The sequence below is a fragment of the Corallococcus exercitus genome (assembly GCF_042231735.1).
Classification (GTDB): Bacteria; Myxococcota; Myxococcia; order Myxococcales; family Myxococcaceae; genus Corallococcus; species Corallococcus exercitus_B.
In genome coordinates, this window is the sequence record NZ_CP102577.1 from 8,161,956 (window position 1) to 8,620,402 (window position 458,447).

General features: G+C 70.7%; 378 protein-coding genes and 2 tRNA genes (2 of these 380 cut by a window edge). 177 read left to right on the forward strand and 203 right to left on the reverse strand.

All coding sequences use genetic code 11. The annotated features are described in order from the left end of the window. The 3 genes in view from NR792_RS32820 to sufT are tightly spaced (at most 9 nt apart) and all read left to right on the forward strand, a layout consistent with a single transcriptional unit that may run on beyond the window. Positions 1-533: the final stretch of a SufS family cysteine desulfurase gene (locus tag NR792_RS32820; RefSeq protein ID WP_375756651.1), read on the forward strand. The gene continues 697 nt to the left of window position 1, outside the view; the window shows 533 of its 1,230 coding nt (coding positions 698-1,230); the start codon falls outside the window, past its left edge; it ends in the stop codon at positions 531-533. Beyond that, positions 530-982: a Fe-S cluster assembly sulfur transfer protein SufU gene (gene sufU, locus NR792_RS32825; protein WP_143897780.1), complete on the forward strand. Its 453-nt coding sequence runs from the start codon at positions 530-532 to the stop codon at positions 980-982. Before NR792_RS32820 ends, sufU begins: the two co-directional genes overlap by 4 nt. A gap of 9 nt (positions 983-991) precedes the next feature. Then, a complete protein-coding gene (gene sufT, locus NR792_RS32830) occupies positions 992-1,543 on the forward strand; it encodes a putative Fe-S cluster assembly protein SufT (protein WP_375756652.1) in 552 nt (183 codons plus the stop codon). 19 nt (positions 1,544-1,562) lie between these two features. Here the strand turns inward: sufT and NR792_RS32835 are convergent, their stop codons facing one another. After that, complete coding sequence (locus tag NR792_RS32835; RefSeq protein ID WP_375756653.1) at positions 1,563-2,228, reverse strand: type 1 glutamine amidotransferase domain-containing protein; 666 nt, start codon at positions 2,226-2,228, stop codon at positions 1,563-1,565. 221 nt (positions 2,229-2,449) lie between these two features. On the opposite strand from NR792_RS32835, the gene NR792_RS32840 reads away from it, so the two are divergent. After that, a complete protein-coding gene (locus NR792_RS32840; protein WP_375756654.1) occupies positions 2,450-3,778 on the forward strand; it encodes an isoaspartyl peptidase/L-asparaginase in 1,329 nt (442 codons plus the stop codon). A gap of 60 nt (positions 3,779-3,838) precedes the next feature. Here the strand turns inward: NR792_RS32840 and NR792_RS32845 are convergent, their stop codons facing one another. The 4 genes from NR792_RS32845 to NR792_RS32860 form a co-directional block, all read right to left on the reverse strand. After that, positions 3,839-7,615 (reverse strand): tetratricopeptide repeat protein, encoded by a 3,777-nt coding sequence (locus tag NR792_RS32845; RefSeq protein WP_375756655.1) that lies wholly within the window; start codon positions 7,613-7,615, stop codon positions 3,839-3,841. A gap of 85 nt (positions 7,616-7,700) precedes the next feature. Then, the gene (locus tag NR792_RS32850; protein WP_375756656.1) at positions 7,701-9,575 is read right to left on the reverse strand and encodes a serine/threonine-protein kinase; all 1,875 of its coding nucleotides are present in this window, start codon (positions 9,573-9,575) and stop codon (positions 7,701-7,703) included. 162 nt (positions 9,576-9,737) lie between these two features. Then, the gene (locus tag NR792_RS32855; RefSeq protein WP_375756657.1) at positions 9,738-10,322 is read right to left on the reverse strand and encodes a GAF domain-containing protein; all 585 of its coding nucleotides are present in this window, start codon (positions 10,320-10,322) and stop codon (positions 9,738-9,740) included. Between the two features lie 258 nt (positions 10,323-10,580). Further along, positions 10,581-10,847 carry a hypothetical protein gene (locus NR792_RS32860; RefSeq protein WP_375756658.1) on the reverse strand — a complete coding sequence of 89 codons (267 nt, stop codon included), beginning with the start codon at positions 10,845-10,847 and terminating at the stop codon, positions 10,581-10,583. 364 nt (positions 10,848-11,211) lie between these two features. Between NR792_RS32860 and NR792_RS32865 the strand changes: the two genes are divergently transcribed. The 4 genes from NR792_RS32865 to NR792_RS32880 all read left to right on the forward strand — a co-directional run bounded on the left by NR792_RS32865 (position 11,212) and on the right by NR792_RS32880 (position 16,568). Further along, positions 11,212-11,646, forward strand: a complete 435-nt coding sequence (locus NR792_RS32865; RefSeq protein WP_375756659.1) for a hypothetical protein — start codon at positions 11,212-11,214, stop codon at positions 11,644-11,646. A gap of 75 nt (positions 11,647-11,721) precedes the next feature. After that, positions 11,722-13,149 (forward strand): ATP-binding protein, encoded by a 1,428-nt coding sequence (locus NR792_RS32870; RefSeq protein WP_375756660.1) that lies wholly within the window; start codon positions 11,722-11,724, stop codon positions 13,147-13,149. Beyond that, positions 13,146-14,507, forward strand: coding sequence for a sigma-54-dependent transcriptional regulator (locus tag NR792_RS32875; RefSeq protein ID WP_375756661.1), 1,362 nt, complete (start codon positions 13,146-13,148; stop codon positions 14,505-14,507). Before NR792_RS32870 ends, NR792_RS32875 begins: the two co-directional genes overlap by 4 nt. Before the next feature lie 240 nt (positions 14,508-14,747). Then, positions 14,748-16,568, forward strand: coding sequence for a L,D-transpeptidase family protein (locus tag NR792_RS32880; protein WP_375756662.1), 1,821 nt, complete (start codon positions 14,748-14,750; stop codon positions 16,566-16,568). Here the strand turns inward: NR792_RS32880 and NR792_RS32885 are convergent. From NR792_RS32885 to NR792_RS32895, 3 genes are read right to left on the reverse strand one after another with little or no spacing between them, the layout of a single operon-like run. Then, complete coding sequence (locus NR792_RS32885) at positions 16,565-16,981, reverse strand: secondary thiamine-phosphate synthase enzyme YjbQ (protein WP_375756663.1); 417 nt, start codon at positions 16,979-16,981, stop codon at positions 16,565-16,567. The two genes, NR792_RS32880 and NR792_RS32885, sit on opposite strands and share 4 nt — an antisense overlap. Before the next feature lie 21 nt (positions 16,982-17,002). After that, entirely contained in the window at positions 17,003-17,737 is a 735-nt protein-coding gene (locus tag NR792_RS32890) for an alpha/beta hydrolase (RefSeq protein WP_375756664.1), read from the reverse strand. Beyond that, the gene (locus tag NR792_RS32895) at positions 17,734-18,450 is read right to left on the reverse strand and encodes a peptidylprolyl isomerase (RefSeq protein ID WP_375756665.1); all 717 of its coding nucleotides are present in this window, start codon (positions 18,448-18,450) and stop codon (positions 17,734-17,736) included. The genes NR792_RS32890 and NR792_RS32895 overlap by 4 nt, the downstream gene beginning before the upstream one ends. Before the next feature lie 74 nt (positions 18,451-18,524). On the opposite strand from NR792_RS32895, the gene speD reads away from it, so the two are divergent. Genes speD through NR792_RS32930 form a run of 7 tightly spaced genes read left to right on the forward strand, consistent with a single transcriptional unit; the run spans position 18,525 to position 25,661 of the window. Further along, complete coding sequence (gene speD / locus NR792_RS32900) at positions 18,525-18,875, forward strand: adenosylmethionine decarboxylase (protein WP_120525197.1); 351 nt, start codon at positions 18,525-18,527, stop codon at positions 18,873-18,875. Next, complete coding sequence (locus NR792_RS32905; protein ID WP_375756666.1) at positions 18,872-20,791, forward strand: DUF4178 domain-containing protein; 1,920 nt, start codon at positions 18,872-18,874, stop codon at positions 20,789-20,791. The genes speD and NR792_RS32905 overlap by 4 nt, the downstream gene beginning before the upstream one ends. A gap of 33 nt (positions 20,792-20,824) precedes the next feature. Continuing rightward, entirely contained in the window at positions 20,825-20,986 is a 162-nt protein-coding gene (locus tag NR792_RS32910) for a hypothetical protein (protein ID WP_375756667.1), read from the forward strand. Next, the gene (locus NR792_RS32915) at positions 20,986-21,213 is read left to right on the forward strand and encodes a DUF350 domain-containing protein (RefSeq protein WP_338274501.1); all 228 of its coding nucleotides are present in this window, start codon (positions 20,986-20,988) and stop codon (positions 21,211-21,213) included. The genes NR792_RS32910 and NR792_RS32915 overlap by 1 nt, the downstream gene beginning before the upstream one ends. Positions 21,214-21,226: 13 nt before the next feature. Beyond that, on the forward strand, positions 21,227-22,723 hold the full coding sequence (locus NR792_RS32920; RefSeq protein WP_375756668.1) for a polyamine aminopropyltransferase: 1,497 nt from the start codon (positions 21,227-21,229) through the stop codon (positions 22,721-22,723). Then, entirely contained in the window at positions 22,705-24,348 is a 1,644-nt protein-coding gene (locus NR792_RS32925) for an FAD-dependent oxidoreductase (protein WP_375756669.1), read from the forward strand. Before NR792_RS32920 ends, NR792_RS32925 begins: the two co-directional genes overlap by 19 nt. A 26-nt stretch (positions 24,349-24,374) precedes the next feature. Then, positions 24,375-25,661, forward strand: a complete 1,287-nt coding sequence (locus NR792_RS32930; RefSeq protein ID WP_375756670.1) for a threonine aldolase family protein — start codon at positions 24,375-24,377, stop codon at positions 25,659-25,661. Between the two features lie 73 nt (positions 25,662-25,734). On the opposite strand, the gene NR792_RS32935 is transcribed toward NR792_RS32930, so the two are convergent. Both NR792_RS32935 and NR792_RS32940 read right to left on the reverse strand, forming a co-directional pair. Then, positions 25,735-26,166 carry a cupin domain-containing protein gene (locus NR792_RS32935; protein ID WP_375756671.1) on the reverse strand — a complete coding sequence of 144 codons (432 nt, stop codon included), beginning with the start codon at positions 26,164-26,166 and terminating at the stop codon, positions 25,735-25,737. Between the two features lie 302 nt (positions 26,167-26,468). Next, the gene (locus NR792_RS32940) at positions 26,469-27,578 is read right to left on the reverse strand and encodes a FadR/GntR family transcriptional regulator (protein WP_375756672.1); all 1,110 of its coding nucleotides are present in this window, start codon (positions 27,576-27,578) and stop codon (positions 26,469-26,471) included. Positions 27,579-27,947: 369 nt separating this feature from the next. Here NR792_RS32940 and NR792_RS32945 point away from each other — a divergent pair, with 369 nt between their 5' ends. Continuing rightward, positions 27,948-29,090 carry a hypothetical protein gene (locus NR792_RS32945; RefSeq protein WP_375756673.1) on the forward strand — a complete coding sequence of 381 codons (1,143 nt, stop codon included), beginning with the start codon at positions 27,948-27,950 and terminating at the stop codon, positions 29,088-29,090. A 13-nt stretch (positions 29,091-29,103) separates the two neighbouring features. Beyond that, positions 29,104-31,278: a bifunctional alpha,alpha-trehalose-phosphate synthase (UDP-forming)/trehalose-phosphatase gene (locus tag NR792_RS32950; RefSeq protein ID WP_375756674.1), complete on the forward strand. Its 2,175-nt coding sequence runs from the start codon at positions 29,104-29,106 to the stop codon at positions 31,276-31,278. A gap of 19 nt (positions 31,279-31,297) precedes the next feature. On the opposite strand, the gene NR792_RS32955 is transcribed toward NR792_RS32950, so the two are convergent. The 5 genes from NR792_RS32955 to NR792_RS32975 all read right to left on the reverse strand — a co-directional run bounded on the left by NR792_RS32955 (position 31,298) and on the right by NR792_RS32975 (position 41,921). Further along, a complete protein-coding gene (locus NR792_RS32955) occupies positions 31,298-33,595 on the reverse strand; it encodes a hypothetical protein (protein WP_375756675.1) in 2,298 nt (765 codons plus the stop codon). An 84-nt stretch (positions 33,596-33,679) separates the two neighbouring features. Beyond that, the gene (locus NR792_RS32960; RefSeq protein WP_375756676.1) at positions 33,680-37,342 is read right to left on the reverse strand and encodes a DUF3857 domain-containing protein; all 3,663 of its coding nucleotides are present in this window, start codon (positions 37,340-37,342) and stop codon (positions 33,680-33,682) included. Between the two features lie 257 nt (positions 37,343-37,599). Then, complete coding sequence (locus NR792_RS32965; RefSeq protein ID WP_375756677.1) at positions 37,600-39,639, reverse strand: glycosyl hydrolase family 18 protein; 2,040 nt, start codon at positions 39,637-39,639, stop codon at positions 37,600-37,602. Positions 39,640-39,696: 57 nt separating this feature from the next. After that, positions 39,697-40,875: an N-acetylglucosamine-6-phosphate deacetylase gene (nagA, locus tag NR792_RS32970; protein WP_375756678.1), complete on the reverse strand. Its 1,179-nt coding sequence runs from the start codon at positions 40,873-40,875 to the stop codon at positions 39,697-39,699. Continuing rightward, positions 40,875-41,921 (reverse strand): SIS domain-containing protein, encoded by a 1,047-nt coding sequence (locus tag NR792_RS32975; protein ID WP_375756679.1) that lies wholly within the window; start codon positions 41,919-41,921, stop codon positions 40,875-40,877. Before NR792_RS32975 ends, nagA begins: the two co-directional genes overlap by 1 nt. 181 nt (positions 41,922-42,102) lie before the next feature. Between NR792_RS32975 and NR792_RS32980 the strand changes: the two genes are divergently transcribed. Continuing rightward, on the forward strand, positions 42,103-42,420 hold the full coding sequence (locus NR792_RS32980; protein WP_375756680.1) for a DUF3817 domain-containing protein: 318 nt from the start codon (positions 42,103-42,105) through the stop codon (positions 42,418-42,420). Positions 42,421-42,438: 18 nt separating this feature from the next. Here NR792_RS32980 and NR792_RS32985 read toward each other — a convergent pair whose 3' ends face one another. Beyond that, positions 42,439-42,747 (reverse strand): hypothetical protein, encoded by a 309-nt coding sequence (locus NR792_RS32985; protein WP_375756681.1) that lies wholly within the window; start codon positions 42,745-42,747, stop codon positions 42,439-42,441. 172 nt (positions 42,748-42,919) lie between these two features. On the opposite strand from NR792_RS32985, the gene NR792_RS32990 reads away from it, so the two are divergent. Then, the gene (locus NR792_RS32990; RefSeq protein WP_375756682.1) at positions 42,920-43,585 is read left to right on the forward strand and encodes a Uma2 family endonuclease; all 666 of its coding nucleotides are present in this window, start codon (positions 42,920-42,922) and stop codon (positions 43,583-43,585) included. On the opposite strand, the gene NR792_RS32995 is transcribed toward NR792_RS32990, so the two are convergent. The 4 genes from NR792_RS32995 to rsfS all read right to left on the reverse strand — a co-directional run bounded on the left by NR792_RS32995 (position 43,572) and on the right by rsfS (position 46,571). Beyond that, positions 43,572-44,273, reverse strand: coding sequence for a double zinc ribbon domain-containing protein (locus tag NR792_RS32995; RefSeq protein WP_375756683.1), 702 nt, complete (start codon positions 44,271-44,273; stop codon positions 43,572-43,574). The genes NR792_RS32990 and NR792_RS32995 overlap by 14 nt on opposite strands. Positions 44,274-44,330: 57 nt before the next feature. Further along, positions 44,331-45,476, reverse strand: coding sequence for an RNA ligase RtcB family protein (locus tag NR792_RS33000; RefSeq protein ID WP_375756684.1), 1,146 nt, complete (start codon positions 45,474-45,476; stop codon positions 44,331-44,333). Between the two features lie 79 nt (positions 45,477-45,555). Next, positions 45,556-46,020: a 23S rRNA (pseudouridine(1915)-N(3))-methyltransferase RlmH gene (locus NR792_RS33005; RefSeq protein WP_375756685.1), complete on the reverse strand. Its 465-nt coding sequence runs from the start codon at positions 46,018-46,020 to the stop codon at positions 45,556-45,558. 5 nt (positions 46,021-46,025) lie between these two features. Next, positions 46,026-46,571 carry a ribosome silencing factor gene (gene rsfS / locus NR792_RS33010; protein ID WP_375756686.1) on the reverse strand — a complete coding sequence of 182 codons (546 nt, stop codon included), beginning with the start codon at positions 46,569-46,571 and terminating at the stop codon, positions 46,026-46,028. A gap of 61 nt (positions 46,572-46,632) precedes the next feature. Between rsfS and NR792_RS33015 the strand changes: the two genes are divergently transcribed. Continuing rightward, entirely contained in the window at positions 46,633-46,947 is a 315-nt protein-coding gene (locus NR792_RS33015; RefSeq protein ID WP_375756687.1) for a tetratricopeptide repeat protein, read from the forward strand. 23 nt (positions 46,948-46,970) lie between these two features. Here NR792_RS33015 and NR792_RS33020 read toward each other — a convergent pair whose 3' ends face one another. Further along, the gene (locus NR792_RS33020) at positions 46,971-48,026 is read right to left on the reverse strand and encodes a hypothetical protein (RefSeq protein ID WP_375756688.1); all 1,056 of its coding nucleotides are present in this window, start codon (positions 48,024-48,026) and stop codon (positions 46,971-46,973) included. Between the two features lie 134 nt (positions 48,027-48,160). Between NR792_RS33020 and NR792_RS33025 the strand changes: the two genes are divergently transcribed. Beyond that, on the forward strand, positions 48,161-48,703 hold the full coding sequence (locus tag NR792_RS33025; protein WP_375756689.1) for a hypothetical protein: 543 nt from the start codon (positions 48,161-48,163) through the stop codon (positions 48,701-48,703). Here the strand turns inward: NR792_RS33025 and NR792_RS33030 are convergent, their stop codons facing one another. Next, positions 48,704-49,747 carry a TetR family transcriptional regulator gene (locus tag NR792_RS33030; RefSeq protein WP_375756690.1) on the reverse strand — a complete coding sequence of 348 codons (1,044 nt, stop codon included), beginning with the start codon at positions 49,745-49,747 and terminating at the stop codon, positions 48,704-48,706. A gap of 201 nt (positions 49,748-49,948) precedes the next feature. Beyond that, the gene (locus NR792_RS33035; protein WP_375756691.1) at positions 49,949-51,355 is read right to left on the reverse strand and encodes a sigma-54-dependent transcriptional regulator; all 1,407 of its coding nucleotides are present in this window, start codon (positions 51,353-51,355) and stop codon (positions 49,949-49,951) included. Between the two features lie 153 nt (positions 51,356-51,508). Between NR792_RS33035 and NR792_RS33040 the strand changes: the two genes are divergently transcribed. After that, positions 51,509-52,078 (forward strand): NUDIX hydrolase, encoded by a 570-nt coding sequence (locus tag NR792_RS33040; protein ID WP_375756692.1) that lies wholly within the window; start codon positions 51,509-51,511, stop codon positions 52,076-52,078. On the opposite strand, the gene NR792_RS33045 is transcribed toward NR792_RS33040, so the two are convergent. Further along, a complete protein-coding gene (locus NR792_RS33045) occupies positions 52,047-53,525 on the reverse strand; it encodes an ATP-binding protein (RefSeq protein WP_375756693.1) in 1,479 nt (492 codons plus the stop codon). The two genes, NR792_RS33040 and NR792_RS33045, sit on opposite strands and share 32 nt — an antisense overlap. Positions 53,526-53,793: 268 nt before the next feature. Between NR792_RS33045 and NR792_RS33050 the strand changes: the two genes are divergently transcribed. Both NR792_RS33050 and NR792_RS33055 read left to right on the forward strand, forming a co-directional pair. Next, positions 53,794-55,512 carry a hypothetical protein gene (locus NR792_RS33050; RefSeq protein WP_375756694.1) on the forward strand — a complete coding sequence of 573 codons (1,719 nt, stop codon included), beginning with the start codon at positions 53,794-53,796 and terminating at the stop codon, positions 55,510-55,512. Positions 55,513-55,521: 9 nt separating this feature from the next. Continuing rightward, a complete protein-coding gene (locus NR792_RS33055) occupies positions 55,522-56,301 on the forward strand; it encodes a hypothetical protein (RefSeq protein WP_375756695.1) in 780 nt (259 codons plus the stop codon). Positions 56,302-56,312: 11 nt separating this feature from the next. Here NR792_RS33055 and radA read toward each other — a convergent pair whose 3' ends face one another. Further along, positions 56,313-57,674 carry a DNA repair protein RadA gene (radA, locus tag NR792_RS33060; protein ID WP_375756696.1) on the reverse strand — a complete coding sequence of 454 codons (1,362 nt, stop codon included), beginning with the start codon at positions 57,672-57,674 and terminating at the stop codon, positions 56,313-56,315. A gap of 180 nt (positions 57,675-57,854) precedes the next feature. On the opposite strand from radA, the gene NR792_RS33065 reads away from it, so the two are divergent. From NR792_RS33065 to NR792_RS33090, 6 genes are all read left to right on the forward strand, one after another. Next, positions 57,855-58,124, forward strand: a complete 270-nt coding sequence (locus NR792_RS33065) for a GlsB/YeaQ/YmgE family stress response membrane protein (protein WP_014394015.1) — start codon at positions 57,855-57,857, stop codon at positions 58,122-58,124. Positions 58,125-58,297: 173 nt separating this feature from the next. Further along, positions 58,298-59,323, forward strand: a complete 1,026-nt coding sequence (gene bioB / locus NR792_RS33070) for a biotin synthase BioB (protein WP_375756697.1) — start codon at positions 58,298-58,300, stop codon at positions 59,321-59,323. Beyond that, positions 59,320-60,501, forward strand: a complete 1,182-nt coding sequence (gene bioF / locus NR792_RS33075; RefSeq protein WP_375756698.1) for an 8-amino-7-oxononanoate synthase — start codon at positions 59,320-59,322, stop codon at positions 60,499-60,501. Before bioB ends, bioF begins: the two co-directional genes overlap by 4 nt. Further along, complete coding sequence (gene bioD, locus NR792_RS33080; RefSeq protein WP_375756699.1) at positions 60,491-61,186, forward strand: dethiobiotin synthase; 696 nt, start codon at positions 60,491-60,493, stop codon at positions 61,184-61,186. The genes bioF and bioD overlap by 11 nt, the downstream gene beginning before the upstream one ends. 115 nt (positions 61,187-61,301) lie before the next feature. Beyond that, positions 61,302-61,580: a hypothetical protein gene (locus NR792_RS33085; protein ID WP_120552248.1), complete on the forward strand. Its 279-nt coding sequence runs from the start codon at positions 61,302-61,304 to the stop codon at positions 61,578-61,580. Further along, positions 61,577-62,878: a pyridoxal phosphate-dependent aminotransferase gene (locus NR792_RS33090; RefSeq protein ID WP_375756700.1), complete on the forward strand. Its 1,302-nt coding sequence runs from the start codon at positions 61,577-61,579 to the stop codon at positions 62,876-62,878. The genes NR792_RS33085 and NR792_RS33090 overlap by 4 nt, the downstream gene beginning before the upstream one ends. On the opposite strand, the gene NR792_RS33095 is transcribed toward NR792_RS33090, so the two are convergent. The 3 genes from NR792_RS33095 to NR792_RS33105 form a co-directional block, all read right to left on the reverse strand. Continuing rightward, positions 62,859-64,298: an ABC transporter substrate-binding protein gene (locus NR792_RS33095; RefSeq protein WP_375756701.1), complete on the reverse strand. Its 1,440-nt coding sequence runs from the start codon at positions 64,296-64,298 to the stop codon at positions 62,859-62,861. The genes NR792_RS33090 and NR792_RS33095 overlap by 20 nt on opposite strands. Continuing rightward, complete coding sequence (locus NR792_RS33100) at positions 64,298-65,128, reverse strand: tetratricopeptide repeat protein (protein WP_375756702.1); 831 nt, start codon at positions 65,126-65,128, stop codon at positions 64,298-64,300. The genes NR792_RS33095 and NR792_RS33100 overlap by 1 nt, the downstream gene beginning before the upstream one ends. A gap of 137 nt (positions 65,129-65,265) precedes the next feature. Then, the gene (locus NR792_RS33105; RefSeq protein WP_375756703.1) at positions 65,266-67,059 is read right to left on the reverse strand and encodes a phosphoenolpyruvate carboxykinase (GTP); all 1,794 of its coding nucleotides are present in this window, start codon (positions 67,057-67,059) and stop codon (positions 65,266-65,268) included. A 269-nt stretch (positions 67,060-67,328) separates the two neighbouring features. On the opposite strand from NR792_RS33105, the gene NR792_RS33110 reads away from it, so the two are divergent. Next, positions 67,329-69,122, forward strand: a complete 1,794-nt coding sequence (locus tag NR792_RS33110) for an SLC13 family permease (protein ID WP_375756704.1) — start codon at positions 67,329-67,331, stop codon at positions 69,120-69,122. Here NR792_RS33110 and NR792_RS33115 read toward each other — a convergent pair. From NR792_RS33115 to gluQRS, 7 genes are all read right to left on the reverse strand, one after another. Next, positions 69,119-69,745 (reverse strand): tRNA-(ms[2]io[6]A)-hydroxylase, encoded by a 627-nt coding sequence (locus tag NR792_RS33115; protein WP_375761735.1) that lies wholly within the window; start codon positions 69,743-69,745, stop codon positions 69,119-69,121. The two genes, NR792_RS33110 and NR792_RS33115, sit on opposite strands and share 4 nt — an antisense overlap. Positions 69,746-69,849: 104 nt before the next feature. After that, entirely contained in the window at positions 69,850-70,509 is a 660-nt protein-coding gene (locus NR792_RS33120; protein WP_375756705.1) for a hypothetical protein, read from the reverse strand. Positions 70,510-70,643: 134 nt separating this feature from the next. After that, positions 70,644-71,093, reverse strand: a complete 450-nt coding sequence (locus NR792_RS33125) for a hypothetical protein (RefSeq protein ID WP_375756706.1) — start codon at positions 71,091-71,093, stop codon at positions 70,644-70,646. A 209-nt stretch (positions 71,094-71,302) separates the two neighbouring features. Further along, a complete protein-coding gene (locus NR792_RS33130) occupies positions 71,303-72,142 on the reverse strand; it encodes a GNAT family N-acetyltransferase (protein ID WP_375756707.1) in 840 nt (279 codons plus the stop codon). Positions 72,143-72,186: 44 nt separating this feature from the next. After that, a complete protein-coding gene (locus tag NR792_RS33135; RefSeq protein WP_375756708.1) occupies positions 72,187-72,834 on the reverse strand; it encodes an AgmX/PglI C-terminal domain-containing protein in 648 nt (215 codons plus the stop codon). Between the two features lie 73 nt (positions 72,835-72,907). Continuing rightward, complete coding sequence (locus tag NR792_RS33140) at positions 72,908-73,861, reverse strand: hypothetical protein (RefSeq protein ID WP_375756709.1); 954 nt, start codon at positions 73,859-73,861, stop codon at positions 72,908-72,910. A 156-nt stretch (positions 73,862-74,017) separates the two neighbouring features. Continuing rightward, positions 74,018-74,956, reverse strand: a complete 939-nt coding sequence (gluQRS, locus tag NR792_RS33145) for a tRNA glutamyl-Q(34) synthetase GluQRS (RefSeq protein WP_375756710.1) — start codon at positions 74,954-74,956, stop codon at positions 74,018-74,020. A gap of 88 nt (positions 74,957-75,044) precedes the next feature. Between gluQRS and NR792_RS33150 the strand changes: the two genes are divergently transcribed. Beyond that, positions 75,045-75,899 carry a metallophosphoesterase family protein gene (locus NR792_RS33150; RefSeq protein ID WP_375756711.1) on the forward strand — a complete coding sequence of 285 codons (855 nt, stop codon included), beginning with the start codon at positions 75,045-75,047 and terminating at the stop codon, positions 75,897-75,899. A gap of 33 nt (positions 75,900-75,932) precedes the next feature. Further along, positions 75,933-77,543, forward strand: a complete 1,611-nt coding sequence (locus NR792_RS33155) for an adenylate/guanylate cyclase domain-containing protein (protein ID WP_375756712.1) — start codon at positions 75,933-75,935, stop codon at positions 77,541-77,543. Positions 77,544-77,550: 7 nt separating this feature from the next. Here NR792_RS33155 and NR792_RS33160 read toward each other — a convergent pair whose 3' ends face one another. Together NR792_RS33160 and rlmN are read right to left on the reverse strand one after the other, a co-directional pair. Continuing rightward, positions 77,551-77,937, reverse strand: coding sequence for a hypothetical protein (locus NR792_RS33160; protein WP_375756713.1), 387 nt, complete (start codon positions 77,935-77,937; stop codon positions 77,551-77,553). Positions 77,938-78,136: 199 nt separating this feature from the next. Continuing rightward, on the reverse strand, positions 78,137-79,213 hold the full coding sequence (gene rlmN / locus NR792_RS33165; protein ID WP_375756714.1) for a 23S rRNA (adenine(2503)-C(2))-methyltransferase RlmN: 1,077 nt from the start codon (positions 79,211-79,213) through the stop codon (positions 78,137-78,139). A gap of 153 nt (positions 79,214-79,366) precedes the next feature. Between rlmN and NR792_RS33170 the strand changes: the two genes are divergently transcribed. Together NR792_RS33170 and NR792_RS33175 are read left to right on the forward strand one after the other, a co-directional pair. Next, the gene (locus tag NR792_RS33170; protein ID WP_375756715.1) at positions 79,367-80,854 is read left to right on the forward strand and encodes a glutamate--cysteine ligase; all 1,488 of its coding nucleotides are present in this window, start codon (positions 79,367-79,369) and stop codon (positions 80,852-80,854) included. 124 nt (positions 80,855-80,978) lie between these two features. After that, the gene (locus tag NR792_RS33175; protein WP_375756716.1) at positions 80,979-82,445 is read left to right on the forward strand and encodes a hypothetical protein; all 1,467 of its coding nucleotides are present in this window, start codon (positions 80,979-80,981) and stop codon (positions 82,443-82,445) included. A gap of 21 nt (positions 82,446-82,466) precedes the next feature. On the opposite strand, the gene NR792_RS33180 is transcribed toward NR792_RS33175, so the two are convergent. From NR792_RS33180 to hemG, 3 genes are all read right to left on the reverse strand, one after another. Further along, a complete protein-coding gene (locus NR792_RS33180; protein WP_375756717.1) occupies positions 82,467-83,246 on the reverse strand; it encodes a LytR/AlgR family response regulator transcription factor in 780 nt (259 codons plus the stop codon). Then, on the reverse strand, positions 83,243-84,301 hold the full coding sequence (locus NR792_RS33185) for a sensor histidine kinase (RefSeq protein ID WP_375756718.1): 1,059 nt from the start codon (positions 84,299-84,301) through the stop codon (positions 83,243-83,245). Before NR792_RS33185 ends, NR792_RS33180 begins: the two co-directional genes overlap by 4 nt. Before the next feature lie 255 nt (positions 84,302-84,556). Continuing rightward, the gene (gene hemG, locus NR792_RS33190; protein WP_375756719.1) at positions 84,557-85,948 is read right to left on the reverse strand and encodes a protoporphyrinogen oxidase; all 1,392 of its coding nucleotides are present in this window, start codon (positions 85,946-85,948) and stop codon (positions 84,557-84,559) included. Positions 85,949-86,052: 104 nt separating this feature from the next. On the opposite strand from hemG, the gene NR792_RS33195 reads away from it, so the two are divergent. Both NR792_RS33195 and NR792_RS33200 read left to right on the forward strand, forming a co-directional pair. Beyond that, complete coding sequence (locus NR792_RS33195; protein ID WP_375756720.1) at positions 86,053-86,742, forward strand: SDR family oxidoreductase; 690 nt, start codon at positions 86,053-86,055, stop codon at positions 86,740-86,742. A gap of 148 nt (positions 86,743-86,890) precedes the next feature. Then, complete coding sequence (locus NR792_RS33200; RefSeq protein ID WP_375756721.1) at positions 86,891-89,311, forward strand: CapA family protein; 2,421 nt, start codon at positions 86,891-86,893, stop codon at positions 89,309-89,311. A 22-nt stretch (positions 89,312-89,333) separates the two neighbouring features. Here NR792_RS33200 and pdxH read toward each other — a convergent pair whose 3' ends face one another. After that, entirely contained in the window at positions 89,334-89,933 is a 600-nt protein-coding gene (gene pdxH / locus NR792_RS33205; protein WP_375756722.1) for a pyridoxamine 5'-phosphate oxidase, read from the reverse strand. Positions 89,934-90,004: 71 nt separating this feature from the next. Here pdxH and glgA point away from each other — a divergent pair, with 71 nt between their 5' ends. Genes glgA through NR792_RS33220 form a run of 3 tightly spaced genes read left to right on the forward strand, consistent with a single transcriptional unit; the run spans position 90,005 to position 92,882 of the window. Next, positions 90,005-91,438, forward strand: a complete 1,434-nt coding sequence (gene glgA / locus NR792_RS33210; protein WP_375756723.1) for a glycogen synthase GlgA — start codon at positions 90,005-90,007, stop codon at positions 91,436-91,438. A 35-nt stretch (positions 91,439-91,473) separates the two neighbouring features. After that, on the forward strand, positions 91,474-92,391 hold the full coding sequence (locus NR792_RS33215) for a serine/threonine protein kinase (RefSeq protein ID WP_375756724.1): 918 nt from the start codon (positions 91,474-91,476) through the stop codon (positions 92,389-92,391). Next, complete coding sequence (locus tag NR792_RS33220) at positions 92,391-92,882, forward strand: hypothetical protein (RefSeq protein WP_375756725.1); 492 nt, start codon at positions 92,391-92,393, stop codon at positions 92,880-92,882. The genes NR792_RS33215 and NR792_RS33220 overlap by 1 nt, the downstream gene beginning before the upstream one ends. A 10-nt stretch (positions 92,883-92,892) precedes the next feature. Here the strand turns inward: NR792_RS33220 and NR792_RS33225 are convergent, their stop codons facing one another. Beyond that, positions 92,893-94,290, reverse strand: a complete 1,398-nt coding sequence (locus tag NR792_RS33225; protein ID WP_375756726.1) for a hemolysin family protein — start codon at positions 94,288-94,290, stop codon at positions 92,893-92,895. Positions 94,291-94,345: 55 nt separating this feature from the next. Between NR792_RS33225 and NR792_RS33230 the strand changes: the two genes are divergently transcribed. Further along, the gene (locus tag NR792_RS33230; protein WP_375756727.1) at positions 94,346-95,146 is read left to right on the forward strand and encodes a hypothetical protein; all 801 of its coding nucleotides are present in this window, start codon (positions 94,346-94,348) and stop codon (positions 95,144-95,146) included. Positions 95,147-95,230: 84 nt separating this feature from the next. Next, on the forward strand, positions 95,231-96,229 hold the full coding sequence (locus NR792_RS33235) for a hypothetical protein (RefSeq protein ID WP_375756728.1): 999 nt from the start codon (positions 95,231-95,233) through the stop codon (positions 96,227-96,229). A 6-nt stretch (positions 96,230-96,235) separates the two neighbouring features. Here NR792_RS33235 and NR792_RS33240 read toward each other — a convergent pair whose 3' ends face one another. Genes NR792_RS33240 through NR792_RS33250 form a run of 3 tightly spaced genes read right to left on the reverse strand, consistent with a single transcriptional unit; the run spans position 96,236 to position 98,713 of the window. Then, positions 96,236-97,159: a hypothetical protein gene (locus NR792_RS33240; RefSeq protein ID WP_375756729.1), complete on the reverse strand. Its 924-nt coding sequence runs from the start codon at positions 97,157-97,159 to the stop codon at positions 96,236-96,238. A 10-nt stretch (positions 97,160-97,169) separates the two neighbouring features. After that, entirely contained in the window at positions 97,170-97,856 is a 687-nt protein-coding gene (aat, locus tag NR792_RS33245; RefSeq protein ID WP_375756730.1) for a leucyl/phenylalanyl-tRNA--protein transferase, read from the reverse strand. 14 nt (positions 97,857-97,870) lie between these two features. Continuing rightward, positions 97,871-98,713, reverse strand: coding sequence for an LEA type 2 family protein (locus tag NR792_RS33250; protein WP_375756731.1), 843 nt, complete (start codon positions 98,711-98,713; stop codon positions 97,871-97,873). 55 nt (positions 98,714-98,768) lie between these two features. On the opposite strand from NR792_RS33250, the gene NR792_RS33255 reads away from it, so the two are divergent. The 4 genes from NR792_RS33255 (at position 98,769) to NR792_RS33270 (ending at position 102,796) form a co-directional block, all read left to right on the forward strand. Continuing rightward, positions 98,769-99,413 (forward strand): hypothetical protein, encoded by a 645-nt coding sequence (locus NR792_RS33255; protein WP_375756732.1) that lies wholly within the window; start codon positions 98,769-98,771, stop codon positions 99,411-99,413. Positions 99,414-99,423: 10 nt separating this feature from the next. Continuing rightward, positions 99,424-99,912 (forward strand): hemerythrin domain-containing protein, encoded by a 489-nt coding sequence (locus NR792_RS33260; RefSeq protein ID WP_375756733.1) that lies wholly within the window; start codon positions 99,424-99,426, stop codon positions 99,910-99,912. 387 nt (positions 99,913-100,299) lie between these two features. Beyond that, a complete protein-coding gene (locus tag NR792_RS33265) occupies positions 100,300-101,940 on the forward strand; it encodes a hypothetical protein (protein WP_375756734.1) in 1,641 nt (546 codons plus the stop codon). Positions 101,941-102,019: 79 nt separating this feature from the next. Beyond that, the gene (locus tag NR792_RS33270) at positions 102,020-102,796 is read left to right on the forward strand and encodes a hypothetical protein (RefSeq protein ID WP_375756735.1); all 777 of its coding nucleotides are present in this window, start codon (positions 102,020-102,022) and stop codon (positions 102,794-102,796) included. Between the two features lie 8 nt (positions 102,797-102,804). On the opposite strand, the gene NR792_RS33275 is transcribed toward NR792_RS33270, so the two are convergent. The 9 genes from NR792_RS33275 to NR792_RS33315 all read right to left on the reverse strand — a co-directional run bounded on the left by NR792_RS33275 (position 102,805) and on the right by NR792_RS33315 (position 115,335). Then, positions 102,805-103,518, reverse strand: coding sequence for a laminin G domain-containing protein (locus NR792_RS33275; protein ID WP_375756736.1), 714 nt, complete (start codon positions 103,516-103,518; stop codon positions 102,805-102,807). An 88-nt stretch (positions 103,519-103,606) separates the two neighbouring features. Then, positions 103,607-105,514, reverse strand: a complete 1,908-nt coding sequence (locus NR792_RS33280) for a tetratricopeptide repeat protein (RefSeq protein WP_375756737.1) — start codon at positions 105,512-105,514, stop codon at positions 103,607-103,609. Beyond that, a complete protein-coding gene (locus NR792_RS33285) occupies positions 105,514-106,152 on the reverse strand; it encodes a hypothetical protein (protein ID WP_375756738.1) in 639 nt (212 codons plus the stop codon). Before NR792_RS33285 ends, NR792_RS33280 begins: the two co-directional genes overlap by 1 nt. Continuing rightward, the gene (locus NR792_RS33290) at positions 106,149-106,646 is read right to left on the reverse strand and encodes a hypothetical protein (protein ID WP_375756739.1); all 498 of its coding nucleotides are present in this window, start codon (positions 106,644-106,646) and stop codon (positions 106,149-106,151) included. The genes NR792_RS33285 and NR792_RS33290 overlap by 4 nt, the downstream gene beginning before the upstream one ends. Beyond that, complete coding sequence (bamD, locus tag NR792_RS33295; RefSeq protein ID WP_375756740.1) at positions 106,643-109,915, reverse strand: outer membrane protein assembly factor BamD; 3,273 nt, start codon at positions 109,913-109,915, stop codon at positions 106,643-106,645. The genes NR792_RS33290 and bamD overlap by 4 nt, the downstream gene beginning before the upstream one ends. Continuing rightward, positions 109,912-111,519, reverse strand: coding sequence for a hypothetical protein (locus NR792_RS33300; protein WP_375756741.1), 1,608 nt, complete (start codon positions 111,517-111,519; stop codon positions 109,912-109,914). The genes bamD and NR792_RS33300 overlap by 4 nt, the downstream gene beginning before the upstream one ends. Next, on the reverse strand, positions 111,516-112,151 hold the full coding sequence (locus tag NR792_RS33305) for an outer membrane beta-barrel domain-containing protein (protein ID WP_375756742.1): 636 nt from the start codon (positions 112,149-112,151) through the stop codon (positions 111,516-111,518). The genes NR792_RS33300 and NR792_RS33305 overlap by 4 nt, the downstream gene beginning before the upstream one ends. A 58-nt stretch (positions 112,152-112,209) precedes the next feature. Then, positions 112,210-114,888, reverse strand: a complete 2,679-nt coding sequence (locus tag NR792_RS33310) for an AgmX/PglI C-terminal domain-containing protein (protein WP_375756743.1) — start codon at positions 114,886-114,888, stop codon at positions 112,210-112,212. 39 nt (positions 114,889-114,927) lie between these two features. After that, positions 114,928-115,335: a hypothetical protein gene (locus tag NR792_RS33315; protein ID WP_375756744.1), complete on the reverse strand. Its 408-nt coding sequence runs from the start codon at positions 115,333-115,335 to the stop codon at positions 114,928-114,930. 353 nt (positions 115,336-115,688) lie between these two features. Here NR792_RS33315 and NR792_RS33320 point away from each other — a divergent pair, with 353 nt between their 5' ends. From NR792_RS33320 to NR792_RS33330, 3 genes are all read left to right on the forward strand, one after another. Further along, on the forward strand, positions 115,689-117,911 hold the full coding sequence (locus NR792_RS33320) for an MtsA protein (protein WP_375761736.1): 2,223 nt from the start codon (positions 115,689-115,691) through the stop codon (positions 117,909-117,911). Positions 117,912-118,011: 100 nt separating this feature from the next. Further along, the gene (locus NR792_RS33325; RefSeq protein WP_375756745.1) at positions 118,012-118,380 is read left to right on the forward strand and encodes a hypothetical protein; all 369 of its coding nucleotides are present in this window, start codon (positions 118,012-118,014) and stop codon (positions 118,378-118,380) included. A 131-nt stretch (positions 118,381-118,511) separates the two neighbouring features. Next, entirely contained in the window at positions 118,512-118,934 is a 423-nt protein-coding gene (locus NR792_RS33330) for a hypothetical protein (RefSeq protein ID WP_375756746.1), read from the forward strand. Here the strand turns inward: NR792_RS33330 and NR792_RS33335 are convergent. The 3 genes from NR792_RS33335 to NR792_RS33345 form a co-directional block, all read right to left on the reverse strand. Then, entirely contained in the window at positions 118,931-119,890 is a 960-nt protein-coding gene (locus NR792_RS33335) for a hypothetical protein (protein WP_375756747.1), read from the reverse strand. The genes NR792_RS33330 and NR792_RS33335 overlap by 4 nt on opposite strands. After that, positions 119,887-120,417 (reverse strand): hypothetical protein, encoded by a 531-nt coding sequence (locus NR792_RS33340; RefSeq protein ID WP_375756748.1) that lies wholly within the window; start codon positions 120,415-120,417, stop codon positions 119,887-119,889. The genes NR792_RS33335 and NR792_RS33340 overlap by 4 nt, the downstream gene beginning before the upstream one ends. 107 nt (positions 120,418-120,524) lie before the next feature. Beyond that, positions 120,525-120,830 carry a hypothetical protein gene (locus tag NR792_RS33345; RefSeq protein ID WP_375756749.1) on the reverse strand — a complete coding sequence of 102 codons (306 nt, stop codon included), beginning with the start codon at positions 120,828-120,830 and terminating at the stop codon, positions 120,525-120,527. A 245-nt stretch (positions 120,831-121,075) separates the two neighbouring features. On the opposite strand from NR792_RS33345, the gene NR792_RS33350 reads away from it, so the two are divergent. The 5 genes from NR792_RS33350 to NR792_RS33370 all read left to right on the forward strand — a co-directional run bounded on the left by NR792_RS33350 (position 121,076) and on the right by NR792_RS33370 (position 130,338). After that, on the forward strand, positions 121,076-122,713 hold the full coding sequence (locus NR792_RS33350; protein ID WP_375756750.1) for a calcium-binding protein: 1,638 nt from the start codon (positions 121,076-121,078) through the stop codon (positions 122,711-122,713). Positions 122,714-122,883: 170 nt separating this feature from the next. Continuing rightward, on the forward strand, positions 122,884-124,206 hold the full coding sequence (locus NR792_RS33355) for a thrombospondin type 3 repeat-containing protein (RefSeq protein WP_375756751.1): 1,323 nt from the start codon (positions 122,884-122,886) through the stop codon (positions 124,204-124,206). Positions 124,207-124,241: 35 nt separating this feature from the next. Further along, on the forward strand, positions 124,242-126,224 hold the full coding sequence (locus NR792_RS33360; protein WP_375756752.1) for a VWA domain-containing protein: 1,983 nt from the start codon (positions 124,242-124,244) through the stop codon (positions 126,222-126,224). Further along, positions 126,221-128,011, forward strand: a complete 1,791-nt coding sequence (locus tag NR792_RS33365) for a VWA domain-containing protein (RefSeq protein WP_375756753.1) — start codon at positions 126,221-126,223, stop codon at positions 128,009-128,011. The genes NR792_RS33360 and NR792_RS33365 overlap by 4 nt, the downstream gene beginning before the upstream one ends. Positions 128,012-128,034: 23 nt before the next feature. Further along, positions 128,035-130,338: a hypothetical protein gene (locus tag NR792_RS33370; RefSeq protein WP_375756754.1), complete on the forward strand. Its 2,304-nt coding sequence runs from the start codon at positions 128,035-128,037 to the stop codon at positions 130,336-130,338. Positions 130,339-130,397: 59 nt separating this feature from the next. On the opposite strand, the gene NR792_RS33375 is transcribed toward NR792_RS33370, so the two are convergent. Further along, on the reverse strand, positions 130,398-130,832 hold the full coding sequence (locus NR792_RS33375; RefSeq protein ID WP_375756755.1) for a hypothetical protein: 435 nt from the start codon (positions 130,830-130,832) through the stop codon (positions 130,398-130,400). A gap of 79 nt (positions 130,833-130,911) precedes the next feature. Between NR792_RS33375 and NR792_RS33380 the strand changes: the two genes are divergently transcribed. Continuing rightward, positions 130,912-131,361: a hypothetical protein gene (locus NR792_RS33380; protein WP_171436324.1), complete on the forward strand. Its 450-nt coding sequence runs from the start codon at positions 130,912-130,914 to the stop codon at positions 131,359-131,361. 18 nt (positions 131,362-131,379) lie between these two features. Here the strand turns inward: NR792_RS33380 and NR792_RS33385 are convergent, their stop codons facing one another. Both NR792_RS33385 and NR792_RS33390 read right to left on the reverse strand, forming a co-directional pair. Continuing rightward, entirely contained in the window at positions 131,380-133,032 is a 1,653-nt protein-coding gene (locus NR792_RS33385; RefSeq protein ID WP_375756756.1) for a GMC family oxidoreductase, read from the reverse strand. Continuing rightward, positions 133,029-133,682, reverse strand: a complete 654-nt coding sequence (locus tag NR792_RS33390) for a gluconate 2-dehydrogenase subunit 3 family protein (RefSeq protein ID WP_375756757.1) — start codon at positions 133,680-133,682, stop codon at positions 133,029-133,031. Before NR792_RS33390 ends, NR792_RS33385 begins: the two co-directional genes overlap by 4 nt. Positions 133,683-133,756: 74 nt before the next feature. Here NR792_RS33390 and NR792_RS33395 point away from each other — a divergent pair, with 74 nt between their 5' ends. Together NR792_RS33395 and NR792_RS33400 are read left to right on the forward strand one after the other, a co-directional pair. Then, complete coding sequence (locus NR792_RS33395; protein WP_375756758.1) at positions 133,757-135,085, forward strand: hypothetical protein; 1,329 nt, start codon at positions 133,757-133,759, stop codon at positions 135,083-135,085. Continuing rightward, positions 135,082-135,633 carry a hypothetical protein gene (locus tag NR792_RS33400; protein WP_375756759.1) on the forward strand — a complete coding sequence of 184 codons (552 nt, stop codon included), beginning with the start codon at positions 135,082-135,084 and terminating at the stop codon, positions 135,631-135,633. Before NR792_RS33395 ends, NR792_RS33400 begins: the two co-directional genes overlap by 4 nt. A 51-nt stretch (positions 135,634-135,684) precedes the next feature. Here the strand turns inward: NR792_RS33400 and NR792_RS33405 are convergent, their stop codons facing one another. The 5 genes from NR792_RS33405 to NR792_RS33425 form a co-directional block, all read right to left on the reverse strand. Then, on the reverse strand, positions 135,685-136,332 hold the full coding sequence (locus NR792_RS33405; RefSeq protein ID WP_375756760.1) for a DUF3332 domain-containing protein: 648 nt from the start codon (positions 136,330-136,332) through the stop codon (positions 135,685-135,687). A gap of 60 nt (positions 136,333-136,392) precedes the next feature. Continuing rightward, entirely contained in the window at positions 136,393-137,757 is a 1,365-nt protein-coding gene (locus tag NR792_RS33410) for a sigma 54-interacting transcriptional regulator (RefSeq protein ID WP_375756761.1), read from the reverse strand. A gap of 157 nt (positions 137,758-137,914) precedes the next feature. Beyond that, the gene (locus tag NR792_RS33415) at positions 137,915-140,722 is read right to left on the reverse strand and encodes a right-handed parallel beta-helix repeat-containing protein (RefSeq protein WP_375756762.1); all 2,808 of its coding nucleotides are present in this window, start codon (positions 140,720-140,722) and stop codon (positions 137,915-137,917) included. 298 nt (positions 140,723-141,020) lie between these two features. Then, positions 141,021-143,957, reverse strand: coding sequence for a right-handed parallel beta-helix repeat-containing protein (locus NR792_RS33420; protein ID WP_375756763.1), 2,937 nt, complete (start codon positions 143,955-143,957; stop codon positions 141,021-141,023). 231 nt (positions 143,958-144,188) lie between these two features. After that, positions 144,189-145,904 carry a hypothetical protein gene (locus tag NR792_RS33425; RefSeq protein WP_375756764.1) on the reverse strand — a complete coding sequence of 572 codons (1,716 nt, stop codon included), beginning with the start codon at positions 145,902-145,904 and terminating at the stop codon, positions 144,189-144,191. A gap of 217 nt (positions 145,905-146,121) precedes the next feature. On the opposite strand from NR792_RS33425, the gene NR792_RS33430 reads away from it, so the two are divergent. Further along, positions 146,122-146,820 (forward strand): class I SAM-dependent methyltransferase, encoded by a 699-nt coding sequence (locus NR792_RS33430; protein ID WP_375756765.1) that lies wholly within the window; start codon positions 146,122-146,124, stop codon positions 146,818-146,820. 15 nt (positions 146,821-146,835) lie between these two features. Here NR792_RS33430 and NR792_RS33435 read toward each other — a convergent pair whose 3' ends face one another. Together NR792_RS33435 and NR792_RS33440 are read right to left on the reverse strand one after the other, a co-directional pair. Beyond that, positions 146,836-147,549 (reverse strand): response regulator transcription factor, encoded by a 714-nt coding sequence (locus tag NR792_RS33435; protein ID WP_375756766.1) that lies wholly within the window; start codon positions 147,547-147,549, stop codon positions 146,836-146,838. After that, a complete protein-coding gene (locus NR792_RS33440; RefSeq protein ID WP_375756767.1) occupies positions 147,546-149,078 on the reverse strand; it encodes a sensor histidine kinase in 1,533 nt (510 codons plus the stop codon). Before NR792_RS33440 ends, NR792_RS33435 begins: the two co-directional genes overlap by 4 nt. Before the next feature lie 256 nt (positions 149,079-149,334). On the opposite strand from NR792_RS33440, the gene NR792_RS33445 reads away from it, so the two are divergent. Further along, entirely contained in the window at positions 149,335-151,377 is a 2,043-nt protein-coding gene (locus NR792_RS33445) for a c-type cytochrome (protein WP_375756768.1), read from the forward strand. Between the two features lie 306 nt (positions 151,378-151,683). Here the strand turns inward: NR792_RS33445 and NR792_RS33450 are convergent, their stop codons facing one another. Beyond that, positions 151,684-152,865 carry a hypothetical protein gene (locus tag NR792_RS33450; RefSeq protein ID WP_375756769.1) on the reverse strand — a complete coding sequence of 394 codons (1,182 nt, stop codon included), beginning with the start codon at positions 152,863-152,865 and terminating at the stop codon, positions 151,684-151,686. Between the two features lie 209 nt (positions 152,866-153,074). On the opposite strand from NR792_RS33450, the gene NR792_RS33455 reads away from it, so the two are divergent. Together NR792_RS33455 and NR792_RS33460 are read left to right on the forward strand one after the other, a co-directional pair. Further along, complete coding sequence (locus tag NR792_RS33455) at positions 153,075-154,043, forward strand: hypothetical protein (protein WP_375756770.1); 969 nt, start codon at positions 153,075-153,077, stop codon at positions 154,041-154,043. 34 nt (positions 154,044-154,077) lie between these two features. Beyond that, complete coding sequence (locus tag NR792_RS33460; protein ID WP_375756771.1) at positions 154,078-155,085, forward strand: NAD(P)H-dependent glycerol-3-phosphate dehydrogenase; 1,008 nt, start codon at positions 154,078-154,080, stop codon at positions 155,083-155,085. A gap of 12 nt (positions 155,086-155,097) precedes the next feature. Here the strand turns inward: NR792_RS33460 and NR792_RS33465 are convergent, their stop codons facing one another. Continuing rightward, positions 155,098-155,559 (reverse strand): hypothetical protein, encoded by a 462-nt coding sequence (locus NR792_RS33465; RefSeq protein WP_375756772.1) that lies wholly within the window; start codon positions 155,557-155,559, stop codon positions 155,098-155,100. 50 nt (positions 155,560-155,609) lie between these two features. Continuing rightward, entirely contained in the window at positions 155,610-157,265 is a 1,656-nt protein-coding gene (gene hflX, locus NR792_RS33470; RefSeq protein ID WP_375756773.1) for a GTPase HflX, read from the reverse strand. Between the two features lie 169 nt (positions 157,266-157,434). On the opposite strand from hflX, the gene proB reads away from it, so the two are divergent. Then, a complete protein-coding gene (gene proB, locus NR792_RS33475) occupies positions 157,435-158,559 on the forward strand; it encodes a glutamate 5-kinase (protein WP_375756774.1) in 1,125 nt (374 codons plus the stop codon). Between the two features lie 20 nt (positions 158,560-158,579). Here proB and NR792_RS33480 read toward each other — a convergent pair whose 3' ends face one another. Further along, positions 158,580-159,053, reverse strand: coding sequence for a hypothetical protein (locus NR792_RS33480; RefSeq protein ID WP_375756775.1), 474 nt, complete (start codon positions 159,051-159,053; stop codon positions 158,580-158,582). A 375-nt stretch (positions 159,054-159,428) separates the two neighbouring features. Here NR792_RS33480 and NR792_RS33485 point away from each other — a divergent pair, with 375 nt between their 5' ends. From NR792_RS33485 to acnA, 5 genes are all read left to right on the forward strand, one after another. Beyond that, positions 159,429-160,454 (forward strand): helix-turn-helix transcriptional regulator, encoded by a 1,026-nt coding sequence (locus NR792_RS33485; RefSeq protein ID WP_375756776.1) that lies wholly within the window; start codon positions 159,429-159,431, stop codon positions 160,452-160,454. Continuing rightward, positions 160,451-161,380: a helix-turn-helix transcriptional regulator gene (locus NR792_RS33490; RefSeq protein WP_375756777.1), complete on the forward strand. Its 930-nt coding sequence runs from the start codon at positions 160,451-160,453 to the stop codon at positions 161,378-161,380. Before NR792_RS33485 ends, NR792_RS33490 begins: the two co-directional genes overlap by 4 nt. Before the next feature lie 6 nt (positions 161,381-161,386). After that, positions 161,387-162,991, forward strand: a complete 1,605-nt coding sequence (locus NR792_RS33495; RefSeq protein ID WP_375756778.1) for an FHA domain-containing protein — start codon at positions 161,387-161,389, stop codon at positions 162,989-162,991. Positions 162,992-163,093: 102 nt separating this feature from the next. Continuing rightward, entirely contained in the window at positions 163,094-164,365 is a 1,272-nt protein-coding gene (locus NR792_RS33500) for a phosphatidylserine/phosphatidylglycerophosphate/cardiolipin synthase family protein (RefSeq protein ID WP_375756779.1), read from the forward strand. Positions 164,366-164,493: 128 nt separating this feature from the next. Further along, entirely contained in the window at positions 164,494-167,229 is a 2,736-nt protein-coding gene (gene acnA, locus NR792_RS33505) for an aconitate hydratase AcnA (protein ID WP_375756780.1), read from the forward strand. A gap of 82 nt (positions 167,230-167,311) precedes the next feature. Here acnA and NR792_RS33510 read toward each other — a convergent pair whose 3' ends face one another. The 6 genes from NR792_RS33510 to NR792_RS33535 all read right to left on the reverse strand — a co-directional run bounded on the left by NR792_RS33510 (position 167,312) and on the right by NR792_RS33535 (position 174,943). Beyond that, positions 167,312-167,734, reverse strand: coding sequence for an HD domain-containing protein (locus tag NR792_RS33510; RefSeq protein WP_120607633.1), 423 nt, complete (start codon positions 167,732-167,734; stop codon positions 167,312-167,314). Between the two features lie 35 nt (positions 167,735-167,769). Then, positions 167,770-168,405 carry a hypothetical protein gene (locus NR792_RS33515; RefSeq protein WP_375756781.1) on the reverse strand — a complete coding sequence of 212 codons (636 nt, stop codon included), beginning with the start codon at positions 168,403-168,405 and terminating at the stop codon, positions 167,770-167,772. Positions 168,406-168,431: 26 nt separating this feature from the next. After that, complete coding sequence (locus NR792_RS33520; protein ID WP_375756782.1) at positions 168,432-169,523, reverse strand: PilW family protein; 1,092 nt, start codon at positions 169,521-169,523, stop codon at positions 168,432-168,434. After that, entirely contained in the window at positions 169,520-170,119 is a 600-nt protein-coding gene (locus NR792_RS33525) for a type II secretion system protein (RefSeq protein WP_375756783.1), read from the reverse strand. Before NR792_RS33525 ends, NR792_RS33520 begins: the two co-directional genes overlap by 4 nt. Next, a complete protein-coding gene (locus tag NR792_RS33530) occupies positions 170,116-174,354 on the reverse strand; it encodes a hypothetical protein (protein ID WP_375756784.1) in 4,239 nt (1,412 codons plus the stop codon). The genes NR792_RS33525 and NR792_RS33530 overlap by 4 nt, the downstream gene beginning before the upstream one ends. 190 nt (positions 174,355-174,544) lie before the next feature. Further along, a complete protein-coding gene (locus NR792_RS33535) occupies positions 174,545-174,943 on the reverse strand; it encodes a peptide chain release factor-like protein (RefSeq protein ID WP_338269852.1) in 399 nt (132 codons plus the stop codon). Between the two features lie 89 nt (positions 174,944-175,032). Here NR792_RS33535 and NR792_RS33540 point away from each other — a divergent pair, with 89 nt between their 5' ends. After that, positions 175,033-175,728, forward strand: coding sequence for a pirin family protein (locus NR792_RS33540; RefSeq protein ID WP_375756785.1), 696 nt, complete (start codon positions 175,033-175,035; stop codon positions 175,726-175,728). A gap of 26 nt (positions 175,729-175,754) precedes the next feature. Here the strand turns inward: NR792_RS33540 and NR792_RS33545 are convergent, their stop codons facing one another. Together NR792_RS33545 and NR792_RS33550 are read right to left on the reverse strand one after the other, a co-directional pair. Then, positions 175,755-176,462, reverse strand: a complete 708-nt coding sequence (locus NR792_RS33545) for a hypothetical protein (protein WP_375756786.1) — start codon at positions 176,460-176,462, stop codon at positions 175,755-175,757. Between the two features lie 84 nt (positions 176,463-176,546). Then, complete coding sequence (locus NR792_RS33550) at positions 176,547-177,446, reverse strand: histone deacetylase (RefSeq protein ID WP_375756787.1); 900 nt, start codon at positions 177,444-177,446, stop codon at positions 176,547-176,549. A 129-nt stretch (positions 177,447-177,575) separates the two neighbouring features. Here NR792_RS33550 and NR792_RS33555 point away from each other — a divergent pair, with 129 nt between their 5' ends. Next, complete coding sequence (locus tag NR792_RS33555; RefSeq protein WP_375756788.1) at positions 177,576-178,898, forward strand: VWA domain-containing protein; 1,323 nt, start codon at positions 177,576-177,578, stop codon at positions 178,896-178,898. A 2-nt stretch (positions 178,899-178,900) separates the two neighbouring features. Here NR792_RS33555 and NR792_RS33560 read toward each other — a convergent pair whose 3' ends face one another. The 5 genes from NR792_RS33560 to NR792_RS33580 form a co-directional block, all read right to left on the reverse strand. Beyond that, positions 178,901-180,520, reverse strand: coding sequence for a hypothetical protein (locus NR792_RS33560; RefSeq protein WP_375761737.1), 1,620 nt, complete (start codon positions 180,518-180,520; stop codon positions 178,901-178,903). A 41-nt stretch (positions 180,521-180,561) separates the two neighbouring features. Continuing rightward, the gene (locus NR792_RS33565) at positions 180,562-181,404 is read right to left on the reverse strand and encodes an ABC transporter ATP-binding protein (protein WP_375756789.1); all 843 of its coding nucleotides are present in this window, start codon (positions 181,402-181,404) and stop codon (positions 180,562-180,564) included. Between the two features lie 73 nt (positions 181,405-181,477). Beyond that, a complete protein-coding gene (locus NR792_RS33570; protein ID WP_014394116.1) occupies positions 181,478-181,858 on the reverse strand; it encodes a response regulator in 381 nt (126 codons plus the stop codon). A gap of 102 nt (positions 181,859-181,960) precedes the next feature. Further along, entirely contained in the window at positions 181,961-182,950 is a 990-nt protein-coding gene (locus NR792_RS33575) for an amidohydrolase family protein (protein WP_375756790.1), read from the reverse strand. Then, the gene (locus tag NR792_RS33580; RefSeq protein WP_120529914.1) at positions 182,947-183,189 is read right to left on the reverse strand and encodes a hypothetical protein; all 243 of its coding nucleotides are present in this window, start codon (positions 183,187-183,189) and stop codon (positions 182,947-182,949) included. Before NR792_RS33580 ends, NR792_RS33575 begins: the two co-directional genes overlap by 4 nt. 323 nt (positions 183,190-183,512) lie before the next feature. On the opposite strand from NR792_RS33580, the gene NR792_RS33585 reads away from it, so the two are divergent. Continuing rightward, positions 183,513-183,788, forward strand: a complete 276-nt coding sequence (locus tag NR792_RS33585) for a hypothetical protein (RefSeq protein ID WP_375756791.1) — start codon at positions 183,513-183,515, stop codon at positions 183,786-183,788. Positions 183,789-183,936: 148 nt separating this feature from the next. Here NR792_RS33585 and NR792_RS33590 read toward each other — a convergent pair whose 3' ends face one another. Both NR792_RS33590 and ggt read right to left on the reverse strand, forming a co-directional pair. Continuing rightward, the gene (locus NR792_RS33590) at positions 183,937-184,719 is read right to left on the reverse strand and encodes a TatD family hydrolase (RefSeq protein ID WP_375756792.1); all 783 of its coding nucleotides are present in this window, start codon (positions 184,717-184,719) and stop codon (positions 183,937-183,939) included. A gap of 22 nt (positions 184,720-184,741) precedes the next feature. Continuing rightward, positions 184,742-186,505: a gamma-glutamyltransferase gene (ggt, locus tag NR792_RS33595; protein WP_375756793.1), complete on the reverse strand. Its 1,764-nt coding sequence runs from the start codon at positions 186,503-186,505 to the stop codon at positions 184,742-184,744. Between the two features lie 390 nt (positions 186,506-186,895). On the opposite strand from ggt, the gene glmU reads away from it, so the two are divergent. Together glmU and glmS are read left to right on the forward strand one after the other, a co-directional pair. After that, the gene (gene glmU, locus NR792_RS33600; protein WP_375756794.1) at positions 186,896-188,296 is read left to right on the forward strand and encodes a bifunctional UDP-N-acetylglucosamine diphosphorylase/glucosamine-1-phosphate N-acetyltransferase GlmU; all 1,401 of its coding nucleotides are present in this window, start codon (positions 186,896-186,898) and stop codon (positions 188,294-188,296) included. Between the two features lie 114 nt (positions 188,297-188,410). Beyond that, positions 188,411-190,246, forward strand: a complete 1,836-nt coding sequence (gene glmS / locus NR792_RS33605) for a glutamine--fructose-6-phosphate transaminase (isomerizing) (protein WP_375756795.1) — start codon at positions 188,411-188,413, stop codon at positions 190,244-190,246. Positions 190,247-190,321: 75 nt separating this feature from the next. On the opposite strand, the gene NR792_RS33610 is transcribed toward glmS, so the two are convergent. Genes NR792_RS33610 through NR792_RS33625 form a run of 4 tightly spaced genes read right to left on the reverse strand, consistent with a single transcriptional unit; the run spans position 190,322 to position 192,172 of the window. Beyond that, the gene (locus NR792_RS33610) at positions 190,322-190,588 is read right to left on the reverse strand and encodes a hypothetical protein (RefSeq protein WP_375756796.1); all 267 of its coding nucleotides are present in this window, start codon (positions 190,586-190,588) and stop codon (positions 190,322-190,324) included. Further along, the gene (locus NR792_RS33615; protein WP_375756797.1) at positions 190,585-191,085 is read right to left on the reverse strand and encodes a DUF3106 domain-containing protein; all 501 of its coding nucleotides are present in this window, start codon (positions 191,083-191,085) and stop codon (positions 190,585-190,587) included. The genes NR792_RS33610 and NR792_RS33615 overlap by 4 nt, the downstream gene beginning before the upstream one ends. Further along, the gene (locus tag NR792_RS33620) at positions 191,085-191,573 is read right to left on the reverse strand and encodes an anti-sigma factor family protein (RefSeq protein WP_375756798.1); all 489 of its coding nucleotides are present in this window, start codon (positions 191,571-191,573) and stop codon (positions 191,085-191,087) included. Before NR792_RS33620 ends, NR792_RS33615 begins: the two co-directional genes overlap by 1 nt. Next, entirely contained in the window at positions 191,570-192,172 is a 603-nt protein-coding gene (locus NR792_RS33625) for an RNA polymerase sigma factor (protein WP_375756799.1), read from the reverse strand. The genes NR792_RS33620 and NR792_RS33625 overlap by 4 nt, the downstream gene beginning before the upstream one ends. A 148-nt stretch (positions 192,173-192,320) precedes the next feature. On the opposite strand from NR792_RS33625, the gene NR792_RS33630 reads away from it, so the two are divergent. The 7 genes from NR792_RS33630 (at position 192,321) to NR792_RS33660 (ending at position 209,885) form a co-directional block, all read left to right on the forward strand. Continuing rightward, the gene (locus NR792_RS33630; RefSeq protein WP_375756800.1) at positions 192,321-193,022 is read left to right on the forward strand and encodes a hypothetical protein; all 702 of its coding nucleotides are present in this window, start codon (positions 192,321-192,323) and stop codon (positions 193,020-193,022) included. A 112-nt stretch (positions 193,023-193,134) separates the two neighbouring features. Beyond that, positions 193,135-194,220 (forward strand): recombinase RecA, encoded by a 1,086-nt coding sequence (gene recA / locus NR792_RS33635; protein WP_375756801.1) that lies wholly within the window; start codon positions 193,135-193,137, stop codon positions 194,218-194,220. Between the two features lie 169 nt (positions 194,221-194,389). Further along, on the forward strand, positions 194,390-196,615 hold the full coding sequence (locus NR792_RS33640; RefSeq protein WP_375756802.1) for an alkaline phosphatase D family protein: 2,226 nt from the start codon (positions 194,390-194,392) through the stop codon (positions 196,613-196,615). 160 nt (positions 196,616-196,775) lie between these two features. Further along, positions 196,776-198,833, forward strand: a complete 2,058-nt coding sequence (locus NR792_RS33645) for a glycosyl hydrolase family 28-related protein (RefSeq protein WP_375756803.1) — start codon at positions 196,776-196,778, stop codon at positions 198,831-198,833. Positions 198,834-198,886: 53 nt separating this feature from the next. Continuing rightward, the gene (locus NR792_RS33650) at positions 198,887-201,193 is read left to right on the forward strand and encodes a Tex family protein (protein WP_375756804.1); all 2,307 of its coding nucleotides are present in this window, start codon (positions 198,887-198,889) and stop codon (positions 201,191-201,193) included. Positions 201,194-202,690: 1,497 nt separating this feature from the next. Then, positions 202,691-209,428: an RHS repeat-associated core domain-containing protein gene (locus NR792_RS33655; protein WP_375756805.1), complete on the forward strand. Its 6,738-nt coding sequence runs from the start codon at positions 202,691-202,693 to the stop codon at positions 209,426-209,428. Between the two features lie 10 nt (positions 209,429-209,438). Next, a complete protein-coding gene (locus tag NR792_RS33660) occupies positions 209,439-209,885 on the forward strand; it encodes a hypothetical protein (protein ID WP_375756806.1) in 447 nt (148 codons plus the stop codon). Positions 209,886-209,925: 40 nt separating this feature from the next. Here the strand turns inward: NR792_RS33660 and NR792_RS33665 are convergent, their stop codons facing one another. Both NR792_RS33665 and NR792_RS33670 read right to left on the reverse strand, forming a co-directional pair. Continuing rightward, on the reverse strand, positions 209,926-211,038 hold the full coding sequence (locus NR792_RS33665) for a hypothetical protein (protein WP_375761738.1): 1,113 nt from the start codon (positions 211,036-211,038) through the stop codon (positions 209,926-209,928). Beyond that, positions 211,035-212,885: an HSP90 family protein gene (locus NR792_RS33670; protein WP_375756807.1), complete on the reverse strand. Its 1,851-nt coding sequence runs from the start codon at positions 212,883-212,885 to the stop codon at positions 211,035-211,037. Before NR792_RS33670 ends, NR792_RS33665 begins: the two co-directional genes overlap by 4 nt. Positions 212,886-213,094: 209 nt before the next feature. Here NR792_RS33670 and NR792_RS33675 point away from each other — a divergent pair, with 209 nt between their 5' ends. Together NR792_RS33675 and NR792_RS33680 are read left to right on the forward strand one after the other, a co-directional pair. After that, positions 213,095-213,949 carry a metal-dependent hydrolase gene (locus tag NR792_RS33675; protein WP_375761739.1) on the forward strand — a complete coding sequence of 285 codons (855 nt, stop codon included), beginning with the start codon at positions 213,095-213,097 and terminating at the stop codon, positions 213,947-213,949. Between the two features lie 233 nt (positions 213,950-214,182). Continuing rightward, positions 214,183-215,541, forward strand: coding sequence for a TerB family tellurite resistance protein (locus NR792_RS33680; protein WP_375756808.1), 1,359 nt, complete (start codon positions 214,183-214,185; stop codon positions 215,539-215,541). A 26-nt stretch (positions 215,542-215,567) separates the two neighbouring features. Here NR792_RS33680 and NR792_RS33685 read toward each other — a convergent pair whose 3' ends face one another. Together NR792_RS33685 and NR792_RS33690 are read right to left on the reverse strand one after the other, a co-directional pair. Next, a complete protein-coding gene (locus NR792_RS33685) occupies positions 215,568-216,941 on the reverse strand; it encodes a spondin domain-containing protein (RefSeq protein WP_375756809.1) in 1,374 nt (457 codons plus the stop codon). A 55-nt stretch (positions 216,942-216,996) separates the two neighbouring features. Beyond that, positions 216,997-218,652 (reverse strand): FAD-dependent oxidoreductase, encoded by a 1,656-nt coding sequence (locus tag NR792_RS33690; protein WP_375756810.1) that lies wholly within the window; start codon positions 218,650-218,652, stop codon positions 216,997-216,999. Positions 218,653-218,758: 106 nt separating this feature from the next. Here NR792_RS33690 and NR792_RS33695 point away from each other — a divergent pair, with 106 nt between their 5' ends. Next, positions 218,759-219,355 (forward strand): TetR/AcrR family transcriptional regulator, encoded by a 597-nt coding sequence (locus NR792_RS33695; RefSeq protein ID WP_375756811.1) that lies wholly within the window; start codon positions 218,759-218,761, stop codon positions 219,353-219,355. Positions 219,356-219,368: 13 nt separating this feature from the next. On the opposite strand, the gene NR792_RS33700 is transcribed toward NR792_RS33695, so the two are convergent. The 4 genes from NR792_RS33700 to NR792_RS33715 form a co-directional block, all read right to left on the reverse strand. Beyond that, positions 219,369-220,247 (reverse strand): aldo/keto reductase, encoded by an 879-nt coding sequence (locus tag NR792_RS33700; RefSeq protein WP_375756812.1) that lies wholly within the window; start codon positions 220,245-220,247, stop codon positions 219,369-219,371. Between the two features lie 67 nt (positions 220,248-220,314). Continuing rightward, positions 220,315-221,094, reverse strand: a complete 780-nt coding sequence (locus NR792_RS33705; RefSeq protein ID WP_375756813.1) for an SDR family NAD(P)-dependent oxidoreductase — start codon at positions 221,092-221,094, stop codon at positions 220,315-220,317. A 564-nt stretch (positions 221,095-221,658) separates the two neighbouring features. After that, positions 221,659-223,473, reverse strand: coding sequence for an ABC transporter ATP-binding protein (locus NR792_RS33710; protein WP_375756814.1), 1,815 nt, complete (start codon positions 223,471-223,473; stop codon positions 221,659-221,661). Further along, entirely contained in the window at positions 223,470-225,251 is a 1,782-nt protein-coding gene (locus tag NR792_RS33715) for an ABC transporter ATP-binding protein (RefSeq protein WP_375756815.1), read from the reverse strand. The genes NR792_RS33710 and NR792_RS33715 overlap by 4 nt, the downstream gene beginning before the upstream one ends. A gap of 168 nt (positions 225,252-225,419) precedes the next feature. Here NR792_RS33715 and NR792_RS33720 point away from each other — a divergent pair, with 168 nt between their 5' ends. Both NR792_RS33720 and NR792_RS33725 read left to right on the forward strand, forming a co-directional pair. Next, complete coding sequence (locus tag NR792_RS33720) at positions 225,420-226,454, forward strand: aldo/keto reductase (RefSeq protein ID WP_375756816.1); 1,035 nt, start codon at positions 225,420-225,422, stop codon at positions 226,452-226,454. A 132-nt stretch (positions 226,455-226,586) separates the two neighbouring features. Then, on the forward strand, positions 226,587-228,941 hold the full coding sequence (locus NR792_RS33725) for an arylsulfatase (RefSeq protein ID WP_375756817.1): 2,355 nt from the start codon (positions 226,587-226,589) through the stop codon (positions 228,939-228,941). A 59-nt stretch (positions 228,942-229,000) separates the two neighbouring features. Here the strand turns inward: NR792_RS33725 and NR792_RS33730 are convergent, their stop codons facing one another. Next, complete coding sequence (locus NR792_RS33730) at positions 229,001-230,791, reverse strand: M4 family metallopeptidase (protein ID WP_375756818.1); 1,791 nt, start codon at positions 230,789-230,791, stop codon at positions 229,001-229,003. 346 nt (positions 230,792-231,137) lie between these two features. On the opposite strand from NR792_RS33730, the gene rpsD reads away from it, so the two are divergent. Both rpsD and NR792_RS33740 read left to right on the forward strand, forming a co-directional pair. Continuing rightward, positions 231,138-231,770 carry a 30S ribosomal protein S4 gene (gene rpsD, locus NR792_RS33735; protein WP_375756819.1) on the forward strand — a complete coding sequence of 211 codons (633 nt, stop codon included), beginning with the start codon at positions 231,138-231,140 and terminating at the stop codon, positions 231,768-231,770. 116 nt (positions 231,771-231,886) lie between these two features. After that, positions 231,887-234,085, forward strand: a complete 2,199-nt coding sequence (locus tag NR792_RS33740; RefSeq protein WP_375756820.1) for an FUSC family protein — start codon at positions 231,887-231,889, stop codon at positions 234,083-234,085. Between the two features lie 261 nt (positions 234,086-234,346). Here the strand turns inward: NR792_RS33740 and NR792_RS33745 are convergent, their stop codons facing one another. After that, the gene (locus NR792_RS33745) at positions 234,347-235,942 is read right to left on the reverse strand and encodes a HEAT repeat domain-containing protein (RefSeq protein ID WP_375756821.1); all 1,596 of its coding nucleotides are present in this window, start codon (positions 235,940-235,942) and stop codon (positions 234,347-234,349) included. A gap of 103 nt (positions 235,943-236,045) precedes the next feature. Between NR792_RS33745 and NR792_RS33750 the strand changes: the two genes are divergently transcribed. Genes NR792_RS33750 through rsmB form a run of 4 tightly spaced genes read left to right on the forward strand, consistent with a single transcriptional unit; the run spans position 236,046 to position 239,930 of the window. Continuing rightward, positions 236,046-236,636, forward strand: a complete 591-nt coding sequence (locus NR792_RS33750; RefSeq protein WP_375756822.1) for a signal protein — start codon at positions 236,046-236,048, stop codon at positions 236,634-236,636. A gap of 33 nt (positions 236,637-236,669) precedes the next feature. Next, on the forward strand, positions 236,670-237,608 hold the full coding sequence (gene fmt / locus NR792_RS33755; protein ID WP_375756823.1) for a methionyl-tRNA formyltransferase: 939 nt from the start codon (positions 236,670-236,672) through the stop codon (positions 237,606-237,608). A gap of 49 nt (positions 237,609-237,657) precedes the next feature. Beyond that, positions 237,658-238,617, forward strand: a complete 960-nt coding sequence (locus NR792_RS33760; protein WP_375756824.1) for a type II 3-dehydroquinate dehydratase — start codon at positions 237,658-237,660, stop codon at positions 238,615-238,617. Then, a complete protein-coding gene (rsmB, locus tag NR792_RS33765) occupies positions 238,614-239,930 on the forward strand; it encodes a 16S rRNA (cytosine(967)-C(5))-methyltransferase RsmB (protein WP_375756825.1) in 1,317 nt (438 codons plus the stop codon). Before NR792_RS33760 ends, rsmB begins: the two co-directional genes overlap by 4 nt. Positions 239,931-239,964: 34 nt before the next feature. Here rsmB and NR792_RS33770 read toward each other — a convergent pair whose 3' ends face one another. Both NR792_RS33770 and NR792_RS33775 read right to left on the reverse strand, forming a co-directional pair. Next, complete coding sequence (locus NR792_RS33770; protein WP_375756826.1) at positions 239,965-240,864, reverse strand: LysR family transcriptional regulator; 900 nt, start codon at positions 240,862-240,864, stop codon at positions 239,965-239,967. A 129-nt stretch (positions 240,865-240,993) separates the two neighbouring features. Next, entirely contained in the window at positions 240,994-241,290 is a 297-nt protein-coding gene (locus NR792_RS33775; protein WP_375756827.1) for a hypothetical protein, read from the reverse strand. Between the two features lie 73 nt (positions 241,291-241,363). Here NR792_RS33775 and NR792_RS33780 point away from each other — a divergent pair, with 73 nt between their 5' ends. Continuing rightward, on the forward strand, positions 241,364-242,473 hold the full coding sequence (locus NR792_RS33780; protein ID WP_375756828.1) for an MJ1255/VC2487 family glycosyltransferase: 1,110 nt from the start codon (positions 241,364-241,366) through the stop codon (positions 242,471-242,473). Between the two features lie 38 nt (positions 242,474-242,511). Here the strand turns inward: NR792_RS33780 and NR792_RS33785 are convergent, their stop codons facing one another. Continuing rightward, positions 242,512-243,552, reverse strand: a complete 1,041-nt coding sequence (locus tag NR792_RS33785) for an SDR family NAD(P)-dependent oxidoreductase (RefSeq protein WP_375756829.1) — start codon at positions 243,550-243,552, stop codon at positions 242,512-242,514. A 37-nt stretch (positions 243,553-243,589) separates the two neighbouring features. Further along, positions 243,590-244,099 (reverse strand): peroxiredoxin family protein, encoded by a 510-nt coding sequence (locus NR792_RS33790; RefSeq protein ID WP_375756830.1) that lies wholly within the window; start codon positions 244,097-244,099, stop codon positions 243,590-243,592. Between the two features lie 164 nt (positions 244,100-244,263). Here NR792_RS33790 and NR792_RS33795 point away from each other — a divergent pair, with 164 nt between their 5' ends. The 3 genes from NR792_RS33795 (at position 244,264) to NR792_RS33805 (ending at position 247,771) form a co-directional block, all read left to right on the forward strand. After that, positions 244,264-245,397 carry an aminotransferase class I/II-fold pyridoxal phosphate-dependent enzyme gene (locus NR792_RS33795; RefSeq protein ID WP_375756831.1) on the forward strand — a complete coding sequence of 378 codons (1,134 nt, stop codon included), beginning with the start codon at positions 244,264-244,266 and terminating at the stop codon, positions 245,395-245,397. Positions 245,398-245,557: 160 nt separating this feature from the next. Then, a complete protein-coding gene (locus NR792_RS33800) occupies positions 245,558-246,442 on the forward strand; it encodes a hypothetical protein (RefSeq protein ID WP_375756832.1) in 885 nt (294 codons plus the stop codon). Positions 246,443-246,481: 39 nt separating this feature from the next. Beyond that, the gene (locus NR792_RS33805; RefSeq protein ID WP_375756833.1) at positions 246,482-247,771 is read left to right on the forward strand and encodes a hypothetical protein; all 1,290 of its coding nucleotides are present in this window, start codon (positions 246,482-246,484) and stop codon (positions 247,769-247,771) included. 24 nt (positions 247,772-247,795) lie between these two features. Here NR792_RS33805 and NR792_RS33810 read toward each other — a convergent pair whose 3' ends face one another. After that, complete coding sequence (locus tag NR792_RS33810; RefSeq protein ID WP_375756834.1) at positions 247,796-248,863, reverse strand: hypothetical protein; 1,068 nt, start codon at positions 248,861-248,863, stop codon at positions 247,796-247,798. A 383-nt stretch (positions 248,864-249,246) separates the two neighbouring features. On the opposite strand from NR792_RS33810, the gene NR792_RS33815 reads away from it, so the two are divergent. Beyond that, positions 249,247-249,987: a PP2C family protein-serine/threonine phosphatase gene (locus NR792_RS33815; protein WP_375756835.1), complete on the forward strand. Its 741-nt coding sequence runs from the start codon at positions 249,247-249,249 to the stop codon at positions 249,985-249,987. Between the two features lie 200 nt (positions 249,988-250,187). Beyond that, positions 250,188-252,008: a methyl-accepting chemotaxis protein gene (locus NR792_RS33820; RefSeq protein WP_375756836.1), complete on the forward strand. Its 1,821-nt coding sequence runs from the start codon at positions 250,188-250,190 to the stop codon at positions 252,006-252,008. A 16-nt stretch (positions 252,009-252,024) separates the two neighbouring features. Here the strand turns inward: NR792_RS33820 and NR792_RS33825 are convergent, their stop codons facing one another. After that, the gene (locus NR792_RS33825; protein WP_375756837.1) at positions 252,025-252,789 is read right to left on the reverse strand and encodes an SDR family NAD(P)-dependent oxidoreductase; all 765 of its coding nucleotides are present in this window, start codon (positions 252,787-252,789) and stop codon (positions 252,025-252,027) included. 117 nt (positions 252,790-252,906) lie between these two features. On the opposite strand from NR792_RS33825, the gene NR792_RS33830 reads away from it, so the two are divergent. The 3 genes from NR792_RS33830 (at position 252,907) to NR792_RS33840 (ending at position 256,247) form a co-directional block, all read left to right on the forward strand. Next, positions 252,907-253,911 carry a DUF1028 domain-containing protein gene (locus tag NR792_RS33830; protein ID WP_375756838.1) on the forward strand — a complete coding sequence of 335 codons (1,005 nt, stop codon included), beginning with the start codon at positions 252,907-252,909 and terminating at the stop codon, positions 253,909-253,911. 100 nt (positions 253,912-254,011) lie between these two features. Further along, a complete protein-coding gene (locus tag NR792_RS33835; protein WP_375756839.1) occupies positions 254,012-255,016 on the forward strand; it encodes a DUF1028 domain-containing protein in 1,005 nt (334 codons plus the stop codon). 49 nt (positions 255,017-255,065) lie between these two features. Continuing rightward, complete coding sequence (locus NR792_RS33840) at positions 255,066-256,247, forward strand: acyl-CoA dehydrogenase family protein (protein WP_375756840.1); 1,182 nt, start codon at positions 255,066-255,068, stop codon at positions 256,245-256,247. A gap of 72 nt (positions 256,248-256,319) precedes the next feature. On the opposite strand, the gene NR792_RS33845 is transcribed toward NR792_RS33840, so the two are convergent. Then, the gene (locus NR792_RS33845; protein ID WP_375756841.1) at positions 256,320-257,201 is read right to left on the reverse strand and encodes a DUF2058 family protein; all 882 of its coding nucleotides are present in this window, start codon (positions 257,199-257,201) and stop codon (positions 256,320-256,322) included. Between the two features lie 106 nt (positions 257,202-257,307). Between NR792_RS33845 and NR792_RS33850 the strand changes: the two genes are divergently transcribed. The 3 genes from NR792_RS33850 (at position 257,308) to NR792_RS33860 (ending at position 259,582) form a co-directional block, all read left to right on the forward strand. Beyond that, positions 257,308-258,351, forward strand: coding sequence for a hypothetical protein (locus NR792_RS33850; RefSeq protein ID WP_375756842.1), 1,044 nt, complete (start codon positions 257,308-257,310; stop codon positions 258,349-258,351). A 180-nt stretch (positions 258,352-258,531) separates the two neighbouring features. Continuing rightward, positions 258,532-259,077 carry a hypothetical protein gene (locus tag NR792_RS33855; RefSeq protein WP_375756843.1) on the forward strand — a complete coding sequence of 182 codons (546 nt, stop codon included), beginning with the start codon at positions 258,532-258,534 and terminating at the stop codon, positions 259,075-259,077. A 154-nt stretch (positions 259,078-259,231) separates the two neighbouring features. Beyond that, positions 259,232-259,582, forward strand: coding sequence for a hypothetical protein (locus tag NR792_RS33860; protein WP_207051734.1), 351 nt, complete (start codon positions 259,232-259,234; stop codon positions 259,580-259,582). Between the two features lie 12 nt (positions 259,583-259,594). Here NR792_RS33860 and NR792_RS33865 read toward each other — a convergent pair whose 3' ends face one another. Then, a complete protein-coding gene (locus tag NR792_RS33865; RefSeq protein WP_375756844.1) occupies positions 259,595-261,115 on the reverse strand; it encodes a peptidase M3 in 1,521 nt (506 codons plus the stop codon). A 202-nt stretch (positions 261,116-261,317) separates the two neighbouring features. Here NR792_RS33865 and NR792_RS33870 point away from each other — a divergent pair, with 202 nt between their 5' ends. Continuing rightward, the gene (locus NR792_RS33870) at positions 261,318-262,256 is read left to right on the forward strand and encodes an RluA family pseudouridine synthase (RefSeq protein WP_375756845.1); all 939 of its coding nucleotides are present in this window, start codon (positions 261,318-261,320) and stop codon (positions 262,254-262,256) included. Between the two features lie 80 nt (positions 262,257-262,336). Beyond that, the gene (locus NR792_RS33875) at positions 262,337-268,099 is read left to right on the forward strand and encodes a hypothetical protein (protein WP_375756846.1); all 5,763 of its coding nucleotides are present in this window, start codon (positions 262,337-262,339) and stop codon (positions 268,097-268,099) included. A gap of 4 nt (positions 268,100-268,103) precedes the next feature. Here NR792_RS33875 and NR792_RS33880 read toward each other — a convergent pair whose 3' ends face one another. Continuing rightward, positions 268,104-268,973: a hypothetical protein gene (locus tag NR792_RS33880; RefSeq protein ID WP_375756847.1), complete on the reverse strand. Its 870-nt coding sequence runs from the start codon at positions 268,971-268,973 to the stop codon at positions 268,104-268,106. 60 nt (positions 268,974-269,033) lie between these two features. Here NR792_RS33880 and galU point away from each other — a divergent pair, with 60 nt between their 5' ends. The 6 genes from galU (at position 269,034) to def (ending at position 280,695) form a co-directional block, all read left to right on the forward strand. After that, complete coding sequence (galU, locus tag NR792_RS33885; RefSeq protein WP_375756848.1) at positions 269,034-269,939, forward strand: UTP--glucose-1-phosphate uridylyltransferase GalU; 906 nt, start codon at positions 269,034-269,036, stop codon at positions 269,937-269,939. Next, positions 269,936-270,688, forward strand: coding sequence for a hypothetical protein (locus NR792_RS33890; RefSeq protein ID WP_375756849.1), 753 nt, complete (start codon positions 269,936-269,938; stop codon positions 270,686-270,688). Before galU ends, NR792_RS33890 begins: the two co-directional genes overlap by 4 nt. Before the next feature lie 103 nt (positions 270,689-270,791). Then, positions 270,792-271,400 carry a glutathione S-transferase family protein gene (locus NR792_RS33895; protein ID WP_375756850.1) on the forward strand — a complete coding sequence of 203 codons (609 nt, stop codon included), beginning with the start codon at positions 270,792-270,794 and terminating at the stop codon, positions 271,398-271,400. Positions 271,401-271,584: 184 nt separating this feature from the next. Next, positions 271,585-273,978 carry a primosomal protein N' gene (gene priA, locus NR792_RS33900; protein WP_375756851.1) on the forward strand — a complete coding sequence of 798 codons (2,394 nt, stop codon included), beginning with the start codon at positions 271,585-271,587 and terminating at the stop codon, positions 273,976-273,978. A 16-nt stretch (positions 273,979-273,994) separates the two neighbouring features. Beyond that, positions 273,995-280,114 (forward strand): response regulator receiver protein, encoded by a 6,120-nt coding sequence (locus NR792_RS33905; protein ID WP_375756852.1) that lies wholly within the window; start codon positions 273,995-273,997, stop codon positions 280,112-280,114. A gap of 53 nt (positions 280,115-280,167) precedes the next feature. Then, positions 280,168-280,695 (forward strand): peptide deformylase, encoded by a 528-nt coding sequence (gene def, locus NR792_RS33910; RefSeq protein ID WP_375756853.1) that lies wholly within the window; start codon positions 280,168-280,170, stop codon positions 280,693-280,695. Here the strand turns inward: def and nth are convergent. Then, positions 280,692-281,402 carry an endonuclease III gene (gene nth / locus NR792_RS33915; RefSeq protein WP_375756854.1) on the reverse strand — a complete coding sequence of 237 codons (711 nt, stop codon included), beginning with the start codon at positions 281,400-281,402 and terminating at the stop codon, positions 280,692-280,694. The two genes, def and nth, sit on opposite strands and share 4 nt — an antisense overlap. A 36-nt stretch (positions 281,403-281,438) precedes the next feature. Here nth and ltaE point away from each other — a divergent pair, with 36 nt between their 5' ends. Further along, positions 281,439-282,464, forward strand: a complete 1,026-nt coding sequence (ltaE, locus tag NR792_RS33920) for a low-specificity L-threonine aldolase (RefSeq protein ID WP_375756855.1) — start codon at positions 281,439-281,441, stop codon at positions 282,462-282,464. A 205-nt stretch (positions 282,465-282,669) separates the two neighbouring features. Then, positions 282,670-283,689, forward strand: a complete 1,020-nt coding sequence (locus NR792_RS33925; RefSeq protein ID WP_375756856.1) for a M23 family metallopeptidase — start codon at positions 282,670-282,672, stop codon at positions 283,687-283,689. Positions 283,690-283,716: 27 nt separating this feature from the next. On the opposite strand, the gene NR792_RS33930 is transcribed toward NR792_RS33925, so the two are convergent. Continuing rightward, complete coding sequence (locus NR792_RS33930) at positions 283,717-283,986, reverse strand: HU family DNA-binding protein (RefSeq protein ID WP_014394187.1); 270 nt, start codon at positions 283,984-283,986, stop codon at positions 283,717-283,719. 322 nt (positions 283,987-284,308) lie between these two features. Here NR792_RS33930 and NR792_RS33935 point away from each other — a divergent pair, with 322 nt between their 5' ends. After that, positions 284,309-285,778, forward strand: coding sequence for a hypothetical protein (locus NR792_RS33935; protein WP_375756857.1), 1,470 nt, complete (start codon positions 284,309-284,311; stop codon positions 285,776-285,778). Here NR792_RS33935 and NR792_RS33940 read toward each other — a convergent pair. Further along, positions 285,769-286,887, reverse strand: a complete 1,119-nt coding sequence (locus tag NR792_RS33940; RefSeq protein ID WP_375761740.1) for an alpha/beta fold hydrolase — start codon at positions 286,885-286,887, stop codon at positions 285,769-285,771. The two genes, NR792_RS33935 and NR792_RS33940, sit on opposite strands and share 10 nt — an antisense overlap. 116 nt (positions 286,888-287,003) lie before the next feature. Between NR792_RS33940 and pssA the strand changes: the two genes are divergently transcribed. The 4 genes from pssA to NR792_RS33960 all read left to right on the forward strand — a co-directional run bounded on the left by pssA (position 287,004) and on the right by NR792_RS33960 (position 291,262). After that, positions 287,004-287,861, forward strand: a complete 858-nt coding sequence (gene pssA, locus NR792_RS33945; protein ID WP_375756858.1) for a CDP-diacylglycerol--serine O-phosphatidyltransferase — start codon at positions 287,004-287,006, stop codon at positions 287,859-287,861. 69 nt (positions 287,862-287,930) lie between these two features. Then, the gene (locus tag NR792_RS33950) at positions 287,931-289,199 is read left to right on the forward strand and encodes a CinA family nicotinamide mononucleotide deamidase-related protein (RefSeq protein WP_375756859.1); all 1,269 of its coding nucleotides are present in this window, start codon (positions 287,931-287,933) and stop codon (positions 289,197-289,199) included. Continuing rightward, entirely contained in the window at positions 289,196-290,695 is a 1,500-nt protein-coding gene (locus NR792_RS33955) for a hypothetical protein (RefSeq protein WP_375756860.1), read from the forward strand. The genes NR792_RS33950 and NR792_RS33955 overlap by 4 nt, the downstream gene beginning before the upstream one ends. Positions 290,696-290,752: 57 nt before the next feature. After that, positions 290,753-291,262 (forward strand): DUF1285 domain-containing protein, encoded by a 510-nt coding sequence (locus NR792_RS33960; protein WP_375756861.1) that lies wholly within the window; start codon positions 290,753-290,755, stop codon positions 291,260-291,262. Here the strand turns inward: NR792_RS33960 and recA (NR792_RS33965) are convergent. Then, positions 291,259-292,284 carry a recombinase RecA gene (gene recA, locus NR792_RS33965; RefSeq protein WP_375756862.1) on the reverse strand — a complete coding sequence of 342 codons (1,026 nt, stop codon included), beginning with the start codon at positions 292,282-292,284 and terminating at the stop codon, positions 291,259-291,261. The genes NR792_RS33960 and recA (NR792_RS33965) overlap by 4 nt on opposite strands. 281 nt (positions 292,285-292,565) lie before the next feature. On the opposite strand from recA (NR792_RS33965), the gene NR792_RS33970 reads away from it, so the two are divergent. Beyond that, on the forward strand, positions 292,566-293,945 hold the full coding sequence (locus NR792_RS33970) for an NAD(P)/FAD-dependent oxidoreductase (RefSeq protein ID WP_375756863.1): 1,380 nt from the start codon (positions 292,566-292,568) through the stop codon (positions 293,943-293,945). Here the strand turns inward: NR792_RS33970 and NR792_RS33975 are convergent. The 5 genes from NR792_RS33975 to NR792_RS33995 form a co-directional block, all read right to left on the reverse strand. Then, entirely contained in the window at positions 293,868-295,502 is a 1,635-nt protein-coding gene (locus NR792_RS33975) for a YifB family Mg chelatase-like AAA ATPase (protein WP_375761741.1), read from the reverse strand. The two genes, NR792_RS33970 and NR792_RS33975, sit on opposite strands and share 78 nt — an antisense overlap. A 207-nt stretch (positions 295,503-295,709) precedes the next feature. Further along, positions 295,710-296,225, reverse strand: coding sequence for an ExbD/TolR family protein (locus tag NR792_RS33980; protein WP_375756864.1), 516 nt, complete (start codon positions 296,223-296,225; stop codon positions 295,710-295,712). Further along, the gene (locus tag NR792_RS33985) at positions 296,225-296,638 is read right to left on the reverse strand and encodes a biopolymer transporter ExbD (protein ID WP_014394198.1); all 414 of its coding nucleotides are present in this window, start codon (positions 296,636-296,638) and stop codon (positions 296,225-296,227) included. Before NR792_RS33985 ends, NR792_RS33980 begins: the two co-directional genes overlap by 1 nt. Before the next feature lie 100 nt (positions 296,639-296,738). Beyond that, the gene (locus tag NR792_RS33990; RefSeq protein ID WP_375756865.1) at positions 296,739-297,413 is read right to left on the reverse strand and encodes a MotA/TolQ/ExbB proton channel family protein; all 675 of its coding nucleotides are present in this window, start codon (positions 297,411-297,413) and stop codon (positions 296,739-296,741) included. 74 nt (positions 297,414-297,487) lie between these two features. After that, the gene (locus NR792_RS33995; protein WP_375756866.1) at positions 297,488-298,231 is read right to left on the reverse strand and encodes an energy transducer TonB; all 744 of its coding nucleotides are present in this window, start codon (positions 298,229-298,231) and stop codon (positions 297,488-297,490) included. 231 nt (positions 298,232-298,462) lie between these two features. On the opposite strand from NR792_RS33995, the gene NR792_RS34000 reads away from it, so the two are divergent. From NR792_RS34000 to NR792_RS34015, 4 genes are all read left to right on the forward strand, one after another. Then, complete coding sequence (locus NR792_RS34000; protein WP_375756867.1) at positions 298,463-301,645, forward strand: TonB-dependent receptor domain-containing protein; 3,183 nt, start codon at positions 298,463-298,465, stop codon at positions 301,643-301,645. A gap of 30 nt (positions 301,646-301,675) precedes the next feature. Beyond that, the gene (locus tag NR792_RS34005) at positions 301,676-302,416 is read left to right on the forward strand and encodes a hypothetical protein (protein WP_375756868.1); all 741 of its coding nucleotides are present in this window, start codon (positions 301,676-301,678) and stop codon (positions 302,414-302,416) included. A gap of 115 nt (positions 302,417-302,531) precedes the next feature. Then, positions 302,532-304,076, forward strand: coding sequence for a radical SAM protein (locus NR792_RS34010; RefSeq protein ID WP_375756869.1), 1,545 nt, complete (start codon positions 302,532-302,534; stop codon positions 304,074-304,076). A gap of 98 nt (positions 304,077-304,174) precedes the next feature. Further along, positions 304,175-305,113 (forward strand): hypothetical protein, encoded by a 939-nt coding sequence (locus NR792_RS34015; RefSeq protein ID WP_375756870.1) that lies wholly within the window; start codon positions 304,175-304,177, stop codon positions 305,111-305,113. A gap of 13 nt (positions 305,114-305,126) precedes the next feature. On the opposite strand, the gene NR792_RS34020 is transcribed toward NR792_RS34015, so the two are convergent. Next, a complete protein-coding gene (locus NR792_RS34020; RefSeq protein WP_375756871.1) occupies positions 305,127-305,732 on the reverse strand; it encodes a hypothetical protein in 606 nt (201 codons plus the stop codon). Between the two features lie 26 nt (positions 305,733-305,758). Further along, a complete protein-coding gene (locus tag NR792_RS34025; RefSeq protein WP_375756872.1) occupies positions 305,759-306,316 on the reverse strand; it encodes a DUF4920 domain-containing protein in 558 nt (185 codons plus the stop codon). An 89-nt stretch (positions 306,317-306,405) separates the two neighbouring features. On the opposite strand from NR792_RS34025, the gene NR792_RS34030 reads away from it, so the two are divergent. Next, positions 306,406-306,837, forward strand: a complete 432-nt coding sequence (locus NR792_RS34030) for a DUF2752 domain-containing protein (RefSeq protein ID WP_375756873.1) — start codon at positions 306,406-306,408, stop codon at positions 306,835-306,837. A gap of 23 nt (positions 306,838-306,860) precedes the next feature. Next, positions 306,861-307,439: a glycerol-3-phosphate 1-O-acyltransferase PlsY gene (gene plsY / locus NR792_RS34035; protein ID WP_375756874.1), complete on the forward strand. Its 579-nt coding sequence runs from the start codon at positions 306,861-306,863 to the stop codon at positions 307,437-307,439. On the opposite strand, the gene NR792_RS34040 is transcribed toward plsY, so the two are convergent. From NR792_RS34040 to NR792_RS34050, 3 genes are read right to left on the reverse strand one after another with little or no spacing between them, the layout of a single operon-like run. Then, positions 307,365-308,594, reverse strand: a complete 1,230-nt coding sequence (locus NR792_RS34040) for a class I SAM-dependent RNA methyltransferase (RefSeq protein WP_375756875.1) — start codon at positions 308,592-308,594, stop codon at positions 307,365-307,367. The two genes, plsY and NR792_RS34040, sit on opposite strands and share 75 nt — an antisense overlap. Positions 308,595-308,636: 42 nt before the next feature. Continuing rightward, positions 308,637-308,921 carry an antibiotic biosynthesis monooxygenase family protein gene (locus NR792_RS34045; RefSeq protein ID WP_375756876.1) on the reverse strand — a complete coding sequence of 95 codons (285 nt, stop codon included), beginning with the start codon at positions 308,919-308,921 and terminating at the stop codon, positions 308,637-308,639. Positions 308,922-308,979: 58 nt separating this feature from the next. Continuing rightward, positions 308,980-312,063 carry a DNA translocase FtsK 4TM domain-containing protein gene (locus NR792_RS34050; protein WP_375756877.1) on the reverse strand — a complete coding sequence of 1,028 codons (3,084 nt, stop codon included), beginning with the start codon at positions 312,061-312,063 and terminating at the stop codon, positions 308,980-308,982. A gap of 201 nt (positions 312,064-312,264) precedes the next feature. Here NR792_RS34050 and NR792_RS34055 point away from each other — a divergent pair, with 201 nt between their 5' ends. The 4 genes from NR792_RS34055 to gatB are packed head-to-tail and all read left to right on the forward strand — an operon-like array spanning position 312,265 to position 315,867. After that, positions 312,265-312,600, forward strand: a complete 336-nt coding sequence (locus NR792_RS34055; protein ID WP_375756878.1) for a zf-TFIIB domain-containing protein — start codon at positions 312,265-312,267, stop codon at positions 312,598-312,600. 36 nt (positions 312,601-312,636) lie between these two features. Next, positions 312,637-312,924, forward strand: coding sequence for an Asp-tRNA(Asn)/Glu-tRNA(Gln) amidotransferase subunit GatC (gene gatC / locus NR792_RS34060; RefSeq protein ID WP_120523770.1), 288 nt, complete (start codon positions 312,637-312,639; stop codon positions 312,922-312,924). Between the two features lie 6 nt (positions 312,925-312,930). Further along, positions 312,931-314,394 carry an Asp-tRNA(Asn)/Glu-tRNA(Gln) amidotransferase subunit GatA gene (gatA, locus tag NR792_RS34065; RefSeq protein WP_375756879.1) on the forward strand — a complete coding sequence of 488 codons (1,464 nt, stop codon included), beginning with the start codon at positions 312,931-312,933 and terminating at the stop codon, positions 314,392-314,394. A gap of 27 nt (positions 314,395-314,421) precedes the next feature. Next, positions 314,422-315,867, forward strand: a complete 1,446-nt coding sequence (gene gatB, locus NR792_RS34070; protein WP_375756880.1) for an Asp-tRNA(Asn)/Glu-tRNA(Gln) amidotransferase subunit GatB — start codon at positions 314,422-314,424, stop codon at positions 315,865-315,867. On the opposite strand, the gene NR792_RS34075 is transcribed toward gatB, so the two are convergent. Next, positions 315,864-316,901 (reverse strand): carbon-nitrogen hydrolase family protein, encoded by a 1,038-nt coding sequence (locus tag NR792_RS34075; protein WP_375756881.1) that lies wholly within the window; start codon positions 316,899-316,901, stop codon positions 315,864-315,866. The two genes, gatB and NR792_RS34075, sit on opposite strands and share 4 nt — an antisense overlap. 90 nt (positions 316,902-316,991) lie before the next feature. Beyond that, positions 316,992-317,954 carry an isopenicillin N synthase family dioxygenase gene (locus tag NR792_RS34080; RefSeq protein ID WP_375756882.1) on the reverse strand — a complete coding sequence of 321 codons (963 nt, stop codon included), beginning with the start codon at positions 317,952-317,954 and terminating at the stop codon, positions 316,992-316,994. Positions 317,955-318,131: 177 nt separating this feature from the next. On the opposite strand from NR792_RS34080, the gene NR792_RS34085 reads away from it, so the two are divergent. Beyond that, on the forward strand, positions 318,132-320,171 hold the full coding sequence (locus NR792_RS34085) for a protein kinase (RefSeq protein WP_375756883.1): 2,040 nt from the start codon (positions 318,132-318,134) through the stop codon (positions 320,169-320,171). Positions 320,172-320,197: 26 nt separating this feature from the next. Here NR792_RS34085 and NR792_RS34090 read toward each other — a convergent pair whose 3' ends face one another. Then, positions 320,198-320,572, reverse strand: coding sequence for a hypothetical protein (locus tag NR792_RS34090; protein WP_375756884.1), 375 nt, complete (start codon positions 320,570-320,572; stop codon positions 320,198-320,200). A 273-nt stretch (positions 320,573-320,845) separates the two neighbouring features. On the opposite strand from NR792_RS34090, the gene rplU reads away from it, so the two are divergent. The 6 genes from rplU to NR792_RS34120 all read left to right on the forward strand — a co-directional run bounded on the left by rplU (position 320,846) and on the right by NR792_RS34120 (position 325,942). Next, positions 320,846-321,154 (forward strand): 50S ribosomal protein L21, encoded by a 309-nt coding sequence (rplU, locus tag NR792_RS34095; RefSeq protein WP_014394222.1) that lies wholly within the window; start codon positions 320,846-320,848, stop codon positions 321,152-321,154. Between the two features lie 46 nt (positions 321,155-321,200). Further along, the gene (rpmA, locus tag NR792_RS34100) at positions 321,201-321,476 is read left to right on the forward strand and encodes a 50S ribosomal protein L27 (protein WP_014394223.1); all 276 of its coding nucleotides are present in this window, start codon (positions 321,201-321,203) and stop codon (positions 321,474-321,476) included. Positions 321,477-321,604: 128 nt separating this feature from the next. Next, complete coding sequence (gene obgE / locus NR792_RS34105) at positions 321,605-322,924, forward strand: GTPase ObgE (RefSeq protein WP_375756885.1); 1,320 nt, start codon at positions 321,605-321,607, stop codon at positions 322,922-322,924. A gap of 4 nt (positions 322,925-322,928) precedes the next feature. Further along, positions 322,929-323,609 (forward strand): TrmH family RNA methyltransferase, encoded by a 681-nt coding sequence (locus NR792_RS34110; protein WP_375756886.1) that lies wholly within the window; start codon positions 322,929-322,931, stop codon positions 323,607-323,609. Positions 323,610-323,691: 82 nt separating this feature from the next. Further along, positions 323,692-324,507 carry an outer membrane lipoprotein carrier protein LolA gene (locus NR792_RS34115; RefSeq protein WP_375756887.1) on the forward strand — a complete coding sequence of 272 codons (816 nt, stop codon included), beginning with the start codon at positions 323,692-323,694 and terminating at the stop codon, positions 324,505-324,507. Positions 324,508-324,523: 16 nt separating this feature from the next. Beyond that, positions 324,524-325,942, forward strand: a complete 1,419-nt coding sequence (locus NR792_RS34120; RefSeq protein ID WP_375756888.1) for a hypothetical protein — start codon at positions 324,524-324,526, stop codon at positions 325,940-325,942. An 82-nt stretch (positions 325,943-326,024) separates the two neighbouring features. On the opposite strand, the gene rimO is transcribed toward NR792_RS34120, so the two are convergent. Genes rimO through NR792_RS34140 form a run of 4 tightly spaced genes read right to left on the reverse strand, consistent with a single transcriptional unit; the run spans position 326,025 to position 330,754 of the window. Continuing rightward, entirely contained in the window at positions 326,025-327,425 is a 1,401-nt protein-coding gene (rimO, locus tag NR792_RS34125; RefSeq protein ID WP_375761742.1) for a 30S ribosomal protein S12 methylthiotransferase RimO, read from the reverse strand. A gap of 33 nt (positions 327,426-327,458) precedes the next feature. Further along, on the reverse strand, positions 327,459-328,574 hold the full coding sequence (locus NR792_RS34130; RefSeq protein WP_375756889.1) for a hypothetical protein: 1,116 nt from the start codon (positions 328,572-328,574) through the stop codon (positions 327,459-327,461). 12 nt (positions 328,575-328,586) lie between these two features. Further along, the gene (locus NR792_RS34135; protein ID WP_120524455.1) at positions 328,587-329,084 is read right to left on the reverse strand and encodes a YajQ family cyclic di-GMP-binding protein; all 498 of its coding nucleotides are present in this window, start codon (positions 329,082-329,084) and stop codon (positions 328,587-328,589) included. Between the two features lie 29 nt (positions 329,085-329,113). After that, positions 329,114-330,754, reverse strand: coding sequence for a ribonuclease J (locus NR792_RS34140; RefSeq protein WP_375756890.1), 1,641 nt, complete (start codon positions 330,752-330,754; stop codon positions 329,114-329,116). A 154-nt stretch (positions 330,755-330,908) separates the two neighbouring features. Here NR792_RS34140 and NR792_RS34145 point away from each other — a divergent pair, with 154 nt between their 5' ends. From NR792_RS34145 to NR792_RS34155, 3 genes are all read left to right on the forward strand, one after another. Further along, the gene (locus NR792_RS34145; protein WP_171413151.1) at positions 330,909-331,307 is read left to right on the forward strand and encodes a BlaI/MecI/CopY family transcriptional regulator; all 399 of its coding nucleotides are present in this window, start codon (positions 330,909-330,911) and stop codon (positions 331,305-331,307) included. Continuing rightward, on the forward strand, positions 331,304-332,896 hold the full coding sequence (locus NR792_RS34150) for a transglycosylase SLT domain-containing protein (protein ID WP_375756891.1): 1,593 nt from the start codon (positions 331,304-331,306) through the stop codon (positions 332,894-332,896). The genes NR792_RS34145 and NR792_RS34150 overlap by 4 nt, the downstream gene beginning before the upstream one ends. A 504-nt stretch (positions 332,897-333,400) precedes the next feature. Next, complete coding sequence (locus NR792_RS34155) at positions 333,401-334,201, forward strand: hypothetical protein (protein ID WP_375756892.1); 801 nt, start codon at positions 333,401-333,403, stop codon at positions 334,199-334,201. Positions 334,202-334,275: 74 nt separating this feature from the next. Here the strand turns inward: NR792_RS34155 and NR792_RS34160 are convergent, their stop codons facing one another. The 3 genes from NR792_RS34160 to NR792_RS34170 form a co-directional block, all read right to left on the reverse strand. Next, positions 334,276-337,098 (reverse strand): AAA family ATPase, encoded by a 2,823-nt coding sequence (locus tag NR792_RS34160; protein WP_375756893.1) that lies wholly within the window; start codon positions 337,096-337,098, stop codon positions 334,276-334,278. A gap of 90 nt (positions 337,099-337,188) precedes the next feature. After that, positions 337,189-337,731, reverse strand: coding sequence for an HNH endonuclease (locus NR792_RS34165; protein WP_171413143.1), 543 nt, complete (start codon positions 337,729-337,731; stop codon positions 337,189-337,191). A 209-nt stretch (positions 337,732-337,940) separates the two neighbouring features. Further along, complete coding sequence (locus tag NR792_RS34170) at positions 337,941-338,099, reverse strand: hypothetical protein (RefSeq protein ID WP_158625561.1); 159 nt, start codon at positions 338,097-338,099, stop codon at positions 337,941-337,943. A gap of 83 nt (positions 338,100-338,182) precedes the next feature. Between NR792_RS34170 and NR792_RS34175 the strand changes: the two genes are divergently transcribed. Both NR792_RS34175 and NR792_RS34180 read left to right on the forward strand, forming a co-directional pair. Continuing rightward, positions 338,183-339,154 carry a quinone oxidoreductase gene (locus tag NR792_RS34175; protein ID WP_375756894.1) on the forward strand — a complete coding sequence of 324 codons (972 nt, stop codon included), beginning with the start codon at positions 338,183-338,185 and terminating at the stop codon, positions 339,152-339,154. A 49-nt stretch (positions 339,155-339,203) separates the two neighbouring features. Continuing rightward, complete coding sequence (locus tag NR792_RS34180) at positions 339,204-339,698, forward strand: MarR family winged helix-turn-helix transcriptional regulator (RefSeq protein ID WP_375756895.1); 495 nt, start codon at positions 339,204-339,206, stop codon at positions 339,696-339,698. 13 nt (positions 339,699-339,711) lie between these two features. Here the strand turns inward: NR792_RS34180 and NR792_RS34185 are convergent, their stop codons facing one another. Further along, positions 339,712-341,667 (reverse strand): alpha/beta fold hydrolase, encoded by a 1,956-nt coding sequence (locus NR792_RS34185; protein WP_375756896.1) that lies wholly within the window; start codon positions 341,665-341,667, stop codon positions 339,712-339,714. A 146-nt stretch (positions 341,668-341,813) separates the two neighbouring features. On the opposite strand from NR792_RS34185, the gene NR792_RS34190 reads away from it, so the two are divergent. Next, positions 341,814-342,266, forward strand: a complete 453-nt coding sequence (locus tag NR792_RS34190) for a GFA family protein (protein WP_375756897.1) — start codon at positions 341,814-341,816, stop codon at positions 342,264-342,266. A 3-nt stretch (positions 342,267-342,269) separates the two neighbouring features. Here the strand turns inward: NR792_RS34190 and NR792_RS34195 are convergent, their stop codons facing one another. Beyond that, on the reverse strand, positions 342,270-343,925 hold the full coding sequence (locus tag NR792_RS34195; protein WP_375756898.1) for an FAD-binding dehydrogenase: 1,656 nt from the start codon (positions 343,923-343,925) through the stop codon (positions 342,270-342,272). Positions 343,926-344,031: 106 nt separating this feature from the next. Here NR792_RS34195 and NR792_RS34200 point away from each other — a divergent pair, with 106 nt between their 5' ends. The 5 genes from NR792_RS34200 (at position 344,032) to NR792_RS34220 (ending at position 348,554) form a co-directional block, all read left to right on the forward strand. Continuing rightward, positions 344,032-344,736 (forward strand): class I SAM-dependent methyltransferase, encoded by a 705-nt coding sequence (locus NR792_RS34200; RefSeq protein ID WP_375756899.1) that lies wholly within the window; start codon positions 344,032-344,034, stop codon positions 344,734-344,736. 60 nt (positions 344,737-344,796) lie between these two features. Continuing rightward, positions 344,797-345,363, forward strand: coding sequence for a DNA-3-methyladenine glycosylase I (locus NR792_RS34205; protein ID WP_375756900.1), 567 nt, complete (start codon positions 344,797-344,799; stop codon positions 345,361-345,363). Between the two features lie 56 nt (positions 345,364-345,419). Continuing rightward, positions 345,420-346,880 carry an alpha/beta fold hydrolase gene (locus NR792_RS34210; RefSeq protein ID WP_375756901.1) on the forward strand — a complete coding sequence of 487 codons (1,461 nt, stop codon included), beginning with the start codon at positions 345,420-345,422 and terminating at the stop codon, positions 346,878-346,880. 56 nt (positions 346,881-346,936) lie between these two features. Beyond that, on the forward strand, positions 346,937-347,323 hold the full coding sequence (locus NR792_RS34215) for a VOC family protein (RefSeq protein ID WP_375756902.1): 387 nt from the start codon (positions 346,937-346,939) through the stop codon (positions 347,321-347,323). A 196-nt stretch (positions 347,324-347,519) separates the two neighbouring features. Continuing rightward, the gene (locus NR792_RS34220; RefSeq protein WP_375756903.1) at positions 347,520-348,554 is read left to right on the forward strand and encodes a hypothetical protein; all 1,035 of its coding nucleotides are present in this window, start codon (positions 347,520-347,522) and stop codon (positions 348,552-348,554) included. 13 nt (positions 348,555-348,567) lie between these two features. Here the strand turns inward: NR792_RS34220 and NR792_RS34225 are convergent, their stop codons facing one another. The 6 genes from NR792_RS34225 to NR792_RS34250 form a co-directional block, all read right to left on the reverse strand. Then, entirely contained in the window at positions 348,568-349,782 is a 1,215-nt protein-coding gene (locus tag NR792_RS34225; RefSeq protein ID WP_375756904.1) for a glycoside hydrolase family 19 protein, read from the reverse strand. Positions 349,783-349,801: 19 nt separating this feature from the next. Beyond that, positions 349,802-350,899, reverse strand: coding sequence for a glycoside hydrolase family 43 protein (locus tag NR792_RS34230; RefSeq protein ID WP_375756905.1), 1,098 nt, complete (start codon positions 350,897-350,899; stop codon positions 349,802-349,804). Between the two features lie 158 nt (positions 350,900-351,057). Beyond that, the gene (locus tag NR792_RS34235; protein ID WP_375756906.1) at positions 351,058-351,423 is read right to left on the reverse strand and encodes a carboxypeptidase-like regulatory domain-containing protein; all 366 of its coding nucleotides are present in this window, start codon (positions 351,421-351,423) and stop codon (positions 351,058-351,060) included. Then, positions 351,420-352,121: a response regulator transcription factor gene (locus NR792_RS34240; protein ID WP_375756907.1), complete on the reverse strand. Its 702-nt coding sequence runs from the start codon at positions 352,119-352,121 to the stop codon at positions 351,420-351,422. Before NR792_RS34240 ends, NR792_RS34235 begins: the two co-directional genes overlap by 4 nt. After that, on the reverse strand, positions 352,118-353,962 hold the full coding sequence (locus NR792_RS34245; protein ID WP_375756908.1) for a sensor histidine kinase: 1,845 nt from the start codon (positions 353,960-353,962) through the stop codon (positions 352,118-352,120). Before NR792_RS34245 ends, NR792_RS34240 begins: the two co-directional genes overlap by 4 nt. An 11-nt stretch (positions 353,963-353,973) precedes the next feature. After that, positions 353,974-356,238 carry a von Willebrand factor type A domain-containing protein gene (locus tag NR792_RS34250; protein ID WP_375761743.1) on the reverse strand — a complete coding sequence of 755 codons (2,265 nt, stop codon included), beginning with the start codon at positions 356,236-356,238 and terminating at the stop codon, positions 353,974-353,976. A 185-nt stretch (positions 356,239-356,423) separates the two neighbouring features. Here NR792_RS34250 and NR792_RS34255 point away from each other — a divergent pair, with 185 nt between their 5' ends. From NR792_RS34255 to NR792_RS34265, 3 genes are read left to right on the forward strand one after another with little or no spacing between them, the layout of a single operon-like run. Beyond that, entirely contained in the window at positions 356,424-358,040 is a 1,617-nt protein-coding gene (locus NR792_RS34255; RefSeq protein ID WP_375756909.1) for an NADP-dependent glyceraldehyde-3-phosphate dehydrogenase, read from the forward strand. 38 nt (positions 358,041-358,078) lie between these two features. Then, positions 358,079-358,579 (forward strand): 6-pyruvoyl tetrahydropterin synthase family protein, encoded by a 501-nt coding sequence (locus tag NR792_RS34260; protein WP_375756910.1) that lies wholly within the window; start codon positions 358,079-358,081, stop codon positions 358,577-358,579. Continuing rightward, on the forward strand, positions 358,572-359,279 hold the full coding sequence (locus tag NR792_RS34265) for an SDR family NAD(P)-dependent oxidoreductase (protein WP_375756911.1): 708 nt from the start codon (positions 358,572-358,574) through the stop codon (positions 359,277-359,279). The genes NR792_RS34260 and NR792_RS34265 overlap by 8 nt, the downstream gene beginning before the upstream one ends. 7 nt (positions 359,280-359,286) lie before the next feature. On the opposite strand, the gene queD is transcribed toward NR792_RS34265, so the two are convergent. After that, a complete protein-coding gene (gene queD, locus NR792_RS34270; RefSeq protein ID WP_375756912.1) occupies positions 359,287-359,670 on the reverse strand; it encodes a 6-carboxytetrahydropterin synthase QueD in 384 nt (127 codons plus the stop codon). A gap of 292 nt (positions 359,671-359,962) precedes the next feature. Then, entirely contained in the window at positions 359,963-360,550 is a 588-nt protein-coding gene (locus NR792_RS34275) for a hypothetical protein (RefSeq protein WP_375756913.1), read from the reverse strand. A 195-nt stretch (positions 360,551-360,745) separates the two neighbouring features. Here NR792_RS34275 and NR792_RS34280 point away from each other — a divergent pair, with 195 nt between their 5' ends. Together NR792_RS34280 and NR792_RS34285 are read left to right on the forward strand one after the other, a co-directional pair. Continuing rightward, on the forward strand, positions 360,746-361,531 hold the full coding sequence (locus tag NR792_RS34280) for a DUF3142 domain-containing protein (protein ID WP_375756914.1): 786 nt from the start codon (positions 360,746-360,748) through the stop codon (positions 361,529-361,531). Further along, positions 361,528-363,801: a hypothetical protein gene (locus NR792_RS34285; protein WP_375756915.1), complete on the forward strand. Its 2,274-nt coding sequence runs from the start codon at positions 361,528-361,530 to the stop codon at positions 363,799-363,801. Before NR792_RS34280 ends, NR792_RS34285 begins: the two co-directional genes overlap by 4 nt. Before the next feature lie 23 nt (positions 363,802-363,824). Here NR792_RS34285 and NR792_RS34290 read toward each other — a convergent pair whose 3' ends face one another. Both NR792_RS34290 and NR792_RS34295 read right to left on the reverse strand, forming a co-directional pair. Continuing rightward, entirely contained in the window at positions 363,825-364,202 is a 378-nt protein-coding gene (locus NR792_RS34290) for a hypothetical protein (RefSeq protein ID WP_375756916.1), read from the reverse strand. Between the two features lie 121 nt (positions 364,203-364,323). After that, positions 364,324-365,229 carry a LysR family transcriptional regulator gene (locus NR792_RS34295; RefSeq protein ID WP_375756917.1) on the reverse strand — a complete coding sequence of 302 codons (906 nt, stop codon included), beginning with the start codon at positions 365,227-365,229 and terminating at the stop codon, positions 364,324-364,326. Positions 365,230-365,326: 97 nt separating this feature from the next. Here NR792_RS34295 and NR792_RS34300 point away from each other — a divergent pair, with 97 nt between their 5' ends. Beyond that, positions 365,327-366,442 carry an aldo/keto reductase gene (locus tag NR792_RS34300; RefSeq protein ID WP_375756918.1) on the forward strand — a complete coding sequence of 372 codons (1,116 nt, stop codon included), beginning with the start codon at positions 365,327-365,329 and terminating at the stop codon, positions 366,440-366,442. Positions 366,443-366,447: 5 nt separating this feature from the next. Here the strand turns inward: NR792_RS34300 and NR792_RS34305 are convergent, their stop codons facing one another. Beyond that, complete coding sequence (locus NR792_RS34305) at positions 366,448-366,936, reverse strand: (2Fe-2S)-binding protein (RefSeq protein ID WP_375756919.1); 489 nt, start codon at positions 366,934-366,936, stop codon at positions 366,448-366,450. 2 nt (positions 366,937-366,938) lie between these two features. Continuing rightward, positions 366,939-369,095 carry a molybdopterin cofactor-binding domain-containing protein gene (locus NR792_RS34310; protein ID WP_375756920.1) on the reverse strand — a complete coding sequence of 719 codons (2,157 nt, stop codon included), beginning with the start codon at positions 369,093-369,095 and terminating at the stop codon, positions 366,939-366,941. A 1,389-nt stretch (positions 369,096-370,484) separates the two neighbouring features. Here NR792_RS34310 and NR792_RS34315 point away from each other — a divergent pair. Then, positions 370,485-373,112, forward strand: a complete 2,628-nt coding sequence (locus NR792_RS34315) for a carboxypeptidase regulatory-like domain-containing protein (RefSeq protein ID WP_375756921.1) — start codon at positions 370,485-370,487, stop codon at positions 373,110-373,112. A gap of 5 nt (positions 373,113-373,117) precedes the next feature. Here the strand turns inward: NR792_RS34315 and NR792_RS34320 are convergent, their stop codons facing one another. From NR792_RS34320 to NR792_RS34380, 13 genes are all read right to left on the reverse strand, one after another. Then, on the reverse strand, positions 373,118-373,816 hold the full coding sequence (locus NR792_RS34320; RefSeq protein WP_375756922.1) for a S8 family serine peptidase: 699 nt from the start codon (positions 373,814-373,816) through the stop codon (positions 373,118-373,120). Further along, positions 373,813-374,103, reverse strand: coding sequence for a hypothetical protein (locus NR792_RS34325; RefSeq protein WP_375756923.1), 291 nt, complete (start codon positions 374,101-374,103; stop codon positions 373,813-373,815). The genes NR792_RS34320 and NR792_RS34325 overlap by 4 nt, the downstream gene beginning before the upstream one ends. A 15-nt stretch (positions 374,104-374,118) precedes the next feature. Next, entirely contained in the window at positions 374,119-375,921 is a 1,803-nt protein-coding gene (locus NR792_RS34330; protein ID WP_375756924.1) for a peptidase domain-containing ABC transporter, read from the reverse strand. Further along, positions 375,921-378,911, reverse strand: a complete 2,991-nt coding sequence (locus NR792_RS34335; RefSeq protein WP_375756925.1) for a hypothetical protein — start codon at positions 378,909-378,911, stop codon at positions 375,921-375,923. The genes NR792_RS34330 and NR792_RS34335 overlap by 1 nt, the downstream gene beginning before the upstream one ends. A gap of 53 nt (positions 378,912-378,964) precedes the next feature. Continuing rightward, positions 378,965-379,189, reverse strand: coding sequence for a hypothetical protein (locus NR792_RS34340; protein WP_375756926.1), 225 nt, complete (start codon positions 379,187-379,189; stop codon positions 378,965-378,967). Between the two features lie 49 nt (positions 379,190-379,238). Beyond that, positions 379,239-379,460, reverse strand: a complete 222-nt coding sequence (locus tag NR792_RS34345; RefSeq protein ID WP_375756927.1) for a hypothetical protein — start codon at positions 379,458-379,460, stop codon at positions 379,239-379,241. 45 nt (positions 379,461-379,505) lie between these two features. After that, positions 379,506-379,727 carry a hypothetical protein gene (locus tag NR792_RS34350; RefSeq protein ID WP_375756928.1) on the reverse strand — a complete coding sequence of 74 codons (222 nt, stop codon included), beginning with the start codon at positions 379,725-379,727 and terminating at the stop codon, positions 379,506-379,508. Between the two features lie 103 nt (positions 379,728-379,830). Further along, on the reverse strand, positions 379,831-380,388 hold the full coding sequence (locus tag NR792_RS34355; RefSeq protein ID WP_375756929.1) for a hypothetical protein: 558 nt from the start codon (positions 380,386-380,388) through the stop codon (positions 379,831-379,833). Then, on the reverse strand, positions 380,385-381,299 hold the full coding sequence (locus tag NR792_RS34360) for a class I SAM-dependent methyltransferase (protein WP_375756930.1): 915 nt from the start codon (positions 381,297-381,299) through the stop codon (positions 380,385-380,387). The genes NR792_RS34355 and NR792_RS34360 overlap by 4 nt, the downstream gene beginning before the upstream one ends. 90 nt (positions 381,300-381,389) lie before the next feature. Further along, positions 381,390-382,706, reverse strand: a complete 1,317-nt coding sequence (locus NR792_RS34365) for a hypothetical protein (protein WP_375756931.1) — start codon at positions 382,704-382,706, stop codon at positions 381,390-381,392. A 223-nt stretch (positions 382,707-382,929) separates the two neighbouring features. Further along, entirely contained in the window at positions 382,930-383,700 is a 771-nt protein-coding gene (locus tag NR792_RS34370) for a hypothetical protein (protein ID WP_375756932.1), read from the reverse strand. Between the two features lie 76 nt (positions 383,701-383,776). After that, positions 383,777-384,277 carry a hypothetical protein gene (locus NR792_RS34375; protein ID WP_375756933.1) on the reverse strand — a complete coding sequence of 167 codons (501 nt, stop codon included), beginning with the start codon at positions 384,275-384,277 and terminating at the stop codon, positions 383,777-383,779. 13 nt (positions 384,278-384,290) lie between these two features. Then, the gene (locus tag NR792_RS34380; protein ID WP_375756934.1) at positions 384,291-385,451 is read right to left on the reverse strand and encodes a zinc-dependent alcohol dehydrogenase; all 1,161 of its coding nucleotides are present in this window, start codon (positions 385,449-385,451) and stop codon (positions 384,291-384,293) included. A gap of 309 nt (positions 385,452-385,760) precedes the next feature. Between NR792_RS34380 and NR792_RS34385 the strand changes: the two genes are divergently transcribed. Further along, positions 385,761-386,483: a hypothetical protein gene (locus tag NR792_RS34385; protein ID WP_375756935.1), complete on the forward strand. Its 723-nt coding sequence runs from the start codon at positions 385,761-385,763 to the stop codon at positions 386,481-386,483. A 51-nt stretch (positions 386,484-386,534) separates the two neighbouring features. Here the strand turns inward: NR792_RS34385 and NR792_RS34390 are convergent, their stop codons facing one another. The 4 genes from NR792_RS34390 to NR792_RS34405 form a co-directional block, all read right to left on the reverse strand. After that, positions 386,535-386,849, reverse strand: a complete 315-nt coding sequence (locus tag NR792_RS34390) for an ABC transporter permease (protein ID WP_375756936.1) — start codon at positions 386,847-386,849, stop codon at positions 386,535-386,537. Between the two features lie 97 nt (positions 386,850-386,946). Then, the gene (locus NR792_RS34395) at positions 386,947-389,016 is read right to left on the reverse strand and encodes a PQQ-dependent sugar dehydrogenase (RefSeq protein ID WP_375756937.1); all 2,070 of its coding nucleotides are present in this window, start codon (positions 389,014-389,016) and stop codon (positions 386,947-386,949) included. 115 nt (positions 389,017-389,131) lie between these two features. Further along, entirely contained in the window at positions 389,132-390,802 is a 1,671-nt protein-coding gene (locus tag NR792_RS34400) for a serine hydrolase domain-containing protein (RefSeq protein ID WP_375756938.1), read from the reverse strand. Between the two features lie 130 nt (positions 390,803-390,932). Beyond that, positions 390,933-391,664 carry a helix-turn-helix transcriptional regulator gene (locus tag NR792_RS34405; protein ID WP_375756939.1) on the reverse strand — a complete coding sequence of 244 codons (732 nt, stop codon included), beginning with the start codon at positions 391,662-391,664 and terminating at the stop codon, positions 390,933-390,935. 79 nt (positions 391,665-391,743) lie between these two features. Between NR792_RS34405 and NR792_RS34410 the strand changes: the two genes are divergently transcribed. Further along, the gene (locus NR792_RS34410) at positions 391,744-392,646 is read left to right on the forward strand and encodes an NAD(P)H-binding protein (RefSeq protein ID WP_375756940.1); all 903 of its coding nucleotides are present in this window, start codon (positions 391,744-391,746) and stop codon (positions 392,644-392,646) included. Here the strand turns inward: NR792_RS34410 and NR792_RS34415 are convergent. From NR792_RS34415 to NR792_RS34445, 7 genes are all read right to left on the reverse strand, one after another. Then, positions 392,621-393,562, reverse strand: a complete 942-nt coding sequence (locus NR792_RS34415) for a DUF808 domain-containing protein (RefSeq protein ID WP_375756941.1) — start codon at positions 393,560-393,562, stop codon at positions 392,621-392,623. The genes NR792_RS34410 and NR792_RS34415 overlap by 26 nt on opposite strands. 90 nt (positions 393,563-393,652) lie before the next feature. Beyond that, positions 393,653-399,757: an ATP-binding protein gene (locus NR792_RS34420; RefSeq protein ID WP_375756942.1), complete on the reverse strand. Its 6,105-nt coding sequence runs from the start codon at positions 399,755-399,757 to the stop codon at positions 393,653-393,655. Between the two features lie 192 nt (positions 399,758-399,949). Beyond that, positions 399,950-400,354: a DoxX family protein gene (locus NR792_RS34425; protein ID WP_375756943.1), complete on the reverse strand. Its 405-nt coding sequence runs from the start codon at positions 400,352-400,354 to the stop codon at positions 399,950-399,952. 132 nt (positions 400,355-400,486) lie between these two features. Continuing rightward, a complete protein-coding gene (locus tag NR792_RS34430) occupies positions 400,487-401,329 on the reverse strand; it encodes a M12 family metallo-peptidase (protein ID WP_375756944.1) in 843 nt (280 codons plus the stop codon). A gap of 61 nt (positions 401,330-401,390) precedes the next feature. Next, positions 401,391-402,215 carry a hypothetical protein gene (locus tag NR792_RS34435; RefSeq protein ID WP_375756945.1) on the reverse strand — a complete coding sequence of 275 codons (825 nt, stop codon included), beginning with the start codon at positions 402,213-402,215 and terminating at the stop codon, positions 401,391-401,393. Between the two features lie 51 nt (positions 402,216-402,266). After that, the gene (locus NR792_RS34440) at positions 402,267-403,313 is read right to left on the reverse strand and encodes a Gfo/Idh/MocA family protein (RefSeq protein WP_375756946.1); all 1,047 of its coding nucleotides are present in this window, start codon (positions 403,311-403,313) and stop codon (positions 402,267-402,269) included. Between the two features lie 34 nt (positions 403,314-403,347). Further along, complete coding sequence (locus NR792_RS34445; protein ID WP_375756947.1) at positions 403,348-403,767, reverse strand: ADP-ribosylglycohydrolase family protein; 420 nt, start codon at positions 403,765-403,767, stop codon at positions 403,348-403,350. Between the two features lie 109 nt (positions 403,768-403,876). Here NR792_RS34445 and NR792_RS34450 point away from each other — a divergent pair, with 109 nt between their 5' ends. Together NR792_RS34450 and NR792_RS34455 are read left to right on the forward strand one after the other, a co-directional pair. Next, positions 403,877-404,239 carry a cytochrome c oxidase assembly factor Coa1 family protein gene (locus NR792_RS34450; protein WP_375756948.1) on the forward strand — a complete coding sequence of 121 codons (363 nt, stop codon included), beginning with the start codon at positions 403,877-403,879 and terminating at the stop codon, positions 404,237-404,239. Positions 404,240-404,292: 53 nt separating this feature from the next. Beyond that, on the forward strand, positions 404,293-406,047 hold the full coding sequence (locus tag NR792_RS34455) for a DUF4215 domain-containing protein (protein ID WP_375756949.1): 1,755 nt from the start codon (positions 404,293-404,295) through the stop codon (positions 406,045-406,047). A gap of 58 nt (positions 406,048-406,105) precedes the next feature. Here the strand turns inward: NR792_RS34455 and NR792_RS34460 are convergent, their stop codons facing one another. From NR792_RS34460 to NR792_RS34480, 5 genes are all read right to left on the reverse strand, one after another. Then, positions 406,106-406,534 (reverse strand): DUF533 domain-containing protein, encoded by a 429-nt coding sequence (locus NR792_RS34460; protein WP_375756950.1) that lies wholly within the window; start codon positions 406,532-406,534, stop codon positions 406,106-406,108. Positions 406,535-406,649: 115 nt separating this feature from the next. Continuing rightward, positions 406,650-407,213, reverse strand: coding sequence for a redoxin domain-containing protein (locus NR792_RS34465; RefSeq protein WP_375756951.1), 564 nt, complete (start codon positions 407,211-407,213; stop codon positions 406,650-406,652). Then, complete coding sequence (locus NR792_RS34470) at positions 407,213-407,800, reverse strand: protoglobin domain-containing protein (RefSeq protein WP_375756952.1); 588 nt, start codon at positions 407,798-407,800, stop codon at positions 407,213-407,215. Before NR792_RS34470 ends, NR792_RS34465 begins: the two co-directional genes overlap by 1 nt. Before the next feature lie 94 nt (positions 407,801-407,894). Then, a complete protein-coding gene (locus tag NR792_RS34475; RefSeq protein ID WP_375756953.1) occupies positions 407,895-408,554 on the reverse strand; it encodes a MarR family winged helix-turn-helix transcriptional regulator in 660 nt (219 codons plus the stop codon). 77 nt (positions 408,555-408,631) lie between these two features. Continuing rightward, positions 408,632-409,249: a glutathione S-transferase family protein gene (locus tag NR792_RS34480; protein ID WP_375756954.1), complete on the reverse strand. Its 618-nt coding sequence runs from the start codon at positions 409,247-409,249 to the stop codon at positions 408,632-408,634. 19 nt (positions 409,250-409,268) lie between these two features. On the opposite strand from NR792_RS34480, the gene NR792_RS34485 reads away from it, so the two are divergent. Both NR792_RS34485 and NR792_RS34490 read left to right on the forward strand, forming a co-directional pair. After that, on the forward strand, positions 409,269-410,117 hold the full coding sequence (locus NR792_RS34485) for a hypothetical protein (RefSeq protein ID WP_375756955.1): 849 nt from the start codon (positions 409,269-409,271) through the stop codon (positions 410,115-410,117). Between the two features lie 92 nt (positions 410,118-410,209). Next, a complete protein-coding gene (locus tag NR792_RS34490; protein ID WP_375756956.1) occupies positions 410,210-410,620 on the forward strand; it encodes a hypothetical protein in 411 nt (136 codons plus the stop codon). Positions 410,621-410,624: 4 nt separating this feature from the next. Here NR792_RS34490 and NR792_RS34495 read toward each other — a convergent pair whose 3' ends face one another. The 15 genes from NR792_RS34495 to NR792_RS34565 form a co-directional block, all read right to left on the reverse strand. Beyond that, positions 410,625-411,380, reverse strand: coding sequence for a DUF5953 family protein (locus NR792_RS34495; protein WP_375756957.1), 756 nt, complete (start codon positions 411,378-411,380; stop codon positions 410,625-410,627). Further along, on the reverse strand, positions 411,377-412,294 hold the full coding sequence (locus tag NR792_RS34500) for a DUF6310 domain-containing protein (RefSeq protein ID WP_375756958.1): 918 nt from the start codon (positions 412,292-412,294) through the stop codon (positions 411,377-411,379). The genes NR792_RS34495 and NR792_RS34500 overlap by 4 nt, the downstream gene beginning before the upstream one ends. Positions 412,295-412,446: 152 nt before the next feature. Continuing rightward, a complete protein-coding gene (locus NR792_RS34505; protein WP_375756959.1) occupies positions 412,447-413,163 on the reverse strand; it encodes a hypothetical protein in 717 nt (238 codons plus the stop codon). A 469-nt stretch (positions 413,164-413,632) separates the two neighbouring features. Then, a complete protein-coding gene (locus NR792_RS34510) occupies positions 413,633-414,787 on the reverse strand; it encodes a serine/threonine protein kinase (protein WP_375756960.1) in 1,155 nt (384 codons plus the stop codon). 160 nt (positions 414,788-414,947) lie between these two features. Next, entirely contained in the window at positions 414,948-416,756 is a 1,809-nt protein-coding gene (locus NR792_RS34515; protein ID WP_375756961.1) for a serine/threonine protein kinase, read from the reverse strand. Then, the gene (locus tag NR792_RS34520; RefSeq protein ID WP_375756962.1) at positions 416,753-417,622 is read right to left on the reverse strand and encodes a DUF2381 family protein; all 870 of its coding nucleotides are present in this window, start codon (positions 417,620-417,622) and stop codon (positions 416,753-416,755) included. Before NR792_RS34520 ends, NR792_RS34515 begins: the two co-directional genes overlap by 4 nt. 100 nt (positions 417,623-417,722) lie before the next feature. Then, a complete protein-coding gene (locus NR792_RS34525) occupies positions 417,723-418,481 on the reverse strand; it encodes a DUF5953 family protein (RefSeq protein ID WP_375756963.1) in 759 nt (252 codons plus the stop codon). A 1-nt stretch (position 418,482) separates the two neighbouring features. After that, positions 418,483-419,397 carry a DUF6310 domain-containing protein gene (locus NR792_RS34530; RefSeq protein WP_375756964.1) on the reverse strand — a complete coding sequence of 305 codons (915 nt, stop codon included), beginning with the start codon at positions 419,395-419,397 and terminating at the stop codon, positions 418,483-418,485. Positions 419,398-419,687: 290 nt separating this feature from the next. After that, positions 419,688-421,052, reverse strand: coding sequence for an IS701 family transposase (locus NR792_RS34535; protein WP_375756965.1), 1,365 nt, complete (start codon positions 421,050-421,052; stop codon positions 419,688-419,690). Positions 421,053-421,399: 347 nt separating this feature from the next. Next, positions 421,400-421,474 (reverse strand) — tRNA-Leu (locus NR792_RS34540). A 23-nt stretch (positions 421,475-421,497) separates the two neighbouring features. Beyond that, a tRNA-Pro gene (locus tag NR792_RS34545) sits at positions 421,498-421,573 on the reverse strand. 434 nt (positions 421,574-422,007) lie between these two features. Beyond that, entirely contained in the window at positions 422,008-422,634 is a 627-nt protein-coding gene (locus NR792_RS34550; RefSeq protein ID WP_375756966.1) for a hypothetical protein, read from the reverse strand. A gap of 69 nt (positions 422,635-422,703) precedes the next feature. Further along, a complete protein-coding gene (locus NR792_RS34555; protein ID WP_375756967.1) occupies positions 422,704-423,483 on the reverse strand; it encodes a hypothetical protein in 780 nt (259 codons plus the stop codon). Next, the gene (locus tag NR792_RS34560) at positions 423,480-423,896 is read right to left on the reverse strand and encodes a hypothetical protein (protein ID WP_375756968.1); all 417 of its coding nucleotides are present in this window, start codon (positions 423,894-423,896) and stop codon (positions 423,480-423,482) included. The genes NR792_RS34555 and NR792_RS34560 overlap by 4 nt, the downstream gene beginning before the upstream one ends. Before the next feature lie 68 nt (positions 423,897-423,964). Then, on the reverse strand, positions 423,965-425,203 hold the full coding sequence (locus NR792_RS34565) for a styrene monooxygenase/indole monooxygenase family protein (RefSeq protein WP_375756969.1): 1,239 nt from the start codon (positions 425,201-425,203) through the stop codon (positions 423,965-423,967). 187 nt (positions 425,204-425,390) lie between these two features. Between NR792_RS34565 and NR792_RS34570 the strand changes: the two genes are divergently transcribed. From NR792_RS34570 to NR792_RS34580, 3 genes are all read left to right on the forward strand, one after another. After that, positions 425,391-426,488, forward strand: a complete 1,098-nt coding sequence (locus tag NR792_RS34570; protein WP_375756970.1) for a vWA domain-containing protein — start codon at positions 425,391-425,393, stop codon at positions 426,486-426,488. A 97-nt stretch (positions 426,489-426,585) separates the two neighbouring features. Beyond that, a complete protein-coding gene (locus NR792_RS34575) occupies positions 426,586-428,598 on the forward strand; it encodes a hypothetical protein (RefSeq protein WP_375756971.1) in 2,013 nt (670 codons plus the stop codon). A gap of 112 nt (positions 428,599-428,710) precedes the next feature. Beyond that, on the forward strand, positions 428,711-429,742 hold the full coding sequence (locus NR792_RS34580; RefSeq protein ID WP_375756972.1) for a hypothetical protein: 1,032 nt from the start codon (positions 428,711-428,713) through the stop codon (positions 429,740-429,742). 86 nt (positions 429,743-429,828) lie between these two features. On the opposite strand, the gene NR792_RS34585 is transcribed toward NR792_RS34580, so the two are convergent. Beyond that, entirely contained in the window at positions 429,829-430,242 is a 414-nt protein-coding gene (locus NR792_RS34585; protein WP_375756973.1) for a hypothetical protein, read from the reverse strand. Positions 430,243-430,594: 352 nt separating this feature from the next. Between NR792_RS34585 and NR792_RS34590 the strand changes: the two genes are divergently transcribed. The 3 genes from NR792_RS34590 to NR792_RS34600 all read left to right on the forward strand — a co-directional run bounded on the left by NR792_RS34590 (position 430,595) and on the right by NR792_RS34600 (position 434,303). Then, entirely contained in the window at positions 430,595-431,620 is a 1,026-nt protein-coding gene (locus tag NR792_RS34590) for a lipase family protein (protein ID WP_375756974.1), read from the forward strand. A gap of 399 nt (positions 431,621-432,019) precedes the next feature. Then, complete coding sequence (locus NR792_RS34595; protein WP_375756975.1) at positions 432,020-432,832, forward strand: hypothetical protein; 813 nt, start codon at positions 432,020-432,022, stop codon at positions 432,830-432,832. A gap of 319 nt (positions 432,833-433,151) precedes the next feature. After that, positions 433,152-434,303, forward strand: a complete 1,152-nt coding sequence (locus NR792_RS34600) for an LOG family protein (protein ID WP_375756976.1) — start codon at positions 433,152-433,154, stop codon at positions 434,301-434,303. A gap of 18 nt (positions 434,304-434,321) precedes the next feature. On the opposite strand, the gene NR792_RS34605 is transcribed toward NR792_RS34600, so the two are convergent. Both NR792_RS34605 and NR792_RS34610 read right to left on the reverse strand, forming a co-directional pair. After that, positions 434,322-434,906, reverse strand: coding sequence for a ThiF family adenylyltransferase (locus NR792_RS34605; RefSeq protein ID WP_375756977.1), 585 nt, complete (start codon positions 434,904-434,906; stop codon positions 434,322-434,324). A gap of 11 nt (positions 434,907-434,917) precedes the next feature. Then, entirely contained in the window at positions 434,918-435,166 is a 249-nt protein-coding gene (locus NR792_RS34610; RefSeq protein WP_338266569.1) for a hypothetical protein, read from the reverse strand. Positions 435,167-435,332: 166 nt separating this feature from the next. On the opposite strand from NR792_RS34610, the gene nfi reads away from it, so the two are divergent. The 6 genes from nfi to NR792_RS34640 all read left to right on the forward strand — a co-directional run bounded on the left by nfi (position 435,333) and on the right by NR792_RS34640 (position 441,050). Continuing rightward, positions 435,333-436,049, forward strand: a complete 717-nt coding sequence (gene nfi / locus NR792_RS34615; protein ID WP_375756978.1) for a deoxyribonuclease V — start codon at positions 435,333-435,335, stop codon at positions 436,047-436,049. Further along, a complete protein-coding gene (locus NR792_RS34620; RefSeq protein ID WP_375756979.1) occupies positions 436,046-436,261 on the forward strand; it encodes a DUF2905 domain-containing protein in 216 nt (71 codons plus the stop codon). Before nfi ends, NR792_RS34620 begins: the two co-directional genes overlap by 4 nt. A gap of 338 nt (positions 436,262-436,599) precedes the next feature. Further along, a complete protein-coding gene (locus NR792_RS34625) occupies positions 436,600-438,948 on the forward strand; it encodes a GMC family oxidoreductase N-terminal domain-containing protein (protein ID WP_375756980.1) in 2,349 nt (782 codons plus the stop codon). Between the two features lie 102 nt (positions 438,949-439,050). Next, positions 439,051-439,566 carry a DUF2267 domain-containing protein gene (locus NR792_RS34630; RefSeq protein WP_375756981.1) on the forward strand — a complete coding sequence of 172 codons (516 nt, stop codon included), beginning with the start codon at positions 439,051-439,053 and terminating at the stop codon, positions 439,564-439,566. A 45-nt stretch (positions 439,567-439,611) separates the two neighbouring features. After that, positions 439,612-439,869 carry an acyl-CoA-binding protein gene (locus NR792_RS34635; RefSeq protein ID WP_338266578.1) on the forward strand — a complete coding sequence of 86 codons (258 nt, stop codon included), beginning with the start codon at positions 439,612-439,614 and terminating at the stop codon, positions 439,867-439,869. An 11-nt stretch (positions 439,870-439,880) separates the two neighbouring features. Continuing rightward, positions 439,881-441,050 (forward strand): metallophosphoesterase, encoded by a 1,170-nt coding sequence (locus NR792_RS34640; protein ID WP_375756982.1) that lies wholly within the window; start codon positions 439,881-439,883, stop codon positions 441,048-441,050. Between the two features lie 9 nt (positions 441,051-441,059). Here NR792_RS34640 and NR792_RS34645 read toward each other — a convergent pair whose 3' ends face one another. The 3 genes from NR792_RS34645 to NR792_RS34655 all read right to left on the reverse strand — a co-directional run bounded on the left by NR792_RS34645 (position 441,060) and on the right by NR792_RS34655 (position 444,488). Continuing rightward, positions 441,060-441,488, reverse strand: a complete 429-nt coding sequence (locus NR792_RS34645; RefSeq protein WP_375756983.1) for a hypothetical protein — start codon at positions 441,486-441,488, stop codon at positions 441,060-441,062. Positions 441,489-441,550: 62 nt separating this feature from the next. Continuing rightward, positions 441,551-442,708 (reverse strand): hypothetical protein, encoded by a 1,158-nt coding sequence (locus NR792_RS34650; protein WP_375756984.1) that lies wholly within the window; start codon positions 442,706-442,708, stop codon positions 441,551-441,553. A gap of 16 nt (positions 442,709-442,724) precedes the next feature. After that, positions 442,725-444,488, reverse strand: a complete 1,764-nt coding sequence (locus tag NR792_RS34655; RefSeq protein ID WP_375756985.1) for a VWA domain-containing protein — start codon at positions 444,486-444,488, stop codon at positions 442,725-442,727. 488 nt (positions 444,489-444,976) lie between these two features. On the opposite strand from NR792_RS34655, the gene NR792_RS34660 reads away from it, so the two are divergent. Beyond that, on the forward strand, positions 444,977-445,648 hold the full coding sequence (locus tag NR792_RS34660; RefSeq protein WP_120554282.1) for an RNA polymerase sigma factor: 672 nt from the start codon (positions 444,977-444,979) through the stop codon (positions 445,646-445,648). 46 nt (positions 445,649-445,694) lie between these two features. Further along, positions 445,695-446,885, forward strand: coding sequence for a zf-HC2 domain-containing protein (locus NR792_RS34665; RefSeq protein ID WP_375756986.1), 1,191 nt, complete (start codon positions 445,695-445,697; stop codon positions 446,883-446,885). A 46-nt stretch (positions 446,886-446,931) separates the two neighbouring features. Here NR792_RS34665 and NR792_RS34670 read toward each other — a convergent pair whose 3' ends face one another. The 4 genes from NR792_RS34670 to NR792_RS34685 form a co-directional block, all read right to left on the reverse strand. Next, positions 446,932-448,317, reverse strand: a complete 1,386-nt coding sequence (locus NR792_RS34670; protein WP_375756987.1) for an AraC family transcriptional regulator — start codon at positions 448,315-448,317, stop codon at positions 446,932-446,934. Between the two features lie 11 nt (positions 448,318-448,328). Then, complete coding sequence (locus tag NR792_RS34675; protein WP_375756988.1) at positions 448,329-448,865, reverse strand: zf-HC2 domain-containing protein; 537 nt, start codon at positions 448,863-448,865, stop codon at positions 448,329-448,331. Further along, entirely contained in the window at positions 448,858-449,499 is a 642-nt protein-coding gene (locus tag NR792_RS34680; RefSeq protein ID WP_375756989.1) for an RNA polymerase sigma factor, read from the reverse strand. The genes NR792_RS34675 and NR792_RS34680 overlap by 8 nt, the downstream gene beginning before the upstream one ends. A 128-nt stretch (positions 449,500-449,627) precedes the next feature. Next, positions 449,628-450,098 (reverse strand): PaaI family thioesterase, encoded by a 471-nt coding sequence (locus NR792_RS34685; RefSeq protein WP_375756990.1) that lies wholly within the window; start codon positions 450,096-450,098, stop codon positions 449,628-449,630. Between the two features lie 143 nt (positions 450,099-450,241). Between NR792_RS34685 and NR792_RS34690 the strand changes: the two genes are divergently transcribed. The 4 genes from NR792_RS34690 (at position 450,242) to NR792_RS34705 (ending at position 457,058) form a co-directional block, all read left to right on the forward strand. Beyond that, positions 450,242-452,566: an ATP-dependent helicase gene (locus NR792_RS34690; protein ID WP_375756991.1), complete on the forward strand. Its 2,325-nt coding sequence runs from the start codon at positions 450,242-450,244 to the stop codon at positions 452,564-452,566. A 179-nt stretch (positions 452,567-452,745) separates the two neighbouring features. Next, positions 452,746-454,395 (forward strand): DUF1592 domain-containing protein, encoded by a 1,650-nt coding sequence (locus NR792_RS34695; protein WP_375756992.1) that lies wholly within the window; start codon positions 452,746-452,748, stop codon positions 454,393-454,395. Beyond that, a complete protein-coding gene (locus tag NR792_RS34700; protein WP_375756993.1) occupies positions 454,392-455,819 on the forward strand; it encodes a DUF1552 domain-containing protein in 1,428 nt (475 codons plus the stop codon). The genes NR792_RS34695 and NR792_RS34700 overlap by 4 nt, the downstream gene beginning before the upstream one ends. Positions 455,820-455,882: 63 nt before the next feature. Beyond that, positions 455,883-457,058, forward strand: coding sequence for a lytic polysaccharide monooxygenase (locus tag NR792_RS34705; RefSeq protein WP_375756994.1), 1,176 nt, complete (start codon positions 455,883-455,885; stop codon positions 457,056-457,058). An 88-nt stretch (positions 457,059-457,146) separates the two neighbouring features. Here the strand turns inward: NR792_RS34705 and NR792_RS34710 are convergent, their stop codons facing one another. Further along, entirely contained in the window at positions 457,147-457,590 is a 444-nt protein-coding gene (locus NR792_RS34710) for a hypothetical protein (RefSeq protein WP_375756995.1), read from the reverse strand. Positions 457,591-457,677: 87 nt separating this feature from the next. Further along, positions 457,678-458,447 carry the 3' end of a carboxypeptidase regulatory-like domain-containing protein gene (locus tag NR792_RS34715; RefSeq protein ID WP_375756996.1) on the reverse strand. It continues 2,062 nt past the right edge of the window, so only the last 770 of its 2,832 coding nucleotides appear in the window; its start codon lies beyond the right edge, outside the window; the stop codon is at positions 457,678-457,680.

Here is a 458,447-nt window from a genome sequence, read left to right on the forward strand (position 1 = left end):
CCACGGGCATCGGCGTGCTGTACGGCAAGCTGTCCATGCTGGAGTCGCTGCCGCCGTACCAGGGCGGCGGGGACATGATCCTCTCCGTGACGATGGAGAAGACCGTCTACAACCGCGTGCCGCACCGCTTCGAGGCCGGCACGCCGGACATGGCGGGCGCGGTGGGGCTGGCCGCGGCCATCCGCTACCTGGAGGCCGTGGGCATGCAGAACGTGTCCCAGCACGACCAGTGGCTGCTCGCGTACGCGACGGAGGCGCTGGCGTCGGTGCCGGGGCTGAAGCTGGTGGGCACGGCGCCGTGCAAGACGGGGGTGCTGTCCTTCACGCTGGAGGACGTCCACCCGCACGACGTGGGCACCATCCTGGACCAGGAGGGCATCTGCATCCGCACCGGGCACCACTGCGCCCAGCCGCTGATGCAGCGCTTCGGGGTGGCGGCCACCGCGCGAGCGTCGCTGGCGCTCTACAACACGCGCGAGGACGTGGACGCGCTGGTGAAGGGCCTGCACAAGGTGAAGGAGGTGTTCGCGTGAGCTCCGACCTCAAGGACCTGTACCAGGAGGTGGTGCTGGAGCACTCCAAGCGCCCGCGCAACTTCCGGGTGGTGGAGGGCGCCACCTGCGCGGCGGAGGGCTACAACCCGCTGTGCGGCGACCAGCTCTCCGTGACGCTCAAGCTGGAGGACGGCGTCATCCGCGACATCGGCTTCCAGGGCCAGGGCTGCGCCATCTCCAAGGCGTCCGCGTCGCTGATGACGGGCGCGGTGAAGGACAAGACGCGCGAGGAGGCCGAGGCCCTCTTCGAGCGCGTGCACACGCTGGTGACGGAGGGGCCGGACAAGGTGGATCCGGAGTCGCTGGGCAAGCTCGCGGTGCTGTCGGGCGTGAGCGAGTTCCCGGCGCGGGTGAAGTGCGCGAGCCTGGCGTGGCACACGCTGCACGCGGCGCTGGATGGCCGCTCCACGTCGGTGTCGACGGAGTAGGGAGGGGACATGCGAGGCGCGATGACGGTCATCGAGCGCGACGTGGACGCGATGCTCATCCCCAGCGGGGACAAGGTGTTGCTGCCGGCGGGCTCGGAGTTGACGGTGGTGCAGACGCTGGGCGGCAACGTCACGGTGCAGGACCCGTACGGCCAGCTGTTCCGCATCGACGAGAAGAACGCGGACGCGCTGGGCGAGGAGTACGCCGCCAAGGCCAAGGCGACGGATGAGAGCGTCACGCCAGGCGAGTTTCACGAGGAGCAGGTCTGGGAACAGCTCCGGACGGTCTACGACCCGGAGATCCCGGTGAACATCGTGGAGCTGGGCCTGGTGTACACCTGCAAGGCCACGCCGCTGGACGAGGGCGGGCAGCGCGTGGACATCGAGATGACGCTCACCGCGCCCGGCTGCGGCATGGGGCAGGTGCTGGTGGAGGACGTGCGCTCCAAGGTGTCCGCGCTGCCCGGCGTGAAGGAGGCGAACGTGGAGCTCGTCTGGGAGCCGCAGTGGGACCAGAGCCGCATGTCGGACGTGGCGCGGCTCCAGCTGGGTTGGATGTGAAGGCCCCGGGCCCTGCTCGCTAGACCAGGGCCTTCCTGCCGCGTGCGACCAGGCCCACCGTGGCCGCGGCGGCGAGTCCGCCCGCGAGCCACCGGGGCCAGCGCGGCGCGGCTTCCTCCGTGGCGCGGCGGGTGATGGCGGGCGACATGCGCTCCGCGAAGAGCCCCACCATCGCGTGCTCGAAGGCGAGCAGGTCGTGCGGTCCCCGGCTGGACACCCAGTTGCCGTCGCGCACCACGGGCTCGTCCGTCCAGTGCGCGCCCGCGTTCTCCATGTCGTTGCGGATGCCCGGCCAGGACGTCACGTGGCGGCCCTCCAGGAGCCCCGCCGACGCGAGCAGCCACGGCCCGTGACAGATGACCGCGATGGGCATGTCCAGCAGGTCCGCGTCCTTCACGAAGTCCAGCGCCAGGGCGCTCTGCCGCAGGAAGTCCGGGTTCATGAAGCCGCCGGGCAGGAGCAGCGCGTCGAAGTCCGCGGCCTTCACCTCGCGCAGGGTGGCGTCCACGCGCACCTTGCGTCCGGGCACCAGCAGGTTCATGCCCCGGATGCGGCCCTTGTGGAGGGAGACGATGGTGACGCTCGCGCCCTCTTTCTCCAGGCGCTTCACCGGCCGCGTCAGCTCCACCTGCTCGAAGCCATCCGCCGCCAGTACGGCCACCCGCATCCCCTTCAGCGTCTTCATTGCCCCGTCCTCCACGATGTCCGTCGATGCCCTACAACCCAAACCTGCACGGTGGACATGCCCTCCTGGGAGGGGAAGCGGAGGGCAGGCGGACAGGCGGGCGCTCGGGGTGTCGACGGGGTGAAATCCCTCTGGTGGCTGGTGCGGCGCGGCATGCGGCGGCGCTGGACGCTTGAGGGGAACGGCTCTACGACACACGTTCCCTTCTGGAGGCGCACGGCATGTCCCCCTCGTTCTCTTCCCGGATGCACCGCGGCCTGCTCGCGAGCACCGCGCTGCTGCTGGCCCCCCTGGGCTGCGCCACGTCGTCGCAGGCGGGCGCCGCGCGTGACGAGGCGGCCCTGCGCACGGATGAACCGCCGCGCGTGAAGCCGAAGTGGGGGCTGGTCATCCACGGCGGCGCGGGCGTGATTTCACGCGAGAACCTGACCCCGGAGCGCGAGGCCGCGATGCGCGCGGCGCTCACGGAAGCGCTCCAGGCGGGGCACGCGGTGCTGGCGAAGGGAGGCCGCAGCCTGGACGCGGTGACGGCGGCCATCCGCGTGCTGGAGGACTCGCCGTACTTCAACGCCGGCAAGGGCGCGGTGTTCAACCACGACGGCGTGAACGAGCTGGACGCGGCGGTGATGGACGGCAGGACGCGCATGGCCGGCGCGGTGGCCGGTGTCCATCACATCCAGAACCCCATCGACCTGGCGCGGCGGGTGATGGAGAAGTCGCCCCACGTGATGATGGTGGGCGACGGGGCGGAGGCCTTCGCGCAGTCGCAGGGCATGCCCCTGGTGGACGCGAAGTACTTCTACACGGAGGAGCGCTGGCAGGGCCTCCAGCGCGCGCTGGAGCAGGAGCGTGCGAAGGGTGCGCCGCCCGCGGAACAGGGGCAGCCCTCCACGCAGGGCCAGTCACCCGCGCAGCCGCCCGCGCAGCCCGCGACGCCCGCGCAGCCGCCCACGCAAGGCGCGACGCCCGCGACGCCCGGACAGCCGGTAGCGCCCGCTCAGCCGTCATCACCAGCGCAGCCGCCCGCGTCGACGCAGCCTCCGCCGTCGAAGCAGGGCCAGCCCGCGACGCCGGCGCAGCCGCAGCCCGGCTCGTCACTGACGCCGGGTGTGGACCCCATCACGGGGGACCACAAGTTCGGCACGGTGGGCGCGGTGGCGTTGGACATGGACGGCAACCTCGCGGCGGGCACGTCCACGGGCGGCATGACCAACAAGCGCTTCGGCCGGGTGGGGGACTCGCCCATCATCGGCGCGGGCACCTACGCGGATGAGCGCTGCGCCGTCTCCGCCACGGGCCACGGCGAGTTCTTCATCCGCTACACCGTGGCGCGCGACATCTGCGCCCGCGTCGAGTACCAGGACCTGCCGCTCCCGGAGGCCGCCAGCTACGTCGTCAACGACGTGCTGGTGAAGGCCGGCGGCGAGGGCGGCGTCATCGCCATGGACCGCCAGGGCCACGTGGCCATGCCCTTCAACTCCAGCGGCATGTACCGCGGCTACATCGGCGAGGACGGCACGCCCACCGTCGCCATCTTCCAGCAGCCCTAGGCAAGATGTCCGAGCCCGGCTCCGCGCACCACTGACGTGATGCGCGGAGCACCGTGACGCCTACTGCTTCACGAGGAACAGCTCGCGCACCTGGAGCAGGTCCACGTCGCCGGCGAAGGCGGAGAACTTCTCGTACTCCGCCGGGGTGACGCGGGCGCGGGGCATGTGGATGGACTCCGCGATGCTGAGCGTGCGCCCGTCCTGCTTCTCCGTGCGGGTGAAGTGGCCGAACTGGCTGTCCACCTTCAGGCTCGCCTGCGGGTCGCTGAGCTTCCAGCCCTGGGGCAGGGTGAGGGCGACGTTCGTGCGGCTGGCCTCCGTGTCGTCGATGTAGAGCGGCGTGGTGCGCGTGGACAGCTGCACGTAGCGCCGGCCCAGCAGGGCGGGGAAGGTGAGGGGGCCCAGCGCCATGCGGCTGTCGCCCTCCATGCGTCCGAAGCGCGGCACGGTGAACGCGTAGCGCAGCACGAAGGGCGCGCCCACGGCCTCCTCGTGCTCCAGCTTCACGGAGGCCAGCTCCGCGCCGCCGAAGTAGCGCGCCACCGCGCCCTGGAGCGCCTGCTTGCGGCTCTCCGCGGAGAGCTGCTCGAAGGCCTCCGCGATTTGGGCGGCGTCGAAGCCGGAGTACGTCTCCTCGCCCTGGCCCTTGAGGCTGCCGTCGGCGCCCAGCTCCAGGGTGAGCTTCACGTCCTTGCCCGCGCGCGGCTTGAGCGGCGGCGTCTTCACCTTCAGCAGGGGCTTGCCGGGCTCCGGCAGCAGGTACGCCTCACGCTCGCCCATGGCGGCCTCCGGCAGCTCGCCGAAGGGGCCGTAGCGCACGGACGTGTCCACCCACACCGGGTCCTCCCCCGGCACCTCCACGCGCAGCGCCGCGTAGGGCAGGAGCGCGTCCGCCGGGAAGAGGTAGGGCGCGGGGTCGGTGTTGAAGGTGCGGATCGCGGCGACGCGCGAGGGGATGCCCAGCGTCTCCAGGCCCGCCTTCATCACGGTGAGCCGGCTGCCGCGGTCCTGCGCCACGGTGGAGGCGGCGGACTGCGCGAGGCTCGCGTCGCGGCCGGAGAAGCGCTTCATCACCGCGGCGTGCAGCGCCTTCACCGCGTCCAGGCCCTTCTTGCCCTCCGTGGCCTTGCGCGCGAAGGCCTCCACTTCGGAAGTGCGCAGCCACCGGTCCTGGAACGCGTCGCCGTACACGCGCGCCAGGCCGTCGTTGCCCGTCTCGCCCGCGCCCACCATGACGAAGGGCAGGTACTCGTTGCCGGAGGGCGGCGCGTCCGGCTCCGGGATGAACGGCGGCACGCGGCGCGCGTCGTAGTGGAAGACCTCCACGTCGCCCTTCACCTCCGGCGGCGGCGCCTTCATGCCGTGCGCGTCCACCTTCATGCCGCTGCCCTTGGGGGCGACGACGGTGTACGTGCTCCACGCGTTCGGCTGGTTGGCGATCTGGAAGTAGAACGCGGACGCGGTGAAGCCCGGCTGCGCGGGGCCGCGGTCGCTCTCGGGCAAGAGGTACTCCACCTCCACGGAGTCACCGACCTGCACGCCCGGCAGGCTCATGGTGTCCTTGCCCTCGATGTTCTCCGGCTCCAGCACGCGGCCGTCGGCCTTGAGGGTGCGCAGCGCCAGCACCTGGGCGCCGCGCGGGATGTTCACCTCGGCGATCTCCTGCACGCCCGACTGCTCCAGCGCCTTCTGGATGGTGTGGATGCGGTTGACGAGCGAGCCGTCCGGGTAGACCTGCACCGCCGCCGCGTCCAGCACGTACGCCGCCGCGCTGCCGCCCGTCACGGGCGCCGCCTCGTAGGCCTTCAGCGCCTCCTTGCCGTCGATTGCGTACGCCGCCAGCAGCTCCTTGCCCGTCTTCGCGCGCTCCACCGCGCGGCGCAGCGACAGGTCCGTGCCGTCCAGCCTCAGCGCCTGCTCGCGCAGCTTCAGCGCCTCCTGTCCCTGGCCCGCGTACTCCCGCACGTCCGCCAGCCGCTTGAGGATTTCCGCGTTGCGCGGCCACACGCGGGCCTGCGCCTGGAGCACCTTCGCCGCGTCGTCGTAGCGGCGCTGGCTCAGGTAGATGCTGGAGAGCGCCGCGGCGGTGGTGAGGTTGTCCGGGTCCTGCGCCAGCAGCTGCGTGTAGCCCTTCGCCGCGCCGTCCAGGTCGCCGCGCGTGCGCAGGTGGTCCACCCGCCGCGCGTCCGCGCCGGGGCAGCCCTCCTGGGCCTTCACCAGCTCGTCCGTGCGGGCCACCGCGTCGCGCCGGCGCGCCAGCGAGTACTGCAACCCCAGCGCCTCGCACAGGCCCGGCTGGGCCTCCAGCGCCGCGGCCAGGGCGACCTCCGCCTGCGCGTCCACGTCCAGCGCCAGCGCGGCGCGGGCCAGGAGGATGTGCACCGGGAAGCCCGCGGGCTTCACCGCGTCGCGCGCCGTCTTGAGCGTGTCCAGCGCGGTGGCCGGCTGGCCGTCATCCAGGAAGAGGTCCGCGCGCAGGAGCAGCGCGGCCACGTTGGACGGGTCCTTCGCCAGCGCCGCCTCCAGGTCGCGCGTGGCCCGGCCGCGCGCCACCTTGGACGGGATGCCCCGGTCCTGCGCGGCCTGCTCCGCGCGCAGGGTGAGCAGCGCGGGCGTCGTCGCCTCCAGCTTCGCCATCAGCCGCTGGGTGCCGTCCGGGTCTCGCGCCAGGCCGTCGCGCACCGCGAGGAAGATGCTCAGCGTCTCACCGGCCTCGCCCTGGAGCGCCTGGGCCAGGTCCTCCGCGCCCGGGTACATGTCCGGGGCGTCCACCTCGCCCGGGGCGCTCGCGTTCCAGCGCGGCGCGGGCCCGGTGGCGGCGGTGAGGCGCACGCCGGCGGGGCTTCCGTCCGCCTTCACCAGCGCGAAGGTGATGCCGCCCTGGGTGTTGTCGCGGGACAGCTTCACCACGAAGCGGTGCTTGCCGGCGGGGAGCTCCAGCGCGCGCACGCTCACCGTGGACGCGGTGCGCGCCCAGTCGCGGCGCTCCAGCACGGGGGCGCCGTCCATCAGCACGCGGTGCGACGTCTGGCTCACCGTGCGCAGCACGTACACGCCGCCTTCCGCCACCTCCGCGTCGATGCCCAGCGCGTACATGTCCCCGTGGCCGGGCTCGCCGCCCAGGTCCAGCCGGCCGTCCGGCGAGCGCAGCGTGCGCGCCGCGAGCGGGCCGTACGCGCCCGTGAAGGGGCCCGCGAACGAGCCGTCCTTCTCCGGCGCGATGGGCTCGTCGATGGCCAGCACGTGGAAGGGCGAGAAGGGCCCCACCAGCGTGGCCTCGCTCGCGCCGCCCACGTCCTTGAGCGTCTGGGCCTGGGTGGCCGTGTCCGCGCGGAGGTTGGCCACCGCCAGGCGCGCGGCGCGCAAGAGGTAGGCCGTCTCCCCCCGGGCGCCCGCGGTGAGCCCGGCGTCCACGCCCTTGAGGATGTTGTCGTCCTCCGCGCGCGAGGTGCCCACGCGGTCCAGCATGTAGCGGGCGGCGATGACGGCCACCGGGTGGCGCGGGGCGCGCTTCACCAGCTCCAGCGACGCGGCGAGCGCGCGGTCGGACTGGCCGTTGCGCCGGGCCAGCAGCGCCTGGCCTTGCAGGGCGTACGGGTCGCCCGGGTCCTTCTGCACGGCGGCGTCGAAGCGCTGCTGCGCGAGCTTCACGTCGCCCGCGACGAGGTACGCGTGGAAGCCCGCGAACGCGAGCGTGCGCGCCTCCGCGTCACCCTGGCCGGCGCGCTCGGCGGCGGACTCGAGCACGTGGGGCGCGACGACGGAGGAGGGCCGGGGGCAGCCGGTGAGTCCGGCGACGAGGGCGAGCGCGGTCAGGCCGCGACGGAAGGTGCGCATAGGGGAGCCGAGGGATAATGCAATCCCCCCGGAGAGGCCATATTCCCCTTGCGGTGCTTGTCCGGGACTGGCCCCGCCCGTTCCCCTAGCGGCGCTTCGGGGACGGCTTGGCGGGGGCCGCCTTGACCGGCTGGCGCTTGGGCGGGGGCGGGGGGGCGGGCTTCTTGGGCACCACCGCCTTCGCCGGCACCGTGTTGGCGGCCACCGTGCGCACCGGCGCCTGGGGAGTGACGACCACCGGCGTGGCGGGGCCTTCCGACACGGCCGCGGGCCGGTCCACCGTATAGGTGAGCCCCTCGATGCTGCAGGTGCCCTCGATGCAGCCGACGGCCGGCATGGGGGGCTCGCCGAAGTGGGCCTGCCAGTCCGGGCCCAGGTTCAGCGGCTCCGCGATGGCGCGCTGATCCTTCCCCTGACCGACGAAGGCCTGCATCACGCCGTCCTCGGTGACGAACAGCTCCAGCCGGGCCTCGCCCTCGGGAGCCGGGAGGCCCAGCATGGCGCCGCTGCGCTCACCCAGCCCCCACTCCAGGGCCAGCGGCGCGCCCACGCCGTGGTGCACGAGCGCCACGAAGCGCCCGCCACGGCCCACCAGCATCACCGCGGCCACGGGCTCCGGCGGCGGGCCTTCCAGCACGGCCTTCAGGCGGCGCTTCCACGTGGGGGGGGCCACGTCCGCGCGCACGCGCGCGGTCAGCCGGGCGACGCCGCCCACCAGTCCCACCACGTCCACGCGGGCGCGGCCCGCGCGCGGCGCTTCGGCGTCGTCCACGGGCGGGAAGACGAGGGCCTTGTTCTCGAAGGTCAGCGTCCGGCCGGCCACCAGCATCTGCGGCAGGTCCGGTCCGTCCCCCATCGTCACGCGGCGCTTGTCCGGGGTGACGTCCTCCACCCGGCCCGGACCGTTGCGAGGCGTGTCCGAGCCCAGCTCGCCCATCATGGCGGCGCCCGGCATGGGCTGCTGCGGGCGCACCTGCCCGCTGCGGTAGTACGTCACGCCCAGCACGCCCACGGCGGCCAGCACCGTCAGGCCCGCGGTCGTCTGCGCCGTCACGCGCGCCGCGCGGCGCATGGACGCCTTCGCCCGCTGCCAGCGCGTCAGCCGCAGGGGCGGCATGGACAGCAGGCTGCCCGGAACGAGCGGCTCCAGGTCCGCGATGAGCGCGGTGACGGACGGATAGCGGTCGTCGGGATCCGGCTTGAGGCACCGCATCACGATGGCGTCCACGCGGGGGTCCAGCCCCGGCCGCTTGCGCGACGGCGGATCGAAGGTGCCCAGCGGCACCTCGCCCGTGAAGGTCTCGTAGAGGATGACGCCCAGGGAGAAGATGTCCGCCCGCGCGTCCGCGCTCTTCGCGTCCACGCGCTGCTCGGGCGCCATGTACGAGATGGTGCCCATGGACACGTGCGTGGACGTGAGCGCGAAGCGCGAGGCCGCCGTCGCGTCGTCCAGGAAGGACGCGAGCCCGAAGTCGGACACCTTCGCGATGCCGCCGGCCTGCTGATCCAGCAGGATGTTCTCCGGCTTCAGGTCGCGGTGGATGACGCCCCGGCCGTGCGCGTACTCGATGGCCCGGCAGATCTCGAGCATCCGGCGCAACAGCACCGGCGTCTCCATGGACGGGCTGCGCATGAGCTCGCGCAGGGACGGCCCGTCCACGAACTCCATCACCAGGTAGTAGGTGGTGTCCGTCTTCCCCTTGTCGACGATGGCGACGACGTGGGGGTGGCTCAGGGTGGCCAGCGCCGCGGCTTCCTTCTGGAAGCGCGCGATGAACGATGGGTCCTTGGCCAGCTCCGGGTTCAGCAGCTTCACCGCGACCGTGCGGCCGAGTGACAGCTGGGTGGCCTTGTGGACCTCTCCCATGCCGCCGGCACCGACGAGCTTCTCCAGGCGGTAGCCGCTGACGAGGTCAGGAGGCCGGGAACGACTGATGGCGGTTGGCTCAAACGAGGACATGGGCGGGGCGCAGGCCGGCGAGGGTAGCAGAAACGGGGCGCCGCGTTACCGCTCCCCTTCAGTCCCTCGGGCCCCCTCCCGCTCGCCAGGAAGGCGGGCGGCCATGACCCAGGTACGACCCCCCTCGAACGCCCCCATGGACTGGGGGGGCCGGAGGTGGGCTCAGGTGTCCCCGACGACGGGGCGCAGCACGCTGGTGAGGTTGGTGCGCACCTGCGACAGCGAGGAGCGCATGCTCGCGTGCCGCACGGACGCGCCAATGGCCCGCGCCAGCGACTTGAGCAGGGACACCTCTTCCGGGCGCCAGATGCGCGCCTGGTGGCAGTCCTCGAACGCCACGAACCCCCACCACTGCTTGGCCGGGACGATGGGGCACAGGAGGACGGACTGCACGCCCTGGCGCTCCAGCAGCTCGCGCATCATCGGCGGCGCCTCGCGCGAGGTGCAGTTGACCACCATCCCCGCCTCCAGCATGTCCGTCCACGCCATCGCGTAGTCGCGCATGGGCAGCGCGCGCAGCACCGGGTGCGCCAGCGGGGACACCACGCCCGGCTCCGCCCACGCGTGGCGCAGGTCCGTGAGGAACCGGCCCGCCAGGTTCGTGGTCCGGTTCTCGAAGATGCAGGCGCGATCCACCTTCATCGGGCGGGCCACCATGCCCAGTGCATCCGAACCCGTGGCCGGGCACAGGCCCTTGTCCAGGAGCAACCGCGACGCTTCGGACACCTTCGTGAACGCTTCCACCATGACCGTCTCGCTTGAAGGGGGGGAGGGGGGCGCCCCTTCCTGTCGTGGATGAGCCGCCATCCACATATGTCCTGTTATGCGCGATTCCTCTGTTCCTGTCAAATGGTGGTTTTACTGAAAACACTTGAAGAGGAGAGAAACCGCTTCCCAGGCCCCGAAACGACAACAGGGGCGCCCTCGTGAAGAGAGCGCCCCTGCCGGGCACACCACGTCCTGCCCGTCCCTTGGAGGCGGGCGGGGCGCGAGTGACGCGAGGGCTCAGCCCTCGGTCTTCGTCTCGGTGGTGGTCTTCTTCTCGGTCTTGGTCTTCGTGCCCTTCTTGCCGGCCTTGGTCTCGGTCTTGGTCTCGGTCTTCACCTCACCCTGCGCCGCGGGGGCGGGGGCGGCGGCCTCGGTCTTCGCCTCGGCGGCGGGGGCCGGCTGCGCGGCGGGGGCCGCCTGCGCGGCGGGGGCGGCGGCGGGCGCCGGGGTGTTGGCGAACGCGGCGGAGGCGGCGAACAGGGCGGCGACGATGACGGTCTTCATGGATGGCTCCGGGGACGACACGCCGACGCGGGATTGCATCGGTTGATGCCAGCACCTTGAGCACCCGCCGTGCCAGGGACGGTTTCAAGCAACTTCGCGGGGTTCTCCGGGTGGGAGCGGATCCGCCATGGGGAGAATCTCCTCAGTTGCGATTGCAACAATGGGTGCAAGCTCCCCAAGCAGGCGCACGGTGCTTTGACGGCAACGACGCTCTTCTGCAAGCTGCACCGCGTCCCTGTCCGTTCCGAGCGCCACGCGCCGGGCCGCGAAGTGGAGCATGAAGCCCGGTCGTCCTCGTCGTGCATGTCGCGCGGCCAGGTGTCGGGAGAGATGGCGTATGCGGCACCTGCTGGTGGCATGGAGTGTGGCGTGGCTCGGAGTGGGATGCGCCGCGACCATTCCCCCTGAACGCCTCCAGGCCCAGGTGTCGGAGACGGAGCGCTGGCAGCGCGAGTACCAGGCCGAGCGTGAGCGCACCGAGGCCCTGGCGGCGAGGATGGCGGCCCTGGAGTCCGCGCTGGAGGAGCTGACGCAGGAGCGCGCGGAGGCGGAGCAGGCGCGCGCGGAGGCGGAGCAGGCGCGCACGACCGCGGCGGACGAGCTGGCGCGGCTGGAGGCGGAGCGCCACACGCTGGAGGAGCACAACGCGCAGCTGCTGGCGCGGCAGCGCGAGCTGTCGGCGCTGCACGAGGAGCTGTCGGACGTGTGGTACGAGTCCGCGCTGGAGCGCGCGCGGCGGCGCACCCAGCCGCCCCTGCCGGGCGCCTCCTCCACGGAGGCCAACAGGCCGGTGCCGTGAGTTTCACGAGGGCGTCCCCTCGGGATGCCTGCTGTTTCTTCTTCTTCTGATGGCCCAAGGAGCGTGCCCGTGGCGATGAACTCGCGGACCCCCATCCGTGGATACCGCGCGGGTTTCTTCTTCGTGGTGATGCTCCTGTCGGGCGTCACCGGCTTCATGCTCTGGACGGAGGTGCGCACCGGGCATCAGGTGGACGCGCTGGTGCTGGAGGCCTTGGAGCGCGCGAGCCTCATCGGCCGCATCCGCGTGGACGTGATGTCGCTGGAGTCCGCCATCGAGGCGCACGTGCGCTCCAGCGGCGACGCCGAGCGCAAGGAAGCCGACGCGGTGATGGAGGACATCCTGGGCAGCATCCGCCAGTCCTCGGAGGCGTACATGCGCCACCTGCCGCCCGGGGAGAAGGCGGTCTGGCTGCGCTTCAACGGCGCGTGCCAGGGGCTGGCGGATCAGGTGCGCGCGGCGGCGGTGTTCTCACGGCAGCGCGACGCGGAGCGCGCCCGGCGCCACCTGGTGGAGAGCATCCGCCCGCTGGCGGCGGAGGTGGACCAGCTGGCGGGACAGCTCGCCACGGAGAACGCGTCCGACGCGCGCGTGCTGGTGGGCCGGCTGGGCACGCTCCGGGTGCGCAACACGGCCCTGGGCGCGGTCACCACGCTCCTGGCCATCCTGCTGTCCATGGTGGTGGGCTGGCACATCATCTCCCTGCTCAAGCGCCAGGACGCCACCATCCAGGGGCAGCTGGAGGAGCTGGGGCGGCACAACCAGGAACTGGATGCGTTCACCCGGCGCGTGGCGCACGACCTGATGGGCCCCTTGTCCCCGCTCAAGGGCTACCTGACGCTCATCCGGCGCTCCGGCGCGGTGAAGGACCCGGGCGCGCTGGAGATGATCTCCCAGTGTGAATCCAGCGCGGTGCGCATGGGCGAGCTCATTGAAGCGCTGCTGCGCTTCTGCCGCGCGGGCACCCGGGGCGACGGGACGAGGGGGGAACTGGACACGGCGGTGAGCACGCTGCTGTTGGAGGTGAGCCAGACGGCGACGGCGCTGGGCGTGTCGCTGGAGCGCGAGCTGGAGCCGGGCGTGCTGGTGGACTGTCCGGCGCAGCTGCTCCAGGTGGTGGCGCGCAACCTGTTGTCCAACGCGGTGAAGTACACGGCGGGGCGGCCGGATCCGCGCGTGAAGGTGCGGGTGGCGACGGAAGGGGCGGACGCGGTGGTGGAGGTGACGGACAACGGGCTGGGGATGAGCCCCGCGACGCAGGCGTCGCTGTTCCAGCCGTTCTTCCGGGCCGCGGAGGTGCGGGGCATTCCCGGGCACGGCCTGGGGCTGGCCACCACCCGGCGCGTGGTGGAGGCGCACGGCGGCACGCTCACGGTGCACTCGGAAGAGGGAAAAGGCACGCGGATCCGCGTGAGGTTCGCGCGTGTGGCGCGCACTCCGGCGCCGCTTGTGGTGGAGTCCGGGCCGCAGCGCGACGCCCCCTCCATCCGCAAGGCCTCATGAGCACAGCCCGAATCCTCGTCGTCGATGATGATCCGCATGCGCGGGACCTGCTCCAGCGCCTCCTGGGCGTGCTGGGGCCGGTGACGCAGGCGCCGGACCCCAAGGGCGCGGCGGAGCGGATGGGCGAGCAGTCCTTCGACCTGGTCCTCACGGACATGGCCATGCCCGACCCGGGCGACGGCCTGAAGGTGCTCCAGACGGTGAAGTCGAACCTGCCGGACACGCCGGTGATTGTCGTGACGGCGTTCGGCAACATCGAGGGCGCGCTGGACAGCATCCAGCTGGGCGCCTTCGACTACCTGTCCAAGCCGTTCGACGTGGACGCCATCATGCGGGTGGCGAAGCGGGCGCTGGAGCAGAAGCGGCTGGTGGAGGAGAACCGCACCCTGCGCAAGCAGGTGGAGCGCACGTCGCTGGTGGGCCGCAGCCAGGCGCTGCTGGAGGTCTACAAGCAGGTCGCCCGCGCGGCGACGAGCAACGTGCCGGTGCTGATTACCGGTGAGACGGGCACGGGCAAGGAGATGGTGGCGCGGGCGCTGCACAAGCGCTCGGCGCGTTCGGGCGGGCCGTTCATCCCGGTGGACTGCGGCGCCATCACCGAGTCGCTGATGGAGAGCGAGCTGTTCGGCCACGCCAAGGGCAGCTTCACGGGGGCTTCAGGCGCGCGGCGCGGCCTGTTCGAGGAGGCCAACGGCGGCACGCTGTTCCTGGACGAGATTGGCGACGTGGGGATGAAGGTCCAGTCGCAGCTCCTGCGCGTGCTCCAGGAGGGGGAGATCCGCCGCGTGGGTGAGAGCGTCCCGGTGAAGGTGGACGTGCGGGTGCTGGCGGCGACGAACAAGGACTTGAAGGCGAGGGTGGCGGAAGGGGTGTTCCGCGAGGACCTGCTGTACCGGCTGGACGTGGTGCACCTGCACCTGCCGCCGTTGCGCGAGCGGCGAGAGGACATCCCGGCGCTGGTGGAGCACTTCGCGTCGCTGCACGCGCGGGGCGGGGTGCGGCCGGTGGTGACGGCGGACGCGATGGCGCGGCTCACGGTGTACGACTGGCCGGGCAACGTGCGGCAGCTGGAGAACGTGATGGCGCGGGCGCTCGCGCTGAACGTGACGGGCGTGCTGGGGCCGCCGGACTTCCCGGAGCCCATTGGTGACGCGCCCAAGCGGCTGACGGGGCTCGCGGGAGATTTGCCGCCCCTCGCGGAGCTGTCGCGGCGGTACGCGGCGCACGTGCTCCAGCACGTGGGCGGGAACAAGAGCGAAGCCGCGCGTCTGTTGGGCGTGGACCGCAAGACGCTCTACAAGCTCCTGGAGGCGCCGGAAGCGCCCGAAGGCATTCCGCCCGCGGAGGGCCGGGGCTGATCCACGGCGGCACTTTCCGCCGTTCGTGGCAATCGCCGTTCGGGGCGCATGCCCTGCCCACCCAGGCGCTTGCGCGCGCAGGAGATCGCACCTGGGCCGACGTTGAGGATGTCAGCGGGGACCCGTAGCGTTGCGGTCTGTATGCGCCGCCGCTGGTTCCCCCTCGGACTCCCCCTGATCCTCTTCGCGTGCGCTCCGGTGGAGCCCCCCGTTCCCATCGCGCCGGTGGATGCGGGCACCGTGACAGCGCAGGCCCCCACGCCCGACGCGGAGGCCGCGCCGCCGACGGAGTCCGCGCAGGCGCTGCGCTCCGCATGGCAGGCCACCGCGCCTGAGCCCGCTGATGACGGCGGCGTCACGCATGCCACCGCGCCGGCCCTGCTGGGCATGGTGGAGGGGGCGGAGGACGCGGGCAGTGCGCTCGCGCTGTCGCTGGAGCCGTCGCTGTCGCAGTCCGCCTCCGTCGGCGCGAACTCCGAAGCCCTGCCCGGCGAAGAGGAACCGCAGGTCATCACCGAGTCCGAGGTCCCCGTGCTGGAACTGGGACCGGACGGCGAGCCGTTGATCGACGCGGAGGACTCCGCATCGGATGACGCCACTGCGCTGGGGACGGATGCCCTCGCGCAGGCGCTGGACGGCGGGAGCGCTCCGGGGTCGCCTGATGTCGCCGTGGGCTCCGACCCGAACGGGCCAGGTTCCACGACCGATGCGCCTGTCGCGAACGCGGGGGCCGATGCTCACGGGCCCACGACAACGCCCATTCCAGGGACTGACGGTGACGAGGACATCGTCGCCGAAGCTCCGCTCGCGGAAGTCGACGCGGGCATGGAGCCCTACGCCATTCCCTACTCACCGGACGCGGGCTCGCTGCGTGTGCGCCGCTCCATCGCGGTGCGCTCGGAGCCCCGGCAGGACTCGCCTTCGCTGGGCACCGTGGCCCAGGACATGCGCGTGCGCTGGAAGGGCGCGATGCGCGGACCGGACTGCGAGACGTGGGTGGAGCTGGAGCCCCGCGGCTGGGTCTGCGAACGCTACCTGGAACAGAACTTCCGCGAGCCCCGCGTCCGCCCGCTGCCCCGCGTGGAGGAGGGCGCGCTCACGCCCGGCATCTACGCGCGCGTCGTCGGCCGCCGCGTGCGCGCCTACCCGAGCCTCGCGCTCGCCCGGAAGAGACGGCAGGGCGTGCTGCTCAAGGGCTCCGTCACCGTGAAGCTCCTGGGGCAGGTGAAGGTCGGCCGGCGCACCTTCTGGCGCACCTCCGACGGCCAGTACTTCGAGGCGCGCGTCCTGCGCGAACACCGCCCCTCTGACTTCAGCGGCCTGGATGCCGAAGCCCTCGCGTCCCTGTCCATGCCCTTCGCCTGGGCCCAGTCCCGTGCCGCGCCCCGCACCGACGTGGTGGTGCGCAAGGCTCCCGACGCGAGAGCGGAACGCGAAACCGTACTGCCCCCGCGCACGCTCGTCTCCGTGCGCGAGCTGTCCCCCGACGGCCAGTGGGTCCGCATCGCCGAGGACCACTGGGTGGCGCGCGGCGACCTGCACGTCGCGTGGCCGCTGGCGTCGCCGTCCATCGTGGAGCCCGGCGCGCGCTGGCTGGACGTGGACCTGGAGGCCCAGACGCTCATCGCCTACGAGGGCGACCGCCCCGTCTACGCCACGCTCATCTCCTCCGGCAAACCCGGCACCGACACGCCGGAAGGCCTCTTCCGCATCTGGGTGAAGTTCGCGGAGGCCGACATGACGGGCACCATGGGCAACGCCAGCTACCGCGTGGCCACCGTGCCGTGGACCATGTTCTTCGAGGGCGACTTCGCCCTGCACACCGCCTACTGGCACGACCGCTTCGGCGAACCCGTGAGCCACGGCTGCATCAACCTGGCCCCCAAGGACGCGCGCGCCCTCTACGGGTGGACGACGCCCGAGGTGCCCACCGGCTGGTCCATGGCCCACGCGAGGCCGGAAGACCCGGGCACCTGGGTGCGCATCCGAGGACAGGCGCGCGAGGAGCCGAAGAAGCGCCGCAAGAGCGCGGCCGTCGTCGCCACCGTCCGGGACCTCTAGCCGCCCAGCACGGACACCGTGACGCGGCGGCGGTGCGGTGACGTGCGGTGCTCCCAGACGTAGACGCCCTGCCACGTGCCCAGGTCCGCTTCTCCGTCCTTCACGGGCACGCTCAGGGACACCTGCGTCAGCACCGTGCGCACGTGCGCGGGCATGTCGTCCGGCCCCTCCGCGTCGTGCTGGAACAGCGGGTCGCCGTCCTTCACCAGCCGGGAGAAGAACGCCTCCAGGTCGCGCTGGACGACGGGGTCCGCGTTCTCGCTGATGAGCAGCGACGCGCTGGTGTGGTGCAGGAACAGCGTGCACAGGCCCTCGCGGATGCCCGAGCCCTTCACCGCCTTCTGCACCTCACCGGTGATGTCCACCAGGCCCCGGCCCCGCGTGGACACCGTCAGCTCCTTCGCCTGATACACCCCGAGCCTCCGTCCCGCGGGTCAGCGCCCGTCCAGCCGCTTCACGAGGAACGCGGCCAGCTGCTCCAGCTCCTCGGTGACGATGGTGTGCCCGCCGTCGAAAGGTAGGAACTCCACCGGCAGCCCCGCGCCCGTCAGCAGCCCGCGCAGGCGCTCGCCCTCCGGGTAGGGGAGCACCGGGTCCTGGCGGCCGTGCCCCTGGAACACCGGCAGCGACGGCCGGGCCCGCGCCTTCGGCTCCCACTCCTGCCCCGCGACCATGGCCCCGGACAGCAGGCACAGCCCGGCCGGACACTCCTCCAGCCGCAGGGCCACGTCCGTGGACATCATCGCGCCCTGGCTGAAGCCTCCCAGCACGACGCGGTTCAGGGGCACCCCGAGCGCCGCCACCGTGCTCATCAGCGCCCGGCGCGCGGCGGGCATCCCCGGCGGCACGGCCTGGGAGTACCGCGCCCAGTCGCGTCCCCGGCCCATGAGGATGTCCATGGGGATTTCAAACCACGCGCGGCCCCCGGGCATGCCGAGCGCGTCCAGGGACAGCAGCGCCTCCGGGAAGACGAAGCGCACGGCCTGCGCCAGCCGGGGCGCGGCCATCAGCAGCTCCGGCGCCAGCGCCACCAGGTCCGTGCCCGGCGCGCCGAAGCCGTGGCTCAACACCACCACCAGCTGCGGCGCCGCGCCCTCGGGGAGCGCGTCCACCACGTGGCAGTTCAGCTCGCCCAGCTTCGTGCGCACGTGGCGCGGGCGGAGGCTCACGGCTGCGTGTCGCTGATGGTGATGTGCTGGATGACCATGTCCGTGTCCGGCTTGTCCTGCCGGTTGCGCGGCGTGTTGGCGATCTTCAGCACCACGTCGTCGTAGCCCTTCACCACCTCACCGAAGATGGTGTGCCGCCCCTTGAGGAACTGCGGCATGGACGTGGTGATGAAGAACTGGCTGCCGTTGGTGCCCGGGCCCGCGTTGGCCATGGCCAGGATGCCCGGCTTGTCGAAGTCCCGGTTGCTCTTGAACTCGTCCGCGAAGCGGTAGCCCGGGTCGCCCCGGCCGGTGCCCGTGGGGTCGCCGCCCTGAATCATGAAGTCGGGGATGACGCGGTGGAAGATGACGCCGTCGTAGAGCGGCTTGCCCTCCACGCGCTCACCCGTCTTGGGGTTGATCCACGGCTGCTCGCCGGTGGCCAGGCCCACGAAGTTCGCCACCGTCTTGGGCGCGTCCTTGGAGAAGAGCTTGAGCACGATGGTGCCCTGGTTCGTCTCCATCGTGGCCCAGAGGTCCTGCCCCTCCAGGGCCTTCTTCTGGAAGCCCTTCGCGGAGGCCGCGTCCGTCTGCAGGCTCACCGTGCGGGTAGCCGCCTGGGAGTTGGAGGGCTGTGCGGCGGGGGCCTTCGCGGCCGGCGGCTGCTCCTTGTCCTTGGAGCACGCGGTCAGGGCGAGGCAGAGGAGTCCAGCGGTCAGGAATCGGGTGCGCATGGGGCGCGCATCCTAGCGGCTTTCGACCGGGCTCCAGCGTGTTAAAGAGGACTCCATCCCCGGAGGTTTTCCCTGTGACAACCGGACAGGAATGGCTGGTTGACGCGAGCGGCTGCGCGCCGGAGCGGCTCAAGGACGCGGCCGCGCTGGCGGCCCTCTTCGAGGAACTCGTCGTCCTGATGGACCTGAAGGTCGTGGGCCAGCCGCAGTGGCACGTCTTCCCGGAGCCCGGCGGCGTCACCGGCCTGGCGCTCCTGGCCGAAAGCCACCTGGCCATCCACACCTTCCCGGAGCACGGCTTCGCCGCGCTCAACGTCTATTGCTGCCGCACCCGCGCGCGTCCGGACTTCGACGCGCTGGCCGCGAAGCACCTGGGCGCCACGTCCTGCCGCGTGCGCGAGCTGTCGAGAGGGGTGGAGGCGTGACGCAGGGGGCGTGTCCGTCGTGTGGCGCGAGCGTGGAGTTCTCCGTCGGGTCCGCGCAGGTGGTGGTCTGCGGCCACTGCCAGACGGTGGTGGCGCGCGTGGGCGCGGAGCTGGAGGCCCACGGCCGCGTGGCCCGCATCGTGGAAACCGACTCCCCGCTGCGCCTGGGCCTGGAGGGCCGCGTCAACGGCACGGCGTATCAGATTGTCGGACACCTCCAGAAGGACCACGGCGCCGGCCCCTGGGACGAGTGGTACGTGGAGATGGCGGACGGCCGCACCGGCTGGCTCAGCGAGTCCGAGGGCGCCTTCCACCTGCTCTCCGATGCCGGCGTGGAGGAGGGCATCCAGCTCCAGGACCTGCACCCCGGTGGACGGCTGCGCCTGCGCAACCGGCCGCTGGTGGTGGAGGAGCGCGGCCACGGGCGCGTCGTCGCCGCGGAAGGACAGCTCCCCAGCGACGTGGATCCGGAGGCGGACAGCTACTACGTGGACGCCACCGGCCCGCGCGGCCTGTTCGTCACGCTGGACTTTGGCACCCGCGACCGCGACCCGGAGGTGTTCCTGGGTCAGAAGCTGGAGCTCACGCAGCTGGGCATCCCCGCCGGGGAGCTGCGCCCGCGCGTGCGCAAGGCGCAGCTGCAGCAGGCGCGCTGCACCAACTGCAACGGCCCGCTGGAGCTGCGCGCGCCGGACCAGACGCTGCGCGTGGCGTGCCCGTACTGCGGCGCGCTGATGAGCGTGGCGCAAGGCAAGCTGGCCTTCCTCAAGCTGCTCCAGAAGCCGGAGCTGCCGGCGGCCCTCGCGCTGGGACAGAAGGGCACGCTCGACGGCGCGGAGTGGATCTGCATCGGCTACCAGGAGCGCTCGTGCGTGGTGGAGGGCACGCGCTACCCGTGGATGGAGTACCTGCTCTACCACCCTGCGCGCGGCTTCACCTGGCTGATGGAGTCCAACGGCCACTGGGTGTTCCTCAAGCCCATGGCCGCCGGTGACGCGAGCGTCGTGCCGCAGGTGTCCGCCCACTACGAGGGCCGCCGCTACAAGGCCTTCCAGTCCGTCACCGCCGTCACCGACGCGGTGGTGGGCGAGTTCTACTGGAAGGTCTTTCAGGGCGAGAAGGCGCGCGCCACGGAGTACGTCGCGCCGCCGTACTCCGTGAGCGAGGACGCCACCGACAACGAAGTCACCTACACCCACGGCGAGTACCTCTCCCCGGAGCAGGTGCGTGACGCGTTCAAGCTGAAGGAGCCCCTGCCCAGGCCCCGCGGCATCGCACCCAGCCAGCCCAACACGCGCCGCGCGGCGATGATGAGGACGCTGCGCTGGTCGGCGGTGTGGCTGCTGGGCCTGTTCGCCCTGTCGGCCGTGTTCCACGCGCGGGCGCTCAACGCGCGGGTGCTGGACATGCGGGTGACGCTGCCCCGGAGCGCGACCTCCGGCTCCCCCGACGCCATGCACTTCAGCCAGCCCTTCGAGCTGCAGCGGGACGGCAACGTGCGGGCGCAGGTCACCATGTCTCAGGCGCTCGACAACGCCTGGGTGGGCGTGCAGGGCGACCTGGTGAACCAGGACACACAGGACGTGGTGAGCTTCTACGAAGAGGTCAGCTACTACCACGGGCGCGACAGCGACGGCTCCTGGAGCGAGGGCAGCCAGCAGGGCAGCGTGTTCCTGTCGTCGGTGCCCAAGGGCCGGTACGTGCTGCGGACGACCACCGCGTTCGACCCGGGCCTGAAGCTCGCGGGCCCGTCGTCCCTGGCGCCGGTCGTCAGCTACCAGGTCGTGCTCACGCACGACACGCCCAACGAGAGCTGGTTCGTCATCGCGCTGGTGCTCCTGTTGGTGATTCCGGCGCTGTCGTTCTTTGGCGCCAACAGCTTCGAAACCGAGCGGTGGAAGGACAGCAACCTGTAGCGCGGAGGTCCCGCGCGGGCCGGGAGGTGGACGATGAGGTACCTGGGAGGACTGGTGCTCGTGGCGTACGCGTGGGCCACCTATACGGGCTGGGCTCCGTTCAGTGACGAGGAGCGCGGGCGGGTGACCGGGGACGTGAAGCGCGGCCCTGGCGGCGTGCTGCTGTGGACCGGTGGATACATGGGAGGCAAGTGATGCTGCTGCTCGGAGTGGTGGTCACCCTGCAGGGAGTGCTGGCGAGCGTCATCTATTCGCTCATCGGCCTGGTGGTGTTCGTGGCCGGCTTCTACGTCATCCGCCTCATCTTGCCGTACGACGTGCACAAGGAGATTGAAGTCGACCAGAACGTCGCGCTGGGCATCGTCATCGGCTCCTTCATCCTGGGCCTGGCCATCATCATCGCGGCGGCCATCAGCGGCTGAACGACGTGACGCTTTGAACAAGACGCTGCTCTTTCTCACCGTCCTCGTCATCGCGACGTGCGGGCTCATCTACGAGCTCATCGTCGGGACGCTCGCCAGCTACCTGCTGGGGGACAGCATCACCCAGTTCTCCACCGTCATCGGCGGCTACCTCTTCGCCATGGGCATTGGCAGCTACCTGTCGCGCTTCGTGGAGCGCGGGGTGGCCCAGCGCTTCGTGGAGATTGAGCTGGCCGTGGCCCTGCTCGGCGGGCTGTGCGCGCCGATGCTGTTTCTCACCTTCACGCTCACCAGCGTGTTCCCCGTGGTGCTGTACGGCAGCGTGCTGGCCATTGGCACGCTGGTGGGGCTGGAGATTCCCCTCCTCTTGCGCATCCTGCAGGACCAGCTCAAGTTCAAGGACCTGGTCAGCCAGGTGCTGACGTTCGACTACCTGGGCGCGCTCGCCGCCAGCGTGGCCTTCCCGCTCTTGCTGGTGCCGAAGCTGGGCCTGGTGCGCACGTCGCTCCTCTTCGGCCTCCTGAACGCGGGCGTGGGGCTGTGGAGCACGTGGCTGCTCGCGCCCGTGCTGGCCAACCCCGTGCGCCTGCGCGCCAAGGCGGTGGTGCTGTGCGCGGGGCTGCTGGTGTGCTTCGCGATGGGGGACCGGCTCACCACGTTCTACGAGGACCAGCTCTACGCGGATGAAGTCGTCCACGCCACGAGCTCCCCCTACCAGCGCATCATCGTCACGCGCGGCAAGCGGGGCTTCTCGCTGTTCCTCAACGGCAACCTCCAGTTCGCCAGCATCGACGAGTACCGCTACCACGAGTCCCTGGTGCACCCGGCCATGGTGCGCGCGCGGAAGGTGGAGCACGTGCTCATCCTGGGCGGCGGGGACGGGCTCGCGGCGCGCGAGGTGCTGAAGTATCCGGAGGTGAAGTCCGTCACGCTGGTGGACCTGGACCCGGCCATCACGGGGCTCGCCACGGGCTACGGGGAGCTGGCGGCGCTCAACCACCACTCCCTGACGCACCCGAAGGTGCGCGTCATCAACACGGACGCCATGCAGTTCCTGGCCGAGAGCACGAACAGCTGGGACGTGGTGGTGGTGGACTTCCCGGACCCCAACAACTTCGCGCTGGGGAAGCTGTACACGACGGGCTTCTACAAAATCTTGAAGAAGCGCCTGGCGCCGGGCGGGGTGGCGGTCGTCCAGAGCACGAGCCCCCTGTTCGCGCGGCGCTCGTTCTGGTGCGTGGAGACCACGCTCAAGGCGGCGGGCTTCTGGACGCAGCCGTACCACGCGCTGGTGCCGTCCTTCGGGGAGTGGGGCTACGTGCTGGTGGCGCAGGAGCCGGCCGGCCGCCACCGCCCGCTGCCGGAGGGGCTGGCGTTCCTGGACGAGGACACGCTGGAGGGGCTCACGCGCTTCTCCCCGGACATGGCGCCGCTGCCGGCGGAGGTGAACCGGCTGAACAACCAGGTGCTGGTGCACTACTACGAAGAGGAATGGCGCCGGTGGAACTGACGCGGCGCGAGCTGGTGGCCGCGTTCCTGGGCGCCTCCGTGGCGAGCGCCTGTACGCGGCACAAGGCTCCTCGCGCGGCGGTGCCCGGTGCCATCGTGGACCGGGCGGTGGACACCGGCCACAAGCTCCGGGGTGGGCCGCTGCCGCGCGCACAGGCCTTCGAGCCGGTGGACGTGCTGATTGTCGGCGCGGGCGCGGCCGGGCTGTCCGCCGCGTGGCGCCTGTCCGCCGCGGGCGTGAAGGACGTGCGCGTGGTGGAGCTGGAGGCGGAGGCCGGGGGCACGTCGCGCTCCGGCCGCAACGGCGTGTCCGCGTTCCCGTGGGGCGCGCACTACCTGCCGTCGCCGCTGGAGGACCGCGGGCCGGTGATGCGCCTGCTGCGGGAGATGGACGCCGTCACCGGCGTGGACGCGGAAGGCCACCCGTCGTTCGCGGAGGAGCTGCTCATCCAGGAGCCCGACGAGCGCGTCTTCTACAAGGGCCACTGGTACGAGGGGCTGTACCTGCGCGCGGGCGCGAGCCCCGAGGACCTGGCGGAGCTGGAGCGCTTCGACGCGCGGATGAACGCCTTCGCCGCCGCGCGCGACGCGAAGGGGCGCAAGGCGTTCGCGGTGCCGGTGGCGCTCTCCAGCGACGACGCGGAGTGGACCGCGCTGGACGCGGTGAGCATGGCGCGGTGGATGGAAGCGGAGGGCTTCCGCTCGCCCCGGCTCAAGTGGTTCGTGGACTACGCGTGCCGCGACGACTACGGCGCCACCGCCGAGCACGTCTCCGCCTGGGCGGGCATCTGGTACTTCGCCGCGCGGCAGAACGGAAAGGGCGAGCGCAGCGACGGCTTCCTGTCCTGGCCCGAGGGCAACGGCCGGCTGGTGAAGCAGCTGTCGTCGTCGCTGGGCCCGCGCCAGTTGGAGACGCAGGTGCTGGTGCACACGGTGGAGCCGGGGGAGGACGGCTGCCGCGTGCACGCGCTGGACGCTCGCACCGGGGCGCCCAGGGCCTTCCAGGCCCGGCAGGTGGTGCTGGCGTGTCCGCGCTTCGTCGCCGCGCACGTGGTGGCGCCGTGGCGCGAGGAGCGGCCCGCGTGGCTGGACGCCTTCGCCTACAGCCCGTGGGTGGTGGCGAACCTGACGGTGTCGGCGCCGCCGGTGTCGCGGGGCTTCCCGCTGGCCTGGGACAACGTCTTCTATGAGAGCCAGAGCCTGGGCTACGTGGTGGCCACGCACCAGTCGCTGCGCCAGGACGCGCGCGGGCCCACGGTGCTCACCTGGTACCTGCCCATGGCCGGCGAGGACGTGAAGGCGGAGCGCAATAAGGCCCTCTCCGCGACGTACGGGGACTGGGAGGCGCTGGTGATGGCGGACCTGTTGCCCGCGCACCCCGGGGTGGGCGCGCTCGCGCAGCGGCTGGAGGTGCAGCGCTGGGGCCACGCCATGGTGCGGCCCCAGCCGGGCTTCCTCTGGGGAGACGCGCGCCGCGCCGCGCAACAGAGCCTGGGGCGTCACCTGCACTTCGCGCACACGGACCTGGGCGGCATGGCCCTCTTCGAGGAGGCCAACTGGTTCGGCGTACAGGCCGCGGAGCGGGCCCTGGCGGGAATGGGGCGCACGAGCGCCAGTTGGTTGTAGCCACCGGAAGCGGGAGGGAAGGGCACATGAAGGACAGTCGCTTCAGCCGGTCGGAGTTCCTCGCACTCACCAGCCTGCTCGCGGGCTCCACGCTGTTCCCGGGACGGGGCCACGCGGCTCCCGACGGGGGCACGCCCTCCCTGCGCACCGTGAAGTCGCCGGGGCTCACCGGAGTCCCCGCGACGGACGCAGGGGTCGCGGGGCCCAAGGGGGCCGCTCCGGCGCCTTCGCCCGCCGAGTACGAGAAGCTGCGCGAGTCCTGCACCGCGTCCCTGCCGGTGCGCTCCACGTCCGACGACGGCGCGGAGTACGCGCGCATCGGCGAGTGGATGCAGCGCCAGAAGCTGTCCAGCGACGTCTACGGCAACGGCGACTTCGTGCAGGCCTTCGAGAAGAAGGTGGCGGACCTGCTGGGCTTCGAGGACGCGTGCTTCATGCCCACGGGCACCATGGCGCAGCTCATCGCGCTGCGCATCTACGCGGACGCGAGCAACGTGCGCACCGTGGGCGTGCACCCGTCGTCGCACCACGTGCTGCACGAGGACGACGCGTACTCCGTGCTGCACCAGCTGCGCACCGTGAACCTGGGCCCGTGGACGCGGCCGCTCCTGGCGGAGGACGTGGCCCGGTCCCCCGACGTGCTGGGCTCCGTCAGCGTGGAGCTGCCGGTGCGCTGGCTGGGCGGGCAGCTCCAGACGTGGGAGCAGCTCCAGGAGCTCAAGCGCACCTGCCGCGACAAGAAGGTGAAGCTGCACATGGACGGTGCGCGGCTCTGGGAGAGCCAGCCCTTCTACGGCCGCCCCTACGCGGACATCTGCAAGGGCTTCGACTCCGTCTACGTGTCCTTCTACAAGATGGTGGGCGGCATCGGCGGCGCCATGCTGGTGGGCAACCGCGACTTCATCAAGGAGTCGCGCGTGTGGCGCCACCGGCACGGCGGCAACCTGTACCACCTGGCCCCGCTGGTGGCCTCCGCCGCCATGCGCTTCGACGCGGCGCTGGCCGCCATCCCCGGCTACGTGAAGCGCGCCAAGGCGCTCACCGCGCTCCTGGCGGCGGACTCGCGCGTCACCGTGCTGCCGCAGCCGGTGCAGACGAACATGTTCCATGTGTTCCTGCGGGGCTCACCCCAGGCCTACAACCGCCAGCGGGACCGCATCGCGCGCGAGGACCGCGTCTGGGTGGCGGGAGGCTTCGGACAGACGCGCGTGCCCGGCGTCGTGTCCACGGAGCTGCAGGTGAGCGAGGGGCTGGGGCGCATCAGTGACGCCGACGCCGCCCGGGCCTTCCTGCGCCTGCTGGAGGCGGCCTGAGGCCTGGCCGCCTGCCCTGACGTCGGGTGTCAATGTCAGACACCCGACGGATGAAACACAGCAAGGCGGTCCGTCAGGCCGCCTTCTTGATGCTGTACTGCGGCTCCTGCTGCTGCTCCTTCAGGAAGAACTCCGAGTCCAGCAGCATCACGATGCGGCCCTTGTCGTCGTGGAACGCGATGGGGCCGTGCGCGGTGAAGTGGATGAGCGACTCCTCCAGCGCCGTGGTGGCGGGGTGCTCGGCGCCCAGCGGCTCGAACTCGTAGTCGCCCGGGCGGGTGGTGCCGTAGCGGTCCTGCGTCGAGCCGGAGAGGATGAAGATCTCCGCCGGGCCCAGGTGCTTGTGCGGCGCGAAGACGGCGCCCTTCTCCATCTTCAGGATGGCGCTCCACACGCCCGTCTCCGCGCTCACGCGCAGCAGGCGGTAGGACGTTCCAGGACCGAGCGGCTTCCACTCGAGGTCCGCGGTGTGCACCAGGCCATTCATCATCGCCGTTCCGGACATGACAGCCTCCTCGCTTGGGCCCTGCGTCTGTGTGTCGTTATCCATGATAACGCCCAATACGAATATCCTTGCAAGTTAGTCACACGTGTCAGGTTGTTGTCTTTGACGCGCACCTTTGTCTCAGGAAGATTCCACGGCGGCTGTCCGCCGGGCCGCTACCGGTCGCATTTTCTGACCAGGCAGAAAGCCACTGGTAGGTGCGGACCCCCGTGGAAAACCGCATGCGAGGGTGCCCCCTCCGGCCTGTCGTGGCAGGTGGGGAGAGGGCGCCCTCCCATGCGCACCAGCAGCATGTCCGGGTCTCACTTCTCGTTTATTCTTGAAACACCCTCCGCGACACCGGAGGCCGTGCTGGTGGTGGGGGCGGGTGAAATCCAATCGGGTGGGAGGGGGCCTGGGGGGCTGTGAAGGGGTTCGTCATCCTTGCCCTCCACCACGCGGGTTGGCCCGAGGGAACCGGAGGGTGGAGTCTCGGGCCGGGGGCCGTCCTCCGCTGACGAAGCATCCGAACCTGTCCCACAGTCGGGCAGGTTGCCCAGGGCCGCGGCCGTCATGTCCCCTCCGGTGCACTCCCCACCAGGTTCGCCGAGGTCGTTCTCCTCGACGCAGGGCTGTGCCTCCAGCGAATCGTCCTGCACGGTGGCTGGCGCGGAGCCTTCGAGAAGGCAGTCGTCGGCGCGGAAGGCCTCGGGGGACACATGTTCCTGGAGGACGGGGGCGAAGGACTCCAGTACGCGCTCATCGCACGCCTTCAGCAACGCCGGCAGCTGGTGCTGAAGTGCCTGCGCGTCGCGCTCGCTCAGGGCGTGCATCGCGCACAGGGCCCACTGGCGCAGGGATTCGCCGCCCATGAAGGACAACAGCCGGGCCGCGTTGCCTCTCAGGGCCCGTTGCAGTGACTGAATGAGGAGCAGGTGCCCTGGACGTGACGCCGCCTGGGCCGCCAGCCGCAGCAACTCGAATTCCAGCTGCGCGCACCGTGCCCCGGGGTTCCAGTGCGCCGCGTCCGAGAGCCTGTAGCAGGTGTCCTCCAGCAGGCTCACGTCCCGCTCGGAGGCACTCGCGCAGCAGTCCGCCAGCAGCTCCACCAGCACCTGCCGCTTGAGGCTGAAGAAGCCCTCCAGCAGCCGCCGGCATTCCTCGGAGCGCGCGTCATGCAGCGCCAGGCCCAGGTTCTCCAGCGTCAGTGACTCATCCAGCGCCACCGCACGCGTCACCCGGCCGGGACGCTGCACCACCAGGCCTCGCGCCGCCAGCCGCCGCAGCGCTTCGCGCACGGTGCCTCGGCTCACCCCATAGCGACGCGCCAGCACCTGCTCCGAGCCAATCTGGCCGTTCCTCGGCAGCCTCCCCAGCGAAATCTCTCGCTCGAGTTGCTCCTCCACGTACGCCACGAGCCCCACCCGCACCATCACCGTCCTCCTCGTCCCAGCCTCGCGCATCCAACCAGAGGGGTCTGACATGGACGCGTGGGCACACCGTCCTCATGTCCTCCCGTGCCGGTGCGGCCCCGGGCCCCATGCAGCGCGAACCTGTCCGACTGTCGGACAGGTTTGGCGAAAGCGCTCCCCGCCAGCGCGCCTCTGTCCGTGGGCCTGCCTTGGCGTCCGCGCATGCGCATCGTCGCGGCTCACCGCTGCGCTCCGCGAGGCGTGCGTCCTCGCAGCGCTTCGGGGCACGGCGTTTGTCCACGCGCTTCTGGCGACCTGCTTGAGCGGACCTCGCGTGATCCCCCTGGGGCTTCGAGGGCGGCCGTGGAGGTTTGCTATCCTCCCCTTCCGATGCCCCGTCTCCTCTCGCCCGCGCAGGCCTGGCTGTTCGGCCGTGGCGTGGACCTCTCCGTGTTCGCCGGCAGCGCGCTCGTGTCCGTGGCCTTCGTGCTGGCCGCGCCGTGGCTGGGGGCGGTGGGGGACACGCCCGCGTGGGCGTGGCTGCTGTTCGTGGTGGGCGTGGACGTGGCGCACGTCTGGTCCACGCTGTTCCGCACGTACCTGGACGGCGAGGAGGTGTCGCGCCGCCCGGGCCTCTACGTCGGCGCGCCGCTCGCCGCGTACGCGGTGGGCGTCTTCGCGTACATGGCCTCGCCCGGCGCGTTCTGGAGCCTGTTCGCGTACGTGGCGCTGTTCCACTTCATCCGCCAGCAGTACGGCTGGGTGGCGCTCTACGACCGCAAGGCGCGCGTGTCCGCCTTCGAGCGGCGCCTGGACGCGGCCGCCGTCTATGCAGCCACCCTGGGCCCCGTCATCTGGTGGCACGCGAACCTGCCCCGCGCCTTCTGGTGGTTCGTGGAGAACGACTTCCTCGCCGGGCTCCCCGCGTGGGCAGGCACCGTGGCGCTGGGCGCGCACGCGGCGGTGCTCACGCTGTGGGCGGGCTTCCAGGCCCTGCGCATCGCGCTGGGGGAAGGCGTGCAGGCCGGCAAGGTGCTGCTGGTGGTGGCCACGTGGGTGGCGTGGTTTGGCGGCATCGTGCTCGCGCGGAACGACTTCGCCTTCACGGTGATGAACGTGGTGCTGCACGGCGTGCCGTACTTCGCGCTGCTGTTCCGCTATGCGCGCGGGCGCCACGCGGAAGGGGGCTTTGGCGGCATGGGCGTGCTCCTGCGCGCGGGGCTGCCCGGCTTCCTGCTGTTCCTGGGCGTGCTGGCGCTGCTGGAGGAAGGGCTGTGGGACGTGCTCGTGTGGCACGACCGCCCGGTGTTGTTTGGCGACACTGGCCCTGTCCTGGAGTCCGATGTGCTGGCGCTCGTGGTGCCGCTGCTTGCACTGCCGCAGGCCACGCACTACGTGCTGGACGCCTTCATCTGGAAGGCCGGCAAGGAGCCCGCGCTGCTGGCCCGGCTCGGCTGGTCACGGACGGGGCAGGGGCCGGCAACCGTTGGCCCGGCACGGAAGGTGGTAGCCATTTCCGCAGGGGGTGAATAGAGCTAGTGGGTCTATGGCTCGACTCCTGCTCGTCTCGAACCGTCTCCCCGTCACCGTCAAGGCGGAGAAGGATGCCGTCTCCGTGGTGCGGAGCGCCGGAGGGCTCGCCACCGGCCTCAGCCGCCCGCACGAGCGCTCCGGAGGCCTGTGGATCGGCTGGCCCGGGGATGTCTCCCGGCTGACGGACGCCCAGCGCTCGCAGGTGGAGAAGCAGCTGTCGGACCTGCGCTGCGTGCCGCTGTACCTCTCCGCCAGCGAGGTCAGCCGCTTCTACGAGGGCTACTCCAACCGGGTGCTCTGGCCGCTGTGCCACTACATGCTGGACCGCGTCCCACGGCAGGACCGGGACTGGGACGCCTACCGCAAGGCGAACGAGCGCTTCGCCGACCTGGCCGCGAAGCACTACCAGCCGGGCGACACCATCTGGGTGCACGACTACCAGCTCATGCTGGTGCCCGGGATGCTGAGAGAGCGCCTGCCCCAGGCGCGCATCGGCTACTTCCACCACATCCCGTTCCCGTCGTCGGAAATCTTCAGCACGCTGCCCCGGCGCGTGGAGCTGCTCAAGGGGCTGCTGGGCGCGGACCTCATCGGCTTCCACACGGTGAGCTACGTGCGGCACTTCTCCGGCACGCTGCTGAGGCACCTGGGACTGGACACGGACATCGACCGCGTCCTCTTCCAGGGGCGCGAGGTGCGCGTGGGCGCGTTCCCCATGGGCATCGACTCGGCCGCCTTCGAAACGCTGGCGGGAGAGCCCGGGGTGCTGGACGAGGTGAAGACGCTGCAGGAGCGCGCCCGCGGTGAGCGGCTGCTCGTGGGCATCGACCGGCTGGACTACACCAAGGGCATTCCCCGGCGCCTGCTCGCGGTGCAGCGCGTGCTGGAGCGCGACCCGTCCCTGCGCGGGCGGCTGCGCTTCATCCAGGTGGCCGTCCCCAGCCGCACGCAGGTGCAGGCCTACGCGGAATACCGCGAGACGGTGGACGAGCTGGTAGGCCGCATCAACGGCCTCTACGGCACCGTGCACAGCACGCCCGTGCACTATCTCTACCGCTCGCTCAACGAGAAGCAGCTGGTGAGCCTCTACCGGGGCGCGGACGTGATGCTGGTGACGCCCGTGCGCGACGGCATGAACCTGGTGGCCAAGGAGTTCTGCGCGGCCCGCCCGGACGAGGACGGCGTGCTCGTGCTCAGCGAGTTCGCGGGCGCGGCGTCGGAGATGCGCGACGCGCTGCTGGTGAACCCCTACGACGTCGAGGACATGGCGGACGCCATCGAGCAGGCGCTGGAGATGCCCCAGCCCGAGCGCCAGGCGCGCATGCGCTGCCTGCGCGCGGGCGTGAAGGCGCGCGACGTGCACTGGTGGGTGGCCAGCTTCCTGGACCGGCTCCAGGGCCTGCCCTCCGTGGCGGAGAAGCCGCCCTTGCCGGACGGCATGGCTGCCCTGGACAAGCTGAAGGGGCCGGGGCGCAAGGTGCTGTTCCTGGACTACGACGGCACGCTCGTGGGCTTCGCGTCCACGCCGGAGCTGGCCGCGCCGGACGCGGAGCTGATGACGCTGCTGAAGGAGCTGTGCGCCCGTCCGGACCTGTCCGTGCACATCGTGAGCGGCCGCCCGCGCGAGACGCTGGAGGCGTGGTTCGGTGAGCTGCCCCTGGGCCTGCACGCGGAGCACGGCCTGTGGTCGCGCATGCGGCGGGGCCAGCCGTGGCAGGCGCTGCCGGGCGTGTCCTTCGAGTGGAAGCCCAAGGTGAAGCCCGTGCTGGACGCGTTCGCGGCGCGGGTGACGGGCTCGTTCGTGGAGGAGAAGACGGCGTCGCTCGCGTGGCACTACCGCAAGGTGGACGCGGAGTTCGGCGCGCTCCAGGCGCGCGAGCTGCGCCTGCTGCTCTTCGAGCAGTTCTCCCAGGAGCCCATGCACATCCTGCCCGGAGACCGGGTGGTGGAGGTGCGGCCCCGGGGCGTCAACAAGGGCCGCGTGGTGCCGGAGGTGCTGAAGGAGGAGGCGCCGGACGTGCGCGTGCTGGCCCTGGGCGACGACGTCACCGACGAGGACCTCTTCGCGGCGGTGCCCCCGGGCGGCATCGCCGTGCACGCGGGCAACAAGCACACGCGCGCGGGCTACCGCGTGGAGGGGCCGCCGGAGGTGCGGCGGTTCTTGAAGGCGCTGCTGGGGAAGGAGTAGCCGGGGCGAGGCGTGGGCTTCAGAGATTGAAGCCCACGTTGCCCACGGAGATGCTGGGTCCGAAGATGAAGGACCACTTGCTGGAGGGCACCACGGTGTCGGTGCCCGGGGCTCCGTTGGTGCGCCGGGTGATGTCGCCCCGGAACTCGCGGGCAATCCACGCCTGCGCGCCCACCGCCGCGCCCGGCCCGATGGGCACGCGCAGGCCCAGCCCCATGACGACGGCGAGCGTGGGAGGGAACTGGATGTCCCCGGACTGCGGCACCAGGCCCAGGCCCATCAGGCCCATCTCGATGCCCAGCAGGCGCTCCTGGCCCTCGTTGTTGAGCAGCGCCAGACGCGACAGCACGCCGAAGTTGATGGCCAGCTGTCCCGAGGGCTGCGTCGCGCGGTAGAGGCCCGCGGGGATGGTGGCCATGGTGTAGAGGCGGAACATGCCGCCGCGCACGATGGCGGTCCACTGCGCGGACGGCAGGCCCGTGCGGTCCACCGTGGAGAGGGCGTAGCGGGACTCGTCCGCGACGTGCGACACCTGCACGAGGATGCGGTCGTACTGGCCCAGGTTGCCCTGCACGGGGATGACGCGCACCTCGCCCTTGGGGCGCAGGAACAGGCGCTGGTCCACGCTGCTCTCGCCGCGCGTGGAGCCGTCGGACTTCGTCACGGTGATGCGCAGGGTGATTTCCTGGTTGCCCTCCTCCGGCGTGAGGCGCTCGCGGTGGATGACCACGCGACAGGTGTTGCGCATGGCGTAGTCCACCCGGTGCGGGCGGCTGGGGGAGAGCTTCTCGTCGTTGCCCTCCTTGTCCGCGCAGAGGAACTCCACCAGGTTCTCCACGTTGGTGGGCACGCTGGCCTCGCGCACCGCGCGCTGCACGCGCTCGTTGGTGAGGAACAGGTCGGACGTGGCCAGCTCCGCCGGCAGCGTGGGCAGCCGGTAGCCGAAGCGCAGCGACACGAAGCCGCCCGCGGTGGCCTCGCCCTGGATGAGCGTGGCGGACTCGCGCGTCGTCACGGTGTACGCGCCGCCCAGCGGGCGCAGCACGAAGCGGCCCAGGCCGCCGTTGGACGCCACCGTCACCTCGGCCGGGCGGTTGGTGGGCACGAAGTCGATGGTGCCGTGGCCGGGCAGCTCCAGCGTCGCGCGAGGGTCCGGCACGGGCCGCGTGTCCGCCGTCTCCGACGCCACCACCGTGCCGTCCACGCGCGACGTGATGGCCGTGACGGTCACCTGCGGCTCGTTGGTGCCGCTGGTGCGCAACAGCACGTAGGTGCCGTCCTGCGCCTTCACCACGCGCTCCACGCGCACGCGCGCGCCGTTCACCGTCCACAAGAGGCCGCGCGGGTCGTGCGCGCAGGCCGCGTCCAGGCGCATCACCAGCCCGGAGTCCTCCGCGTCGCGCAGCACCGTGCCCTCCACCGCGGACAGCGGGCACGCGAGCACGGGCAGCGTCTCCGCCACGGACGTCTCCAGCGCGTCCCCCTTCGCGAAGAACACGCGCGGCACCAGCCTGAGGCGCAGCGTCACCGTGGGGTTCAAGCCCGGCACGTTGCGGATGGACACGGCGCCCTCGGTCACCTCGCAGCGCGCGGTGCCGCAGTCCACGGAGGCGATGGCCTCCGAGTGCGTCACCGCCGCGTAGCCGGGGCCCTTGGACAGGTCCACGCCGGAGGACTGCACCAGGGGGCGCGTGAGCACGGTGCGGCCGGGGCGCAGGCGGAAGTATTCGTCGTCCAGGAAGCGCCCGTTGGCGTCGTACGTCGTCACGTCCGCGCCCCTGCGGCCGAACGCGGGCACCCACGACAGCGTCGCGTCCGTGGGCAGGCCGGGCGTCACCGGGACGGCGCACTCGGAGGGGCTGTTGGGCTCCAGGCAGACGTCCTGGCCGTCCAGCGTCGTCGTCTTCGGATCCGCGCCCCGGGGCGTCCCGGACCAGGCGATGGACACGTTCTTCAGGCCGGTGCCCTTGAGCTCCAGCCGCCCGTCGTCCGGGTAGAACGTGGTGGAGGCACTGTCGATGCGCGGGAAGGGCCCGGTGGCCACCACCACCACGGTGTCGGTGGCCGTGGCGCAGGCGGCCTCGTCCGCGGCGACCTTCAGCTCCAGCGTGCGGGTGGCGTCATCCGCGCGCGTGGGCGGCTTGAGCATGCGGCCCTCGGGGCCCAGCACCCAGCCGCCGCGCACCGGGCCGCACAGCACGCCCTTGGGGATGACCTCCACCGCCCGCCCGCCTTCGGGAAGCTGGACGACGGGAGCGGCGGTGGCGGCCCCCGCCACCAGCAGGCAGCCAAGGACGAGCGCGCGTGCACGGTGCATGCACCTGCTTGAACACGGAGGGCCGCGTCCGGGTCAAGCCCTCCGTGCGAAGCGGCGTCAGACAGACGCCGCGAGTGTCCGCGATTACCGCGAAGCCGTCTTCTGCCCCGGCCCCTGCAGCAGGATGCGGCGGCCGAAGGCGCGGTCCACGCGGCCCAGGAACTCACGGAACTGCGGGTACTCATCCGCCTTGATGCGGGCGACGGAGAGGGCCACCTCGCCGTCGGCGACGAGCGCGCCGTTCTCCACGCGGTAGCTCAACTTCACGTGGCCGAACTTCGTCGTCTCCTCCACGGCCTGGGGCATCTCCGCGACGGTGTAGCCGCCGGGCAGCGTGTAGCGCAGCTTGAAGGTGTTCACCCAGGGGCTCTGCATCACCAGGTCGAAGCGGCGCTCGGCGAGCGACGCGTACGCCTGCTGATAGGTGCGCCCCGTGCCGAAGGGCAGGAAGCGCAGGCTGCCGCCCGGCAGCACCTCCGCGTAGCGCGGGATGCCCATGGTGAAGTCGAGCGTCACGTCGTCGTCCAGGCGGGTGGTGTCGCTGAGCTTCACCTCGCGCACGGTGAGGCCGGGGAAGCTCTGCGCCCACGCGCGCTCGAAGGTGGACTTGCGCGTGGACTCCGGGCGGTAGGCGCGGCGGTAGTCCGGCGCGGACTGGCCGGACACGCTGCTGACACCCTTCACGTCCGCGCCGCCGTCCGGGCGCAGCGCCACGTCCATGGCGAGCGTCGTCTTGTTGTCGTCCGCCTTCGCCTCCGGCGTGGTGAGGAAGTTGCTCGTGCCGTTGGGGTCCACCACCAGCACGTTGGCCACGCGGTCCGCGGACGGAAGCTCCTTGGCGCCGTGGAACTCCGCGGTGCCGTCCAGGTACAGGTCGAACTTCGGCACGTACGCGATGGCGTGGTTGAAGGCCGCCAGCGACGCGGGCTCCGCGTCCAGCGCGCCCAGGTTGCGCATGCGCAGCAGCACCAGCTTGCTGTCCACGCCCGCCACCTTCAGCATGGAGTGGATGAGGCTCGCCTTGTCCTTGCAGTCACCGAAGCGGCGGGCCAGCACGCGGTCCACCCGGTACGGCTTGAAGCCGTGGATGCCGAACTCCAGCGCCACGTAGCGGGTGTTGGTGACGACGAAGGAGTAGATGGCGCGCACGACGGCCAGCTGGTCCTTGCGGTCCACGCCGGTGAGCACCTGGTCCACGGTGGCCTTCAGCTCCGCGTTGGGCTGGAGCTGATCCCTCACGAGGCCCCACCAGTAGTGGCCCACCTGGTCCCACGTCTTGTACGTGGAGATGTGCAGGTTCTGGGCGACCTCCGCCCAGCCCGGCATGCCCGGCTCCGGCACCACCTTGGAGACGTGCTTCGCGCCGAAGCGGTACACGGTGCGGCCGGACTCCGGCGCCTCCTGCAGCTGCTCCACGCCCGCCAGGCGGCTCTTGTTCCAGTACAGCGGCCGCTCCTTGGGCATGTCCACGACGTACTGGAAGCGCACCTTGGGATAGGTGCCCTGCACGCTCTCCACGTCGCCCCAGTAGTCCGACAAGAGGTTGTCCTGCGCGGTGTCGTCCAGGCGGTAGGTGAGCTCCAGCGTGTCACCGGCGGCCAGCGACGGGAACGACAGGATGCGCGCGCGGGCGTCGTAGTACATGCCCGTCCAGGGCTCGTTGATGTTGCGGTCCGCGTCGCCGTAGCTGTCCACCACGGAGCCGTCCGGCTTCGTCACGCGGGCGCGCAGCACGCGCACCTCCTGGCGGTCCGGCGAGTACGTCACCGGCACGCTGCGGAACGCGTCCACGCCGCGCTGGTTGAACACGCGCACCACCATCTGCTGCATGCGGCTGGACAGGCCGCTCTTCTGCACGCGCACGTAGGTGTTGTCCACGAGGTACAGGGCGTCCTCGTGCACGTAGCCCTCGGCCTCCTTGGACAGGGGCTTCGCGTCCACGAGGTACTGGGTGCCCGCGCTCTCGGACTCGCCCTTGAGCGTGCGCAGGGCCTCCTTGAGGCCGGGGTTCTGCGGGCGCAGCTGGAGCGACCGCTCGAAGGCGGCCAGGGCGGGCTCGCGCTGGCCGGCGGCGAGCAGCGCGCGGCCCTCGCGCTCGTAGACCTCCGGCTCGTCCGGGGAGAGGGCCTTGGCCTCGGTGAAGAGGGCGGTGGCCTCCTCCACGGCGCCGTTGGCGGCCTTCAGCTCCGCCAGCCGCACGCGGCTGCCGTTGTCGAAGGGGTTCAGGTCGGTGAGCTTCGCGTACTCGCGCTCGGCGGCGTCCACCTTGCCCGCGTCCGCGAGCATGGAGGCCAGCTGCCGGCGGGTGTTGGCGTCGTCGTAGCGCAGCGCCAGCACCACGCGCATGCGGTCCATGGCCTCCTGGTCACGGCCCAGCTGACGGGACGCCGCGGCGGCCACGCGCACCACGCGGGGCACGCGCGGCTGCTGGCGGAAGGCCTCCTCCACCAGCGCGTGCGCGCGGGCACGCTCGCCCAGGGCCTCGGCCGCGCGGGCGAGCAGGAGCCGCGCGCCCGGCACGTTGCGGCCGTCCTCCACCTCCAGGATGGGGGCGAGCAGCGGCTGCACGCGCTCCGGGTGGCCGCGGTCCATCTCGTGGTCCGCCAGCGCCAGGCGCGCGGGGGCGTAGGTGGGGTCCGCCTTCACGGCGGCCTCCAGGAAGCGGCGGCGCTCGTTGAGGTCGTCCGTCTGGGTGTTGGCGGCCAATACCTGGAGCCGCGCGTCGGTGGGGGCGGTCTCCGCCGCGAGCGCGGCCTCGGCGCTGGCGGTGTGCTCGCGCTCGTCATAGGCGCGGAAGAAGGCGAGCACCTGGGCGTAGTCGCCTCTCAGCTGCGCGTCGTCCGGGTTCTTCTCCACCAGCGCGCGCAGCGAGGAGGTGAGGGTGGGCAGGGGCTGCGGCGCGGGCGCGGGCATGCGCTCCAGGGCGGGGGCCTTGGCGGGCAGCGAGGCGCGGGCGGAGGCCGTCTCCGAGCGCAGGTAGAAGCCCAGCGGGCCGGACTCCTGGCACACCTTCACCAGCACGCGGTTGAGGCCCTTCTTGAGCTTCACCGACACGCGCGTCTGGTCCGGGCGGGGCAGGTTGTAGCGGTCCTCCTTGGAGGCCAGCTGCCCGTTCACCCACAGGCGGTAGCCGCCGGAGGTGCCCAGGCCCAGCGCCACGCGCGTGTCCTGCGGCACCTCCAGCCAGGTGAGCGCGTACGCCACGGACTCCTTGTTGGGGCGCACCGCGGTGGCCAGGTCCACGTAGCCGTCCGCGGACGTGACGGCCAGCTTGCGCCAGGTGGCCTCGTGGCCCTTCGCGCCGGGGTAGCGCGCGGTGAGGTCCAGGTTGGCGGCCTCCGGACCGAAGTCCGTGTCGCAGCCGGCCTTGCCCTCGTTCTCGAAGCCGCCGACGACGTAGTAGTCGTTGACGAAGCCCAGCCACTGGCGGACCTCGTTGGCGCGCACCATCCGGCCGCGCGAGCGCTCCGCGTCCATGAGCAGGATTTGGGCGGTGGTGCGCGTGTTCACGTCCGACGTGCGGCGCGAGGCAATCTGCTGGTAGGTGCTCACCAGCGGGGTGAGGTCCTCCACGTCATCCACCAGCGCGTGCATGCGCAGGAGGGCGGCGCCGCCGCGCGGCGAGTTGGCGGCCTTGACGGCCTCGGCCGCGTACTCGCGGGCCCGGTCGTCCGCGTTCGGCTTCGCGAGCCCCAGCACGGGGCAGGTGAGCACGACAAGTGCGGCCAGCGATGTGAAACGCGACATCCGTTCTCCTCGAAGTTCGACGGCGCCCGGGGGCAGGCAGGGGGCGATGACGCCAGTGAACAGGCGGACCCGTCACGGCCTTCCCCTGCATGTGGCCCCGGACGGCGGGCAGGCAACCCATCCGCGTCCCACTCTATGCCGGACCCGTGTGGGGCGGGGTGGGCCCGTGAAGGCCAGGGCGCGAAAACGCACAGGGCCGGCGCGGGCTTTGGATGCCCGTGCCGGCCCCGGTGTGTGTGTCCCCGTTGGGGGGAGCGTCAGTGGAGCTTGCCGTAGAGCGCGTTGACGAGGCCGCCGTCGTCGCCGCTCAGCTCCCAGAACATCGCGCCGCCCAGGCCCTTGGCCAGGATGTAGTCCGACTTGGCGTTCATGCTCTGCACGTCGTCGTAGGCCACCCACACCTTCGTCGTGGGGCTGTAGACGTAGGCCTGCTTGCTCTCCGGGTGGAAGAACTTCGAGTAGCCGGAGCCCGCGCGCTCGTAGTTGGCCTTGAGGTCCTTGTAGTCGAACACGCCGGTGAGCCCGGACTGGCCGTCATCCCAGGTGCCCTTGGTGGGGACGCCGGACTGGAACAGGCCGTTGTTCACGTTGGGCACGTTGCCCCAGCCGCGCCCGTAGAAGGGCACGCCCAGGACGATCTTGGAGGCGGGCACGCCCAGCTGGAGCATCTTGGAGATGGAGCCGTCCGTGTAGAAGCCGTCGTTGGCGCCCGGGTCCCCCGTCACGCGGTTGAGCGCGGAGTGGAAGTTGACCGTGCTCTCGAAGGCGCCGTGGTAGTCGTAGGACATCACGTTGATCCAATCGAGGATGCCGGCCAGCTTCACGGTCTCCTGCTTGTTGGCGAGCAGGTCCGGCGACGCGCCCGACGCGATGGTGAGCAGGTAGGGCTGGCCCGTCTGCGCCGTCACGGCGGCCAGCTGGGTGCGGAACTCCTGCATGAGCAGGGTGTAGTTCACCTTGTCCGCGGGGCTGCTGATGTTGTCCGGCAGGCCGCCGCCGGTGGGGTACTCCCAGTCCACGTCGATGCCGTCGAACACGCCCACGCCGTTGGCCGGGGTGACGCCGGGGAACTGGCCCTTCACGTACAGGTCCACGCAGGACTTCACGAACGCGGTGCGCGCCGCGGCGGTGGCCGCCACCTGCGAGAAGTACTTGGACCAGGACCAGCCGCCAATGGAGATGAGCAGCTTGAGGTTCGGGTGCGTCTTCTTCAGCTCCTTGAACGCGCGGAAGTTGCCGCGCAGCGCGCCGGGGTCCCACTCGCCGGGGTAGCCGAAGCCCTTGTCGATGTCCGCGAACGGATCCCCGAGGATGCACTTGCCGTCCGGGGAGATGTTGGAGAAGGCGTAGTTGATGTGCGTGAGCTTCGACGCCGGGACGTTGGACACCTGGTAGTTGCGGCCGTAGATGCCCCACGCGGTGAAGTAGCCGACGATCTTCTTTCCGCCCGGAGGCGGAGGCGTGACGGGCAGCTCCACCACGACGCTCACGGTCTTCGAGCCCACGTTGCCCGCCGCGTCGTACGCGTTCACGGTGTACGTGTACGTGCCGTTCTGCGCGGACGTGGAGATGGCGCGGGTGAACGACGCCGCGGTGGCGACGAGGGTGCCGTTCTCCAGGATTTCAATCTTCGTCACGCCCACGTTGTCCGTGGCGCTCGAGGAGACGGTGAAGGAGCCCGCGGCGGTGATGCGCGACGCGCTGGCGCTGGCGGTGACGACGGGGGCGGTGACGTCGCCGTTGGAGGGGATGGCCACGGTGACGGTGACCGTCTTCGTGCCCACGTTGCCGGCGGCGTCGTAGGCCTTCACGGTGTACGTGTACGTGCCGTTCTGCCCGGAGCCCGTGAAGCTGCGCGTATAGGACGACGCGGTGGCGACGAGCGTGCCGTTCTCCAGGATTTCAATCTTCGTCACGCCCGTGTCGTCGGTGGCGCTGCCGGAGACGGTGATGGAGCCCGCGGCGGTGACGCTCGTCTTGCTGCTCGACGCGGAGACGACGGGCGCGGTGGTGTCACCGCCGCCCGTCACCGGGCCCAGGTCGAGCCACAGCGCCGCCACGGCCGTCGGCGTCCAGTCCGCCTGGGACGTGTGGGCCTGACGGCACTGATAGACGCGGCCTTCATAGGTGACGCGCGTGCCCACGGAGTAGGCGACGCCCACGGCCCACGCGGCGTCCAGCGGCGCCTTCATCACACTGCCCGGGCCCTCGGCTTCGGGCGCGAAGGACTCCTGGCCACAACCGGCGACGGTCAGCGCGGACGCCACCAGGCCCACAATCCACTTGCTACGACGCATTCGTGTTCTCCTCGCCTGCGGTACACGCGGAAGGAGTCACGCACCCATTTTTCCGGGTTAATGGCGGGTGTTGGATTTCGCCTGTCCGCCCACCCATGTGCTGTGGACGGAAAGGTCCGGCTTCAGCAGCACGAGGTCCGCGCGCTGTCCGGGCGCGATGCGGCCCCGGTGGCCGTGCAGGCCCATGAACGTGGCGGGGTGGAGCGAGGCCATGCGCAGCGCCTCCTCCACGGGCACGCCGAGCGCGTGGACGCAGTGGCGCACCGCCGCCGTGAGGTCGATGTCCGCGCCCGCGAGCGTGCCGTCCCCGGTCTCCAGGCGGCCATGGCGGCGCAGGATGGTGCGGCCCTGGAGGGTGAAGGACGTGACGGGCGTGCCGACGGGCGGCATGGCGTCCGTGACGAGGAACACCTTGCCCGGCGGTTTGACCTTGAGGAGCAGGCGCAGGTTGTCCGCGTGCACGTGCACGCCGTCCGCGATGACGCCGCACCACGCGTCGTCCTGGGTGAGCGCGGCGACGACGGGGCCGGGCTGGCGGTTCATCACCGGAGGCATGGCGTTGAACAGGTGGGTGAAGCCGCGCACGCCCGCGTGCAGGGCCTGGGTGGTGCGCTCGCTGGTGGCGGCGGTGTGGCCCGCGCTGAGCACCACGCCGGCGGTGGCGAGGCGGCGCAGGGTGGCGTCGTCCACGCACTCGGGCGCGAGCGTCATCAGCACGCGGCCGCCGTGCGCGGCGAAGCGGCGGGGCAGGGCGGTGAGGTAGTCGAGGTCGCGAGGGTCGGGCGTGCGGATGAATGACGGCACGTGGACGCCCGCGCGCTCGCGGCTGATGAAGGGGCCTTCCAGGTGGATGCCGAGCACGCCGCTGTCAGGGCGCGAGGTGGCGGTGAGCGCGGCCTCGCACGCCTCGCGCATGCGGGCGGCGTCGTCGGTGATGAAGGTGGGCAGCAGGCCCGTGGTGCCGCACGCGCGCATGGCGGAGGCGATGGCGAGCGCGGCCTCCTCGGTGGGCGTGTCGTTGAAGAGCACGCCCCCCGCGCCGTTGACCTGCACGTCCACGAAGCCCGGAGCCAGCAGCGTGTCACCGGGCAGCGTGTGCACGGTGGCGCGGGTGGGGATCGCGGAAGAGGGGACGACGGCGTGGACGGTGTCCCCTTCGAGGACGACGGCGTGGCCTTCGAGGAGCTGGTCCCCGGTGAAGACGCGAGCGCCTTGAAGGACGGTGGGCGTGGGCATCACACGGTCTCCGTGACCTTGCGCAGGTGCGCGGGGGCATCCGGATCCAACCCGCGCGCTGTCGCGAGCTGGTGCACCGCGAAGTAGAAGCTCTGCACCTGGCACAGCGGCGCGAGCGCGGCGGGAAGCTCCGGCAGCGTGGGCAGGGATTGCGCGCCGGGAACGGGCAGGGCGGTGTGGACGCTCGCGCCCAGCTCGACCATGCGCTGCACGACGTCTCGGGTGCCCTGCGCGGCGTTGTCCTCCTGTCCCAGCGCGAGCACGGGGAAGCCCGGCCGCACCAGCCCGAGCGGACCATGAAGGACCTCCGCCGTGCTGAAGGCCTCGGCGTGCATGCGGCAGGTCTCCTTGAGCTTGAGGGCCATCTCCAGCGCGGCGCCCAGGCCGCTGCCCCGGCCGACGACGTAGAGGCTGGTGGCCTCCTTGAGCGTCGCGAGCGCCGGCCACCAGTCGAGCTTCCCGGCGGCCTCCAGCGCGTCCGGGAGCCGCCGAGCGGCATCGTGCAGCTCCGCGGAGTCCGACCAGTGCGCGACGAGCTGGAGGAAGGCGAGCCCGGAGAGCAGATAGGACTTGGTGGCGGCGACGCTGTGCTCGGGGCCCGCGGACAGCGGGACGCGCACGTCGCACAGCGAGGCCAACGGCGAGGATTCTTCGTTGATGAAGCCCAGCACGACGGCGCCCCCCGCGCGGGCGGCCTCGGTCATGCGCAGCAGGTCGGGGCTCTGCCCGGACTGCGAGACGGCGATGAAGAGCGCGTCGCGCAGGTCCAGCGAGCGCGTGTTGTAGACGGACGCGACGCTGGGGCCCAGGGACGCCACGGCACGGCCCAGCGTGGTTTCGATGAGGTACTTGCCATAGACGGCCGCATGGTCGGAGCTGCCCCGGGCGCAGGTGACGACGAAGCGGGGCGGCGTGCGGCGCAGGCGAGCGCCCAGGTAGGCGAAGGTGTCGCGGCAGCGTTCAAGCTGGCGGCGGGCCGCGGCCGGAGCCTCGGCGGCCTCACGTGCGAGGGCGGGCAGGGATGGATTCGTCTGGGTGGGGTCCACGCGCAGGGGGATAACAGCCTCCCGGGGTGGACGGGGGGAGGAAGGCGCCGGGCGTGATGCGTCCGACATCCCGTGCGCGGCTCGGAAGGCCATGACGTCAGGCCGGACCTGGAGCGGGCAGGCACGGCCGCTTCATCCGCCTGCCTTGACGGCAGGCAAGGGGCGGAGGAGAGAGGACGTCATGCTGAAGACCGCCCTGGGCCGTTTCCGCGCCGTCGCCTTCTGGGAAGGCCTGTCCTTCCTGGTGCTGCTGCTCATCGCCATGCCGCTGAAGTACGTGCTGCACATGCCCCTGGGCGTGCGCGTGGTGGGCATGGCGCACGGCCTGCTGTTCGTGGCGTACCTCTACACGCTGATGATGGCGGCCATCGAATACCGCTGGGGCGTGAAGCGGATCGCCGTGGCCTTCGTGGCCTCGCTCGTGCCGGGCGGGACGTTCTGGCTGGACGCGCAGCTGCGCGGTGAGGCGCTCGCGCTGGAGACGGCGAAGACGCGCTGAGCGCGGGGACCCGCGCGCCTACTCCCCGGCCATGATCATGGCGACGCTGGCGAAGACGAAGCCATTCAGGATGAGGCCCGCCACCGCGGGCGCGAACACCCGGGCGGGCCGGTAGCGCTTGTGGTTGAGGAGCGCCACGAGTCCCATGACAAACCCGGCGCCGAAGAGCAGGACCAGGACGTAACCCAGGGGCCGCGAACCCAGCAGCGAAGGATCCGAGAACCGCTGGATCATCACCGCGATGACGTAGAGCAGCCAGCTGCCATGCGCCAGCAGCCTGCCCCCGCGCGCCCGGTTGCGCTCCTCTGGCGTCAGCATCGCGTTCATCTCGCTCCCGAGAACCGGGGACGCTGCCGAAGTCCTTCGCCGCGCAGCATAGACGACCCTGGTGGGATTGACCCTGTCCTGGGGACGACCCATCATGTCGTTCATGGAAGATAGGACCTCAGGGGTTGTTGGCGGGTATCCCCGCGCACCCTCCCAGAGGGCATGGGATGCCATGACCGCAGAGGAGCAAGCGCAGGTCGTGGAGTCCCTCCCTGGCGAGGTGACCTGGAATGAGATGCCAATGCCCGAAGGCGATTGGCACACCGGCCCGCGCACCTACGTCTGGAATGTGTTGCGCAGATACTGGGCCCAGCAGTCCCGGCGGGCGTACGTGAGCTCCGCGCTCCCCATCTACTATCCCGAGGAGCCACGCTTCGCGCCGGACCTGCTGGTCGTGCTGGATGCGGAGCAGCGCACTCGCAACAAGTGGGTGTGCAGCGCCGAGGGCCATGGGTTGGACTGGGTCATGGAGGTGCACGCGGGCGGAGATCGGAAGACAGCCGCTGACGCCAATGTGCAGCGCTACGCCCGCCTGGGGATTCCGGAGTACTTCATCCTCGACGGACGCGATTGCACGCTGGAGTGCTACCGGCTCGCGACACCCGATGCGCGCGTCTACACACGCCTGGAACCGCAGCGGGGGCGCTACGTCTCCAAAGTGCTGGGACTCGATTTCCAGGCCGAAGGCGAGCGCCTCCAGCTCTGGACGAGTGCCACGCCGCTGCTGAGCTACAAGGAGCGTGTCCGCCAACTGGAGGAAGAGCTTCAGCGCCGCGATGACCTGGAGCGCCAGCTCAAGGAACTCGAGGCCGAGCTCGCCCGGCTCAGGCGAGGGTGAACGCCCTCGCCAACGTCAGCACCTCCACCCGCGTGGCCCCCGCAGCCCGCAGTGCGACGCCCGCGGCCCGCGCGGTGGACCCGGTGGTGAACACGTCGTCCAGGAGCAACACCTCCTGCCCCTTCACCGCTCGCGACGCGACGAACGCTCCCGCCACGTTGCCCGCGCGCTCCACCTCACTCAGCCCCACCTGCCGCCGCGTCTCCCGGGTGCGCTCCAGCCAGTCCCCCGGCGCCGTCCGCCCCGTGGCCTTCGCCAACTCTCCCGCGAGCAGGTGCGCCTGGTCGTACTGCCGCTTCCGGAAGCGCCGCACATGCAGCGGCAACGCCACCACGCACCCGGGCGCGGTCCGCAGGAACCGCCGCGCCTCGTCCGCGAGCAGCGCCCCCAGCGGCGCCGCGAGGTCCGGCTGGTCCTCGTATTTGAACCGGTGGATGGCCCGCGCCACCGGCCCTTCGTGCGCGAACGGCGCCCAGGCCCGGCTGAATGGCGGCGGCACCGTCCGGCAGCGGGGACAGGTGTTCCCCGGGAACGCGCCGGGCTCCGCGCACGTCCGGCAACACACCGGCGGCAGCCGCTCCAGCGCCGTGTCACAGGGCTCGCAGAACACCGCGCCCACGCCCGGCAGCACCTTCGCGCAGGCCAGACACATGGGCGGATAAATCAAATCCAGCAGGGCCTTCCACATCACCGGGACTCCCAGGGGCAGCGCATCCTCGCGCCCCTCGTGCGAGCCCCGTGCCGCTCACTCCGCCGTGCGGCCTCGCGTCTTGTACGTGAGCACCGGCGCCAGCGTCGCCACCACCCGCACCAGCCCCGCCTCCACCAGGTCCGTCACCACGCGGTCGATGGCCTTGTACGCGGGCGGCGCCTCCTCGAAGAGCAGGTCCCGGTCCTCGCACACGACGTGACTCTTGAAGGACGTGCGTGTCAGCGACTCCGCCGTGAAGCGCTCCTTCAGCCGCTCCCGCGCCGCCGTGCGCGTCCACTTGCGTCCCGCGCCGTGCGCCAGGCTGTGCGCGCTCTGCTCGCCCGTGCCCACCGGCAACACCAGATAGCTCAGCGCCCCGCGGCTGCCGGGAATCACCACCGGCCCCTCGTCCCACGGCGCCGCGCCCTTGCGGTGCAACCACCCCACGCGTCCGCCCTCATGCCGCGCGGTCACGCTGTTGTGGCACACGTCCAACACCCGCCGGCCCGTCGCGCCAATCCCATCCAGCGCCCGCTGCGCCACCAGCGCCCGGTTCGCCTTCGCCCAGAGCACCGCGCCGTCATGCCGGGTGAGGTACGCGCGCGCCTCCTCCGAGTCCGCCGCCAGCCCACCCGCCGCGTGCCGGTCCACGTGCGTGCGCAGGATGGCCTCGCCCAGTCCACGCGACCCCGAGTGCACGAGCAGGAGCAACCGCTCCTCCCGCAGGCCCAGCGCCTCGAAGACGCGCGCGTCGTGCACCTCCTCCACCCGCTGCACCTCCGCGAAGTGGTTGCCGCCGCCCACCGTGCCCAGCGCCGCCTCGAAGCCCGTGCTGCTCGCGCCGTGCTCCGCGAGGACCGCGTCCGTGTCCCCCTCCCACGGACCCTCCAGATCCAGCTTCGCCGCCCAGCGCTCCGCCTTCGCCTTGCGCGCCAGGAGGTCCACGTCCCACAACCCCATGCCACAGCCGATGTCGCTGCCCACGAGGTAGGGATACAAGAAGCCCTCGGACTCGAAGGCCGCGCCCACCGGGGCGCCCTTGCCGGGATGCAGGTCCGGCAGTCCCACCGCCAGCCGCATGCCGGGCAGGCGCGCCACCGCCTCCAGCTGGCGGACGGCCTCGCCCTCCACCCAGGACTGGGGCGAGGCGATGATGCGCACGGTCGCGGCCGTGGAGGTTTCAGAAGAAGGCGTGTTCATGATGGCCGGTCCCGACGCGGAGCCTTTCCACGCCCTGACACCCGGGCCCACGCCCCGGCCAGACAGGCTGCCCGGCCGCTTACTTGTGGTAGGGCTCGCCCTTCAGGATGGTGAACGCGCGGTAGAGCTGCTCGATGAGCACCACCCGCGCCAGCCGGTGGGGCAGCGTCATCCGCGACAGCGACATCACCTGATGCGCCGCGCCGCGCACCGAGTCATCCAGCCCCTCATCCCCGCCGATGACGAAGAGCAGGTCCTTGGCGCCCGTCTGTGCCTTGGCGACGTAGCGGGCGAGCTCCACCGAATCCAGCAGCGTGCCGCGCTCGTCCAGCGCCACCACCCAGTCCTGCGGCTTGCGCTTGCCGAGGATGGCGGCGGCCTCCGCGGACTTCGCCTCGCCGGGCTTGAGCTTGCGGCCCGACGCTTCACTCAGCTCCAACAGCTCGAAGCGCGTGTAGTGCTCGAGCCGCCGCGCGTACTCCTGCACGGCGGGCTCGAACAGCCCGGAGCGGTCCTTGCCGATGGAGAGCAGGCGGACCTTCACGGCGGCTAGGACAGCTTCTCCCGGGGCGCGTCCGCCCACAGCCCGTCCAGGTCGTAGAAGGCGCGCACCTCGCCGTTGAACAGGTGGGCCACGACGTCGTCGTAGTCCAGCAGCACCCACTGGCCCGTCTCCAGGCCTTCGGTGCTGATGGGGCGCAGGGGCTGCGGCTCCTGCTTGAGCTGCACCTGGACGTTCTCCGCCATGGCGCTCACCTGGCGGTCGCTCTCGCCGGAGGCGATGACGATGTAGTCCGCGTAGGACGTCATCCCGCGCATGTCGAGGATGACGACGTCCGTGGCCTTCTTGTCCAGCAGCAGCTTGCCGATGCGGCGCGCCAGCTCGCGCGCCTTCGCATTCTCCGCGGGCTTGGGAGGCGCGGGCGGGGCGGCGGCCTTCGGGGCCTTCTTGCGCGCGGCGGCGGTCTTCTTGCGCGGCGGCGGACGCACGCCCGGCTTCGCCTTCTTGGCGGCCGTCTTCTTGCGGGCCGGAGCCCGGGTGCCGGTCTTCGCCTTCGCCTTCTTGGATGCAGGGGTCTTCTTCTTCGTGGCCATGTGGCGGATACCCTAGCGCACCCTTGGCAAGCTTCCAGCGCTCCTCTAATGGGTTCCGTCCATGAGCGACGCCCGCCTGGAGCAGTTCAAGAAGATGACGGTCCAGTTCCCAGACGCCCCCATGGCCTGGTTCTCCCTGGGGAAGCTCCACCTGGAGCGCAAGGAATACGACAGCGCCATCCAGACCCTGGAAACCGCCGTCCGCCTGGACCCGAAGTACGCCGCCGCCCTCGTCTCCCTGGGGGATGCCTACGCGGGGGCCGGCCAGACGGACAAGGCGAAGCAGGTGCTCACCACCGCCCGGGACCATGCGCTCGCCCAGCAGCACCCCAGCCTGGCGGAGGAGATCGACGAGCGCATCGCCGACCTGGACTGAGAGTGCTCCGGAGCCTGGGGCTCCTAGTCCTGGTCCCGCCAGGTGAAGCCCACGCCGAACACCTGGCGTGTGTAGTGGAGGCCGTTGCGCGGCAGGCGCGTGCTCCAGATGCCCCAGGACAGCTCCAGGTCCACGCGGGCGGAGACGGGCCGGGCCAGCTTGAGGGACAGCGAGTTCTGCCCCTCGTCCTCCTCCACCAGGACGATCTCCGGCGACAGGAAGATGCCGTCCGGGTAGCGCGCCAGCCCCAGCGTGCCCTGCGCCAGCAGCGTCACCCGCCACGGCAGCCGCACCCCAGCGCTGCCGGTGAGCCGGTGGCGCAGCGCCGTCTCGCCGAAGCTGTTGGAGCTGACCTCCTGGAAGGCATACGTGAGCGACAGCTTCACCGGCCCCCGGTACGTGTAGCCCGCCCCCGCCACCAGCGCGCCGTCCTGCCGCCGCCCGGGGGACGCGCTGACGCCCGGGAAGGGCCGGGCGAAGGGGCCGTAGCGGCGCGAGCCCCACTCGCCAAAGACACTCAGCGTGTGACGCGGAGTCAGCCGGTAGCGGCCCAGCACCCCCACCTCCGGGCCGCCGAAGTCGGCCGTGTGGTCCGGGCGGTACACGAAGCGGCGCGCGCCCAGGCGCAAGCGCAGGGCCAGGCGCACGTCCGGGGCGTACTCGGCGAAGAGGCTCGCGCCCAGGTCCGAGTACGCGCGGCTGCCGCCCCGCCGGTCCTTGGCGTGTCCTTCGGCGCCCACGCCCCACTCGGTGCCCAGGGCGAGCGAGCCCTCCAGCGCGCCCGCCTGCACCAGCGTGTCCTCGTTGGCGTAGTCCACGTACTTGCGCGCGCCCAGCTCGTACCGGCCCACCACCTGGGAGCGCTCGCCGGTGCCCCTTCCTTCCGCCACGCCCAGCACGCTCAGCGCCAGGTCCGTTCCAGGGCCGGAGGTGGCGCCGTCGGTGAAGTCGCGCGGGGCGTTGCTGTCCATGAGCAGCCGGCCGGTGCCCCGGAGCGAGCCCTGCCACTCTGCCGCGCGCGCACCTCCGCCCCAGGGCAACGCGAGGGCGAAGAGGAGCGGGAGGAGGCGGCGGTCCAAGACGCGCGCACCATACTCCGGCCCGTGGGCCTGCCCCACCCTCGCAAGCGCCCATCCCGGCCGAGTCGCCCCGGGGACACCCGGGGGGCCCGCGGTCGGTGACGCCGCACCCGGCCGCCCGGTACATTGCGGCCATGTCTTACGCGTCCTTCCTCGCGGTGGTGGCCGGCCTGGGGCTCTCCGCCTGTTCCCCGGCGTCCTTCATCACGGAGGTCCAGGGCGAGGCGACGGTGCCCGCGAGCCCCGCCGGCACCCCCACGCTCCTCAACGCCTTTCCCGCCATCAGCAGCTTCTCGGCGCTGGACTTCAACGAGAACCAGGACTTCAAGAACCGCGACGTCACCAAGGACGAGGTGTCGCGCGTGCAGGTGAAGTCCATGACGCTCAAGGTCCTGAGCCCGAACGACCAAGGCTTCGACTTCCTGGACTCGCTGGAGGCGGTGGCCCGCGCGGGCAACTCCGAGTCGCGCTTCGCGTCGCGCGACGGCATCGCCGGGCTGGGGCTGAACGCGCCCAACCCCACGCTGTCGCTGAAGGCGGACGGGAGCGTGGACCTGCGGCCCTACGTGGCCGCGCCCTCCATGGCCATCATCCTGCGCGGCACGGGGCGCCTGCCGGAGCGCGAGGTGCGCGTGCAGGCCACGGTGGTGCTGGAGGTGGAGGGCGGCCTGCTCTAGCTAGGGGGCCAGCGTCTTCGCGCGGCGCTCCAGCGCGCCCGCGCGTCCGTCCAGCTCGCGCGCCAGGGACTCCAGCCGCGCGGCTTCCTGCTCCAGCGAGGAGAGGTCCTCCGGCCCGCCCGCGGCCAGCGCCTGGGCCCGCACCGGGTCCACCTGGGGCCGCCGGTCGCTGGCGATGACGCTGCCAGCCGGGGCCAGCCCGCCCGCGGGAGTCCCGCCGGCTCCCCCTCCGCTGGAGTCGTCCGAGTAGGTCGGCATCTCCGTCATCGGCTCCCCCACGGCCACCTGGCCGGTGCCGCCCCGCTGGGTGGGGGCCACCAGCAGGCCCCGGTCGCCCGCCGTGCGCAGGCGCAGGCGCCGGTCCTGGTCGTCGAACATGGACTCCTCGCCCAGGAAGTCGTTCATGCGCCGGTCCAGGTCGCGCTCCTCGCGCACCTCGGTGATGCGCGCCTTCAGGGCCGTCAGCCGCTGCCGCACCTTGTCCTGGGTGTCGCGCAGCGCGTCCGCCTGCGCGAGCAGGTCCTCCGGGTCATCCCCGCGCGCCGAGCCGTCCAGCGCCGGCACCTGGGAGGCGGGCAGCGCGGCGCGCACGGCCTCCCGCTCGCCGCGCACGGACCGCATCTGCTCCACCAGCCGCGCCCGCTCCGCCCGGTCCGTCGTCGCGTCCCACGCCGCGCGCAGCCGCGTCAGCTCCTGGGACAGCGCGCCATGCAGCGCCAGGTGCGCGCGCTCCACCTCGCCGTCCGCGCCGGACACCGACTGCGCCAGCCCCGTCAGCTCCCCGCTCAGCTCCTGCGAGCGGCGCAGCGCGGACTCCAGCTCGTCGCCCGCGGTGAGCTTCCCCTGGCGCTGGGCCTTGAGGGATTCGATGCGCGCGGCCAGCCCGTTGAGCTCGTCGCGCAGCCCCTGCTGCCGGGTGCGCAGCGTGCGTGCTTCCGTGCGCGCCGCCTGGGCCTTCGCGCGCGTCTGCTCCAGGCCGGACGTCGCCCCGGCGGGAGCGGCCACGAGCAGGCACAGGAGGAGGGGGAGGACACGCGACATCATCGGGGGGACACCGTCAGCAAGGCGGATGCCAGTCCTTCCCTCCTACCCCGTTCCCCCACCCGACGGAAAGCGCCCTGGTTCCGGGCACCTGCACCGGGCCGGGTGGGACGGGGTGGGTGGGCCGGACGGTGGAAAGTCATGGGGCCGGGGTGGGGGTGACGGATTTCCGAGGCCCCGGGGGCCAGGCCCCGCTCCTCGCGGCTAGCCCTCCTCGGGGCGTTCACCGCGCGGCAGGAAGCCGTACTTCTCCAGCTTGTAGTAGAGCGCGGAGGTCTTGATGCCCAGCAGCCGGGCGGTCTCCGTCTTCACGCCGCCGGCCTTCTCGTAGGCGCGGGCGATGAGCTGGCGCTCCAGGTCCTCCAGGATGTCGGGCAGGGGGCGGTCGCCCTGGGGCACCGGCAGCCCCGCGTCCATGCGCGGCGGCTGGCCGGCCAGGTGCGAGGGCAGGTCCTGCGGGGTGAGCGTCTCGCCCTCGGCGAAGACGAGCGCCTGCTCCATCACGTTCTCCAGCTCGCGCACGTTGCCGGGCCACGCGTGGCGGGTGAGCGCGTGCAGCGTCGCGTCGTCGATGCCGGTGACGCGGCGGTTGACCCGGGGCGCGTGCTTGGCGACGAAGTGACGGGCGAGCGCGGGCAGGTCCTCGGGGCGCTCGCGCAGGGGCGGCAGGGTGAGCGGGACGATGTGCAGCCGGTAGTAGAGGTCCTCGCGGAAGCGGCCCGCCTTCACCTCCGCCTGGAGGTCGCGGTGCGTGGCGCTCACCACGCGCACGTCCACCTTGAGCGTCTCCTCGCCGCCCACGCGCTGCAACTCCTTCTCCTGGAGCACGCGCAAGAGCTTCGTCTGCACGGAGGCGGGAATCTCCCCAATCTCGTCCAGGAAGAGGGTGCCGCCGTCGGCCAGCTCGAAGCGGCCCAGCTTGCGCTTCACCGCGCCGGTGAAGGCGCCGCGCTCGTGGCCGAACAGCTCGCTCTCCAGCAGCGTCTCCGCCAGGGCGGCGCAGTGCACGACGACGAAGGGGCCGTCCTTGCGCGGGGAGCGCTGGTGGATCATCCGCGCGACCAGCTCCTTGCCGGTGCCGCTCTCGCCGCGCACGAGCACGGTGGCGTCGCTGGCGGCCACCTTGCGCACCTGGGCGAGCAGCTTCTGCATGGGCTCGCTGTCGCCCACGAGGTCGCGGTGGGTGAGGGCGGCGTCGGCGTCATGCGCGTCCGTGCGGGCGGTGAGGCGCTCCACCTGGCGGCGCGTGGCGGACAGCTCCAGGCCCTTGTCCACCTTGGCGCGCAGCACCTCCGGGGGGAAGGGCTTGGTGATGAAGTCGTAGGCGCCCTCCTGCATGGCCTGCACGGCGGTCTCGATGGTGCCGAACGCCGTCACCACCATGACAACGGCGCCCGGGTCCGCCTGCTTGAGGGCGCGCGTCACGGCGATGCCGTCCATGCCGTCCATCTTCAAGTCCGTGACGACCAGGTCGAAGGGGCCCTTCTTGTACGCGGCCAGCCCGTCCGCCCCGCTCTTCACCGCGGACACGGTGTGGCCGGAGCGGGTGAGGGTGACGGTCATGCCCTCGCGGAGGGTGTCGTGGTCGTCGATGACGAGGATGCGGGCCATGCGCCTGCTCGGGAAGGAAGGGTGGGGTGTCGCCGGGGTGGGCTCCGGCGGAATGCACACGCCAGGCCACCCTACACCGGACCGGCCGGAGCGCAGGGGGGCCTTCCGTGAAAGGGCTGGCGTCCCGGGCGCGGTGGGTGTCTATCCGGGCGCATGGCCCACGCTTCCCTTGCCCTCGCTGACCTGCTCGCGCGCCACGTCCCCACGGACGACAAGGAGCGCGAGGACCTTGCGCGCATGCGCCACTTCGCCGCGTCGCTGGAGGAGCCCTTCTCCCGCTCGCAGGTGGAGGCGCACTTCACCGGCAGCGCGGTGGTGGTGGACGCGGCGGGAGGACGGGTGGCGATGCTGCACCACGCGAAGCTCAAGCGCTGGTTGCAGCCGGGAGGGCACGCGGAGGCCGGGGACGGAGGCGACATGGAGGCCACCGCGCTGCGCGAGGCCCGTGAGGAGACCGGGTGCCGCGTGCGCCTGCACCCCACGGCGCCGCGCCCGCTGGACGTGGACGTGCACGTCATCCCCGCGCGCAAGGACGAACCCGAGCACCGCCATCTGGACGTGCGCTACCTGGTGGTGGCGGAGGACCCCGAGTCGCTCGCGCATGACCCCGCGGAGTCGTTCGGCATCCAGTGGCTGGGATGGGAGGAAGCGCTGGCGCGCGCGGACGAGGCGCCGCTGCGTCGCATGTTGCTCAAGGCGCGCGAGGTGTTGAAGACGGAGTAGGACAGGGCAGCGTCAGCGTGAAGACGGTGTCGCCCGGCGTGGAGCGCAGGGCGAGCTCACCGCCGTGGGCCCGGACGATTTTTCGCGCGAGCGGCAGCCCCAGGCCGGTGCCCTGCTCGCGGGTGGTGAAGAAGGGCTCGAAGATGCGCTCCTGCTCGGCCTCGGGCACGCCGGGGCCCGAGTCCTGGACGTCGATGGCGTAGCGGCCGTCGCGCAGCTCGCCGCGAACGCGCACGCGGCTTCCGGCGGGCGCGGCCTGCACGGCGTTCTTCACCAGGTTCACGAGCGCGGCGGTGAGCAGGCTGCCATCCGCCTCCAGGTGCGCGGGCGCGGCGGACATGTCCAGGGACACGCCCTTGCCCTCGGCCTCCGCCGAGAGCAGCTCGCACGCGTTGGAGACGAGGTCGGGCGCCTCCATGGGCGCGCGCGCCAGCGGCTGTTCACGGGCGAAGGCGAGGAAGTCCTCGACGATGCGCTGGAGGTAGGAGACCTCGCGCTGGATGCGGTCGACGTGGCTGTTCGCGTCCGCGTGCGCGCCCGCGCGCAGGTCCTCCTGCAGCAGGCCGGAGAAGAGCGCGATGCCGCCCAGCGGGTTGCGCACCTCATGGGCCACGCCCGCGAGCATCAGCTTGAGCTGCCGGTCCCGGCTCTCCAGCGCGCCGCGCATGACCTCCAGCTCCCGCGCGAGCACGCCAATCTCCCGGGTGGGCTCCGGAGGCACCGGCGTGGTCAGGTCCCCCCGGCCGATTCTCAGCGCGGAGTCCATCAGCCGCCGCAGCGGGCGGGCCAGGCCTCGCGCGGTGATGACGGCGATGAGGGCGAGCGCGACGAGCGCCACGGCGCTGGCCATGACGAAGGTGCGCCACAGCCGCCGCAGCGGTCCGAAGAAGGCCGCGCTGCCCTCCACGCCGATGGCGCCCACCACCTGTCCGTCCTGGACCACGGGCGCGTAGCCCGTCTTGTAGAGCAGCCCGTCGGAGCCGGTGAAGAGCACCTGGCTGGCGGCGCGCTTGCCGGCGAGGACGCGCGTCAGCTCCAGCCGGTCGCGCGCGAGGTCCGGGACCTCGGTGCCCACGGGCAGGTTGCCGCCCGCGTCCGCGCGCACGCGGCCCCGCGTGTCCACGGCGTAGACGCGGCGCACGCCGCTCGCGGTGCGCACGCCGTCCAGCAGTCGCACGAGGTTGCGCCAGGTGCGGGTGCCGGACACGTCGTCGCCGGGCTCGATGGTGAGCATGCGCTCGCCGCTGACCTGGCTGGCGGTGGCGGCGGCGAGCGCGGACAGGCTGGCGCCCAGCTCGTCCTCCAGGCTCGCGCGAGCGAGCGCGTACACGGACGCGCCCGCGAGCGAGAGGAAGAGCAGGGTGGGCAGGAGGAACGCCAGCAGCAGCCGCGCGGACAGCGAGCCCAGCGCGTCCCGCGGACGGGAGGATTGGGGGCGATGCTTCATCCGGGCGGTGCTCCTCGCACCCCTGCATCAAACGGCATGCCCCGGTCCCTGGCCAGTCCTCGTTCTTCGTTCGGAAGCGGCGCGAAGCGCGCGGAATCCCCCGGACGGGTGATGGCGGTGGCTGCCGGAGCGTGGCGTTGATGGGCACGAACGGCGTCGTTGAGAAAGCACGCCGGCACGGCTCCACCGAGCGGAATTCACGTCAGGACGGGGCTCACGAAAAACGTCAGACACGACTGGTAGATGTGAGTGATTGAGGGGGCGCGTCATGCTGACGGGATGGCTGGGACGATTCGGCGCGGGGGCGGTGCTGGTCCTGTCGCTCACGGCCTGCGGTACGCCGGGCTCCCGGACCCTGCCGGTGGGGATGCACGGCTACGGGCGTTATCGCAGCGCTTCACCGGCGTCGTTCACGCGCGACTCCGCCTGGGGCGGCGCGGGTTCGAACGGCACCGTGGGTGGAGAGGAATTGGGCCGCTACCTCGCGTTCATCCGCGAGAAGCGAGCCGCCTTGAAGCAGCCCGCCGTGATGGAGACGGAGCGTCAGGTGGGCCATGCCGCGCTCAACGACCTGATGCTCTGGGCGTCCGCGCGGACGGAGGAGGAGCTCGCGAAGGACGAGCCGCTGGAGGTGTACCTGCGGCTGAAGGCGAAGCACGCGGAGGCCCTGCTCGAGGACGGCAAGCGTTCGGCCCGGGCGGAGGCGAAGCTGGAGGAGTTCCACCGCTGGGCGGATGCGCGCCGTCAGGCCCTGGCGGACGCGCACATCCGCCGTCTCGGGAGTGATGGACTGCTCACCGAGAGCGCGCTCTACGAGGAGACGCAGCTGGCGCTGCTGGATGCGGTGCTGGACTGGGCCTACACGCACACGGAGGACCCGGACTTCCCGCGCAAGAGTCCCAGTGAGGTGGCGCTCTACCTGCTGGCGCGCGACAGCCTCCTGGCCTCCGCGGTGGAGGCGGGTCGCTTCGCGCCGCCGACGTGGGACCCGGCCCGTGAGTCCCCGGGCGTTCCGCCGGAAGACGTGGTGCTGGAGATCGCCCTGGGCCTGCTGCCCGTCTCCGGAGAGGTGGCGGATGTGGGCGGCGTGGTGCTGGGGCAGAGTCTGCTGGGATACCCGCTGACGGACGGCGAGCGCCTGCTGTGCGCGGTGAGCGTGGCGCTGCCGGTGGTGTCGGGACGGCTGCTGTCAGAGGGGGCGCAGGGCGTGGAGCGGGTGGCCCTGCTCACGGGCCGGAGCCTGCGTGAAGTGCAGGTGTTGCAGCGCGTGGTGCAGCACCTGTCGCCGCGGGAGGCGCAGGAGCTTCGCCGGGTGCTGCGCGCGGCGGGGCGCGGTGATGCCGTGTCCGCGGAGGACGTGGAGCGGCTGCGAGCGCTCGCGAAGCGGCTGGAGGCACCGCTCGCGGAAGCGGGGCGCGTGCTGGCCCAGGGCAAGCGCGTGGCGCTGGTGGGCTCTCGGGCAACGGCGGAGGGCGCGAGGCTGGTGCCGGGCAGCGCGGAGCACCTGGCGCAGGCATGGGTGGACTACCAGTTCCGTCACCCGGGCAAGTATCCGCGTTTCAACTACACCGTGGAGCCGGAGTGGGAGCGGCTCTACCAGACGGTCATCAAGAACAAGGGGGCGGGCAGTGCGTTCGAACAGTCCGTGCTCCAGAGCAAGAAGCTCCCGAAGAACTCGAGCCTCCTGATGCCGCCCCCCGGCAGCAAGGCCGAGGGCTTCATCCCGGACGCCGTGACGGGGCACAAGGGGGACCTCGTCTGGGGCAGTGCCTACGACTTCGTGGAGGTGAAGGGCCGCAAGGAACTGGCGCTCACGGGCAATGTGGAAGCCATGCTGAACTATGTGAAGCAGTATGGTGGCTCCATCGAGCTTTGGCTCCGTTCCGCCAAACATCCCGAAGGGGCGACACGGCTCACGGGGCCACTGCAGGATGAAATCGCAGCACTCAAGCGGCTGGGCCGTGCCAACATCCGGTTCTTCCCTTGAGGGTGGTTGATGGCTCCGCGCTATTTGAAGACCTGGTTCTCACTGCCCCCAGGTGTGCCGCCGACGAACATCATCCGCGAGCTCGTCCGACGGTTCTTCTCTGAAGGTCGCTGGTTCCAACCCGTGCGCTACGGGAGCGTCGGCATGAGGGAACAGTTGGAGCCTGGCTCCTTCAATCCGGATGGCCCTACGGCCTACTACGACGAGTTCAAACACTTCTTCATCGGGGCTAAGACGAATCGGGACTTCATTCGTCTCTCGCCTGAGCGCTTCGGGGAGTATCCTTTCGCAGGGTCATTCTCTTGGACGACCTCCGTCGTGGAGGCTCGGAAGGCGGTTTGGCGGGAAGCCCATCTGCGGCAGGTCGTCGAAATCATGAACCTGCTGGGCTCGCCCCTTGCCCAGTCAGGCCTCGATGACGATTTCCAGCGCAAGGGCGACCGGATCGAGCCGAACGAAGATGGCTTCGGCTCCAAGCTTGTCTTCAACCTGCGCGACTACAGCGAAGGCCTCTCCGGCCTCTACTGGCGCAACGTCTTCGGCGCCCCCTTCGTGGACCTCTTCGGCCCGCGCCTGGACGCCATCCCCGCGTCCCAGCGCCAGTCACTCGACGGTGGCCTCGTCCTGGTCCAGCCCTACGAACTCCCCACCCAGGCCATGACCCCGGAAGGCGACGCCGCGGAAAGCCAGCTCATCGCCACCCTGGGCCGCGACGCCTTCTTCGACCTGCCCACCCTCACGAAGCCCACCCGCGTGCCGGACGTGTCCTGGATGCTGCACAAGCACTGACGCTCCAGCCGTCAGTCGAACATCGCGGACAAGGCTTCGCTCAGCGTCTCCACGCCCACCACCTGGAGCTTCGTCTCCTCCACGCGCCGCGCGCTGCCGGCCGGCAGCACCACCCGCTGGAAGCCCATCTTCGCGGCCTCCGCGAGCCTCGAGTCCACCTGGCCCACCGCGCGCACCTCGCCCGCGAGCCCCACCTCTCCCAGCACCAGCGTCTTCGCGTCCAGCGGCCGGTTCTGCAGGCTGCTCACCAGCGCCGCGCACACCGCCAGGTCGCACGCCGGTTCGCTCAGCTGCATGCCGCCCGCCACGTTGACGAACAGGTCGCAGCCCACCAGCGGAATCTCCTCCTTCTTCTCCAGCACCGCCGCCAGGAGCGCCACGCGGTTGCCGTCCACGCCAATCGCCGTGCGCCTCGCGGTGCCGTAGCCCGTGGGCGCCACCAGCGCCTGCACCTCTACCAGCAACGGACGGGTGCCGTTGAGCGTGCTCGTCACCACGCTGCCGGACTTGCCCTGCGGCCGCTCGGAGAGGAACAGCGCGGAGGGGTCCGTCACCTCCACCAGCCCCGCGCCCTTCATCTCGAAGACGCCAATCTCGTTGGTGCTGCCGAAGCGGTTCTTGTGCGCGCGCAACAGCCGGAACGGGTGGCCCCGCTCGCCCTCGAAGTAGAGGACCGTGTCCACCATGTGCTCCAGCACCCGGGGACCCGCGATGGAGCCCTCCTTCGTCACGTGCCCCACCAGGAACGTGGGCACCCCGCTGCGCTTGGCGAACGCCATCAGCCGGCCCGCCACCTCGCGCACCTGGGTGATGCTGCCCGGCGCGTTGCCCAGCTCCGGCAGGTACATGGTCTGGATGGAGTCCACCACCAGCGCCTGCGGCTTCAGGGCCTCCGCCGCCTGGAGCACCCGGTCCGCGTCCGTCTCCGCGAACAGGTGGATGGACTCGCTCTCCACCCGCAGGCGCTCCGCGCGCATCTTCGTCTGCCGCAGGCTCTCTTCACCCGACACGTAGAGCACCGGCCCGTGCCGCGCCAGCTTGTCCAGCGCCGCCAAAAGCAGCGTGGACTTGCCGATGCCCGGGTCGCCGCCCAGGAGCACCAGCGAACCGCCCACCACGCCGCCGCCCAGCACGCGGTCGAACTCCGTGATGCCCGTCCGGCGGCGGACCTCCGTCTCCGCCGTCACGTCCTGGAGCTTCACCGGCCGTGAAGCGCCCCCCGACGCGCCCCACGCCGGGCGCTTGTCGTCCACCTTCGCTTCGGTCTCCTCCAGGAGCGAGCTCCAGGCCCCGCAGTCCGGACACTTCCCGAGCCACTTCGCCGTCTGGTAGCCGCAGGCCTGACAGGTGTAGTGCGTCTTCGCCTTCGCCATGGGTTGAGGTGTCTATCCCAGACCCCTGACGTTTCCCCGCCTCATGCGTAAGTCATGCCAGGAGAGCAGGCAGGCAGGTTGTCGTGGATCAGGTAGCGGGTTGCCCCACAGGGAGGGGCAACCCAGTTTCTGGACCACGGGCGACGCGAAACAGCGCGCCCCCCACACAGGGAGAGTGCCATGGGGATTATCGCGTTTCTGGTGATTGGTCTGGTCGCGGGGCTGATTGCGCGCGCCATCATGCCGGGCAACCAGTCGATGGGGCTCATCGCCACCACGCTGCTGGGCATCGCCGGCTCGTTCGTGGGCGGCTTCGTGGGTTCGCTGTTCTCGCGTGACGGTCGCGCCTTCGACCTGCACCCCACGGGCCTGCTGTTCTCCGTCCTGGGCGCACTGGTCGTGCTGTTCCTCGTGGGGCTCGCCGGCCGCGGCCGTCGCGTCCACGTCTAGCTCGCAGGGCTCCTCGACCGATGAGGCGGGAGACAGCCAGGGGACGTCCGTCACGAACGGACGTCCCTTCTGTCTTTGCGGGGGTCGTCAACCCTCTGTCCCAAGAGCGTTGACAATGGCCTTCCGGCCACGCACCGTCCGCCTCCTGACGCCTCCCCAAGGAGCCCGCCCGCATGTCCGACACCGCCGAGTCCTTCCACGGCCACGCCCACCACGCCGCCCCCGCCCCGGAAGGGGTGACGGTGCGGCACGACTGGTCGCTCGCGGAGGTGAAGGCGCTGTACCAGTTGCCGCTCCTGGATCTGGTGCACAAGGCGCAGACGGTGCACCGGCAGGTGTTCGTGGAGAACAAGGTGCAGCTGTGTTCGCTGCTCTCCATCAAGACGGGCGGGTGTCCGGAGGACTGCGCGTACTGCCCGCAGGCGGCGCGCTACAAGACGGGCGTCAAGGCGGAGAAGCTGATGGCGGTGCCGGAGGTGCTGGCCGCCGCGTCCCAGGCGCGCCAGGCCGGGGCCACCCGCTTCTGCATGGGCGCCGCGTGGCGTGAGGTGAAGGACGGCCCGCAGTTCGACAGCGTGCTGGAGATGGTGAAGGGCGTGCGGGCCCTGGGCATGGAGGCGTGCGCCACGCTGGGCATGCTCACCGACAGCCAGGCGAAGCGCCTGCGCGAGGCGGGCCTGTCCGCGTACAACCACAACCTGGACACGTCCCCGGAGCACTACGGCGACATCATCTCCACCCGCACCTACGACGACCGGCTGAAGACGCTCAACCGGGTGCGCGACGCGGGCATCTCCGTGTGCTGCGGCGGCATCATCGGCATGGGCGAGTCCGTGGACGACCGCTGCAACCTCTTGCGCACGCTGGCCAACCAGGAGGTGCACCCGGAGTCGGTGCCCATCAACGCGCTCGTCCCGGTGGAGGGAACGCCGCTGGCCCAGCAGCACCGCGTGGAGACGGTGGACATGGTGCGCACCATCGCCACCGCGCGCCTGCTCATGCCGCAGGCCATGGTGCGCCTGTCCGCGGGCCGCATGCAGATGAACGAAGAAGCGCAGCTGCTCTGCATGATGGCGGGCGCCAACTCGCTCTTCTTCGGGGAGAAGCTGCTCACCACCGGCAACCCCGAGTACACCCAGGACATGGCGCTCCTGGAGAAGGCGGGCATCCGCCCCCTGGAGCCCCGGCAGGACCGGTGAGCCCCGTCACGCAGGTCGCGGACCGCTGGGCGCGCGAGGACCTGGAGGCCCTGAGCGCGAAGGGCCTTCGCCGCGCGCTGGAGCCGCTCGACTCTCCCCAGGGCGCGGAGGTGCGCGTGGGGGACGAGCGGCGGGTCAACTTCTCCTCCAATGACTACCTGGGGCTCGCGGCGTCGCCCGCCGTGCGCGCCGCCGTCGCCGCCGCGCTGGAGCGCTACGGCGTGGGCACCGGCGCCAGCCGCCTGGTGGTGGGGGACATGGTGCCGCACCAGCGGCTGGAGGCGCGGCTCGCCCGCTTCGAGCGCGCGCAGGCCGTGCGCCTCTTCAACTCCGGCTACGCGGCCAACACCGGCATCCTGCCCGCGCTGGTGGGGCCCGGCGACGCGGTGTTCTCCGACGCCCTCAACCACGCCTCGCTGGTGGACGGCTGCCGGCTGTCGCGCGCGCGCGTCGTCGTCTATCCGCACGCGGACGTGGCCGCGCTCACCCGCGCGCTGGAACAGACGCCCGCGCGGCGCAAGCTGGTGGTCACCGACAGCGTCTTCTCCATGGACGGAGACGTGGCGCCGCTGCGCGAGCTTCTGGCCGCGTGCGAGGCCCACGGCGCCGCGCTGATGGTGGACGAGGCGCACGCCACCGGCGTCCTGGGTGCTCGCGGCGCGGGGCTGTGCGAGGCGCTGGGCGTGGAGGACCGGGTGGACCTGCGCATGGGCACGCTGAGCAAGGCGCTGGGCGGGCTGGGGGCGTACGTCGCCACCTCGCGCGCGGTGGCGGACCTGCTGGTGAGCCGCGCGCGGCCGTTCGTCTACTCCACCGCGCTGCCCGCCGCCCTGTGCGCCGGGGCCGAGTGCGCGGTGGACCTGGTGGAGCACGACCCCGCTCCGCGCGAGCGGCTGTGGGGCCACATCCACCGCTTCACCGAAGGGCTGCGCGCCCTGGGCCTGCCCGCCGAGCCCCGGAGCGCCATCTTCCCGGTCATCCTGGGCGAGCCCTCGCGCGCGCTGGACGCGGCGAAGCGCCTGCGCGAGGCGGGCCTGCTGGTGAAGGCCATCCGCCCGCCCACCGTGCCGGACGGCACCAGCCGCCTGCGCTTCTGTCTCTCCGCGGCCCACACGACGGGCCACATCGACCTGGCGCTGGAGGCCCTGCGCCGGGTGGGAGTCTCCCGTGGCCCCTGAAGCCCTCCAATTCTTCGTCACCGGCACGGACACCGGCGTGGGCAAGACGCAGGTGTCGTGCGCGCTGCTGTCGCTCCTGAAGGACGCGGGCTACGCGCCCCAGGGCTTCAAGCCCTACGAGAGCGGCTGCGCGTCGCTGAAGGCCCCGGCGGACGCGCTGGCGATGCGCGAGGCCGCGGGCAGCACGCTCCCGGTGGACGCCGTGTGTCCGCACCGCTTCAAGGCGCCGCTGGCCCCGGGCATCGCGGCGGAGAGGCTGGGCAGGGAGCCGGACTTCCGCGTGACGCTCGCGGCTTGGAGACGGCTGAAGGGCGGGACGGTGGTGGTGGAGGGGGCAGGGGGGCTGTTCGTCCCGGTGGATTCGAAGCGCGACGTGGTGGACCTCATCCAGGCCTTCCGCCTGCCCGTGGTGCTGGTGGCGCGCGCGGGGCTGGGCACGCTCAACCATGTCGCGCTGTCGCTGGAGGCGCTGGCGTCGCGCAAGGTGCCCGTGCGCGCGGTGGTGCTGTCGCGCGGGGTGCCCGGACGCGACCTGGCGGAGCGGGACAACCGGCGCTACCTGGAGGCCCGCCACGGGGTGGAGGTGCTGGGTCCAGTGCCGTTTGTGGAGGATCCAAGAAAGCGCCGGTTGGCGTTCCGGCGGGCGCTGGCGCCGCTGGTGCCCGAACGCGCGCGGGCCCGATAAATCGGCCTCCGCCGCGTTCGACGGAAAGGCGCGTGCTACAGGTCGCGCAAGTTTTCGCGTGGTGGTGGCCGTGATCTGGACGGCCCGTTTTTTCCGCGCGAGAAAGCCGGCACGAATGGCGGACATCATCGACATCACGCTCCTCGCGGACGTCCGACGCTTCTTCCAGAAGCTCATCGAACAGCGCGGGCTGTCCTACTTCCTCCAGAAAGACGGTCCGCGGCTGTTCCAGATTGAGCCGACGAAGGTCGAGCTGGTCCTGCGCACCGCGATCCGCACCCGCAACCCGGAGCTGCCCCGGCCGCATGAGAAGGCCATCGAGCACTGCCGCCTGGAGCTGCGCCGCGAGCTGATCCGCCGCGTGGCCAGCGCCATGCTCCAGACGGGGCTGTGAGCCGCTTCTCGCTCCGCACCGCCTTCCCGCGCACGCCCAACCCGCTCTCCCAGGCCGTCGCCGAGCGCCACGCGCGCGGGCTGCCCCTGCTGGACCTGGCGGAGACCAACCCCACCCGCGTGGGGCTGCCCCTGCCCGACGCGGCGCTGCTGCTGGCGGGCGTGGCGCCGCCTCCAGCTTCCTCCCTGCTCCCGGAGTCCGTCGCGGGACGCGGCGGCCCGACGTCGGCGGCGGCCCGTGACGGCGCCCTTCCGGCGCGGCCGGGCAAGGCGGGCGGCTCCACGTCCTCGCCCTTCCACTACGCGCCAGAGCCCTTCGGCCTGCCGTCCGCGCGACAGGCCGTGGCCACGCACCTGTCCCAGCGGGGCGCGTCCGTGGAGGCCGCGCACGTCGTCCTCGGCGCCAGCACCAGCGAGGCCTATGGCTGGCTCCTCAAGCTCCTGTGCGACCCGGGGGACAACGTCCTCGTCCCCGCGCCGGGCTACCCCCTGGTGGACGTGCTGGCGCGCCTGGAGGGCGTGCACGCGCGCTCCTACCGCCTCCCCGCCGTGCACGGCTTCGGCCTGGACGCGGGGCAGGTGGAGGCCGCCCTCGACGCTCGCACCCGCGCGGTGCTGGTGGTGAACCCCGGCAACCCCACCGGCCACTTCCTGCACGAGGACGAGCTGCACGCGCTCTCGGACGTGTGCGCGCGCCACGGCCTGGCGCTGATCAGCGATGAAGTGTTCTCCGACTTCGCGTGGGACGCGGAGGCGGGGAGGGTGCCGTCGGTGGCGGGACGGCCGCTGCCGTGCCTCACGTTCTCGCTCTCCGGCCTGTCCAAGGTGGCGGGCCTGCCCGGCCTCAAGCTGGCGTGGCTGCACGCGGGCGGCCCCGCGCACGCGCGCGACGAGGCGCTGGCCCGGCTGGAGGACGTGACGGACGCGGCGCTGTCCGTGGCCACGCCCGTGCAGCTCGCGCTGCCGGCGCTGCTGGCCCACGCGCCCCGCTTCCAACAGGCCCTGCTGGAGCGCGTGAAGGAGAACCGGGAGCGGCTGCTCCGGGCGCGTCCGGCGGACGCCTCGTGGGACGTGGTGCCCGCGCACGGCGGCTGGAGCGCGGTGCTGCGCATCCCCCATCACCCCGGCGAGGAGGCCACCTGCCTGCGGCTCCTGGAGGAGGGGGTGCGCGTGCAGCCAGGCTACTTCTACGACTTCGGCGGCGGTGCGTACCTCGTGCTGTCGCTGCTGCCGACGCCCGAGGTCTTCACCGCCGCCCTGGCTCCGCTGGTGCGAGTGCTCAGTCCACCGGCGGGTTGATGAGCTGCACGGTCTTGAAGGCGTTGTTCTCCACCTTGAACAGCTCGTAGGGGGAGGCCGCCTCGCCCGTGTCGTTGTTGAAGTCCAGCTCGCCGCTGGCGCCGCGCACGTTGATGGTGGCGCCGGTGCGCAGCAGCTCGCGCGCCGCGGTGAACTGCGTGGACCCCAGCGAGTAGGCGGGCGCGGACTGGCCCCCCGTGGGGGTGAGCTTCGTGAGCCCCTCCGCGATGCGGGGACCGGTCACCGGCTGCGGGTTGTTGGGGTCGTTGCCCACCGCGTACGCCGCGCCCAGCGTCACCAGGTACATGGCGTCGTACGCGTGCGCGGTGAAGGAGAACTGCCCGGGGTCCGTCCTGTAGGCGGTGATGAAGCGGTCCGCGAACAGCTTGTAGGTGGAGTCGCTGGGCCGCGCGGACGCGGGCGCCATGCCGTACGCGCCGTTGAGCTGCGCCTTGTTGGCGCCCAGGTTCGTCAGCAGCGTGAGGTCCTTGCTCGCGTCCGTGAGGAACCAGCGGTTGCCGTTGGCCACGGACACGCCCTGGGTCACCGCCTCCGGAATCAGCCGCGCGTTGTCCTCGGGGAAGCCCGCCAGCACCGTGAGGTCCGGCTTGAAGGACACCAGCCGGCTCACCGCGCCGCTCACGGACTCGTTGCGGTTGTACTGCGCGCCCGCGACGTTGTCCTTGTTGGGGATGCGGTTCTGGATGGCGTCGTACAGGCCGTTGCCGTACGAGTCGTTCACGTACGCCACGCCCACCTTGGTCGGCGGGGTGAACGTCACGCCCGGGTCGTTGACGGGCGTGACGCCCTGGAGCACGTCCGCGATGACGCGGCCCTGGAGCACGTCCGAGGGCGTGGTGCGCCAGACCAGGCCCACGCTGCCGCCGTTCTTGTCCGACAGCGTGGTGAACGCGGAGCTCGTCGCCGTATGGCTCATGAGCAGCACGTTCTTGGGGACGGTGATTTCGCTGAGGGCGAGCGTCTGCGCGCTGCCCGCGCTGAAGAGCGCCACCGCGCCCTTGTCGTTCACCATCCAGCCTGCCTGCGTCACCGCCCGGTTCACTTCCGCGCCGGTGTCGCAGACGTACATGACGAACTGACGGCCGCCCACGCCCTGCGCCTGGTTCACCTCATCCAGCGCCAGCTTCAGGCCGTTGAAGCGCTGCTGCTCGATCTCCGCGTTGCCGCTCGCGTTGGTGAGCGGCAGCGCCGCGCCCAGCACGATGGGGTTCGCCGCGGACGTGGCGCCCACCACCTGGTCGCACCCCGCCGGCTGCGGCAGGCAGAAGCCCGACGTGCAGACGCTGTTGCTGCCGCAGTCACTGCTCGTCGTGCACTCGGACAGGCCGCCCGCCGTGGTGAAGCTGCACCCGGACGACAGCAGCGCCATGCCCAACGTCATCATTCCCAGCGCGCGCATCAGAAATGCCCTTCCATGCCGACCCCGGCGCCGCGCGGTGCGAGCGTCACGCGGACCTCGCCCTGCGCGGGAGGGCCCTCTTTGGGATACAGGATGATGGCGGTGATGGCCCCCGCGAGCCCCACGCCGAAGCCGATGTCCGCGAGCAGCGCCTTGCTCTTGGTGCTGTCCGACAGCCGCTGCTTGTCCGCGAGCGTGCCGGCGTTGTCGAACTGCTCGCGCTGGTCGCGCGCCTGCAGTCCGAAGAGCACGCCCACGCCCACGCCCACCACCGCCACGCCGCCCGTGGCGAACGCCGCGATGCGCTGGTTGCGGTAGGACTTGATGGCCCGGTTCAGCTCCGCCTGCCGCTGGCGCTCGCTCTCCTCCTCCGCGCGCCGCGCCGCCGCCTGCTCCTCGTCCGCCTTCTGCCGCGCGGCCTCGGCTTCCGCCTCCAGGCGCTTCCGGTCCGCGTCCGCCACCGCCTGCGCCTGGTCCTCGCGGTCCAGCTGCACCCGCAGCCGGTCGATGGCGCGGTTGCTGTTCTTCAGCAGGGTGGGGTCGGTGTCCTCGCTGGAGGACGTGACGTACTGCCGGTAGAAGCTCATCGCCTCGCGGGGCTCGCCCGCGTACTCCAGCGCCACGGCGATGTTGTAGACGAGCCGCGGGTGCGGCTGCGCCTCGTTGGCCTGCTTCAGCGCCTCCGCCGCCTCGCGGTACTTGCCCGCGTCGTAGAGGCGCTTGCCCTCCTTCAACAGGGCCTGGACGTTGACCTTGGAGCCACCCCGCTGCGCCAGGGCGGACCCCGGCGACAACGCAAGCGCCAGCGACAACACGAAAACCAGTCTCATGGGGCGGGGAGCCTAGCGCCGAACATTCCGGCCGTCGAAGCGCTGGCCCCCCGAAAAAGCACCGGGGCCACCCCCACCCCTGTCGCAACAGGGGAGGAAGCAGCCCCGGAAGGGCCTTCCCAGGCGTCAGACGGCGCTCAGCCGTCCAGGCGCGCGATGAGCAGCTTGCGCTGGAGCATCAGGGCCTCGGGGGCCTTGGTGCCCAGCTGCTCGAAGAAGACCTCCTGGCTCTTGAGCTCGGTCTTCCACTCGTCCTCCTTGATGGAGGTGGCCTCCTGGATGGCCTCCGCGGGCAGGTCCAGGCCGTTGAGGTTGAGGCCCTGGTCCTGGCGCGGCACCCAGCCCAGCAGCGTCTCCTGCGTGGGGACGCGGCCCTGGACGCGGTTCACGATCCACTCGAGCACGCGCATGTTCTCGCCGAAGCCCGGCCAGATGAACTTGCCGTTCTTGTCCTGGCGGAACCAGTTGACCTGGAAGATCTTCGGCAGCTGCGGGATGGACTTCTGCATGTCCAGCCAGTGCTGGAGGTAGTCACCCATGTGGTAGCCGCAGAAGGGCAGCATGGCCATGGGGTCGCGGCGCACGACGCCCACCTTGCCGGTGGCCGCCGCGGTCGTCTCCGAGCCCATGGTGGCGCCCAGGAACACGCCGTGGGTCCAGTTGAAGGCCTGGAGCACCAGGGGGACGGTGTTGGAGCGGCGGCCGCCGAAGATGATGGCGCTGATGGGAACGCCCTGGGGGTCATTCGCCTTGCCGGACAGCACCGGGTTGTTGCTCATGGGCGCGGTGAAGCGGCTGTTCGGGTGCGCCGCCTTCTCCGTGCTGCCCTTCTTCCAGGGCTTGCCCTGCCAGTCGATGAGCTCCTCGGGGACCTCGCCGTCCTTGCCCTCCCACCACACGTCGCCGTCGGGCGTGAGCGCCACGTTCGTGAAGAGCGTGTCCTTGGCGATGGTCTCCATCGCGTTGGGGTTGGTCTTGTAGTTGGTGCCCGGCACCACGCCGAAGTAGCCGGCCTCCGGGTTGATGGCGTACAGGCGGCCATCAGGACCGGGGCGCATCCAGGCAATGTCGTCGCCGACGGTCTCAATCTTCCAGCCCGCGTACTCCTTGGGCGGGATCATCATGGCGAAGTTCGTCTTGCCGCACGCGGACGGGAAGGCCGCGGCGATGTACGTCGTCTCACCCTTGGGGGAGGTGACGCCCAGGATGAGCATGTGCTCCGCGAGCCAGCCCTCTTCACGGCCCAGGTAGCTGCCGATGCGCAGCGCCAGGCACTTCTTGCCCAGCAGCACGTTGCCGCCATAGCCGGAGCCGAAGCTCCAGATGGTGTTGTCCTGGGGGAAGTGACAGATGTAGCGGCGGTCCGGGTTCACGTCGCCCGTGGAGTGCAGGCCGCGGTTGAAGTCGTCGCTGTCGCCCAGCATGTCCAGCGCGGCCTTCCCCATGCGGGTCATGATCCGCATGTTGAGCACCACGTAGTCGCTGTCCGTCAGCTCCACGCCAATCTTCGTGGAGGCGCCGCCCAGCGGGCCCATGGCGTAGGGCACCACGTACATGGTGCGGCCCTTCATGCAGCCTTCGAACAGCTGGCCCAGCTTCGTGTAGGCGGCCTCCGGCTCCATCCAGTTGTTGGTGGGGCCCGCGTCCGTCTTGTTGGGCGTACAGATGAACGTGAGGTGCTCGACGCGCGCCACGTCGTTGGGGTTGGAGCGGTGCAGATAGCAGCCGGGGCGCTTCTGGGGGTTGAGCGGGATGAGCGTGCCGTCCTTCACGGCCTGCTCGGTGAGGCGCTGCTTCTCCGCCTCCGAGCCGTCACACCAGACGATGCGGTCCGGCTGGGTCATCGCGGCCATCTTGGCCACCCAGGCCAGCAGCGTGGGGTTCTTCGTGGGCGCCTGCTCGGTGGCGGCGGCCGCTTGCGTCGAAGCCATGGAGGTCTCCTCGGGGTGTCTCATTGCGTGGGGTTGTCCCGCGTTTCCGCTTCTGTGCGAGGGCGGGAAACCCTACAGCGGAAGGAACACCAAACCTTCTGGACCGGGGGCCCAAAAGCAACTGACGTCCGGCAGTCAACCGGACTTTCGACCGCTCTGGCCTAATTCCACTTATCAGCGCCCGGTCCCCCATCAGTAAACGGCGCGGTGCGGCACGCGCTGTCCGCGCGTCAGAGGCGTGTCCAGGTTGAGAGGGACGCACCCACGCCATGTCCATCGCCATCGTCCTGACCGTCATCGTCGTCGCGTTGGTCCTGTTTTCCATGGATTCCATCCCCATCGAGTTCACCTCGCTGGTGGTGGTGTGCCTGCTGGCGCTCTCCGGGGTGCTGACGCCGGCGCAGGCGTTCGAGGGCTTCAGCAACGACACCGTCATCTTCATCTTCACCCTGCTGGCGATGACGCAGGGGCTCGCCTCCACGGGCGTGGTGCAGATGGTGGGGCAGCGGATGGCGTTCTTCGCGCGCTTCGGCCACCAGGCGTTCGTGCTGGCGATGATGGGCGTGGTGGCGGTGTTCTCCTCGTTCATCTCCAACACGGTGACGACGGCGGCGTTCCTGCCGGTGGCCATTGGCGCCGCGCACCGGGCGAAGGTGCCGCGCAGCAAGGTGCTGCTGCCGCTGGCGTACGCGTCCATGCTGGGCGGCACGGTGCTGCTGTTCGGCACGTCCACGAACCTGGTGGTGTCCGCGGCGCTGCAGCGGCGGGGGATGGCGCCCATCGGCGTGGCGGAGCTGGCGCCGGTGGGGCTGCCGGTGGTGCTCATCGGCATCGCGGTGGTGGTGCTGCTGGGGCGGCGGCTGTTGCCCGCGCGCGAGGGCAAGCCGGGCACGGAGGGCTTCGTGCTGCGCGAGTACCTCACGGAGGCCGTGGTGCCTGGGGACTCGAGCTACGTGGGCAAGCCCCTGGCGGAGCTCACGGAAGGGCTGGGCCTGCGCGTGATTGGCGTGGTGCTCGGCGGCGAGACCCTCAACGCGAAGCCGGCGTACGTGCTGACGGGCGAGGAGCGGCTCCTGGTGGAGGGCCGGCGCGAGGACATCCTGCGGGTGAAGGACCTGCGGGGCCTGGCGCTGCGGCCGGACGTGCGGCTGTCGGACGCGGAATTGGAGGGGCCGGAGTCGATGCTCGCGGAGGTGGGCGTGCCTCCCGGCAGCCCGCTGGTGGGGCGCAGCCTGCGGGAGACGCTGTTCGTGGAGCGCTTCGGGCTGGTGGCGCTGGGGCTGCACCGCCGGCCCGGCATCCAGCGGCACACGAAGCTGCAGCTCTTGGGGCGCGCCCGGGAGGAGCACTCGCTGTCCACGCTGCCCCTGTCCGTGGGGGACGTGCTGCTCCTGCGCGGCCCGCGGCAGAAGGTGGCGGAGCTGGCGCCGGGCCATGCGCTGATGGTGCTGGAGGGCCACGAGTACGAGCCGCCGCGCTACGCGAAGGCGCTGCTCGCGGTGGTCATCTTCCTGGTGGCGCTGGCGGCGGGCTCGCTGGGCTGGGTGCCGCTGTCGCTGGCGGGGCTCACCGGCATGCTGCTGATGATCGCCACCGGGTGCGTGGACGCGCGCACCGCGTTCCGCGTGGACTGGCGGGTGGTGCTGCTCATCGGGTCCATGATGGCGCTGGGGCTGGCCATGGAGGTGAGCGGCGCGGGGAAGTTCATCGGCGACCACGTGGCGCGGCTGGGCGAGTACGGTGGGCCGCGCGCGGTGCTGGCGCTCCTGATGGTGCTGACCATCGTTCTGTCGGCGCCCATGAGCAACCAGGCCGCGGCGCTGGTGGTGCTGCCGGTGGCCCTCAACGCGGCGACGCAGCTGGGCGTGGACCTGCGCCCCTTCGCCATGGGCGTCACGCTGGCGGCGAGCTGTTCGTTCATCACCCCGCTGGAGCCCAGCTGCGTGCTCGTCTACGGGCCCGGGCACTACCGCTTCACGGACTTCTTCCGGCTGGGCACGCCGCTGACCGCGGTGCTGGTGGTGTTCCTCGTCTTCGCCGTGCCCATGGTGTGGCCGTTCTAGTGGATGGCCGCGCGCAGCCCCACGTCCGCGAGCACGCGCGACTCCTGCGCGAGGAGGTATTGCAGGCGCGCGTCCACGGAGGCCTCGTCGCCGTTGGACGCGGTGACGGCCAGGCGGTGGAAGAGGGCCTGGTGGCCGTCCTCCGACTGGGCCAGCTCCCCGTAGAAGCGGGCGAGCGCCGGGTCGGTGAGCCCCTCCGCGAGCAGGGAGAGCCGCTCGCACGAGCGCGCCTCGATGATGGCGGCGACGAGCAGGCGGTCCACGCGCCGCTCCGGGGCGGGCGTGCGCACGTGCTTCTGCAAGCCCTGCGCGTACGGGTCCCCCGCGTCCTTGGTGAGGGTGAGGCCGCGCGCGGCCATCAGGTCCAGCACGCGCGCCAGGTGGGCGCTCTCCTCGCGGGCCAGGCGGGCCATCTGCGAGGGCAGGCCCGGCAGGTCCGGGTAGGCCTGGAGCATGGACAGCGCGTTGGCGGCGGCCTTCTTCTCGCAGTGGGCGTGGTCCACCAGCACCGCGTCGAAGTTCGCGAGCGCCAGCGGCAGCCAGCCGGGGTCGGTGGGCGCGTGGAGGATGACGGGGCCCGCTCCGGAGAGGGGGCGGCGGGAGGGTGTGGGGCGGCTGCTCATCGCGGGCGGACTGTAGGGCATCCGCCGGGCGCCGTGCGCGCGGTGTCGCAGGCGGCGGCCCGGGCCTGCTTCCTTGCTGGGACGTGCCGGCGGCGCGCGGCGGGCTACAGCGGCGGGCGTGTGCCCTCCTTCGCGGCGATGAGGGTGACGACGTAGTCCGAGCCCTCCTGTGCCTCGCTGGCCACGAAGATGGAGCCCGGCCACGCGCGCAGGCCGTTCATCATGAAGGGCCCGCTGTCGGCCGCGCTCCGGTGCACCAGCTCCACGCGGCAGAGCGTGGCGCGGCAGTCCAGCGCCTTCACGCGCGAGCCGGAGGGCAGGTGCTGGCGCAGGGTCTCGTTGAGCGTCTGCGTGGCCCGGCCGCTCCAGTCATTGTCCACCGGCTCCTCGGCGAAGGCGGTCATCACGCGCGTGCGCGACTGCTCGAAGGACGGCGGCGACAGGCGCATGGGCGGCGGCGGAGGCACTTCGTCCGGGGCCTGCGCGCTGTCCTCTTCCATGGCGCCGGGAGACTCCGCCGGGGCCTGCGCGCGCGGGGCGGAGGGCTGCGCGGCCTGCGTCGCCCACAGCCGCATCGCGGTCTCCGCGGCGGCGCGGCGCTCGGCCAGGTTCGCGTCGTTGCTCGCCGCGCTCTTGCGCACCTGGGCCCGCAGGTCCTCCAGCTCCTGTTCGGACGACTGCTGGTGGCTCACGAGCGCGAACAGCATGCCTGCGATGGCGGCCGTATTGGTGAGGGCGAGGACGGTCTGGAGCCGGGAGGACATGGGGCGCTCACGGAAGGTAAGAGGGAGGAACGGGCCGCGCGAAGGGGAGGAATGAGAAGCCTTCGCGCGGCCCCTGCATCAGGACCGCGTCTTCGCGCCGGGCACGTCACCCGGCGGAAGTCAGGAGCCGTGCGTCAGTCGATGGTGAAGCCGCCGATGATGCCGCCCGACTGCAGGCCGCAGCGGAAGACGATGGCGTAGTCCTCCCAGACGTAGCGTTCACCCGTGTTGAGGGTCTGCCACGCCATGGGGCCGGCCACCGTGTACGTGGTCGTGCCCAGGTGCCCGCCGTTGCCCACGCCGTTGACGGTGGTCGTCTCGCACCAGCTGTTGTTGCCGTAGATCTGCACCGTCGTCGGGTGGTAGCCGACCGTCCACATGGGCACGGAGGCGATGGCCAGACGCGTCGTCGTACAGTCGTTGCGGATGCCCGAGTAGCTGTTGACGCTGAAGCACGCCGCGTCGGACGCATACGCGGCCTTGAACGCGATGCCCGGGTAGTACTGCCACGCGGCCGCGGTCCCCGCGCTCAACGCCACCACTCCGAACGCGCACACCTTCGCCAACGTCTGGAAACGCTTCATTGAACTGCTCCCGTGGGATGCGGCGGTGATTGGGGCCGCCGGGCTCGCGAACGCCGCGCGCCGCACGTCATGGGAGCAAGCGCCATGCCCTCGTCCGGGCTGACGTGGTTTCAATTGCTTGCGCGTCTTTTTGGCAATCCCTGTTGTCCTGGGAGCAACGGGCGGGTGTTGCCTGGGTTGCCCCCGTGGCTACACGGGCTTGGGCGGCGCTACTCCACCAGCACGAGCCGCTGGGTGCGGCCGGCGTGGTAGCCCACCTTGCGCGCGATGCGGGCGGTGCTCTCGTCGCGCTCGTCGACGCGCAGGGCCAGCCGGGGCAGCGAGGACAACAGGTGCCGTGAAATCTGTCCCAGGCACAGCGTGGCGTGGCCCTGGCGGCGGCGGGACGGGGGCGTGTACATGCCCTCCAGCTCCGCGCCGAACTGCGAGCGGCAGCCGATGTCCACCTTGAACACGAGCTCGCCGCCCTCCTCCAGCACGTAGGTGCGGCGCTGGCGCACGCGCTGGAGGACGCGGGCCTCGTAGTGCGTGGGGTCCTCCGCCAGCGGGTCGCGCTCCAGGATTTCGCGCACGTAGCCCTGGGCCAGCGGCAGCAGGCGGGGCACGTCCTCCTCGCGGGCCAGGCGCAGGGTGGGGTTGGTGAAGGGGCCCAGGTCGTCCGCGGAGACGCTGAACAGCCGCTGGGTGCGCGACAGGCGCGGCTTGCCCTCGCAGAGGCTGCGCACCAGCGCGTCCACGGCGGCCTTGTCCCCCACGGTGGCGCGCAGCTTGAGGCTGGGGGCGAGCGCGTCCGCGATGACGCCGGTGGCGCTGGCGTCGCTGGCGCTGGGCACCACGAGCCCGCCCTCGCCGCCCACGAAGACGGCCGCGGTGAGGACGCCGCTGTCGAAGCGGCCGTGGAAGGCGAAGGCCGCCTGCCGCTCCGGCGCCGCGATGCCGAACTCCTCCAGCAACCCCAGGAGGTAGAGGTTGTGGACGGGATCCTTCGCCAGGAGCGCGCGCAGGGCGTCCGAGTGGGAAGGCGCGAGCTGTTCGACGGTGACGGGCATGCGAGGGGGAACGAAGGGGGCTGAACCTTACGCGCAACCCGACCTCACGGGCCAGCGTCCCCAGGCACGGTGAAACGGAACGGGTAGAGCACCGTCGCGGACCCGCCCAGGTGGGGCGCCGGGAAGCGCGCGTCCAGGAGCGAGTCCAGCACGCACGCCTGCACCATGGGGTCCGGGATGGTGCTGGAGACGAGCACGCCCCGGTTCATCCTCCCCTCGGAGCCCTCGCCCTCCACGGTGAAGCGCAGCTTCACTTCCTGTGTACCCCGGTTGCGTTGTGCGGCGTCCTGGAAACATTGCTGCACGAGCGGAGTCACCGCCTGGAGGGCCAGGCGCAGGTCCTCCGCGTCGATGCGGCCGGAGGAGGCCTCCACCACCGGCTCCACCACCTCCACGCGGCGCGGGTCGGGGGCGTCCCAGTCCTCGCGGGGCGGCGGGGCCCGGGGAGGCCCTGGCACCGGCGCGGCGGGGCGCGGGAGCGGCGCGGCCCGGGAGGGCTCGGCCACCGGCGCGGCCGCTCGCGGCGGTGGGGCCCGGGGAGGCCCTGGCACCTGCGCGGCGGGCCCGGGCAGCTCCGGGGCGTCCGTGAAGCGCGTCACCCACGCGGCCCCCAGCGTGAACAGCAGGAACAGCCCCAGGCTCAGGCCGGGGATGAGGAGCCAGCGGAAGAGGGTGCGGTTCGAGGACGCCATGGGCCGGGAGCCCGCGTGTCATACCCGCCTCACGGGTGGACCGTGAAGCGGGGATGCACGCGAGCGCCCGAGGCTACGGATACACCTCGCGCCGCGACGTGGGCGTGGGCGTTGTCGTCGTCGGAGGCGTCACCACCGCCCCTTCTGCGCGGATGCGCTGCTTGCGGCTGACGCCCAGCGTGGCGCCGAGCACCGACGCGACGAGCCCCAGCAGCAGCCCCGCGAAGATGCCCCAGAAGACGCGGCCGGAGCGGTCCGCCACCGTCAGCGCGCCCTGCTGCACCTGTTCGCCCACCTGGCCGACCTTGCCCTTGGCCTGGTCAATCTGCTGCTCCACTCGGGTGGCCACCTCTTGCGCGTCCTGGCGCGACAGGTTGGTGTTCTGCGCGATGTTGCTCACCAGCAGCTCGCGGTCCACGCGGCCCTGGCGCACGCCCTCGGTGACGATGTCCTTCGTCGCCGCCTCCAGCTGGTTGGCGGTGATGGCGGGCTTGCCCTCCGCTTGCAGGCGCTGGTTCACCGGCGCGAGCGCGTCGTTGGCGTCCAGGCCGACCGCCTGCGCCGCCCCGCCGCCTCCCGTCACGGCGCCCACCGCGGCGGAGCCGCCCGCGCTCACCGCTGTCTTGCCCACGCTGAACACCGCGCCCAGCACGTTCGACAGCAGCATGCCCACCAGGAGGACGCCCGCGATCGTCGTCAGCCCCCAGAGCACCGCGCCGTGCAGCGCGCCCCCCGCCTTGTCCACGATGCCCGCGCTGCGCGCGGCCACCATGCCGCCCACGAAGAGCGCGACCAGCGGAGCGATGACGCCCCAGATGCCGGTGAAGATGCCCGCGGACTTCGCGCTCCCTGCGTCGCCGGGGTCCACTGACGACAGGCCCAGCGCGAGCCCCAGCGTGTAGAGCAGGATCCAGACGCCCAGCGCGACGAAGGTGCCACCGAAGATGGCCCCCCAGCTCAGCTTGTACGCACTGCCCGGCACCGCTGGGATGATGCCGGCGCGTTCACTTTCGACAATGGCTGCCATTGGACTCCACCCTCGCTTCCCGTGAGTCGCCTGGCCGCGTTGGGGCACGGCCAGCACGTACGTGTCTGGGATGAAGGTGTGCACCAGGGCCGCCGCTTCATTTGCTGCCTCACGGCCGCTCCGTCCGGAAGGGTGGGACGGACGGCCGGGTGAGCCTCAGCGCAGGCCGAGCGCGTCGAGGAGCAGTGCCTCGCGCGCCACCACCGGCGCGCGAGGAAGCACGTCCGTTCGGTAGCGCGCGACGAGCGCGGGCAGCGTCACCGGGCTGCCGTCACCCAGGCCGCTCCAGGCGGCGAGCAGCCCCAGGACGTGCTCGGGAGGCCGGCCGCGCGCCCGCAGCTCCGCGAGCGCGAACGCCCCGTCGCGCTTCGCCAGCCGCTTGCCGTCCTCACCCAGCACCAGCGGCACGTGGAGGAACGCGGGCGCGCTCAGGCCCAGCGCGGCGTAGAGCTGGAGCTGCCGGGGCGTGGAGGGCAACAGGTCGTCCCCGCGCAGCACGTGGGTGATGCGGCTGGCCGCGTCGTCCACCACCACCGCGAGCTGGTAGCTGGCCACGCCGTCGTTGCGGCGCACCACGAAGTCCCCCACCAGCGCCTGGACGTCCTGGGCCTGCGGGCCCATCAGCTCGTCCACGAAGCGCACCTCGCCCGCCCGCGCGCGGAAGCGGTACGCGGGGGCGCGCGTGCGGGAGCGCTCTGACACCTGCTCGGCGGTGAGGTTCGCGCAGGTGCCCGGGTAGCGGGGCCCCTCATCGGACAGGCCGTGGGGGGCGCTCGCCGCGCGGGCGATCTCCGCGCGCGTGCAGAAGCACGGGTAGATGAGCCCCTCGCGCTCGAGCTTTGCCTGGGCCTCGCGGTAGACGCCGTCGCGCTCGCTCTGCACGAGCGGTGGCTCGTCCCAGTCCAGGCCCAGCCAGCGCAGGTCCTCGTAGAGGTCCTGGAGGAACTGGGGGCGGCAGCGCGCGCGGTCCAGGTCCTCGATGCGCAGGAGGAACGCGCCGCCCGCGGCCCGGGCCTGGAGCCAGCCCAGGAGCGCGCTTCTCACGTTGCCCAGGTGCATGCGGCCGGTGGGGCTGGGGGCGAAGCGTCCTCGCATCGTGGCCAGAACCATAACTTCCCCGCCCGGCGTGCTGGGAGAGAATGCCCCGCCGCTTCCTTCCGTTCCGTGGGATGTGACTGCCTCCATGCGCTTCCTGCACTGCTCCGACGTCCACATCACCGAGGACTACTTCGCCCTGCCGCTGCACAAGCTGGGCTGGCGCCGCTGGGTGGCGCTCGTCGAGCTGACGGCGGGAGGCCGGGCGAAGGCCTACCGCAACGCGCAGGCCACGCTCTCCGCCATCGCCCGCGAAGCAGGCACGCACGGCGTGGACCACTTCATCCTCTCCGGCGACCTCACCGCCTACGCCCTGGAGGGCGAGTTCCGCGCCGCCCGCGCCGCGCTCAGCCCCCTGGCCCCCACGCCCGCGCGCTGCACCGTCATCCCGGGCAACCACGACGTCTTCACCCCCGGCGCCGCCCGCGCGGGCCGCTTCGCCCAGCACTTCGGGGACCTGCTGGAGAGCGACCTGCCCGAGTACCGCCGCGAGGGCGCGTTCCCCTTCGTGCGGCTGGTGGGGGAGGGCGCCGCGGTGGTGGGGCTGTGCTCCGCGCGCCCGCTGCCCACGCCCGGCCTGTCCTACGGCAGCGTGGGCCCCGCGCAGCTCGAAGGCCTGGCGGCCCTGCTGAAGGACGCCCGGCTGGACGGCCGCGCCATCCTGGTGGTGGTGCACCACGCGCCGCGCGGTGCCGCGAACCTCGCGGACGGCTGGCACCACGGGCTGCATGACGCGGACGCGCTCCTGAAGCTCCTGCCGGGCCCGCGCTTCGCGGTGCTCCACGGCCACATCCACCAGCGCTACCACCACCCGGCCACCCAGGACCGGCCCCACCTGTTCGGCGCGGGCTCCTCCACCCAGGCAGGGAAGGAGGGCTACTGGCTCATCGAGGTCCAGGACGGCGTCGTGGTGGGCGGCACGAAGCACGTGCCCGCGCTGTGACAGTTCCTCCCGGCGGCGGTACAAGGGGCGCACATGACCCCAGCGCCCACGGCCCCACCCGCTGAGTTGTCCCTGGAGGAGTACCGCTTCCTGCGCCAGCTGGGGCGTGTCACGGACGACCTCCTGGAGGAGAGCCTCCGGGAGCGCGAGACGCTCACCCAGTGCTTCCGGCGCTGCTTCCCCACGCTGCTGACGCACCTGGGCGCGCGCGGCATCGCGGTCACCACGCGCGACGAGGAGCTGGTGGAGCACACCTGGAGCGAGGGCGACTGGGGCGGCGTCTTCCCCGGGAGCCTGCTGGCGGGGCCCACGGGCCTGAGCGTCCACGACACGGGCACGCTGCTCACCCAGACGCTGGACGTGGCGGGCTCACCGGTGGGCACGCTGGGCGTGCTCTACGCGGGGCCGCCGGGTGACGCGGGCGTCACCGCGCGGCGCCTGCGCGCGCTGGACGTGGTGGCGGAGGAGCTGGACACGGTGCTGATGCTGGTCCACACCGCGTCGGAGAAGCACCAGCTCATCCTCCAGTGCAACGAGCACCTGGCCAACCCCGTCTTCGAGGCGGGCATGGACCACGCGGTGCGCACGCTGGCGCAGCGGGTGCGGCTGCCGGGCTTCCTCCTGTTGTACCGAGACGCCGTGCAGCCGCACGTGCTGCACTACCGCACGTACCGGCACGGGCAGCTGGAGTACGAGAGCGGAGAGCAGCCCAGCGCCCCGCTGGAGTCGCTGCTCCACCAGCACGGCACGCGGCTCTTGCACGGGGACGCGGGCGTGCTCAAGCGCCTGTTCGACGGGCGCACCACGGAGGCGGTGCTCATCTCCGCGGCCACGCGCAGCGAGCCGCTGGGCAAGATTGTCGTCTGGAGCAACGAGGGCTTCTCCGCGTACGCGATGGACCTCATCCGCGTGCTGGCCTCCACGCTGAGCCAGCGCCTCCTGGACTACAACCGCGAGCGCATCCACCTGTCGCAGTTCTTCCCCACGGACGCCATCGACGCGCTGCTGGAGGACCCGGACTACGCGCGGCACCTGCGCGCGCAGGAGCAGGAGGTGGGCATCCTGTTCGCGGACATCAACGGCTTCACCCGCATCTGCGAGCAGGGCTTCGACAGCCCGCGCAGCATCGGCCGCTTCGTGGACGAGTGGAGCGCGCGCGCCGTGGACTGCATCTGGGCGCACGGCGGCGTGTTCGACAAGATGGTGGGCGACTGCGTCATCGGCCTCTTCGGCCCGCCCTTCTTCCAGACGGACCGCGTGCGCCGCGCGGAGGCCGCCGTGCGCGCCGCCAACGACATCCAGGCCTTCACCGCGGAGCTGGGCGCGCGTGAAGAGGTGGCCGCGCTGTGCCAGCGGGTGAAGCTGCCGGGGCTGGGCGTGGCGGTGGGCGTGAACCTGGCCACCGCGAACTGCGGCCTCTTCGGGCCCAACCGCAACTACACCGCGTTCTCCAGCGGCATGAACCAGACCGCGCGCCTTCAGTCCCTGGCGGGCTTCCGGGAGACGCTGGTGATGGAGAGCGTGCACGAAGCGCTGAAGCACTCGCAGGAGCCCTTCGTGCGCAAGCTCCAGTTCGGCGCCCTCACGGAGACGCCGGTGAAGAACGTGGCCCAGCCGCTGCGGCACTACCAGCTGACGCCGTAGCGCCGCCTCAGGCCAGCAGGTGCGTGCCCGCGTAGCGGCGCGAGAAGTGGATCCACCGGCGCTCGTCCACCTCCACCTGCCACTCGCTGTTGGGCGTCAGCGGCAGGCGCTGCTTGAGGAAGCTCTCCAGGTGGTCCGCCGCCTTGAGGGGCGTGAGCCCCGGCGCGCGGAAGGCGATGTGGAGCGTCACGTCCAGCGACGGCGCGACGTCCACCGACGCACAGATGCGCAGCGCGCCCACGCGCCGCTGGTACTGGGTGTCCGATGCCGGCCACGTGGAGGAGCCCTCGGGCTGCGGAGGCGCCTGCTCGAGCCAGTTGTCGGGGATCAGGATGAAGTCGAGCAGGTTGCTGCTCGCCTCTTCCACCGTGCCGTGCTCCTGGATGGAAAGCATTGCCCACCTCCGCCAGAGAAGCCGTTGGGGTTGCGTGGAAGCCGTCTTGAAGAATGTGCCCACGAGCCCATGCCATGCAAGGGCCCACGAACATCCACGTGCCGCCCACATCCGTGACGCACATGTGAGCGGGGCGCACGCTAGCGCGGCGGGGTGACACCGTGGGTCGGGTGGTGTTCCGTGCGACCCCGCACGTTGCTCAGGACGCGACGGGGAGGGAGCGGCGGGGCTTGCGCTCCACGGCGGCCTTGAGCTGGCCGCAGCCCGCGTCGATGTCGATGCCACGACGCTGGCGCACCGTGCTGGGCACGCCGTGCGACGTGAGCACGTCCTGGAACGCACGCACCGCGTCGGGGACGCTGGGCCCGCCGTCATAGCCCACCGTGGGGTTGAGCGGGATGACGTTCACGTGCGCGTCCATCCCGTGGAGCAGTTGGCCCAGGGTGTGCGCGTGCTCCGCGGTGTCGTTGCGGCCGGAGATGAGCGTCCACTCGAAGAAGATGCGGCGCTTGCGCTTCGCCACGTAGTAGCGGCACGCGTCCATCAGTTCATTGAGCGGCCAGCGGCGGCCCGCGGGCACCAGCGCGGCGCGCTCCGCGTCCGTCGCGCCGTGGAGGCTCACCGCGAGCTGCACCGGCCGCGCCTCGTCCGCGAGCCGGAGGATGCCGGGCACCACGCCCACGGTGGACAGGGTGATGAAGCGCGGCGCCAGCGCCAGGCCCTTGGGGTCCACGAGGATGTCCACCGCGGACATGGTGTGCTCGTAGTTGTGCAGGGGCTCGCCCATGCCCATGAGCACGATGTTGCGCAAGCTCTCACCCTGCGCGCGCAGGATGCGGGTGACGTGGAGCACCTGGCCCACGATTTCGCCCGGCGTCAGGTGGCGCGACAGCCCCATCTGGCCGGTGGCGCAGAAGACGCAGCCCATGGCGCACCCGGCCTGCGTGCTCACGCACACGGTGGCGCGGCCCTTGAAGCGCATCAGCACCGTCTCAATGGTCTGCGCGTCGTGCAGGCGCAGCAGCAGCTTGTGGGTGAGCCCGTCGCTGCTGAAGCTCTCGTGGTGCGTGGCGAGCGCGCCCAGGTGCGCGTGCTCCTGGAGCGCGGCCTGGAGGTCCGGCCGCAGCCCCGTCACGTCGCCCAGCGCGGTGACGCCGTCGCGGTACAGGCCCGTCCACACGCGCTCGCGGTACTGGGGGCTGAAGCCCCAGCCGGCGAGCCGCGCGTCCAGCGCGGGGCGGGGCAGGTCGTAGAGGTTGACGGTGGCGTCCGGCATGACGGGCCTTGGGATAACACACCCGGCGCTGGCGCACCCGGGTCCGCCGGCCTGGGGGGCGGCCAGGGGAGCAGCCCTTGGAGCACGCGCACGCGTCCAGCGGGTGACACCTCGCGTGCGAGCGTGCCGCGTCGTGCCAATCGTGGAGGGCCTATGGGACTGGCCATCCAGCAGGAGGAGTTCTCGCCGGAGGAACATGCGCGGTTCGTGGCGCGGCTCGCGGAGAGCCTGGAGGCGCTGCGCCAGGTGCTGCGGCGTCCCGGCTTCGGCGTGGGGCCCGTGACGATGGGCGCGGAGCTGGAGGTGGCGCTGGTGGACGGCGCGGGCTCGCCGCTGCCGGTGAACCAGCAGGTGCTGGCGAAGTCGAAGGACGACCGGCTCACGCTGGAGCTCAACCGCTTCAACATGGAGATGAACCTGCGTCCCTCGCTGCTGGCGGGACGGCCGTTCACGGGGCTCCAGGCCCAGCTGGACGACGTGCTGGCGGAGCTCAAGCGCGTGGCGGCGACAGAGGGCGCGCGCGTGGTGGCGGTGGGCATCCTCCCCACGCTGCGGCAGGCGAACCTGGGCAAGAACGCGCTCACGCCGCAGGCGCGCTACCGGGCGCTGGCCACGGCCATCCGCAAGCGGCGCGACGGGCCCTTCCAGGTGGCCATCGCGGGCGACGACACGCTCAACCTCACCTGGGAGGACGTGACGCTGGAGGGGGCGAACACGTCGCTCCAGTTCCACCTGCGCGTGGCCCCGGAGGACTTCGCGCGTGTGTACAACGCCGCGCAGCTGGCCACCGGGCCGGTGCTGGCCGCGTGCGGCAACTCGCCGGTGTTCCTGGGCAAGCGGCTGTGGGAGGAGACGCGCGTGGCCCTCTTCCAGCAGGCCACCGACGACCGGAGCGACAGCGACGAGGCCGCGCACCTGCACCCGCGCGTGACGTTCGGGCACGGCTGGGTGCGCGAGGGCCCGCACGAGCTGTTCGCGGAGGCCGTCGCGCTCTACCCGCCGCTGTTGCCGGTGATGGGGCAGGAGTCCCCGCTGGAGGTGGTGGCCGCCGGAGGCCTGCCGAAGCTGGAGGAGCTGCGGCTGCACCAGGGGACGGTCTGGTCGTGGAACCGGGCCGTCTATGATCCGCAGGGCGAAGGCCACGTGCGCATCGAGTTCCGCGCGCTGCCGTCGGGCCCCACGCCGGTGGACATGGTGGCCAACGGCGCGTTCCTGCTGGGGCTGACGCTGGGGCTGGCGGAGCGGGTGGACGCGCTGCTGCCGGCGCTGCCCTTCTGGCAGGCGCGGCGCAACTTCAAGCAGGCGGCGCACCACGGCCTGGGCGCGACGCTGCTGTGGCCGTCGGAAGCCGCGCCCAGCCCCCGGGTGATGCCGGCGGTGGACCTGGTGAAGCAGCTCCTGCCGGTGGCGCGGCGCGGGCTGACGGAGGCCGGGGTGGACGCGGCGGAGGCGGACGGGCTCTTGGACATCATCGCCCGGCGGGTGGCGCTCCAGCGGACCGGGGCGCGCTGGCAGCGGGCGGTGCTGGAGCGGCTGGAGGCGCACATGCCCCGGCAGGACGCGCTGGCGGCCATGCTGGAGCGCTACCTGGAGCTGTCGGAGGAGGGGCTGCCGGTGCACACCTGGCCGGTGGAGCGCTGAGGGGACCTGGGCTCCGGGCCTGGGTGGGGGCCTTGTCGGGACGGGGCCGTCGCGGTGAATAATCGCGGCATCCTGTGGGTCAGCCTGCGGGGCCACGCGCCTCGCGCTGAAGGGTTCCGTTTCCGTGATTGCCTCCTTGTTCGCTGCGTTCCGCTCCGGCGCCCGCCGGAAGTCCTTCCTCGTGCCCGCGCTCCTGTGCGCGGGCGCACTCACCGCGTGCACGACCACCCGGAGCCACGCCAACGACCTGGCGGAGAAGGGCCGCTTCGTCGAGGCGGCCGAGGTGTACGTGAAGCTCGTCAACGACGAGCCCAACAACCCGGAGTATCGCTCGTCGCTGGAGGACCTGCGCTGGCGCGGCCTGTCGCAGCTGCTCACCCAGGCGCGGCAGGCGCGGGTGGAGGGGCGGGACGAGGACGCGGAAGTGAACCTGGAGCAGTTCTTCACCTACAAGGTGAAGTGGAACTCCAAGCTGGACGGCGGCATGGAGAGCTCGCTCCTGGAGGAGATGGCCGGCACGCACAAGCACCTGCGCCAGCTCATCATCGACCAGGCGAAGCGGGGCCACGCGCTGACGGCGGAGTCGCACCTGGACCGCAAGCGCGCGCTCTTGGGCCACCCGGAGATGGCGCCCATCCGCCGCGACATGGAGGAGGCGGTGGCGCAGGGCGGCGCGGCGACGTGCGCGAAGCTGAAGCAGTCGCTGTCCGGCGGCGCGCAGCACTGGACGGAGCTGGTGTCGCGCTACTGCGGGCGCTACCAGCAGCCCGCGCCCCGCGCGGGGATGTTCCCGGAGGCGCTGGGGGGGCCCACGTGGCAGGTGTCCGTGGATGGCATCAGCAGCGACGTGGTGCAGTACCTCATGACGCGGCTGTCGGGCGCGTTCGAGGCCTCGCCCTGGTACTCGGAGGCGTCCCAGCGCCACGCGCCCCTCACCATCGCCGGCAGCCTGAGCGAGCGGCGCATCAGCGAGCCCGTGCAGCTGACGGCGACGTGGACGGAGCGCGTGCCGTACACGGACCACGAGGACCGCACCGCGACGGCGGAGGTGCCGTACTCGGTGGAGGAGTCCTACGAGGACAAGGGCGTGATGAAGAAGCGCCTGGTCCGCCAGACGAAGACGGTGGAGTACAAGACGACGGTGGAGGTGACGAAGTACCGCGACGTGTCGCGCTCCTTCGACTACCACGCGCAGCGCAGGGGCGTGGAGTACCACTTCGCGGTGGTGGCCCAGGGCTTCCTCCAGGAGCGCCACGCGCCGCTGGCGGTGAAGGCGGAGAAGTCCCTGGAGGCCACCGGCATCGAGCACAACATCACCTTCGAGCCCGGCGGCGTGCGCCCGCAGAAGTTCGAGCGGCCGAACAAGGAGGGCTGGCTGGACGGCCAGCTGCGCGGCTACGAGCAGACCTTCTTCGCCTCGCTCCTGTCGCGCTGGCAGGACGCGTACTGCAAGGCCCCCGCCTTCGCCCTCGAGGACGCGGCCCGCTGCGCGCGCGGCGGCGCGGAGCTGCCCGCGCCCGCGAAGCAGGCCCTGATGGACACGCTGGGCGACGACGCGGCGCAGGTGCACCGGCTGTTCGTCTGGAACTGAAGGCCCGCGGGGGGCGTGGCCTCAGCCCTCGTCCTCCGCGCCCTTGCGCAGGCCCAGCATGCGGCGCAGCTCGCGCGCGGACTGGCGGCTCACCTCCACCGCGTGTCCGCGCGCCGTGCGCGCCAGGTAGCCGCCCGTCTCCAGCGGCTCCAGCCGCGTCACGTGCGACAGGTTGAGCAGCGCGCGGCGGTGCACCCGGTGGAAGTGCTCCTGGGGCAGCTTGTCCGCCAGCTCGTTGAGCGTGAAGTCGGTGAGGAAGTCGCCCTGCGCGGTGAACACCGTCACCAGCTCGTCCTCCAGCGACGCGTGGGAGATGGCGTCCGGCGACACCAGCACCAGGCCCTGCCGCGTCGGGATGGGCAGCCGCGCGAAGGCGGGCTTCTCTCCCGCGGGCACCGCCGGCTGCGGCGCCACGGCCACGGGCTTCACCCGCGCCGGCAGCCGCGCCCGCGCCCGCTCCAGCGCCTTCTGCAGCCGCGCCGCCTCCACGGGCTTGAGGACGTAGTCCACCGCGCCGTGCTCGAAGGCGTTCACCGCGTGCTCCGCGTGGGCGGTGCAGAAGATGACGTGGGGGCCGCCCTCCGGCAGCAGCGCCATCGCGTCCAGCCCGCTCAGTCCCGGCATGTGGATGTCCAGCAGCACCACGTCCACGCCGCCCGCGCGCACCGCCGCGAGCACCGAGTCCCCATCCACCGCCTCGCCGCACACGCTCACGTCCGGCAGCGCGGCCAGCAGGCGGGACAGGCGCTTCCGGGCCAGCAGTTCATCGTCGGCGATGAGGACGCGCAGGGGCTCTCTCACGTGAGGACTCCGGGTTGGGGGCCCTGGCGGGGCAGGGTGACGGTGACACGGGTGCGCCCGTCGGCGCTCTCCATGGACAGGAGGGCGTGGCCGCCATAGGCCAGCGCCAGCCTGCGCTCCACGGTGGGCAGGCCCACGCTGCCCTCGCGCGGGCCCCGGGACGCGCCGGGGTTGTCGATGGACACCACCACCGTCCCCTCGCGCGCCACCACCTCCACGCTCAGCGGGCCCCGGTGGCCGGCCGCCGGGCCGTGCTTCACCGCGTTCTCCGCCAGGGGCAAGAGCACCAGCGGGGGCACGGGCACGTCCGCGAGCCCGTCCGCCACGTCCATGCGCAGCTGGAACAGGTCCGGGTCGCGCAGGAGGTGCAGGTCGAAGAGCGTGCGCATCAGCTCCAGCTCCTGCGACAGCGGCCAGGTGACGCTGCGCACGCCCGCGAGGACGGAGCGGAGCATCGTGGACAGCCGCAGCACGGCGGCCTCGGCGACGGCGCCGTCCTCGCGGCACCACTCCGCGATGGCGTTGAGCGTGTTGAAGAGGAAGTGCGGATCCAGGTGGCTGCGCAGGGCCAGCAGCTGCGCCTGCTCGGCCTCCCAGGCGAAGCGGGCGGCGCGTGCCCGCTCGTGGGCCAGCGTCTCCTCGAAGCCGATGTCCCGCCCCAGCCCCCAGCCCGCGACCAGGAACAGGCCGCCGCAGATGGCCAGGTTGTACGGCTCCGACAGGAACGTGGGCTGCATCTGCGTGACGCGCGGCAGGGCATAGCCCACCGACAGCACCACGCCGCTGCCCACCGCCGCGTAGAGCAGCAGGCGGATGCCGCCGTGGCTCAGGTCCAGCCCCTCCGGGAACAGCACCCGGTACGACACGGGCGCCACCACCACGCACAGCAGGCACAGCAGGAGGCCAATCCAGAACGCGCGCGGGTCCAGGCTCCAGCGCACCTGGGCCGCGAGCAGCGGAATGGACACCAGGACGATGGGCGCCAGCCGCCACGGCGCGACGAGCGCGCGCAGCGTGGCGCGAACGATGGAGCCTTCCGACGATGTCTCCGGCATGCGGAAGCGGAAGGCTACACCGTCCCGCGCCCTAGCGCTGGGGGGCGGGCGCGGGGACGAGGTCCAGGACGAGCGTCCCGGCGAGCACCGCTGGGAAGAAGAGGACGGCGAGCACGAACAGGAGCGGCGAGCGCAGTGAGAACATGGGGGCTTTCTCCAGTGTCCGTGAAACATGCCCACGCACTGTGCCAGCGACCCAGGGGCCCTTCAGGGAGGGTTGCCCCCGGCCGTCGCGAGCCCCGGGTGAGCGGTCGCTCAGGCGCTCTGGACCGCTCCCGCCGCCTCCCCGCCCAGCGCGTCCGCCAGCCGCGTCGCCTCGCGGATGCAGTCGTTGACGCCCACGCCCCGGTACGCGTTGCCGGTGAGGTGCAGGCCGGGCCAGCGCTTCAAGCGCTCGTCCATCGCCGCCATGCGCTCCAGGTGGCCCACGGTGTACTGCGGAATCCCGCGCGGCCAGCGGATCACCTCCGTCAGCTCCGGCGTGGCGGTGAGGCCCGCCATCGCCTTCAGCTCCTCGCGCGCCAGCGCCGCCAGCGCGTCCTCGTCCCGGGCCACCACGTCCGGCCGGCGCGCGCCGCCCATCAGGCACGTCAGCAGCACCCGCCCGCCCTCCACGCGGAAGGGGAACGTGGTGGAGACGTGGATGGTGCCCAGCATCGCCGTGCCCTCCACCGCCGGCACCAGGAACCCGAACCCGTCCGGCTTCGGCACCGTCCCCGGCGCGAAGCCCAGGTGCACCACGGCGATGGGCGCGTAGGGGATGCTGTCCGCCTGCCGCGCCAGCTCCGCGTCCAGCGGGCGCAAGAGCGCCGCCGCCACGTGCGCGGGCACCGCCAGCACCACGTGCGACGCGGTCAGCTCCGCCGGCTGGCCACGCTCCTGGAAGCGCACCTTCCAGCCGTCCGCCACACGCTCCAGCCCCTCCACCCTCGCGTCCGTGCGCACCGCGCCGCCCAGCGCCTTCGCCAGCGCGTCCACCAGCACGCCCAGGCCGCCGTCGAACGTGCTCATCTGTCCGGTGAGCCCGGGGCCCGCGCCCGCGGCCTTCGCCTGCCGCGCCGCGCGCTGCGCCCGGATGGCGCCCAGGATGAGGCTGCGGTGCTCGCGCTCGAACTTCACCAGCTGCGGGAAGGTGGCCTCCGCGCTCAGCTGCTCCGGGTCTCCCGCGTAGGTGCCCGTCTGCATCGCGTCCAGGAGGACCGAGGTCGCCTCGCGTCCCAGGTGGCGCCGACCCAGCTGGGCCAGGGATTCATCCGAACCCGTGGGGTTGCGCCGGCTGAACAGCTCCCCCACCACCCGCAGGCGGGACGCGAGGGGAAGGATGTCGGACTTCAGGAAGGCCGGAGGGGACGCGGGGAGGGCTCTCAACGCACCGCGTGTGAATACAAAACGGTTTTTCGCCGCCGCGTCCGCCGGACGGATTCTTGAAGACACACCAAGGGTCTCCGCCAGTTCACGGGTCGTGGGCTCCCGGTCCAGGAAACTGTTGGGCCCGGCCTCCAGCAAGTAGCCCGCTCGTGCGTGGGTCTGCACGTTTCCGCCCACGCGCGAAGTCGACTCCAGCACCACGGCAGATGTTCCGCGAGCCCGCAATCGGTGAGCCAGGGCCAATCCGGTGATGCCTCCCCCAATGACCGCGACCGTCATGACGTCTGAACTCCTACCCTTGTCTTGAGGTGAGCAACCCCGGGCGCCTTAGTGCGAAGGCAAGAGCTTTGCCAAGGAGAGCAATCCGGCGCGTTAATAAAGGCATGCGCTATGTCATCACGGGAGCCAGCCGTGGCATCGGTTTCGAATTCGTGCAGCAACTGCTGCGACGGGGGGAAACCGTGGACGCCGGCGTGCGGGCCCCGGAGCTGGCGCGCCGGCTGGAGCCGCTGCTGCTGGAAGCAGGCAACCGCCTGAGGATCCACCCGCTGGACGTCACCTCCGCGGCGAGCGTCCAGGCGTTCGCGGAGCGTGTCTCCCTGGAGCCGGTGGACGTGCTCATCAACAACGCGGGCGTGTCCGGCCAGTGGGTGGGGCTGCACGAGCTGGACTTCGAGGACCTGGCGCGCACCATCGAGGTGAACGCGCTCGGGCCGCTGCGCATCACCTCCGCGCTCTTGCCGGCGCTGCGGACCGGGGCGGGGCGCAAGGTGGCGCACGTCACGTCGCGCATGGGGTCGCTCTCCAGCAACACGGAGGGCGGCGCGTACGCCTACCGCATGTCCAAGGCCGCGCTGAACATGGGCGTGCGCTCCATGTCCAACGACCTGCGCCGCGAGGGGCTGGCGTGCGTGCTGCTGCATCCGGGATGGGTGCAGACGGACATGGGCGGGCAGGACGCGCCGCTGCCGCCGGAGGAGTCCGTGCGCGGGATGCTGAGGGTCATCGACAGCATCTCGCTGGAGCACTCCGGCCGGTTCTTCGACTACGAGGGCGCCGAAGTGCCCTGGTAGTGCCCTGAGGGATGGGGTTGGTGTTCCCGGGTGAACACTCCCCCAGCCCCCGGGGGCAGGCAAGCAGCCCCCGGGGACGAGGCCTTCCCTGGCGCCTGCCTGCCTTCGTCCCCATCTCGTCGCGAGGACGTTCGCGGCGGAGGGGTGGATGGCGTGGCGGCGGTGGTGGCCCGTGGGGTGGGTGGCGGCGTGTCTCGTGGCGTGCGGTCCAGGCGCGTCCACGCCGAAGCAGGGGCAGGATGCCGTGACGCCGGGCGATGAGCCCTCGACGCCGGTGACGCCTCCGGACGAACCCCCCACCGGGGAGACGCCCCCGCCCGACGCGCCTCCTCCCGACGAGGAGCCCCCTCCCGACGAGACGGCGGAGGAGCCGCCGCCGGAGGAGGAGTCCCCGGTGCTGACGGCCTGCGCGCCGGAGCCCGCGGCGGACGCCTCGCTTCCCGAAGCCGAGCGCACCGCCCGCCATGACTACGCCTGCACCGGTATCGCCCTGGAGGGCGCGCTGGTGTCCACCGCGGGGACGCCGGTGGTGGACGCCGTGGTGAAAGTAGGGGATGCGCAGGCGCGCACGGACAAGGCGGGCCACTTCCGCTTCCCCGTGCTGCCCCGTCACAACCGGCTGCTCACGGTGGACGCGGAGGGCTTCCGCCCGGCGGTGGTCGCGGTGGAGCTGCGCCGGAGCCTGACGGAGACGCGCGTGACGCTGCCGCCGGTGCGCCTGTCCGCGAAGGACGGCGTGCGGATGCTCTTCGCGGGCGACGTGTCGCTGGGCCGGCGCTTCCTGGATCCGGACGACACCACGCCGCGCAACCAGATGCCGAAGGACGACCCGGCGGCGCTCATCCGCGTGTCGGATCCGCTGCCGGGCACGAAGGCCGTCTTCACGCACGTGCGGCCCTACTTCCAGGCGGCGGACTTCCGCGCCGTGAACCTGGAGACGCCGGTGACGGACCACCCGTCCACGCCCCACGACGAGAAGGCCTACGCGTTCTTCACGCTGCCCGGCTCCTTGCCCGCGCTGCCGTGGCTGGGCGTGGACTACGTGAGCCTGGGCAACAACCACGTCTACGACTACCTGGCGCCGGGGCTGAGCGACACGCTCGCGCACGTGGCCGCGACGGGCATGGCCTTCAGCGGCGCGGGGCGCGACGAGGACGAGGCCTTCGTGCCGGCGCGCGTGCCGCTCGCGGGCGCGAACTACAGCCTGGTCTCCATGTGCTCCATCACCGGCAGCGCGCACGACCAGCAGTACGTCGCGGGCCCCAACCAGGGCGGCGCGGCGGACGCGCGGAACATGACGCGGGTGTCCGCGCTCCTGGGCGCGGAGCGGGCGCAGGGGCGCGTGCCGGTGGCGGTGCTGCACACCGGCGTCGAGTACAGCGTCCGGCCCTCCCCCCCGACGGCGCAGCGGATGCGCGACCTGGTGGACGCGGGCGCGGGGCTGGTCATCGCGCACCACCCGCACATCCCGCAGGGCTTCGCGCGCCACGAGGGCGTGCTGATGGCGCAGTCGCTGGGCAACTTCGCCTTCGACCAGGACCGCCTGGAGACGATGGTGGGGCTCATGGCGGAGGTGGAGGCCACGGGCGCGCGCGTGGACCGCGCCCGCGCGGTGCCCGTCTACATCGAGGACTACCGCCCCCGGCCCATCGCGGGCGACCTGGCGGACAGCTTCCTGCGCAACCTGGCGGAGCTGTCCCGCGAGGGCGGCGTGGAGCTGGTGCCCCAGCCCTCCTGGGGCGAGCTGCTCGCCGAAGGCCAGCAGGCGACGGTGAGCGAGCGCACGGTGGACGTGCCGGTGACGGTGGACGCCAACGGCCGCGCCACGGTGGACCTGCGGCCGCTGCGCCAGGCGGGCGAGTCCGTGGCGGTGGCCCGGCTCACGGGCGCGGCGGAGGGCACGGGCGTGAAGCTCAAGGCCGGGCGCGACGTGCTCCTGCACGGCGACTTCGAGGACCACGACGTGGACGACGACGCCAACGAGGCGCCGCGCTGGAGCGTGGGCCCGGCCGCGGGCTACGTGTGCCAGGACGGGCCGCACCGGGGCGCCGCGGCCCTCTGTCAGCGCCGGGCGTCGGGCGAGCGGAGCGCGGCGGTGAGGCTGGTCAACCGCTTCCGTCCGCCGGGCTTCGCCGAAGGCCCGCCCAACCGCGACCTCACGGCGGTGGCGTGGCTGAAGGGCCAGGGCGGCGGCGCCTTCTCCGCGAAGGTGCAGTACCTGCCCGTGGAGTCCTACACGCTCTTCGGCGAGCAGACCCTGCTGCGCCATGACGGCGGCACCTACGACTGGACGCTGGTGGCGGAGGACCTGCGTTTCCCAGCGGATCCGCCGAGGCCGGACCTGTGGAACGCGCCCTGGGCGTTGGACCTGACGCTCAACACCGCGCCCCCGAAGTCCGGCCAGGGCGTGACGGCGGTGGACGACCTGGCGCTGGTGGCCTGGGAGAAGCAGGCCACGGGCGGCACGCTGACGCTCCAGACGCCGCACGCGCGGGACTTCGTGCGGGTGGAGGCCCCGGCGGGCACGTACACGCTGCGCGTCACCTTCCGCGAGCACCGCGTGCCCTGACCGGGCTCACGGCCTCAAGGGCTCACGGATAGAGCAGCTGCGTCTTCCAGCCCGCGCCGTCGCGCAGGTAGAGGTTGCGCTCGTGCAGCCGGCTGGGGCGGCTGTGCCAGAACTCGATGCGGTCCGGCACCACGCGGAAGCCGCTCCAGTGCGGCGGCCGCTCCACCGGGCGGCCCTGGAAGCGCGCCTCCACCTCCGCCACGCGCTGCTCCAACAGCTCGCGCGAGGGCAGCTCCTGGCTCTGGAGGCTGGCCCACGCGCCAATCTGGCTGCCGCGCGCGCGGCTCTGGAAGTACGCGTCCGCCTCCGCGTCCGTCACCTGCTCCACCCGGCCCTCGATGCGCACCTGCTGCTCCAGGGGCTGCCAGAAGAAGCACAGCGCCGCGTACGGGTGCGCGGTGAGCTGGCGCCCCTTGCGGCTGTTGTAGTTGGTGAAGAAGACGAAGCCCCGCGCATCGAAGTCCTTGAGCAGCACCACGCGCGAGCTGGGGCGGCCCTGGTCGTCCACGGACGCCACGACCATGGCGTTGGGGTCCACGGGAATTGCGGCCTTCGCCTGGGCGAAGAGGTCCGCGAAGCGCTGGATGGGGTCGGGTGGAATCGTCGTCACGCGGCGCACCATAGGAAACACGGCTCCGGCGCGCACGTTCGCGGTTGACTCCCTGTCGGGACTCGCACGCAATGGCGGGACTCATGAAGATCCTCTTCATCGCCTCGGAGGTCACCCCCTTCTCGAAGACGGGGGGACTGGGCGACGTGGCCGGGGCCCTGCCCACGGCGCTCGCCGGCCTGGGGCACGACGTGAAGATCGTCACGCCCCGCTACCAGGACGTGCGCAACACCGGACACTTGCTGCCCACCGGCCAGTCCCTGGTGCTGCGCTTCCCCTTCGGTGAGACGGGCGGCCCCATCCTGTCCGCGCGCCTCTCCGAACGCCTGGAGGTCCTCTTCCTGGAGAACGAGGCCTTCTACGGCGGCCGCAAGGGCCTCTACGGCGACGCGGGCGGCGAGTTCCAGGACAACCCCCGCCGCTTCGCCTACCTGTGCGTGGGCGCGCTCCAGGCCGCGCAGCGGCTGCGCTTCTTCCCGGACATCATCCACCTGCACGACTGGCAGACGGGGCTGGTCCCGGTGGCGCTGCGCCGGGGCTTCCAGGGCACGCCGCTGGCGAAGGCGAAGTGCGTCTTCACCATCCACAACCTGGCCTACCAGGGGCACTTCCCCAAGCGGACCATGGACGACCTGGGGCTGCCGTGGGACCTGTTCACCCCGGAGGGCGTGGAGTTCTACGACCAGGTGAACTTCCTCAAGGCGGGGCTCGTCTACTCCGAGGCGCTCACCACCGTGTCGCCCACCTACGCCCGCGAAATCCAGACGGCGGAGCAGGGCTACGGGCTGGATGGCCTGCTGCGCCGCCGCTCGCACGCGCTCACCGGCATCCTCAACGGCATCGACGCGCACGAGTGGAACCCCCGGACGGACGCCTTCCTGCCGGCGCGCTACGGCCCGGATGACCTGGCGGGGAAGGCCGTGTGCAAGCGCGCCCTGCTGGAGCGCTTCGGCCTGCCCACGGAGGGAAAGGCGCCGGTGTTCGGCATCGTCAGCCGGCTGGCGTGGCAGAAGGGCGTGGACCTGCTCCTGGAGACGCTGCCCGCGGCGCTCCAGGCGGACCTCAAGTTCGTGGCGGTGGGCAACGGCGACCCTGTCCTGGAGGACGGCCTGAGGGCGCTGCAGGCCCGCTTCCCGAAGCAGGTGGGCGTGCGCATCGGGTTCGACCCGGAGCTGTCACACCTGGTGGAGGCGGGGGCGGACTTCTTCCTCATGCCCAGCCGCTATGAGCCGTGCGGCCTGAACCAGATGTATTCCCTGCGCTACGGCACGGTGCCCATCGTCCGGGCCACGGGCGGGCTGGTGGACACGGTGGAGGGAGGGCTGGACGGCAACGGCATCCTCTTCGAGTCCTTCCACCGCTCGGCGCTCCTGGCCGCCATCCGCCGGGCGCTCTCCCTGTACGCGGACCCCGCACGGCTGGGCGACTTCCAGGTGCGGGGCATGGGGAAGGACTTCTCCTGGGCCGCGTCCGCCCGGAAGTACGAGTCCCTCTTCTCCTCCCTGGTAGAGGAATAGTGGGGCCCCTTCCGGATCCGCGCTAAACTTGCCGCGTGGCGGAAGCTCCGGACCTGGGTGGCTATGAAGTGGTCGGCCGGCTGGCGGTCGGCGGCATGGCCGAGGTGTATCAGGCGCGTGCCCGTGAGACGACCCAGCGCTCCCCCGGGGAGCCCGAGGAAGTCGTCATCAAGCGGCTGCACCCGTCCTTCCGCAACGACCCCGCGTATGTGAAGGCCTTCGTCGACGAGGCGAAGCTCACGGTGCGCCTGCGCAACGCGCACATCGTGCGGACGTTCCGGCTGTTCCGCGCCGGGCCGGACTACCTCATGGTGCAGGAGCTCGTGAGTGGCCGGACGCTGGGCTACATGCAGGAGCTGCTCATCAAGGCGGGCGCCGCGATGCCGCCGGAGTCCGCCTGCTACATCGCGTGGTGCATCCTCAAGGCGCTGGACTACATCCACCGCGCCAAGGTGGGGGAGAACGGCGCCACCATCGTCCACCGCGACGTGAACCCCGCCAACGTGCTCCTGGGCATCCAGGGCGACGTGAAGCTCACCGACTTCGGCGTGGCGGAGGTGGAGGGGATGATGCGCGGCGACTCGGGCGCGCTGCGCGGCACGCTGCCGTACATGAGCCCGGAGCAGGTGCTGGGGCAGGCGGTGGACGCCCGCACGGACCTGTACGCGGTGGGCGTCATCCTCTGGGAGCTGTGGGGCGGCCGCCGCCTCTTCACCGGCGACAACGAAGCGCAGCTCATGCACCAGGTGCGGGACGCGCGCGTGCCGCTGTTGTCCTCGCTGTCGCCGGACCTGCCGGACTACGCGGCGCGGGTGGCGCGCAAGGCGCTGTTCGCGGACCGGGCCCGCCGCTTCCAGTCCGCGGCGGAGTTCATCAAGGCGCTGGAGGTGCTGGCGCGCCGCGCGGGCTGGCCCCTGACGGTGGAGGCGCTGCAGCCTCTGCTGGGCGGCTGATGCGCTCGCGCCGGGCGGTGCTCGGGCCAGCCCTGGCCGGTCTCTTCCTCCTGTCCGGCTGCCTGGGCGTGGTGCCCTTCCGCCCGCGCGCCTACGACGAGGCGGTGCGGGTGGAGGCGGTGGGCGTGGCCTTCACGCGGGACGGCTCCGGCGCGCTCACGCTGAAGCTCCAGGTGGCGAACCCGTCCTCGGACGCGGCCACGCTCACCCGCGTGGACTTCGACCTGCGCGTGGACGGCCGGCGCGTGGCCACCGGCGAGCAGGTGCTGGGCGTGCCCCTGGACGGGCAGGGCCAGGTCCCCCTGGAGGTCTCCTTCCCGCTGGCCGTGGCGCGCGGGGGCGGCCGTCCGGAGACGGGCTCGCACGCGGTGCGGCTGGAGGGCGGCGTGGTGCTGCGCTTCGGCGGCTCCGAGCGGCGCGCGCCCTTCCGGGACGCGCGCTCGCTGGACATCGCGTGGATGCCGGGCGGGGAGTCCAGCCCGGCGCCGTGAGGCGCCTCGTTCAGCTCTTGGCGTCCGGGGCCGCGCCGGAGTCGGCGGGCGGGCGCGGTGGGCCCTGGCCGTCGTCCTTCGGCGCGGGGACGCCGTCGCGGGGCGCGCCGTCCGCGGTGCCCGGGGCGACGCTCTTGAGGCGGGACATCCGCACGCGGTCGATGCGGGCGCCCTCCTTGGTGGCCACGACGAACTGCCAGCCGTTGTACGTGAAGCGCTCGCCCACGTCGGGCAGGTGGCCCGCCAGCGAGGACAGGTAGCCGCCCAGCGTGTCGAAGTCGCCCTCCGGCAGCGGGAAGCCGAAGAGCTTCGTGAACTGATCCACCTCCATGGCGGCGTCCACCAGCGAGGTGCCGTCGGCCATCTTCTCGACGAGCTTCTCCTCCACCTCGAACTCGTCGCCGATGTCGCCCACGATTTCGCGGAGGATGTCCTCCAGCGTGACGACGCCCATGAAGCCGCCGTACTCGTCGACGACCATGGCCATGTGGATCTTCCGCTTCTGCATGTCGCGCAGCAGGTCCCCCACGGGCTTCATCCACGGCACGAAGTGGGCGGGGCGGATGACGTCCTGCAGGACGATGAGCTCCGGGTGCTGGAGCAGCGGGATGAGGTCGCGCGCGTGCAGCACGCCGACGATGTGGTCCACGTCGTCCTTGTAGACGGGGATGCGCGAGTGGTTCTCCTCCGCCAGGATGCGCAAGACCTCCTCCGGCGGCGTGGTGACGTCCACGGAGATGACGTCCGTGCGGTTGACCATCACGTCGCGGCAGCGCTTGTCGGACAGCTCGAAGATGGAGCGGATGAGCTGCGGGGCGCTCTTGTCCACCTCGTTGCGCGCGGCCTGGGCGGCGAGCAGCTTCTCCAGCTCCTCCAGGGGCGGGGGCGGCGGCTCGAAGCGCAGGGGGCGGCCCATGGTGCGGGCGCCCAGGTTGAGCAGGCCCAGCATCAGGCGCATGGGCGGGTAGAGCACCGTCACCAGCAGGGACACCAGGCCCGACAGCCGCAGGGCCCAGCGCTCCGGGTTGCCGTTGGCCAGGCCCCGCAGCGTCACCTCCATGAGGCTCGCGAGCACGCCCACGAAGAGGGCGCCCGCGCACACCGTGGCCACGGGCACCCAGGTGGCCTCGGCGTAGCGGCTGAAGTCCAGGAGGCGCGGCGGGACGAAGGCGCCAATGGCGGCGGCGAGGAAGCCGGACAGCACCATCCCCAGGCGAAGGGCGGTGGCGGCGGGTTCACGCTCGGTCTTGTGACGGAGCACCCGGCGGGCGGCGACGGTCTTGCTCTCCTCCGCGAGCTCCTGGGCGCGCAGGTCGGACGTCCCATAGAGCGCGGACTCCGCGGCGGCGACCAGGGACCTCATGAAACAGAGGGCCAGGCAGGCGACCCAGAGGGTCCAGGTAGGCATAGGGGGAGGTTCTTATCCCGTGCTAGAGGGGCATACCACCCTGGCGGGAGGCACCATGCGAGGACGTCGGATGTACGTCATTGGCGGACTGCTGGGCGCGCTGCTGGCGCCCGCGGCGGCCCTGGCCTGGCCGGTGGACCAGGCCGTGACGCTGGAGCCCGGCAAGGAGCGGTTCCAGAAGCTCACCGCGGTGGACTGGGCGGAATCCGACGCGCCCTCCGTGGTGACGGCGGAGGCGCTCCCCCAGAGCGGCGAGCTGCTGCTCACGCCCCACGACGCCGGCATCGCGCGGGTGCTCTTGTACGCGGAGGGGCGCTTCGCGGTGTGGCGGGTGATGGTGGGGCCCATCGAGCTGCAGAACACCGAGGCGCAGCTCGCGGCGGCGAAGAAGGCCTGCCCGGACCTGAAGGCGACGGAAGGCGTGGAGCGCAGCCTGACGGCGACGGTGAACGACAACGCGTGCCGCCTGGCGCTGCGCACGTTCCTCAAGACGCACGCGTACCTGGCGCCGCAGCTGGAGCTGACGTTCGCGGTGCCGCAGCTCCAGGCGCAGCTGGAGGACTTCGCGGCGGGGATGCCGCCGGGGCTGACGGTGCGCTACAGCGGCGCGGGGCTGGTGCTGTCGGGGAAGACGGACCGGGCCGGGCACCGCAAGGCGCTGTGGGAGCTGTTCAACCGCGCGGTGGGCCGCGTGCCGCTGGAGGACCGCACGGAGGTGGAGGCGCCGCCGAAGCCGGAGGACTCCACGAAGGACGACGCGGTGGACGCCACGGTGTCTGACGTGCCGCCGGATGCCGGGGTGGCTCCCGCGCCGCCGCCGGTGAAGCGCAAGGCGCCGCCGAAGAAGCCGCGCTGAGCGCGGGGATGAAGCCGCGCCGGGCTTCGGGGGCGCGCCGGAGGCTTCCGCTTGCGGTATGACCGTGGGTGGAGGTCCGACGGAATGACGAACGGAGTGATGCGCGCGGGACTCGCGCTGGTGCTGGCGCTGACGGTGGGGCCGGGTGCCGCGTGGGCGCAGGAGGATGACGGCTCGGCGGTGGTGGTGGACATGCCGGAGCCGGACCGGGGCTGCCCGGTGAAGCCGGAGTTCCTGCCGATGACGCCCATGGGGCAGGTGGGCATCGACCGGCTGGGCTGGCTGGTGCACCAGGCCATCATCCCGGCCTCGAAGGACAAGTTCTTCCAGGCGGGGGCGCGCAGCCGCTCCGGCGTGAAGCCGGTGCCCATGGAGATGGCGCGAAAGCTGGGCGCGCTGGACACCACCAAGGCGCCCATCTGGGTGTTCGGCAAGGAGAAGTCGAAGGCGTGCAAGGGGACGCCCATCGCGTACTGGGCGGTGCGGATGGGGACGGACGAGGACCGCCAGACGTACCTCATGGCGGAGCTGGCGATGGAGTGCGAGGTGCTGCCGCCCGGCCGGCTTCCGGGCACGCCCATCGCGCTCCGTCAGAAGGAAGAGCCCACGGGGTGCGTGCTGCGCCGGCCCAACCGGCGCCTGACGGGCAAGGAGATGGACGGCATCCCGCCGGACTACGCGGAGCACATCCCGCCCCAGGACTGCTCGGCGCCGGAGTGCGCGCGGCTGTGGGAGTACTTCGGCGTGACGGGTGACGAGGGCGAGGGCGCGTTCGACCTGACGGTGTCCTATCTGCACAGGAACGGCAGCAACCCGTGCAACTGGGCGACGGATGACCTGTCCATGCTGTTCGTGCGGATGCGGGACAGCACGGCGCTGACGCCGCTCAAGCCGGGAGGCCAGCTCTTCGGAGGTCTCTGGGACTTCAGCGGCCCGCGCTTCATCCTGAGCCGGGACATGGGCGTGCTCTACGCGTACGACTACCAGAAGCTCAAGGCCGCGCCGAAGGCCGTGCGCTACGGAAGCCCCACGGAAGAGGACCTCATCCACGCGAAGCGCACGCTGTCCCCGTGCAAGAAGTAGCCGGCGCTACTGCGCGCTGGAGCCGTGGTACGTCTTGCGCAGCTTCAGGGCCGGCACGTCCACCGTGCCGTCCTTGTTGTCCGTGCAGTACCAGAACGAGCCGTGCGGAGCCTGGACGCCGCCCTTCGCCGTGCGCGTCAGGCCGTTGTAGACGGAGCCGGCGATGAGGTAGCGGAACACCTGCGGCGCCGTCGCGCTCACCAGCGCGTTGTTCTGCTGCATCTCCTTCCAGACCACGCAGTACTGCTTGAGCGCCGCCCAGGCGCCCTTGGAGTAGCGCGGGCTCCCCAGCATCCACACCTCCAGCTGGGGACACATCTCCGTCACGCCGTCGTCCGGGTTCGCGTAGTTCATGGCGCCACAGACTTCGTCCACGCGCATGTCGTTGAGGGTCACGTCGCCCTGGCCCTGCCACCCGGCGAGCCGGGAGAGCTGGAAGCGGCGGATGGACAGCGCGTCTTCCGTCGTCAGCGACGGCGCCATGAAGCCCTTCGGCTCCGGCAGCGCGAACGTGCCGCCACCGTGCGGCCCCACGCCCGCGTCCAGCACGTAGCCGCCCCACGTGTACATGAGGAACAGCGACCACGCGTCCTTCACGAAGGCCCGGTACGAGGGCGGCGTCCCGTGCGCCAGGCCCCAGTTCAGGATGTCCGTCATCGCCGCGACGGCCCAGTCATCCGACTCCTGGTACCAGTAGTACCAGCGATACGCCTTCGTGCCCGCCTTCGTCAGGAACGCTTCCATGCCCCGCACGGTGACGTTCTTGTGCGCGGCGAAGTCCCGCTCGTACGTCGCGACCTGCGCGTCCAGGCACCAGAAATAGATTTTGACGCTCTGGCCCGCGCAGCGCGTCGCCAGCGCCTTGGGCGCGTTGATGTCGCGGTTGCGGTCCTGCGGAGGGGGGCCAATCCAGGTGTAGTGGACGTCCATCCCCGCAAGCCTACTCGGTCCACGGCCCCCGCCGCGTGGGCTCCTTCAGCGCCTGGCCGAGCGCCGCGAGGAAGCGCTTGCGCGGCCAGGACTCCGCGCCGAAGCGCTCCAGGTGCTCCGTCTCCACCTGGCAGTCGACGAGCTGGAAGCCCCAGCCCTTGAAGCGCTCCACCGCCGTGGCGAACGCCACCTTCGACGCGTCCGGCGCCAGCGCGAACATGCTCTCCCCGAAGTACGCCGCGCCCAGCGACACGCCGTACAGCCCGCCCACCAGCACCTCGCCGTCGAACGCCTCCACGGAGTGCGCCAGCCCCAGCTCGTGCATCCGGATGTACGCCTGCTTCATGGCGTCGGTAATCCAGGTGCCGTCCTGCCCAGGCCGGTGCACGCGCGAGCACGCGTCGATGACCTTCGCGAACACGGTGTCGTAGCGCACCGTGTACGTGCCCCGGTTCATCACCTTGCGCAGCGAACGGCCCACGTGGATTTTGGCCGGCTCCAGCACGAAGCGAGGGTCCGGCGAGTGCCACAGGATGGGCTGCCCTTCGCTGTACCAGGGGAAGATGCCCTGCGAGTAGGCCGCCAACAGCCGCTCCGGGCGCAGGTCGCCGCCCACCGCGAGCAGGCCGCTCTTGTCCGCCTTGGAGGGCGGGGGGAACAGCTCCGGCTCGTCGTCGCTCAGCAGGTAGATGGGCACGCGTACGCGCCAGTCTAGCGGGACACGTTGAGCTTCACGTCACCCTTCAGGACGAAGGGGACCTGCAGCATGGGGCCCTTCACCTCGCCCTTCACGCTGTAGGGCAGGACGCCCTTGGAGATGAGCCCCTTCACGCCCGGGCCCCAGGACTGCGCCGTCACGGCGATCTCCACCGGGTACACGCCCGTGGCGGACGCATCCACCGTGTCCGCCTGGGCGGCGGTGCCCTCCTCCAGGGGGCGGTCCGCCACGGTGACCTGGTAGGTCAGCGAGTCGAGCCGCAGCGGGAACGGGTTCGGGTTGCGCACGCCCAGCCGCAGGTTGATCTGCACCTCCTCCGCCGAGTAGCGGGCCGCGTCCAGGCTCTCCACGATGACCTCCGGCAGGTGGGGCACGCGCACGGCGCGGCTGGCGGCGAAGGGCAGGGTGTCCTCGCTGTCGCCGGAGCGCACCACCAGCGTGCCACGCAGCGCGATGAGCACCGTTCCGCCCTGGGCGCTCAGGCGGGCCAGGTCCTCCGGACCCTTCACGTAGGCGGACTTCTCCTCGATGGAGAAGTTCGCGGGCGTGCCCGGGGCGAACGGCACCCCCAGCTTCGCGGAGCCCGTCTTCACCACCTGCCCGTCAGAGACGAGCTCGTAGTCGGCGCGCTCCACGACGCCGGTGGCGGTGCCGGTGATTTGTCCGGTGTAGCGCACGGAGGCGTCGGTGAGCCCCTGGGAGACGACCGCGGTCTCCTGGGCCGTCAGGGCGGGGGGGCCGCCGGAGCGGACCGGGGCGGAGGCGCACCCGGAGGAAAGGGCGAACAGCGCGGACACCAGGGCAATCAGGCAGGTCGAGCGATTCACGGAGGACATTCTGGGGAGGGCAGGGGCTGGTCCCAAGGGGTTTTCCGCTAGACTGTCCACCACCGTGGCTCCCCGACGTCCCAACTTCAACCGGACCCTGCGCTCCCTCATCCGGGACATCGCCGCGCGCATGCCCGAGTTCAACCACGTGAAGGTGGGCCGCATCCTCGTCGTCGCCGGTGAGGCCCGCCGGGCGTCGCGCGGCACGGTGAAGCCCCTGTGCTTCAAGGGGGGCAAGAGCATCGACAAGGCGGGGCGGCGCAAGCCGGTGGTGCGCATCCGGGGCCGCCGCATCCTGTACTGCATCACGCTGCGCCCGCTCTTCTTCCGGGGCTCCACCGCGAAGTCGCGGCTGGAGACGCTGATGCACGAGCTCTTCCACATCTCGCTGCGCTTCGACGGCACGCTGCACGCGGGCCGCCGCCACGCGAAGCTGGGCGCGGAGTTCGGGCGCCGCCTGAGGCCGCTGGTGCGCCGCTACCTCAAGCTGTGCCCGGAGGCGCTGCTCGCGGACCTGGCGTACTCGGGCGAGGTGCGGGTGCTCCAGTGGCTGGAGCGTCCGGGCCCGGCGTACCACCCGCGCGCGTCGCACCGCCGCGTACGCAAGGTCTACACGGAGGATCAGCTCTACTCCGGCGTGGCCCGCATGGTGACGCCGCGTCCCCGCGTGGCCCGCGAGGCCCACGTGCGCGACGACAAGGTGCACTGAGGGGCTCTCGATGTCCGGGCCCACCGACTTCGTCAGCCTGGGGGCGCTCCACCGCGACCTGGAAGAGCTGTTCCTCCAGCACCAGGAAGCGCTGATGGGCATGGACCTGCTCGCGGCGCGTGAACGGCTGGCACGCTACCGCGAGGAGCTGACACGGCACCTGGAGGCGGAGGAGGCGCTGCTGCTGCCGGAGCTGCCCCGGGCCGGGAGGATCCGAGGCGCCGCGCCGGAGCTCTTCACCGGCGAGCACCAGCGCATGCGGGAGCTGCTGGTGAAGTGCCAGGACGCCGTGGACGCGCTGGACGCGAGCGCCCCGGACTACCGCCGCGCGGTCTTACGCGTGTTCGACATGGAGAGCACGTTCAAGCACCTGGAGCACCACCACTCGTTGCGCGAGGAGACGTACCTGTTCCCCGCGTTGGATGGGGTGTTGGGGGAGGAAGAGCGGCGGGCCCTGCTGGCCGCGTTCCTCGCGCGCACGGAGGCTCCGGCCCGCTGAGCCCCGGCTGACGCGGCCCCAAACCTGTCCGACAGTCGGACAGGTTTCCGTGGCCCCGAGGGAGCGCAGGCCCCCGGCCGCGGACGTCCACACTGGTCCGACAGTCGGACAGGTTTCCGCCACTCGGGAGGCGCGGAGGCCCCCGGCCTCGGCGTCCAAACCTGTCCGACAGTCGGACAGGTTCGTGCGGTGCGCCTCTGCCGGGGCGGCCCTGCCGGGTTCTCACCTTCTCAGTCCCGGGGGAGGTTTCAGGTCCGACGGCTTGGGGCCGTGCTGCCTGCCAGGGGGCGGGCGGGCAGGGAGGCCTTGGTCTGCTCGGCTCTGCCTGGGTTTGAGGCGTGCGTGCTGTCTTCTCGCTCGCGTTGGCTCGAACGAGGTTTCCTCCTGGTGGGACGCGGCATCTGGGTGTGGTGCTGGGCGCTCGTGGCCCTGCTGGGGCTCACGGCCTGCGATCCGGGGACGGAGCTGACGCCCTGTGCCGCCGACTGTGAGGGCGCTGCCTGCGCGGCCTGTGTCACGTCCCTTCCCGAGGAGCGCCCCCAGCCAGCGCTGGCGTGTGATCAGCTCCCCGCGCCGTCACGGTGCCTGGGGCCTCGAGTGCTGGAGCGGTGTGAGGGGGGCGCCGTGCACCGGGAGGACTGCGCGGAGGACACCACCTGTGTCGAATCACCCGAGGTCGCCTGTGTCGCGGGCTCGGCGTGTGTCGACGGTGTCTCGCGATGCACGGAGTCGCGGACCCTGCAGGTGTGCACGAACGGCCGTTGGGTCACGCGGGCCTGTGACGTGGCCTGTAACGCCGCGCCAGGCCGGGGCTTCTGTGGAGCGCCCGGGCCCACGCTGAGCGGCACGGTGCGCTACGCACGCCGCTTCCCGGATGCGGAGTTCCGCGCGTGGGCCTTGGAGTGGGACCCCGTGCCCGCGCGGGGCTTCCTCATCGTGTCGTTCCAGGGCACGAAGGTGCTCGACTCGCAGGTGACGGATGACGCCGGCCGGTTCACGCTGAAGGTATCGCCCGCGTCCGGTGAGGAGGACCGCATCGTCGTGTACGCGGCGGGACGGGGCCGTGACGGCGCGGTGGCCTACGCGGTGGCGGACCCAGGGCTTCCAGGTGAGCAGGTCATGACGACGGTGCCGGGTGAAGCGGCCCGCATCTGGAGTTGGTCGCGCACGACGCGCGAGCTGTCCGGACAGCCCATCTTCACCCTCACCGAGGCTGAAGGCTCCGGCGCGGCGGCGGTGTTCGACGTGCTGGGCACGGCCTGGCGCCGGATGCGCGAGCGTTACGGCGGACGCGACGGGCTGCCCGTGGTGGCGTGGCTGGGCTTCGGGACGACCTGGTCCTGTGGGGCGTGCTTCGCGCCGTGGCCGGTGACGGCGGTGGGCCGGAACTGGGAGTCGCAGGTGTGGCTGCCGGGTGACTCGGATGCGGCGTGGTGGTCGGACGCGATGGTGATGCACGAGCTGGGGCACTGGGTGATGGCCAGCCGGGGCACCAGCCCGGAGGAGGGCGGTCCGCACTTCGTGGGCGTGCCCACCTTCCCGGGACAGGCGTGGAGCGAGGGTTGGGCCACGTGGTTCAGCTCGGACGCGCGCCGCAGCCCGCGCTACTTCGACCGGCAGGCCGGGACGATGTTCTGGGTGGACCTGTCCGCGCGAGCCTCCTCGGTCAGCCCCTGGATGCGGCCCCGCGCGGAAGCCGGTCTGCTCCAGCCCGTGGACGAGAACGAGGTGGCCGCCATCCTCTACCGCACCGCCACCGGCACCTCGTCGAGCCAGCCCCTGTACGACGCGCTCGCGGCGCCCGCGATGAACCGCTCGCCCTGGGCCCGTGGCTACACACGGCACACCTGGAAGCGGGATGAGAAGGGCGCGCTCATGGACGTCGTGGACACGGGCAGGCCGTCACCGAGCCTCGCGGACTTCCTGGACGCGCTGATGTGCCAGGGCTTTCCGAGCACCCTGGTGGACGCGGCCACGGAGCCCGCCACCGCCTTCCCGTATCCCAGCCACGAGCCCCTGTGTCCATGACGTCCCCGTGCCCATGAAGCTTCCACGTCCGATGCCGCGAAGCCGGCGAGCCGTGCACCTGAGGCTCCTGCGTCCCCTGATGCGCAAACGTGTCGCGGGGGCCGTGCTGGCCCTGGCGCTGGTCGGAGCGCTGTCGGCGAGCATGGCCTCCGGCGTGGACCGCGTGCGGCGCAGGAAGCCGCCACGCGATTCGGAACCACCACCGCAGGCGAAGGAGAAGCCCGTCCACGGCTCGTCGCCAACGCTCCTCGCGTCCGCGCGGTCGGTGGCGCTCCCCTCGCACGGGATGGGCTCATGGGACCTGCCGCCGTCGCGTGAGCGCCACGGTTCCCGGCCCACCCCCGTGAAGACACGCGCCACAGAAGCGGTGCCAGCCCCCACCTCCCTCGCGCTCACGCAAGGCCCGGAGGACGGCGCCACGGCCACGGACGGCACGGCGCCACGGCCCACGGTGCTCCCGGCCACGGCTCGCATCCCCGCGCCGCTGCACGTCTCCTGGCGCGTGGTGGACGCCAGCGCGGACACGGTGCGGCTCGTCGCGCGGTTCGACCGGAGCCCGGGCTTCACCGCGCCCGTGCAGGTCTCCCTGCGTGTGCCGCCGCGAACGGTCCTCCGCGAAGGCCCCACCGCGCCCATCGTCCTGGACGGGGACACGCACGAAGTGCCCTGGACCCTGGGCCTGCCCGCGGGCGCGAGCCCCGAGGACGACCTCGTGCTGCTGGCGAGCGCCGGAGGCGAGTCCTTCGGCGTCCACGCGGAGGCGCGCTACCGCTTCGGCCGGACGCTCGCGGAGTCACCCCGGCCCGCGCCCACGGGGCCGGCGCTGCCGGAGGAACTCATGCGCTCCCGCGAGTAGGGCAGGGCTCAATCCAGGTTGAAGTACACGTCGTCGATGGCGCCGTGGAACTGGTCGTTGTTGTTCCCCGCGCTCTTGGCCCCGATGCCGACGGACTGGCCCGCGGGGTTGATGTCGTAGGTGCTGGCGAGCAGCGCGCTGCCCCGGGCCACGTTGTCGATGAGGATGGTCAACGTGGTGCTCGTGCGCTGACACGTCACCTTGTGCCAGGTGCCGTCCGCGATGCCCACGGACGCCTTGACGATGACCGCGCCCGCGCCGCCGGTGGTGCGCACCACGCAGCTCGGCTTGCCCGTCACCGCGTCGTCCAGCTGCAGCTTCCACTGCGCCGTGCTGGAGAGCCCCTTCTGCACCAGGTTGGAGCCGTGGTCCGCGCTCAGCTCCGCGAGCGTCACGCGAACGCGCGCCCCGAAGGAGAACAGCGCCGTGCCCGGGTTGAGTGACGCGGAGTCCGCCGCGCTGATGAACGCCTTCGCGCACGTCGTCCCGACACAGACCGCCGGGAAGCGCACGCCCTGGCCCTCGTAGCCCGGCGTCTCCACCGTCACGGTGCCGCCGTTGCTCGCCTGCACGGTGCCCGTGTGGCCCTTGCCGCTGTCGTCCACCACGGTGGTCACCGGGTTGGACACCGACTCGAACCGGTAACGCAGCTTCTGGCTCACCGCGCCCGCCGTCAGCGGGCCCAGCAGCAACACCGCGGCGAATCCCATCCGCACCTTCATGACGTACCTCCCCAGGGACTGCGTGTGCGTGCCATTCCAGCACGGACTCAACCCCTGGGGGAGCGGGGAGGCTTCCCCGCCGCGCACGTCACGGCACGTCGGCGGCCAGCTTCTGGAGCGCGGACTTCGCGTCGGCGTGGTCCGGCTGCAACTTCACCGCGGCCTCGTACTCCTTCTTCGCCTCGGCCTTGCGGTTGGTGGCTTCCAGCAGCTGCGCGAGCGCGAAGTGCGGCTCGCCCGCGCCCGCGTCCACCTGCGCCGAACCGCGGAAGGCCTTCTCCGCCTCCGGCAGCTTGCCCTGCCGGTACAGCGTGTGCCCCAGGTACAGGAGGCCCAGCGAGTTGCGCGGCTCCACCGCCAGCACGTCGCTCAGCACCTGCAGCGCCTTGGATTCGTCACCGCCGCGCAGGTACAGGAAGCCCAGCTCCGCGCGGGCCTCCAGCTGCGCGGGGTCCTTCGCCACCACCGCCTCCAGCTCCGGCACCGCCAGCTCCGGCCGGCCGCGCCGCGAGTGCAGGATGCCCAGCCGCGCCAGCGCCGCCGTGTCCGCCTCCTCGCCTTGCGCGGGCGTCAGCAGCTTCTCCGCCGCCGCGTAGTCGCCCATGGAGAGCAGCAGGTCCGCCAGGCCCAGCTTCGCCGCGCGGTGCTTCGGGTCCTCCTGGAGGACGGCCTCGTAGAGGGGCCGCGCCTGGGCGCCCACGTGCTTCTTCGCGTACGCCTCCGCCAGCATCAGCCGGTTCTCCACCGTGGGCTGCAGCTTCACGCAGGCCGAGTACTGCGCGATGGCGCCGTCCAGGTCGCCCTTGGCCTTGAGCGCGTCGCCGTAGCCCGCGCGCACGCCGGGCTCGTCCGGGAAGGTCTCCACCGCCGTCTTCAGCGTGGCCACCGCGTCGTCCACCTTGCCCAGCTCCAGATATGCGCGCGCCAGGCCCTGGTAGGCCTCCGTCGTCTTCTTGCCGTCGTCGGCGCTCTTCTCGATGGCCTTCTGGAACGCGGACACCGCCTGCGTCTTCTTGCCCTGCGCCAGGTACAGCTGGCCCAGCTGCGTGTACGGGCCGCTCGCGCGCCGGGGCTCCAAGAGCAGCGCCTTCTCGAAGGCCTTCGTCGCCCGGGCGTTCTCCCCCAGCTGGAAGCACGCGAGTCCCAGGTTGAAGTGCGCCTCCGCGTACTTCGGATCCAATGTGATGGCCTTCTGGAACGCCTCCGCCGCCTTGCGCGCGTTGCCCTGGCCGTCCAGCACCACGCCCAGGTTGTTCTGCGCGCGCGCGTGCTTGGGGTCCGCCTTGAGCGCCGCCTGGTACTCCGCGAACGCGCCCGTGACGTCGTTCTCCCGCATCAGCACGACGCCCAGGTTGTAGTGCGCCTCCGCGTCGGAGTCCTTCTGGCGGATGGCCTCGCGCAGCGTCTCCTTGGCCTCGGCGTTCTGGCCCTTCTCCGCCAGCGCCTTGCCCAGGTTCACCCGCGCCACCTGGAGCGCGCCGTCCAGCTTCAGCGCCTCGCGGTACGCCTCGATGGCGTCGTCCGTGCGGTTGGCGCGCTGGAGCACCTCGCCCAGGTTGAAGCGCAGCTCCGCGTCCCTGGGCGCCAGCTCCGTCGCGACGGAGTACTGGGTAATCGCCTCGTCCGTGTCGTCCTGGATGCGCGCAAGGAGGCCGCGCTCCGAGCGCAGCGTGGCCTCCTCCGGGAAGGCCGCTAGCGCCGCGTCCAGCACCGCCTTGGCCTTGGGCACGTCCCCCGACAGCCGCAGCGCGCGCGCCAGGGCCACCTTCGCCGGCACGCCGTCCGGCGTGAGGCCGACGAGCTTCGTCAGCGGCGCGACCGCGCGGCGCGGCTGGTTCTGGGACAGGAAGGCCGTGCCCAGCTTGTAGAGCGCGTCCGGGTCGTCCGGGAGCTTGTCCGCGCGCGGGGCCGCCACGGGCTTCTCCGGCGGAGGTGCCTCCGGAGCAGGGGCCTGGGCCGTCAACAACTGGAGGAGGAGGACGCCGGCTTTCGTCATCACAGGTTCTCCACGTACGGGCTGGCGCGCGCGTCGAAGGTCTTCTTGGCGAGGTCGGCCTTCTTCGCCTCCCACGCCTCCTTCGCCGCCTGCGCTTCCTTCGTGTCCCCGGCGAGGTTGGCGCGCTCTTCCTTCACCGCGGCCTCGCACTCGGACACCTGCTCCTCGAAGTCCTTGGGCTCCAGGCGCTCACTGCCCTGCACCTTCGCCTTGCGCGCCGCGGTCAGCCGCGCCAGCTCGAAGCGGGCGAAGGCGCAGCGCAGGGACAGCTGCTCCACCTCGCGCAGCCCCACGTTGAGGCGCTGGTGCGCGCGCAGGTACTCCACGCGGGACTCGGACTCCGCGATGGCCAGCTGCGCCACCTCGCGCGACGACGCGTCCGGGGCGCGGTCCTCCTCGTCCTCGGCGGCCTCCTGGCGGGACTTGGCGCGGCGGATGTTGTCGCGCGCGCGGTTGACCTCGTTGTCGGCCTCGTCCACGCGGTCGATGGCCAGCGCCAGGTCGTTCTCCGCCTCCAACAGCTCGATGCGCGTCTCGTACGGCAGCTTCTTCACCAGCGTGTCCGGCACGCGCATGCCGTAGCTCGGGCCGCAGGCGGCGGTCAGGAGGGACAGGCTGAGGAGCAGGTGGCGCTTCATGGAGCAGTGGCCTCGAAACGGCTGAAGATGGTGCGGCCGGAGTAGACGTCGGTGCCGTTGGTGAAGGTGACGTTGAACTCGCCCGACACCCGGTCTCCGGGGTTTTTCGGAAGGGACTTCACGAAGAGGTTGCCGCGCACGAGCGGCGGGAAGGGACGCACCGGTTCGTCCAGCACGCTGCGGTCCACGCTGCCCCGCTGCGAGCCGTCCTCCAGCGCCTCCGCCAGGTCGATGTCCAGCGAGCCCGCGTATTCGTTGTCCGGCAGCATGTCCGCCACCCGCGCGCTCACCTTCAACACCACGTCCTGCCCGCTGCCCTGCGTGTTGACGAAGCTGACCGCCAGCGTGCCCTCCGCGAGCCCCGCCTCCGTGCGCTGGTAGCGCAGGTCGAGCAGCTCCGTCACGCTGCCCTCCAGCGTGCCGCCCTCGTCACCACACGCGGTGGTGACGAGCGCGAACAGCACCGGAGCGATGAAGCGGAAGGGCGCGCTCACTTGCAGGCCTTCCACCCGGCGTCCACGTCCGGGCCGTTGAGCGTGCCCATGTCCTTGAGCACGGCCAGCTCACGCCGCGCGCCGTCCGTGTCGCCGAAGCGGCAGCGCAGCGCGGCCAGGTTGAGGCGGGCCTTGTCGTAGGTGGGGTCCGCCTCCAGCGCCTTGGCGTACGCCGCCCGGGCACCCATCGCGTCACCCAGGTTGAGCATGGCCCAGCCCAGCGCCGCGTGCGCGGACGCGCGCGTGTCCTGCAGCTCCGTCACGCGGCCGAACGTCAGCTGCGCCATGCCGTACTGGTGCGCGTCCAGGTAGCCCATGCCCAGGGCCTCCAGCGCCTCCGCGGTGAGCACCTTCTCCGCCTTCTTGCGCAGGTCCTCCAGCGCCGCGGGCTGCGTGGGCGCGGCCGGCTGCGGCACCGGCAGCGCGGCCACGTCCGTGCGGTTGCGGCAGCCCACCACCGCCGCGTTGAAGACCTCCAGGGACTCCGCGCGGGACAGGCACGCCTTGAAGGCCTCGTCGGAGCGGGCCTTGAGCGGCGCCACCTGCTGCTTCACCGCGTCCTGGAACTGCTTCGTCTCCGCGGCGGACAGCCCGCCGGGCACCGGCGTCTGGTCCACCACGTCCGCGATGTGGCCGTACGCCAGCGCAATCTTCCACAGCGACGCCACCGCCCACTCCGGATACCCGAGCGACGCGGCCTGCGTGTACACGCCCTCCATGGCCTGGAGCGCGGCGACCTTCTCCTCCACCTTGTCCGCCGGCAGGTCCTTGTAGCCGCGGTAGAGAATCTCACCCAGGTACCAGAGCCCCTTGGCCGCCTCTTCCGTCTGGCCGTTGGGGCCCTGCACCGCGGCGGTGAGGGTGGAGATGAGCGCGTCCGGGGGAGCGGTGGGCGCCGTGGTGGCCTGCACCTCCGCGAGCACCGCGGCGGCGGCCACGTTGTTCTTGTCCAGCTTGATGGCCGTCTCCGCCGCCGTCTTCGCGCGGGCGTAGTCCTTCTGCTTCAGGCGCGTCTCGGCGAGCAGCGCCAGCACTTCACCCTTGCGCGCGCCCGACGCCTCGGCGGCCGTCTCCAGGTTGCGGGACGCTTCCTTGTATTCGCCGAGGGCGATGCGCAGGCGGGCGCCGGCCATCCAGCCGTCCACCGACGCCAGGTCGCCGCTCAGCTTCTGGCCCACCTGTTCGAACCAGCCGGCCGCCTCGTTGAAGGCCGCCGCTTCCGCCGCGTGACGGCCCAGCGTCAGCAGCACGTCCGACAGGTACTGGCTCTTGGGATAGGACTGCACCAGCTTCGCGCCCAGCTCGCGCTCGCGCGGCAGGTCGCGCTTCTCGCGCGCGGCGGTGAACGCGCCGTAGAGCGCCTTCTCGCCGATGTCCGTGTTCTTGTTCTCGTCCGCGACCTTCATCAGGCCTTCGATGACGTCGCCCGTCTCCTGCGCGCTCTGCAGGGCCAGCTCGTCCAGGGCCTCGGCCTTGCTCTGCGTGAGGATCTTCTGCACCTCCCCGCGGAAGTTGGACGGCAGCGAGGACGCGAGGAACTTGCGGCCCGTCTCGTCCAGCTTCTTGAAGTCGTTCACCTGCCGCAGGCTGTCCAGGGCCAGGTTGCCCGCCACCGGCGCGTCCTTGTACTGCGGGTGCGCCAGCGCGAACGCGGTGAACAGCTCCGCCGCCTTCGGGTACTCGCCGTCCTCGTAGTAGGCGCGCGCGATGTTGAACTTCACGTCCAGCACATGCGGGCTCTGCGGGTAGCGCGACACGTAGGAAGCGCCCAGCAGCTTCAGCGCCTGCCGCGCGTCGGCCACTTCGAAGGCGTTGCGCTTCTGGGCCTCCTCCGGCTTGAGCGTGGAGAAGTGCGCCAGGAGCGCGCCGTAGAGCGCGGTGTCCACGGCCTTGTTGTCCTTGGCCTTGTCCTCGTAGCGGGCCAGCTCCTCGAACTGGCGCGCGGCGTCCGGGAACTCCTTGGCGGCGAAGAGCGCGTCCGCGCGGTTCTTCATGATGGGCCGCACGTACTGCTCCGGCCGGAACAGGCCCAGGTACTCGCGGTAGGCGTCCGCGGCCTTCACGTACAGGTCGCGCGAGTCCGCCTTCTGCGCGGCCAGGTGCACCTGCGTGGACAGGTCGCGCGCCATCTCCTCCAGCTCCGACAGGTGCTTCTTGCGGTCGGCCTCCGCGAGCTCCGGGTCGGTCTTGCTCTGCACTGCGGCGCGCACGAGGAAGCGGATGTCCTCCGGCTCCGGCATCACCTTGCCCTTGGCCGCCTTGAGCGAGTCATACAGCTTCTGCCCGCGCTCCAGGTCCAGCTCCGGGTCCGGCTGCACTTCCATCAGCTTGCGCAGCGCGGGGATGGCCCACTCGTACTGCTGCTTGATGAAGTAGCGGTTGCCCAGCTTGTCCAGCGCGAGCGCGTACGTGGCGCGGCCCTCGCTGAGCTTCTCGAAGTAGTTGAGCGCGCCCTTGGGGGGCTTGGCCTCCGTGTAGCTGTAGACCAGGTCCAGCAGCGCCTCGCGCTTGACGTTGAGCGCCTTCTTCACGTCCACGCCGGGCAGGGGCGCGCTGGCGGCCGCCGCCTCGAAGAACGTCACCGCCTCCGCGTGCTTGGCCTGGTTCACGCGGATCCAGCCCATCTTGTAGCGGGCCAGGTCGTGCACCGGCGACGGCGGCAGCTCCAGGATGGCCTGGTAGTGCCGCTCCGCCTCGACGAGGTCCGCCTTGTCGAAGAAGTGGTCACCCAGAATCTGCTCGGCTTCCAGGCGCAGCGGGCTGTTGGGGTACTTGCGCGTCAGGTCCCCCAGCGTCTTGAGCATCTCGTCGAACTGGCCCAGCTCGCGCTGCTCGTGCGCCAGGTAGAACGTCACCTGGTCCCCGTCCTTGAAGTCCGGGTACTCGCGCAGCAGGCGGTAGTACATCTGCACCGCCTTCTGCTTCATCAGGCGCGTCTCCGGGGAGACGATGGCGCCCGTGGCGCCCTCCGGCCGGGTCTCCGCCTGGAGGTAGTACACGTAGCGGCTCTTCTCGACGTAGAGCTCCGCCAGCCGGAACTGCAGGTCCGGCAGGTACGGCGCGTTGCGGCTCTTGGAGATGAGCTTCTCCGTCTCGCCGATGGCGCGGTCCACCTTGAAGATGTCGCGCTTGAGCTTGGCGATGAGCTCCTCGCGCTCCTTCGCCTTGGACACGATGGGGTTGGTGTTGGGTCCCACGCGGCCGCTGGGGCCGGGGGCCGCGGCCGCGAGCAGCGCGGCGGTGATGAGGCCGGTGAACGGGCCGGTCATGGGGTTTCCTCGATGCAACGGCTCTCGATGCGGACCCGGTAGGACTTGAGCTCGTCGTTCCAGTATTCGTTGTCGAACTTGAAGGCGACCTGCGCGGGCGACAGCAGCTCTTCCTCCGCCGCCGCCACCACCTGGGCGCCCTTCTTCACGCGCTCGTACAGCTTGAGGCCGACCTCGTACTCCATGAGGCGCACCTGTTCGGCGGCGCGCAGGAGCGTGTCCGCCTCCTGGCGCACGGCTTCCTGCAGGCGCGAGTCGTACACGCGCACGGCCTCCGCGTGGGACAGGTCATACAGCCGCGTCAGGTGCCCGAAGAGCCGGTCACCGAAGCTGCCGGCGAAGCGGCCCAGGCGCTCGCCCTCCAGGTCCAGCAGCGACACGAACTTCGCGGCGCGCTGGGTGTTGCCGTGCGCGTTGGCGGCGCGGCGCAGGCGCGCGTCCTGGCTCAGGTCCTCGCGGTTGCGCACGGACTCCAGCGAGTCCGCGTACCGGCGCGTCAGCTCCTTCGCCGCGCGCTTGGCGGGCAGGTAGTGGCACAGGTCGCGGAAGATGAGCGCGCGCAAGAGGTACTTGTCCGGCATGAACTCATCGCGGAAGGACGGCGCGTCCAGCGTGGTGAGGATGCCCAGCGCCGCGCGCAGGTCGCCCAGCTTGTAGCGGGTCCACGCCTCCTCCAGGTAGAGGCTGGCGCGGCCGGGGTCCAGGTCCGGCAGCTTCACCTTGCCGTACGCGTCCAGCGCGCCGGTGAAGTCCTTCTTCTCGTAGCGCAGGCGGGCCACCGCGAGCGCCGCCTCGTTGCGCGCCTCGCGGGTGAGCTTCTCGTCCTGGGACAGGTCGAGGAAGTCCTTCACCATCTCCTCCGGCGGGTCCTTCACCTGCTTGAGCCGCGTCACCAGCAGCGCGAACTTCGCGCGGCTGGCCTCGGCGCTCGTCTCCGGCAGCTTGGAGAAGTGCGTGTTGGCCCAGCGCTCGTTGCCCACGCGCAGGTCCACCAGGCCCTGCTGGTAGTGGGCGTAGGCGCCCGTCTCGTCCGGGAGGAAGCCCAGGTCGAGCGCGCCGAAGACCTGCTCGTCGATCATCACCTCGTCGTGCGGCCGGTCCGTCAGCCCCTTCAGCGCGTCCAGCGCGCGCGGCAGCACGTTGGGGTTGGAGCGCTCACGCGCGATGCGCGCCAGGTACGTCGCGCCCGCGTGGGTGAGCCCCAGGTCGATGAGGCTCCGCGCGAGGAAGTACTGGCCCCACGCGTAGTTGTCGTCCGTGCGGGGCGTGGCCTGGAGCCACGCGTACAGCGGGCCCGCGGCGTCGCGCGGCTTGCCGTCGAAGTACGCCTTGAGCGCGTTGTCGAAGGTCTCCGGCGGCACCTTCTGCGGCGGGGGCGGCGGGGCTTCCGCGACGCCGGCCCTGGCGGGCGCACCGGCGGCGGTGCTCCCGTCCGTGGCGCCGGGAGTGCCCGCGTCCGTGGTGGCGGCGGGGGCCTTCGCGGCGCCCGCCGGTGGGGGTGGCATGGGCAGCGTGCCCGCGTCCGGTGCCGCGCGGGCGACCGTCGGGGACACGAGGAGCGCGGCGCTGGCGAGCGCGGCGACGATGAGCGGGCGGGACGTCATTCCGTGGCGCCGAAGTTGAAGGCCGTCCCAATCTGCACGGTGGGCACGTTGATGATGCGCGACGCGCCCGCGAAGACGGTGTTGTTGGTCACGTCCAGCCGGAAGGACACGTTCTGGGTGGAGAACACGCGCACGCCCAGGCCCAGGTTGACGGCGGGACGGAAGCCGTCGCTGCGGTCCACCTTCACCACCGTGCCACCGGCGAGCAGGAAGACCTCGAAGTGGATGACGTTGGAGTTGAGGAAGGACGTCTTGCCGTACAGCGGGCTCCACATGAGGTCGCTTCCCACCATCCACTGCACCTGGTCCTCGAAGGCGGTGGCGGTGGGGGCGGCGTCGAAGTCGCGCTCCAGCTGGCTGCGCAGGCTGGTCTGCACGTTGTAGCTGTACGTGCCGCGGCCCACCTGCCACGCGACGCTGTCGCTGAAGTGGTACGTGTAGCCGACGGTGCCGATGAGGCCCTTGTAGAAGGCGTCCGCGGGCAGCACGCCCACGCCGAGCGAGAGCTCGTGGTGCATGCGGTACAGCCGGTCCTGCACCGCGGAGACGGTGCCGGGGTTCTCGAGTTCCTCGGCCTGGGCGCGCGCGAGGCCGGGCACCAGGCACAGGAGGGAGAGCAGGAGGAATCGCACGGGGACTTTTTCCTGTCAGGAGGCGGGGGCCGACGTGGGGTGGGGGAGCGCCCCCGCGTCAGTAGCCGACCGAGTTGAAGAGGAACGGATACGTGATGATGACTTGGCCGCCCTTGGGAGCCGGGAACTGCCAGCCCTTCAGGCTGCTGAGGATGCACGCCTCGACGGAGGCGTTGCGGAGGGTGGAGGACTTCGTCTTGGCGGAGGCGACGCGGCCGTTGAGCCCGATGGCCCACTCCAGCACCACCTTGCCGGCGAGGCCCGGGTCCTTGAGCAGCGCGCGTTCATAGCAGCCGTGCACCTCATTGAGGTGGCTGTTGATGACCTTGGCCACGGCCTCGCGGTCCACGGTGCCCTGCGTGGAGGAGATGCTGCGCGCGGTGGCGCGCGTGACGGTGCCGCCCACCGCGCCCTTGCCCACGCCGCCCGCGCCCAGCGCGCCGATGCCGCCGCCGCCCTTGCCGCGCAACAGCTCCGCGCCCAGGGTGGCGCCGCCGCCCTTGCCGCCGCCGCCCAGGCCGAAGGTGCCCAGGCCCGCGTTGGCGATGGGGGCCTTACCGATGAGGCCGGCCAGCTTGTAGTTGGTCTGCTTGGCGTTCTTGCTGCCCGGGCCGCTGCCCAGCTTGTCCACGGCGGCCAGCAGGTCGTTGGTGGCGGGGCCCGCGGCGGACAGCTTCGCGAGCGCCTTGAGGGCCTTGCTCTCCGGCGCGGCGGCCACGGCCTTGGGGACCTGGACCTCCTTGACCGGCTTGGGCGGGGCCTTCTCCGCGACGACGGGCTTCTCCTTGACGGGCTCCTTCTTCTTGAGCGCCTCGAGCTTCTTCTTGGCCTCTTCCTTCTTCTTGGGCTCGGGGGCGATGAGGCGCAGGGCGACGGGCGGCAGGTTCTTCTGGGTGAAGTCCGCGGTCGCGGGGCCTTGCGGCCGGGTGGCGATGAACCAGCTCAGGCCGCCGCCGAAGATGGCGAGGAAGAAGAGGGTCAGCCAGGGCAGGCCCTTGAGCGGGTTGACGAAGACGCGCTCGGGGGCGGGCGCCGCGTAGGCGACGAGCGACATCTTGCCCTGGGTGAGGCGGGCGGCGGCGCCGTCGCGCAGGGTGACGAAGCGGCGGCTGCCGTCGGACTCGAGGGCGGCGGTGGCGAGGGGGGCGAAGCGGCCGTCGCCGTTGGCCTTCTCCACGTCGGTGCCGGGGGGCACGAAGAGGCGGTAGTTGCCGTTGACGGACTCAGCGAGCGTGAAGTCGTCGCCTGCCGGGAGGGAGAAGCCCCACAGCGGCATGGGGGCCTGTTCATCCTGGGCGGCCTTCACGGGCTTCTTCGCGTCCGGAGCGAAGCGGCGCGCGTCGCGGCGCACGGCGCCCCAGTACAGCTCCAGGTAGAGCTGGGCCGCGCCCTTCTTGCCCGGGCCGATCTTCGGCGCGTGCGTGGGACGGGTGGCCGGGGCCACGTCGAGGACGAGGGGGCCGGAGGCGGGCGCGGCGACGTCGGTGTCCAGGTCCGCGAGCAGGTCGTCCACGGCGAGGAGGCTGGGCATGGCCTCCGAAGGAGGACGGCGCCGCGTGGAGGGCATGGTGCCCGCGGGGACGGCGGGAGTTGGAGCGCGCTTGGACGCCGCGGGCTGAGCGTGCGGGGCCTGGGCACCGGCATGAGCGTGCGCGGCCTGGGGCTGCGCGTGGCCCGCATGGCCGTGCGCCGCCGGATGCTGACCGTGCGCGGCCTGGGGATGGCCTGACTGCGCCGCGTGCTGTGCGTGCGCGGCCTGCTGCGCATGAGCCGCCTGCGCGCCCTGCTGAGCGTAGGCGGTCTGCTGGGCCTGCGCGGCCTGCTGCTGCGCGTAGGCGGCCTGCTGCGCTTGCTGCTGCGCATATGCGGCCTGCTGGGCCTGCGCGGCCTGCTGCTGCGCGTAGGCCGCCTGTTGCTGAGCGTGTGCGGCCTGCTGCGCCTGCGCAGCTTGCTGAGCCTGCTGCTTGGCGTAGGCGGCCTGCTGTTGCGCGTGTGCGGCCTGCTGTGCCTGCTGCTGCGCGAGTGCGGCCTGCTGCGCCTGCTGCTGCGCGTACGCGGCCTGCTGCGCCTGCTGCTGCGCGTGTGCGGCCTGCTGCGCCTGCTGCTGCGCGAGTGCGGCCTGCTGCGCCTGCTGCTGGGCGTACGTGGCCTGCTGTGCCTGCTGCTGCGCGAGTGCAGCCTGCTGCTGAGCGTGCGCGGCCTGTGCGCCGTGCTGCGGCGCGAAGCCGTTGGGCGGATGCGCGGCCTGCTGCGCGTGCTGCGGCGCGAAGCCGTTCGCGGGATGCGCGGCCTGCTGCGGCGCGAAGCCGTTCGCGGGATGCGCGCCGTGCGGAGGCGCGAAGCCGTTCGCGGCGGGCGGAGCCCCAGCGCTTCCGAGGAGCGCGGCGACCTCGGGCGGCGGCTGCGGCTTGGCCTCGACGGGACGCTGGTTGAGGATCCGCGTCTTCAGGACGAACGGACCGCACAGCACCTCGTCCACGGAGCGGATCTCACAGGCCGTGACCTGGTGCCCGTTGACGAAGACGCCGCTGGTGCCGCCGCCCGCGTCCTGGATCGCGGTGCGGCCGTTCTGGAAGTACAGCAACGCATGGCGCGGCGACACGGACGCATCGTCCAGCCGCAGATCCGACGACGCATCGGATCCGAGCGCGTAGGTGCCGGGGACGAAGACCTCCGTCCCCACCAGGAGGCCGTCGCGGAGGATGACGACTTGCAGGACGCTGGGCTGGCCGCTCAACGGTGACGCTCCCTTCGAAGGGTGATGGGCGGTACGGCCCTACTGATCGTAGACGGTGGCGAGCGTCTCGGAGCGGAAGCTGTCGCGCTCGCGAAGCATCGACCGCGTCTTCAATTCCTTGCGGTCATACAGGTACACCGCGCCGGACTTGTTCGTCTGGCCCTGGATGAGCCGGTCGTCGAAGTCGATGCGCGACGGGCCACGCTGCGGCGGCGCGGACGACGCCGCGGCAGCGGCATCCCCCGTCACCGGATCCGTCACGGCCGTGCTCGACTTCGTCTCGATGCGCGGCGGCGCCTTGCTCGAGCCCTTCTTGGCCTTGGTCGTCTTCGCGGCCTTCGACCGGGGTGCACGTGCACGCCCCTGGGCCCAGGCATCGTTCGCGGTGGAGAGGGGACCGACGCCGAGCACGCTGGCGACGGCACAGAAGAGAAGGAAACGTCGCATCATCAACAGGTTAAGCGATGCGAGCCCCGACCTGTCAACGCACACTCCAGCCCCATCGCTTGACCTGTGGCGATCAGGTGTGGGGGGCAGTCCACCTCACCTGGGGCGGGCTCTCCACGCCCTGTCCCGCTTCGTGCCGGTAGGCTGGAAAGGTCGCGTGGGGTTCCCTCCACACGGTGCCTCCCCAGCATGCGAGCGGACGTGGTGCGAAGTCATCGTGACACGGTGGGCGGATGGAGGATGCTCGCGCGCGGGAGGCTCGCACAACCGTGAAGGGTGACATTCGCAAGCTGGAGTGGATCGCGGTGGGGCTCGCTGGCGTGGCCATCCTGGGCCTCGTGGCCATCGTCGTGATGCCTGGGGACGCCCCCGAGCCCCCGCCTCAACCCGTCCCACCGCGTCCCATCCTCCAGGCCGTGGGCCCGAAGCTGACCAGCAACCAGACCTCGCAGCCGCTCTCGCTCTACGGCGAGAACCTGGTGCCGGGCCTGCGGCTGGTGCTGGGCGCGCCCCTGTCGCGCGAGCTGCCGCTCACGGTGGCGGACGCGCGCCACGCCTACGCGAGGCTCCCCGCGGACCTCACGCTCCCCGCCGGCACGTTCCAGACGGACGTGCAGCTGTCGCTGGCCGCGAGCACCGGCCCCCAGCCCACGGGCAGCGCGCGGCTCACGCTGGTCAACGACGCGGCCTTCCCGGACCTGATGGCGATGGCGCTGTCTCCGGACGGGCGCACGCTCTTCGTCGCGTCGCCGCCCACGGACACGGTGTTCGCGCTGGACGTGGAGTCCGGCCGCGTGGAGGCGCTGGCGGTGGGGGACGGGCCGTCGGCGCTCGCGACGTGGAAGGACGCCGGCGGGCGTCCCTGGCTGGGCGTGGCCCACCAGTACGCCCCGGGGCTCTGGCTGTACGCGCTGGACGCGCCGGAGCGCAAGGCCCGCGTCGTCCCCGCGCCCGTGGGGGTGTGGGGACTGGCGGTGGATGCCAGCCAGGGCATGGCCTTCGTCGCCGAGCACGTCCACGACAAGGTGCACGCGCTCTCGCTGGAGGATGGCCGCGAGAAGTGGGCCCGTGAAGTGGATCCGAACCCGCGTGAGATGGTGCTGCGGAACCAGTTGCTCATGGTGGGCAGCCTCCAGACGGGGCAGGTGGTGCTGCTCGACAACAGGAACGGCCGGGAGCTGGCGCCGGTGGTGCCGGGGCCGGGCGTCCCCATCATCGGGGGGCCCACGGAGGCCTTCTCCGCGCAGGTGATGGGCGGCAAGGCGCCCCGGGGGATGGTCGTGAGCGACCGCCTGAACCGCCTCTTCATGTCGAGCCTGGGGCCGAACGTGGGCCCCAACGCCCAGCGCATGGAGGTGAGCGCGAACAGCGGCGTCGCGGTGCTGAACCTGGACCGCAACGAGGTGGTGCGCCACCTCGGCTTCGGCGCGGGCGTGACGGAGGGGCTGGCGCTGGATGACCGCGCCGGGCTGCTCTACGCGGCGGACGTGGGCCTGGGGCAGGTGCGGGTGCTGGACGCGAAGGCGCTGGCGGCGAGCGACGCGGCGGCGCGCAAGGCGCTGCTCCAGACGCTGCCCGTGCCCCCGCCGGAGGGCACGCCGTTCATCCGCCCGGCGGAGGACCTGGGCACGAAGGGCCGGGCGGGGCTGGAGCTGCACTCCGGGCCCCGCTCCCTGGCGCTGTCCCCGGAAGGGCGGACGCTCTACGTGCTCAACCGCTTCACGGGCACGGTGGCGGTGGTGGACGTGAGCGAGGCCCGCGAGGGCAGGGCGCGCGTGGTGCGGCAGTGGCCGGTGGTGGACCTGCGCCCGCGCGAGCAGCGCCGGCTGGGCCAGGTGCTCTACTTCACCGACGTGGGGCGCACGGGCATGAGCTGCGACGCGTGCCACATCGAGGGGCACACGGGCGGTGTCTTCTTCGAGAAGACGCGCCCCATGCGCATCTACCGCTCGACGACGGCCCTGGGCAGCCGGGACACGCCGCCCTACTTCACGCCCGCGAGCACGCGCAGCCTCGCGGAGACGGCGGAGACGGTGGGTGGGCGCAACCGCTACCACAACCCGGATCCGCTGCCCTCGGAGGTGGAGGCGCTGGCGCTCTACACGGCGCTCTTGTCCACCCCGCCCAATCCCTACCGGGGCGCGGACGGCGCTCCGCTGACGACGGTGACGATGCCGGACGGGAAGACGGGGCATCCCGCGAAGGGCCTGGCGCTCTTCGAGGGGAAGGCGCGGTGCATGGCCTGCCACCCCGCGCCCCTCTTCACCCTGGACCAGGACCCCGCCACCCGGGGCCAGTACCAGGACGTTGGCACGCCCATCGCGCTGGAGCTGCGGCCGGAGCAGCAGCAGCTGGTGAAGGGCGCGGCGCCGCCCTCGCTGGTGGGGACCTGGGACGTGTGGCCCTTGCTGACGAGCGGCACGCTGGGCTACGCGGCGCAGGGGGACCAGCTGGTGGCGGCCGCGCGCTTCCCCCTGCGCATGCTGCTGGAGTACTCCGGGCCGGAGCACGGCAACGCGCGCGCGCTCACCCCCGAGGAGCAGGACGACCTGCTCGCCTACCTGCTCACGCTGTGAGCAGAATGGGAGGATGGGGCGATTGCCATCATGGATACTCGTCCTCGGCGCCGCAGCCCTGCAGGGGGCGTGTGCCGCGGCTCAAGCTCCTGGCACGCCGATGCACTCCGCATGTCGTGAGCTTCCGACCATCGAGGAGTGCCGTGCCGCCGCAAGGAACATCACGGACGAGTGCCTGCGCGAGTGCGTCAGCCTCCAGTGCGGTGGTGCGAAGATCAACTGCGGCGCGGACGTGAAGAAGGAGTGCGCGCTCCGGAGGGGCACCGGCGTCACCGCGCTGGGATACGTCTGGAGGCCGGCGGACGCGGGCTGCCAGAATCCGGTCAGCGAAGTGAACTGGTGCGAGGAGCCCTCATCGCGCGAGTGCCGCGCCCAGGCGATGGTGCATGAGTTGGCCCATGCCTGTGGCTGGAAACACCGGCAGGGCCTGGGTGTTCCCGCCGATGATGGAGACCTCCAGTGCGAATGACACGCTCGATGCTCCTGACCCTCGGCGTCATGGGACTGAGTGCATGTCAGGGAGGCCTCTTCTCCAGGTCGAAGCCCGGTGCCGACGCCCGGTCCGCCACATGCCCGAAGCATGAAGCGGCCGCTGCGCGAGTGGAGTTCCAGAGCCCGGGCTTCGACGGGCAGACGCTGTCGGGACGCCTGTTGATGGGGACCGCGAGCGGAAGCCTGTGTCTGGACCGGCGCCTCATCGAGAGCCACACGCTGACAGTGGAGCGCGTCCTGGACTGTGCCAGCGGGCAGCCTCTGGCGTTTCTCGTCGTCGACGTCCAGACGCCACCGCGCAGGGAGGAGGACCTCCTCCTCCTGGCGCCTGGCCAGTGGTACGGGCGGGATGTAGCCGTCCCGCTCTTTCCCCAGCCCGCCACCGGGCAGCCCGGACCGGACTGTGTCGACGTGGAGCTGTCCGTCCACGCACTGGATGCCGCCCACATCGCGAAGCCGAGGCTTCGCGTGACGCGCGCACCGGCCCCAACCCCAGAGTCAGGGGCTCCCCCCTCGAAGCCCGGGCCCTAGCGCGCGGGGCCGGAGTGGAAGGGCATCAGGGCCATGGCCCGGACCCGCGTGACCATCGCCTCGGCGACCAGGGGCCAGCCGAACGCCGCGAAGGTGAGCACGGTCATCATCCCGCTGAACAGCCACAGCCCCATCATCACCGCGATGCCCAGGTGCATGCCCACCGTGAGCGCCACCCAGAGCCCCCGCGTGCGCCGGGGCCAGACGCAGAACGCGTAGCCCACCTCCACCGCCAGCGTGCCCCACGTGGACAGCTTCACCACCCACGGCACCACCGCGAGCCACGCGAAGTCGAACTGGCCGTACTGGGGCTGCATCAGCACCTCCCAGAGCGCCGTCCCGTCCCGCCACACCGGCCCCAGCAGCTTCTCCAGCCCCGTGGCCAGGTAGATGAGACACAGGTGCACCTGCAACACGCGCAGCGACAGCGTCGCCAGGGCGGACGGCGCGCCGGAGAGCCTTCCCGCCCGCACGTCCAGGGAGAACGCCGTGCCCACCGGCATCACCGCGCAGTAGAACAGGCTGATGTGCGCGAAGGTCTCCACGCCGTAGGAGAAGAAGCTGATGCTGTTGAGCAGCACCGAGTGGATGACCCACGCCACCACCGCGGACAGCCGCGTGTGCAGGCCCAGCAGCAGTCCCAGCAGCGCCACGACGTAGACGAACGCCAGGCCCTGGATGCCGGCCACCTGGGAGATGCCCAGCGGCGCCAGCGCGGCCACCACCGCGTCCACGCGGGGCACGGACGGGGACGCCAGCGCCTCGGAGACGCTCCAGGGCACCCAGCCCCGGTTGCTCAACAGCTCCGGCAGGCTCTCCGACAGGCTCCACGCCTGGATGAGCAGCAGCGCCGCGACGCCAATGCGGAACACGCCCAGCGGCTGCGGAGAGGAGGGCGCGCTCACGAACGCCGCCAGCTTCGGACCCACCGCGGACTTCCAGGACGAAACACTCATGGCGTCACCTCACCGGTGGACACGGACGCGGGCACCCGCCGCTCGAACACCGCGCGGTAGGCCTCCGACCAGACGGGGCGCGAACCGCGCAGGTGCGCCTCCATGCTGGGCAGCTGGAGCGACTCCACGCGCACCGTGACGGAGCGCGCCTGCGGGTGCCGGCCGAACATCGCCGCCGCCCACGCGCGGGCCAGCGCGTCCCGGCTCTCCTGAAGGCCGAAGCGCAACATCATGGAGTGGATGCGCACGTTCACCGCGCTGTTGTCGGACCGGAAGTCGTCGTGCAGCTGTTCGCCGTCCGCGCCTTCCAGGTCGAAGGCCACCTTCACCGCCGGGCTCACCCCGGGGGCGAAGAAGCTGAAGCCACTGCTCGCGCCCGTCCAGTGCGCGTAGCCCTGCGCCCAGGGCCTCACGGTGTCCGTGAGCTGTAGGAGGGGCACGTGAAACGCGCCACAGGCCACCAGCAGCAGGTGCACCGCGGCAAGGCCGGTCAACAACCCGTGCCAGGGAGTCAGGGTGTGTCGCATGGGGGCTCGCTCCAAAAAGACCGAGCGCCGGAGGTGGGACCTCCGGCGTCGGGTGCGTCTTGAATGAACAGCTACATCGCTTCAGGGGGTTGTGACGTCAGGCGACTTCAGTTGCAGTTGCCGCTCGCGCCGCCGCCGTACACGTTGCCGATGATGCCCAGCAGGGTGCCCGTCGTGTTGCCCAGCAGGTTGCCGGCGACGTTGCCCAGGATGTTGCTCACGAAGCCGCAGCCGCCGCCACCGCCGGAGCCGCCGGCCAGGGGGCCCGTCTTCGACACGAGCACGACCTCCTCCATCGCCACCGCCATGCGCGGGTCGTGGCTCTTCACGTCACCCCCGTGCGCCATCGCGCCCGTCGCACCCAGCGCCAGCACGAACATCGCCACGGTCCCGCCCAGCTTCATCTTCTTCATGGTCTTGCTCCTTGGGATTGGACAGCGAGGGCAATGTCTTTCCCCTCCCGGGATTCGGTAGCATCCCGGTAAGACCAGGAATTTGTTGGGAGCTGGTTCCAGGCAGGATGTGGACATTCCAGCCGGGTTGGCGGCTACCTGTTCTCCGGGGACGCGAAAAGTCGGGCCGGTGACGAGGCTTCGTGAGGATCCGCCCCGCGGGTTGCTTGCGTCAGGTGGGGGGGCTGAGGTCTACAATCCAACGGATGCGTTCCTCCCCCCGGGTCGCCTGGCTCCTGATTCCAACGTTGTGGCTGTCGTGCACCGACGCGGGGCTCTATTCGATTGACGACCGCGCGGGCGGCTCACGCGACCGCGCCAACTTCGAGGGCGACCTCTGCGTCCCCGAGGCCACTGGCGACGCGTTCCCCGTGAAGGTGGTCTTCGCCCTCCAGGGCGGCACGGGGGTGGAGCCGGAGGTGGTGGGCGCCGCGGTGGATGGGCTCACCACGCTCACCTCGCGCTTCACCGGCCCCCAGATGCGCTTCGGGTTGGTGGCGTTCCACTCGGTGGCCACCGGCCTGCAGGGCAGCTTCACGGACGCGGCCGCGTTCCAGTCCATCCTGCCCCGCTACGCCAGCTACCAGCAGCAGGGCCCCATCAGCATCCGCTCCGCGCTGCGGCTGTCCAAGAGCCTCCTGTCCGGCGACATGCAGGCCTCCTGCAAGGGCGAGGTCGCGCGCACGCGCTACATCGTCGCGCCCGTCATCCGCAGCTCCGACGTGAGCTGTGACAACCCGGCCTTCAACATCGGCATCGACAGCCGCTGCACCGCGCTGTCCCAGGCCGCCGGCTGCAACGCGTCCCCGGAAGCCCAGGCCCAGTGCAACGCCTCGTGCAGCCAGTGCGAGCTGACCGCCGTGGTGGGCGAGCTCAAGGGCCTGGTGGAGCAGCTGGGCGCGGGCGACGTCAGCGTCCAGCCCGTCTACGTCCGTGGCCAGACGCCGGACGCCGTCACGCGCCTCCAGGTGGCCGCCATCGCCAACGCGGGCGGCAGCGCGCCCGTGGAGACGGACTCCGTGGGCCTGCCCAACGCGCTGGCGCGCCTGGACTACGGCTCGCTCGACAACGCGCTCAAGCTCAAGCGCTTCCTCGCCTTCAACCGCAACGTCCAGGTGAGAAACGGCCAGATGCTCACCGACAGCGACGGTGACGGCGTGGGCGACGACGACGAGCGCGCCCTGGGCCTGGACCCCGCCGTCCCCGACACCGACCAGGACGGCCTCATGGACGGCGTCGAGATGCGCATGGGCCTGGACCCGCTCGCCGTGGACGTCATCAACGGCTGCAGCGTGGTGCAGGACACCGACGGCGACCGGCTCAACGACTGCGAGGAGCGCGTGCTCGGCAGCGACCCCTGCGTGGGCGACACCGACGGCGACGGCCTGCCGGACCTCGTGGAGGCCCTGTCGCAGACGAACCCGCTCGTCCCCGAGGACCTGCTCGACAGCGACCGCGACGGCGTCACCAACGTGGCGGAGGTCGAGGCCCACGGCGACCCGCTCAGCGCCGACCTCGACTTCCACCGCGAGCGCGGCTACGGCTACTCCATCGTTCCGCTGCCCGCCACCGGCACCAGCGACCGCGCCTGCTACCGCACCCGCGTGGAGAACGTCTCCCTGGTCCCCACCCTGGAGCGCCCGCACCCGTTCTTCCCCGGCGAGTTCATCCCCGCGGGCACCAACGAGGTCTACCTCTACCTCCAGGTGGGCCGGGACAATGATCCGCGCGGCGCCGGCGTGGGTTCGCTCTTCATCCAGGAAATCCAGTACGACGCCGACACGGGCCGCACCCCCGCCGGCATGATTTCCCTCACGTCCGACGACTTCATCGTGGGCACCTGAGCCCGGCCCCCAGCGTGGGGTGTCCCCCACAGTCTCAATGGGGTGTCCCCCCCACACCCATCCTGTAGCAGTCTCTTCCGAGCCCGCAACCCCTTGAAGTTCCTGACCCTGAAACTCCTACAGCAGTGGGATCGGCTCTTGCTAGGGCAGGGGTTGTGAAAGGAGTCACCATGACTATCGGTCGCATTGCCCCCATGTTGGCGCTCGGAGCCTTCCTGGTGCTGAGCCCCCGCACCGTGCAGGCCCAGGAGCAGAACCCGGACAACCCGGAGTGCCTCGGAGACGAGTGCGGTCGCCCCAAGGAGGAGGGCGGCGGCTGCGGCTGTGGCTGCGGCTGTTCCGTCTGGGTGGCGTACACGGACGACGGCAAGACGCTGTCGTACACGGACGACGCGGACGGCGACGGCAAGGCGGACGACAAGGACAACTGCCCGTTCACGTCCAACCGCGATCAGACGGACGGCGACGGCGACCTGGCCGGCGACTCCTGCGACAACTGCTCGGCCGTCTCCAACGCCACGCAGCTGGACACCAACGGTGACGGCCAGGGCGACGCGTGCGACGACGACGACGACGGCGACGGCAAGCTGGACGGCGAGGACAACTGCCCCTCCATCCCCAACGCCAACCAGGCGGACAACGACAAGGACGGCCTGGGCGACGTCTGTGACGACGACGACGACAACGACGGGCGCAAGGACGGCGAGGACAACTGCCCGCTCGTGGAGAACGAGAACCAGCAGCTGCCGCCGGACGTGAGCCTGTGCCGCGTGGACGCGGACGGCGACAACATCTCCGACAACCTGGACAACTGCCCCGGCCTGTCCAACCCGGACCAGAAGGACACGGACGTGGACGGCATCGGCGACAGCTGCGATCCGGACACGGACAACGACTCCGTGCTCAACGCCCAGGACAACTGCCTCGCGGTGGCCAACCGCGACCAGGCGGATGACGACGGCGACGGCCTGGGCGACGCGTGCGACACGCGCTACTGCGTGGTGCTCAACAAGGACCAGCCCAACGACTGCCTCGACCCGAAGGCGCCCTTCAGCGTGGGCACCGGCGGCGTCATCAGCGTGGAGTCGACGGGCATGGCGGTGCGCCCGCCCCTGTTCGCCAACCGCAACGGCGCGGCCATCGAGTACACCTGGACGGTGGTGAAGCGTCCCTCCGGCTCCACCGCGGTGGTGGAGAACCCCAAGGGCGCCGTCACCTACAGCCGCCACTGGGAGTACCAGTACGTGGACGGCAGCGTGCCCAACTTCCAGCCGGACAAGGAAGGTGAGTACGAGCTGCAGGTGTCCACGCGCCTGGCCTTCGCGGACCGCGTGTTCCCGGAGCAGCGCGCCTCCGTGTCCAGCCTCTTCGTGAAGGTGGGCAAGGACGACAGCAACGGCGGCGGCTGCACCTCGCTGCCCGCGGGCGGTAGCGCCGCGGCCCTGGGCGCGGGCGTGCTCGGCCTGCTGCTGCGCCGCCGCAAGAAGGCGTAAGAAGGGTGTCACCCATGTCAGGAGGTCCGCATCGCATGCGCCGTCAGCTCGTGGTTCCGTTTCTTGCGACCGGCCTCCTGGCCCTGGGTGTGCTGTCCTGTTCAGACACGCTCCTGGAGCCGCGCGCCCAGGAGCAGTCCCAGCTGGATGACCGGCTGACGCTCACCGGCCGGGTGTGCACGCGCCCGGCGAACCCCACCGGGTTCCCGGTGAAGGTGGTGCTCGTCGTGGACGAGTCCGGCAGCATGTGCGTGTCGGATCCGCCGGGCTCGCAGGAGGGCAGCGGCTTCTGCGAGCGCACGGAGGTGCAGGCCATCATCCCGCCGGGCGTCACGGAGCCCGCGCGCGTGCGCGCCCTGAAGAACCTGGTGGCGGGCTTCAAGCGCGTCAACGACGCGCGCCAGGGCAACATCAGCATCGCCATTGCCCCGTTCGAAACGAACGTGAAGAACACCTGGCCCCCGCCGGGAGGCGACCGCTTCGCGCCGCCGGGCAACATCAACGGCTACATCGAGGGCCTGCAGTCGCAGCTGGGCAAGGGCACGGACTACCAGGGCGCGCTCAGCTACGCGTACAGCCTCATCGCGAGCGACATCGAGGCGGTGTCCCAGGCCACGCCGGAGCTCTTGCCGCGCACGCGCTACGTCGTCGTGTTCCTCACGGACGGCACGCCGTACCCGCGCTGCTCCGGCAACGACGACCTGTCCGTCTACGCGGGCCCGGACACGCCGGACCTCACCTGGCGCGACTCCATCTCCAGCTTCTGCAACGCCACCAGCACCACCGACGCCATCACCGGCTTCGAGGTGGGCACGGACCGCAACCAGAACTACCAGCTCTTCAGCTACGTGCGCCGGCTGATGGAGTTGAAGACGCAGTACAACGTGGGCGACGTGCGCATGCACACGGTGCTGCTCTTCAACGAGGAGGCCGTGCGCGCCTGCGGCCCCATCTGCCAGGACATCTACGGCACCTACCCGGGCGTCCCGGAGACGCAGTACCCGGCCGCGGCGAAGAAGATTGCCTCCTACCTGCTCAAGCGCTTCGCGGAGATGGGCAACGGCGTCTACCAGGAGTTCAGCGACACGGCCGAAATCTCGGAGCTGGGCCTGGGCGCGCTGGACTACTCCTCCTTCGCGTCGCCCAACGTGATGAAGACGCTGATGGTGGAGCCCCTGAGCTCCGCGCCGGGGGATGAGGGCCGCGTGCTGGACAGCGACGGCGACGGCGTCCCGGACGGCGTGGACAACACCTTCACGCTCAAGACGACCCCCTTCACCATCGACAGTGATGGGGACTGCCTGAGCGACGGCTTCGAGTACCGGCGCCAGGACCAGGGCTTCAAGGCGGGCAACGACCTGGACGCGCGCGGCTGCGACCCCAAGTCCCCGCTGACGCCCGGCTGCACCTGCCGGGACACGGACGGGGACGGCCTGTCGCAGTTCGCGGAGGACTACCTCAAGACGCGCCAGGGCATCGTGGACAGCGACGGCGACGGCGCGCCGGACGGCGTGGAGGCGAAGTACGGCCTCAACCCGCTCCAGTCGAGCGTGGCGGGCCTGGACACCGACGGCGACGGCGTGCCGGACGACGAGGAGCTCAAGGCCGGCAGCGACCCCACCCGGCGCGACCGGCTCTTCCACGACAAGTACGGCATCCAGTACGAGGTGACGAAGGTGGAGGGCGGCAACGACACGGACGGCGTCTGCTACGACTTCACCGTGTCCAACCTGCAGCTGGTGACGCCGCCGGACCGCTCGGGCGTGAAGCAGGGCTACAACCTGTTCAAGGTGTGGTTCGCGGAGGCGCCGGAGAGCGGCGTGGCCACGGACTACGGCGTCTGGCGCACCGCGTGCGCGTGGGCGCAGTACGCGCCGCCCAGCGTGCGCGTGCCGCTGGGGCCGGACCTGGCCATGGACGACGGCGACTTCCGCCGGCCGGATCAACTGGTGGACCCCTGGAGGACCCAGGGCAATTGCGTCGGCGTGTCGCCTTCGCAGGGAGGCGCGTCGCCGTGAGCCGCGCGGGACGTCTTTGGGCCCTCACCCTGGTGGGGCTCGCCGTGGTGGTGGCCTGTACGGATTCGTACCTCTACGACCCGCGCCGCGACACGGAGGTGCCCGCGGACCGGGCCGTGGCGCTGGACGGGCGGTTCTGCACGCTGGGCGCGAACGAGGTCGTCCGGCCCATCAAGATCATCGTCGCCATGGACGCCAGCCAGTCCATGCGCGTGAGCGACCCGGACGGCACGCGCGCCACGGCGCTCGTGGACCTCATCGAGAACCTCCCGCAGGACGACGAGGTCTCCATCGCGGTGATGCTCTTCGCGGGCAGCACCACGGCGTTCCTCACGCAGGACCCGGGGCCGCCGCCGGAGGACGGCTTCGTGCAGGTGTCGCTGCTGGACGCCAACGCGAAGGCCATCCTCACGGAGAAGCTGCTCACGTTCCGCAACACGGACACGTCGCCGAACCGGGACTCGACGGACTTCGTCAAGCCGCTGTCGGACATCTACTCGCTCATCAACACGGACATCGCGCGGGCGCGGCAGCAGCCCAGCGGGAACGAGGCCCTGGCGCAGGCGCGCTACTCGGTCATCTTCCTGTCGGACGGCAAGCCCACGAACAACCAGGACGACGAGCTCATCCGCGGCGACGCGGTGGTGCGCATCCGCCAGCTGCGCGACCTGGTGGAGGACGTGCGCTTCAACACCGTGCACGTCTTCAACCCCACGCAGCCCGTGCCCTCCGTGTGCGACCTGGTGTCGGAGGACGGCGGCTTTGGCGACGGCGGCTGCCCGCTGCTCATCATCAACCAGAACGCGGACCGCCTGGAGAAGATGGCCACGCTGGGCGGCGGCAACTTCCGCGACTTCCGCAACAACGAGCCCATCAACTTCCTCAACTTCCAGTTCGGCCAGGTGCGCCGCGCCTTCGTCGTGAAGGAGCTCGTGGCCTCCAACTTCTCCGCGCCCCCGGGCAGCCCGCTGGATGAAGCGGACACCGACGGCGACGGCCTCAACGACGCGCGCGAGTACGAGCTGGGCACGAACCCGAACCTGCGCGACACCGACACCGACGGCTTCAGCGACGGCGTGGAGGTGTACTTCCGCGACCGCGGCGTGCAGTTCGACCCCACCCAGGAAGTGCAGCCGGACGGCGGCGGCCTGGACAAGGGCTGCCCGCCCGCGCTGCGCGGCGTGGACACCGACTGCGACGGCCTCCTGGACTGTGACGAGCAGTTCATCGGCACCAACGCCACGCTCCAGGACAGCGACGGTGACGGCGTGCCGGACGGCATGGAGTGGCGCGGCGGCACCCAGGGCTCCAGCAGCGACCTGGACGAGGACCCGGACACCGACGGGCTCACCAACCGCAGCGAGGCGCGCATGCACATGCGGCCCCTCCAGGTGGACACCGCCAACCTGGCCTCGGACGCGTACCGCTACAGCATGGAGGCGGACGGCCCGGTGGATGACCAGGGCCGCCAGTGCTACCGCTTCCGCGTGGACAACGTGCTGCTCGCGCCCACCGTCGCCATGATTGCCGACGGCGGCGTGGACGGGGGCGTGGACGCCGGCACCGTGCAGCGCGGCGCGGGCTACAACGACATCTACCTCTCCGTGTCCATGCTGCCCGCGGATGACCCGACCGCGCGCACGCTGGTGCGCACCTTCCGCGTGGACTCCGTGCGCTACCCCGTGGGCGGCATCAAGTCGCCTCCGGATGGCGTCGTCCGCGTGAACCCCGAGGACTTCGTGGACGGCTGCCCCGGCGTCGCCCCGACCCTCTCGCCCGTCCCCTGACTTCAAGCCTCCCCGAGTCCCCCATGCGCCTTCGCACCCGACTGCTCCCGCTCGCGCTCCTCCTCCTGGCCGCCTGCTCCTCGGAAGGGGACGACCCGCCGGATGCCGGCACGGGCGTGGTGGAGGACCTCTGCAACAGCCGCGAAGAGGCCCTGACGAACGCGGACTGCGAGCTGAAGCCAGGCACTCCGGTGGAGCGCTTCCTGGCGCTCACCGGCGACGTGAAGGCGGGGGACGAGGACTGGTACAGCGTCCGCATCCCGGCCTCCGCCAACGCGCGCACGCTGGTGCACATCACCGGCACGTACCTGGCGTCCAGCACGCCGGTGAACCTGTCCGTGACGGTGCAGGAGAAGGACAAGAACACCGCGCTGGTGGCGAAGTCGGACCAGCACGGCTCGGGCGCCCCGAAGCCGGTGGACATCGTGCTGCCGTACGGCACGCCGGACACGCAGCTGGTCATCGTGGTGCGCGACGCGCCGGTGAACCCCGCGCGCCCCGCCTTCGACGCGCGCAACCCCTACCGGCTCACGGTGGAGCTCCTCGAGAACCCGGACACCAACGAGCCCAACGACGTGACGCCCACGCCCATCGCGCTGGCGGCGCAGGGCGCCGTGCAGGTGGGCACCGCGAAGGGCCACCTGGCCACGGACGGTGACGTGGACCGCTTCAGCTTCCCGCTGGCGGCGGGGAAGATTGCCTACGTGCGCCTCACCGCGCCGGACCAGGGCTTCGCGCCCAACTACCGGCTGTCCTATGAGCTCTTGCGCCCCAACGGCACCGACAAGGAGTCGGAGGGCAACGTGCTGCCCAAGGTGCACCCGGGCGTGCTGGCCACCGCGCGCAAGGTCCAGGCGAAGTACGCCGGCACCTGGGTGCTGGTGGTGAAGGGCTACCGCGGCAACAACGAGCCCGTGCCCGCGGGCGACCTGCGCCAGCCCTACGAGGTGGAGGTGCGCGTGGTGGACGAGGAGGACCCGCGCGACCAGTCCGGGGACAACGACGCCTACGTCCGCGCGTCCTCGGCCAACCTGGGAGCGCCGGGCGCGTCCACGACCTTCGAAGGCCGGCTGGGCTACGTGTCCGACCGGGACTGGTTCTCGGTGAAGCTGTCCTCGTCCACGAAGCCTGGCCTGCTGCGCTACAAGCTGGTGGAGGTGCCCACCGCCACGCGCTTCGACCCGCTGCCCCTACCGCTGGGCCAGATGGCGGACCGGCAGGTGCTGGTGTTCACCACGGTGGCCACGACCGTCACCGCCGAGCAGCGCGCCACCTGCACCAACGACCCGGCCGTGTGCCCGCGCGACACGCGCGAGCACCCCGACGCGCCGGGGCTGGTGCAGACCTACTGCAACAACCCGGAGGCCGTGCTGTGCATCCAGTCCCTGCGCGAGGAGAGCGACCCCGCGCGCTTCCCCGGCCTGAGCAACTTCCAGGGCGTGCTGCCGGTGCCCGCGAACGGCTCGGGGGCGACGTACCACTTCGTGGTGCAGGACGACGGCAACAACTGGGCGGACGACCGCGACTACCGCCTGGAGGTGTCCTGGGAGGCGCTGGATGTGGAAGAGGACTCGGCCTACAGCGGCGGCGTGGAGCAGGAGCGCCCGAAGACGCTCGGCGACGTGGGCACGGGCGACCTGCCGGTGGGCAACGCCACCTTCGAGGCGAAGGGCCAGCTGACGTACGGCCACGGCCGCCTGCGCGGCAACGACCGCGCCACGGGCCTGGGCGTGCGCGGCCCCACGGACTACGACGCGGTGCCCTCCGACACGGACACCTTCAAGTACCAGCTCCCCTCCCGGAGCGCGCCGGAGGACGCGGCGTGGCTGGTGCAGTGGGACGTGGACAACCTGCCCGACGGCGGCACCCCGCACGGGCTGGCGCTGGATTTGACCTTCTGCGACGGCAACAGCACGGACGGCGGCGTCGGCTCGTGCATGCCGGTGACGACCACCAGCACGGGCGGCGCGCTGACGCTGGCCTACAACCCGACGTCGATGCGCGCGTGGCACACCTCCGCGAGCGCGCCGCTCAGCAGCTACCAGGCGCTGTACAAGCTGGAGAAGACGGCCGGCACCACGCGCGTCACGGTGGCGCCCTACGCGTGCTCCTGCCTGGAGCGGCGCTTCATCAAGGGCGGCACGCTCACGGTGGCGGTGAGCGCCACGGAGCGCACGGACTACCGGCCCGTGGGCTACACGCTGCGCACCGGCTACGGCGACTACCCGCGCGGCTACACGGCGGCGGATGGCGGCTCGCCCACGTCGTGCCCGGCGCCCACGCAGGACGGTGGCACGTGGGTGGGGGGTTGCCAGTTCACCCGCTAGCAGCGCCGGCCGGGCGGCGGGGCTTCACGCCTCCGCCGCCTCCGGGGGCGCCGCTCCAACTACGGAGCGATGCCCTTGCCCTTGAGCGCCAGCTCCCGCGTCTCACCGTTGGCGGCGTTGGACTTGAGGGTGAGCGTGCCGGTGAACTCCTTGGCGGCGTTGGGCTTGAAGGCGACCTCGATGAAGGCGCGCTCGTAGGTCTCCAGCTTCAGGGGGCCGTTCTCCGGCCACGCCTCCGGCTTCTTCATGGTGAAGACGCTGGGGCCGGAGATGGAGGCCTCGTTGAGCTCCAGCGTCTGCAGGCCGCGGTTCTCGATGTAGAGCGTGTTGAAGGTCGTCGCCCCCACGTAGGTCCCCGCGGAGAACTCCGTGTCGAAGCTCAGCTCCGTGCGGTCGATGAGCAGCTGCGGCGTGTTGGGCAGGTCCTCGGTTTCGTCTCCGCAGCCCGCCAGGGCGATGATGGTGAGAGGCAGCCACAGGTTGCGCAGGCGCATGGACATCCACTCCTCGGTGAGGTTCAGAAGAATGTCTGGTGTTGTAACACGGAGTGCTTCGCGACTGGCGTGCGCGGTGATGGGTTTGATGCTGCTCGCGTGTGGCGGCTCGCGGGATGACTTCATCGGCGCGCGCGTGCTGGATGTCTGCAAGGCATCCTGGCCCGTGTGCAGTGAGTACGCGGGCTGCATCCTCGGGCCGGAGAGCTACTCCGAAGGCCGCTTCCCCGGACGCGGGCAGGTGCTGGTGCGCGTGCCGGAGGCCTCCACCATCAAGGTGAGCTTCTACCTGGAGGAGGTGACGGCCGCGGGCGAGGAGACGGCCATCACCGTGCACGAGGAGGGCTGCCGCGCGCGGCAGCGCAAGGCCTCCACGGGCCGCGCGGCGCTGGACCAGATGGAGAAGTTCGGCGTCTTCACGCAGCAGGCGGACGTCACCGGCGTGGGTGACCACCTGGTGGAGTTCGACTCCGACATGCAGGCGCGCTACGTGGTGAAGGTGGACGTGACGCCGCTGCGCATCCAGTAGCAGCGGCGGCGTGCGGCCTCAGCCCTTGAGCGTGCGCACCAGGTGGTCCGCCACGCGGAAGCTGTTGGCCGCGATGGTGAGCGTGGAGGGCACGCTGCCGCCGGTGGGCATGAAGCTGCCGTCCACGACGTAGAGGTTGGGCACTTCATGGGCGCGGCAGTGCTTGTCCAGCACGGAGGCCGCCGCGTCGTCGCCGAAGCGGCAGGTGCCGTGCTGGAGGATGGTCGTCTCTCCCTGCGTGCCCACGCGCTCCACCCTGTCCGGGTCCAGGCGCATCAGCACTTCTTCCCCGCGCTCGACGAGGAAGCGCGTGGCGGCGAAGTCCGCCGGGTGCCGGTCCAGGGTGATGGCGGCCACGGGGATGCCGTACTTGTCCTTCACGCCGGACTCCACCGTGACGGAGGTGCCGGGCGTGGGGAGGAACTCCGCGTAGACCTCGAACTCGAGGATGCGCGAGTCGCGGTACGCGCGCATGCGGTCCTTCAATTCCTTGCCGAAGACGCCGGACTTGCCCGTGCCCGCCAGGCCCACCGCCGCGTAGATGGGGTTGGGGTGCGCCCACATGAAGCCCAGCGTGCCGCCCTTGCGGAAGCCGTGGCGCGCGTCCGGCATCAGGTAGAAGTCCTGGAGGCTGCGGTTCACGAAGGGCGCGGGGTCCGTGAGCCAGGGGCGCGCGGCCTTCTGCTTGGACACGCGGAAGTGCGCCCGCGAGCCGCCGAAGGAGCTGAAGAGGAGGTTCTTGCCCACCAGCCCGCTGCCGTTGGCGAGCCCGTTGGGGAAGCGGGCGGAGGTGGAGTTGAGCAGCAGGCGCGCGCTCTCCACGGCGGTGGCGGAGGCGATGATGACCTTCGCGGGCTGCTCCTGCGTGACGCCCTCCGGGTCCAGGTACACCACGCTCTTGGCGCGGCCCTGCCGGTCCACTTCGATGGAGCGCGCCATGCAGCCCGGGCGCACCTCCACGTTGCCGGTGGCGATGGCGTTGGGGATGAGGCTCGCGAGCGTGCTGCTCTTGGCGCCCGTCTCGCAGCCGTAGCTGCCGCACAGCGCGCAGTACGCGCACGGAGAGCGGCCCTTGTAGGCCTTGCTGAGGATGCCGCGCGCGGTGGGCAGCGCGTGCCAGCCCATCGCCGAGCACACCTTGTCGATTTCAGACGCGACCGGGTGCACGTCCAGGGGAGGCAGCGGGTAGGGCCCGCTCCGGGGCTCCGCGAAGGGGTGGGGGACGGCCTGGCCGGACACGCCCAGCTCCGCTTCCGCCTTGTCGTAGAAGGGCGCCAGCTCCTCGTAGGAGATGGGCCAGTCCGCCACGGTGGTGCCGGGCACGGCGCCCAGCGTGGAGCGCAGCCGGAAGTCCACCGGCTTGAGGCGGTAGAAGAAGCCGCTCATGTGCACGGTGCCGCCGCCCACGCAGTTGGCGGTCCATGCGGCGTTGCTGCGCTCGTAGCGGGCCTTGGGCCCCTGGCGCACCAGGTGCGGCTCCTCCCACGGCAGCGGCATGAAGAAGTTGCGGCGGCTGTTGAGGATCTCGTCGTGGACGAAGTCCTTGGGCTGGTAGTGGCGGCCCTTCTCCAGCACCACGACCTTGAAGCCCGCGCGGCCCAGCTCCAGCGCGAGCGGCGCTCCGCCCGCGCCGCTGCCCACGATGCACACGTCCACTGGTGAGCGGCTCATGGGTGGTGACCTCCGCACTCGCGCAGGCACTTGGGCCCGTCGTAGCCCTCGGGTGGCGCCATGGCGAGGGTGCCCACGGTGTCGAAGCCCATCAGCCGCCAGCCCACGCGCCCCTTGTTGCCGCCGTAGGACGGGTCACCCAGGAAGCCCTCCAGGCTGAGCGTCATGAGCAGCTCGAAGAAGTGGGCCTCGCCGCTGCCGGCCGGGCTGTCCTTGAAGATGGCGAGCAGTTCGTCCTGCTGGGCGGGCGTGGCCTGGGCGAAGCCCTTCTGGAACATGCGCTGCGCGCGGCGCTCCAGCGCGGCCAGGCCCTGGAGGAAGTCGCGGTGCATGGCCTCCAGCCCCTGCGTCTCCAGGATGCGGTCGATGTAGAGCGCCACGTCCGCGTCCTGGGCGCCCGGGTCCTCGTCGCGGGGCAGGAGGCGCTCCGTGGCCGCGGCGACGACGGCGTACTCGAAGGCGGAGAAGGTGCGCAGGGTCTGCCCGGCGGTGGTGGTGCCGGTGGGCGCCGCGGGCTTGGGCGCTTCCGCTTCCTTCGTACGTTTACACGCGGCGGCGCCCAGCAGCACGACACCGCCGCCGAAGAAGGTGAGCCGCTGGATGAAGGTGCGCCGGGACAGCTTCGGGGGGAGCGAACGCGCGCGAGCCATGGCGCGCAAGCCTAACCCAGGTGCCCTAGGATGGCGCGCTCAACTGGGCCGACTGAACCAAGGAGAAGAACCGCATGAAACGGCACGCGTGGCTACTGGGAGCGGCGCTCGCGCTGGGATGTGGCGGCGGCAAGCCTGCCAACCCGGACGCGGGCACGAATCCGCAGAACGATGGCGGAACGACGGACACGCCCTTCGCGCTGCTGACCGTGGACACGGAGCCGAGCGAGCAGACGGCCCTCTCCAACATCGCGATGGCGGTGGCCCCGGACGACCGCATCGGCATCGCCTACTACGTGAAGGTGAGCGACAAGGACTTCGAGCTGCGCTACCGCGAGGTGAAGGACGGCCAGGTGCAGGCGACGGGGGAGAAGATCGCCACCGTGCAGCGCATGTACGGCGTGTCGCTGGCGTTCGGCCCGAATGGCCAGCCCGCGGTGAGCTACCTGGGCGGCGGGAGTGATCAGTCGGTCTTCTGGCTCCAGAGCGACCTGGCGGTGTCCTTCCGCAACGCGAACGGCACCTGGACGGAGAGCATCGCGGTGCGGCGGGGCGACGAGGCCATCGCGGGCAACCCGGTGAGCGACACGGGCTATCTCGTGGGAATCAATCCCTCCATCGTCTTCAGCGGCAGCGAGGCGCTCGTCGTCTACCGCGACGTGCACAACGGACAGTCCCCGCAGCAGGACTGGGCGGGCAGCGACGTGGAGCTGGCCAGCGGCGGGCCCACCACCTGGCAGAAGCGGGTGGTGGCGGCGGGAGGCAATGGCGCGGATGAGAAGCCGGCCTATGGCGGGCGCCTCCAGATGTTGATGGCGGGGAACCAGCCGGCGCTGGTGTTCGACCAGGCCTTCGGCGCCGCGGACGCCTCCGGGCAGAACGTGTTCTTCCAGCGCCGCAACACGGACGGCACCACGTGGACGCCGCCGGTGAAGGTCCAGTCGGTGGGCGGCACGATGCTGGGCGCCTCCCTGGCGTACGACCCGGTGGTGGGCTTCGGCATCGCGGCGGTGGACCGCTTCACCAGCCGGCTCACGCTCATCACCTGCGGCGGCACGACGGGGACGAAGTGCGCGGCGGCTCAGGACTGGACGACGCCGGACCCCGTGTACCAGACGGGCTCCGGCGGCTGGTACCCGTCGCTGGCGTTCGACCCGAAGACGCACGACCCGTCCATCGCGTTCCACGTCTGCTCGCTGGAGTCCGGGCGCAACGAGGGCAGCTGCTCGCCGTCGGACGACGCGCTCGTCATCGCCACGCGCGTGGAGGACCAGTGGCGCGAGGTGATGGTGGACACGGCGGGAGGCTGGTCGCCGAAGCTGGCGTTCCTGTCCACCGGCCAGCGCGTGGTGCTCTACCGCGCGGGCGGCACGCAGGCCCTGACGCTGGCGGTGGAGCGGTGAGCCTCGCGGGACGCGCAGTAGCGGCGCTGGGACTCGCGGCCCTGCTGAGCGGCGCGGGCGCCGTCGCGTGCCGGGGCGACAACGAGCTGTCCGGCAGCGTGTCGGAGCTGTTCCCCGTCACCGACGTGTCGAGGGTGGAGATCCGCCGCAACCCGGAGGCGCTCCAGGTGAGCTACTTCCGCAACAACGGCCTGGACGTGGACCTGGTCGCGCGGCTCACCGTGGACACCGAAGGCGTGGACCTGAAGCCCGGCACCAAGGTGCAGCTGGGCGGCACCACGCCGTCCGGCCGCGACCGCGCGTCGGTGGTGCACGTGGCCGCGGGCGAGCCCGCGCGCGCCTTCACCCAGGTGGAGCGGGGCGACTTGGTCCTGGACGAAGGCGGCAACGTGGGCGAGGCCACGCGCGGGGACTTCTCCCTGTCGTTCAAGAAGGGCGACGGCTACGGCGCGGGGCGCAGCATGGAGGGGACGTTCAACTCCCTGGCGCTCGACGCGGGCTTTGGCCCGGACCTGGGCGAGGTGGTGGTGGACGAGCCCGCGCCCTGATTCACCCCAGGGCTTCCGGTGACTTCAAGCCGGAAGCCCTGACGTCCCGTCTCACGGCGTGCAGGTGTCGAGCGACGCCATGCCCTGGGAGAGCTGTCCCTGGTGCGTGGCGAACCGCGCGAGCGCCGGCGCGCCGCCATCCAGGAAGAGCTGGCGCGCGGCGTCCACCGCGTCCCGCGCGTGCACCGTCACGGTGGTGCCGCGCGCGTCCGTCACCTTCACCGCGCCGTCCTGCTGGCCCTGGGCGCGGATGAGCAGGGCGCCCGCCTCGTCGCGCGCGACCATGCCGTCCTCCAGCGGCTCGAAGTAGCGCACCAGCGGCTGCTGGCCCTCGCGCTGCAACTCCAGGCGCATGACGCCGGACTCCACGTCGCGGGACATCTTCAGCGTGTCGGTGGGGCTGAGCTTCACGAGGCGCGTGTTGCTGTCCTCGCCCTCCACGCTGCTCACCGGGTTGCCGCCGGTCCAGAACTCGATGCTGTTGACGACGAGCGCGTCCACCAGCGTGCCAATCTCATAGACGGGCACCACGATGAACACGAGGAACACCAGCCACTGGACGAACTTGTTGCCGGAGATGCCCTTGTTGAACTGCCAGATCTTCTGCGTGAGCTTGAACGAGCCGAAGCAGCCGGTGGCGTTCATCATCAGGACACCCGCGCACAGCACGCCGAGCCAGCGGGACGGACGCATCTTCATGAAGCCCTCCTGGGGGAATGGGGGACCGAGCGGAAGCGGCCTCCACCATGCCACGAAGGCTCAGTCCGGCTCGCTCTGAACGAGCCCGTACTTGTGCAAGAGCGAGTACAGGTGCTTGCGGTCCAGCTCCGCCTCGCGGGCGGCGCGGGCGATGTTGCCCCGGGCGCGGCCCAGGAGGCGCGTGAGGTACTCGCGCTCGAAGGCCCGCACGAGCTCGTCCTTGCACACCTTGAACGGCCCGGTGAACTCCACCGGCAGGAAGTCCCCGGCGGGCGCGGGCACGTCGCGGGTGAACTCGCGCAGCAGGTTCTCCCCGGCGAGGCCCGGGATGTCCACCATGTGCCGGGCGCGCTCCAGGGCGTTGCGCAACTCGCGCACGTTGCCCGGCCAGGTGTGCCCCAGGAACTGCTCCTGAATCTTCTCCGGCAGCCGGGGCCAGAGCCCCTCGCCCGCGAAGGCCTCCACGAGCAGCGGGATGTCCTCCTTGCGGTCGCGCAAGGGCGGCAGGCTGACGGTGAAGACAGACAGGCGGAAGTAGAGGTCCTCGCGGAAGCGGCCCGCCTGTGTCTCCGCCCACAGGTCCTTCTTGCTGGCCACGACGATGCGCGAGTCGAAGGAGATGGGCGTGGAGGAGCCCAGGCGGCGGAACTCGCGGTCCTCGATGGCGCGCAGCAGCTTGGGCTGCAGGTCCAGGGCAAGGTCGTCGATTTCGTCCAGGAAGAGGGTGCCGCCGTGGGCGCGCTCCAGGCAGCCGATGCGCTGGCCCACCGCGCCGGTGAAGGCGCCCTTCTCATGGCCGAAGAGCTCGGACTCGATGAGCGAGTCGGACACGCTGGCGCAATCGAAGACGACGAGCGGCCCGGCCGCGCGAGGGCTCAACTTGTGGATGGCCTTGGCGCCCGCGCCCTTGCCGGAGCCGGTTTCGCCCACCAGCAGCACGGTGGAGTCCGTGGGGGCGATGCGCTGGAGCAGCGCGAAGATCTGCCGCATGGGCACGCTGCGGCCCACGAGGTCGCCCAGCCGGTCCTCGGCGGTGGGCTCCACCTGCACGGGGGCCATCTGCGGGCTGAAGCGCAGGCGGACATCGCCCACCTCCAGCAGGGCGCCGGGGCGCAGGTAGGCCTCACGCACCTGGGCGCCGTCGAGGAAGGTGCCGTTGGTGGAGCCCAGGTCCTGCACGAGGAAGCGGTCGCCCTGGCGGCGGACCACGAGGTGGTTGCGGCTGACCGTGGGGTGGTCGATGACGACGTCGTTGTCGGTGGACTTGCCGACGCGAAGGTCCTCGGTGGCCAGCGGGTACACGGTGCCCGCGCGTTCGGTGTCCAGCAGCACCAGGTGGAAGCGCTGCGCGGACAGCGGCTCTCCCTGCGCCCGCTCGGCGACGACGGTGTGCGTGGGAATGGGGGCTGGGGGAACAGAGGGCATGAGCGGGCGGGATTCTAGTCGGCTTCTGGCCCGCGCGGACGTTCTGTCGGCACATGTCGTGCCCGGCTGGTCGCCCGCCGGGCACGACGCGTCAAAAGCGTGCGCGCCAGTTTGTTTCTCGCGGCGTGAGAGGCGTCCTCCGCCGGGGCTCACACCGCTAGTTGGGGTACTTCAGGATGAAAGCGTCGCGGTAGCCCAGGTTGGTGCTGAAGACGTCCCCCCGGGTCTCGCCCACGAGGACGATGTCGTCCGCGCTGTCCACCACGACGCCCAGGCCGTAGGTGACCGCCGTGCTGGGGTAGCCGCCCTTCCAGATGAGGGTGCCGGAGGGAGAGACCTTCCAGACCGCCATGGCCAGGTCCGCCTTGCCCGCGACGATGAGGTTGCCGGCGGAGTCCGTGCGGATGCCGAAGAGCGTGGCGGTGGGCTGGGTGAAGTTCGTGGACGTCCAGAGCTCGTTGCCGGTGCCGTCGAGCTTGATGATCATCGGCGTGTAGAACTCCGGGGACGGCTGGAAGAAGCCGGCGACGTACACGTTCCCGGTGGCATCCACGGCGATGTCCGAAGCCCGGGCCATCGACTGGGGGAAGATCCGCTCCCAGACCTTGTCACCGCCGGTCGTGAACTTCGAGACCGACACGTACTGGTTGTAGACGTGACCCAGCACGTAGACGCCGCCCGCGCCGTAGGCCACGGCCTCCACGGACTCGTCCCTGTCCGTGCCCCACACGCGGGTCCAGACCGTGGCCCCGGTCGCGTCCAGCTTCACGAGCAGGTAGTCCCCGCCCGGTGACGCATGGTGGGGCTGGCCCGGGAAGCTGTCCCCGGTGAAGCCGCCCGCGTAGACCGCGGTGCCATCCGACGCGATGCCGTTGAAGCCATCCGCCGCCGTCGTCCCGGGCTGGGCGATCCACTGCCGGGTGCCCGTCGCGTTGTACTTCACGACGAAGGCGTCCCCGTTGCCCGCGTGGGTCGCGCCCAGGTTGCTGCCCGTCTCTCCCGCCGCGTAGACGTTGTTCGCGGAGTCCGTGGTGATGGCGAGCGCGCGGTCATTCCCGGAGCCGCCCAGCAGGCGGGACCAGCCCGCGGAGCCGGAGGACGAGTAGCGCCCGATGATGGCGTCCGTGCCTCCTTGCGGCGTGTAGTTGAAGTCTCCATCCGTGATGCCCGCGTAGAGGATGTCGTTCTGGCTGTTGGTGGTGACCGCCTCGAACATGTCGTCACCGGACGTGCCGCGCTGGAGTCCCCACAGCGGCGACGGCGCGACGTCCGAGGGCTGCTGCGGGTTGGTGGAGCAGCTCTCCTTCGCGCCCACGTCCGGACCGTTGCCGCAGTAGCTGGGGGTCTGCGTGTCATTGAGGGCCATGTCGCGGGCCGGGGAGCCCGGCTGCGTTTCACGTGACAGGCCGGAGAAGAGCGGGTCGCCCCACTTGCTGTTCACCTCCGGGTCCAGGCCCGGGAGGCCCGGGCACGCGCGCCAGCCCGCGATGTCCACGTAGGTGAAGTTGCACTTGAGCATCTTGTCCGCGCCCTGCGTGAAGAGGTTGTAGCCACTCTCCAGGCCGCTCACGCCGTTCTGGTGCGCGCCGATGTAGTAGCCCATGCCGCTCTTGAAGATGTTGTTCCAGAGGTCGACGTTGGTGACGTTGACGCCCGCCATCTCCTCGCCCACGGACACGGTGGCGTTCTCCCAGCCGTCGAAGGTGTTGTGGTACACGTCCACGCCCGCGACGCGCGTCATCCAGATGGCGTTCGAGGGGCACCGGTTCGTCTCTCGCGTCTGGAGCGCCGGATCGCGGATGATGTTGCGGCGGATGACGACGTTGGCCAGCTGCTCGTTCGTGGCGTAGCGGCCCAGGTGGATGCCCCGGCACGCGTCGGAGATGTCCACGCCTTCGATGAGGATGCCCTGCGCGTCGAAGTGGGCGACGATGGCGTCGCCCTTGCTGGCGTTGCCCGTCTCGTTGCGCGTGGCGCGGAAGTGGCTGAAGTGGCCGCCGCGAATCGTGACGTCGTCGCAGTCCTTGATGTCGACGGCGTTCTCCGTGTTGCCGTCGCTGTCGGGGGTGTTGGCGACGGTGTTGTTGATCATCAGGATGTCGTGGGGGCGTCCAGTGCCCGTGCCCGCCGGATCCACGTGCACGGGGCCCACGCACTGCACGCCGTCACCCGAGTTGTCGCTGAACGTGTTGCCGGTGAGCAGGACGTGGTGGCTGTCCGGGTAGATGCTGACGGCGTGGCCGTCCTCGCGCGTGGCACACTTGCCCGAGTCCACGCAGACGAGCCCCACGGGCGTGCTGGGCTCCTGGGTGGCGCAGGCCGCGTGGCTCGAACAGGTCGTGGTGTCGCGGACGTTGCTCCAGTGCTGCGTCCCGTCCACGGTGGTGTTGTGGACCTGGATGTGGTGGGCGAAGTCGCCAATGAAGATGGCGGCGCCGCCCCGCGCGTTGACGACCTTGCTGTTGCGCAGGATGACGTTGTGGGAGCCCGAGCCCTTGAACCGGGCGACGCTGGAGAAGACCCGGTTCCCGTCCAGGTCGAACCCGTCAATGACCCAGAAGCTCTTCGTCACGTCCAGGAGCGGTGCCGTGCCCAGGTTCTTCAACGTGGGGCGATGACCGGGCCACGCCATCAAGGTGATGGGCAGCGTGGAGCTGCCATTGGCGGCGGAGGTCCAGACGAGGTTCTCCATGAAAGAGCCCCGGACGTAGGCGGCCTGCCCGGGCTGCAAGGCATTGATGGCCGCCTGGAGGGTCTTCCAGGGTCTGGCCTCCGTGCCATCCGACGTGCCCGTGTACGCCGAGTCGACGTAACGGATGTTGCCAGCGGTGGGGACATAGCTGGCGTGGGGCAGGGTGAATTCCTCAGAGCCCGCGGAGATGTCGCGGTCCAGCGCCGCCTGGGCAGGCGACGCGAGCAGGACGGCGACGGAGAACAGCGAAGGGATGACGGCACGGTGTTTCACGAGCTGGCTCCAGGTAGGACGGGGGGCTGCGCGCGGTGTCTGTCCTCACCGCGTCCCGGCTACGTGGGCAGCGCGAATGGCTGGTCGAATGGGCGGTGCGATTTGCCCGGCCGGGAGGGATTCTGTCGGGTGTCTGTCCTTTCAGGGGCGGTTCTGCTGAAGGACAGACATTCCTACCGCCGCCTTTTCATCAAAGCCCTGCCCTGGAGGCGTGAGCGCCAAAGACAACGGCCGCCCTCCCCAAGGTGGGAAGGACGGCCGTGTCAGGACTTCCGTGCGGCTGGGGTGCTGGAAGCCGTCACTGCCCCGGGTACTTCACGATCCACGCATCGTCAGGCCCTCCCTGGCTGGGGGCGAAGATGTCGGTGAAGGTCGAGCCACCAGAGACGACGTCCCCATAAGGGTCCACGGCCAGACCGAACCCGTAGGTATACGTTCCGGCGAGCACTCCCACGGGTGCCGGCCAGACCCGCATCCCACCGGACGTGAACTTCCAGAGCGCCATGTGGTGGGACGCATTGCCAGAGGCGTAGACATGCCCGTCAGGCGACGTCGCGACGGACCAGATGATGGCACTCGAGTATCCGAATTCGTGCCAGTCCCGCGTCCACTGGAGCGCTCCGCTCGCGCCGTCGAACTTGTAGAGGAAGGGGTTGTCGAGCTCGGACCCCGGCCGGGTCCTGCCTCCCACGTACACGCCGCCCGCGGCGTCAACGGCGACACCATTGGACAGGATCTCGAAGTAGGACGGAGCTGGCATGTCCCGCCAGGTCTCCCAGATCAGCGTCCCGCTCGAGCTGTACCGGGCCAGGTAGAGCCGCTTGAAGTAGCCAATCGAGCCGGTCTTTCCGTGACCGGTGACGAACACGGAATCGAGCGCGGCGTTGTAGGCGATGGACGTGAGCTCTTCCGCGAAAGAGGTCCCCGCCGTCCGGGTCCAGGCAACCGAGCCATCCGGGTTGAGCCTGGCGAGGTAGAAATCCGTCTGTTGATTCGTGATGGCGCCCGCGACGTAGAGGTTCGCTCCATCGGTCGTGATGCTGTTGAGCCGCTCGCTCGCGGCTCCTCCGAACTGGGAGCTCCACTGACGTGTCCCGTTCTTGTCGTACTTGACGACATAGGCGTCGTAGCCACCCGCGTTCACGCTGCCCAGGTTTCCACCGGTGGCCCCCGCGAGGAAGACGTTGTCGAGCGCATCCACCGCGACGCCGTTGCCCATGTCCGTGGACGCGGTGCCCATCTGCCGCGTCCAGCCCTGTCCACCTGTCACGGAGTAGCGGCCCACGAACGCGTCGTCGTAGCCCTGGTTGGCGAACCCGAAGCTGCCGTCGCTCGTGCCGGCATAGAAGACGTCACCCACGCTGTTCGTCGCGATGGCGTGGATCCGGTCGGTGAACTGCGTCCCCCGCTGGACACCCCAGACCGGGTCTGGAAACTCGCTGGTCGGGCAGTCGCTCTCCACCGCACCGCGATCCGGCAGGCTGGAGCCGCCGCAGCGCCGGGTGGCGTTGGTTGTGTCCGCGAACGCGGTGTCGATGCCCGCGGAACCCGGCCGGAGCCGCAGGTCTCCCGCGAACCCGTTGCGGAAGAGGGGGTTGCCCTCATTGCTGCGCGTTGGCGCGCTGCCCTCATGGTCGAAGGGAGTCTGCGCCTGCCAGCTCGCGAGGGTGAGGCCCGCGGTCCCGTCCAGCCGGAAGCGGGCGCCCGTGGGATGGTAGAAGAGGTTGTTTTCGCTGGTGAAGACACCCGCGACCCGCAGGGGCTGAAAGAACAGCGTCCCTCCGGTGCGGTTGGTCGGAGTGAAGGGCGGCTCGGTGTCCGCCGGGTCGTTGTAGGCGAACCCGCTCACCTCGGAGATGATGTTGTTCCAGATGCGGATGTCCCGGGCATCCTCCCAGGCCGCATGATTGGATGAGGGACGGACCTGGATGCCGCTGTGCGGGATCTTGTGCAAGGTGTTGTGGTACACCTCGACATTCGCGGCGCGGTGGATGGTGATGCCGTCGCCGCAGTTGAACTTCTTCTGCGCTCGCGGCCAGGTCGTCACCAGGTTCTGGTTCATGTTGTGGATGCGATTGCGGCGGATGACGATGTCCGAGGCACCCGGCATGTCATAACGGCCTACTTCGATGCCAATGCCACTGTCGAAGATGTTGGCATCCTCGATGCGAACCCGGGTCGCCTTGTAATGCACGATGACGGCCGCGCCGCCGCAGATGGGCGTGTTGTCATGCCACTCCTCCGCCGCATAGAGGTTGTAGAAGCGGTTGGCGCCCGTGATGAGGACGTCCTGGCAGGACTTGATGTCCACGGCGTTCTCCATGTTGTCGTGGAAATCATTGCCTTCAATGGTGATGTGGCGTGAATCCAGGAGGGTGTTCTGGCTGCCGCCCTCGAGGAGGTCCTCCTGCTCCGAGCCCTGGCATTGCACGCTGTCGCCGGAGTTGTCGTAGCTGTAGTTGTTGGCGATGTGGACGTGGTGGGTGCCGTACTCCATCGTGACGCCATTGCCGTCCGCGCGCACCGTGATGTTTGGATAATCAGGGTGGGGGGCCGTGCCCAGATTGTGGGCCAGATGGTTCCCACTCACCGTGACGTGGGACGCCCCACGCAGGGCGATGGCGCCGTCCTGGCAGTGCTCGATGTTGGAGTTCATGACCGCGATGTGGTCGGAGAACGCCAGATAGACGCCGGTCACATCCTTGTCCTGGCAGTCGATCAGCACGTTGCTGAGGACCCAGTACTGCGTCTCCCCGAAGTCGAAGGGGTTCCTGGTCCCGTACGGGATGATGCGCGCCTTGTTCTGGTAGTGGTCCAGGCCCACGATGCGCCGCGGCTTGTTGGGATTGCCGCTCAGGGTGATGTAGCCATTGGTCCCTTCATACGGCGTGGGGCTGCCATGCACATAGAGGGTGGTCCCTTCCGGGAGCCTCCCTACGGCGTGGCGGAGGGTCTTGCACGGGCGAGCTTCGGGGCCGCAGTCCGCCGTGTCGTTGCCCGTGTGCATGACGTGGTAGCCGTCGCTGACGCTACCGCCGCTGGTTGAAATGAAGGCCTTGTCGGGCAGCTCCACCTGGAAGTCCAACAGCGCGGCGGTGGACGTCTTCAGGACCTCGGGCTTCCTGGGCGTGTCCGGAGGACTGCCGCAGGCCGTGAGCCAGAGGGCACCGCAAAGAGCGAGCAGGCAGATGGGTGGCTTCGTGACGGAACGGGAATGGGGGTCGAGCCGTGACATACGGTGCTGTCGCGGTCAGGCTCCTGGGGGCGCGTCATGCGGGCCAGTTCCTGAGCGGGACGGTGGGGATGACGGAGCCACGCCTGGTTCCTGGCAGTGAAAGGCGCTGGAGTCGGATGGACTGTCGTATGTCTTTCAATGGCGGTCCCCGAATGCTGTCTGGTGAAAAGAAGAGCGGCCGCCCTGGTGTCAGGGCAGCCGCTCGGTGAAGGCCGGATGTGTCTGACGGTCTCAGTCGCCGTCGTAGATGCCAATGGCTCCCGGCGTGATTGGGCCCTTCGTCGACTCAATGGGCGTGAAGGCCACGAGCATGCGGCGGCGGGCTCCGGAGCGGTCCACCTGGATGTCCGGGATGCGCAGTTCGGAGAGATGCGGGCCGAAGAGCGAGTAGCTGTACTTGGTGACGCCCCCGCCCACGCGGCTGATGCCGCCGCCCCAGGCGGCTCCAGCCCAGGCGCTGTTGTCCAGGGGGTCCACCGCGACGCTGGACACGTGCGGGGCGATGAGGTCGTTCCTCAAGCTGCGCAGGATATTTCCTTCAGCGTCGAGCTGGAGGAGGCCGTTGGCGAAGGAGCTGACCCAGACGCGGTTGGTGCCGTCGGGAACGACTGCCATTCCGGAGACGAGGTCCTCCGTCCGCTCCTCGGGGCGGGAGTAGGGCCACTCCTTCTCACCCACCGCATCCGTCCAGAGGTCACGACGGTTCCACTTGTACTGCGGCAGCTCCGTCATCTCCTGGGCGCTCCAGAAGTTGAGACCGGTGGAGCCGTAGTAGTACTTGGTGGAGCGGTTGGCGCCGCCGACCCAGACGTCGTGGTTGGGCAGGGGCGCGATGCCGTAGTAGGCGTCCGTCAGGAGCGCGTCCCGGACCTGGTACTTGCTGAAGTCGGTGCCGTACTGGAGCTGGTCGTTCTTGTAGTTGCTGTAGATGAACGCGCTGTAGGCCGGGTGGCTGTGCTCTTCCAGGCCCGAGCACTCCAGCTTCCCGTCGCACGTCGGGTTGCCCGCGTAGTCGGCGTCGCCGCGCGCGAAGCCGTGATTGCCGCCAAACCAGACACTGCTCTTCTCGGGGTTCGCGTCCTTGTCGTAGGCGATCCGGTAGACGTGGCAGAGCTTCTCTCTCCGCGGGTAGTCCTTCACCACGCCAGGGCCGGAAGAGATGTCGTAGTGCACGACCTTGAGGGTGCCGTCCGCACGCAGCTCCACGCGGTCCGCGTCACCGCTCTTGTAGACGCTGGCGTCCGCGGGCCGCTTGGCCTGGTAGGCGGTGTCCCATTCACTTTCGCAGTCCGCGATTCCCGAGGGCGGCGGCTTGCCTGCGTAGCCCACGAAGACGGCGCCATCCCAGGCGCCCGCGACGGAGATGACCTTGAGGTAGGGCGTGCCCGGAGGCGCGCTGCCGTCCGGCATGTAGCCGTAGGGGCGGAGGCCGTCCTCCATCGTGAACTTCTTGAAGGTGGACTCCCCCTTCTTCAGGAGGAACAGGCCTTCTTCACCGCCCGCCACCCAGATGTTGCCGCCTTCATCTGCGGACACGCCGTAGACGAAGCGGGGGCCGCCCTGCTCGCGGCCGTAGAAGGTCCAACCCGTCGCGGACGGCAGGGGGTACTTCGTCTCGCCTGGATCCGTGGTGCCCGCGTCCGTGCCGGCATCCGTGCCCGTGCCGGCGTCGGTGCCAGTCCCGGCATCCGTCCCGGTGCCGGCATCCGTGCCCGTGCCCGCGTCGGTGCCAGTGCCCGCGTCGGGAACCTGCGTGCCCGCATCGGTCCCGGTGCCCGCGTCCACCTCACCCGTGCCGCCGTCCTGCAGCCGCGGGTCCTCCACGGGCGTCACCGGCACCACGGGCTCGTCCACCTGCCGCGTGTCGCCGTCGTCCCCGCCGCAGCCCGCCCACCCCAGCGCTCCCACCAGCAGGACCGCCCCCGTCCACCGCCACCCGTGCTTCATATGACGCCCACCTCACACTCGCTCAGCGGAAGGTCCCCTTGCCGGACCTCCTCGTTCGAGCCCTTCCTGGCAAGGAGGGTGCCAGCCCCTGGAGGCCGGAAACCGTCGGATCACGGGCAGTGCGCGTCCAGGGAGCGCCACCGGGTGGGCAAACGTCTACCCACTGTGTGAAAGCCGGATTCCCGAAGCGCCCCCCAACCGTGCTAGGGCCTGGGCAATGGCTGGGAACGACGCACGCGGCCGCACCCCGCTGTCCCTCGTGGGACAGGAGCCGGACCTCGTCTTCTACACACGGCAGGCCTCCGAACACGGCGGTCCCGTGCTCGTGCTGGGCGCCGCCAATGGCCGGGTGCCCTGGGCGCTGGCGGGCCATGGCTTCGACACCGTGGGTGTGGACCCCTCGGAGGCGATGATCCGCTCCGCCGAGGAGCGCCGCGCCTCCGAGTCCCCCGACGTCTCCGGGCGCACGCGCCTCATGGCCGCCGACCCCCGCGCGCTGCGGCTGCCGGAGCAGTTCCCCCTGGTGCTCGCCCCGCAGCACGCGCTGGGCCTGATGGCCGGCCGCGACGACCTGGAGGCGTTCCTCGCCACCGTGCGCCACCACCTGGCCCCTGGCGGCACCTTCATCTACGACGTGCTCAACGCCCCGCGCGAACCCGTGCTGCCGCGCGACGACGACGAGCCCGGCGCCGCGGTGGAGCCCCGCCGCCCCCTCTTCGCCCTGCACCTGCGCGAGCGGCGCCCGGCCGGCGGCCAGAGCCCCATCCGCCGCCTCAAGCTGCGCCACTTCCTCCCGGAGGAGCTGGAGACCGCGCTCACCGCCAGCGGCCTCACCCTGCGCGAGCGCTTCGGCCGCTTCGACGGCAAGCCCTTCGACCTGGAGGACCTGCGCCAGATTGGCGTTGCCGGGACGTGACGGCCACGCGCTTTTTCAGCGCTCGAAGCGGTAGCCCAGCCCGCGCACCGTGAGGAAGTGCCGGGGCGCTTCGGGGTCCGCCTCGAACTTCAGCCGCAGCTGGCGCATGAAGTTGTCCACCGTGCGCGCGCTGCCCTCGTAGTGGTAGCCCCACGCGCCGGACAAGAGCTCCTCGCGGGTGAAGGTGCGGCCCGGGTGCGCCAGGAAGTGCGCCAGCAGCTTGAACTCCTGCGCCGTCAGGTCCACCGGCTGCCCGTCGCGCGCCACCGTGCGCTGGGACAGGTCCACCTTCACGTCCCCGAACGTCACCGGCGGCGGCGTGGTGCCCGTGGCCCCGAACCTGCGGCGCAGCACCGCCTTGATGCGCGCGAGCAGCTCCTGGAGCCCGAAGGGCTTCACCACGTAGTCGTCCGCGCCCAGGTTGAGGCCCAGGATCTTGTCCGACTCCTGGCCCCGCGCGGACAGCACCACCACGGGCGTGTCGCGGCCGCGCTGGCGCAGCTCGCGGATGACTTCGTAGCCGTTGAGCTCCGGCAGCATCAGGTCCAGCACCAGCAGGTCCGGCGCCTCGTCCAGCGCCTTGGCCAGGCCCGTGCGGCCGTCCTGGGCCTGGAGCACTTCGTAGCCCTCGAAGCGCAGGTTCATGGACACGCCGGTGAGGATGGACAGGTCGTCCTCCACCACCAGGATGCGCCGGGGCTTCTCCTCTTGCGGGACGGAGGTGCTCATGCGCGGCTCACCGGGAGCTGGAGGGTGAAGCAGCTGCCCTGACCGGGCTCACTCTTCAGCGTGATGCGGCCGCCGTGGGCCTCCACGATGCGCTTGCTGATGGCGAGCCCCAGGCCGCTGCCCTCCGTCTTGCGCGTGAGCAGGTTGTCCACCCGGTAGAAGCGCTCGAAGATGCGCCTGCGGTCCTTCCTGGCGATTCCCACCCCGTTGTCCTCCACCGACAGGTTCACGTGTCCGCCGTCTCTCTGTGCCCGGAGGGCGATTCTGCGGTTCGTGGGCCCACTGTACTTGTAGGCATTCTGCAACAGGTTGAGCAGCGCGCCCGCCACCGCGACGCGGTCCACGTCCACCTTCGGCAGCCCGTCCTCCACCGTGACGGTGAACTCCATGTCGTCGCCCAGCCGCTGCGTGCGGAAGGCCGCCACCGCCGCGTCCACCACGTCCGTCACCGGCAGCGAGTCGCGCTGGTACACCTTGCGGCCGCTCTCGATGCGCGCCCAGTCCAGCACCCGCTCGATGAGGTCCGACAGCCGCTCCGTCTCCTTCGTGAGCAGGTCCAGCACCTCCTGCGTCTGCGCGGGGTCCTTCAGCCGGCCCAGCGCCAGCGTTTCGATGAACATGCGGATGGAGGTGAGCGGCGTGCGCAGCTCATGGCTCACCAGCGACACGAAGTCCGTCTTCATGCGCGACAGGCGCGCCTCGCGGTAGAGCACGCGGCCGGTGTACGCCACGCCGAAGGTGAGCGTCAGGTAGAACAGGCCCAGGAGCACGCCGTACACGGCGCGGTTGCGCGTGGAGGCGCTCGCCACCGGGTCTTCCCCCGTGGGCAGCACCACCAGGCGGAAGTCCTGCAGCGGCGCGGACAGCACCCGCTCCGCGAGCACCGGCGGCCCCAGCGCGTTCTGCCGCGCCTGGGCCACCTCCGACATCAGCCGGTTGACGAGCCCGCCCTCGCCGGTGGTGTCGCGCGGCACGGGCAAGAGCGTGAAGCGCACGGGCTCCGACGTGGCCCGTCCCTGCGCCTTGTCCGACAGGAGCGAGTCCAGCGCGATGCCCGACAGCCGCACGCCGCGCACGGAGGCGCCCTGGCGCTCGGCGGCCACCATCACCGCGCGGGTTCCCGTGGCGAGCGAGAAGACGGTGGGCACCGTCGGCAGCGAGGCGGCCTCCGGCACCAGCGCAGCCAGGGCCTCCGCCAGCTGCGCATCCTTCGTGCGCACGATGCCGTTCTCGACATGGAAGGTGCCCTCCGGGTCGGACAGCTCCTGGTCGTCCGGCAGCAGGAACGCCAGCCGCTCGTTGCCCACCGGCTCCAGGCGTCCGCGGCTGAGCGCGCGGGGCACCTCCGCGGACAGGTCCGCCAGCGTCCCCCGCCACGCGGCCTCCAGGCGTTTCTCCACCGCGGCGCGCTCGTTGATGATGGCCACGACGCCGAAGCCGGACAGGCCGGCCGAGGGCAGCACGACCAGCAGGATGAGCAGCGCGAACGTGCGCCGGAAGCTGAGGATGACGGGCGCGGGACGTGACACGGCCCCCCGTGTCTACACGCGACGGAGGCCGGGTGCTCGCGGCATTTGCGGGGGAGGGGGAGTCTTCCCGACACTGTCGGGAGCCACACGGCCGGTGCGGAGGGCATCGACTTCGGGTGGGCGGCTGGGCGAGCATGCGGCCCTCGGGAAGGCGTGTGAGCTGGGCCGGCACGCTCCCGACAGGCCGTGGGGCCGCGCGCGAGGATGGGGCTGGACGGTACGCGCCGGGCTTTCGCGGGAGGGGATGGCACTTCCGATGCGACGGCAGGGATGGGCCGCGCTGTGCGCGGTGACGACGCTGGTGCTTTCGGGCTGCAAGGAGCGCGAGGTGGCGAGCACCTGGAGCAACGCCTCCGGGTCCGTGGCGCTCAGCCGGGATGACTCGCTGCTCTACGTGGTGGACGCGGACAACGGCATCCTCGCCGTGGTGGACACCGCCCGCCGGGAGAAGGTGTCCGAGGTGCGGGTGGGCCCGCGCCCGGAGCGCGTGACGGTGGGCCCGGACGACACCGTGTACGTGACGAACCGGGGCGGCAGGAGCGTGTCCGTCATCCGCAAGGGGGACGCGGTGGAGGCCGCGCGCATCCCGGTGGGCGTGGAGCCCACGGGGCTCGCGGTGTCGCCGGACGGCAGCACGCTGTACGTGGTGAACAGCGCCACGCGTGAGTCCGCCGCGCGGGGCAGCCTCACCGCCATCGACACGGGCACGCTCACGGCGCGCTGGGAGCTGCCGCTGGGCGAGGAGCCTCGCGGCATCGCGCTGCTGGAGGAGGGCCGCAAGGCGGCGGTGTCGCTGTTCCGGCGGGGCGACGTGGTGACGGTGGACCTGTCGGACGCGAACCAGCCCAGGGTGATGCGCGACGGCACGGACCTGAACACGAAGGCCAACCGGACGCCGTCCACCCGGCACCTCGTGGCGCCTGCGCCCGCCGTGGCGATGGACGCCCCGCTGCCTCCCGATTCCCAGCAGGGCCCGCGCTCCTTCCGGGCGCGCGGCATGGTGGACCTCCTGAGCGCGCCGGATGGACGGCGCCTCTTCGCGCCGGTGCTCTGGTCGCGCGAGGATCCGCTGGGCGGGCCCGTGGACGGCCGCGACCCGGATATGGGCGATTCCATGTACGGCGGCGGGACGCCCTGCGGCGCGGCGGCGGGCGGCGGCGTGGTGGCTGCGGGCCTGGTCACCTTCGACACGGAGGATGAAGCGCCCCGGCCGGTGGTGGACGACCTGGACGAGTGCAGGCCGCCGCCGGAGGAGAAGCCGGACTACCCCACGTCGCTCATCGCGAGCCCCTCGTTCTCGACGCCCCTGCAGGGGCCGGCGGCGGCGGTGGTGGACCCCACGGGCGGGTGGCTGTTCCTGGTGAACCAGGACTCGAACAACGTGGCCATCCTGCCCTCGTTCCGGCGCACCGGCTCCGACCTGCCAAGCGAGTCGAGCCCGGTGCGGCAGCTGGTGGAGGTGGGCGCGGGGCCCAACGGCATCGCGCTCACGCGGGACGGGCGCAAGGCGTACGTCTACAACGCGTTCGACCACACGGTCAGCACGCTGGTGGGCGGGGCGAATGACATCCGCGAAGAGGGCGAGCGCCTGGTCATCGCGGGCGACACGCTGTCACCGCTGGCGGCGGAGGGCCGGCGGTTGTTCTTCAGCGCGGTGGACCGGCGGATGACCAGTCCGTCCGTGGCGGTGTCCTGCGCGTCGTGCCACCTGGAGGGCCGCGAGGACGGCCACGTGTGGGGCTTCCCGGACGGGCCGCGCCAGACGCCCAGCCTGGCGGGCCGCATGACGACGGCGACGGCGCCCTTCCACTGGAGCGGCGAGTTCTCCGCGCTGGGGGACTTCATGAGCGCCACGGTGAAGGACCGCATGGGCGGCCAGGACCTGGACGCGGACACGGTGGCGAAGCTGGGCGCGTTCATCGACGCCATCCCCGCGACGGACAACGCGTCCCGGGGCGAGCCGCTGACGGCGTCGCAATCGCGCGGGGCCGCCCTCTTCACGCAGGCGAAGTGCGACACCTGCCACACGGGCGCGGCGCTCACGAACAACAGCAACGTGGACGTGGGTACGTTCGTGCGCTCCGGCGTGCTGCAGGACGCGGCGGCGGTCATCCGGGCGGGGCTCAACACGCCGTCGCTGCTGGGCGTGGGCCGCACCGCGCCGTACCTGCACGACGGCAGCGCGCCCACGCTCAAGGCCCGCCTGCTGAACGGCCGCGAGACGAACCAGCACGGCATGACCGCGGGGCTGTCCGACGCGGACGTGGACGACCTGGTGGCGTACCTGGAGACGCTGTAGCGGGGAAGGGGGCACGGGGCCCGAGGGAGCCCGTGTGCCTTGCCCGCGGCTGACGCCGGTCGCCAGCAGTGCGTGAACACCTTCGCGTGGAAGCACGGCTCCGGCTGGAGGACTCCCTGCCGGAGACGAAGCGCCCGAACCTGTCCGACAGTCGGACAGGTTCAGCGCGATGGGCTCTGCCCGGCGGGTGCCTCTGCCCGTGGCTCCTCCGCCTTGCCGCCGTCCACCACGCATGGGCGCTTGGGCGTGACGCGGCAGGAATGGGCTGTACCCGCGATACCGCAAGGGCTGTGGGGGAAGGACTGCCTATCCCGGGCCCGGAGCACCCGCCGCGGGAGTCCCCGGGGCTTCAGATGCCGGAGCGGGCGTCGCGGGCTTCTGCGTCGCGGGCGCAGGCGCGGGCGGCGTCGCGGGCGTCGCGGGCTGCTGCGTCGCGGGAGCCGGCGCGGGCGTCGCGGGCTTCTGCGTCGTGGGTGTCGTGACGGCAGGCACGGGCACCGGCACGACCGTCGTGGGCTCCTGCGCGGCGGGAGCCGGCGTCGGCGCTGGAGGCTCGGGCTTCTGCGTCGCGGGTGTCGTGACGGTCGGCAAAGGCACCGGCACGGCCGCCGCGGGCTTCTGCGTCGCGGGCGTCGTGACGGTCGGCACGGGCACCGGCACGACCGTCGCGGGCTTCTGCGCGGCGGGCGCGGGCGCCACGGGTGGCGGGTTCGCGGGACGCGGCGTCACCTTCGGCGCGACCGTCGCGGTGCCCGTACCCGTCGGCACCGGCACAACGGGACGCGGCGTGGGGACGGGCCGCGGCGTCACGGAGCCGGTGCCCGGAGGCGCGGTGAGCAGGTCCGTCGTCCCCGTGCGCGGCATCGTGAGGCTGTCCAGCGGCTCCAGTGGAGCATCCAGGAGCAGGCTGTCCCCCGCGTCGGCCGGAAGCGCCGTGCCCGCGTCCGCCGTCGGATCCTCCACGCCGTGGTGCGACGTCACCGCGAGGCGGGCCACGTCCAGCGCGCGGTCGGGGTCGTCCCCTAGCCAGGTCACGACGACGACGCACGGCGTGTCGTCATCCCACGTCACCACCTGCGTCATGCCCTGCACGGGATTGCGGCGCGCGGCGGCCCGGCCCAGCGCCGGAATCTCCTCGCCGCCCGCGTTCAGCGTGGGCGCGAGCAGCGCGCGCACCTCCGCGTTCGCGTAGTGCGGCTGGCAGTCATACGCCACCGACACGGCCACTTCCGGCAGCGCCGCGGAACGCAGCGAGCACAGCGGCCCGCACGTGGGACACGCGCGGTCCTCCTTCATCGTGAAGCCGTTCAGCGTGAGGTCGCGCAGGTCCGCCGGCAGCAGATCCTCGCACGAGGGCACGGTCAGCGTGGACGGCCGTCCCGGCAGCCCGAGGAGCGTCCCCGCATCCGACGTGCCCGTGCCCGCACCGGGCCTGCTGCACGCGCCCAGGGCGAGCGCCATCAGCAGTGCACCCCGTCCGACCCTCATCCCGTCTGCTCTCCTCACCGACGCCATGCGCGCGGGCGCGGATGGTAGACCGGGCCCGGCCCCCGTCATCAGCATTGTGGCGCGGCTGCCGCTTTCCGGACGCGACCGGATGGCGGGAGAGAGGTCGGGCAGGCCGGCCTCGTTCAGGGACAGGGCGTGGGCTAGGCTGCCTGCCTTCTTCCACCATGCGCCTCCCTGGTTTCCTCACCTTGTCGGTCCTGGCCCTGGCGCCGGCCGTTCCCGCGCGGGCCCAGACGCCCCTCCCGCCCTCCCGGAGCGCGACCCCCGACGAGTCCTGGAGCGAACCCGGCAAGCCCGCCCCCGAAGCCGCGCCCGCGGCGCCCGCCCGTCCCCAGGCCACTCCCGACGAGGAAGAGCCCACCCGCGTCCAGCCTCCGTCCGACGCCCAGGGCGAAGCCGAGGGCTGGGAAGCCTTCCCCGGCGCCTCCGACCCCGTCACCGCGCCGCCTCCGCCGCCCCCCCGGTACGCTCCACCGCCGCCCGCCGAGGAGTCCCCCCGCGCGCGCCGCCGCGTCAAACCGCCGCGTCCCCCGAGCCCGCCCCTGGCCCCCAACCGCTACGGGCTCTACGGCGGGCGGTCGCTGGGCGCCGGACACGTGGGCGTGGGCATGGAGCTGGGCTACCCCTTCGTGTCCGCGCGCGGCGTGTACGGCGTCCTGGACCGACTGGACCTGGGGCTGGGCGTGGACAGCGTCTACGGCCTGATGACCGAGCTGCGCGCCAGCGCCCGCCTCACCCTCATGGACAGCCCCAACGTGAGCCTGGCCTTCGTGGTGGACGGGGGCCACGCGTTCTTCCTGCGTCCCCCGGACACGGAGGACCGGGGCGCGCGCTACCTGAGCGGCCGGCGCGACTGGAACGTGGCCCCGGGGCTGGTGGCGTCCTTCCAGGGCGACAGCCCGCGCGCGTGGCGGCCGTACCTGGACGTCCGGGCCCTCTTCGCCTTCGACATGGACCCCGTCCAGCGGGACCCTTTGTCCGGCGTGCCGCCCGCGTGGAAGCTGGACGCCGCGGTCCTCGTCCGGCTGGGCGCGGAGTTTCCCGTCGGAGAGAAGACGTCCTACGCTGTCTCCTTCGGCGGGGACTTCCGCAGCCGCTCCACGGACGCGGAGTTCATGCCCACGCTGTCCATGGGCATCGTGTCCGCGCTGTTCTGAAAAACCCCCACCCCTCTCGACCCGAGGTCATCTCATGCGCGGCAGTGTCATCGGTGCAGGCTCCTTCGGAACGGCGCTCGCCAACGTGCTCGCGGTGAATTGCGACGAAGTCCGCCTGTGGGGCCGCGAACCCTCCGCCGTGGAGGCCATCAACACCCGCCACGAGAACGCCACCTACCTGAAGGGCATCCCCCTCTCCGAGCGCGTGCGCGCGACCACGGACCTGGAGGAGGCGCTGGCGGGCTCGGAGATGGTGGTGCTCGCCACGCCCAGCCACGCGACGCGTGAGGTGCTGGCGCGCGCGAAGACGTTCCTGCCCAAGAGCGTGCCGCTCGTCACCGTGTCCAAGGGCATCGAGAACGGCACGCTCCTCACCATGACGGAGCTGTTGGAGGACTGTCTGCCGGAGGAGTTCCACCCGTACGTCGCGGTGCTCTCCGGCCCCAGCTTCGCCAAGGAGCTGGCGCGGCGCATGCCCACGGTGGTGACCATCGCGTCGCACTGGGACAAGGTGGCCCAGCGCTGTCAGAAGGCGCTGCAGACGGACACCTTCCGCTCGTACACGTCCACGGACGTGGTGGGCGTGCAGTACGGCGGCGCGCTGAAGAACGTCATCGCCATCGCCGCGGGCATGGCGGACGGCCTGGGCATGGGCCACAACGCGCGGGCCGCCATCATCACGCGCGGCCTGGCGGAAATCACCCGGCTCGCGGTGAGGAAGGGCGCCAACCCGCTGACGCTCTCCGGCCTGTCCGGCATGGGCGACCTGGTGCTCACCTGCACGGGCGAGCTCAGCCGCAACCGCCACGTGGGCATGGAACTGGGCAAGGGCCGCAAGCTGCCGGACATCCTCGCGGAGATGAAGGAGGTCGCCGAGGGCGTGAAGACGGCGAAGAGCGCGCGCGACCTGTCCCTCAAGACGGGCGTGGAGCTGCCCATCTGCGAGCAGGTCTACCTCATCGCCTACGAGGGCAAGAACGCCAAGACGGCGGTGGTGGACCTGATGACGCGCCAGCCGAAGTCGGAGCTGTCCGGCGTCTGAGGCAGGGGAGCGCTAGTAGCGGCGCGGCTTGGCTTCCGGGCCCGCGCCGCGCACGCGCCACACGGTGAGCCGCTCGGAGTTGGTGTGGCTCAGGACCAGCCCTTCCGTCTGCATCTCCTCCAGCAGGCGGTTCGTCTTGAGCCGGTCCAGCCCGATGGTGCGGCCCAGCAGGTCGCCGGGCATGCCGCTGATGTTGCTGCGCAGCTCGTTGATGATGGCGCGCTTGAACTCGTTCTTCTGCAGGCCGTCCATGTCCTGCGTCCGCCACGCGGACAGGATGCCCCAGCCGATGAGCAGCAGCGTCACCACGGCGATGACCGGGTAGACGATGTGGCTGTTCTTCTCGAGCAGCTCGATGTAGCCGGTGGTGATGGAGGAGACGGGCCGGTCGTAGTCCGGCCCGGAGTCCTGTCCGGGCAGACCTTCGATTTGGGCCGTCAACAGCGGGAGGAGCAGTTTCAGCGCGGGAGCCAAGGCCCCCCGACTCTACGGGGAGGGCCCCCGCGCCGACAACCCGCCCACCGTCACACGACGCCGATGGACTCGGACGCACCCTCGGCGAACAGGGTGGTGTCCGCCTTGGCCAGCAGCGTCGCCAGCCCCTCGCGCTTCACCGCGCTGATGGCCACGCCGCCCCGCGAGCGCAGGAGCGTCTCCACCTCGTCCGCGGACAGCTGGTCCGCCTTGTTCCAGACCATGAGGCGCGGCTTCTCCATCAGGCCCAGCGACTGGAGGATCTTCTCCACCGCCTCCACCTGGTCGTCGCGAGCCGGGTCGCTCGCGTCCACCACGTGCAGGAGCAGGCTTGCGTCGTACAGCTCCTCCAGCGTGGCGCGGAAGGCCGCCACCAGGTCCTTGGGCAGGTCCCGGATGAAGCCCACCGTGTCGGTGATGATGACCTCGCGCTCCTGCGGGAAGCGCAGGCGGCGGCTGGTGGGGTCCAGCGTGGCGAACAGCTTGTCCTCCGCCAGCACCTCCGCGTTGGTGATGGCGTTGAGCAGCGTGGACTTGCCCGCGTTGGTGTAGCCCACGATGGAGATGACCGGCACCTCGCGCCGGTTGCGCTGCGCCCGGCGGACGCTGCGCTCGCGGCTGATGACGTCGATGCGGCGCTCCAGGTTGGTGATGCGCTCGCGCACGCGGCGGCGGTCGATTTCGAGCTTCGTCTCACCGGGACCGCGGCCGCCCACGCCACCGCCCATGAGGCGGCTGAGCGAGTCATCCCCCTGCACCAGCCGGGGCAGCCGGTACTTCAGCTGCGCCAGCTCCACCTGCAGCTTGCCCTCCGCCGTCTGCGCCCGCTGGGCGAAGATGTCGAGGATGAGCTGCGTGCGGTCGAGAATCTTGAGGCTCGTCGCATCCCCGATGTGACGGCCCTGGGACGGGGTGAGGTCCTTGTCGAAGATGAGCAGGTCCACCATGGACTGCATGGAGCGCAGGTTCAGGTCCTCCAGCTTGCCCCGGCCGATGAGGTAGCGCGGATCCGCCTCGCGCTTCATCTGGAGCACGCTGTCCACCACCTCCACGCCCGCGGTGCGCGCCAGCTCCTTCAGCTCCGCGAGGCTGGACTCCGCCCGGGCGCGGTTGCCGTCCAGGCACACCGCCACCAGGATGGCGCGCTCGCGCCCGGACACCGTGCGCGCGGCCGCGCTGCGGTTGAACTCCTCCTCCAGCGCGTCCAGCGTGTCCAGCAGGTCCGGCTGTTCACCGTGCACGGAGGGCAGGGTGGACACGTGCCAGAAGTCACCCGAGCCGTTCTCCGGCACCAGGTAGGCCCAGTGCAGCACGCCGGGCAGGCCGTCGTTGCCCACGCCCACGGCCGCCACGCAGTCCAGGCGCAGGAGCGCGAGGTCCGTGAGGTCGTCCTTCGTCAGGGGCTCGCTCTTGAGGTGCGTGTGCACCAGCCGCAGGCCACGCAGACGGATTTGACCGGCGCGCGCACGGCCGATGTCCGGCAGCTCCAGCTTGTGCGCGTTGCCCACGACGACGTGCTCGATGTCGCCCTTGCGGTTGATGAGGACGCCCACCTGACGGTTGAGCTCGTGCGACAGCTCGGTGAGGTGGCGGGCAAGCTCCGCGGACACGATTTCGCGCGGATCCACGCGGCGGCGGAACGTGTTGCGCAGCCGCTGCTGCTCGCTCGACTTCAGGCCCAGGGTGTTGCCGTAGATTTCCTTCAAACCGTTTCTCCTGGCGCGGACATCGAAGGGCCCGCGCTCCATTCAAGGCATTGGATGGACAGGGGCCATCCGCGTTTCATGACAAAGGCCCTGCTTTTGCGCCTGCCACGAAGCCTGGTGAACAACCGGCCGCGCGCGTCATTTCCCGTTCCAGCCTACGCTGCCGCCCGTGACTGATTCCGCACGCAACGCCCTGCGCGGGGCCCGCCGCGTGGTGGTGAAGATTGGGACCAACGCGCTGACCAGCGCCACCGGCCGCTTCAACCGCGCCCACTTCGACGCGCTGGGACAGGACCTGCTGTGGGCCGCCCGGGGCCGGGAGCTGGTGGTGGTGTCCAGCGGCGCCATCGCGCTGGGCATGGAGCGGCTGGGGCTGCCCGCGCGCCCCCGGGACATCCCGGGCAAGCAGGCGTGCGCGGCGGTGGGGCAGAGCCGCCTGATGCAGGCCTACGAGGAGGCCTTCAGCCATGCGGAGCGGACGGTGGCCCAGGTGCTGCTCACCCACGAGGACGTGCAGGAGCGCCGGCGCTACCTGAACGTGAAGCACACGCTGGACCGGCTGCTGGACGCGGGCGTGGTGCCGGTCATCAACGAGAACGACACCGTGTCGGTGGACGAGCTGAAGTTCGGCGACAACGACACGCTGGCCAGCCTGGTGGCCGGCGTGGTGGAGGCGGACGCGCTGGTCCTCCTGTCCGACGTGGAGGGGCTCTACACCGCCGACCCGCGCAAGGACGCCGACGCCCGCCTCATGCCCGCCGTGCCGCGCGTCACCGGGGACGTGCTGGCCCTGGCCGGCGACGCCACCAGCGCGGTGGGCACGGGCGGCATGGCGTCCAAGGTGCGCGCCGCGGCCCGCGCCGCGGAGCTGGGCATCCCGTGCGTCATCACCTCCGGCGCGGTCCCCGGCCGCCTGCGCGGCGTGCTGCAGGGGGACGCCGTGGGCACGCTCTTCGAGCCCGCCGGACGCCGCAGCGCCCGCACCGCGTGGATCGCCCACGCCCTGCGGCCCCGGGGCCGGCTGGTGGTGGACGCGGGCGCGAAGGAGGCCATCGTCACCGGCAAGCGCAGCCTGCTGCCCAGCGGCGTGACGGGCGTGGAGGGAGAGTTCGGCCGGGGAGACCCGGTGGACCTGACGGACGCGGCCGGGACGGTGTTCGCCCGGGGCCTGTCCACCTACGACGCCAACGAGCTCAAGCGCATCGCCGGACGGCGGAGCGCGGACATCGAGGCGGTGCTGGGCTACCGCTACCTGGATGAGGCGGTGCACCGCGACGACCTGGCGGTGCTGTAGCGTCCGTCCGCGCAAGCCGCCTAGATGGAGCTGGAGACGGACTGCACCGTGCCGGGCGTCCCCTCCGTGAGCCGCATCAGCGCACGGAACTCCGGGGAGTCCACCTTCATCAGGAGCAGCGACACCTCCAGCTCCCCCGGCACCCGGCCCAGCTGGAGCTTGCGCTCCTGGCCGTGCAGCAGGGCGAGCTGCGAGTGGCCTTCCCCTTCCGGCAGGGACAGGTCCACCTGGAGCTGGAACGAGTCGCCCTCGCCCCTGGGCGTGAGCACCAGCCGGTAGTCCGGCACGCTCGCGCCCGGACGGCGGCGCTCGGCGCGCAGCGTGCGGCCCGCTTCACCCAGCAGCTTGGGCTGGGCGATCAGCCGGCCGTCGCGCCGGACCTCCAGCGCGAAGTAGAGCGGTTCGGAGCGGGCGTGCGCGGGGGCGGAGACGAAGGCCAGCAGCACCAGCGCCAGCCCGGGAAGCCACGTCTTCAGCAGGGAGGTGCGGTCCATGGTCGAGCCCTCGTCAAAGCCTTGCGTCCGCCGCGTCGCCCCCACGGCAGCCAGCGGAGCTTCCACCAGGAACCCTGGCGGAGGCGCGCTGTCGCTTCTCACCCAATTCGACAGGGTCCAAGGAATAACCCAGACGCGCCCCGAGTGCGAGCCCCACGCCCGGGGTTGTCTGCTGCCTTGCGGACGAAACGAGGGGTACATGGTGGTACCTGCTTGCCTGTTCAGGTCGGGGCGACTATCTCCTCATTGGACGGAGCCAGCCCCCTCCCGTGTTCCCTCCCTGTCCCTTTCCTGGCCTGCTCCCTTCTCCCACCCCGGAAGTCCCCGGTCGCTTGATCTCCCGGGTCCTGTCCGCCATCGTCACCGATTTCCTGAATGGACCGCACGGAACGCATCCTTGATCTCGTGGCACTGCTGCTCGACGCGCGGGAACCCATCTCGTGGGCCGAGCTGCGTGAGCACTTCCCCGCGGACTACGGCGGCTCGGACGACGCCGCTGAACGCAAGTTCGAGCGCGACAAGGCGGAGCTCGTCGAGCTGGGCTTCCCGCTGAGCTACGTGCAGGGCGACGACGAGCGGCGCGACGGCTACCTCGTCGACCGCAACGTCTACTACCTGCCGGAGGCGGACCTCACGAAGGAGGAGCTGGCCGTCCTCTACGCCGCCGGGTCCGCCGCGCTCGCGTCCGGCGCCTTCCCGGGCCGCGACGACCTGGCGCACGCGCTGCGCAAGATTGGCTTCTTCGCCGGCGAATCCCTGCCCACGCCGCGCGTGCGCATGGAGCTGGGCACCGGCCAGGAGGGGCAGGAGAAGGAGGTCTCCGCCCGCCTGGAGCAGCTCTGGGACGCGTGCTCCGCGCACAAGTGGGTGCAGATCACCTACGGCAGCCCGCGCAAGGACGGCGTCACCGAGCGGCGCGTGGACCCGTACGGCCTCGCGCTCAGGCGCGGCGTCTGGACGCTGGTGGGCTACTGCCACCTGCGCCAGGGCCTGCGCACCTTCCACGTCCACCGCATCCGCGAGCTGAAGGTGAACACCGCCCGGCCGCGCACGCCGGACTTCGAGGTGCCGGCGGGCTTCTCGCTGGACGCCCACGTGGCCTACTTCCCCTGGCAGTACCGCTTCCACGAGCCCCTGGAGGTGACGCTCCAGCTGACCGGGCCGCAGGCCTCGCGCGCGGGCTCGCTGTTCCCGGGCGCGGCGCTGGAGCCGGTGGGGGAGGGCGTCGTGCGGGCCCGCTTCCCGGTGACGTTCCTGGACGGGCTGGCGCGCTTCGTCCTGTCCCTGGGCGCGGACTGCCGCATGGAAGGGCCTCCGGAGGCGCGCGAGCGCCTGGAGCACATGGCCGCGAACATCCTGGCGAAGCACGCGCCGGTGGAAGGTCAGCGGGTGAGCGCATGAGCAACGTCCACGAGCGGCTGCGCCGCCTGCTGTTCCTCGTCCCCTACGTCTCCAAGCACCCCGGCGTCACCGTGGAGGCCCTGGCCAAGGCCCTCAACATCAGCCGCGAGGACCTGCTGGAGGAGCTGGACCTGCTCACCTGCGTGGGCCGGCCGCCCTTCAACCCGGACGACTACATCGACATCTACGTGGACAACGACCGCGTCTACGTGGACCTGGATCAGCGCCTGTTCGCGCCGCCCCGGCTGACGGCGGGCGAGGCCGCGGCCCTGGCCGCCGCGGCGGAGCTCTTGCGCCCGGCCACCGGCGACGCGCTCCAGAGCGCCCTCACGAAGCTGGAGGGCATCATCCCGCCCGCGGCCCGCGAGCGCTTCCGGGACATGTACCGGAAGATCGACGCCTCCGCGGACGCGCCCCCGGCGCTGGGGCCGCTCACCCGCGCCATCCTGGAGCGGCTGGAGGTGACGTTCGGCTACGCCAGCCCCGGCCGCGCCCCGGAGCCGCGCCGGGTGCGCCCCTACGAGCTGCTCAGCCACCGCGGCCAGTGGTACCTCCAGGGCTTCTGCCACACCCGCCAGGACGCGCGCCTGTTCCGGTTGGATCGCATGGAGGACCTGGCCGTCACGACCACCGCCTTCCAGCCTCCGCCGGACGCCCGCGCGGACGTGCCCAACCCGGCGCGCAGCGCCAGCGAGGCCTCCGTCCGGGTGCGCTTCACCCCCACGGCGGCCCCGTACGTGAAGGAGCGCTTCGGCCAGGACGCCCGCCCGCTCGCTGACGGAGGGGTGGAGGTGCGGGTGGCCGGAGACAGTGAGCGCTGGCTCACGCAGTGGGTGCTATCCTTCGGGGGAGAGGCGGAAGTGCTGGAGCCGGCGAGCGCGCGCGCCGCCGTTGCCCGAGCCGTACATGCCTCGATAGGCTCCTAGGACGACATGGCCTTCCAACTGACGATCTCCGAGGGAAAAGACGCCGGCAAGGAGTTCGTCTTCGACCAGGACTCCGTGCTCATCGGGCGCACCTCCGAGTGCGACGTGGTGCTGTACGACCCCGGCATCTCCCGCCGCCACTGCCGCATCTTCCAGGACGGTGACGGCTACGCGGTGGAGGACCAGAAGAGCGCCAACGGCACGCTCGTCAACGGTGCGGCCGTGCAGAAGCAGACACTGACGGACGGCGACACGCTGACGCTGGGCCCGGTGACGTTCCTCTTCGCGCTCGCGGCGGAGGACGCGCCCACCGGCGAGGACGAGAAGCCCGCGGAGGACGGCGCCAACAGCACGCGCATCGTCTCCATCGACTCCGTGCGCAAGCAGCGCAACAAGAAGGGCGCCGCGCTCGTGCCGGAAGGCGCGGACGAGGAGGACCTGCAGGGCATCCGCGCGGAGTCCACGCGCATGAACATGCGCGCCATCCGCCGGCCCACCTCCAACGCCCAGCGCGCCGTGCCGCAGGAGCCGCCTCCGGAAGAGGACGCTCCCGCCGCCATTGAGAAGCCCGCCCCCGCGCCCCCGCCCGCGCGCCGCACCGGCTCGCAGTCGTCCCGCGCGGTGGCCCGCACGCCCCGCGCTGGCGCCTCCAGCGGCGGTGGCCTGTCCGCGGCCGAGCGCGCCCGCATCCGCCGGGAGACGCCGGGCCTGATGGCCAACCTGCGCCTGTTCTGGGCGGAGGCGAACTCCAAGGTCCGCGCGGGCGTGATGGCCGGCGGCGGCGTGGTGGTGCTGGGCCTCTTCGCCCTCATGTACTGGCTGGTGCTGGGCGGCGAGGACAAGGTGCAGAAGGGCGAGGAGCCCGTGCGCCTGTCCAACCAGCCCATCAACGACTCCTTCGGCCTGGGCGACGACGTCACCTGGAACCGGCCGGACATGAAGGTCTTCGAGTGGGAGTTCGTCGCCGCGACGCGCGCGGTGGTCATCCTCCACTACCAGGCCCAGGGCATCTCCAAGGACGAGGTGGTGGTGAGCGTCAACGGCGTGGACGTGGGCAAGGTGCCCCCGGACACGATGGCCAGCCAGGAGCGCTCGCTGGAGCTGATGATCCCGCCCCAGCAGCTGCGCAAGGGCGAGCCCAACCGCATCATCTTCGACAACACCCGCAACCCGCCCGGCGAGGACACCTGGCGCGTGTGGAACGTCTGGGTGGAGCGCGCGCTCCTGCCTGAACAGCTCTCCACGCAGCAGCTGGTGCAGACGGCCAACGACTCCTTCAAGAAGGGCCGCAAGAACTTCGACACGCCGGACATCGGCGCGCGCAACCGCTACGAGGCCTGGAAGGCCTTCCGCGAGGCGTGGCTGATGCTGGAGGCCCACCCGGACCCCAAGCCGGACCTCTACTTCGAGGCCCAGGAGGCCATGAAGCGCGCCCAGCAGGAGCTGGACCGCACCTGCTCCAAGCTGCTCCTGGAGGTGGAGGGCTACTACAACCAGGGCCACTTCAAGCAGGCCGCCTCCACGCTGGACCACATGCGCGAGTACTTCCCCGAGTACGACCAGCCGTGCGCCACGCGCGCGGAGAACAAGCGCGTCGAGTACGGGCTGTAGCCCCGGGCCGTCGGCTGGCGGACGGTGCAACCCCGCCAGGGAGGCGGGCGTGCCCCGTCCGGGTTGCCGGTCACATCCCGCGTTCCCACCCTCAATAGGGTGATGCGTGAGCTGGCGGGGGAGGAGCGGCAGTCAGAAGGGTTGGTTCCAGCGGCGCCCAGGCCGGCGCGCTCGCCCGGGCCGGTGCCCGAGCACGCTCCGGTGTGGAGCGACGGGGTGTCCCGGCGCCTGCTCGCCCGCTACTACCTGCCGCAGCACCACACCACCCTCCAGGGCAATGCGTGCCGCCTGCTGCGTGACGGCGTGGAGGCCTACCCGGAGATGCTGGAGGCCATCCGCCGCGCGCGCCGCTCCATCCGCCTGGAGACGTACATGTTCGTCACCGACACGGTGGGCGAGCTCTTCGGGCAGGCGCTGGCGGAGGCCGCCGAGCGCGGCGTGCACGTGAAGGTGCTCTACGACGCGGTGGGGTCGTGGACCAGCCGCAAGAGCTTCTTCGAATCCTTACGCCAGCGCGGCGTGGACGTGCGGGCGTTCAAGCCGTTCAGCCTCCAGCGCGGGCTGCGCCACCTGCTGCGCCGGGACCACCGGAAGATTCTGGTGGTGGACGGGACGGTGGCCTTCACGGGCGGGGTGAACATCGCGGCGCACTGGGCCCCGGAGGGGCAGGGCGTGGCGTGGCGCGACGACGTGCTGCGGATTGAAGGCCCGGCGGTGCACGAATTGGAGCGGCGCTTCCTTGCCACGTGGCGGATGATGTTCCGCGACCGCCTGAGCCGGCTGCGCCGTCGCATCCGCGGTGGGGCGCACGCGCCCAGGGCGCTGCTCACCAAGGGGGACGTGGGACTGGCGGTGCTGTCCAGCCGCCGCAGCATCCACCGCGCGTACCTGCACGCCATCCAGCGCGCGCGGGCCAGCGTGCTCATCGCCGCGGGCTACTTCGTGCCGGACCGGCGCATGGTGGCCGCGCTCAAGGACGCGGCGAAGCGCGGCGTGGAGGTGAGCCTGCTGCTCAACGGGGGCAAGAGCGACCACCCGTTCCTCGAGCATGCGACGCGCGCCTTCTACGAGCCGCTGATGGAGGCCGGCATCCGCATCTTCGAGTGGCGCCGGGGCGTGCTGCACGCCAAGACGGCCGTCGTGGACGGCGTGTGGGGCACCATCGGGTCGTTCAACCTGGAACGGTTGTCCCTGGCCTTCAACCACGAGGTCAACGCCGTCTTCGCGGACCCCCGGCTGGGGCGCGACCTGGAGGACTCGTTCCGCCTGGATTGCGGCAACTGCCGCGAGGTGGACCTGGCCCTCTTCCGCCGCCGGCCCCTCTGGCAGAAGGCCGTGGAGCGCGTGCTGTACTTCTTCCGCAAGGTGCTCTGAGCGGCGCCGTAAGCCTGGGGGCCAAGGCAACCGTCCACCGTCTTCAACGCGGTGCAGGAACCCTTTGCATGCCGGGGGGGACACGCCTAGAAGTTGCGTCATTCCGGCACGGAAGGACGGCAACGCACATGACGGACAGTTTCGGCACCAAGGCCCAGCTCAAGGTCGGCTCGGCCACCTACGACTACTTCAGCCTGGCCACGCTGGCGAAGGCCCACCCGGCGGTCAACCGCCTCCCGTTCTCGCTCAAGGTGCTGCTGGAGAACCTGCTGCGCAACGAGGATGGCCGCGTCGTCAAGCGCGAGCACATCGAGAAGATGCTCGCCTGGGACCCCAAGGCGGCCCCGGAGACGGAAATCTCCTTCCACCCCGCGCGCGTGCTGCTCCAGGACTTCACCGGCGTGCCGGCCGTCGTGGACATGGCCGCCATGCGCGAGGCCCTGGCCTCCATGGGCGGTGACCCCGCCAAAATCAATCCGCGCAACCCGGCGGACCTGGTCATCGACCACTCGGTGCAGATTGACTCGTTCGCCACCACCGCGGCCTTCAAGGAGAACGCGGAGCTGGAGTTCGAGCGCAACCGCGAGCGCTACGCGTTCCTGCGCTGGGGCCAGAGCGCGTTCAAGGGCTTTGGCGTGGTGCCGCCGGACATCGGCATCTGCCACCAGGTGAACCTGGAGTTCCTGGCGCAGGTGACGTTCCGCCAGGGCAGCACCGTGTACCCGGACACGCTCGTGGGCACGGACAGCCACACGACGATGATCAACGGCCTGGGCGTGGTGGGCTGGGGCGTGGGCGGCATCGAGGCGGAGGCGGCGCTGCTGGGCCAGCCCATCACGATGCTGATTCCGCAGGTGGTGGGCTTCAAGCTCACCGGCAAGCTGCCCGCGGGCGCCACGGCCACGGACCTGGTGCTCACCGTCACGCAGATGCTTCGCAAGAAGGGCGTGGTGGGCAAGTTCGTGGAGTTCTACGGCGAGGGCCTGAAGGGGCTGTCGCTGCCGGACCGCGCCACCATCGCGAACATGGCCCCGGAGTACGGCGCCACCATCGGCTTCTTCCCGGTGGACGAGGAGAGCTGCAACTACCTGCGCTTCACCGGCCGCCCGGATGACGTGGTGGCGCTGACGGAGGCGTACGCCAAGACGCAGGGCCTGTGGCTGGACGCCGGCGCGCAGGACCCGCTCTTCAGCGACACGCTGGAGCTGGACCTGGCCGCCGTGGTGCCCAGCCTCGCGGGCCCCAAGCGTCCGCAGGACCGCGTGCCCCTGAAGGACATGAAGGCCGGGTACGAGAAGTCCCTGGTGGAGATGCTCGCCGCCGGCAAGAGCAAGGGCGAGGACGACGAGGGCCCCAAGGGCGGCGCGAAGGCCCCCGCGGCCCCGGTGGCCCCGGAGCGGCTGGCGCAGGCCGTCACCGTGAAGGCGGGCAAGCAGAGCTACCAGGTGGGCCACGGCGCGGTGGTCATCGCGTCCATCACCTCCTGCACCAACACGTCCAACCCGGCGGTGCTGGTGGCCGCGGGCATCCTGGCGAAGAAGGCCGTGGAGAAGGGCCTCAAGCCGCAGCCCTGGGTGAAGACGTCCCTGGCCCCGGGCAGCCGCGTGGTGACGGAGTACCTGCGCGACGCGGGCCTCCTGCCCTACCTGGAGGCCGTGGGCTTCCACGTCGTGGGCTACGGCTGCACCACCTGCATCGGCAACTCCGGCCCGCTGCCGGAGCCCGTGTCCAACGCGGTGGTGGAGGGCGACCTGGTGGTGGCGGCGGTGCTGTCCGGCAACCGCAACTTCGAGGGCCGCATCAACCCGCACGTGCGCATGAACTACCTGGCGAGCCCCCCGCTCGTGGTGGCGTACGCGCTGGCCGGTGAAGTGGGCCGCGACCTGGACAACGAGCCCTTGGGCACCGACCCCAACGGCCGCCCGGTGTTCCTCAAGGACATCTGGCCGTCCAACGAGGAGATCAAGGAGACCATCCGCACGGCCGTGAAGCCGGAGCAGTTCCGCAGCCAGTACGCCAACGCCATGGAGGGCGACACGCTCTGGCAGCAGCTCCAGGTGAGCAAGGGCTCCACGTTCCAGTGGGATGAGAAGTCCACCTACGTGCGCAAGCCGCCCTTCTTCGAGAACCTCCCGAAGGAGCCCAAGGCCGTGCAGGACATCAAGGGCGCGCGCGTGCTGGCGCTCCTGGGTGACTCCGTCACGACGGACCACATCTCCCCCGCGGGCAACATCGCCAAGACGAGCCCGGCCGCGAAGTACCTCATGGCGGAGGGCGTGGAGCCCAAGGACTTCAACTCCTACGGCGCGCGCCGCGGCAACCACGAGGTGATGGTGCGCGGCACCTTCGCCAACATCCGCCTGAAGAACCTGCTCGTCCCCGGCGTGGAGGGCGGCGTCACGGTGCACATCCCCACGCGCGAGCGGATGAGCATCTACGACGCGTCCATGAAGTACCAGGCGGAGAACATCCCGCTCGTGGTGCTCGCGGGCGCCGAGTACGGCACCGGCTCCAGCCGCGACTGGGCGGCCAAGGGCACGCAGCTGTTGGGCGTGAAGGCCGTCATCGCCAAGAGCTTCGAGCGCATCCACCGCTCCAACCTCGTGGGCATGGGCGTGCTGCCCCTGCAGTTCGAGGCGGGCCAGGACGCGCAGTCGCTGGGCCTCACCGGCCACGAGACGTTTGAAATCACCGGCGTCGCGGACGGCCTCTCGCCGCAGAAGAAGCTCACCGTGAAGGCCACCGGTGAGAAGGGCCCCATCGAGTTCACGGCGGTGTGCCGCATCGACACGCCCAACGAGCTCGACTACTACCGCAACGGCGGCATCCTCCAGTACGTGCTCCGCCAGCTCGCCAAGGCGTAAGCAGCGGACAGCGCCCGCTGGTTTCGCGGCCCGGCCGCCCTCGCAGCATGGAGGGTCGCCGGGTCGTCGTCTTTCTTGCCGGCTACTCCGCGCGCAGGCGCGTCCAGGCGGCCACGTAGCGCGACAGGCGCTCGGCGTCCTTCGGGGTGACGTCCTTCAGCCGGCGCACGTCCATGTTGTCCTCCAGGTCCGCCAGCTTCACGCGGCGGGCCAGGGGGTGGGGACGCAGCCGTTCGATGAAGGCCTCGTAGCTTTCGCCCTCGCGCTTGGTCAGGCAGTCCAGGGCGGACAGCACGTCCTCCGGGTAGCCCAGGCCGCGCAGGCGCTCCAGCGTGTAGGGCGTGTCCTCCACCACGTCGTGGAGGATGGCCACGGTGCGCTCCGCGTCGGAGGCGAGGCGCAGCATCACGCGCAGGGGGTGGAGGATGTAGGGCTGTCCTGCCTTGTCGCGCTGACCCTGGTGCGCGGCCACCGCCAGGGCGATGGCGTCTTCGAGCGTGGGCATGGGCTGAAGCTTCGCACGCCCGGTGGCCGCACGGCTCAATGGTTGAGGTTGCCGGAGCCCGTGCCGCCGCCCGCCTGCGCCGAGTAGACCTCACCGCCGCCGCTGGACTTCAAGAGCCCCTCCACGGCGAGCGCGTTGGGGTCCAGCTGGTTGGTGTCCCCCCGGCGCGGAATCAACGTCTCGCTGATGCACAGGGCGCCCACCACGACGTTCTGATCATTGTCGCGGTTCCACTCGGGGGGCAGCGGCTTGAGCTCGTCCTCGTTGTCCCGGACGTAGAGATACACGTCGTCCCTGCCGTCGCCATCCAGGTCCGCGAACAGCGCCGGGTTCACCGCCTTGATGGCCGCGCGGCCGGCGGTGGTGCGCGGGTTGGCGGGCGACGGGTTGGTGGGCGAGGCGATGGGGTCGTAGACGGACGGCGCGCTCAGGAAGGTGTTCCACTTCGCGAAGTTGCGGCCGAAGTAGGCGCGCGCCAGCTGCAGGCCGCTCTCCGCGCAGCCCTGGCGCTGGCCCGAGCGGCTGGAGGTGACGGCGCGCGTGCGCTCGCTGCTGGCGTAGGCCATCACGCCCGCCACCAGGCCCAGGAGCACGGTGACGAGCAGCACGACGAGCAGCAGCGTGGCGCCGCGGGTGGCGCGGGGGGCTCTGGACGAAGGGCGCGGGGACATGGCGGAGGACCTCACGGAAGACGGACTCACAGGCTGGCCGAGGCCAGGTTGGGCAGCTCCGCCCGGCGCGAGAAGAGGCTGCGGAAGTAGCCGTCCGCGGGGACCACGGCGGGCGTGTGGTTCTCCACCGTGAGCGGCAGGTCCTCGGAGAGGACGGCCTGGTCCCGCGTGTCGCGGCGGGGCGAGCGGCCCGTGGCCACCACGCTGATGCGCACCGAGCGCAGGCCCGGCGTGAACTCGGGCTTGAAGCCGTCCTGGAACGCGTACTGGGCCGGGTCGCCCGTGTTCGTGGCGTCCACGCCGAAGGCCACCTGGAGGTCCTCCACGAAGTCCTGCACCACCACCGGGTCTCCCATGTCCACGAAGGGGCGCCCCGCCACGTCACCGCCGGGCCGGCCCTCCGCGCGCATCAGCGCCTTGCGGCCGTTGACCGGGTTCGTCCCGATGAAGAAGTGCAACAGCCGCACGGGGTACACCATGTCCGTGCGCTGGAAGCCGCCCTTGTGGGGCGCGTTGGAGAAGCCCGGCACGCCGGACTCCAGGTAGTTCACCGTGGCCGTGGGCGGGGTGCTCGTCACCGACGCCTGGGTGAGCAGCGCGCCGCTCTTCATGTTGCTGGCCACCAGCATCGGGTTGGCGGGCAGGGCGCCGCTGGGCGTGCCCACGCAGTTGACCTCGAGGGGGCCGGTGCCGTTCTTCACCACCGACATCGCGGCGCCCGGCGCGCAGTTACGGCCCAGGTAGTTGCGGTCCGGCACCACCAGCCACAGGTCGTCGCTGCCGTTCGTGCCCGGCAGGTTGCCGGACGTGGTGGCGGCGAGCACGCCCGTGCCCGCGCCGTCCCCGCCGAAGACGGGGTTGATGCGCTGGGGCGTGCCGCCGGACACCACCCAGAGGCCCTCGGACATGCCCGCGCCGGCCTGGCGCACCGCGGACAGCAGCGTCTCTCCCGCGAGCCGCGCGTGGTCGTGGCTGTCCGCCACGTGCTCCGTGTTGTGCACCACGCGCCCGCCCGCCAGCAGCAGGGCCGTGGCCGCCGCCAGGATGATGGTGGCGAGCGCCGCGGCCACCATCGTCTCCAGCAGCGTCATGCCGCGCGTCCTCGATCCAGTCCTCATTGGACGAACACCTCGCTGTGCACGATGGCGCGCTCCAGGCTGTCGCCCTTGCGGTACGCGCGCGTCCAGAAGGTGAAGGGCAGGGCCCCGGCGGGCACCATGGCCTGGGCCGCGGGCGGCAGGTCCTTGGGCAGCCCCTTCGTCACCAGGATTTCCCGGCAGTAGACGTCGCGGGGCAGCACCGCGTCCGGGGTGCTGACGCTGCAGGGCGTGCCGTTGGGCACGTCCAGCGCCGGCGCCACCTGGCCCGTGGGGAGCACGCGGAAGTAGGCGCCGGTGCCCACGTCGCCCGCCTGCGGCGTGCTGGGGTCCAGCTGCCAGGGCGTCGCGCCCAGGGCCAGCTCCGGTGGATAGGTGGAGGGCCGCGCGACGGCCTGGTTCGCCAGCTCCAGCTTGGACGCGAGCCACAGCCGCTGGGTGCGCGCCTCCAGCAGCATGCGCCGGCCCTGGAGCACCTGGCCGTCCTTCACGTCGCGGGTGGCGGCCACCATGCCCATCACGGCGCCCACGGCGGCCAGCGCCAGGACGCTCATGGAGATGAGCACCTCCAGGAGGCCGCTGCCCCGGCGGGAGGCGGAAGAGGGAAGGGCTCTCATTCGAGGAACCTCTGGCTCCAGTTGAGGAGCTGGTAGAGCACGCCGTTCTCGCCGGCCACGGAGTGCTTCGCGGTGGGGCTGGCGGCCCCCTCGTTGCTCCCGTTGTCGATGCGCGTGACGCGCAGGGCGCTCACCTCCGCGCCCACGATGAAGTCCTGGGACGTGCCGCCGTTGTCGCGGTGGTAGACGGCCACGCCGCCGTAGTTGGCCAGCGACGCGCCGCTCATCGGGTGGATGTCCGCCAGCGAGGTGGGCGTGTTGCCCAGGTCGATGCTGTACGTGTGGCCGCGCACGGAGGCGCTCAGCAGCATGGGGTCGTTCACGGACTCCTCCGCGGTGCTGAAGTACGCGGTGCGCCCCGCGATGGTGACGTTGCCGTAGACGTGCTCGGGCGCGGCGAAGACCAGGGGGAAGGGCGCGGGCTCCTGGAGGACGCCGTAGGTGGTCGCCTCCGTGTGGGCCAGGGTCGCGTTGATGAGCGAGCCGTCCAGCCGCTTGCCGTCCTGCCCCAGGGGCAGCCGCAGGCCGGCGTCCAGGAGCAGCGCATGGAAGCGGCCCCCCACGGTGTCCGGCACCCAGTCCATGCCGGCGGTGCCCACCAGGGCCACCACCTTGCCCTTGTACTGCCCGAAGGCGGAGGTGTCCGCCGCGTCGCGCGGGATGCGCGCCAGGCCCACGTTGGTGCTGATGGGCTGGCTGGTGACGGGCAGCCCGCCAATGTTCATCGCCGTGTACTTGCAGGGCGCGGCGTCACTGCACGCGGGGCCCATGCGCGCCAGGTTGACGTTCATGCCGGTGGACGCGTCCAGCTCCCAGAGCCGGCCCTCCATGTCACCCACGTAGAGGCGCGCGGCGCCGCTGGAGTCCTGTGACACGGTGGGCGCGGCCGGCGCGCTGTTGTCCACGCTGCTGGCGTAGGCCTGCTGCCACTGCCACAGCTTCTGGCCGGTGGCCACGTCGATGGCGAACACCTGCACGCCCTTGGCGGGAGAGCCCGGTGAGCCCGCCACCGCCGGCGCGCCGGAGCTGCTGGACGCGACGAAGACCGTGTACACGGGCGAAAGCCCCGCCCAGCTCACACCCACGGACAGCCCGCGCGAGCCGCCCAGCCCGCTGTAGTCATAGAGGCCGCTGGGCGTGCGGCCGGGGTCCGCGCGCGGCGGCAGCAGGAAGAGGCTGGTGTCCTCGTCCCAGGTGTACGTCCAGTCCGTGCCGCCCACGCCCCGGTCCGCCAGCGCCACCACGGAGTGCGGCGCGCTGGAGGTGGCGTAGTGGCTGCCCACCAGGTGCCACAAGAGCACGGGCTTGAGCGGGTTGGTCACGTCCAGGGCGAACAGGTCTCGCCCCGTCTGGCCCACGTTGGCGACGAGCACCGTGTGCCACTCCCGGCGGCCGGTGCCCACGAAGTCCGCGAACACGTCGAAGACGACGGGCGCGCTGTTCACCCGCGCGGTGTTGTTGCGCAGGCCCGACAGCTGCGTGGCCGGCAGGAAGCTCCAGAGCTCCGTGCCGGGCAGGGGCAGCGTGCCGTTGCGGAAGCGCTGGGCGAAGTCCGTCTTGAAGCGCGCGCTGGCGTCCGGGTTGGGGAACTGGAGGGCCTCCGCCGGGCCGTCGTAGCGCGCGCCGCCGGAGACGTAGAAGGCGTGGACCTGGCCGTCCAGGCCCGCCGCGTAGGCCACCGTGGGCCGCGCGGCGTTGCGGTCCGGGATGAAGGTGCTGGCGGGCACCACCACGGGCGACGAGTGGATGAAGCCGCCCAGGTGCGCCTTGTTGTCCGCGGCGTCGTTGTTGCACTGCGCGTTGGTGGGCTGGAGGATGGGCGTCTCGTTGGCGCCGTCGCGGCCGGACACCGTGGCGTAGCAGTAGCCGCGCACGCGCTGGAGCATCATCGCCACCGCGTTGAAGTCGTTGAGCAGCTGCCCCTTGTTGATGAGCTCGTGGGTGATGCCGAAGTCGGAGCCGCCCAGCTGCGGCGAGTACTGCGTCGCCTGCTGCAAGTCACAGACGCCGTCGCCGCCCTTCACGAAGTCGTAGTGGAAGGTGCCGTCGCGGGCCTGGGCGCGGTTGAGCTTCAGCACGTCCACGCAATGGGGGTTGGGGGCCGTGCCGTAGTTCCTGTTGATGCGCGTGCCGGAGACCTCCTCCGGCTGCCAGCCCACCTGCAGCACCCCGTGCGGCGCGGTGCGGTTGGCGCCCAGCGACGGGTTCACCGTCACCTCGCCGCCGAAGTAGGTGAAGAGGTTGCGGTCGCCGGGCGCGGGCATGCGCGCGTCCGCGTTCCACAGCGTGCCGTCCGCCAGCGAGTTCTCCCCGACGGAGAGCGCGTCGCCGCCAATGAGCGAGTGCGCGCGCAGCGTGCCCGGGTAGTAGGGGAACACCCAGTGCGAGCCCTGCGCGGGCGTGTACGTGTCCGCGCCGGGCGGGTAGCCCGTCACGGCGTTGTAGGAGGTCTTGAACAGCACGGCGCGCGAGCCGTTGGTGTCGCTGCCGTTCTTGTCGTCCAGCGCGACGGGCGCGGACACGGTGCGCTCGCTCTGCAGCGGCTCGCTGCCCAGGTTGAGCAGCGTGTTGAGCACGATGCGCGTGCCCGCGACGCTGTCCTTGAAGTCATGGCCCGCCAGGTAGACGACGGTCGCCTTCTGCGGATCATTGTCCTTCTGGTTGAAGGAGAAGAAGTCGTGGCCGCGCTGGGCGTTCGCCGCCACGTGCGCCGCGTTGTCGTACTGGTTGCCGGGGGAGTAGTCCTTCCAGCTCACCGCCAGCCGCCGCACGCCGTTCTTGAAGGTCGTCCGGTAGTTCTCCGTGTGGCCCACCACGTTGTTGAAGCGGAAGTCGCCCAGCTGGGAGAAGGGGTCGCCCGGGTTGGGGTAGAGGACGCACGCGGGCCTGGGCGAGGACTCGTTGCGGTAGTCGGGGTCCGTGCAGTTGCGGCCGTTCCAGGTGGAGCCGTTGACGAGCGCGTTCCTCTCGAAGAGGCCGTCGCCCTGGAAGCGCGAGGACGGCACCATCGTCCCGTCCGGACGCTCGGTGTGCTCGTAGGACCAGATGCTGGCGCACTCGGCGAACAGGCCGTTGCCGCGCTGGTTGGTGAAGTACGCGATGTTGTTGAGGACGTTCTCCGCCTGGTTGACGGCGCCGTCGCCGTTGTCGCGGTACTCGGGGCGCGTGCTGTTGCCCAGCTCCCAGTGCGGCGCCCAGAACACGCGGTAGCGGGGGCGCTGGGTGACGGGGTCCACGGCGTTGAGCAGGCCATGGGGGAACGCGGAGGTGGACACCAGGTCCGCGTTGGCGTGGAGCGCGTCGTAGATGAGGCCGGGCTGCCCGCCGTTGCGGGTGCACGTCTTCGTGGTGCCCTGGGGGCAGCCGCCCGCGCCCGGGAAGTCCAGGCCCGCGTTGCGCAGGTAGTCGTCCAGCATGCCGCCCTTCACGTAAGACTCGTCACCGGAGTCGTGGTCGTCCCGGTCCAGCAGGGCGATCTTCGGGGGCACGCGGTTGAGGCGCCGGCCGATGGGCGCGTTGAACTCGATGGTGGCCTGGTGCATGCGCACGTAGAAGCAGCCGCTGCCGTTGGTGAACGTGTCGCAGTCGCACGGCGTGCGGAACTTGTTCGGCGCGTCCGGCCCGGCGGAGGAGTTCAGGAAGTCGAGCGCGTTCTTCGCGTCCTTCGCGTCGATGATGAACGCGCCGCCCATGTACTGGATGTCGCGGAAGTTGCTGGCGGTGTTGAGCGTCGCGCGCGTGAAGTTCGGCCGCGCCTCGGCCGTGGTGGTGGTGAAGTTGTCCACGTCCCCTTCGGGGAACAGGCCCCCGGAGGGCAGCGGCTCCAGGGGCGGCACCGGCACGACGGGCGCCGCGGCCGAGTTGCTGATGTGGAAGTCGCAGCCGTCGTTCCAGCTGGGGTCGTTCCAGTGGCCGTTGTTCGGCGCCGGCGGCAGGTGCTTGTTGGTGGGCACGCAGCGGTTGGGGGACCGCTTCGTGTCGTCGATGGCCAGGTACACCGTCACCGGGTGGTTGGCGTTGAAGCCGCCCGCCTCGTTGGACTGCAGGAGGCGCCACACCAGGCCGTAGGCCGACAGGCTTCCACAGCCCTGCTGGAAGGTGGCCTGCTCCGGGATGATGAGCGCGCCCTGGCTGAAGGTGACGATGTCCGTGGCGGAGGCCGGCAGCGCCGTCAGCAGCGCCAGGCCCAGCAGGATTCGCCGCGACGCGGAGATTCTGGGGGGGAGGGGAGCCAAGGGTTCACCGGGGGTTGGGGTCAACGGACCCCCTGGGGTCAGGGGCCACCCTCGATGTGTGCACACGGTGTGCCCTGGCGGCGGAGGGCTCCCCTGCTGGGAAGCCCTGGAAAGAAACCGTGTCGCTGTGGGCTCGAGGCGTCAGCGGCTACGCAAAGCTTGCGAGGTCCGCACGTCGTGCATAGCGGCGCTAGGCCTGGTCGCCCAGCCTGCCGCCGCGCCCGGCCTTCTTCTGCGAGGTGCGCTTCTTCTCCTCCAGGCGGCGGCGCTTGGAGCCCAGGGTGGGGCGGGTGGCCTTGCGGACCTTGGGCACGAAGGTGAGGGCCTGCAGGCCCGCGCGCAGGCGGCGCACGGCGGCGTCCTTGTTCTGGGACTGGCTGCGGCGCTCGGTGGCGGTGACGGACAGCTCCGTGGGCGGGTGGGTGAGGCGTACGCCGCTGGCGGTGGTGTTGCGGTGCTGGCCGCCGGGACCGGAGGCGATGAAGAACTCCACGTCGCAGACCTTCAGCAGGGCCTCGTCATCCAGGGCGAGGGCCTCCCGGGCGGCCTGGCGTCGTGCTGGGGGGGCGATGGGCAAGGTCGGCGTCATGGCAGTCCTCAAGGTAGCGCCGGGGGGACGCCATCGGTACTGCTCTCCTGACACCTGACGGTGAAACCGGCAGCAGGAGGGAGCACCCCATGATGTACGTCCGGACGTCGGAAGCGCGGGGCCACGCGGAGCACGGCTGGCTCGACACCCACCACACCTTTTCGTTCGCGGACTACTACGACCCGGACTTCATGGGGTTCCGCTCGCTGCGCGTCATCAACGAGGACACCGTCGCGCCGCGCCGGGGCTTCGGCAAGCACCCGCACCGGGACATGGAGATCCTCACCTACGTGGTGAGCGGCGCGGTGGAGCACGAGGACAGCCTGGGCACGCGCGCCCTCATCCGTCCGGGCGAGGTGCAGCGCATGAGCGCGGGCACGGGCGTGCTGCACAGCGAGATGAACCCGCTGGATGAGCCGCTGCACCTCCTGCAGATATGGCTGCTGCCGGACCGCCAGGGCCTGCCCCCCGGCTACGAGCAGAAGCGCTTCGTGCCGGAGGAGCGCCAGGGCCGCCTGCGCGTGGTGGCGTCACACGACGGGCGGGACGGGTCGCTGACGGTGCACCAGGACGTGGTGCTGTCCGCCACGGAGCTGGGCGCGGGCCAGCGGGTGGAGTACGCGCTCCAGCCTGGCCGCCACGCCTGGCTCCAGGTCATCCGGGGCGAGGCCACGCTCAACGGCGTGGCGCTCAAGGCCGGTGACGGCGTGGCGGTGTCCGAGGAGACGGCGCTGGCCCTGGAGGCGAGGACGCCCACGGAGGCGCTGCTCTTCGACCTGTCCTGAGGCTGTCGTGAGCGCGGGCCCCACCCTCAGATGAGGTTCAGGTTGAACGTGAAGCCCGTCTTGGCGGCGCGTTGGTCCTCGGCGGTGGCGACGAACTTCACCACGTAGGGCAGCGCGGAGAGCGAGCGGTCCGCCGCGACGCGCACCTGCGCGGTCGTCTCGCCCGGGGCCAGGGTGACCGTCTGGGCGGTGAGCCGCGGGCTGGGGGCTTCGAGCGTGATGGTGAGCGGACCGGTGAAGCCCTCCGCGCGCGTCACCGTCACCGTCGTCAGGACGGACTGGCCCGGCGTGATGTTCACCTGGCGCGGCTCCACGGCGATGGAGAAGTCCGGCTGGGGCTCGGGCGGCTGCAGGATGACCAGGGAGATGCCGCTGGTGGCGGTGACGTTGTTGGCGGGGTCTTCGGCGACGAGCTGCAGCGCGTTCACGCCGTAGGTCGTGACGGAGGGGGCCACCGTGAGCGTGGAGGTGGCGTTGACGATGGTCTCCCCCTCCGGGAGGGAGAAGTCCGGGCCGAAGGTGACACCCGCGGGGGCGCTCGCCGTGCGGATGCGCACCTCGCCCAGGTTGTCCGCGATGCGCTGGACGGCGATGTCATAGGGGACGGAGTCGCCGGGCGCGGCGGTGATGGTGTCCGCGCCTCCCCAGTCCAGACGGTAGTAGGGCCCGTTGCCGTCGCAGCCCAGGGCCAGCGCGCAGGCGAGGAAGGCAAGACGGCGAAGGGGACGCGGCATGGGAGGGCTCCAGGGGTGGCGAAGCAGGGGTGAGCATGGGGCCGGGGCGCGAGCGCCCGCAAGCGGCCCGGGGGAAGGCGGGCGTCAGCGGAACAACGAACATGCGGCGAGATAAGTCCCGACGTGGGCCTCCAGCGACGGCGTCAGCGGCCTCGCGTAGCCGCCGCCCAGGGTGAGCACCACGGGGAGTCCACGCTCCTTCGCCGCGCGCATGACGCGCAGGTCGCGCTCGCGCAGCCCCGCGTGGGTGAGCGACAGCCGGCCCAGGGTGTCCTCCTCCAGCGGATCCACGCCGGCCTGGAAGAAGAGCAGGTCGGCGTGCGCGGACTCCAGGACGTGGGGCAGGTGGGCGTCGAGCACGGCCAGGTACTCCGCGTCCCCCACGCCGTCCTCCAGCCCCAGGTCCAGGTGCGAGGGTTGCTTGCGGAAGGGGAAGTTGTGCTCGCCGTGCATGGAGAAGGTGAAGACGGACGGGTCGCCCGCGAAGGTGGCCGCGGTGCCGTTGCCCTGGTGCACGTCCAGGTCCACCACCACCGCGCGGCGGATGGCCCCTTCCGCCTGGAGGACGCGGATGGCCACGGCGATGTCGTTGAAGACACAGAAGCCCTCCCCGTGGTCCGGGAAGGCGTGATGGGTGCCGCCGGCCAGGTTCGCGCCGAAGCCGTCCACCAGGGCGGCGCGGGCGGCGGCCAGGGTGCCGCCCACGGACGCGCGCGCGTTGTCCACGAGCAGCGGGGACCAGGGGAAGCCCAGCCGGCGCAGCTCCGCGTCCGTGAGGGCGCCGCCGAAGAAGGCGTCCAGGTAGCGCGGGGTGTGGACGCGCTCCAGGTCGGCCCGCTCCGCGCGGGGGGCCTCGTGGAAGACGGCCGGGGGCAGGATGCCGCGCGCGAGCAGGATTTCGCGCAGCAGCCGGTACTTCTCCATGGGGAAGCGGTGCCCGTCGGGCAGGGGGACGGAGTACCTGTCGATGTGGAAGACGCGCACGGACCCCGGGCGTAACGCCCGTTTCCGGAGGCCGCAACCGGGGGCGTAGACCTTCCTGCGGGCCTGTCCGTTACAGGAGCAGGCGGCGCGGGAAACCCGCCGCGCGAACCGCCGTTTCGGAGCCCACCCATGAACCTGAAGCCCCTCTCGCGGGCCGTCCTGACGGCCGCGCTCGCCACCGGTCTGTCCGCCACCTCCGCCTGGGCCGTCACGCCCTATCCCGTCACGCCCTATCCCTCCCGTCCGCCCGTGAAGCCGCCGCTCGCCCCCCGGGAGTTTCCCGCCGCGAAGGCCGAGCCCGCGAAGCCTACCGCCGCGCCCGCGGGGCAGGGCACGCAGGCCCAGGCCCAGGCTCAAGGTTCGCAGGGCCAGGACGCGCAGGTGCGGCCGCAGGGCGCCCGGCCCGAAATCGAGGTGGCCTTCGTGCTGGACACGACGGGGTCCATGGGCGGCCTGCTGGAGGGCGCGAAGCAGAAGATCTTCTCCATCGCGTCGCGCATCGCGAAGGGCAAGCCCACGCCGCACCTCAAGGTGGCGCTGGTGGCGTACCGGGACCAGGGGGACGCCTACGTGACGAAGCGCTTCGAGCTGAGCGACGACATGGACTCCATGTTCGCGGAGCTGCGCAAGCTGGAGGCGAACGGAGGCGGGGACTTCCCGGAGCACGTGGGGCGCGGCCTGGGGGAAGCCGTGTCGCTGCTCAAGTGGAGCCAGGACCGCGAGGTGATGAAGGTCATCTTCCTGGTGGGCGACGCGCCCCCCGCCGCGCGCGAGGCCGCCTGGGACTTCAAGCTGTGGTCCAAGCGCGCGAAGGAGCGCCACATCGTGGTGAACACGGTGCGCTGCGGCGCGGACACGACCACCGAGGAGTCCTGGCGCTACGTGGCGAAGCTGACGGACGGCACCTTCGACTCCATCGACGCATCGGGCGGCATGGTGGCGGTGGCCACGCCCTATGACGCGGAGCTGTCGCGCGTGAACGCGGAGCTGGCGTCGAAGACGCTCTACGGCGGCCGCGAGGATGCCCGGGCCCTGAACCAGGCCCGCTCGGAGGCGACCAAGGGCATGGCCGCGGAGGCCGTCGCGGACCGCATCAGCTACATGAAGAAGAGCCGGGGCGCGGGCCTGAGCGCCCCCAGCGCCGCGGCGGTGAGCAGCGCGCCCGTGGCCGTCGGCGGCGCGGTGGACCTGCTGGAGAAGCCGGCCGCGCTCGACACCCTCAAGGACGAGGAGCTGCCCCAGGAGCTCAAGGGCCTCAAGAAGGAGGCGCAGGCCGCGAAGGTGAAGCAGCTGGCCGCCGAGCGCAAGGTGCTGGAGGAGAAGGTCGCGAAGCTCGCCACCGAGCGCGACCAGTGGCTGTCGAAGAACGCGGCCACCAAGGAGGACGCCTTCGACGCCAACGTGATGAAGAGCGTGAAGGCCCAGGCCGCGAAGTTCGGCGTCACCTACTGAGGCTACTCGCGCGTCACCGCGCGCAGCACGACCTCCCGGCGCTGATCCAACAGGCGCATCGCCAGGGGGCGCGTCGCCAGGTAGACGCCGAAGTGGAGCACCGCGAACGCGGCGATGAAGGCCACGGACTGCCAGCCCGGCCCGTCCTTCCCCGCCGCCCGCAGCGCATGGCCAAAGGGCATGCAGCCCACGCTGGCCGCGAGGATGCCCAGCATGGACGCGGTGAGGGGGACGCGGTCGCGCCGCTTGAGGCTCGCGTGGAACTTCACCGGGAAGTACAGCGACAGGAAGTTGCCCGCGGCCAGCAGCATGGGCAGCACCGCCGCCACCGCGGCCATGGCGCACACGAAGTCCACGAGCGTCCCCGAGCCGAAGTACACCCGGTAGAAGGCGCCCACCAGCACCGCCATCCCCAGCGCCGCCACGCCCTGCACCCGGTTCTTCGCGCGCAGCACGTCCGCCAGGCTCATGGGCGCCGCCAGGAACACCGCGAAGCCGTGCCCGTCATACGCGAAGGTGTTCTGCGAGAACGTGGACGCGATGACCACCGCGCCGTAGATGCTCAGGCCGCCCATCACCCACGCATCCGCGCTGTTGCCCAGCAGGTACACGAAGAGGTCCCGGCCGGAGAGCAGCTTCAGCAGGATGGCCAGGATGAAGGGCACCGCCGCCAGGAGCCGCGCGCGCGGGTTGCGCCACAGGTCCAGCACCTCGCGCCGCAGGATCGTGTCGAAGCGCGAGCCCGTGGTGGCGAACGGGTCGCTGTCCTTGCCGTCCCCCCGGTCTCCGCCGGAGCGGCCTCCCGCCTGCCGGTGGAAGCGCATCAGGAGCGCGTACGCGACGCCCATGCCCATGGCGGTGAAGAACAGCAGCCCGAAGGCCTCCAGCATCGCGATGCCCACGCGCCCGTGCGCGAGCTGCCCCAGGCCGTCGCCGAAGAAGCCCGGCGGCACCTGGCTGAGCGCCACCGCCGCGTTGATGATGAGGCTCATGTCCAGCGCGCCCACGCCCGCCTCGCCCACGCTGGTGAGCCACGACGTGTCGATGGGCGGGATGAACGACGCGGCCACCAGGAAGGCCACCATGCCGCCGCCCATGATGCGCGCGCTGTGCTTTTCCCGCAGCACGTTGATGACCGTGTAGAGGCCCACCCGGCTCCACGCCGCGCAGAAGAGGGCGAACAGCACGTAGAGCACCGCCGCCAGCCACGGCGACGCCAGCCGGTGGCGCGACGCATAGCCCACCGCCGCGCCGGTGAGGGGCGCGTAGAACACGAGCGCGCGCGGCTCGAAGAGGCTCGCCACCGTGGAGCCCATCAGGAGCCGGAACGGCGAGATGGGGAACGCGGCGTAGCGCGACAGCTCGGAGTGGTCATCCACGCCCGCGGACAACAGCGGCCACGTCACCCAGGTGGCGGCGGTGACGAAGCACAGCAGGTTGAGGATGAAGTACGGCCACACGTTGCTGTGGACGATGAGCGGCAGCCGCATCAGCTTGAAGAAGCTCAGGCCCAGCAGCACGCCCGGCGCGCTGGAGCCCACGAACGCCGCCACCGCGAGCAGGCGGCTCTTGCCCGGGCCCTGGTTGAGGCCCAGGTGCAGGCGCAGGCCCCAGAGGAGCATCAGGTGCTGGAAGAAGCCGGGGACCTTCGGACGCGGGGCGCTCACGCGGACTCCCGGCGCAGCGGCACCACGTTCGCGCCAGGCTCCCCGTAGAACGACAGCTTCGCGTTGCGCGCGGCCGGCACGGCGATCAGCTTCTCGAACACCGCCTCCAGCGTGGCCACGCCGTGGCGCTGGCGGAGCGCTTCCACCGGGCCCTGGTCCAACATGCGCCCGCCCCGGATGACGCCCGCGTGCGTGGCCAGCCGCTCGGCGATCTCCAGCACGTGCGTGGTGAGCAGCAGCGTCACGCCCCGGCGGGACAGCTCGCGCAAGAGTTCGCGGATGACGCCCGCGGCCAGCACGTCGATGCCCTCGAAGGGCTCATCCAGGAGCACCAGCTCCGGCGCGTGGATGAGCGCCGCGGCGATGGCCAGCCTGCGCCGCATGCCCTTGGAGTACTCCGCCACCAGCGCGCCGGCCTTGTACGTGAGCTCCGTCAGCTCCAGCAGCTCCACCGCGCGCGACGCGGCTTCCGCGCCGTCCAGCCCGTACATGCGCGCGCAGAAGGTGAGGTACTGCCGGCCGGTGAGGCGCTCGAAGAGGCTCAGCTCCTCCGGCACCACGCCCACGCGCTGCTTCACCTCCAGCGGCTTCGCCACGGCGTCCACGCCGAGCATGCGGATGGTGCCCTGGTCCGGCCCGTACACGCCGGTGAGCAGCGCGATGGAGGTGGACTTGCCGGCGCCGTTGGGGCCGAGGAACGCGTAGAAGGCGCCCCGGGGAATCTGAAGCTCCATGCCGTCCAGCGCGGTGAAGGTGCCGAAGCGCTTGACGAGGCCGCGAGCGTCGATGGCCAGCTCGGCCGGTTCTGCGGAGGAGGGGGGCGTCATGAAGGACGCCATCACACCATGCCTCCAGGGGCCGCCCACAATCCTCGGGTTGACGGATGGTGCGGCCTGCCGGGCGCTTCCCGACTCAGTGCACCATGGCCACCTCCGGCGGCCCGACGATCTGCTGCACGGTGGTGCGCACCTTGTCCAGGTCCACCGGCTTGGAGATGTAGCCGGCGGCGCCCACCAGCTCCGCCTCCCACTCGAAGCCGTAGCCGGAGATGATGATGATGGGCAGGTTGCGCGCCCGCGGCATCTTCTTGAGCGCGTCCAAGAGGCCCCAGCCGCTCATGACGGGCATGCGCAGGTCCAGCAGCACGGCGCCCGGGATGTCGTCCTCGAGAAGATCCAGCGCCTCGCGGCCGTTCTTGGCCTCGATGGTGGCATAGCCCATCTCCTGGAGGGCATCGCAGATGAGCGTGCGGTGACTCGCGTCGTCGTCGACGACCAGGATGAAGTTCGACATGGGCTTGAGCCTCTGGAGTGGCGGCGTCTGCTTGGGGACCGCGATTCTATGGGGTCGAAGATGGGAATGCCCCCTCCATTGCGGAAGGGCCTTCGTTTCTTTTCAACACTCCGCGTAGAGCGACAGCGTGTTGCCGCCCAGCACGCCCGCGAGCGCGGCCTCGTCCAGCCCCAGCCCCACCAGCGCCCGCAGCTCCCGGTCCCACGCATAGGGGATGTTGGGGAAGTCCGTCCCGTAGAGGATGCGTCCGGGCCGCACCTCCAGCGCCTTCCTGGGAAGGGGCACGGGGAAGTAGCCGCCCACCGCCATGGTGGTGTCCAGCCAGAGCGTGTCGTACCGCTCCAGCAGGCGCGCGTACGCGTCGAACTCGTCCGCTCCCAGGTGCGGCACGCACAGCTTCAGCGAGGGGTGATCCTTCAGCACGCGCTCCACCCGCTCCGCGGCGCAGAGCTGGTGCGGATCCACCGGGTACTGGGGACTGGACGGCTCCCGCCCCGAGTGCATCACGAGCGGCTTCCCCGCCCGCGCGCACGCCTCGTAGAGCTCGTGCAGCTGGGGCGCGTCCGGGGAGAAGGCCTGCACGTGGCAGTGCAGCTTCACGCCCTTGAGGCCCAGGGCGAACGCCTCCTCCAGGATGGCGACGGCGTCGGGCTCGCCCGGGTACACGGTGCCAAGCCCGATGACGCGGGGCTCGGCCTTCGCCACCTGGGCCACGTAGGCGTTGAGGGCGCGCGCCATGCCCGGCTTGTGGGCGTAGTGCAGGGCGACCACGCGCTCGACGCCCCGGGACAGCAGGAAGGACACCACCTGGGGCGTGTGCAGCTTGTAGCGGATGGGCCAGCCGTAGCGGTCGAACCAGCGCCACACCGCCTCGAAGACGCGGTCGGGGAACAGGTGCACGTGCGCGTCCACGACGGGCGGCAGGCCGGGGTCCACGCGGGGCCCTTCCTCGTCCGCCAGCGCGGGCATGGGCATCTGGATGCCCTGCTCCCGCCAGGTCGGCGCCGGCGAGGACGCCAGGCACGGCACCGGCGCGTCGGCGTCCTCGTGCTCGTGCGGCGCGTGGGGCGGAGGCTCCCGGGGAGCCGTCATCCGCCCGTGCCCGGTCCGGAGGGCTTCTTCGCGTCCTCCTCGTCGTCCAGGCGGCGCAGGTAGCTGTTGTGCGCGTAACCGTGGCGCTCCAGCCGCTGCGCCTCGATGGCGTCCGCGACCTTGGAACACACCTGGCCGAGCATGCGCAGGGACTCGGCGATCAACCGCTCCGCGTGATCCTGCGCGTTGGCGGACGGAATGATGGGACGGTCGCGACGGAACGGCAGGGGCAACTTCATCCGCTGGAATCTAAGGGATGCCCCTCCCGGCTGCCACGCGTCAGTCCCGCCCCGTCCCCCGGCCGCCCCTCCCGGCCCGCCCGGTTCACGGAGTGTTGACAGCGCGACGCGGCATTGGACCCCGGTACAGGTTAACCGCGTTGACAGTGTCCCAGTTTACATTTTGCGCCGGTCCGGCCGCCGGGACCCCCCTGGGCACGCCCTGGAGCGTTGGCAACTGCCTGGAATTCCGAAGGGTTTACGAATTTTCAAACAGGGGGATGACAGCGCGGGGATTCGCCTCTACATTGCGGCCGTCGGATTTCACTCAAGAGGTGCTGCGCATGGCTTACGACGGCGAGCTTGTGAAGATGCAGAACGGTCGCTGGGCGCGGTTCCAGCGTTGCCAGGTGTACCGGCCGGGCGTGGCGGACGCCGGTGAGACCATGCTCCTGATCGCGGTGGAGCTGGAGGAGCGCTATCAGCAGCTGCTCGACGAGGCGGCGGATTCCCTCGCGGAGTACCGCTCCCAGGGCGTGCCCGTGCAGGTGCGGCTGGCGCCGGACGCGCAGGGCCTCACCCTGCACCCGGAGGCCCCGGCCTCCGTCGCGATGAACTAGGCCCCCTCCCCGGGGTCGCACGCTGTAAAGCCACGGGCTCCGCGCTTCACTGCGTGGGGCCCGTCGCATTTACAGCGCTGACACGGCCGGCACTCCGTCCACTTTTCAACGCGCCGCACGCGACCCGCACGGCGCGTGGATGCCGCGCTCAGTCGTGGATCTGGAAGAAGCGGGCGGCATTGTCCCGGGTGACCCGCCGGACGATGCGCTCGGACAGCTTCGCCTTGCCCAGGAGGTTCGCCGTGCGCGCGAGCCCCAGGATGTCGCCGGCGCCGTCGCCCGCGTCCGAGTCCAGCACCAGGCGCTCGCTGCCCAGCCGCCGCACCAGGGCCACCGCCCGGTCCGCCTGGAGGGCCTCCGGGTGCAGGGTGAGCCCCGCCCAGTGGCCCACCTCCAGGATGGTCCGCACGGTGCGCGCGTTGGCGTGGTCCACCAGCGCGCGCGAGGGAGCGAGCCCCGACTGGCGCAGGAGCGTGAGGATGCGCCGCGTGTGGCGCTCCTTGTCCTTGAGCGGCGTGTGCACCACCACGCGCAGCTTGAGCTGGCGGGCCAGGGCCAGCTGCTCCAGGAAGGCCTCTTCCTCCTCCTCGCCGCCCACGTGCAGCCCCGTCTCGCCCAGGGCCACCACCCGGCCGCCCTCGAAGTAGTCCGGCAGGTGGCTCAGGACTTCCGACAGCCCCCGGCGCGGGATGCAGCGCGGGTGCACGCCCAGGGCGGCCCAGGCCCGGATGCCCAGCCGCTCCAGGCGCGGCAGCTGCTTGTCCACCAGCTGGTCGAAGTGCTGGCGCAGCCCCTTGGCCGTGGGCTCCGGGAAGTGATGCGCCACCACCAGGGCCCGCTCCACGCCGAAGAAGCGCATGGACTCCAGGTCCTGGTCGGTCAGGGCCTCCGGGTGGAGGTGCGCATCGAAGAGCGGAATCGGCTCGGCCACGGGCAGTCGTTCTCCTTCGTCTTCAGTCCTGGCCCGTCGCGGCGCCCTCGTTGCGCGGGTCGCTGGAGGAATAGCGCAGGTTCGTGCGCGGATCGCTGTAGACGGCCTCCGCGTCGCCCCAGCCGTCCACCCGGCGAACCTTGTGGCCCTTCGCTTCCAGCGCGGACAGCGTCGCCGGCTCCAGGCCCCACTTGTCCACCCACAGCTCGTCCGGGAGGTACTGGTGGTGCAGCCGGCCCGTGCCCACCGCGCGCGTCATGTCCATGCCGTGGTCCACCACGTTGCTGATGGCCTGGATGACGGTGGTGGGGATGGTGGAGCCGCCGGGGCTGCCCACCGCCAGCATCACCCGCTTCGGGTCCTCCTTCGCGAACACCAGCGTGGGCGACATGGAGGACAGGGGCACCTTGCCGGCCTGGATGGCGTTGGGCTCCCCGGTGACGAGCCCGTACGCGTTGGGCACGCCCGGCTGCGCGGCGAAGTCGTCCATCTGATCATTGAGGAGCACGCCGGTGCCCCTGGCCACGACGCACGAGCCGAAGCTGTAGTTGACCGTGGTCGTCATGGCCACCGCGTTGCCGTCCTTGTCGATGACGGAGATGTGCGTGGTGTTCTTCTTCTCCGGCTCCGGCATGAGGGTCCCCGCGTCCTTGCGCAGCGTGGAGGCCGGCAGGCCCGCCGCTTGCGGCAGGAGCGACAGGCTGGGCGTGGCCTTCTTCGCGTCGATGCTCCCCGCCAGGTCCGCGATGTGGCCCGGGGAGGTCAGCCGCTCCAGCGGCACCTGCACGAAGGCCGGGTCGCCCAGGTACTTCGCGCGGTCCACGTACGCGCGCCGCACGGCCTCCACGTAGAGGTGCAGCGCCTCCGGGTCGCGGTAGGGCACGCCCTGGGGCCGCAGCTGCTGGAGCATGCCCAGCACCTGCACCACCGCCAGCCCGCCCGCGCTGGGCGGGGGCATGGTGAGGATGCGGTGGCCCCGGTAGGTGGTCTCCAGCGGCGCGGGGCTGCGCGTCTTGTACGCCGTCAGGTCCTCCTGCGTGAGCAGCCCGCCCGCGTCCTTCACCGTCTTCACCAGCGCCTGCGCCACCGGCCCTGAATAGAAGGCCTTCGCGCCGCCCTTCGCCACCCGCTCCAGCGTGCGCGCCAGGTCCGGCTGCTTGATGACGTGGCCCAGCGGCGGCACGTCCGGCGTGCCCTGCGCGTTGGGGGTGAGGAAGATGCGCGCGGCCTCCGCGTCCTGGCGCAGGCACTCCGCCCGGCCCGTGGCCATCTGCTGGTACTTGGGCGTCACCCAGAAGCCCTGCTTCGCCAGCCGGATGGCCGGGGCCAGCACCACCGCGGGCTTGAGCTTGCCGTGCTTCGCCAGCAGCTCCAGGTAGCCCGCCACCGCGCCCGGCACCGCCACGCTCAGGGCGCCGTCCGTGGACAGCCCCGGCACCAGCGCGCCGCCCTTGAGGTACATGTCGCGCGAGGCGCCCTTCGGAGCCACCTCCCGGAAGTCCAGCACCTGCGTGACAGCCGACTTCGCGTCGTGCACCAGCGCGAACCCGCCGCCGCCCACGCCGGAGTGGTACGGCCCCACCACCGCCGCCACGAACGCCGCCGCCACCGCCGCGTCCACCGCGTTGCCGCCCTTCTCCAGCATCTGGAGCGCGGCCTCGCTCGCGGGCGGATACGCCGTGGCCACCGCACCTCCCCGGTAGGGACGTGCCGCACCCGCCTGCGTCGCCACCAGCAACACCGCGAGTCCCAGCGCGCGGAACGCCTGTCGTCCCACGGCTCCCATGTGTGCTTTCACCACCTGTGGACGCCTTTCCTTGTGATTTCCGGCCGTTCCCTAATGCACCATGCACCGCGCCCGGACCAGGGTTTCAACAAGACAACATTTTTTTCCTTGGATTGTGAGGTGAAGCGGGGCAGGCTTTCTCCATGTGCAGCAACGGGCGGTGCTTATGAGTCCTCCGAACCCCGTGGAAAGCCCGGCGTCGGTTCCGACCACGGCCTCCACCCCGGCGCGGCTGACGACGTTCTACAAGCCGCGCTTCGGCATCACGGTCCAATGCAACACGTTGTGTGTGGCAGTCAGCGCCCGGCCCCCCGCGGAGGCCCCGCGATCGGGTTTGACGCCCGGACGCGGTTGACGAGTTGATCGGCGGTCCCTAATTCTCCGCCGCATATGACAGCTCTGGCGGCGGTTGTGCTGTGCGCGGGCAAGGGCACGCGGATGAAGTCGGAGAAGGCCAAGGTCCTTCACCCCATCCTCGGCCGTCCCCTCTGCGCCTATCCCTTGAAGCGGGCCCTGGAACTGGGCGCCTCGCACGTGGTGCCGGTGGTGGGACACCAGGCTTCGGAGGTGGAGAAGTCCATCCGCGCCCACTTCCCGGACGCGCCCCTGCGCTTCGCGCTCCAGAAGGAGCAGCGCGGCACCGCGGACGCGGTGAAGGCGGCCCAGGACGCGCTCAAGGGCCATGACGGCCGCGTGCTCATCCTCTACGGAGACGTGCCGCTGCTGCGCAAGGAGACGCTCCAGGCGCTGCTCTCCGCGCACGACGCGGCGGGCGGGGTGCTGGCGCTGGTGTCCACCACGCTGGAGGACCCCACCGGCTACGGCCGAGTCATCCGCGAGGGCGGCAAGGTGGCGCGCATCGTGGAGCACAAGGACTGCACCCCGGAGCAGCGCGCGGTGAAGGAGTGCAACGCGGGCATCTACTCCGTGGACGCGGCCTTCCTCTGGAAGGCGCTGGCGGAGATCAAGCCCGTCAACGCGCAGGGCGAGTACTACCTCACCGACCTGGTGGAGATGGCCGCGAAGGTGGGCCCCGTGGGCGCGGTGGACGCGGACGCCACGGAGACCGCGGGCGTGAACGACAAGGTGGAGCTGGCGGCGCGCGCCCGCGTCCTCCAGCAGCGCATCAACGAAGCCCACATGCGCGCGGGCGTGTCCATCCAGGACCCCGCCACCGCGTACATCGAAGAGGGCATCACCATTGGCACCGACACGGAAGTAGGCCCCAGCGTGTCGCTGATGGCCGGCACCGTCATCGGGAAGAACGTCACCATCGGCCAGGGCAGCGTGCTCACGGCCTCCCACGTGGCGGATGGCACCCACATCAAGCCCTACTCCGTGCTGGAGGAGGCGCGTGTGGGTGAGCGGTGCATCATCGGCCCGTTCTCCCGGCTGCGCCCCGCCACGGAGTTGGCAGAGGAAGTGCATCTGGGGAACTTCGTGGAGACGAAGAAGGCCCGCATCGGCAAGGGCAGCAAGGCCAACCACCTGACTTACCTCGGCGACGCGAACATCGGCGCCGGCTGCAACATCGGCGCGGGCACCATCACCTGTAACTATGACGGGGTGAACAAGCACCTGACGGAGCTGGGCGACGGGGTCTTCATCGGCTCGGACTCGCAGCTGGTGGCGCCCGTGAAGGTGGGGGACGGCGGGTATGTCGGCGCGGGCACCACGGTGACGAAAAATGTGCCTCCTGGGAGCCTCGCTGTGTCCCGTGCGCCACAGGTGGTGAAGGAGGGCTGGGTGGCGGCCAAGAAGGCACGGCAGGTGAAGGTGAAGGCTGGTTAGCAAGAGTGCTCGCCTGCTGTTCGGTCGGCGGGGCGGGGTTGGGCGTGTTGGGCGTGAACGGGATTCCCGTGGTTTGCTCCGGCGGCCGCGGGACGAGAAAGAGGCAGGAAGAACATGTGCGGGATTGTTGGGTACGTCGGTGACAAGGAATCTGCTCCCATCCTGGTGTCGGGCCTGAAGAAGCTCGAGTACCGGGGCTATGACTCCGCGGGTGTCGCGGTGGTCGGTGGCAACCAGCTCAACGTGGTGCGCGCCACGGGCAAGCTGCGCAACCTGGAGAACCGCGTGGTGCAGGACCTGCCGAAGGGCACCACCGGCATCGGCCACACGCGCTGGGCGACGCACGGCCGTCCCTCCGACGAGAACGCCCACCCGCACACGTACAAGAACGTGGCGGTGGTGCACAACGGCATCATCGAGAACCACCTGGCGCTCAAGGCGGAGCTGCGCGCGCGCGGCCACGTCTTCTCCTCGGAGACGGACTCGGAAGTCTTCGCGCACCTCATCTCCGCGGAGGTGGAGCGCGGCGTGGACCTGCCGGACGCCGTCCGCACGGCCATCCGCCAGGTGAAGGGCACCTACGGCCTGGTGGTGGTGTGCTCCAACGACCCGGGCCGCATCGTGTGCACGAAGGACGCGTCGCCCATGGTGCTGGGCCTGGGCCAGGGCCAGAACTTCATCGCCAGCGACGTGCCGGCGCTGCTCGAGCACACGCGTGACTTCGTCTACATGGAGGAGGGCGACCTCGCCGTCGTCACCGCCGCCAAGGTCGACATCTTCAACCGCGACGGGAAGCTGGTGAACCGCCCCACGCGCCGCATCGACTGGACGCCGATGATGGCGGAGAAGGGCGGCTACAAGCACTTCATGCACAAGGAGATCCACGAGCAGCCCCGCGCCATCGCGGACACGCTGCGCGGCCGGATGCTCCTCACGGAAGGCGACGTCCACTTCGAGACCTGGAACCTCACGCAGGAGCAGGTCCAGACCTTCACCAAGGTCACCATCCTGGCCTGCGGCACGTCCTGGCACTCGGGCGTGGCCGGCAAGCACATGATCGAGTCGCTGGCGCGGCTGCCGGTGGAAGTGGAGCTCGCCAGCGAGTTCCGCTACCGCGACCCCATCGTGGAGAAGAGCCACCTGGTCATCGCCATCAGCCAGTCCGGTGAGACGGCGGACACGCTCGCGGCCTTCAAGGAGGCGAAGCGGCTGGGCGCGCACACCATGGCCATCTGCAACGTCATCGGCAGCGCGATGACGCGCGAGGCGAACCTGCACGTCCTCACGAACGCGGGCCCGGAGATTGGCGTCGCGTCCACCAAGGCGTTCACCACGCAGCTGGTGACGCTGTACCTGCTGGCGGTGAAGCTGGGCCGCATGCGCGGCACGCTGTCCGTGGAGGGCGCGCAGGAGCACCTGACGCACCTGACCCAGGTGCCGAAGATGATTGAGGACGTCCTCAAGTGCGAGCCGCAGGTGAAGCGCGTCGCGCGCGAGTTCATGAACGCGCAGGACTTCCTCTTCCTCGGCCGCGGCCCCATGCACCCGGTGGCGCTGGAGGGCGCGCTCAAGCTGAAGGAGATTTCGTACATCCACGCGGAGGGCTACGCGGGCGGTGAGATGAAGCACGGCCCCATCGCGCTCATCGACGAGAAGATGCCCGTCGTGGTCATCGCGCCGAAGCAGCCGCACATCGCCTACGAGAAGATCATCGGCAACATCGAGGAGGTCCGCGCGCGCGGCGGCAAGGTCATCGCCATCCTCGACGAGGACGACAACCAGGCGGACAGCCTGGCCGACCACGTCATCCGCATCCCCGCCGCCTGCGCGCTGCTCGCGCCGGTGGTGGCCACCATCCCGCTCCAGCTGCTCGCGTACCACGTGGCGGAGATGCGCGGGAACGACGTGGACCAGCCCCGCAACCTGGCCAAGAGCGTGACCGTCGAGTAGCGCTTCACGGCTTCCACGCCTGAGACGACAGAGCCCGGACTCCCCGCACAGGGGGCCCGGGCTTCTTCGTTTCCGCTACGGCTCTTCCGCCAGCTCCAGGAGCACCTCCAGGTCGGCCGCGGCGTCCAGCGACTCCAAGAGCTCCAGGTTCTCCACCACCTCCCGGTCCTCGGCGGTGAGCGGGGGCTCCGCCCGGCGGGTATCGGACGGCGGGGGCCGGGCCTCCGGGGAGACGGGCTCCACGGGGGCGGGGGCTTCCTTCGGTGGCGCGGGCCGCTGGGCAAGGGCGGGCACGCCCGCGGCGAGCGCGAACAGCAGCAGCCAGGCGGGGGCGGGCCTCACGGGTTGCGCCGCCTCTCGCGCAGCCGCCGGCGAGCCTCCTGTCGCTCTTCCGGGGACATCTGCCGCCAGCGGCGCATGTTCTCCAGCATCTGCTCGCGGCGCTCCGGGTGTTCCTTGAGATAGGCGCGCACCCGCTCGCGCAGCTCCACGCGGCGCTCCGGGGTGAGGCCGCGCAGCTCGCGCACCTGCTCACGCACCGCCCGCCGCTCCTGGGGCGACAGCTTCTGGAAGTCGCGCAGGTTGCGCTTCAGCCGCTCGCGCTCCTCCGGGGGCAGCTGCCGCCAGCGCTGGAGGTTCGCGCGCACGCGGGCCTGGTCCTCGGGGGACATCGCCTTGAACTCGCGCAGCTTCGCGCGGAGGGCTTCCTTCTGCTCCGGCGGGAGCTTCTCGAAGCGCTCCGCGGCGGTGGGCGCGGGAGCGTTGGCCGCGCGGGCGGGCACGCCCACCCCGAGCACCAGCGCCACGGCCAGCACCCCGGCGGTCATCCTCCCCAGCATCACGGCACCCCCAGTTCGTGGAGGCTCTCGACGACCTCCAGGTCTTCGGAGCTGTCCAGCCCCAGCACTTCGTAGTCCTCGACCAGCTCCAGGTTCGCCGCCACCTCCAGCGCGCCCGGGTCCCACTCCTCCAGCGCGGGCGCCTCCACGCGCGAGCGTCCGGCCACGAGCAGCGTCAGCACCGCCAGGCTCGCCAGGCCGGCCAGGCCCGCGGAGGGCACCAGCACGCCGGGCTTCAAGAGGTGCGCGAACCGCTCGCGCCAGGTGGGCGGCAGCGCGTCCACCCGCGCCAGCACTTCGCGCCGCGCGGAAGGGGACGGCGTGAAGTCCGGCAGCTCCGCCATCCGCGCCACCGTGAGGCGCAGCAGCCTCTCCGTCCCCTGGCATTGCGCGCAGGTGCCCAGGTGGGCCTCCACGCGCGCGCGGTGCGGGGGCGCAAGCTCCCCGTCCACCCAGGCCGTCAGGTCTTCCTCGAACGCACAGCTCATGCCCGACTCCTCGCGGGCACGGTGCCCGCCTGCAACGCTTCAAGCCTGCGCGCCACCGCCAGGGTGGCCCGGTGGATGAGGCTCTTCACGGCGGCCTCGCTCGCCTCCAGCGCCTCGGCGATGTCCCGGTACGCCATGCCCTCGAAGCGGCACATGGTGAACGCGGCGCGCTCGCGGTCGCTCAGGTCCTTCAACGCCAGGCCCACCGCCGCCTCCAGCTCGCGGCCGCTCAGCGCCTGGTCGGGCCGGTCTCCGTCGGGCCCTGGCATCCGCATCGCTCCCGCGTCGTCCTCCGCCGGGCCCTGCGCCGTGAGGCGCGCCACGCGGTACTCGCCGCGCCGCAGCTCGTTGAGGCAGTGGTTCGTCGCCACCCGGAAGAGGAAGGTCTTGAACTTCGCCGTGGGCTTGTAGGCGCGAGCGTGCCGGTAGAGCTTCACGAAGATGTCCTGCGTGAGCTCCTCCGCCCGCGCCGCGTCCCCCACGAAGCGGTACGCGAAGCGCGCCACGCTCGCGTGGTGCCGGTCGAAGAGCCAGGCGAAGGCCTGCTGGTCGCCCGCCGCCACCTTCAGCATCGCCTGCGTGTCCGGGTCCCAATCCATCCGTGAGGCGGCAAACCCCGTTGCCCTTTGGAAGTTGCGGGCCCTGCCCACTTTGAACCCCAAGCCGCGCCCCGGTTACAGTTTCGCCACCGTGTCCGATGCTTTCCGCCCACGTTCGCGCACACCCTCCCCCCACCCTGGAGGGGAGGTGGAGCCCCCAGCGGACCTGGCGCCCTGGGAGGCCCCGGCGCAGGGCGGCACACCCACCCCGCCCACGGACTCGCCGCTGCCCATGTTCCTCCTGGCGCAGCAGGCCCGGCGCGCGGAAGGGGACGAACAGAAGCGGCTGGCCTGGAACCTCAACCAGCTCCTGGCGGAGCTGGGGGCGCAGGGCGGGGGCCGGACGGAGGCGGACGCCTTCCACCGGCTCCTGGAGGGGGGCAACCTGGACGGGCTGGTGGACGCGGACGGGCGCTCCTGCCGCGCCACGGCGGTGGAGTCGCTCTTGGCGCTGGGCTTCCCCTACGCCCTGGAGGTGCGCCCGGAGGACCTGGAGCACCTGAAGAACGCCCCCGCCCCGGGTACGCGGCTGGCGCCGCCTCCGGGGGGCCCCTTCCCGGCGCTCGCGGTGGGGCTGGGCGCGCTGGCCCTCCAGGTGGTGCTGGGGCTGGCGGGCCTCATCGTGCCTGGTGGGCTGCTCATCCTGCAGGGGCTCTTGACCCTGCTGTCCCTGACCCTGCTGACGGTTGCCTCCGTGGGCTCTCCCCTGTATCGCGGAGCCCTGGCGCTGCTGACGGTGGTGTCCGGGGTCGGGTTGGGGATGGTGCTGGTGCCGGACGTTCCGGCGGGTTGGGCGGCTGGATTGGGCGGGCTGGTGGCCGCCTTCCTGGCTGCCCTGCGCAAGAGCTGACCGCCAGGACCCGAAACGGATGTCAGAGGGGTGGACTAGGGTCTACCCATCGCGTACTAAAAGCGCGTTCAGGTGGACCGGGGTGGTCCACTCTTCCAAGGAGCGACGAGAAATGGCCGTGAATCAGGAGAAGGAAAAGGCGATCGAGTTGGCGCTGGCCGCGGTGGAGCGCCAGTTCGGCAAGGGGTCCATCATGCGGCTCGGCAACGACGAGCCCATGATGAAGGACGTCCAGGCCATTTCGACGGGGTCCACTTCGCTCGACATCGCCCTGGGCGTGGGCGGCGTGCCGCGCGGGCGCATCATTGAAATCTTCGGGCCGGAGTCCTCCGGCAAGACGACACTGTGCCTCCACATCGTCGCGGAGGCGCAGAAGAAGGGCGGCGTGTGCGGCTACATCGACGCCGAGCACGCGATGGACGTGGGCTACGCGCGCAAGCTGGGCGTGCGCACCGACGACCTGCTCCTGTCCCAGCCGGACACCGGTGAGCAGGGCCTCGAAATCGCGGAGATGCTCGTGCGCTCCGGCGCCATCGACGTGCTGGTGGTGGACTCGGTGGCCGCGCTCGTGCCGAAGGCGGAACTCGAGGGTGAGATGGGTGACGCGCACATGGGCGTGCAGGCGCGCCTCATGAGCCAGGCCCTGCGCAAGCTCACGGGCACCATCTCCAAGAGCCAGACGTGCGTCATCTTCATCAACCAGATCCGCATGAAGATTGGCGTGATGTTCGGCAACCCGGAGACCACCACGGGCGGCAACGCGCTGAAGTTCTACGCGTCGCAGCGCATGGACATCCGCCGCGTGGGCGCCATCAAGAACGGCGAGAACGTGGTGGGCAGCCGCACCCGCGTGAAGGTCGTGAAGAACAAGGTCGCGCCTCCCTTCAAGGAGGTGGAGTTCGACATCATGTACGGCGCGGGCATCTCGAAGGAGGGCGACCTCATCGACCTCGCGTCCAACGAGAACATCATCGAGAAGAGCGGCAGCTGGTTCTCCTTCAAGGGAGAGCGCATCGGCCAGGGCCGGGAGAACGCGAAGGAGTACCTGCGCGAGCACCCGGAGACCTACAAGGAGGTCGAGAGCCTGGTGCTGGAGAAGTACGGCATCGGCAAGGCGCCGGGCGCGGCGGCTCCGGCGGCCGAGGCCAGCGAGCCCGCGGAAGGCGAGAAGCGCCCGCGCGTGAAGGCCGTGAAGTAGTCACGCACGGGTCGTGAGCATGCAACCGCCGCGCACCTCCGGGGGGAGCGGCGCGGCGGGTGAAGTAGAGAGAGGGGCCGGTCTCCAGCGATGGGGCCGGCCCCTTTTTCTTCGCCGTGAGAGGGATTGGACGCGTGACGCGCGCCGTCATCACCGGGCTGTCGCCGGGATGTTTCGTGTGGAGGGAGGAGGGCCTCTAGACTGCGCGGCCTGGAAGCTCCTTCACCCCCGCTTCCCGCTGGAGTCCATCGCCTTGTTCAACCCCTTCAAACGCCGCACGTTCCTGCAAGCCGTGGTTGCTGTCGCGGCGACGACGACCTTTGGATGCTCCGACGACGCCGAGACGCCGGAGGCTTCGGCTGGCTCGCCCTACTTCCCGCAGTCGCTGGCGTCGGGGGACCCGCGTCCGGACAGCGTGGTGTTGTGGGTGCGCGTGGAGGACACGGCCCGCGCCGGGCAGGACCTGCCCCTGCGGCTGGAGGTCTCCACGACGGAGGACTTCAAGGCGCTGGTGCTGGACAAGACGGACCTGACGGCGCGCGCGGAGAACGACCACGCGGTGAAGGTGAAGGTCACCGGGCTGTCCGCGCGCACGACGTACTACTACCGCTTCAGCTACGAGAAGGACGGCCAGCGGAACACCACGCGCGTCGGGCGCACGCGCACCGCGCCGGCGGCGGGGGACGACGTGCCGGTGAAGTTCGTCTTCGCCAGCTGCCAGGACTTCATTGGCCGCTACTACAACGCCTGGCAGCGGCTGTTGCAGCTGGACGCGGACCTGGACTTCGTCGTGTTCCTGGGCGACTACGTCTACGAGACGACGGGCGACACGTCCTTCCAGTCCGACGGCGGCGGCCGGGCCGTGCGCTTCAGCGCGCCGGAAGAAGCGCTCTCGCAGGGCACGGGTGTCACCGCGTTCCTCGCGGCGAACTCGCTGTCCAACTACCGCGACCTCTACAAGAACGTCCGCACCGACAGGCAGCTGCAGGCGGTGCATGAGCGCTACCCGTTCATCATCGTCTGGGACGACCACGAGTTCTCCGACGACTGCTGGCAGGACGTGGCCACGTACGAGGACGGCAAGCGGGACGAGACGCAGCGGGACCGCAAGCTCAACGCGGAGCAGGCCTTCCTGGAGTACATCCCGCTGGACACGGCGCAGACGTCCGAGGGCGCCATCGACGTGGCCCAGGAGCCGCGCTTCCCCAACTCGCGCATCTACCGCGACTTCGAGTACGGCCGGCACCTGAAGCTGCTGGTGACGGACTACCGCAGCTACCGGCCGGACCACCTCATCCCCGAGGACGCCTACCCGGGCGGCGTGGTGCTGGACCAGACGCTGCTGGCCCTGGGGCTCAAGGACCAGCCGGACGCGGTGAAGGCGACGTTCCAGACGGACACGTTCGCGTACGTGGACATCGACGACCCGGCGTACGCGTCCCAGAAGCAGGTGCTCCAGGGCGTGTACGTGAGCCAGGCGAAGGCCGCGGGCCTCACGGACGCGGAGGCCACGCAGAAGGCCGGCAAGTGGGTGGCGGGCCCGGTGGCGCTCTACTACGTGAACCAGGTGCTGGCGGCGGTGAACAAGTCGCTGGTGATTGCGCCTGGGGACAAGCCCCGGGGCCTGGCGTACGCGCACATGGGCAAGGCGGCGCTCTTCAACATCCAGGGCTCGCGCTACGTGGTGGTGAAGGACACCTTCGACCTGTACGCGGGCGTGAAGTACGCGCTGTCCGGCGGCACGAGCGAGGACGTGTTCGGCAAGAACCAGGAGGAGTGGTTCCAGCAGACCCTCACCACGGCGCAGAACACCTGGAAGATGGTGGTGAGCTCCACGTCGCTGTCCGCGCTCATCTGGGACTTCCGGCAGCAGGCGGACATCAGCGACCCGACGCTGCGCCAGCGCTTCTACTTCAGCGTGGACCAGTGGGACGGCTTCCCCACGAAGAAGCGGGTGATGCTCAACACGCTCAAGGCGCAGGGCGTGCAGAACACGCTGTTCCTCTCCGGGGACATCCACGCGTCGTTCGCGTCGGTGGAGGAGGGCGTGCCCACGCTGACGGCGCCGGCCATCACCTCCGGCTCCATCAAGAGCCTGGCCAGCCTGGCGCTGATTGGCGCGGGCTACGCCACGGGCGCGCCGGTGTACCAGCACGCCGTCACGGAGATGGAGCAGACGCTCATGAAGTCCAACACGGGCCTGCGCTTCGCGGACGCGGACTCGCACGGCTTCGTGATGATGGAGGTGAAGGCGGACGAGACGCTCGCCACCTTCCACCTCATCCCCGCCGCCGAGGTGGCCAAGGACTACTCCAAGCGCGCGGACAGCGAGCTGGAGGCGAAGTTCACCACGCGCACCTTCCGCGTGAAGAACAGCGACATCCAGCCGGCCTGAGCCGGACGGGCGTGACTTGAGGCGAAGGGCCGCGTGGGGGGAACCCCGCGCGGCCCTTTTTCATGCCCCATGGCTTTTTGTTTTTACTTGTTTGTGCTGTTTTCCTTGGAGAGGACTCCCATTGAGGGAGGCCGGACCGGACACCGGGAAGGAGCACATCGTGGGCGCGCGCAAGGGATGGCAGGGACTGCTGGGGGCGGGGCTGCTTGCCGCCGTGGGGGTGGCGGAGGCGGCGCCCTGGCGCAGCGTGCTGTACCCGTCGACATGGACGCCGGGGTACTCGCAGCCGGGCAACCCGTCGCGGTTCCTGCATGACTTCTCCTACGCGGGGTACCGGATGCGGCAGGCGGAGCCGCCGGTGCGGATGGACCGGGTGCTGGACGTGACGCAGGCGCCGTACTTCGCGGACAACACGGGCGCGTCGGACGTGACGGCGGTGTTGCAGCAGGCGCTCGACGACGCGGGGGCGGTGGCGGGGGGCGGGGTGGTGTACCTGCCCCGGGGCACGTACCGGGTGGCGCCGCCCGCGGGCAAGCCGTACGCGCTGCTCATCCGGTACAGCAACGTGGTGCTGCGCGGGCAGGGCGCCACGTCCACGTTCCTCTACAACTCCGCCACGGACATGCGCAGCAAGCGCGTGGTGCAGGTGGGCCCGCGCGACACGACGGTGTCCTGGACGTCGGCTTCGACGGCGTCGGTGGCGCTGACGCAGGACGCGCCCAACCAGGCGACGCGCATCCAGGTGGCGAGTGTCACGGGCTACACCGTGGGCACATGGGTGGTGGTGCGGGCGGACCTGACGGCCACGCGCAGCGGGGAGTTCAACATGGGCACGACGTGGACGTCGCTGCCCGGGCCCTCGTTCTACCGGCAGGTGGTGGCGGTGGACGCGGCCACGCGGATGCTGACGCTGGACATCCCGCTGCGCCAGGGGCTGCTGATGCGCGACAACGCGCGGGTGTACCGCGTGCCCGCGCACCTGTCGGAGGTGGGCGTGGAGCACCTGGCCATCGGCATGCGGGAGAACCCCACGCCGGGCCTGGCCGAGGAGGACTACACGGTGCAGGGCACGGGCGCGTACCAGGTGCACGAGTCCACGGCGCTCTTGATGAACCACGTGGTGGACGGGTGGATCCGCGGCGTCAATTCCTACCGGCCCCCGTCCAACACGCAGGACGTGCACGTGCAGTCCAATGGCATCGACCTGAACTACGCGCGCAACGTCACGGTGGAGGGGTGTGAAATCGACAAACCCCAGTACAAGGGCGGGGGCGGAAACGGGTACCTGTATTCGATTCGGGGCAGCGACAGCCTGGTGAAGGACAGCGTGGCGTACGGCGGGCGGCACAACTTCGACTTCCGCTCCATGCACACCACCGGCAACGTGCTGTTCAACAACCGCGTGTCCAACGGCGAGAAGGTGTCCGACTTCCACATGCACCTGAGCGCGGCGAACCTGGTGGACAACACCACGCTGTACCAGGAGCGCTTCGAGGCGGCGGACCGCTCGCCCTACGGGACGACGAGCCACGGCGTGACGACGACGGAGAGCGTCTTCTGGAACACCAACGGGGCGAAGCCGCCGGCGTATGGGGGCACCAGCATGGTGCGCTCGCAGCAGTACGGGCAGGGGTATGTGATTGGGATGCGCGGCAGCGCGACGGGCGTGGACGTGTCCGTGACGACGAAGACGGCCCCGGCGGACTTCGGGGAGGTGGCCACGTCCGGGAACGAGCTGGTGCCGCAGTCGCTCTACGTGGACCAGACGCAGAAGCGGCTGGGACGCGCGGTGGAGCACGACGCGAGGGCGCTGGTGTACCAGGCGGAGAACCTGAAGCCGACGAGCACCCCGGACCCGTCGTCCACCGGCGTGGAGGCCGGGCCGGAGCTGGGCGGGGTGCGCTACCACAACACGAACGCGGTGGGGGCGAAGGTGACGTACACGCTCTATCCGCGCACGGTGGGCACGTTCGCGGTGCGGGTGCGGACCAAGCGCAACAACGGGCGCGGGCAGTACCGGCTGGACGTGAACGGGGTGGCGGTCGGCGGGACGCGGGACGAGTACTCGGCCACCACGCAGTACGTGGAAGCGGAGCTGGGGACGGTGACGTTCACGGACCTGGAGCCCCAGGCGTTCACGTTCACGACTGTTGGCAAGAACGCGTCGAGCACGGGCTACAACGTCGCGTTGGACGTCATCCGTCTGGTGCGGCAGTAGGGGAGCGGCGCGTCTCTGGGAGGCGCGAGCGGACCGGGGTATAGACGGGCGCCATGCACGTCTATGCCGCCGCGTTGGCCCAGGAGCTGGGCATCAAGCCGGAGCAGGTGGACCGGACCCTCGCGCTTCATGAGGAGGGAGGCACCGTCCCCTTCATCGCGCGCTACCGCAAGGAGGCCACGGGAGGCCTGGACGAGGTTCAAATCCAGGCCATCCTGGACCGGGCCACGGAGCGTGCGGAGCTGGACGGGCGGCGCGACACCATCCTGCGCAGCATCGAGGAGCAGGGGAAGCTGACGCCGGAGCTGCGGAAGGCGCTCCAGGCGGCGCGCACGCGCGCGGAGCTGGAGGACCTGTACCTGCCGTACAAGCCCAAGCGCCGCACGCGCGCGGCCATCGCCCGGGAGAAGGGGCTGGAGCCGCTGGCGGACCTGGTGTGGAAGCAGGAGGGCCAGCGCGGGGAGAACCTGGACGCGCGCGTGAAGCCCTACGTGAACGCGGACAAGGGCGTGGAGGACGTGGCCCAGGCGCTGGCGGGCGCGCGCGACATCTGCGCGGAGCGGGTGGCGGAGGACGCCCGGCTGCGCCGTGAGGCCCGCGACCTGTGCACGAAGCGGGGCACGCTGCGCTCGGACGTGGTGCCCGCGAAGAAGGGCGAGACGACGAAGTTCGAGAACTACTACGGCCACGAGGAGCCGCTGTCCCAGGCCCCATCCCACCGCGTGCTGGCGCTCCTGCGCGGCGAGGAGGAGGGCGTGCTGAAGGTGAAGCTGGGCCTGCCGGACGACGAGGTGAAGGGGCTCTTCACCGGGCGCGTGGTGACGCGGCCGCAGTCGCTGTTCGCGGGGGAGCTGCGCGCGGCGGTGGAGGACGGCTGGGACCGGCTGATGGGGCCGTCGCTGGAGTCGGAGCTGCGCGCGGAGCTGAAGGAGCGCGCGGACAAGGGCGCCATCGGGGTGTTTGGGGAGAACCTGCGGCACCTGCTGTTGGCGGCGCCGGCGGGGGCTCGGGCGGTGCTGGCGCTGGACCCGGGGCTGCGCACGGGCATCAAGCTGGTGATGCTGGATGCGACGGGGACGGTGGTGGAGACGACGACGCTCTACTCGGAGCGGAGCGCGGAGGAACGGGCGCGCGCGGCGAAGCTGCTGGAGGCGGTGGTGCGCAAGCACAAGCCGGAGCTGATCGCCGTGGGCAACGGCACGGGCAGCCGGGAGGCGGAGCTCTTCACCCGGGACACGCTGAAGGCGATGGGCGTGCAGGTCCCCGTGGTGTCGGTGAGCGAGCAGGGTGCCTCCATCTATTCGGCGTCGGAGGTGGCGCGCGAGGAGTTCCCGGAGCTGGACGTGTCGCTGCGCGGGGCGGTGTCGATTGGCCGGCGCTTGCAGGACCCGCTGGCGGAGCTGGTGAAGATCGACCCGAAGAGCATCGGGGTGGGGCAGTACCAGCACGACGTGGACCAGGGCCTCTTGAAGAAGAAGCTGGGCGAGGTGGTGGACTCGTGCGTGAACGCGGTGGGCGTGGACGTGAACACGGCGTCACCACAACTGCTGGAGCACGTGTCGGGCGTGGGGCCGTCACTGGCGAAGAAGCTGGTGGCGCACCGGGCGGCGAAGGGGCGCTTCACGACGCGGCGGGAGCTCTTGAAGGTCAGCGGCCTGGGGCCGAAGACGTTCGAGCAGGCCGCGGGCTTCCTGCGCGTGCGAGGGCCGGAGCCGCTGGATTCGAGTGCGGTGCACCCGGAGCGCTACACGGTGGTGGAGCGCATGGCGAAGGACCTGGGCGTGGACGTGGCGTCGCTGGTGGGGAACGCGGCGCTGGTGCGCAAGATTGAGGCGAAGCGCTACCTGGGGCCGGAGCTGGGGGAGCTGACGCTGAAGGACATCCTGGCGGAGCTGGAGAAGCCGAGCCGCGACCCGCGCGGTGACTTCACGGCGCACGCGACGCGGGATGACCTGCGGTCGCTGGAGGACGTGAAGGAGGGGATGGTGTTGCAGGGCGTGGTGACGAACGTGACGGCGTTCGGAGCGTTCGTGGACGTGGGCGTGCATCAGGACGGCCTGGTGCACGTGTCGCAGCTCGCCGCGCGCTTCATCAAGGATCCGTCGGAGGTGGCCAAGGTGGGCGACCGGCTGACGGTGAAGGTCCTGTCCGTGGACCTGGCGCGCAAGCGTCTGGCGTTGTCCGTGCGGGCGGTGCTGGAGGGCGGGGCTCCGCAGCCGTCGGGGAGGCCCGCGCCGGCTGCGAAGCCCGCCAGCGCACCCGTGCAGCAGCGGCCCGCGCAGAAGCCGGTGAATCAGGCTCCGGCGCAGCCGAAGAAGCCGGAGCCGTTCAACAATCCGTTCTCGAAGCTGAAGCGCTGAAAGCCAATTGGGGTAAGGGCTCGCGGAAACAGGCGCTGATGCCCAAAGCAAGATGCGGAGGCCCCAGGTAGAGGGCCTCGCGCTGCTCCCATCGCGCTGTTCTTCGATTTGCATTTTTGATCGTGATTTGCGCGAGTCCGATTGCCCGAGTGGACCGGTTTCGCCATTCAAGGGGTGAGTGTGGACTGTGCGCGGGTGGACACTGTCCCCCCGGGTGGTGTAGGTCTTCGCGCCCATTACAGACGTAAACCAAGCTGTCGGTTCTTCGATGGTTGATGGGTTTGGGGAGCAGGACGTGACGTTAGGGGATGCTTTGAATTGCCGCTGGGCCCTGCTGTTGATGACCCTCTTGGTCGCGCTTTCGCCTGTGCATGAAGCAAGCGCGGCCTGCTATCCGGATGGAGCAACCGCGGCCTGTAATATCGGAGTCTGCAAAGGTACACAGTCCTGCGATGGATATTGGGGACCCTGTGTGCCCACGGGTGAATCAACAGTCGCCTGTTCGGTCTGCGGACGCCCGGGAACTGTGGTGTGTTCCGAGGAAGGTCGCACGATTCCTGGAACGTGCTCCGCCTATCTCGACCATGAAGAGTGCAATGGTTGTGATGACGATGGCGATGGATTGATTGATGAGGACATCCCCCCACGCAATCCCTACTACGTGCCATGTGATCTCCAGGGAAACGGCTGCTTTGGCGATACGCGATGTGTCGCGGGTGTTTGGGCCTGTGTGGTCAGACCCAACCAATACCTGAGCTGCTCGGATCAATGTGGTGGGACGGCCCGCAAACAGTGCCGAGCGGACGGAAGCGCGGGCGTCTGCACGCGAACGACTTCTGCTCCCGAGGCTTGCAATGGCTGCGACGATGATGGCGACGGTGTCGTCGACAATGCTCCGGGAGGCGGCACCCGCTCCCTGACGCGGACTTGCGTGGGACAGAGCGGCGAATGCCCCGGGTCTATTGAAACATGCGGAACCAATGGCTGGTCGGGGATCTGCAACGCGCCTCAAGAGGCCTGCAATGGCTTCGATGATGACTGCGATGGTTCTATCGATGAAGCCGATGTCTGCCGGATGGATGCCGCGACATGCACTTGTACGCCCACGACCTGCGCGGCCCAGGGAAAGACGTGCGGAAGCATCCCGGACGGCTGCGGCGAGACCTTGAACTGCGGCAGCTGCGGTCCCAATCAGACGTGCACCCAGAATACGTGCGTACAGAGCTGCACGCCTACGACGTGTGCGGCCATGGGCGCTACCTGCGGCACGATTTCAGATGGCTGCACTGGAACGCTGGACTGTGGCACGTGCCTCGGCGGCCTGGAGTGCGTGAACCGCTTCTGTGCCGAGCCGTGTCCCGCGACTGAAGTCCGATGCTGTGACAACAGCTGCTCGGTGCGTCGAAAGTGCATCGTCTCCTACTGTCCTCCCCAGTCCTAGACATTGAGCCAGAGCAAGGAAGCAGCCTCCTGGATATCAAATTTGAAGGGCAGAACATGACTCGCGCGGTGTGGATGAGGATGCTGGGAAGCCTGCTGCTGGGGTTGGTAGCGGCGTGCGGTGTTTCAACAGACGGAGTGGATCCGGTTCCGTCATTGATTCAGGCAAACGAACAAAAGCTCGACAACAGTCCGCTGGTCGTCCCACCGGACACGGTCCTGGCGACTGAGCGGACGCCTACAGGCGTTGTCGCAGGTCAGGTCAAAACCTCCTTTGATGTCAGTCCGAATGGCGAGGCGCTTTACGACGTTCCATTGTGGGTGCCTCCGGGACGTGCGGGAATGGCGCCGGCCCTTTCGCTGGCCTATCGCAGCCGCGGCGGAAACGGGCTGCTTGGCATGGGCTGGAATCTCACCGGCCTATCTGAAATCACCCGATGCCGTAAGACATTCGCCCAGGACCAGATGACTGCGCCCATCCGCTTCACGGCAGATGACGCACTCTGTCTGGATGGGCAGCGTTTGGTGGCAATCGGGCCTACCTCCGGCGCCACCATCGAGTACCGGACCGAGGTGGAGTCATTCGCCAAGGTCATTGCACACGACGTCGTTGGTGGGACGCCCTCCTGGTTCGAGGTGTTCCGCAAGGACGGCCGGATCTTCTCTTACGGACAGTTCCCGGCGTCGAATTCCCAATACCGGGGCTCCCGGGTCTCGCTGACCGCGAACTCTGTCACTGGACAGGTGAGTCAGTCATACGAAAGCTCTACTGCGATCCTGAGCTGGGCTCTGTCGCGTGTCAGTGACCGGGCCGGAAACTACTTCCAGGTCTACTATACGCTCACGGGTACGCCGGAGAGTGGCTACGAGCAGTTGCCAGAACGCATTGAATATACCGGGCATGTCAGCGACACGCAGGGGAGCCTGCGCCGCCGTGCGGTTTTCTTCGAGTACGAGACGACCGCCCGGCCCGATCCGGAACTCCGCTATGTCAGTGGATTGAAGCTCGTGTCTACGAAGCGTCTGCACCGTATCCTCATGTACGGTCCTGGTCTCGGCTCGACAGCTACGACGCGCGATGACGAACTGCTGAGGAGCTACGAATTCGTTTATCGCAACGACAGCATTACTCGGCGCAGCCTCCTGCGGCGGATCTTTGAGTGTGATGGGGAAGAGGCCTGCCGAGAGCCACTGGAGTTCGACTACGACTCAGGGTTCGATTGCAGCGCCAGCCAGACCAATGACTGTGAGGATCCGGTCGTCCAGTTTCATGATTTCAAGAAGATGACAGCCTTCGAGGTCATGAGCGGCGGCATGGGTGGATATTCCATCATTCAAGACATGAAGTGGCCCGGACAGGGGGTTGCCAACGGAGCGCCAGTCGAGGGGATCCAGGACTTCTGGACGCTGGAGACCCTGGACGTCAACGGCGATGGGCGTGATGACCTGCTCTATCGCCGCAATGATGACGCGGAGGTCTACGGCAGCACCCGGATTGTCGGGGATGGGACTTGGTACTACCGGCTCGCGTCCCTGGATCCGTCGGTCTTCAGCGAGCCCAGGCTCGCAGGCCTTCCCAAGTCGAAGATGGGGAACAGTGACGACGATCTCCGCATCGTGGACATGGATGGGGATGGCGTTCCAGAAATCCTGGCCCTTCAACACGCGGACGGTCCTGCCGGGCAGGATGGCTACTTCCAGTTGTATAAGTTCGATGGTCTGAAATACCAGCCGGCCAACATCCAGGCCAATGAGACATTTCAGTTCTGGTATAATCCGACTGCTCCCCCCAACGTAGCAGGGCGCTTTCCGGTCATGCATGTAGCTGACTTGAATGGCGACGGACTCCCGGAGTTGTTTCGATCCACGCAGCAGCCCCAGCCCAATGCCTGGGGTTTCCGGATGAATCTGGGTGGTTTGGTCTTGTCGGACTACCAGCAGTTGGAAATGAAGTCCGGTATTGACTACTCGGGTTACGCCGTGGATGTGGACGGCGATGGCAGCACCGAGGTCCTGGTTCGAAAGGGCCATGTGATCGATGGCGGGCCGTCGCCTCAGGACAATTTCTCTGCGCAATATCTCGCGGTAGGCGTGGCAATGGGAGGAAGCCAGCGTATTGCTACGACGACGCTCTCCGGGCTTCCAGCCTCGCTGACCCCGAACCGCAGCAGGGTCTACCACTATGATCGCATCTGGTTCGTGGACATCAATGGCGACGGGTTACCAGATGCGGTCAGCGCGCGGCGGGACCGCGACATGGATGGGGGCGAGAATTTCCCAGGAAACCTGCGCATTGCGATCAACACAGGCAATGGTTTCCTTCCCCCCCAGGTTCAGCAGTTGCCGGCAAATCAGCAGATCAGTCCCTCGTGGTTGAGCAACAACGGGCGTGGTCTGGATCCGGGCGTCCGTATCCTCGACTTCGATCACGACGGCCGGCAGGACATGCTGTTGACCGACTCAGGCGAGAATAACGGGTATGGTTCCACTGGCATCCGCGCGCACCAGTGGGTCCTCCTGGGCCGGGACGATCATTTCGAGGCCCGTGAGCTGGAAGTCGTCGTTGGCCAGGTGGCGGGTGGACCGACCACCAATAGCCCGTATGGCTTCGGCCAACGCTTTTCTCGGCTCTTTGATGTCAATGGAGACGGCTTCCAAGACCTCATCCAAGTTGAACCTGACCCGAGCGTTCCGCCGGGGACGGGTGAACACCTGCCCCTTCTGAAGGTTTATGTCCGCCAGGGGCGGCTTCCGGACGTCATGACCGGAAGCAGGGAGGGGAAATCAGGGCGGCAGGTTCGGGTGCGCTATCAGCACCAACTGGAGCGTCCCGCTGTTGTGGGGCAGCCTCCCGTTTACACTCCTGGTACCTGCCTTGCTCCGCAGCAGTGCATTCGAAACGGCCAGTGGATGGTGGTGGAGGCGGGAGTCGAAGATGGAACTGGCACCGGCCATTTCAACAACACCTTCTACTCCTATGAGTCCAGTCGAACGGACTTGCAAGGGCGCGGCTGGCTTGGGTTCGCCAAGCGGACGAGCGTCAGTGCGTCCACGGGCGCAAGGACGACAACAACCTACGATAATCAGACCCGTACCGGGACGCTGTACCTGCATGCCGGACTTCCACAGACAGAAACATTCGAGATCACACTTGCCAATGGTGTGAAGCACATCAAGGAGAAGATCTATCGGTACACGGTCAAGAACAGTCCTGAAGGTCGTCCCTACGTCTTCGCGCATCAGATTGTAGAGACCTACCTTGAAGGGCTGGGGAATGATCCGCCCATCACCAAGCGGCATGTCCAGACGACCGCGCTCGATGATTACGGCAATCTAAAAGACACGCAGCAAGTGGATCATGAGCTCTCAGCTGGGGTGCCTACGGGGCGCACCTGGCGAGATGGCACCTTTGTCCCGACCATCGACAACAACGTCTCTGCCTGGCTCCTGGGACAGGCACGCGAAGTGAGGGTGACGAGCGTCGCTGTCGATGGAACGAGTGTGACGCGCACCACGACGCATGACTACGACCCCGTGACGGGCTTCTTGGTCCGGACCATTTCCGAGCCGGGAGGAGGCGCGGACTTCGAGCTCAAGACCGACTACAAGCCGGATGCATTCGGCCTGATTGAGCGGGTGACACGAACCAGCCAGAACTCGATCCGGGTGGAGTCCCAGATATTCGACCCCTTGGAGCACCTCTTCGTCTCCACGTCCTACAACGCAGCGAACCACCGCACCCGCTTCGCCCATCACCCGGGCCTGGGGGTGACTGCGATTGCCGAGGATCCGAACGGCTTGGTGACCCGCTTTCGCTACGACGGTTTTGGCCGGCTGCGCGCGACGCTGCCGGTCACGGGAGCCAGCAAGACACTGCAGTATGGCGCGGCCTCGTCCGGCTTGATGCAGATCACGGCCAGCGTCGCGGGGGGACAGCAGGTTGTCACGACATTCGACAACCACGGACGCGAAGTCCGTCAAGAGAGTCGTGGATTCGACGGAACCGTTCTCCGCGTGACGTCGGTGTATGACAGTCTGGGAAGGCGGACCTTGGTTTCCCGTCCTTGGAGAGGTAGCGGGCCCCAGGTGTTTACGGAAACAACGTACGATCTGTTGGATCGTCCCTTGTCCGTCGAGACGCCAGAGGGAACAACCGTCACGTATGTATATGACAACCTGACGACAAAGGTCACTGACGAGCGCGCGAACCGGACCTTGTCTCGCCGTGACGGGCATGGACAGCTGGTCTTCACCAGCTCCTTCATGGACGATGGGCGGGAGCTACCGACCACCTACGAGTATGGTCCCTTTGGCGTGCTGAAGCGTGTGTTCAACAGCAAGGGCCATGTCATCGACGTCCAGCATGATCGGTTGGGCCGTAAAACCCAGGTCACGGACCCGGATACCGGTGTCACGATCAATCACTTCAATGCTTTCGGCGAAATCCGGCGCGAGCAGGATGGCAGCGGAAAGGTCACGACCTTCGATGAGTACGATGGCCTGGGACGGAACACGAAGCTGACGACGTCGGACGGTGTCACCCAGTTCATCTGGGACACCTCGATGAAGGGCGCGCTCGGCAGTTCGGTCAGCCCGGATGGCGTCACCCTCACGCACTGGTACAACGCGCTCGGCCAGTTGTCCGAGAGCGACTGGAGCATCAATGGGACGACCTACCGTCTCAACCGGACGTATGACTCGACGGGTCGCCTTGCCACGCTGAGCTATCCGGAAGTGGCCGGACAACGGCTCGTCCTGCGCCATGGCTACACCGCCCAGGGGCATCTCAAGGAGGTGCGGGATGATGTCACCCAGCACGTCTATTGGACGGCACAGAGCCAGAACGATTTCGGGCAACTGACGGCGGAGCGGTTGGGAAACGGCATCCTCTCCCAGCGGCGTTATGACTCCCGCGGCCGGCTGCGCTTCATCGACTCCAGGGTCAGCGACCCTCAGTCACCGTTCAACGGCCAGGTCCGGCAAGGGCTGTCCTACGCGTGGGACGTCGAGGGGAACCTCAAGAGCCGGAGCGACCTGCTTGCTCAGACGACCGAGGACTTCGAATACGACGCGTTGGACCGGCTGACGAAGTGGGCCAGCTTCCAGAACTGCCGCCGCTCGGTGCTGGAGTACCGCTACGACGACCTTGGCAACCTGCTGGAGCGGCGGGTCCTCGAGGGAAGTGGCACTGCGACGAACAGCATCTACCCCACCGGGGCGGTCCGGCCCCACGCGGTGACGCAGACGCAGGCAGGCGCCTACACCTATGGGGACAATGGCAACCAGCTGACCGGGCCTGGTCGCGTGGTGAGCTATACGGCTTTCGACCTGCCGTCCCGGATCACCGGAGGTGGGCGTGAAGTCAGCTTCAAGTACGACGCAACCCAGGCCCGCACGGTCAAGACCAGCACCCTGAGCGGCACGACGACCTACGTTGGAGGGCTGTACGAAAAGCGGCAGGCCAACGGGGCGACGGTGCATGTCTTCAACATCACTGGCGGCGAGCGGGTCGTGGCCCAGCTCTTCTGGGAGGAGTCGAGCGGCGCGGTGACGTCCGAGCAGCCGCTGTATCTGCTGAGCGACCATCTGGGTTCGACGGAGACCGTGACGAACCTGGCCGCCAACGTGGTGGAGCGCCAGAAGTTCGAGCCGTTCGGTGGGCGCCGCCAGCCGTACGCCCTTCCCATCGCGACTTCCATTGCCTCGGGGAATGTCCGGATTGGCTTCACGTCCCACGAGACCGACGACGAGTTCGGTCTGGTGAACATGAGAGGGCGCATCTATGACCCAGAGACCGCGCGGTTCATCACGCCGGATCCCTTCGTGCAGTTCCCACAGGAGGGACAGGCCTTCAACCGCTACGCGTATGTGCTGAACAATCCGCTGCGGTGGACGGATCCGACAGGGTTCGAGGCGGACGACCTCCCTGACGCGGGAAGCGTCACCATCGACGTCATCGGGCCGGCCCAACCCGCCCCCGCGCTCGCGGCTGGGGCCGGTGCGGCGGAGTGGACGGGAGCCCCCGCCCCCGTGGTGCTCTCCGCGGATCAGAACGGCACCTCGTCCTATGAGGCCCGGCATAAGTCGATGGTCATCCAGCAGCGCGGAAACATCGTCATGCAGGACCTGCGTGCGGGCCGCGCGCCGAGGACGGTGAGGGAGGGAATCTTCACCGATTACGAGCTGGAGGTCGCACGTCGGGAACTCGTGATGGATGGCGTTCGGTATCTCGTGAAGGAAGGCCTGATCTACATGGCCTTGAACCTCGTGACAGACGGTGCTGCTGGTCTCGTGAGACAGTCCTTGCGTGGCCCCGTCTCGGACCTCTCATGGGCCCTGGAGAAAGAACTCCTCAAGGATGGTGCTGAGTTCGCCGCTGACATTGCGATTGCTGCGCCCGTGTTGAAGCGTGAAGTTGATCTGCTTGCAGCGTATGCCAAGAACGTCCCTGCGTCACATGGTGGCTTTTTCAATGTTGTGACCCACGCCAGTCCGGAGTCTGCTTCGGTTATTACCGGGTGGAAGATGGTAGACGACGAACTCGTGCCGATCTGGCAAGAGAGAAGTCATCGCCAGTTGGCGAAGCTCATTGAAACTTCGGAAGGATATTCCGGAGGTCCCGTGAGGCTCATTGCCTGCTACGCAGGTGCAGCTGAGAACGGGTTGGCGCAAAACCTGGCGAACAAGCTTGGCGTGGACGTGTTTGCCGCGACTGGCGAAGTCAAGGTGACGTCTCATGGAGCCTACTGGGTAGAGGACGGCATCTGGCGTATATTCCATCCAGGTAAGTATTGAGGCGAACGCGATGGCATTCAGACAAGACCTTGATCCAATTTCCTATCTGGAAGGCACGGGAGCAGCTCAGGTCGCAGTGGGATGGCTTGAAAGAGGGCAGCCCTTTCCGAGAGGGCTTGTAGATGAGGCATTCTTCATGGCGCTTGCCCGCCTGTGCGCTGCGCCGTGGCAGCCTTTCGTGACCGCCGGGCGTCAGCCGTGCACGTTCTGTCGTTTCTCGGGAGGGCCGGCGCTTGTCTCCAGTAAAGGAGTGCATGTCCCGATTGGTGCTTCAAATGTTTTCGTGCCGGGAGCGGATCGGCTCTATGTCGCGCCGACAATGGTGGTTCATTACATTGACGCGCACGAATATGTGCCGCCGACGGAGTTCCAGGAGGCAGTCCTGCGCTGTCCAGAGATGAAATCAATGGCCTATCTCAAGGCCATCAGGGCTCTGGGCTTTTCGTTGCGCCGATAAGAGGACGCTGTAGCTGTTCCCGCTGGATTTGTGCGAGCGCTCAATCCAACGGGAACAGCCGCGCTTCCTTCGCCAGCACCTCGTTGCGCGCCAGCAATCCCGTGAACCGCTTCGTCCCGTTCCGTGCGTCGAACCGCGCCGCGATGTCGCGCGCCTGGGACTCCAGCCAGTCCTGCAGCGCCCGCGTCCCGTAGCCTCCGTCCGCCGCGTGCAGTGGGAACGCCCGGGGCAAGCGCAGGCTCACTTCGTCCCGGCCGTCCGCCACCACCTGGCCCAGCAGGAAGGACGACGCCGTGTAGAAGGTGAAGCGGTCCCGGTGGCTGGCGTGCTCCAGCGCCCAGCCCAGGTGCTTCTCCAGCAGCGTCAGCCCTCGCGACAGGTTGCCCGTCAGCGCCAGGAACTCCAGGTGCTCTCCCACCGTGGAGAGGAACTCGCGGTTCTTCGCCACCATCGCGTAGCCGCGCACGTGGCAGGCCCGCGCTTCCTCCATCCGCTCCAGCTTGAAGAACGGATACAGCAGCGTGCCCAGCGTCAGGTGCGGGATCTCCGCGCAGGACTGACGCCCGTCCAGGATGGGCTTCGCCTTCTGGATGGCCTGCTCCCACTCGCCCTTGTCCACGTGGTGGTCCAGCTCGTCGTCCAGCTCGCAGACGCGGCAGTCCGTCAGGTGGTCCCGGGGCGCCACCAGCCACGCCTCCCACAGGCGCTCCGCCTCCGCCGTGTCTCCCATGTCCCGGGCCATCTGGTAGCGCAGCTTCAGCGCCGCCCGCCTGCCCGCGTCCAGCTTCGCGAAGCTCTGGTCCACGTCATCCAGCGCGTCGGAAATCTGCTTGCGGCTGATGTGCGGGAACTCGTCCAGCCGCCCCACCACCCACTTCTGCTTCCAGAGCATGTCCTCCGGGTCGAACCGCTGCGGGTCCTTCTTCTGCTGCCCCCGGCACCACGCGAACGCCACCAGCGCCTTGTCCGGATAGCCCCCGAACGTCGCCGCGTCGATGAGCGAGTCCCGCAGCTCGTACCCCAGCGGCACGTCGCCGTGCACGTCCACCAGCCGCACCGCCTCCTCCAGCGCGCGCACCTTCGCGTCGCCCTCCGGCAGCTCGCCCGCCTGCGCGCGCAACGCCTCCACCTGCTGGCGCCAGTCCGCCATCAGTGCATCCCCCGCGAGCCAGGGCCCGACGAACCACCGCCGCCGCCCTCATCCAGCCTCGCCGAGATGAGCCCCAGCAGCCCGTGGTTCAGCAATGCCATCTCCTGCGCGTTCAACGGGTGCTGTCCCAACAGCAGCGCCTGCACGTAGAGCATCTCCACCGACAGCTTCAGCAGCTCCCGCCCCTCCACCGCCGCCAGCCTCCGCACCACCGGGTTGTGCAGGTTGAGGCAGAGCAGCGCCCGCTCCTGGCCGCCCGTGCCCGCCATCACCCCGTCCAGCACGCCCGCGTACAAATCATCCGACTCCTCCCGCGCCCGCTCCGCGTCCCGCCGGAACGCCCCTTCCGCGTCCGAGCTGTAGAGCGTGGGCACCTCCGCCGGGAAGAACTTCTTCACCTCCACGCCGCAGCGGAACGGCGCCAGCACGCCTTCCGCCAGGCGCAGCAGCGGGTAGACGGCCTCGCGCTCGTCCAGCGTCAGCTCCTCGAAGCTCTGCGGCAGGTCCGCCGACGAGAACGGCGCCACCTGCGCCTCCGGCACCACGTGCGGCAGCTTCTCCAGGAGCGCCGTGTCGTGCGTGTACGCCGCGTTCAGCACGCACAGCCCCTGCGCCCCCGCCACCCGCGCCACCTGCCGGAACGCGTCCAGCGTCGGCGTGTAGCGCACCACCGGCCACGACCGCCGGTAGTCCGCCAGCGTCATCACCCCGAGCGACGTCTCGAACGGCAACCAGTGGATGACCAGCCGGTAGAAGTCGTCGTCGTCCAGCGCCAGCCCCTTCACCGACAGCCCGTGCAACGCAATCAGCCGCTGCAGCGCCCGGGGCTCCTCGTGCGCCAGGTCCATCAGGTACTGGCGCAGCGACTGCCCCAGGGCCTCGCGCGCCTTGGCCAGCACCGCGTCCTCGTAGAAGGACTCGCGGCTCGCGGTGGGCCTGAGCCCGTTCGCGTTCACCACGCACTTCACGAAGAACGCCCACTCCGGCAGCAGGTTCTCCGCGCTCTCCGACAAGAGCATCTGCTTCAGGTACACGCGGTGCTTCTGCTTGGCATTGAAGTGCGGCGACGCCGGCAGCACGTACGCCACGCCATCCACGTCCCCCGCCTCCGAGCGCAGCGGAATCACATCCAGGAAGTCCGTGCCGAACACCTCGCGCCCGTACGCGAGCAGCGCCTGCCGCCGGTCCCCTGGCGTCTCGTAGAAGCGGCGCCAGGGCGGACCGTCCGGGTTGAGCGTCACCGTCTTCCCCTCGGCCGTGAGCCGGACGGGGAAGGGCAAGAGGCCGCCGTAGTGCTTCGCCAGCTGGCGCACGCGCTCCGGGGTGAACCACTCCACCATGTCCGGGCGGGCCACCAGGTAGACGTGCGTGCCGGGGGCGTCCAGCGGGTGCTCGGAGACGCGCACGTCGTAGGTGCCGTCGTGCCGGCCCCGCCACTCCAGCGTCCGCCCGTCTCCCTTCGCCGAGCGCGTCACCACCAGCAGCTCGTCGCACACCATGAAGCACGACAAGAGGCCGATGCCGAACTGGCCGATGAAGTCGTTGCGGCGGGCCTCCAGCTGCTCGCGCTTGGAGGATTCTCCAATCGTGGCCAGGAAGCGGTGGATCTCCTCCTCCGTCAGCCCCACGCCCTCGTCGGTGAAGAGCAGGGTGGGGGGCCCGCCGTCCTGCTTCTCCCGCAGCTCCAGCCCGACGGCGCCCGTTGCCTGGGGCTCCAACTGCTGGCGGGCGCGGAGGGCGTCCGTGGCGTTCTGGAGCAGCTCCCGCACGTAGACCCCGGGCGAGCTGTACAGGTGGTGGGACAGGAGGTCGATGACCCCACGGAGGCTGACTTGGAATCGATGGTCCACGTGGCCATCGAGCGTAGCGCGCTGCTTCCTCCCCGGGGCCACAATCCCCCGCCGTGGGTGGATGAAGGCATGTGTCTTCCCGTGGCAGCCGGACACGCCAGCCCCCTTCCGCCTCCCTGGCGGGGTGGTATGTCGCGCCCCGGCCGTGCGGCGCCCCCAGGCGGCACGGCGACATGTCGTCTCTTTCCTTCCTCCTGGAGCGGACAACGATGGGCAACAACCTGAAGGCAGTGGTGGTGGGCGCGGTGCTGGGTGTCGCGGGTGCGGCCTTCGCGCAGGCCACGCCGGCGGCCCCCAAGGCCGACGCCAAGGCGGCGGCCAAGGCCCCGGCGGCGGGCAAGCCGGCGGCCACGACGGGCAAGACGGAGGTGACGTGGTGGGGCCACGCCGCCTTCGTGGTGAAGACGCCGGGCGGCGCGACCCTCGCCATCGACCCGTGGCTCACCAACCCCAAGGCGCCGCAGGGCGCCACGTGGCCGGAGGCGGTGGACGCCATCCTCGTGTCCCACGGCCACTTCGACCACGTGGGCGAGGCGAAGGCCCTGGCCCAGAAGACCAGCGCCAAGGTGTACGGCTCCTTCGAGCTGGTGAACCTGCTGGGCCTGCCGGAGGCGCAGGGCATGGGCGCCAACGTGGGCGGGACGTTCACGGTGAAGGACGCCACCATCCACCTGGTGGAGGCGGTGCACTCCAGCAGCTACCAGGCGGACCCCAAGGCCGCGTCGCAGTACGCCGGCGCGCCCCTGGGCTTCGTCATCGAAATCGCCAACGGCCCCACGCTGTACCACGCCGGGGACACCGGGGCCTTCCAGTCCATGGGCCTCATCGCGGAGCAGTTCAAGCCCACCGTGGCCCTGCTCCCCATTGGCGGCCACTTCACCATGGACCCCGCGCAGGCCGCCGTCGCCGCGAAGCTGCTGAAGGTGAAGTCCGTGGTGCCCATGCACTACGGCACCTTCCCCGCCCTGGCCGGCACCCCGGACGCGCTCACCACCGAGCTGAAGAAGACCCGGTCCACCACCAAGGTGGTCTCCCTGGAGCCCGGCAAGGCCACCGCCCTGTAGGCCTTCCTGACCGCTTGCGTTGACGCGCGCCCGTCCGCCCCCGGTGGACGGGCGCGCTGTTTTTTCCGGCAGTCATCAGCATCCGTTGCACGACGCCACCGTGGGCCTGGGGCCGGGTGGCATCCCGGAAGCGTCTGGGTTATTCCCCGCCTCGTGCGCTTCCGGCGGGGTCCGGCCGCGCGCGTTCGAGGGGTGTACCGGTGGCGGTGCTGGTTTTTGGAAGGGGGACCTGGTTGGCCACGCTCCTGGCGGACGTGGTCGCCGCGCATGCCCAGGCCCCCACGCCCGTCCCGTCGCCCCCGCTCCTGGACGCAGCCTCGGGCCGCGCCCGGGGCCGCGCCTTCCTGCGCCGCACGCTGCGGGCCTCGGGGCTCGTCTATGGCACGCCCGTGCCGCTGCCCTCGCCGGTGGATGGCGGTGAGCCCGCGGACGTCCCGGCGCGCGCCCTGGAGGACGAGCTGTTCCACGCCGTGGTGCGCACGCTGGCGCGCATGGCGCTGGACCTGGCGCGGGTGATGGACGCGCCGGAGGGCCCCCGGGTGGAGCAGCTGCTGGTGCTCTTCGCGGTGCTGGCGGGCGAGCTGGACCTGGCCATGGCGCTGGACGCGCGGCTCGCCGCGGGGCTGCCGGTGCCCCGGCGGATGGTGGGCCGGGTGGAGGACGCGCTCGACAAGCGGGCGCCGTCGCTGGCGGGCGACCCCGTGTACGGGCTGGTCCTGCACAACGGCGCGCAGTACGCGGACGCGCAGCTGTTCTGCCGGCAGGCCATCGAGCTGTTCGCCAGCGGGCGGCTGTCGCGCGCGGGAGCGGAGCGGCGGCGGGACTTCGCGGCGCGGCAGAAGGCGCTGCTGGTGGACGTGCTCACGGCGCTCGCGTGCGTGGACCGCGAACCCAGCCAGCCCGCGCGCCGCGCCATCCTCCGGCAGGTGGAGGGCCTCAAGCTGCCGCACGCGCTGGAGGGCGAGGTGAAGGCCGCGGTGCGCCAGTCCTTCGAGCGCAAGCGCGACGTGCGGGCCGTGGTGCGCCGCGTGCGCAGCGTGGACATGCGCCACCTGCTGCTGGAGCAGACGCTGCTGGCGGCGCTGGTGGACGGCCGCCGCACGCGGCGGGAGCGGGCCTTCATCGACACGCTGGCGGGCGCGCTGCATGTGCCGCACGCGGAGCTGCGCCGTCTGGAGTTGGAGATGGCGGAGTTCTACGCGCGGCACCGCTCGCTGGTGGATGTCTTCACCGTGTCGGACGCGGCGGGCGCCATGGGCGAGGAGCTCATGGGCGGCATGCAGGAGACGCTGGAGAAGAACTACCACCGGCTCATGCAGGAGGCGCGCGAGACGGGCGACCTGGCGGTGCTGCTCACCAAGGCGGCGCGGCGCCAGACGCTCACCGCCGACGAGCGTCAGCGCATGCGCGCCCAGCTCATCGACGTGGCGAAGGCCATCCCCGCGCTGGCCATCTTCGCCGCGCCGGGCGGCATCCTGCTGCTGGCGGCGCTGGCGAAGGTGCTGCCCTTCAGCCTGCTGCCCAGCGCCTTCCAGGACGGGCCCGCGGCGGACTCCGACGACGAGGACACCCTGGAGCGCGAGGCGGTCTGAAGCCCCGCGCCCCGCGTCCGGCGTGGCTAGTCCTCCGCGGAGATGGTGACGCGCAGGTGCTGGGACAGCGGCGTGGCGTAGCGCGACGCGGGCACCCGGCGCACGGTCTTGTCCGTGTCCAGGGTCCACTCGGGGGCGCCCTGGTGCGGGCCCACGGCGGGCTCCTCGTCCAGCTCCGTGCCCACGTCCCACAGGTACACCCTGGACGTGAGGTCGCCCGCCAGCGGCGTGTTGTCCTTGTCGAACAGCGCGATGCCCTGCTCGTCGGTGCCGAAGAACCAGTCGTTGGACTGGCCGAACATCGTGGCGAAGGACAGCCGCTCCGAAGGACGGGCGGTCACGGTGAATTCATAGGCACGGCCCGGCAGGAGGGGACCGGGTGTGGACGCGTCCACCGGCGTGTTGAAGGCGCCCGACGCGCTCACGCCCGTGGGCGGCGTGGTGGAGAGGGTGCTGGCCAGGCGCGAGACATCGCCCATCTCCGCGAGGGCCTCCAGGCCCTGCCCCCGGTCCTGGGCTCCTTCCGTGAACAGCGGCGAGGCGGCGTTGTGCACGGCGAAGACGCCCGGGGACAGGGGCGTGGCCACGCCGTTCAGCGGCGTGAGCCAGGTGTGCAGCGCGGTGGCGTCGCCGCCCTCCGCGATGGCCTCCAGGCCCTGGCCCCGGTCCGGCTGGCCCTCGGTGAAGAGGGGCTCGCTGCCAGCCGTCACGGTCCACACTCCCGGCGAGATGCGCACGGGCTTGATGCCCTCGGAGGTGTTGAGGGTGACGCGGTCGTCGGAGACGTTCTCGATGCGCACGGTGAAGCGGTGCGTGGCCGCGTCGTGGGCCAGCTGCACGCGGATCATCGACGCGAGGTCCGGCAGGGCGAACGTCTGGCCGCTGCTGAGCACGGGCCGCGTGCCCACGCGACGCACCTTGGGGTTGAAGTCCTTGATGCCCGGGCCATCCGTGGACGCGCCCTGCTTCGGGCCGGTGTGCGCGCCCACGGCGGGCTCCTCGTCCACCTCCGTGCCCGCGTCCCAGAGGACCACGCGCGAGGTGATGTTCCCGCTCAGGGGCTGTCCTTCGGCGGAGTAGAGCGGGATGCCCTGGGGTTCGGTGCCGAAGAACCAGTCGTTGGACTGGCCGAACATCGTGGCGAAGGAGAGCCGGTGGTTGAAGCCCGCGGTGAAGCTGAACTCGTAGGTGTCGCCGGGGGCCAGCGGGCCCGGTGACGTGCCGCTCACCCGAGTGTCGAAGCGGCCGGACTTGAGCTGCTGGAAGGACGCCACGTTCTCGATGCGCACGCGGAAGCGCCGGGAGGACGGGTCGGTGTCGTCGCCGGAGCCGCAGGCGGACAGCGTGAGCAGACCGAGCGCGGCGCAGGCGGCGCTTCCACGGAAGGAGCGGATGGACATGGTGGGAGTCTCCATGGGCCTCGAGGAATTGCGAAGCCCCACAGCGTTGCTCCCACTACGCAGGGGGGATTCCGGTGGTTACACCCGGTGCGGCTTCCACTCGGGGGGGAGGCATGGATGGGATTGACCGCGAGGAGGGCCGGGGCAGGAGCGGCGTCAGGAATTGCTCCAGCGCCGCGAGGTCGCCGGGCCGGGAGGCGTGTCCCACGTAGCCATCCGGCCGCACCAGGATGAGCGCATCCGCGCCCGGGGCCACGTCATAGGCCCGGTGCGCGTGGCCGCCCGTGTCGAGCAGGGGCCGCGGGCTGGCCCCGTCGTCGCTGGCGACGAGGCCGGTGCCGACTCCCTTCGCGAGGACCGGGACGGTGCGCACGCCATCCCCGAAGCGCGAGCGGATCCGGGCCATCACGTCCGGAGCCGCCGGCCCGAAGGCGAGCAACGTCCAGTGCGGCCCCCGAAACCTGTCCGACAGTCGGACAGGTTTGCCTTGGGCATCCATGCCCGGCGCATCCGGAGCGCGGTCTCCGGCCCGCACCCGGGCCGTGTCGCCGGGAGCCTCCGGCGCGAGCGGCCCGCCGCGATAGCTCAAGCCCAGCTGCCGCAGCTCGTCGCCGCGGTTCAGGGCCTTCATGCGCCCCTGGCGCATGCCATCGAACAGCTTCGAGGACAGCCCGAGCACCCGCGCGGCGATGGGCAGCCGCTCCGCCTCGTAGGTGTCGAGCAGGGCCGGGTCCGCGCCCTGGAGCACGTGGCCCAGCTTCCAGCCCAGGTTGTAGGCGTCCTGCACGCCGGTGTTGAGCCCCTGGCCTCCGGTGGGCGGGTGCACGTGCGCGGCGTCGCCCGCGATGAAGACGCGACCCACGCGGTAGCGGTCCACCATGCGCACGTTGGGGCGGTACACGGACAGCCAGCTCGCGTCGTGCAGGCGCAGCCTGGCGCCAGGGCGGGCACCCTCCTGGATGCGCTGGTGGAGCGCGGCCTCGGTGAGCTCCGGCACGGGGTCGCCGGGCTTCACCTGGAGGGCGAGCTGGAAGCGCTCCGCGCCGGGCAGCGGGCACAGCGCCACCATGCCGCCGTTCGCGAAGGGCCACACATGCCAGTGCGTGTGTTCCAGGCCCTCCACGCGCACGTCGCCCACGACCATGCGCTCCTCCTCGTGGGTGACGCCGTGGAAGGCCAGGCCCAGTTCCTTCCGCACGAAGCTGTGCCCTCCGTCCGCGCCCACCAGGTACTCCGCGCGGACGGTCTCCTCCGCGCCGTCATGCCTGAGGGTGGCGGTGACGCCGGTGTCGTCCTGGGTGAAGCCGGTGAGCGCGGTGCCGAACTCCACCGTGACGCCCAGCGACGCCAGCCGGTCGCGCAGGATGCCCTCCGTGCGAGCCTGGGGCACGAGCCAGGGATTGGGGTGGGGCACGTCCGGGGTCGCGGCGCGGGGGGCCATCATGGTCCAGCGCCCCACGACGAAGCGCCGCCAGTGGATGCGCATGCGGGGATAGGCATTGCCCGCGGCGAGCACGGCCTCGAGCACGCCCAGGTCGTCCAGCACCTCCAGCGTGCGAGGCGAAAGCCCCTTGCCACGAGAGCCCACGAAGGGCCGCGGAGCCGCGTCCACGATGCGCACGCGGATGCCACGGCGAGCAAGGTCACACGCGAGCGTCAGGCCGGTGGGGCCCGCGCCAATGACGAGCACCGGCAGGATTGCATGGGACATGGAAGGTCTCCTGTCGCGAGGCCCATTCACGGGCCCGAGGCGATGGAGACAGAATGTAAGGAAGTGCTTATGTTGTCAGCTTGCGTTCCCGCTCCAGGAGTCCGGCATGCCGCGCGCGAAGCTCTCCCCTCGGAAGACGCCCACGCAGGAGCGCTCGCGCGCGACGGTGGACGCGCTGGTGCAGGCCACTGCTGACATTCTGGTGCGGGACGGCTACGCGAAGCTGACGACGAACCGCATCGCGGAGCGCGCGGGCGTCAACGTGGCGTCGCTGTACCAGTTCTTCCCCGGCAAGGAGGCGCTGGTGGCGGAGGTGTTGCGCCGGCATGTGAAGGAGCAGCGCGCCGCCGCGCGGGAGGTGCTGGCGACGCGGAAGTTCGACACGCTGAAGGACCTCATCCGGACGCTGGTGGCGCTGGGCTTCGCGGCGCACGCGGTGAATCCAAAGCTGCACCACGCGCTGACGGAGGAAATGCCCGCGCGTCCCGCCAGGAAGTGGGACCCGGAGGACGCGCCCATGCTGGAGGCCCTGGGCCGGTTCAAGACCGACGTGCCGGACCCGGAGCTGGCGCTGTGGCTCATCGACACGGTGGCCCACGCGGTCATCCACCGCGCGGTGGTGGAGCGCCCCGAGTCCCTGACCCAGGGGCTGCTCCAGGAGGAGCTGGTGACGCTCCTCCTGCGCTACCTGAAGCGGAAGTGACGGCGGTCCGGCTTCAGCGGCCCGACGCCTGCGCGTCCACGGCGGCCAGCTCGTCCTTGTTGAGCTTCACCTCCGCGCCCGCGAGGTTCTCCTCCAGGTGCTTCACGGAGGACGTGCCCGGGATGGGCAGCATCACCGGCGAGCGCGCCAGCAGCCAGGAGAGGGCGATCTGCGCGGGCGTCGCGTCGTGCTTCTTCGCCACGGAGTCGAGCGTGCTCCCCGGCTTCGCCAGGCCGCCCGTCGCCAGCGGGAACCAGGGGATGAAGCCCAGGTTCTCCTTCTCGCAGTAGTCCAGCACCTTCTCGTGCACGCGGTCGGTCAGGTTGTAGCGGTTCTGCACCGACACGATGTCCACCACCTTGCGCGCCCGCTGGATCTCCTCCACCGACACCTCCGACAGGCCGATGTGGCGGATCTTCCCTTCCTGCTGCAGCGCCTTCAGCTCGCCCAGCGACTCCTCCACCGGGACCTTCGGGTCGATGCGGTGCAGCTGGTACAGGTCGATGCGCTCCAGCTTCAGCCGGCGCAGCGACATCTCCAGCTGCTGGCGCAGGTACTTGGGCGCGCCCACCGGGTGCCACTCATTGGGCCCCGTGCGCACCAGGCCCGCCTTGGTCGCCACCACCACGCCCTTGGCGTAGGGGTGCAGGGCCTCCGCGATGATCTCCTCGCTGACATAGGGGCCGTAGGAGTCCGCCGTGTCGATGAAGTCCACGCCCAGCTCCAGCGCGCGGCGCAACACGCGCACCGCCTCCGCCCGGTCCTTGGGCGGGCCCCAGATGCCGGGGCCGGTGAGCTGCATGGCGCCATAGCCCAGCCGGTGGACGGGCAAATCGCCGCCCAGCTTGAAGGTGCCACTCTTCTCCGCGGGTCGCGTCGAGGTTCCGCTCATGGGTGCTTCCTCCGTGCAGGTGAATGCCCGAAAAGATGCATGTGCAGGAAATGCGTTTCCCGCGAAGTCAGGATGCCCGGTAGCGTCCGGCCAGGGTGTGGGTGGCTCCGCGCAACAGGCCGACCTCGGCCTTCTCCAGGGCCGCGAGGGCTTCCGCGGCTTCCAGTCCGGGGACACAGACCGTTTCGCCACGCTCCAGCGCGACGAGCGACGCGGTGACGACGTCCTCCGGCGACATGGTGCCGGGATAGCCGCCGTTGAATTCGGTGAAGGTCATGCCCGGGCAGACGACCTGGGCCTTCACGGGCGTGCCGCGCAGCTCGCCCGCGAGCGTGCGGGTGAAGTGGACGAGGAACGCCTTCGCGCCCGCGTAGGTGGCCCGGTGGGGCAGGGGGTCCGGCGGCAACGCGCCGGAGAAGGCGAGCAGGGAGGCGACGTTGACGACCGCACCCTTCCCACGCGCCAGCATGCCGGGCAGCGCCGCGCGCGTGGCCAGCATGGGCGCCATCATGTGCAGGTTCGCCAGGCCCTCCAGGGCCGTGGGCTCCACCTGCGCGAACGGGCCGTAGCCGCCCACCCCTGCGTTGTTGATGAGCAGGGTGATGTCCTCACCCGCCGCGCGCGCGGCCACCCGCTGGAGGTCCGCGTGCACCGTGAGGTCCGCCCGCAGCACCTCCGCGCGGATGCCATGCGCCGCCGTCAGCTCCGCCGCCAGCGCCTTCAGCCGCTCCTCCCGCCGCGCGACGAGGACGAGGTCATACCCGAGCGCCGCCAGCCGCCGGGCGTACACCGCGCCAATTCCCGCGGACGTGCCTGTCACCAACGCTGTCCCTCGACTGCCTGCCATGCCTGCTCCTTGAAGGTGAAGAGGGTGCGCGCCGGGGACCCGTCGCGATGAATGCTGGAGATGGGGACTGCCAGCGCGAAGCGCACGCAGCCGGGGCCGCACCCTCGGCCGCTGGGTAACGAAGGGCGGACGGCCGTGCAAGCCGGATGCGGGCCCGGCGGGAATCCAGGAGCCGCGGACGGTCCAGCGAGCAACGTCCGCGCGCCGTGACGGCCGCCTCCGTCCAACGCTGGGGCCCCTCCAAGGCATCCACATCCAGCACCGGAGGGCTCCGCTTTCTACCCGAGCCTTCGGACATGGACTCCGCCTCCACGGATGAGAAGGTGAGAACCCTGAGGGGCCTCCCCGGCAGCGGCGCACGGCACGAACCTGTCCGACAGTCGGACAGGTTTGGAGGACCGAGGCGGTGGGGAAGCCCGTTCCAGCCGGGCCGCGGAAACCTGTCCGACTGTCGGACAGGTTGGGACCCCGTCGGGCGGGAGGCGTCCCGCATGGGTATCCGGGCCTGGCGCCGGGATTGCAGCCGCTGGGTCAGCGTCTACGCGCCACTGCGGTGGCGCTCCTTCAGCCCAGGGCCTTGGCCGTCGTCTCCGGCGTGTCGCGGAACTGCTGGTGGTACAGCTCCGCGTAGAGCCCGCCCTTCGCGAGCAGCTCCGCGTGGTTGCCGCGCTCGACCACGGTGCCGTGCTCCAGCACCAGGATGAGATCCGCGTGGCGGATGGTGTTGAGCCGGTGCGCGATGACGATGCTCGTGCGGCCCGACAGCAGCTGCCCCAGCGCCAGCTGGATGAGCGCCTCCGTGCGCGTGTCGATGTTCGCCGTCGCCTCGTCGAGGATGAGCACCCGCGGATTGGCGATGACCGCGCGCGCGAACGCGAGCAGCTGCCGCTGGCCCTGGCTGAGCGTCGCGCCTCCTTCTCCCAGCACCGTGTCGTAGCCCTGCGGCAGCCGGGTGATGAAGTCGTGCGCGTGCACCGCCTTCGCCGCAGCCTCCACCTCCTCGCGAGTGGCGTCCGGCTTCCCGTAGGCGATGTTGTCCGCCACCTTCCCGCTGAAGAGGAACGGCTCCTGGAGCACCATGGCCATCTGCCGGCGCAGGCTGCCGCGCGTCACCTGGCGCACGTCCTCCCCGTCGACGCGCACCGCGCCCCCCGTCGCGTCGTAGAAGCGCGGCACGAGGCTCGCCACCGTCGTCTTGCCCGCGCCCGTGCGCCCCACCAGGGCCAATGTCTGGCCGGGCTCCAGGCGGAAGGACACGTCGCGCAGCACGGGCCGCGCCGGGTCGTACCCGAAGGACACCCCCTCGAACACCACCTGTCCCTCGAGCGGCCCCAGCTCCACCGCCCCGGGCGCGTCCCGTGGCTCCGGCGTCTCGTCGAGGATGGCGAAGATGCGCTCCGCCCCCGCCAGCGCGGACTGCATCAGCGCGGCCACCGACGCGGCCAGCTGCACCGGCCGGAAGAACTGCTGCACGTAGATGAGGAACGCAGCCACGCCGCCCACCGTGAGCTGCCCGCTCAGCGTCAGCACGCCGCCGTAGCCAATCACCAGCGCGGTGGACAGCGTGGAGAGCAGGTCGATGGCCGGCGAGAACGCGGACGTGATGCCCACCGCCGCCACGTTCGCGTCGCGGTTGGCCGCGTTGCGGTCGCGGAAGCGCTCGATGTTCTTCTCCGTGCGGTTGAACGCCTGCGCCTGCCGCACACCTCCAATCTCCTCCTGGAGGTTCGCCGTCACGTCGCCCACCGTCTGCCGCGTCTTGCGGTAGGCACTGCGCGCCCTCGACGCGAAGAACCACGTGGTGAACACGATGGCGGGGATGAGGGAGAAGCACGCCAGCGCCAGGCGCACGTTGAGCGCGAACATCGCGACGAGCACGCCCAGCAGTCCCAGCAGCGACCCCAGGAGCTGCGTCAGCCCCTGCGCGAAGAGCTGGTTGAGCGTGTCCACGTCGCTGATCAGGCGGCTCATCAGGTCGCCCAGCGGACGGCGGTCGAACCAGGACAGCGGCAGCTGCTGGAGCCGCTCGAAGAGGCGCTGGCGCAGGTCCCCCAGCACGTGCTGCCCCGTGTGTCCGATGCGCTGCGTCTGCGCCTGCTGCGACAGCACGCCCACGCCATAGACGACGAGCAGCACCGCCAGCGTCCGCAGCAGCCCCCAGCCGTCCCCCGCGCCGATGTCGTGGTCGATGGCCCGGCTCACCAGGTACGGCCCCAGGGCCTGACAGGCCGCGCCCACCAGGATGAAGACCATCGCCACGGTGAGCGCGCGCGCGTGCGGGCGCAGCTCGCCCATGAGCCTGCGCAGCACCTTGCCGCGCTGCTTCGCGCGGCCGGCCTCCAGCTCCGCCATCGCCTCGATGCTTCCCGGCCGCCTCATGCCGCTCCCTCCTGACGCGGGGGCAGCAGCTGCGACCCGAGGATGTCGTTGTAAAGCTCGCTGGTGGCCTGCAACTCCTCGTGGCGTCCCTTCGCGGCGATGCGTCCCTCGTCCAGCACCAGGATGACGTCCGCGTCCCGCACGGTGCTGATGCGCTGGGCGATGACCAGCGCCGTCCTGCGCTTGTCCCGCATCAGCGCGTCCAGCGCGCCCTGGATGGCGGTCTCCGTGCGCGCGTCCACCGCCGACGTGCTGTCATCCAGGATGAGCAGGCGCGGGTCGGTGAGCAGCGCCCGCGCGATGGCCAGCCGCTGCCGCTGTCCACCGGAGAGCCCCACGCCGCGCTCGCCCACCCGCGTGTCGTAGCCCTGGGGCAGCTCGCGGATGAACTCCGCCGCCTGGGCCGCCTCCGCCGCCGCCTCCACCTCGGCCTGCGTCGCGTCCGGGCGCCCATAGGCGATGTTGTCCCGCACCGTGCCGGAGAACAGCAGCGCGTCCTGGAGCACGACGCCCATCTGCGAGCGCAGGCTCGCGAGCGTCACGTCCCGCACGTCGTGCCCGTCCAGCAGCACCGCGCCGCCAGTGACGTCGTAGAAGCGGGGCAGCAGGTTGATGAGCGTGCTCTTGCCGGAGCCGGTGGTGCCCAGCACCGCCACCAGCTGCCCGGGCTCCAGCGTCACGCTCACGCCGCGCAGGATCTCCCGCTCGCTGCCCGCGTAGCGGAAGCGCACGTCGCGCAGCTCGATGCGGCCCTGCAACGGAGGCAGTGGCACCGCACCCGGGCGGTCCGCCACCTCCACCGCCGTGTCGAGCAGCTCGAAGACGCGCTGCGCGGACGCGCTCGCCCGCGACATGCTGGCCGCGAAGAAGCCCAGCGTCATCAGGGGCATCAGCAGGAAGGCCAGGTAGCTGTTGAAGGCCACCAGCTCTCCCAGCGTCAGCTCCTGATGGAAGATGCGCCAGCCGCCCACGCCCACCACCATCAGCGTGCCCAGGTTGGCGAAGAAGGTGACGAAGGGGAAGTTGGCCGCCAGCGCGTCCACCACCCGCAGGTTCTTCTCCTTCAGCTCCGCGTTGGTCTTCTCATAGCGCGCGAGCTCCCGCGCCTCGCCGGAGAAGGCGCGCACCACGCGCAGCCCGCGCAGGTCCTCCTGCAGCGTGGTGTTGAGCGAGCCCAGCAGTGCCTGGAGCTGGCCGAACAGCGGCCGCATCCGCTGCATGAACCGGCGCAGCACCCACAGGATGGGCGGCACGGTACTCAGCGCCGCCAGCGCCAGCACCGGGTCCAGGTACACCAGCAGCCCCGCGCAGCCCACCAGCATCGCCGCCGCCGCGGCGAACTGCACGATGCCGCTGCCCACGAAGGTGCGCACCGCCTCCACGTCGCTCGTCAGCCGCGTGAGCAGCTGCCCCGTCTGCGCCTGGTCGTAGTAGCTGAAGGACAGCCGCTGGATGCGCGCGAAGAGCGCGTCGCGCAAATCAAACGCCACGCCCTGCGACGCGCGCTCCGCCAGGTAGCCCTGGAGGAAGTTGAACAGGCCGCGCCCCAGCGCGATGGCGACCAGCCCTCCCACCGCCAGCCACACGGGCCGCTGCTCGCCGCGCGCGAGCCCCTGGTCGATGGCGATGCGGATCATCTGAGGCGCGCCCAGGTTCGCCACGGAGACGAGCAGCAGCGACAGCAGCGCCCCCAGGGCCTCCAGGCGGTAGCGGCGCAGATAGCCCAGCGCCCGCAGGATGGGGGGGCGGCCGGATGCGGGTGGCGCGGACGTGCTCACGTGGGACCTGGACCCCTGCCTCCCCGCTCGGGAAGGCGCGCGCATGATGGGCGCGCGTCCGCCCCGCTTCAAGCACGGCGCATGTCGCGAAACGACGGTTGCGCGCCGCGCCACGGGCCGTTACGTGGGCCGCCTTTCCTTCCTCCGGTTCGTCACGAGGTGAACGTCATGGAATACAGGCAGCTCGGTGGTTCGGGTTTCAAGGTCCCCGTCCTCAGTCTGGGCACGGGCACGTTCGGCGGCTCGGGTGAGTTCTTCAAGGGCTTTGGTTCCAGCGACGTGAAGGAGGCCACGCGGCTCGTGGACATCGCGCTGGACGCGGGCGTGAACATGTTCGACTCCGCGGACGGCTACTCCGCCGGGCTCGCGGAGGAGATTCTCGGCAAGGCGCTGGAGGGGCGGCGCGACAAAGCCATCATCTCCACCAAGGCCACCTTCCGCGTGGGCGAGGGCCCCAACGACGTGGGCTCCTCGCGCTTCCACCTCACGCGCGCCGTGGAGGCCGCGCTGCGCCGGCTGAAGACGGACTACATCGACCTGTTCCAGTTGCACGCCTTCGACGCGGTGACGCCGGTGGAGGAGGTGCTCACCACGCTGGACGGCTTCGTGCGCGCGGGGAAGATCCGCTACATCGGCTGCTCCAACTTCTCCGGCTGGCACCTGATGAAGTCGCTGGCCGTGTCGGAGCGCCACAACCTGGCGCGCTACGTGGCCCACCAGGCCTACTACTCGCTCGTGGGCCGCGACTACGAGTGGGAGCTGATGCCGCTCGCGCAGGACCAGAAGGTGGGCGCGGTGGTGTGGAGCCCGCTGGGCTGGGGCCGGCTCACCGGCAAGCTGCGCCGGGGCGCGCCGAAGCCGGAGACGAGCCGCCTCAACAACCCCGCCACCGCGGCCGGTGGCCCGCAGGTGCCGGAGGAGTACCTCTTCAAGGTCGTGGACGCGCTCGACGCCGTGGCCCAGGAGACCGGGAAGACGGTGCCGCAGGTGGCGCTCAACTGGGTGCTCCAGCGGCCCACCGTGTCCAACGTCATCATCGGCGCGCGCACGGAGGAGCAGCTGCGCCAGAACCTGGGCGCCATCGGCTGGAACCTCACGCCCGCGCAGGTGGCCACGCTGGACGCCGCCAGCACGGTGCCCTGGCCGTACCCGTACTTCCACCAGCGGCAGTTCCACGAGCGCAACCCGTTCCCCGTGACGTGAGCGGGGCGTGAAGCAGGAAGCGGCCGGGGCCTGGGTCCGGCCGCCTCCGTCCCGGGGGCAGATTCGCCGCCTCCCGGGGCGATGCACCTCACGCACGAGAACGTTTCGCTCCGCGTGGAGGCGCGCCCGCCCATGTCCCTCAAGGAATACAAGCCCGGCAGTCCCTTCCCCGGCGTCATCGGCCGCACCTGGGAGCAGTCGTCTCCCGCGTGGCCCGCGCCCCTGCGCTCGAAGCCCGGCGCGCCCAACGTCCTGTTCATCATCCTGGATGACACGGGCTTCGGGCACCTGGGCTGCTACGGCTCGCCCATCCGCACGCCGAACCTGGACCGGCTGGCGAAGGGCGGGCTGCTCTACAACAACATGCACACCACCGCGCTGTGCTCGCCCACGCGCTCGTGCGTCCTCACCGGCCGCAACCACCACTCCAACGGGATGGCCACCATCACCGAGGGCTCCTCGGGCTACCCCGGCTACAACGGCACCATCCCCTTCGAGAACGGCTTCCTCTCCGAAATCCTCCTGGGCGCGGGCTACAACACGTATGCCCTGGGCAAGTGGCACCTGACCCCCGCGGAGCAGACGAGCGCCGCCGGGCCGTACTCGCGCTGGCCGCTGGGCCGCGGCTTCGAGCGCTTCTACGGCTTCCTGGGCGGGGACACGCACCAGTACTACCCGGACCTCATCCACGACAACCACGCCGTCCGTCCGCCCGCCACGCCGGAGGAGGGCTACCACCTCACGCCGGACCTGGTGGAGCGGGCGATGGAGTGCATCTCGGACTCCAAGCAGATCGCCCCGAACAAGCCCTTCTTCCTCTACTTCGCCACGGGCGCCATGCACGCGCCCCATCACGTCCCTCGCGAGTGGGCGGACCGCTACGCGGGCCAGTTCGACGACGGCTGGGACGCCTACCGCCAGAAGGTGTTCCAGAAGCAGCTGGAGCTGGGCGTCATCCCCCAGGGCACGCGGCTGTCGCGGCACGACCCGGACGTGCAGGACTGGGACGCGCTCCCGCCGGAGGAGAAGCGGCTCTACGCGCGGATGATGGAGGTGTTCGCGGGCTTCCTGGAGCACACGGACCACCACATCGGGCGGCTCTTGAAGTTCCTGGAGGACACGGGCGAGCTGGACAACACGCTCATCATGGTGCTGTCCGACAACGGGGCCAGCGCGGAGGGCGGACCGCACGGCTCCGTGAACGAGCTGAAGTTCTTCAACAACGCGCCGGAGTCCCTGGAGCAGAACATGGCCGCGATGGAGGACCTGGGCGGCCCGAAGCACTTCAACCACTACCCGTGGGGCTGGGCCTGGGCGGGGGACACGCCGTTCCGCCGCTGGAAGCGGGAGACGTACCGGGGCGGCACCACCGACCCGTTCCTCGTCCACTGGCCCCGGGGCATCCAGGCGAAGGGCGAGGTGCGCACGCAGTACGCGCACGCCATCGACATGGTGCCCACGGTGCTGGACTGCCTGGGCCTGGAAGCGCCCCTGGAGATTCGCGGCGTCACCCAGTCACCCATCGAGGGCGTCAGCTTCAAGCACACGTTCCATGACGCGAACGCCAAAAGCCGCCATCGCACGCAGTACTTCGAGATGCTGGGCAACCGCGCGCTCTACCACGAAGGCTGGCGCGCGGTGTGCCCGTTCCCCGGCCCGTCATTCGCGGAGGCGGGAGAGGGGCTGGGCGAGTCGAAGCTCACCGAGCAACGGCTGCGCGAGCTGGATGCGAGCGGCTGGGAGCTGTACCACGTGGCCGAGGACGCCTCGGAGACGCGCAACGTGGCGGAGGAGCAGCGGGGCAAGCTCATCGAGATGATCGCCCTCTGGTACGCCGAGGCCGGGCGCTACCAGGTGCTGCCGATTGGCGGAATCGACCTCGCGCTGTTCAGCCAGGCGCGCCCGCAAATCAGCAGGGAACGCACGCGCTACGTCTACCGCCCGCACACGTCACCCGCGCCGGAGAACGCCGCGGTGCACGTGCTCAACCGGCCCCACACCATCACCGCCGAGGTGGAGGTGAAGCCGGACACGGAGGGCGTGCTGCTCTGCCACGGGGGAATCACCGGCGGCTACACGTTCTTCATCCAGGGCCGGAAGCTGCACTACGTCTACAACTACGTCGGTGAACAGGAGTTCCACATCGAGTCGGCCGTGGACGTGCCCCAGGGGCGCTCGGAGCTGAAGTTCGAGTTCGAGCCCACGGGCAAGGTGGACCTGGCCGCCGGCAAGGGGGCCCCGGGCCGCGGTCGGCTCTACATCAACGGCGACCTGGTGGCCCAGAGCGACATCGGCGCCACCATGCCGCTGCTCATCAGCCTGGGAGAGGGGCTCACCTGCGGCCGGGACGAGAACTCCTCCGTCAGCCAGCGCTACACCGCGCCCTTCGAGTTCACCGGCACGCTCTACGAGGTGACCGTGGACGTCTCCGGCGAGCACGTCCGGGACAGGAAGGCCGAGCAGAAGACGGCGATGGCGAAGCAGTGAAAACAAGAGGCCCGGACGGGAGCCGTGAGACTCCCGCCCGGGCCTGAAACCTCAGCGGCCTACTTCGTCACGCCGACGGCGGTCCAGGCCTCGGCGACCTTCTTCGCCTCGGTGGAGTCCTTGCCGTACAGGTCCGTGGCGGCCTTGATGGTGGCGGCGCGGGCCTCGGAGAAGTTCGTCTGCGGCGTCATGTACGTGGTGAGCGCGCGGCCGAAAATCTTCAGGCTCTTGTCCATGCCGATGCCGTCCTTCACCTCGATGCCGGACGTCTTGTTCTTGCCACCCTCGGTGACCAGGAAGAAGGCGTTGTTGGCGATGCCGCTGGAGCCGTGCACCTCCGTCATCTTCGGGTAGTTCTTGTAGTTGTCGATGGAGTAGCCGTCCGCCGTCGGGTCGTTCATGTAGCGGAGGGCGTCCGTGTTGTCGCCGTTCTTGGGCGTCCAGGCGTCCTCGCCCACGGCCCAGTCGAACTTCACGGCGCCGTTCTTCTGGCTGGCGTACCACTCCACGCCCGTGCCGATGATGTCGCTGAAGGACTCGTTGAGGCCACCGGACTCGCCCTCGTACTCCAGGCCGGCGGTGCGCTCCGTGAGGCCGTGCGCGATTTCATGGCCGGCGATGTCCAGCGTGGTGAGCGGGCCGGAGTCCACGCCGTCGCCGTCGCCGTACTGCATCTTCTCGCCGTCCCAGTACGCGTTCACCAGGTTGTTGTCGGTGTGCACGTAGCTGACGAGCTTCTCACCCTTGCCGTCGATGGAGTCGCGGCCCAGGACGTCCTTCATGAAGTCGTACGTCATGGCCGCGCCGTAGTGCGCGTCCACGCCCGCCTGGGCGCGCGTCGGGTCGCCCTTCTCACCCCAGACGTCGTTCTTGTCGGTGAGGGCCGTGGTGCCGGACGCGTTCGGGCGGTTCTTCGCGTCGTACGTCACGATGCCCTTGCCGCGCGTCTTGTCCTCCAGCGTGTACGTGCCGTCCGCGCCCTTGGTGGTCTGCAGGTCCACCTTGCCGCTGTACATCGTCTGGTCGTCCGCCGCGCGGGCCGCGCCGCTGCCCGTCGTCGGGGCCTGGGTGGAGGGCGTCTGCGTGGACGTGCCCGGCTTCGGGGTGGAGGCCTTGGCGCCCTCGCGGCTCCAGTGGCTGATGGTGTTGTACTGCTTGATGGACGCGCCGGTGTTCGCGTCGATGAAGTAGTTCATCGAGCGCGGCTCCTTGCCGTTGGCCGCGGACGTGTCGGTGAGCGTCACGTGGTAGGCGGCGCGGTACTGGCCGTCCTTGCCCTTGACGATGACCTTCTCCGAGGTGGGGGCGCGCGTCGTGTCGCCGTTGAAGTCCTTCTGCGCCACGGCCAGCGCGTCCTTCGCGGTCAGCTTCGTGGGCGCCTTGCCGATGCCCGCGGGGATGTCGGACACGTTGCCCGTCAGGCTGTCGAACTGGCCCTTCGCGTCCAGGTGTCCGATGACCTGCTCACCGGCGACCTTCACGCCCTCGTGCATGCGGTCCATGCGCACGTGCGTCATGCCCAGCTGGTCGCGCTCCACGGTGCGCGGCGAGAACGACGCGCCGCCCGTGACGCCGGACAGCTGCGGGTTCTTCTGGTTCACGTACGCCACCGTCTGCTGGATGGCCTGCTGCGCCTGGGGGCTGGAGAGGTCCACCGGGCCCGGCGTCAGCTTCTGGCCCACGCCGTTGAGCGCCACCGTGGCCTTCGCCTTGGAGGGCGCGCCCGCGCTGAAGCTGGACTGCGAGCTCATGCCCACCGGGCCCTGCGGCTTCACGGTGTTCACCGGCTTCGTGTCGGTGCGGTTCTGGGTGGCGACAACGGGCTTCGACAGGTCGGTGCGCAGGGCCATGGGGGGTGCTCTGGGGGGAAGGTGAAGCGGACAAATTGATTCTCGTGTCAGCCGCCCGGATGTTGCGTGTGGGTGGCTGCTTACACGGTCATGAGTGGGTCCATCCTCATGAATTCACAGGTGAAGTGTTCGTCCCACATCCGTCCCGAAAACACATTCCGACCGGTAGGTAGGCAGGTGCGCCGGGTTGTATTTCCGTTCATTTTCACCCTGCCTGTGCACGCCCGTCCACCCACACCCCGTGTCTGGAGGCTTGACCGCCCGCTCGCCTTGCGGGTATTGAAATTGATAGTGATTATCGATTTCAACTTGGCTCGAACCCACAGGAAGGCCGGAGGGACACGCCGTGGCACGTGAACTGGGACCGCGAGGGAAGCTGTGTCGGCGGTTGGGCATCCCGCTGTCGCGCATCAGCGCGAAGGACCCCGACAAGGATCCGGTGCTGCGCCGGCCGTATCCGCCGGGGCAGCACGGGGCGACGGCGCGCGTGTCGGTGAGCGACTTCGCGCAGCGGCTGCGGGAGAAGCAGAAGCTGAAGCTGTACTACGGCCTGTTGGAGAAGCAGTGCCGCAGTGCCTTCCTGGAGGCGCGCAAGGCGCCGGGCAACACCGGCAAGGTGCTGATGCAGCTCTTGGAGAGCCGGCTGGACGCGCTGGTGCTGCGCGCGGGGCTGGCCACGAGCATCCGCCAGGCGCGGCAGTTCGTGCGCCACGGCTACTTCCAGGTGGACGGCCGGCGCGCGGACATCCCGAGCATCCGGCTCAAGCCGGGCAACGAGGTGCGCTTCCATCCGGCGCACCTGAAGCTCGCGGTGGTGCAGGACGCCTTTGGCCGGATGAAGTCCCGGCAGGTGCCCGCGTACGTGCAGGTCCTGGGGGAAGGGGAGGGCATGCGCTACGTGCGGCTGCCGGAGCGTGAGGAGATCCCCGTGGACGTGAACGAGCCGTTCATCGTCGAGTACTACGCGCAGCGCAGCTGACCGGCCGGCCCGCTTCCGCCCGCCCGCCGTGCATGCGGGCGGGCAGGGGAGGAATCCGGCGCTCGCGCACCCCATCTTCTTCCTCGGGGGAAGGTTCACGAGAGGAAGGAGTGGGGATGCGCGGGGACGGAGGCGAGCCGGTGGCGGAGGGCTGGGTGGCGCCACGGGGGCGTGCGGCCCGGGGACACCTGCCCCGCCACGTCGCGGGCCTCTTCCGCTTCCAGCCGGGCCGGCCCGCGGTGGCCGCGGGGCTGCGCACGGCGCTGGCCCTGGGGGTGCCGCTCATCGTCTCCGCGCTGCTGGGCATGCCGGCGGCGGCGTGGGCGGGCATGGCGGGGCTCTTCGTCGCGCTGGTGGACAAGGGCGGGCCGTACCGCACGCGCGCCCGGGCCATGGGCGCCATGACGGTGCTGGGCGCGGGGGTGGGGCTCATCATCGCGCTGCCCAGTCCCTTCTGGGTGGACGTGGCGTTGACGTTCTTCTGGGTGACGGCGTGCGGCTTCGCGCGCAGCTACGGCGACACGCCGGGCATCGTGGGCATGCTGATGGCGAACCTGTTCGTGGTGTCGCTGGCGCTGCCGTCGCACGGGCCGGAGGCCGCGCTGATGCAGGCGGCGTTCTTCGTGGCGGGCGGCCTGTGGTCCATGTTCCTGGCGCTGGTGTTGTGGCCGCTGAGGCCGTACCGCCCGGCGCGGCTGGCCATCGCGGCCTGCTACGAGGAGCTGGCGGACGGCGCGCACGCGGTGGCGGGCTGGCCCATGGAGGGGCCCTCACGGGCGGGGACGTGGGAGGCGGTGCAGCGGGCCGCGCGCATCCGGAGGTCGCTGGAGACGGCCCGCGCCACGCTGGGCGCCACGCGCCAGGGGCGGCAGGAGGAGAGCGGCCGGGGCGAGCACCTGCTGGTGCTGCTGGAGGACGCGGACGCGCTGTCGCTCTTGCTCACGGCCATGTCGGAGGCGCTGGACGAGGCTCCGCGCCAGGGCGCGTGCCGCACCGCCCTCATCGAGGCGCGGCATGCGTTGGGTGCGCTGGCCGTGGACCTGCGAGGCGTGGTGGGCGCGCTGACGCGGGGCACGGTGCCGGTGCCCACGGCGTGGGACGCGGAGCGGTTGAGGCAGGTGCTCGACGCGGAGGGAGGGCCGCCGGAGCCGGCGCGCTCGCAGTACTCGCACGTCGCGGGGCTGCTGGGACGGCTGCGGGAGTACAGCGCGGTGGCGCTGGAGGTGGCGTCGCGCCTGGAGAGCGGCAAGCCGCTGCCGGAGCGGGACACGAAGCCCTTCGGGCTGGAGCCGGGCCGCGGGCGTTCCGGGTGGACCGTGCTGCGCGAGCACCTGACGCCGGAGTCCGTGGTCTTCCGGCACGCGCTGCGGCTGGGGCTCACCGCGATGGCGGCGACGGCGCTGGCGGAGGGGCTGGGGCTCAATCACTGGTACTGGGTGACCATCACCGTGATTGTCGTGTTGCAGCCGTACTCGGGGCTCACCACGGAGAAGGGGCTGCAGCGCGTGGCGGGGACGTTCGTGGGCAGTGTGCTGGCCATGGGGCTGGTGCACGTGCTGCCGGCGCGGTGGATGATGCTCGCGGTCATCGTGGCGCTGGTCTGCGTGTCGGTGAGCGTGCGGCCGCTCAACTTCACGGTCTACCAGGTGCTCCTGGCGCCGGCGTTGGTGCTGCTCGCGGAGATGCAGACGGGGGACTGGCGGCTCGCGGGGGTGCGCATCCTCAACACGGTGCTGGGCGGCGCGCTGGCGCTGCTGGGCATCCGGCTGCTCTGGCCCAGCCCCGAGCACGCGCGCTTCGCCGAGGAGGTGGCCCAGGTGCTGAAGGCGGACCAGGACTACCTGCGCGAGGTGGCGCGGAGGCCGGTGCCCACGGAGGCCGCGCTGCGCGAGGCCCGGCGCAAGGTGGGCGTGGCGCTGTTGTCCGCGGAGGCGTCCTTCCAGCGGCTGCTCAGTGAGTGGAAGGGACCGGCGAAGGAGCTGGAGCCGGGGATGGCGCTGATTACATACGCGAGGCGCTTCACCGCGGCGGTGACCGCGCTGGCGGCGAGCCGCGCCTGGCACCCGGGAGCGGACCTGGGGCCGGTGGTGCGCTACGCGTCGGAGGCGCTGGAGGAGCTGTCCGCGGCGCTGGTGGCGCGTCGCGTGCCGTCAGCGCTCCAGCGCGAGGCGCCCGGGCTGGACGGTGCGGACGCGCTGGCGCGCACACAGGTGGCGCGGCTGGTGCGCCAGCTGGGCGTGCTCCACCACGCGGTGGAGCGCATGCCGCCCGCGCTGCGCGCTTCGGAGGATGGCGCCACGCCCGTTCCCGCGTGACACGGCATGCAGCGGATGCCGCCCGCGGGGCCTCGAGCAATCGCGGCCAGCGCTGGTCCGTGGAGGATGCGGTGCATGCCTCCGATGCCCGGCAAGGCCTCGCACGAGCGCGATGAGCGCGAGCCCGCGGAGCGTGCGGGGCGTGCCTCCGAGCTGCGATGCGGCGCGCGCCCAGCAGGGCCTCGCGTGACCGTGACGGATGCGGCCCGCGCGAAGGGCAGCTGCGTGTGCCCTCCGCGCTTCACGCCGCCAGGGAACCCGCTACGCCCGCTCCAGCTTGACCAGCAGCCGGCGCAGGTCCTCGTTCACGCGCACGAAGTTGGAGTTGCCCTTCTCGTCCTCCAGCTGCTTCTTCAGCGCGGGCAGGGACGCCTCACGCAGCTTCTTCGCCGCGCCGGGGGCGTCCGCCAGCCAGTCCACCGCCTGGATGACCGTGGCGCGCGCCTCGGTGTCGCGCTCGGCGAGCCGCGTCGCCAGCGTCGGGCCCTGGTCCGCGGCGCCCAGCCGCCCCAGCTCCAGCGCCGCGCGCTGCAACAGCACCGCGTTCGCCTTGGGCAGCCGCTGCGACCAGCAGCCCGCGTCGCCGTTGCACGCCTGCGCCGCCTCCAGCACCGCCCCATACCCCTGCACCTGGTCCGCGCGCTTCTTGCCCAGCGCCGCGGCGTCCTCACACCCCTCCTCGCCCGTCTCCTTGCAGTCCGCCGCCGTGCGCGCCGGCTCCGCCGCCGCCAGCTTCGCGAGCACCGGCTGCTCCCGCGCGTCTCCCAGCAGCACGATGCCCTTCACGGCGATTTCGCGCGCGTACCAGTCCCCGCTGCCCGCCGCCTTCTCCAGCGCGGGGAGCGCGTCCCGGCTGCCCAGCAGCGTCAGCGCCCGCACGTACGCGTCCCGCACCGTCGGATCCGGCTCGGTCACCAGCCCCGCCAGCGGCTTCACCGCCTCCGGCGCGCGCATCCGCCCCAGCGCATCCGCCGCCTGCATCCGCACCAGCGCCTGGATCTGCGGATCCGAGTGCGTGAACGACAGCTGCTTCAAGAGCGACGGCACCGCGCGCTTCTCCCGCAGGTCGCCCAGCACCTGCGCGGCCTTCATCGGGTAGCTGGCCGGGTTCACGCCCTGCGCCTTCGCCCACGTGAGCAGCTCCGCGTCCTTGCCCTCCAGCACTGGCAAGAGCGCGTCCGCCGCGGGCGCGCCCAGCTGGAACAGCGCGAAGCTGCTCTCCACGTAGAACGACACGCCCCGGCGCTCCTTCGTCAGCGTGCGCATCAGCGCCGGCACCGCGCGAGGGTCGCCAATCTGCCCCAGCGCCTCGATGGCCTTCTTGTTGAGGAACGGCTCCGTGGCCTCGTCCGTGGCCAGCTGGATGAGCGGCTCCACCGCCGGCTTCGCCTTCATCGCGCCCAGCACCTGGATGGCCTCGATGCGCGTGTAGTTGTCCTTGCTGCGCAGGAGGGGCACCAGCGACGGCACCGCGCGCTCATCTCCAATGCGCCCCAGCGCGCCCACCACCGCCTTGTTCACCTGCTGCACGGACGTGTCCGACGCCCCGGGGTCCAGCGCCGCCGTCAGCGGCTCCAGCGACGTGGGGTGGTGCAAGTCCCCCAGCGCCCGGGCCACCGCGGCCTTCACCTCCGGCCGGCGCTCCGAGGACAGCCGCGCGTGCAGGAAGGGCAGGAACTGCTCGTTGACGTTGCCCGACGTGCGCATCGACTCAATCACTCGCACCCGGTCGTCGGGCCGCTTCGCCCCCTCCAGACTGGACTGCCAGTACTCCGGCGTCTTGGGGTCCTCCTTCTTGCAACCTCCAAGGGCGAGGCAGGACACAGCCAGGGACAGGGCGAAGAATGAGCGGGACATGGGGCTCCTTTTGCGTCCGAACGACAGGCTTTCGTCGGGTGTAGACCTGTCCTCACGAAGGACGCAAACCTCCCCCACCTCCTGGGGTACGCTGGTCAACGACATGGCCCCTGCTGAAGACAGTCGTAACGCGTCGCGTCCGACCATCGTGCGCCGGACGTACCTGCTCGACCGAGAATTCCAGCTCAAATACATCCTGCTGCTCACGGGGATGGGCGCCGGGAGCATGCTGCTGTTCGGCGTGCTCGCCCACCAGGTGCACCGCATGGCGGCCGAGGGTGGGCTGTCCGGCGAGGAGACGCTCTGGTGGCTCACCGGCGTCGCCACCGTGGGCCTGGGCATCGCGCTCGGGTTGTTCGGGCTCCTCTTCACGCACCGTGTGGCGGGCCCCGTCCACGTGATGAGCCTCTACGTCGCGGCGCTCGCGGCGGGCCGCTACCCGCGCCTGCGCCCCCTGCGGCGCAAGGACGAGCTGCGCGCCTTCTTCGGGCGCTTCAGCGAAGCGGTGGACCGCATCCGCCAGCGCGAGGCGGACGAGGCGCTCGCGCTGGAGAAGGCCCTGGAGGCCCTCAAGGACGTGGCCACCACGCCCGAGTCCCGCGAGGCCCTGTCCACGCTGGAAGCGCTGCGCACGCGCAAGCGCCAGGCGGTGGACACGTCCGCGCCGCCGGCCCCCTTCAAGTCCGTGGCCTGACCCCCTCCCTTTCTCCCAAGAGATTTCCCTCACATGAGCAGCCGACCCCGCATCGTCTTCATGGGCACGCCCGAGTTCGCCGTGGCCTCGCTGGAGGCCTGCTTCGACGTGGGCGACGTCGTGGCCGTCGTCACCCAGCCGGACAAGCCCAAGGGCCGGGGCAACGCCGTCACCGCGCCGCCCGTGAAGGAGCGTGCGCTGGAGAAGGGCATCCCCGTGCTCCAGCCGCAGAAGCTGCGCACGCCGCCGTTCTCCGAGGAACTGCGCCAGTACGCCCCCGACGTCTGCGTGGTGACGGCCTACGGAAAGATTCTCCCCAAGGACCTGCTGGCGCTTCCGGCGAAGGGCTGCGTGAACGTACACGCCTCGCTGCTGCCGCGCTTCCGGGGCGCCGCGCCCATCCAGTGGGCCATCGCGCACGGCGACAGCGAGACGGGCGTGTCGCTGATGGTGATGGACGAGGGCCTGGACACCGGCCCCGTGCTGGACATGAAGCGGCTGCCCATCGCGCCGGACGAGACGAGCGCCACGCTGCACGCGAAGCTGTCCGCGCTGGGCGGCGACATCCTGCGCGAGTCCCTGCCGCGCTACCTCCGTGGCGAGCTGACGCCCCGGCCCCAGCCGTCCGAGGGCATGGTGCTGGCGCCCATCATCGACAAGGAGAACGGGAAGCTGGACTTCACGAAGCCCGCGGTGGAGCTGGACCGGCGCCTGCGCGCCTTCACGCCGTGGCCCGGCGCGTACACGCTGCTGGGTGGCAAGGTGTTCAAGGTGCACCGGATGCAGCCGGCGGCGGGGAAGGGTGAGCCCGGGACGGTGTTGTCCGCGGGGCCGGAGGGCATCGAGGTCGCTTGCGGCGAGGGCTCGGTCGTCTTCCTGGAGGTCCAGCCGGAGGGCAAGCGGGTGATGCGCGCGGCGGACTTCCTCTCCGGAAACAGATTGCAGCCGGGCAGTCAGCCGTTCACGTCGTAAGCGCGCCCCCGAGCGCCATGTGGAATCCTTGCGCGATGGAGTCTCACGGATGGGCATGAAGCTGTTGGTATTGCACGGGCCGAACCTCAACCTCCTGGGGGAGCGCGAGGACGTCGCGGGGGGCCGCCTGACGGACCTCGACGCGGCCCTGCGCGCGAAGGCGAAGGACCTGGGCCTGGAGCTGACCATCGTCCAGTCCAACCACGAGGGCGTCCTCATCGACACGCTCCACGCCGAGCGCAAGAACGTGGAGGGCATCCTCATCAACCCGGCGGGCTACTTCACGTCCTACGCGCTGAAGGAGGCGCTGGAGGCGGTGGGCCTGCCCGCCATTGAAGTCCTGCTCAAGCCGCCCGCGCGCGAGTCCGTGGTGGCGGAGGCGTGCGCCATGCAGGTGCTGGGGCTGCACGGCTTCGACCCGTACATCCAGGCCCTGGAGACCTTCGCGAGCGGCATCTTCCACCCCGCCATCCCCGGGCCGGTGAAGACGCTGGGCCGCCGCAAGAAGGGCGCCGGGCCGGAGGACGAGGGCACCCGTCCGAAGCCCAAGCTGGTGGGCCGCGTGCACCCGCTCAAGAAGGACGACGCGCCGGAGCCCACGCCGCTGGCCGCGCCCGCGCGCTCGCTGCGGCGCACGGTGGAGGCGGGCGGTCCGCTGAAGACGCTGGGCCGCAAGTCCACGCCCACCGTCGTGAAGGGGGAGGGCAAGGCGGGCAAGACGCTGGGCCGCGCGGCGAAGGCCGGGGCCACGCCCGCGTCGGACCTGCTCACGCGGGCGCTCGTGCGCCAGAAGATCGCGGACCGGCTGGCCGGGCGGCTCAGTGAAGCGGAGCTGGCCACCTGGGCTCGCGCGAAGTATCAGCAGGTGCAGCGTGGTGAGCCGGCGGAGAGCGGCCACCGCGAGCTCCTGGAGGACAGCCTCCAGAGCCTCACCCTGTCCCATCTGCCCGCGACCCGGCTGACGGACACGCAACTGGTGGACCTGATGACCCGGCTGGAAGAAGGATGAACGCCCGTATCCTCGCCATCAACATCCTGTCGCGCGTGCGCGCCACGGATGCCTACCTCAACGTGGTGCTGGACACGGTGCTGTCGGAGACGCCGCCGAAGGACCCCCGCGACGCGGCGCTCGTCACCGAGCTGACCTACGGCGCCACCCGCCGGCAGCTCGCGCTGGACTACGCCATCACCCGCTTCGCGGACCGCAAGCTGGACGCGCTGGAGGACAAGGTCCTGGCCGCCCTGCGCGTGGGCGCCTACCAGCTCTTCCACACCCGCGTGCCCGCGCGCGCCGCCGTGGCGGAGACGGTCCAGGCGCTCAAGGACGTGGGCCTCGGGCGCGCGGCGGGCTTCACCAACGCCATCCTGCGCAAGCTGTCGGAGCTGCCCTCTCCGCCCCTGCCTGCCCAGACGGACATGGTGGAGTACCTGTCCGTGCGCGAGAGCCACCCGCGCTGGCTGGTGGAGCGGTGGATCCGCCAGTTCGGCCGCGAGCGCGCGGAAGGAATGCTCGTCGCCAACAACCTGCCGCCTGGCGTCGTCATCCGCGCCAACGCCTCCAAGGTGACGCGCGACGCGCTGCTCGCGCAGCTGAAGGAAGTGGGCGTGGAGGCGCGCGCCACGGACGCGTCGCCCGTGGGCATCGTCCTGCCGTCCGTGGGCCGCGTGGAGGACGTGTACGGCTACGCCGAGGGGCTGTGGCAGGTGCAGGACGAGGCCGCGCAGCTCGTGGGCGTCTATGGCGCCATCCCGGAGACCGCGCGCGTGCTGGACGCGTGCGCGGCGCCGGGCGGCAAGGCCTGCCACCAGGCGGAGACGCACGACGTCGTCGCGGTGGACCTGCACGCCAACAAGCTGCGGAAGATTGACGCGGAGGCCCAGCGGCTGGGGCTGTCCGGCCGCCTGAAGGCCTACGCGCACGACGCGTCCGAGCCGTTCCCCGAGAGCTGGGGCGAGTTCCACGCGGTGGTGGTGGACGCGCCGTGCACCGGCCTGGGCACGCTGCGCCGGCACCCGGAGCTGAGATACCGCCGCAAGGAGGAGGACGTGGCCCGGCTGGCCACGCTCCAGCGGCGCATCCTGGAGAACTGCCAGGAGGCGGTGCCGCCGGGCGGCCTGCTCGTCTATGCCGTCTGCACGCCGGAGCCGCAGGAGGGGCAGGACCAGGTGGACATGTTCCTGCGCAGCCACCCGGAGTGGACGGCCGAGCCGCCCGTGCTGCCCGGCCTCAAGCTGCCGCTCGCCCAGGCCTGGCTGCGCACGCTGCCCGGGCCGGAGGGCTACGACGGCTTCTTCGCGGCCCGGCTGCGCAAGCTCTACTAGCGCCGGGCGGAAGGGACCCGCGCGAGGACGGCCTTCAGTCCTCGTGCGGAATCAGGGCGGCCTGCTTGAAGGCCTCCAGCACCGCGGCGGACGCGCGGTCCAGGTACTTGCCCTTGCGGATGAGCAGGCCGATGGGGCGCGACACCGGCCCCTCCGCGAAGGGCTTCGCCACCAGCGAGCCGGCCTTGATCTCCGCGTGGGCCGTGGCGAGCGGGAGGATGGCCACGCCCAGGCCCATCTCCACCGCGCGCTTGATGGTCTCCACGTTGTCCATCTCCATCACCGGATTGATGTCGATGTTCTTCTCGCGGAACAGGCGGTCCAGCGCCTTGCGCGTGGGGGCTTCCCGGTCGAAGGCGATGAAGGGCACGCCCGACAGCGCGGTGACGCTCACCTTCGCCTTGCTGGCGAACGTGTGGTTGGGCGCGCAGACCACCGCCAGCTTGTCGTCGCGGAACGGCAGGATGTCCACGCCCGCGCGCGGCTGTGGATAGGCCACGATGCCAATCTCCGCCGCGCCCAGGATCACGTCGTCGTAGACCTGGTCATTGCGCCGGTAGTTCAGGCGCATGTTGACCTTGGGGTGCGTCTTCAAGAGCTGCTTCTGCACCGCGTTCAGCTCGTGCAGACCCACCGAGTAGATGGTGGACACGGTGGTCGCGCCCTGGACCTCCGTGGCCTGCTCGCGGATCTCCTGCTCCACCTCCGCGAAGCGCGCCAGGATCTCCTTGCAGCCCCGGAACAGGCGCTCGCCCGCCGGCGTGGGCGTCACCTGCCGCGCGCTGCGCGAGAGCAGCTTCTGCTCATAGCGGTTCTCCAGCGCGCGGATCTGCTGGCTCACCGCGGACTGGGTCACGTGATTGAGCTGCGCCGCGCGCGAGAACGAACCCGTCTCGACCACGTCACAGAACATCTTCAACGATTCGAGCTGCATGGGCCGTCTCCTACCCTCAAACCTAATGGCCGGGCCAGTGGTAATTAGTAGACCTACCCCGCGCGCGAAAATGACCTACAGGGACAATGCGCCCGGCTGCTTGCGCGGCGCGGCGAAATCCTCGGGCTCTCAACCGCTGGAGTCATGGGGAGGCTCCGGGGGGCGCGGGCGGGTGAGGGCGAAGAGGGCGGCGCCCAGGGCGACGAGCGCCCCGCCGGAGAGCGTCTGCACGCGGCCCAGGTCGCGGTCCGTCTCCTGGAGGAGCTGGCACTCCTGCGGGGACAGGTGGGTGCAGTCAGCGGGGGCGAAGACGGCCCGCACGCCCAGCCCGAGCAGCCCCAGGCCGCCCAGCATGAGGCCCGCGACGCCCCCGAGCGCCGCGGCGCGCAGGACGGAGGCACCCCGGGGCGAGGGCAGGGAGGTCATGGACCGGGAGGCGTAGCACCGTCCCGGGCCGGAAGGGACAGGGGAGGGCGTCCCGGGCGTATGCTTCCGGACCATGCGAATCCTGTATGGGGTCGTCGGCGAAGGGATGGGCCACGCCACGCGCTCGCGCGTGCTGCTGGAGGCGCTGACGAAGGAACACGAGGTCCACATCGTGGTGTCGGGCCGCGCGCAGCACTACCTGGCCCAGCGCTTCCAGAACGTGCACGGCATCTGGGGGCTCACCATCGCCTATGAAGGCAACTCGGTGAAGAAGTGGCAGACGGTGCTGCAGAACCTGCAGGGCGCCGTCGCGGGCTGGCCGCAGAACGTGCGCCAGTACTTCGACCTGGTGGAGGGCTTCAAACCGGACGTGGTGGTGAGCGACTTCGAGACGTTCAGCTACCTGTTCGCGAAGCGCCACATGTTGCCCGTCATCAGCGTGGACAACATGCAGATCATCAACCGCTGCCAGCACGACCCGGCGCTGCTCGCGGGCCACGAGGAGAGCTTCGAGGCCTCGCGCGCCATCGTGAAGGCGAAGCTGCCCGGGGCCTTCCACTACCTCACGACGACGTTCTTCTACCCGCCCGTGCGCAAGCGCCGCACCACGCTGGCGCCGTCCATCCTCCGGCCGGAAATCCTCGCGGCGAAGCCGGAGGCCGGTGAGCACCTGCTCGTGTACCAGACGGCGACGACGAACACGCACCTGCCTGAAATCCTGAAGCAGTCCGGCGTGCCATGCCGCGTGTATGGCCTGCGCCGCGACCTGAAGGAGGACGTGGTGGACGGCAACCTCACCTACCGGCCCTTCAGCGAGGCGGGCTTCATCGACGACCTGCGCACCGCGCGCGCGGTGGTGGCGGGCGGCGGCTACACGCTGATGAGCGAGGCCGTCTACCTGCACAAGCCGCTGCTCAGCATCCCCGTGGGAGGCCAGTTCGAGCAGGTGCTCAACGCCCTCTATCTGGAGCGGCTGGGCTACGGGATGTATGTGAAGGAATTGAGCCTGGACGCGCTGAGGACGTTCCTGTCCCGCGTGCCCGCCTGCGCGGAGGCCCTCAAGGGCTACGAGCAGGACGGGAACGTGAAGATGCTCTCCGCGCTCAACGACCAGCTGGCGCAGGCGTACGAGCACCGCGGCCACTGGCGCATGGAGCTGGCGGAGATGGACGGCAAGGCCTGAGGCCTGGCGTCCACCGGGCCTCATCGGGTGTCCCCGCGTCAGTGCAGGGACACCTCGTTCTCGTTGTTGCGCTCCGCCGCGCGGCGGCTCATCTCCGTGAGCCAGGAGCGGGTGAGGGGCGTCTCGCTCTCGCTGCCCTTGTAGCGCTCCGGGGTGCTGTCCTGGGGCAGCAGCCGGTTGACGGCGTCCAGCACGGCCGCGGTGAGGTTGGGCGCCAGGGCGCGTCCCACCGCCCCCAGCTTCGCGGGCATGCCCACCAGCGCCTCCGCGTCACCCCGGCGGCACGCCTCGATGATTTTCCGCGCCACGCGCTCGGCGCTCATCGACACGCCCATCATCGAATTGCTCACGTGGAACCACGCGTACTCCTTCTCGTGGTCGCCCTTGAAGTTCGCGTTGCGCGGGCTGCCCGTGCGGATGAGGGACGGGCACGCCGTCGTCACGCGGATGCCGTCCTGCGCCAGCTCCGTGCGCAGCCCGTCCGACAGGCCCACCAGCGCGAACTTGCTCGCGGAGTACGGCACCAGGTGCGGGATGCTCAGCTTGCCGCCCATGGAGGACACGTTGACGATGCGGCCCTCACCGCGCGCCTTCATCGCCGGCACCACCGCGAGCGTCGTGTACAGCGGCCCCCAGAGGTGGACGTCCACCGCCTCCTCGAAGTCCTCCAGCGTCATGGACTCCAGCGGGCCCACCATGATGACGCCCGCGTTGTTGATGAGCACGTCCACCGCGCCCCACTGCTCGTGGACGGCGCCCACCATCGCGTCCACCTGCACCTGGTCGCGCACGTCGCAGCGCAGGGAGAGCACGTGCCCGCCGATGCGCTCCAGGTCCGCGTGGGCGCGCTGGAGCGACTCGGTGTCCCGGCCGCAGATGGCCACGCGCGCGCCTTCCTTCAGCAGCATGCGCGCCATCACCAGCCCCAGGCCCCGGGAGCCGCCGGTGATGACGACCGTCTTGTCCTTGAAGCTGAAGCGCGGCCGGAGCGCGCGCTTCAACCCCACGGCGGCTCCCACCCCGGCGGCAAGCGCGCCCAGGGAGAAGCCCTTTCGCTCGGTGTGTCGTCGGTCAGCCATGGTGCGACTCTCCAGGGAAGGGGTGGGAGGCCGGGCGCTAGGGATTGGAGGCCGCGGCCTGGTCTTCCTGCTCGCGGGACACTTCTCCATGGAGCGCGGGCGGCTCCTGGCCGGGCAGCTTCTTGAGCTCCGCGCGCATGCGGCGCAGGGCGTCCTTGCCGCCAATGCGGTTCTTCAGCCGGCCATCCGTGCCGAAGAGGAGGAAGGCGGGGTGCTTGTCCACGCCGTAGGCCTTGGCCATGGAGCCGTCATCCATGGCGATGGGGTAGCGCAGGCCGTGCTCGCGCGCGAAGCCCTCCACCTTGTTGGTGTCCCGCAGCTCCGTCTCGGAGTGGGTGACGTCCACGCCAATGACCTTCAGGCCCTTGGGTCCATAGTCGACAATCCACTGGTTCACGGCTTCGAACTGCGCGGCGCAGTCCTCACAATCCATGGTCCAGAAGTGCAGGAGGACGGGCAGTCCATCGAGCTCCGAGACGTGGACGGGGGCATTCACCCACCCGCCATCCGGGTCCAGGAGCGTGAGCGGGATTTTCGTCGAGGCCATGCGGGCTCCCTATGGGAAGTGGAAAGCGCTTCAGCGGGACGTGACTCAAGCTATGCATGCGTCACCGGCTGCTCCCGGCGGCGCGCCCGTCCGCTCGCCTGTCCGGCAAGAGGTGGTGGCCCGCTCCACCTCCCGGTGGGCAGGCAGGCGGCATGGAGGACGTGATGCGCATCCCCGACTTCGAGCTGGAGCGGTACTTCGCGCGCTGGGAGTTCGCCGCGCCCTACCTGCTGTGCGCCTCCGACGTGGAGGGCTGGCGCATGGCGGACCTGCTGGCGCTCGCGTCGCCGGAGGACCGGGCCCGCTGGGACGGGTTGACGCTCGGCTACACGGAGACGGCCGGCCTGCCCGCGCTGCGCGAGGCCATCTCCGGGATGTACCCGGGCCTGTGCTCCGAGGACGTCCTCACCTTCGCGGGCGCGCAGGAGGCCCTGTTCGTCACGATGAACGTCCTGCTGGGCCCCGGCACGCACGCCGTCGCCACCTGGCCGGGCTACCAGTCGCTGTACGAGGTGGGGCGCGCCACCGGCGCGGACGTGACGCTGCTGCCCTTGCGCGAGGAGGACGGCTGGGCCCTGGACCTGGACGCGCTCATCGCGGCGCTGCGCCCCGACACGCGCATGGTCGTGGTGAACTTCCCGCACAACCCCACGGGCTCGCTGCCGGACCGCGCCACCTTCCAGAAGCTGTGCGCGCTGTGCGAAGCGCGCGGCATCCACCTCTTCTCCGACGAGGTGTACCGCCTGCTGGAGTACGACGTGAACGACACGCTGCCGCCCGCCGCCTCCTGCTTCGCGAAGGGCGTGAGCCTGGGCGTGATGTCCAAGGCGTTCGGCCTGGCGGGGCTGCGCGTGGGCTGGCTCGCGACCCGGGACGTGGAGCTGCTGGCGCGCTGCCGCGCCTTCAAGGACTACACCTCGCTCTGCAACAGCGCTCCCAGCGAGCTGCTGTCCCTCATTGCCCTGCGCGCCCGCGACCGCGTGCTGGAGCGCAGCCGCGGCCTGCTCACCACGAACCTGGCGCTGCTGGATGCCTTCTTCGCGCGCCACGCGGACACCTTCCACTGGGTGCGTCCGCGCGCCGGCAGCGTGGCCTTCCCCCGTCTGCTGCGAAACATTCCGGTGGCTCGTTTCACTGAGTCACTGATTACCCGTGAGGGTGTCTTGTTGTTGCCGGGAGACGTGTATGGCTTTCCCGGCAATCACTTCCGGTTGGGGTTGGGACGCGCCAACCTGCCAGAAGCACTTGAGCGCCTGGAACGCTTTGTACGAGAGGGCGGTCTGGACGCGCTGGGGTGACGCCGGCAGCCAGCGCGATGCGTCAGGGTTTCCACTGACGACTGGACTTTCGGGTTGTCGCATTCACGTGAAACACCCCCTAGAGTGGTTGTCCCCTCGCCCGGCCTGGGGCCGTGCGGAAGCCCTCTCATCCCCCTGAGAGGCCAGGAGACACACCCCGATGAAGATGCTGATTGGCGCGGCCGTGACCGCCGCGACGCTGCTGGTGGGTACCGAGGCCGCCGCGACGAACTACACGCTGTGGATCCACGGCCGGAACGGAAACAAGACGCAGGCCGGCAACTACAACGACTTCAGCTACTGGGGGCCGTCCACCACCGCGGCGGGCGTGAACAAGAAGGCGGTCAACTGGAACGGCACGCAGCGCGTGGGCGCGGAGAACTACCGCATCCGCAACGCGCTGGACTGCTTCTGCACGGGCGGCAACTCCTGCTACATCGCCGCGCACAGCGCCGGTGACCTGCAGATCGGCTACGCGCTGGCGATGTACGGCGGGAGCACGCGAAATGTGAAGAACGCCACGCCCAACGCCAGCGGCGAATGCGGCAACGTGGGCACGTCCACGCAGACGGGCTGGAACATCAAGTGGGTGGCGGTGGCGTCTGGCGCGGGCGGCGGCAGCGAGCTGGCGGACCACGGCGACTGGGCGATGAGCGAGCCCCTGGTGAGCGACCTGGTCACCACCACGGCGCGCGCCATGTACAACCACAACACCACGCGCAACGTGTGGTTCTACATGTTCGCCGGCTCCAAGGGCACGGCGTACTCCGGCATCCTCCCGGGCCAGGACGACGAGGCGGTGGCCTACCACTCCACGGGCGGAGTGTCCGGCAGCGGCAACGGGTCCTACTGCAACCCGGGCGACTGGTTCTGCGGCGGCACGCTCAACACGGGCACGGCCGCTTGCAGCGACGGCCGGGCGAAGTGGAGCTACCACTCCGTGGCCCTGCGCGACGACGGTGAGTCGTACAACCACTACGCCAACGGCAACTGGGGAGGCATCGTCGCGAAGGTGCGCGAGTACATGGTCACGTACGCGTACTAGAATGACGGCTTCCCCCGCCCCCTCCGGCGAAGCCCGCTCATGACACGTCACGACGGCCCGGTCTCTTCCGCCTCCCGGCTGCGCCACGGCCGGTGGTTGCTTGCCCTCGTGCCCCTGGTGCTCGTGGGCGGGGTGTTCTTCTGGTGGCAGGGAAGTGAAGGGGCCGAAGCGCCGGAGGGCGCACCCGGGTCCGCCTCCGCCCCGGTGTCCGACCCACGCGAGGTGGCGCGGGCACCGGCGGAGCGCGACGCGGCCATGGCGGCGGCCGAGCCCGCCGCGCCGTCACTGCTCAGCCCGGAGGCCCGTGAGCGCGAGGCCCGCCGCGAGCTGTGGCAGAAGCGGCTGGAGCGCGCGAAGCGCTCGTTGGAGTCCTACGTGGCGGCCACGCGCTATCCGCCCGAGTCGCGGCCCAGCCGCGAGCATCCGGACCAGATGGAGCTGGCGGAGCCGGAGCGCACGCGGCCCCTGAGTCCGAAGGCCGCGGAGGACGGCACCTCCGACGTGCAGCTGCGGCTCAAGCAGGACAAGGTGTTCGTCGTCGGTGAGGAGACCGTGCTCTTCACCGTGGCGTGCGAGGACTCGCGCCGCACGCCGCGCCCGTGCGAGGTGGTGTCCGCGCTGGCGCACGAGGCGGACCACCTGGTGGGCGCCGGCGGTGTGCCGGGCGTGCCGGTGGTCTTCTCGGACGCGGGGCAGGGCGGCGACGCGGTGGCGGGTGACGGGATGCTCACCGGGCGCTTCCAGCCGTCGAAGCAGGGCTTCGCGATGTTCTCCGGCACGCTGCGCGTGGACGTGCGCGTGCGCTCGGGTTCGCTGGAGGACTCGGCGTTCTTCGACGTGCTCTACACGCCCGCGCCGCCGGCCACGTTCACCCGCAAGGTGCGCGAGGTGGTGGAGGCGGGGTCGCTGGATTTGTACCTGTCCGTCCAGGTCCGCAAGGCGGGGCGGTACGTGGTGTCCGGCCGGCTGGATGACGAGGGCGGCGTGCCGTTCGCGTCGGTGTCGTTCAACGAGGAGCTGCAGGAGGGCGCGCAGGAGGTGAAGCTCAACGTCTTCGGCAAGCTCATCCGCGACGAGGCGCCCACGTTCCCGCTGACCCTGCGCGACGTGGAGGGCTTCCTGCTCAAGGAGATGGGGGACCCGGACCGCGAGCTGATGGTCACGCTGCGCGGGCCCGTGCACACCACGCGCGAGTACTCGCTCCAGCAGTTCTCCGACGCGGAGTGGAGGAGCCCGGAGCGCGACCGCTACACGAACGAGCTGGAGAAGGACGTCATGGAGGCGCAGAAGCAGCTCGACGCCGCGCTCTCGGACAAGCCCGCGCCCTGAGCGTCACCGAGCCCGGCCGCGGGCTCAGGACTCGAGCGGCGGCGGAGGCGGCGTGTGGGCCGCGTCGACCTCCACGAGGTCGGCGTCCTGCACGTCGTCGATGTCCATGAAGTCGTCCGCGGTCGTGACGGTGGACTCGGCCTCCACGTCGGGGGCCACCACGATGCTGGGCTCCGGTTGGGGAGCGGGCGCCTCGCGCCTCGCGGCCGGGGCTTCCACTCCGGCGGCTCCGCCCGTCGCGCGGGCCTCCGCGTACGCGGCGGCGTAGGCGGCCTCGGCCTGCACGGCCTCCATCGTGAAGTCGTCCGCGTCCGCGAGGAAGTCCCCCGCCGACGCGAGGCCCGGCGCCGCTTCCTGGGACAGCTCCAGTCCGCCGTCCTCCAGCGTGGCCAGGAACCCGTCCGGGTCGTCCAGCGTCCCGGACGCCTCGCTGGACGCCTCCAGGTCGGACGCCTCCGCCGCGTCCTGCGTGCCCAGGTCGTCGCTCAGCGCGCTCAGCTCCTCGTCGCTCAGGCTGGACAGGTCGCCGGACTCCAGGAGGAAGAGCAGGTCCTCCGCCTCCTGCGCGGAGACGGTGCGGGGCATGGTGTCCAGGTTCTGGAGCTCCCACGCGGCCGCGTCGGGCGACAGGATGTCGGAAGGGTCCATCGAGGGATCCGCCGGCGGGGCTTCCGCGCGGCGCTCCGCCTGCTGGAAGTGGCGCGCCTGCAGCATCGGCGTGGACGTCTGCGGCGTGCCCAGCCGCTGCGCGTAGGCGGGCCCGGCCGCCTCGAAGGTGCTCTCGCCCGCGAAGGTGCGCAGGTGGGGATTCTCCAGGAGCGCGGCCCGGGGCTCCGGGGCCTCCAGGCCCGCCGCGCGCCCCCGCGCCTCCGAGGGCGCGTCCGGCGTCAGCCCCAGGTCCGCGAGCAGCGCCCCGGCCAGGTCGCCGTCGGCGTCCGCCTGGAAGTCGCTGTCGTCGGAGAAGCCCCGCCGCACCGGCTCCACCGGCGTCATGGGCTCCTGCTTCACCGGGGCGGTGACCTCCAGCTCGGAGGAGATGGACCAGGCCCGGGACGTCGAGATGCCAGAACCCACGCGGCGGATGGAGGTCATGGTTCTCCTCGGGTGATGGCCCGCGAGTCGGGCGGCTCTTGCATTGTCCGCCGGTCCCGGCGGGAGTTGCTAGGGGGACCCGCGCGATCCCCAACGGACGCGAGGCCCGATATCCTACCGGCGCCCATGACTTCCTTCCTTGCTCCACGTCTGGCTCCCGGCCCCGGCCTCCGGGGTGTCCCGCCCGTTGAAAAGTCATGGCGGCACGGGGCGGGGATGACCGCAACGTCGGTCGGCGGACAGGGGAGCGAGGGCGCGCGGAGGGAGTTCGCACCCGGGCGTTCTTCAGGGGCGAGAACCCCGTGGGGGCGCCCCAGGGAGGAAGCGACCGGGCCGTTGGCCTCCCGTTTGCTGTCCGGGAGCCCAGCCAGGAGGCGGTGGTGATGAGATTCGAGAGCGCGGGGCAGACCCACATCGGGCGCCGGCCGCACAATGAAGATGCGTACTGCGTGCTGCCCGAACGGGGGCTGTTCGTGGTGGCGGACGGGTTGGGAGGGCAGGAGGGCGGGGAGGTCGCCAGCCAGTGCGTGGTGGACACCTTCGCGGGCTTCAGCGACAGGCTGGACCGCGACCGCGACGGCACCTGGCCGGACGCCGTGGACCCGGCCAGGAGCCGCGAGGAGAACTACCTGGCCGCGTGCACCGCGCTCGCCCAGCGCACCCTGCGCGTGCGCCGCGTGGGCAAGCTCAAGGAGATGGCCTCCACGGTGGTGGCGCTCGCGGTGGGAGAGCGCTGGGCGGCGGTGGCCCACGTGGGCGACAGCCGCCTGTACCGGCTGCGCGAGGGCCGCCTGGAGTCGCTCACGCGCGACCACTCGCTCATCGAGGAGCTGCGCGCGGCCGGGCGCGAGCCGCCTGGCAACCCGGCCAACCTGCGCCATCTCATCACCCGCGCGCTGGGCACGGAGAACGCGGAGCCCACCCTGCAGCGGCTGGAGACGCAGCCCGGGGACGTCTTCCTCCTGTGCTCGGACGGGCTGTATGAGCCGCTGGGACCGGAGGTGCTGCAGGAGCAGCTGCGCGCGCCCTCCGCCCAGGCCGCGTGTGACGCGCTCGTCTCCGCCGCGTACGAGGCCGGCGGCCGCGACAACATCACCGCCGTGGTGCTGCGCGTGGCGGTCTAGCGCCTCCCCGCCGTGTCACCCGCTGGGAGTGCGGGCCCATGAACCCCTCAGGTCGGTCCTGACCGCCGACCCGACGCGATGGGTCCGGCCGGACGGAGGGGGAGTCACCCGACACAGGGACTTCAATCCTTCATCATTTCCAGGTTAATCTGGGGACTCCCCCTCGCGTCCCCCTCCCCTCGTCCGAGCACCCGTTGCGTATGACGCTCAGTCTTGCCGCGCGCCTGACCGCGGCCCTCACCGCCGTCGTTATCGCCCTCACGCTGCTCACCGTGACGGTGATGGGGCTGTCGCTGCGCTCGCGCGTGGAGTCCGAGCTGGCCTCCGCCCTGGCGCGGGATGCGACGCGCTGGCAGGCGCTGAAGGAGCAGGAGCTGCGGGTCCTGGCGGAGCTGGGGCACGTGGCGGTGGCCAACCCCGCGTTCACGCGGGCCTTCTCCCACGAGCGCTCGGAGGCGGCCGCCCTGCTGAACGAGCAGCGCGCGGTGCTGGGCGTGGACCTGCTGGTGCTGGTGGGCGTGGACGGGACGGTGATCGCGTCCACGGGCGGGCAGGACCTGCCGGGCCTTCCGAAGGTGGTGCGCCAGCAGGGGCAGGTGCTGCTGCCGGCCACGGGCGCGCCCCTGTTCGCGGTGGCGCAGCCGGTCCAGGTCAACGGCGCGCCGGTGGGCTTCCTGGTGGTGGGGGCGGAGCTGGGCGCGGAGGAGCTGAAGCGGCTGGGCGCGGGGAGCGAGCACCTGGAGTCGCTGCTGCACGTGGGGCCCCGGCTGGTCGCGCAGTCGCTGCACGCGGTCCAGGCGCCCGCGCTGCTGGGGGCGAGCCAGGGCGCGACGGACGGCGCCGAGGTGGACGTGGGCGGCACGTCGCTGCACGTGTCGCGGGTGCAGGTGGGGGAGGGGCTGGAGCTGGTGCTGGCGCGCGGTGCCCAGGCGGAGTGGGCGCGGATGCGGACCACGCTGATGGGGGTGCTGGGGCTGGGGCTGCTCGTGGCGCTGCTGGCGGGCGGGGGCGTCTTCCTGCTGGTGCGGCGGATGATGGCGCCGCTGGGCGCGCTGACCGCGGCGGCGGCGCGGGTGGTGGCCGAGGGCGACTTCAGCGGCACGCTGGACATCCACTCGCATGACGAGATTGGCCAGCTGGCCACGTCCTTCCGGGAGATGATGGCGCGGCTGCGCGCGGTGCTGCTGGCGCTGAAGAACTCCGCGCAGGAGCTGGAGGCGACGGCGCTGGAGCTGGCGAACTCCGCGTCGGACCAGAACCTCGCGGTGACGCGGCAGGCGGCGGCGCTGCACCAGACGCAGATCGCCGCGCGGCAGCTGCAGGAGAGCTCGCGGGCGGCGGCGCAGCGGGCGACGGGCGTGCTGCGCGAGGCGGAGAAGGCGGGCGCGGTGGGGCAGGCGGGCGAGTCCGCGGTGGCGGGCAGCGTGGGCGGGCTCACGCACATCCGTTCGCAGGTGGAGCGCATCTCCACCACGGTGTCGGAGCTGCGGCAGCGCACGCGGCAGGTGGGCGACATCACCGGCACGGTGAAGGACCTGGCGGACCAGTCCAACGTGCTGGCGCTGAACGCGGCCATCGAGGCGGCGCGCAGCGGTGAAGCGGGCCGGGCGTTCGCGGTGGTGGCCCGGCAGATGCGGTCGCTGGCGGACCAGTCCGCGACGGCCACGGCGCGCGTGCAGTCCATCCTGGGCGACATCGGCCGCGCCATCTCCGAGGCGGTGCAGACGAGCGAGGGCGGCACGCGCGAGGTGGAGGGCGGCCTGGACCAGGCGCGCGCGGCGGGTGAGAGCCTGCGCGCGCTGGCCGCGGTCATCCAGAACAACAGCGTGTCCGTGAAGAGCATCGCGGACATGGTGAGCCAGCAGGACGCGGGCATCGCGGAGCTGTTCGCCGCGCTGAGCGACCTGACGCGGCTGGCGGACGAGACGGTGGAGCGCGTGGCCACCAGCGCCGTGGCCGCCGCGCGCCTCACCACCGCGTCCCACGAGGTCAGCAACATCGTGGAGCAGTACCGCCTGTGACGGCGGGTGCCCGCCGCTACGCCGCCTCGCCGCCGTCGATGGCGTAGGCCGCGCCGGTGATGGGGGCCGCCGCCTCCGACGCGAGGAAGAGGCACATCGCGGCCACCTCCTCCGGCTGGATGATGCGGCCCATGGCGCTCATCCCGGCCAGGGCCTCGCGGGCCTGCTCCTCGCTGCGGCCCGTCGTCTTCGTGATGGCGGCCGTCGCGCCCGCGAACATGTCCGTCTCCACCCAGCCCGGGTTCACGATGTTCACGGTGACGTTCTTGCGCGCGTACTCCACCGACAGCGCGCGCGTCAGCCCCAGCAGCGCGTGCTTGGACGCGCAGTACGCGGACGTGTACTTCGCCCCGCGCGTCGCGGTGATGGAGCCGATGTTGATGACCCGCCCGCCGCCCGCGGAGGCCATGGCGGGCATCAGCTCGCGGCACAGGACGAACGGCGCCGTCACGTTCACCGCCATCACCTTGGCCAGGTCCGCCGTGGACGTCTTCGTCAGCGGCGCGGACACGGTGATGCCCGCGTTGTTCACCAGCACCCGGGGCGTCCCCGCCGCCAGGACGGTCTTGCACGCCGCGAGCAGCGCGGACTCGTCCGCCACGTCCACCGTGAGCGTGCGGATGCGCTCGCCGCCCTCCTTGCGCAGCGCCTCCAGCGACTCCGCGGAGCGCGCCAGCGCCCAGACGTCATAGCCCTCGCGCGCGAACGCCAGGGACACCGCGCGGCCAATGCCCCGGCTGGCGCCCGTCACCACCACGCTCTTCGTCGTCTCGTTTGCCATGGCCCCACAGCATAGGGCGCAGCGTGTGATTCGTACGGACGGTGCACGACGAAATGCATCATTTGCGCTGCCGGGGGCTCTTCAAGACACCCACCACTGCATCGGAGTCCCCTGCATATGAAGACCTTCAAGCGCGGCTTGCTGGCCGCCTCATGCCTGATGTTCGCGTCCACGTCCGCACTGGCCGCGGCCCCCACGGGCAAGGCGAACCCGCGTCTCATGGGCACGCGCGCCATCGTCGCGTGCGACGCCGTGGAGAAGTCCTGCGGCGTGGCCAGCATCTCCTTCCCCGCGGGCATCAGCGGCCTGGTGCCGTACGGCCGCCCGGACGTGGCCATCGCCACCATGTTCTACCCGTCGGTGGATGACGCCGAGGCGGTCCTCGCGCGCGTCGACGCGGGCAACACGGCCCAGCAGGCCGTCGACTACGTGTTCTCCGTGGATCCGTACGCGGACTACCGCCAGCTCGCCGTGGTGAAGCTCAACCCCAATGGCACCATCACCGTGGGCCAGCAGACCGGCGCGCAGAACGCCCCGCAGCGCTGCGCGGTGAAGGGCGCCACCTTCGTGGTGCAGGCCAACAACCAGACCACCGCCACCATCTGCGCCGCCATGGCGACGGGCTTCCAGACGGCGAAGGGCAGCCTGCCGCAGCGGCTGCTCGCGTCGCTCAAGGCGGGGGCCGCCGTGGGCCGGGACAACAACGGCGAGCGCTCCGGCGTCATCCGCGTCTGGACCTCGGAGAACGAGTCGACCTTCTACACGAAGGTGCTCGCGGACGCCGTCGTGCACACCAGCCGGACCGCGCTGAAGGACCTGGAGGTGGAGATGAACCGCTACCAGGCAGGCATCGCCGCGCCGTACGCGTCGGACCTCATCCCGCTCGACGCGGAGACGGCGAAGGTCGTGAAGACCGCGCTGTCCAGGGCCGGGTTCTACACCGGTGTCGTGGACGGGACCTGGGACACCGCCGCCGAGCAGGCGCTGGATGCCTTCAACTGGAACACGCTCTTCTTCCTCAAGCCCACCGTGGTGGTGAACGGCCAGCGGAAGATTGACGGTCCGCTGGTCAACTACCTGCGCGACGCGGATCCGAAGGCGTTCCGTCACGGCGCGGAGTAATGCACCGACCCCCCGGGCGGACGATGCCTGGCGGAATGCATCGTCCGCGCTCCAGGGGGGCTCTTCCAGACATCACTCACTGCATCGGAGTCCCCTGCACATGAAGACCTTCCCTCGTGGCCTGCTGGCCGTCTCCTGTCTGATGTTCATGTCCACATCCGCCATGGCCGCTGCCCCCACGGACAAGGTCAACCCGCGTCTCATGGGCACGCGCGCCATCGTCGCGTGCGACGCCGTGGAGAAGTCCTGTGGCGTGGCCAGCCTCTCGTTCCCCGCGGGCATCAGCGGCCTGGTGCCCTATGGCCGTCCGGACGTGGCGGTGGCCTCCATGTTCTACCCGTCGGTGGATGACGCCGAGGCGATCCTCGCCCGCACCGACGCGGGCGACACGGCCCAGGCCGCCGTCGATTATGTGTTCACCGTGGACCCGTACGCGGACTACCGCCAGCTCGCCGCGGTGAAGCTCAATCCCGACGGCACCATCACCGTGGGCCAGCAGACCGGCGCGGAGAGCCCCTCGCATCGCTGCGCCGTGAAGGGCGCCACCTTCGTGGTGCAGGCCAACAACCAGACCACCTCCTCCATCTGTGACGCGATGGCGACGGGCTTCCAGCAGGCGAAGGGCAGCCTGCCGCAGCGGCTGCTCGCGTCGCTCAAGGCGGGGGCCAGGGTGGGCGGCGACAACAACGGCGAGCGCTCCGGCGTCATCCGCGTCTGGAGCTCCGAGAACGAGGCGGTCTTCTACACGAAGGTGCTCGCGGACGCCGTCGTGCACAGCAGCCGGAACGCGCTGCGCGAGCTGGACGTGGAGATGAACCGCTACCAGGCGGGCGTCGCGGCGCCGTACGCGTCGGACCTCGTCTCCCTGGACAAGGAGACGGCGAAGGTCGTGAAGCGCGTGCTGCACAAGCTTGGGTACTACCGGGGCCGCATGGATGGGACCTGGAACGACGCCGCCGAGCAGGCGCTGTATGACTTCAACTGGAACAACCTCTTCTTCCTCAAGCCCACCGTGGTGGTGGACGGTCAGCGGAAGATTGACGGTCCGCTGGTCAACTTCCTGCGTGACGCGGACCTGGAAGCGCTCGCGCCCGCGAAGCCCTGAGGCACCGGTGGTTTGACGGCTCCCGCATGGCGACGTCAAGCTCGCCGCCATGCCCCGCGCCGACATCACCGACCTGTTCCGCATCGACGACCTGCTGTCCGCCGAGGAGAAGGCCGCCCGCGACGCGGTGGCCCGCTTCGTGGACGCGGAGGTGCTGCCCATCATCGGTAAGCACTTCCGCGACGGCACCTTCCCCGCGCACCTCATCCCGGGTCTGGCGGAGCTGGGCGTGCTGGGCGCGAACCTCCAGGGCTACGGCTGCGCGGGCATGAACACCGTCAGCTACGGCCTGGTGTTGCAGGAGCTGGAGCGCGGTGACTCCGGCCTGCGCAGCTTCGCGTCCGTGCAGGGCTCGCTGTGCATGTTCCCCATCCACGCCTATGGCAGCGAGGAGCAGAAGACGCGCTTCCTGCCGGGCATGGCGAAGGGACAGCTCATCGGCTGCTTCGGCCTCACCGAGCCCGACTTCGGCTCCAACCCCGGCGGCATGCGCGCCCGTGCGCGGAAGGACGGGGACACCTGGGTGCTCAACGGCACCAAGGCCTGGATTACGAATGGCTCCATCGCGGACGTCGCGGTGGTGTGGGCGAAGACGGAGGACGGCGGCCCGGAGTCCGTGCGCGGCTTCCTGGTGGAGAAGGGGATGCCCGGCTTCAGCGCGCGGGAGATTCCCGGCAAGTTCTCCCTGCGCGCCTCGCGCACCAGCGAGCTGTCCTTCCAGGACGTGCGCGTGCCGGACCGCAACGTGCTGCCCGGCGTCGTGGGCCTCAAGGGGCCGCTGTCGTGTCTCAACAACGCGCGGGCCGGCATCGCGTTCGCGGTGACGGGCGCGGCCATCGCCTGCTTCGAGGGTGCGCGCGAATACGCGCTGGCCCGCACGCAGTTCGACGGCAAGTCCATCGCCGGCTATCAGCTCACACAGGAGAAGCTGGCGGACATGCTCCAGGAGATCGTCAAGGCGCAGCTGTTGAGCCTGCGGCTCGCGCGCCTCAAGGACGAAGGCAGGAGCAACCCCGTGATGGTGAGCCTGGCCAAGCGCAACAACGTGAAGAGCGCGCTCGACATCGCCCGCGTGGCCCGGAGCATCTACGGCGCCAACGGCATCACGGACGACTACCCGCCCGTGCGCCACATGCTCAATCTGGAGTCTGTCTTCACCTACGAGGGCACCCACGAGGTGCACACGCTGGTGCTGGGCAAGGCCATCACCGGCATCGACGCGTTCGGCTGACGCGGACGGCGGTGGAAGCCGCGCCTCCCCTCGCTCCCGGACGGGAAGGAGGGGAGGGCACGGGAAGGAACGTCAGGACTGGGGGCTGCCTTCGCCGCTCGGCTCGGGCGACGGCTCGGAGGTGGTGGCCTCGGCGGACTCGCCGCCCTCCTCGGAACCTTCCGCGGCGGCCTCGGGCTCGTCGGCGACTTCCGGCGCGGTGCCGGAGGCCTCGGCGGCCTGCTGCGCCTTGAGCTCCTCGTCGTTCATGAAGCCGACGGGGTTCTCCTTGCGGTTGAAGAAGCGCACGGCCTTGGCGGACAGCGCGTACATCTGCTCGGCCACGGCGGCGGGCACCAGCGAGTGCTCAATCTGCGCGGGCTCCGGACGCTCCACCACACCCAGCTCGCCGTCCTCCAGCTGCTTGGCCTGGGCGGGGCTCAGCTCCATGCGGCGCAGCTTTCCCTTGCGCGTCATGAAGTAGAACGCCGTCTCGCCCGCCTCCTGGGGCACCTGGGCGCCCAGCACCAGCTCGCGCAGGGCGCGGTCCAGCTCCACCTGCTTCTTGGACTCGGCGCGCTGGTAGGCCTTGGAGCCCGGCATGGGCGGCAGCTTGGGGATGGGCTTCTCCGTGGGCGTGCCCGGACGCGCGTTCGCGCCGAACCCACCCTGGGGGCCGCTCCGGAAGCCTCCGCCCTGACGCGGCGGACCGCCCGCACCGTGGCGCGGGGGACCTCCGGCGCCGCGCGGCGGACCGCCACCGCCCTCACGGCGCGGCGGACCTCCGCGGTCATCGCGGCGCGGCGGGCCTCCGGCTGTCCGATTCTCATCACGTCCCCGAGGAGCCGGCGCGCGTGGAGCGCTCCCCCGGTTGTCCTCCTGGCGCCGTGGCGCCGAGGGCGTGGAGTCGGACTTCTTGGCCTGCTCCTCGGAGACGAGGCCCGCTTTCAACAACTTGTCTCGCAGGTTCTGCATGGGTTGGGCGTTCTATCCCTTGCACGGCCGCACGCAAGCCACCGCTTGCCGCTCATGTCCCCCCCACGTAACTTGCCGCCCCCGCCGTCCTGGTCGTGGAGGTTCCGTGAGAAGTCTGACGAAGTCCGCCGCCCTCGCCCTGGTCCTGGCAGCCACCGGCTGCTCCGACCCCGTCGACAAGGCGGCCAAGGCCCGCATCTTCTCGCCGGAGGACCCGCCGAAGGTGGTGGCCTCGGCGAAGGAGAAGCTGCCGCCGGAGGACGTCGCGGACAACCCCCAGGTGTCCCGCCGCATCCTGGGCATGGACGCCGCGGAGGTGACCGAGCGGCTGGGCCCGCACTTCTTCCAGTCCACCCTCAGCTACGAGTGGGCCGGCCCCAGCGGCAACAACCCCGTGAAGCTCACGGAGACGCGCTCCTTCCGCGCGGGCCCCGGCGGCGTCAATGGCGACTTCCACGGCATCCTGGAGAACTCGCGCGACCAGGGCCTGGAGGTGATGCGCGTGAAGGGCCAGGTCTTCGCGCGCAACCGCTACGGCCCGTACCGCCAGCGCCTGCGCGACCGCGGCATGGCCGAGCGCACCCGCACGGAGCTGACGGGCGCCATCCGCGACTTCGACAGCCTCTTCCAGGGCCGCATCAAGCTCACCCCCGCGGGCACCGTCACCCACGAGGGGCGCACCGCGTGGAAGTACAACGTGTCCCTGGGCGCCCCCCAGGAGGGCGGCCCGCCGCGGAAGATGCCCGCCGCCTTCACGCCCAAGAACGCGGACGAGACGACGAAGCGCCGCGCCAACTTCTTCGCGCACCGGCTGCCCCGCTCGCTGGAGGGCGAGGTGCTGGTGGACTCGGCCACGTCCGTCGTCCTCAAGGCCCGGCTGGACGGGAGAATCGGCGTGCCCCAGGAGAAGACCCCGGAGGCCGCGGAGCTGCGCATGACGCTGGAGTCCAGCCTGACGGACATCGGCAAGGACCCCAAGCTGCAGCCGCCCCAGGACTTCCTGCCGGACGCGGACAAGCCCCAGGGCATCGCGGACGCGCTGGACCACTTCGGCATCCCGCGCACCAAGCCGGGGGACTCGCCCGCCACCCCGGGCGCCACGCCCGGCGCCGGCGCCCCCGAACCGGAAGACGAGGCCGAGGGCAACTGACGTACGTCCCACACCTCCTGACCGTTGGAAGCCCCACGGCTTCACGGCGGGAGGTGCGTCCCGTGTGAGGCTGTGACGGCCGTGTCCTGCGTGGGCCGCCGTCCGGCCCGGGGCCTTCCCGCAAGTGCTTGAAGCGGCTGGGGAACCCCCCTGGCCCTGGCCTTGCTCTGGGAGAGGGCCATGTTCCGCTCCGCCCTCCCCCTGGCGTGCGCCGGGCTCGCGCTCCTGGCGACCCCGGCCCTCGCCGAACCCTCCCGCGACCTGGGCATCACCGTCGCGCCCTTGGGGGCCTACGTCCTCAAGGGCGACGCGGAGGCGGGGCGCACGGTGGGCTACAGCGCGGGCCTGGGCTGGGCGTACCGCAAGCCGGGGGCGGTGCTGGAGGTGGGCGGGCACCTGGCGTCCAGCCGGCACCTGACGGAGGTGACGCCCATGTCCGTGCGCGTGGTGCCCCTGGGAGACACCCGGGTGCGGCCCTTCCTGGGGGTGGGGGCCAGCCTGTTGGTACCCCACTCACGTCCCCAGCCGGCGGCCCCGGACGCGCTGGGCAGCCGGGTGCTCCAGGTGGGCTTCGAGCTGTGCGGCGGCGTGGGCCTGGAGCTGGGGGAGAACCTCTTCCTCTCCGCCGAGGCGCGCTACCAGAACTTCTCCGCCAGGGGGAACCCCTTCTCCGGGCAGCGGCAGAGCCTGCGCTCCACCTTCCTGGGCCTGGGGATGCGCCTGTAGCTGTAGCGGGTGGGCCGGGTCGCTACAGAATGGCAGCGGCCTGTTGGAAGAAATTTTGACGGCCCTCTTGCGTCCTCTACAATCCTCGTCGGTTGCGGCCCAGACGCATCTGACATGCTCGGGTGTTCAGGCGTGCACAACGAAGGGAGCGGAGATGGAGCGCAAGGTCGGAAGTAGCACGTTGACCGCGAAAGAGGTCAAGGCGGCGCTGGAGAAGTCCACCACGCTGACGGCCGAGGAGGAGAAGGCCCTGCGCATGCGCCACGGCGCGGGCGCCCCCAGCAAGAGCGCGCCGCTGCCCCGCGCCGCGGGTGCCAACGCGGAGCTCGCGGACGAGCTGCTCGTCATCGAGATGCAGCTGATGAAGGCCATGCGCGCGCGCACCGGCCAGACGCGCACGGCGGCCAACGCCTCCAAGGCGCCCGCCGCGGTCCGCACCCGCGAGGCCCCGGCCAACGCGGCGAAGGACAAGATCGTCCGCGCGCTGCGCGCCAAGAAGAAGTAGGGGCCGTTCTCCCTACTGGTTGAGGATGGCCACGAGGCGCGCTCCCGCCTCGGGCAGCGCCAGCGGCGTGCCCGAGACCTCCGTGGCCAGTCCCTCCGCGTCGGCGGCGCCGCCGCGCGCGAAGAGCCCCTTGAGCCAGGCGAAGGCGGCGGGGTTGCGCCAGAAGTCCTCGTTGAACCGCTCCAGCAGGTGCGCGGTGAGCCGGGTCTCCAGGGCCCAGGCCCGCAGGTAGCGGGTGACGTAGAGCTGCGAATCCACGTCATGCAGGAAGAAGCCCGGGTGCGGCTGCGCGAAGAGGGCGCGGCGCTGGCCGTCGGCGTACTCGTCCGCGCGGTCCGCGGAGGCGCCCTTGGTGGAAAGGGACAGCTCGTAGGACAGCTTCGCGCAGTGGCGGCGCAGCACGGCCAGGGCCTGGAAGGCGCCCATGCGCACGACGTCCTTCGTCGTGCCGGACGGCAGGCCCAGGTAGCGCTTGAGCCAGGGCGGGGAGATGAGCAGCCGCTCGAAGGTGGCGGCGTAGGCTTCCGTGACGGAGGCGTCGCCCAGGCGGCGCAGCTCCATGGGGGCGTCCTCGTCCACGTGGGCCAGGTGCCACGCGTGGCCCAGCTCGTGGAGCAGGTCGCCCAGCGCGTCCATGCCGCTCCTGGGCTGGAGGACCAGGCGGACTTCCTGGGGTACGCGCACGGCGGCGACGAAGGGGCGTGACGCCTTGCCGGGGCGGGCCTCGTCGTCCAGGCGGATGCGGCCGCCGGCCTCCGGGTGGAGGCCCCAGTCGGACAGCCAGCGCATCACGGCGGGGACGGTGTCCTCGCGGCGGAAGTACGCGTCCATCCACGGGGCGCGCAGCGCGTGCTGCACGTCGTGGCGCCGCGCCTCGCCGCCGGGCAGCGGGCGCAGGGTGGGCTCCAGCTTGCGCAGCACGTAGGCCAGCACGTCGCGGTAGGCGTCCTCGGTGCGCTGGAGGGTCTGCTCGGCGGCCTCGGCGAGCTTCGCCGCGTCGATGCCGGTGACGTCCATGCGCAGGGAGGGGTAGTCCGGGAAGCCCAGCACCTCCGCGGCCTGGAGGGCGGCGTCGCGCCGGTCACCGTAGGGGCCCCGGTTCTCCCAGAGGAAGTTGCCGGCGCCGCGCTCCAGCAGGGCGCGGCGGGTGCGGCTGGCCTCGCGCGGAAGCTGCGACAGGGCCTGGGCCAGCGACAGCGTCGTGTCGTCGGCGGGGATGTGGGAGCGGGCTTCCAGCGCGACGACGGCGTCCGCCGCGGGCAGGGCCAGCGACTCCTCCACCTGCGTGGCGATGAGCTCGCGCACGAGCGTGATGCGGCGGACGGCGACGGGGTCGTCCTTGCCGCGAGCGCGCGCGAGGGCCTCGTTGGCGGCGGCGAACGTCTCCGGCGAGGACAGCTCCGGGAAGGAGGCGTACAGGCGCGCGACGGGGAGGTCCGGGGAGAGTCCGGCGCCGTAGCGGTACTGGAGGGTGGCCAGCTCGGCGAGGAAGTCATCCAGCCGCGACCGGACGGAGAGCAGGGGACGGTCCATGGCGGCGCGGAAGGTAACAGGAAGCCCGCGTCAGGGCAGGGACCGCGCGCATAGAGTGTCGCGCCATGTCCTCCACCTCCGCTGCCCGGCCGCATGCTCCCCTGGAGTCCCCCACGGAAGGGGCTGGCCCGGGGGCGGGGCGGTGCCCATGGAGGGGCTCCGTGTCCGGGAGCCTCGCGTGGACGGGCGGGGAGGGCAGGCGATGAAGCGCCGGACGTTCCGGGCGGAAGGGGCGCACGCGGGGCGGGTGCTGGTGGAGGCGGTGGCGGCGGAGCTGGGCCTGCCGGTGGCGGACGTGCGGCGGCTGGTGGACGTGGGCGCCGTGTACGTGGCGGGACGCCGAGCGCGGGACGGGGCGGTGCGGCTGCAGCCAGCGCAGGTGGTGACGGTGGTGCTGGAGGAGGCGGGGCAGAGCCCCCTGGAGGCCGCGAAGCCGGCGGCCCCCTTGCGCGTGCTGTTCGAGGACGCGGACGTCATCGCGGTGGACAAGCCCCCGGGGCTGAACGCGCAGCCCACGGAAGGGCGCGTGGGCGGAAGCCTCGTGGACCTGGTGGGTGAGCACCTGGGACGGCAGGCGGGGCTGGTGCACCGGCTGGACCGGGAGACCTCCGGGGTGACGGTGTTCGGCAAGACGGCCGCGGCCACGTCCGCGCTGGCGGAGGCGTTCCGGGAGGGCACCGCGCGCAAGCGGTACCTCGCGGCGACGGGGCCGGGGCTTCCGGCGGGCGGCACGGTGGACCTGCCCCTGTCGAAGGACCCGTCGCGGCCGGGGCGCTGGCGGGCGACCCGCGCGGCCAATGGCGTACCCGCGTGGACGGACTACCGGACGCTGTTCGCGGGGGATGCGTTCTGCCTGGTGGAGCTGCTGCCCCGGACGGGCCGCACGCACCAGCTCCGGGCGCACCTCACGGCGCTGGGGACGCCCATCCTGGGGGACGCGCGTTACGGCGGCGCGGGGAGCGCGGGGAGCCTCATGGCGCCGCGCTGCCTGCTGCACGCGCACGCGCTGGAGCTGGGCCATCCGCGCACGGGCCGGCCGCTGCGGCTGGAGGCGCCGGTGCCGGAGGACCTGCGGGCGTTCTTCGACGCGGCGGGGGTGGGCATTCCAGAGGGGGCCATCGGGGCGGTGGCTGCCCCCTGAGAACCTGGAAACCCCGGGGCCCTTCGTGGGAGCGGACAGGGTGCCCCCGTCGCGCGCATCGTGTGTAGACTGGGGGCTTCATGGGTGGCGGGAGACACGGCAAGGGCCCAGGGACGCCGGAGCCCTCCCCTCGCGGACCGGGGACGGGTTCGCGAGGCGAGGACGTGCGAGGCGCGGTGGCCCAGGTCTGCCGGGATGCCGCTCGGTTGCTCCAGGAGGGGCAGGCGGCGCGGGCGTATTCCGGACTGGTGTCCGCCAGCCGTTCCCTGCCGATGACGCCCCGGCTCGCGGCGGTGCTGGTCCGGTGCGCGCTGCGGGCGGGCACGGAGCGAGCCGTCATCACCCTGCTGGACGCGGCGATGGTGACGGAGCGGGGCGAGGTGCGCCGCGAGGTCCGCCGGCAGCTGTCGCGGGTGTTGCGGCGCACGGGGCAGGAGGCGCGCGCCGCGGCGGTGCTCAACGGGTTGTTGATGGACGCGCCCGACGACGCCAGGGCCCGCTTCGTGCTGGACGTGCTGCGCGAGCGGGTGGCGAAGGCGAAGGAAGCGCCGTCGCGGCGGCCAGCGGGGGAGGACGACGAGTCGCGGACGAAGACCGTGGAGGTGTCCGCGCTGGCGCTGTCGGATCCGGAGCTGGGGAACACGGTGGTGGAGATGCCGGTGGTGCAGGCGCCGCCAGCGAGGGCTCCGCGAGCCGACACGGTGCAGGTCCCGCTGGGCGAGTGGGCCGGGCTGGGACGGACGGCGTCGCGAGGACCGGAGTTCCCCTGGGAGGACGAAGGCCCGGGCAAGGCCCGGGTGGTGACGCCACCACGGGGGGCGAGGTCTGTTCCGGAGCCCGTGCCGTACGCGGGAGGGACGGAGCAGGCGTTGGAGGGTGCTTCCAGTGCCAGGGCTTCCGGCGAGAAGGCCCCGGATACGGCGCCTCCTGACGCGGTAGCGCAGGCGCTGAGCGACAAGGGCACCGGAGCATCGGGTGGGTCGCCGCCGAGGGATGCGGTGCCTGCGTCGGTGGGGCCGTCGAACGTCCTGCCGTCTGTCGATGCGACGTCGATGACCGATGCTCGGAACGCCGCGACCCCGCGCGAGTCGTCGCCCGTGGACGCGGCGCCGAAGTCCGAGAGCGTCACCACGGCGTCGGATACGGCACCGGCACCTGAAAGTGCCGTGGACGTATCCAGCGCATCCTCACGGCCCGCGGATACGGCGGTCGCGCCCGAGGCGAAGGCCGTCGAAGCAACGTCGTCGGCGACACGGGCGCCTGAAGAGCAGGCTGCGACGCCGACAGCCGAAGTGCATGGCATCACGGTGTCGAGCACCTCGCCCGTCGATGCGGCCTCCACGCCCGAAAAGCCGCCTGTTGCCGCGCCGAGCGCCCCTCCGTTGTTCGAGTCGACGCAGGTCTTCGGCAAGAAGCTTGAAGAGGCCTCGCCAGCCGATACCTCACAGGCTCTCGAAGAAAAGCCCGCGACGGCGTCGCGGCAGTCATCCGAGGAAGCACCCTCCGCATCGGAGCGGATGCCGCCGCGTCCGCTCGTATCGGTGCTGGTTCCGGGAGCACCCTCCAAGGCTTTTGACGAAGACGAATCAACGTCGCAGATGCTCCTTCCGCGTCCGGCGGGACCGGCCGCTGAAGCTCAGGCGAAGGCCTCCGACGAGAGCGCAGCGGCGACGGAGGACCTCCACCCGCGTCAGCCCGAGCCGGCCGGGACGCAGGCAAAGCCATCCAGCGAGAGCACCTCGACGTCGAAGAAGACGCCTCCACGCCAGCCGGATGCGGTGCTGGTGCCAGGCGGTCCCTCGAAGGGCTTCGACGCGGACGAAGCGACGTCGGAGGTCATCCTCCCGCGTCCTGCCGGCGCGGTCCTGGTGCCAGGCGCGCCAGCAATGGCGTTCGACGAAGAAGAGTCGACCTCGGAGATCATCCCGCCCGAGCGTGTCGAAGCGGAGAAGGGCGCTCCCGCGTCAACGCAGTCCCTGGCCGAGAAGCCCGCCGCTCCGCGACAGTCCTCCGTGCTGGTTCCCGCCACCGCGAAGCCTGCGTTCGACGAAGAAGAATCGACGTCGGAAGTGGTCTTCCCGCAGCCGGATTCATCCGCGTCCCTCGCCCCGGTGCAGGCAACCCCCGCTGCTCCCAAGCGCGACTCCACGCGCCTGCCCTCGGTGAAGCCCTCCGAGCCCGGCACGAGCCCGGCTCCGGACGCGGCTTCCTCCGCGCGCGGCCCGGACGAGGGCTCGGAGCGGGCTCAGTCGCAGCGCCAGGAGGCCCAGCTCATCGCGCGTCGGGCGTGGCGCGAACTGGCGCAGCTGTACCTCAAGCGCGCGGACCGGGCGAAGGACGCCCCGGAGCGAGCGGAAGCCCTCACGCGGCTCGCGGAGGTGATGGAGAACGAGCTCCAGGACTCCGCGGGCGCCGCGCGCATGTACCGGGAGATCGTCGAGCTGACCGGTGAGCGCACCGCGTTGCGTGAGCAGGTCCGCCTCCTGTCCCAGCGCGAGGATGCCTCGCTGGTGCGGCGTGCGCTCGATGACGCGATTGCTCGCGCGAGGACCTCGCGGGCCCGGGCCGTGGCCCTGCTGACGCGCGGCGAGCGGCAGCTGAACATGGGCAATCCCGCGAAGGCGCGCGAGGACTTCGAGGCGGCGGATGCGCTCGTGCCCGGAATGCTGCCCGTGCTCGCGGGGCTCGTGCGCAGTGTCTCCGACGACGAGCGCTTCGCCCAGGTCGAGCGGCTGCGCGCCGCCTGTGCCGCCGCACCGCGCCGCGCGCCGGATCGCCTGGAATCGCTGCGGGTGCTCGCGCGGACCGCGGAGGAGTCGCTGGGCGACCTGCGCATCGCGCAGTGGGCCTGGGCCGAGGTGTTCGCGGAGAGCCCCGACAACGAGCAGCCCCGGGAGCACCTGTTGGCGCTCGCGCGCCGCCTGGGAGATCTGCCCGCGCTGAGCCAGCTGCTGCACGCGCAGCTTGCCCGTGAGCCTCGGGGACCGGCCGCGCGCAAGGCGCACCTGGAGCGGGTCGCCACACTGGAGGCGATGGGCGACGCGGGCGCGGCCCTGGCGGAGCTGCGCCAGGCCGTGCGCTTCGAGCCGGGGCACAAGGAGGCGTGGCTGCTGCTCGCGGACCGCTGCACCGAGCGCGAGCAGTTTGGCGAGGCCGCCTGGGCGCTGGAGAACGCGGCCACCGCGACGGAGGACGACGAGGAGCGCCAGCACACGTGGGAGCGGCTCGCGCTCTTCTGCCGCGAGGTGCTGCACAACACCGAGAAGGCCCGTCTCTACGCGCGTCGCGCCGAGAGCCTGAGAAAGTCCCGCGAGCAGCGCGCCCGTCCGCCTCCGTCCGAACCCGCGCGCACCGCGCCGCCGCAGCCCGTCGGGGTTCCGCCGCCGTCGGTGCTCGTGGCACCGCCGGTCGCCACGGGGCTCGTGCCCTCGAAGCGCAAGGACCTGTCGGACGAAGTCACGTCCAACACGGACGTCCCATCGCTGCTCAAGGCGGAGGAGGCCTCGTCCGACGATGCACCGGGCAAGCGTTCCCCCCGGGCGAAGGACGGCGCGGCCCGGAAGGGCAAGTCCTCACCCGCTGGTCGAGCCGCGTCGGCATCGCCGGATGCGGAGGTCGTCCGCCAGCCGAAGGCACCGTCCGGGCATCACGCTCCGGTGGGCGCGGCAGCTTCATCCACGGAAGCACCTCGGCAACCGAAGGCACCGTCCGGAAGTCACTCGCCGGTAGGCCCTGCATCTTCCTCCACGGAAGCACTGCGCCAGCCGAAGGCACCGTCGGGAGGTCATTCGCCGGTAGGCCCTGCATCATCCTCCACGGAAGCCTCACGCCAGCCGAAGGCACCGTCTGGCCGTCACGCTCCGGTGGGCGCTGCGTCGTCATCCACGGAAGCGTCTCGGCAACCCAAGACGCCGTCCGGAAGTCACTCGCCGATAGGCCTCGCGTCGTCATCCACGGAAGCCTCACGCCAACCTACGGCACCGTCTGGCCGTCACGCCGGCGTAGGCGCTCCCGCATCGAACACGGAAGCCACCCGCCAGCCCAAGGCCCCATCCGGCCGTCACACGTCGGTCGCGAGCACGTCGCCGGAATCAGAGCCGCCCCGTCGCTCCGCGTCCACGAAGGCGCCAGCGGAAGGCGCTGCCTCGCTCGCGGAATCCGCCCCTGCTCCCAGCGGCATGGCCCGGGCCATGAAGCCCGCTCGCGGTGCCGCGAGCGAACCGGCACTTCCTCCGGACGACGGCGCCTCCGCGCCCGACCGCAAGCAGCGAACCTCCTCCGCCCCGCCCCGCGAAAGAACCACGGCCTTCGGAGCACCGCTCCCGCAGGACGCGGATCTCGAAGCCGCCGTGTCACGCAAGGCCGCCACCGCCGCGCCCGCCGCAGAGGACAACGCCTCCCCGGCCACCCGCGCCTCCAAGAACGCGGGCACGCAGATCCGCGCCCCACGCGCCGGCCACGCGCCCCGGCTCCCGCTGTCCGCCAGCGGCGTGGAACCTCCCGCTCCCCCCCGCGCCCCGCTGTCCGCCAGTGGCGTGGAGCCCCCGGCCCCCGCGCCCCGCGCCATGGCCGGAGCCTCGCGTCCCGTCGCTCCTCCGGCCAGGGGCCGCGGCGCTCCCGAAGCTCCGCCCGACATCCCCCTCCTCAGCCAGATTCCGGACGAGGACGAAGACTCCGAGGAACTCGGCGGCGGGCCCGTGGAGGCCACGAGCGTCATCGCGTGGGAAGCGCCTCCGGGCCGCATGGACCCCGTACGCCGCATCCACCGCGCCGGCCGTCCCGAAGGCACCGTCGCCGGCCCCGCCCCCACGCGTCCCCAGGCCAGTGGCCGCACCACCGTCGGCGCCGCGGAGACCCGCGAAACGCCCGCCGCCGTCCCGGACGCCGCGCCTCCCGCCGAGGCCACCTCCGCGGAGCCCATCGTCTTCAAGCTCGTGCGCGAGCGTCCGCTCGACCCGAAGCCCTACCGCGGCCTCGTGGACCACTTCGACCAGCGCGGCGACGTCACCCGCGCCGCGCTCATGCGCGAGCTCGCGGACGCGCTGGAAGGCCGTGACGTCCCCGCGCCCCGCGTGCAGCGCGGCCCCCTCTCCAACCAGGAGCGCGCCGGCCTGCGCCACCCGGGCCTGCGCACCCCGTCCGGTGAGCTGCTCGCGTGCGTGGGCATCGCGCTGTGCCGGCTGTTCCCGTCACCCGCGCGCATCGCCAGCACCTCGGAGCCCCTGCGCGCTTCCGCGGGCCCCGGCGCCACCGCCATCCTGGACGCGCTGCACACCACCGCGCGCCTGCTGGGCGTGCCCCTGCCGGAGCTCGTCGCGGGCGACGACGACACCGCCAACATCACCCCGCTGCACACCTCCGCCCCGCGCCTCGTCGTGGGCCGGCTCCTCGTGCAGCAGCCCCCCACGAACGCCGAGCTGCGCTTCCACGCCGGCCGCGCGCTGTTCTCGCTGTCGCCGGACCTGCTCGCCCTGCGCGCCCTGCGCAAGGACCACCTGCTGCGCGCGCTCGCGCTCCTGTCCTCCGTCCTCAAGAACCCCAAGGACGCGGGCGACGACGCCCGCGTGGTGCGCGAGTCCCTGTCCCCCAGGGCCCTGGAGCGCGCCGCCCTCCTGATGGAGCCCGGCACCCGCGACTTCGACGCGAGCCTGCTGGTCGCCGCCGCGCGTGACTCCGCCAACCGCGCGGGGCTCGTCGCCTGCGGAGGCCCCGGGCCCGCGCTCACCGTCCTGCGCGCCCGCCGCCCCCACGACTCGGAGCTGGAGGAGCTGGTCCGCTTCGCCGCCTCGGAGCGCTACCTCGCCCTGCGGGACGCCGCCGAAGCCGGCCGCCCGGGCCGCTGACGCTTCAGTTCACCAGCAGCCGCAGCGTGAGCGCCAGCATGCGCCCGTTCAGCCCGCCCAGGTCGTGCTGGTACGCCAGGTCCACGCCGCCGCCGCCGGGCGACATGAAGCCCGCGCCCACCGTCAGGCGCGACACCTCCTGGAAGCCGTCGTACGTGTAGCCCAAGCGCAGGGGAATCGTCTGGTCGAGGATGTACTCCGCGCCGGTGTTGTACGTGAGCACCGCCGAGTCGCGCGTCTCGAAGTCCGCGCGCACGTCGAACGCCACCACCAGCGCCTGCCCCACGTAGCCCGCGTGCGCGGAGAAATAGCGCGTCAGCTCCACGTTCTCCGTGTCGATGAGGTTGTGCCCCGACACGCCCAGCGTCAGCTGCTCGCTCATCCGCACCAGGATGCCCGCGTCCATCGTGATGGAGTTGGCGAAGCGCTGCTGGCCATTCAGCCGCAGGTAGTGCCCCGACAGGCCGATGATCAGCGACTGGCTCAGCGGCAGCGCCGCGCCCAGCGTGCTCAGGTTCGCGGACGTCCGCGCCCCGCCGCGCCCCAGCGACAGCCAGTGGTAGTCCACGCCCAGCGCCAGCCGGCCGCTGCTGGAGTCCGCCAGGCTGAGGCCCAGGTAGCCTTCCTTGTTGCGCGGGTCGTAGGCGCCCGTGCCCTCGATGCGGTAGGCCGGGAACAGCGCCATCGCCGCCGGATTGCCCAGGAGTGCATCCGCACCCAGGCCCGTGGCCCGGAAGGCGTTGCCCATGCCCAGGGACCGGGCACTGGCGACGTTGCGCAGCTCCTCGGCGGGTTCGCTGGTGGCGGCCCGGGCGGCGAAGGGGACCACGGACAGCGTCAAGGAAAGCGCGGCGACGATGGCACGGAGCGGCATGGCGCCGGGGAATCTATCCGGCTTGCTGGGGTTCTGGGCCACCAATAGATTCCCCGCCCCATGTCCTCTCCTGACACGAAGGCAGCGAAGCTCATCCGCAAGTGCGTCATCCCCGCCGCCGGCCTGGGCACCCGTTTCCTCCCGGCCACCAAGGCCGTGCCCAAGGAGATGCTGCCCATCGTCGACACGCCCACCCTCCAGTACATCGTGGAGGAGGCCGTCGCCGCGGGCATCGAGGACGTGGTCGTCATCAACGGCCGCGGCAAGGGCGCCATCGAGGACCACTTCGACATCGGCTTCGAGCTGGAGACCACCATGCGCGCCCGCGGCAAGACGGCGGAGGCCGACAAGCTGCGCGCCATCGCGAACCTGGTCCGCATCATCAGCGTGCGCCAGAAGGAGCCGCTGGGCCTGGGCCACGCGGTGCTGTGCGCCAGGAGCGTCATCGGCAACGAGCCCTTCGGCGTCCTGCTGGGCGACGACATGATCGACTCGCCGGAGGAGCCCGGCATCGGCCAGCTCGCGCGCGTCTACCAGCAGCACCAGAAGGCCGTCATCGCGCTGATGGAGGTCCCGGACAGCGAGACGCACCTGTACGGCATCGCCGCCGGCAAGGACCTGGGCAACGGCGTCATCCAAATCGACCACGTGGTGGAGAAGCCCAAGAAGGGCACCGCGCCGTCGAACCTGGCGGTGATTGGGCGCTACGTGCTGCCCCCGTCCATCTTCCCCATCCTGGAGAAGCAGACCACGGGCGTGGGCGGCGAAATCCAGCTCACGGACGGCCTGGCCACGCTCCAGAAGACCGAAGGTCTGCTGGGCTACAAGTTCCAGGGCCAGCGCTACGACGCCGGTGACAAGGTGGGTTACCTCAAGGCGAACATCGCCTATGCGCTCAAGCGCCCCGACCTGCGCGGAGGACTCCTGGAGTACCTGCGCGAGGTCGTCAAGACGGAGAAGCCGTGAAGCGTCTCATCGCCGTATCCGCCGTCCTCGTTTCCCTCGCCGCCGGCGCCTATGTGCTGCCCGGAGGCTCCATCCTCCGGCGCATGGCCACCGCGCGGGAGGAGAAGCGCCTGTCCGCCTTCCGCGTGGAAGGCTCCGTCATCTTCTCCTCCACGGGCGTGGCGGAGGCAGGCGCGGCCCTCAATGTCCCCACCGACCGCCCGGAGCTCCAGGGTGACGGCGTGCTGTCCGTGAAGATTCCAGGCCGCTGCCGCTTCGACGCGAGCTCGCCGGACAGCAGCCTCAAGGCCGCCACCGTGCAGGTCTCCGGCAAGAAGCGCGTGGAGGGCAAGGAGGTGCCGTCCCTCTCCGTGCTCGTGGCCCAGGTGTGCGCCATCCTCGCGCAGGACGCGGGCAGCGTGCAGGACACGAAGCTGGCCCAGGAGGCCTACCTCCAGGGGCTGGGCGTCAACACGAAGGTCACGTCGCTCGCGCGCTTCGGCGGCGAGGTGGCCTACGTCCTGGGGGACCCCGCCGAGGGCAAGCCCCAGTTCTGGGTCTACAAGGACGCCTTCCGGCCCGCGCGCCTGCGCTACTCGGACGCGTCCGGGGCGGCCTGGGACGTGCGCTTCCTGGACTACGCCTCGCCGGCCACCGGGGACTGGATGCCCCGCACGGTGGAGGTGTGGAAGGCCGGCCAGCGCGTGGTGCGCTTCACGGCCCTCAAGGCGGACAACCGCTCGGCCGTGCCGGACACGCTCTTCAAGTAGCGGGTCCGCTTCGAATCGCTTGCGGCGGGCGGGGCTGACGGTGAAAGTCCCGCCCGTTCCAGGGCCGGGATTTCCCCGGCCTCGTGGCGCGGAGGCGATTCACATGAAGCTCTATGGCAACCCGATGAGCACGTGTACCCGCAAGGTCCTCACCGTCCTGGCGGAGAAGGGCCGCGAGGTCGAGTTCATCAACATCGACCTGCAGAAGGGCGAGCAGAAGACGCCCGCGCACGTGGCCCGCCAGCCCTTTGGCGTGGTGCCCGCGCTGGAGCTGGACGACGGCTTCATGATGTACGAGTCGCGCGCCATCATGCGCTTCCTGGACCGCACCCTGCCGGGCTCCTCGCTGACGCCCGCGGACCCCAAGGCCTACGCGCTGATGGAGCAGTTCATCGGCGTGGAGCAGTCCTACTTCTCCGGCCAGGCCATGAAGATCGTCATGGAGCGCTTCCGGGGCACCAACAACGAGGAGAACATCGCCAAGGGCCGCGAGGGCGTGAAGCGTCCGCTGGAGGTCATCGACGCGGCGCTGGCGAAGCAGCCGTTCCTCGCGGGCAATGACTTCACGCTCGCGGAGGTCTCCTGGGCGCCGTACGTGGAGTACCTCTTCGTGGTGGGCGAGAAGGACCTGGTCGCCCCCTTCAAGAACGTGACGGCCTGGTGGGACCGCGTGTCCAGCCGCCCGTCCGTGAAGAAGGCCTTCGGCAAGTAGCCGCACGCACGCCCCCTTCCTTCCGCGTCGTTCGCAGTCCCCCGGGCCTCCTTCCGCACCCTGATTTCCGGGGACGGGAGGGGCCCTTCGTGCTTCCGGGGCCCGGGGATGTCAGACGCTCCGGGCACAGTGGATCCCGGGTGCAGGACGGGCGGGGTGGGGCACTGGCGGCAAGAGGGCGGTCATGGAGCAAGAGCACTTCGCGCTGGGTGGTTTTTCGCAGGGACCCGGAGAGGCTCCCTCTCGCGGTGCCATTCCCCTGCGGACGCGGCGTACGGAAGTGGGAAGGGAACTGTCGCAGCGGGAACAGGCCGCTACAGTGCGCCCCGTCGTGAGCGCCACCCCTGCCCAACTTGCGTCCGTCGCCGTGGGCCGTCCCGTGCGCGGGGAGTTCACCTACCTGGTGCCGGAGGCGCTCGCGGGCAACCTCGCCCCGGGGCAGCGCGTGCTGGTGCCCTTCGGCCGGGGCATGGCGCTGGGCTTCTACCTGGGGCCCGCGAACGCGCCGGTGGAAGGCGGCGTGCGGCTCAAGCCCATCCAGCGCGTGCTGGAGGACTCGCCGTCCCTGCCCAAGGACCTCATCGCGCTCCTGCGCTTCACCGCCGAGCACTACCGCTATCCGCTGGGCGAGGTGATTCGCGGCGCGCTGCCGCCGGGCCTCTCCACCGCGGTGGATGAGAAGGAAGCCAAGCCGGACATCCAGTTCTTCGTGGAGGCGCTCGTCGCGGAGGTGCCGCCGCAGCTGGCCCGCGCTCCGGCGCAGGCCGCCGTGCTCCAGTACCTCCTGGCGGTGGGCGGCCGCGCGCCGCTGGACGAGGTGACGCACGCCATCCCCGGCGCGCGCGAGACGCTGAAGAAGCTGGCGACGCGCAAGTTCGTGAAGTGGGTGGAGGTGACGCTGCAGGCCGGCGTGCGCGAGGGGCTGGTGCAGAACCGCCCGGACCGCCTCACCCCGGAGCAGGCCCTGGCGGTGAAGGAGCTCCAGGGCGCCGTCGACGCGGGCGGCTTCCAGCCGTACCTCCTGCACGGCGTCACCGGCAGCGGCAAGACGGAGGTGTACCTGCGCGCGGTGGAGCACACGCTCGCGCGCGGCCTGGGCAGCCTGGTGCTGGTGCCGGAAATCGCCCTGACGCCGCAGCTGGTGGGGCGCTTCCGCAGCCGCTTCGGCGGGGACGTGGCGGTGCTGCACTCGGGGCTCAAGGACCGCGAGCGGCTGTTCCACTGGCAGGCGCTGCGCAAGGGCACGGTGAAGATTGCCGTCGGCGTGCGCTCGGCGGTGTTCGCGCCGGTGGAGCACCTGGGGCTCATCGTCGTGGACGAGGAGCACGACCCGTCCTTCAAGCAGGACGAGAAGCTGCGCTACCAGGCGCGCGACCTGGCCGTGGTGCGCGGCAAGCAGGCCGGCGCGGTGGTGGTGCTGGGCTCGGCCACGCCGTCCCTGGAGACGCTCCAGAACACGCGCTCCGGCCGCTACAAGCTCGTCGAGCTGAAGAACCGCGTGGATGACCGGCCCATGCCGTCCATCAACCTGGTGGACCTGCGCGTGGAGCGTCCGCGCGAGGGCCAGGTGACGGAAGAGGCGCCCATCCTGAGCCCGCAGATGCTCCAGGCCATGGAGGAGACGGTGGCCAAGGGGCAGCAGGTCATCCTGTTCCTCAACCGCCGCGGCCACAGCACCATCCTCCTGTGTGAGGTGTGCGGCCTGTCGCTCAAGTGCCACGACTGCGACGTGTGCATGACGCACCACCGCTCGCAGAACCGGGTGGTGTGCCACTACTGCGGCGTGGCGTTCCCGGTGCCGAACGCCTGCCGCGAGTGCACCGGCCCGCTGCTCAAGCTGGGCATCGGCACGGAGCGCGTGGAGGCGGAGGTCCTGGAGCGGATGCCGCACGCCCGCGTGGCGCGGCTGGACCGGGACTCGGCGACGAGCGCGGAGAAGCTGACGGAGCTCCTGGCGTCGTTCGCGCGGCGGGAGCTGGACGTGCTGGTGGGCACGCAGATGGTGGCCAAGGGGCACGACTTCCCGGGCGTGACGCTGGTGTGCGTGGTGATGGCGGACACGTCCCTGGCCATTCCGGACTTCCGGGCCGCCGAGCGGACCTTCCACCTGCTGACCCAGGTGGCGGGGCGTGCGGGGCGCGGCAAGGACCCGGGCCGGGTGCTGGTGCAGACCTACAACCCGGACGCGGAGCCGGTGAAGCGGGTGCTGGCGCACGACTTCGACGGGTTCTCCAAGCAGGAGCTGGAGTGGCGCAAGGCGCTGGCCTACCCGCCCTTCGCGCGCATGGCGGCCGTCCGGCTGGAAGGCGAGCATCCCGAGCAGACGGCGGGAGTGGCGCGCTTCCTGGGGAACCTGGTGGGGCGGCACATGCCGCCGGCCTCGGCGGGGGTGCGCCTGTTGGGACCGGCCCTGGCGCCGATTGCCCGAATCCGGGGCAAGACGCGCTGGCAGCTGCTCCTGAAGGCGCCGACGCATTCTGCGCTCGCCCCATTGCTCGCCCGGCTGGAGGCGGCGTTGCCGGATGTGCCCAACGGGGTGAAGGTCGTCATCGACGTGGATCCCGGGGCCATGCTGTAGACTCCCTGGCTCCCCCATGGGCGCCTCGGTCCTCCTCGTACACGACGACATCGCCACCATCGCCGCCGTCCGGCGACTGCTGTCCCGCGAAGGGCACGAGGTCATCCTCGCCACCTCCGCCGCGGACGCGCTCATCGCCTTCGGGCACCACCTGCCGGAGCTCATCGTGCTGGCGCCGGGCGTGGAGAGCGGCCGCGGGCGCGTGGTGCTGGAGGAGCTGGTGCAGCACCCGGAGGGCCACAAGGCCCGGGTGCTGCTGCTGAGCGAGGCCATCGAGGGCTTCAGCGCGCCGGTGGCGCCGCTGCCCCTGGACGGTCCCAGCTTCGTGACGCTGGTGGACACGTTGATCCGCGCGCCCGCGGAGGCGGACGGCTGGCGCGTGGTGGAGAACCGCACGCTGCAGGAGCCGGCGAAGGGGAGCAGCCCGGGCTCGGACGAGGCGTGGCACGCGACGGCGCCGCACGCGGTGGGAGGAGACCCCGCGCTGGCCAACGCGCTGTTCGGGGACCTGGCGCCGCTGAACCAGACGGACTGGGAAGTGGCGGCGATGACGCGCGAGGAGCGCAGCGCGCACGCCGTGCACCAGCAGCGCGAGCGCGGCACCCACCTGGCGATGAACGCCGCGCTGGAAGAGGCGCACCTGGAGGTGGAGTCGGAGGCGATGGCGTCCATCGACTCGGCGCTCTCCGTGGGCACGAAGTCGAAGTGGGCGGGGGAGGGCGACTCCGGGGAGGCGTGGGGTGAGCAGGATCCGGACGCGAACGTCGGTGACGAGTGGGACGCGGAGCCCCCGAACGCGGAAGCGGCGGCCGAGGGCCGTTCGCCGGAAGCGCGCCCCACGCTGCGCTTCCCGTTCCCGAACGGGGAGGGGGCTGGCGAGGAAGAGACGCCGCCGGAGGGGCAGCTCGCCTTCCGTGAGGAGCGGCTCACCCCGCCGGGGCTGAAGCCGGTGAAGGCCGCGCCGAAGCTGGGGGACGAGGGGTTCTTCGACGTCGACTCGGACGAGGACGGCGGGGCCGCGAAGGCAGCGGAGCCGGAGGGCGCGGCGCCGCTGGCCTGGAAGGAGCTGGAGCCGGATCCGGAGCTGGAGGCGCGTCCGCCGCGGGGCGGCGTGGAGGACTCCGACGAGACGGACTTCGGCTCGGTCGCGGCCGACGTGGCGGCGGAGGAGCGGGCTGCCGCCGCGGCGGCCGAGTCGGAGTCGGAAGAGGCCGAGTCTTCTCCGGAGCCGACCGAGGAGGAGCTGGCGGCGGCGGGCCTGTCGAACTGGGACGTGCTGGAGGCGGAGCTCAAGGCCTCCGCGGAGGCGCGCGAGCGGGACGAGGAGCCCTCGGATGCCGCCGCGAAGCCGGTGGGCGAGGACTGGTTCGACTCCGAGACCGTCGAGGACGCGAAGGCGGAGGGTTCCAAGCCGCTCCAGTGGTCGGATCCGGCGGGCGGTGATGCGGCACGTGCAAGCAGTGGCGGTGCGCGTCCGGGGGATGAAGCGAAGGCGTCGCGTCCGGACGACGCAACGGCGTCGCGCGATGGCGGAGCCTCGGACAGCGCGGTGCCCCGAGTGACGACCGAGAGGCCGCTGCGTGTCGCGGCCCGTGTGCCGCTGCGTTCGTCGGGCAAGGCCAGTGTGGGCGTTGTCGCGGCTCCGGCTGATGCGGCAGGCGCGGGTGGCGGCACAGCGGCCCTGAGCGACAAGCCCGGAGCCGGCGGTGTGGAGGCAAGCGCCAGGGCGGCCTCGTCGCGGCTGAACGACGCACGCGACACGGGGACTGGTACCCCCGCGCATCCGGGCAACACGGTTGGCGCGGACGATGCCGTAAAGACAGACGGCTCCTCCGCGAGCCTGCGCGACGGTGCCACGTCAGCGCCCACGGCTCGGCTGGAAGTCCAATCACCGGCGTCGCCGATGCTGGTGCCGGGAGGCCTGCAACGGGCCAACAAGTCGCGCCCCCAGGAGCAGGAGGCTCCCGCTCCTGCGCGCAAGGACGCGGCCGAGCCGCCGTCGGACCTGGCCGCGGAGCTGGAATCGCTGCGTGAGGAGCTCGCGCTGGCCTACGCCGCCATCGAGGAGGCGGAGGCCCGCGCCGCGGACGCGGAGGCCCTCGCCGAATCGGAGCAGTCGCTCCGTGTCGAGCTGGAAGAGCGCGTGGCGGGCGAATCGCGAGCACGGGAAGATGCCCTGCTCGAAGCGAACGCGGAGGTCGAGGCCCGGAGCGCCGTGGAGGTGCGGGCCGAAGCGGAGGTTCACGCCCGCGCGCGTGCCGAGTCCCTGTTGAAGCAGGCGTCGGAGGCACACGCGGACTCGGAAGTCCGGGCCGTGTCGGCGACGCAGGCCCTCGCGGAGGTCGAAGCCCGGCTCGCCTCCGAGGCCGGGAGCCGCGTGGAAGCCGAAGCCCGCGCGGATGCCGAGGAACGCGCCCGCCGCGAAGCCGAAGCCCTCGCGGAGATGGCGAAGCTCGAGCTTGCCGAGCTCGAGAAGCGCATCGCCACGGAGGTCCAGGCACGCGAGGAGGCCGAACTCCGGGCCCGTCAGGAAGCCCAGACGCGCGAAGAGGCAGAAGCCCGCGCCGAGCTGGAGCAGGCCGCGCGCACGGACGTGGAAGCGCGGCTGGAGGCCGAGATCGAAGCCCGGCTCGCGGCCGAAGCCCGAGCGGAAGCCCGCGCCCGCGAGGACGCGAGTCCGCGAGAGGACGCGACGGAGAGCCGCGACGGTGAGGCCGCCGCGTTGGAGGCCCGGCGTGCCGAGGCGGAAGCCCGAGCCGAAGCGGAGGCGAAGGCCCGGACCGCCGCCGAAGCGAAGGTGAAGCACTCCGCGCAGGCGCTGTCCCTGGTGGAGGTGCGAGCACACCAGCTGGCCCAGTCGCTGGCCGAGTCCGAAGCAAGGTCGAAGCAGTCCGCGCAGGCGCTGGCCCAGGCGGAGGCGCGGGTACAGCAGGCCACGCAGGCGCTGGCGCAATCCGAGGCGAAGGCGAAGCAGTCCGCCCAGGCCCTGGCGCAGGTGGAGGCCAGGGCGCAGCAGCTGGCGCAGGTGCTGCTCCAGGGCGAAGCCAAGGCAAGGCAGTCCACCCATGCGGTGAGCCAGGCCGAAAGCCGAGCCACGCAAGCGGAAGAGGCCCGAGCCACCGCCGAAGCCACCGCTGAACGAAACGCCGAACGCCTGGCCGAGGCGGAAGCCCGGGCCGCGAAGGCCGAGGAAGCCCTGGCCGAAGCCCAGGCCCGAGCGGAAGAGGCCGAAGCGGCGGCGAAGCAGACCGAGACGCGGTTCGCGGAGACCCTGAGTCAGGCCAACGCGCGGATGGAGCAGCTCAAGCAGGCGCGCCAGCGAGCCGAAGCCAAGGCCGCGCAGCCCGCCGAGGCCCTGCTCCAGGCGGAAGCCCACGTGGAGCAGCTGACGCAGGTCCTGGCGCGGACCGAAGCCCGCGTGAAGGAGCTGTCGGAGGCCGTGAAGCGCGCCGAAGCGCGAGCCACCGAAGCCGAACAAGCCCGCGACGCCAACGCCGAGCAGCTGAAGCAGGCAAGAGCCGAAGCGGAGACGCGCGCGGATCAATTCAGCCAGGTCCAGGCCGACGCGGACACGCACGCCGAACAGCTGAAGCAGGCCCAGGCCGAAGCAGCAGCCCGCGAGGAACTGCTCACCCAGGCTCAAGCCGAAGCGGAGTCGCGAGCCGAGCAGCTGAAGCAAGCGCAGGCCGAAGCAGAAGCCCGTGAGGAACTGCTCACCCAGGCTCAAGCCGAAGCGGAGTCGCGAGCCGAACAGCTGAAGCAGGCACAGGCCGAAGCAGAGGCCCGCGAGGAACTGCTCACCCAGGCTCAAGCCGAAGCGGAATCGCGAGCCGAGCAGCTGAAGCAGGCGCAGGCCGAAGCAGAGGCCCGCGAGGAGAAGCTCAAGCGGCTTGAGGCTGAAGAAGCGGCCCGCGAGGAGAAGCTCAAGCAGTCCCAGGTCGAAGCAAAGACCCGCGAAGAAAAGCTCAAGCAGTCCCATGTCGAAGCAGAGGCCCGCGAGGAACTGCTCGCTCAGGCGCAGGCTGAGGCGGAGGCCCGAGAGGAAAGGCTCAAGCAGCTCGAGGCCGAGGCGGAGGCCCGCGAAGAACAGCTCAAGCAGTCCCAAGTCGAGGCAGAAGCCCGCGAGGAAAAACTCAAGCAGGTCCAAGCCGAGGCGGCTGCCCGCGAAGAGCAGCTCAAGCAGGTTCAAGCCGAGGCGGCAGCCCGCGCGGAACAGCTGGCGCAGGTCCAGGCCGAAGCAGAGGCCCGCGAGGAAAAGCTCAAGCAGGCCCAGGCCGAAGCAGAGGCCCGCGCGGAACAGCTGGCGCAGGTCCAGGCCGAAGCGAAGCAGACCGCCGAGCAGCTGAAGCAGGCACGGGCCGAAGCAGAGGCTCGCGCGGAGCTGCTCCAGCAGCTCCAGTCCGACTCGGGCGACCGAGCGGATCAATTCACGCAGGTTCAGGCCGAAGCAGCGAAGACCGCCGGCCAGCTCAAGCAGGCCCAGGCCGAAGCAGAATCCCTCGCCCAGGCACGCACCGAAGCCGAGGCGCGCATCGAGCAGCTCACGCAGGAGCTGACCCAGGCCCAGGCCCGCATGGCCCAGGCCGAGCAGGCCCGCACCGAAGCGGAAGCGACCGCCGAGCAGCAGCTCCAGGCCCGCACCGCCGCGGAAACCCGCGCCCTCCAGGCCGAGCAGAAGTCCGCCGAGTCCACCGCCAAGGCCACGTCCGAAGGCCGCCTGCGCACCGTGCTGGAAGTCCGCCTCGACTCCGAAGCCCGAGCCCGCCAGGACCTCGAAGCCCGCATCGAAACCGAGTCCCAGGCCCGCACCGCCGCCGAAGCCCGCATCGCCGCGGAGACCCACGCCCGCGCCGAAGCCGAAGCCCGCACCCAGTCCGAAGCCACGAACCTCACGCAGGCCCGAGACACCCTGCAAGCACAGCTCGACCAGCTCCGCGAGGAGCTCACCCGCGAGCGCGAAGCCCGCACCCGCCTCGAAGCCGAAGCCGTCGAACAGCGCCTCCAGGCCGAACGCGAGCGCGAGCAACTCGAAGCCCGAGCACAGCGCGACGCGGAAGAAGCCGTGGCCCAGGCCCGAGCCTCGCTCATCCCGCTCGAATCGCCCGGCCGTCCGGAGATGGCGGTGGCCCGCAGCGGCAGCCTCACGCAGGAAGGCCTCGCACGCCTCGTCCTGAGGCTCTGCGACGCGCGCATGGAAGTGCGCCTGGAGCTCAAGGTGATGAACGCCTTGCGCGTCCTCTGGCTGCGCGACGGAACCCTGGTCGGCGCCGCGTCCTCCGCGCAGGGCGAGTCCCTCATCGACCGCGCCCGCGCGGACGGCCTCATCGACGCGCGCCAGGAAGCGGAGCTGCGGCTCGTGCGCAGCGCCACCACCGGCACGCTCCTGGAAGCCCTGCGAGGCCGCGGCTACGTGCGCGAAGCCGAATCCGTCCCGCTGGTGCAGCGCTACACCGAACAGGTCTTCCTGGACGCGCTCGCCGAACCCTCCACGCTCTACCGCCTGGTGCCGGAGCCCGCGCCGCACGAAGTGGCGCTCGCCGCCGCCACGCGCCCGCCGCTGCACCTGCTCGCGGAAGGGCTGCGCAACACGCTCACCGCCGAATCGCTCCTCGACGCCGCCGGCTCCCTGCGAGCCACGGTCTCCCGAGGCGACGCGCACATGGCCCCCACGGACTTCGGCCTCTCCGCCCGCGAGCTCCAGCTCCTGCAGGCCGTGGACGGCGAGCGCACGCTGGAGTCACTGCTCCTGGGCGCGGGGCTGCCGCAGGACGGCGCGCTCAAGACGCTCGCGGTGGCGCGAGCGCTGGGCCTCATCGCCCTGCACCCGCCCTCGGAGGACGCCCAGGGCGACCTGCCGCCGGAGCTGGACGTGCACCGCCTGGAGGCCAAGTTCGAGGAGATCCAGGACGCGGACTACTTCACCGTGCTGGGGCTCGCGCGCTCGGCTGGCAGTGAGGAGGTCAAGCGGGCATACGCGCTGCTCGCCGCCGAGTTCCACCCGCTGCGCTTCGCGGGCCATCCGGACCCCGCGCTCCAGCACCGGGCGCAGCAGATCCGCGCGGTGTTGACGGAGGCCGCGCGGGCCCTGGGAGACGACCGGCTGCGGGGCGAGTACGCCCGTAATCTGCTCGACTGATGCCCGGTGGAACGGTTGCCCGTCGCGGTCCGGAGGCGTTAAGACTCCGCCCCATGGTTCGCGAGATTCTCATCTGGCCCGACCCCATCCTGAAGCAGAAGGCCAAGCCCGTGGTGAACGTGGACGACAAGGTCCGCGCGCTCATCAAGGACATGTTCGAGACGATGTACGCCGCCGAGGGCGTCGGTCTTGCCGCGCCGCAGGTGGGCATCCTCCAGCGCATCATCGTCCTGGACACCCGGCCGCAGCAGCCGGAGTCCAAGCCCCTGGCGATGATCAACCCGGAGTTCGTCGCGCTCGAAGGGGAGACGACCTACACGGAGGGCTGCCTCTCCATCCCCGGTGAGGCCGAGGACGTGGACCGCGCCGCCGTCGCCATCGTGCGCTACCTGGACGAAGAGGGCCAGGAGCAGACGCTGCGCTGTGACGGCCTCCTCGCCATCGCCGTGCAGCATGAGACGGACCACCTGGACGGCACCGTCTTCGTGGACCACGTCTCCACGCTCAAGCGCGAGTTCATCCGCAAGCGCATGAAGAAGCTCAAGGCCTCGCGCGAGCAGGGCGCTCCGGCGTCCGCCTAACCCTTCGCGGTGGCGCGCACGCCCTTCTTCGGGCAGCGGTCCGCCACCGCGCAGGCGCCACACGCGGGCGAGCGCGCGAAGCACGTGCGCCGCCCGTGCCACACCAGCAGCTGATGCCCCAGCGTCCACCGCTCGCGAGGCAGCAGCGCCTGCAGGTCCTTCTCCACCTTGTCCGGGTCTTCGTGGGCGGTGAAGCCCAGCCGGTACGCCAGCCGCTTCACGTGCGTGTCCACCGGGAAGGCCGCGTCGCCGCCCAGGTGGATGCACACCACGCCCGCGGTCTTCAGCCCCACGCCCGGCAGCTCCGCCAGCGTGTCGCGCACCAGCGGCACCTGCCCCCCGTGCTCCGCGACCAGCGCGCGCGCCGTGGCGACGATGTTCTTTGCCTTCGCGCGGTACAGCCCGCAGGTGCGGATGAAGGGCTCCACGTCAGTGGGCTCGACGCGCGCGTAGGCCTGGGCGTCCGGGAAGCGGGCGAACAGGGCGGGGGTCACCAGGTTGACGCGCTTGTCGGTGCACTGCGCGGACAGGATGACGGCGACCAGCAGCTCCAGCGGCGTGCGGTAGTCCAGCTCGATGCGGGCGTCCGGCATGGCTGCTTCCAGACCGTCCAGGACCGCCACCGCGCGCTGCCGCTTCTCACCCACTGTCTCTCGCCGGGCCACGCGGGCGTTGTATGTCACGGGGCGGCCCCGCCCAAGCGCCATGGCGGGGCACCCTTTTTCAAAGCAGCGAGGAGAACCATGAAGCCCATCGACTTCCGCTCCGACACCGTGACGAAGCCCACGCCCGCCATGCGCAGGCTCATCGCCGACGCGGAGGTGGGCGACGACGTCTACGGCGAGGACCCCACGGTGCGCCGCCTGGAGGAGCGCGTGGCGGAGCGGCTCGGGCTGGAGGCTGCCGTCTTCGTCCCCTCCGGCACGCAGGCGAACCAGATCGCCATCGGCGCGCACTGCCGCTCGGGTGACGAGGTGCTGACGGAGGAGGGCAGCCACATCCTCCACTACGAAGGCGGCGCGGTGCCGGCGCTGTGGGGCGTGCAGCCCGCGCCCCTGCCGGGCGAGCGCGGCCTCTTGAAGCCGGAGACCGTCGCGGCGGCGGTGCGCGAGGACAACATCCACAACCCGCGCACACGGCTCCTCTCGCTGGAGAACACGCACAACCGGGGCGGCGGCACGGTGTGGCCGGTGGACCGCTTCCGCGCGGTGGTGGAGGCGGGGCGCAAGGCCGGGCTCGCGGTGCACTTGGACGGCGCGCGGCTGTTCAACGCGCAGGTGGCGGCGGGGAAGCCCGCGTCCGCGTGGGCGTCGCTGACGGACTCGACGGCGGTGTGCTTCTCGAAGGGGCTGGGCGCGCCGGTGGGCTCGGCGCTCGCGGGCAAGGCGGACGTCATCCGCGAGGCGCGCCGGCTGCGCAAGCGGCTGGGCGGAGGCATGCGGCAGGCAGGCATCCTCGCGGCGGCGGCGCTGTACGCGCTGGAGCACCACGTGGAGCGCCTGGCCGAGGACCACGCCAACGCGCGCCGGCTGGCGGAAGGCCTGGCCCAGGTGCCGGGCGTGAAGGTGGACCTGTCGCGCGTGGAGACGAACATGGTGTTCGCCGACCTCGTGCGTCCGGCGGCGGAGGCCTCCGCGCTGCTCCTGAAGCAGGGCGTGCTGGCCAACCCCACCGGCCCGCACTCCATCCGCCTCGTGTGCCACCTGGACGTGTCCAGGGCGGACATCGACGACGCCCTCTCGCGCATCCGCCAGGCCTTCGCGGGCTGACGCGGCCAAACCTGTCCGACAGTCGGACAGGTTCGTGCGGACCGCCGCGGCCGGGCGCCCCCGTCGGCGGAATGACGGTCCTCTGGGACCCGGGGACGAGCCCCCCTCCTCACCAGGTGAGGACCGCACGCACCTGTGCACCCGGGGGAATGATCCACGGCCTGGATCAGGTGGACGGCCCGGCGCGTGGTAGGCTCGTCCCGCCGTGCGCCGACCCGCCGTCCTCGCCCTGCTGGCCCTCTCCGCCTGCGCCACGCCGCAGCGCGAGAAGATGAGCTTTGAGGAGCTGTACGCGACCTCGAGCGACAGCGGCTTCGTCAACAGCGAGGCGCCCTTCCTCCCCCGCGAACCGGAGCGCGCCCGGGGCCCGCTGGCCCCCGAGCGCTCCCTGGAACTCGACGCCGCGCTCACCGCGTTCGCTCGGCAGGCCCAGGCCTACCGGGAGAAGGTCCAGCGCGGCAGCGCCATGCCCGCGGACCAGGTGCGCAACTGGGAGGCGATGAACGCGGCACTGGACGCCTTCCTGGCCCGGCCGGTGGAGCACACCGACACCCGCGACCTCACGCGCGCCCGGGGCGTGATGGAGGCCGAGCTGGAGCAGGACGCGCGCCTCTACGGCGACATGCCGGGTCCGCTCGCGGAGGCCGTGGTGGTGCGCGTGGGCCGCCTCATCGTGCGCGCGTCCACGCTGCGCCGCTGGGAGCTGCCGCCGGAGCCCTCGGGGCCGCCGCGCCTCGCCTGGCCCGTGGAGCCGGTCACCATCACCAGCCTCTACGGGGATCGCTGGCACCCCATCACCGGCCAGCTCCGCCGTCACTCGGGCGTGGACCTGGCGGCCCGCCGGGGACAGCCCGTGGGCGTCGCGGAGAAGGGCGTCGTCCTGCGCGCGGGCTGGAACGGCGACCACGGCAAGATGGTGGAGGTCCAGCACGACGGCCAGTGGGTGACGCGCTACAGCCACCTGTCCGAGGTCCTGGTGACGACCGGCGAGGTGCTGGCGAGGGGCGACGTCGTGGGGCTCGCGGGGGACACGGGCCTGGCGACCGGCGTCCACGTCCACTTCGAACTCTGGCACGACGGCAGCTCACTGGATCCGCTGGAGGCGCTCGTCGCCCCCGAGGCGGCCCCGGACACCTCCGAGGAGCGTCCCGTGGCCCGCCTTCCGGCGGAGTCCCCCGTCCTCACGTCCCAGGGGCGCCACCCGTCCGCGGGTTCGCGCCCCTGAGGGGGACGGGCCTTCAAAAGCCCTGCACTACAGCGAGTTCTTCAGCTCCTTGGCGGGACGGAAACCGACCGTCTTCGACGCCTTGAGCTTCATCATCTCGTTGGTCTGCGGGTTGCGGATCTTCCGCGCCTTGCGCGAGCGCAGCGACCACGTGCCGAACCCGGGGTAGCTGAAGCGGGTGTCCTTCTTCACCGCCTTGCCGATGTTGGTGAAGACGCTGTCGAGGATCTGGGCGGCTTGCTTCTTCGTGAGCTTCGACTGCGCAGCCACCACCTCCACGAGCTCTGCCTTGGTCATGACACCCCTCCCTCTGCGTTGTCTGGCGTTGAACGAGCGGATGGCGGAGGTAACAAATCGAGGTTTCGACTGTCAATGCGCCACCCGCTCCCGAGCCGGAAATTCGGCCTCCGGACGAAAACTGGCCTCTGAAAATACACCCTGTAGAGAGAGGGAGGATCGCATCTTTTGATACATCCTCACACTCCTACTTTTCCCATCAGGAGAAGTGATCGCCGTGTGATCGGTTCCGCATGAAAGGCTTTGGGAGATCGATCACTTAGCAGTGGCTCCTGATCCAGCTCCAGCAGGGTGCCATCAAGGGGCTAGAGTGCCTGCCCGCGTGCTCACCCGACTCCTGCCCTGGCTCCTGACCCTGCTGTGCGCCTGTTCGCGGCCGACACTTCGGCCGGAGGCGACGGGCGAGCTCTGGGTGGACGGGGCGGCGGGAGGCGGTGACGGCACCCGGGCGCGGCCCCTGCGCTCCCTGACGGAAGCCCTGAAGCGCCCCGGCCCGCTGCTCGTGCACCTGGCCGCCGGCCGCTACGAGGGCCCCGTCCGGCTGCCGGAAGGAACCCGGCTCAAGGGGGAAGGCCCGTCCACGATCCTGGCGGTGACGGAGGCTGGGGCCACGGTCGTGGAGGCCGGGAGGGACACCGCCCTGGAAGCCCTGGTGGTGGAGGGAGGCGGCTGGGGGCTGGAAGCCCGGGGGCCGGTGCGGGTCCACGCCGTGACCTTCCGGAGCCAGGCCCAGGGAGCGATCCGGCTGGGAGCAGGTGCGCTCGAAGGCAAGGGCCTGCGCTTCGAGGCAGGAGCGGGCGGCCAGGCCCAGGTCGCGGTCGGCGTGCTCGTGGAGGCTGCGACGGGGGGACTCCCCACGCCCTCCCTGATCCTCCGGGACAGTGCCTTCGTGGGCGCCTACGAGCGCGCGGTCCGGGCCCGGGGTGGGGCCATGGTCCGCCTGGAGGAGGTGTCCTTCCAGGGTCCCCGGATGGCGCTGAGCCAGGAGGGCGGCGTGGCGGTGGTCGAAAGGGTGCGGGCCTCCGGGGGCGCGGGCACGGCGTTCTCCACGGTGGAGGGCACGCTGACGCTGGTGGACGTGCGGATCCAGGGCCACGAGTACGGCGTGACGACGAATCGGGCCCGGCTGTCGGTGCGCGGCTTCACCTCGGAGCACGCCACGCGCGCGGGCCTGGGGCTCACGGCGACGAGCGGCCTGCTGGAGGACGTGGTCGTGAAGGACGCGGGCAACTACGGCGCCCTGCAGCTCACGGCCTCGGACCTGGAGGTCCGGCGCTTCCGCCTGGAGGGCTCGCGGGAATACGGCGTGGTGGCGTTGCAGGGGCGCTTGCGCCTGCGAGAGGGCACCATCACGGATGTGAGCACCGCGGATGGCATCGCGGGAGACGGGCTCCACCTGCGCCAGGTGGAAGCGGACGTCGACACCGTGACCGTCGAGCGAGCCAAGGGCACCTGCGTGCTGGCGACCCAGCGCGCCCACGCGGTGCTCCGGAATGCCCGGCTCTCGGGGTGCGGGCTCGCCGCGTTGGCGGTGGATACGCAGGCCACCCTGGAGTCCAGGAACGTCAACGTGAGCGACACCGCCGGCTCCGTCCTCCTGGCCATCGAAGACGGCCAACTGCACGTGGAGGACCTCACCGCGAAGGACGCGAAGGGCGAGCTGGTCTCCACCGACTGCGAGGGCCAGACGCGCGTCCTCCTCCGCCACGTCGACGCGAGCAACAGACAGGGGCTGCAATCCCCCTGCGTCCAGCTCGACTCCAGCCCCCGCGCCAGCCCCTCTCAGCCCTGAGCAGGCGCGGGCGTGGGCGGCAGGGGCGTGGCGCGCTGTTCGAGCCACTCGCGGATGACGGGGTAGACCTCCAGCGGCGCGCCGGTACCGAAGATGAGGTCGCCGTGGCCGTAATCCATCTTGTCCCCACGGTCCCGGCCGAAGACGTGCAGCATGCGGTCCGGTGAGGTGAGCAGCGCGTACTGCGCCTCCACGTTGGCCGCGGTGGCGAGCCGGTCCGCGCTGCCGCCCATCACCAGCACGGGCAGCTGGAGCCTCGAGATGCCCGCGCGCCAGTCCGTCTTGCGGTCGTAGGAGCGGAACGCGTCGTGGGAGATCCAGTCCTGGAACTGGAGCAGCACCTTGCGGCTCATCGCCGCCATCATGTTGACGGACAGCTGCCGCAGGACGCGCGGCGGGACGTGCCGGGGATTCACGACGATGTCCGACAGGGGCAGCGCGAGGTAGCCCAGGAAGGGCGCCATGCTGGCGCTCACCCACGACTGCCGGATGCTCCCGGGCCACGCGGCCCGCACGCCCAACGAGATGAGCGTCCGCAGGAACGGCTCCGACTTGAGATACACCGGCGCCCCCAGCTCGAGCAGGCCCGCCAGCTTCCCGCCCTCGGGGCCCTGCGCCACGCCATACCCCACCAGGCCGCCCAGCGAGTGGCCCAACCAGAAGGCCTGCTTCGCGCCGGTCTCCTTCAGCGCCAGCTCCAGCAGGGCCGGCCCGTCGTGCAGGATGTGGTCGTCGACGGTGAAGTCCGTGGGCCGCCGGCCCCGGGGCGGACGCTGCGAGTGCCCGGTGCCGCGCCACTCCACGCTGAAGCAGTCGAAGCCCGCCTCGGTGAGGTAGTGGGCCACGGAGTAGGGCGGCTCGAAGTCGAAGGTGAAGCGGTTGGCCGCCAGCCCGTGGCACAACAGGACAGGCTCGGCGAAGCGGCGCACCGGAGCCCGCCGCGCGTGCACGGTCAGTTCCCACCCATCCGCGCAGCGCACGCGCAGCATCTCGGGAAGGGGCCCCTTGAGGCGGTACCACCGCCGCACGAGCAGGACCCACAGCACGTTCACCAGCAGCAGGACAGCCGCCGCGGTCAATCCCCACAGGGCCCACTGCCCGTACGGCATTTCTCCTCCCATGCGACCCGGGACCGACTCCGGCGCGAATAAAAGCCTGCTAAGGTCCGTTCCCTCGCCGTTTCTGCCACATGGGCAGCCGACCACCTGGGGAAGTCGAGGGAACGATGAAGCTGCGGAAACTGATGTTCGTGCTCCCGAACCTCTTCACCGTCACGTCCATCTTCTGTGGCTTCTACGCCATCACCCTGTGCTCGGGTGAAGCAGAACCGGTGCAGCTGTACCAGGCGGCCCTGGCCATCCTCTTCGCCATGTTCTTCGACGGGTTCGACGGACGGGTGGCCCGGCTGACGAAGACGCAGAGCGACTTCGGCATGCAACTCGACAGCCTCGCGGACGTCATGTCCTTTGGCGCGGCGCCGGCGCTGCTCGTCTACAAGTGGGCGTTGGCCCCCATGGGCTTCTGGGGCCTGTTCATCTCCTTCGCGTTCATGGCCTGCGGTGCCATGCGGCTCGCGCGCTTCAACGTGCTCGCCATGCGCAACCCGCACGGCGGTGGTGGCGGCTTCTTCGTGGGGCTCCCCATCCCGCTGGCGGCCGGCGTGCTCGTCTCCCTCATCATCTCCCACCACGTGGCCAGCCAGGGTGAAGCGCTCCAGGACAGCGCGCGCATGCCGGTGGCGGTCGCGGTGGGCGCCCTGTCGCTGCTGATGGTGTCCACGGTGCGCTACCGCACCTTCAAGGACGCGCGTCCCAGCCGGAAGTCGGCGCTCGTCTTCATGGCCATGGCGCTCACGGGCGCGTTCATCGCCCAGCGGTTCCACCCGGCCTGGGTGCTGGTGACGTACTTCTTCGCGTACCTGCTGATGGGGCTGGTGGAGTCCGCGGTCTCCGTGCGCAGCCGGCTGGTGTCGCGCAAGGTCGGCGCTGTCGCCGCGGTGGCGGTGGCGGCCGGGCTCGACGAGGACGACGACGAGGACTCCGAGCCCAACGCCACCACGGACGACGGTCCCGCGTTCCTCTGAGCCGCCGTGCGCGGGAGCCAGGACGCGGACCGTGCCCTCCCGGCCCGGGGCCGCTAGGATGCCCGGCCCATGCGCGTCGAGCTGCTGTGCACCGGTGACGAGCTCGTCACCGGCCTCATCACGGACACCAACAGCACCTACCTGGAAGCCCGCCTCTTCGACCTGGGTGTGAAGGTCGCACGGGTGACGGTGGTGGGGGACGTGCGTCCGGACATCACGGGCGCGCTGCTGGAGGCCTCGGCGCGCGCGGACGTGGTCATCGTCTCGGGAGGCCTGGGGCCCACGGCGGACGACTTCACGCTGGAGTGCGCCGCCGCGGCGGCAGGCGTACCCATGCAAGAGGACGCACGGGTGCTCGGCTGGCTGAAGGAGCGCTACGCCGCGCGAGGCATGGCCATCAACCCGGGCGCCCTCCGCATGGCGCGCATCCCCGAGGGCACCGAGCCGGTGCGCAATCCCCAGGGCTCGGCGCCGCTGGTCATCCAGCAGCTCGGCCGTGCCCACCTGTTCTTCCTGCCGGGCGTCCCCCGCGAATACCGCGCCCTGGTGGACGGCGAGGTGCTGCCGCGCGTGCGGACCTGGCTCGCCGCCGAACCCCACCGCACGTTCCGCGCCTTCCGCCTGCTGCGAACGGTGCGCCTCCCCGAGTCCGTGCTGAACGAGCGGGTGATGCCCCTGGCCCCCAGCCATCCCCGGGTGGTGTTCGGCTTCCGGACGCACGCGCCGGAGAACCACCTGAAGCTGATGGCCGAAGCCCCCTCGCAGGCGGAGGCCGACGCCGCGCTCGCCGCCGCGGAGGCCGCCTGCCGGCAGGTGCTGGGCGCGCATGTCTACGGCGCGGATGGCAGCGAATACGCCCCCGTCCTCCTGGGCCTGCTCGCGCGTGCCGGCCACACGCTGGCGGTGGCGGAGAGCTGCACGGGAGGCCTCGTCGCGCAGGAGCTCACGGCCGTCCCCGGCTCCAGCCAGGTCTTCATCGGAGGCGCGGTCGCCTACTCGGAGAAGATGAAGTCCGCCTGGGTGGGCGTGTCCCCGGACATCCTCGCGAAGCACAGCGCCGTGTCGTCCCAGACGGCGCTCGCCATGGCGGAGGGAGTCCGCGCCGCCTGCGGTGCCTCGTTCGGCCTGTCCGTCACGGGCTACGCGGGACCCGGCGGAGGCACGCCCGAGGACCCCGTGGGCACCGTGTACTGCGGTCTTGCGGGTCCCGGCATGGAACCGCGCTGCGAGCGGATCTCGCTCGCGGGTGACCGGGACCGGGTCCGTCTGTTCGCCGCGTCCCATGTGCTGGAGATGTTGAGGTTGCACCTGCTCGCCGCCGCCCCCGTGTCGCCATGAGTCGCTCCAAATCAAAGCGTCCCCGTCCTTCCCCCGTGGAAGCGCCGTCCACGGTGCCCCCGGCCCCCGCCACCGCGAGCGAGCCGGTCCCGGCCACGCCCGAGTCCTCCGCGCCGCTCGCCAGCCCCACGGCTGCGATGGAACCCACCCATCCCCCCACGCCTCCAGCCGGAACAGGAGCGCATCCGGTGCGGAGCGCGGTGCGCCTGTGGCTGTCGGCCTACCGGGTGGAGGTGATGCTGTTCCTGGTCGCGTTCGCGGTGCTGTCCAGCTTCAGCTCGCAGCGCTTCCTGCGGCAGAGCGCCGCGCCGCACTTCATCTACCAGGCGCAGTCCTGGCTGGAGGGACGGCTGGACGTGGATCCGCAGGTGTTGCCCAACCTGGAGGACTGGGCCTGCGTGCGGGTGGTGGATGGGCACAAGGTGCGGTGCGAGGGGCGCCTGCTCCGCGATGACCGCTGGTTCGTCAGCTTCCCGTCCTTCCCCGCGGTCGTGATGCTCCCCTTCGTCGCGCTGCACGGCTACCAGTTCAACGACACGTCTTTCGGCGTCTTCGTTGGCGCGCTCGCGGTGGCGCTCTTCTACTCGCTGCTGCGCTTCCTCGCGCAGGAAGGGGAGACGGAGCGCAACCGCAACGACAACGTGGTGCTGTCGCTGGTGCTCGCCTTCGGCACGTTGTTCTTCTACTGCGCCATCCGGGGCGAGGTCTGGTTCAGCGCGCAGGTGATGGGCGTGGCGCTCACGTGTCTGTACGTGCGCAACGCCGTCAAGGCCCGGCGCCCCGTGCTCGCGGGCGTCTTCTTCTCCATGGCCGTGCTCACCCGCACGCCGCTGGTGTTCGCGGGCCTCTTCTTCGTCCTGGAGGCGCTCTGCCCGGGCCCGGACCGGCTGACCCAGCTCAAGGCCCTTTCCACCGCGTGGAAGCCCGCCCTCCGCAAGCTCGTGCTCTTCGGCGCGGGGGCCGCACCCCTCGCGCTGCTCGCCGCCGCCTACAACGTCTACCGCTTCGGCAAGCCGGGGGAGTTCGGCCACTCGTACTTCTACAACAACCGGGTGAACGCGGACATCGACCGCCTGGGGCTCTTCAACCTCGAGTACCTGTCGCGCAACATCCAGGCCGCGTTCCTCAAGCTGCCCCAGGTGTCGTTGTCTCCGCCCCGGTTGTCGTACGACCCGCATGGACTGACGCTGCTGCTCACGCTGCCCCTGCTGGTGTTCCTGCTGGTCCCCCGCACGCGTCCCCGGCTGCACTGGCCCCTGTGGCTGACCGTGGCGGTGTGCGCGCTGCCGGGCCTGTTCTACCAGAACACCGGTTACATGCAGTTCGGCTTCCGGTTCAGCCTGGACTACACGCCCTACCTGTTGCTGCTCTTCGCCATTGGCGGATGGTCGCTGCGCAACCGCGCGGTGGTGGCGGTGCTGGCGCTTGGCGTGCTGGTGAACTTCTGGGGAGCCGTGGCCTTTCGTGGCTACACGGAGTTCGTGCGGAACTGGTAGGGCTCCAGGACCCGGCGGCTTGAATCCGCCGGGCCCCACCCGCACATCAAGGGCGACATGCAACCTCCCACCGGGCAGCCCCCTCCAGGCAAGCGTTGGCACACCCGTGAGGACAGCGGCATCCGCCTGGATGCGGCGTTGCGCTGGTGGCACGACGACGAACCCATCGAGCATCCGAAGATCATCGAGCTCTTCAACGCCTCGCTGGTCCTGGACGACGACGGGCGCTACCAGCTCCGCATCGCCCCGGACTGGTGCTACGTCCAGGTGGAGGACGCGGCCTATGAAGTGCGCACCGTGGACGTCACGCCGGATGAGCGTGTGTCCCTGCGCCTGAGCGACCGGACGGCGGAAGGCCTGGACCTCGGGTCCCTCCAGCTCACGCCGGAGGGAGTCCTCACCTGCCGCGTGAAGCAGGGCAGGGCGAAGGCCCGCTTCTCTCGCGATGCGCAGTACCAGTTCGGTGAGCTGCTGGAAGAGGCCCCTGAAGGGCACCTGGTGCTGCGCGCGGGCCAACGCCAATGGGAGGTCCCCCTCTCGCTGGAAGCACTCCAGGCCGCGCCCTAGGCGGCCTCGGCGGACGCGGGCGGCACGGAAGGCGCCGTGGTTCCCACCAGGTCCCGGGCGAGGGCCTCCAGGACGTCCGGGTGCTCTCGCAGCCACTCGCACGCCCGCTCGCGGCCCTGGCCGATGCGCTCACCCCGCAGGCTGAAGTGGCTGCCCGACTTCTCCACCACGCCCGAGCTCACGGCCAGGTCCAGCACCTCGGCGGCGCGGTGGATGCCCGTGCCGTAGAGCACGTCGAACTCCGCCTCCTGGAACGGGGGCGCCAGCTTGTTCTTCACCACCTTCACGCGGGCCCGCGAGCCCACCACCGCGTCACCCTCCTTGAGGTTGCCCGTACGGCGGATCTCCATTCGCACCGACGCGTAGAACTTCAGCGCGTTGCCACCCGTCGTCGTCTCCGGGTTGCCGAACATCACGCCAATCTTCATGCGGATCTGGTTGATGAAGATGATGCAGGTGCCCGAACGGCTCACGGCGCCGGTGAGCTTCCGCAGGGCCTGACTCATCAGCCGCGCCTGGACGCCCATGTGCGCGTCCCCCATCTCCCCTTCGATTTCCGCGCGGGGCACCAACGCCGCCACCGAGTCCACCACGATGAGGTCCACGGCGCCCGAGCGCACGAGCTGCTCGGTGATTTCGAGCGCCTGCTCACCGGTGTCCGGTTGCGCCACGAGCAGTTCCTCCGTGCGCACCCCCAACTTGCGCGCATAGGACAGGTCCAGCGCGTGCTCCGCGTCGATGAAGGCCGCCACGCCTCCCACCGCCTGCACCTGGGCAATCGCATGCAGGGTGAGCGTCGTCTTGCCGGAGGACTCGTTGCCGAACAGCTCCACCACGCGTCCTCGCGGATAGCCCCCCACGCCCAGCGCCCGGTCCAACCCCACCGAGCCCGTGGGGATGACCGCCACCTTCTGCTCCGGTGCGTCCGCGCCGAGCGTCATCACCGCGCCCCGGCCGAACTGCTTCTCGATGGACGCCACCGCCGCCGCCACTGCCTTCAACTTCTCCGTCAGCCTGCTCATCTCGTCTGACTCCCTCGCCGCCCTGCGGGCTGGATGCCTCGGCGGTGGGCAGAGCAACGGTCATGCCGCGCGGGCTTCCGGGGAGAGGGACCTGCAAGGGCGTCCAGGTCCGCCCGGTCCGTCCGAAGCAGCGGAGCGACAAGGCTGTCTCCCAGGGGCTGAGAAGGTGCAATGGGAGGACATCCGCGCATAAGCAGACACGGGGGGACGTGACAGGCCAGCTTTGTGGGTTGAATGGCTTTGCATTGAATTCCGGGCAGGTCGGCGTGACATCTCCTCCCGTGAATACGACCCGTGAGAACCTTCCCCATGTGGTCATCCTGGGAGGCGGCTTCGGCGGCCTCTACGCGGCCCGGTATCTGCGCAAGGCAGGGGTTCGCGTCACGATGGTGGACCGTCACAACCACCACCTCTTCCAGCCCCTGCTGTACCAGGTGGCCACGGCGACGCTCAGCCCCAGCGACATCGCCGCGCCACTGCGGGCGATGCTCGGACGCAATCACGTCCAGGTGCTGCTCGCGGAAGTGACCGGCGTGGACACCGCGCGCAAGCGCGTCCTCCTGGCGGACGGTGAGCTGGCGTACGACTTCCTCATCGTGGCCACCGGGGCGACGCACTCGTACTTCGGCAATGATGCCTGGTCGCGGCACTCGATGGGGTTGAAGACCGTCGAGGATGCCCTGGAGATCCGCCGCCGCGTGCTGCTCGCCTTCGAGCAGGCCGAGCGTGAACCGGACCCCGAGCGCCGCCGCGCGCTGCTCACCTTCGCCATCATTGGCGCGGGCCCCACGGGCGTGGAGCTGGCGGGAGCCCTGGCGGAGATCAGCCGCAATTCATTGTCGGGGGACTTCCAGAACATCGACCCCCGGGATGCGCGCGTCATCCTCATTGAAGGCATGGACCGCGTGCTTCCCACCTATCCCGAGAACCTCTCGGGCGAGGCCCGCGGAGTGCTGGAGAAGCTCGGCGTCGAGGTCCGCACGGGCACCCGGGTGACGAACATCGACGCGGCGGGCGTGGACATGGGCACCGAACACCTGGCGGCCCGCACGGTGCTCTGGGCCGCGGGGGTGGAGGCCTCGCCCGTGGCCCGGTCGCTCGGTGTGACGCTGGACCGGGCAGGCCGCGTCCCGGTGACACCCGAGCTCACCGTGCCCGGGCATCCCGACATCTTCGTCGTGGGCGACCTGGCGCTCGTGAAGCAGGACGACGGGAGTGCGGTCCCGGGCGTGGCGCCCGCGGCGATGCAGGAGGGCAAGCACGCGGTGCTCAACCTCCGCCGCCAGCTCGCGGGCCAGCCCATGCAGCCCTTCCGCTACTGGGACCGGGGAACCTACGCGGTCATCGGCAGAGGCCATGCCGTGGGCGTGGCCTTCCGCCGCGTCAAGCAGTCAGGCTTCATCGCCTGGCTGGCCTGGCTCTTCATCCACATCACCTTCCTCATCGGCTTCCGCAGCAAGCTGGCCGTGCTGCTCAACTGGGCCTACTCGTACCTGACGTTCGGCAGGTCGGCGCGCATCATCACGGGCCCCGCGCCCCGTCTGGATGAGCGGAGCGTGCATCCCTTGCCCTCCGGGGAAGGGTCAGCCCGCGTAGGGCGGGAAGTCGTAACTTCCGTCGTTCTCGGAGGGCTGGTGCCTGACAGGCGAGGGGAGGGGTGAAGTCGCTGCGCCCTGGGTGTTGGTGTGCAGCCAGCCCCGGCGGTCCAGCATCCGGCAATCGACGGCGAGCCGCAGGTCCACGTCCTCGATACGTCCGTGGTCCTCCAGGTCCGCGCGGGTCAGCGCCAGCTTGAGGATGCGGTCGTGCGCCCGCGCGGAGAGACCATGTTGCTGAACCGCGTTCTTCAGTTCCTTCTCCGCGTTTGGGGACAGCGCGCAGAAGCGGCGCAGCAGATGTGACGGCATCTGTGCGTTGCAATGCACGCCTGGCGTGTCCTGGAAGCGGACGCGCTGCCGCTCACGAGCGGCCTGTACGCGCTGCCGGTAATACTGGCTCGGCTGCTCCGGCGTCTTCGCCGCGAGGTGGTGGTACTCCACCGGCCGCGTCTGCACGGTGATGTCGATGCGGTCCAGCAACGGCCCACTGATGCGCGTGTGATAGTCGAAGACGCGGTGCTCGCGGCAGGTGCACTTGTGCCCCGGGACGTTGAAGTAGCCACAGGGGCAAGGGTTCATCGCAGCGACCAGCATGACGCGGCACGGATAGGTGATGTGCTGGGTCGCCCGCGCCAGATGGATGACTCCTTCCTCCAGGGGCTGTCGCAGCACCTCCAAGACGTTCTTCCGGAACTCCGGAAGCTCGTCGAGGAACAGCACCCCATGATGCGCCAGGGACAACTCTCCCGGACGCGCCATGGGGCCTCCACCCACGAGCCCCGCGTCGGACAGCGTGTGGTGGGGCGAGCGGAACGGCCGCTCCCGCACCAGCGCCTGGTCGTCTCCCAGCAGTCCCTGGATGGAGTAGACCTTCGTCACCTCCAGGGCCTCATCGAACGTCATCTCCGGCAGGATGCCTGGCAGCCGCCGAGCCAGCATCGTCTTGCCTGAGCCTGGAGGCCCGGCCATCAAGAGGTTGTGGCCGCCGGCCGCCGCCAGCTCCAATGCGAGCTTCAGCTCCGGCTGCCCGCGCACGTCGGCCATGTCCGCGGCCTCCAGGCGACGAGCTCCAGCCCCTGTTCCCAGGCGTGTCAGCGACGTCAGGGGCGCCTCGCCCGTGAGGTGCCCCACCGCCTCGCGCAGGTGGGCCACAGGCAGCACCTGGATTCCCTCCACCAGCGCCCCCTCCGCGGCGTTCGCGGCCGGCACCATGATCCCGCGATAGCCGCCATTCCGGGCCGCCACGGCCAGGGGCAGCACGCCCTTGATGGGTTTGATGGAGCCGTCCAGCGACAGCTCGCCGCCAAAGAGGTAGTGCCCCAGCGGCTCCTCCTCCATCAGCCTCGCCGCGGCAAGGACGCCCAGGGCGATGGGCAGCTCGAAGGCTGCCCCCTCCTTGCGGATCTCCGCGGGAGCCAGGTTGACGGTGATCCGCTTCTGCGGAAGGTCGAACCCGGCGTTCTTCAGCGCGGAGACCACCCGGACCTTCGACTCCCGGGCTGCTCCCTCCGGCAGCCCCACGACGTTGAAGTAGGGCAGGCCGAGCGCCATGTCGACCTCGCACTCCACCACCACCGCGTCGATGCCCATCAACGCCCCTGACCGCACCCTCGCCAGCATCGTCATCCCCCTCTCATCCGCGTACCGGGGCAGGGGAGAGCAATGCACGTACCGAGGCCTTGCCCCCTGGGAGGGCCCGTCATGGCCATCCGCCGCGCCAGACGTCGGGTCCCGCTCGGGGACGCGGGGCCTTGAAAAAGAGGAAGCCCGCTGGCGTCGGAACGCCAGCGGGCTTCGGATGGAATCAGCGCAACCTGACCGAGTGGATCAGGGCGTCGGCGCGGGGGCGGGCGCCGGTGCCGCGCCGTCCGGCGTGGTCTGCGTACCCTGGATGACCGCGTTCTGGGGAAGCTCGGTGGCCATGCCCAGGATCTTCGCTCCCGCGGCGCGGGCGCCGTCGAGCGCCACCACGAGCTTGCCGTAGTTCGCCGCGTCGTCCGCCATGAAGAAGACGACCTTCTCGTCCGGCTTCTTGGCGTTCAGCATCCGCTTGAGGCGGGCGACGTAGTCGGACGCGGGGATCTGTTCCGTGTTGATGGAGTAGGCGCCGGCCTTGTCCACCTGCACGACGATCTGCTGATCATCGGGCTCCGGCGGCGGCTGGTTCTCCTCCACCTCCGTCTCCGGGACCCGGACGAGGATGTCCTTCTCCAGGAGGGGCGTCACCACCATGAAGATGATGAGGAGCACCAACACCACGTCCACCAGGGGCGTGACGTTGATCTCCGAGTTCGGCGCGGACGCGGGCTTGACCCACTGACGCTGCTTGTGTCCTCGGGACATTACTTCTTCTCCTCGACACCCAGGGCGATCTGCTTCGCCTTCGCCTTGCGGGCCGTGTCCAGAACCTTGCGCACATCGCCCACGTTCAGGGCGTTGTCGCCCTTCAGGAGGATCTTCTTGCCTGGATCCTTCACCAGCTCCGCGGCGATCTTCTCCTGGAGGCCCTTCTCGTCGACCTCGTCGTTCTCCACGAACATCTTCTTGTCCGGGGTGATGGAGAGGATCAGCGGATCGGCGTCCGTCTTGCCTTCCTTCTCAATCTCCGTGGCCTTGGGCAGCTCCACGGACTTGCCGCGCTGGAGCATGGGCGTCACGACCATGAAGATGATGAGGAGCACCAACACCACGTCCACCAGGGGCGTGACGTTGATCTCGCTCTTGATGCCCCCTTTGGGGCCTGCTGACATTCCCATGCGTGCACCTGTGTCCGGGAAGGGATTCCCACCCCGGGGCGGCACGGCTTCTCAGCCGGGCCACCCTCATGGGTGGGGGTCCCAGGGTGTGGGCTACGACTCAGGCCGCGTGCGAACCGCCGCCCACGTGCCGCGCCACCACGTCCAGGAACTCGTTGGAGGACTCGGAGATGTCCACGGAGCGGGCATCCACCCAGCCCTGCAGGAAGTTGTAGGCCATAACCGCGGGGATCGCCACGAGCAGACCGAACGCCGTGGTGATGAGCGCCTCGGAGATACCGGCGGAGATGGTCGCCAGACCGCCCGAACCCGCGGCCGCCATGAGCTGGAAGGCGTTCACGATACCCATCGTGGTGCCCAGCAGGCCGACGAACGGGGCCGTCGAACCGACGGTGGCCAGCAGGCCCAGGCCGCGCTTGAGGCTCTGCACCTCGCGCTGCGCCTGGCGCTCCAGCGCGCGGGCCACGGACTCCACCGCCAGGTCCTTGTTTCCGGGGCTGATCCGGTACGCCGTCAGGCCGGAGTTGATCACGCGGCCCAGGTGGCCCACGTCCTTGCCCAGGTTGGTGTTCGCGGCGGTGGTCAGGTCGCCCTTCGCGAGGATCGCGCCCATCTTGGCGGCGAAGTTGCGGCTGTCCGAGCGGGTCTTGCGGAAGACGATCATCCGCTCCGCCATGACGACCAGCGACGCCACCGACATGATGGCGAGGGTGAAGATGATCATGCGGGCGAAGAGGCCCGTGTGGTGCCAGATATCAAGCAGGGTAAATTGCATGGCTGTGGAGCGCTCCTCCTCACGAGCGCGAGGTGATGTTCGGCGGACTGCTCAAGCGGGGCTGCCTGCCCGGATCAGCGCGGCAGCTTCAGGTTGAAGTTGAACGTGTACTGAACTTCCACCGGCCTGCCCTGGAACGTGACCGGCTTGTAGCGTGAGGCGGTGAGCACGTCCATCACGGCCTGCTCCATGTGAGGGAGCGGCTTGATCGTGCGGCAGCGCTCGACCTTTCCCTCGGTCGTGATGACGCACTTCACGATCATCAGACCCTGCACGCGCGCCTCGATGGCCTCACGCGTATAGGAGACTTCGGGACCCGCGATCTTCTCGGGACGCGTCATGCCCTGGCCGAACGCCAGCACATCCGTCCCCGTTCCACCCAGCTGACCGCCCACCACGCCGCCAATCACACCGCCGACCACGCCACCCACCACGCCGCCCGCGACGCCGCCTTCGACGCCACCCTCGACCTCGGACTCGCTCGCCTCTTCCTCGGGCTCGGGCGCCTCCTCGGTCTCCTGCGGCTTCTGCTGCGGGATCTCCTTCGGCTGGACGATCATGTCCTTGGGCTTCTTGGGCGTGACCTTCTTCTCCGTCTTCGGCTTCGACGCCGGAGGAGGCGGAGGAGGCGGAGGAGGCGGAGGCGCCATGGTGGCCTTCAGCGTGACCTCGACCTCCTTCTCCTCCACGGGAGGCGGGCGCGTGGAGAGATAGGCCACAAGACCCAGCAGGCCGACATGGAGCACCGTGGAAACGCCAGCACCCACGCCGAAGCGCGACCTGGGTCCTTGCCCGCGGTCAAGGACTGAATCGAACATGCACGTAACTCCTCTTCACCAGTGGACTACCCGTCCCCGCCATGCCCGGATTGAAGGGCGGCCACCATACAGAAAAGGGTTCCGGGTTCAAGCAACCGTGTTTGGCGCCGCAAACGTGATCGCGCCAATGCCCCACTGGTCACCAAAAAGCAACGGTCTATTGACAACTGCTTGACCTCGGATATTTTCCGGAGTCATTTTCGGTTGCAGCCCACCTTGGAGGGGTTTGGTATGCAAGTGAAACAAGTACTTCGGGAAACCGGAGTCGTCCTTGCTGCGGGTCTGTTGTACGGATCCGCGGCTTTCGCGCAGTCCAGCGTCATCATCGGCACTGTCATCAACACTGAGGACAAGAAGCCGGCAGCTGATGTCGTTGTGACCGCCACCTCGCCCAATCTTCAGGGCGAGCAGACCGTGGTTACCGACGCACAGGGTAACTACCGTATTCCCCAGCTTCCACCGGGCACGTATACCCTGCGGTTCGAGAAGGAGACGTTCAAGCCTTACGCTCGTCCCGAAATCCAGCTGCTCCTCAACCGCACCATCCGCGTGAACGTGGAGCTCCTGCCGGACTCCTTCACGCAGACGGTGGACGTTATCGGCACGCCGCCGACGATCGACGTCGGTTCGACGAACCAGGGCGTCAACGTCGATCAGGAGTTCATCAAGCGCATCGCGGTGGCCCGTCCGGTGGGCAAGGGTGGCGCGACGCGCTCCTTCGAGTCCCTGGCCGAGCTCGCCCCGGGCGCCCAGTCCGACCAGTACGGCGTGTCCATCAACGGCACGACCTCGCCTGAGAACGGCTACGTGGTGGACGGCCTGTCCACGAACGACCCGGCCTTCGGCGTGAACGCCAGCCCGCTCAGCATCGAGTTCGTGCAGGACGTGAACATCATCACCGGCGGCTACATGCCGGAGTTCGGTCGCTCCACGGGCGGTGTGATCAACGCGGTGACCCGGTCGGGCTCCAACGAGTTCCACGGCTCCGTGTTCGCCAACTGGACGCCGGGCGCCCTGGAAGGCAACCGCAAGCTGGTCATCGAGGACGGCACCACGGTCACCGGCCTGAACGCCCTGAGCAACCTGGGCGACTTCGGCGCGACCCTCGGCGGCCCCATCCTCAAGGACAAGCTCTGGTTCTTCGCCGGCTTCGCGCCGTCGTTCCAGCGCTACGAGCACACCCGCGCCCTCAACGCCTTCACGCTGGATGACGACGGCGCGGTGGCGAAGGATGCGAACGGCTTCAGCGTCGTCCAGCAGATCCCGGGTTCCGAGCGGACGTACTTCGCGGACTCCCGCACGATCCAGTTCATGGGCAAGCTGACGTACCTCATCAACCAGGACCACAACGTGTCGTTCGCCCTGAACGGCACCCCGACCGTGTCGGGTGGTCTGGGCAAGCTGCAGATCAGCCCCCGCTCCGGTGGTCTGCCCGCGGCGCAGAACACGCGCCCGGACGACATCGGCCAGACCGAGAACCGCGCGAACACCACGGCGCTCGCCCTCAAGTACGCGGGCGCGTTCATGGACAAGAAGGTCCTGGTCGACGCCAACCTCGGTTGGTTCCACCAGACCGCGGGCACGCCTCCGGCGGACGGCACCGCCATCGGCGAGACCAACGGCCTGGCGGGCTACGCCCTGGCGCAGTACACCCGCACGCGTCCCCTGACGCAGTTCGAGAACATCCCGAACGCGGAAGAGTACTGCGGCACGACCGCGGCTGAGCAGGCCCTGCGCTGCCCGGCGACGAACTACTACGTCGGCGGCCCTGGCTTCATGTCCGAGGCGACGCTGGACCGTTACCAGATCAACGCCAAGGCCACCTACCTGCTGAACGCCCTGGGCACGCACGTGTTCAAGGCGGGCGTGGACACGGAGTTCCTGACCTTCGACCAGAAGAAGGCCTACTCCGGCAGCGTGTTCCTCCAGGAGAGCAGCGGCACGGTGAACGGCCGCCGCATCTGGGTGGACAACCGTCGCTACGGCTACCAGACGGCCCCGGACACCCCGGTGTTCGAGACCCTGCAGCAGTCCTCCACGAGCGGCACCACCATCGGTGGCTTCCTCCAGGACAGCTGGTCCATCGCGAACCGCGTCACCCTGAACCTGGGCGTGCGCTACGACGTGCAGTCCATGTACGGCGGCGACGGCAACCTGGCCCTGAAGCTTGGCAACCAGTGGTCGCCCCGCATCGGCGCCGTGCTGGATCCGTTCGCCAACGGCCGCGCGAAGCTGTTCGTCAACTTCGCCCGGTACTACGAGCAGGTTCCGCTCAACATGATGGACCGCGCCTTCCCGGGTGAGCGCCGCTTCAGCGCGCGTCGTTACCTGGCGGAGCCGGGCGCCGCGGGTGGCTGCGATCCTTCCACGCTGGAAGGCCAGCGCGGCAACTGCGCGGACACGGCGTACATCGCGCCGCGCGCGGAGAACACCCCGAACGCGAACCAGCTCTACTCTGGCGGTCTGGTGCAGAACGAGCCGGTCGATCCGGACATCGAGCCCCAGTCCTCCGACGAGTTCGTGGTCGGCGGCGAGTACGAGCTCCTGGCGAACACCCGCCTGGGCGCGACCTACACGCACCGCGACATGAACAAGGTCATCGAGGACATGAGCCGCGATGACGGCAACACGTACTTCCTCGGCAACCCCGGCAGCGGCTTCGCCAAGGAATTCCCGACGCCGGTGCGTGACTACGACGCGGTCACCGTCTACCTGAACCGTACGTTCACGGAAGGCTGGCTGGCGCAGGCGAGCTACACGTGGTCCCGCCTGTACGGCAACTACCCCGGTCTGTTCCGTCCGGAGAACAACCAGCTCGATCCGAACATCCTCGCGGACTTCGACCTGATTGCCCTCCTGAACAACCGCTCGGGTCTGCTGCCCTTCGACCGCACGCACGCCATCAAGGTGTTCGGCGCCAAGGAGTTCAACATCTCCAACGCGCTGTCCGCGAGCATCGGTCTGTCCTACCGCGGCAACTCCGGCACGCCGATCAGCTACCTCGGCGCCTACCCGGGCTACGGCCAGGATGAGACGTTCATCCTGCCGCGCGGCACCGGCGGTCGCACCCCGTGGATCAACAGCGTTGACTCCAACGTGGGCGTGAACTACCGCGTGAGCAAGGACAGCGTGGTGTCCTTCACCCTGGACGTGTTCAACCTGTTCAACTTCCAGGGCGTGGACAGCGTGGACGAGTCCTACACGTTCTCGCAGGTCCTCCCGGTCTACGACGCGAAGACCAAGACCCCGGGCACCGTGGCCGACCTGCCGTCGGACGGCAACGAGGGCCGTGTTCTGCGCGCGGACGGCTCTGGCGAGTTCCTGCCGGCCGATGAAGTGAACAAGAACTACAAGAACCCGGACCGTTACCAGGCCCCGCGGCAGATCCGCTTCGGTGTCCGGTACACGTTCTAACCACCCGACCACGTGAGGAAGATCAGCAACATGCGCAAGAGCATTCTTTCGACGGTGGTGATGCTGGGAGCCGCGGGCAGCCTGACCGCCTGCGACTTCGAGCAGCCGAACCCCGGGTGCATCGTTCAGGACGCGTCGTTCGCGAACTGGTACGCCAAGTACGACGCGGTCGGCGTTCCCACGGGCGCGGACTGCAGCCGGTTCGAGCCGCTCACGGGTGAGCAGCTGGGTGTGTGGAAGTTCGCGGACCCGAAGCTGAACACGGCCAAGCTGGTGATCCGTCCCCTGACGCTCGCCGGCCTGGGCCAGTTCGACGCGACCAACACGTTCGACGGGCTGCAGGCGACGGGCAACCTGTCCACGACGACGGACGCGGAGGACTTCTGCTCGGCGACGGACTTCAACTCGGCGGGCGTCAACGCGACCACGGGCAAGGCCAACGAAGGCGAAGAGGACGAGATCGACTACTCGGTCAACCCCACCCAGAAGACGTACCAGTTCGCCAACGTCCGGGTGTACTCGAGCCCTGGCGCGCCGGGCACGCAGATGACCGGCGAGCTGACCTACACGAGCAACGGCTGCACCGCGCAGTACGTCATGCGCGCGGTCTGGCCGGTGACGGGTTGCGACCCGGATGCGGATCCGACGCTGGAGGAGAACTTCGTCGACACGTGCGGCCTCGGCTCCGGTATCAACCCGGACTTCGCGGTGACGTGCGACCCCGAGCTCGGGTTCTGCGTCCCGACGAACCCCATCCCGTCTTTCAAGTAGTCGGCACTGACCGACCCTGAAGGCCAACGCGGCCCCGGCAGCCCCTCCCCCACGCGGGAGTGGCGGTCCGGGGCCGCGCTGTTGTTAGTGTCTGGAATCCACTGTCAGGAGGACCATGGAGGGCCGATACGAACTCATCGAGCACGTCTGCTCGCTTCTCGCGGACGAAGTGGGGACGCTCCGCAAGGAGGCGCCCTACCGGGTCGCGCTCTGCTACCCGAGCCCCTACCACGTGGGCATGAGCTCGCTGGGCTACCAGGCCATCTACCGGGAGGTGCATGCGCACGCGGGCGCGACCGCCGAGCGTGTCTTTCTTCCCGATGATGTCGAGACATACAAGAGAACAAGGACGCCATTGTTTACCTGGGAATCCCAGGCACCGGTGTCTGGCTTTGAAATGCTTGCATTCTCCGTGGCCTATGAGTTGGAACTCACGGGTTTGTTCACGATGTTGGAGTTGTCTGGTTTGCCGGTTCTTGCCTCGGAGCGGGATGCCAGGCATCCGCTGGTGGTGGCGGGCGGCCCGCTGACGTTCTCCAACCCGGATCCGCTGGAGCCCTTCGTGGACGTGCTCGTCCAGGGCGAGGCGGAGGATCTGATCCACGTGCTGCTGGAGGCCGCGGCCTCCATGGAGCGCGAGGCGCTGCTGGATCACCTGTCGAAGGTCCCCGGCTTCCGGGTGCCCGGGCGGGGCGGGGCGCGCTACCACGTGGCGAAGGCGACGGACGCCCGGCTGCCGGCGCGCACGCAGATCATCACGCCGCACACGGAGCTGCGCTCGATGTTCCTCATCGAGCCGGAGCGGGGCTGCTCGCGTGGCTGCCACTACTGCGTCATGCGCCGCACGACGAATGGCGGCATGCGCACGGTGCCTCCGGAGCGGGTCCTGTCGCTCATCCCGGACCATGCGAAGCGCGTGGGACTGGTGGGCGCGGCGGTGACGGACCACCCGCGCATCGTGGAGCTGCTGCGCACCATCGTGGATTCGGGACGCGAGGTGGGCGTGTCCTCGCTGCGCGCGGACCGGCTCACGCAGGAGCTGGTGGATCAGCTGCGGCGGGGCGGGGCGACGAACCTCACGGTGGCCGCGGACGGGGCCTCACAGAAGATGCGGGACCTGGTGGACCGCAAGCACTCCGAGGAGCAGATCGTCCGCGCCGCGCGGTTCGCGCGCACCGCGGGCATGAAGCAGCTCAAGGTCTACAACGTGGTGGGCCTGCCGCACGAGGACGACGCGGACATCGACGAGCTGATCCGCTTCACCACGGAGCTGTCGCGCATCCTGCCGGTGGCGCTGGGGGTGGCGCCCTTCGTGGCCAAGCGCAACACGCCGCTGGACGGGGCCCCCTTCGCGGGGCTGCGCGAGGTGGAGAACAAGCTGGAGCGGCTGCGCAAGGGCCTTCGCGGCCGGGCGGAGGTGCGGCCCACGTCCGCGCGCTGGGCCTGGGTGGAGTACATGCTGGCCCAGTGCGGCCCGGAGGCCGGGCTGGCCGCCATGGATGCCTGGCGCGCCGGGGGCAGCTTCGCCGCGTGGAAGCGGGCCTTCCAGGAGCGCGGGTGCGAGCCGTACCTGGCCCGCCGCGTGGAGGACGGGCGGCGCCAGCCCACGGTGTGGCCCGTCGTGCCGGGCCGCCCGCCGCCCCAGCCGTCCGCCGCCTGACGGGGCCCGCAAAGGCCGTATTCGCCGGGCTCCGCTTTCGCTAGAAGACGGCCAGCGGGGCCGATGGCCGGCACTCGCATGGCCTCGGAGAGCATCTGGTGAGCACGCAGCGCGTGGAAAAGTCGTGGCAGAAGACGGGCCTCAAGGACTACTCGACGGAGGCCCTGCTGGGCACGCTGGGGCACTACGGCGTCCCCGTGGGCGAAGAGGACTACCGCAAGCTGGCGGAGTCCGCCTATCCGCTCGGCATCGCCCAGCAGTGGGCGGCGAAGTGGAAGGGCACCGGCCCGTTCAAGGACTACGTCGTGGCCGCGGCCGTGGAGCTGTGGCGCCGGTGGATGCCGGACCGCGTGTCCCCGCAGGACTTCACGCAGGGGCTGGCGACGCTGATGCAGGTGCTCGTGCACAAGCTCAACGGCGCGAAGGAGGCCCCGGTGGCGTCCGCCTTCGAGCACGTGAAGGCGCTGCGCTCGAAGCTGACGGTGGATGACAAGGGCGCGCTGCCCCAGCCGTTCCTCCAGGAGGCGCTGGCGCCCTTCTCGGAGAAGGACGCGGAGCTGTTCGACAGCCTGGCGGAGTCGCTGGCCGCCCAGGGGTACCTGGACGACGCGACGGCGTTCGCCGACCTGGAGGAGTTCCTGCTGCCCGACCGGCGCGGCATCTCCCAGGCGGTGGTCCGCGCCGCGAAGGGCGAGCGCGAGCCGGCCATCCAGGACCTCAAGAACCTCATCCACGACACGGCTCGCGCGCCCATCTCGCGCCTGCTGGCGGTGGACGGCCTCATCCACCTGCAGGCGTGGATTGACGCGTCCGTCGAGGGCCGCGGCCTGCTGGCGGAGGCGGAGAAGGCCAACGACATCCACCTGGCGCTCGACCTGGTGCCCCGCCTGGAGCACGTCTTCAAGCAGCAGAACGACCGGTCCGCGCTCCTGGAGCTGATGGGTACGCAGGAGCGGCTGGAGGCCCTGCACGACAAGATGCACCCGGGCCACCGGGCGCACCGGCACCAGCACGCGCAGCCGCAGCGCCGCCGCTAGGCGGAAAGCCGCGCTACGTCCCCGTGCGCCGGGGGCCCTGGGCTTCCGGGGCCTCGGGCGCCTGGGGTTCGCTGGCCGCGGAGGTCGTCGCCGAAGCCTCCGCGTCCGACGTGCCGGGCGTCACCGGGACCGGGCGCTTGAGCTTCACCGTGACGACGCCGGGCACGCCTTCCGCCACGTCCCGCACGGGCACCACGGCGCCCACGGTGGTGTAGCGGATGGCACCCGTCTGGGTGAAGGCGTGCTTGAGGGCGTACTCCTTCGCTCGGGGGAGGAACCACTCACGCACCCGGGGCAGGGGCAGCGCGTGCAGCTCGCCCTGCGTGAGGAACACGTACAGCATCAGGTCCGCGCCGCTGTAGAGGAAGCAGCCCGGAGTGTCCTTCTCCAGGTTCGAGATGAGCTCGAAGAAGTAGCGGCGGCGGGTGGCCTGCCGGTCTCCCTTCACCTCGATGCCGCGCACCTCGCCGGAGGGCAGCTCCCAGAGGAGGTCCACGCCCCGGTGCTGGAAGCGCGGATCCAACTGCACGTCGTGCACGCGCGAGCCGGGCTCCGTCTCCAGGAGCCACGCGCGGGCGTGCTGCACGGCCCGGTCGGCCGCGCCCTGCACGCCCCGCATGCTGAAGCTGCGTCCACCCATCGCGGCTAGCGGCGCAGCTCGACGCCGGAGGCCACGAGCTGCACCTCGCGGGGCTTGCCGTCGGTGCCGCGCGGGACGATGGCGCCCTCGGCCTCGTAGTGCTTCGCGTGGGCGTCGCTCAGCTCCGCGACCTTCACCACGCCCTCCACGCGCGCCTGCGAGCCCGCGGAGTCCAGCGGGACGAAGAAGCCGTAGTCCTTGAACGTCACGCGCACGCCGGGGCTCTTGGCGTCCTGGGCCAGCTCCATCCAGCAGCCCTTCTTCTCACACGCCTTGCGCACCTGGCCCTCCACGCGCACGACCTTGCCGTCGTGGGCCTGGGGCTTCGCGAGCAGCTCCGAGAGCTTCACCGTCTTCTCGCCCTTGAGGGGCTCGCCGCGGGTGAGCGTCCAGCCGGTGTCGGCGGCCTTGGCGGCCTCGGGCGTCTTCGCGTCGGCGGGGTGGTGGCAGTCGCTCGACGCGGCTTCGGCCTTGGCCTTGGCGGGCGCGGGCGTCTTGTCCGCCGCGAGGGCCACGAGGGGAGCGGCGACCAGCATCACGAGAGCGGTGCGGAGCATGTGCATGCCCGTTCGCTTAGCCCAGGTTTCCGGGGCCCGGCAAGGCACCCCTTCCATCCTCGCGACCTATCCCGCACACTCGGCGTGAGGTGCGCATGAAGGTCACCATCCCCGCTCCCAACCGCCGGTTGGGGTCATTCGAATGGTTCGGGCTCGTCGGGCTGGGTGGGCTGCTCGTGGGCCGTTACGTCCCCGTGGCCCGCATCATCCCGTTCTGGGGCTGTGTGCTGCGCGAGCACACGGGCTGGCCCTGCCTGGGCTGTGGGCTCACCCGCGTGGCGGACCGCGTCGCGCACTTCAACATCCCGGGGGCATGGGAGGCCAACCCCCTGGGCACCGTGTGCGCGCTGTTGTTCGCGCTGGCCGCGGTGGCGACGGTGCTGCACTTCCTCTTCGCGCTGCCCATCCCGGAGGTGGAGCTGGAGGAGCGCGAGTGGCGGTGGGTGCGCATCGCGTTCCCGCTGGTGTTGCTGGTCAATTACGCCTACGTCGTGGTGCACACCCGCTTTCCGCACCTGCTGTCCTGAAGGGCGGGACCCTGTCCTCTTCCGTGCTCTCCGCCTTCCTCCTGCTGGGCTACCTCTGCGGCTCCGTCCCCTTTGGCGTGCTGCTGACGCGGTGGCTGCGCGGGGTGGACGTGCGCGCCAGCGGCAGCGGCAACATCGGCGCCACCAACGTCACGCGCGTCGCCGGCAAGAAGCTGGGCGCGGTGGTGCTGCTGCTGGACGCGCTCAAGGCCGTGCTGCCCGTGGGGCTGGCCGTGCACTTCATGCCCGGGGACGCGCGGGCGCACGCGCTGGTGGGCCTGGCCGCGGTGCTGGGGCACGTGTATCCGGTGTGGCTCAAGCTCCAGGGCGGCAAGGGCGTGGCGACCGCGCTGGGCGTGCTGGTGGTGCTGGTGCCCAAGGCGGCGCTCGCCGGGGCCATCATCTACGGGCTGGTGGTGGCCCGGTGGCGCGTGAGCTCCGTGGGCTCGCTGTCCGCGGCGGTGGTCGCCATCGCCACCGCGTTCCTCACCGCGCGCTCCCGCGAGTACGTGCTGCTCACCGCGGGGCTATTCGTCCTGATGCTCTGGACGCACCGGAGCAACCTCCAGCGGCTCGCCCGGCGCTCCGAGAACCGGCTTTGAGCCGGGGGGCAGCGGCGGGGCGCGGTAGCCCAACAGCGTGCAGGGGATGGGGCCGTTCCACACGTCGCGCCGGGCCATGGGGCGCGCGTGGAAGGCGCTCTCGAAGGCGGGGTTGCCGGACAGCACCCAGACGCGCCAGCCCGGCAGCGCGCGCAAGCTGTCCCCCAGCTTGAAGTAGAAGGTCTTCATGCCCTTCTGGCCGCCGGAGCCGAGCCGGTCACCATAGGGCGGGTTGGTGAGGATGAGCCCACCGCCCTCGGGCAGGGGCGGCAGCTTCGTCGCGTCGCCTTCCGCGAGCTGGACCTCTTCGCCCAGCCGGGCCGCCTTCACGTTGCGGTCCGCGGCCTCCAGGGCCTCGTCGCTCTTGTCGAAGCCGAGGATGGGGACCTCCACCTTGCGCTCGTTGCGCCGCGCGTCCGCGCGCAGGTCCGCGAGCAGCTCCTTCGCGCGCGTGCCCAGGTGCGGCCAGCGCTCCACCGCGAAGCTCCGGCCGATGCCCGGGGCCCGCTTGCGCGCGATGAGGCCGCCCTCGATGACGATGGTGCCCGAGCCGCACATGGGGTCCACCAGCGCCTCCGTGCCGGTGTAGCCCGCCGCGCGCAGCAGGGCCGCGGCCAGGTTCTCCTTCAGGGGCGCGGGGGTGGGGCGCACGCGGTAGCCACGCCGGTGCAGCGGCTCGCCGCACAGGTCCAGGGAGAGGGACAGCTTCTCCTTCACCAGGTGCGCCACCACGGACACGTCCGGGTTGCGCGTGTCCACGTCCGGCCGCGAGCCCAGCTTGTCGCGCAGGCGGTCCACGATGGCGTCCTTCACCTTCAGGGCCACGAAGCCGGAGTGCGCGTGCTCGGTGTCTTTCAGGTTCGCGTCCACGGCGAACGTCACGTTCGTGGTGAGGTGCTCCTCCCAGGGCACGCTGGCCACGGCGTCGTAGAGCCCCTGGGCTCCCTTCGCGTCGAACTCGCCCAGCGGGTAGAGGACACGCATGGCGATGCGGGACCAGAGGCAGACGTTGAGGGCCTCGTCGAGCGCGGCCATGAAGCGCACGCCGCCGCGGTCCTGGCGGATGCGCTTCGCGCCAAGCTCCTTCAGCTCCTCGGCGAGCAGGTCCTCGGTGCCACGCGCGGCGGTGGCGAATAGGGCAAGACGTTCAGCCATGGTGCACCGCCCTTAGACGACCCGGGGGCGATTGGGAACTGCTCAGGTGGCCACGACCTCGTACATCGTGAAGGTGGCGTCCTCCTGGGACGCGCTGGCCCCCTTCGCCCGCTGGAAGTCCTCCGACTGGAAGTAGGCCCGCATGGCGTCCCGGTCCTTCCAGCGCGTGATGAGCAGGATTTCAGGCGAGCGCTCGAACGACCGCAGCACCTCCAGGCCCAGGAAGCCCGCGTAGCCGTCCACGCGCCGCGAGCGCTCCTGGAGCCGCTGGACCCAGCCCTCGGCCTCTTCGGGGGACGCTCGGAAGCGGGAGATGGCGACAATCATTCGGGGAAAACCTCCGGGGGACGGGTGTCCGTTCCCCGGGCTTGCGGTGGCCGTGGGCCTACATCGCCCCGGCGCCGGGCATGTCGCCCAGGCCGCGCAGCAGCACCTCGCGGGGCTTGGCGCCGTCCGCGGGGCCCACCACGCCGTCGCGCTCCATGCGCTCAATCATGCGCGCCGCGCGGTTGTAGCCGATGCGCATCTTGCGCTGGAGCATGGAGATGGAGACGGAGCGCATCTCGCTGACCGCCGCGAGCGCCTGGTCGTAGAGCTCGTCGGACAGCTCGTCCTCCTCGCCACCGCCGCCCTCGCCCTCCTCGTCGCGCGGCTTGAGGATGGACTCGTCGAAGACGGGCTTGCCCTGGGCCTTGAGGTGGTCCACCGCCTTCTTGATTTCGTGCTCGGAGACGTAGGCGCCGTGCACGCGCTGCAGGTGCGCGCTCGTGGGCGGCATGATGAGCATGTCGCCCATGCCCAGGAGGGCCTCCGCGCCCACCGTGCCCAGAATCGTCATCGAGTCCGGCTTCGAGCGCAGCATGAAGCTGATGCGCGTGGGGAAGTTGGCCTTGATGATGCCGGTGACGACGTCCGTGGACGGGCGCTGCGTCGCGACCATCAGGTGGATGCCGGCCGCGCGCGCCATCTGCGCGAGGCGCGCGACGTAGGTCTCCACCTCGCGGCTCGCGACCATCATGAGGTCCGCGAGCTCGTCGATGATGACGACGATGTAGGGCAGCTTCTTGAGCTCCTTCTTCTCCGGGGAGGCGGCCTCCGCCGGGGTGCTCTCCTCGCCATCCTCCTCGAACTCCGCGTCCTCCTCGCCGTCGGCCTCCAGGGTGGGGGAGGGCTCGGAGACGATGGCCTCGCGCAGGTCCTCGTCGTCCTCGCGCGGCGCGGCCACGCCCAGCCCGTCGCTGGCGGAAGCGGGGGCGGGCACGGTGCTGCCCTCCACGTCCACGACGAACATCTTCTTGGGCTTGGCCTTCTTCTTCGCGGCGGGCGCGGGGGCGGGCTTCTCCTCCGACGCCTGCGTCTCCACCAGCTTGTTGAAGCCGGCGATGTTGCGCACGCCCGCCTCGGACAGCATCTGGTAGCGGCGCTCCATCTCCTCCACCGCCCAGCGCAGCGCGAGCGCGGCCTTCTTGGGGTCGGTGACGACGGGGAGCAGCAGGTGCGGGATGCCCTCGTACACGGAGAGCTCCAGCATCTTCGGGTCCACCATGATGAAGCGGACCTCCTCGGGCGTGGCCTTGAGGAGGATGCTCATGATCATCGAGTTCACCGCCACGGACTTGCCGGAGCCGGTGGTGCCCGCGATGAGCAGGTGGGGGGCCTTCACCAGGTCGAAGACGTACGGCATGCCTTCGATGTCCTTGCCCACGCACATGGTGAGCTTGCTGCCGCTCTTCTGGAACGTGTCCTGTTCGGCGATCTCCTTGAGGAACACCGTCTCGCGGTCGCGGTTGGGGACTTCAATGCCCACCACGCCCTTGCCGGGGATGGGCGCGACGATGCGCACGCGCATGGCCTCCATGGCCATGGCCAGGTCGTCCTGGAGCGCGGCGATCTTGCTGACCTTGATGCCGGGCCCGGGCAGGAACTCGTACATGGTGACGACGGGGCCGGGGCGGATCTCCACGACCTCGCCCACGATGCCGAAGTCCGCCAGCTTCGCGCGCAGCTTCTCCGCCGTGACGAGGAACGCGTCCTTGTCCAGCGCGGAGCGCTCCTTCTTGTCCGCCTCCAGCACGTCCAGCGGGGGCAGGGAGAAGCTCTTGCGGTCACCGACGAACTCGAACTGGTCCTGCGGCCGCTTCGAAACGGCGGTGGGCTTGGGCGGCGCCTTGGGCTCCACGATGAGCGGCATGCGCGCCAGCGCGGAGGGCGGCGCGGGGACCAGGGCGTTGCCCGGCGCGGCGGCGGCCGGCTTCTCCGCGGCCACGGGCTTCGCGGGGGGCTCGGCCACCACGGGCGCGAGCGCCGCGGCGGGCACCGGCGGCGAGGACGGCGCGGCGGGCGGGGTGACAATCTGGGGCGTCTTGCGCGGACGGCGCGGCGGTTCGCCACCGTCCGCGTTGGCGGGCAGCTGCGGCTGGGGGGCGAGGAAGGACGCGGCCCAGGCAGGGTCGGCGCCCGGAGAACGGCGCTCGGCGCGCTCGGGCGGCAGCGAGGGCTGCTCGTCGGAGGCGTCGTCCTCCTCCTCGGGCGTCTCGTCGCGGGTGAGCTTCTTCTCCAGCTTCTCGCGCTCCTTCTGCTCCTTGAGCGCCTTCTTCGCGTTGGCGAGCTGCTCCTTCTCGTTCTGCCGGGCCAGGCGCACGGCCTCCTCGGCCAGGGCTTCGGCCTCGGCGGCCTCGGCCTCGGCGGCCAGACGCTCGGCCTCGGAGAGCTCCTCCTCCTCGGCCTCCAGCTCCGCGAGGAACGCGGCCTCCTCTTCCTTCTCCTGCGCGAGCCGCTCCTGGCGGGCCGCGTAGTTGACCTTCTGCTGCTCCCAGAAGACGTGCGCGGCCTCGGAGACGCGGCGGCCCAGCACGGTGAGGCCGGCCCACACCAGCGAGCACAGCTTGAAGAACGTGTACTGGGTGCCCACGATGAGCGCCGCCGCGCTGATGGCGGTGACGAGGATGATGGTGCCGACGGTGGAGAACATCCCCTCCATCAGGCCGCCCAGGCTGGCGCCCAGCGCGCCGCCGGGCGGGTGGGCCCAGCCCTTGTCCTTGGCGAACATGAGCTGCGCGAGCACGGCCACGCTGCAGGTGAGCAGTGCCAGGGAGATGATCTGCGGCAGGCGGCGCCGCTCGCGGTTGCCCACGAAGAGCACCACGGCGGTGTAGATGCCACCCGCGGGGATGAGGTAGGCGCACACGCCCAGCGCGCCGCGCAGGGTCTCCGCGATGAGGTGACCCATGGGGCCCACCGCGTTGTGGAAGCCGGGGCCCACCCGGTCATGCGCGTCGAACGTGGCGACCGCCAGCAAGGCCAGCAACGAGGCGGCCAGGATGAAGACGCCCACGAGCGCCCGCTTGGCGGGACTGGCCGCGCCCGGCGCCTTCATCTTCTTGTTGTTGAGCGCCTTGCGGCGCGTCGCGATCTCCTGCCGGGAGAGCACCGCCTTCTCCCCCCGGCCACCCTTCTTTGCCGCTGTCATGGACCCCTGTTCCCTCTGCCCGATTCCAGCCGCGTAGCGAGCTGTAGCAATCCGCCCGGCGAGAATAGGGAGGGAGGGGGCGGGGTCAATTTTCCGGCAGGCATCCAAGGGAGCCCCGAGGGGGCGGGGCAGGGCCTACATTTCGGGCGCGTCCACGTGGCGAGAGGGTATGGTGCCTGCCGCCAAGGAGAACCCGAGAACATGTCCGACCTGAGCCCCGACAAGCCCTCCCACAACGAAGACGACTACTTCGCGCGCGAGGAGATTGAAGCCAAGCGCAAGCTGGCCCTCCAGCAGTCCCAGGAGATGGCCGCCCAGCAGCGCGACTCGCTCAAGCAGCTGCACTACATGAAGTGCCCCAAGTGCGGCATGGACCTGCAGACGCTGAAGCAGGGCAACGTGGAGCTGGAGAGCTGCTTCAACTGCAACGGCGTCTGGCTGGACGCGGGCGAGCTGGAGCAGGTCATCAAGCAGCACGGCCACGAGGGCAGCGGCAAGGTGATGGGCGCCATCCTCAACCTGTTCAAGCGCGCGTAGTCCCGCCGCACTGAAGTCCGGAGGAGGAGGCTTCCCATGGCCCTCACGCTCGAGCAGGTCCGGCACGTGGCCACCCTGGCGCGGCTGTCGCTGACGCCGCAGGAGGAGGAGCGCTATGCCACCCAGCTGTCCGCGGTCCTGGACGCGGTGGCGGAGCTGGAAGCGCTCGACGTGAGCCAGGTGGAGCCCACCTCCCACGCGACGCTCGCGTCCTCGCTGTTGCGCGAGGACGTGCTGCGTCCGTCGTTGCCCCCGGAAGCAGGGCTCGCCAACGCGCCGGCGAAGGTGGGCACCGCCTTCGCGGTCCCGAAAATCCTGGAGTAGCCCGCCATGTCGTCGCTCACCGACCTGTCGATGCTGGAGCTGGCGGCGAAGCTGGCTTCGCGCGAGGTGTCCTCCGTGGACGCCACGCGCGCGAGCCTCCAGCGCATCGCCGGGGTGGACCCGAAGGTGCGCGCCTTCCTGCGCGTGGACGAGGCCGGGGCACTGAAGGCCGCCGAGGCCAGCGACGCGCGCCGCAAGGCGGGCAGCCCGCTGAGCGCGCTCGACGGCGTGCCCGTGGGCCTCAAGGACATCTTCCTCACGGAGGGCGTGGAGACGACGTGCGGCTCGCGCATCCTGGAGGGCTTCGTCCCGCCCTACGACGCCACCGTGGTGCGCCTGCTGAAGGAAGCGGGCCTGCCGCTGTTGGGCAAGCTGAACATGGACGAGTTCGCCATGGGCTCGTCCAACGAATCGAGCGCGTACTTCCCCACCCACAACCCGTGGGACCTGACGCGCACGCCGGGCGGCTCGTCCGGGGGCTCGGCCGCGGCGGTGGCGGCGCGCGAGGTGTTCGGCGCGCTGGGCACCGACACGGGCGGCTCCATCCGCCAGCCCGCGGCGCTCACCAACACCGTGGGGCTCAAGCCCACGTATGGCCGGGTGTCACGCTACGGCGTCATCGCCTTCGCCTCGTCGTTGGACCAGCCGGGCCCCATGGCGCGCACGGTGGGGGACACCGCGGCGCTCTTCCAGCTCATCGCGCGGCATGATCCGCTCGACTCGACCTCCGCGGACGTGGAGGCGCCGGACTGCCTCACCGGGCTGGAGGACGGCGTGCGCGGCCTCAAGCTGGGCGTGCCGCGCGAGTACTTCGCGGAAGGGATGGACCCGGAGGTGGCGGGCACGCTGCGCGCGTCGCTGGAGGAGCTGGAGAAGCTGGGCGCGACGCTGGTGGACGTGTCCCTGCCGCACACGAAGTACGCGCTGGCGACGTACTACCTGCTGGCCTCTTCCGAAGCGTCCAGCAACCTGGCCCGCTACGACGGCATCCGCTACGGGCAGCGGGCGAAGGACGCGCGCGGGCTCAAGGAGCTGTACACGCAGACGCGGGGCCAGGGCTTCGGCGCGGAGGTGAAGCGCCGCATCATGCTGGGCACCTACGCGCTGTCCGCCGGCTACTACGACGCCTACTACCTGCGCGCGCAGAAGGTCCGCACGCTCATCCGCGAGGACTTCACGAAGGTGTTCCAGCAGGTGGACGCCATCGTGTCGCCCACGTCGCCGGTGCCGGCGTTCAAGCTGGGCGCGAAGGTGGACGACCCGCTGTCCATGTACCTCATGGACGTCTACACGCTGCCGTGCAACCTGGCGGGCCTGCCCGGCCTGTCCGTGCCGTGCGGCTTCACTCAAGGCGGGCTGCCCATCGGCATGCAGCTCTTGGGGCGCCCCTTCGACGAGGCCCGCCTGCTCCGCATCGCCCGCGCGTTCGAGCGCGAGCACGACTTCTTCCGCCGCGCCGCCCCCGTCTAGCGGGCGCGACACAAGGGTGACACCGCCATGCCCCTGAGCGACTTCCAGACGGTCATCGGCCTTGAGGTCCACGCGCAGCTGCTCACGCAGTCCAAGATTTTCTGCGGCTGCTCCACCGCGTTCGGCGCCGAGCCCAACCACCACACCTGCCCGGTGTGCCTGGGCATGCCCGGCGTGCTGCCGGTGCTCAACCAGCGCGTGGTGGAGTACGCGGTGCGCACGGGCCTGGCGCTCGGGTGCACGGTGAAGCCCACGAGCGTGTGGAGCCGGAAGAACTACTTCTACCCGGACCTGCCCAAGGGCTATCAAATCACCCAGTACGACCAGCCCATCTGCGAGTGGGGCGAGCTGGTCATCGACACGCCCTCCGGTGAGAAGACGGTGCGCGTGCGGCGCATCCACCTGGAGGAGGACGCGGGCAAAAGCGTGCACGACGCGTCCGCGTCCGCGGGCCAGAGCCTGGTGGACCTGAACCGCGCGGGCGTGCCGCTGATGGAGATTGTCAGCGAGCCGGACCTGCGCGACGCGGACGAGGCGGTGGAGTACCTCAAGGCGCTGCGCGACGTGCTGGTGTACCTGGGCGTCAACGACGGCAACCTGGAGGAGGGCAGCTTCCGCTGCGACGCCAACGTGTCGGTGATGCCCAAGGGTTCCACCACGTACGGGCAGCGCTGCGAGCTGAAGAACCTCAACTCGTTCCGCTTCCTCAAGCAGGCCATCGAGTACGAGGCCGCGCGGCAGGTGGACGTCCTCGAGTCCGGCGGCAAGGTGGACCAGGAGACGCGCCTCTGGGACGTGAACAAGGGTGTCACGCGGTCCATGCGCTCCAAGGAGGACGCGCACGACTACCGCTACTTCCCGGAGCCGGACCTGCCGCCGCTGCTGGTGTCGGACGCGCTGCGGGACACGCAGCGGCAGTCGCTGCCGGAGCTGCCGCGCGCCAAGCGCACGCGCTTCATGGGCGAGTACGGCCTGCCGGCCTACGACGCGCGCATCCTCACCGCCGAGCGCCCGCTGGCGGACTTCTTCGAGGCCTGCGCGAAGCACGTGTCCGACGCGAAGAAGCTCTCCAACTGGTTCCTGGGGGAGCTGAGCCGCCTGCTGAAGGAGGAGGGCACGCCGCTGTCCGCGCTGCGCTTCACCCCGGCGCAGCTGGGTGAGCTGCTGGCCACGGTGGAGAAGGGCACGGTGTCCGCGAACGCGGCGAAGGACGTGCTCGGGGAGATGTTCCGCACGGGCCGCGCACCGGCGGACATCATCGCGGAGAAGGGCCTCGCGCAGGTCAGCGACGTGGGCGCCGTCGAAGCGGTGGTGGACGACATCCTCGCGAAGAACGCGGGCGAGGTGGAGAAGTACAAGGCGGGCAAGAAGAGCGTGTACGGCTTCTTCGTGGGCCAGGTGATGAAGGCCATGAAGGGCAAGGGCAACCCCGGCCTCGTCAACGAGCTGCTCAAGAAGAAGCTGGGGGACTAACGGGGCACGGTGACGTGGAGCACGTCCTCGCCGCGTGGGTCTCCGGACTGGGCGAGCACGTGCACGTCGTCCGGCCCCCGGCGCTCCAGGATGAGCGAGGGCGCCTCGAAGGTGTGGTCGAGGAAGCCGCCGGTGAGCTGCGGGTTCACCGCGTAGCGCACGCGCTTCAGGGTGCGCAGCTGCGTGAAGAGGCCCTCGTTGAACCACTGCTCGCGGCGCAGCTGCGTCTCTCCAGGCGCGTTGAAGGCCCAGGGCGCGTCCCAGCTCCAGGCGTTGGCGGAGGGCTGCGCGAGCACCTCCACGCCCAGCGCATCCAGGTACTGCGCGCAGGGCACGAAGTAGGGTTCGCCGGACGTGTGGGGTTCGCGGAAGCCGTCGTAGCAGACGAGCGTCCCCAGCTTCCCGAACGGCGTGTCCATCACGGGCAGGTCCTCCGGGCGGCCCGGGCTCAGGTGCAGCACGTCCTCCTGCGTGGGCACCAGGTTCACCTTGCGCGTGACGCCCACGCAGTGCCCGTCCGGTGAGAACGTGTAGCTGGTGTTGAAGGTGCGCGCGCCCGCGGGCTCGTACTCGGGGGTGTCCGGGCCCAGGCGGTTCGTGGGCAGGAGCGCGCTGCCAGCCACCACCCACAGGCCGAAGTCGCGCGCGATGCCGGAGAAGGTCTCGTACATGGCCCGGTGCACGCGAGGCGCCACCGTGGCGTAGAAGCACTCCTCCATCGTCGGTGGATGGAAGGCGCTCCACGAGCGGAGCATGCCCCGCCACTCCGCGAGCGCCACGCGCGTCATGGCACCGTTCGTCGTCTTGCGGCGGCGCACGCGCGACAGGTGCCCCATCAGTCCGAGGGCCGCGCCCACCATCTCCGGCCAGACGGCGAGCGCGGGGTTCAACGGCCGGCCCTCCGCGTCCCGGGGGCGCAGCGCGTCCACGCGGGCCGCGAGCGCCCGGTGGTGCGCGGCGAACGTCTCCTGCGAGGCATAGTCGTCAAGCGTGACACGCGGCTGGAGGGCGAACAGGTCGAGGGAGGGGGTCACGGTGCCGCGAGGATGGCACCCACCCTTGGGGAGCGCGAGCCTCCCGGCGATGGACCGTCAGCTTCCGGCGCCGCGTCGTGCCCGCGGCGGCTACTTGAGGAAGCCCAGCTCGCGCAGGCGCTGCTTGAGGAACGCGTCCGCGGTGATGGGCGGGTGGCGCGCGGGGTTGTCCGGCGTCTCCGTCTGCGGCAGCGGCTTCAGCACGCAGTCGGAGTAGGGGTGCACGAAGAACGGCATCGAGTAGCGCACGGTGTCCTGCTCCGTGCTGGGCGGGTTCACCACCCGGTGCGTGGTGGACGGAATGACGCCGTTCATCACCCGGCTGAGCATGTCGCCCGAGTCCACGACGATCTGCCCGCGCAGCGTGTCCACGGGGATCCACTCGCCGTCGCGCGTGAGCAGCTCCAGGCCGCCGGACGTGCCCTCACACAGGAGCGTGATGAAGTTGATGTCCTCGTGCTCCGCGGCGCGCACGCCGCCCGGGATGAAGCGGTCCTTCAGGGGCGGGTAGTGGATGAGCCGCAGCACGGAGTTCCCATCCACCGTCATGTCGCTGAACGTGTTGCGAGCGATGCCCAGGTAGTCCGCCAGCGCCTGAAGCATCACCGTCGCCGCGTCGTCCAGCTCCCGGTAGAGCGTCAGCGTGTGGGTGCGGAAGGTGGGCACCTCCTCCGGCCACACGTTGGGGCCGTAGTCCTCGCGGTAGGGGTGGCCCACGGGCAGCTCGCGGCCCACGTGCCAGAACTCCTTCATGTCCCCCACCTTGCGGTTCTTCGCGTGCTCCTGGCCGAACGCCATGAAGCCGCGCTGGCCCGGACGCTCCGGCACCGCGTAGCGCGTCTTGGTGGACTCCGGCAGCTGGAAGAAGCGCTCCACGTCCGCGTACGTGCGGCGGATGAGCGCGTCCTCGACGCCGTGGCCTTCCACGGTCACGAAGCCGAACTCCTTCAACGCATCGCCAAACACCTGGACGAAGCGGGCCCGCTCCTCGGGAGTGCCGGAGCGGTAGTGGGACAGGTTCACGGTGGGAATGCGTCGGGCCGAGCGGGACATGCCCCGCATTCTATCCGCGTGACACCTTCCTGACACGTCGCAGTCCGCCGCCCAACCGTCACCCCGGCCCACGGGCTGGGGCCCCTCCTCACTTTGCGACACCCACCCTTGGCGGCAGTGGATGCCGGGCTTCCGGGATGTGCAGATTGGGCGGGGAGTTGGCCAGGGGGGCGCGGTATGGCCGAAGTCGCGAGGAACGAGCGCACGTGCACAGCGTGCGGGCGGGGACATGGCGCGGGGACGTCGTGCGACACGCTCGTCCGGGAGGCGGGAGGCGGCGCGGGCAAGGCCGTGGAGGCACCGGCCCCCCTGAGCGCGGCGGAGGAGGTGGATCCGCTGGTGGGCACCCAGATGGGCAGCTTCCGGCTGGTGCGCCGGGTGGGCCGGGGCGGGATGGGGTCCGTCTACCTGGCGGAGCATGTGTCCATTGGCAGCCGCGTGGCGGTGAAGGTGCTGCACGAACACCTGACGCGCTACCCGGAGCTGGTGCAGCGCTTCCACGCCGAGGCCCGGGCGGTGAACCTCATCGGGCACGAGAACATCGTCAGCATCTTCGACCTCAACGCCGCGGCGCCCCGGCCGTACCTCATCATGGAGTTCCTGGAGGGCGCGCCGCTGTCCGCCTGGGTGGGGACGCCGCTGTCCGCCGGGGCGGTGGTGCCCATGCTCACCCAGGTGTGTGACGCGCTGCATGCGGCGCACGCGCGGGGCATCGTCCACCGCGACCTGAAGCCGGACAACATCTTCCTGGTGAAGCGCGGGCGGGGGATGCCGTTCGTGAAGGTGCTCGACTTCGGCATCGCGAAGCTGGTGGACGCGAGCATGCCGGAGACGGTGGCGGGCATCATCGTGGGGACGCCGGAGTACATGGCCCCGGAGCAGTCCCTGAGCCGGCGCCTGGATGGCCGCGCGGACCTGTACGCGGTGGGCGTCATCGCCTACCAGCTGCTCACCGGGCGGCTGCCCTTTCCCGACGAGGGCCTCACCGCCCAGCTCGTGGCGCACCAGACGCGCCAGCCTCCGGCCCCGCGCTCCATCTGCTCCACGGTGCCGGCCGCGCTGGAGGCGGTGGTGCTGCGCGCGCTGGCGAAGACCCCGGAGGAGCGCTTCCCGAACGCGCTCGCCCTGCGCGCCGCGCTGGAGCAGGCCCTCGCCGTGCGGACCCCGCCGCCGCGCGCGGCCGTGGGCGCTCCTCGTCCCACGCCAGGAGGTGCTCCTCCGGGGGCTCCCTCCACCGGGCCCCGGCGCACGCCGCCGCTGGCCCCGCCCGGGTCTTCCGGAGGCAAGACACTCCCGTTGCCCGTCCAGGTGGTGCTGCAGCCGGGCGCGCAGCCCCGGGTCTTCACGGGGTCCGACCTGTCGCGAGGCGGCGTGTTCCTGCACGCCACGGGGGAGCTGCCCCCGCTGTTCGCCCAGGTCCAGGTGGTGCTGCCCCTGTCCTCGGGGCCGCTGTGCGTCACGTGCGAGGTGGTGCGCCACGTCTCGCCCGAGCAGGCCCAGGCCTGGAGCATGCGCCCGGGCTTCGGCGTGCAGTTCGTCGCGCCGTCCGCCGCGCTGAAGGCCCGCGTGGAGCAGCACCTCGCCAGCGCTCCGGCCTCGTCGCCCCCCGCGCCACAGGAGCTTCCGGATGACGCCGAGGCCGAGCGCGTCCTGGCGATGTGGCGGGGGCAGCTGGCCGGGGAGGGCACCCACTACGCGGTGCTCGGGCTTTCGCCGGACGTGGAGCTGGAACCCGCGAGGGAGCGGGCGCGCGAGCTGTGGGCCGCCCTGTCCGCGCTCAGGCAGCGGCCCCTGTCGCGCGGGCAGCGCTCGCGCCTGGAGTCCATGCTGATCCGCGTGCGGGACGCGGGCGACACCCTGGGCATGGCGCCGCGCCGGGCGCGCTATGACGCCCGGCTGGGCAATGCGCGGGGCGTGGCGCGGTGCCTGGAGGCGGGGCTCACCGCGGCCCAGACGGACGCCCTGCGCCGCGAGTTCCTGGCCGAGCAGCCCCGGGCGGTGGGCACCGCGCGGGTGCACTTCCTCACCGGCAGCGCGCTGGAGCGCGACGGCCAGCTCCAGCGGGCCCTGGAAGCCTACGAGCGGGGCCTGGAGCTGGACCCCCTGGAGTGGGAGTACCAGCAGCGCCGCCGCGTGGTGCTCCGGGCGCTGGGCACGCGCCTGTCCGGGGCCCGAAATGAAAGGGCCCGATTCCCTGGGGAGGGAACCGGGCCCTGAAGGCTAGGACGACAGCCTGGGGGCGATTACTCGCCGGCGGCCGCGCTGCACGCCGCGCTGATGCTGGTCAGCTTGGCGTAGCAGGACAGCACGCGCAGCTGGTAGGCGCTCTGCTCGGCCTCGGTCTTGTCGGAGCAGCCCTTGACGTCGTTCACGCAGTCCGCGAACTCCTCGAACTTCTTCTTGTCGTCGTCGGTGCAGGACTCGGTGCTCTTCTCACACGCGTCGCGCTCGGCGTCGGTGATCTCACCGTCCTCGCCGGCGTCCGGGAAGCCACACTCCTCGGCCTGGTCCGCCGTCTTGTTGGCAACGTCCTCGAGCTGGTCGCAGATGCTGCCGCCGCCGCAAGCGGTGAGCGTGAGCGAAGCCATGGCCGCCAGACCGAACAGGATCTTCTTCATGATGGTTCTCCCCCTCAGGGATGAGGTACAGGTGGAAAGCAAGCGGCGCGCATCCTAACGAGCGCTCGCGTGCGGTCCAGTCGACTTTATTCCGGGAATTCTATTCAAAAGCAAATAGGGAGCGGGGGGGCGGGTTGATCCGCCAACTGCCTTGACTCCCCCCCGGGTTTCCCGTAAGTCCCGCCGTCTTTTAGCGCGCCGGGCGGTCCGCCGTCCGAAATGCGCGTTGGATTCCATGGGTTGAACCAACCCGAAGCTGACAGGGGTTCGACGATGTACGCAGTCATTCGCACGGGCGGAAAGCAGTACCGCGTCGCCGAGGGCGACGTTGTCCGGATCGAGAAGATCGCCGGTGACATCGGCGCTGAGGTCTCGTTCACCGAGGTCCTCCTGCTGGGCGGCTCTGAGAGCCCGAAGGTGGGCCAGCCGACGGTGGCGGGCGCGAAGGTCGTGGGCAAGGTGCTGGCGCAGGACAAGCACCGCCGCGTCCTGCACTTCCGGAAGGAGAAGGAAGGCTGGACCCGTCGCCGTGGCCACCGCCAGCCGTACACCGAGGTGAAGGTCACCTCGATCTCCGGCTAGTCGTCTTTCCGGGCATTCCCCACACGAACTTCAAGGAGCAGGTGTCATGGCCCATAAAAAAGGTCAGGGTTCTTCGCGCAACGGGCGTGATTCCAACCCGCAGTACCGTGGCGTGAAGGTGTACGGCGGTGAGACGATCACGGCGGGCAGCATCCTCGTGCGCCAGGTCGGTACGGTCATCCACCCGGGCACGAACGTGAAGCTCGGTCGCGACTTCACCCTCTTCTCGACGGTGGACGGCGTGGTGAAGTACGAGCGCCTCGGCCGCGACAAGAAGAAGGTGTCCGTGTACCCGGCCGCCGCCGAGCAGGCGAGCGCCTAGTCAGTGGCCCTGGGGCGACCCGGGGCACGGCTTACCGAGCGGGTCGTTCCCGGTCCTTCCGTTCCCGTTGGGAACGGGTGGATGCGAGGACGGCCCGCTTTGTGTTTTTCCAGGAGGGCGTTCGCCCCATGAAGTTCGTCGACGAAGTACGCATCTACGTGAAGGCGGGAGACGGCGGGAACGGGGCCGTGGCCTTCCGGCGGGAGAAGTTCATTGAGCGCGGCGGTCCCAACGGCGGGGACGGCGGCAACGGCGGCTCCGTGGTGTTCGTGGCGAACCCGCAGCTGACCACGCTCCTGGACTACCGCTACCAGCAGCACCACCGCGCCAAGAACGGCGAGCACGGCATGGGCAGTGACTGCAACGGTCACGGCGCCGAGGACCTGGTGCTCCAGGTGCCGGTGGGCACGCTGATCCGCAACGAGCAGACGGGCGAGTTGCTGGTGGACCTGAGCGACCCGGGCCAGCAGTACGTGGCGGCCAAGGGCGGCCGGGGCGGCCTGGGCAACATGAACTTCGCCACCTCCACGCGCCAGACGCCGCGCTTCGCGCAGGACGGCGGGAAGGGTGAGGAGATCACCCTGCGGCTGGAGCTGAAGCTCCTGGCGGACGTGGGCCTGCTGGGCTTCCCCAACGCGGGCAAGAGCACGTTCATCTCGCGGGTGAGCCGGGCGCGGCCGAAGGTGGCGGACTACCCGTTCACCACGCTGGTGCCGAACCTGGGCATGGTCCAGTACAAGGACAACCTGTCCTTCGTCATGGCGGACATCCCCGGCATCATCGAGGGCGCCAGCGAGGGCGTGGGCCTGGGCCACCAGTTCCTGCGCCACGTGGAGCGCTGCAAGGTGCTGGTGCACCTCATCGACATGGGCGCCGAGGGCGAGGGCCGCAAGCCGCTGGACGACTTCAACATCCTGAACGAGGAGTTGAAGAAGTACAGCGAGGAGCTGGCCAGCAAGCCGCAGGTGGTGGCCGCCAACAAGCTGGACCTGACGGAGGCTCGCGAGCGCCTGGGGCCCTTCACGGAGGCGCTGCGCCGCAAGGGCATCCGCGTGTACCCGGTGTCCTGCGCCACGGGCGAGGGCATGCAGCCGCTGATGGACGCGGTGGCGGAGGTGCTCTTCACCGGCAGCACCGACAAGCTCTTCCTCGAGATGCCGACGACGAGGAGGCTCGCCACCATGGCGCCTGTGAAGAAGGCTCCGGCGAAGAAGGCCGCCGTGAAGAAGGCTCCGGCGAAGAAGGCCGCCGTGAAGAAGGCCTCCGCGAAGAAGGCGGGAGCCGCGAAGAAGGCTCCGGCGAAGAAGGCCGCCGCGAAGAAGTCCTCCCGCAAGCCCGTGGCGAAGAAGGCCACGCGCAAGGCTCCGGTGAAGAAGGCGGTGCGCAAGGCTCCGGTGAAGAAGGCCGCCCGGAAGGCCCCGGCGAAGAAGTCCGGCGGGAGGCGCTGAGCCGATGGCTGGTGGAGGCCCCCGCTACGAGAAGTTCGAGCGCGACGTCGTCGAGCCGGAGCAGTTCCTGCTCGACGTGCGGAAGGAGAAGATCGACCGCGTCGTCAGCCAGCGCACGCGCAACTTCGTGGTGGTGCTCGACCGGCTGGAGGACAACTTCAACATGGCCGCGGTGCTGCGCACCTGCGAGTCCATGGGCGTGCAGGAGGTGCACGTCGTCGTCAACCCGGAAGCGCCCTTCATCCCCAACCTGCGGGTGGCCCAGGGCTGCGACAAGTGGTTGGACGTGCACCTCTACAAGACGTTCGCGGAGTGCCGCGAACACCTGAAGGGGCGAGGCTTCAGCCTCTACGCGTCGGCGCTGCGCGAGGGGGCCACCAACCTCTACAGCCTGCGTTTCGACACGAAGTTCGCCATGGTGTTCGGCAACGAGCGCTACGGCGTGAGCGATGACGTGCTCAACGGCGTGGACGGCACCTTCTGGGTGCCCATGAAGGGCTTCAGCCAGAGCCTGAACATCTCCGCGGCGGCGTCCGCCAGCATCACGCGGGCGATCGCCTGGCGGGACGAGCACCTGGGGGGCTCTGGGGACCTGACCCCCGAGGAGGCCCAGGAGTTGCGCGAGCGCTTCTACCTGCTGGGCGTGAAGCAGCGGAAGCGTCTGGTCAAAGCCACACAGCGGTGAATGCCGGCCCCCCGGGGGCCGTCCGGATGCGGTAGATGGACCCTGCGGGCGCCTTTGGGGGCCCGCTCCGGAGGCGCACGCCATGTTGCTGGAATCCCTGCTCTTCACGCTGCTCACGCAGGCCCCCACCACCGCCGCCCCCACCGCGCCCGCGCCGAAGCCCGCGGCCGCCGCGAAGGCCCCCGCCGCCACGCCGCAGCCCGCCGCTCCCAAGGATGCCGGCACGGCCGCCATGCCCCCCGCCGCGAAGTCCGGCGACGCGAGCGTGGCCGCTGGCGACGCGAAGCCCGCGCCGAAGCCGATGGCGCCCGAGGTGAAGACGCTCGTGGACCGGATGCAGGCCTTCTACGAGAAGACGGGCGACTTCAAGGCGGGCTTCAAGCAGGACTACAAGTACAAGGCCTTCCGCCGCACGCAGACGTCCACCGGCACGGTGACCTACAAGAAGCCGGGCCTGATGCGCTGGGAGTACGAGAACCCGTCCAAGCGGACGTTCGTGCTCGCGGGCAACAAGGTCTACATGCACGACCCGGAGGCGCAGACGCTGTCGGTGGCGGCGATGGACACCAGCAAGCTGTCCGCGTCGGTGACGTTCCTCTTCGGCCAGGGGAAGCTGGCGGACGAGTTCGCCATCACCAAGGGGGCCTGCAAGGACTGCAAGGGCACGCAGCTGGTGCTGGATCCGCTCAAGGACGAGCCGCGCTTCCGCCAGGTGCGCCTGGAGGTGGACCCCTCGACGGCGCAGGTGCTCAAGAGCACCGTGGTGGATCCGGACGGCAGCGAGAACACCATCGCCTTCCTGGACCTGAAGACGAACGTGGGCATCGCGGCGGACAGCTTCAAGCTGAACCCGCCCGAGGGCACCCGCGTGGACGACTTCACCAAGAAGGCGCAGTAGGGACGGCCCGCCCTTCATGCGCGGCGTGCTGCTGGCGGGATGCGTGCTCTTGGGCGCGGGGTGTCACTCCGCCGCGCCCTCGGGCCCCTCACGTCCCACGAGCCTCGTGGGCCAGACGCTGCCCCTCCTGTCGTCGCCCGCGCTGCGGCTGACGGTGGCGGGGCGGCTGGGGAACCGGGCCGTGCCGGTGGTGCTGGACGTGACGCGGCCGCTGTCGCTCGTGTCCACCCACTGCTTCGACGGCGAGCCGCCCGTACCCGCGGGGACGGCGCGCGTGCCGGAGCCCTCGGGAGGCCATCGCTCCTGGCCGGAGGTACCCGCCCCGCCGCTGACGGTGGGCCCGGTGGCGCCGCCCCTGCGCACGCTGCTGCTCTCCGGTGAGACGGGCTGCTCGGTGACGATGGGGCAGGACGTGCTGGCCCCGTACGCCCTCACGGTGGATCCGCTGCGCCGCGAGGTGACCTTCACCGCGTCGCGTCCCCGGGAGGCCTACGAGGCGGAGCTGCGCTCGACGGACGCGGTGCGCGAGGCGCGGGTGGTGGAGCTGAGCCGCGACCCATTGGGAGACTGGCCGCTCCTGGCCGTGCAGGTGACGCAGAACGGGGCGAGCGTCACCGGCCCCTTCGTGCTGGGCACGCGCGAGCCCTTCTCCCGCCTGGCGGTGGACCCCGCGCTGGCGCAGGGGCTCCAGCCGCTGGAGACGGCCGCGGGCCTGCCGCCGCGTACCTTCGCGGTGGACGCGGTGGAGGTGGCTGACGGCCTGGGCGTGAATCCGCTGGTGATGGAGGCCGCGGGGCGCTGGCCGTCCCAGAGCAGCCTGGGCCGCCTGGGCCCGGACGTGTGGGGCCGCTTCACCGCCACCGTGGACGCGCAGGGTGGGGCGCTGGTGCTGCGCAGGCCGCACGTGCGCACGCTCGAGGGTGGAGGCCGGCAGCAGTGTGCTGGCGAGGGCGGCGCGTTCAGCGAGGAGGCTTGCTACGGCGTCTTCGTGCGCGCGGAGCCCGACGGCGCGGTGGCCCTCTCCGGCGAGGTGTTCCGGGACGTGCCCGAGGGCGTGCGCCTGTACGTGGAGCCCCGGGGCGCGGACGGCCAGCGCCTGGAGACGGGCTGTCAGGTGGGCCTGAGCTTCCCCACCGCCACGCGCGGCGCCAACACGCAGCACCGGCTGCCGTGGGCGTCCCTGGCGAAGACCCTGCCCGCCTGCCACGCGGCCCTCCAGGGCGCGCGGAGCTACGCCGTGTCGCTGGTGGAGGAAGGGCGCCAGCCCGAGTGCCCCACGACGTGCGCCTTCGTCACGGAGTCCGCGTCGCGGCGCACCGTCTGCGAGTGCCAGCCCACGCCGCTGGGCGAGGGCGTGGCGGTGCCGACGAAGGGCTCGGGGCCGCAGCCGCCGCCCGTCGAGGAGCGCGAGCTGGAGCCCGAGGACCCGAAGTAGCGCTCACGAACGGCTCGGGCCCGCGACCGCCTCCGGGAGGAGGACGGGGCGGGCCCGGGGCACTGCCGTTACGGAGACGGGACTACTCCGGCCGCGGCTCCGGCGGACGCACCATCGCCTTCAGCGGGATGGGCGCGGGATGGGCCTCGCGCGGGGTGTGCTCGCGCTGCTTCGGATCCGGACGCTCCACCACGCGGGCGATGAGGTCGTAGTCGTGCGCCTCCGTCACCTCCACGGTGACGAACTCGCCCGGGTACGCCAGGCCGTCGTTGATGTAGACCTGCCCGTCGATTTCCGGCGCCTGGCCCTCGTGGCGGCCCACCAGCAGGTGCTCGGACTCCTCGCTGGGGCCCTCCACCAGCACGGTGAGCTTCTGGCCCACGAGCTTCTTGTTCTGCTCGCGGTTGATGCGCTTCTGGATGGCCATCACCTCGCGCCAGCGGCGCTCAATGGTCTTCGCCGGGACCTTGTTCGGCAGGTCGAACGCGGCGGTGTTCTCCTCGTCCGAGTACTGGAACACGCCCAGGCGCTGGAAGCGCTGCTCCTTCACGAACTCCTTCAAGAGCTCGAAGTCCTCCTCCGTCTCACCCGGCAGGCCGACGATGAGCGAGGTGCGCATCACCAGGTTCGGCACGCGCTCACGCAGCTTGCCCAGCAGCTTCTTGAGGAACTCCGAGTTGCGGCCGCGCTTCATGGACAGGAGCAGCTTGTCGCTGGCGTGCTGCACCGGCATGTCCAGGTACTTGGCGATCTTCGGCTCGGTGGCAATGACGTCGATGAGCTCGTCCGGGAACACTCGCGGGTAGGCGTAGTGCAGGCGGATCCACTTCACGTCCACCTTCACCAGCTCCTTGAGCAGCTCGTGGAGCTTCGGCTTTCCAGGCAGGTCATGCCCGTACGCCGTCAGGTCCTGCGCGACGAGGTTCAGCTCCTGCACGCCGCTGTCCGCCAGCTTCCGCGCCTCCGCCACGATGTCCGCCACCGGGCGCGAGCGCTGGCCACCGCGCAGCTTGGGGATGATGCAGAACGCGCAGGCGTTGTCGCACCCTTCGGAAATCTTCAGGTACGCCGTGTACTTCGGCATCGAGTTGATGCGCGGCGTCTCCGCGTTGTGGATGTAGTCCGGATCCGGAATCACCTGGCGCGGCGTGGCCTCCGCCGCCAGCAGGTCACCAATCTGCGCGTACGCGCTGGTGCCCAGGAAGTGGTCCACCTCCGGCATCTCCTGCGACAGCTCCTGGCCGTAGCGCTGTGACAGGCAGCCTGTCACGACGAGCGTCTTGCAGGAGCCCGACTTCTTCAGCTCCGCCATCTCCAGGATGGAGTCCACCGACTCCTGCTTCGCCGGTCCGATGAAGGCGCACGTGTTGACCACGATGACCTCGGCGTCCGACGCCTCCTGCACGAGCGAATAGCCGCGCGTGCGCAGCGTGCCCAGCATCACCTCGGAGTCCACCCGGTTCTTCGGGCAGCCGAGGGTCATCATGTACAGACTCTTGGTCTCTTCCACGCGCGTCTACCGCTTTCCCAGTTGCGTCCGCTCGAAGTGGTCCGCACTCCAAACGAAGTTGATGATGGCGCCGTTCGAGTAACCGATGTTCAGCGCCCCCTCTTCTTCCATCTCCACCGAGGTGGCGCGACCCAGCGCACAGGTGGCGGCCGGCCAGTCGAGCACCCGTTGGGCTGTCTTCCCCGACACCACGTAGAGCCCCATGCGCAGCTCGTCGTCGGAGTCGCATTGACCCTCGACGGCATAGGGATTCTTCCCAGTGAGCACGGTAACGACCGGCCGTCCGTCCGGCAGGCTCAAGGCTTCCGGCAGGTTCACGCCCATCTTCGAGGCGTCCACGGCGGTGGGGGCGACAAGCGCGCGCAGCGAGCCGGGGGTGAGGGGGCTCTCGCCCTGGGCCCAGTTCGGATAGCTGAGCACGCCCCAGCCCAGCCAGCCGGTGGGCGCCGCCTCCAGCGCGGTGACGTTGGCGGGGGGCTTGAGCTTGAGGTTCTTGCGCGCCTCGTCCGGCAGGCGCAGCGCCTCACCGTCCGCCATCGTGCCGCCCTTGCAGTTGGACACCGGCACCGGCTTCGAGCCCACCTGGTCCTGGTCCTCGTAGGTGATGCAGAGGTCCATGACGAGCGGCTCCACCGCAGGGAAGCGGGGCAGCGCGCGCACGGGCACCATGGCCACCACCGACAGCGTGTCGCCCTGGCGGTGCACCGCGGCGTTCACCAGGCCCTGCGCGAACTGCGGCGTGCCGCTGTCGGCCCCGGAGGTGCGCTGGCCGTCGAAGGCGAAGCGGTAGGTGTAGCCCGTCGCGGTGGGGCCCGCGTCCGGGAAGAAGAGGGTGAGGGTGACGACGTCGCCCGCGAGCAGCTGGTTGTCCGTGGCCTCCACGCCCACGAAGAGCGTGTCCTTGCGCCAGCCCACCCGGGCGGAGAAGTTCGCGGTGGCGCCTTCCGTGGACAGCGGCTTGAGGACCAGCGGCGAGCCGAAGTCCTTGAGCCCCTTCTCCGGCCGGGGCGCCTTCTTGAGCACGGGCACCGGCTTGCTGGGCCGCGGCGCCTCGTCCTGCGCGAGCGAGGCGGTGGCGAAGAGCAGGCAGAGGGGCAGGGGAGCCAGACGGGCGGCGTGCATGGCGAGGGGGCCCTAGTCGCGGAAGTTGGTGAACTGCATGTCCAGGCTCAGCCGGTCCTGCTCCTTGCGGAACAGCGCCATGGCCTCCTGCAGGTCGTCGCGGTTCTTGCCCGTGACGCGGAGCTGATCCGCCTGGATGGAGCCCTGCACCTTGATCTTCGACTCCTTGAGGACCTTGATGAGCTCCTTGGACTTCTCCACCGGGATGCCCTGCTGGAGCTTGATGGGCTGCTTGACGTTGGACAGGCCCGTCTTCTCGATGTCGCCGAACTCCAGCACGCGCAGGCTGATGCCGCGCTTGGCCAGCTTGCCGAGCAGGACCTCCTTGGCGGCCTGGAGCTTCTCCTCGCTGTTGGTCTTCAGCGTGAGCGCGGAATGATCCGGGGCGATGTCGATTTCGGCCTTCACGCCCTGGAAGTCGTAGCGGGTGCTGAGCTCCTTGCGGGTCTGATTGACCGCGTTGTCGAGCTCAGCCAGATCGATTTTGGAGATGACGTCGAAGGAGGGCATGGGGGGACCTTTTCGCGCCCTTAACATACCTACACCCGGACGACCAAGGGCACCACCAGGGTCCGCCGGGAGGTGTGCTGCTTGAAGGCCCGCTTCACCGCCTTGACCAGCTCCTCGCGCACCAGGGCGTCATCCCCGCGAAGCTGGGGGTTGAGCTCCTCGAAGAAGGCCCGCGCCTCCTGGGCCACCCGGGACAGGACGCCCTGCTCGTCCGGGTTCAGGCCCTGGCCGGACAGCTGGGGCCCCGCCACCAGGGCCTGGGTGTCGCGCCGGAGCACCACGGCGGCGGCCACCACGCCCGTCTCCGCCAGCCGGTTGCGCTCCACCAGCGTCTCCGGCGTCACCACTCCGTCCCCGGAGCGCTCCCGCAGGATGCGCCCCGTGGGCACGCTGCCAGTGAACCGGCCCTGTCCCTGCTCGAAGGTCACCACGTCCCCGTCGTGGGCCAGCAGCAGGCCCTCCGGCGCCATGCCGGCTTCGCGCGCGGTGGTCAGGTGTCGGTGCAGGTGCCGGACTTCCCCATGCACGGGGACGAAGTTGCGGGGGCGCACCAGCTCCAGCACCCGGCGCTGCTGGGGGCGGCTGGCGTGTCCGGAGACGTGCACGCCGGGCTCCACCTGGGCGTAGACGATGCGGGCGCCGCGCCAGTGCAGCTGGTCCAGCAGCGCGCCCACGGAGCGCTCGTTGCCGGGGATGGGGCGGGCGCTGACGATGACGGTGTCGCCGGGCTCCAGGCGCACGGGCCCATCACCATTCGCCAGCTGGGTGAGGCCCGCGCGCGGTTCGCCCTGCGCGCCGGTGGTGAGCACGGCCACGCGGTGGGGCGCGAGCTTCGGCACGCTGTCCAGGTGCACGAAGAGCGAGTCGGGCACGTCCAGGTAGCCCATCTCCCGCGCCAGCTCCACGTTGCGCACCATGCTGCGGCCCTGGAGCGCGACGAGCCGGCCGGTGCGCTCGCACAGGTCCAGCAGGTGCCGGACGCGGTGGAGGTTGGAGGAGAACTGGGCCACGACGATGCGGCCCTTCGTCTCGTGGAAGAGGCGCTCGAAGGTGGTCTGCACCACGCGCTCGCTGCCGGTCTCATCCACGTGCTCGGAGTTGGTGGAGTCCGACAGCAGGCACAGCACGCCTTCGTCGCCGGCCTCGCCCCAGCGCTCCAGGTCCGTCTTGAGGCCGTCGATGGGGTCCGGGTCCAGCTTGAAGTCGCCGGTGTGGATGACGGTGCCTTCGGGCGAGCGGACGATGAAGCCCACCGCGTCCGGCACGGTGTGCGTCACGCGCGTGGCCTCCACCTTGAAGACGTCGCCCACGGGGAAGGGCGTGCGCGGCTCGATTTCGCGCAGGTCCGCCTTCACGCCCAGCTCCTCCAGGCGCTGGCGCGCGAGGGCCAGCGTGAAGCGCGTGCCGTAGATGGGGACGGGCACGTCGCCCAGCAGGTAGGGGAGCGCGCCGATGTGGTCTTCGTGGCCGTGCGTGAGGAGCACGCCCTTGAGCTGGGCCGCGTTGCGCTTCAGGTGCGTGAAGTCCGGGACGATGATGTCCACGCCGGGCATTCCCGACGTGGGGAACATCAGGCCGGCGTCGATGAGCAGCATCTCCCCACGACAGGCGAGCACCATGGCGTTTAGGCCGATTTCGCCCAGGCCGCCCAGAGGTATGACGTGGAGCATGTGCCCGGAAGTCTAAGGGCCCGGCTCCTCCAGTGCGTGGGAATCCGCACACCCCGCCAGCGCGAGCCTTCGCCCGCCTGCTTGACGGAATCCAACTAAAGGCTTAGTTGTATTGGAACTAAGGCTTTAGTTCGAAGCCGGGGAGGCCGTGCCCGTGACGAAGCCGCCGTCCGCCGAGGAGTCCAAGCCGCTCACGCCGGTGGAGCTGGAGCTGATGCAGCTCGTGTGGAAGCTGGGGGAGGTGAGCGTGGCGGACGTGCTCGCGGCGCTGCCGCCGGAGCGCAAGCTGGCCTACACGTCGGTGTCCACGGTGCTGCGCATCCTGGAGCAGAAGGGCGTGGTGCACAGCCGCAAGGAGGGACGGGGGCACCTGTACTCGGCGCGGCTGTCGCGGGAGGCCTACGAGGCCCAGAGCGTGCGTCACCTGGTGGCGACGGTGTTCGACGGGACGCCTTCGTCGCTCGTGGCGCGGCTGGTGGAGGCGGTGCCGCTGTCGGCGGAGGAGGTGGAGCAGATCCGCAAGCTGCTGGGCAAGAAGGGAGGCCGGGGATGAGCGCCTTCGTCCGGGACGTGCTGGCCGCGTACCTCACGGCGGCGGTGCTGGTGGCGGTGGGCTTCGGGCTGTTGCGCGCGGCGCTGGCGTTGGGAATGGAGCGGCGGCTGGACGCGCGGCAGGCCCTGCGCGTGGGGCGGGTGACGCTGGGGCTGGCGGTGCTGCTGCCGTTCGTGGGGCTCGCGGCGCGGGAGTGGATGCCGTCGGCGCCGCTCTTCACGTTCGAGCGTTCGCTGGTGCGTTATGCCGCGCCGCTGACGCCGGCTGAAGCGCGGCCCGTGCGCGGCGTCGTGCAGGGGGCTCCGGCCTCGGACTCAGGCCTGCCGTGGGCGTGGCCTGGAGTGGGGCTGGTGGGGATGGGGGCGTTGGGCTTCCTGGCGTGGGAGCTGCGGCGGTACGCGCGGTTGCGGCGGCGGCTGGCGTCGCTGCCCGTGCTTCGGCGCGTGGGCCGGGTGCGTGTGGTGTTGGGCGACGCGGCGGAGGGCGCGTTCTCCGTGTGGTTCCCCGGTGGCGGCGCGTGGGCGGTGGTGCCGGCTGGCGTGCTGGAGGACGCGGAGGCGCTCCGGCTCACGGTGCGGCATGAGCTTCAACACCACCGGCAGCGGGACACGGTGCTCGCGTATGCGCGGCTGGGGTTCGACAGCGCCTTCTTCTGGAATCCGGTCGCCCGGGCGTTCTCGCGGTGGTTGGCGGAGCGTCAGGAGTTCGCCTGTGACGAGGCGCTCGTCACCGGGAGGCGCGTGCCCGCGGAGGCGTATGCGCGGTGCCTCCTTCAAGCGTCGTTGCGTGTCCCGGTTGCTTTCTCTCTCCCCGCCGGCGTCACCGGCATGTCCCATCCCACTGTCAGGAGGATCCGCATGTTGTTCCAACCCCGTCCCCGTAGCTCCGTGCGCACCCTGGGTCTGTCGTTGTCGCTGGCGTTGGTGCTCGCGCCGCTGGCGTTGTGGGCACAAGGCGCGGTGCGAGGGCGCGCGGTGTCGCTCACGGAGGCGCGCGCGCTGGCCGATGCGGGTCGCAAGGAGGGGGACCTGCCCGTGGTGGTGGATGCCGCAGTGGTGGAGCAGCTCAACAAGTTCGTCACCACGCAGAAGGGTCGCGACTTCATGCGCAAGGCGCTGGCGAACCTCCAGACGCACCGCGAGGCGATGACGGGCACGCTGCGCTCGCGCTCCCTGCCGGAGGGGCTGCTCGCGGTGGCGATGGTGGAGTCGGCGGTGAGCAACCTGCCGGAGACGTCCCGGGAGCCGTCGATGGCGCCGGGACAGCGAGGCGCGGGCGTGTGGATGTTCATTCCGGAGACGGCGCGTCGCTACGGCTTGAAGGTGGAGGCGGGGCGTGACGAGCGGCTGGACGTGGCGCGCGAGACGGAGGCCGCCGCGGCCCTCTTCCAGGCGCTGTATGCGCGCTACGGCGACTGGCGGCTGGCGCTCGCGGCCTACAACCAGGGCGAGGGCGTGGTGGACCGCGTGCTCGCGGAGACCGGCGTGCGCGACGTGAGCGAGCTGGTGCGCACCGGCAAGCTCAATGGCTACACCGCCACGGTGCAGGCCGGGGTGCTGCTGCTGCGCAACCCGCACCTGCTCGACTGAGCCGGGGATTCTCGGCGACCGCCAGGCCCCGGGCCTCCCTGCCGGAGCCCGATGAGGTCCCAACCTGTCCGACAGTCGGACAGGTTTCCGCTGCCCGGCCGTCGCTGAGGCCGCCACCAGGGGGCGGGGGTGATCCGTCAGCGCAGGGGGCCCGCCGCGGTTCTCCCAACCTGTCCGACTGTCGGACAGGTTCGCGAAGAGGGCCTCGGATGGGGGGCCCGCGGGGTTCTCCCTTTCTCATCCGTGAGGACTGCTTTCAGGTCCGAAGGTCTGGGGCGGATGCGCGAGTCAGAACGCCCATGGCCGCGCCCCGGTGTGCCGTGGCTGCTCGCGGCGACTGCCTGCGCATCCCGGAACCGGAGCGCCGTTCTCCCCACGCGAGGTTGCACGACACTCGTGCTTCAGCGTCCTTGGGGGAATGTTCCCCGGGTGCCAGGGTTCGGATGCGCGCCACCGTGCTTTCGCTCAGGGATGGTGGCGCTCGGTGCCAGGGGTGGAAACGCCATGAAGCTCGTCGCGCTCGTTCGTCCGGCCGGTGAAGTACCGGAAGCAGCCCAGGTGCTCGCCGCCGCGGCGGGCATGGCTCCGGCGGAGGCCCGCATGCGGTTGGCGCCGGAGCCTCCTGCCCTGCTGGCGCGCCTGGCTCCCGATGCGGCGGATGCCCTGGTGAAGGCCCTCCAGGACGCGGGGCTCGCGGCGCTCACCATCGACGAGGCGGAGTCCGCGGAGCGTGTCACGGCGCGCACCGTGACGTTCGGCTCCGCGCAGGTGACGTTCACGCCTCGCGCGGGGGCTCCGCTCACGATGGCCTGGGAGGACGTGACGGTCATCCTTCGGGGCGCTTCGTCCCTGCGTACGCAGAGCGAGCACACGGAGAAGTCGACGAAGGTGGCGTTGGGCGCGGCCCTCGTCACGGGCGGCCTGAAGATGACGAAGACGACGGAGAAGAGCGTGCGCGGCTCGCAGGAGGAGACGTCGCAGGTCGTCTTCGTCTTCGACCGCGACGGCCGGGGCGCCGTGCTCCCGGAGGTGGGCTTCGACTTCTCGTGTCTGGGGCCCGCGATGCAGGCGTCGCGCACCGCGAACATGGTCACCCTCGCGCGCCTGGTGCGCGAGCGCGCTCCGGCCGCCTTCTACGACGAGCGGCTCCTGCGCCTGGGCCGCCGGCCCCTGCCCTTCGTGCTGGGCGGCTCGGTGCAGGTGGTCAGCGGCGCCACGTCCCATTCACGCATCAACACCGCGCAGGGCCTGGACGTGCTGGCGGAGGCCCTTCGCCTGGGCGTAGCGCGGGGCTACCTGCCTTGAACGTGCATGCGCGGCGAGGATGACCCGCGCGGCTGGGGCTGCGCGAGGGAGAAGCGCCAGCCCGTCTCGACCGCTCAGGAGAGCGGGGGGGAGGACTCCGGGGGTGGCCGGGAGATCCACGCGGCGATGAACACGTCCAGCTCCCCGCGCATCACGTCCTTCACGCGCGGCGTTCCGGCGCCCGTGCGTGGGTCTTCCACGCGCGCGCCACGGCCCAGGAAGTAGCGGCGGGCCTCGTCGGTGCTGGCGCCCTGGCCGGCGACGACACGCGCGGCGATGCCCTTGAGCTCGTCCAGCTCCCCGGCGCCAATGAGCGTGAGCACGCGGCCGGTGGCCTCGTCCTTCGCGGTGACTTCGTTGCGCACGCGCTGGAGGTACTCGCCCTCGCGGCTCTTCACCGGACGGCCCTCCAGCACCAGCAGCTCCCGCTCCACGTCCTCCATCGGCCCGCCCCGGTGCACGCGCACGTACGCGCGCTGGCGCTTCTCGTCCTCCAGGCGGCGGTGCAGTCCCGTCTCGCCCGCGAGGAATCCGTACGCGCCCGGCCCGGCGATGCGCACCACCACGCGCGCGGGGGCGTCCGCCTCCGCGACGGCGGTGGCCTCGTAGCCCCGGCGCTGCGCCCAGCCCAGGTACATGGTGGCCAGCTCCTGCACCCACACGTTCTGCAGCTCCGACGTGTCGCTGGCGCAGATGTCCACCAGCGCCTCGTTGTCCAGCGTCGTGGCCCCGGCGGCCCGCAGCGCCTCCGCCATCTGGACCTCGCGCGCGACCTCCTCCACCTGCTTCGCGGCGGAGCCGAGCTGCACCTCGTTCTTCGCCTCGCGCACCAGCCGCCGCCCGAACTGGCACGCGGCCTCCAGGCGGTCCAGCTCTCCCAGCTGCGCCTCCACCGTGCGGAAGGCGCGGATGACGTCCGCCGCGCGCAGGGGGTCGTCCCACAGATTGGGCGCCTGCGTCTCCGCGAGCAGCGCCGCGCGGCGCTCCTCCAGCTCCGGCCGTCCCGTGGACACCGCGAGCGCACGGGCGCGGCCCACCAGCCGGTCCATCTCGATCAGCAGCGACTTGCGGTCCAGCCGCCGCTTCACCGCCGCGGCCTTCGGCGTGGGCAGGAGCAGCTGCGCCGTCACCTCGCGGGGCGGCGGCACGGGCTCCGCGACCGCGACCACGCGGCCTCCAGGACGGGCCTCCACGCGCACGGGCGTGCCCGGCGGCAGCGGCCTGCGGGCAATCTCCACCGCGAGCGCCGCGGTGAGCGTCTTCTCGATTTCACGCTGCAGGTAGCGCGCGCCGAACTGCGGCGAGTAGCCGCGCTCCACCAGCCGGTCCACCACCTCCGGTGTCACTTCCACGTCCAGGGCGCGGGCGCGGATGCCCTCGCGCTCCAGCACGCGGCCCACCTCGCGCTGGGCAATCTTGCGGATGTCCACGCGCGACAGCGGACGGAAGTGGCAGATGGCGTCGAAGCGGTTGAGGAACTCCGGACGGAAGGCCTCCGCGATGCGGCGGTCCACCTCCGACACCTGCTCCTCCGCGCGCTTGTGCGCGGCGAAGCCCAGGCCCGCCTCGCGGTACACCTCCGAGCCCACGTTGGACGTGGCCACGATGAGCGTGTTGTTGCACGACACCGCTTCACCCGCGCCGTTGACGAAGGTGCCCTCGTCGAAGAGCTGGAGGAAGCGGTCGTGCACGCTGCGCGCGGCCTTCTCGAACTCGTCCAGCAGCAGCACGGTGAACACCTTGCCGTCGAGCAGCGCGGACAGCTCTCCGCGCCGAGTCTCCAGCGCGGGCGCCCACGACGCGCCGAAGGGGACGCTCTCGTCGCCGTCGTTGGGGTAGTCCGCCATGTTGAGGCGCACCAGCCTGTCGGCGGAGCCGAAGAGGTACTCGGCCAGGAGCTTCGCCAGCTGCGTCTTGCCCACGCCCGTGGGCCCGGCGAAGAGGAACACGCCCAGCGGACGGCGCGGGTCGTTGAGCCCCGCCTTGAGCAGCGCCACCGAGCGCAGCACCGCGGCCACCGCGTCCGTCTGGCCGAGCAGCCGCTCCCCGAAGAAGCGCTCCGTCTCCTCCAGGTCCAGCGGCATCGCGTCGTCCACGACGAAGCGGGGCAGGCGTGTGGCGGCGCAGAAGCGGGTGAGCACGTCCTCCGGCCCCACGTGGTCGCGCGCCACGCCCGCGGCCTCCGCCGCCGTCTCCTTGAGCAGCTCGATGGCCTTGCGCGGCATGTGCTGCGCCAGGAGGAACTTCGCGGACAGGCGCAGCGCCAGGTCGCACGCGGCCGGGTCGATGGGCAGCCGCAGCTCGCGCTCCAGCTCCTCCGCCACGCGGCCGACAATCCAGCGCGCCTTGTCCAGCGGCGGCTCGTGGAGGGGCAGCAGGTGGAGCCGCTCGGCCAGGGCCTCGTCGGCGCGCAGCAGCTCCTGCACGCGCTTGGGTTCGGTCTCGAAGATGAAGCGCAGGCCGCCGGTGCGCAGCGCGCGCACGGCCACCGGGGCCAGGGGGCCGCCCAGGGCCACCGGCAGGTCGCGGATGTAGACGATGGGGCAGGGGTGGCGGCCCAGGTGGATGAGCAGCTCCTCGAAGGACTCCGCGGCCTGGCGCTGGGTGCTGCGCGCCAGGATGTTCGCGACGGACACCTCCACGAGCCGCGCCCCGGCCAGCTCCCCGTCCACGCGCCCCTCGGCGATGCGGCGGGCCACCTCCTGCACGAGCGCGCTCTTGCCCACGCCGGGCTCGCCCGCCAGCAGCGGGTGCTTGCCTCCGCGCGCCAGCAGCCCCAGCACCTCCGTCACGGCGGTGTCCACGCCGTGGGCGGCCGGCAGCTTGCCCTCGCGCGCCATCGCGGTGAGGTCGCGGTCGATGAGCCGCTCCTGGTCTTCGTTCTTCCTCGTCGCCATGGTGTGGTCCGGAACGCCCCCTCGACGTGCGGCACTCTAACCGTTGCGGCGCGGAAGCGAAGTCCCGGCCCATCCGCGTGGGCCGGGACCTTACGCTTCCAGCTCCGTGTGCCAGTAGGCCACGTCCCTCAGGAACTTGCGCCAGGACAGGGGCAGGCCCTTCTCCACGAGGAACGACACCACCAGCGCGTCCGGCAGCCGCTTCGGCTTCGCGGGCACGGTGCGCAGCGTCATGCGCGCCTGGGCCGGGGTGCGGTTGCCCTTCTTCTGGTTGCAGGGCACGCAGGCGATGACGATGTTCTCCCAGCTCGTGCGGCCGCCCTGCGCGCGCGGCATGACGTGATCATACGTCGCCTCCGGACGGGTCACCTTGCGGCCGCAGTACTGGCAGCGGCACTGGTCGCGCTGGTAGACGTTCTCGCGGCTGAAGCGCACGCCGCGCGGGCCCTTCCACAGGGCGCGCACGAAGCGGATGACGGACGGCATGCGCAGCTCCACCGTCACGGAGCGGATGACGCGGTCCTCGTACTCCTCGACGACCTCCACCTTGCCCTGCACGAGCAGCATGACGGCGCGCTGCCACGGGATGCGGGCGACAGGTTCGTAGGACTGGCTCAGCACCAGCGTTTCCATGACACGGGGCCTTTCGGGCGGAGCAGGCCGCCAGGGAGTCGAACCCTGCTCGCCCGGATTTGGAGTCCAGGCGGCACCCGGTGCGCGGCCTCTGTGGGGAGTGGGAAGCGGAAGGTGAGCGGGAGCCCGGACGCGAAGAAGGCCGGGTTCCCTTCAAAGGGAGCCCGGCCTCCAGGGCCCTGCCGCGTCAGGGACGGGGCGTGGCGCCTTCAGGAGCCGGGCGAGGCGAGGCGATAGGACGCGAAGTCCCGCCAGCGGCACGTGGAAGGAGCGGTCACCGGGCTGGGACGCGAGGACGCGGCGATGCCGTGACCGGAAGGATTCAGGTGCTTGAGGTTCATCGGGGCCTGCTTCGTCGCCTGGCGCATCGGGACCGCTCCTTTCGCCCTCAGCGACGGCGGCGGAAATTCAGTCCTGACAAGCAGGCAGGCTGGACGTTAGGACTCCGCGCATGAAAGCCATCCGCTACCACCAGCTGGGAGGGCCAGAGGTCCTCCGTTGGGAGGACGCGCCGGAGCCCGTGCCCGGGCCGGGCCAGGTCCTCCTTCGGGTCCATGCCGCGGGCGTGAACTTCGCGGACACCGAGCGCCGCCGGGGGCTGTACGACGCCCAGGTGCCCCTGCCGCGCATCCTGGGCAGCGAGGCCGCGGGCGTGGTGCGCGCGGTGGGGCCGGGCGTGGACCCGGCCTGGGTGGGCCGCCGGGTGGTGGCCCTGACGAAGGAGGCCTACGCGGAGGCCGCGCTCGCGCCGGTGGAGGGGTTGCTGGTGCTCCCGCCGGAGGTGTCCTTCGCGGAGGCCGCGGCGCTGCTGGTGCAGGGGCTGACGGCGTACCACGTGGTGCACACCGTGGGGCGCGTGGAGGCGGGGCAGACGGTGCTGGTCCACGCGGCGGCCGGAGGCGTGGGGCTGCTCGCGGTGCAGCTCGCGAAGGCGGCGGGCGCGCGGGTCATCGGCACGGTGTCGGGCGAGGCGAAGGCGAGGCTCGCGCGGGACGTGGGCGCGGACGCCGTCATCCGCTACGACCAGGAGGACGTCGCGGCGAGCGTGCGCGAGCTGACGGGAGGGCGCGGCGTGGAGCGCGTGCTGGACTCGGTGGGCGCGAGCACGTGGCAGGCCAGCCTGGACGCGCTGGCGCCCTTCGGCCACCTGGTGAGCTACGGCAACGCCAGCGGCCATCCGCCGCCCGTGGAGGTGGAGTCCCTGTACGCGAAGTCGCTCACGGTGGGCGCCTACTGGCTGCACACGCCCACCCCCCCGGAGGTGCAGCGCCGGGCGCGCGAGGCGCTGCTCGCGCAGGTCGTGGCCAAGCGCCTGCGCATCGTCGTGGGCCTGACGCTGCCGCTGTCCCGCGCGGAGGAGGCGCACCGCCAGCTGGAGGGCCGGAACACGGTGGGCAAGGTCGTGCTGGTGGGCGCGGACTGAGGTCCTTCCACGCGAGCACGCCCGGGCCCGCTTATACTTCCCCCTCGCGATGTCCCAAGACGACCCCCAGCGCACCCCGTGCAACTGCCTGGCGCTGCGGCAGGCCAGCCGCCACGTCACGCAGTTCTATGATCAGGTGCTCGCGCCCAGCGGCCTCCGGACGACGCAGTACTCCATCCTCCACACCGTCCAGGCCCGGGGCCCGTTGACCGTGAACGCGCTGGCGGAGCAGCTCGTCATGGACCCCTCCACGCTCACGCACAACCTCCGGCCCCTCTTGAAGGACGGCTTCGTGGTGCTGGAGGTGGGCCGCACCGACCGGCGCCAGCGCGCCGTCGCCATCACCCCGGAGGGGCAGGCCGTCTACCGCAAGGCCCGGCCCCTCTGGCTGCGCGCCCAGGCGGACTTCGAGCGCGCCGTGGGCGGCACGCAGGCCGCCGCGCTGCGCGACCTGCTGGCCGCCGTCGCCCGGACCTCGCTGGGCGAAGCCGGAGCGGCGACGCAGGCCCCTTCGGCTCCCAGGGGCTCCTCGCGCCGCCGCTGAAGCGCTCAGGCCCTCAGGGCTTGGGGGCCGTCGCGGTGGCGGGCTTGAGGTAGCGGTTGAAGAACTCCAGGGCGCGCTTGTCCACCTCCGCCTCGTTCTTCTTCTTCTTGAAGCCGTGGCCCTCGTCGGGGAGCAGCAGGTACTCCACGGGGACGCCGTTCTTCTTCACCGCCGCGACGATGTCGTCCGACTCCGCCTGGAGCACGCGCGGGTCGTTGGCCCCCTGCACGACGAAGAGCGGCTTCTTGATGCGGTCCGCGTGGAAGAGGGGGGAGATCTCCTTGAGCATCGCCTCCTGCTTCTCCGGGTCACCCATCTCCTGCATCATGGCCTGACGGAAGGCGCCCCACTCGGGCGGCATGCTCTTCAGCGTGCGCAGCCAGTTGGACGGGCCGAAGACGTCCACGCCCACGTTGAAGGCGTCCGGGTGGAAGGCGAGCGCCGCCAGCACCATGTAGCCGCCGTAGCTGCCGCCGATGATGCCCACGTGCGCGCCGTCCACGTACGGCAGGCTCGCCAGGTACTTGCGCGCCTCCACGCAGTCGCGCAGCGGCTCCTTGCCGTGCTTCTGGTCGTCCGCCTTGAAGAACGTCTTGCCGTAGCCCGCGCTGCCCCGGTTGTTGATGCCCAGCACCACGTAGCCGTGGTTGACCAGGAACTGGACGAAGTTGTTGTAGCCCCGGCTCGTCTGTCCGCCCGGACCGCCGTGCACGAAGACGAGCGCGGGAGCCTTGTTCCCGGCCGTGGCCTGGTGCGGCTTGTAGAGCAGGTTGGGGATCTCCATCCCGTCGAAGGACTTGAAGCGCACCACCTGCGCGTCCACCAGGTCCTCCGGGTCCAGCTCGCGGCTCATCGTGTCCGTCACGCGCGTGGTCTTCTTCGTGGCCAGGTCCATCACATAGAGGTTCGCGGAGGTGCGGTCCGTCTCCAGCAGGGCCGCCAGCTGCTTCTCGTCACGGGAGAAGACGACGTTGGAGATCATCCCGGCGGGCAGCTGCGTCAGCGGGACCTGGGTGCCGGCCTTCACGTCGTGCAGGCGCACCTCGATGCCCGCGTCCACGTTGACCAGGGAGACGCGGAACGCCCCCGAGCGCGAGAAGGTGCTGGCGTAGATGTCCCAGTCCGCCTTCTCCACGTCCTCCCACTTGCCGGCCTCCTTCGCCGGGCGCACCACCCGGGTGAACTCCGAGCCGTCGTCCGTGATGACGTACAGCTCCCCCGTCACGGGGTGGATGTCCCCCACCCGGTAGCTGGCCGAGCCCGTGTGGGGGGTGAGGTTCTTCAGCGTCTTCGTCGCGACGTCGTAGCGCCACACGTTGCCGTCCGACGTGGTGATGGCCTCCTCCAGCGCCACCCAGCTCTCGTCCGGGGCCACGGCGACGACGCCGAACCCCTTGTCGTTCCGGGCCAGGAGCGTGCGCGCGTACGTCTTCGCGTCATGGCGGTACACGTCCATGGCGCCCGGGTCGCGCTCGTTGGTCATGATGTAGAACGCGCGGTCGTCGCGGCTGAAGCCCAGGAAGTGGGCCACGCCCTGCTTCATGGGCGTGAGGTCCTTCTCCTTGCCGTCCGGCGTGCGCACGTAGATGTGCGTCTGCTCGTTGCCGCCCTGGTCGCGCTCGAAGAGGAAGCGGCGGTCATTCGGGAAGACGCCCACCACCCGGATGCTGTCCGTCTTCGAGCGCGTCAGCGCCGTGGGCTTGCCCCCGCCCACCGGCACGCTGTGGACGTTGAAGATGCCGGACGCGTTCGAAGAGAAGAGCAGCTGCTTGCCGTCCGAGGTGAAGACCGGGGCCACCACCTCCGTGGACCCCATGAACTGCTCCACCGAGTACTGCTTCGACGGCCGGACCGCCTTCTCCGCCAGGGCGGGCTTGGGCGCGGGTGGGGCGGCGGGCGGCGCGGCCCCCAGCAGGGGCAGGAGCAACGTCGGGGCAAGGACACGGGACAGGGACTTCCACGCGGGCATGCGGCCTCCGGGAACGGCGGACAGGGGGACTCTGGGCCAGGCCCTGCCGGGTTCAACAGAGGGCGGCGACAAACCTGACATAAGGCTGTCACGGCCCGGGGCGACATTGATTGCGTTCCCACAACGCGGCACCCGGAGCTTTCGCCATGACCCAGACCGACACCCAGCTGAAGACCCCTGCCCAGCGCGGCCTCCACACCTACGCGGGAGGCTGCCTGTGTGGCGCCGTGCGTTACGAGGCCACCGTGGACCTGGCGGACGTGAGCCGCTGCAACTGCACCATCTGCATGAAGTACGGCTACGGCGGCGGCACGTCGATGAAGCCCGACGCCTTCCGGCTCCTGAAGGGCCAGGAGTCCATCAAGAAGTACGGGCGCGACGGCAGCCCCAACACCCGCAGCTTCTGCTCGCGCTGCGGCGTCGTGTGCTTCGGCGACGGCGACGTCCCGGAGCTGGGCGGGAAGTTCGTCTCCATCCAGGTCAACACGCTGGATGACGTGGACCCGTCGCTGCTCACCTTCAAGTACTGGGACGGCCGGCACGACAACTGGATGGCCGGCGCGCGCTCCACGCCGTGGCCCTTCCAGGCCGCCGCCTGATGGCTACACGCTCCCCGCCGCGGCCCGGCCCGCGGCGCGGCCGGAGAAGATGCAGCCGCCCAGGAACGTGCCTTCCAGGGCGCGGTAGCCGTGGACGCCACCGCCTCCGAAGCCGGCCACCTCGCCTGCCGCATAGAGCCCCGGGATGGTCTGTCCCCGGGCGTTGAAGACGCGGCCCTGGAGGTCGGTCTCGAAGCCGCCCAGCGTCTTGCGCGTGAGGATGTTCAGCTTCACGCCGATGAGGGGCCCCGCCTTGGGGTCCAGGATGCGGTGCAACTTCGCGGTGCGCACCAGCTTGTCGCCCCGGTAGTTGCGCGCCTGGCGGATGGCCGCCAGCTGCAGGTCCTTGCTGAAGGGGTTGTCCATCTGCAGGTCGCGCGCCTTCACCTCGCGCTCCACCGTGGCGTAGTCCAGCAGCGGGGTGTCCGTCTTCGCGTTCATCCCGGCCACCAGGTCGCGCAGGTTGTCGGAGACGACGAAGTCCTCGCCCTTCTCCTTGAAGGCCTCCACCGGGCCCATGGCCTTCTTGCCCACGGCGCGGTTGAGCACGCCCAGCCAGTCCTTGCCGGTGAGGTCCGGGTTCTGCTCCGAGCCGGAGAGCGCGAACTCCTTCTTGATGATCCACTGGTTGAGGATGAACCAGGTGTGCTCGTGGCCCGTCTTCGCGATGTGCTCCAGCGTGCCCAGCGTGTCGAAGCCGGGGAACAGCGGCGGCGGCAGGCGCTTGCCGGTGGCGTCCAGCCACAGCGAGCTGGGGCCCGGCAGGATGCGGATGCCGTGCCGCGGCCAGATGGGGTTCCAGTTCCGCAGCCCTTCCGTGTAGTGCCACATGCGGTCGCGGTTGATGAGGCGCCCGCCCACGGCCTCCGTGATGGCGATCATCCGGCCGTCCACGTGGTCGGGGACGCCCTGAATCATGAACTTCGGCGCGGGGCCCATGCGCTGGGGCCACGCCTTGCGGACCAGCTCGTGGTTGCCGCCGATGCCGCCGGACGTGACGATGACCGCGCTCGCGCGCAGCTCGAAGTCGCCCACCGTCACGCGCGAGCTGCTGGCGCCGCGCGGGACGTCCGTGGGCTCCAGTTGCATGCCGCGCACGCCCACCACCGCGCCGTTCTGCGTGAGCAGTTCATCCACGCGGTGGCGGAAGTGGAAGGTGAGCTTGCCCGCGGCCTCGGCCGCCTTCGCGCGGCGCACGAAGGGCTCCAGCACGCCGGGGCCGGTGCCCCAGGTGACGTGGAAGCGGGGGACGGAGTTGCCGTGGCCCACGCCGCCGTAGCCGCCGCGCTCCGCCCAGCCCACGACGGGGAACCAGCTCATGCCCTGCTGGACCAGCCAGGGGCGCATCTCGCCCGCGGCGAAGGCGACGAAGGCCTCCGCCCACTGGCGCGGCCAGCGGTCCTCCTCGCGGTCGAAGCCCGCGGTGCCCAGCCAGTCCTCCAGCGCCAGCTCGTGGGAGTCCTTGATGCCCATGCGCCGCTGCTCGGGCGAGTCCACGAGGAACAGGCCGCCGAACGACCAGAACGCCTGGCCGCCCAGGTTCTGCGGGCCCTCCTGGTCCACCACGGCGACGCGCTTGCCCGCGTCCGCGAGCTCCGTCGCGGCGACGAGTCCGGCGAGCCCTCCGCCGACGACGATGACATCCACTTCCTGTCCCATGCCGTGCCTCCCGGTCGCACCTGGCGCGCGGATGATAGCGGTTCGCGCGGCTTGCAGAGGGTCCATCACCTGCGCAACCCGAGGCGCGGAGGGTAGACTCCCGCCCATGGATCCAGGAGCGAAGAGCCCCGCGGGACCGCTGGGCCATGACGCCGCCGCCTACGCGCAGCGTCAGGACGGACTGTCCCCGGAGCCGCTGAGGGACGCGGCCTGGAGCGTGGCGGGGCAGCGGGCCTTCGGCGTGGTGCTCGACGTGGGCTCGGGCAGTGGCGGGTGGATCCGCCGGCTGCAGCGCAACCCGGCCGTGGAGCGCATCCTCAGCACGGACATCCACGACGCGGGCGCCAGCCGCCTGCCGGGCGTGGAGTTCCAGCAGCGGGACGTGTCGCGGGACGCGCTGCCGTGGGGCGACGCTTCGGTGGACTGGGTGTTCGCCATCGAGGTGCTGGAGCACCTGGCCAACCCGCGCCACTTCGTGAAGGAGGCCTTTCGCGTGCTCAAGCCCGGAGGCCACCTCTTCTTCACCACGCCCAACAACGACAGCCTGACGGCGCGGCTGTCCTTCCTCGTGCGGGGCTACTTCCCCGCGTTCTGCGAGCAGGACTACCGGGACTCCGGGCACATCACGCCCATCACGGAGCTGGATGCGCGGCGCATGGCCGTGGAGGCGGGCTTCCAGTCCATCGACTTCGACTACCCGCTGCCCGGGCGGATTCCCCGCAGCAGCGTGTACTGGCAGCGGTTGCTGCCGGGCTTGCGCGGGCGGTGGTGGAGCGACGGGCTGTTCGCGCTGCTGACGCGGCCGCGCTGAACAGGACTGGCCGCCTGTTCAGTCTTCGTGCTAGCCCTGCCTCGAACCAGGAGGCGCGGGATGCACCAGCGGTGCTTTTGGGTGGGGACGGATCCGCTGTACCAGACCTACCACGACGAGGAGTGGGGCGTGCCGGTGCGCGACAGCCGCGCGCTCTGGGAGATGCTGATGCTGGAGGGCTTCCAGGCGGGGCTCGCGTGGATCGTCATCCTGCGCAAGCGCGAGGCCTTCCGGAAGGCGTTCAAGGGCTTCGACCCGAAGGTGGTGGCGCGCTTCACGGAGAAGGACGTCACGCGCCTGATGGCGGACGAGGGCATCGTCCGGGCGCGCGCGAAGATTGAAGCGACCATCGGCAACGCACGCGCCTACTTGAAGATGCAGGAGGCGGGAGAGGACTTCTCCACGTTCGTCTGGGGCATGGCGGGCGGGAAGCCCATCCGCAACGTGTGGAAGGGCCGGGGCGACGTGCCGGCGAAGACGGAGCTGTCGGAGGCGTACTCCAAGGCCTTCAAGCAGCGCGGCTTCAAGTTCGTGGGGCCGGTCATCGTCTACGCGTGGATGCAGGCCACGGGCATCGTGGATGACCACACGGTGGACTGCTTCCGGCACGGCGTGCGGCACCGCTGAGCGCAGGGGACCTGGGGGCGTGGACCCGGGGCGCCGCGTGCTGATTTAACGGCCGCATGCGCTTGCCCCTCTTCGTCGCGGTGCTGCTGCTCTCGTGGAAGGCCGGGGCTGAACCGGCGCCAGCGGTCCCCCGCTTCGAGCCGGGCGCCTGCGCCGGGGACGTCGCCGCCTCGGAGCGCATCGACTGCGGCCTGCTGGTGGTGCCGGAGAACCGGCACAAGGCGGACAGCCGGACCATCCGCCTCCCCGTGACCATCTTCCGCAGCCGTGCCGCGAAGCCGCTGGCGGATCCGGTGCTGTTCATGCCCGGAGGTCCGGGCCTCAGCGGGGCCGAGCGCATCACGTCCGGCAAGCACAACAAGCTCCTGGACGAGCGCGACTCCATCCTCCTGGAGCAGCGCGGTACGAAGTTCGCGCAGCCGTCACTCCAGTGCCCGGAGATCACCACCCTCAGGGGCGAGATGGCCGCGGGCAGGCTGCGAGGGCCGGCGGCGACCGCCGCGCTGACGCAGGCGGCGGGGCGCTGCCGGGAGAAGCTGACCGCGTCGGGCGTGGACCTGGACGGCTACACCAGCGAGGCGACGGCGGATGACATCGAGGACCTCCGCAAGGTGCTCGGCGTGGCGCGGTGGAACCTCTACGGCGTGTCGTACAGCACGCGGCTGATGTTGACCGTGCTGCGGCGGCATCCCGCGGGCGTCCGGAGTGTCGTGCTGGATTCGGTGCTGCCGCCGGAGGTGAACTTCGACGAGGTCTCCGCGACGAACCTGCTGCGCGTCCTGAACCAGGTGTTCGACGGGTGCGCGGTGGACCGCGAGTGCGGCGCCCGGTATCCCGACCTGCGCGCCCGCTTCGCGAAGCTGGTGGCGGACGCGGACCGCCGCCCCTTGAAGCTGGCCATCCGGGCGGCCGGAGGACCGGCGGAGGTCCGGGGCGCGCAGGTGGTGGAGGCCGTCTACTCCGCGATGCACGAACCCATGCGCATCCCCTCCATCCCCAGGCTCATCGTGGACGCCTCCGAGGGGCGCTTCGAGACCCTGATTGGACTGATCCGCGACAACCAGGCGCCTTCTTCCATGGCCTGGGGCCTGCGCTACTCCGTCTGGTGCGCCGAGGAGATGCCGTTCGAGGACGCGGGGCGCATCGCCGCGCAGCTCTCGCCCGCCCTGGGCCTGGGCGGAGTGAATGAGGGGACGGCCTCGCCGCAGGAGTGCCGCGCGTGGAACGTCACCGCCGCGCCCGCCGTGGAGAACGAGCCGGTGAAGAGCGACGTGCCGGCGCTCGTCTTCGCGGGGGAGTTCGACCCGGACACGCCTCCGGAGTGGGGCCACCGGCTGCTCGATTCGATGCCCAACGCGTACCCCGTCGACATGCGGGGCTACAGCCACGCGGCCTCCTTCAACTCGTGCGGCGTGAGCATCGTGAAGGCCTTCCTCCAGGACCCCTCGCATCCGCCCTCTGTCGACTGCGCGCTCAAGCTGCGCGGCGCGGACTTTTCCCGGAGCGTGCGGCCCTGACTCCGGGCACGCTTCACGCCGTGGACGGAACCGACGAAACACCCAGGAGACACGGAATGCGCATCACTGTGACGAGCGTGATGGTGGAGGACCAGTCCAAGGCCCTGAAGTTCTACACGGAGATCCTGGGCTTCGTGCTCAAGGTGGACGTCCCGATGGGCGGGGAGCACCGGTGGCTGACCGTCGTCTCGCCGGACGCGCAGGAGGGCACGCAGCTCTTGCTGGAGCCCCTGGGCTTCGCGCCCGCGCGCGTGTACCAGAAGGCGCTGTTCGACGCGGGCATCCCGGCGGCGTCGTTCGGCGTGGACGACTGTCAGGCGGAATATGAGCGCCTGCTGAAACACGGCGTGGTGTTCCGCACGAAGCCCACGGTGATGGGCCCCGTCACCGTCGCGCTGTTCGAGGACACCTGCGGCAACCTCATCCAGATGGCCCAGGTGTAGCGGACCCGGGGGCCGATACGCGTTGTACGTGGTGGGCAAGAACCGGGGTGCGCTCCACTTCGACGTGGACGCCGAGGGCCACGTCACCGAAGCCGACCCATAGCGCCAAAGCCCTGGACCCCCAGGAGGTTGGCGCTAGCCTGGGGCCATGTCCTCGGAGCGCAACAGGGGCCGTGTCCGCACGGTGGAGGAATGGTTGGGCCGGCTCTCCTCGCGTGATGCAGGCGCGCGCGAGGAGGCGCTGTCGGCGCTGGAGGAGTCGCTGGTGTCCGGGGCGCCGGAAGCGCGGGAGCGGACCGCGCGGGCGCTCTTGGAGGAGCTGGGGCGGCCCGGGACGGCGGTCGCGGAGCCGCTGCTGTTCCTGTTGCAGCGAGACTGGTGGCCCCCGCAGGCGGGCCTCACCGGCCTCGCCGTCCAGAGCGTGCTGGAGGTCCTGGCGCGAATGGAGGCGGATGCGCCGGCGCTGGAGAACGCGGCGACCGTGCTCACCCTGGTGTGCCGGGTGGATCCATCCCGCATCGCCGCGCTGGAAGGGATGTTCCAGCATCCGCGCGCCGCGGTCCGCAGCGCCATGGCGCGCGTCGTGGGCCGGCTGGGCACCGCCGGAGCGTCCGGATTGCCCAGGCTGCTGGAGCTGCTGGAGGACGAGGAGCCCGTGGCCCTCTCCGCCCTGGAGTCCCTGGCCGCGCTCGCCCACCTGGCCCCGGAGCTCACCGCGCCCCGGCTGCTGGAGCAGGTGCGCACGTCGGAGGGCGTGCGCCTCTACCTGGCGCTGGTGTCGCTGCGGGGCCTGCTGGAAGAGCTGTACCTGGAAGCGCAGCCCGTCCCCCCGTTGCCGGACCTGGAGTCCGTGCTGCTGCGCACGCTGACCGCGCCCGAGGCGCCCATCCGGCAGGAGGCGGCGTCCCTGCTGGGGTTGAGCGGCCCCTTGTCGCCCGCCGCCGTCGCGGCCCTTCGCGAGCACCTGCGGGACGAGAGCCCCTCCGTGGCGGCCCGCTCCGCCGTGGCGCTGGTGCGCTCCGGCGCTCCGGCGGCGGAGGCCCTCTTCCTGCTGAAGGGACAGCTGGGCCCGGCCGCGTCGCGCGACATCCAGGAGGTCGCGGTGGCCGCGCTGATGGATGCGGGCCCGGACCACCTGGTCCGGGCGAAGGGGATGCTGGAGACGGTGGCCCGCGACGCGGTGGGGCTGACGCGCGTGGCCCTCTACGAGCTGCTGGGGGAGCTTCCCTGAGCGCGGGGCGCCGCTAGCAGCCCAGGTTGCCGCCGGGGCTCACGCCGAGCATGGAGCAGAACTGCAGGTACTTGTCGATGCGGCTCTGCACCTGGCCGGGGTTGCGGCCGTAGCACTCCACCGAGCCGTTGATGGTGCGGATGGTCTCACCGAAGCCGGCGCCGTTCACGATGGCGTTGTGCGCCGTCATGGAGCCCGCGCCAGTCTGCGTGGTCCAGAACCAGAAGCCCGTGCGCCACGCGGCGTTCGCGTCCTGGGCCAGCAGGTCCGGGTTCGCCTGGAGCGGCAGGCCCAGCGCGTTGCCCGCCGCGCAGTAGTTGCCGTTCCACGACAGCTGCATGGGCCCGCGTCCGTAGTACCGCTTGCCCGGCGCGCAGGAGCAGCCCGGCGGACCCCACGACGTGTCGCAGTACTCTCCCCGGTTGATCTCCTCGATGTACACGAGCCCGCCCGTCTCGTGTGACACGTTGGCCAGGAAGGCGGCCACCTCGCGCTTGCGCGTGTCGGTGTCACCCGTCGTCGCCAGGCCCGGGAAGCCGTTCGCGGCGGCGATGAGCGCGTCGTACGTGTAGAAGCCGTTGCGGCCGGGGAACATGCTGTTGAACATGTCCCGGGTGAGGATGCCCCCGAAGCCCGAGCCGCCCCCGCCACCGCCGCCGGAGACCAGGTCGAACGTCCAGCGCTGGTTGTCGCGGTCCGCGTAGAAGGGGTACTGGACGATGGACGTGCCGTTGTCGAAGGAGCCCCACGACAGGTCCATGGCCATGCCGGTGTGGCGCACGTGGAAGCTGAACTGCGTGCCGCCCCGGTTGATGAACTGGAACTGCTGGTTGTTGCCTCCGACGTAGCTCCACTGGTGGAGGACGGCGTTCTCCGCGGTGCTGACCCCCGCGATGTCCAGGGCCTTGCCGCTGTTGACGTTGATGATCTTCCAGAACCCGCCCGACGTGGGCGAGATGTGGAACTTCTGCGCGTTGGTGCCGTTGCAGTCCCACTGCTGCACCTTCGCGCCGTCCGCCGTGCTGGACGACGCCACGTCGATGCACTTGTTCGTCCGCACGGAGCGGATGACGTAGTCGCCCTCCGTGAGGGTCGACACCACGGCGGCGCTCTCCACCTGGCCCGTGGCCTCTGGAGGAGTGCCCTCCGCCTCCGGGCCCGAACAGCCCGCCAGCGCGCCCACGACTCCCAGCAATGACAGACCGCGGATCATTCCCTTGTGGTTCATGACGTCCTCTCGGTGGGTGCTACTCGTAGAACTTCAGGCTCCAGCCCGTGTTGCTGACGCTGCCGCGCGTGTACGTGACGTTTCCCCACCACTGGAACGTGCCGGAGTACCAGTAGCGGCCGGACCAGAAGGGGTTGGGGTTGTCCGCGTTGGGCACGCCGTGGAAGGAGAGCGGGAACCTGGGCCCCGCGGGCGGGCTGGTGTTGATGTCTCCGTTGAGCAGCACGAAGGTGTGGTGGCCCACGCCCTTCGTGTAGAGCGTGGGGTCCCAGCCGCTCATCATGATGTCGCGGCGCGAGCCGAAGAGGCAGCCGTTGGACTTGAACCAATCCCAGACATAGGTCGGGTCGCCGTCCAGGCGCAGGCGCAGGTCCGCCATGCAGTAGTTCGTGCCCCAGCTCCCGTTGGCTGAGTACACGACGTGCAGCTGGCCGCTCGGGTCGATGATGGCCTCCGGGCCCTCGTTGACGCGCGTGGGCGGATTGACGTCGACCTTCTCCCACCACTCGCGGGGCTGGGAGATGACGTAGCGGCCACCGGTGATGGTGGTGGGGCTGGCCATGCGCGCGATGTAGAGCGTCTGCTCGCCGTTGGTGTCGCCCTCCCAGCCGGACCAGACGAACCAGCGCTGGCCCCGGTAGGTGAACGCCGTGCCGTCGATGGCCCACTTGTCGCCGGGCAGCGCCATCCGCACCGCCGCGGAGTAGCCGGTGTTGGGCGACGACGACGTGATGGCGTACATGCGGTGGCCACTGCCCGTGCCGGCCGCGAAGTAGATGACGTAGGTGCTGCCGTCCCGGACGAGCTCCGGCGCCCAGACCTCGCCCAGGCCCTGGGGGTTGCCCCACACCTGCTGCCGCGCGGCCCCCGCCAGCGCGTCCACCGAGGACGCCATCCGCACATAGAGCCGCGCGCCGTCCGACTCCACGGAGATGTACGTGCTGTCCACGCGGAGGATGGACGGGTCCGCGTTCTTGATGGACAGCCGGACGTCCTGCTGGCTCGTGCCCGGAGCCTCGGGGAGGGACACGGGCGCTTCGGGACTCAGGGGCTCGGGGCCACACGCCTGGAGGGTGGCCGCCAGCGCCGGCATGAGAAGGAACTTCAGGGCACGCATCCGTATCTCCTGGGGAAACTTTCTTTCGTTGGAGAAGAAAGTCGCCGGGAGATCCTTAATCAGGACACGGCTATTCAGTCAATCAGGGGAACCCTGAAAGGCGGGGAAGGGATGATTCAGCGCGTCAGGAAGCGCTCGGTGAAACTGACAAGCGGGCTTCAGGGCCTGCGAATGAACTCCATGGTGGGAAAGTCCGGAGCCGGAACCAGTTCAACACGCGCCCGGAGCGAGCGCCCCTCCCGGAGCTGAAGGCCCTCGCGCTGGTACAGGCCGTAATCCACATACTCGACGCGCAGCGTGTATTGCCCTGGCGGCAGGTGCCGGATGCGGAAGTTCCCCTGGGCGTCCGTGACCGTGACCTCCTCTGGTTTCTGGAGGGAGGGCGAGGTCAAGCTGACGACCACGTCCCCCATGGGCTTCCGGGTGACACCGTCGATGACGGTGCCAAAAATGGCGCTGTCGGACCGGGCGCTGCTCGTGGGGGCAGACGTCAGCAACAACGCGAGGATCGGCAGGAGTTTCATCGCTCGACCTCCATCCGGTAGCCCACGCCGCGCACGGTCTGGATGGAGAAGCGCGAGGCGCTGGTCCACTTGAGCTTTCGCTTCAGGCTGGAGACGAAGTTGTCCACGGTGTGCGGATCCACCACCACGTCCGTGCCCCACACGGCGTCCAGGATTTCGTCCCGCTTGAGTGCCCGCTCGCGCTCCTTCAGGAAGAAGGCCAGCAGGTCGAACTCCTTGCGCGTCAGCTCTACCTCCGCGCCCTCCGGCGTCTCCACCCGCCGCCGGTCCAGGTCCACGCTGTAGCCCGCGAAGCGCAGCAGCTTCGTGGGGACGACGCCGCCGCTTCGCTTCAGGTGGGCGCCCACGCGCGCGAGCAGCTCGCGCAGCCGGTAGGGCTTGCCCAGGTAGTCCTGCGCGCCGGACTCGAAGCCGCGCACCACGTCCTCCTCCAGTGTGCGCGCGGTGAGCATCAGCACCGGCATCTCCTGGCCTTCCTCTCGCAGCGCGCGGCAGAGCGAGTAGCCGTCGCCGTCCGGCAGCATCACGTCCAGGAGGATGAGCTGGAAGTCGCGGCGGGACAGCTGCTCGCGCGCCTCCTTCACCGTGGCGGCCTCCTCCACGGCATAGCCACCCTGGTGCTCCAGGTTGTCTCGCAGCGCGAGCCGCAGGTTCGGGTCGTCCTCCACGACGAGGACGGTGGGGGCGGCGGTGGTCATGCGGTGCTCCGGGCTTCTGGTCGGTACTCGGGAAGGGTCAGCTCGAAGGTGGTGCCTTCGGGGCTGGAGGCCGCCACGCGCAGCGTGCCTCCGTGCAGCCGGGCAATCTTCCGGCACAGCGCGAGCCCCAGCCCGCTGCCGGGCACCTCGCGGCCGTCGCGGCCGGACAGCCGGTAGAACTCGCCGAAGACGCGCTCCCACTCGGCCTTCGGGATGCCGGTGCCGTTGTCCGTGAAGTGCACGCGCCCTCCGGGCAGCGTCTGGACGTGCAGCTTCACGGGGCTGCGGGTGTTGTACGCGCACGCGTTGCGCGCCAGGTTCGCCAGGAGGAGCCGCAGGAGCTGCGCGTCCGCGTTCAGTTCGCGCGCGTCCACGTCCGCGGTCAGCTCCACCGGCACCGGCGCTCCGGACTCCAGGTCCCGGCGCAGGTTGGAGACCAGCTCGTCCAGGCGCACCGGCGCGAGCTTCGGCACCCAGCGCCCCTTGTCGATGCGGTTGAAGGACAGCAGGTTCTCCACCAGGAAGCCCAGCCCGTCCGCCTCGCGGATGATGCGCGCGGGGTAGTCCTTCGCGTCGGCGCCTTCCGCCACCCGCCACTCCAGCGTCTCCGCGAGCAGCCGGATGGAGGCCAGCGGCGTGCGCAGCTCGTGCGACACCGTGGCCACGAAGTCGCTCTTGAGCTCCAGGAAGCGGTACTTGCGGTGCTGCGCCACGAAGGCCAGCGCCGCGATGATGAGCGCCAGCGCCGCGCACAGCGCCAGCATCAGCGTCTTGAGCCGGTAGCGGCTCTCCAGCGCCTCCTCGCCCCGCGTCCACGCGGACGACTCCACCGCCACCGGCAGCGACGCCAGCGTCATCACGGGCGCCTCGTCCGGCAGGGCCACGCGTCCGTCCGCCTCCAGCAGGCCGCGCTCGCGCATCTCGCGCGTGAGCCCCGCCAGGAGGCCGGGCAGGTCCAGTGCCAGCCCGCGCACGTCGCCCCCCTGGAGCGGTTCCAGGTACCAGCCGGACCGCGTGAGCATCGGCTCCAGCACGGCCTCCGGAAGTGACAGCGGCGTCGCGGCCAGCTCACGCGCCCGCGCCTCGAAGTCCGCCACCGGCACACCCACGCGCGTGGAGAGCGCCGCCACCTTCGCGCGCAGGAAGTCGAAGTCCTCCGGCGTGAAGCGCGAGCGCTTGAGCAGCAGCAGCCGCTGCAAGCCCTCCAGCCGCCCACCGCCCTGGCCATCCACGAGCCCGTCGCGCACCAGCGCCTGCATCAGGTCCGGCACCACGTCGCCCCGCGCCGCCACGTCCTCCAGCACCACCAGCAGCGACGGCAGGTCTCGCGTGGACGCGAGCACGAAGCGGGCGCGGTGCTGGAGCAGCGCCATCAGCGACAGCAGCGTGGCCTTCCGGTCCTTCGCCTTCAGCGCCTGCTCCACCAGCGCCATCCGCTCCAGCCGCTCCTTCCACGGCCCCTCGTCCTCGTCCGCGACCTCCGTGCCCGCGCGCAGCCTGGCGTAGCGCTCCTTCGCGGGCGCGTCCCCGGCCGTGTCGAACTGCGCCAGCCGGGGCAGGACCTGCTCCCCCTGTTCCCGCAGGTACAGCCCCGGCGTGGCCACCAACGGATCCTCCTTCGCCGCCGCCAGCGTGCCGCGCGCCGCCTCCAGACCTTCGCGCAGCGCCTGCCCCAGCGACGCGCGGGCGTACTGCTCCAGTGCCTCGCGCCGCGAGCGGAGCGAGGCCCGTGCATCCTCGCGTTCGGCGGCGAAGATGCGGTGGAGATAGCCCAGGCCGACCCCGAGCCCGGCGAGGCCGAGCACGAGGGCGACGAGGGTGGGCAGCAGCCTGCGCGGCATCCGGGACGTCCCTACTTGAGGGTGGGGACTCGGTCGGCGTCCATGGTGCGCACCGGGGCGATGGACTCGAAGCGGTCCTCGCGGCGGTCCAGCTTCTTCGCCAGCCGGATGAGCTCACCCAGCTCCACCACGTCCTGGCGTGCCTTCAGCGGCGTGCCCAGTTCCTCCCACAGCGACACGAGCGCGTCGTAGGTGAGCGGCCGTGCCCAGTAGGAGCCGCGCAGCTTCTCCGCGAAGGCGGCGGCGACGTAGGACAGGCGGGTGGGGGAGGCGGCCTTCTCATAGGCCGGACGCAGGAGCGTCACGGGCATGGCCTTCTCGATGAGGCGGGAGCTGCCGCCTTCCGGGGCCTTGTAGCGGATGCGCAGCGTGCCGAAGTTCGTCTGCTCCGGGTCGCGCAGCTTCACCTCGTAGAGGGCGGTGACGGCGTGGCCCGCGCCCACTTCACCCGCGTCCACGCGGTCGTCGTTGAACTGCTGCCTGGTGAGCAGCCGGTTCTCGTAGCCGATGAGGCGGTAGCGGGCCACCGTCTTGCGGTCGAACTCCACCTGGAGCTTCACGTCCTTGGCCACCACCTGGAGCGTGCCGGTGAGGTTCTGCACGAAGATGCGGCGGGCCTCCTCCAGCTTGTCCACGTAGGCGTAGTTGCCTTCACCCACCTGGGCCAGCCGCTCCATCAGCTCGTCGTTGTAGTTGCCCATGCCGAAGCCCACGGTGGACAGGGTGATGCCCGCCGCCGCGCGCTCCTTCACGCGCTCCCAGATGCCGTCCGCGTGGGTGATGCCGTTGTTCGCCACGCCGTCCGAGCAGAGGATGACGCGGTTGATGCCGCCCTTCACCATCTGGCTCGCGGCCAGCGTGTAGCCCAGCTCCATGCCGGCCTGCGCGTTGGTGGACCCCTCCGAGTGGAGGCTGTCGATGGCGCCCAGGATGGTGGCCTTCTGCGTGGCGTTGGTGGGGGCGAGCACCGAACGGGCCTCGCTGCCGTAGACGACGATGGACACCCAGTCGCGCTCATCCAGCGCGTCCACCAGCAGGCGCAGCGAGCGCTTCACCAGGCCCAGCCGGTTCTCCATGTCCATGGAGCCGGACACGTCGATGACGAAGACCAGGTGCCCCGGCTTGCGCTGGGCCGCGCTCACGTCGCGCGCCTTCACGCCGATGTGCACCACCTGGTAGCCCTTGCGCGCGGGGGAGGGGAAGCCCTCCACGTTCACGCTGAAGGGGGCGTCCGGGGCGTTGGCGTAGCCGTAGTCGAAGGTGTTGACGAACTCCTCCACGCGCACGGCCTGCTCGTCCGGCAGCGCGCCGCGCTCCAGGTAGGCGCGCGTCAGGGTGTACGACGCGGTGTCCGTGTCCACGGAGAAGGTGGAGAAGCGCTCCTCCTCCGTGTCCACGGTGGGGTTCACGCCGTAGCCCTTGAAGTACATGTCGAAGAAGCGCTGGCCCTTCGGGGCCACGGTGCGCTCCGGCGCGGGCTGCGGCGTGGGGACCGCCGAGGCCTGGGGCGCGCGGTACGTCGTCTGCGGCGTGCCGTCCGGGACGACGATGTGCATGTACGGCAGGGCCCAGGACGGGGCGCGCGCGCGGTCGTTCCGGCTGTAGGGGTCGCCGTCGAGGGCCGTGTTGTTCGTGCTCAGGCCGTCCACCACGTAGCCGCCTTCAGGCGCGGACGTGCCTGAACCGTTGATGCCGGAGGCCGGGGTGTTCGTGCTCAGGCCGTCCACGAAGTAGCCGTTCTCGGGCCCGGTCGGACCGTTGATGGACACGCCGTACTGGTCGGGCTGGGCGCCCGGAGAAAGCTCCGCCAGGGACTCGAAGCTGCGCGTCGCTCCACCCTTGCCCACCGGACGCGCCACCGCGATGCGCTTGATGAACTCCTGGTCGACGTTGACGCCCGCGTTCGACGCGCCCACGTCGATGGTGGGCGGCGAGCCAACGAGGGGCTCCGACGACGAGAAGCTGTCGGGAAGCATCTCCACGTTCACGCGGATGGTGCGGTTGAGGAGCAGCTGGAGCTCCGTGCGGACGTGCGGCTTGTACGACTCCTTTTCGAACCGCAGGGTGTAGTGGCCCGCTGGAAGCTGGGGGATGCGGTAGTTGCCCTGGGCGTCCGTGACCACCGTCTGTTCGCCCTGGAGGCTCGGCGAGGTCGCGGTGACGACCACGTCCGCCAGGGGCTTCTTGGTTTCGGTGGCAATCACCGTGCCGATGATGACGCTCTTGCCGACGGCGCCCGCGTCCGGCTGGGCCAGCACGGGCTGGGCGGACGTCATCAGCAGCAGGGGCAGGGCACTTCTCAGGAGGGACTTCAGCATGGACCACCTCTTGCGCATCAGGGTGGAGCCATCATCCAGATGCGCCCCGCATCGAACCGCATGGGGGGCTCGTCTCCTCATCATGGTTTCATCATGACGGGAAATCGTGCCGGGGACGGGGTGTCTGATTAGAAAGGCCGTCCATGACGGCACTCGACACCCTCTTTCCCTCCGAAGAGCAGATTCCCCCTGGCGTGCGGCTGCCCGCATACCTGGAGCAGCGCGAGTACCTGGTGGGAGGCGAGCTGCGCACCTGGGCGGGTGAGCTCAACCCCGTGGCCAGCCCCGTGTTCGTCCGGACCCCCGAAGGGCTGAAGCAGAAGGTCATTGGCGCGACCCCGCTGCTCACCTCGCGCGAGTCCCTGGACGCGCTGGCGGCGGCGGTGAAGGCCTACGACTCCGGCCGGGGCGTCTGGCCCTCCCTCAAGGTCGCCGAGCGCATCGAGCACGTGGAGCGCTTCCTCACCGCCATGCGCGCCCAGCGCACCGCCGTGGTGAACCTGCTCATGTGGGAGATTGGCAAGACGCAGCCGGACTCGGAGAAGGAGTTCGACCGCACGGTGGACCTCATCGTGGAGACCATCCGCGCGCTGAAGGAGCTGGACCGCACCTCGTCCCGCTTCGTCCAGGACCAGGGCATCATGGCGCAGATCCGCCGCGCGCCCATGGGCGTGGCCCTGTGCATGGGGCCGTACAACTACCCCCTCAACGAGACCTTCAGCACGCTGTTCCCCGCGCTGCTCATGGGCAACACCGTGGTGTTCAAGCCCGCGAAGTTCGGCGTGCTGCTGGTGCGCCCGCTCTTGGAGGCGTTCCGGGACTGCTTCCCGCCCGGCGTCATCAACATCATCTACGGCCGCGGCCGGGAGACGGTGGGCGCGCTGATGGAGAGCGGGCAGGTGGACCTGTTCGCCTTCATCGGCACCAACAAGGGCGCCAGCGAGCTCAAGCGGATGCACCCGCGCCCGCACCGCCTCAAGTCCGTGCTGGGCCTGGACGCGAAGAACCCGGCCATCATCCTGGAGGACGCGGACCTGGAGAACGCGGTGAAGGAGTGCATCACCGGCACGCTGTCCTTCAACGGCCAGCGGTGCACGGCGCTCAAGCTGCTGGTGGTGCACCGGAACATCGTGGACGCGTTCCTCGCGAAGTTCACCGCCGCCGTGGACAAGCTCAAGCCCGGCATGCCCTGGGACCCGGGCGTCGCCGTCACGCCGCTGCCGGAGCCGGGCAAGGGGACCTACCTCCAGGGGCTGGTGGACGACGCGGTGGGGAAGGGCGCCCGCGTGGTCAATCAGACGGGCGGGCAGGCGTCGCGGTCGTTCTATTCACCCACGGTGGTGTACCCGGTGACGAAGGACATGCGGCTGGCCACCGAGGAGCAGTTCGGCCCGGTGGTGCCGGTGATGGTCTTCGACGACGACGCGGAGGCCGTGCGGCTGGTGGTGGAGTCGCAGTTCGGCCAGCAGCTCAGCCTGTTCGGCAAGGACTCGGCGCGCATTGGCCGGTTCATTGACGCGTTCTCCAACCAGGTGGGCCGCATCAACCTCAACTGCCAGTGCCAGCGCGGGCCGGACACGTTCCCGTTCAACGGCCGCAAGGACTCCGCGGAAGGGACGCTGTCCGTGGCGGACGCGCTGCGGGTGTTCTCCATCCGCACGCTGGTGGCCACGAAGACGACCCCGGACAACACGTCGCTCGTCCAATCCATCCTGACCCGCAGAGAGTCGGATTTCCTCACCACGGACTTCCTCTTCTAGTCCGGGCTTGGCCTCGGGTGCTAAGCCTGGGGCCTGCCATGGCGCCGCGCACCACGACCCTCGAGCTGCATAAAGAAGAGATGAAGTTCTCCGCGGGGCACTTCACCATCTTCTCCGCCACGCACCGCGAGAACCTGCATGGGCACAACTTCTCCGTCTACGTCGCGCTGACGGGGGAGGTGGCCGACGACGGCCTGCTTTCGGACTACGGTCCGCTCAAGCAGGCCATCATCGCCCGCTGCAAGGCCTGGAATGAGACCTTCTTCCTGCCGGCCCACTCCAAGCACCTGCGGCTGGAGCGCGACGCGCAGGGCAACCACGTGGCGCACTTCAACGGCGAGGAGCTGCGCTTCCTGGCGCGCGACGTGACGGTGCTGCCGGTGGCCAACGTGTCGCTGGAGGAGCTGGCGCGCGTCTTCGGCGAGGGGCTGGTGGGAGACGGCAGCGGCATGGCCCGCGACCACATCACCGGGCTGGTGGTGAAGTGCGCTTCGGGCCCCGGACAGTGGGCCTCCTGGGAGTGGAAGCGCGATGCCTGATCAGGTCCTCATCACCGGCGCCAGCCGGGGCATCGGGCGGGCGGCGGCGGAGCGGTTCCGGAAGGAGGGCTGGCGCGTCATCAACGTCGCGCGCGGCCCGTGCACCGTGCCGGACGTCGTCAACGTGCGGGTGGACCTGGCCGTGCCGGGCTGGGAGCCCGCGGTCGAGGCGGCGCTGCGCGACGGCGCGGCCCTGGGCCCGGGGCGCCTGTGCGTCGTGCACAACGCCGCCCTCTACGAGCACGACGACGCGCTGACCATGGACGCGGACCACCTGCGCCGCGTGCTGGAGGTCAACATCGTGGCCCCGCTGGTCCTCAACCGGCTGGCTCGGCCGCTGCTCACGGACGGCTCGTCGCTGCTCTACGTGTCGTCCACGCTGGGGGAGAAGGCCGTGAAGGGCGTGGCGTCCTACGTGACGACGAAGCACGCGCTCATCGGGATGATGCGGGCCACCTGCCAGGACCTGGCGGGGACGCAGGTCCACACCGCCGCCGTCTGCCCGGGCTTCACGGACACGGAGATGCTGCGGGAGCACCTGGGCGGGGACCCCGCCGTGCGCGCGAGCGTGGCGGGGATGACGACCTTCGGACGGCTCATCACGCCGGAGGAGATCGCCGGAGTGCTCTACACCTGCGCCACCACCCCCGTCCTCAATGGCGCGGTCCTCCACGCCAACCTGGGACAGGTGGAGCGCTGAAGCGGTTTCAGCCCTCCGCGGCGTAGACGGTGCACGAGGACGTGCAGGTCTCCGCGACGCGGATGCGGGCGACGGTGGTGCCCGGCACGCTCACGCGCTCGAAGAGCCACGCGGCCAGCAGCTCGCTCGTGGGGTTCTCCAGGCCGGGGACGTCGTTGAGCAGCCGGTGGTCCAGCTGGGCGTGCAGCGGCTGCCAGGCGGCGTTCAGCTCCGCGAAGTCCACAATCCAGCCGAAGTGCGGGTGCACCGGGCCGCGCAGGGTGATTTCAATGCGGTAGCTGTGGCCGTGCACCCGCGAGCACTTGTGCCCCTCGGGAACGTTGGGCAGGCGGTGCGCGGCCTCGAAGGTGAACTCCTTCGAGATTTCGGTGACGAGGGCGGGCTTCTTCACGGGACGGCCTCCAATGGGCGGCCTTGTATCCGCGTTCCCCCCTTGCGTCCACGGGTCGTGTCAGGGGGCGGGCAGTCAGACGCCGAGTGCGGTTCCCAGCCGTGCGAGCACCCCCGGCCAGCCCGGCTTCATCCCCTCGAAGGCGCGGCGGCCCACCCCTTCGCGTGGAGCGCCGGGTCCGTCAGGGCCTTCCACACGGCGGCGGGCGGATGGGCATACACGGGGGCCAGCTGAAGGATGGCGGGGGATTCATTTACGCGACGCCTCGTCGAGCAAGAGGACGCGGGAGCGGTCAACGCCGGGCGACGCGCGGCTGCGCGACGGGCGCGCGCTGCTCCTGGCGGACGGGGAGCCGGAGGAGCTGGGCGTAGCGCGCGAGCCGGTCCTCGAAGCGCCGGGAGTCCCGGCCCCAGTGCACGACGACGTTGCGCTCGGGGTCCTTGCGGTGCGTCAGCGCGATGCCGTACTCGTCCTGCGCGCCAATCCAGTCCGGGTGGTGGCGCCGCTCGCAGTCGAGGCTGACGTAGTGGTCCAGGGGCTCGTTCCAGGTGAAGGCGCGCAGGGCCCCGGCGCCGCGCAGCGACACCTCCGACGCCGTCACCACCACCTCCAGCCGGGTCGTCAGGCACCGCACGATGAGCGTCCCGGTCACGAACAGGGCCAGGACGCCCACCAGCGGCAGCATCCATTGCTCGCGCAGCAGGGCCAGGGACAGGCCCTGGTCCAGCGCGTAGGCCGCGGGGAGCACGACGAGCAGCACGAACCCGAGCAGCGGCCACACCACCTGTCCGACAAGCGGACGGGTTTCGAAGCGCAGGGGCAGGTCGCCCCCCATGTCCATCTTCCGTGGAACCGGGGAGAGCACTTCGAAGAAGGACATGGGCCAGGCGTCTCGGGGAGGAGGGCGGGCGATGCGTGCCTTTGCCGCGAAACTCAGCATGGCGGTGGACATGCTGTCCACGGCTTCCCGGGTAGTCCTGGAGATGCCGCGAGGAGCATGGGCGGCTGGCGCGGGGGTTGCTAAATGTCGCCGCGTCGGCCGGGCAGGGTGCCCGGCCGTGGCTCCCTGGCCGCGATGCTCCCCGAACGCTCCTTCCCGCATGCGGCACCCGGCCCACGGCGCGGCCTGCTGGCCACCGTCGTCCTCGCGCTGCTGTGCCTGCCGCTGTCCGCGTCCACGCCGGTGATACCCGGGCCTCCGCCCCGCCTCGTCCTCTGGGCCTGGGAGCGGCCGGAGGACCTGCGCTTCCTGGAGGGCCGCGCGGTGGACGTCGCGTTCCTGCTCGCGACGCTCGACCTCACGGATGAAGACGTCCACGTGCTGCACCGCCGGCAGCCGCTGCGTGTTCCCCCGGGCGTCGCGTTGAAAGCCACGGTGCGGTTGCAGATGGTTCCGGGCAGCTCGCTCGCGCGCTTCGATTCCGAACGCCTGGAGGACCTGGCCCATCGCCTGGACGTGCTCGCGCGCCGCCATGACGTGACGGCGCTGCAGCTCGACTTCGATGCCCGCGCGTCGGAGTCCGACGCCTACGTCGACCTGCTCCAGCGGCTGCGCGCGCGCCTGCCTTCGGGCCTGTCGCTGTCCATCACGGGGCTCGCGTCGTGGTGCGTGCCCGGCGGCTGGATTGCCCGGGCGCCCGTGGATGAGGTGGTGCCGCAGCTCTTCCGCATGGGGCCGGAGGGCCCGCGCTGGCGTGCGCGGTTCTCGCGCGGCCTGCCGCCCCCGTGCTCCGGCAGCATGGGCCTGGCGGTGGACGAGTGGGGGCCCGTGCCTCCCGGCGTCTCGACCCTCTACCTCTTCAACCCCCGGCCGTGGACGCCCGACGCGTTCGCTCGCGCCGTGGCGGAGACCCGGTCATGAAGAACGCAAGAACAGTCCTGGGACTGGTGGGCCTCGCGGTCCTGCTGCCTCCCGTCATCGCCGACGCCTGCGGGCCGGACTTCCCACCCGGGCCCCGCTACCAGGTCAGCGACAATCCCGACCGGCCCTTCGACAGCTTCGCCGCCGGGCGCCTGGGCGTCATCCCCCGCACCTACGACCTGCCCTACCTCGCCTATGCCTGGCGCACGATGATGGGCATTCCCACCACGGCGGCCGAGCAGAAGCACCTGGTGGCCGGGTGGGAGGACGCGGAGCGCCGCTACGGCCACGGGCCCAACGCGGAGTGGGCCAGCCAGCAGTGGAGCGCCGTCCGAAAGGAAGTGGCGCCCGCCCTGGAGCCGCGCGAGCTGATGTTCCTGGGGGACAGCGGCTACGCCCGGTACTCCCGCATCCACGGCGACGCCTTCCTGCATGCGGCGAGCACCGCGCGCACGCTCGCACGGGAGTGGAAGCAGCGCCCGGCGCTGCTGCTGGAGTGGGTGGGCAACCAGGACCGGATCTTCAGTGAGGGCTGTTCCCTGAACGCACCGGAGCCGGGCTTCGTGGAGGCGCTGACGCCCCGCGAGCAGGCCCGCCGTCAGGCCGAGCGCGACTACCAGGCCGCGGCCATGCACCTGTACTGCGGGAACTTCGACGCGGCGGCGCAGGCCTTCCAGGCCATCGCCGACGCCCCGGAGTCCCCCTACCGCGTCCTCGCGGCGTACCTCGTGGCGCGCACCCGCGTGCGGGAGGCGCTGTTCTCCTTCCCCCAGGGAGAGGGCTACCCGCAGAAGGTGGACGACGCCGTGCTGGCGCGCTTCAGGCGGGCGGAAGAGGCCATTCAAAAGGTGCTCGCGGAGAAGAAGCTGCGCGAGGTCCACGGGCCCGCGCGGCGCCTGCTGTCCGTCGTGCGCTGGAAGTTGTCGCCAGGGACCTGGCAGTGCGAGCTGTTCTCGCGAGTGCTGGAGAAGGGGACGGGCTCCGCGCTGGAGTCGGAGCTGGCCGGCATCACGACAGGGGCCGGCCTGGAGGCCAACGAGCTCAACTGCCCGGGGCTGAAGCCTCGCGCGGCGGAGCTCTCCGAGTGGCTCCAGCTCATGTCCATTCCCCCCAACGGCGACGACGGCGCTCCGATGGGGCCGGGGCCCGCGAAGGCCTTCGAGACCGCCGTGGCCCGCTGGAAGAAGACCGCGCACCTGCCCTGGCTCGTGCTCGCGCTGCTGGCGGCTCGCGCGGACGCGCCGGAGGTGCCCGCGCTGCTCGCGGACGCGGCGACGGTGCCGGTGGAGTCGCCCGCCGGCATGACGCTCGCGTGGCGCTCCGTGCAGCTGCTGCGGGAGCGGGGACAGGTGGCGGAGGCCCGGGCGCGGCTGGACGCCATCCCCCTGGCGCTGGTGCGCGACCAGGCCTCCACGGACAACCTCCTGCGGGAGGAGCGGCTGCACCTGGCGAACAGCTGGGATGAGGCGCTGCGCAACGCGGCCCAGCTCGTGGTCGACGAGGAGGCGCTTCCTCATCAGGACTGGAATGCCTCCACGCCCGAGACCGTGGCGATGGGGCTCAGCCCCGCGCGGGCGCGCTACCTGGAGTCCCAGGTCCCCACGCGCCGGATGCGCGAGTGGGCCGCGCTCCCAGGCGTGAGCCCCGCGCTGCGCCGGCAGCTGTCGTGGACCGTGTTCGCCCGCGCCGCCGTGGTGGGGGACGACGCGACCCTCAAGGCCCAGGCCGTCACCCTCGCGGAGACGGAGCCCAAGGCGCGCGCGGAGCTGCTGGCCATCGTGAAGCGGCCCACGCTGGAGGAGCGCCTCTTCGACGCGCGGCTGCTCGTCATGGGGTTGCCAGCCGTCTCCGCGAGGCTGCAGCCCGGCCGGGACCGGCTGGCGGATGTCTCACCGCGGCTCGACCTGACCGAGGACCTGAGCTGGTACCGGAACGGGTGGTGCGTGCCGGGACTGGAGAACCTCCAGGACCCGCCGGGGACTCCGGGGCCGCTGCCGGTCGCGAGCCCGGAGGAGCGCGCGGACGCCGCCAGCGAGTGGAAGGCCCTCAACGCGGCGGGCTCCTCCGTCGCCTTCTTCTCCAACGTCGCGCTGGACTGGGCGAAGGCGCACCCGGAGGACCCGAGAGCGCCCATCGCGCTGTTCCGCGCGGTCCGCTCCAGCAAGCGGGGCTGCGGCCAGAACACCCCGGAGGCGAAGAAGGCCTTCTCCTGGCTCCACAAGCGCTACGGCAAGACGGAGTGGGCGCGCAGGACGCCGTACGTCTACTGACGCGGGCGGCCCCTGCTTCAGGGCTACTTCCAGGAGCAGCCCTTGATCTTCTTGCAGAAGGCTTCGTTGGTGGCCTTCTCGCACGCGATGGCCACGCCGCCGCACATGTTGGACCCGAACATGTAGGCACAGCCGGGCTGGCTGCTGCAGTACACCTGGGAGAAGACGCCACAGAAGTTCGCCTTGCCCGTGCAGCGGCCCGCGCCTTGCGACGCGGTGGCGTCCTTCTCCGGCGTGGCGGCCGTGCCCGCGTCCTTGCCGTCCACCCCCGCGTCCGGCTTCGCGGAAGCGGAAGCCTTGGGCTTCTTCGCCGCGTCCTCCGCGTGGGCGGGAGCGCCCAGGAGGGCCGCCGCCATCGCGAACGCCATGAAGAGACCGACACGCTGTCCGTGCTGCGCCATGTTCCTGTCCTTTCGGTGTGGGACCGGCCCGTCTCCCGCCATAACAGTCTGCGAGAGGGGGACTTGAGCGGCGCGCAGCATGCCCGCCTGCCCGCGCGGGAGTCGAGCAGTCACGCACGTTTCAGCGGCGGGGGAGCAGCTCCCGCGCCAGCTCGATGAAGGCCCGCAGGGGACGCGAGGCCCGCGCCCGGTGGGGGAAGTACAGGAAGAGGCCGGGGACGAGCGGTGCCCAGTCCTCCAGCACGGGCCGCAGCGTGCCGGAGCGCAGCGTGGGCGCGGCCTGGAGCTCCGAGACGTAGGCGAGCCCCAGGCCCTCACAGGCCATGTTCAAGAGCAGCGAGGCGTTGTCCGACGTGAGCGGGCCCTTCACCGGCACGGTCAGCTCCTTGCGCGCCTGTTCGAACTCCCAGTGGTAGGGCAGCCCCGTTGAAGGCGCGCGGTAGCCCAGACACGCGTGGTTCGCCAGGTCCCGGGGATGCTGGGGCGTCCCGTGCCGTTCGAGGTACGCGGGCGTGCCCAGGACGAGGAAGCGGAAGGCCGGTGTGAGGCGCACCTGGACCATGTCGCGCTGCACGGACTCTGTCAGCCGGACGCCCGCGTCGTAGCCCTCCTTCACGATGTCCACGAACCGGTCCTGCACGGACACGTTCACGCGCACGTGCGGGTGGGCCGCGAGGAAGCGCGGCAGCACCGGCTCCACCACGAGCGGCACGGAGAACGCGGGCACCGACAGGTTGAGTGACCCCGTCACCTCATGCGTGTCCCCGGCGGCCAGGTGCTCGAGCGCCGCCAGCGCGGACTGGAGCCCCGGGGCGGCTTCATCCAGCAGCCGCTGTCCGGCGTCGGTGACGGACACGCTGCGCGTGGTGCGGGCGAGCAGCGCCTGCCCCAGCTTCTGCTCCAGCTGGCGCACCGCCTGGCTCACCGCGGACGAGGACACGCCCAGCTCCTTCGCGGCCTGGCTGAAGCTGCGCCGGCGGGCGACGGTGACGAACACGGTCAGGGCATTGAGGGGCGTCAGGGCCATTTCGAAGAAAGTCTAAACAGTCTGTGCGGGTTCCGCGTCTTCATCCCGCGGCTGCCGGAGGGCACCTTGAGGGCATCCAACGCCAAGGGAGCCTTCCATGACGACGACCGCTCGCATTGATTCGCTGGCGCAGTACCACCTGCTGGGCCGCAGTGGCCTGCGCGTGAGCCCGCTGTGCCTGGGCACCATGACCTTCGGTACCGAGTGGGGCTGGGGCAGCCCCAGGGACACCGCCCACCGCATCCTCGCGCGCTACCTGGAGGCCGGCGGCAACTTCCTGGACACCGCGGACGGCTACACGGGCGGCTCCAGCGAGGCCATCATCGGGGATTACTTCGCGCAGACCGGCGGCCGCGACCGCGCGGTCATCGCGACGAAGTTCACCGTCAACACGTCACCCGGGGACCCGAACGCGGGCGGCAACGGCCGCAAGAACATCCGCCGCGCGCTGGAGGGTTCGCTGCGGCGGCTGAAGACGGACTACGTGGACCTGTACTGGCTGCATGCGTGGGATGGCATGACGCCGGTGGACGAGGTGATGCGCACGCTCGACGCGCTCGTGCGTGAGGGCAAGGTCCGCTACATCGGCCTGTCGGACGTGCCGGCCTGGTACTTCACCCGCGCGCAGTCGCTGGCGGAAGCGGAGGGCTGGGAGCGCGTCGCCGCGCTGCAGCTGGAGTACTCGCTGGTGGAGCGCAACATCGAGCGTGAGCACATCCCGGCGGCGCTCGCCCTGGGCGCGTCCATCACGCCGTGGAGCCCGCTGGCGTCGGGGCTCCTGTCCGGCAAGTACACGCGGGAGGGCACGCAGGCGAAGGGCGAGGGACGGCTGCCGTCCATCCAGGGCGGCGGCAACCCGGGCTTCGAGAAGCTCTTCACCGAGCGCAACTGGGCCATCGTGGACGCGCTGCGCGAGGTGGCGAAGGAGCTGGACCGCTCTCCGGCGCAGGTGGCGCTCGCGTGGGTGACGCGCCGGCCGGGCGTGGCGTCCACCATCATCGGCGCGACGCGGCTGGAGCAACTGGAGGCGAACCTGCATGCGCTCGACGTGCAGCTGCCTCCGGCGTTGGCCGCGCGGCTGGAGGCCGTCAGCCGTCCGGAGCTCGTCCACCCGTACCACTTCTTCGAGGACGCCTTCTTCACCGGAGGCATGTTCACGGGCGGCACGACGGTCCGCGCCGAGCCCACGTGGTTCCGGCCCGCGCCGCGGTAGGCGGCTCAGCCTTCCCGAGGCGCCGCGCCGCTCCGCAAGAGCAGCGCGGCGCGGTGGATGGCGGAGCGGATGCGGACGTAGGTGCCGCAGCGGCAGACGTTGTCGCTCATGGCCGCGTCGATGTCCGCGTCGGTCGGCTGGGGGTTCTTCCGCAGCAGCGCGACGGCGGCCATGATCTGCCCCGGCTGGCAGAAGCCGCACTGGGCCACGTCCTCGGCGATCCACGCCTGCTGCACGGGGTGAAGCCCGGTCGCGTCCGCCAGCCCCTCGATGGTCCTCACCTCGCGGCCCGCGATTTCGCCCACGGGGTGGAGGCAGGGACGGAAGGCCTCGCCGTCCAGGTGGCTGGTGCACGCGCCGCAGACGCCCACGCCGCAGCCGTACTTGGGGCCCGTGACGCCCAGCACGTCGCGGAGCACCCACAGCAGGGGCAGGTCCGCGGGCGACTCCACCGACACCGGCTGACCGTTGAGGAGGAATGAATGGGCCGGCATGGTCAGGCTCCCTCGTCGAGGATGGGGAAGCGGGTGGGCATGGTGCCCGTCGCCCGGGCGATGGCGTTGGTCAGGGCCGCCGCCGCGCTGGGGTAGCCCAGCTCTCCCACGCCGCCCACGCGGTCATCGGAGCGCACCAGGTGCACCTGGATGGAGGCGGGCGCGTGCTTCATCCGCAGCCACCGGTAGTCCGCGAAGCTGCCCTCGCGCACGGCCCCCGCGTCGATGTGAAGCCCGGCGCTCAGCGTGGTGGACATCGCGTCCAGCGCGGCGCCCTGGAGCTGGGCCTCGATGCCCTTCGGGTTGATGGGCAGGCCCACGTCCGCGGCGATGACCACGCGCAACACGCGTGGCGTGCCGCTGGTGACGTCCACCTCCACGAGGTGGGCGATGGCGCTGTCCCACTCCTCCAGCACGGCGACTCCCTGGGCGACGCCCGGAGGCAGCGCGCGTCCCCACGCGCCTTCGAGCACCACCTGGTCCAGCACGGCCTTGAGCCTTCGGGACGTGAGCCGCGAGCGCCGCAGCTCCACGGGGTCTCGCTGGAGCTCGCGGGCCAGCTGGTCGACGAAGACCTCGTTGGCCACGCCCACCTGGCTGGTGAAGACGGAGCGGAAGGAGGCGGTGGGAATGGGGAGCGGCACCTCGGCCAGCTCCTGCGCGACCCAGCCGAACTGGTAGGGGACGTGCTGGGTCAGCGCGAAGAACACCGCGCTGGTGACGTCCGGCAGGACCTGTCCGAGCAGCGAGGTGAGCAGGTCTCCGAAGCCGTGGGGGAACTCCACGGTGGGGATGGCGGCGCGGTGATGCCAGCCGAGGATGGATCCACCAGGGCCCAGCGAGGCGAGGATGCGGTGGTGGCTTGCGGGCCGGTAGTGGCCCTGGCGCATCTCGTCGTTGCGGCTCCACATCAGCTTCACCGGCTGCCCGAGCGCCCGCGAGATGAGCGCGGCCTCGACGGCGGCCTCGGTGAAGAAGCGCCGGCCGAAGCCACCCCCGGCGCGGATGGGATGCACGGTGACCCGCTGCGGGGTGAGCGCCCAGCCGAGCGCCGCGGCGACCTGGCTCCGCGCGTACTTCGGATCCTGCACGCCGGACCAGACCTCCGCGACGTCGCCCGTGACGCGGGCCACGCAGCTCTGCGTCTCCATGGGCGCGTGCGCGAGGTAGGGGAAGTCGAAGCGCCCCTCCACGACCCGCGTCGTGAGCAGCGGGGGCAGCGGCCGGGGCCCGATGGCGTCGCGCAGCCGGGTCCGGATGTTGGCGTCGGAGAGGTGGCTGGCGGGCCCTGGTGCCCAGGTGACCTGCAGCGCGTCGCGAGCCGCGAAGGCCTGCGCGAACGTCCGGGCCGCCACCGCCACGCCTGACGGGAGCTGCACCACGCCCAGCACGCCGGGCATCGCGCGGGCCGTGGAGGCATTGAAGGACTGGACCGTGCCGCGCAGCGTGGGAGGCCGCGCCACGACCGTCGGCATCGCGCCCGGGATGTCGAGGTCCAGGGTGAACCGCGCCTCGCCGGTGACGATGGCCCGTGCGTCGACACGGCCCGTGGGCTGACCCACGACGGTGTACTCGCTCGGAGACTTCGGCAACGGGGAGACTTCCGGCAGCAGCACGCGCGCGGCGTCTTCCGCCAGCTCGCCGTAGCCGAGCCGGCGGCCATCGGGAGCACGGACCTCGCCCTGCGCGGTGGTGAGGGTGAGGGCCAGCACCCGCCAGCGGTGCGCGGCGGCGGTGACCAGCCGTGCCCGGGCCTCCGCGGCGGCGGCGCGGAGTGGGCCGGCCAGGTAGCGCATCGTCGAGGACAGCCCGGTGAGCTGGATGAGCCAGCGGGGATCCGCGTCCGCGGTGGACACGTCCACGGCATCCAGGCCCGTGTCGAGCTCCTCGGCGACGAGCATGGCCACGGCGGTGGTGATGCCCTGGCCCATCTCGGTGCGGGGCAGGGTGGCGACGACGCGCCCATCGGTCCGGACGGCGACGTAGAGGTTGAGCGGCGTCTCCTCCAGCGCCGGGGCTTCCGCGGCCTGGGCCGAGGGAAGGTCGAGCCCGCACCGCGCCGCGATCATCAACGTGGGCGAGGCCACCAGCCACGTCAGGAACCGGCGGCGGTCCAGACCGCCTGGAGGAGCTGCGTCCGTGGGCAGCGTTTCAGCCATGGAGAAAGTCTCTCACGCGGCCAAAGGCGGGCCCAACGACCCACGGAGCCCTGTGCGGCACCTGTCACCTGAAGTCCGGAAGCATCCAGCAAAGGACCTTGAACGGATCCGAAGCGCTGTCCTGTCGCCAGGCGCCCGGACATCCATGCGGGACCCCTCCCGCCCTGCGCGGTTCCAAACCGGTCCGACAGTCGGACAGGTCTCCATGCCCCCCAGGGTCCAAACCTGTCCGACAGTCGGACAGGTTTCCGAGGAGCGCCGCCTGCGGGCCCCCCGCCCAACGTGGTTCCAAACCTGTCTGCTTGTCGGACAGGTTGCCGCGCCCGCCAGGGTCCAAACCGGCCCGACAGTCGGACAGGTTTCCGCGGAGCACTGCTCGCGGTCCACCCCCGCCCGACGTGGTTCCAAATCGGTCTGCCTGTTGGACAGGTGTCCGCGCTCGCCAGGTTCCAAACCTGTCCGACAGTCGGACAGGTTCGTGCGGGCACCGCTCGCGGGACGCCTCCCGCCCGGCGCGGTTCCAAACCTGTCTACCCGTCGGACAGGTCTCCGCGCCCAGCCAGGTTCCAAACCTGTCCGACAGTCGGACAGGTTCGTGCGGGCACCGCTCGCGGGACGCCTCCCGCCCGGCGCGGTTCCAAACCGGTTTGCCTGTCGGACAGGCCTCCGCGCTCAGCTTGGTTCCAAACCTGTCTGCCTGTCGGCTGGTTCGTGCGGACTCCGCTTGCGGGACGCCTCCCGCGCGGCGCGGTTCCAAACCTGTCTGCCTGTCGGGCAGGTCTCCGCGCCCGGCCAGGGCCCAAACCTGTCTGCTTGTCGGACAGGTTTCCGCGGAGCCGGGGCAGGCTCACTTCCCTCCCGACGTGGTTCCAAACCGGTCTGCCTGTTGGACAGGTCTCCGCGCCCAGCTTGGTTCCAAACCGGTCTGCCTGTCGGACAGATTCGTGCGGAGCACCGCTTGCGGGGCACCTCCCGCCCGGCGCGGTTCCAGACCTGTCTGCCTTTCGGACAGGCCTCCGCGCCCAGCCAAGGTCCAAACCTGTCCGACAGTCGGACAGGTTCGTGCGGAGCACCTCCGGCGGGCACCTCCCTCCCGACGCGGTTTCACTCCTGTCTGCCTGTCGGACAGGTCTCCGCGCCCGGCCCGGGTCCAAACCGGTCCGACAGTCGGACAGGTTTCCGCGGAGCGCCGCCGACAGGGGGCTGGCGTTGCCCGAGCCCCGCGTGAACCTGGTTCGGAATCAGGCCTCGTCCCCGGGCGTCTGCTCGTGTGCTTCGAGCCGGAGCGCGACGCCCCCGGGGCACGATGGCTGAGGCGGGACGCGCACGCGGCTTCGGAGGATACTGATGGCCGGTGCCCCCACGGAGGTGGGGGTGAGGATGGCGGGCATGCGCAGGTGGCTCATCGGTGGAGTGGCGGTCCTGGTCGCGTGCGGCCTCGTGCTGTTCTGGGCCCTGCGCTCCGGCGGACCGGATGCTCCAGGGGGCAGCGCGGACGCCACGCTCGCACCGAAGACCCCCGCGGGCCCCGAGTCCACGCCGAAGCACTCCGAGCCTGCGGATGGCAGCACGCTTCCGACGTCGCAGTCCTTGAGCGAGGCGGATGGCGTCCTGGACGTGGAGGTCCTCGCGGACGGGAAGCCCTCGCCCGGGGCCACCGTGCGGCTCTACGCACCGGGCGCGCGGGCGTCCGCGTGGATGCTGGTGGGCTCCGGCGTCACGGATCCGAAGGGACACGCCCGGCTCGCCTCCGGGCCCGGCCGCTACCTGGTGGCGGTGCGCGCACCGGGCCTGGCTCCCCTCCTTCGTGACGTGGTGCGCCCGCACGGCGAGTCGCGCACGGCGCTGCGGATCTCCCTGGAACCCGCGCAGTCGCTCACGGGCCGCACGGTGGTGCGCGGATCGAATGAACCGCTGCCGCTCGTGGAGATCGTCCTCACGGCGCACGCCCGCGAGCTGGAAGTCTGGCAGCGCGCCGATGCCCCCGACGACGAGCGCGTCTATGCGACGAGCGACGAGCGCGGGAACTTCCGCGTCGATGGACTCGCCCCCGGTGCCTACCTGCTGGAGGCCCGCGCCCCCGGCTACGCGCGCGTGGTGATGAGCCGCCTGCGCATCCCCACGGAAGGGCCCCTGACACTGGCGCTCCGGTTGGCGAGCGTCATCGAGGGCTTCGTCGTGGACGCGAAGGGCCTCCCGGCCGCGGACGCCGAGGTGCGGGTGGGCGGCAATCCCCCCCAGGTGGTGACGACGGGCGCGCAAGGCGGGTTCTCCGTGGAGGTGGAGCCCGGTGCCCACCCCCTGTCCGCGCGGCGCGGCGAGGAGTCCGGCGCGCTCGACCTGCCGGTCCTCTGCGTCGCGGGCAGCACCGTGCGCGACGTGCGGATCCAACTGGGACCGGGCGCGGTGCTGGAGGGCCGCGTGGTGGAGGAGCCCTCGGGCGGACCGGTGGTGGGGGCTCGGGTCGACGTCAGCCTTTCAGGCGGGGACGGTGACCCTGGCGTCGCCGTGTCGGACGCGGAGGGGCACTTCCTCGTGCGCGGGCTTGCTCCCGGCAGCTACGACGCCCGCGTGAACGCCCCGGGTTTCTCACCTGCCTTGCGCCGCGGGCTGACGGTCACCCAGGGCGAGCGCTTCCCCGTGGAGCTCAAGCTCTCACGCACCGGCGCGGTGGAGGGCCAGGTGCGCGACAGGAACGGGGCTCCGGTGGCAGCGGCCCGCATCTCGGGCGTCAACCGCTGGAGCGATGGCGCGGATGCGAAGCCCATCGAGGCCCGCACCGACGCGGACGGCCGCTACCGGCTCGAAGGGCTCGCCACGGGCCGCCTGTCGCTCTCCGCGCGCCACGAGGGTTCGACGGTGGGCGTCCGGCAGACTGTCTCCGTGGAGGCGAACGGCACGGCCCGGGCGGACTTCACGCTGGAGGGCACGGGCACCGTGGAGGGCGTGGTGCGCGTGGCCCGGGGCTCCCTCCCGGACGCGCCGCTGGAGGTGACGGCCCTGGCGGACGAGCCGTCCCAAGGCGTGGCCCCGGGCGTGGGCCAGGTGGGCGTGGACGCGGAGGGCGTCTTCCGGATGGTCCTTCCCTCGGGGGGCTACACGCTCCTGCTCACGGCGCGCGGCCGCTTCATCCAGGGCCAGCGCAAGCCCGTGCGCGTGGAGGCGGGACGGACGGCCCAGGTCGAGTTCACGTGGGAGGAGAAGCGCGACGCGAACGAATACCGGGGCGTCGTCCTGGAGCCGGATGGCTCGCCCTCTCCCCACGCGGTCATCACGCTCACGGCGGCGGACGGGCAGGGCATCCCCCTGGCGATGACACCCACGGATGAAGAGGGCCGCTTCGCCATCCCCCTGTCCCGCACGGCGCTCCCCGCCCATCGCCGCGTGATGCTGGGCGCGCGCAACGGCGGACGCTCGAGCGAGGCCGTGCCTGTGACCGCCGAGCAGGAGGTGGTCGTGCGGCTGCGGCCCTCGGCCTTCCTCCGTGGCCGCGTGGTGCGCAAGGGCGAACCCGTCCGGGGCTTCTCCCTGTCGCTCCAGCTCCAGAAGGGGTTCCTTCCCCAGGGAGAGGGCTCCTGGGAGTTCTCCGGCGAGCGCTTCGAACTGCGCGACGTCCCGCCCGAGCCCGTGAAGCTGACGGCGCGCACGGTGGATGGCTCCGTGGGCGAGGCCCTGGCTTCGCCTGGCACCGGCGCGGTGCTCGAGGTGGACATCCCCCTGACGGAGCCCGCCACCGTGCGGGGCCGCGTGGTGGACGCGGCCACGAAGGCGCCCATCCCCGACGCGTTCATCTTCATCGAGGGCGAGCCGCCCTCGCCGGAGCATGCCCCGGACGCGGAGGGCCGCTTCACCCTCAAGGGCGTGCGCGCGGGTGAGCGCGTCCTCATCATCCTGGGAGGCCCCTCCCAGGGGCGTCTGCGCAAGCCGCTGAAGGTGAAGGACGGCGAGGTGCTGGACCTGGGCGACGTCTCCCCGGAAGTGGCGCCGTCCCCGCCGCAGGGCCCGCCTACGCCGTGAGGCGCTCAGCCCTGCTTGCGCCGCCAGTTGGGAGGAGGGCCCTCTCGCAGCACCCCGGCCACCGCCACCGGGCAGGCGAAGCTGGTCGTCATGGGCACCTGCATCCAGTGGCCACCCATGTAGAGCTTCACCTCCCGCTCCTTCACGACGTGGTCCACCTTCACGTCCGCGCCCACGCGCTCCATGAGGGCGGGGTCGCCCACGGACACCACCGACTCCAGGAGCGAGGGCAGGGTGGGCACCCCGCCCGCGGCGCTCGCGATGATGGCGCCCCGTGCGGACGCGCGGTCGATGACCTCGCGCATGGGCGCCTCCAGCGCGCGGTGGGTCGTGCCCAGGCTCAGGTTGAGCACGTCCACGCCCACCTCATCGAGCATCCATCCCAGCGCCTCCACCAGGCACAGCGAGTGTCCGCGCACGTTCTGGTCGAGCACGCGCGCCACGTAGAGCTCCACGTCCGGCCAGGGACGGACCTGGTCGAAGAGGATGCTCAGCACGGCCGTGCCGTGCCCGTGCGTGTCCTCCAGGTCCAGCGTGCTCGCGCCGGCCCGCCACGCCTCCAGCTCCTCCTGTTCGTAGGCGCGCGCCTCCAGCACCTGCGCGTCCAGGTCGAGCGTGAAGGACGCCGCCCCCGCGAGCCGCAGCGAGTGCTCGCGCAGGAAGGCCACCTCCACGCCGCTGTCGATGATGCCCACCTTCTTCACGGGGCGCTGCCTCCAGCCCGCGAAGGCTTCCAGTGCTGGAGCTGCCGCAGCACATAGGTGCCCAGGGACACGGACTCCGTGCGGGGCGGGACGGCCTCCGGGACGGCCACGGTCAGATGCACGAGCGAGCCCGCGAGCGCCATCCCCGCGCACAGCACCGCGACGAGCAGGAACGTGAGCGTGCCGATCCGCCGCACGACGAAGAGGCCCGCGTGGTCGGGGTCCTCCAGCAGGGGCAGCGTCGAGGGCAGCGGCGGTGCGGTGGGGCGTGGAAGCTCGTTCGCCATGATTCTCCGTCCGCGCTAGGCGGCGTCCGCCTCGCCCATGCCCGCTCGGAACAGCCGCTGGTACGGCGCGCAGCGCGCGAGCAGCTCCGCGTGCGGGCCCCGGCCCACCAGCCGGCCTCCGGCGAGCATCCACACCTCGTCGGCCAGCGGCGCGTTGGCCAGCCGGTGCGTGATGAACAGCACCGTCTGACCGCGCTCCCGGGCCCGCGCGAGCAGCCCCCTCACGATGGCGGACTCCGTCTCCACGTCGAGCTGCGAGGTGGCTTCGTCCAGCAGCAGCACGGGCGCGTCGCGGAGCACCGCGCGGGCCAGCGCCAGCCGCTGCCGCTGTCCGCCGGAGAGGCTCGCGCCCGCCTCCGCCACCGGCGTGTCGTAGCCCTGGGGCAGCGCGGCGAGGACGGGCTCCAGCGCGCACAGCCGCACCGCCTGCCGCAGGTCCTCCTCGCTCACGCCGGAGAGGCCCAGGGTGAGGTTGTCGCGCACGGTGCCGTGGTACAGCTCCACGTCCTGCCACACCACCGCGAGCTGCCGGCGCAGGTCGGACAGCTCCAGCGTCCGCGCGTCCTGCCCGTCGTACAGCACGCGCCCCTGGCCTGGCGCCTCCAGCCGCGTCAAGAGCCGCGCGAGCGTCGTCTTGCCGGAGCCGCTGGAGCCGACGATGGTCACCACCGCTCCGGGCGGGACGCGCGCGCTCACCTCGCGCAGCACGTCCTGCCCCGGCAGGTAGCCGAAGGACACGCCCTCCAGCTCCACCCCGCCGGAGAGCCGCTGGCCCACCGGGGCCGGGGCCGTCAGCGAGCGGGCCGGGTCCTGCTCCGGCGCCTCGTGCAGGTACTCGAAGAAGCGGCGCAGGTGCACGCCGCGCTGCTGCAGGCTGGTGACGAAGGAGATGGCCTCGATGACCGGCCCGCGCAGGTACGCGGCATACGCCACGAAGGCCACGAAGCCGCCCAGCGTCAGCTTGCCCTGGAGGATGAGCCGCCAGCCCAGCCAGGTGAACAGCGCCGTCTGCGCGGCCTCCACCGAGCGCTCGAACAATCTCAGCAGCCCCTCCACCCCATGGGCCCGCAGGTGCGCCCGCAGCACGGACCGCATGAGCCCCGCCGCGCGCTGATAGACGAACGGCTCCAGCGCCAGGACCTTCGTGGTGCGGCTCTGCCGCAGCGTCTCCACCTGGAGCGCGCTGAGCGCGCCGTGCACGCCCATCACCTCCTGCCACGCGCTGCCCATGGCGCGTCCCATGAACAGCGGCACCGCCACCACGAAGGGCAGCGTGGCCAGCGCCGCCAGCGCCAGCTCCCAGTGGAGCGACGCCAGGGTGAACGGGATGACGAGCAGGAAGGTGAGCTGCGAGAAGACGAGCCGGAGCAGCCCCAGCACCAGGGCCATGCCCGCCTTCGCGTCATCGAAGCGGCTGGTGAGCTCGCCCACCTGACGCCGGGAGAAGAAGCGGTCCGGCAGGTGCTGCAGGTGGTTGAAGAGGTAGAGCGCCGCGGAGCTCTCCATCTTCACGGTCAGGTACGCGGAGTAATAGCCCAGCAGCGTCTCCGCGAGCGCCGCCGCCACCGACGCGGCGAGGATGCTCAGCACCAGCACGTGCAAAAGCCCCAGGTCCTGCGGGGCAGACACGTGGTCGAACAGCAGCCGCGTGAGGAAGGGCGGAATCAGGCAGAGCAGCGTGATGACCGGGCCCAGGAGCGCGCTCCGCGCGAGCGCACCCCACGCGGGCTTGAGCATCCGCAGCAGCGTGGCCAGGTAGCGCGCCGACTGCCGCAGCCCGGGAGTGCCTTCCGCCTGCATCTCGCCGCCCGCTTCCATCACAGGTGCGAGAGCACGCTCTGGGCCAGCGCATCCACTTCCTCGGGAATGGCGTGGACGCGCAGGCCGGTGTGCTGCTCCATCTTCCGCCGCGCCTCCTCCAGCACCTCATCCCGGACGCCCAGGAACCACGTCTCCGTCCACCGGCTGCCCAGGAGCTTGCGCCCGCCCATCATCGCCAGGCCCACCACCGTGCAGGGCACGTTGTGCTCGCGGGCCAGCGCCTCCAGGTACTCGCGCGTGGCGACCACGTCCTCCGGCTTCGTGTCCACCGACACGGTGAGCACCACCAGGCGCGGCAGGAACGTCTCGTAGATGAGCGTGGAGGCGTTGTTGCGGCGGTCCTGGCCCACGGGCGTGTAGAGCAGGCCGTTCTGTCCGCCGGTGATGACGACGTCGCAGTCGCGCGCCAGGTCCGCCATGAGCCGCCGCTCGAACGCCATCCGCTGCGGGGGCTCCACGCGCAGCACGCGCGAGTAGCCCGTGTCCGAACCCAGCAGGATGCCCGTGGGCTCCGTGGCGTGGTGGCGCACGCGCACGTGCTTCGCCAGCGCCTCGCGCAGGTACACCTGCGTGGTGAACTTGCCCTGCACCGTGTCCGTGCCGAAGACGCCCAGCAGGTTGCGCGGGCCGTACTCCGCCGGGCCCGGCTTCGCCAGCGCGTCCTGCTCCGGCACGGCCACGCGCCAGAAGAGGTCGGGGTCCGGCTCCAGGCCGTCGAACAGGTCGTAAAAGAGGATGTCGTCGTACAGCGACACCACGGGCAGCCGCCTGCGCGTGGCCACCTCCAAGAGCGCCCGGACGTGCGGCACCTCCGTCTCGAAGTTGAGCGAGCAGGTGAAGACCACCGCGTCGAAGTCGTGGCGCGCGATGTCCGCCGGGTCGTTCACCACGGGCACGGACAGCTCACCGGCCTGGATGTACTCGCCCGCGTCGCTGAGCGACACCGCGTCGTCGAAGACGACGGACGCCGGGGCCGGGCTCCGGCCGCGGAAGCGCAGGAGCGCGTAGCCCTCCTTGTTGTACTTGAAGACGGCGGTGCGCTTCCCCGCGAGCACCTCCAGCACCTGCGCGCGCGTGTACATGTGGCGGCTGCGCAGCGTGGGGTTCAGCTTGAGCGGCAGCCGCTGGTCGCCCTCCCAGATCTCCCCCAGCTTCCGGTAGAGCACCTCCGGGTCGTACTTGGGATAGGTGCGGGTGTCCGGCGCGATGAGCAGCGGCACGCCGTAGTCCGGCATCTGGAAGACGTGCTCGCGCCCGGAGCCCTCCACGCGCAGCGCGTAGCGGCCCTGCGGGTGCAGGAGGAAGTACTGGAACGCGACGCGCAGGCCCGCGACCTCCAGCACCTCCGCGTCCAGCGTGAGCTCCCGGCGCGCCTCGGTGTTCACGCCCTCCAGGGACAGCCGGCGCAGGAGGAACGGCGGCTGCTCCTGCCCGCCGGCCTGGCTCACGTGGAGGAGCACGCACTTGAAGGGGTCCACCGGGAAGGACGTGAGCAGCTCCGGCGAGAAGTCCTTCAGCCGCGACACGACGTCCGTGTAGCGCGCGAGGAACAGCGAGCGCGCCCGGTCCCGCTGTGACGGGTCGGGGATCATGAAGAGCAGGTCGCTGCCGCTGAGGACCTCGAAGCGGCGCCACGTCTCGCGCGTCTCCGCGTCCACCGGCTCCGGGAGCTGCGCCTCCACCAGCTTGATGAGCGCGTACATCCACGCGTTGCCCGGCGTCAGCCAGTGCTCGCTGTAGAAGTCGCGCCCCCACGTCGAATAGTAGAGCCGGGGCAGCGACGGCGGCTCGGGCGGCGGCACCGGCGCCGCGGCCGGCACCTCCAGCGGCGCGGCGGGCTGCATGACGCCCTCCAGCCAGTCGATGCCCTCGTGCCACCAGTGACCGAACAGCTCCGTGTCGAACGCGAGCACGAACGTCTGCCCGTCCTGCACGAGCGAGCGGCGCGACTCCAGCAGGTCCCAGAACGCGCGCACGTGCTGGGGCACCTGGGCGCGGGCGGCCTCCACGTCGTAGAGCGCCTTCTGCCCCAGGTCGACCTTCTGCCCGCTCACCGCGTGGTACTTGAGGCCCGTCCACACGTGGCCCCGCTTGTTCGCGGGCACGGGCACGCCCAGCTCCTCGAAGTACTCGGGGCGCAGGTCGAAGCCCACGTCCCGGAAGAACTCGCGGTAGACGGGATGGGCGGGATAGGTGGATTCCGGCGACTTCCACAGGTGCAGCCCGATGCGGTAGTCGTGGACGAGCACCTCCAGGTCCTCGTGGCGGAACACCCCGCTGGGGTCCTGGGGCTGCGACGCGCCAATGCCCGTCAGGCTGAGCGCGGTGCGGCGGATGCCGTGCCGCGTGAGCACGCGCTCCAGGCCCGGCTGGAAGGCGCACTCGGGCAGCCAGAGGCCGTCGGGCTCGCGGCCGAAGATGTCCTGGAAGGACTCCACGCCCCGCGCCACCAGCCGGTCCGCGATGGCGGGCTGGAAGAAGGGCAGGAAGTTGTGCTGCGGCGTGGACGTCCACAGCTGCACGCCCGGCAGCCGCGAGCGCCCCAGGCCTGCGAACACGTCGCGCAGGCTGTGCTCCCGCAGGAACCGGAGGCTGTCCTCCACGCGGTTCAGGTACATGCCCGCGGTGCGGTGGACCCGGGCGAGCGCCTCGTCCGACAGCGACTGCGGGAACTTCTCGTAGCGGTTGTAGAGCTCCAGCCGCGACGTGCGCTCCAGCTCGCGCGTGGCGATGCGCCGCAAGAGCTGGAGGTAGCCGGTGTAGCGCTCCTCGCAGGCGACGAGCTGCTCCACCAGGCACGGGGTGAAGGACATCACCAGCGTGCCGGCGAAGCGCCGGGAGTCCCAGCGCTCCAGCATCCGGAACAGCGGGAGGTACGTCTCCGTCAGCGCTTCGAAGAGCCAGTTCTCCGGCTCATCGAAGAGGGGCCCCTCGCCCAACACCTGCGGCATGTGGGTGTTGAGGATCAGGGTGAGGCGCGTGTTCATGAGGGGACCGCGAGACGGGGGAAGCGGGGGAAGCACTGCGGACCGCGGGACGGCTAGAAGGCGACGCCGCCGCTGCAGTCCTCGTAGGGGGACGTCGCGCCGTCCTCGGAACACAGCCGGTGGGCCGAGTTGTAGAGGTCCTGCCAGACCGTTCCCGGCCCCGATGCGACGAGCGAATAGGTGGTGTTGGAGAAGTTCGACGTGGCGAAGCCCATGACGTCCGGGCCTCCGTGGACCTGCTCCAGCAACTCCGAGACATCCTTGCGCGTGAAACGCATCGGGGACCTCCGTGCGGCGGGTGGAACGGCGGGTGGGGAGGCGTTGGCGCTAGTAGCAGCCGAACGTGGAGCGGTCCTCGGCGGTGACGGTGCCGCCGTCCTCGCAGGTCCACTGGTACGTCCAATAGTTCTGCCAGACGGCGCCGCCGCCGAAGGAGGGGACCATCGTCCAGGTGGAGCCGGCGAAGGTCGAGGTGCTGTGGCCCTGGACATCCGGGCTGCCCTGCACCGAGCTCAACAGATCACTGACGTTCTTGCGCGTGTAACGCATGGGTGTGCTCCGGGGGTCGTGTGCAGGGAGGGGAGACGGGGGCCGCTAGTAGCAGCCGATCTGGGCCGCGTCCTCGAAGACGGTCTGGCCGCCGTCCTCGCAGCTGCGGTGATTCGGGTTGTAGATGTCCTGGAGGATGTTGCCGCCCGCGGACGGGGTGATGTTGTACGTGTAGCTGCCGATGGTGGACGTCCAGAAGCCCACGACGTCGGGATTGCCCTGCACGGTGGCGAGCAGCTCGGAAACGTTCTTGCGCGTGTACCGCATGGTGTTTGCTCCAGGTGATGAGGGGGGGATCCGGCGGAGGCCGGAATCCTAGGAAGGGACCGGGGAGTGAGCAAGCCAGGGGCGGGTGGGGTGCCCGGAAGTGTCAGGAAACACGCCTGTATTCGTGTTTCACGGTCCCGCCGGACCCAGGGCCCGGGAGCCTGGGCCGCATGCCCACGTTCATCCAGGGCTCGAGCGCGAGCTGGACGCCGCACGCCGCGACGGTGACGAGCGCGGCCGTGAGGCCTGGCGCCTTCCACGCGCCGACGGCGGCCGCCGCGGCGATGACCCAGGGGCGGATCAGCGTGAACGGGCCCAGGACCACCACGCTCGCGAGCGTCCGCGCATCGGCCTCCGCCGCCGCCCAGACGCCCATGCCCACCAGCGTCAGCGTCGCGTACGGCAGGAGCACCCAAAGGATGGCCTGCGCACAGACGAGCAGCTGGGAGAACAGGCCCGGCGCGAACAGGCAGGCACCGGCGATTCCGGCCCCCACCACGGCGGTCGTGAAGACCCCCCGCCCCATCCCCCGGCGGATGGCGGACCGGTAGAAGTCCGCCTTGAAGATGCGCGCATCCCGGCCCGCGGCGACCCGGAAGCCACAGAACGAGGCATCCGTGATGGCCAGCAGCGCGAGCAGCACGGGAAGGACGGCGTTCATCGCGCGGGCCCCAGCCGTGCGCGCAGCGGGCCCAGGTGGCGCTGGAGCGGGTCCCACAGCTCCGCGCGGGCCCCCAGCGTGGCCGTCATGGGACGCAGCACCGCGCCGAGGAGGTTCCGGGCGCCGTCCAGGGACGCGCAGGTGAACCCCGTCGCCGACCGGGCCGCCGTCAGCAGGGTCTCCGTGGGATGGGCGCGCCGCGCGGAGACCACGCCATCATGGCGCGCGAGCGGCTCGCGCATGCGGGCCTGGTGGAACATCCATGAACCCCAGGGCGAGAGCACCGAGTGCTGGATGTCGTAGTGCACGAAGGCGTGCCCCTGCCGCTGGCCCGCGAAGAACGCGTTCAGGTCGTTCCCACGAAAGTGATGCAAGACGCCCGTGGAGATGAAGACGTGGCCGGGCTGCTCCAGCTGGAACGCGTTCGCGACCTTGAGCTCGCAGGAGAGGGATTCCTCTTCCGCGAGCCGCCGGGCGTTCTCGATCAGCGTCACGTTCATGTCGCAGCCGATGATTTCAACGTCGCGTCCCAGCCGTCCGTGCGCCGCGAGCGAGCGAACGACGTAGCCCAGCCCACAGCCGACGTCGACGATGCGCAGCGGAGGCTTCACGCCGGAGTCGCGCAGCGCCTGCAACAGGGGCAGCAGCACGCCGCGGATGCGGTCCGCCTGCAGGAACTCCTCGCTCAGCCGCTGCAGCTCGATGTGCGAGCGCAGCAGGGCCAGGTTGCAGGCCTCGACGTCGAGCGTGTCATTGGACGCGGGAAGCCGCTGCACGAGCCGCGCGGCGGACCGCTGGCCGTTCGCCTCCAGCCGCGCCACCACCGCCGAGCGGGACACCGGCCGGGGCTGGAGCGTCGCGACGTCGTAGTCGACGATGAGGTCTGAGATTTCCAGCAGGTCGGAGGACATTCCAGCGCGGCCACGGATGTGGCCGGTGGAGTGTACCGCATCGGGTGTGGGGACACCGGGGCGCCGTGCCCGCCCCGGTGCCAGCCATGACTACTCGCGCGCTCCGGTCAGCCCCGGCGGGCAGCTGAAGGTGGCCGGCACGGACCACAGCTCGCGCTCGTTCGTGGCGTCATAGGCGGTGAAGAAGATGCGATTGCCCACGCGGGTGAACGAGTCCGGATAGGCGACGTCCGCCAGCTGGCCCTGCGTCGCCACGGAGCCCCGGGTGAAATAGGGGAAGGCGGGGCCGTCTTCGTCCGGCACGCCGCCGAACAGGACCTGGCCCGTGCCGGTGGCGAACAGGGGGTAGCGGTACCCGTACTCCACATAGCGGTTGTCGAAGAGCCTGCGGGTCCCCGCGGCCGTTCCATTCGTCGCCCACAGCGACACGCTCTCGGGCACGGGGGCGTCGCTGAGGATGACCATGGAGAAGTAGAGGTCGCTGCCGGAGACCACCGCCGTCCGCACGGCGGGATACGCGTACTCGCCGGATGCGTAGGGGTTGGGCAGGGTGGTGATCCGCGTCTTGCCCCCACCGCTCAACGAGAGCCGGTCGATGCGCAGCCGCTTCGTCACCGGGCTGTCCACGGACGTCAGATAGACAGACGTGCCCAGCGTCCCGAGCAGGTTCACGGGATATCCGAAGGACTCCAGACGGACGGTCCCCGCCGCGGTGCCATTCGTCTTCCACACCTCGTGGTTGGGGCCGTCATCCAGGATGAACAGCGGCGTCTCACCCGGACGGCTCACGTCCCGGACGTAGGTCAACCCCGCGTCCAGCTGCTTGACGGAGGCGGTCCCGGCCAGCGTGCCGTCGGTGCGCCACAGCGTGGTGCCTGTCTCCTCGGCGAAGAAGAAGAGCAGCGCGTCGCCGACCTTCAACTTGTAATAGCTCAAGCCCGTGAACGCGGTGAAGTTCCGCACCCGCAGCGTCCCGGCGGCCGTCCCGTCGGACCGCCACAGCTCCGGCCGCGACTCGCTCGCCGACACCGGCACCCAGCGGAAGAACACCAGGCGGCCGTTGAGCTCGTAGCCCGGCTCCAGGATGGAGTCGTCCGCGCCGGGGGTGATGTCCTTGACCAGCCGGGTCCCGGCCTCCGTTCCATCGCTGAGCCACAGCTCCATGCCGGTGGCCGGGGTGCGCGTCTGGAAGAAGAGCCGGTTGCCCACCGCGACGAGGTTCGTCGGTTGGTAGACGCCGGGCGGCCCCGGAAACACCTTCACCGGGACGGTCCCTGCCTCCGTGCCGTCGCTGCGCCACAGGGTCGAGCCGGTGTCGAAGGTGGAGGTGACGAAGTAGAGCGTCCCCTGGACCTGGGTGAGCTCCCCCGCGAAGCCGCCGGAGTCCGGAGGCAGGAGTGTCGCCACCCGGGATGCCACCCCGGGTGGGCAGGCCTGGGCGGTCACCTCGCGGGAGTCTTCCTGCGAGCCACCACATCCCACCCCTGCCAGTCCCACCAACAGCAGGGCACTCCAATTCCTTACATGCATGCCTTCTCCTTCCGGCCCACGGAGGTCGGAGGGTGGGACGCAAGGCTCTGCGTTCCAAGGGGCACCCCAAGGAGGTGGGATGTCGCGGAACGCGCAACCCCTACCGTTGCCGAGGCAGCCCGAGGAGATAGGTGATGGTCATTCCCTGCGCGCGATGGACCCCGGTGTGCCAGCGGTAGCCGTTGGCATCCAGCCCCTCCGTCAGCTCCTCCAGGTCCTCCGGCGTGTAGGTCCGCAGCGACGACACCACGCCATCCCAGAGGATGAGCAGGGGGATGATGGGCACCAGGTAGGTGAGCAGCAGCCGCCACCAGCGCACCGGGCGGATGAGCGGGGTGAAGCCCCACACCAGGGGGATGATGAGCAGCAGCTGGATGAGGACGTAGGGCACGGAGCGCTGCGTGAGCTCGAAGGCGGCGATGGGGACTCCGCGCGTGGCGGCGTCCGCGAGGAGGGCTCGCGCCTGCTTCGGGCGGAAGTGATGCAACGCTTCGAAGAGGGTGCGCAGCCCCGTCAGCTCCTCCGGGATGCGGGTGACGTCGACCGGGGTGTCGCGGTACCGCGCGCCCTCGGGCAGCTCCGGCACCGGGGTGGGGTGGAGGTCCGTGAGCACGACCTCGGCCTCGGGATGCACCTTCCGCAGCACCGGGAGCAGGGTGCGCCAGGGACCGCCCGTGCCGGAGCACAGGTCGATGACCCGGTTCGTGCCGGTCATGCGCAGCAGCTCCCCCAGCTGCGGGGCCACGGCGGTGTAGGGCCGCGTCCGGTCCAGCACGACGTGCAGGTAGTCGACCTCGCCACGGCGCAACAGCGCGGGCAGCCACGGCTGGTCGAGGAACTCGAAGAGGTGGAGTCGGGGGAGCAGTCGCATGGCGAGGACGATAGAGCCCCCTCGCGACGCCAGTCCCCCGAAGCCCACGGAAAGCCTCGTGGGCAGCTTCTGGGTCCTATCTCGCGAGCGCGGGGCGGCGCTCACTCGCCATGCCGACCAGGAGGCCCACCACCGCGATGGGGCCCACCACCTTCAGGACCTTGCCCGTGTGGTAGCCCCAGGAGTCCACGCGGTCGGCCAACATCTTCATCAGCCAGTGGCTGGGGTAGTGGTCCGGCTTCCGGTACGCGGCGCGCCGGATGAGGCCGGAGACGCCGTGGAGCGGGGTGGCGGTGCCGAACACGGCCGGCATCGGCTTGTTGGGGCGTCCGTGCATGGGCGCCGCGGACATGCCCTGCTGGGGCTCCGGTGGGAAGCGCGCGTGGAGCATCGGCCGCGGCTCCTTCAGCATCGGGACGCCGGGCCGGCGTGACGGGTCCAGGTCGACGCCCCAGTAGGACGGGCGCTCGGAGCGCTGCAGCGCCTGGTACGCGGAGTGCCGCTCCACCTCCTGCTGCGTGGCGAGCTTGGGCTGCCGCACGTGGGGCCTCTCGGTGTTGTCGGGCGTGGGGTTCATCACACGACTCCTCTCAGTGCAGGTGTTCTCCGTTGGGGAAGAGGGCGACCTTGATGCAGCCGTCCCGCTTCTGCGCGAACGTGTGGTAGCCCTCCGGCGCCTGCTCCAATGGCAGACGGTGGGTGAAGACGCGCGAGGGCTGGATGCGCCCGGCGCGCACGTGCTCGAGCAGGTGCGGCATGTAGCGCTTCACGCTGGCCTGGCCGGTGCGCATGGTCTGCGCCTTGTTCATGTACGTGCCCAGGTCCACGCCGACGGCCGGAGGCCCGTACGCGCCAATGAGCGAGATGACGCCGCCCTTGCGCGTCGCGTGGATGGCGAAGTTGACGGCCACCGGGGAGCCGGCCTCCGCCTTCATGAGCACGCCGAACGTGCGGTGCACCGGGGAGCCCGCCGCTTCGCAGCCCACGGCCTCGATGGTCGCGTCCGCGCCGCGCCCCTCGGTCATCCCCTTCACGGTGGTGACGAGGTCCACGTCGGTGAAGTTGAGCGTCTCCACGCCCAGCCACTGCCGCGCGAACTCCAGGCGGTAGTCCTCCTTGTCCACGGCGATGACCCGGCCCGCGCCCATGGCCCAGGCGCTCCACATGGCGAAGAGGCCCACGGGGCCGGCTCCCAGCACCAGCACGGTCTCGCCGCCCTTCAGGTCGCACATCTCCGCGCCCTGGTAGCCGGTGGTGAAGGCGTCGGTGATGGGCAGCGCGTCCAGGTCGGAGACCTCCTCGGGGACCTTCTCCGCGTCCACGCCGATGAAGGGCACGCGCACGTACTGGGCCTGCCCTCCGTCGTAGCCTCCGAAGGTGTGGGAATAGCCGTAGATGCCCGTGCCCGCGTCCGTCGCCGGGTTGGTGTTGTCACAGCAGGACGTGAGGCCGCGCTGACAGAAGTAGCAGCCGCCGCAGAAGATCTGGAAGGGCAGCATCACGCGGTCGCCCTTCTTCAGTCCCTGCATGCGGGCCGTGGGACCCAGCTCCTCCACCACGCCCACGAACTCATGGCCGAAGGTGAAGCCGATGCGGGTGTCCGGCACCAGCCCATGGAGCAGGTGCAGGTCCGAGCCGCAGATGGCCGCGGACGTCACCCGCACGATGCCGTCCTGGGGATGTTCAATCCGAGGGTCGGGCTTGTTCCGCACCGCGACCCGGTAGGGACCTTCGTAGGTAAGTGCGCGCATGCCCTGACGCTAAGCATCGCGACCGGGCGGACCATGGACCTGGGTCCAGGATGAAGCGGGCGAGGAGGGCAGCCCCCGCGCGGGTGGCCGGCGGCGGAGGTGCCTGGGTGGACGCGGCTCAGCGCGAGTAACTTGATTTACTTTATTTTCTGGTTTGTTTGACCTCCCGCGACCAACACGTTAAGTCATTTTTGACTTCACGCACGGGGGGGCCGACGTGGAAGCGCGAACCGGGCGCGTGCTCCTTCTGGCGTGAGGCTTCACCACCCAAGGAGACCCATGCACATGCGGATTGGACTGTTCCCTCTCGTGATTGGACTGGCTCTGTTGTCCGGGGCCTGCGGTGACTCGGCGTCCCAGGAGCCCGACACGGGCCCGGCCGTCGTGGAGTCCGTGACGGAGTCCGCGCTGACGTACCGCTACTGTGGCAGCAACAATGACTGTGATCTGGGCTGTGCATGCGACGCGAACCAGTGCGTGCCCAACGGGTTCGGTCCCCCGCATCCGGACTGCGGCACGCCGCCACAGCGGGAGTGCAGCACGGGAGCGGATTGTCGGAGCGGTTGCATCTGCTCGGCCGGGGTCTGCGCGCCTGACGGCTTCGGCCCTCCCTCGGAGGGCTGCCATCTGCCCCCGCCGGACGCCTACGAGGACAACAACACCGCGGCCCAGTTCACGGCCTACCCGGGCTACCCCCTGACGGGCTTCAACTTCCACGAGCAGGGAGACGTGGATTGGATCGCCGTCTACTTCGGCGGCGCGATGACGGCGAAGTTCGAGGCCTACAACGTCGTGAACGGCGCTGACACCTACCTGGAGGTGTATGCCTATTCCAACGGCGCCCCTGGAGCGCTCGTGGCCTCCAACGACAACATCTGCAACGTCTGGTACGACCCGACCTGCCTGGCGTCCCGGGTCACGCTCAGCGTCCCCGCGAACTCCGCGTACTACGTGCGGATCCGCAACCTGAACGACACGGCGTACAACGTCTATCAGCAGAGCCCGCCGCGCTACGACTTCCGCATCTACTGATGCGGACGCGGGCCCACCGGGAAGATGCTCCCGGCGGGCCCGCCCGGTGCGCTACTTGCTCACCGCGATGGACTTGCGGAAGAGCGCCAGGCTGTAGACGAAGAACCCCACGCCCACCGCGGCCACCATCAGGAACTGGCGCCAGACGGCCCCCAGCCCTCCGCCTCGGTAGATGATGACCTGCGAGAAGCTGACGAAGTGCCGGGCAGGCAAGAGGTACGTCACGTACCGCAGCCACTTCGGCTGGCTCTCCACGGGCGTGCTTCCTCCTGACAGCAACATCAGCACCAGCACCTTCGCCATCTCGAACGAGGTCAGCGGCATCACCAGCAGGTGCTCGACAACCTGGCCTACGCGCACGAGCACGGCCGGGACCGTCCCGAAATCGCGGACTGGACCTGGCCGGACTGAAGGGACGCTCACGCATGGCGCGACCGGGCGCCATGCGTGAGCCACGCGGCGGCTACTGCCCCAGCACGACGCGGAAGATGCGCTCGTTGCTGTTGTTGGGGATGCTGTCCTTGTCACCCTGGTTGGTGGTGGTCAGCCAGAGGTTGCCGTCCGGGGCCGGCTCCACGGTGCGCAGCCGGCCGTAGGTGCCGACGAAGAACTGCTGCACGTTGGTCAGGCTGGTGCCACTGATGACCTCGCGGTAGAGGCGCGTGCCGCGCCCGCAGGCCACGTAGAGGACGTCGCGCACCACCGCGATGCCGGAGCACGAACCGTCCGCCGTGGAGTAGGTCTGCTTCGGCGCGATGTACCCGGCCGTCGCGCAGCCCGAGCCGCCCTGGGACACCGTGCCCTCGCAGTTGGGCCAGCCGTAGTTGCCGCCCTTCTGGATGAGGTTGGTCTCGTCCATCACGGAGTTGCCGAACTCCTGCTGCCACAGCCGGCCCTGTGAGTCGAAGGCCAGGCCCTGCGGGTTGCGGTGGCCGTAGCTCCACACGTAGTTGCCGAAGGGGTTGTCGGACGGGACGGTGCCGTCCGCGTTGAGGCGCAGCACCTTGCCGGCCAGGTTGTTGAGGTCCTGCGCGTAGGCGCCGTTCTGGGCATCGCCCGTGGACGCGTAGAGCTTGCCGTCCGGGCCAAAGCGCAGGCGCCCGCCGTTGTGGAACTTGTTGCGGCCGATGCCCTGGAGCAGCACCTGGAGCGACGCGGTGTCGAGGGCGCCGTTCTCATACCGCAGCCGCACGATGCGGTTGTCGGTGGGGGAGGTGTGCATCACGTACAGCCAGCGGTCGGTGGCGAAGGTGGGGGAGAGCGCCAGCCCCATCAGGCCGCCCTCGCCGTCGGTGCTCTGCACGTTGGGGACGGTGCCCACGGACGTCTTCTGGCCCGTCGCCGGGTCCAGGCGGATGAGGTTGTGCGCGTCGCGGCGGCTGTAGAGCACCGTGCCGTCCGGCAGGTTCACCAGGCCCCACGGGATGTCGTTGTCGGTGGCGACCTGGATGACGGAGCAGACGGGATTCGCGCAGGCCTGGCCGGTGGTGACCGTCACGGACGCGCTCTGGGCGGACGCATTGGCCTGGGCGTCGCGGGCGAGCACGGCGTAGGTGTAGGCCGTGTTCGCGGACAGGCCGCTGTCCACGAAGGTCGTCCCGGGAGGAGCGCCGGCCACCGTGCCAATCTTCACGCCGCCCCGGAACACGTCATACGCGCGCACGCCCACGTTGTCGGTGGACGCGGTCCAGTTCACCGTCACGCTGGTGCCGGACGCGCTGGCGGTGACGCCGGTCGGGATGCTGGGAGCCTGGGTGTCCGCCTGGCATTGCGGCGGGGTGATGGAGAGCGTGGCGCTGCCCTGGGAGACATTGCCCACCGCGTCCCGCGCATTCACATACAGGCCCCAGGTCACGCCAGGGACCACGGTCAGCCCGGTGGACACCGTGGCTCCGGAGACGGACTTCATCAGCTGGCCGTCATGGTAGACGTCGTAGAAGGCCACGCCCTGGTTGTCCGTGGACGGCGTCCACGACAGCGTGGCCGAGTTGCACGTCACGTTGGACAGCGTCAGCCCCGTGGGCACGGTGGGCGCCTGGGTGTCGGCCGGAAACGACCACTGCTGGTTCGTCTGGGCATTGCAGGTCCAGACGATGACCTTCGAGCTGTTGGCGGTGGCCTGCCCGGACACGTCGAGACACAGCGAGGTCGCCGTGTGGATGACCGCGCCGGCGGTGTTGCGCACCCACCGCTGGTTCGCCGTCCCATCGCAGGCGGCGATGACAGCCCGGGCCCCGGAGCTGGCGGTCTCTGGCTGGACGCACCACGAGCCCCCGAACGCGCGAAGCTCGCCTTCCGGCGTGAAGAGGAACCGCTGGTTGTCCTGGCTGTGGCAGTCATAGATGTGGAGCTCCTGCCCCGCGGTCTGGCTGTTCTGCGCCACGTCGAGGCAGCGGCCGGACTGCACGCTGATGAGCCGGCTGCCCGCGACCACCGCGGCGTCCTGGGTCTGGAGTTCGGGGTCGTTCTCCGGCTTTCCTTCACAACCAACGACGGCGACCAGGAGTCCGGCCACCAGGTGACGAACGTGCATTGAGAGGCTCCTTTGCTTCCGCCTCTTTCACGGAATTCAAGGTGCTCCTCAAGTGAACTCTCTGGGACGCCTTCGCGGGTGTCCACCGGGCCACGTCACCGGTTGAGCCTCTCGATCATTGAGACGTCAGGAGTCCTGTCGCGGCCCCAAGCCGCTCCGCGCGGAACCGGCGCAGGCGGCGGTTGCTGATGGTCAGCCCGTCGATTCCGCCGGAGGCCGCCCGCGTGAACGAGACCGCGCCGAGCGAGCCGGAGAAGCGGTCACCGCCCACGGCATCCAGTATGACTTCATCCCTGCGCGGCCAGCGGATGGCCAGCTTCCCGTCCACGACGCGCACCGTATAGGTCATGTCGGCCTCTTCGCTGCGGTACTGCCCCGCGAAGGCCGCCAGTGCCGAAGCCGTGGGTTTCGGGTCGGTCACGCGGACAAAGGGGCGCGTCGTCGGCCAGGCGTCCCGGATGCTCAGCTCGCGCGGGGACGCGAAACGCCAGACGTGCATCGACTCGCCTGGACGGAACGCGCCATCGCCCATGGGGACGAACGCAGTGGGCACGCCGACCTGTCGCAGCGCTCCGTCCTTGAGCTCCAGCCGCACGATTTCATCCGTCAGCGGGCTCCAGAAGTCGCCCGCCAGCGCCGCCAGCTCCGTCTCCGCCATCTTCACGGCGGGCGGCAGCTCGTCCTTCATGTGCGCGCCCAGGTACACGTCCGCGACCTTCCGGGCGAGCACGCTGGCGTCAATCAGGCCGCTGTTGCACAGCGTGACGATGGCGACCCGCTGGGCTGGAAAGAGGAGGGCCTCCGTGCGGTAGCCGCCGTCCATGCCGTCGTGGCTCACCATGTCCAGGCCGCGATACCCCATCAACCGGAGGCCGCCGCCGTAGCCCGTCACGGTGCCGTCGTTCAACCTGCCGGAGGTCCGCATCAACGTGACCAGCGCCTGCCCACCGACGCGTCCGTCGAGCAGGTTCTGCTCCCACTTCAGCAGGTCGCCAATCGTGGAGTACAGGTTGCCCGCGCCATAATGGTCGGAGCCGGAGCCGCTGAGGCGCCAGCCACCGCCGTCGCGGGAGGTGTAGCCCCAGGCGCGCCGGGGGAAGAGCTCGGTGCGGTCCTCGCGGAAGCAGGTGTCGGTCATGCCGAGCGGCTTGAAGAGCCGCTCGTGGGCGAACGCTTTCAGCGGCTGACCGGAGACGCGCCGCACCACGAGCGCCAGCAACGTGTAGGCGGCATTGCCATACAGGACCTCCGCGCCCGGCTCGAAGTTCACGCCGCGCTGCCGGCTCAGCGCCCAGAGGATGTCTGCCTCGGTGGCCACGTCCTCCCCGCGCCAGCCCGCCAGGTTCAGCAGCTGTCCCTGCTCACGCAGCCCGTTGGTGTGATGCATCAGGTGCGCGAGCGTGACGGTCTTCTTGTACGCGGGCAGCTCCGGCACGTGCTCGCGGATGTCGTCGTCCAGCGAGAGCTTGCCCTCCTGCGCCAGCAGTCCAATCGAGAAGGCCGTGAACTGCTTGGAGATGGAGGCGATGGAGAAGACCGAACGCGGCGTGAGCGGGGCGTCGTGCTCCAGGTCCGCCACGCCATAGCCGCGCGCGTAGTCCAGCACGCCGTCGCGTGAGATGCCCACGGCGCAGCCGGGCGCCGTCTTGCTGTTCCACTGCGAGAAGAGGGCATCCACCTGCTTGTGGCGGTCCCTGGGCGGGGCCGCCGTGGCCGGAGCGGCCAGGGCGGGGGCACACGTGAGCGCGGCGAACAGGAACGACGACACGAGCAGCTTGCGCGGCATGGAGCGCTTCCAGGGCAGGAGGTGAACGGGGGCACCCTGCGCGCGCTGACGCCACGCGGGGGGAGTGTTCAGCCGGTGGGGACGGGCCCGCGGCGAACGGGCCCCCACGTGCGGCGAACGGGCCGGCGCCTCAAACCGAGGCGAACAGGTCCCGGGCCACCAGCAGCATCGCGTCGGCCTCGCGGAGCTGGAAGGTCGCGTCGGTGAGCCGGGCGGACTCAATGCGGTCCAGCCGCAGGAGGCGGACCGCGTCGCGGAGATGGTCCCAGACGAGCAGGTACCAGGCGGGCCACGCCAGCATCAGGTAGTGGGGCTCCACGACCCGCGTGGTCCGCTCGCGCGCGGTCCTGTAGACGACCTCGAGGGCACGCTGCTCGAAGAAGCCGTCCTGCACGAGCCCCAGCACGGACGGGCGGGGATTCTCCCAGGACTCGGAGATGCGGTGCGATGCGAGCGGGCCGTGGAGGATGCGGCGGCGCAGCCGGTTGATGCGGCTCCGCTCCTCGGGAGGGAACGCCGTGGCGATCTTCTGGCGCAGCCCCTTCAGGCTCGACAGGAGCAGGGGAGAGCGCATGCGCTCACCAATCGCGAGCGCCAGGAGCAGGTCGAGCGCTTCGCGGTGGTTGAGCTGGAGCCGCCCCAGGCCGACGCGGGCGGGCACCCGGACCCCGCCGCCGCGTCCCCGCTCGGCTTCAATGGGGACCCCGCGCGCCGCGAGCCGCGCCATGTCCCTGCGCAGGGTGCGCAGGCTCACGCCCAATTCCGCGGCGAGTCCCGGGCCGTTCCAGCTCCGCTGGGAGGCGAGCAGGCCCAGGAGCCGGTCCAGGCGCTCGCTGACGCTCTCGTGGGGTGCCTTGCTCAAAGGTGCCACAGGCTGTCACCTTTTCGCGGACAGTCAAGGCACTGCGAATCACCGCAGCCGTTCAAGGAAGACGGAAGCCATGATGAGGATCGCACTGGTGGGAGCCACGGGACACGTCGCGGGGCGTGCCCTGGAGCGGGTCGTTCAGGCGGGAGCGCAGGCGGTCGCGCTGGTCCGCCACCCGGAGAAGTTGCCGGAGTCCCTCCGCTCCCGGGTCCACGTGGAGCAGGGGACCCTGGAGGATGGCGCCTTCGTGGTCCGCGCGACCCGCGGCGCGGACGCCTTGCTCTGGCTGACGCCGACGACCTTCGGCGCGCAGGACTTCAGGGCCTACACCCTGGACCTGGCACGGAACGCGGCGCGGGCCCTCCAGGAGAATAGGATTCAGCGCGTCGTCTTCGTGTCGAGCCACGGCGCGGACCGTCCGGGTCTGGGCCAGGTCTCCTTCGCGGGCGAGGTGGAGAAGGTGCTGGAAGCGGCCGCGCCGCACACGGTGTCGCTGCGGTGCGCGGGCTTCATGGAGAACCTCTTCGCGTCGGTGGACACGCTGAAGGCCGGGCAGCTCTTCACCCTGCTGCCTCCCGACAAGAAGTACCCCCTGGTGGCCACGCGCGATGTCGGGGACGTGGCCGCCCGCTGGCTGCTGGACGCCACCTGGACGGGCCACCACGTCCGGGGAGTGCACGGCCCCCAGGACCTGAGCGCGAACGAGCTGGCGGACATCCTGGGGCGTGGGCTCGGCAGGCCCATGCGGTGCCAGCGGGTCCCGGCAGAAACCCTCCGGCACGACTTCATGATGCGAGGGATGAGCCCCTCCGTCGCCGAGGCCTACGCCCAGATGTTCTGGGGCTTCGGCCAGCAGGACTACCGGCCCTCGGAGCCGCGCACCGCGGAGACGACGACCCCCACGACCTTCGAGTCGTTCGCGCGCGAGAGCCTGGCGCCCCGCTTCCGCGCTACTTCTTCGCGCCCCGGCCCTTGAACAGCTTCTGGCCCAGGGTGAAGAGCACCACCAGCACGGCGCCGGCGCCCAGGCCCACCGCGGCGTTGAGCAGCATGGGGGCGAGCCCGCCCAGGATGTTTCCCACGCCGGGCACGCGCCCGGCCCAGGCGGTGAAGGACTCCTCCGCGTGGTGCAGGCTGGAGATGCCGTGCACGAGGATGCCGCCGCCCACCAGGAACATGGCCGCCGTCCCCGCCACGGAGAGGAACTTCATCAGCCACGGCGCCGCGCGGAGGATGCCCGCGCCCAGGCCTCGCGCGAAGCCCCCGCTCTTGCGGCTGAGGTAGAGCCCCGCGTCGTCCAGCTTCACGATGCCCGCCACGAGCCCGTACACGCCCACCGTCATGAGGAGGGCGATGCCCACCATCACCGAGACGCGGGTGGCGAAGTCCACCGTCGCCACCGTGCCCAGCGTGATGGCGATGATCTCCGCGGAGAGGATGAAGTCCGTGCGCACCGCGCCCTTGATCTTGTCCTTCTCCAGCGCCACCAGGTCCACGGCCGGGTTCGCCAGCGACTCGCGCAGCTCCGTGTGGTGCGCCTCGTCCTCCTCCTTGCTGTGGAGGAACTTGTGCGCCAGCTTCTCGAAGCCCTCGAAGCAGAGGAAGGCCCCGCCCACCATCAGCAGCGGGGTCACCAGCCAGGGCGCCAGCGCGCTGATGGCCAGCGCCGCCGGCACCAGGATGGCCTTGTTGACGAGCGAGCCCTTCGCCACCGCCCACACCACGGGCAGCTCGCGGTCCGCGTTCACGCCGGTCACCTGCTGCGCGTTGAGCGCCAGGTCGTCACCCAGCACACCCGCCGTCTTCTTCGCCGCCACCTTCGTCAGGATGGAGACGTCATCCAGGATGGTCGCGATGTCGTCGATGAGCGCAATCAGGCTGCTGCCTGCCATGGAGGTCTTCCGGGAGGGAGGGTGGGAAATCGCCGTGTGGCCTGCCCGGGATTAGCACAGCTGGGGGGGCTGTGTTCCAGCGACAGGAGGTCACCCTGGGGCCATGTCCAGCGGTAGCACCGTGGTGAAGGTGGCCCCCCCGCCCTCGGTGGGCTCCAGGTGGAGGCTGCCCCCGTGGGCCTCCGCGATGTGGCGGGCCATCCACAGACCCAGCCCGAAGCCGCCGTGGTGGTTCGCGGGGACCCCGCGCTCGAAGCGCCCGAAGACGCGCTCCTGGTCCTCCGGGTCGACCCCGTCTCCATGGTCCCGGACCGCCAGGCTGACCCGGCCCGCCGCGTGCGCCACCCGGACCTCCACGGGCTTGCCCGTCCCGAACTTGAGGGCGTTGTCCACGAGGCTGTCGAGCAGCTGCTCCAGCCTCGCGCGGTCGAAGCGCCCCACCACCGGCAGGGGCGCCTCCAGGGTGAGGACGCAGTCCGCGCGAAGGGCCTTCTCCCGCGCCCGCGCCACGACGGTGGCCGCGAGCTCCGCCAGGTCGACCTGCTCGCGTGAGAGGTCCAGCGGTCCGGTGACGAACTCCGACACGTCCACCAGCTGCTCCACCAGGCGCGACAGGCGCTGGAGGTGCTTCTGCGTCGTCCGTGCCTTGAGCCGGGTGGCTTCCGGCGTCATGTCCGCGGCCGGGACGTCCAGGCTCCGCACCAGGGACTGGATGTTGAGGGACAGGGCGCTCACGGGCGTGCGCAGCTCGTGGCTGACCAGCCGGAGGAACTCGTCCCGCGTCCGCAGGGACTCGCGCAACGAGTCCTTCTCCACCTCATTGCGGACCACCTCCCGGCGCACACGGGCCATCTCCAGCTGGGTCCGCACCCGCACGCGCAGCTCGCGCGCGGAGAAGGGCTTCACCAGGTAGTCATCCGCGCCGCTCCCCAGGCCCTCCACCGTGGCCTCGTCGCCCGCGCGCGCGGACAGCAGGATGATGGGGATGGCGCGCGTGCGCTCGTCGGCGCGCAGCGCGCGCACCAGGCCAAAGCCATCCAGCACCGGCATCATCACGTCGGAGAGGATGAGGTCGGGCGGATGCGCGCGCGCCTGCTCCAGCGCGTCCTGCCCGTTGCGGGCGGTCTCCACGTGGGGGAAGCCGTGCTTGAGCAGCCCCGTGACGTAGGTGCGCAGGTCGGCGTTGTCGTCCACGAGGAGGATGCGGGAGCGCGCGAGCTCCGCGGGGACCCGCGACGCCGGGTCCTCGGCTTCGGGCGGGGCCCCGGCGTCCGGGGGGATGACGTCCGTGGACCAGCGGCGCGCCTCCTCGACGAAGGGCGCGGCGGCCGAAGGCCGCGGGAGCGGCCCGGACGCGCGCTCGACGCGCTCCGGGGGCAGGTGGGCCGTCCCCCGGGGCAGCCGCACGGTGAACGTGGTGCCCTTGCCCAGCTGGCTCGTCACCGCGACGCCGCCCCCGTGCAGCTTCACCAGCTCCTGCACCAGCGCGAGGCCAATGCCCGTCCCCTCGTGGCTGCGGCCCTGGGTGACGCGCACGCGGTAGAAGCGCTCGAAGACGCGCGGGAGCTCCTCCTCGGGGATGCCCACCCCCGTGTCCTCGACGCGCAACACGGCCTGCGCGTCCTCCCACCGCAGGCTCACGCGGATCTCCCCGTGGTACGTGTACTTCACCGCGTTGGAGAGCAGGTTGAGGACAACCTTCTCCCACATCTCCGGGTCCACGTAGACGGGCTCGGGCAGGGGCGGGCAGTCCACCACCAGCCGCAGGCCCGCGCTCTCCACCGCGGACTGGAAGGCGCTCGCGAGGCTCGTGCTGAAGGCGGACAGGTCCATGGGCCTGTAGCTGGCCTGGGCCCTTCCTGCCTCCATCCGGGAGAAGTCGAGCAGGGTGTTGACCAGCTTGTAGAGCCGCAAGGCATTGCGGCGCACCAGCTCCAGCGGCTCTCCCTCCAGCGCCTTCGTCGTCTTCGCCAGCGCGTCCTCGATGGGGCCGAGGATGAGCGTGAGCGGCGTGCGGAACTCGTGGCTCACGTTGCTGAAGAACGCGGTCTTCGCCGCGTCCAGCCGGGCCAGCTCCTCGGCCCGCTGCTTCTCCTGCTCGTAGGCGCGGGCGCTGGAGATGCTGGCGGCCAGCTGCCGCGCCAGCAGCTGCAGGAAGCCCCGGTACTCGTCGTCCAGCGCGCGCAGGGGGCTCAGGCCCGCCACGAGCACCGCCAGGGCGTCGGCGTCCGCGCCCATGGGCACCGGGAGGAGGAGGGCGCGCGTCGTGGGCTCCGGCCAGGGGCCGCCGGGAAGGGGGCCGAAGCGCCGGGCCAGGTCCTCCAGCAGGACCTCCTGTCTCGCCTCCGTGACGCTCGCGAGGGGCCAGGAGGACATGTCGCCCGCCGCCAGCGTCACGGGCGCGGCGGCCGTCCCGCGCTCCAGGCCCGCGCAGCAGACCAGGCGTCCCTGGTCCGCCTTGACGAGGTAGAGCAGCGCGAAGGGCACGTCGTGCGCCGCCTGCGAGAGGACGGCCTCCAGCGAGCGGAAGATGCCCTCGACCGTCTTGTCCAGCGCCGTGCGGATGGACAGCTCCCGGAGGATGGCCAGCCGGCGGTCCCCCACCACCTGCCGGGTCGTCTCGCTCGCGATGGCGAACATGCCGGCGATCTCCCCCGACTCGCCGATGGTCGGGTTGTAGGACCAGGTGAAGTAGGACTCCTCCCGCAGGCCGCCGGGACGGCGCGCGAAGTTGACGTTCCCGTCCTCGATGTAGATGGGCTCGCCCGTGTCCTGGGCGCGCTGGATCAACGGGCCCAGCTGCCCCCACTCCTCGACGAGCGCCTCGCTGCCGCGCGCGCCCAGCGTCTGGGGATGCTTCGCCCCCAGGATGGGCCGGAACGGGTCGTTGTAGAGCATGCGCAGCTCGGGACCCCAGAAGAGGATGATGGGGTAGGGCGAGCGCAGCATCGTGCTGACGGACGTCCGCAGGGACTGCGGCCACTGCTCGGGCGGGCCCAGCGAGTTGGTGGACCAGTCATGGGCCCGCATCATGGCGCCCATGTCGCCGCCCTGCTGGAGGAAGGGCTCCTCCTCGGCCGGCCGCGCCGACGGCGTGGGCTCCGGGGCGGGGGCGCGCGGGACGGGCGCGACGGCGGCGGTCCGGGCCCGCGGTTCGCGCGGGAGGGTGAAGTGGAAGGTGGTGCCCCGGCCCGGCTCGCTCTCCACCTGGATGTGCCCGCCGTGGCTCTCCACGATGCCCTTCGTGATGGAGAGGCCCAGGCCGTGACCGTCGCGCCGCCGCTGCGTCGCGTGCCAGTAGCGGTCGAAGAGGTGCGGCTGCACGCTGGCGGGGATGCCCGGGCCGGTGTCCGCCACGCTGAAGCGCAGGTCGTCCGTGCCGGGCTCGCTCGCCACCCGCAGGTGGAGGCTGCCCCCGGCGGGGGTGAACTTCAGCGCGTTGGCCAGGAGGTTGCCGAGCGCTTGAAGCAGGCGCTCGCGGTCGCACCACAGGGTGAGCCCGGGCTCCTGCTCCTCCTGCTCCACGACGAGCCTCAGGCCCTTCTCCGCCGCCTGGGGCTCGAAGAGCTCCCGGACGTCGCGCAGCAGCTCCTCCACCGGCTGCGGGCGGACCTCGATGGCGAGCGTTCCCGTGTCGATGCTCGCCAGGTCGAGCAGGTCCTCGATGAGCCGGTTCATCCGGTCCACGGAGCGGCGGATGGAGTCGGCCTGCTTGCGCGCGCGGGCGGTCGCCTCGGATTCGGGGGGCAGCCGCTGGAGCAGCTCCGTGGCGGCGCGGATGGCCGTCAGGGGCGAGCGCAGGTCGTGGCTGACGACGGCGAGCGTCTCCTCGCGCAGGCGCGTGGCGCGCAGGGACTCCTCCAGCAACCGCTGGGTCTCCGCCGCGTGCGCGCGCTCCGCGGCCAGGGCCTCCCGCCGGAGCCGCGCGACGGTGAGCTGGGCGTTGATGCGCGCGATGAGCTCGTTCGCGGAGAAGGGCTTGACGAGGTAGTCGTCCGCGCCGCTGTCGAGCCCCGCGATGGTGGCCTCCTCGCCCGCGCGCGCGGACAGCAGGATGATGGGAATGGCGCGGGTGCGCTCGTCCGTGCGCAGGGCCTGGACCAGCTGCAGGCCATTGACCCCCGGCATCATCACGTCGGAGAGGATGAGGTCGGGCGGATGCGCGCGCGCGGCGGTGAGCGCTGCTCCGCCCTCGTTCACCGCCTCCACGCTCCACCGGGGCTCCAGCAGCCGGGTGAGGTAGGCGCGCATGTCCGCGTTGTCGTCCACCACCAGGATGCGGGCGTCCGCGCGGTCCGCGGTGGACCGCGGCGCGGCGGGAGCGGGCCCATCCCCGCTCCACTGGGAGAGCTCCGCGAGGAAGGCACCGGGGCCGATGCCGGTGGACGGGCGCCCGGGCTCCGGCGCGCCCGGCTTCCGGGGCAGATGCGCGGTGCCCGTGGGCAGGAGGACGTGGAAGGTGCTCCCCTGGCCGAGCGTGCTGGTCACCGTCACGCGTCCGCCGTGCAGGTGCACCAGCTCCTGCACCAGCGCCAGGCCGATGCCGGTGCCCTCGTGGCTGCGCCCCCGGGCGCCCTCCACGCGGTGGAAGCGCTCGAAGACGCGGGGCAGCTCCTCCCGAGGGATGCCAATGCCCGTGTCCTGGACGGTGAGCTCCACCTGCGCGCCCAGCCACCTCAGCGCGAGGCGGATCTCCCCCTCGAAGGTGTACTTGAAGGCGTTGGAGAGCAGGTTGAGGACGACCTTCTCCCAGAGGGAGGGGTCCACGCAGACGGGCTCGGGCAGCGCCGGGCAGTCCACGCGCAGCGCGAGCCCGGCGGCGGTCGCCGCGGAGTCGAAGTTGCTCGCCAGGTCCACGGTGAGCGCGGAGAGGTCCGTCGGGACGAAGGACACCTGGGCGCGCCCCGCCTCCAGGCGGGCGAAGTCGAGCAGCGTGTTGACCAGCTTCTGCAGGCGCAGGCCGTTGCGGCGCACCACCTCCTGGCGCTCCCGCTGCGCCGGAGGCAGGGGCTGCCGGTCATCCGCGAGGCCGTCCTCGATGGGCCCCAGCATCAGGGTCAGCGGCGTGCGGAACTCGTGGCTCACGTTGCTGAAGAAGGCCGTCTTCGCGCGGTCGAGCTCCGCCAGGGCCTCCGCCCGCTGCTTCTCCTCTTCGTAGGCGCGGGCGTTGCCGAGCGCCGTGGCGAGGTGGTCCGCCACCAGCCCCAGGAACCCGCGGTAGTCGTCGTCCGGGGCGCGCCTCGCGCTCACGCCCGCCACGAGGAAGCCGTAGGGGTGCTCGGCGCCGGCCCGCGTGATGGGGAAGAGCCACGCCGTGCGGGGCGACTCCGGCCACCTGCCGCCGGGCAGCGGCCCGAAGCGCGCCTGCACGTCCGGGACGAGCTTCGGCCCCTGGGCGTCGGTCGCCTCCGGGAAGGGCCACGCGGTGGCGCCCGTGCCGAAGAGCGCGGCGGGCGTGGCGGTGTCCTGCCCCCAGCCCGTCGTCGCCACCAGCTCCAGGCCCTGGCCCGCGTCCCCCTGGCGGTACAGCAGGGCGAACGGGATGTCGAAGCCGTTGGTCTCCAGCGCGGCCGCCGCTTCGCGCCACGCGTCCTGCTCGCGCTTCACCGCCCCCGTCCGCGCCGCCAGGTCGCGCAGCGTCCGCAGCCGCCGCTCGCCCAGCACCCGGCCGGTGGTCTCCGTGAGGGTGACCAGCACGCCCCCGACGCCGCCGCTCTCGTCCCGGATGGGGCTGTAGGAATAGGTGAAGTAGCACTCCTCGAGGTAGCCGTTGCGGTCCAGCGGCAGCATCCAGTCCTCGGAGCCGACCGCCGTGCCCTGTCTCACGCCCTCGAACATCGGGCCGATGATGTGCCAGCTCTCCGCGAACGTGCTCTGCGCGCTGTGGCCCATGGCGGCCGGGTGCTTCGTCGCGCCCAGCACCGGCCGGTAGCCGTCGTTGTAGAACTGGACCAGCTGGGGTCCCCACGCGATGTACATGGGGAAGCGCGACTCGAGCAGGATGCTCACCGCCGTGCGCAGGGACTGGGGCCACGTCCGGGGCGCTCCCACGGGAGTCCGCGTCCAGTCGATGGAGCGCATGAGCGCGCCCATCTCGCCTCCGCCCTCGAGCACGGCCGCTGCCTCGCGGCGGTGCACGTCCACCGTCGCGGGGTCGCTGGAGGCCGTCACGCTCGTGCGGGTCGAGGAGCTCATCGAGAGCGTTCGTTAACACACGCCCCTCGGAGCCGGGCGGAGCGTGTGGAACGAAGGTTGGCCCCTCGACGCAGGTTCCGGAAGGTGGCCGTCCGGCACGCCTCTTCGGGTGCGCCTGCCCGTGTGCCTTGCGTCAGGGCGGGCGGACGTCCATCACCCGCGCCGGAGATACGGCGTGCAGCGCGCGAGGGACTACGTGCGCGGGGTTCCCCGGCGCGCGCCGTCCACGCTCCAGATGCCCGAGCCGCGCGCGGCGATGTAGAGGAACACGAAGCAGTAGAGCGCCGCGAGTTCGCCCTGGTTCGCGATGGGGATGAGGTTGCCGCCGTTGGGCACCACGTGCCCCAGGAAGAAGGCGAACGCCATGGTGCCGCTGCAGATGAACGCCGCGGGGCCGGCGAACAGCCCCAGCGCGACGAGCGCGCCGCCCAGGAACTCGATGATTCCCGCGCCGTAGACGACAAAGGCCGGCGCCCCCGGGGGCACCCCGCCGAACAGGCCGAAGAGCTTCTGCAGACCGTGCTGCATGAACATCAGTCCGGCCATGATGCGGAGCAGCGCGTAGATGCGTTCAGTGTGGGGCCGCAGGAATCCCATGACGTCCTCCGAGCGTAGAGACGCACGCAGTGTACGGCGGCCCCGCACGGGTCGCGGCCACCCGGGGCACGTGCCCGGTGATGGGGAGGCCCGGCGTCCGCACGTGAACAGATGCCGGGTGCCCGCCCCTGCTCAGCCCCGGAGCCCGAGGATGGTCGCGGTGTACCCGTTGATCTGCGCGACGTTGTTCGCGGCGTGCGCGCCCGTGGCGCCCGTGGGCAACGGACCGTGCTGCCCGTCGTCGTAGTCCACGGCGGGATTGCTGAAGTGGCCAATGATTGGCAGGTCGCGATCGTGGTGGGGGTTGTACGCCATGATCGTGCGCCAGTGAGGGGTGCAGTAGCCGTAGCACGACGCATGGGCGCGCACCTGGACGGACTCGCGGTTGTGCTCGCAGCCGAAGAGGTGGCCAATCTCGTGCGCCGGAGCAAAGCCATCCAGCAGCTTGGTGTGCGGCACCACCACGAAGGCCTCGTTCCTGTCCACGGCGCCAAGGGCTCCGGCGATGGGGTCCCCTCCGTTTCCCGACACGAAGAGGACCACGTGCGCCTCGTGCTCCGCCCGGAGGTCCAGGCAGGTCCTCCGGATGTTCGCATTGAACTCCGCAAGCTCGGGGTACGACGGCCCCTGCTTGCGCAGCTCGCGCTCCTGCTCACTGGCCGGCTCTCCGAGCATCGCGTCCCGGTACATGTCCGCGCCCAGGAAGGGAGGAGGGGCCGCGAACTGCACGATGGACACGAGGTTCCCCCGCACGTCGACCCCGCTGCGCTCGAAGGCCTCGTTCATCTGGGTGATGCACAGCCGGATGTTGCCAATGAGCTCGTCGCGTTCAATGGGCTCGCCCCCCTCGTCGTTGAACGCGCAGTCGCTCGTGAACACGGCCAGGACGTTGAAGACGTTGTCCGGCTCGGGCTCATCGCGCTGCCACACGACCTGGGTGGCCCATTCCGCCGTCTCCCATGGGCGCTCACGCACCACCGGTTCCTGCGGCAGCCGCAGCCGCGCGGCCCGTCTCCTGCCAAAGCAACAGCCCATGTCAGCCCACCTCCTCGAGGAGGGACTCGAGCCCGCCGCGCGACCGCAGCGCGAAGCGGAGCCGCGACAAGGCTTCCTCGTGGAGCCTCTTGTATCGGATGAGCTCGCTGCTTCCTGAGTCCTGGAGGATGTCCGCGGCCCACGCGTAGCGCGGGTCGGACTCGAAGTGGCTCCCCAGCAGGAACATGAGCACCGGATAGAGGGCCCGCACGCCCTTGCTGTGCTTCGCCGTGAGCGCCTGCGCGAGCGTGAACAGGGCCGGAACCTGGGCCCGCACCACCCGGTGCTTCTCGGGGTGGAGGCTGGAGAGCAGCGTGCCCAGCTCGCCCGCGGAGCCGCACACCTTGTCCACGAGGGACGCGGAGCTGCACCTGCGCGCCCGGAGCAACGCCTTGATGTAGAGGTCGCCGGTCTCCCCGGAGATGACGTCGAGATAGGTGAGCGCGCTGTCGAAGAGCACCGTCATCGACTTCCTGCCCAGCGCCGGGCCCACCCACGCAAGCTGCGGATCGCTGTCGAACCGGTGCCCGAACAGGACCATCAGGTCCAGGTAGTTGTGGACGTCCGCGGCCTTCGTGAAGCCGTGGCCCAAGGCCTGCTGCCGGGCTGATTCCACGAAGGCCTCACCGCCCGCCGCGCCCATCAGGAGACTGTCGATGGGGTGGACCCGGAGGAGCCGCTTGTGGAGCTCCGACTGCCGCTGGAGCGGCTTCTTGAACGGCTTGCCCACCGTTGGCCGCTTCAGGCCGCCAAGCAAGGTGGACTTGGGTTGCTCGCCGAACAACGCCGTCAGGGACTTCTTCCGGTTCCCCGCGTACTCAGACATCGGCAGCCTGGTTCATGACCCGGCATCCCATCACCACCGTGCACCAGGGTGTCAAGCCGGGCCGGGCCCCATCCCAAGCTGGCTTCGTGCCGCGTCGATGGTTTCAAGCAGGGCGATGCTGTGCGCCAGCGGATGCAGGGGTGACTCCCTGAGTCCTTCGGCGACGTGACTCGCGACAGCCACGGCCTGCCAGGCCAGACCCTCGCTGCCGTGGAGACCGGAGGGGTCGGTCCAGCGCAGCCGCTGGTCCGACCGCGCGGCCTTCAGCGTGAAGCCGCCGGGCGTGAAGAAGCGTGAGTCCAGCTGGAGGCGCGCGTGCGTCCCCGCGATGACGGCCTCCTGGGGCGTCTCCGCGAAGAGGGTGGTGTGCAGCAGCGCCTGGGCACCCTGTGGGTAGGTGAGGACGAGGGCCGCCTGCCCATCCACCCCGGTCTGGGTGAGGGAGCCCGTGGCGTGCACGTGCGGGGGCGGGCCCAGGACGAGGTGCGCGAGCCAGATGGGATAGATGCCGATGTCGAGCAGGGCGCCCCCGCCGAGCGCGGGGTTGAAGACGCGGCCTTCCGGGTCGAAGTCGAAGAGCCCCCCGAAGTCCGCCGTGACGAGCCGGATGTCCCCGAGCACCCCGTCGCGCAGCAGCCGCTCGATGAGCAGCGTCTGGGGGAGGAAGCGAGACCACAGGGCCTCCATGGCGAAGACGCCCGCGGCGCGAGCGGCCCGGGCGATGTCGCGGGCCTCGGCGGCGCTGAGCGCGAGCGGCTTCTCCACGAGGACGTGCTTGCCGGCGGCGATGGCGAGCAGGGCCTGGCGCTTGTGCTCGCTGTGGGGGGAGGCCACGTAGACGATGTCGACGTCAGGGTCGGCGACGAGCTGTTCGTAGGAGCCGTGGACGCGCGCGATGCCGTATTGCGAGGCGAAGCGTGAGGCGCGCTCGGGGTCGCGGGAGGCGACCGCGTGGACGCGCTGGTCGGTGTGCCGGTGCAGGGCCCAGACGAAGCCCCCCGCGATCCGTCCGGGCGCCAGCACGCCCCAGCGCAGCACGGGGCCTCCGCGCAAGGGGAGGGCGTCGACGGAGGGGAGGGCGGTCGGGAAGGAGCTCACGGCCCCGAATCTAGCCGCGAGGCTCGGGTCCCCGTCACACCCGTCGGCGCAGCGGCTCCCGGGCGGAGAGCCAGGGCGCGGGAATGGAGGAGCGCCCCGCGCTGAGCGCGACGATTCCCCCCACGATGGCGCAGGTGGTGTCCCGGTCTCCGAAGCCGGCCACCGTGCACCAGAGGGCCTCCTCGAAGGAGTCGAGGTGTCTTGCCGCGCACCACCACGCGCATGTCCGCTCCGTTGCCCATACCTGGACGAGGGACAGCGTCATCTCGGTGTCGTCGGTGTATGTCCATGGCGCGCGGGGCAGCATCCGCTGCTCCACCCAGGGCTGCACGCGCTCGTGCGGGCCGAAGAACCGCTCGCCAAAGGCATCCCCCACGGACACACCGTCCAGCGAAACGAGGGCGCGAGCCAGCCGCGCCGGGACGTCCAACGGCTTGCATGGAATGTCGCTCACGTGAGGCCTCCCAGGGGCGCCGCATCGCTCGCCCGTTTTTGCCGGTTTCGATAGGCATTTAGGATGCTCCTGGCCACGTCGTCATGCCCGAAAGGGCCAGGAGCCAGGAATGTCGCCGACGCTGAAGTGGGTGCTCGGAGCTCTCGTGGGTCTTCCGTTGATGTGCTGCGGCTGCGGTGGCCTGTGGATCCGGAGCCAGTTTCCCCATGAGGAGGCACTGGCTCGCGTGGTGAATCATCGTCAGGTGGTCCAGACCCTGGGCTCGCCCGTGAGTGGCGGCTTCTTCTTCTCCGGCAGGACCCAGTCTCGCGACGATGACTCGGTCGCCGAGATGGAGATTCCGCTCTCCGGAAGCAAGCAGGACGGCGTGCTGCATGTGAAGGCCGTGCAGACCAGCAAGCTCTGGGGGTTCAGCCGCCTTCGCGTGGTGGCCGAGGACGGCAAGGTGATCAACGTCCTCAACGAATTCTGAAGATGTTCAGCCATTGACACCTGTCAGCGGGGCTCGGAGCATGCACTCCCCGTATGACCAAGACCGGCTCCCGACCCTTCCTGCTCGCGAGGACGCTGTGCGCCGTCCTCCTGCTCTCACTCACTGCCTGTGGAGGTGACACCGCCACGGATTCCGACGCGGGGTCCCGGCCCGATGCCTCGACGGGGACCCCTGACTCCGGTTCCCAGGCAGACGCCGGAACGGATGCCGGAACGCAGCCTGGAGACGATGCGGGCACGGATGCCGGAACGCAGCCCGGAGACGACGCGGGCACCACCACGGACGCGGGCAGCACGGATGCCGGTACCACCACCGATGCCGGCACCACGGACGCGGGCACCACCACGGACGCGGGCTCCACGGACGCGGGCTCCCCGTCCATCTGTGGCGACGGGGTGCGGGAGGGCAACGAGGGCTGTGACGACGGCAACACCGCGAGCGGTGATGGCTGCAGCGCGAGCTGCCAGGTCGAGCAGGGCTGGAACTGTGGCGCCGCCGGCCTGAGGTGCCAGGCCGCGCGCTGCGGCGACGGCATCATCGCGGCCCCGGAGGACTGCGAGGACGGCGACACGGCCAGCGGCGATGGCTGTAGCGCCACCTGCCGGCTGGAGCCGGGCTTCGTCTGCGACCAGCCCGGGAAGTCATGCACCCAGACGACCTGTGGCGACGCGAAGGTCGAAGGCACCGAGTCCTGTGATGACGGCAACCACGACCTGGGCGATGGCTGCTCGCCGCTGTGCCAGCTGGAGCCCAGGTGCGTCAACGGCGTCTGCGACGTCCGCTGCGGCGACGGCGTCCTCACGGCCAACGAGCAGTGCGACGACGGCAACCTGCGCCCGTTCGACGGCTGCTCCTCCACCTGTCAGTTCGAGGAGGGCTTCAGCTGCCTCCGGGGCGTTCCGTCCACGCTGACGCTCCCCATCATCTACCGCGACTTCCGGGGGAAGGACCTGCTCAATGGCCACATCGACTTCGAGAACGCGAATGGGGCGGAGCTCGGTATCGTCCAGTCCACCCTGGGCCCAAGCGGCAAGCCCGTCTATGCCAAGGCAGGCGTCTCCTCCCTCACGACGCATGGTCAGCCGGCCTTCGACCAATGGTTTCGCGACACGGCCAACGTCAACCAGACGGTCGCTTCCACGTTGCCCCTGTCGCGGACCGCTTCCTCCACCCCCACCTACCTGTTCGAGGACGCGACCTTCTTCCCGCTCGACAATGCGGGCTGGGTGGCCCTGGGGGAGGAACCGGTTCGTTTGGACGACGAGGGGGCACCGCACAACTTCAGCTTCACCAGCGAGACGCGTTTCTGGTTCGAGTACCGGGGCTCGGAGCGGATCGACTTCACGGGGGACGACGACGTCTGGATCTTCGTCAACGGGCGGCTCGCCCTCGACATGGGAGGGGTCCACGCCAAGATGAGCGGGGGCGTGGACCTCGCGGCCCGGGCGTCCGTCTTCGGCCTCCAGCCGGACCACATCTACGAGGTCGCCGTGTTCCAGGCGGAGCGCCACACGACGGGCTCGAACTACGGGCTGCAGCTGTCCTCGTTCCTGCTGGCCAACCAGCCCGAGTCCTGCACCGCGGCCTGCGGCAATGGCGCGCTGGACGAGGGAGAGGAGTGTGACGACGGCGCGAACCAGGGAGGCTACGGGCAATGCGCCCCGGGGTGCCTGCTCGGCGCCCGCTGCGGTGACGCGGTCGTGCAGCCCGACCAGGGCGAGGAATGCGACGACGGAAACACCGTCGGCCGCGACGGCTGCAGCGCCACCTGCAAGGTGGAGCTGTAGTCCTGCCGATGGAGCTTCCGGTGCGGGGGCCAGCTCCCGCACCGGGCCTCCGCCCGTTTCAGAGCAGCTTCGCCATGATCTCCTGCTCGCGCTGCTCGAGCTTGATTGAGTCGAGCGTCCAGCCAATGAGCTCGTCGGCGGCCGCCACGTCGAAGCCGAAAGCGCGGGCGGCATCCTTCACGGCCGTCCGCTCCTCGTTCGCGATCTCGCCGTCGGCGCAAGACACCTCGACGAGCATGCGCAGCAGGGAGACACGCAGCTCCCGGACTTCAATCTTGCGGACGATGTCCGTGAGGTTGCCGGGCTTCTTGAACTCCGCTTCGATGAGCGCGGCGACCTGCTCATCCCGGGGCGACAGGCCCATGCCCATCACCACGTCATCGAGCTGCTGCCGCTCGTCCTCGGTGACGCGGCCATCGCTCGCCGCCACGTTGGCCATGGCCTGGACGAACGCCAGGAGCTGCTCCTCGGGATACTCGCGCGACATATCGTCTCCAGGTGGGACAGGGCTGCTGGGGAACCCAGGTTAATGGGCGCCCGCGCGGAGCGAAAACGGATTTCGTCTGGAGGCGATGTCCCGTTGACTCCGCCGCCCTGCTCCCTCAGCGGGAGAGCACGGCGCAGCCGGTGTCGTCACAGGCAGCGGCGGGAAGCACCTGGGTGGCAGGCCGCTGCACACCGGCTACAGGGCCCGCCTGGGCCTCGAGCAGCAGGGTCTGGAGCTCGGCGCCCAGCAGCAGGTCGTCGTGAACACCGAAGAGCTGCCGGCGAAGCCGTCCCTGCGCGTCGATGAGGATCGTCGTCGGCGTTCCCCGCATGGCGTACGCCTCCATGGTCCGCGGGATGGGATTCCCACCTTCGCCCGGCGCATCCACGCCCACCGGGAACTTCACCCGGTATTCGTGGAGGAACGCCCGGAGGGATTCGAGCTTCATGGCTTCGTGGTGTTCGAAGACCGTGTGCAGTCCGACGACGGCGAGCGGCGCGCCCGCGAAGAGCTCCGCGACGCGCTGGGCCTGCGGAATACCCCGGGCGACGCAGCCGGGGCAGAGCATCTGGAAGGCGTGGAGGAGGATGACCTTGCCGCGGAGCCGCTCGAGGGTGAGCGGCTCCGGCGTGTTGAGCCAGGTGGTCGTCCGCCACTCCGGCGCGGGGCGCGGTGTCATCAGAAGTCCCCGTCCTTGATGTAGGGGTGGGCCCAGAGCGTCACCTGCAACAGGCAGGACTTCACCCACGCCGCATACATCTTCTCGACGTCCTCCGCGGAGTGGCCCTGCTCGGCCAGGAAGGGGCGCAGGGTGAAGGTGACCGGGAAGATGAGCGCGAACAGGTTCCGGAACGGCACGAGGTCCGTCGAGGGCGCTCCGTCGGTCTTGTTCTTCTTCACCCGATGGTGGCGCAGGCCGATCTCGTGCTGGTAGTCGAGCCAGGCCTGGTCGTACCGGGCAAGCGACGTGTCGAGGATCCACTGGCCGAAGCGCTTGCGGACGGGGGCGAGGTAGTCGCCCAGGGGCTTGCCGTCCGTCTTTCCGCTGAACGAGGCGAGCAGGTGCGGCTGGCTCCCGACGAACCCATACCAGACATCCAGGATGGCCTCGACGCGCCCCTTCACGATGTCGTGCGACATGCGGAGGTACTTCACGTCCTCTTCGCCGAAGAGGACGCTGGCCTGCATCTGTTCGAAGTCGCCGAGGGACACCGGCGAGCGCGAAACGGACGGGGTGCCATGGGTATAGCCGGGGATGGGGTTCATCGCTGCTTCTCCTTCGTGGAGCAAAGCTCCGCTGTCACCGTCGGCCGGAAGGGCCGCGGAATCTGTCTTCACTCGTGCTTGAGACGTGGTGGCGTCAGTCGCGACGCAGGAACTGCTCCCAGACCTCTCGCCGCGCCGGCTCCGGCGCGCGCTCATGTTCCGGGCAGTCGAGGCGCAGCTGATCACTGGAGATCGGCGCGTCCACGAAGGCGCAGTGATGCGGCGACGCGCCTGGGCGCACGTTCGGGCGGAAGTGCGTGCAGGTCACGCACATGCCGGTGACCGGCACGAGCCCCTGCTCCTGGAGCATCCGGATCATCTTGACGATGCCGGAGAAGAACGCGCGCTGCTCCTCCGGGGAGAGGTCCGCGACCGCGTCCGCCATGAACTCGGGCCACGAGCGCGCGCGGGCACCGAGTGCGGCCCCCGTCGCCGTCGGCGTCAGGAGGCTGGCGCGCGGGTGTCTCGGGTCCGGGGCCTTGGTCACGAGCGCCTTCTCGACGAGGACGCGGACCGAATCGCTGATGGTGGGAAGCGTCACGCCGAGGCGCGTGCTCAGCTCCGTGCCGGAGAGGGGCCCGTGCGCGACCAGCGCGGCGAGGATCTGCCCCTGCGTGGCGGACAGGCCCGCCCCGTTCGCCTGCTGCCACGACTGCTGCTTCATCGCGAGCCCGAGCTTGTGCAGCCCGGTCGCGATGCGCGCGGAGAGCGACTCGCTGTTCTCGTCGAAATACCCCGGTAGCTTCCCAGTCATGGGCCAGATCTAAGTTAGGACTCCTAAGTAGTCAAGCCTGCCTGAGCGCCGAGCCGCTTTCCTGTGGGCCGCGGTGCCTACGGCGCGCGGATGACGTCGGTGAGGCGCAGGTGGCGGGGCTGGGCCTGTACCCGCTCGAACCAGGCGCGGATGGCGGGGTAGCGGCCCAGGTCGAACCGGCCCTCCTCCGCCACGTGCGTGTACGCATACAGCGCGATGTCCGCGAGGCTGTAGTGCTCGCCCGCGAAGAAGGGCCGCTTGCGCAGCTCACCCTCCATGACGTCGAGCGCGGCGTAGCCCTTCTGGATGCGCTCCTCCAGCTCCTTCTCCTTGCCGGCGGGGATGCCGAAGAAGGTGAGCCACGCCCGGGCCACGGCGACGTAGGGCTCGTGGCTGTACTGCTCGAAGAACATCCACTGGAGCATCCGCGCCCGCTCCAGCCGGCCGGTGGGGATGAAGGGCGTGCCCTCGGCGAAGTACCAGAGGATGGCGTTGGACTCGGCGAGGAAGACCCCGGGCTCCAGCTCCACGGTAGGGGTCCGGGCAATGGGGTTCATCGCCTTGAACTCCGGCGTGCGTGTCTCTCCCGCGGAGAGGTCCACCTCCCGCGTCTCGAACGGGATCGCGAGCTGATGCAGCAGCAGGCGGACCTTGTAGCAATTCCCAGAGGGGTGGAACTGGTGGAGCTTGATCATGGGTGGGTAGTCTATTCCCATGAGAGCCCTTGCGCTGACCGCGCTTCTCCTGGGGAGCGCTGCCTGCAGGACGCCGCAGCCGGAAGGGGCTTCCGAGGCGAGAGCGGACCTGTCCGTCGCGACGTGTGAGCTCCCCGCGAGCCCCGCCGAGCTCATCTCATTGACCGAAGCCCCCATCCCCGGCGAGCTGCACGAGCGCTTCGACCTGCCGGACGGTCCGGCGTGGTGGGTCCCCGCACCCGAGGACGCGGAGCGACAGCGCTACCGGGAGGCGCTGGTGGCCCGGCTCGGGGCCAGCGGGGTGGAGGCGCGTGCGCTGCTGGAGCGTTCGCGCGAGCAGTTCGCGGCCCTGGCGCTGCCCCTGCGACGCGAGGCGGAGAACACCACGCGCGTTCTGGAAGGCAGCGCCGGCACGGTGGGTCCCATCTCCTGTCTGGAATGGAGGCTCTTCCAGCGACAGGCCCGGCGCTTCCCGATGCTGGAGCACCCCACCGAATTCAGCGCGTACGTCCTGCGCGGCGAGGGGCGGCTGCACATCTACTTCTCCGGCGCCGACCGCGCGGGCGCGAAGCTCCGCTCCGAGGTGACGGAGCGCGTGGCCGCGGAGGTCGCTCGCGGCTTCGTGCTGGTCGCGCACGCGCACAACCACAACTTCATGTTCGACCGCGTGCCGGGAGATCGGCTGTGGACCACGCCGGAGACCGTGAACGTCGTGGGCGGAGGGGTGGCCCCCAGCCTCACCGACGTGCAGGCGTATCGCGGCATGCACGAAGCCCTGGGGCTCCAGGGCGCGTGGGTGACCAACGGCCTGGAGACGGGCCGCTACACCGCCGGGGACTTCGCGCGTCTCTCCGCGTGGGAGGGGTGAGGCAGCGGCCAGGCAGGCTCGCCCCCGCCTTTGCACTCTCCGCATGCCCTCTTCATCTTCCAGAAGGGCTGGACTGGAGCGGGAGGCGACGCGTGCTGCAGGAAACCAGGACCACACTCTCGCAGGACGTGGCTCGCGGGCTGCTGGGCTCGTTCATGGTCGGGGCCGGTACGGGGCATCTCAGCTTCGCGCGAGGGCCTTTCCAGGCGCAGGTGCCGGACTGGGTCCCGATGGACAAGGACACCGTGGTCCTGCTCTCTGGCGTGGTGGAGATAGGGCTCGGGCTGACCCTGCTCTTCAACAAGCGGCACCGGGCCCTCGTCGGGATGGGGCTGGCGGCCTTCTTCGCGGCGGTCTTTCCCGGCAACCTGCATCAGTACGACAAGCACCTCTCCGCGTTCGGCCTCGATACGGACACCAAGCGTCTGGTCCGGCTGTTCTTCCAGCCCGTGCTGATGGGCTGGGCGCTGTGGTCCACCGGCGGCAGGAAGGCGTGGCGGTGAGGGGTCAAGGCGCCGCGCGTCCGCCGATCTCCGGAAAGCGCTCGTAGGCCCGCATGAGCGCATCCAAGTGAGCAGGGTTGTCCAGGTCGAGCGGTGCCTCCGTGAGTTGCACGACCCACCCGCCCGTCGCCGTGCGCCGCGCCCGTGCAAGCAGCTCGGCGTCACGGGTCGGATCCGGAAACCCAATGGCCTGCGCGGCAGCAGCCGACCAGTAGTTCAGCCATCCAAGGTAATAGGGAATCTCGGGCGAGCGGATGTGCTCGAAGCGTTTCAAGGCGGGCAGCCCCCGGCGTGGGGATGGCGGCCCTTCCCGAGTGGGGGCAGTCTGATACGTGATGTCCAGCGCAGCCCCCTCCGGCGTTGCGTGTCCCCAGAACGCACGCACGCCGTCGGCGACAGCTTCAATTACATTGGCAGCTACTGTGAGCACGGTCGGAACCAGTGGTAACTCCGCTTGGACATCAAGTAACGGCTGGCGGGCTGGCGATTGGGCTGCGGGGGTCATCAGCCCGCTGATCATCACCGGGAAGCTTTCGTCGCCATTGCATACCAAAGGAAACTCCCTCCGGGCTGCTGCCGTGGCGAGCCATTCGTCGCGCTGTGGCAACATTGCAAGTTTTCGCGCCTCAGTAACCTCCGACTTCAGGCGCAATCCAGGTAGTGCACGTTCCAATCCATGGACGGCAGCAATTGTGCGATCGTCTTTCTCTACAAGCTCGGACGCATAGGCGTTGAGAATGAGTGAGCTTCGAGCAGTCATCTCTTGCATCCCGTAACAACGATATTGAAAGTCCGGTTTCGTCGTTGGAGCGCATCTTTGTGTGCTTGAGTGCTTACGCCAACGACGAAGTCATATCCACAGGCTTGCGCTACTCTGCGCTCTTCGAGCAGTTGCTTGACCTCCCTCTCGATTTCCGCCCTCTGGATAAAGGAACTGTATGTGTCAAATCGATGGGTCTTGATCTCCCACAGCACACGCACGCCGATTTGCAGCGCATCAAAGCGCACGCCGCCAACGAGTACGTCCATCCCGGGATAACGGTTGGGTGGGAATTCGTCGGCACATTCATTGTGCGGGTCGTCCCCGCCTGCGTGGGGCACTGGAACAGGTTCGCAACTGGCGCGTCCCGTCCGGTCCACTGGCACAGGCGGTACTGGAGGCTGCCAGTCCTGCCCCGCTGGCTCGGGCTTCAGCTTGGGCTTGCGTTGTACTTCAGCTTCCCGGGACGCCACCTTCGTTCCTCGTGAAGTCCCTGCTTCCTCGGGGTAGGCATGGCGGAGTTCATATGCCTCCAGCGCTTCCTTGATGGCGACGCCGACCACCACCACTCCAAGCACGATCACGGCTCCCACGGCAATCTCAGGAGCCGCCAGCACGCAAAAACCGATTCCCACGGCAGCGGCGTCAGCGGAGGCGACTGTGCATCTTCCCGTGGTGTCGTGGAACTCGAGCCGGTCATGGTCAAGGACTCGATAGCACCTCTCCACCAGAACCGGCCAAGGCTGTGACGCTTCGCGGACCACGCACCGTCCCCCGTCAGTCCACGGCAGCACCGCCGCACGCTGAAGATTGGCGATCCTCGGGTTCCGGGACACGCGCTCTGCTGGGCTCGGTGCTGACGTAGCGCAAGCCGAGAGGAAGAGCAGGAGTGCGGCGTAGGCGCGGAGTCGCATGGTCACGTCCTTTCAGGCGAGCCAGCGAGCTGCGGGGCAATGCTGGCCGCATGTGGAGTATGCCCGCATCCACGGATACCATGGATACCGTGAGTGCGCCGAGGCGCGACAGCATGGCCCGGAGCGCACCCGCGGTCATGAAGCGCCCACGCCTACTTGCTGCTCGTTTCCGCGTACAACACGAACCCATCGACGGGCATGGGTGCATGGGGGACGAGCGTTTCCACGAGAAAGAGGTTGTCGCAGTGCCTGGCGTTCGGACCGCCAAATACGGTCTGGATGGCCAGCTCTACGCACCCTTCAGCGGGAAGATACGCGCTGCCAGCTTGAGCGAGCCGGCGAACGATGTGCGCGGGATGTACCTGCCACTCACGGCTGTCGGGGTCGATTCGGGTGCCTAGGTGGCCAAGCCATCGCACGAGGTCCGCCCGCTGTGACTCACGAAGCTTGTCGAATTCCGTCAGGGGGGAGCTGGCGCGGGAGCGGTAGAGCCATCCGGTAACAAGCGCCTCCGGCATGGCTGACTCTGCCCAATCGGCCACTGCGGATGGATCGATGATGCGAAACTGTGTCTCCAAACGCTCCATCGGCGGTTCGCTGTTCCAATAGCGCGTTACATCATGGCCGACGAACCCCGAGAGTTCGACGCGCCCGTCGGCATCCGCCTCCATCAGGAACTCTGGGGTGCCGTCATAGATGTTGTACTGAAAGGCAGGCACGCCCAGGCGCGACGAGAGGCGTGCGAGCAGCGGCGGGGTGCCCTGCATCAGGAGCCCGAAGGGGGCGGTGCGCAGGACAGTCCACCCTGGGGCCCCGTGAAAGCCCGCCAGACCCCAGCGCTGCACCTCGTCACCCAGCCCGTACTGCATGGGGTCGTGCCGTTCCCGGGTGCGCGGCTTGGGTGTTGTCAAGTGCCGCCCCCCTTCCACCAACAAGCGTGAGAGTTCTCTCTCTACCCGAGCGATATCCGCACACTGAATGAAGGCTACGTTCAGCCACGTTCCCATGAGTGATGAGTCTGCCACGTGAGACGATGACGTTCGACGAGAAGTCCGGAGATCCACCGCGGCTTGAACGCTGTATGAGGTGCGCGCGTTTGGGGGAACGCGGTTTTGAACAGAGCGAAACAATGCCGAAGGCGGGATTCAAACCCGCACCGGGCGGTGCGAAACTCTCAGCAGGATCGCGCCCTTACCTCGCTGCCGCTCGGAGCGACCCGGATTCGATATCCCGCCGCATGACCTGTTGTCCCGCCATGTTCCACCCCATGCCGCAGCCTCATGCGACATACGTGCAACATGGCGGGACTGGAGTTGAGCCTCCTCGCAGGCAGCGTGGCTAGTTCGTGCTGATCTCGTCCTGGGACACCTGGAGGCCACGGGGGCGCCGCATGCCCAGCTCGACCATCACCTCGCGGGATCGCTTCGCCATCTCGTGCAGCTCCGACACCGCTTCCTTCCGACCGTAGGCGTCTCCCTCTCCGAGCCAGCGGCGCAGGTCCGCCGCCAGTTCCCGCGCCGTCTGGTAGCGGGCTTCCGGGCGGGGCTGGAGGAGCTTGCGCAGCGCCAGGCCCAACCCCTGCGGAAGCGACTCCGTCAACGCCTCCAGGTCCGCTTGCGAGTAGGTCGCCGCGCGCCAGATCGCGTCCTCCACGCCAACAGGGCTGCCTGCGAGCCGAGCCCGCCTGACGGCACGTCGGACCCGCACGCGCTGCCTGACCGATAGCGAGTCCTTCACCTCTTCGGTCAAGGCGTCCGGGGCATCCAGGAGGTTCTTCCCCGTCGCGAGTTCAAGCAGGACATTGCCAAGCGCGAAGAGGTCCGCTCTCGCATCCACGCGGCCCGTCAGGAGCATTTCCGGGGAAGAGTAGAACGCATCCCCCTGCGACTGGCGCACCGTGGATGAAACGCGGCCGGGCAGGTCCGACAGGGCGAGCCCGAAGTCGGAGACCTGCACGTCACCGTTCCAATCGACGAAGATGTGCTCAACGTCGAGCGCCCGGTGGACGATGTTGAGGGAGCGCCCCTGTTCGTCCTTCGCCTCGTGGGCATGCTCCAGGGCCTCGGCGACGCGCGCCCCGACATGGAGGGCGAAGAGGGGAGAGAACCGGCGACCGCACTCCCCCGAGAGCGTCAACAGGGTGTTGATGCTGTGCCCCGACGGATGCTCGGTGATGACGTACCAGCATCCCTCTGCCTTGTGCAGCCCATGGACACGGAGGATGCCCGGATGGTCGAGGTACGTCGCGAGGCGCACCTGCTCTTCCAGCTTTGCCCGCGCCCGCTTGATGCGAGGCAGCTCCATCAACTTCGGAACGCCCACCGCCTTGAGCAGCACCTTGCCCCGGATATTGCCCTCGGAAGTACGACGCCGGGCCAGCAGGAGACTCAACCCGTGGTGGACCTCTCCCAGGTCTTCGCGGAACTCGTACTGGAAGCCGTCCCGCGTGAAGAGAATCGCCCCGCGTGGAAGCCTGAACTCACTTGCCGACATGCTCTTTCCTCCTCTTCGCGCAGGCATCCGAAGGCCGACGCGTCGTGGGCGACGTTACCCGTGGGATGGGCCGTCGTGAAACGACCCTGGGAGGTCATGTCGAGTTTGAGGAGGCGGGGGCGAAATCAAGCACCTACCCATCACGTCGCCCCGGGGCTGCTCAGGGCCAGCGGTCCACCACTTTCCCGGAGCCCCGATTGACCGCCATCACCCTGCCGTCCTTGAACTCCACGACGGTCCCCTCGTGCACGAAGCAAATGGGGTACTCGTCCTGCCCCGGGAGCTTCACGCGGTCGTACCGGATGACGAGTGCCGGCCCATCCGCACGCCCCATCTTGTCGGAGAGGTAGTAGGCCTTGCCGTAGAAGCGTGTGCCCTTGGGCGCGACCGCCGCCTGCCGGTCGTCGTTGACGCCTTTGGGGACCACCCCCACCACCTCCGCGCCAGCGGTGAACCATACATTGTCAAAACCCGCTTGGCGTTCATCGAGTTGAAGGGAGAATCTGTCCCCTTCCTCCCAGTGAAGGTGCTCCCGCATGGCCTCTTCCGCCCCAGCCGGGCAGGTGAAGCGCTCTGGACGGATCTGGGCACCCGGACAACCCGCCGCCAGCGCCGCGACGAGCGACAGCGACGCGCACTCGACGGCGGCAACGGACTTCTTCGGCAGGCGGAGCGCACGTCCTGGGGGCGAGGCTTCGGGGGCTGGGGTCTTCAAGGCGGATCCTTCCTTCGGGGCAGCGGCGATGGCTGGCCCCGGGACTGTCACGGACGAAGGGCCAGCAGGTGTCATAGCAGGAGGGTGTGTTTCGGGCGGTGCGGAATGGGTGGTGGCAGGAGGAGGGCGTGGGGCTGCGGCGTCGTGCGGCCCGGCAGGCCCGCCGGTGGCGCTCCCTGACGAGCGCCAGAGGGCCGCAGCCATGACGAGCGCGACGATACAAACGACGCCTGCGAGCCACCTTCCCGCGCGAAGCGGTCGCTCCATCATGGCCACATGCCGCTTGAGGGATTGCGGCGTGGATGGAGCCGACAGAGCCGCAGGTGCTGGCCCTCCGTGACGCTGATCAGCGGGTGGATGGGCCGGCACATCATACTCAGCGGAGCGCTCGCCACGGAGATCCGCCAGTTCGCGGCGCAGCGCCTCGGTATCGACCGGACGCCCCTTGGGGTCTCGGGCCAGGATGGTCTCGACGAGGTCGCTCAGGGCCGCTGGCACCCGCGCATTCGCCAATCGAGGGGGCGGCGGTGGGAGGGCAGGGCTGTTCAAGTCGAAGCGCGGACGAAACTCCGTCGGGCGTGGGTCGGTCAGTAGTTCATGGAGCATGACGCCGACCGCGAAGATTTCGTCGGCGACCTGGAAGGCGTAGCGGGCCCGGTGCTCGTCCTTGTGCTCGCGCAGAAACTTGAACTGCTCGGGCGCACGATAGCGGTCTGTTCCTGGAGGCAACCCCCCATCCGTCAGGTCTTCGGCGAAGGTGTAGGTCGCGCAACTGAAATCGATGATGACGGGCTCACCGTCGCTCTTACGGATGAGCACGTTGGACAGCTTCAAGTCCCGATGCAGGATGCCCCGGCGATGCATGTATGCCAGCGCACCGGCGATCTTCTCGAAGACCCCGAGGATTTCGCGAACGGTCGGGTGCTTGCGCTCCGCCCACTCAGCGAGCGTCCAGCCGTCCACGTAGTCGAGTGCGAGGTACAGGTTCCCACTCTCCGCCAGGCCGTACCCCTGCGGCCGGACGATGTGGGGGTGGTCCAGCATGAGCAGCGCCGTCAACTCCCGCAGCGTCCGGGCATGGGTCTGCTTGGGGTCGCCGCTGGACTCCCGGTGCTGGGCCACCTTGATGGCCCGGTGCCTGCCGTTCTTTTCGCCAAGGAAGACGAACGCAAAGCCTCCGTCACCGAGTGGCTTGGAAACCTGCCACCCGTCAATCAACGTACCGGGCGGAGCGTGAAGCAGCGTCGCGCTCATTGGGCATCCTCCGCGGCGGGCTTCGGGAAGCGCACGTCTGGAATCGTGAGCCGACGCTCCCCATCACCACGCACCTCCAGGGTGAAGACGAGGTCTGCTTTCGTCTTGGGTACTTCCACGACCGCCAGCACTCGCCCGTTCTCCCCCGGAAGGATTGCACCCGGCTTCTTCGCTACGAGTCGCGCCCGCAGGGGAATGCCGACTCGCCCCACGAACATTGCTTCTCGTGGTGTCCAAGCGGGGTGGTCAGGGCGGTTCACAATCTTCACATCCGCCAGAATCCAACCGGTGCCCCGAAAGGCTACAATCGAGTCCAAAATCAACCCCTGCACAGCATCGAGCGTGCCTTTGCTGCTGGACGTCGTGACCCCCTTCTCGTCCACGTAGCCGAGGAGCACGAAGTCTTCCGGCTTTGGCGCCGGGGCTTGAGCCGTGGGCTGGCAGGCTGTATTCGGCGGCTCCGGACGTTGCACGTCAATCAGTGCATCAACGTCGCGCGGGTCTGTCACGAGCACGAAGGCGGCCCGGGTGGGCGCTCGGCCGTCGGCGAAGAAGACCCCAATCTCCTGACGCTCGCCGTCGGTAAGGTTGGCCACGGGCTGAACAATGAGCGACCGCTCGCCCGCGTCCAGGACGCGGATCCGGGATTCGTCGAAGGTGAGGGTCTTCCGCTGGATCGGCGCAGAGAACAGGAACACCGTCCGGGCATCCGCCGCGACATGGACGACGGGCAGCGGTTCGGTGGGCGTGCTGGCGATGGTCACGGAGCGCTTACGATCAACGCGCGCCCCTGTGGCCGGCTCAGCCCCCGCAGCAACTCCCGAGACAAGCACGAGCGCGAGAGCCAATCTGAACGGTTGGAGCAATGGTGCATGACCTCCCGAATGGGAAGGCTACCATCGCGGACGCCTGCGCAGTGGGTCTCTTTCCTACAGGCGGAGCGGCATCCCGAGACCCTGAATCGAGTCAAGGCGCTGCACGCCCGCCGATCTCCGGGAAGCGCTCATAGGCCCGAAGGAGCGCGTCCAGGTGGGCGGGGTTGTCCAGGTCGAGCGGCGCGTCGGTGAGCTGCACGACCCAGCCGCCCGATGCCGTGCGCCGCGCCCGTGAAAGCAGGTCCGCGTCCCGAGCCAGGTCTGGGAATCCGATGGCCCGTGCGGCAGCGGCAGACCAGTAGTTCAGCCATCCAAGGAAGTGCGGAACCTCAGGCGTGGACCTGTCCCATGGGAGCTTGAGCGATGGTAGTCCATGGGGCGGAACGTGCAGCGCATCGCCGGGATGGCGGAACTGCTGCGCCACGATCCCACCATAACCGCTCGGCGTCGCATGCCCCCATACGGCGCGAGCGCCCTCCGATACACCTGCAAGCACATCGACAGCCCCCGCGAGGCCGACTGCGTCGAGCGGCAGGTCCGCATGGATTTCAAAATGCGGCGGGCTTCCTGCTGCAAGACCGTTTGGGTTTTCCTGTCCGGCCACCGTCACGAGCTGGTTGTCATCATCGTTGCAGAGGAACGGGAAGCCGCCGTTTGTCATATTGGCCGCTACCCACTCGTCGCGTTGAGGCAAGGCGACGAGGTCCCCCTTTTCCGACATCGTCCACCCAAGGCGTAAGCCGGGCAGCGCACGTTCCATTGCATGGACAACCGCGGTCGGGCGGTCGTCATCATCCTGGAGCGCAGGCGCGTGGGCGATGACAATGAGGGTTCTGTGAGCGGCCGTCATTTCAACACCAGTCCATGATGACAACTTTGAGGGTTGGATCTTCGTCGAACAGCACGGCTTTATGAGCGGCGCTTCGCACTCCAATGACGAAGTTGTACCCGCAGTCCCTTGCGAGCTTGGCCTCGCGCCTCAGTTCAGGCAGCTTCATCCTGACAAAGAACCTTTGGGAGCGCGGTGGCTGTTTTTCAAAATCATCCGTCTTGATATCCCACAGCGTGCGATTGATGAGGACCAGCCCGTCGAAGTTCTTCCCATTGACGAGTACATCCCAACCAGGAAAGCTGTTGTTGGGGATCCTGTCAGCGCATTCGTTGTGTGGATCGTTGCCGCCCAAATGTCGCACCGGGACGGGCCTGCATTCGGAACGGCGCTCGCGATCCGGTGATTCGGGCGGAACCGGAGGGAGCCAATCCTGCCCCGCTGGCTCGGGCTTCAGCTTGGGCTTGCGTTGCACCTCAGCTTCTCGGGATGACACCTTCGTTCCTCGTGAGGCCCCAGCCTCTTCGGGGTAGGCATGGCGGAGTTCATATGCGTCCAGCGCTTCTTTGATGGCGAAGCCGACCACTACCACGCCAAGCACGATCACGGCTCCCACGGCAATCTCAGGAGCCGCCAGCACGCAGAAACCGATTCCCACAGCTGCGGCGTCAGCGGACGCGACCGCGCATCTTCCCGTAGTGTCGTGGAACTTGATCCGGTCATGGTCAAGGGCTCGATAGCACCTCTCCACCAGAACCGGCCAAGACTGCGACGCTTCGCGGACCACGCACCGTCCTCCGTCAGTCCACGGCAGCGCCGCCGCACGCTGGAGGTTGGCGATCCTCGGGTTCCGGGACGAGCGCGCCCTGGGGCTTGGTGCCGGCGTGGCGCAAGCCGCGAGGAAGAGCAGGAGTGCGGCGCAAGCGCGGAGTCGCATGGTCACGTCCTTTCAGTCGAACCCGCGAGCCAAGGAGGAAGGCTGGCCGACTGTGGAGTATGCCAGCATCCGAGAATATCGTGGATACCTGGAAGCACGCCGATGCGCGACAGCTCGATCGTCAAGAGGCGCGAGCTGGAACGTCACCAAAGACAACGGCAGGCGGGCTAGCGAAGTGAAGTCCCCAAGCCCCTACGACAAGCGCGGCTGACCCCTCAGCGCAACGAGGCGGCACCGCAGCACCGTGTAGCCCCATGTCACGTCAAGCCGTCAAACCTCTGTTCCTATTACTACTTGATCAGATGCGTGAGGGGCCTTGAGGAGGAGCGCGAGCGCCGAGTCTGCGGAGGCACAGCGGACAATGGCCGAGGCGGCGCAGCAGCAGATGCTGAAGCCGTCGACGCACCTGGGGCAGCGTCCAGGGAATCCTCCTCCGGGGGAAAAAGCGCTCGACGGAGCGCGAGGAAGCCATGGGCCACCATGCAGAGCGTGGCGTGGTGATGAAAGCCTCTCCAGGTGCGGCCCTCGAAATGGTCCAGGCCGACTTCGCCCTTCATCTCCTGGTAGTCGCGCTCAACGCGCCAGCGCAGCTTCGCCAAGGTGACGAGGCGTTTGAGGGGCGTGTCCTCCGGCAGAGACGAGAGGTAGTACTTCGTTGGCGCAGCCTCGCCTGGCGGCCACTCGCACAAGAGCCACTCGGGGGCGCCCGGCGCCTTGCGCACGACATGGCCTTCAGCGACCTGGATTCGCACCGCGGCGAAAGTGGAGGACTGCATGCCACGGCTGCCCTCGCGCCAGCTGATGCGGCGGTACTCCTCCTCAGGTAACTGGCGTGCCAATTCTTCAATCGTCCAGGGCTGCACGCCGCTGTCGTCGACGAAGCGAGTCCGAGGGCGCCCGTACGTGCCCGCCTTCTTCACCGGCAGGTGTGGCGTCGCCCCCGGAGGCCACACCTTGTGCTGCCCCGGCACCGCGACGAGGTAGGGCAGGCCCCGTGCCGTGAGTCCTTCGCGAAACTCCCGGCAGTTGCCATACCCCGCATCCGCCAGGACGACGTGCTTGCGCACGCCCCACTTCAGCGCGTCGTCCAGCTGCGACAGCGCCAATTCCCATTTGCGCGTGGCGCCCACCTCCTCGGGGACTCCGGCCGCCTTGCGCCGCGCCTTGTCCGTCACCCACTCCTCGGGCAGGTACAACCGCATGCCAATGCACCCGCTGCCGCGTGCCCCTGCCAGGTGCAGGCTGACGGCCACCTGGCAGTTGTCCGTGCGCCCCAGCGTCCCCGAGTACTGCCGGGCGACTCCCACCGAGTGCTTCCCCTTCTTCGGAAACCCCGTGTCGTCCACCACCAGCGCTTCCAACTCCGGTAGCCGCAACTCCAGCTTCCGCGCCAGTCGCTCCCGCAGCGACTCGTCGCTCCACGTCCCTTGCGACACGCACTGCTGCAGCCGCTGACGCATCGCCTCGACTTCGCCTGCGTCCTCCACCAGCCGGGCCGCCATCGGCTCAATGCTCTTGCGCTCCCCGTCCAGCAGCAGGCCTGTCACGTAGGCCTCCATGGCGCGCCGTCTCTCCAGCCGCCCCATGCCGACGACCATCTCCTCAAGGTAGGCGCCCAGCGCCTCGTCCAGCTTCTTGAGCTGTGCGGGTGTCATCCCGACCGTAGATCATGGTCGCCAGCTGGATTCAAGTGACCGGGTAGTACTATAACCCCATAGAGAAAGTTGATGTAGGAGTAGGGATAGGGGAGAAGTGAGCGCCTATGCGGTGCGCGCGTCTAGGAGTTTTGGGGAAACGAGTTTGACGGCAGCCATGGTTGACGCTTGCTCGTCATGACAGCGGGGGCGAGCATCAGGCATCAGCGGCACCGCGAAGCGGCTGTGTCACGTAAAACCGTCAAACCTCTATTCCTATAACCCCGCAGAGAAAGCTGGTGTAGGAATAGGGATGAGGAAGAGGTGCGCGCGTTTTGGGGAACGCGGCTTTGAACAGGGCGAAACAGTGCCGAAGGCGGGATTCGAACCCGCAACCTCCGCGTTCTGAGCGCGGCGCCTCTACCAAGTTGGGCTACCCCGGCGGTGTTTGTCTTTGAAGGTGAAGTCGGGATGACTGGATTCGAACCAGCGACCTTGTGCGCCCGAGGCACACGCTCTTGACCAGACTGAGCTACATCCCGATGAGATTCGTGCCCTCGAGGGAGGACCCGGACATGACTGAGGCCGGGTCCCCCCTCGGGAGCCCGGCCTCTGTCCATGCCCGTCCCGGAGTTACCGGGTGGCGGCGTGGGTCAGGTGCCGGGGGGACTGCCGCGGAACGAGGCGATGGCCAGGTCCAGGCTGTCCGGAGTGGGCTCCATGTCGATGGGTAGCTTCGGGTTCGGCTCGTCGCGCTTCGTCATGGGCGTCACTCCTTTCTTGCTGGAGAGTGACGCGGCGGAAAATCAGTCCTGACACCGCTGCTTGCGCCAGTTCCGCTTTTCGATGCACCGGACGTTGTCCACGTCCGCGAGCGTCGCCAGATACCGGGCCAGGTCGGGCAGCTCCGTGTCGTGCTCCTGGCCTTCGTACTCGCCAGTGACGACGTCCGCCGGCTGACGGAAATGACGCGGCGTTACTGCACGCCGGGCGCGCGGAACACCTGGCCGTTGCGGCCCTCCAGCACGAGGCTCGCCTCGTCGGAGCTGCCCACGCGCAGCTCCACGCGGGGCTGGCCTCGACGGTCCACCAGGAGCAGCCCGGGCGAGCCCTCCTCGTCCGCGCCCAGGATGGCCCGGGGCCTTCCCGTCACGTCCGCCAGCTCCAGCCGCGACGAGCCGTCCACCTGGAGCCCCACCGAGAACAGCTCCGCGCCCCCGGACTTGGACAGCGTCAGGCGCGGCGCCTCGTCCGAGAACACCATCAGCTCCGCCAGCGACTCGCCTTCCGCCGTGGAGAAGCGCAGCCGGGGCGAGTCGTCCTCGCCCACGCCCAGCAGGGCCCTGGGACGGCCCTCGCTGTCGTTCAGCACCAGCGCCGCGCCGCCGTGGCGGTTCGCGTCCAGGCTGGCCCTTGTGCGGCCCTGGGCGTCCTTGAGCACCAGGCGGGAGGCGACCAGCTCCCCCGCGTGCGGCGGTGCTGCGTCACGCAGGGCCGCGGTTCCCAGCCCCACTCCTGCCAGCACGAAGGCCGCGAGGGTGAGGCCCTGCCACCTGCGGAGCCGGCCTTCCAGCCGCTCCATGCGCGCGTCCAGTGAGTCCATCCCGGCGTCGCCTCCTGTCCCACCCTGGCGGGACGGCGGGAGGCTAGCAGAGCCCGGCACGTCCCGCCGTCAGCGGGGCAGGAAGAGGAGCAGGAGTGTTGGCACCACGGCGACGAGGATGCCCACGCCGAGTGCGAGCACCATCTGGAGGAAGAACACGTCCTCCAGTGTCTCCTCCAGCACCCCCTCCAGCCGGTCGATGGCCAGCAGCTCGAGCTCCCGCACCGCGGAGGGCATGTCCGGCGACGTCAGCACCGCTCGCAGGGCGATGAGCCCCAGCACCCGGCGGGACTGGTCCATGAGGAAGCCCTCCAGCCACCCGGCGCGGGAGGAGGCTGATTCCTGCTCGGGCTCGAGCATGCGCTCCGCCACCGACTGTTCGATGGCCCGGGTGAGCTCCGCGCGGCTGGGCGTGCCGGCCCCACGCAGGCGCCGGGCGACCTGCAGCGTCGCGGGCTTGAGGATGGCGTACGCATAGCCCATCAGCCCTCGCGCTCGCACCTCGCTCGCGAGCCGCGAGCTGACCCCATGGAGCATCCACACGTAGCCCCCAGCCACGGCCAGGGCCGACGGCGTGAGCACGACGCTCAGCACGTCCAGCCAGGCCGGTGTCGGGGCCGCGCCCGTCCAGCGCGGCGCGAGGACGAAGACGCCGGCCAGCGCCAGGCCGAAGCACCCGAAGAGGAAGAAGCCCTTCAGCGCGCCCTTCACGCCGGAGCCCAGCAGCGCGGGCACCATGGCGACGAGGCTCCGCAAGCCCGCGCGCGCCATGCCCCCCATGGACTCACGTGGGGGCACCGCGAATGAGTCCTCGTCCGGGCCCCGCTGCTTCAAGGCCGCGTGGCTCATGACGGGCGCTCCATGGACGCAAGGCCCAGCTCGGCCGTGGCCCACTGGTCCACCTGTTCCGCGGAGGGCGGTGACACCGGCGCGTCGGACTTGAGCTCGCGCCGGCGCCGCCACCACATCAGGAGCGCGGCGGCGCCGAAGAGCACGGCCCCCACGGCCAGCCGGGGCAGCAGCCAGGGAATGGGACCGGACCGGGAGCTCTGGCGCTCCTTCCACCACGCCGTGCCCGTCCCCATCAGGGCGAGCACTCCCGGAATGGCGGCCAGGTGCCACAGGGTCCCGCTGTCAGGCCCCGGCACGAGCGCCAGCAGCCCCAGGAACACCGTCGTGGTCCACAGCAGGATGCGTCCCAGCCGGAAGTTCGTGAGCCCCACCAGCACCACGGCGACGGGCCGTGAGCCCTCACCACTCATGTTGCGTTCCCCATGGGGGCGTCATCCTAACGGGGGCGGGCCCGCGCCAGAAGCCAGCCCCCGGGGCCCTACGCGGCGGAGGCCTGCTGGATGCGGGCCTCCGTCTCGGACGGGCTGGCGATCCAGGGCCAGAAGCGCTGCGGCTCTCCGAAGTTGTCGAAGAACGTGTCCGCCAGCGTCGACACCGCCGAGGCGGCCCCCAGGTAGCGCAGCACGTGCGGCGGAGGCGGCTGGAGCAGCATGTTGGTGAACGCGGTGATGTATTGGCCTTCCGTCCGCCAGAAGTGCTCGAAGGTCTGCTCCATCCAGTCTGGGGTGAAGGGCTGGTCGCCATGTTCGAGGATGGCCCGCGTCATCGCATGGGCCTGCTTCGACGCGCTGTTGAGCCCCTGGCCCGCGATGGGGTCGTTGAGCATGACGACGTCCCCCATCCCCATCACCGCCCGGCCCGAGGGAAGCCGGCCCACCGGCTTGCGCACCGTGGGCGTGAACGCGCCGGTGAGCCAGGAGGACTCGTCCACGATGGCGGCGCCCTCCAGCCGCTCCGCCACCCAGGGCGAGAAGTCGCGCAGCACCCCCTTCATCCGCTCCATCGCCTCCCGCGCGGTGTCGATGCCGGCGAAGCGGTCCAGCCCCTGCCCGGGGATGGCCTCCAGCAGGATGCAGTTCAGCGGGCCCCGGATGCGGTCGAAGTACGGCATGGAGAAGTATTCGCCGTGGCCGGCCGTCAGGATGAACTTGAGGGCGGGGTAGGGCGTCTCGTTCAGCGGCTTCATGCCGGTGACAATCATTGCCGTGAGGTTGCGCTGCGGCTGCGTGTGGACGCTGCGCTCGGCGTCCCGTTCGAACAGCCGGGTGAAGCTGTTGCGCCCCGTCGTCACGACCACCAGGTCATGCTCCGGGACGAGCTTCTCCAGGCCGTCCACGTCCACGTCCCGCACCACCACGGTGCCGCCGCGCCGCTCGAACTCCGCGAGCCAGCGCGAGTACTTCGCCCGCAGGTCCAGGGCCTTGCCCGGCTGGAGGATGCGCCCCTGGACGCGGAGCGCCCGCTGGCCGGGGGCCGCGCAGACGTCCAGGTCCCCGCCCCGGGCGTACTCCCCCGGGCCCTTCCAGAAGTCCAGCCCCAGCTCCTGCTCGTACTGGTACGCGCGGCCGAAGAGGTAGGTGGTCGCGGCGAGCCGGGCGTTGAAGAGCTGCTCGGGCGTGCGGTCCGAGTAGACCGTGACGGCGTAGCCCTTCTCCAGCAGGCCGAAGCCCAGCTGGAGCCCCGCCTGACCCGCTCCGATGATGCCGATGTTCCTCATGGTTCCCCCTGGGTGGTGCGGGGGCGTGACACCCCCCAGGACACTACGCAACGAGGGCCCCGGTCTGGCAACGGCACGGGAGTACGAGGCCGCCCGGAATCCGACGCCGGGAGCCCCCTTCCATGTCAGACCCCACGCGTATTGTTCCTTTCGTCGCAGCGAGGAACGAAACGAGGGGGAGTGCGCCATGACGATGTCTGTGATTGATAATCGCGTCGAGGTCGTCTTCAGCTTTGACACCACGGGCAGCATGTATCCGTGTCTCGCGCAGGTGCGGAAGAAGCTGGGTGCCGCCGTGGACCGGCTGACGAAGGAGATTCCAGGCATCCGCATCGGCATCATCGCGCACGGCGATTACTGTGACGCGGGGTCCACCTACGTGACCAAGGCCCTGGACCTCACCGACGACGCGAAGGCCATCACGCGCTTCGTGGAGAAGGTGGGCCAGACGGGCGGCGGGGACGCGCCCGAGTGCTACGAGCTGGTGTTGCACGAGGCGCAAAGCCTGTCCTGGACGAAGGGCTACACGAAGGCGTTCGTGCTCATTGGCGACGACGTGCCGCACCCGCCCCAGCACAACCCGAAGAAGCTGGACTGGCGCAAGGAGGTGGCCGCGCTGGGGGCCATGGGCGTGCCGGTGTATGGCGTCCAGGCGCTGAACCGCCGTCACGCGACGTCGTTCTACAAGGAGCTGGCGGAGAAGTCGGGCGGCTTCCACCTGAGCCTGGATCAGTTCTCGCACGTCACCGACATGCTGCTGGCCGTCTGCTACAAGCAGTCGTCGGACGCGCAGCTCCAGGCGTACGAGGCGGAGGTGTCCCGCGAGGGCCGCATGAATCGCGGCCTGAACGCGATGTTCAACACGATGCTCAAGCGGGCCGCGTCCACGCTCTTCGGTGAGACGGACCTGCGCGCGGTGCCGCCGGGGCGCTTCCAGGTGCTGGAGGTGGAGGCGGACAGCGCCATCAAGGAGTTCGTGACGGAGAACGGCCTGGGCTTCAGGACGGGGCGCGGCTTCTACGAGTTCACCAAGACGGAGACCATCCAGGGCCGCAAGGAGGTGGTGCTGATGGACCGCAAGTCCGGTGACCTCTACAGCGGCGAGCGCGCGCGGGAGATGCTCGGGCTGCCGCCGGGAGAGACGGTGCGCATCCGGCCCGCGAGCCTGGAGAAGTACGTCGTCTTCGTCCAGAGCACGTCCGCCAACCGCAAGCTCAAGGGCGGCACGAAGTTCCTCTACGAGGTGGAGGACTGGGACGGCGCGCGCGGCAGCGCCGCGGCCTGATTAACCGCATTTAATCGCGTTTAAGCACGCTCCTCCGGAACGCGTTGATAGAGCCATGTCTCAAGCGTGGCTCACACGCGTCGAGGGGGAGTGTTTCGTGAAGATCCAGTTCCGCGGTCCCGCGCAGTCGCAGCCGTTGCAAGAGAACAAGCCCGTCCTGGCGAAGGTCGAACCGCCGCCCGCGCGGCCGGTGACGCCGAACCCGGTCCAGCAGCAGCGGAACCAGGACTCCTTCTCGACGGATACGCGGACGCGCCAGGCCCGGCTCCTGGGCGGAAGCACCTCCTTCCAGGCCTTCGGGACGCCCACGCCCATGCCCCCGGCTGGCACCCCCGTTCCTCCGGGCGGCACCTCCGCCACCCGGGGTGGCACCGTCAGCGGCACCGTGCCTCCCCCCGGTGGCCCCATCATCCCGACCGGGCAGGTCATCACGCCCACGCCTGTCCAGACCGGGGCGGTCTCTCCGGAGGTCCAGGCGGCCGTCGACACCCTCAACGCGTTCCCGCCGGAGGAGCAGCCCTATGGCCTGACCACCCTGCTGGGGAATCACCGCGGCACGAGCGCCGAGGACGTCGCCTTCCGCCAGGAGCTGATGGCCGCCCTGGGCCCGGACCGGGTCGCGGAGCTGATGACCCAGCTGCGCGGCATGCCGGACCAGGGCCCGGGACTCGCCAGGACCCTCCTGTCCGCCGCCACCGAGTCCTACTCCGTCGAGGACCAGGGCAAGCTGGTGCAGGCGCTGGGGCCGGAGCTGCTCGGCGAGGCCCTGGCCTGGGGCGTCCAGAATGCGAGCAACCCCCTGGGGACGGACCGGGAGGCGAACGAGGCCCGGATGCAGGGGCTCTCCCGGATGATGGGCGCGCTCCACGCGCTGCCCCCGGGTGCTCCGGGCCAGGCCGAGGCCGCGGCGGCGCTGGAGGGCATCCAGCAGGGCCGGCCGGCGTGTGATGCCCCCGGCGCCTCCACCGCGGCGTGGATCGTGGCGAACTCCGGCAGTGACGCGCTCCGGAGCGAGTTCGCCAACGGCTACCTGGAGGCGTTCAAGGCCGACCCGTCGTCGCTCGCGCCCGAGGAGGCCCGCGCCGTGGCGTGGGCCCTGGGCTCCATGACCCCGGGCACGGCGGGGCTCGACCCCATCGTGGGCCTCTCCGACACGCAGCGCACGGATTTCCTGGGCACGCTCACCGCCGCGGAGGCGCCGGAGCTCCAGACCGGGACGCACTTCCAGGACGCCGCGCGGGCCGGCGTGAACGAGTTCCTGATGGACGTGGCCCAGCTGGACCCGGGCAGCTTCTCCAACCCGCAGGCCGCGAAGGACCTGCGCATCGAGGCGTTCCAGCAGGCCTCGCTGGCCGTGGACGGCGACTTCCTCCACGACAGCCCCGGGACCCACCGCGCGCTGGCCACCATGTTCGCGAACGACACGGCGGGCATCGTCGATGCGGCCGCCAACCCCGAGAACCGGCTCAGCGGAGGGCGGGACGCGCCGCTGGTGAAGTTCTTCGACCATGTCGCCTTCCGCAGCGAGGACAGCCGGAGCCTCGTGACGGACGCCCTGCAGAAGTACCTGGGCGTGGGGGCGGAGCAGGGCATCGTGGACGCGCTGGCCGCGGGCAAGGGCAACGCCGACTTCATGGCGAACGGGGGCGGCAACGTCCTGGCTCGCAACATGGGGTTCGTCCTGGGCTCGCTCTTCCAGGGGGCGCGCGGCGCGCTGCAGGCCATGGACGACGAGCACGCGCGCAAGACGGCCATCGTGGACGTGATGGGCAGCCTCATGGAGACCACCCTCGAGTCCATCCCGGGGGTGAAGGAGGCCTACTCCCAAATCAAGAGCGGCACCGGGGACCGCGCGAGCGTGGACACGGTCTTCGAGTGGCTGGGCAACCACTTCGCGGGGGACATCGACGCGAGCAAGGACGCCGTCACGGAGCTCTCCGGCGCCATCATCGAAGGCGCGTGGGACCCCTTCTTCGGGAACGGCACCCTGGATGGCGCGAACACGGGGGAGCTCATCGACATGTTCGGGATGATCAACGCGGGGGTCGCGAGGGCCGACGGCCGCACGGGCGATCCGGGCATCAACATCGGGGCTGGCTACATCCCCTGACCTGGCAGGTCTGGAGCCGCCGCGCCCGCTCCGAGGCGCGGTGGACCCCCCTTGCGGCGGCGCGTGAGACACCACTACAAACGCGCCGCTGCTCAATCCGAGGGGGTTTTGCGTGTATCGAAAGAATGTCCTTGGCGCGCTGTTCGCGCTGGGGTTGCTGACGGCGGTGACTGCCCAGGCCGAGGTGGTGTTCGCCCAGGCCACCTTCCTGCTCAACAAGAACCAGCTCTCCGCGGTGAACTACCGCGGCAAGGGCGTGGCCATCCCCGTGGGGGCGAAGGTCGCGGTCATCGACCGGGACGACGACGAGATTCGCTGCAAGGTGATGGACTCGGGCGCCGAGTTCCGGTTCGTGACGCACCGCAGTCTGGGCAAGCCCATCAACGTGCTGTTCGCCGGCTTCTTCGCTCCGGAGGACCCCGCCGCGCGCATCGCCGCGCTGTCGCCCGAGGACCAGAAGCAGGTCCGGGCCGGGGAGCTGGCGCGGGGCATGTCGCGCGAGGCCGTGCTGCTGACGGCCGGTCCGCCGCCGCCGCACCGCACGCCGTCGCTCCAGGGCAACCGCTGGACGTACTGGAGCTCGAAGTTCTCCACGTTCGAGGTGGAGTTCGGTCCGGACGGGAAGGTCGTGCGGGTTGGCGACGAGCCCGTGGCCCCCGCCCCCCCGCCGCCCCCGGTGGAGAAGACCTATTACTACGCGACCGCGAACTTCCATTTCGACGACGGCACCGTGTCCTGGGTGAACTACCTCAAGGGGCCCATCATCCCGTTCAACGCGCGGGTCGAGGTGCTGGACAAGGGCTCGTCCTCCGTGAAGTTCAAGGTCGTGGAGACCGGCGCGGAGCTGGAGTTCGAGAACGACTCGCGCTCGGGTTCGGAGACGTGGAAGCTGTTCCAGGCGTCGTTCGCGCTGGAGGACCAGGCCGCCAGGCTCCAGGCCCTGTCGCCGGATGACCGCAAGAAGGTCTCCGCGTCGGAGGTGGAGCCCGGCATGAGCCGCGAGGCCGTGCGCATGGCGTGGGGCCCGCCGCCTCCGCATGAGACGCCCTCGTTCAACTCCAGCACCTGGACGTACTGGAAGTCGAAGACGTCCAAGGTGCGGGTGAAGTTCGGCAAGGACGACAAGGTCGCGTCCATCGAGTAGCCGCGTCCAGGACGTGATGCCAGAGAGGCGTGACAGCTCATCGCTGTCACGCCTCTTTGTTTCACGGCGTCTGGCTTTGCGTCAGGCTACTCCAGGCTCGGGGCCTGGCTCATGCCCGCCGTCAGGTCCTGCAGCGGCGACTGGGCCAGGGACAGCGCGCCGGTCGCGGCGCCACCCACGGCTCCCGCGACGCCCTTGACGCCTTCGGTGACGCCCTGCGCGCCCTGGGTGATGCCCTGCACCAGCTGGGCGATGCTGCCCAGCACGGAGGCGACGCCCTCCAGCACCTTGCTCAGCTCTGCGGCCTTGCCCCCGATGCCACCGGCGTCGAAGCCGTCCGTCTTCAGGGCCGACATCAGGTCGAAACCCTTGCCGCCCGGCTTCTGGGCGGAGGCGGAGGCATCCACGGAGCCCGGGATGCTGGGGGCGCGGGGAGGAGCGGACTCCTGGATGGGGGAGCGGAAGGAAGCGGGGCTGCTGCCAATGGGGGAGACGGCCATGACGGGGCTCTTTTCAGGAAGGGGAGCAAGTGCTGCGTTCAGCGACGAGGACACACATAGCAGCGGATGTGCCAACGCCCCGGCACCGGCAGGGCCCTCGCAAGCCGTTGATCTTGTTTGAGAGGCGCGTGGCGCTGGCCTCGCCAACGGCAGCCCTCCTGGTGACTGCCGTCAGGGCGCTGATGTTTCCAGTCACCAGTCGCGTGGAGGTGTTGGGCGACGTGTCGGTCGACGCGTCGAAAGCGCGCGAGCACGCCCGCGCCGCGAGGTCTTCCGAGGGAGCGGCGTGCGGCATGGGCGCTGCAATCAGGTCCCGGCAATTCCACCCGCCACATGTTCCTGGGAGTTGATCATGACGACCTCGTCCGTTGCCGCCGCCCGTCCGCAGCCGAGCCCGCTCTCCACGCCGATTCAGCCCGTGCTGGACGCGACCCAGGTGCTGGGCATGGGGCAGGGCGTGGTCGCGGCCTACGCCTCCTTCAACGGCAAGGATTACTCCGTGCCTTCGGGCTGGACGCAGGCGGACAGCCTCACGGCGTGGGTGCCGCAGAAGGGCGGGGTCGCGGAGGCGTTCGGCCTGTGGTTCACCTCCGGCGCGGACTCGAGCACGGCGATGCTGGCGCTGCGAGGGACCGTGACGTCGGCGGACACGAGCGCGGACGAGCAGTACGCCACCACGTCCTTCGCGCCGTTCTCCGGCGCGGCGATGTCTCCCGTGCCGCAGGTGCACGGGGGCTTCTGGGGCATCTACACCGGCACGGGCACCGGCGTGCCGCAGTCGATGCAGGCGCAGGTGTTCGCGTGGCTGAAGGCAAACAGCATCCAGACGCTCTACGTGACGGGCCACAGCCTGGGCGGAGGGCTGGCGGAGTTGCTGGCGTTGGACCTGGCGGTGAGCCAGCCGTCACTGAGCGTCACCACCGTCACGTTCGCGGCGCCGAAGGCCGGGCTCGCGGATTCGTGGGGGACGGCCTACGCCCAGTACGTCACGAGTCCCGCGACGGTGCGCGTGGTGAACCAGTACGACGTGGTGCCCACGCTGCCGCCCTCGTGGCTGGCGCCCAACTACACGCAGGTGGGCGTGGAGTTCGACGTGCTCTTCTACAACACGCTCGGGGACACCAGCACGCAGGAGGCGACCATCCGGCACGAGATGGACAACTACCTCACCGTGCTCACCCAGGCGCTGCCCGCCACGCCCCAGCTGTACGTGGGCCCCTTCGCGGACGGCGTCTACACGGACAGCCAGGGCCACCCGCTCCAGGACACCAGCGTGGCACCCACCGCGGACGCCGTGGCGAGCGCGAAGGTGTCCGCGAAGGCCCTGCCGCAGCGTCCGGTGGCGCAGCCGCCGCGCCGTCAGGTGGCGGTGAAGTAGGCATCGCTCCCGCGCCCGACGCGGGTGGGGTCGCCATCGGCTACAATCGGGTTCTCAGTCCAGCGGGGGGGAACCGGCATGAGAGCTTGGAAACTCGGGTGGATGCTCGTCGTGATGGGAGTGGTGCTGCCGGGCTGCTCCACCCGAGACCCCGTCGTTGACGACGACAGGTGCACGCAGGATGCGGACTGCGGCCCGACCGAGCGGTGCGAGAGCGCGACAGGACAGTGCGTGGTCCGGGAGGAGCGGGACCCGCGGTGCACGGCCTCCGCCGACTGTCTGGCTTCAGAGGTCTGTGATGCCACGTCGAAGGTCTGCGTGCCCCGGTGTGCCGAGGACGCGGATTGTAGCGACGGCCGCACGTGCGACACGGCGACGGGCGAGTGCGGGGTCCCGGTGGTGCGGGACCTGTCGTGCACGCATGACTCGGACTGTCTGGGTTCCGAGCTCTGCCACCCCGCGGCGAAGGTCTGTGTCCAGACCTGCGAGTCCAGCGCGGACTGCCCGGACACCGCGAAGACCTGCACGGCGTTGAGCGCCACCGTCCTCCAGAAGGTGTGCAAGTGCTCCACGGATGCGCTGTGCAACAGCAACCAGGGCGGCTCCGAGCTGGTGTGTTCCATCCCGCACGACGTGTGCACGCCGAAGTGCACGACGGATGCGCAGTGCGGCACGGGCGAGGTCTGCGACACCCAGACGGGGCATTGCAAGGAGTCGGGCGGCAGCGATCCGTTCTGCACGGGTGAGGGCCAATCGACCTGCGACTACGGCACGCACTCCTGCCGCCAGGGACTGTGCGTAGCGCTCCCGGCGCCGACCTGCCTGAACTACGAGAACTTCCAGGACAAGGACCGGCTTGGGACCACGGGGCCCATCCTCTATGACGCCCGGATGGTGGGCACCACGATGGACGCGGCCGCCTGCGGGGAGGCGACGCCGAAGGTCGTCAGGGTCGCCCTCTCCGCGTACTCCAGCGTGCCCTTCCCGACGACCAGGGATCAGCTGGGAGGCTTCTTCCGGGTGAAGGTGGAGGGGGCGCTCCTGTCTGGAGCATCACAGGTGTTCTCCGGAGCCGACTACACCGTGCTGGGCGCGGACCGGCAGCGCGCGGAGATCATCGTGAGCCTCTGCGCGAGCTCGTCGAGCACCACCCTCTCGTCGGCCTTCTACTTCACGGGGGGAAACTTCCTCTGCTACCAGGCTCATTTCTAGGCACCGGGAGCAAGGAACCTGTCCGCCTGCGCGGCTGAAATGACGAGCTCCCAGGTCACGACAAGGGCCGGGTCCCCCTTCGGGAACCCGGCCCTGGCCATGCCTCCCGGCTTACGGGAGGCGGGTGCGAACGTCAGGTCCCGGGCGCACTGCCACGGAAGGATGCGGTGGCCCGCTCCAGGTTCTCCGGAGAGGCCACCTTCGTGGCGGGTCGCTTCGGGTCAAGCGCGTTTCGGATCTGCAATGGGCATCCCTCCTTTCTGGGGAGGACCGACGGGGCGATAATCCCGTTCCTGACACGCACCTCGCGGAGACCCCCATGACGGAACTCGAGACCCTGGCTGCCTTCGAGCAGCACCTGCGCGACGGCCGGAGCCTCGCCAACGTCATCCTCCAGGGGCTGGACCTGCGCGCGTGGGGTGACGCGCTGCTGAAGGCGGACCTCACCGGCACGGTCTTCCTGGGCTGTCTGCTGGAGCCCGCGACCTTGTCCCGCGTCATCGAGCGGGGCGCCATGGTGTTCCCGCCGTTCTCCGGGCTGCCCTACTGCCCGTACCGCAGCAGCCTCTACACGCCGGAGGAGCTGTACGCGGGCTTCGACCCGACCCTTCCGGACACCTACGCGGACACGCTGGACGCGCGCATCTACGCGCACTGGAACTCGCGCGGCGGGGCCCACCCGCCGTCCATCCTGGAGACCCTGGCGCAGCGGCTTCACGACCACGCCATCAGCGACGCGCTGGAGGATGCGCTGCTGGACCAGGGCAAGCCCCGCCGGGTGGTGGCCATCATGGGTGGGCACTCGATGTTGCGGGGACAGGAGGACTACCGCTCCGTGGCGGAGCTGGCCCGTTCGCTGGCGCGCCTGGGCTTCTTCCTGGTGAGCGGCGGCGGCCCGGGCGCCATGGAGGCCACGCACCTGGGCGCGTGGTTCGCTGGACGGGCGGATGAGGACCTGGACGCGGCGCTCGCGGTCCTGTCCCGGGCTCCGTCCTACAAGGACCGGGACTGGCTGGCGCGGGCCTTCGAGGTGCGCGCCACCTGGCCCCTGCGCGACGCGGCGGCGATGGGCGACAGCCTGGGCATCCCCACCTGGCTCTACGGCCACGAGCCGCCCAACCCCTTCGCCACGCGCATCGCGAAGTACTTCGCCAACAGCGTGCGCGAGGAGGGCCTGCTCACCATCGCGCGGGGCGGCGTCGTCTACTCACCCGGCAGCGCGGGTACCGTGCAGGAGATCTTCCAGGACGCCTGCCAGAACCACTACAACACCGTGGGCGTCATCAGCCCGATGCTCTTCCTGGGCCGCGAGTTCTGGACGAAGACCCGGCCCGTGTACCCGCTGCTGGAGCACCTGGCCCGGGGACATGACTACGCGCGCCACCTGCTGCTCACGGACTCGAAGGAGGACATCGTCCAGGCGCTCGTGCGCTTCGACAAGGAGCACGACGCCCTGTCGCGGGCGGGCTGAGGGGGCCGGCTCGGAGGCTCAGCCCTGACCCGCGACCGGGGTGACGGCGTCGAGGTTCACGAAGGCGTCCCGCTTCACCCCGTGCTTGCGGAAGTCCTGCACCGCCCGCGCGAGCGTCGCGGCCAGCAGCCCCAGGAGCGGCAGGTGCTCGCCGCCCTCGCAGGTGGCCTGGCCGTGCGTGTCCTCGGCGTCCGGCGTGAAGCGCTCATCCCAGCGCACCAGCCCGAACGTGCCGTCCGCGGACACCGCGCCGTGCACCAGCGGCGTGCCCGTCTTCCGGGCGTGGTCGCTGAGCAGCTGGCGGCTGTCCTGGTTGTCGAAGCCGTCCACCAGCAGGTCCGCGCCCTTGCAGAGCGCCTCCACGTTGTCGCGCGTGAGGCGCACGCCGAAGGCCTCCGCCTTCACGCCGTGCAGGTTGTGCAGCTGGAGCTTCAGCGCCTCCGCCTTGTTCTTTCCGACGGACGGCTTCACGTAGGCCTGCGACAGCAGGTTCTTCGACTCCACCCGGTCGAAGTCGATGAACACCAACGTCGCGTCCAGGTTGCGGCACAGCAGCGCCGCCGTGGACCCGATGGCCCCCACGCCACAGAAGACGATGCGCATGGCGGCGGTCCTCAGCACGCCCCGAAGGGCACCTTCGGACGCAGGTAGATGCGCTCCTCACCGTGCGCGCCCCGGAAGCGGTCCACGACGTAGTGCTGGAAGGCCTCGTCCCGCAGCTCGAAGCGGTGCAGACCGGGCACGCCGCCCGAGCGCACCAGCTCCACCGCGATGCGGCGCACGTCGGTGTCGCTGATGTGCCGCTCCAGCTCCACCGGCACGTCCGCCGAGTGTCCATCGAGGGTGATGTTGAGCGTCGCCATGGCTTCGAGCCTCCAGGAAGGGAACCCTGGCCCGGGACGGCGCCTCCAGGCGCTTCCTGACAACCCCGCCCGGCCGATGTCCGTCCTCTCCTGGACGCAGGGGAAGCGAGCAGCGGTCACGCCCCGGCCAGACGATGCACAGTGTTGGGTTCACGGGAGGAGACCCATGGAGTCACCACGAGCACCGCATGACTGGAACGTGACGCCCACGGAGGCCGTGGCGCTGCAGAAGCGCCTGCGCGAGCAGCTCATCCTCGAACCGCCCCCGGGCCTGCGCATCACCCGCCTGGCAGGCGCGGACATCTCCACGGAGAAGGGCAATGACACGGGCTATGGCGGCATGGTGGTGCTCGACGCCGCGACGCTCGAGCCGGTGGCCCGCGCCGTGGCCGCGGTGCCGCTGACGTTCCCCTATGTCCCCGGCCTGCTGTCCTTCCGTGAGCTGCCGGTGCTGGCCGCCGTCTGGGCACGGCTCACCGTCCGCCCCGACGTGCTCGTCTTCGACGGCCAGGGCACCGCGCACCCGCGACGGCTGGGCATCGCCTGCCATGGCGGGCTGCTGTTCGACATCCCGTCCATCGGCTGTGCCAAGTCGCTGCTGGTGGGCACGCCCGGGAAGCTCGCGGAGCGGCGGGGCGCCACGTCCCCCATCACCCATAAGGGGGAAGTGGTGGGCATGGCGGTCCGCACCCGCGCGGGCGTCAGCCCCGTGTACGTCTCTCCCGGCCACCGCATGGACCTGGACACCGCCGTGGAGTGGGTGTTGAAGGCGAGCCCCCGCTACCGCGAGCCGGAGACGACGCGCCACGCGCACCGGCTGGTGAATGCCTTCCGCCGCGCGGGAGGCGAGGCCGCGGAGCTGGAGGAGGGGAGTCCCGCATGAAGTCCATGGGCCTGATGCTGGTGGTGGCGGGCCTGGGGCTCATCGTCGTGGGGCTGCTGGTGTGGGCCGGGGCCTTCTCCTGGTTCGGCCGGCTTCCGGGCGACATCCGCGTGGAGAGCGGCCACACGCGCTTCTTCGCGCCGCTGGCGTCCATGCTCGTCATCTCCGTGCTGCTGAGCCTGGGCGCCTGGGTGCTGCGCCGCTTCTTCTAAGTCCTCAGGACTTGAGGCGTGTCCCCGTCGGCGGCGCACCGCGCGAACCTGTCCGACAGTCGGACAGGTTTGGGACGACCGGGGCCCGGGAGGATTTCCGCTCAAGAACGCGCGCCCTTCACGTCTGTCCGGCAGGACCCGACCGGGCAGGTGGGCCGCCTGCTGTCCGGGCGGGCAGGAGGGAGCCTGTCCAGGGGGACAGGCAGGGGCCCCAGCTGGACGGGGAGTGGATCCGCGCCGTTGAACCGCGCAGCATGCGGCCCCTCGCTGGCGTCACCGGTGGGGAATAAAAAGGCAGCATCCGGAAGAGGGCGGCGGTCAGGCCGCCAGGAGCGAGCATGCGCAGGCTGTCGTCCCCGTGGAGCGAGCTGGCATCACACTACCCCGTGGTTGTCGTGGGGTCGGGCTACGGCGGCGGCATCTCCGCCAGCCGGCTGGCGCGCGCGGGACAGCAGGTCTGCGTGCTGGAGCGCGGTCGGGAAATGCACCCGGGTGAGATGCCGCGCACGCCCGCGCAGGCCGTGGCCGAGTTCCAGCTCCACTGCGCTCCGGGCCAGGGCGACCTGGATGTGGGCAGCCCCACGGGCCTCATCGAGGTCCACCGCAACGGCGACGTGTCCGTCATCGACGGCTGTGGCCTGGGCGGCACGTCGCTCATCAACGCCGGCGTGACGATGCGGCCCGACCCTCGCGTGTTCGAGGACCCCCGCTGGCCGGAGGCCCTGCGCGCCGACGTGCATGGCCTGCTGGAGGACGGCTTCGCGCACGCGGAGCTGATGCTGCGGCCCCTGCCATACCCGGAGGACCATCCGCCCCTGCAGAAGCTCAAGACGTTCGGCATCTCCGCGGAGAAGCTGGGCGGACGGATGACGCGGCCTCCGGTGGCGGTGACGTTCGAGGCGGGCGTCAACGCCGCGGGTGTGCGGCAGCCGGGGTGCTCGCTGTGCGGTGACTGCGCCACGGGCTGCAACACCGGCGCGAAGAACACCGTGCTGATGAACTACCTGCCGGATGCCCACGCGCACGGGGCCCGCATCTTCACCGAGGTGGCGGTGCGCGCGGTGGTGCCGGACGGCGCGAAGTGGCGCGTCTACTACCGGCCCCTCAACACCGGCCGCGAGCGCTTCGACGCGCCCGACGCCTGGCTCACCGCGGACCGGGTCATCCTCGCGGCGGGCACCATGGGCACGGCGGAGATCCTCCTGCGCTCGCGCGAGCGCGGCCTGCCCGTGTCGTCGAAGCTGGGCCACCGCTTCAGCAGCAACGGCGACGTGCTGGCCTTCGGCTACAACCTGGACATGCCCGTCCACGGCGTGGGCCACGGCGAGCAGGACCACGAGACGCGCGACCCGGTAGGCCCCTGCATCGCGGGCGTCATCGACCAGCGCGACACCGCGCGGCTGGACGAGGGGATGATCATCGAGGAGGGCGCCATCCCCGGCGCGCTCGCGTCGCTGATGCCCGCGGCGCTCGCCGGGGCCGCAGCGCTGGTGGGCGAGGACACCGACGAGGGCATCCTGGACTGGGTGCAGGAACGGCTGCGCCAGGCGGACAGCCTGGTGCGCGGCCCGGACCACGGCGCGGTGGAGCACACGCAGACGCTGATGGTGATGTCGCACGACGAGGGCAAGGGCGAGCTGCGGCTGGAGCACGACCGCGTGCGCCTGCACTGGCCGGACGCCGGCCGCGACCCGCAGCTCACCCGCATCGAGGAGCGCCTGCGCCGGGCCACCGCCGCGCTGGGCGGCACCTTCGTGCGCTACCCGCTCTGGTCCGAGGCCTTCGGCAAGGAGCTGCTGTGCACGCACCCGCTGGGCGGCTGTGTCATGGCCGACCGGGCGGAGGACGGCGTGGTGGACCACGAAGGGCGCGTCTTCTCCAGCGCCTCCGGCCGCGCGGTGCATGAAGGGCTGTACGTGTCCGACGGGTCGGTGGTGCCGCGCTCGCTGGGCATCAACCCGCTGCTCACCATCTCCGCCGTCGCCGAGCGCGCCTGCGCGCTGATGGCCCGGCGCCATGGGTGGACCATCGACTACGCGCCGCTGCCGGAGGCGGAGGCCTGTCCGGCCCCCGGGCCCGTGGGCGTCCGCTTCACGGAGACGATGCACGGCTTCGTGTCCGGTGACGTGAAGGCCCCGCACCTGGAGGCCGGGGACCCGGAGCGCGACGACGCCACGCCCCTGCGCTTCGTGCTCACCGTGACGGCCGAGGACCTGGACGCGACGCTGCGCGACGAGCGCCACCCCCTGAAGCTGATGGGCACGGTGACGGCGCCGGTGCTGTCGTCCCGCCCGCTGGTGGTGACGCGCGGCGAGCTGCGCCTGATGACCCGCGAGCACGCTCGGCCGGGCGGCCAGCGGATGGAGTACCTGCTCCACCTGCTCAGCGAGGCCGGCGAGGCCTACTACCTGGAGGGCTATAAGGACCTCTATGACGACCCGGGCCTGGACCTGTGGAAGGACACCACGACGCTGTTCGTGTCCCTGCACCGGGGAGACGGGCCGGAGGCGCCGTGCATCGGCCGGGGCTTCCTGCGGCTGACCGCGGAGGAGTTCGCCCGCCAGCTCACCACCCTGCGCGTGCTCAACGCCCGGGATGGCGTGCACCGGGCGGAGGCCCTGGCCCGCTTCGGCGGCTTCTTCTTCGGCGCCCTCTGGGACACCTACGTCCGCCGCGTGGCCGCCTAGCAGTCAGGCAGCCGGCGGACAGTCCAGCAGTCCGCGATGACGTGCCCGCCGAGGCGGGCGTGGGCACCCTGTTACCCACCGGGACCGACAGGGAGGACCCCCATGGCTGAAGACCGTGATCCGCAGCGCCGTTCGGGCACACCCCAGGACGAGGAGCCCGCGGAGGAGCGGCGCGAGCTGTCCATCGAGGAGCGGCGTGCGCGGCGCAGTGCGATGCGGGCCAGTCAGACGTATGCCCGCTTCATCGACCACCTCTGTGAGCGGGGAGGCATGTCCCCGAGCGTCGCCCAGCAGGCGGCCGTCTCCGTGCTCTGCGGCCTGGAGCAGCGCATCCAGGTGGAGGAGTCGCACGACCTGGAGGCACAGCTGCCGCGCAAGCTCACGGAGCTGCTGCACCGCTGTGAACGCCACGACGCCGAGCCCCGTCCGGAGAAGTTCGGCCGCGACGAGCTCCTGAAGCAGGTGGGCGAGGACCTGGCCTTGCATCCGGACGCCGTGGAGCCCGTGGTGCGCGCGGTGATGGACGCCGTCCGCCATCAGATCAGCGAAGGCGAGGCGGAGGACGTGAGCGCCCAGCTGCCGGAGGACATCCGCCACCTTTGGCTGCCGACGATGTGAAGCGGGCTGTTAAGGTCTCCGGCACACGCTTGCCGGAGACCGCGCATGGCCCTCGATGATGACTTCAGCGCCGCCCAGACCCGGGTGAAGACGCTGTCCAAGGCCCCCTCGAACGACACGCTGCTGGAGCTGTACTCCCTCTACAAGCAGGGCACCGAAGGGGACGTGCAGGGCAAGCGCCCCGGCATGCTCGATATCAAGGGGCGCGCGAAGTACGACGCGTGGGCCGGCCGCAAGGGGCTGGCGAAGGACGCCGCGAAGCAGCAGTACGTGGCGCTCGTGGACCGGCTCCTGCGCGGATAGCCACGGCCTTCATGCCCCAATGGCTCCGGATGGCGCTGTTCCTCGTGCCGGTCACCACGCTGCTCGCGGTGGCGCACGTCTACCTGTACCGCCGCCTGGTGCGCGACGTGACGGCGAGCAAGGCGCTGCGCCGCGCGGGGATGGGGCTCTTCGCCGGGGGGCTCGTGGGCTCCCTGGGCGCCCGGATGGTGGGGGCGATGTTCTCCTCCGAGGTGGCGTGGTGGACGGGCATCGCGCTGCTGGTGTGGATGGGGCTGGTGCTCTACCTGCTCATGTTCACCCTGGGGCTGGACGTGGTGCGGGGCGTGCTCGCCCGCGTGCGCAAGGCCCCGGAGCCGCCGTCCCCCGAGCGCCGGGCCTTCCTCGCGCGAGGGATGGCCGCGGGCGCCACCGTGGCGGGCGCGACGGTGAGCAGCTTCGGCGCCTGGCGCGCGTTCCATCCGCCGGACGTGCGCGACATCCCGGTGCGGCTGCCCGGGCTGCCCAAGGCGCTGGAGGGCTTCACGCTGGTGCAGCTCACGGACATCCACATCGGCGGTGTGTTGCAGCGCCGCTTCGTGGATGAGCTGGTGGCGCGCACCAACGCGCTCAAGCCGGACCTCATCGCCGTGACGGGCGACCTGGTGGACGGCACGGTGCGGGAGCTGGGGCGCTACGTGGGCGGCTTCGGCGCGCTCCAGGCGCGGCACGGCGCGTACTTCGTCACCGGCAACCACGACTACTACTCCGGCGTGGAGGCGTGGACGGAGTTCGTCCGGGGGCTGGGCATCACAGTGCTGCGCAACCGCACCGTGTCCATTGGTGACGCGGGCGCGTCCTTCGACCTCATCGGCGTGGACGACTGGAGCGCGAGCCGGTTCGGTGAACCCGGTTATGACCTGGACGCGGCGCTGAAGGGGCGCAGGCCGGACCGCGCGTCGGTGCTGCTGGCGCACCAGCCCTCCAACTTCGAGGTGGTGGCGCAGCGCGGCCTGGGGCTCCAGGTTTCAGGCCATACGCACGGTGGACAGATGTTCCCGGGCAACGTGCTGGGCCACCTCATCTGGGGCGACCAGAACGCGGGCCTGAGCCAGCTGGGCCAGTCGCAGCTCTACGTCAGCCGCGGGTGCGGCTTCGTGGGCCCGCCCATGCGCGTCGCCGCGCCGCCGGAGATCGCCCGCATCATCCTGCTGCCGGGCTGAAGAAGAGGCTCACGGCTTGCGGTGGGCGCTGTCCAGGAGCAGGCCGTCCTCTTGGAGGAGGGTCGGGGCCTGCCGCGGACGGCCGTACAAGAGCCCCGAGGCGATGCGCAGCGGCGCGGCCCAGGGGGGCTCGTCGCTCACCAGCACGTCCTCGCCGCCGGTGCGGACCAACATGCCGTCGGGGGCCACCACGGAGAAGCGCAGCGGCCGGCCCAGCGCCACCTGGAGCGCGGCCATGGTCGTCTCGTCCTCCTGGGAGAAGCCGAGGGGGCCCTCGGGGTGGCTGTGGGTGATCTCCACCAGCGTGTCCCGCAGGCTCCAGATGGCTTCCCACCGTGCACGGGAGTCCGGAAGCGCCACGGGGTCGTCGAAGGAATCGCCCCACAGCACCGCGTCCTCCGGCCCGATGAGCAGGCACACCTCGCGCGTCGTCGACATGAAGTCCTTCCTCCCGAATGACCCGTACCGACGTGGTGAACGGGCCCGGTCGGACACGCGCTTCAGACGTGCCGCGTGATGACCAGCGCGTCCGTGTCGATGGCTTCCTTCAGGACCGACGGCAGGCTCTCCAGGGTGACCTGGGAGTCCGCGCCCGCCAGGCACACGCCCGCGTCACGCACGCGCAGCGTCGCGGCCTCCACCACCGTGACGAAGCGCTCGCCCATGAACGTGTAGACGACCTCCAGCAGGCCGTCCCCCAGACGGCGGTGGCCGAGCAGCCGCGCGCCGGCCTTGTCCAGCGCGCGCTCCACCCACGCGCCGACCTCCGACTCCGCACGCCAGCGCTCATGTCGCGTGGGGCCCCTTCCGTCCCGCGTGCCCTGGGGCCGGGCCCGGGCTGCTTCGCGTCCGGTTGGGTCGCCAGGGAAGGGCGACGGGCCGGGCTCCTGGCGCATCCGCGTCAGGGCCTCCCACCGTTCACGCTCACGCCCTGACAACGGCCGCGCGATCTCGCGCCCCTCCGCGTCCCGCCAGACCTCGGGCGCACCGTGCTCGCGGTGCGTCCACGCACGCGTCTGCGCTTCTTCGCGCCGGGCCTCCTGCTCCGCCTGCGTCCGGAGGAAGCGCGCACGCTCGTCCGCGAGCACACGCAGGCAGCGCTCCGCCTCCGCGCGTCCCTCGCGCGCCACGTCGAGCACCCGCGCACGGGCCTCCACGGGCGCGAACGGGATGCCCGTGCCGCGCGATGCCGCCTCCAGCACCGCGAAGCCGAACGCCGCGCGCAGCGACGCACTCACGCCACGCGCGTCCCCCAGCGCACGGTCCTCCTCCAGCGCGCGGCGCGCCGCCTCCTCCGCCTCGCCCTCGAACTCCACGCCCTCGAAGAGCAGCGTGCCGTCATGCCAGCGGCGCGCCGTCACCGGCGACAGGCGCGGCGGCTCCTCCTCCGGCATCAACGCCAGCGCCTCCGCCACCGCGCCCTCGCGCACCAGCCGCGTCCCCCAGACATGGCCCCGCACGCGCGGCAGCGCCTCCAACCCATCTGGAGACGCCGGCTCGCGCGCGGTGGCCTCGCGGCCCTTCACCTCGAAACGCCACCAGCCCGGGGCGACGGGCTGGGTGACGCGCAGGCGGCGTGAAGGCGCGTCCACGGTCCCGCCGCCGAAATACGGCAGCACCGCCGACTCCACCTTCCCGAGCAGCTTCCGGTAGTCCACGCCCCTGCCTCCGTCTTCACGCCACCTTCAGCAGCGGCGTGCTCATCACCCGGTCCACCCAGCCGGACTGGCTGGCCCCCGCCTCGCGCGGGGCGTCCACGAGCGCCTGGAGCACGCGCGGCACCTGGTAGGGGTCCGCGAACTGCCCCACGCTCACCTCGTTGAACGGTACGCCCAGCTGCTTCGCTCCCGAGCGCACCGTGCTGCCGCGCGCCCCCGCCACGCTCACCAGCAACGCCATGGCCGCCACGCTGTAGCCACACGCGTGGAAGGCCCGGGCGAACTGGTCGCCCGCCTCGCCCGCCTCGTCACCCACCACCATCACCACCAGCTTCGCCTCCGCCGGGATGCGCACGCCGGAGCGGTGCAGCGCGTGGACACCGGCCGCGTGCACCGTGCCGCCGGACGCCTTCAGCCCGGACAGCATGTGCTGCACCGCCGTGCGGTTGGGCGCCTTGGGCTTGAGCACCGTGCCCATGGTGTCGAACGCCGCCACGTGCAGCTTGTCCATCGGGAAGCCCGCGAGGATGCGCGACAGCGCCTCCTTGGACTGCTCGATGGCCCCCTCCATGGACCCGGACTTGTCGATGAGGAACATCACCCGCACGTCCGCCTCCGCCGTCGCCTCCGCCACCGCCTTCTTCACCGCGTTGTCGCTCGCCTCCTCCAGCTTGCGGCGCACGTCCTCGCTCCGGACGTTCTTCGCGATGTTCAGCGAGCGCTGGTCCGTCGCGTTCGCCACCGCCCGCTCCCAGCGCGCCTTCACGGAGGGCTCCTGCAGCAGGCCCAGGTCCTCCAGCGTGGGCGTCATCAGCCGCAGGTCGCGGTCCGACAACGACGGCAGCAGCGTCGCCAGGATGGCGGGCGTGAGGCCCACGTCCTTCGGCAGCCGGCCCACGACCTCCTTGTAGGAGAGCCGCTCCAGTTCAATCCACTCGCAGATCTCCGCCTCGGAGAGGCCGTCGAAGCGCTCGCGCTTCACCAGCGTCAGGCCCTGCAGGCCCACCTGCCGGTGGCCCCCGCCCGCCTGCTTCTGCTTCCAGCCGAGCACCTCGAAGAAGCCCTGTGACTGGGGCTTGTAGCCCGCCTTGCGCGCCAGCCGCTTCAGCGTCTCCTTGTAGCCCGCCTTCACCAGGCCCTGGAGCATGGGCAGGTTCGCCTCGCGCGCGGCCAGCCACTTCTGGGCCACGCGCTTCCAGCGGCCCAGGGGCGGCTTGCGCGACGCCGGGTCTCCGAAGCCCGCGGCGCGGTTGAGGCGGGCAATCTCCGGCGTCTCCAGCAGCTCCGCCACGCGCAGCACGGCCTTGGGCGTGAGCATCCGCGTGGAGCGGCGCACGTAGTGCAGCACCATGGCCTCGCCGATGGCGCGGTAGTCGTCGTCGTGGAAGGCGACCGCGCCCTGGCCGTCGCGCACGGGCTGGCCCGCGTGCTCCTGCACCAGCATCAGCGCGCAGGTGGCCACCTTCAGGTCGCGCCAGTCCGTCTGCGTCAGCGCGTACGACGCGAAGTGCGCCATCAGCATGGGGTTGAGGCGGTAGAGCTCCAAGAGCTGGCCGTACAGCTTCACCGCGGCGGGCACGAACAGGCCCGGCGCCACCTTGCGGCCGCGCGCCTGCGCCTTCGCGTCCGCGCTGGCGGCGGCCACCCAGGTGCCGTTCACGTCCAGGCCCGGGCGGTGATGCCACAGGTGGGCGGAGCCGCCGAGCACCACGTCGAGCAGCCGCTCGGCCGGTCCCCGCTGCGTCTCCGGAAGGGTCGTCTGGGTGCGAGCGGTGCTCATGGCGGTCGTCCCCCTTTCGGGACGCAAGGCATGCCCGGAAGGGCCGCCTGGAGTTGGGAGGGAAAAAGTGAGCGCCCGAGTGAGGAAGCCGGTTGGCTGAAACCCAAGTTCAGTGCCGGACCGCCGGCGGTCCCCCCGCCTTGCGAGCGGAGGGGTGGAGTCGAACCACGGCGTGTAGGGCCTCTTCGGCCGGGCGCTCGAAAGCGATGCGCCCCAGGACGCCCCCCCGGCCGGAAACCTGACCGCGCATTTCCCGGCCTTTTTCCGGGGGCTTGGAGGCCTGCTCCGTCCTCTATGGAGAAGACCCGCCGCGTCATTTTCGGGCCCGCGAAGAAAGCGTGTCAGGAAACGCGGGGGGCGGGAGTCGGGGGTTGGGGTAACCAGTCGGAGGCTGTCCGCGGATGCAACGTGCTACCTTGCCGCGCCACATCCCCGTAACCCAACCTCTCGGGATGAGGACGTCCCGGGACAGCCTCCAGGGTCCTCCGGTGTACGAGCAGCTCACGGATGAGGAATTGTTCGCGGAGGTGTCCCGCCGCCGCGCCACGGGCGAGGCCGTGGGAACCCCGCTGGGGGCCTTGTGCGCGCGATGGGCGCGCCCGGCCCGCTACGTCATCAGCAGGATTCAGGGCAGCTACGGACGCGGCTCCCCGGCGGACGCCGACGAGCTCTTCCAGGACGCGGTGGGGAAGTTCCTCGACCGGGGCCTGGACCAGTTCCGGGGCGTGTCCGAGCAGATGCCGGGCAGGAGCGCGTCTCCCAAGACGTTCTTCCTGCGCATCGTCAAGCACGTCGCCATCGACTTCTACCGGCGGCACCGGGAGGAGCTGGCGCCCGCGCCGGTGTCGCCCGATGACGTCATGGAAGAGACCCCGTCCGAGGTGGCCCGGGCGGTGGAAGGCGCACGGCGTCGCGAGGAGCGCGCCGAGGCGCAGGAGCTGTACTGGGCCGCCTACGCCAGGCTCCAGCAGGAGCACCCCAAGGAGGCTTCCGCATGGGAGCTGTATCACCACGAGGACGTGGAGGATCACGAGGAATGCGCACGCCGTTTGGACATCAGCGTGGTGAACTCGTACAAGCGCGTCAGCCGCGCCCAGGCATACCTGCGCCTGTACCTGCTGGAGCTGCAGCGGGACGGACTGCCGGAGGAGCCGTCGTGACGCCCCGCGGGGGGCAGATGTCCTCCGCCCTGCCCGGGATGTCCCGATGAAGGGCGACGCGCTGTCCCGCTACCAGGCCCGGTACGCGCGCCTGGGCGCGGGCCCCCTTCCGGTGGGCGAGCTGTTGGAGGTGGTGGGGGATGTGCTGCGCCGCTCGGACCGGCTCGGCACCGACGGGGTGGAAGAGGCCTTGAAGGGCCTGGACCGCCCCCAGGTGGAAGCCTGGCTTGGCCAGCAGAAACCGCAGGCGCTCCAGCCGCTGCTCCTGCGTGCCGCCGAGGAGTCGATGGAGGTGGCGCTGGGCGACGAGGGTGAGGAAGCGGAGCTGTGGCGCGCGTCCGCGCTGGAAGGACTGGCCGCCCGGGACCGGGCCGCCTCCGCCGCCCGCGCGCTCGTCACCTGGGAGATGCTGAAGGGCCCGCTGGACGGGGACGCGCTCGCCGCTCGCGAGCGGTTTCTCGGGGCGCTGGGCCACCTGGACACCGCGCTGCGCTCCCGGGCGCGCTGGTTCATCCCGCTCAACGCCGAGCGCCGCGCCGAGCGCGACCTCCTGGACCCCGTGGAGCGTCCCGGCGCGTGGTGGTTCTCCGCGCGGGCCGGCTGCGATGACCTGGTGGCGTCCTGGACGGGCCGCCCCATGAAGGAGCCTGAGCACCTGAAGGACTGTGCCAGCTGCCGCGCGGACCGGGCGGACACCGCGGTGGTGGACAGCCCCCCGCGCCGTCACCTCACGGACGACGAGCTGTGGCGGCTGGACTCGGGCGAGATGGGCCGCGAGGAGCGCGAGCGCGTGGAGGCCCACACGGCGGGCTGTGGCGAGTGCGCGCAGGCCGTGCTGGCGCTGGAAGAGGGCGACGCCGCCATCGACGAGGCGCTGGAGCTGGAAGAGGACGGGGCGCAGGCCCCGCGCGCGGCGCGGGACTCCCGCGCGGACGTGGCCCGGCGCCCGGGCGCGGCCCGCCTGCCGGAGCACCGCGAGGTGCTGGAGGAGTGGCGCGACTTCCGCGTGGTGCTGGTGCGCGAGCGTCAACGGGTGCGGCTGCTGGTGCAGCCCCTGGGTACGCGCGCCGTGACGGCCGCCGTCTTCCTGTCGCCGGGGCGTCCGTCGCTCAAGCCGACGCAGGGGCCGGAGGGGCTGTCCTTCGACCTGTCCACGGCGCTGGCCACCGGCGCGCACGCGGCCCACCTCACGGTGCAGGCCGGGCAGGAAACGCTGGAGCGCGACTTCGCGTTCTGACGTCAGGCGATGAAGGAAGGGCAGGGCCCTTCCTTCCGCCCCCGCCTCACTGGAGCTGCGAGGCGGGGCGATGGCCCCCGGACGCGTCATACGGCTGCGGGGAGCGCACGGGCGGACGGGGCACGGGCGGCGTGAAGGGCGACGGATCGCGGCGGAAGGTGTTGGCGAGGAACGACACCACCAGCTGCGTGAGCGGCGGCCGGGTGGCGAGCGCGACGCCGCACACGTCGATGCGGTCCATCTCGTGCACGCCCTCCATCTGTCGGTAGACGTTGCAGCCCTGCTCCGCGGCGGCGTCCCGGTCGCGCAGGAGCTTGCGCTCGAAGACGCCCCAGCGCATGTGCAGCACGTCCGGGCTGAGGCGGATGTCCACCGGGCCGGTGCCCCAGGTGCCCTGGATGCGGGTGGTGGAGCCGCCCGCGTGCACCTTCACGCGCAGCGGGTAGTTCCGGTAGGTGCCGTTCACCTCGATGCCGTGCTCGAAGAGCTCGTCGCCCACGGTGCCCTGCCACAGCTGGCCCTTGCCCTTCACCAGCGGGTTCTCCGTCTGCACGGTGAGGGCGTCGAACCAGTAGTAGCCCACGCGGCCCAGCCGCTCGCCGCCGCTCCAGACGGGGGCGGAGACGGGAAGCTCCTCCAGGCCCTGGGGGCCGGAGGGCAGCGGCTGCGGGGTGGCGAGCAGGTCCGTCGTCTTCACCGACGCATCCACCGTCTCGAAGCGCACGCCGCCGAGCCACGCCTGGCCGGTGCCGCTCATGATGAGGCCCGCCATGATGGTGGTGGCCTCCTTCGGCACGTCCAGCACGACGTCGTAGCGCTTGCAGCCGTGGGTGCCCACGAGGGCGCGCGACTGCATGTTGTCGAAGGCGAGCGGCTGCTTGGGGTCCGCGCCCTCCACGCGCATCCACAGCCCCGCCCAGCCCTTCACGTCCTGGTGGCGCACGGCGGCGGAGAAGCGCAGGCGCTTGCCCCGGAAGTCCTGCGCGCTGAAGGCCTGCATGAACGTGCCGAAGCTGTCCGTGGCCTGGGTGCGCGAGCGCAGGAACGCGCTGCGCGTGCCTTCGCACGGGGAAGACTCATCCACGCCCGCTTCGTAGTGCGCGGGCGCGCTCTCCGTGACGTACCAACCCTGCGGCAGCTTCGCCCGCGTCGCCCCCGGCGCGGCGGGCATGCCGCCCGAGGAGGGCGCCGCTGTCGCGCCAGAGGGCGACGAAGCGGGAGCCACCGAGGCCGTGGACATCGGCGCCGCACCGGACTTCAGGGCGGGGCCCGGGACTTCGCCGGGCTTCGGCGCCGCGGCTTCGGGTGTCGCCGCCGAGGTGGACGCGAGCGCCGTCGTGGAGGCGCTCGACGCGGTGGAGGGGGTCTGGGCCGCAGCGAGGGGCGCGCAGAGCGCCAGCAGCAGGCCGGGGATGCGGGTTCGGAGCGTCATCGAGGATGTCCTTACAGGGCGGCCGGCCGCGAGCTCAGCGCCACCCGGGTCAGCCCGCTGGATGCGTCGTAGCGGGGGACCTCGCCCTGTCCACCGGGGTGATACACGAGCAGCCCGCGCGCGCTCGCGGACTGGAGGCAGTGCTCCTGCGTGGCCAGGTCCGGGCACGCGACCACGATGTCCCGGGGCCCTTCCTCCGCTTCCTGCACCGCGACGACCGGCGCTTCCACGGGCGTCACCGGCGGGGTGGACACGGTCCCTCCCGGCCGCAGCAGCAGGAACACGGAGGCCGCCACCGCGACCAGCGCCGCCGCGACAGCGGCCGGACGGTGCCAGCGCGCGGGGCGCACCACGACGGCCTCGCGGGGCGTGGCGGCGGCGACCTCGTACAGCTGCTCCTCCAGCAGGGCCTCCTCCTGGAGCAGCCGCGCGCACGGCTCGCACGTGAGGGTGTGGGCCTCCAGCTCCGCGCAGGCTTCGGGCGGCAGCGCGCCCAGCAGGTACTGCTCCGTGCGGTCGCGGGTGAGGTGGGGCGTGGGGCTAGACATGGTTTTCCTCTTCGAGCGCGGTGCGCAGCTTCTTGCGGACCTCGCACAAAATCTGTCGCACGCGCTGGACGGACAGCCCGACGCGGGAGGCGACCTCGGCATGGGGAAGCCCCTGGCCGTCACAGGCCAGGAGGAAGACGTTGCGCGCGCCCGGCGCCACCTGCTCCAGCGCGTCGCGCGCCCGGGCCAGCTGCTCCTCGGACAACAGGCGCTTCTCCGCGGACTGCGCGGGGTCCACCGGCTGCTGCCGCTCCGGCAGGTCCTCCACCGTGCCGTCCACCGACTCACGCCGCGTGCGCCGGGCGTCATCCGACGCGAGGAACGCCGCCTGGGTGAGCGCGAGGTACGGCAGGCGCAGCTCCGTGAGCAGGCCCCGCTGCTGCTGCTGGATGAGCCGCGCCCACGTCTCCTGCGCCAGCTCCTGGGCCCGGTCCACCCGGATGCCCCGCGCGAGCAGCGACACCACCACCCGGCGCTGGTGCCGCGCGATGAGCGCGTCCCACGCGGCCCGCTCTCCCGCCAGCGCGCGCCGGGACAGGGCCTCCTCGTCCGGCGCCGCCGGCCGAGCGACCCTGCCTGTGTCCTGCCGCGACTGGAGGGTCGTCATCCCCAAGCCCTGTACGGCTGCATCCATGCCGTCTTCCCGTTGCGAGCCGCGCTCGTCCCCCGGGGACCGTTCCTGCCCCGGGCTGCCAGGGAAACGCGCCTCCAGGCCGGGCATATCGAAGGAAAGGGGCAAGGGTGGCCCGGGGTGGGGGAATGTCAGTTGGTGGCGGGGCTCTCGCCGGAGGCCCACGGCTGGGAGGAGACGCGCACGACGCCCTGGCAGCGGGCGCACACCCGGCCTTCCGCGTCCATCAGCTTCGCGGAGGCGAAGACGGTGGACGGGCCGCCGTTGTCGATGACGGCCTCCACCCGGAGGTGGTTGCCGGTGGCGGGGCGCTCGAAGCTCATGGACAGCTGGACGGTGGCGCAGCGGCGGGTGGGGTCGCGCAGCGCGGGGGTGCAGCCGATGGCGAAGTCGAAGAGGGCGGAGAGCACGCCGCCGTTGACGGCGGAGGCCCCCAGGCCGCCCCGGTGCTGCGGCTGCACCTCCGGGAGCTCCACCACCACCATGCGCCCTTCGGGGAAGGACATCCGGGCGCCGAAGTGGCGCAGGGTGAGGCTCTGGTTGAAGAGGTCCGCGAAGCGGTCGAGCTGGGCCTGGGACGGGCGGGACGGGGTGTCGGACATGGCGGTGGACCCTTCTTATATCCCACGCTCCTGCCCGTCCCTGGAGCGGACGGCCCGGCGGGCGCCAGGGATGGCGGAAGACCCGGCACCGGCGTGCGAAAGACGTTAGAAGACGGGGTTCTTTCCCCCCGGTGGAAGCCCCCGTGAACGCGCACGAAACCGCCCTCCTCGAAGACCTCAACCCGCCCCAGGCGGAAGCCGTGCTCCACGGCGACGGCCCCCTGCTCGTGCTGTCGGGCGCTGGCAGCGGCAAGACGCGCGTCATCACCCGCCGGGTGGCCTACCTAGTGAAGGTGCGCCGCGTCTTCCCCTGGCGCATCCTGGCCGTCACCTTCACCAACAAGGCCGCGCGCGAGATGCGCGAGCGCCTCACGCAGCTCCTGGGCGCCCAGGCCAACGACCTGGTGGTGAGCACGTTCCACTCGGCCGCGGCCATGATCCTTCGCCGCGAGGCGGAGGCCGTGGGCCTCACCCGGTCCTTCGTCATCTACGACGACGGCGACCAGCTCAGCCTGGTGAAGCGCGCCATGCGCGACGCGGGCGTGGAGCCGGTGATGCAGCCGCGCGAAATCCTCCACCGCATCGACCAGGAGAAGAACGCCGCGCGGCTGCCGGAGGACATGCGCGTGGAGCAGGAGGACGTGCGCGGGCAGATCGTCAAGCGCGTGTACGCGGGCTACCAGAAGCTCTTGCGCGCGGCGAACGCGGTGGACTTCGGGGACCTGCTGCTGCTCCTCGTGAAGCTCTTCCGCGACCGGCCGGACGTGCTCGAGCGCTACCGCACGCGCTTCACGCACGTGCTGGTGGACGAGTTCCAGGACACCAACCCCGTGCAGTACGCGTTCCTGCGCCAGATTGCCCCGCCGCCGTCCGCGAACCTGGTGGTGGTGGGTGACGACGACCAGTCCATCTACCGCTGGCGCGGCGCGGACGTGGACAACATCCTCCAGTTCCCCATGCAGTACCCGGGCGCGAAGGTGGTGAAGCTGGAGCAGAACTACCGCTCCGACCAGAACATCCTCACCGCCGCGCACGAGGTCATCTCCAAGAACCCGCGCCGCATGGCGAAGAAGCTCTGGAGCGAGCGGCCCAAGGGGGAGAACCTGGAGCTGCTCTTGCACCGCGACGAGCGCGCGGAGGCGCAGGAGGTGGCCCGGCGCATCCTGGCCGTCCAGCGCGAGGGCTTCATCAAGTTCTCCAGCATGGCGGTGTTCTACCGGACCAACGCGCAGAGCCGCGTGCTGGAAGAGGCGCTGCGGCTGGCGCGCGTGCCGTACCAGCTGGTGAGCGGACGCAGCTTCTACGACCGCGCGGAGGTGCGCGACGCGTCCGCGTACCTGCGGCTGATGGTGAACCCCCGCTCGGACGCGGACCTGCTGCGCGTGCTCAACGTGCCGGCGCGCGGCATCGGCGACACCACCGAGGAGCGGCTGACGGACTTCGCGAACGAGCAGGGCCTGAGCCTCTACGAGGCCCTGGGCGAGCGCCACCGCATCCCGTCCCTCAACGCCACCGCGCAGAAGCGGCTGGGCGGGTTCCACCAGCTGCTCCAGTCGCTGCACGCCTTCTCGCTGACGGCGAAGGACGCGGCGGGCGCGGTGGACCAGATGCTCAAGGAGTCGAAGCTCGTGGAGTCGCTCGTCGCGGACGGCAGCGACGAGGCGCTCACCCGGGCGGAGAACCTGAAGGAACTGCTGGGCGCGGCGCAGGAGTTCGACTTGAAGCGCGCGTCGGACATGGTCGCGGCCGCCCAGGCGGTGGAAGCGCGCGAGGAGGAGGCGCCGGAGGGCGTGGACTCCGCGCCGCTCACCGCGGACGTGCCGCCCCTGCAGGCCTTCCTGGAGCAGATCAGCCTGGTGGGTGAAGCGGACGCGGAGGTCAGCGAGGGGCGCGTGGCGCTGATGACGCTGCACGCGGCCAAGGGCCTGGAGTTCGACGCCGTGTTCCTCACCGGCCTGGAGGAGGGCGTCTTCCCGCACTCGCGCGCGCTCAAGAGCGAGGAGCCCGACGGCGGCGAGGAGATGGCCGAGGAGCGCAGGCTCTGCTACGTGGGCTTCACCCGCGCGCGCAAGCGGCTGTTCGTGAGCCTGGCGCAGTGCCGCTCCCTCTTCGGCGAGCTCAAGTACAACCCGCCCAGCCGCTTCCTCGCGGACGTGCCGCAGGCCCTCTTCGGCTTCAAGGAGAACGACCTGCCGCCCCCGCCGCGCGCCGCCGCCATGCCGCAGCGCCGCCGGAACTGGGACGACGACGAGACCGGCCCGCGCGTGGACCGCAGCTACTCACAGGCGTCGTCCGACATGGACGGCGTGGGCGGCGACGTGCGCGGCATGCGCGTGCGCCATGAACAGTTCGGCTCCGGCCGAATCGTCGCCGCGGAAGGCTCCGGCCCCAACGCCAAGGTCACCGTGGAGTTCGGCGGGAACGTGGGCCTCAAGCGCGTCATCGCGCGCTTCCTCATCCCGGGATGATCCGGTGTTGATGGTCATTTCCAGTATTCATGTGACTGGGAACCCGGCCGTCCGGTGTACGGATTGACTTCCTGACGCCTCCCCAGTGGGATGACCTCCAACGAACGGAGGCGCTTCCCCCCATGGCGCGACGTCGACGATGGATGAGTTCCGCGCTTCTCGCGGCCTCCTTGAGTTTCTTGAGTGCCTGCGAAGGCCAGATTTCTGACGCGGCGAATCCCCGCAATCCGGGCTCCGGTGGTGGCAACCCGGACGGCACGAACAACCCCCCGCCCCTGGTGGAGCAGCCGGCGCGCTCGGTGCGCGTCGCGCGGCTGACGCATGCGCAGTGGGTGAGCAGCGTGAAGGACCTGCTCAAGCTGGACGCGGCGCCCACGGCGCTGGCGCAGACGTTCCGCGCGGATCCGGCCCAGAGCGGCTTCCTCTTCGGCAACGACGCGCGCGCGCTGTCGGTGGACGAGGCGCTGTGGGGCGCCTACCAGCGCGCGGCGGCGGACCTGGCCGGGCAGGTGGCCACGGACGCGACGAAGCTGGGCAAGCTGCTGCCCCCGGGCAGCACCACGGACGAGGCGCGCGCGAAGGCGTTCGTGGAGTCCTTCGGCCTGCGCGCCCTGCGCCGCCCGCTGACCCCGGACGAGGTGGCGGGGTACCTGGCGCTGTACCGCACGGGGCCGCAGGCGTACCCGACGATGGCCGCGTTCCAGGGCGGCTTGCGGATGGTGCTGGAGGGCTTCCTCCAGTCGCCCCTGTTCCTCTACCGCGTGGAGCGCAGCACGCAGGCCGCGGACGGCAAGGTGCCGCTGGACGCGTTCGAGGTGGCGTCGCGGCTGAGCTACGCGCTCTGGAACTCCATGCCGGACGACGCGCTGTTCGCCGCCGCGCGCGAGGGCCTGCTGTCGAAGCGCGAGGGCGTGGCCGCGGAGGCGCGCCGGATGATGGCGGACCCCCGGGCGCGCGGCGTGGTGGACGCCTACCACCAGGTCGTCTTCGACGTGGCCCGCTACGCGCGCATCCTCCCCAACACCACGCGCTTCCCCAACGTCACCGCGAAGCTGGCGGAGTCCGCGGCGAAGGAGAACGCCCTCTTCGTGGAGGACGTCGTCTTCGGGCGCAAGGGCCGCTTCGCGGACCTGCTCACGTCGCGCGACACCTTCGTCAACGACGAGCTGGCGCGCGTCTACGGCCTCACCGGGACGTTCAGCGCGAACTTCGTGCCGGTGACGCTGGACGGTGCGCAGCGGCGGGGCATCCTTACGCAGGTGGGCTTCCTCGCGTCGCACGCGACGTCGTTGGACCCGGACCCCATCCACCGGGGCGTGTTCCTGTCGGAGCGCCTGCTCTGCCAGAAGATTGGCGCGCCGCCGGCCAACATCCCCGCGCTGCCCGCGCCCAACGGCCGCACCAACCGCGAGGTGGTGACGTCGCACACGGAAGCGCCCGGCACGGTGTGCGCGTCCTGCCACACGACGCTCATCAACCCGCTGGGCTTCCCCTTCGAGAACTTCGACGCCGTGGGCGGCTACCGCACGACGGACAACGGGCACCCGGTGGACGCCACGTCGTCGCCGGGCATCGGCGGGCAGAAGGTGTCGGTGAAGGACGCGCTGGACCTGGCGGACGCGCTCGCGAACGCGCAGGCGGTGCACGCGTGCTACGCGCGCCACTGGGTGGAGTTCCTGAGCGGACGCCCCGCGGCCGAGGAAGACGAGGCGCTGGTGCAGCGGCTGGGCAAGCTGTCGCAGTCGGGACAGCTGCCCATCGTGGACCTGGTCGTCGAGGTCGTGACGGGCGTGGGCTTCGTGACGCGCCACCCGGAGGAGCTGCCGTGAAACTGAGCCGTCGACGCGTGTTGCAGGGCCTGGGTGGCGTCATGCTGGGACTGCCGGTGCTGGAGGGGCTCCTGCCCCGGAAGGCCCAGGCGGCGGAACCCGGCGCGCTGCCCTTCGCCATCTTCCTTCGCCAGGCGGATGGCGTGGCCACCGCGCAGAACACCTCGGAGCTGGGCAGCGAGCCGGAGCGCTTCTGGCCGGAGCCGCTGGGCAACCTCACCACCGCGACGCTCGCGGGCAAGTCGCTGGTGGAGCTGGCGGACCACCGCGCGCGCCTGCTGGTGGTGCGCAACGTCAACATGAAGGACTACAACTACGGGGACGGCCACGCCCGGGGCGCGCTCCAGTGCCTCACCGCGCGGGGCCCCGCCGTGGAGGGCGCGGGCGGCAACTCCGAGGCGTCCGGCGAGTCGCTGGACCACCGCATCGGCCGCGAGCTGAACCCGCAGAAGCGCGACTCGCTCTTCCTCTACGCGGGCAGGTCCGGCGGGTGGCTGGGCGGCCCATGCATCTCCCACCGGGGCAATTCCTCGCGAAGGGCCGCGCTGCACGACCCGTGGGTGGCCTACCAGACCATGGTGGGCGGCCCCGGAGGCCTCACGCCGGAGGCGCGCGAGCAGCTGCTGGTGCGCCAGAAGAGCCTCAACGACCTGGTGTCGGGCCAGCTGAAGGCGCTCCAGTCGCGTCCGGAGCTGAGCAGCACGGACCGGCAGCGCCTGGACCTGCACCTGTCCAACGTGCGCGACCTGGAGGTGGCCCTGAGCTGCCGCGCCCGCGTGGACGAGGAGCTGTGGCTGCAGCAGCAGGCGCCCGGCTACAACAGCACGGACGGCGACAAGGTGCTGGCCTCGGTGCGGCTGCACATGGACATCGCGGTGCTGGCGGTGGCGTGCGGTACCACGCGCTCGGTGGCCATCCAGGTGGGGGACGGCAACGACGGCTCCACGCGCTACCGCGACCCGACGACGGGGCAGCTGATGGAGAACTTCCACTACATCTCCCACCGCCGGCTGTCGCACGACGCGCTGGGCAGCGTCATCGCCGGGTCGGACCTGCTGCACTCGCGCGTGGACGCGCAGTTCGCGCAGACCTTCAACTACCTGCTGGACCGGCTGGCGGCCTACACGATGCCGGACGGCAAGAAGCTGGTCGACCAGGGCGTGTCCGTCTGGTTCAACGACCTGGGCAACGGGCCGGCGCACTCGGCGCGCAACGTCCCCTTCATCCTGGCGGGCAGCTGCAACGGCTACCTCAAGCAGGGCGTGGCGGTGACGGCGGCGGGCGGCAACTCCAGCCCCAACCTCAACAAGATGCTCAACACCATTGGCGCCGCGGTGGGCCTGAAGAACGCGGCCGGGGGCCCGCTGGACGACTTCGGCGACCCCTCGCTGCCCAAGGGCCTGCTGACGGAGCTGCTGGCCTGAAGCAGCCGTTGACCCGATTCGCCCGCGCCCTTCCTCCTTTGTTTTCGAACAGAGGAGGAAGGGATGTTCCCAGCCATTCGCAGGGCCTTCACCGCGGTGCTCGCGTTCGTCTCCCTGCTGTCCGCCGGTCCGGCGGCGGCGCACGGCTCCATGGAAGTTCCCCTGAGCCGCGTCTACGGATGTTTCAAGGAAGGGCCGGAGAGTCCGAAGTCCGCCGCGTGCAAGGCCCTGGTGCAGGCCGGTGGGACGCAGGCGCTGTACGACTGGAACGGCGTCCGGCAGGGCGCCGCCAACGGGCGCCACCGGGAAATCATCCCGGACGGCAAGCTGTGCAGCGCGGCCAATGAGAGCCACAGGGGCCTGGACCTGGCGCGCACGGACTGGCCGTCCACGCTGGTTGCGCCAGACAGCAACGGCCGCTTCGAGTTCGTCTTCCACGCCACCGCGGTGCACGCCACGGGCTACTTCCAGCTCTTCGTGACGAAGGAGGGCTACAACCCGGCGCTGCCCTTGAAGTGGTCGGACCTGGAGGCGTCGCCCTTCTGCAACGTCACCAACGTGTCCGCGGTGAACAACCGCTACCGGCTCAACTGCCCCTTCCCGGCGGCGCGGACGGGCTCGCACGTCATCTACGCCATCTGGCAGCGCGCGGACAGCCCGGAGGCCTTCTACGCCTGCACGGACGTGAAGTTCAGCAACACGCCGCCGCCGCCGGTGGCGTGGAAGGAGCTGGGCCAGGTGCAGGCGCGCGAGGACCTGCCCAGGGCGAGCAAGGTGACGTTCCGCCTCTTCGACAGCGCGGGCCGCGACGCCGAGTCCCATCCGCTGACGCTCGACGCGGCCACGCCCGCGGCCACGTGGATGTACCGGCTGGCGCAGCAGGTGAACGCGGGCTCCAGCCGCGTGCAGGTGGGCGTGCTGCAGACGACGGGCAGCGTGACGCCGGTGCAGGACGCGCTGGGCAACCGCGTGTACGCGAAGGAGACGGGCTACTCGTTCCAGGTGGACATCGAGAAGCCCTCCACCGGCGGCAGTGACGGCGGCACCGGCGGCACGGCGCAGTACAAGTACCCGGCGGGCCTCGACAGCTACACGGCGGGCACGCTGGTGGAGGGCACGGACGGGCTCCTCTACCGCTGCAAGCCCTTCCCGTACTCCGGCTGGTGCAAGGGCGTGGCGTCGTACTACGCGCCGGGCACGGGCATCGCCTGGCAGGACGCGTGGGAGCGCGTGCCGTAGCCGTCCCGCGCCTGGCGCTGGACATGGAACGGGCCGCCCTTCCACGAGGAGGGGCGGCCCGGGGACTTCCCGCGCGGACGTGGGGACTTCAGGCCGCGAGGTTCGCTTGCGCGGAGGCGCGGCCGAGCGCCTCCGCCCGGTCCCGGCGCAGGCCGAAGAAGGTCCACATGGACGCGCCGAAGTCGATGCACGCGACGTAGCCGGAGATGGCCTGGCACTTGCCCATCAGGGTGCAGGTGATGACCACCACGACGATGAAGGTGCGGCAGAGCACCGCCCAGGCGAAGAAGGGGCGCACGTCCAGCACGGCCGACTGATGGCACATGAACGCGATGGAGGTGAGCAGCGCGCCCGCCACGCGGATCCAGAACAGGTTCGCGTCCGCGACCTCGTGGGCCAGCGTGAGGAACACCTGCGGCGCCAGCAGCCACGTCAGGCCCAGCGCGAAGATGTAGAAGCTCCAGACGTACAGCGAGCGGCCCGCGTGGCTGAGCGAGCCCCACGGAACGAAGATGCGGGATGAGAAATACAAGCGGTGACTCCAGGGGCGCCCGGAACGGGCGGGCGGGCGCAGTGTAGTCCTGCCCCATGTCTCACGTGAAACACGCCCCCGGAGGTTTCACGGCGGGTCCGCCTCCACGGTGAAGGCCACCTCGCCCCGGGGAGGAATCTGGACCCGCAGGGGCGTGAAGCGCTGCTCCGACTCCGGGTCGATGGGGCGGGCGTCCAGGAGGTACTCGCCCGGTTCGAGGCCCCGGGCGAGGACGGTGCCCTGTTGGGCGAACTCCTGGAAGGGAAAGTCCACCGGCCCCTCCGCGTACCGCAGCCGGATGAGGGCGGGCAGGGGCTTGCCGTGCTTGTCCTGGGCGGTGAAGCGCACCTTCGCGGCCAGGTCCAGGGGCACGGTGAGCGTGTCCAGGCGGGACGTCACCGCGTGTTGGAACGGCCGCACGCCGCGGGCCCTGAGCTCCAGGACGAAGGGCGGGGGAGGAAGCTGCGCCAGCGTGTAGCCCCCGTCTTGAGAGAAGGCGCGCTGGGGCCGCGCCATCGCGCGGGCGAGGTCGGGGTCCGAGAGTTCCGTGAACTTCACGTGGAGGGCTCCCACGTCGGGGAGCGCGGCGCCCGTTTCCGCGTCTTGGAGGACCAGCCGCAGCGTCCAGCCTGGATCCAGCGTGAGCACGCCCAGGTCCACGTCCACGCCTTCCGTCAGCGTCACGTCTCGGCTCAGGGGGACGAAGCCGGAGGCCTTCACCGTGAGCGTCGCCGGACCCGAGGCCTTGAAGGGAAGGTCGAAGACGCCGTCCGGCCACGCATCGGGCTGCTCCTGACTCGAGAGGCTCCGGCCCTGCACCTTGAAGGAGGTGACGGCCTCGCCCCCGGGGGCCACGA

Bases quoted from the DNA above. Each gene is read 5' to 3' on its own strand.
- sufT (WP_375756652.1), top strand. From the start codon at position 992: ATGCGAGGCGCGATGACGGTCATCGAGCGCGACGTGGACGCGATGCTC.
- NR792_RS32835 (WP_375756653.1), bottom strand. From the start codon at position 2,228: ATGAAGACGCTGAAGGGGATGCGGGTGGCCGTACTGGCGGCGGATGGC.
- NR792_RS32840 (WP_375756654.1), top strand. From the start codon at position 2,450: ATGTCCCCCTCGTTCTCTTCCCGGATGCACCGCGGCCTGCTCGCGAGC.
- NR792_RS32845 (WP_375756655.1), bottom strand. From the start codon at position 7,615: ATGCGCACCTTCCGTCGCGGCCTGACCGCGCTCGCCCTCGTCGCCGGA.
- NR792_RS32850 (WP_375756656.1), bottom strand. From the start codon at position 9,575: ATGTCCTCGTTTGAGCCAACCGCCATCAGTCGTTCCCGGCCTCCTGAC.
- NR792_RS32855 (WP_375756657.1), bottom strand. From the start codon at position 10,322: ATGGTGGAAGCGTTCACGAAGGTGTCCGAAGCGTCGCGGTTGCTCCTG.
- NR792_RS32860 (WP_375756658.1), bottom strand. From the start codon at position 10,847: ATGAAGACCGTCATCGTCGCCGCCCTGTTCGCCGCCTCCGCCGCGTTC.
- NR792_RS32870 (WP_375756660.1), top strand. From the start codon at position 11,722: ATGAACTCGCGGACCCCCATCCGTGGATACCGCGCGGGTTTCTTCTTC.
- NR792_RS32875 (WP_375756661.1), top strand. From the start codon at position 13,146: ATGAGCACAGCCCGAATCCTCGTCGTCGATGATGATCCGCATGCGCGG.
- NR792_RS32895 (WP_375756665.1), bottom strand. From the start codon at position 18,450: ATGCGCACCCGATTCCTGACCGCTGGACTCCTCTGCCTCGCCCTGACC.
- NR792_RS32910 (WP_375756667.1), top strand. From the start codon at position 20,825: ATGAGGTACCTGGGAGGACTGGTGCTCGTGGCGTACGCGTGGGCCACC.
- NR792_RS32915 (WP_338274501.1), top strand. From the start codon at position 20,986: ATGCTGCTGCTCGGAGTGGTGGTCACCCTGCAGGGAGTGCTGGCGAGC.
- NR792_RS32925 (WP_375756669.1), top strand. From the start codon at position 22,705: ATGGCGCCGGTGGAACTGACGCGGCGCGAGCTGGTGGCCGCGTTCCTG.
- NR792_RS32930 (WP_375756670.1), top strand. From the start codon at position 24,375: ATGAAGGACAGTCGCTTCAGCCGGTCGGAGTTCCTCGCACTCACCAGC.
- NR792_RS32935 (WP_375756671.1), bottom strand. From the start codon at position 26,166: ATGTCCGGAACGGCGATGATGAATGGCCTGGTGCACACCGCGGACCTC.
- NR792_RS32940 (WP_375756672.1), bottom strand. From the start codon at position 27,578: ATGGTGCGGGTGGGGCTCGTGGCGTACGTGGAGGAGCAACTCGAGCGA.
- NR792_RS32945 (WP_375756673.1), top strand. From the start codon at position 27,948: ATGCCCCGTCTCCTCTCGCCCGCGCAGGCCTGGCTGTTCGGCCGTGGC.
- NR792_RS32950 (WP_375756674.1), top strand. From the start codon at position 29,104: ATGGCTCGACTCCTGCTCGTCTCGAACCGTCTCCCCGTCACCGTCAAG.
- NR792_RS32955 (WP_375756675.1), bottom strand. From the start codon at position 33,595: ATGCACCGTGCACGCGCGCTCGTCCTTGGCTGCCTGCTGGTGGCGGGG.
- NR792_RS32960 (WP_375756676.1), bottom strand. From the start codon at position 37,342: ATGTCGCGTTTCACATCGCTGGCCGCACTTGTCGTGCTCACCTGCCCC.
- NR792_RS32965 (WP_375756677.1), bottom strand. From the start codon at position 39,639: ATGCGTCGTAGCAAGTGGATTGTGGGCCTGGTGGCGTCCGCGCTGACC.
- nagA (WP_375756678.1), bottom strand. From the start codon at position 40,875: ATGCCCACGCCCACCGTCCTTCAAGGCGCTCGCGTCTTCACCGGGGAC.
- NR792_RS32980 (WP_375756680.1), top strand. From the start codon at position 42,103: ATGCTGAAGACCGCCCTGGGCCGTTTCCGCGCCGTCGCCTTCTGGGAA.
- NR792_RS32985 (WP_375756681.1), bottom strand. From the start codon at position 42,747: ATGAACGCGATGCTGACGCCAGAGGAGCGCAACCGGGCGCGCGGGGGC.
- NR792_RS32990 (WP_375756682.1), top strand. From the start codon at position 42,920: ATGACCGCAGAGGAGCAAGCGCAGGTCGTGGAGTCCCTCCCTGGCGAG.
- NR792_RS32995 (WP_375756683.1), bottom strand. From the start codon at position 44,273: ATGTGGAAGGCCCTGCTGGATTTGATTTATCCGCCCATGTGTCTGGCC.
- NR792_RS33000 (WP_375756684.1), bottom strand. From the start codon at position 45,476: ATGAACACGCCTTCTTCTGAAACCTCCACGGCCGCGACCGTGCGCATC.
- rsfS (WP_375756686.1), bottom strand. From the start codon at position 46,571: ATGGCCACGAAGAAGAAGACCCCTGCATCCAAGAAGGCGAAGGCGAAG.
- NR792_RS33015 (WP_375756687.1), top strand. From the start codon at position 46,633: ATGAGCGACGCCCGCCTGGAGCAGTTCAAGAAGATGACGGTCCAGTTC.
- NR792_RS33025 (WP_375756689.1), top strand. From the start codon at position 48,161: ATGTCTTACGCGTCCTTCCTCGCGGTGGTGGCCGGCCTGGGGCTCTCC.
- NR792_RS33030 (WP_375756690.1), bottom strand. From the start codon at position 49,747: ATGATGTCGCGTGTCCTCCCCCTCCTCCTGTGCCTGCTCGTGGCCGCT.
- NR792_RS33035 (WP_375756691.1), bottom strand. From the start codon at position 51,355: ATGGCCCGCATCCTCGTCATCGACGACCACGACACCCTCCGCGAGGGC.
- NR792_RS33040 (WP_375756692.1), top strand. From the start codon at position 51,509: ATGGCCCACGCTTCCCTTGCCCTCGCTGACCTGCTCGCGCGCCACGTC.
- NR792_RS33045 (WP_375756693.1), bottom strand. From the start codon at position 53,525: ATGAAGCATCGCCCCCAATCCTCCCGTCCGCGGGACGCGCTGGGCTCG.
- NR792_RS33050 (WP_375756694.1), top strand. From the start codon at position 53,794: ATGCTGACGGGATGGCTGGGACGATTCGGCGCGGGGGCGGTGCTGGTC.
- NR792_RS33055 (WP_375756695.1), top strand. From the start codon at position 55,522: ATGGCTCCGCGCTATTTGAAGACCTGGTTCTCACTGCCCCCAGGTGTG.
- radA (WP_375756696.1), bottom strand. From the start codon at position 57,674: ATGGCGAAGGCGAAGACGCACTACACCTGTCAGGCCTGCGGCTACCAG.
- NR792_RS33065 (WP_014394015.1), top strand. From the start codon at position 57,855: ATGGGGATTATCGCGTTTCTGGTGATTGGTCTGGTCGCGGGGCTGATT.
- bioB (WP_375756697.1), top strand. From the start codon at position 58,298: ATGTCCGACACCGCCGAGTCCTTCCACGGCCACGCCCACCACGCCGCC.
- NR792_RS33085 (WP_120552248.1), top strand. From the start codon at position 61,302: ATGGCGGACATCATCGACATCACGCTCCTCGCGGACGTCCGACGCTTC.
- NR792_RS33095 (WP_375756701.1), bottom strand. From the start codon at position 64,298: ATGCGCGCGCTGGGAATGATGACGTTGGGCATGGCGCTGCTGTCGTCC.
- NR792_RS33100 (WP_375756702.1), bottom strand. From the start codon at position 65,128: ATGAGACTGGTTTTCGTGTTGTCGCTGGCGCTTGCGTTGTCGCCGGGG.
- NR792_RS33105 (WP_375756703.1), bottom strand. From the start codon at position 67,059: ATGGCTTCGACGCAAGCGGCCGCCGCCACCGAGCAGGCGCCCACGAAG.
- NR792_RS33110 (WP_375756704.1), top strand. From the start codon at position 67,329: ATGTCCATCGCCATCGTCCTGACCGTCATCGTCGTCGCGTTGGTCCTG.
- NR792_RS33115 (WP_375761735.1), bottom strand. From the start codon at position 69,745: ATGAGCAGCCGCCCCACACCCTCCCGCCGCCCCCTCTCCGGAGCGGGC.
- NR792_RS33120 (WP_375756705.1), bottom strand. From the start codon at position 70,509: ATGTCCTCCCGGCTCCAGACCGTCCTCGCCCTCACCAATACGGCCGCC.
- NR792_RS33125 (WP_375756706.1), bottom strand. From the start codon at position 71,093: ATGAAGCGTTTCCAGACGTTGGCGAAGGTGTGCGCGTTCGGAGTGGTG.
- NR792_RS33130 (WP_375756707.1), bottom strand. From the start codon at position 72,142: ATGCCCGTCACCGTCGAACAGCTCGCGCCTTCCCACTCGGACGCCCTG.
- NR792_RS33135 (WP_375756708.1), bottom strand. From the start codon at position 72,834: ATGGCGTCCTCGAACCGCACCCTCTTCCGCTGGCTCCTCATCCCCGGC.
- NR792_RS33140 (WP_375756709.1), bottom strand. From the start codon at position 73,861: ATGGCAGCCATTGTCGAAAGTGAACGCGCCGGCATCATCCCAGCGGTG.
- gluQRS (WP_375756710.1), bottom strand. From the start codon at position 74,956: ATGCGAGGACGCTTCGCCCCCAGCCCCACCGGCCGCATGCACCTGGGC.
- NR792_RS33150 (WP_375756711.1), top strand. From the start codon at position 75,045: ATGCGCTTCCTGCACTGCTCCGACGTCCACATCACCGAGGACTACTTC.
- NR792_RS33155 (WP_375756712.1), top strand. From the start codon at position 75,933: ATGACCCCAGCGCCCACGGCCCCACCCGCTGAGTTGTCCCTGGAGGAG.
- NR792_RS33160 (WP_375756713.1), bottom strand. From the start codon at position 77,937: ATGCTTTCCATCCAGGAGCACGGCACGGTGGAAGAGGCGAGCAGCAAC.
- rlmN (WP_375756714.1), bottom strand. From the start codon at position 79,213: ATGCCGGACGCCACCGTCAACCTCTACGACCTGCCCCGCCCCGCGCTG.
- NR792_RS33170 (WP_375756715.1), top strand. From the start codon at position 79,367: ATGGGACTGGCCATCCAGCAGGAGGAGTTCTCGCCGGAGGAACATGCG.
- NR792_RS33185 (WP_375756718.1), bottom strand. From the start codon at position 84,301: ATGCCGGAGACATCGTCGGAAGGCTCCATCGTTCGCGCCACGCTGCGC.
- hemG (WP_375756719.1), bottom strand. From the start codon at position 85,948: ATGACGGTCGCGGTCATTGGGGGAGGCATCACCGGATTGGCCCTGGCT.
- NR792_RS33195 (WP_375756720.1), top strand. From the start codon at position 86,053: ATGCGCTATGTCATCACGGGAGCCAGCCGTGGCATCGGTTTCGAATTC.
- NR792_RS33200 (WP_375756721.1), top strand. From the start codon at position 86,891: ATGGCGTGGCGGCGGTGGTGGCCCGTGGGGTGGGTGGCGGCGTGTCTC.
- pdxH (WP_375756722.1), bottom strand. From the start codon at position 89,933: ATGGTGCGCCGCGTGACGACGATTCCACCCGACCCCATCCAGCGCTTC.
- glgA (WP_375756723.1), top strand. From the start codon at position 90,005: ATGAAGATCCTCTTCATCGCCTCGGAGGTCACCCCCTTCTCGAAGACG.
- NR792_RS33220 (WP_375756725.1), top strand. From the start codon at position 92,391: ATGCGCTCGCGCCGGGCGGTGCTCGGGCCAGCCCTGGCCGGTCTCTTC.
- NR792_RS33225 (WP_375756726.1), bottom strand. From the start codon at position 94,290: ATGCCTACCTGGACCCTCTGGGTCGCCTGCCTGGCCCTCTGTTTCATG.
- NR792_RS33230 (WP_375756727.1), top strand. From the start codon at position 94,346: ATGCGAGGACGTCGGATGTACGTCATTGGCGGACTGCTGGGCGCGCTG.
- NR792_RS33235 (WP_375756728.1), top strand. From the start codon at position 95,231: ATGACGAACGGAGTGATGCGCGCGGGACTCGCGCTGGTGCTGGCGCTG.
- NR792_RS33240 (WP_375756729.1), bottom strand. From the start codon at position 97,159: ATGGACGTCCACTACACCTGGATTGGCCCCCCTCCGCAGGACCGCAAC.
- NR792_RS33250 (WP_375756731.1), bottom strand. From the start codon at position 98,713: ATGTCCTCCGTGAATCGCTCGACCTGCCTGATTGCCCTGGTGTCCGCG.
- NR792_RS33260 (WP_375756733.1), top strand. From the start codon at position 99,424: ATGTCCGGGCCCACCGACTTCGTCAGCCTGGGGGCGCTCCACCGCGAC.
- NR792_RS33270 (WP_375756735.1), top strand. From the start codon at position 102,020: ATGCGCAAACGTGTCGCGGGGGCCGTGCTGGCCCTGGCGCTGGTCGGA.
- NR792_RS33275 (WP_375756736.1), bottom strand. From the start codon at position 103,518: ATGAAGGTGCGGATGGGATTCGCCGCGGTGTTGCTGCTGGGCCCGCTG.
- NR792_RS33280 (WP_375756737.1), bottom strand. From the start codon at position 105,514: ATGACGAAAGCCGGCGTCCTCCTCCTCCAGTTGTTGACGGCCCAGGCC.
- NR792_RS33285 (WP_375756738.1), bottom strand. From the start codon at position 106,152: ATGAAGCGCCACCTGCTCCTCAGCCTGTCCCTCCTGACCGCCGCCTGC.
- bamD (WP_375756740.1), bottom strand. From the start codon at position 109,915: ATGACCGGCCCGTTCACCGGCCTCATCACCGCCGCGCTGCTCGCGGCC.
- NR792_RS33300 (WP_375756741.1), bottom strand. From the start codon at position 111,519: ATGACGTCCCGCCCGCTCATCGTCGCCGCGCTCGCCAGCGCCGCGCTC.
- NR792_RS33315 (WP_375756744.1), bottom strand. From the start codon at position 115,335: ATGCGACGTTTCCTTCTCTTCTGTGCCGTCGCCAGCGTGCTCGGCGTC.
- NR792_RS33320 (WP_375761736.1), top strand. From the start codon at position 115,689: ATGCCTGGGGACGCCCCCGAGCCCCCGCCTCAACCCGTCCCACCGCGT.
- NR792_RS33325 (WP_375756745.1), top strand. From the start codon at position 118,012: ATGCACTCCGCATGTCGTGAGCTTCCGACCATCGAGGAGTGCCGTGCC.
- NR792_RS33335 (WP_375756747.1), bottom strand. From the start codon at position 119,890: ATGAGTGTTTCGTCCTGGAAGTCCGCGGTGGGTCCGAAGCTGGCGGCG.
- NR792_RS33340 (WP_375756748.1), bottom strand. From the start codon at position 120,417: ATGCGACACACCCTGACTCCCTGGCACGGGTTGTTGACCGGCCTTGCC.
- NR792_RS33345 (WP_375756749.1), bottom strand. From the start codon at position 120,830: ATGAAGAAGATGAAGCTGGGCGGGACCGTGGCGATGTTCGTGCTGGCG.
- NR792_RS33350 (WP_375756750.1), top strand. From the start codon at position 121,076: ATGCGTTCCTCCCCCCGGGTCGCCTGGCTCCTGATTCCAACGTTGTGG.
- NR792_RS33355 (WP_375756751.1), top strand. From the start codon at position 122,884: ATGACTATCGGTCGCATTGCCCCCATGTTGGCGCTCGGAGCCTTCCTG.
- NR792_RS33360 (WP_375756752.1), top strand. From the start codon at position 124,242: ATGCGCCGTCAGCTCGTGGTTCCGTTTCTTGCGACCGGCCTCCTGGCC.
- NR792_RS33370 (WP_375756754.1), top strand. From the start codon at position 128,035: ATGCGCCTTCGCACCCGACTGCTCCCGCTCGCGCTCCTCCTCCTGGCC.
- NR792_RS33375 (WP_375756755.1), bottom strand. From the start codon at position 130,832: ATGCGCCTGCGCAACCTGTGGCTGCCTCTCACCATCATCGCCCTGGCG.
- NR792_RS33380 (WP_171436324.1), top strand. From the start codon at position 130,912: ATGGGTTTGATGCTGCTCGCGTGTGGCGGCTCGCGGGATGACTTCATC.
- NR792_RS33385 (WP_375756756.1), bottom strand. From the start codon at position 133,032: ATGAGCCGCTCACCAGTGGACGTGTGCATCGTGGGCAGCGGCGCGGGC.
- NR792_RS33390 (WP_375756757.1), bottom strand. From the start codon at position 133,682: ATGGCTCGCGCGCGTTCGCTCCCCCCGAAGCTGTCCCGGCGCACCTTC.
- NR792_RS33395 (WP_375756758.1), top strand. From the start codon at position 133,757: ATGAAACGGCACGCGTGGCTACTGGGAGCGGCGCTCGCGCTGGGATGT.
- NR792_RS33405 (WP_375756760.1), bottom strand. From the start codon at position 136,332: ATGAAGATGCGTCCGTCCCGCTGGCTCGGCGTGCTGTGCGCGGGTGTC.
- NR792_RS33410 (WP_375756761.1), bottom strand. From the start codon at position 137,757: ATGCCCTCTGTTCCCCCAGCCCCCATTCCCACGCACACCGTCGTCGCC.
- NR792_RS33420 (WP_375756763.1), bottom strand. From the start codon at position 143,957: ATGTCACGGCTCGACCCCCATTCCCGTTCCGTCACGAAGCCACCCATC.
- NR792_RS33425 (WP_375756764.1), bottom strand. From the start codon at position 145,904: ATGAAGCACGGGTGGCGGTGGACGGGGGCGGTCCTGCTGGTGGGAGCG.
- NR792_RS33430 (WP_375756765.1), top strand. From the start codon at position 146,122: ATGGCTGGGAACGACGCACGCGGCCGCACCCCGCTGTCCCTCGTGGGA.
- NR792_RS33435 (WP_375756766.1), bottom strand. From the start codon at position 147,549: ATGAGCACCTCCGTCCCGCAAGAGGAGAAGCCCCGGCGCATCCTGGTG.
- NR792_RS33445 (WP_375756768.1), top strand. From the start codon at position 149,335: ATGCGACGGCAGGGATGGGCCGCGCTGTGCGCGGTGACGACGCTGGTG.
- NR792_RS33450 (WP_375756769.1), bottom strand. From the start codon at position 152,865: ATGAGGGTCGGACGGGGTGCACTGCTGATGGCGCTCGCCCTGGGCGCG.
- NR792_RS33460 (WP_375756771.1), top strand. From the start codon at position 154,078: ATGCGCGGCAGTGTCATCGGTGCAGGCTCCTTCGGAACGGCGCTCGCC.
- NR792_RS33480 (WP_375756775.1), bottom strand. From the start codon at position 159,053: ATGGACCGCACCTCCCTGCTGAAGACGTGGCTTCCCGGGCTGGCGCTG.
- NR792_RS33485 (WP_375756776.1), top strand. From the start codon at position 159,429: ATGGACCGCACGGAACGCATCCTTGATCTCGTGGCACTGCTGCTCGAC.
- NR792_RS33490 (WP_375756777.1), top strand. From the start codon at position 160,451: ATGAGCAACGTCCACGAGCGGCTGCGCCGCCTGCTGTTCCTCGTCCCC.
- NR792_RS33495 (WP_375756778.1), top strand. From the start codon at position 161,387: ATGGCCTTCCAACTGACGATCTCCGAGGGAAAAGACGCCGGCAAGGAG.
- NR792_RS33500 (WP_375756779.1), top strand. From the start codon at position 163,094: ATGCGTGAGCTGGCGGGGGAGGAGCGGCAGTCAGAAGGGTTGGTTCCA.
- acnA (WP_375756780.1), top strand. From the start codon at position 164,494: ATGACGGACAGTTTCGGCACCAAGGCCCAGCTCAAGGTCGGCTCGGCC.
- NR792_RS33510 (WP_120607633.1), bottom strand. From the start codon at position 167,734: ATGCCCACGCTCGAAGACGCCATCGCCCTGGCGGTGGCCGCGCACCAG.
- NR792_RS33515 (WP_375756781.1), bottom strand. From the start codon at position 168,405: ATGTCCCCGCGCCCTTCGTCCAGAGCCCCCCGCGCCACCCGCGGCGCC.
- NR792_RS33520 (WP_375756782.1), bottom strand. From the start codon at position 169,523: ATGAGGACTGGATCGAGGACGCGCGGCATGACGCTGCTGGAGACGATG.
- NR792_RS33525 (WP_375756783.1), bottom strand. From the start codon at position 170,119: ATGAGAGCCCTTCCCTCTTCCGCCTCCCGCCGGGGCAGCGGCCTCCTG.
- NR792_RS33535 (WP_338269852.1), bottom strand. From the start codon at position 174,943: ATGACGCCGACCTTGCCCATCGCCCCCCCAGCACGACGCCAGGCCGCC.
- NR792_RS33540 (WP_375756785.1), top strand. From the start codon at position 175,033: ATGATGTACGTCCGGACGTCGGAAGCGCGGGGCCACGCGGAGCACGGC.
- NR792_RS33545 (WP_375756786.1), bottom strand. From the start codon at position 176,462: ATGCCGCGTCCCCTTCGCCGTCTTGCCTTCCTCGCCTGCGCGCTGGCC.
- NR792_RS33555 (WP_375756788.1), top strand. From the start codon at position 177,576: ATGAACCTGAAGCCCCTCTCGCGGGCCGTCCTGACGGCCGCGCTCGCC.
- NR792_RS33560 (WP_375761737.1), bottom strand. From the start codon at position 180,520: ATGCTCCTCTGGGGCCTGCGCCTGCACCTGGGCCTCAACCAGGGCCCG.
- NR792_RS33565 (WP_375756789.1), bottom strand. From the start codon at position 181,404: ATGGCGTCCTTCATGACGCCCCCCTCCTCCGCAGAACCGGCCGAGCTG.
- NR792_RS33570 (WP_014394116.1), bottom strand. From the start codon at position 181,858: ATGTCGAACTTCATCCTGGTCGTCGACGACGACGCGAGTCACCGCACG.
- NR792_RS33575 (WP_375756790.1), bottom strand. From the start codon at position 182,950: ATGACGGCTCCCCGGGAGCCTCCGCCCCACGCGCCGCACGAGCACGAG.
- NR792_RS33580 (WP_120529914.1), bottom strand. From the start codon at position 183,189: ATGAAGTTGCCCCTGCCGTTCCGTCGCGACCGTCCCATCATTCCGTCC.
- NR792_RS33585 (WP_375756791.1), top strand. From the start codon at position 183,513: ATGGCTTACGACGGCGAGCTTGTGAAGATGCAGAACGGTCGCTGGGCG.
- ggt (WP_375756793.1), bottom strand. From the start codon at position 186,505: ATGGGAGCCGTGGGACGACAGGCGTTCCGCGCGCTGGGACTCGCGGTG.
- glmU (WP_375756794.1), top strand. From the start codon at position 186,896: ATGACAGCTCTGGCGGCGGTTGTGCTGTGCGCGGGCAAGGGCACGCGG.
- glmS (WP_375756795.1), top strand. From the start codon at position 188,411: ATGTGCGGGATTGTTGGGTACGTCGGTGACAAGGAATCTGCTCCCATC.
- NR792_RS33615 (WP_375756797.1), bottom strand. From the start codon at position 191,085: ATGCTGGGGAGGATGACCGCCGGGGTGCTGGCCGTGGCGCTGGTGCTC.
- NR792_RS33620 (WP_375756798.1), bottom strand. From the start codon at position 191,573: ATGAGCTGTGCGTTCGAGGAAGACCTGACGGCCTGGGTGGACGGGGAG.
- NR792_RS33625 (WP_375756799.1), bottom strand. From the start codon at position 192,172: ATGGATTGGGACCCGGACACGCAGGCGATGCTGAAGGTGGCGGCGGGC.
- recA (WP_375756801.1), top strand. From the start codon at position 193,135: ATGGCCGTGAATCAGGAGAAGGAAAAGGCGATCGAGTTGGCGCTGGCC.
- NR792_RS33640 (WP_375756802.1), top strand. From the start codon at position 194,390: ATGTTTCGTGTGGAGGGAGGAGGGCCTCTAGACTGCGCGGCCTGGAAG.
- NR792_RS33650 (WP_375756804.1), top strand. From the start codon at position 198,887: ATGCACGTCTATGCCGCCGCGTTGGCCCAGGAGCTGGGCATCAAGCCG.
- NR792_RS33655 (WP_375756805.1), top strand. From the start codon at position 202,691: ATGACTCGCGCGGTGTGGATGAGGATGCTGGGAAGCCTGCTGCTGGGG.
- NR792_RS33660 (WP_375756806.1), top strand. From the start codon at position 209,439: ATGGCATTCAGACAAGACCTTGATCCAATTTCCTATCTGGAAGGCACG.
- NR792_RS33675 (WP_375761739.1), top strand. From the start codon at position 213,095: ATGGGCAACAACCTGAAGGCAGTGGTGGTGGGCGCGGTGCTGGGTGTC.
- NR792_RS33685 (WP_375756809.1), bottom strand. From the start codon at position 216,941: ATGTCCATCCGCTCCTTCCGTGGAAGCGCCGCCTGCGCCGCGCTCGGT.
- NR792_RS33690 (WP_375756810.1), bottom strand. From the start codon at position 218,652: ATGTCCCATGCAATCCTGCCGGTGCTCGTCATTGGCGCGGGCCCCACC.
- NR792_RS33695 (WP_375756811.1), top strand. From the start codon at position 218,759: ATGCCGCGCGCGAAGCTCTCCCCTCGGAAGACGCCCACGCAGGAGCGC.
- NR792_RS33700 (WP_375756812.1), bottom strand. From the start codon at position 220,247: ATGAGCGGAACCTCGACGCGACCCGCGGAGAAGAGTGGCACCTTCAAG.
- NR792_RS33705 (WP_375756813.1), bottom strand. From the start codon at position 221,094: ATGGCAGGCAGTCGAGGGACAGCGTTGGTGACAGGCACGTCCGCGGGA.
- NR792_RS33710 (WP_375756814.1), bottom strand. From the start codon at position 223,473: ATGAGGCGGCCGGGAAGCATCGAGGCGATGGCGGAGCTGGAGGCCGGC.
- NR792_RS33720 (WP_375756816.1), top strand. From the start codon at position 225,420: ATGGAATACAGGCAGCTCGGTGGTTCGGGTTTCAAGGTCCCCGTCCTC.
- NR792_RS33725 (WP_375756817.1), top strand. From the start codon at position 226,587: ATGTCCCTCAAGGAATACAAGCCCGGCAGTCCCTTCCCCGGCGTCATC.
- NR792_RS33730 (WP_375756818.1), bottom strand. From the start codon at position 230,791: ATGGCCCTGCGCACCGACCTGTCGAAGCCCGTTGTCGCCACCCAGAAC.
- NR792_RS33740 (WP_375756820.1), top strand. From the start codon at position 231,887: ATGCGCGGGGACGGAGGCGAGCCGGTGGCGGAGGGCTGGGTGGCGCCA.
- NR792_RS33745 (WP_375756821.1), bottom strand. From the start codon at position 235,942: ATGTCCCGCTCATTCTTCGCCCTGTCCCTGGCTGTGTCCTGCCTCGCC.
- NR792_RS33750 (WP_375756822.1), top strand. From the start codon at position 236,046: ATGGCCCCTGCTGAAGACAGTCGTAACGCGTCGCGTCCGACCATCGTG.
- fmt (WP_375756823.1), top strand. From the start codon at position 236,670: ATGAGCAGCCGACCCCGCATCGTCTTCATGGGCACGCCCGAGTTCGCC.
- NR792_RS33760 (WP_375756824.1), top strand. From the start codon at position 237,658: ATGGGCATGAAGCTGTTGGTATTGCACGGGCCGAACCTCAACCTCCTG.
- rsmB (WP_375756825.1), top strand. From the start codon at position 238,614: ATGAACGCCCGTATCCTCGCCATCAACATCCTGTCGCGCGTGCGCGCC.
- NR792_RS33770 (WP_375756826.1), bottom strand. From the start codon at position 240,864: ATGCAGCTCGAATCGTTGAAGATGTTCTGTGACGTGGTCGAGACGGGT.
- NR792_RS33775 (WP_375756827.1), bottom strand. From the start codon at position 241,290: ATGACCTCCCTGCCCTCGCCCCGGGGTGCCTCCGTCCTGCGCGCCGCG.
- NR792_RS33780 (WP_375756828.1), top strand. From the start codon at position 241,364: ATGCGAATCCTGTATGGGGTCGTCGGCGAAGGGATGGGCCACGCCACG.
- NR792_RS33785 (WP_375756829.1), bottom strand. From the start codon at position 243,552: ATGGCTGACCGACGACACACCGAGCGAAAGGGCTTCTCCCTGGGCGCG.
- NR792_RS33790 (WP_375756830.1), bottom strand. From the start codon at position 244,099: ATGGCCTCGACGAAAATCCCGCTCACGCTCCTGGACCCGGATGGCGGG.
- NR792_RS33795 (WP_375756831.1), top strand. From the start codon at position 244,264: ATGCGCATCCCCGACTTCGAGCTGGAGCGGTACTTCGCGCGCTGGGAG.
- NR792_RS33800 (WP_375756832.1), top strand. From the start codon at position 245,558: ATGAAGATGCTGATTGGCGCGGCCGTGACCGCCGCGACGCTGCTGGTG.
- NR792_RS33805 (WP_375756833.1), top strand. From the start codon at position 246,482: ATGACACGTCACGACGGCCCGGTCTCTTCCGCCTCCCGGCTGCGCCAC.
- NR792_RS33810 (WP_375756834.1), bottom strand. From the start codon at position 248,863: ATGACCTCCATCCGCCGCGTGGGTTCTGGCATCTCGACGTCCCGGGCC.
- NR792_RS33815 (WP_375756835.1), top strand. From the start codon at position 249,247: ATGAGATTCGAGAGCGCGGGGCAGACCCACATCGGGCGCCGGCCGCAC.
- NR792_RS33820 (WP_375756836.1), top strand. From the start codon at position 250,188: ATGACGCTCAGTCTTGCCGCGCGCCTGACCGCGGCCCTCACCGCCGTC.
- NR792_RS33825 (WP_375756837.1), bottom strand. From the start codon at position 252,789: ATGGCAAACGAGACGACGAAGAGCGTGGTGGTGACGGGCGCCAGCCGG.
- NR792_RS33830 (WP_375756838.1), top strand. From the start codon at position 252,907: ATGAAGACCTTCAAGCGCGGCTTGCTGGCCGCCTCATGCCTGATGTTC.
- NR792_RS33835 (WP_375756839.1), top strand. From the start codon at position 254,012: ATGAAGACCTTCCCTCGTGGCCTGCTGGCCGTCTCCTGTCTGATGTTC.
- NR792_RS33840 (WP_375756840.1), top strand. From the start codon at position 255,066: ATGCCCCGCGCCGACATCACCGACCTGTTCCGCATCGACGACCTGCTG.
- NR792_RS33845 (WP_375756841.1), bottom strand. From the start codon at position 257,201: ATGCAGAACCTGCGAGACAAGTTGTTGAAAGCGGGCCTCGTCTCCGAG.
- NR792_RS33855 (WP_375756843.1), top strand. From the start codon at position 258,532: ATGTTCCGCTCCGCCCTCCCCCTGGCGTGCGCCGGGCTCGCGCTCCTG.
- NR792_RS33860 (WP_207051734.1), top strand. From the start codon at position 259,232: ATGGAGCGCAAGGTCGGAAGTAGCACGTTGACCGCGAAAGAGGTCAAG.
- NR792_RS33865 (WP_375756844.1), bottom strand. From the start codon at position 261,115: ATGGACCGTCCCCTGCTCTCCGTCCGGTCGCGGCTGGATGACTTCCTC.
- NR792_RS33870 (WP_375756845.1), top strand. From the start codon at position 261,318: ATGAAGCGCCGGACGTTCCGGGCGGAAGGGGCGCACGCGGGGCGGGTG.
- NR792_RS33875 (WP_375756846.1), top strand. From the start codon at position 262,337: ATGGGTGGCGGGAGACACGGCAAGGGCCCAGGGACGCCGGAGCCCTCC.
- NR792_RS33880 (WP_375756847.1), bottom strand. From the start codon at position 268,973: ATGCCGCTCCGTGCCATCGTCGCCGCGCTTTCCTTGACGCTGTCCGTG.
- galU (WP_375756848.1), top strand. From the start codon at position 269,034: ATGTCCTCTCCTGACACGAAGGCAGCGAAGCTCATCCGCAAGTGCGTC.
- NR792_RS33895 (WP_375756850.1), top strand. From the start codon at position 270,792: ATGAAGCTCTATGGCAACCCGATGAGCACGTGTACCCGCAAGGTCCTC.
- priA (WP_375756851.1), top strand. From the start codon at position 271,585: ATGGAGCAAGAGCACTTCGCGCTGGGTGGTTTTTCGCAGGGACCCGGA.
- NR792_RS33905 (WP_375756852.1), top strand. From the start codon at position 273,995: ATGGGCGCCTCGGTCCTCCTCGTACACGACGACATCGCCACCATCGCC.
- def (WP_375756853.1), top strand. From the start codon at position 280,168: ATGGTTCGCGAGATTCTCATCTGGCCCGACCCCATCCTGAAGCAGAAG.
- nth (WP_375756854.1), bottom strand. From the start codon at position 281,402: ATGGCGCTTGGGCGGGGCCGCCCCGTGACATACAACGCCCGCGTGGCC.
- ltaE (WP_375756855.1), top strand. From the start codon at position 281,439: ATGAAGCCCATCGACTTCCGCTCCGACACCGTGACGAAGCCCACGCCC.
- NR792_RS33930 (WP_014394187.1), bottom strand. From the start codon at position 283,986: ATGACCAAGGCAGAGCTCGTGGAGGTGGTGGCTGCGCAGTCGAAGCTC.
- NR792_RS33940 (WP_375761740.1), bottom strand. From the start codon at position 286,887: ATGCCGTACGGGCAGTGGGCCCTGTGGGGATTGACCGCGGCGGCTGTC.
- pssA (WP_375756858.1), top strand. From the start codon at position 287,004: ATGAAGCTGCGGAAACTGATGTTCGTGCTCCCGAACCTCTTCACCGTC.
- NR792_RS33950 (WP_375756859.1), top strand. From the start codon at position 287,931: ATGCGCGTCGAGCTGCTGTGCACCGGTGACGAGCTCGTCACCGGCCTC.
- NR792_RS33955 (WP_375756860.1), top strand. From the start codon at position 289,196: ATGAGTCGCTCCAAATCAAAGCGTCCCCGTCCTTCCCCCGTGGAAGCG.
- NR792_RS33960 (WP_375756861.1), top strand. From the start codon at position 290,753: ATGCAACCTCCCACCGGGCAGCCCCCTCCAGGCAAGCGTTGGCACACC.
- recA (WP_375756862.1), bottom strand. From the start codon at position 292,284: ATGAGCAGGCTGACGGAGAAGTTGAAGGCAGTGGCGGCGGCGGTGGCG.
- NR792_RS33975 (WP_375761741.1), bottom strand. From the start codon at position 295,502: ATGCTGGCGAGGGTGCGGTCAGGGGCGTTGATGGGCATCGACGCGGTG.
- NR792_RS33980 (WP_375756864.1), bottom strand. From the start codon at position 296,225: ATGTCCCGAGGACACAAGCAGCGTCAGTGGGTCAAGCCCGCGTCCGCG.
- NR792_RS33985 (WP_014394198.1), bottom strand. From the start codon at position 296,638: ATGGGAATGTCAGCAGGCCCCAAAGGGGGCATCAAGAGCGAGATCAAC.
- NR792_RS33990 (WP_375756865.1), bottom strand. From the start codon at position 297,413: ATGCAATTTACCCTGCTTGATATCTGGCACCACACGGGCCTCTTCGCC.
- NR792_RS33995 (WP_375756866.1), bottom strand. From the start codon at position 298,231: ATGTTCGATTCAGTCCTTGACCGCGGGCAAGGACCCAGGTCGCGCTTC.
- NR792_RS34000 (WP_375756867.1), top strand. From the start codon at position 298,463: ATGCAAGTGAAACAAGTACTTCGGGAAACCGGAGTCGTCCTTGCTGCG.
- NR792_RS34005 (WP_375756868.1), top strand. From the start codon at position 301,676: ATGCGCAAGAGCATTCTTTCGACGGTGGTGATGCTGGGAGCCGCGGGC.
- NR792_RS34010 (WP_375756869.1), top strand. From the start codon at position 302,532: ATGGAGGGCCGATACGAACTCATCGAGCACGTCTGCTCGCTTCTCGCG.
- NR792_RS34020 (WP_375756871.1), bottom strand. From the start codon at position 305,732: ATGCGGGGCGTGCAGGGCGCGGCCGACCGGGCCGTGCAGCACGCCCGC.
- NR792_RS34025 (WP_375756872.1), bottom strand. From the start codon at position 306,316: ATGCACATGCTCCGCACCGCTCTCGTGATGCTGGTCGCCGCTCCCCTC.
- NR792_RS34030 (WP_375756873.1), top strand. From the start codon at position 306,406: ATGAAGGTCACCATCCCCGCTCCCAACCGCCGGTTGGGGTCATTCGAA.
- NR792_RS34040 (WP_375756875.1), bottom strand. From the start codon at position 308,594: ATGGCTGAACGTCTTGCCCTATTCGCCACCGCCGCGCGTGGCACCGAG.
- NR792_RS34045 (WP_375756876.1), bottom strand. From the start codon at position 308,921: ATGATTGTCGCCATCTCCCGCTTCCGAGCGTCCCCCGAAGAGGCCGAG.
- NR792_RS34050 (WP_375756877.1), bottom strand. From the start codon at position 312,063: ATGACAGCGGCAAAGAAGGGTGGCCGGGGGGAGAAGGCGGTGCTCTCC.
- NR792_RS34055 (WP_375756878.1), top strand. From the start codon at position 312,265: ATGTCCGACCTGAGCCCCGACAAGCCCTCCCACAACGAAGACGACTAC.
- gatC (WP_120523770.1), top strand. From the start codon at position 312,637: ATGGCCCTCACGCTCGAGCAGGTCCGGCACGTGGCCACCCTGGCGCGG.
- gatA (WP_375756879.1), top strand. From the start codon at position 312,931: ATGTCGTCGCTCACCGACCTGTCGATGCTGGAGCTGGCGGCGAAGCTG.
- gatB (WP_375756880.1), top strand. From the start codon at position 314,422: ATGCCCCTGAGCGACTTCCAGACGGTCATCGGCCTTGAGGTCCACGCG.
- NR792_RS34080 (WP_375756882.1), bottom strand. From the start codon at position 317,954: ATGTCCCGCTCGGCCCGACGCATTCCCACCGTGAACCTGTCCCACTAC.
- NR792_RS34085 (WP_375756883.1), top strand. From the start codon at position 318,132: ATGGCCGAAGTCGCGAGGAACGAGCGCACGTGCACAGCGTGCGGGCGG.
- NR792_RS34090 (WP_375756884.1), bottom strand. From the start codon at position 320,572: ATGAAGAAGATCCTGTTCGGTCTGGCGGCCATGGCTTCGCTCACGCTC.
- rplU (WP_014394222.1), top strand. From the start codon at position 320,846: ATGTACGCAGTCATTCGCACGGGCGGAAAGCAGTACCGCGTCGCCGAG.
- rpmA (WP_014394223.1), top strand. From the start codon at position 321,201: ATGGCCCATAAAAAAGGTCAGGGTTCTTCGCGCAACGGGCGTGATTCC.
- obgE (WP_375756885.1), top strand. From the start codon at position 321,605: ATGAAGTTCGTCGACGAAGTACGCATCTACGTGAAGGCGGGAGACGGC.
- NR792_RS34110 (WP_375756886.1), top strand. From the start codon at position 322,929: ATGGCTGGTGGAGGCCCCCGCTACGAGAAGTTCGAGCGCGACGTCGTC.
- NR792_RS34115 (WP_375756887.1), top strand. From the start codon at position 323,692: ATGTTGCTGGAATCCCTGCTCTTCACGCTGCTCACGCAGGCCCCCACC.
- NR792_RS34120 (WP_375756888.1), top strand. From the start codon at position 324,524: ATGCGCGGCGTGCTGCTGGCGGGATGCGTGCTCTTGGGCGCGGGGTGT.
- rimO (WP_375761742.1), bottom strand. From the start codon at position 327,425: ATGACCCTCGGCTGCCCGAAGAACCGGGTGGACTCCGAGGTGATGCTG.
- NR792_RS34130 (WP_375756889.1), bottom strand. From the start codon at position 328,574: ATGCACGCCGCCCGTCTGGCTCCCCTGCCCCTCTGCCTGCTCTTCGCC.
- NR792_RS34135 (WP_120524455.1), bottom strand. From the start codon at position 329,084: ATGCCCTCCTTCGACGTCATCTCCAAAATCGATCTGGCTGAGCTCGAC.
- NR792_RS34140 (WP_375756890.1), bottom strand. From the start codon at position 330,754: ATGCTCCACGTCATACCTCTGGGCGGCCTGGGCGAAATCGGCCTAAAC.
- NR792_RS34150 (WP_375756891.1), top strand. From the start codon at position 331,304: ATGAGCGCCTTCGTCCGGGACGTGCTGGCCGCGTACCTCACGGCGGCG.
- NR792_RS34155 (WP_375756892.1), top strand. From the start codon at position 333,401: ATGAAGCTCGTCGCGCTCGTTCGTCCGGCCGGTGAAGTACCGGAAGCA.
- NR792_RS34160 (WP_375756893.1), bottom strand. From the start codon at position 337,098: ATGGCGACGAGGAAGAACGAAGACCAGGAGCGGCTCATCGACCGCGAC.
- NR792_RS34165 (WP_171413143.1), bottom strand. From the start codon at position 337,731: ATGGAAACGCTGGTGCTGAGCCAGTCCTACGAACCTGTCGCCCGCATC.
- NR792_RS34170 (WP_158625561.1), bottom strand. From the start codon at position 338,099: ATGCGCCAGGCGACGAAGCAGGCCCCGATGAACCTCAAGCACCTGAAT.
- NR792_RS34175 (WP_375756894.1), top strand. From the start codon at position 338,183: ATGAAAGCCATCCGCTACCACCAGCTGGGAGGGCCAGAGGTCCTCCGT.
- NR792_RS34180 (WP_375756895.1), top strand. From the start codon at position 339,204: ATGTCCCAAGACGACCCCCAGCGCACCCCGTGCAACTGCCTGGCGCTG.
- NR792_RS34185 (WP_375756896.1), bottom strand. From the start codon at position 341,667: ATGCCCGCGTGGAAGTCCCTGTCCCGTGTCCTTGCCCCGACGTTGCTC.
- NR792_RS34190 (WP_375756897.1), top strand. From the start codon at position 341,814: ATGACCCAGACCGACACCCAGCTGAAGACCCCTGCCCAGCGCGGCCTC.
- NR792_RS34195 (WP_375756898.1), bottom strand. From the start codon at position 343,925: ATGGGACAGGAAGTGGATGTCATCGTCGTCGGCGGAGGGCTCGCCGGA.
- NR792_RS34200 (WP_375756899.1), top strand. From the start codon at position 344,032: ATGGATCCAGGAGCGAAGAGCCCCGCGGGACCGCTGGGCCATGACGCC.
- NR792_RS34205 (WP_375756900.1), top strand. From the start codon at position 344,797: ATGCACCAGCGGTGCTTTTGGGTGGGGACGGATCCGCTGTACCAGACC.
- NR792_RS34210 (WP_375756901.1), top strand. From the start codon at position 345,420: ATGCGCTTGCCCCTCTTCGTCGCGGTGCTGCTGCTCTCGTGGAAGGCC.
- NR792_RS34215 (WP_375756902.1), top strand. From the start codon at position 346,937: ATGCGCATCACTGTGACGAGCGTGATGGTGGAGGACCAGTCCAAGGCC.
- NR792_RS34225 (WP_375756904.1), bottom strand. From the start codon at position 349,782: ATGAACCACAAGGGAATGATCCGCGGTCTGTCATTGCTGGGAGTCGTG.
- NR792_RS34230 (WP_375756905.1), bottom strand. From the start codon at position 350,899: ATGCGTGCCCTGAAGTTCCTTCTCATGCCGGCGCTGGCGGCCACCCTC.
- NR792_RS34235 (WP_375756906.1), bottom strand. From the start codon at position 351,423: ATGAAACTCCTGCCGATCCTCGCGTTGTTGCTGACGTCTGCCCCCACG.
- NR792_RS34240 (WP_375756907.1), bottom strand. From the start codon at position 352,121: ATGACCACCGCCGCCCCCACCGTCCTCGTCGTGGAGGACGACCCGAAC.
- NR792_RS34245 (WP_375756908.1), bottom strand. From the start codon at position 353,962: ATGCCGCGCAGGCTGCTGCCCACCCTCGTCGCCCTCGTGCTCGGCCTC.
- NR792_RS34250 (WP_375761743.1), bottom strand. From the start codon at position 356,238: ATGACGTCCGCCCAGCCCGTGCTGGCCCAGCCGGACGCGGGCGCCGTC.
- NR792_RS34255 (WP_375756909.1), top strand. From the start codon at position 356,424: ATGACGGCACTCGACACCCTCTTTCCCTCCGAAGAGCAGATTCCCCCT.
- NR792_RS34260 (WP_375756910.1), top strand. From the start codon at position 358,079: ATGGCGCCGCGCACCACGACCCTCGAGCTGCATAAAGAAGAGATGAAG.
- NR792_RS34265 (WP_375756911.1), top strand. From the start codon at position 358,572: ATGCCTGATCAGGTCCTCATCACCGGCGCCAGCCGGGGCATCGGGCGG.
- NR792_RS34275 (WP_375756913.1), bottom strand. From the start codon at position 360,550: ATGTCCTTCTTCGAAGTGCTCTCCCCGGTTCCACGGAAGATGGACATG.
- NR792_RS34280 (WP_375756914.1), top strand. From the start codon at position 360,746: ATGCTCCCCGAACGCTCCTTCCCGCATGCGGCACCCGGCCCACGGCGC.
- NR792_RS34285 (WP_375756915.1), top strand. From the start codon at position 361,528: ATGAAGAACGCAAGAACAGTCCTGGGACTGGTGGGCCTCGCGGTCCTG.
- NR792_RS34290 (WP_375756916.1), bottom strand. From the start codon at position 364,202: ATGGCGCAGCACGGACAGCGTGTCGGTCTCTTCATGGCGTTCGCGATG.
- NR792_RS34295 (WP_375756917.1), bottom strand. From the start codon at position 365,229: ATGGCCCTGACGCCCCTCAATGCCCTGACCGTGTTCGTCACCGTCGCC.
- NR792_RS34300 (WP_375756918.1), top strand. From the start codon at position 365,327: ATGACGACGACCGCTCGCATTGATTCGCTGGCGCAGTACCACCTGCTG.
- NR792_RS34305 (WP_375756919.1), bottom strand. From the start codon at position 366,936: ATGCCGGCCCATTCATTCCTCCTCAACGGTCAGCCGGTGTCGGTGGAG.
- NR792_RS34310 (WP_375756920.1), bottom strand. From the start codon at position 369,095: ATGGCTGAAACGCTGCCCACGGACGCAGCTCCTCCAGGCGGTCTGGAC.
- NR792_RS34315 (WP_375756921.1), top strand. From the start codon at position 370,485: ATGCGCAGGTGGCTCATCGGTGGAGTGGCGGTCCTGGTCGCGTGCGGC.
- NR792_RS34325 (WP_375756923.1), bottom strand. From the start codon at position 374,103: ATGGCGAACGAGCTTCCACGCCCCACCGCACCGCCGCTGCCCTCGACG.
- NR792_RS34330 (WP_375756924.1), bottom strand. From the start codon at position 375,921: ATGGAAGCGGGCGGCGAGATGCAGGCGGAAGGCACTCCCGGGCTGCGG.
- NR792_RS34335 (WP_375756925.1), bottom strand. From the start codon at position 378,911: ATGAACACGCGCCTCACCCTGATCCTCAACACCCACATGCCGCAGGTG.
- NR792_RS34340 (WP_375756926.1), bottom strand. From the start codon at position 379,189: ATGCGTTTCACGCGCAAGGATGTCTCGGAGTTGCTGGAGCAGGTCCAC.
- NR792_RS34345 (WP_375756927.1), bottom strand. From the start codon at position 379,460: ATGCGTTACACGCGCAAGAACGTCAGTGATCTGTTGAGCTCGGTGCAG.
- NR792_RS34350 (WP_375756928.1), bottom strand. From the start codon at position 379,727: ATGCGGTACACGCGCAAGAACGTTTCCGAGCTGCTCGCCACCGTGCAG.
- NR792_RS34355 (WP_375756929.1), bottom strand. From the start codon at position 380,388: ATGAACGCCGTCCTTCCCGTGCTGCTCGCGCTGCTGGCCATCACGGAT.
- NR792_RS34360 (WP_375756930.1), bottom strand. From the start codon at position 381,299: ATGTCCTCCGACCTGCTGGAAATCTCAGACCTCATCGTCGACTACGAC.
- NR792_RS34370 (WP_375756932.1), bottom strand. From the start codon at position 383,700: ATGCGACTGCTCCCCCGACTCCACCTCTTCGAGTTCCTCGACCAGCCG.
- NR792_RS34375 (WP_375756933.1), bottom strand. From the start codon at position 384,277: ATGAACCCCACGCCCGACAACACCGAGAGGCCCCACGTGCGGCAGCCC.
- NR792_RS34380 (WP_375756934.1), bottom strand. From the start codon at position 385,451: ATGCGCGCACTTACCTACGAAGGTCCCTACCGGGTCGCGGTGCGGAAC.
- NR792_RS34395 (WP_375756937.1), bottom strand. From the start codon at position 389,016: ATGCACGTTCGTCACCTGGTGGCCGGACTCCTGGTCGCCGTCGTTGGT.
- NR792_RS34400 (WP_375756938.1), bottom strand. From the start codon at position 390,802: ATGCCGCGCAAGCTGCTCGTGTCGTCGTTCCTGTTCGCCGCGCTCACG.
- NR792_RS34410 (WP_375756940.1), top strand. From the start codon at position 391,744: ATGATGAGGATCGCACTGGTGGGAGCCACGGGACACGTCGCGGGGCGT.
- NR792_RS34415 (WP_375756941.1), bottom strand. From the start codon at position 393,562: ATGGCAGGCAGCAGCCTGATTGCGCTCATCGACGACATCGCGACCATC.
- NR792_RS34420 (WP_375756942.1), bottom strand. From the start codon at position 399,757: ATGAGCTCCTCGACCCGCACGAGCGTGACGGCCTCCAGCGACCCCGCG.
- NR792_RS34425 (WP_375756943.1), bottom strand. From the start codon at position 400,354: ATGGGATTCCTGCGGCCCCACACTGAACGCATCTACGCGCTGCTCCGC.
- NR792_RS34435 (WP_375756945.1), bottom strand. From the start codon at position 402,215: ATGTCTGAGTACGCGGGGAACCGGAAGAAGTCCCTGACGGCGTTGTTC.
- NR792_RS34450 (WP_375756948.1), top strand. From the start codon at position 403,877: ATGTCGCCGACGCTGAAGTGGGTGCTCGGAGCTCTCGTGGGTCTTCCG.
- NR792_RS34455 (WP_375756949.1), top strand. From the start codon at position 404,293: ATGACCAAGACCGGCTCCCGACCCTTCCTGCTCGCGAGGACGCTGTGC.
- NR792_RS34460 (WP_375756950.1), bottom strand. From the start codon at position 406,534: ATGTCGCGCGAGTATCCCGAGGAGCAGCTCCTGGCGTTCGTCCAGGCC.
- NR792_RS34465 (WP_375756951.1), bottom strand. From the start codon at position 407,213: ATGACACCGCGCCCCGCGCCGGAGTGGCGGACGACCACCTGGCTCAAC.
- NR792_RS34470 (WP_375756952.1), bottom strand. From the start codon at position 407,800: ATGAACCCCATCCCCGGCTATACCCATGGCACCCCGTCCGTTTCGCGC.
- NR792_RS34475 (WP_375756953.1), bottom strand. From the start codon at position 408,554: ATGACTGGGAAGCTACCGGGGTATTTCGACGAGAACAGCGAGTCGCTC.
- NR792_RS34480 (WP_375756954.1), bottom strand. From the start codon at position 409,249: ATGATCAAGCTCCACCAGTTCCACCCCTCTGGGAATTGCTACAAGGTC.
- NR792_RS34485 (WP_375756955.1), top strand. From the start codon at position 409,269: ATGAGAGCCCTTGCGCTGACCGCGCTTCTCCTGGGGAGCGCTGCCTGC.
- NR792_RS34495 (WP_375756957.1), bottom strand. From the start codon at position 411,380: ATGACTGCTCGAAGCTCACTCATTCTCAACGCCTATGCGTCCGAGCTT.
- NR792_RS34500 (WP_375756958.1), bottom strand. From the start codon at position 412,294: ATGCGACTCCGCGCCTACGCCGCACTCCTGCTCTTCCTCTCGGCTTGC.
- NR792_RS34505 (WP_375756959.1), bottom strand. From the start codon at position 413,163: ATGCAGTACGGGCTGGGTGACGAGGTGCAGCGCTGGGGTCTGGCGGGC.
- NR792_RS34510 (WP_375756960.1), bottom strand. From the start codon at position 414,787: ATGTCGGCAAGTGAGTTCAGGCTTCCACGCGGGGCGATTCTCTTCACG.
- NR792_RS34515 (WP_375756961.1), bottom strand. From the start codon at position 416,756: ATGAGCGCGACGCTGCTTCACGCTCCGCCCGGTACGTTGATTGACGGG.
- NR792_RS34525 (WP_375756963.1), bottom strand. From the start codon at position 418,481: ATGACGGCCGCTCACAGAACCCTCATTGTCATCGCCCACGCGCCTGCG.
- NR792_RS34530 (WP_375756964.1), bottom strand. From the start codon at position 419,397: ATGCGACTCCGCGCTTGCGCCGCACTCCTGCTCTTCCTCGCGGCTTGC.
- NR792_RS34535 (WP_375756965.1), bottom strand. From the start codon at position 421,052: ATGACACCCGCACAGCTCAAGAAGCTGGACGAGGCGCTGGGCGCCTAC.
- NR792_RS34550 (WP_375756966.1), bottom strand. From the start codon at position 422,634: ATGGACTCACTGGACGCGCGCATGGAGCGGCTGGAAGGCCGGCTCCGC.
- NR792_RS34555 (WP_375756967.1), bottom strand. From the start codon at position 423,483: ATGAGCCACGCGGCCTTGAAGCAGCGGGGCCCGGACGAGGACTCATTC.
- NR792_RS34560 (WP_375756968.1), bottom strand. From the start codon at position 423,896: ATGAGTGGTGAGGGCTCACGGCCCGTCGCCGTGGTGCTGGTGGGGCTC.
- NR792_RS34565 (WP_375756969.1), bottom strand. From the start codon at position 425,203: ATGAGGAACATCGGCATCATCGGAGCGGGTCAGGCGGGGCTCCAGCTG.
- NR792_RS34570 (WP_375756970.1), top strand. From the start codon at position 425,391: ATGACGATGTCTGTGATTGATAATCGCGTCGAGGTCGTCTTCAGCTTT.
- NR792_RS34585 (WP_375756973.1), bottom strand. From the start codon at position 430,242: ATGGCCGTCTCCCCCATTGGCAGCAGCCCCGCTTCCTTCCGCTCCCCC.
- NR792_RS34590 (WP_375756974.1), top strand. From the start codon at position 430,595: ATGACGACCTCGTCCGTTGCCGCCGCCCGTCCGCAGCCGAGCCCGCTC.
- NR792_RS34600 (WP_375756976.1), top strand. From the start codon at position 433,152: ATGACGGAACTCGAGACCCTGGCTGCCTTCGAGCAGCACCTGCGCGAC.
- NR792_RS34605 (WP_375756977.1), bottom strand. From the start codon at position 434,906: ATGCGCATCGTCTTCTGTGGCGTGGGGGCCATCGGGTCCACGGCGGCG.
- NR792_RS34610 (WP_338266569.1), bottom strand. From the start codon at position 435,166: ATGGCGACGCTCAACATCACCCTCGATGGACACTCGGCGGACGTGCCG.
- nfi (WP_375756978.1), top strand. From the start codon at position 435,333: ATGGAGTCACCACGAGCACCGCATGACTGGAACGTGACGCCCACGGAG.
- NR792_RS34620 (WP_375756979.1), top strand. From the start codon at position 436,046: ATGAAGTCCATGGGCCTGATGCTGGTGGTGGCGGGCCTGGGGCTCATC.
- NR792_RS34625 (WP_375756980.1), top strand. From the start codon at position 436,600: ATGCGCAGGCTGTCGTCCCCGTGGAGCGAGCTGGCATCACACTACCCC.
- NR792_RS34630 (WP_375756981.1), top strand. From the start codon at position 439,051: ATGGCTGAAGACCGTGATCCGCAGCGCCGTTCGGGCACACCCCAGGAC.
- NR792_RS34635 (WP_338266578.1), top strand. From the start codon at position 439,612: ATGGCCCTCGATGATGACTTCAGCGCCGCCCAGACCCGGGTGAAGACG.
- NR792_RS34640 (WP_375756982.1), top strand. From the start codon at position 439,881: ATGCCCCAATGGCTCCGGATGGCGCTGTTCCTCGTGCCGGTCACCACG.
- NR792_RS34645 (WP_375756983.1), bottom strand. From the start codon at position 441,488: ATGTCGACGACGCGCGAGGTGTGCCTGCTCATCGGGCCGGAGGACGCG.
- NR792_RS34655 (WP_375756985.1), bottom strand. From the start codon at position 444,488: ATGAGCACCGCTCGCACCCAGACGACCCTTCCGGAGACGCAGCGGGGA.
- NR792_RS34665 (WP_375756986.1), top strand. From the start codon at position 445,695: ATGAAGGGCGACGCGCTGTCCCGCTACCAGGCCCGGTACGCGCGCCTG.
- NR792_RS34670 (WP_375756987.1), bottom strand. From the start codon at position 448,317: ATGACGCTCCGAACCCGCATCCCCGGCCTGCTGCTGGCGCTCTGCGCG.
- NR792_RS34675 (WP_375756988.1), bottom strand. From the start codon at position 448,865: ATGTCTAGCCCCACGCCCCACCTCACCCGCGACCGCACGGAGCAGTAC.
- NR792_RS34680 (WP_375756989.1), bottom strand. From the start codon at position 449,499: ATGGATGCAGCCGTACAGGGCTTGGGGATGACGACCCTCCAGTCGCGG.
- NR792_RS34685 (WP_375756990.1), bottom strand. From the start codon at position 450,098: ATGTCCGACACCCCGTCCCGCCCGTCCCAGGCCCAGCTCGACCGCTTC.
- NR792_RS34705 (WP_375756994.1), top strand. From the start codon at position 455,883: ATGTTCCCAGCCATTCGCAGGGCCTTCACCGCGGTGCTCGCGTTCGTC.